Below are 448,332 nucleotides of genomic sequence, written 5' to 3' on the forward strand. Positions count from 1 at the left end.
CGTTCTCAACCAGCGCGGGCTGCGCGCGCGAAAGGGCGCGCCGGATACGTTCGACTTCGGCGGCTTCGAGACGCTTCTGAAGCGCATCCGGGCGGGAGAGCCCGACATCGCCATCCCGGTGTTCGACCGCGGCATGGAACTGTCGCGCGCCGCGGCGGCGATCATCGGCGCGGAGACCAAATTCATCCTGGTCGAGGGCAATTACCTGCTGCTCGACGAGGAGCCGTGGTCGCGGCTGGCGCCGCTGTTCGATTTCTCGATCTTCGTCGAGGTGCCGCGCAACGAGCTCGAGCGCCGGCTGATGGAGCGCTGGCACGAACATGGCCGCTCCGAGGAGGATGCGCGCGCCTGGATCGCCTCCAACGACATGCCCAACATCGAACGCGTGCTGGCGCGGCGCCGGGCGGCCGACCTGGTGATTGGTTAACCTGCTTAATTGTCGGTATTTTTCGACGGGAACCTTAAGGGGTTTCGCACCGTTATGGCGGGGAACCGATTGTCCTGCGTAAGGGGATTTTGCAATGGCAACCAAGGCAAGAAAACCCGCGACCGCCAAGACCAGGACGACGAAGACGACGCAGGCGAAAGCCGGCGCTGGTCCGGCGATCGCCGAACGTTCGAAGGACGCCAAGCCCAGCTTCGGTAAGGCCGCGCCTCGGAAGGTCGCGGCCGCGACCGCAAAGCCGGCCAGCGCGCGCAAGCCGGCGCCAGAGAAATCCGGCGCCGTCCGCACCGTGGCAAGCGTCGCGGCCGGTGCGGTGGTGGCGACGGCACGCGGCGCCGCTTCGCTGGCGGCTTCCGTGATGGGCAAGGGCGGCCCGAAAGCCAAGGCGAAATAGCCCAGCCGAGTCGGCCAAGGCTACGGTATCCCGCCAGGGCGGCGGGCCGCTTCAGCCCTTTGCCGGGATTGTCAGGCCCTTCTGCACCGCCGGCCGAGCCAGGCCGCGCTCCAGCCATGCCGCCACATGCGCGAAATCATCGAAGCCGACGAGGTCGCGCGCTTCATAGAAGCCGATCAGATTGCGCACCCAGCCGATGAGCGAGATGTCGGCGATGGTGTAGTCATTGTCCATGATCCATCGGCGGCCCTTCAGCCTGCCGTCGAGAACGCCGAGCAGGCGGCGCGATTCATCGCGGTAGCGCTCCAGCGGCCGCTTGTCGGCAATCTCACGGCCGGCGAATTTGTGGAAAAAGCCGACCTGGCCGAAGATCGGGCCGACGGCCGCCATCTGGAAGAACACCCACTGGATCGTCTCGTAGCGCCGCGCCGCGTCCGCCGGGACGAGCAGGCCGGTCTTGTCGGCGAGGTAGAGCAGGATGGCGCCGGACTCGAACAGGCCGATCGGCTTGCCGTCGGGACCGTTCGGATCGATGATCGCCGGTATCTTGCCGTTGGGATTGAGCGACAGGAATTCCGGCGTCCAGCTTTCGTTTTTGCCGATGTCCACATAATGCGGCTCGTAGGCCAGGCCGATCTCTTCCAGGGCGATCGATATCTTCACCCCGTTCGGGGTCGTCGCCGAATAGAGCTGGATCCGGTCCGGATGCCTGGCCGGCCAGCGGGCGGTGATTGGAAAGGCGGACAGGTCGGCCATCGAGAACTCCTGGGCGGGGATTTCGCACCGAGCGGCGCGGTCTGGGTGGGGTCGGCAAAGAATTAGGCGCACGCCCCGGCACGATCAATGCGGCGTCAGGCGTTTGGCCGTGCACGCACAGTCAACAAATCGAATGATGCCGGCATCGGGAGCCGGCAGATTGACCTGCCGGGCAGAACATGATCGCCCGGGATCAGATCGCCTTGAAGGCCAGCACCGCATTGGTGCCGCCAAAGGCGAAGCCGTTGCTGATGGCGGCGCGCACCTTGCGCTCGCGCGCGACGTTCGGCGTCACGTCGAGATCGCAATCGGGGTCGGCCTCGCGGAAATTCGCCGTGGGCGGCACCACGCCCTCTCGGATCGCCATCACGCAGGCGATCATCTCCAGCCCGCCCGAGGCGCCAAGGCAATGGGCATGCATCGACTTGGTCGAGGAGACGGAAAGCGAGCGCGCGTGCTCGCCGAAGACGCGCTTGATCGCGGCGGTCTCGATCTGGTCATTGGCCTTGGTGCCGGTGCCGTGCGCATTGAGGTAATCGATGTCCTCGGGATTCAGCCCGGCGTCCGCCAGGCAGAAACGCATCGCCGCTTCCGGCCCTTCTATGGTCGGCGCAACGATGTCGGAGGCATCGGCCGAGAGGCCGGCGCCGACGATTTCGGCGAGGATGTTTGCGCCGCGCGCCACCGCATGGTCGTAGCTTTCCAGAACCGCCATGCCGGCGCCTTCGCCGAGCACCAGGCCCTGACGGTCGGCCGAAAATGGCCGGCAGGTATCGGGCGACAGCACGCGCAGCGCCTCCCACCCCTTCAGCACGCCCCAGACCAGCGGTGCCTCGGTGCCGCCGGCGACCATGACGTCGGCGCGGCCGAGCCTGATCTGGTCGACCGCCGATGCGATGGCGTGGTTGGCCGACGAGCAGGCCGAAGTGACGCCGAACACCGGTCCGCGCAGGCCGAGATGCATGCTGACCTGGCCGGCGGCGGCGCCCGGCATGACCTTCGGCACCGTGAAGATGCCGGCGCGATTCTTGCCTTCGATCAGGATGGCGCGGTAGTTCTCCTCAACCGTCTCGAAGCCGCAGACGCCGATGCCGATAACGGCGCCCATGCGGTAGGTATTGTCCGCATGGGCGGCCAAGCCGGACTGCTGTAAGGCTTCGCGGGCGGCAATCACCGCCAACAGGCTGAAACGGTCCATCGACACCAGCTGCTTGCGCTCGATGCCATGGTCGGGCAGCGCCTTGATCTCGCAGCCGATCTTGACCTTCAAATCGTGCAGGAACGGGTTATCGATGGGGCCGATCGCCGAGCGGCCGGCGCGCATCTCGGTCCAGATCGCCGGCACGTCGGTGCCAAGCCCGCACAAACCGCCGATGCCGGTAATGACGACGCGCTTGTGCATCCGGTCAGGCTTTTTTCGCGATCAGCGCGCGAACGGCCTCGACCATGTCGCCAACATTCTTCAGGTTGCTCCAGGCATCGACCGTGTTCATCTCGATCTCGATGCCATACTGCTCCTCGAGATCGAAGATGATCTCGGTCAGTTCCAGCGAATGGATGCCGAGCGCCGTCAATTCGGTGCTGGTGGTGATCTCCTCGCCGCCCGGCTCGGCATGAGCCTTGATCTTTTCGATGATTTCGGTCGCCAGTTGGTCAGCCATTCGGTTTCTTCCCCACTTTGTCGTTTCCCGACGCCAACTGAACAGCGCCTTTTTGTCCTCGATATCAGGCCGCGACCGTCGCCTTGGACCCCCGCCAGGCGTCGCATGAGCGTACCAAGGTGGCTCCCTCTATAGAAACGGAAACGCCATCAAGCAACAAGCTATATATCGACAAAACCGCCGCGGTGCTTAACCTGGACGGCGTGGATACGATCGAACATACCGGATTTTCGGCTCCGCCGGCGCAGCGGGCGGCCGGACTGGCGCAGCTCGTCTGCGCCAGTCAAGACGGCCGCACACGGCTGCGCCGCCTCTATCAGGACGGTTCCGCCAAGATAAGGATGCCGGCCGTTTCCGGCGGCCCGCTGGAAGCCGTGCTGATCAACACCGCGGGCGGGCTGACCGGAGGCGACCGCCTCGGCTGGGAGATCGACGTCGGCGCGCATGCCAGCGCCACGATAACGACGCAGGCCTGCGAGAAAATCTATCGCGCCGCTTCCGACCGGGCCGAAGTCAGCGTCCGGCTAACGGTCGGCGAAAACGGCCGCGTCGCCTGGCTGCCGCAGGAGACCATCGTTTTCGACCGATCGGCCTTTGCCCGCACGCTCGACCTTGATCTTGCCGCCGGCGCCGAGGCGCTGGTGCTGGAAGCCACCGTCTTCGGCCGGACGGCGATGGGCGAACGCGCGGTCCAGGGCGGCTTTCACGACCGCTGGCGCGTCCGCCGGGGCGGGGCTCTCATCCATGCCGAGGATTTCCGCATCGGGCCCGACATCGCCGCGACCCTGGCGCGCCCACCGATTGCCGGCGGCGCCGTCGCCATGGCGACGGTGCTATTGATCTCGCCGCGGGCGGAAGCGCTTCTCGATCCGGTTCGGGAGATCATCGGCGGCCAGGGCGGCGCCAGCACCTGGAGCGTGCAGGAATCTGGCAAGCTTCTTGCGAGGCTGTATGCCGGCGACGGCTACCGGCTGCGCCAGCATCTGGTTCCGCTCGTCGGCTTGCTCAACGGAAAGGCGGGGCTGCCCAAAATATGGTCACTGTGATCGTGTCCGCATCATTTCAGGGAAACGCATGAACCTGACGCCGAGGGAAAAGGACAAGCTGCTGATAGCCATGGCGGCGGTCGTGGCGCGCAAGCGTCTGGAGCGCGGCGTCAGGCTCAATCATCCGGAGGCAATCGCGCTGATCACCGACTTCGTCGTCGAAGGCGCCCGCGACGGCCGTCCCGTCGCCGAGCTGATGGAAGCCGGCGCCCACGTCGTCAGCCGCGCGCAGGTGATGGAAGGCATCGCCGAGATGATCCATGACGTGCAGGTGGAGGCGACATTCCCCGACGGCACCAAGCTGGTGACCGTGCATGAGCCGATACGGTGAGGAGACAGATATGCTTGAGCTGCGCCCGAACTGCGAATGCTGCGACAAGGACCTGCCGCCGGAGGCGACGGATGCGTTGATCTGCACCTTCGAATGCACCTTCTGCGCCGATTGCGTCGAAGACGTGCTCGGCGGCGTCTGCCCCAATTGCGGCGGCAATTTTTCGGCACGGCCGATCCGTCCGGCGGCAATGCTGAAGAAATATCCCGCTTCGACCACGCGCATCCTCAAGGCTGAGGGTTGTGGCCCGCGCGAGGCCGCGTGAACGCCAGACGACCCTGATAGGCCAGACGATCCTGATAGGAAAGACGCACCGATGATCTCAGCACAGATGAAACGCACAGCCCTCTCGGCGATTCTGCTCATGGCAGCCGCCATGCCCGCTTATGCCCATGTCGGGGCCGGCACGACCTCCTCCTTCGCGGCCGGCTTCATGCATCCGCTCTCCGGCCTCGACCACATGACGGTGATGGTCGCGGTCGGCCTGTGGGCGGCACAGAAAGGCGGCGAGGCTGTGTGGGCATGGCCGGCCGCGTTCGTCGGCGTCATGCTGGCCGGCGGTGCGCTCGGCATGCTGCATGTGCCGCTGCCGTTCGTCGAGCCGGGCATATTGGCGTCGGTGGTGGCGCTCGGATTGTTCGTGGCGCTGGCCGTCGATCTTCCTGTCACGGCCGGCGTCGCCATCATCGGCGCGTTCGCGCTGTTTCATGGTCACGCCCATGGCACCGAAGTACCGGAAAATGCCGCAGGGCTTGAATATATGGCCGGCTTTGCCGTCGCCACGGCGCTGCTGCACGCCGCCGGCATCGCCGCCGGGCTTGGCCTCGGCAGGCGGTTTCGCGTGCTCATGCGGGCCGCTGGTGCCGCCTGCACGGCGATCGGGCTCGGCCTCGTCCTCGGCGCCGTGTGACGAACGATGATCCCGGGTGAAATCATTCCCGCCGACGGCGACATCGACCTGAACAAAGGCCTGCCGACGGTTACGCTCAAAGTGGCCAACAGCGGCGACCGGCCAATCCAGGTCGGCAGCCACTATCATTTCTTCGAGACCAATGAGGGCTTGAAATTCGACCGCGAACAGGCGCGCGGCATGCGCCTCGACATCGCCGCCGGCACCGCCATGCGCTTCGAGCCCGGACAGGAGCGCGACGTTACGCTGGTGCCGCTGGGCGGCAAGCGCGAGGTCTATGGCTTTCAGCAGAAGGTGATGGGCAGGCTGTGAGGCCGAGGGCGTCTCATGCGCGGCGTGCAAAGAGGGCAAAGGGCTTTCGGGCCAGCACGAAAGCGAGTTGTGCCCTCGGCTCAATCGGACGGCTTGGCCGCCGCATAGATGACGATCTTTCCGGGGTCGTCGAATTCCACGGCGAGAACGTCCTGCGCAAGCACGCGTCGCGAGTCGATGGCGTTGAACAGCAGCGCGTTGGCCTCGATCTCCTTGCGCAGCTCCGCAATGTCGTCCTGATGCTGCTTGACCTTGGTTTCGATCGCCGGCGGCGGACCGCCTTCGGTGCGCGCGGCATCGGTCAGGAACACGATATCGACCTTGTCGAGCTTGGATGTCTTGCGCACCGTGCCGATGTTTTCACGCGTCCGATCAATCGCCCTGGCAACTTTGCCGGCTTCGGCATCGCTCCTGGTTTCTTCCTGCTTGACGTCCGAGCCGATGATCCGGTTGACGGTCTCAGGGCTTTCGAGCCCTTGTGCGTGAAGGGAGGCTCCGGGGCTGCCCACCGCCAGGAATGCCATGGAGGCGAAGGCATAGAGCCGTCTCTTGCCGGGATTGATCGCCATCGCTCGCTCCTGGACGGGTTCATTTCGCGGCGCCGTTCAGCGCCGATGAAACGAAACGGCTCCTGCCCGGCCAAGGTTCCCTTCCAGATAGCGCGGGCGGACCGGACGACGGCCCGCCGCGCAGGCGCGCCGTCAGCTCGCCTTCTTGGTGATCAGGGTCAGGGCGCCGTTGGGCTCCATGCTGGCCGCGACCACCTGCGCCGAGGTCATTCCCTTGGCCTCGAGGGCGGATTTGACCTTAGGCGTGGCATCGATCGAGCTGCGCAGCTTCTGCAGGCCGGCATCGCCGCGCTGGGCGATCACCTGGTTGACCTGCGTCTGGGTGTCCTTCGGCAGTTCGGTGATGTCGACGATGTTGACGCTCTGGATCGTCGGCGCGGCCTGCTGCCCGCCGGGGGCGGGCGCGGCCGGCGCTGCTGGAGCGGGCTGCTGCTGGGCAATGGCGGCACCCGCCAGCATCAGGGTGGCGGCAGCGGCGAGAACTATCGTTTTGCGCATGGATTTTCCTTCCATCGATTTGGCAAACGGTCGTTTTGGGGTGACCCTCCAACCTCAACCGCCAAATGGGATCAGAAGGTGTCGACCAGCGGGTCATTGCGTGACCATTGGATGGCAGCAATGTGCAGCCCGGTTTCACCAGCACCGCAATTCGGGAGCAATCACTGATGGCCAGAATAACCCGCGCCGCCTATGCGCAGATGTACGGCCCGACGGTCGGCGACAGGGTGCGGCTTGCCGATACCGAACTCTTCGTCGAGGTCGAGAGGGATTTCACCATTCATGGCGAGGAGGTGAAATTCGGCGGCGGCAAGGTCATCCGCGACGGCATGGGCCAGAGCCAGGTTTCCCGCGCTGAAGGAGCGGTCGACACCGTCATTACCAATGCGCTGGTGATCGACGCCAGCGCCGGCATCTTCAAGGCCGATATCGGCCTCAGGGACGGCCGCATCGCGGCAATCGGTAAGGCCGGCAACCCGGACACGCAGGATGGCGTCACCATCATCATCGGCCCCGGCACCGAGATCATCGCCGGCGAAGGCAAGATCCTTACCGCGGGCGGCTTCGACGCGCATATCCATTTCATCTGCCCGCAGCAGATCGAGGAAGCGCTGATGTCGGGCATCACCACGATGCTGGGCGGCGGCACCGGCCCGGCGCACGGCACGCTCGCCACCACCTGCACGCCCGGGCCATGGCACATGGCGCGCATGATCCAGTCCTTCGACGCCTTCCCGATGAATATCGGCCTGTCGGGCAAGGGCAACGCTTCCCTGCCCGCGGCGCTCGAGGAGATGGTGCTGGGCGGCGCCTGCTCGCTGAAGCTGCACGAGGACTGGGGCACGACGCCGGCCGCGATCGACTGCTGCCTGTCGGTGGCCGACGACCATGACGTGCAGGTGATGATCCACACCGACACGCTCAACGAGAGCGGCTTCGTCGAGAACACGGTGGCGGCGATCAAGGGCCGCACCATCCATGCCTTCCACACCGAAGGCGCGGGCGGCGGGCATGCGCCCGACATCATCAAGGTCTGCGGCCTGCCCAACGTCATCCCGTCCTCGACCAACCCGACGCGGCCCTACACGGTCAACACGCTGGCCGAGCATCTCGACATGCTGATGGTCTGCCACCATCTGTCGCCGTCGATTCCGGAAGACATTGCCTTCGCCGAAAGCCGCATCCGCAAGGAGACCATCGCGGCGGAGGACATTCTGCACGACATCGGTGCCTTCTCGATCATCTCCTCGGATTCACAAGCGATGGGCCGCGTCGGCGAAGTGGTGATCCGGACCTGGCAGACCGCCGACAAGATGAAGCGCCAGCGCGGTTCGCTGCCGCAGGAGACCGGCAACAACGACAATTTCCGCGTCCGCCGCTATATCGCGAAATACACGATCAACCCTGCCATCGCGCATGGATTGTCCAGGGACATCGGCTCGGTCGCTGTCGGCAAACGCGCCGACCTGGTGCTGTGGAACCCGGCCTTCTTCGGCGTCAAGCCTGATATGGTACTGATCGGCGGCATGATCGCGGCGGCGCCGATGGGCGACCCCAACGCCTCGATCCCGACGCCGCAGCCGATGCACTATCGGCCGATGTTCGGCGCCTATGGCAAGGCGCGCACCAACTCGTCGGTAACCTTCGTCTCGAAGGCGGCACTGGAGTCCGGTCTGCACGGCCGGCTCGGTGTCGACAAGCAGTTCGCCGCGGTCGAAAACACGCGTGGCGGCATCGGCAAGCACTCCATGGTGCTCAACGACGCCACGCCGCATATCGAAGTCGATCCCGAGACTTACGAGGTTCGTGCCGACGGCGAACTCTTGACCTGCGAACCAGCGACGGTGCTGCCGATGGCCCAGCGATATTTTCTGTTTTGATAAGATCGCCGCGAGCCATTGCCCTCGTTAAATGCGGCGGTGAGTGGGTTGTGCCGACTGCCCGAATGGGCCCACTCGTTCTCCGCGGACTTGGAAATTGTGCACTTTGGGAGCAATATCTCCTCAATGAACAAGATATTTCGCAAACAGCAATTGACGCCCTACGAGGCCGACTATGCTCAGTGGTGCGCCGAGCAGGGCGCGTTGCTGCGCGAAGGTCGTCTTTCCGACCTCGATCGTGAGAATGTTGCCGAGGAGATCGAGAGCTTGGGGCGGAGCGACAAAAGGGAAATTGCGAGCAGACTTGGCACTTTGGTCCTTCACTTGCTGAAATGGGAGTTTCAGTCTGAGCAGCGCAAAACGGGCTGGTTGCTGACAATTCGGGAGCAACGGCTTCGGATTGAGGGCCTGCTTGATGAAAGTCCGAGCCTCAAAAAATATCCTGCGCAGGTGCTCGATCGAGAGTTCAAGATAGCAAGATTAAAGGCATTGGACGAAACAGGCCTGAGAGATCGGGATTTCCCTGTCCATTGCCCCTATGGGATCAAGGAAATCTTGGACGATGATTATTTCCCAGGATCACCGTGGTCTTCAGACAACCTTATGCGCGAATAGACTGATAGTGGTGTGTTGACGGACGTTCCATCACCTGGCGAGCATTCGGCATGGCCACCGAAATAGCTTCGCCCCACGACATCTTCCCGCATATCCGCATCGTCATGGGCATGGTGATCGGGCTCGGCGTCGCGCGCCTGTTGTCGGGGGTGGCGCGCATCGTCCAGCATCCCGGCCAGTACCGGCTCTATACGGTGCATCTGGCCTGGGTCGCTTCGGTGCTGTTGATGCTGGTGCATTTCTGGTGGTGGGAGTTCGGCCTCTACGCCATCGAAACATGGACCTTCGGCAAGTACCTGTTCATCATCTTCTACGCCATCACCCTGTTCCTGCTCTGCGCGCTGCTGTTTCCGGATTCGATGCTCGACTACACCAGCTATGAGGATTTCTTCTATTCGCGCCGCGCCTGGTTCTTCGGCCTGCTGGCCGCGACCTACGTGCTCGACGTGATCGACACGCTGCTGAAGGGGCCGGAGCATTTCGCCCGCTTCGGCAACGAATATCTGTTCCGCACGCCGGTCTTCGTCGCGCTGTGCATCGCCGCGATCCTGGTGCGCGACCGCCGCTTTCACATCGCCTTCGTCGCCGCGGCGCTGATCTATCAGATATCGTTCATCCTGCGGCTGTTCGACACGATCGTATGACGGCCGCGGATGCTCTAGGCTGACCGGGAAAGGCAGGGTTCAACCATGTACAAGGCCGTCGGATCGCGTGGATCCCGGGTCAGCCGTGTTCTGTGGATGCTCGAAGAACTCGGGCAGGCCTATGAATTCGTCGAAATTCCCCTGCGCTCGCCCGAAGCCTATGCGCTCAACCCCTCGGGCAAGGTGCCGATCCTGATCGACGGCGAGCTGACGCTGACGGATTCGGCGGCGATCTGCGTCTATCTCGCCGATAAGCACGCGGACAAGGGCATGGGCGCCAGTCCCGGTCTCGCAGGCCGCGCCGAAATGGATTCCTGGATGCATTTTGCCCAGAGCGAGTTCGAGGCGCCGCTGTGGAACAAATTGCGCCACCGCTTCCTGCTGCCCAGGGAAGTCCGGGTCGACGTCGGCCCCGCGGCCGCTTACGATTTCGCCTCCGAGGTCAAGGCGCTGGAGCGCCGGCTTGGCGACAAGCCTTTCGCGCTCGGCGACCGGTTCTCGGCTGTCGACGTGCTGCTCGGCGACATGGGCGGCTGGGCGCGCGCCGGCCGGTTCCCGGTCGAATCCGACCGCGTCAACGCCTATTTCGACCGCGTGCTTTCACGCCCTGCCAGTGCCCGGGCGCAAGCCAATGGCGGAGCCATGAAATGAAGCTCAACCTCAACACCGACTTCACGAAGTTCCCGCGCGCCATCTCGGTGCTGACCTCCGGCAATGCCGGCACCACGGCGCCATCCGGCCGCGCGGTTCTTGCCCATGACGAGCGGCATCTGCGCCGCCGGGCGATCGAATTGTCCGACGGCAGCAAGGTGCTGGTCGACCTGCCGGAGCCCGTCGCGCTCAACGACGGCGACCGGCTGGTGCTGGAAGACGGCCGCCACGTCGAGATCATCGCGGCGCCGGAGGAGGTCTATGATATCCGCGCCCGCGACGCCGTGCATCTGGCGGAACTGGCCTGGCATATCGGCAACCGCCATCTCGCGGCGGCGATAGAGGCGGAGCGCATCCTCATCCTGCGCGATCATGTCATCAAGGCGATGCTGGAGGGGCTCGGGGCCACGGTGCGCGAGGTCTCCGAGCCGTTCAAACCGGTGCGCGGCGCCTATTCCGGCGGCCATGACCACGGCCATGCGCACGCCCACAGCCACGCCGAAGCGCATTCGCACAGCCATTCGCATTCGCACGACCATCACGATCATCACGATGATCATCATGATCACCATGACTGACCAGCCATCCGGGGTCGCCCTGCTGCGATTGATGGCGTGGCTGTCGCCGGTCTTTCCGGTCGGCGGCTTTTCCTACAGCCATGGCCTCGAGCGCGCCGCGCATGATGGGCTGGTGACCGATGCGGCGGGCCTCGCCGCTTGGCTTGAAACGCTGGTCGAGATGGGCTCCGCCTGGAACGATGCCGTGCTGTTCGCGGAGAGCTGGCGCAACGCCCGCGACGGCGGCGATCCGGCCGAAGTCGCCACACTGGCGGAGGCGTTGGCCGGGTCGCGTGAGCGCCATGCCGAGACCATGCTGCAAGGTGCGGCTTTCCTCAAAGCGGCCGCCGCCTGGCCCACTCCCGTGCTGGAGCGCTTGCCCGCCGATTGTGCGTACTGCGTCGCCGTCGGCGCTGTTGCCGGCGGCAATGGTATCGCGCTTCAGGACGCGCTGTCCGCCTTCCTGCAGGCCTTCTTCTCCAACCTCGTCCAGGCCGCGATCCGGCTGGGCGTCATCGGACAAAGCGGCGCGACCAGTTTGCTCGCCGGCTTCGAGCCGCTGGCCCTTGCGACCGCCGCCCGCGCATCCCGCTCGACATTGGATGATCTCGGCGGTTGCGCCTTTGTCTCTGATATCGTGGCGATGCAGCACGAAACCCAGTATTCGCGATTGTTCCGCTCATGATCGTCCTTGCCTTCGTCCTCTCATTCGTCCTGCTGGTAATCACCGCGTTGCACGTTTATTGGGGCATTGGCGGGATATGGCCGGGCAAGGATGCGGCGTCCTGCGCGCATGCGGTCGTCGGCTTTCGCGGCGTCGACGAGATGCCGGCGCCGTTCGCCTGCTTTGCCGTCGCCGCCTGCCTGGCGCTGGCAACGCTCTGGCCGATGGCTCTGGAGGGTGTGTTTGCCTCGCCCTTTCCTGGGCAAGGCCTCGCCGCCACCGCGCTGCTGATCGGGCTGGTGTTTCTCGGACGCGGCATTGCCGGCTTCACGCCCCGGTGGCGCCGGCTGGCACCGGAACAGCCTTTCGCGCGGCTCGATAGGAGCCTTTATTCGCCGCTGTGCCTGCTGATCGGGCTCGGCTTCGCAGTTCTCGCCATCACGGAGTTCCCGACATGACGCAGCCCAACGGTCCTCTTCGCATCGGCATTGGCGGCCCCGTCGGTTCGGGCAAGACGACGCTCACCGAGAAACTGTGCAAGGCGCTGCGTGAGGAATTCTCCATCGCCGTCGTCACCAACGACATCTACACAAGGGAAGACGCCATGATGCTGGCGCGGCTGCAGGCGCTGCCGGAAGAGCGCATCGTCGGCGTCGAGACCGGCGGCTGCCCGCACACCGCCATCCGCGAGGACGCCTCGATCAATCTGCAGGCGATCGCGGAGCTCAACCGCAAATTCCCCGATCTCGACATCATCTTCATCGAATCCGGCGGCGACAACCTTGCCGCCACCTTCTCGCCGGATCTCGCCGATCTCACGCTCTATGTCATCTCCGTCTGCCAGGGCGAGGAGATCCCGCGGAAAGGCGGTCCGGCGATCACCCGTTCCGATTTCCTGATCATCAACAAGAGCGACCTGGCGCCCTATGTGAACGTCAATCTCGACGTGATGGAGAGCGACGCCACCCGCATGCGCGGCAAGCGGCCGTTCGGCTTCACCGACCTGTCGCGCGGCAAGGGGTTGCGGGAGGTGATCGATTTCATCGTCGAGCATGGCGGCTTGAGGCTCGGGACCGCCGCAAGCACGGCGGCGTGAGCCGGCTGCACCAACCGAAACCGGTTGCGGGCACAAGCAGGGCACGGCATTGTTCCTAAAACCCGGAGGATTTTTCGATGAGCATCGCCCGCCTGCAAAAGGAACCGCTGACCAACCTGCCCTTCTACGAGGAGCGCGTCGATCTTGCCTGCGCCTTCCGCTGGACGGCGCGGCTCAACATGCACGAGGCGGTGGCCAACCATTTCTCGCTGGCGGTCAACGAGGACGGCACAAAATTCCTGATGAACCCCAATCAGGTGCACTTCTCGCGTATCAAGGCGAGCGACCTTTTGATGATCGACGCCAACGATCCCGAGACGCTGTCCGGCCCGAATGCGCCCGACCCGACGGCGTGGGGCCTGCACGGCGCCATCCACCGCAACGTCCGTCATGCGCGCTGCGTCATGCATGTGCATTCCATCCACGCCACCGTGCTGGCCTCGCTCGCCGATTCGAGGCTGCCGCCGATCGACCAGAATTCGGCGATGTTCTTCAACCGCCATGTGGTCGACGCCCATTATGGCGGTCTGGCCTTCGAGGAAGAGGGCGAGCGCTGCTCGCAGCTCCTGACCGACCCCAAGGTCAAGGTAATGGTGATGGGCAATCACGGCGTGCTGGTCATCGGCGACACGGTGGCCGACGCCTTCAATCGCATGTTCTATTTCGAACGCGCCGCCGAGACCTACATCAAGGCGCTGTGGACCGGGCGGCCGCTGCGCACGCTTTCCGACGCCATCGCCGAGAAGGCGGCACGCGAAATGGACGACTATCCCGGCCAGGCCGAGCGGCATCTCAGCGAACTGAAGGCGATCCTCGACGAGCAGGAGCCGGTCTATCGGAACTGAGGTTTAAAGCCCCAGTTCAGCCCGCAATTCCTCGGCGCTGTTGATGACCACCGCACCGGGCGGGCCGTCCATCGGTTTTTCCGGCCAGAAGATCGTCTTCATGCCTGCCGCCAGCCCCGCCATGGCGCCCGGCCAGCTGTCGTCGACCGCCACCGCGTTCGCGGGATCGACATCGGCCAGATAGGCGGCGCGCAGGAACGGCTCGGCTTGCGGCTTGCCTTCGCGCACGTCGTTGCGGCTGATGGTCTTCATGCCTGGATAGATCAGGCCGACCATGTGCAGATTGGCGTCGACGATCATGCGGTCGGAATTCGAGACCACGGCCTGCTGCACGCCAAGTGCGCGCAATTCGTTGAAGATCTCGATCGCACCGGGGCGCGGCTTCAATGTCGTGACAAGCGGCAGATAATGCTCGTATTTATGGACGATCCACTCGTCGAAGGGCAGATCCAGGCCGAACTCGTCGCGCATCATCAGGTAGACCGGCCAGGCAGCGACCCCGAGAACGCGCTCATGCAGGTCGGGCGGAGGCTGAAGGCCGACATTGCGCATCGCCGCCACCAGGGCTGCTTCGTGCAGCGGTTCGCTGTCGACCAGCGTGCCGTCCATGTCCCAGAAAACCGCTTTCGGTGTCATGCAACGCTCCTTTTGGCGTTCCCTTAAAGGGTTTACCCCGCGAGATAAACCATCCGGACGGCAGAACGTGCCACCTGTCGGAACGGAAATCCTCCTTTTGCCTGCCGTGGAATCCCCAGGCCGACGATGATCCGGCCGATCCCACGCCCGCATGCGCAAGCAATTGCCCTGGCGATTTGACAATTGCGCAGCGCGCGGTTCCCTGCGAAAGTAGGCGCGACCGGTTCCATGACCGGCGGTTTCGGGAGGCAGGACGTGAACAACCGGCAGGAGGGGGGCAGCAACAGGTTGGACGATGCCGCGCGCGCGGGCTGGCTTTATTACGTCGCCGGCAACACGCAGGACCAGATCGCCGCCACGCTCGGCATCTCGCGGCAGACTGCACAGCGGCTGGTGTCGCTGGCAGTGTCGGAAGGCCTGATCAAGGTGCGCGTCGACCATCCGATCGCCAACTGCCTCGACCTCGCCGCCCGCCTGAAGTCGCGCTTCGCGCTCGACCTGGTCGAGGTGGTGCCGAGCGACCCGACCTCGTCGTCGACGACGATCGGTATCGCCGAGGCGGCGGCAGCGGAAATCGAGAGGCGGCTGAGATCGCCGGCGCCGATCGTGCTGGCGATCGGCACCGGCCGTACGCTGAAGGCGGCGATCGAGCAACTGCCGCCGATGGAGTGCCCGCAGCACAAGGTGGTGTCCCTGACCGGCAATATCTCGCCGGACGGTTCGGCCGCTTTCTACAACGTCATCTTCACCATGGCCGACAGGGTCAAGGCGCGGTCGTTCCCGATGCCGTTGCCGGTCATCGCCTCCTCGCCGCAGGAGCGCGAGATGCTGCTCAGCCAGCCGATGATCCAGCCGACGCTGGCGCTGGCCGCGGAGGCCGACGTCACCTTCGTCGGCATCGGCGACCTCGGCCCGAAGGCGCCGCTCTATGAGGACGGCTTCATCTCCGACGCCGAGCTGAAGGCGCTACAGAAGGCCGGCGGCGTCGCCGAAATTGTCGGCTGGGTGTTCGATCGCGACGGCCGCATGATCGAGGGCATCACCAACGACCGGGTGTCGTCGGCGGCCCTGCCGTCACGCGAGAAGTCGCTGGTCATCGCGCTCGCCATGGGTGAACGCAAGCTGCCGGGCATCCTGGCGGCCGTGAACCGCCGGCTGGTCAACGGCCTCATCACCGACGAACGAACCGCCGCCGCCCTGCTGGCGAGCGGGTGAGCCAAAAGCCTCGAGGCAACATCGATTTGCGATAAAATCCGGGCCTGCTATCCATGCCGTCCGAAAGGATCGTTGCCGTCGAGGAAGCCAAGGTCCCGCTGCAGGTGCGGCGACAGGTCCCTGATGTCGAGATGCGCCTTTTTCCTGGTCGCGAACCAGCCGAATCCGTCCGCAAGCCATGAAATCCAGCGATGATCCGGAGCGGGAGTGCATTTTTGCTGCGCCATGGTCATGATCGTCAACCTTCGCTATCTTCAACCCGAGTGACGGGCTGAGGATGAATGTCGGTCTTGCCGGCCGCCTTTGCCAATCGAACGTCGATAAGGACCCATAAGGAGGCTTTATGCCGGATCTCGGCTCGCGACAGGTTGCGCAGCTTCCGCCGCTGCAGGCGATCCGGGTGTTCGAAGCGGTGGCGCGGCATCTGTCCTTCACCAAAGCGGCCGAGGAACTGGCGATGACGCAGGCAGCGGTCAGCTATCAGATCAAAGTGCTGGAGGAGCGGGTCGGCGCGCCGCTTTTCCTGCGCCGGCCGCGGCAGATCGAACTCACCGAAGCCGGACAGCGCCTGGCGCCGGCGGTCAGCGAAGCCTTCGCCTTACTCGGGCAGGCCTATGCGGCGGCCCGCGGCGGGGCGGACGGTCTGCTGTGCGTCACCACGGTGCTGACCTTTGCCTCCAACTGGCTGGCGCATCATCTGGGTTCGTTCCAGATCGCGCATCCCGCCCTTGCCGTGCGGCTCGACACATCCAGCCGCCTGACCGATTTCGCCCGCGAGGATGTCGACCTTGCCATCCGCTCGGGCGGCGGCAAATGGCCGGGACTGGAGGCCTACAAGCTGCTCGACGCCGATTTCACGCCGATGCTCAGCCCCAAGCTCGCCGCGAGCATCGGCGGCGTCAAGGAACCGGCCGATCTGCTCAAGCTGCCGATCCTTGATCCCGGCGACATCTGGTGGACGCAATGGTTCGAGGCCGCGGGAGTGCAAAGCCATGACCTTGCCAAGCGCCCCGGCAGCAGCATGGGCGCGCAGGCTTATGAGGCCAATGCGGCCATCGCAGGCCATGGCGTGGCGATCCTGACCAGGGCGCTGTTCAAGGCGGAACTCGCCGACGGCCGCCTGATCCAGCCCTTCGACCTGGTCGGCGACGACGGCCACGCCTACTGGCTGGTCTATCCGGAGGCGCGCCGCAACGTGCCGAAGATCCGCGCTTTCCGCGACTGGATCCTGGCCGAGATCGCCTGCTGACCGGCTAACTCCAGGATCAAAACCGCGCTCCATCCAGATCGCCGTTGTCGCCCGGTCCGCGCCTGCGGGACGGCCATTTGCAACGCGCCAGGTCGGCGCTCCTCCATCGAGTGTGCGCTGCACCATCGAATCTGGCTTGACATAATTCATTCTTAGTGAGTAATTGCTCACAGCCAAGGCAAATGCTCATCTTGGTCCATGGGAGGAATTTGATGAAACTTCGTACGCTCATCCTGGGCTTGTGCTCGGCCAGCGCGCTCGCGTTCGCGGCACATGCCGAATCCATCACCATCGCCACCGTCAACAATGGCGATATGGTCCGCATGCAGAAGCTGACCGACGACTTCACCAAGGCGAACCCCGACATCCAGCTCAACTGGGTGACGCTGGAAGAGAACGTGCTGCGCGAGCGCGTGACCACCGACATCGCCACCAAGGGCGGCCAGTATGACGTGATGACCATCGGCACCTACGAGGTCCCGATCTGGGCCAAGCAGAGCTGGCTGTTGCCGCTCGACAAGCTCGGCGACGACTACGACGCCAAGGACATCATCCCGGCGATCGCCGGCGGCCTCTCGGTCGACGGCAAGCTCTATGCCGCGCCCTTCTACGGCGAAAGCTCCTTCGTCATGTACCGCAAGGACCTGATGGAGAAGGCAGGGCTGAAGATGCCCGACGCGCCGACCTGGGACTTCATCAAGCAGGCCGCCGACAAGATGACCGACCGCGCCAATGGCGTGAACGGCGTTTGCCTGCGCGGCAAGGCCGGCTGGGGCGAGAACATGGCCTTCCTGACCGCCATGTCGAACTCCTTCGGCGCGCGCTGGTTCGACGAGAACTGGAAGCCGCAATTCGACCAGCCCGAATGGAAGAACACCTTGCAGTTCTATGTCGACCTGATGAAGGCCGACGGGCCGGAGGGCGCGTCTTCCAACGGCTTCAACGAGAATTTGGCGCTGTTCCAGCAGGGCAAGTGCGGCATGTGGATCGACGCCACCGTCGCCGCCTCCTTCGTCTCCGATCCCAAGGCCTCGCAGGTCGCCGACAAGGTCGGTTACGCATTGGCGCCTGACAATGGGCTCGGCAAGCGCGGCAACTGGCTGTGGGCGTGGTCGCTGGCCATTCCCGCCGGCACGCAGAAGGCCGATGCCGCCGAGAAGTTCGTGTCATGGGCAACCAGCAAGCACTATGCAGAACTGGTCGCCTCGAAGGAAGGCTGGGCCAACGTTCCGCCGGGAACGCGCTCCTCGCTCTATGCCAATCCAGAGTACCAGAAGGCGGCTCCGTTCGCCAAGATGACGCTGGACTCCATCAATGCCGCCGACCCGACGCATCCGACCGTCAAGCCGGTGCCCTATGTCGGCGTGCAGTTCGTCGCCATCCCCGAATTCCAGGGCCTCGGCACCACCGTCGGCCAGCTGTTCTCGGCAGCCCTTGCCGGCCAGTCGAGCGTCGACGACGCGCTGAAGCAGGCCCAGGACGCCGCAACCGCGGCGATGACCGAGGGCGGCTACATCCAGTAAGGCTCCTCCCGGTGCCTAAGGCCGGTCGCCGACCATGGCCGGCAACGGCCGCCCGAAACCCAGTTCGGGCGGCCACTTCCCGACAGCTCGAGAAAATTCCGTCCGATCCTTGAAGGGTGACCGTCATGGCTACTCAGCAGACCCGTTCGCTTGCCCGTTTCATGATGGCGCCATCCGTCGTCCTGCTGCTCGTCTGGATGGTCGTTCCGCTGGCGCTCACGCTCTGGTTCTCCTTCCAGCAGTACAATCCGCTCAATCCGATCCGCGACGGCTTCGTCGGCTTCTCCAATTACGCGTTGTTCTATTCCAACCCGGCCTTCCTGCAATCGATCCTGAACACGCTGCTGATCGTCGTCAGCGTGCTTGTGATCACCGTGGTCGGAGGCATCCTGCTGGCGCTTTTGATCGACCAGCCGATGTGGGGCCAGGGCATCGTGCGCATCCTCGTCATCTCGCCGTTCTTCGTCATGCCGCCGGTGGCGGCACTGGTCTGGAAGAACATGATCATGCATCCGCAATACGGCGTCTTCGCCGACATAGCGCGGTTCTTTGGCCTCCAGCCCATAGACTGGTTCGGACAATATCCGCTGACCGCCATCATCATCATCGTCGCCTGGCAGTGGCTGCCTTTCGCGACGCTCATTCTTTTGACTTCGCTTCAGTCGCTGGACGGCGAGCAGAAGGAAGCCGCCGAGATGGACGGCGCCGGCTTCATCAGCCGCTTCATCTACCTGACGCTGCCGCACATGTCGCGCGCGATCACCGTCGTCATCCTGATCCAGACGATCTTCCTGCTTTCGGTCTATGCCGAGATCCTCGTCACCACCAATGGCGGCCCGGGATACGCCTCCACCAACCTGCCCTTCCTGGTCTACCAGAAGGCGCTGCTCGAATTCAAAATCGGCCAGGCCTCCGCCGGCGGCATCATCGCGGTCATTCTCGCCAACATCGTCGCCTTCTTCGCCATGCGCGCCGTCGGCAAGAACCTGGACAGATAAGGGAGGAAAAGATGGCACGCGCAGTCACAACCCGGCACAAGACGATCGCGACGGCTGCCGCCTGGATCGTCGCCTTGCTGATCTTCTTCCCGATCCTCTACACGATCATCACCTCGTTCAAGTCGGAACAGGAGGCGATCCAGGGCTTCAACCTGATCCCGTCCGGGACCTTCGAGAGCTATTCCGAGGTCCAGGCGCAGAACGGCTATTTCAAGTTCTTCCTGAACTCGGTGCTGCTCTCGGTCGGCTCGACCATCCTGGCCCTGCTGGTCGCCATTCCGGCGGCCTGGTCGATGGCGTTCTCGCCGACCAAGCGGACCAAGGACATTTTGATGTGGATGCTATCCACCAAGATGATGCCGGCCGTGGCCGTGCTGTTTCCGATCTACCTGATCTTCCGCGACACCGGCCTGCTCGACAGCCGCATCGGCCTGATGGTGATGCTGATGCTGATCAACCTGCCGATCGTGGTGTGGATGCTCTACACCTATTTCCGAGAAATCCCCGGCGAGATCCTGGAAGCGGCGCGCATGGACGGCGCCTCGCTGTGGAACGAGATCATCTATGTGCTCACACCCATGGCGGTGCCGGGCATCGCCTCGACCATGCTGCTCAACATCATCCTGGCCTGGAACGAAGCGTTCTGGACGATCCGGCTGACCACGACGGAAGCAGCACCCTTGACCGCCTTCATCAGCTCCTTCTCCAGCCCGCAAGGCCTGTTCTGGGCGAAGCTCTCGGCCGCCTCGACGCTGGCGATCGCGCCGATCCTGATCATGGGCTGGTTCAGCCAGAAGCAACTGGTGCGCGGCCTGACCTTCGGTGCGGTGAAGTAGGGGCGCCGTGAAGTAGCAGCGTGCGCCAGGCGGCGGACGGAAATCCACCGGGAGGAAAGCATGGGAAATATCACGCTCAAGAACGTCTCGAAATCCTTCGGCTCGACTTCGATCATTCCTAACATCGATCTCGTCATCGAGGACGGCGAGTTCGTCGTCTTCGTCGGCCCGTCGGGCTGCGGCAAGTCCACGCTGCTGCGCCTGATCGCCGGCCTGGAGGACACCAGCGGCGGCACCATCAACATTGACGGCCGCGACGTCACCGGCGAGGCGCCGGCCAAGCGCAAGCTTGCCATGGTGTTCCAGTCCTATGCGCTTTACCCGCACATGACGGTGGCCAAGAACATCGCCTTTCCGCTGAAGATGGCGGGCGAGAACCAGGCGACCATTGACAGGAAGGTGAAGGACGCCGCGCGCGTGCTCAACCTCACCAACTATCTGGAGCGCCGCCCCGGCCAGCTTTCCGGCGGCCAGCGCCAGCGCGTCGCCATCGGCCGCGCCATCGTGCGCCAGCCTTCGGCCTTCCTGTTCGATGAACCCTTGTCCAACCTCGACGCGGCACTCCGCGGCACGATGCGGCTGGAGATCAGCGAACTGCACCACCAGCTCAAGACGACGATGATCTACGTCACCCACGACCAGGTCGAGGCGATGACCATGGCCGACAAGATCGTCGTGCTGAATGCCGGAAATGTCGAGCAGGTCGGCTCGCCGATGGAGCTCTACAAGACGCCGAAAAACCTGTTCGTCGCCGGCTTCATCGGCTCGCCGAAAATGAATCTGATCGAAGGCGCCCCAGCGGCGAAGTACGGCTCCAAGACCATCGGCATCCGGCCCGAGCACATGGCGATCTCGACCACGGCGGGCGATTGGAAGGCAACAGTCGGCGTCGCCGAACACCTGGGATCCGACACCTTCCTGCATGTCCAGGCCGACGGTGTCGGCCCGCTGACGGTGCGCGCCGACGGCGAACTCAGCGTCCACCATGGCGACAGCATTTATCTCACGCCCGACAAGGCCAAGCTGCATCGCTTCGGCCCCGACGGCAAGGCGTTGGCGGCATGAGGCTGAAAGGCAAATCGGCGCTGATCACCGGGTCGGCGCGCGGCATCGGCAAGGCCTTCGCCGAAGCCTATGTCGGCGAAGGCGCCACCGTTGCCATAGCCGACATCAACCTCGAGGCGGCGCAAAAGACGGCCGCCGAGATCGGCGGCAAGGCCTATGCGGTGAAGCTCGACGTCACGGACCAGGCCTCCATCGATGCCGCGGTGCAGGCGGTGGAAACCAGGACCGGCGGCCTGGACATACTGATCAACAACGCCGCTTTGTTCGACCTGGCTCCGATCGTCGACATCACCAAAGCGAGCTACGACAAACTGTTTTCCGTCAACGTCGCAGGCACGCTGTTCATGCTGCAGGCGGCCGCCCGCTCGATGATCACGCGGGGAAAGGGCGGCAGGATCATCAACATGGCGAGCCAGGCCGGGCGGCGCGGCGAAGCGCTGGTCGCGGTCTACTGCGCCAGCAAGGCGGCGGTCATTTCACTGACCCAGTCGGCCGGGCTCGACCTGATCAAGCACGGCATCAACGTCAACGGCATCGCGCCTGGCGTCGTCGACAGCGACATGTGGGACCAGGTCGACGCGCTGTTCGCCAAATACGAAAACCGGCCCAAGGGCGAAAAGAAAAGACTGGTCGGCGAAGGCGTGCCTTACGGCCGCATGGGCAGACCGGAGGACCTCGCCGGCATGGCCGTGTTCCTGGCCAGCGACGAAGCCGAATACATCGTCGCCCAGACCTACAATGTCGATGGCGGCCAGTGGATGAGTTGAGGCGGGGGCGGCCTCTTCTCCCCGTGCCTCCGCGGGGAGAAGAGGCCAACATCAAGATGGCGGCCGCATCGCCTCGGAAGGCATGTGCCGCTCCCTACTCTCTCCCGGTGAAGGGGGACAAGGGTAACGAAGGCCGCAACCCGGCCAAAGGGTAAACAGATGACCGTGAAACTCTCTTCCGCCAATCTCGCCAACCTGCCCGCCAGGGTCGCAGGTCCGAAATACGACCGCGCAGCGCTGAAGGCCGGCATCGTGCATTTCGGCGTCGGCAATTTCCACCGCTCGCACCAGGCCGTCTATCTCGACGACCTGTTCAACCATGGCATCGGCCATGACTGGGCGCTGGTTGGCGCCGGCGTGTTCGAGGGCGAGAAGACCGGCCGCGGCAAACTGGAAGAGCAGGACTGGCTGACGACGGTGGTCGAGCAGGATGAGGGGCATATGAGCGCCCGCGTCACCGGCGCCATGATCGACTTCCTGACGCCCGGCGATGCCGCCGCCATCATCGAACGGCTGGCCGATCCGGCGATCAAGATCGTGTCGCTGACCATCACCGAAGGCGGCTATTTCATCGATCCTGCCTCCGGCGTGTTCAACCCGACGCATCCCGATATCGTCGCGGATGCGCAGCCGGACGCGACGCCGAAGACCGTGTTCGGCATCATCCTCGCCGGCCTGGTGCGGCGGCGCGGCGATGGCATCGCACCGTTCACGGTGATGTCCTGCGACAACATTCCCCACAACGGCCATGTGACGTCGGATGGCGTCATCGGGTTGGCCCGCCTGATCGACGAGGATCTGGCGGCCTGGGTCGGCGGCAATGTCGCTTTCCCGAACGCGATGGTCGACCGCATCACGCCGGCTACGTCGGACCGCGAACGCGCGATCCTGGCCAAGGATTTCGGCGTCGAGGACAATTGGCCTGTCTTTTGCGAACCCTTCCGGCAATGGGTGCTGGAAGACCATTTCACCGACGGCCGGCCGCCGCTTGAAAAGGTCGGCGTGCAGTTCGTCAAAGACGTCGCGCCCTACGAGCTTATGAAGATCCGCATCCTCAATGGCGGCCATGCCACCATCGCCTATCCGGCCGGGCTGATGGACATCCATTTCGTGCATGAGGCGATGCAGGAGCCGCTGGTGCGCGGCTTTCTCGACAAGCTCGAGCATGACGAAATCATTCCGACCGTACCGCCGGTGCCGGACACGGTCCTGGAGGATTATTACCAGCTCATCGAAAGGCGCTTTTCCAACCCCAAGATCGGCGACACGGTGCGCCGGCTTTGTCTCGACGGGTCCAATCGCCAGCCGAAATTCATCATCCCGACCATCGCCGACCGCCTGAAGGCGGGAAAGAGCGTCGCCGGCCTGGCACTGGAATCGGCGCTGTGGTGCCGCTACTGCTTCGGCACGACGGACAGCGGCGCGGTCATCGAGCCCAACGATCCGAACTGGGACCGCTTGCAGGCGACGGCAAAGGCGGCAAAGGACGCGCCCGCCGCCTGGCTTGCGATGGAAGACATCTATGGCGATGTCGGGCGCGCCACCGCGTTCGTCGAGGCTTTCGCGCATGCATTGAACCTGCTGTGGACGGATGGCACGCGCGCCACGCTGACGCGCTACCTCGCCGGCAAGCTCTGAAACGGGACCATGGCGCCGGAACTGGTCATTTTCGACTGCGACGGCGTGCTGGTGGACAGCGAGGCGCTGTCGGTCTCGGCGCTGCTCGGCATGATTGCGCTTGCCGGCGGCAGCATTGGCGAAGACACGGCCTACGAGCATTTCCTCGGCAAGAGCATGAAGAGCGTGCGCGAGATCCTCGCCCGCGACTTCGGCCTTCCCATCACCGATCAGCACCTGACCACGATGCGCGTCGAATTGATGCGCAAATTTCGCGAGGAGCTGAAGCCGATCGCCGGCGTCAAGGAAGTGCTGCCGAGGCTAGGCTTGCCGTTTTGCGTCGCCTCGTCCGGCACGCTCGACCGCATCCGCTACGCGCTCGACGTCACCGGCCTGCTCGGATTGATGGAGCCGCATCTGTTCAGTGCCGGCATGGTGGCCAGGGGCAAGCCGGCGCCCGACCTGTTCCTTCATGCCGCCGCCTCGATGCGGGCGCATCCGCGCAAATGCCTTGTCATCGAGGACAGCCCCGCCGGCGTCGCGGCGGCGCGGGCGGCTGATATGCGCGTGTTCGCCTTCACCGGCGGCGCGCATGCCGGCAACCCTGCCCTGAAAGCGCGGCTTGCGTCGAGTGAGCCGGACTTTATATTCGCTGACATGCTGCAATTGCCCGATCTGATTGCAGGCCTGGGAGCGAGAGACAGAGCATCTTGACGAAACAGTTCGTTTGCGCGGTCGATGTCGGCACCGGGAGCGCCCGCGCGGGCATTCTCGACACCAGTGGCACCTTGCTCGGCCGCGCCGAGCACCCGATCGCCATGCACCAGCCGAAAGCCGATCACGCCGAGCATGATTCGCGCGATATCTGGTCAGCCGTGTGCGCCGCGGTGCGTGCGGCCCGCGAAAAATCCGGTGTTGCCGCCGAGGACATTGCCGGCATTTCCTTCGATGCCACCTGCTCGCTGGTCGTGCGCGACAGGCAAGGCGGCCAGCTCAGCGTTTCGGTGACCGGAGAGGAGCGCTGGGACACCATCGTCTGGCTCGATCACCGCGCCATCGCCGAGGCCGACGAATGCACGGCGAGCGGCCACGAGGTGCTCGACTATATCGGCGGCGTGATGTCGCCGGAAATGGCGACGCCGAAGCTGATGTGGCTGAAGCGAAACCTGCCGAAGACCTGGAATGAAGCCGGCTATCTATTCGACCTCACCGACTTCCTGACCTGGCAGGCGACGGGGTCGCTGGCCCGCTCGCAGTGCACGCTGACCGCCAAATGGACCTATCTGGCGCACCGGGAACCCGCATGGCAGCGCGATTTCTTCGAACTCGTCGGCCTCGGCGACCTCTTCGAGCACGGCAATCTGCCCGAAAGGGCCAGTCCGGTCGGCGCCTACATCGGCTCTTTGAGCGCGCAAGCAGCGGCGGAGCTCGGCCTGACGGAGACATGCCGGGTCGGCGCCGGGGTGATCGATGCCTATGCCGGTGCGCTTGGCGTGCTCGGCGGGTTTGCCGGCGACGAGCGGAATATCGGCCGTCATTTGGCGCTGATCGCCGGCACATCCTCCTGCGTCATGGCGATGTCACCCGATCCGCAGCCCTTCGCCGGGGTCTGGGGGCCATACTACGGCGCCGCGCTGCCGAAGCTGTGGCTGTCGGAGGGCGGCCAGTCGGCCACCGGCGCCCTGCTCGACCACATCATCCGCTGGCACGGCGCGGGCGGCGAGCCGAACGCGGCCATGCATGCGAGGATTGCAAGCCGCGTCGCCGAGCTGCGCACGGCGGAGGGCGATGCACTTGCCGGCCGGCTGCATGTGCTGCCCGACTTTCACGGCAACCGCTCGCCGCTCGCCGATCCACATGCGGTCGGCGTGGTCAGCGGCCTTACGCTGGATTCCTCCTTCGACAGCCTGTGCCGGCTTTACTGGCGCACCGCCGTCGGCATCGCGCTCGGCGTGCGCCATGTGCTGGAAGCGCTGAACGAGAATGGCTATCTGATCGACACGCTGCATGTCACCGGCGGCCACACCAAAAACCCGCTCTTGATGGAACTCTATGCCGACGCCACCGGCTGCACGGTGGTCGAGCCGCTGGCGGACGAAGCGGTGTTGCTTGGCACCGGCATGGTGGCGGCGACGGCCGCCGGGCTTTTCCCCGACCTCAACGCGGCCTGTCTGGCCATGCAGCAGGGCGGCAGGACGCGCGCCGCCAACCCGGCCGCCGGCGCCCGCTTCGATCGCGACTACCGGATTTTCCTGGAGATGCACCGGCAACGCCAGGCGCTCGACGCGATCCAGTAGAACGCGCCTTACCGTGTCAACAAGGATAGGCCGGACTTGGCATCGAACAGGTGCATATCCGATTCGTCAAACGTATAGCGGACATCGCTGCGGATAGTTGGGCAGACGCGGCTGGGAACGAGTGCGCTGATCTCCTTGCCGCCAAGAGCGAATGTCACCAGTGCATCGTTGCCATGAAACTCGATGAGATCGGCCGTTCCCGCCAGGAAATTTCCGGCGCTGCCGGGGGTCGCGGGCTTGAGATCCGGAGGCCTGATGCCAAGCACCGCCTGCTCGCCATGTTGTAGCTTGAAGCGCGAGCCGTCGAGGGTGAAGACAGTTCCGCCATTGGTCAGCGTCCAGCCATTTTCTTTCCGGGCCACTGTCACATCGATGAAATTCATGTTCGGCGTGCCGATGAAGCCGGCAACGAACAGATTGCCCGGCCGCTCGTAGATTTCCGCCGGCGAGCCGACCTGCTCGATGACGCCGTCCTTGAGCAGCACGATGCGGTCGGCGAGCGTCATCGCTTCGAGCTGGTCATGGGTGACATAGACGGTGGTGGTCTTCAGCGACTGGTGCAGCCGCGCGATCTCGACGCGCATGTGGTTGCGCAGCTTGGCGTCGAGATTGGACAGCGGCTCGTCGAACAGGAAGACTTTCGGCGTCTTGATCATGGCGCGCGCGATCGCCACGCGCTGCTGCTGGCCGCCGGAAAGCTCGGCCGGCTTGCGGCCGAGATAGGGTTCCAGCCCGAGCGTCCTTGACACCGCTTCGACCCGCTTCTGGATCTCGGCCGCCGGCACTTTCTGGCGCCGCAGCCCGAAGGCGATGTTGTCGAAGATCGTCATGTGGGGGTAGAGTGCGTAGTTCTGGAACACCATGGCGATGCCGCGGTCGCCCGGATCGAGATCGTTGACCACCTTGCCGCCGATCGAGACCTCGCCGCCGCTGATGTCCTCCAGCCCCGCCAACATGCGCAGCAAGGTCGACTTGCCACAGCCGGACGGGCCAAGGAACACGACGAACTCGTGCTCCTCGATCGAGAGATTGAGGTCGCGGATGACCGTCGTGGTGCCATAGGCCTTGTCGACATGAGAACAGGTGATCGCGGACATGGTCAGCCCTTTTCGCCGCTGAGCAGGATCTGCAGCTTGACGTCCTGCGGGTGCGCTGCCGCCGCCCGCTCGAAAGCCTCGATGCTGTCGGAGAAATCATAGGTGCCAGTGATCAGCGGCTTGAGATCGACCTTGCCGGAGGCGATGAGCTGCAAAGCGCGGTCGAAAATGTTGGCATAGCGGAACACGGTTTCGATGCGCACTTCCTTCGATATGGCCGCCGGCACGTTGAGCGCCACAGGCTCCACCGGCAGCCCGACGAGCACCACCGCGCCGCCAGGGCGCACAACGTCGAACAGATTGGCGAACGCCTTGGGGCTGCCGCTGGCCTCGAAGACGATGTCCGCGCCCCAATTGTCGGTCGCCTCCGCCACCGCCTCGGCCAATGACTGCTCGCCGATGTTGACCGGAACGACGCCGGGATAGCGCCCGCCAATTTCGAGCTTGGGCGCGGAGAAGTCGGAAATCAGCACTTTCGAGCAACCACCGGCCAGGGCGGCCAGCGCTATCATGATGCCGATCGGGCCACAGCCGGCGACAGCCGCCACGTCACCCGGAACGATGCGCGCGCGCGCCGCCGCCTGCATGCCGATGGCGAAAGGTTCGACCATCGCGCCTTCGGCGAAGGAGACGTTGTCGGGCAGCCTGTAGGTGAACGCCGCCGGATGCACGGCTTGCGGCGCCAGAATGCCGTGCACCGGCGGCGTCGCCCAGAAGGTGACGTCCGGGTCGACATTGTAGATGCCGAGTTTTGTCGCCCGCGACGACAGGTTCGGTACGCCCGGTTCCATGCAGACGCGATCGCCGACCTTCAGCGTCCGGACATTGGCGCCGATCTCGACGATCGTTCCGGACGCTTCGTGGCCGAGCACCATCGGCGCGCGCACGACATAGCTGCCGATGGCGCCATGGGTGTAGTAGTGCACGTCGCTGCCGCAGACGCCGACCGTATGGATGGCGATCCTGACGTCGTCCGGGCCTACGTCGAGCGGCAACGCGATCTCGCGCAGGGCCAGCTCGCCCTTTTTCTCAAGCACCAGTGCCCGCATCGTGTCGTCCTCGCTTCAAGTCTTTTTTTGCCGGAAAACGGAATTCAGGAATCCGCTGAGCACGCCGAGAAACAAAAGCGGCGGCAGCGACAGAAGCACGACCGAGGCGTTCAGGATTCCCCATGGCACGTTCATGCCTTGCTGGGAGAGTTCCGAGGCGACGATCGGCAAGGTCTTGGCGTTGGAGCTCGACAGCATCAGCGCGATCAGGAACTCGTTCCAGACCAGCACGAAACTGAAAGCCACCGCACCGATCAGCGAACGCGCCGCGACCGGCAGCGCAATCCTCCAGAACACCGAATAGGCGCCGTAGCCATCGACGAAGGCCGCTTCCTCGACCTCCTTCGGCACGGCCTGGAAGGCGGGAATGGCGAGCCACATGATCACCGAGATGGTGAGCAGGCAATAGGTGACGATCAGCGCGGCGAGCGTGTCGTAAAGCCCGAGCTGCAGCCAGATCACCATCAGCGGAATGGCGACCGCCACCGGCGGTAGGAAGCGAAGCGACAAAACGAAGAACTGGATGTCGCCGGCCCAGCGGTTCGGGTAGCGCGCCACCGCGTAAGCCGCCGGTAGGCCGAGCACCACGCCGATCAGCACCGCGCAACCGCAGGCGACGACCGAATTGTAGAGGCCGGTCATGACGCTGTCGCGGCCGACGATATAGCTGATGTTGGCCAGCGTCGGCGTGAACACCAGGCGCGGGACGCGGGTGATGATGTCGACATTGTTCTTCAGCGAATTGAGCGCCGTCCACAGCAGCGGAAACACGGCCATGAAGCCGGCAAACGCCAGCACGGTCTTGCCGATCAGGCGGCCGGGTCTCATGCGATATGGTCTCATGCCTGCACCCGCTTCCACAGCATGGTGAAGGTGATGACCGTGGCGATCATCATCAGCACAGCCATCGCCGAGGCGTAGGAGACCTTGCCGGACTCGATGAAGCCTTGCGAGAAGGCGTACATGTCGAGCGTTTCGGTCGCCACGCCCGGGCCGCCGCGGGTCATCACATAGATCAGATCGAAGGAGCGCAGCGATTCGATCATCTTGACGAACGTCAGGCTGACCAGCGGCGCCTTCAGCATCGGCAAGGTCACATAGGCGTGGATCTGCCAGCGTTTGGCATGGTCGAGCCGGGCCGCCTCGATCGGCTGCGGCGGCAGCGTTTCCAGGAGCTTCAGCACGATGACGGCGAAGAACAGGCCCCATTGCCAGACGTCGACCGAAGCGACGGCGAACAGCGCCGTCGACGGCTTGGACAGCGGATCGAAGATCAGCCCACCGGTCAGCAGCCGGTAGGGGTAAGTGGCGATGCCGTAGAGCGGATGGTAGGCGAACTTCCAGACGAAGGCCGCCGAGACGCGCGGCAGCAGGACCGGGATGATGAACAGCAGGCAATAGACGTTGCGCAGGCGCGGCGAGGCGACCTCGAACATCAGGACGCCCAGTCCGATGGCGACCGTCATCGTCGCGATAACCGTGACGAATTCCCATTTCACCGACACCCAGACGGCGTTGAGAAAGCGGCGGTCGGCGAACAGGTCGGCGAAGTTCGAGAACCAGACATAGGAATAGGCTGTCGAGCTGAGTTCACGGTTCTGCAGGGCGATGACGACCGCGTAGAGCGTCGGCACCATCGACAGCACCAGAAGGATGGCGAGTGTCGGCACGACGAAGGTGACCGGCAGGGATGAGCGTCGCGGCATCTGTCTAACCTCTGCTGCGTCTCGAATGATTGAGCATGACTGACCTTTCGCGCGAAGGCTGGCTCAAACCGCAATGATGAAACCAGGACCTGCGGCGCACAGGTTCCGGCGCTCCACCGAATGCCGTGGACCGCGCGCCGCAGGGGGAGGATGGCTTATTTCTTCACCAGCTCGTTGGCATAGGCCTCGAGTTCGTTGAGGCCGCCCTTGATGTCGGTGCGGGTACCGGTGACCAATTCCTCGAGGATGATACCCCAGCGGTCGCCGAGATCGGGCCAACGCGGATCCTGCCAGAAATTGACCGCCGTGACCTTGCCGGTTTCGGCCAGTGCCTGGCCGAGATCGGCGCCGTAAATATCGGCGAATTCCTTGCTGGCCAGGATGCTGGTGCGGTTCAGCTCGCCGAACTGGTGGGCGTCGAGCCGGCGCTTCTCGTTTTCCTTCGATGTTGCCCAGGCGATGAACAGGCCGGCGCATTTCTTCGACGCGTCGTCGGCATTGGCCTTCGTCGCGATGGCGAGGCCATGGCCGTAACCGCCGCCCGGCAGTGGCGACGGCGGCGGCATGAAGCCGATGTTGCCGACGACCTGCGAGGTCTTCGGATCGACCGCCATGCCCGACAGCGGCGTCGATTCGACCAGGATCGCGACCTGGCCCGACAGGAAGGCGCCGGTCGATTCATCCCAGCTGCCGGTCTGCGTGCCGGGCGCCGAATCCTTGAACAGTTTCAGGTAGGTCTCGGTCGCCTTGACCGCGGCATCCGAATTGAAGGCCGGCTTGTCACCGTCGAACCACTGGCCGCCATAGGCCTTGAAGAAGGGCATCCAGCGCCAGACATTGGCGCCCGAACCGCGCGCGCCGCGCAGCGCGATGCCATACATGCCCTTGTCCGGATTGGTCAGCTTCGGCACGTCCGCGATCAGCTCGTCCAGCGTCTTCGGCGGCTGGATGCCGGCGGCCTCCAGCACGTCCTTGCGATAGACCATCAGGTCGCCGCCGCCGGTCAGCGGCGCGAACCAGACCTTGCCGTCATAGGTGGCGACCTTCTGGCGGCCGGGGTCGAAGTCGGCATAGTCGTAGTCGGCCGGATAGTAGTCGGCCAGCGGCACGATCCATTTCGAGGAAGCGAACAGCGCGACATTGGCTTCGTCGACATAGTAGACGTTGTAGTTGCCGACCGTGGACGCGTCGGCGCGCGATTTTGCCCGGCGGTCGTTCTCGTTGAGGTAATCGATCTGGAAGCCGGCGCCGGCAAGCTTCTCGAACTCGGCCTTGGAGTCCTCCAGAAGCGTCAGGCCGTCACGTGGCTGCGCCAGCACCTTGACCGGCGCCGAGCAGACCGGCGCCTGCGCCAAAGCGATGGTTGAAACGGTAGCGGAAAGCATGAAAGCTGCACCAAGGCTGGCAGCGAGCCGAATTGGTTTCATTATTTTCTCCTCCAGGAACACGTCGCAGGAAGCGGACGTCCTCGGGTTGCGCGATCCTCACCATCGCCCGAGCGACTTGCCACCCATCGCCAAAATGCGGAGTTGCAGCGGCTCGCGCTAGAAGCCCCGTTGCAGAAGACCTGTACTTTTATGCATTGTGCGGCGCAAAAACCGGCATCCGGTTGCGGCCAATCTCACATGAGTATCGATCGGACTCGGGGGCGGTGGTTTTTAGGGCGTGCTTACGCGCGCATCGCCAGCCGCTGCCGCGACAGCTTGCGATAGGATGACGGCGTCATCTTGTGCTTGCGCATGAAGGCGCGGTTGAAATTGGAGATGTTCATGTAGCCGACCTGGAAACAGATGTCGGTGATCGGAACATCGGTATCGGCCAGCAGCTTGCAGGCCTGCCAGAGCCTCAGCTTGGCAAGGTGGTCACTGAAGGAATTGCCGGTGTTCTTCTGGAAGAAGCGCGAGAATGTGCTCTCGGTCATTCCCGCGAGCGCCGCCACATCAGGCAGCTTCAGATCCTCGGCGAAATGCTGGAACAGATAGGTCAGCGTGCGCTGGATGATGTCGAGCGAGGCGGCATCCAGAACCGGGGAGAAATCCGGCGAGGACAACAGCTCGTATTCGTCGGTCCTGGCGAGGAGATCGACGAGATTCAGGAACAGGCAGAACCTGGTTAGCCCGCTGGCCTCCCCCATCCGTTCCATCAGCTCGGCGCCTTCCAATGCCGTGCGGCCATGAAAAACCATACCGCGCAGCGACCGCTCCAGGAACGGCTCCAGTTCGCGCAGTTCGGGCAACAGGCCAGCCGAGCCGCGCAGCCTCTCGGCATCGAACTGGAGGACGATGTCGCGGCCTTCGATCAGCTCGCCCGGCTGCACCGCCGTCACCCAATCATGCGGCAGCCCGCCGCCGACGATGGTCAGATAACCCGGCCCGAACTCGCCGATGTGGTCGCCGACCAGCACCACACCGGAGGATTTTCGCAAGAGGTGGATTTCGTACTCCGGATGGAAATTCCAGACATTGCGCTCCCAGGGATAGTCGTCCAGCCGCCACAGGAAACTGTCGCTCGCCTCGGTGACGATATGTTCGAAGGCCGGCGCCGTGCGAAGCGTCGCAACCGGATTCCTTCTGCGCCTGAACTGCATCCTGCCTCCTGCAAATTTGGGTTCCGTGGCACCTCGCTCGTCCTTGCAATGCGTAGCAGCCTTGGGGCCATGTGTGAAATGGGCCGTCGGAGAGCGTCGGTCACGAGGCTTCAGCGTCATCGGCGATCCGACTGGATCAATCCGTTCCCGCCCCTCCTCCCTTGCCTTCATGTCGCGTTTCGTACAAAAGCTGACGTAAACGCCGCGAAACCGAAGGTCTCGCCGTTTGCAATGCGGCTTCCGGCTTTTTTGCCGATGCGCCGCAACCTTGAAAGAGCGGAACAATGTCTGCGATCGAAGCCGGCGCTCGCGCGCCGGAAAATCTTTGGCGTCAGGAAATCAGGGCGACTTTGGCGCTCGCCTGGCCCATGGTGCTGACCAATCTCGGCCAGACCGCCATGACGGCCACCGACGTCATGATGATGGGCAGGCTGGGTGCGGACACGCTGGCCAGCGGCGCGCTTGGCGCCAATCTCTATTTCATGCCGCTGATCTTCGGCCTCGGCCTGATGCTGGCGACCTCGCCGATGATGGCGACCGAGCTCGGCCGCCGCCGTCATTCGGTGCGCGACCTGCGCCGCACCGTGCGCCAGGGCCTGTGGCTGGCGATCCTCATCTGCATCCCGATCTGGATCTTCCTCTGGCACGGCGAGAACGTGCTGCTCGCCATGGGCCAGGAGCCCGCTCTGGCGCATAGCGCCGGCATCTACCTGCGCTGGCTGGAATGGGCGGTGCTGCCCTTCTACGGCTATATTGTGCTGCGTTCCTTCATCTCGGCGCTGGAGCGGCCGGGCTGGGCATTGATAATCGTCTTTGTCGCCGTCGCCTGCAACGCGCTCTTCAACTGGGTGTTCATGTTCGGCAATCTCGGTGTTCCGGCCATGGGCATATCAGGCTCGGGCCTTGCCACCTCGCTGTCCTCAACGCTGATGTTCGTCGGCATGGCCGCCGTGGTGATGTGGGAGAAGAAATTCAGGCGCTATCATCTGTTCGGCCGCTTCTGGCGGTCCGACTGGCCGCGCTTCAAGGGCCTGCTGCGGCTCGGCCTGCCGATCGCGGGCATCCTCGCTTTCGAGGTGACGATCTTCAACGCCGCGGCGCTGCTGATGGGCCTGATCGACGCGGATTCGCTTGCCGCGCACGCCATCGCCATCCAGATCGCCTCGATCTCCTTCATGGTGCCGCTCGGTCTCAACCAGGCGGTGACGGTGCGCGTCGGGCTTGCGCATGGCGCCGGCAATCCGGAAGGCGTCTCGCGCGCCGGCTGGACCGCCTTCGTCATCGGCGTCTCGTTCATGGCCCTGATGGGCCTGGTAATGATCCTGTGGCCGCATCTCCTGATCAGCGCCTTCATCGATCTGACCAATCCGGCCAATGCCAGGGTGATCACGCTTGCCGTATCGTTCCTGGTCTTCGCGGCCCTGTTCCAGGTCTTCGACGGCGCGCAAGCGGTTGCCGCCGGCATGCTGCGCGGCCTGCACGACACCAAGGTGCCGATGATCTATGCCGCCATCGGCTACTGGGGCGTCGGCCTGCCGCTGGGCGTGCTGCTCGCCTTCCCGTTCGGCTTCCATGGCGTCGGCATCTGGATCGGGCTGTCCAGCGGACTGGCGGTGGTGGCGGCGCTGCTTCTGGCGCGCTGGCTACGGCGGGATCGCCTCGCGCCGCCGCTGGTGTTCGAACACTGATGCAGAGGGCCGCCGGGTTGTCCGGTGGCCTTTCCGTCATTGTCGGCGTCAGCTGTTTTTGAGCGCCGGGCTGAACACCATCAGGCTCAGTATTTCGAACAGCACCTGGGCGCCGGCATGCGCGGTGTTGGTGGTCGCATCATATTGCGGCGCCACCTCGACCACGTCGCCGCCGACGATGTTGAGGCCTTTGAGGCCACGCAGCAGTTCGAGCACTTCCCGAGTCGTCAGGCCGCCGACTTCCGGCGTGCCGGTGCCCGGCGCGAAGGCCGGATCGACGCTGTCGATGTCGAAGGAGACATAGGTCGGTCCGTCGCCGACTATTCTGCGCGCCTTCTCGATGATGGCGGGGATACCGAGGCCGGTCACCTCCTCGGCATGGATCACGGTCATGCCGGATTCGTAGGTGAACTCCCACAGATATTCGGCCGAGCCACGGATGCCGATCTGGATGGTGCGCGTCGGGTCGAGCACGCCATCGAGCACCGCGTTGCGGAACGGGCCGCCATGGTGGAACTTGGTCATGTCGAACAAGCCGCTTGTATCGCAATGGGCGTCGATGTGGATGAGGCCGACCGGGGCCTTCTTGCCGACGGCCTTCAGGATCGGATGGCTGATCGAATGGTCGCCGCCGACCGACAATGGAATGACGCCGGCATCGACGATTTGGTTGGTGCGGCGCTCGATGTCCTCATGGCAGGTCTCGAGTCGGTAGCGGCTCTGGAACGGCACGTCGCCGATGTCGGCGACCCTGAGCTCATGCGTGGGAGCGCATTCCAGCACGTGATTGTAGGGGCCGATGCGCTCGATGGCGCGCAGCGCCCGCGGCCCGAAGCGGGAGCCCGGCCGGTTGGTGACGCCGAGATCCATCGGCACGCCTGTTATCGCCACCTGCAAATCGCCGAAATCCGGGTTGTCGGCCGATATTTCGCGATAGGGCGCGGCGAGGAAGGTGGGGATACCGGAATAGGGCGCCAGCCGCGTGCCCGACTTGGAGAATATCTTGTCGGCGACCTTGCGGAACTTCGGGTCGAACATCTCGCCGCCATGGCTCTCGCCATATTTGCGGCGCAACGCGTCGAGCTTGCCGCTGTCATAACCCATGTCGGTTTTCTCCTGTCTGTCTCTCCGGAGTGTCCGGTAGCGCTTTGGAAAAATCAATTGCGTTCGGACGGGTTGGCTGCCGCAGGTCTTTCTTTTTGTCGGGCCAGCCTGAAACCGGGCAGCGCTTTTGCCAATTCGATGCTATGAGGCCTGTCGCGATCATGGGCGGCAGGCAGCGAAGGCGGTAACGAGACATGGCCAGGACCGATATTGCGCGGCGCGTCTACAACCATACCTGGAAGCTCGACCCGATCGTGCGCAGCCTGCTGGACACGGATTTCTACAAGCTTCTGATGCTGCAGATGATCTGGGGCATGTACCCCAAGGTCGACGCCACCTTTTCGCTGATCAACCGCACCACTTCGGTGCGGCTGGCCGAGGAGATCGACGAGGGCGAGTTGCGCGAACAGCTTGACCACGCCCGCACCTTGCGCTTCTCCAAGAAGGAGATGATCTGGCTGGGGGGCAACAATTTCTATGGCCGCAAGCAGATCTTCGAGCCGGAATTCCTGGCCTGGCTGGAAAATTTCCGGTTGCCCGAGTACGAGCTTTCCAGGCGCGGCGGGCAGTATGAGCTCTCCTTCAGCGGCCCGTGGATGTACACCACGCTGTGGGAGATTCCCGCGCTCGCCATCATCAACGAATTGCGCTCGCGCGCCGCCTTGCGGTCGTTCGGGCCTTTCACGCTCGACGTGCTCTACGCCCGCGCAAAAGCCAAGATGTGGGCCAAGACCGAACGACTGAAGGCGCTGCCCGGCATCCGTATTTCCGACTTCGGCACGCGCCGGCGCCATTCCTTCCTGTGGCAGCGCTGGTGCGTGGAAGCGCTGAAGGAAGGCATCGGCGAGGCTTTCACCGGCACCTCCAACGTGCTTCTGGCCATGGACAACGACCTCGAGGCGCTGGGCACCAACGCGCATGAACTGCCGATGGTGTTCGGAGCGCTGGCCAATTCGGAAAGGGAATTGAAACAGGCGCCCTACAAGGTGCTGCAGGATTGGCAGCGCTACTATGGCGGCAATTTGCTGATCGTGCTGCCCGACGCCTTCGGCACGGCTTCCTTCCTGCGCGACGCGCCGGACTGGGTGGCCGACTGGACCGGCTTCCGCCCCGACAGCGCGCCACCGATCGAGGGCGGCGAGAAGATCCTGTCCTGGTGGCGCGAGAAGGGCAAGGACCCCAGGCAGAAGCTGCTGATCTTCTCCGACGGGCTCGAGGTCGAGACCATCGAGGAGACCTACCGCCACTTCAAGGGCAAGGTGCGCATGTCCTTCGGCTGGGGCACGAACCTGACCAATGATTTCGAGGGCTGCGCGCCTACGGCAACCGACAGCCTCGACGCCATATCGCTGGTCTGCAAGGTCACCGAGGCCAACGGCCGGCCGGCCGTGAAGCTCTCGGATAATCCAGCCAAGGCGACGGGTGACCTCAAGGAGATCGAGCGGTATCTGCGCATCTTCGGTGAAAAGGACCGGGTGGAGCAGTTGATCAAGGTGTGAGGGCACGACCGGTGCTTCCGGCATCGCCATACGAGACGGCAAAGTCGGATAGGCTGAGTTCCTTGGCGCCCTCCTCTGTCCTGCCGGACATCTCCCCCTCAAGGGGGGAGATCATGCTGTCATCTTCGTCTTCGCGAACCTCCGGCGTTGCAAGGGAAGCGCCGACAGAGAAACCGCCAATCTCCCCCCTTGAGGGGGAGATGTCCGGCAGGACAGAGGGGGGCGCCGTAGAGTGCCGTCGTCGGTCATTAGCATCTTTGCCTATCGCTCTATTGCTCCTCTCACCCACCCCAGCCTTCGCCCACGCCTCGGACCGCGGCCACGTCCTGCTTCTCCCGACCGGCTATTACCTTGTCGGCGGCGCTTTCGCCGTGGCCGCCAGCTTCCTCGTGCTGGCGCTGCTGCCGGCGCATCGGCTCGATCGTTTCTGGCGGCGGCGCCTGCCACTGTTCACACTGGGTGATGATGCCCGCACCGCTGCCAGCCTGATATCCTTTGCCGGCTTTGCATGTCTCATTGCCGCGGGTTTTCTCGGCAGCCGCGATCCGCTCTCCAACCCGCTGCCTCTGGTGATCTGGACACTGCTGTGGGCCGGCTTCACGCTCCTGCAAGGTTTCCTCGGCGACCTCTGGTCCTGGCTCAATCCCTGGTACGGGCCGGTGCGTCTCCTGTCGCGCCTGGCCGGCAGGGGCGGTGAAGCGGCCAGGCGCCTTCCATCATGGCTCGGATACTGGCCGGCTGTCCTCCTGTTCTTCGCTTTTGCCTGGTTCGAGCTCATCGATCCGGCGCCCGACGATCCGACACGGCTGGCCCGGGCCGCCGGCCTCTACTGGTTGTTCACCTTGCTGGCGATGCTGTCGTTCGGTTATGGGGCGTGGGCCCGCAGCGGCGAGTTCCTTACCGTCTTCTTCTCAATGGTGGCACGCTTCGCGCCGCTCGTGCGCGACGAGCGCGGCCGGCTTGCGCTATGCTGGCCGGGCGCCAAGCTGCTGACCGCCGCGCCTTTGCCGGCAAGCGGCGTGGCCTTCCTGCTGCTCGCCCTGTCCTCGGTTTCCTATGACGGCCTGTCGAAGACCTTCTTCTGGCTGGGCCTGTTCGGCATCAATCCGCTTGAATTCCCCGGCCGCACGGCGGTGATCGGCAGCGGCAGTTTTGGCCTCGTCCTGACATTCATGCTGCTTGCGGCGGTCTTCCTGCTTGCCGTGGTCGTCGGCCAGAAGCTCGCCGGCGACGGCCACAGGCTTGGCGAGGCGACGGGGCTGCTGGTCTGGTCGATCGTGCCGATCGCGCTCGCCTACCACATCGCGCATTACCTGACGGCGCTGCTGGTCGACGGCCAGTATGCGCTTGCGGCACTGTCCGATCCGTTTGCGCTCGGCTGGAACCTTTTAGGCACCGCCGACATGCAGATCGAAGCCGGCATCGTCGCCGGCGCGGGCTCGGCATGGTGGCTGTGGAACATCCAGGCCGGTGCCATCATTCTCGGTCATCTGCTTGCCGTGCTCGTCGCCCACGGCTTCGCCGCACGCCTGCATCCGGTTCCCGCTCGCGCCGCGCTCAGCCAGTTTCCGCTCACCTTGCTGATGATCGCCTACACCGTCTTCGGCCTCTGGCTGCTCGCCACGCCGACCGTTGGCTAGACGCGGTGGAAATAAACCGGGATCCCCCTGGGGAAACGGCATTGCCGTGTCCGGACTTTGGTGATTTAGTTTGTACACATGCAATTTCGGCCGTCCGCAGGAAGCGGTCTGCTACGTTCCAGCCATTGGTCAAAACTCAAAAACAGGGGAACTGCCGTGACTGACAAGAATGGGTTTTTCGATCTCTCCAAGGCCGGTCTCACCCGCCGCACCGCGCTGAAGGGTCTGGCCGCCGGCGCCGGCCTGGCGGTCGCGCCCGGTTTCGTCCGCTACTCCCAGGCGCAAAGCTCCGCCCCGATCAAGATTGGCTTCCAGTCGCACCGAACCGGCATCGGCGCCGCCTATGGCCGCTGGTACGAGAAGACCACGGCCGCGGCGGTCAAGGCGATCAACGCGGCCGGCGGCATCAATGGCCGGCCGGTCGAGGTCATCATCGAGGATGACGGCACCGATCCCGGCCGCGGTGCCGAGGTGGTCGGCAAGTTCGCCACCCAGCACAAGACCGACATCGTCTTCGGCACCTTGTTCTCGCACGTCGTCATCGGCTCGGCACCCGCCGCCGGCGAAGCCAAGATGCCCTATTTCGTCGTCAGCGAAGGCCACCATGTCGCCTCGACCAAGCTCAACCGCTATGTCTTCCAGCCCGGCATCACGGACGTAAAGAGCCAGATCCAGTCGATGGCGCCGTGGATCGCGGCCAATGCCGGCAAGAAGGTGACGCAGATCTTCCCCGATTTCGCTTTCGGCTACGACCACCGCGACTACCTCCCGCCGGCGCTGAAGGCGCAGGGCGCAGAGGTCATCGCGCAAATCGCCATTCCGCCGACGGAGAGCTCCTTCACCAAATACTTCCCGCAGATTCCGGCCGAGACCGAGGTGATCTACCACGTCATGGTCGGCCCGGCGGTGCTCACCTTCGTCAAGGAGCTTGGCGAGTTCTACGGCTCCAACCGGCCGCAGCTGTTCGGCTTCATCGATTCGCTCGAAGCCGTCGACATCAACAGCCCCGGGCTCGAATTCCTGGACGGCAGCCATTTCTGGGAAGGCTCGCCACGTTATGCCCAGACGGACGATTCCGAGGCGCAGAAGGCCTATCGCGCCGCCGTCGGCATCGATGACAATGGCGCGGCCGTCGGCGACCCCAAGGATGTCTCCACCGCCGCGCATATGTTCGGCTGCTGGGAGACGCTCTACGTCGTCAAGAAGGCGATGGAAGACGCCGGCTACAAGGGCCCGGAAGACCGCGCCAAGCTGGTCGAGGCGACCGAGGCGCTGACCGAATTCGCCGAAGGCCCGGAGCATCCGCAAGGGCCAAAGACCTTCAACGGCAAGATCCACCAGTGCTTCGGCATCCAGAACATCTCCAAGGTCGAAGGCGGCAAGCTCAAGGTGGTGCACAAGACCAAGATCGAGGACGGGCTTTACGAGGCCGAGGGGGATTATACGACGCAGGCGTTGTAGGCCGGCTCAACAGCAAGCGTGAGCGCCAAGCCACCCCCCTCTGTCCTGCCGGACCCGGCCCTTCGCTGTCGCTCCGGGCGTTCGTCGTTCGGAAAGCCAAGCAATTGGCTTTCCGTCCGCTGCGCGGACCACTTCTCACCCCCCTCAAGGGGCGCGATTGCGCTATCGGTGAGTGCCTAACCCATGCATTTCGGACCCCACCTCCTCCTTGCCGCCCTCGAAGGGCTCGTCACATCCGCCGTGCTGGCGCTGACCGCGCTCGGCCTGTCGCTGGTGTTCGGCGTGATGCGCGTGGTCAACGTCGCGCATGGCGAGTTCTTCATGCTGGGCGCCGTGCTCGCCTGGGCGATCACGACTGCGATCGGAGGCCATCCGGCGCTCGGGTTCCTGGCGGCACTTATCATCGCACCGCTGGTCGTCGGCGCCCTTGCACTGGTGGCCGAGCGGCTGGTGCTGCGCCGGCTGAACTACAATCCGGAAGCCACCATCGTCGCCACCATCGGCATGCTCTACATTATCCAGCAGCTGGCGCTGACCTTCTATGGTCCGGAAGCGCGCCCGGTAGAGCCGCCCTTCAGCTATCGCATCCTTCTGCCGTGGTTCGGCTATTCGGGCTACAAGCTGTCGATCATCGCGGCATCCGTCCTTCTGCTCGTCGTGACATGGCTGGTGCTGACGCGCACCAGGGTCGGCCTCGTCATGCGTGCCACGCAGTATGACAGCGAGACGGCACAGGCCTTCGGCATCCCTGTCGATCGAGTCTATGGCGGCGTCTTCGCGCTCGGCGCCATGCTGGCGGCCATAGCGGCGGTGCTGATCGTGCCGATCAGCCAGGCGCATTACCTGATGGGGCAGGACCCGCTGCTGCTTTCCTTCATCGTCGTCATCATCGGCGGCCTCGGTTCGCTGCGCGGAACCGTCATCGCCGCCGTGCTGATCGGCCTGTCCGACGGCATCATCTCGATGTTCTTCTCGCCGACGCTGGCCAAGATCATCGCCACGCTGCTGGTCGCCATGGTGCTGGTGTTCCGGCCGCAGGGCCTGTTCGGGACGGCGACGCGATGAGCGAGACCTCGCCGGCAAAAGCCTATGGCTTGCATCTCGGCGTCATCGCGCTGCTTTTTGTCCTGAGCTTCGTGCTGCCGGATTATCATCACGGCCTCGTCGCCCGCATCATGGTGCTGGCGGTCTTCGCCATGGGCTACAACATGCTGTTCGGCTATGTCGGCCTGCTCAGTCTCGGTCATGCCATGTTCTTTGGCGCCGGCCTCTACGGCGCCGGCCTTGCCGTCATCCAGCTTGGCTGGAGCGTGCCGGCGGCTTTGTTGAGCGGTATCGCCTGCGGCGCGGTGCTGGCACTGGTGATCGGGCTGCTGGCGCTGCGCACCACGGGTGTCGCCTTCATGATCGTCACCATGATGTTCGCGCAGGTCTTTTACCTCCTCATCCTCTATTTTGCCGCGTGGACCGGCGGCGACCAGGGCATGGTGGTGCCGCAGCCGGCACGCGTCCTGAATTTCGGCGCGACGTCGCTCGATCTCACCAATCCGACGGTGCGCTACATGAGCGCGCTGGCTCTGTTCTCGCTCGTGCTTCTGGTCACGCTGGCCGTCGTCCGCTCCCGATACGGCCGCGTGCTGGTCGCCATCCGCGAGAACGAGGAACGGACCAAAATGCTGGGGTACGACACCTTCTCCAACAAGCTCGCCGCCGTGGTCGTCTCCGGCGCCATCTGCGCGGCGTCGGGCGCTGCCTATGCGCTGCTGTTCGGCTATGTCGGCTCGAGCTTCGCCTCGGTACAGTACTCGATCCTGCCGCTGCTGTGGGTGCTGCTCGGCGGCGCCGCCACCACGCTCGGACCGCTGATCGGCACGCTGTTCATGTACTATGTCATCGACGTCACCAGCGGCTTCACCTCCGCCTACCTGTTGATCGTCGGCGTCGCGTTGATCCTGCTGGTGCTGTTCTTCCCGAAAGGCATTCTGGGCAGCATCCGGCAGCGCTGGCTCGGATGGCTGCCATGACGCCGCTTCTGACCACCAAAGGCCTGTCGCGCAATTTCGGCGGCCTGCGCGCCGTCGACAGCGTCGATTTCACCTTGGTGCCGGGCGAAATCCGCGCCGTCATCGGCCCCAACGGTGCCGGGAAGACCACTTTCGTCAGCCTGATCAGCGGCCGAATCCCGCCCTCGTCCGGATCGATCGTTTTCGACGGCTCCGACATCACCGGCCTGCCGGCCTATGTCAGGGTCCGCCAAGGCATTGCCTACACGTTCCAGATCACCAGCATCTATGCCAACCTGTCCGTTTACGCCAACGTCGCGCTGCCCGTGCAACTGACGCTACGGCATGGCCATTCCAAGAGCGCGATACAGGCCGCTGTCATGTCGGCGCTCGCACGCACCGGGCTGGCCGACCGCGCCCATATGCCGGCCGGTCAATTGTCCTATGGCCACCAGCGCCTGCTGGAGGTGGCGATGGGCCTGGCGCTGAAGCCGCGCCTGCTGATCCTCGACGAGCCGACGCAGGGGCTCGCCGACAGCGAGATCGACAATTTCATCGGCCTGGTGCGCGAGATCGCCAGGAACGCCACCGTGCTCCTCATCGAGCACAACATGCCTGTCGTCATGCAGCTTGCCGACCGCATCACCGTTTTCAACGCCGGCAAGATCCTGGCAGAGGGCACGCCGGAGGCGATCCGCGAAAATGCGGCGGTGCAGGAAGCCTATCTGGGGACCGCCCCATGACCGAGACGAGCAAGACGCAAGCGTTGCGAATCGCGGGACTGGACTGCTTCTACGGCGAGGTTCAGGTGCTCTATGGGCTCGACCTGGCGCTGAACAAGGGCGAGGTGCTGTGCCTGTTCGGCCGCAACGGCGCCGGCAAGACGACGACGCTGAAAGCCATCATGGGGCTGGTCCGGGCGAGTGCCGGTTCGATCAGCCTCGCAGGCCAGGAATTGACCGGTCTGGCCGCCCACGAGGTGCCTAAAGCCGGCATTGCCTATGTGCCGCAAGGCAGGCGGCTGTTCGCCGAAATGACGGTGGCGGAGAACATCGAGATCGGGCTGATGGCGCGCGGCAAGGGGAAGGCCGTGCGCGAAAACGTGCTCAACCTGTTCCCGCTGCTGCGCCAGCGGCTCAGGCAGCGCTCGGGCACCTTGTCGGGCGGCGAGCAGCAGATGCTGGCCATGGCACGCGCGCTCTGCCTGGAACCGCAGGTGCTACTGCTCGACGAGCCGACCGAAGGGCTGATGCCGTCGATGATCGCAAAAATCCGCGAGACGGTGGCCAAGCTGCGCGAACGGGGCGTTTCCACCATCCTGGTGGAGCAGCGGGTCGATGCCGTGCTGTCGGTCGCCGACCGCGTCGCCTTCATCGAGAATGGCCGCAACCGCGAGACGGTCGACGTAGAGGCGTTGCGCGCCGACCCGTCGGCGGTCAGGCGCTATGTCGGCGTAGGCTGAGGATTTGCCCTCCCCTGTGGAAGGTAAGGGCCTGGCGTCCTCGCCGGCTCACCCGAAGAACAGGAAGCCCGCCATCAAGAACGTGGGGATCAGCACCGCGCCCGACCACGCCATGTAGCCGAAAAAACCCGGCATGTTCACGCCGCGGTGCCGGGCAATGGCGTAGACCATGAAGTTCGGCGCGTTGCCGATATAGGTGTTGGCGCCCATGAACACCGCACCCGCCGAGATCGCCGCCAAGGTCGAAGCGAGCTCCGTCATCAGATGCCGGGGAGCGCCGCCGGCCAGCTCGAAGAACACCAGGTAGGTCGGAGCGTTATCCAGGAAGGACGACAGCGCTCCGGTCAGCCAGAAATAGGCGAGATCGTTGGGCATGCCCTGCGCTGACGTGACGAGCGCGACCAGCGGCGCCAGCGCGCCTTCGTGGCCGGCCCTCAGGATGGCGACGACGGGCACGATGCAGACGAAGATGCCGGCGAACAGTTTCGCCACTTCCGCGATCGGCCCCCAGTTGAAACCGTTCGCCTGCCGATACTCCTTGCGCGAGACGGCCAGCGAAACGAAGGCAAGCGCCAGGATGACGACATCGCGCACAAGGTTCTGCAACTCGAGGTCCACCCCCTGAATGGAAAGACTGATGCCGGGCTTCCATGTGGCCGAAAGCAGGATCGCACCGATCACGCCGGCCAGCAGCGGCAGGTTGGGCAGGCCGCGGATGCGCACTTTCGTGTCCGGCGTCGGGTCCTTGATCTTTGGCGCGCCCATTTCGCGGCGATGCAGCGTGGTGTCGATCGCCAGGAAGACGGCGAGCACGACGACGCTGACGAACAGGGTCTCGCGCCAGAGGTTGGCGGTGGTCCAGAAGAAATCGACGCCGCGCAGGAAGCCGACGAACAGCGGCGGGTCGCCGAGCGGCGTCAGCGAACCGCCGATGTTGGACACCAGGAAGATGAAGAAGATGATGACATGGGCGTTGAACGGCCGGTTGTCATTGGCGCGGATGAGCGGCCGGATAAGGATCATCGAGGCGCCGGTAGTGCCGATGACGGAAGCGAGCAGGGCGCCGATGAGCAGCAGCCCGGCATTGACCAATGGCGTGCCGTGGATGTTGCCGGCCACGAGAATGCCGCCCGAAATGGTGAACAGCGCGAACAGGAGAATGATGAACGACATGTATTCGGTGAGCAGCGCATGCAGCACCGCTTCCGTTGCCACCGTCGTGCCGAAGGCCGATGCGAGTGGCACCACCACGAGAGCCGCCCAAAATGCAGCAATCTTGCCGTAATGATGCTCCCAGACATGGTTGAAAAGCAGCGGTCCCGTGGCGATCGAAAGCAACAGCCCGGCAAAGGGCAGCGCCCACCACAGCGACATCGTCCGGCCTGGCAGGCCGTGCTCTTCCGCGGCGAAGGCCGTTCCCGGTAACAGCATCGCGACAGCCACCACGGCACTTGCCGTCAAAGCCGTCGCCCCTATCGACCCCTTCTCTTCTCCCACGATGAGGTCAGTCCGCCGCGTGGTCTTCGAGCGTCACGCCTGCTTGGCGCATCCTTGCCAACATCGTCTCGACCGAACCGTTGAGGTCGATCCCGCGGCAGGCATCGAGCCTGACAGTGGTCCTGAACCCCTGCTTGACCGCGTCGAGCGCCGAGAAGGCGACGCAGAAATCGGTCGCCAGGCCGACCAGGGTCAGACTGTCGATGCCGCGCTCCCTGAGATAGCCGGCAAGGCCGGTCGGCGTCGTGTGGTCGTTCTCGAAGAAGGCCGAATAGCTGTCGATATCAGGCCGAAATCCCTTGCGGATGACGAGCTCGGCCTTGGTCCAGGCAAGACCCGAGTGAAAATCCGAGCCGAGGCTGCCCTGGATACAATGGTCAGGCCACAATGTCTGCTGGCCGTAGGGCATCTCGATGGTTTCAAAAGGCTGGGCGCCTGGATGGCTTGAGGCAAAGCTCGAATGGCCGGCTGGATGCCAGTCCTGCGTCAGCACGACATGATCGGTTCGCCGGATCAGGTCGTTGACCAGCGGCACGATCTCGTCGCCGCCGGTCACAGCCAACGCGCCGCCAGGGCAAAAGTCGTTCTGCAGGTCGATGACGACAAGCGCTTCTTCGGCCATGGGGTTCCTTCCTGTCGGTATCGGGCGCGGGCTCCCAAGGGGATCCCGGCGAAAGAAAGCCGCTGGCGCGACCGGAGGGAGAAACTTGACCAGATGGCGGGCCGCGTCAACCATTAGAGCGCCGGGCGCAACCCCGAACGCGCAAAGGGCGCCCCAGCACCTAGATTTTGCGGAGAACAAATGCGTGGCGGCGGCAGCCGTGCGGGTGCTGCGCAAACTCCGGCTTTGACAATTTCCGCCGACTTGATATCATTTGCATACGAATGAATTTAAGCCGGGCCCGGACGCCGGCAAGTTCCCTCGGAAAGGCCCTTTTTCTGGGAAGGCAAAGCGTGATCCGTTACGCGAAACCCACCACGGTCGACGAGGCGCTCGCCCTGCTTGGCGAAGCTTCGTGGCGCATCCTTGCCGGCGGCACCGACTTCTACCCGGCGCAAGGCAACAAGCCTTTCCGCGACAATGTGCTCGACGTCAACGGGCTGGCCGCGCTGCGCGGCATTGCGGAAACGGAAACGCACTGGCAGATCGGGGCGCGCACCAGCTGGACCGATATCGTTCGCCATCCCTTGCCGCCGGCCTTCGATGCGCTGAAAGCGGCCGCGCGGGAGGTCGGGTCCGTTCAGATCCAGAATGTCGCCTCGATCGCCGGCAATCTCTGCAACGCTTCGCCGGCCGCGGATGGCGTGCCGGCGCTGCTGGTGCTCGACGCCGAGATAGAACTGCGCTCGGCGCAAGCGGTGCGCCACCTGCCGCTCCGGGAATTCATCCTCGGCAATCGCCGCACGGACCTGCGGCCCGGCGAGATGGTAACCGCCATCCGCGTGCCGAAAGCGGCCGGCGCGGGTATGTCGGCTTTCGTCAAGCTCGGCGCGCGGCGCTATCTCGTCATCTCGATCGCCATGGTGGGGGCACGCCTAGTCGTGCAGGACGGCATCGTCGAGCAAGCGGCGGTCGCCGTCGGTTCCTGCTCGGCTGTTGCAAAGCGGCTCGGCGGGGTCGAGGCGGCCCTGCGCGGACTGGCGGCGGATCATGGGCTGGCTACAGCGGTCCTCGCCGCGCCGATGGAAGAGCTGTCGCCGATCGGCGACGTGCGCGGCAGCGCCGAATACCGGCAGGACGCGGCGCGCGAAATCGTTGTCCGCGCCGTGCTTGCGGCGGCGGGGCCGATGAGCGGTGACAGGGTGGCGGCATGAACAAAGCTCAGCCTCACATCAGCCAGGCTCGACCCGGCGGGGCCCTATCCGGCAGTGATGCAGTTGGCTTGGCACGCGCGGAGATCACCTTCGCGGTCAACGGCGCCGCCGTCTCGGTCAACGTGCCGCCGCTGCGCCGGCTGTCTGCGGTGCTGCGCGATGAATTGCTGCTGACCGGGACCAAGGTCGGCTGCGACGCCGGCGACTGCGGCGCCTGCACGGTGCTGGTCGATGGCGATCCGGTCTGCGCCTGCCTGATGCCTGCGGCGTCGGCCGCCGGAGCGTCGGTAACGACGGTCGAAGGGCTCGCCAATGGCCGGCTGTCGGCACTACAGGCCTCCTTCCTGGCGCATGGTGCGGCGCAGTGCGGCATCTGCACGCCGGGCCTGCTGGTGGCGGCGACGGCCCTGCTGGAGAAGAAAGCCAGGCCGAGCGAGATCGAAGTGCAGGACGCGCTTGGTGGTGTCCTCTGCCGTTGCACCGGGTACCGGAAGATCGTCGCTGCTGTGATGGATGCGTCCGCCCAGGCTGCAAGCCTGGATTTCCGTCTGCCTCGGTCCGGTCACGCCATTGGTTCCTCCCCGATCCGGCTCGATGGCGTGCCGAAGGTGACCGGCGGTGAGAAATTCGGCGGCGATTCGTTCCCGGCCGATGCGCTGGCGGTGCTGGTAATCCGCTCGCCGCACTACCATGCCAGCTTCGCCTTCGGCGACCTCGATGGCTGGGCAAAAGCTCGTCCCGGCATCGCCGGTATCTTCACGGCGGCCGATATCCCGGGAAAGAACTGTTTCGGCGTCATCGGTCCGTTCGCCGACCAGCCGGCTCTCGCCGAAGGCTTGGCGCGGTTTCGCGGCGAGGCGGTGGCGCTTGTTGCCGGCGAGCGCGAGGCGATGCTCGATCTCGACCTGTCGGATTTCCCGATCCGCTGGACCGAATTGCCACATCTGTTGCAGCCTTGCGAGGCACAGGCCGAAGGAGCGGCGCTGATCCATGTGAACCGCCCGGCCAACCTTCTGACCAAGGGCTTCGTCGAACGCGGCGATCCCGAGACGGCGCTTGCCGATGCCGCTGTCACCGTGACCGGTGCGATCGAGACGGCCTATGTCGAGCATGCCTATATCGAGCCGGAAGCCGGCCATGCCTATATGGATGGCGACATGCTGGTCGTCGTCGCCTGCACGCAGGCGCCCTATATGGACCGCGACGACACGGCGAAGGTGCTGGGCCTGCCCGTCGACAAGGTGCGCATCGTGCCGACCGCGACCGGCGGCGGTTTTGGTTCCAAACTCGACGTGTCCCTGCAACCGCTGATCGGCCTGGTGGCGATGAGGACCGGGCGGCCGGCGGCGCTTGCCTACACGCGCAATGAATCGATGATGTCGACCACCAAGCGCCACCCGGCGCAGATGCAAGCGACCATTGGCGCCGACGCCGAGGGCCATGTCACCGGCATGATTTTCTCAGGCGATTTCAACACCGGGGCGTACGCGAGCTGGGGACCGACCGTCGCCAACCGTGTGCCGGTGCATGCCTCGGGTCCCTATGCGACCCCGAACTACCGCGCCGAAGGCCGCGCCGTCCATACGCATGGGCCGATTTCCGGCGCTTTCCGGGGCTTCGGCGTGCCGCAGGCGACGATCATGCAGGAGACCTTGTACGACGAGCTGGCCGGCAAGCTCGGCATCGACCGGCTCGACTTCCGCTTGAGAAACTGCCTTCGTAACGGATCCGAAACAGTCACCGGACAGAGACTGGAATCGGGCGTCGGCATTGCCGAATGCCTCGATGCCCTGCGGCCGCATTGGGCGCGTGCAGTGGCTGACGCGGATGCCTTCAACAGTGCCAACGTGGATAAAAAGCGCGGTGTCGGCATCGCCTCCTGCTGGTATGGCTGCGGCAACACCTCGCTGCCCAATCCATCGACCATCCGGGTCGGCATCGCGGCTTCAGGCGAGATCATCCTGCACCAGGGCGCGGTCGACATCGGCCAGGGCTCCAACACCGTCATCACGCAAATCTGCGCCGACGCGCTCGGCCTGCCCCTGGAAAGGTTCCGGCTGAAAAACGCCGACACCGCGATCACTCCCGATGCCGGCAAGACCTCGGCCTCGCGCCAGACCTTCGTCACCGGCAAGGCGGCCGAGAAGGCCGGCCGCGCCTTGCGCGAAAAAATCCTGCGCTTTGCCAATGTCTCGGAAAAAGCGTCGCTTCAGCTCGAAGGTCCGGCGATCGTCATCCGTGAGGGCGAGGCGGTCCGCCGTGTCGATCTTGGCACACTCGAAGCGGATATCTACGGCTTCGTCTTCCGCGCCGAGGAGACCTACGACCCGCCGACGCTGCCGCTCGACGCCAAGGGCCAGGGCAAGCCCTATGCGGTCTATGGTTACGGCGCGCAGATCGCCGAGCTCGAGGTCGACCTCAAGCTCGGCACGGTCAAGCTGGTCAAGATCACAGCCGCGCACGATGTCGGCAAGGCGATCAACCCTCTGCTGGCCGAGGGCCAGATCGAGGGCGGCATCGCGCAAGGCATCGGCATGGCGCTGATGGAAGAGTATATTCCCGGCCGCACCGAGAATTTGCACGATTATCTCATTCCGACCATCGGCGACGTGCCGCCGATCGAGACGATATTGATCGAGGTGCCAGACCCGGAAGGGCCATTCGGCGCCAAGGGCCTGGGCGAACATGTGCTGATCCCGACGGCGCCGGCGATCCTCAACGCCATCCGCCATGCCACTGGTGTGCTGGTCACCAGAGTTCCGGCGACGCCGGCCCGGATCCGCGCCGCCATCCGCGAGAAGGAGGCATGCCGATGAGCGAGCTTGCCGAACGCTTCGAAACCCATGATCCCGGCGAGAAGCTGGTGGCGGAGAAGATCCGCTGCGATGCCTGCCCTGTGATGTGCTACATATCAGATGGCCGCACCGGCGCTTGCGACCGCTACGGCAATGCCGGCGGCCGGATCGTGCGCATGGACCCGCTGACCATTCTCGATCATACCGCCGAGATCGGCGGCGCTGTCGTGCCCTTCGTCGCCGAGGGCGAGGCCTGGGACGGCGAACTGGTCAACACCGGCCGCCGCTTCGTCACGGCGATCGGGGCAGGAACCACCTATCCCGACTACAAGCCGGCGCCCTTCATCGTCAGCCAGCAGGTCGAGGGCGTCGATCTCGTCACCGTCGTCACGGAGGGCATCTTCTCCTATTGCGGCGTCAAGGTGAAGATCGACACCGACCGTCATATCGGACCCGAAACGGCTGTCGTGCGGTCGCAAGGCGAGGCGATCGGTCATGTCACGACAGGCGAATATGGCTCGCAGATGCTGTCGCTGGGCGGCGTGCATCATCTGACCGGCGGCTCCAAGGCCGAAGGCCGCGCCACCTGCGATGCGCTGCTCGATCTGTGCAACCGCAAGCCAGTAGAACTGACCATCGACGGCGGAGCCACGATAACAGTCGAAGCCGGCAAACCGCCTGTCATCGACGGCAAGCAGGAGCACCGCATGCGGGTCGGCTGCGGGTCGGCGACCATCGGCATGTTCGCCACCCAATGGCGCGGGCTGGTCGACGAGGTGGTGGTGGTCGACGACCACATAACCGGCGTCGTCTCGGAGCATCAGGCCGGCAAGGTGCTGGGCTGGCAGGACACGGGGATAAAGATCATCGGCCGCCGCTCGACGCCTGGGCGCTATTTCAAGGTCTCCGAGCCCGGCCTCGGCTGGGGCGGCACCAGCATATCCGACCCGCTGTCGATCCTGGGCGAATGGAACGCCAAGAAGGGCGCGCGGCCCGGCCTGTCGCTGCTGATGGTATCGACCACCGGCGAGCAGTTCGCCTATTACGAACTCGACGACCAGTTGAAGCCAGTCGAAAAGCCATTCCCCGAACGATTGCAGAAATCCGTGGGGCTGATCGAGGACAATTGCGAACCGGCGCTGTGCACCGTGCTGTTCATCGGCGGCGCCGGCGGTTCGCTGCGCGCCGGCGTCACCGAAAACCCCGTCAACCTGACGCGTTCCGTGCAGGGCCTGACCACTTATGTGACGGTCGGCGGCGCGCCGGTCTATGTCTGGCCGGGCGGCGGCATCACGCTGATGGTGGATGTGACGCGCGTGCCGGAAGGCGCCTTCGGCTATGTGCCTACGCCGGCGCTGGTGGCGCCCATCGAATTCACGCTGCGCCGCGACGACTATGTCAGGCTCGGCGGCTACGACGCCGAGATCCGCAGCGTCGAGGATGTCGTTGCCAAGGGTGGCGAGTACCTGAACGCGCGTCGGGGCGACGGTGCGCCGGCCGGCAACCCATGGCCGCCGCTGGCGCAATTGCGGCGCACGCCCGCGAACGGGGCCGCGTGACGATGAACGGCCCGCAAGCGCATTGGCTCGGGGATGGCAAGCGGCTGCACCTCAATCACGGGCCGATCGACCTGATCGTCGAGGCCTTTGGGACGCCAGGCGAATGCCGGCGAGCTTATGAGCAGGCCGTGGCGCGATTCCAGACCATCCTGCCGGAACTGGTGGAGGAATTGCCCGAGTTGCGCCGGCCGGCCACGTTGCGCCCCCGCGCCTTCGCCGGCTCGACGGCGCGGCGCATGGAAGCGGCAGTTACCCCATTGGCGGACGACTTCATCACGCCGATGGCAGCCGTCGCCGGTTCGGTAGCCGACGAAATACTTGCCGCACTGATTGCCGGGCGAAAACTCGATCGCGCCTATGTCAACAACGGTGGCGACAGCGCGCTTCATCTCGGTGCCGGCCAATCGATCACTCTTGCCATTGCCGGCACCGGCCATGGCCTTGCCGACCGCATCGTCATCAGCGCCGAGGACGGCGTGCAAGGCATTGCCACCAGTGGCTGGCGCGGGCGCTCGTTTTCGCTCGGCATCGCCGACGCCGTCACCGTGCTGGCGAGGACCGGCGCAGAGGCCGATGCCGCGGCGACGCTGATCGCCAATGCCGTCGACTTGGCCCACCATCCCGCTATTCGGCGTGTGCCCGCGCATGATCTGGTGCCGGATAACGACCTTGGCGACAGGCTGGTGACGCAAGAAGTCGGGCCGCTTTCTGCCGAAGAGATTGCCACGGCGCTGGACAGCGGACTTGCCGTCGCCGAAGATTTCCGCCGCAGGGGACTGATCGCCGCATCGGCGCTGTTCCTCGCCGGCCAGACTCGCATCGAGGGCTCCATGGCGCTTGCCGCGCCCGACAAAAGTCCAGGGAAGGAAGTTGCCCATGCCTGAGTTTCCGCTCCGCAAGATCGTGGTGCTGACCGAAGAGATTTTTCATGAGGGCGGGCCGGCGACCAAGGTGCCGCGCCGCCGTGCCGCCGCCATGGCACTGGTGAAGAACCCGTTCGCCGGGCGCTATGTCGAGGAGTTGCAGAGCGCCATGGACGATCTGAAGCCGCTTGGCCTGCTGCTCGCCGACCGGCTGATAGCGGCATTGGGTGGCGACGTGAAGCAGATCGACGGCTATGGCAAAGGCGCCATCGTCGGCATATCGGGCGAACTCGAGCATGGCGCGCTTTGGCATGTGCCGGGCGGCTACGCCATGCGCGAGCGGCTCGGCGACGCCAAGGCGATCGTGCCGTCGGCCAAGAAGGTCGGCGCCTTCGGCTCGCGGCTGGATGTGCCTCTCGGCCACATCAACGCCGCCTATGTGCGCAGCCATTTCGATGCGATGGAAGTCGGCGTCAGCGACGGACCGCGTCCCGACGAGATCCTGTTCTGCCTCGCCATGACCTGCGGTCCGCGCGTGCACAATCGCATGGGCGGCCTGGCCGCCGACGACATCAAGGCATGGGACGGGCTGCGGTGAGCGGCGAGGACAATCTGCTGAAGCTGGTCGAGGTCGAGGAGGCGGACGATCAGGACTACCACCTGCAGGAGCAGGTCGGCTTCATCCTGCGCAAGGCGCATCAGCGCCACGTCTCGATCTTCGCTGCCCATATCGGCGACCTGACGCCACCGCAATTCGCGGCATTGGCCAAGCTGCGCGATGTCGGCGAGACTTCGCAGAACCAGCTCGGCACGCTGATCGCCATGGATGCGGCGACGGTGAAGGGCGTGATCGACAGGCTGAAGGCGCGCGGCCTTGTCGAGCTCTCCAAGCACGAGGGCGACAAGCGGCGGCTGCTGGTCAATTTGACCGCCGAAGGGCGCGAGGCGATCGAACGCCTGATCCCGCTGGCGCGCGAGATTACCGAGGAAACCTTGGCACCGCTCACGGCCAGGGAGATCGCCACCTTCATGAAGCTGCTGGCGAAATTGGCGTAGGCCGGCGACGAGGTCCTTTCCTCTCCCTCCGGACGGGAACCACCTGGCCACCGCCGCCGACGGATATTGAAAGGGGACTAGGGCGCAAGAACCTTCCTGCACCGCGCCAAGGGTCGACTCCCACTCCGTCGAGCTTCGCTCGACACCTCTCCCCCGATCGACGGGGGAGAGGTGGGCGCCAAGCTGTCCTGGGACGAAGAACCTGGACCTTGGGCCGGCGCTTATCTCCGGCGAAATCTCAGAGGCCGTTGTCCTTCAGCACCTGGGCGGCGTTTTCCTTGGTGATCTTCTGCGTCGGCAAGGTGATGGTCTTTTCGACCTTCTCGCCATTGAGGAACTTGATCGCCTGCCGAAGGCCCTCGGCGCCCGGGGTGACATAGGTGAAGGTCGCCGTCAGCTCGCCCTTGTTCACCATCTGCACGCCTTCGTTGGGCAGGCCGTCGATGCCGATGAACTTGATGTCCTTCTCGCGGCCGACATCCTTGGCGGCAAGATAGGCGCCATAGGCCATCGGGTCGTTGTGGCCGTAGACGAGATCGATCTTCTCGTTGCTCTTCAGCGCGTTGGCCATCAGATTATAGGCCTGGTCCTGCTTCCAGTCGCCCGACTGCTGGTCGAGCAGGTACTTGATGCCCGGCTCCTTGTCGGTGAACTCATGGAAGCCGTCATGGCGGTCATGCGCCGGCTGGGTGCCCATGCCGCCCCAGATCTCGACGACATTGCCCGATGCCTTGCCCTTGCCGCCGAGCAGCTCGACGGCATATTCGCCGGCCGCGCGGCCGATCAGCTTGTTGTCGCCGCCGACGAACTGGGTGTAGTCCTTGGTGTCGACATTGCGGTCGAGCACGAAGACCGGGATCTTGGCGTCGATCGCCTGCTGCACGACGCCGGTCAGGCCGGCCGATTCCTTCGGCGACACCAAGAGCGCATCGACCTCCTGGCGGATCAGGTTCTCGACATCGGCAACCTGCTTCTCGGTCTTATCCTCGCCGTCGGTGATGATCAGCTCGACCTCGGGGTGCTTGGCGGCCTCAGCCAGTATGTCCTTGTTGAACTGCGCGCGCCAAGGCTCGATGGTCGTCACCTGCGAGAAGCCGATCTTCCACTTCTTGTCCTGGGCCATGGCGTGGCCGGTGGAGAGCAGCGCGGTGGTGGTCAGCAATGCCGCGCCAAGGGCGGCAAGCTTCAGCGTGTCACGTCGTTTCATTTCTTGTTTCCTCCGAGATTGAGAGACCGGGTCTCTTGCGACGGCCGTTTTGCCGCGGCCGTTTCCTTGTGCGCCGCTCCGGGCAGGCGCAGATAGGCTAGGAGATCACCGGCATTGCGCTCCTGCACGAGCACTGTGCCGATGATGATCATCCCCTTCAGCACCAGCTGAAGGTTCGAATTGATGTTGTGGAGCTGCAATATGTTGGACAGCAGCCCGAAGATCAGCACGCCGCAGAATGTCCCCGTGAGGCTGCCGCGCCCACCCATCAGGCTGGTGCCGCCGATGACCACGGCGGCGATGGCGTCGAGCTCCAGGCCGGCGCCGGCATCGGGCTTGCCTTGCCGGTACTGCGCGACATAGAGCACCGCGGCAATGCCGGCGAGCAGGCCCGAAACGGCGTAGGTGACGATCTTGACCCGGCCGGCGGCGATGCCGGAAAGCCTGGCCGCCTCCTCATTGCCGCCGATGGCGTAGACATAGCGGCCGAACGGCGTGAAGCGCAGCACCGCGCCATAGATCAGGATGGCGCCGAGGAAGAACAGGCCTGGCATCGGAATGACGCCGAACACCATCGAGCGCAGCAGCTCGAAATCCTCGGTGGCGTTCGAGCCGGTATAGACCGGCAGCACAGCATTGTTCTGGCCGGCGGTCAGCCGGGCGATGCCCAACGCCGTCACCATCATCGCCAGGGTGACGATGAAGGGCTGCAGCCGCCCGGCAACGATGATGAAGCCGTTGAGCGCACCGAACAGCAGGCCCACGCATGGCGCGACCAGCAGCACGCCGAGGACGCCGAATTTGGGCTCGACCTGCGGCAGCAGGTACCACAGGGAAAGACAGCACAGGACCACGCCGACGATTGCCGGCGTGACCAGGCCGCGGGCGCGGTCCAGCCTTGCGTCGCGCGAGGCATCGGCGCCGGCGCGCGACTTTTCGAGATTGAGGAAGATGAAGCGGGTGACGATAAAGCCGAGACAGAGCGCCACCACGGCGACGGTGGGCACGCCAAGCACCACTCCCGGCGTCACGCCCGGAACCGTCAGCAGCATGGCGCAGACCACCGAACAGATGGCCATCAGCGAACCGACGGAAAGATCGATGCCGCCGGTGATGATCACCGCCGTCATGCCGGTGGCGATCAGGCCGGTGGTCGACACCTGGCGCAGCACGTCGAGCAGATTGCCGTAGGACAGGAAGATGTTGTTGCCCTTGGAGCTGACCGGCGAGCCCAGCACGCCGATCAGGAAGATGGCGATGAGGCCCCAATAGAGCTTGGTGCGGGACAGGAGTTTCAAGGCGGTCATGCGGCAGGTCTCGAAATCGTGCGGCGCGGCGCGGCGAGACGCATGATGGCCTCCTCGCTCGCCGCATCGCGGGAAAGGATGCCGGTCTGGCGGCCATCGGCCATCACCAGAATGCGGTCGGAGAGGTGCAGCAGTTCCGGCAATTCGGAGCTGATGACGGCAATGGCCAGCCCGTCGCGCGCAAGCTTGAAGATGAGATCGTAGATCTCGCGCTTGGCGCCGACGTCGATGCCGCGCGTCGGCTCGTCGAGAAGAAGCACGCGCGGCCGTGTCGCCAGCCATTTGCCGATGACGACCTTCTGCTGGTTGCCGCCCGACAGCGTGCCGGCTGGCTGGTCGATGTCCTCGCAGCGTATGCCGAGCGCCCGGACCGCGTGGCGCGCCAGCTCCTGTTCGCCGGCCAGCGAACGGATGCCGAAACGCGCCAGCGATCCGACCAGCGGCAATGCGACGTTGTCTGTAATGGAAGCCTGGAGATGCAGGCCTTGGGTCTTGCGGTCCTCGGTCACCAGCGCAATGCCGAGGCGCCTGGCATCGCGCGGCGAGCGGATCTCGACCGGCGCGCCGTCGAGCCGGATCTCGCCGCCGGTGCGGCCATCGCTCGAGCCGAAGATCGCCTCCAGGATTTCGGTGCGCCCTGAACCCAGCAGCCCGCCAATGCCAAGGATCTCGCCTTCGGCGAGTTCGAAGCTGACTCCGTCGATCACGGTGCGCCAGCCATGGGCGTCGGGTTTCGTCAGCGACAGGTTCTCGACGGAAAGCACGATTTCGCCGCCGGAACGGCGCTCCTCTTCCGAGGAGGCCAGCAGGTCTCGCCCGACCATTGCCGAAATGATGGCGTTCTCGTCGAGCTCGCCCATCGGCCGCGTCAGCACGTGGCGTCCGTCGCGAAACACCGTGACCCTGCCCGCCAGGTGCATGACCTCGTCGATGCGGTGCGAGATGTAGACGATGGCGACGCCGCTGTCGGCAAGCTGGCGGATGATGCGGAACAGCCTCTGGCATTCGGCTGGAGAGAGCGCCGAAGTAGGCTCGTCCATGATCAGGATGCGCGCCGACATCGACAGCGCCTTGGCGATCTCGACCAGTTGCTGTTCGCCGACGCGCAAGGTGCCGACACGGGCTTCCGGGTCGAGCTCGATGCCCAGCCGCTGCAGAAGGGCGCTGGCGGCGCGGCTGCTCGCCTTGCGGTCGACGATCAGCCCGGCGATCAGCTTCTCGCGTCCGAGAAAGATGTTGTCGGCGACGCTGAGTTCGGGAACCAGATTGAGCTCCTGGTGGATGATGGCAATGCCGGCGGCCTCGGCGTCGCGCACGCCGGCAAAATTCGCGGCTACGCCGTCGACGCGAACCGTGCCGTCGTAGCCGGTGTAGACACCGGAAAGGATTTTCATCAGCGTCGACTTGCCGGCGCCGTTCTCGCCCATCAAGGCGTGGACTTCGCCGCGCCGCAACTCGAAACCGACGTCGACCAAGGCGGCAATGCCGCCGAAGCTCTTGGATACGTGCTCGGCGCTCAGGACGACATCCGAACGATCCGCCGCAACATCCCGACGCGCGATGGAATTTCCGTGCTCCATGACAAAGGCGGCCTCCCTTCCGTCGTCGTCTGACCCTCATGAACGCTATTCTAAACGTTTCGATCCTGTCAAGCTTCTATCTGGTGACGTGAGATTACCTCATTTCAATTCTTGCGAAAAACCGCGATATTCCGTAGGTATGATGCATAGAGAGGCGGCGAAACGTTTCGAAAATGGCAGGGCCAAGCAAGACAAGGCAGCGAAAATCGACGGCGCCGACCATGCTTCACGTGGCCGAAGCGGCGCGCGTGTCGGTCGCCACGGTTTCGGCGCTGATCAACGGCACGGCGACCGTCAGTCCGGAGCTCAGCCAGCGCATCGAGCAGGCGATCCGCGATATCGGCTACAAGCGCAATGCGATCGCCCGCAGCCTGAAAATGGGCACAACGCGCACCATTGGATTGACTGTCCCGCACATCACCAATCCGTTCTTCACCGATGTCGTGTCAGTCATCCAGCAGGCCTTCGACCGCGCCGGCTATGCGGTCATGCTGTGCTGCACGGACGAGGACCTCAACACCCAGGACGACCAGATCAGGCTGCTGCTCGACCGTATGGTCGACGGGCTGATCGTGGCGCGCGTCGGCGATGGGACGATCCTCAAGCGCATCGTCGACGACGCCAACGTGCCGGTCGTCCTGCTTGACCGCATCTGCGACGGTGTCGACACGGATGCCGTGGTGCTCGACAACCAGCGCGCCGTGTTCGACGCCATCACCTACCTGATACATCTCGGGCACCGGCGCATCGGCTACATCACCGGAACGTCGGATATCTCACCGATGCATGATCGCATGGCCGGATATCGCGAAGCGCTTCAGGCAGCCGGCCTGCCGGTCGCCGAGGAGCTGGTACGTTCCGGCAATTTTCACGAGATCGACGGCTATAACGCGGCCATGCAGCTGTTGTCGCTGCACGACAGGCCGAGCGCGATCTTCTCCGCCAACAATCCGATGGTGATCGGCACCATGAAGGCGATCCGCGATATCGGCCTGTCCTGCCCGGAAGATGTTTCGATCGCCTGTTTCGACGATTTTCCGTGGTCGGACGTGTTTGTCCCGCAACTGACCACGGTGGCACAGCCGGTGCAGGCGATCGGCGAACAGGCGGCCAATTTGCTGCTCGACCGCCTTGCCGGAAATCGCGACGCGCCGCCGCGCAAGCTGGTGCTCAAGGGCCGGCTGATGATCCGCAATTCATGCCGACCGCTGGGAGCGGTTGCGCAGAGCGTGAGCGCGTAGAGCGGTTCAGTGGTTGAATCGCTATCGGCAAGCGCCGAGCTGGAAATCTCACGCCGCTTGCGACAGCGATTTGTGGGCGTCGGCCAAGATTTCGAAGGACCTCACCCGAGCCGCGTGATCGAATATCTGCGCGGTGACCATCAATTCGTCGGCGCCGGTGCGGCGAACGAAGGCGTCGATGCCTTGCCGCACCGTTTCCGGCGAGCCGACGACGGCGCAGGACAGCGCCTGGCCGAGCATGGACTTGGCCATCGGATCGAGATCGCGGTCATAATTCTCGACCGGTGGTGGCAATTTTCCGGGGCGGCCGGTGCGCAGATTGACGAAAGCCTGCTGCAGCGAGGTGAACAGCAGTCGTGCCTCAGTGTCGGTGGGCGCCGCAAAGACGTTGAGGCCGAGCATGACATAGGGCTTGTCGAGCTGTTCCGACGGCTGGAAGCGGGAGCGGTAGATGTCCAGCGCATGGTCTAGCTCGGCCGGTGCGAAATGCGAAGCGAAGGCGTAGGGCAGGCCGAGCATGGCGGCAAGCTGGGCGCCATACAGGCTGGAGCCGAGGATCCAGACCGGCACGGTCTGGCCTTCACCCGGCACGGCGCGCAGCCGCTGGCCCTCTTCCGCCGGCAGGAAATAGCCCATCAGCTCGACGACGTCCTGCGGAAAATTGTCGGCACCGGCCTCGAGATTGCGGCGCAACGCGCGCGCCGTGTTCATGTCCGTGCCGGGCGCCCTGCCGAGGCCGAGATCGATGCGGCCGGGGAACAAGGCGGCCAGCGTGCCGAACTGCTCGGCGATGACCAGCGGCGAGTGATTGGGCAACATGATGCCGCCGGCGCCGACGCGAATGGTCTTGGTGCCGCCCGCGACATGGGCAATGACGACCGAGGTGGCGGCACTTGCGATGCCCGGCATGCTATGATGCTCGGCCAGCCAATAGCGCTTGTAGCCCAGCCGCTCGGCATGGCGGGCAAGATCGAGCGAATTGGCCAGCGACTGCGAGGCATCGCTGCCTTCGACGATCGGCGACAGGTCGAGGACGGAAAGGGCTGCCATGTCAGGTCTCCACGAGGTTTATCTCAAGCACCCTGCCTCGAAGGCCGTGCGGTCGGGAATGAGGATGCCAAGCCGCCCCCGAGCGCATCGGCAAATCCGCTGGCCGCGGCCATGCGTTTCTGCTCGGCGGGGCTGCGGCGATGATGGACAGGAAATGCAAGCCCGGATCTGTCGACGCCAAATGTTGGCGACGCGCCCAGCCGCGCATCGCGCAAGCCGGCATGGCCGATGCGAGCGAAACAGTCGTCGAGGTCGAAGGAAGCATCGCTCATGGGAAGGGCACCGGCCATTGGACCGGCCGGATATAGGCATTCGAGCCAGGCGCCGCAAACCAGACGCGCGGCTTTATGCCGGAGCCTTACCTTCCTCGGTGGCCTCATCTTCCACCGCCGAGAGATGTTGTGCCGCCAGGAAGTTGCCGACATGGCTCAGACCATCGAAGTGATCGCAGAACACCTTGATGAGGACCAGCAGCGGCACCGCCATCAGCGCGCCGACAAAGCCCCATAGCCATGACCAGAAGGCAATGGCGATGAAGATCGCCACGGCGTTGATCTCGAGCCGCCGGCCGACAACCATCGGCGTTACGAATTGGCCTTCGACGATGTCGCACAAAAGCAGGAAGGCAGGCGCCAACAACGCATAGGAGATCGTGTCGAAGCTGATCAGCGCGATGATCGTGACCACGATGAGCGTGATCATGGCGCCGACATAGGGCAGGAAATTAAGCAGAGCGGCCGTGGCGCCCCAGACGAGCGGGTTGGGCATACCGAGTGCCCACAGACCAAGGCCAATGATCGTGCCGAGGCCGATATTGATGATGGTGACGGTGAGCAGATAGTGCGAGATTTCCCGTTCCACGTCGTAAACGACCCGCAGCGCCCGCTTCTTCTCGGTGAGGCTGGCGAAGGACTGGATGATCTTTTCATAGAACATCGTGCCTGAAGCAAGCAGGAACAGCGACAGCACGAAGATGATGGTCAGGCTTGTTCCCGCCGAAAGAATGTTCGAGGCCGCCGACGACAGGAAGCCAGACTGGGCTACCGCGACTTTCTGTATGCCCGGCTCCTGCGACGTCTCGGTGAGGCCTTCGATCTGATGTGTAACCTCCATCATCCTCTCGAGCGGAGGTCGCAAATGCGCCAGCCGCTCGGTCAGCCGCTGGCCGATCGACGAAGTGTTGTTGATGAGATCGATCACCGGGCCGCTCAGCAGGTAGCCGGCGCTGGCGAAGAGGCAGAGGGACAGAAGCACCAGAAGCGTCGCCGAAATCACCTCGGGTATGCCGCGCTTGCGCAGAAGCCTGACGATCGGCGTCAACGTCAATGCCAGCAGAAAGGCCAGTATGACCGGCATGAAGAAGGCACGGGCGAAATAGAGCGCGTAGATGGCCATGAAGATGAAGATGCCGACGAGCAGCGAGCGTATCAGATGCGTGTCGGCGCGGGCGGCGATGCGCGCCTCTTCTGCTTCGGAAACGCCCGCGACCGAAGCGGTGGGGTCAGCTTTCATCACGGTCCCTCGGCGGCGCACCGCAATTGGCGCAACCGCTGAGAAAACGCCCCTGCCGGTCCAAGGTTCCGTGAGCCGGCGTTGACGGCGAGCCCACGAGGCCCGCCGTCGCGGTTATTGTTCCCGCGCAATTTTTCGCGGAAGTGCAACACTACGCGGCAGGCGCCGGGGCCGGGACGGCGTCAGCCGTTTCCTTGCGCACGATCGGCGCCACCCTGGTGCCGTAGAGTTCAATCGCCTTCATGACCTTGGCATGCGGCATGATGCCGATCGCCATCTGCAGCAAAAAGCGGTCATTGCCGAAGATCTTGTGCTGGGCGACGATCTTCTCGGCCACCTGCTCGGGATTGCCGACGAACAAGGCGCCGCCCGGGCCGCGTGACTGGTCGAAATGCGCCCGCGAGGTCGGACCCCAGCCGCGCTCGCGGCCGATGCGGTTCATCACCTCGGCCTGTGGGCCATAGAAATCGTCGGCCGCCTTCTCGGTCGTGTCGGCGATGAAGCCGTGGACGTTGATGCTGGTGGCAAGACCCTTCGGATCGGCGCCCGCGCGCCTGGCGGCCTCGCGATAGAGGTCAAACAGCGGCGCGAACCGCGCCGGCTCGCCGCCGATGATGGCGAGCGCCAGCGGCAGGCCGAGCGCGCCCGCGCGGGCGGCGGACTGCGGCGTGCCGCCGATGGCGATCCAGATCGGCAGTTTTTCCTGCAAGGGGCGTGGGTAGACGCCGCGATCGTTGATCGGCGCGCGCAGATTGCCGGACCAGGTGATCTTCACCTGATCGCGGATGGCGAGCAGCAGGTCGAGCTTTTCGGCGAACAGCTCGTCATAATCCTCAAGATTGTAGCCGAACAGCGGAAAGGATTCGATGAACGAGCCGCGCCCGGCCATGATCTCGGCCCGGCCGCCGGAAAGAAGGTCGAGCGTGGCGAATTGCTGGAAGACGCGGACCGGATCGTCCGAAGACAGGACAGTGACGGCGCTGGTCAGTTTTATGCGTTTGGTTTGCTCGGCCGCCGCGGCCAGAGCCACGACAGGCGCGGACGCGGCATAGTCCGGCCGGTGATGCTCGCCAAGGCCGAAAACGTCAAGGCCGACCTGATCGGCCAGTTCGATCTCCTCGATCAGGTTGCGCAGCCGCTCGTGCGGGCCGATTGCGCCGGGGCCCGGCTGCGGGCTGACGTCGGCGAAAGTGTAGAGACCGAGTTCCATCTGGTGTCATCCTGGCGTTTGATTTTCGCGCTAGAGGTAGCGATCAGCCCGTATCACCACCAGAGGGTCTGACTGCGAACAGTGCGTGTCCGTTTCGGCCGCGAAGGCGTCTCCCGGCTGCAACAGCACGGAATTTCATGGCTGGCATACCGTTTTGGCGCTTGAACTCCCGGTTTTCGCGCGTATGTAAGCGTCGCGAATTGACTTCAGGGAAGTGGACTTGGCTATCTACAGGGAAAAAGACATTTTCGAGCGGCGCAACGCCGCGAACGAGGCAAAGAAGGCGCTTCTGGAGCGCTTCAAGTCGAAGCCGGCGGCGGACGATCCCGCGGTGCTGGCGCGACAGGCCGAACGCAAGGCTATCCTTGCGGCGCGTGAGATACGCGAGGCCGAGAAGGCGAGGCTGAAGCAGGAAAGGCTGGCACGCGAGGCAATCGAGAAGGCCGAGCGCGAGGCCGCAGCCGAAGCCGCACGGGTCGCGGCCGAAGAGGCGGCGCAGGCGGAAGCCAGGATTCGGGAAGCCGAAGAGGCCGAGCGCATCGCGCGTCTGCTGGCCGACGAGGCCGAGCGCAAGGCGAAGCGCGACGCGCGCTATGCGGCGCGCAAGGCGCGCACCGGCAGGACACCGCCAGGCTTTACCGGCCGCTAGCCTCAGACCGCCGGAGCAAGCTGCTTCGAGGATCAGGGTCGCTGCGAAGCGGCCCTGCATGCGTTTGTCCGCGCGCCAATTCATGCGATTGCCGACGCCGTTCGTGATGCGACTTTCGCAAAATTGCTCTGTTTGCTTCGACGCAATTCCGGATGGAAAACCGCTTCGCTTCCTGGATTGCTTTACGCCGCGAATTTCAGCCCCATAATGCCGCAGACGATGAGCGCGATGCAGGCGAGCCTGATGACGGTCGCCGGCTCGCCGAGCAGCCAGATACCGAGCAGCGCCGTGCCGACCGTGCCGATGCCGGTCCACACCGCATAGGCGGTGCCGACGGGCAGCGCTTTCAGCGCCAGTCCAAGCAGCGTGAGGCTGACGATCATCGAGGCGACCGTGAGCACGGTCGGGACGAGGCGGGTGAATCCGTCGGTATATTTGAGGCCGATTGCCCAGCCGATCTCGAACAGGCCGGCGAAAAACAGAAAAATCCATGACATGGGGAACGCTCCATCCAAGCATCGCACCGACGTCCGTTCAGGACGATGCAATGCGCGATCGACCGAGCACCGCGGCAGCCGATGCCCTATCAGACAGTGGGCGGGTCGTCCCGACCGGATTTCAGGAGATGTGGGGTCGTCCCCGCACCAGATATAGGGTGTCTTAACGCCCGATCAACAAACTGCCGGCGGTGTTCCGAACGCCGCCGGCGAACTCCATCCGAGGCACGCGACTATTTTTCCTTGAGCCTCGTTGCCTTGACCGGCGGCGCCTTGAGCGTGGGAGCAGCGGCCGGCTTCTTGGCGTCCTTCTTTGGCTTGCGGGCCTCCTTGCCTGCCTTCATCGCACCTTTTGCCATGATTCGTTCCTCCAGTTGCGGGAAGTGAAGTGAAACAAGAGAAATGCCTGTAGGCAAGGGCCGTTCGCGGTGACGGCCGCGAAAACCGGCAACCTGTTTCGGCGGCCTTATGAATCCGAACCGGCGCGCAGCGACTTGAACGGACGGGGTGTTGGTGCGTCGCGATGGCCGCGGAATTTCGGCGGGCCCGCAGCATGATCTCAAGGAAATCGGCTCCCACTTTTCCTGCAATTACTCTAGACTTCGCGTGTCGGACAGGACGACAGGGAAGCAATGGCGGGGCATGGCGGCTCTCGAACGGTCATCTACGCGGCGCTCGCCGGCAATCTCGCGATCGCGCTGACCAAATTCGTCGCAGCCTTCTTCACCGGCAGTTCGGCGATGTTTTCGGAAGGCGTGCATTCGCTGGTCGATACCGGCAATGGTAGCCTGCTGCTTTATGGCATGCATCGCGCCGCACGCCCGGCCACCCGCGCGCATCCGCTCGGCCATGGCCGCGAGCTCTACTTCTGGAGCTTCATCGTGGCGCTTCTCGTCTTCGCGCTCGGCGCCGGCGTATCGTTCTACGAAGGCGTGACGCACATCATTGCGCCCGAACCGGCCGCCAATGTCAGGGTCAACTACATCGTGCTCGGCCTGTCGTTTCTGTTCGAGGGCAGCTCATGGCTGGTGGCGCTGAGGGAATTCCGCCGGCAGAAGGGCCAGCAGGGCTGGCTGCAGGCCGTGCAATCGAGCAAGGATCCAAGCGTCTACACAGTGCTGTTCGAGGACAGTGCCGCGCTTCTCGGCCTGATCGTCGCCTTTGCCGGCATATTGGCGGCGGAGATTTTCGAGAGGCCGGAACTGGACGGCGCCGCCTCGATCGGCATTGCGCTGATCCTGGGTGCGACCGCGGCCTTCCTGGCGCGCGAGAGCAAGGGGCTGCTCATCGGCGAGCCTGCTTCGCCCGCGGTGCAGAAAGAAGTGCTGGCGATCGCGCAGCAGGATCCGGCGGTGCAGCGGGCGAACGGCGTCCTGACGGTCCACCTGGGGCCGGAAGAAATCGTTGCCGGCCTGAGCATCGAATTCGAGGACCATCTGTCGGCGCCGGAAATCGAAGCCTGCGTCGAGCGCCTCGAAGCGCGGCTAAGGAAGGAAATGCCCGAGATCACCCGGCTGTTCGTCAAGCCGCAGACGACAGGCACCTGGGAACAGCGGCGCAAGCTGATCGAATCGGCATCCGAGTAGAGTTTTGAGCAGGTCTCGAAAGCACATTTCACTCCTCGGGATTATGTCTTGGACCAGCGTCGCGTCGTTGCCTTGCGACGCTGCGCCGCTAAAATCAGCCGATCGAGTTTTGGAGGACTGATTATGAAGATCGACGGCGGCTGTCATTGTGGTGCCATCACCTATGAGGCGGAGGTCGAACCGGAAAAGACCTCGATCTGCCATTGTACCGATTGCCAACAGTTGACCGGTACGGCCTTTCGCGTCACCGTTCCGGCGCCTGAAGATCACTACCGGATCACAAAGGGTACACCGAAGGTCTACATCAAGACCGTGGCAAGCGGCGCCAAGCGCGTCCAGGCCTTTTGCGCCGACTGCGGTTCGCACCTTTACGCCACGTCGGTCGGAGATGGCCCAAAGGTCTACGGCATTCGAGTGGGAACCGCGCGGCAACGCCAGGATTTGATTCCGACACTGCAAAAATGGCACCGCTCGGCGCTTCACTGGCTACCTGAATTTCACGGCATGACCACAGTGGAGGAGCAGTAGCGCCGTCCGGTGCGGCGCCTCATTCGTCGCCTTCGACGACCCTCAGCCTGAGCTGGCCGGTCTTTGAATCGGCAACGCGTGGGGAATCGACAACGCGCGGGCCGGGTTCCGGCTTCGCAGGGGCTGGTGACGCCATGTCAGGGTCGGCATCGCCTCCGGGCTGCGCCCCAAACTCCAGAGCTTCGATCTTCTGGCCGCGTTTGGTCACCTTCGACGTCGAGACGAGGATGTCGTCTATATCCTTGGCCGACTGGGCAAAATGGCCCTGCAATTTGCGCACCCGCTCGTCGACGCGCGAAACATCCTCCATCAGCCGGATCACCTCGCCCTGGATCAGGTGTGCCTGCTCGCGCATACGGGCATCCTTCAGGATCGCCTGGATGACCTGGATCGACAGCATCAGGAGCGACGGCGAGACGATGACGACGCGGGCGCGGTGCGCCTTCTGCACCACCGCCTCGAAATTTTCGTGGATCTCGGCAAACACCGATTCCGACGGCACGAACATGAAGGCGGTATCCTGCGTCTCGCCCTGGATCAGATATTTATCCGCGATATCGCGGACATGCACCTCGATGTCGCGGCGGAAGGCCTGCGACGCGACCTTCTGCTGTTCGGCGCCTTCGGCGGCGCGGATGGCGTTCCAGGCTTCCAGCGGAAACTTGGCGTCGACGGCAAGCGCCGGCGCGCCGTTGGGCATCTTCACCAGGCAATCGGGACGGCTGCCGTTGGACAAGGTCGCCTGGAACTCGTAGGCGCCGTGCGGCAGACCGTCGGCGACGATCGCTTCCATGCGCGACTGGCCGAAGGCGCCGCGCGTCTGCTTGTTGGAGAGGATCGCCTGCAATTGCACGACCTGGCCGGCGAGCGACTGGATGTTGCCTTGCGCGGTGTCGATGACGGCCAGCCGCTCCTGCAATTTGGCCAGGCTCTCATGAGTGGATTTGGTTTGCTCGGTCATGGTCTGGCCGAGGCGGCCGGTCATGGCATCGAGGCGCTGGCCGATCGATTGCGTCAGTTCCGCCTGCCGCGCGCCGAAGACTTCCGCGATGGCGCCCATGCGGCCCTGCATCTCGGCTTGGCTTTGCAATATGCCGGCCATCCGCGCCTCGGCGTCGCGGGCATGGTCGGCGGCTTCGGCAGCGGCCACGGCGCGCGCCTTGGCCGAGCGCCACAGCGCGACGACAAGCGCCACGAACAGGCCAAGAAACACAAAGGCCCCGAACGCCAGCGCATGGCCGAGCGTGATCGTGGTCGCGCCAAGCCGGGCGACAGGTTCCGAAAGGATGGATGTCAGGTCGTTCATGCACACAGCATAGACGATTCGGCCGGCCAGCACAGATCAAAACGTGAACGATCCCCCGGCGTACCGGTTGACGCCCTTTATTCAAGGTCTTAGGTGAGACGCCATGCCGATCAAGCCGCTCATCATTCTTCCCGACCCCATCCTGCGCCAGGTTTCCAAGCCGGTGGAGCGCGTCGACGCGCCCTTGCGCAAACTGGCCGACGACATGCTGGCGACCATGTATGACGCGCCCGGCATCGGGCTGGCCGCGATCCAGATCGGCGAGCCGCTGCGCATGCTGGTGATCGACCTCGCCAAGGAGGACGAGACGCCGGCGCCGCATGTCTTCATCAATCCCGAAATCCTGGAAAGCGCCGACCAGCGCTCCGTCTACGAGGAAGGCTGCCTGTCGATTCCCGACTATTATGCCGAGGTCGAACGCCCGGCTTCCGTGCGGGTCAAGTATCTCGACCGCGACGGCAAGCTGCAGGAGATGGAGGCCGAGGGGCTGATGGCAACCTGCCTGCAGCATGAGATCGACCATCTCAACGGCGTGCTGTTCATCGACCACATTTCGAAGCTGAAGCGCGACATGGTGGTGAAGAAGTTCAAGAAGCTGGCCAAGGACAAGGCTCCGGGCAAGCTGGTGGGATAGGGGACAATGCCCCTTCGCGTCATTTTCATGGGGACGCCGGAGTTTTCGGTGCCGACATTGCGCGCGATTGCCGATGCCGGACATGAGGTCGCGGCCGTCTACACCCAGCCGCCGCGAGCCGCCGGCCGGCGCGGCCTTGAGCTGACACTGTCGCCGGTACAGCGCGAGGCGGAACGGCTGGGCATCGAGACGCGCACGCCGACGTCGCTCAAGGGCGAGGCCGAACAGGCAGCTTTTCGCGCGCTGCAAGCCGATATCGGCGTGGTCGTGGCTTATGGCCTGCTGCTGCCCAGGGCGGTTCTTGAGGCGCCGCAACTGGGCTGCATCAACGGCCATGCCTCGCTGTTGCCGCGGTGGCGCGGTGCGGCGCCCATCCAGCGGGCGATCATGGCGGGAGACAGCGAAACCGGCATGATGGTCATGCGCATGGAAGAAGGCCTCGACACCGGCCCGGTGGGGCTGGTTGAAAAATGCGTCATCGAACCCGATATGACCGCCGGCGATCTGCATGATCGATTGATGAGCGTCAGCGCCGCACTGATCGTAGAAGCGCTGGCGCGGCTGGAAAGGAATGGCCTGGCCTTCACCGCCCAAGCGGTTGAGGGGGTGACCTATGCCAAAAAGATCGGTAAATCCGAGACGCACGTGGATTGGACGCGACCCGCGGCCGAAGTCCACAATAACATTCGCGGCCTGTCGCCCTTCCCCGGCGCCTGGTGCGAGGTTGAAATTGGTGGCCGGGTGGAACGGCTGAAACTGCTTCGCTCGACGCTTGCGCAAGGTGTGGGCGAACCGGGAGGAATTCTCGACGACCGCCTGACGATCGCCTGCGGAGCGGGCGCGATCCGGCTGGTCGAAGTTCAACGGGCGGGCGGAAGGCCCGCCGCCGCGCAAGAATTCCTGCGCGGGACCAAGATCGAAAAAGGAATGAAACTGTCATGAGCATGATGTCGATACGCGCGGCGACGCCGCGGGATCGCGAGGCCATCCGCCTCGTCGAGGAACACGCTTTCGGCCAGCAGGCGGAAGCCGGGCTGGTTGACGCGCTGGTTTCCGGCGGCGACGCCGTTGTCGAACTGGTGGCGGAAGAAGACGGGCAGGTGGTTGGCCACATCCTGTTTTCGCGTCTTTTCGTCCGCACCGGCGGCAAGGATTGCCCGGCGGTGGCACTGGCGCCGCTGGCGGTGGAGCCGTCCTTTCACGGCACCGGCATTGGCGGCGCGCTGATCCGCGAGGCTCACATCCGCCTGCGCGACGCCGGCGAGATGCTGGCCGTGGTGCTGGGCGATCCCACCTACTACAGCCGTTTCGGCTACAGCCACGCGCGCGCCGAAGGATTCGAGAGCGAATACCAGGGCGAGGCGCTGCAGGCGCTGGCCTGGGGCGACGCTCCCGGAACCGGCCGGCTGGTCTACGCCTCGGCCTTCACCGCACTCGCCGCCTAGGCGAGTGCGTATAGCCGCCCGGCATGCCGCGTTTTCGCCTCGACATCGAATATGACGGCAGCCTGTTTGCCGGCTGGCAGCACCAGGCGGACCAGCCTTCGGTGCAGCAGGCGATCGAGCAGGCGATCGAAAAATTCTGCGGCCAACAGGTCCGCTTGCGCGCTGCCGGCCGTACCGATGCGGGCGTGCATGCGACGGCCCAGGTGGCGCATGTCGACCTGGCCAAGGCCTGGCCGGACGACAAGGTGCGCGATGCCGTCAACGCGCATCTGCAGGGCGCGGGCAATCGCATCGCGATCTTGAAAGCCACGACCGTCGTCGACGGCTTCGATGCCCGCTTCTCGGCTATCGGCCGTCACTACCTCTACCGCATCCTCAACCGGCGCGCGCCCTCGGCGCTGGAAAAGGGCAAGGTATGGTGGGTGCCGAAGCAGCTCGACGCCACTGCCATGCACGAAGCCGCCAAAGTGCTGCTTGGACGGCACGATTTCACCACCTTCCGTTCCACGCAATGCCAGGCCGAGAGCCCGGTGCGCACGCTCGACCGTCTTGACGTCAGCCGTTCGGGCGACATGATCGAAGTCAGAGCCTCGGCGCGTTCCTTCCTGCACAACCAGGTGCGCTCGATGGTCGGCTCGCTCAAGCGCGTCGGCGAAGGCGCATGGACGGCGGGCGATCTCAAGGCGGCGCTCGAGGCGCACAACCGCGCCGCCTGCGGCCAGGTGGCGCCGCCCGACGGGCTTTTTCTGATCGGCGTCGATTATCCCGGATAGAGTCCCGAAAGGCTCTGAGCTCCGGTGTCCGGACCCGTGATGCCAAGCAGCGCCTGCAGCCCGAACAGCACGATCAGCGAAGCGATGAACATGCCAACGAAGACAGCGGTCCCGATTGCGGCCCCCCTGCCGATGGTCGCGTTGGTCATGCGCCAGGTCAGCACCATCGACAGCGCGAACAACAGCAGCGACACAAGGCTGGAGATCTGGCTCGCCGACGTCAGGAAAAGCCTGATCAGCGCGGACGGCAGCATCAGCCAGGCGGTGATGGCCGAAGCCCAGTTCGAGGCCACCACATAGTGCACGAAGCGGCCGCCGATGCCGGCGCGCGGCGCGACCAGAGCCAGTGCGACCAGAGGCAGCACCCAGGAACCGATATCGACTGTCGCCAGCCGCAACAGCATGCTGAAGCGGCCCGCGAAGGCATCGGGATCGCCGATCTCGTTGGCGATGCCGACCCAGCCGACGATCAATGCCGGCGCCGCGACGACGATGGCGAAAAAGGAATTCCAGAAACCATCGGCAGACAGGTCGAGCAGACGCAGGCCATCGGCCCTGCCGAGCATCAGTCGCCAGGCGCCGGTCAGCGAAACTTGGGTCTCGTCCGCCGAAAGCATGCTGCTCAGTCCTGTCCGAACCAGTCTTCGATGAAGCGCTGATAGATTTGCGTCAGCGTCTCGAGATCGGCAAGGGCTACGCGCTCGTCGACCATGTGCATGGTCTTGCCGACCAGGCCGAATTCGACCACCGGGCAATAGTCCTTGATGAAGCGGGCATCCGACGTGCCGCCGGAGGTGGACAACGCCGGCGCTCTGCCGACCACCGTCTTGACCGAGCCGCTCAACGTCTCGATCAGCCTGTCGTCGCGGGTCAGGAAGACATGGCTCGGCCGGTCGCGCCAGACGAGTTCGTAGTCGACCGGCATCTCCTTGCCGGGCCGGTATTTCTTGCGGCCCGCCGCCTGGTCGAGACGGTTGTGGATTTCGGCCTGTATGGTCTCGGCGGTCCAGCTGTCATTGAAGCGGATGTTGAAGGTGGCGGTTGCCTTTGCTGGAATGACGTTGGTGGCCGGGTTGCCTACGTCGATGGATGTCACCTCCAGATTGGTCGGCTGGAAATCCTTCGTGCCCTCATCGAAGACGGGATGCAGCAAAGCATCGATCAGGCTCATCAGCCCGCGTACCGGATTGTCGGCAAGCAAGGGGTAAGCGACATGGCCCTGGCGGCCATTGACGATGACGTCGCCCGACAGCGAGCCGCGCCGGCCGATTTTTATCATGTCGCCGAGCGCAGCCGGGTTGGTCGGCTCGCCGACGATCGATGCATCCCATTTCTCGCCCCTGGAAGCCGCCCATTCGAGCAGCTTCGTGGTACCGTTGATGGCCGGGCCTTCCTCGTCGCCGGTGATCAGCAGCGAGACCGAGCCCTTCGGGCCGCCATTCGCCTCGATATGGCGCGCTACCGCGGCGATGAAACAGGCGATGCCGCCCTTCATGTCGACCGCACCCCGGCCATACATCTCGCCATTGGCGATCTCGGCGCCGAAGGGCGGATGCGTCCAGGCGGCTTCGTCGCCGACCGGCACCACGTCGGTGTGTCCGGCGAACATCAGATGAGGGCCATTGCCGGAGCGCCTGGCATAAAGGTTCTCGATATCGGGCGTGCCGTCTTCCGAAAACACCGGGCGATCGACGAGGAAGCCGAGCGGTTCCAGCATCGTCTGCAACGCGGTCAGCGCACCGCCTTCGGCCGGCGTCACGGAGGCGCAACGGATGAGGGCGGCGAGGTTTGCGGCGGGATCGGTCGGCAGCGTCATGGCAAAAGCGATAGTCGAAAGCTGAAGGCCTGTCACGGCCAGACGTAGGGGCCAGTCCTATGACCGGCGATACCGCCGACATTATGGTTTTCATGTCGTATAGTCGTGGGCCCGGTGCGGAGCGACAGGATGGCAAACGGGGGCAAGAGAATCGTCATTGCCGGCGCCGGCGGCATCGGCTGCTATGCCGGCGGCTGTCTGGCGCTCGCCGGGCGCAAGGTCATCCTGCTGGCCCGGCCGCGCGTCGAGGCGGCTCTGCGGCAAGGCGGATTGCGGATCAGCGACCTTGAGGGCCGCGATCGAGGCCTCGAGCCGCAAGCGCTTGCCGTCACCACCGAACCAGCCGCTGCCTTGCCGCAGGCGGACGTGATCCTGGTCACCGTCAAGAGCGGCGCGACGCGGGAGATGGCTGCGCTCATCGCCGCCCACGCCCCGCCGGACGCCGTGGTGGTGAGCCTGCAGAACGGCATCGACAATGCCGACAGGCTGCGCGCCGGTGTCGGCGGGCGACCAGTGCTGGCCGGCATGGTGCCGTTCAATGTCGTGCAATCGGCCGACGGCGAATTACCGCTGCGTGTCCACCGCGCCAGCGACGGCAAGGTCATGATCGAGGACAGCGATGCCGGTCTGATCAGCCTTATCGGCGTCGAAGGGTTCCGGGTTGAAGTCCATGCCGACATGAAAGCCGTGCTGTGGGGCAAGCTTTTGATGAATTTGAACAATGCGCTGGTGGCGCTTTCGGGCCTGCCGCTGGCGAGCGAGCTTGCCGACCGGCGCTGGCGGCTGATCCTGGCAAGACAGATCGACGAGGCGCTCCAGGCCATGAAGGCGTCGGGCATCGAGCCGGCGCGGATCGCCGGCTTGCGGCCGGCGCTGTTGCCGATAGTGCTCCGCCTCTCCGATTGGCTATTCAGGCTGCTGGCGCGGCGGATGCTGGCCATCGACCCGGAGGCGCGTTCCTCCATGTGGGACGATCTGCAGCGCGGCCGGCCGACGGAGATCGGCGATTTGCAAGGCGCCGTTCTTCGCCTGGCGCAAGAAGCGGGCACGCCGGCGCCGACGGTCCGACGAATCATCGCCCTGGTGCGTGAAGCGGAAGCGGCCGGCCGCGGATCGTCCGGTTTCGGCGCGGATCAGGTCGCCGCGCCTGAAGCGCGTCGCGTCTGAATGAATTCAGGCGACGCGGATCAGGCCTTCATTTTCATGCATACCGTCAGTAGCGCATCGCGATGATGGGCGCTCAGGGTTCGGCCGGTGCATTGGTGCGCTTGCCATAGCGGTTGGGTCCGGGCTTGCCCGGAAACAGGCAAAGCACGACGAAGGCGACGATCGAGACGACCGGCACGAACAGGATCAACGCCGCGATGCCGGGCTTGTCGAGGTCGTGCAGCCGCTTCACCGCCAGTGCGATGTTCGACCACAGCGAGGCGATGAAGGCGATGAAGAAGACGAACGACCACATGTTGCTCTCGGGCGAGCCTTCCGGCACCAGCGTGAAACGATAGAGCGGGAAGGCCTGGATGATGGCCACGAGCAGCCCACCAAGAAAATAGGCCGCGCGGCTGACGCGGCCCGATGTCTTGAAGAAAAGCCAAGTAAGGTTGGATCTGTCAGGCAAGCGGGTCCCGTCCATATTGATTGACACCCTGGGCGCCTTCGAGAACGCCGAGACCGATCAGCGTCCACCAGCCCGACTTGTCGCGGTCGTGCCAGCGTTTTCCATAGAGAGCAATCGCGAAATAGATCGACGCCAGCGCGACGAGCATGCCGATGATGCCGATCCTGCCGCCGCCTGCGGTCGTGAAGCGCGTGCCGAGAATCGCATCGAGAATGAAGGCAACAATACCGATGACGATGAATATATCGATGCCGGCCCAGAACTTGGCGTGATCGATGCGGCCGTCGAAGCTCGTCAGCAGACATCTCCAGTCCATGCCACCCTCCATGTTGAACCGGCGCGACCGATCGTCGCGCCGGCGGAAGGTGCGCCCGCTTTCCAAAAAGATCAATCGCGCAGCAATTCGTTGATCGACGTTTTGGACCGGGTCCTGGCATCGACCCGCTTGACGATGACCGCGCAATAGAGGCTTGGACCCGGCTCATTGTTCGGAAACGGCTTGCCCGGCAGCGAACCGGCTACGACGACGGAATTCGGCGGCACTTCGCCGTAGAAAATCTCGCCGGTGGCGCGGTCGACGATCTTGGTCGATTGGCCAATGAAGACGCCCATGCCGAGCACAGAGCCCTCGCGCACGATGCAGCCTTCGACCACTTCCGAGCGCGCGCCGATGAAGCAATTGTCCTCGATGATGGTGGGACCGGCCTGCATCGGCTCCAGCACGCCGCCGATGCCGACGCCGCCCGACAGGTGCACATTCTTGCCGATCTGGGCGCAGGAGCCCACCGAAGCCCAGGTATCGACCATGGTGCCCGAATCGACATAGGCGCCGACATTGACGAAGGACGGCATCAGCACGGCGCCCGGCGCGACATAGGCCGAGCGGCGCACGATCGACGACGGCACGGCGCGGAAACCGGCCTTCTCGAAATCGACGGCGCTCCAGCCGTCGAACTTCGACGGCACCTTGTCCCACCACACGGCCTGGCCGGGACCGCCCTTGATGATCTCCATCGGGTTCAGCCGGAAGGACAAAAGGACGGCTTTCTTCAGCCATTGGTTGACATGCCACTGGCCATCGGCCTGGCGCTCGGCAACGCGGGCGGTGCCGCGGTCGAGCAGATCGAGCGCCGACTGGATGGCGTCGCGTGTCTCGCCTCTGGTCGCCGTCGAAATCGCGTCACGTTCCTCGAAGGCCTTGTCGATGGTCTTTTCGAGGCTCGCCAGATCCGGCTTCGACATGAATTCGCTCCATTACCAGGCTGTTAAGGGGCTGAGCCTTAACCTGTTTTGAAAATCGCGCGGACCCTATGTGAAGGCAGAGTAGGGGTCAATCGCGACTGCGCCATGGGACGGCGCAAGTGAATGAAATGGACGGACCTGACATGACACCCATGGAAAAGGCGGGCTGGACGCCGCTGCCGCATTCGGACGAGGATCTGGAGCGGGCCAGGAGCGTGCCGGACACGCCGCAGACGCGCGCCGAGACCTACCGCCTGGCGTGGAACGATCCCGACTTCATGACGCGGCGCGAACTGCGCGCGGTCAGGCTGCAGCTCGAACTCCTGAAGCCGGAGATGATCCTGGCCGAGCGCGGTATCCGCTCGACCGTGGTCCTGTTCGGGGGCGCGCGGCTGCCTGAACCCGGCGGCGAGGCCTGGGCGGCCAAAAACGAGACGCAGAAGAAAAACCTCGAGGAAAACAGCAAATATTACGAGGAAGCGCGCAAATTCGCCCGCCTGTGCTCGCAGCAATCGGCCAGTTCATACTACCGCGAATATGTCGTGGTGACCGGCGGCGGGCCCGGCGTGATGGAAGCGGGCAATCGCGGCGCCGACGATGTCGGCGCGCCCTCTATCGGCCTTAACATCGTTCTGCCGCACGAGCAGGCGCCCAATGCCTATGTGACGCCGGAACTCTGTTTCAACTTCCACTATTTCGCCATCCGCAAGATGCATTTCGTCATGCGCGCGAAGGCCGTCGCGGTGTTTCCCGGCGGCTTCGGCACGATGGACGAATTCTTCGAGACGCTGACGCTGATCCAGACCGGGCGCATGGAGCGCGTACCGGTGATCCTGTTCGGCAAATCCTTCTGGAAACGGGCGATCGATCTCGACTTCCTCGCCGAGCAAGGCACGATCAGTCCCGGCGACCAGGACATCATCGATTTCGTCGACACCGCCGACGAGGCCTGGGGCATCGTCAGCCGGTTCTATAAGTTAGGGGAGTAAGGGAGTAGGGCAGTAAGGCAGTATATCTAGAATCAAGGGCTGAGAGCGCCCCTCATCTTCCTACTGCCCTACTGCCCTACTGCCCTACTGCCCTACTGCCCTACTGCCCTACTGCCCTACTGCCTTATCCCCACGACTATCTCCGTCAGAAACCCGGCCAAATCGTCGGTGACGAAGTCGACATCATCTTCCTGCGCCGGATCGCGCTCCCAGATTTCGGAGAATGTCGGCTCGAAATTGCGCGGCACCACCAGGACCGTCGTCATGCCCAGTGACTTCGGCACGGACAGGTTGCGCGCGAGATCCTCGAACATCACCGCATTGTGGCCGGTGACGGCGTGAAGTTCGGCGAATTTCTCGTAGGTCTGGCGCGCCGGCTTGGGGTTGAGCCCGGCGGCGACGATATCGAAGATGTCGTCGAAATGATCAAGGATGCCAAGCTGGCGCGCAGTGCGCTCGGCATGCCTGCGGTCGCCGTTGGTGAAGATGAACTTGCGGCCGGGAAGCTGGCGAATGGCGGTGCCGAGGACGGGATCCGGCACCAGCCAGGAATAGTCGATGTCGTGGACCTTCTCGAGGAAATCGTCGGGGTCTATGCCATGGCGCGTCATCAGCCCGTTCAGTGTCGTGCCATATTCCCGATAAAGTTCCTTTTGCAGCTTGCGCGCGTCCTCGCGCGGCAGCGACAGCAGTTCCCCGACATAGGCGGTCATCTTGACGTCGATCTGCGAGAACAGATTCGAATGATGCGGATAGAGCGTGTTGTCCAGGTCGAACACCCAGTCGGTGACATGGGCGAAGCGAGCGGGGTCGGGGTGTGTAGCCATGCGCCCCTTATGGCACGAAACGGACGATCTTGAAGGGGCTTTATCCACAACTTCTACGCGCCGAAAGTGGCAGAACAGTCTCACCGTTCAAATTTTAGGCATCCTGGAAAGGTGGCCTTCAGGGCTTGCTGGCACAGAGGCGGTCCAGTGGGAGCCAGCGATGAGCAGTATAATTCTGAAGTCCGCCACCATTGCTTTCGTCTCCGTCGCGGTTTCGCTCCTTCTGACCCTGATCATCGTCCCCGCCATGGGATTCCCGGTCAACCGCATGATCTGGCTGACCTCGACATTGTGTCCGCTGGTTCTTGCATGGGCGGCCTGCGCAAGCACGTTCTGGCACAGCGACAGGCTGAAGTCGGCGCATCGCGACCTTGCCCGCACGCACGCCCAGCTTGCCGCAGCGCATCGCCGGCTGGCGGAAAAGGCCAGCCGCGACGACATGACGGGCATGCTCAACCGGGAAAGCTTCTTTGCCGTGCTCAACGGCTCCCGGCACAAGCCCGATCGCGGCGCCTTGCTGATCATCGATGCCGACCATTTCAAGATGATCAATGACAGCTTCGGCCATCTGACCGGCGACGACGCGCTGCTCCTGATCGCCAGCGCCATCAAGCGCGGGGTGCGCGACGGCGACGTCCTCGGCCGCATCGGCGGCGAGGAGTTCGGCGCATTGCTGGTCGGAGCCACGGAACGGGAAGCCAAGCGCGTCGCCGAGCACATCCGCCGCGAGGTCGAGCTGATCCGCTTCCGGCCCGTGGACGAGCGGACCATTCCGCTGACCGTCAGCATCGGCGGAACCCTCTGCGACGAAAGCGCCAGCGTGTCGGAGCTGATGCGGGCCGCCGACCGGCGCCTCTACCAGGCCAAACATCGGGGACGCAACCTGGTGATCCTCGACACCGACATCTCCGAGGCGGCCTGAACGGGCTGATCCAGCATATCGGCTTGTTAAGGAGTCTCTAACCCTGTTTGCACTCGGCTGCGCATTGTTCCGGCTTGCAACCAGTTTTGGCACGCTTCTGGCTTCGATGATGAAGCATGTGCCGTTCAGGGAACATGCCTGGATGTTCAGGGAACATGCCTGGATAGAGACCCCGTCGAGAGACCTGTCATGAGTTTCCTTATCAAGAAGATATCGCGCCGAATGATCATGCAGACGCTGATCGCGGTGCCTGCCCTGTCGCTGTTCCGCAAATTGCCCGATGCGGGTTCTTCCGAAGCCGCCCCCGATGAGATCGTCGAGGTCAATGGCTGGATCCTGAAGCGGAGCGACCTGGCATGATCTTCGACAGTTATGAGGCGTTTCGCGCCGCGAATTTCACGCCCAGGGTCTGCGTTCTCGGCTCCGGCCCGGCCGGCACCACGATCGCCAGAAAGCTCGGCGCCGCCGGCATACCGGTCGTGGTGCTGGAGGCCGGCGGCAGGGAGTTCAGCGACACCTCGCAGGATTTCTACCGCGGCACCACGGTCGGCGATTTCTATTTCGATCTCGATATCACCCGGCTGCGGTTCATGGGCGGCAGCTCGAACCACTGGGCCGGCTGGTGCCGCGTGCTCGACAAACAGGATTTCGAGCCGAAGGCGTGGGTGCCGGACACGGGCTGGCCGATCCGGCGCAGTGACATCGAACCCTATCTGCGCGAAGTGCGCGAAATCCTGGAACTGCCGGATTTCCGGCCGGACGCGCCGATCTCGGACGACATCCGCTGGGTGCAGCTGATCAAGAGCGGTGCGGTGCGCTTCGCTGAAAAATACGCCGACGAGCTCGACAAGAGCAGGAACATCGCTGTCGTGCTCAACACCTGTGCCACCGAGCTTGCCGGCGACGGCAGACGCGTGACCGGCGCCAGGCTGCGGTCGCAGGGGCAGGATGCCGGCTTCTTCAGCGCCGACTACTTCATCGTCTGTACCGGCGGGCTGGAGAATTCGCGGCTGCTTTTGTGGTCGAACCAGCGCTCCAATGGCGGCGTCGTGCCGAACGCGACGGCACTTGGCCGCTACTGGATGGAACACCCGACCTTCCAGGGCGGCAACGCCATCCTGGCCGACTATGGCGCATTCGAGGTCGATGCGGTGAACGAGGCCTTCTTCTCGCCGATGCCGGCCGCGATGGAGCGGCTGCGGATCATGAATTTCGGCATCAGGCTGATCGAGACGCCTTATCCCGGCGTCAAGGACCTGATCGCGGATCTCGCCTGTACGGCGCCCAACATGGCGGAGTGGCTATCGGGCAGGCTCAACCAGAACCTGCGCTGCGCGGCCCAGCTCTATGTCGCCTGGGAGCAGGCGCCGCTGGCCTCGAACCGGGTCGAGCTGTCGAAGACCGTGGTCGACCACGCCGGCGTGCCGCGCATCGAGCTGCACTGGAAGAAATCGGACCTGGAACGCCGCACGCTGCTCGAAGGGCTGAGGCTTTTCGGGACGACGCTAGCCCAGAAGAATCTGGGCCGGGTGCGTATAGCCGACTGGATTTCGAATGGCGGCGACTACCCGACGGACGAAGAGACGGCCGGCCACCACCACATGGGAGGCACGCGCATGGGCACCGATGTCGCCACGAGCGTCGTGGATGCCAATTGCAAGGTGCACGGCATGGACAATCTATATGTCGGCGGCTCCTCGGTGTTCTGTACCTCGGGCCAATGCAACCCGACGACGACGATCACGGCGTTGGCCTGCCGGCTCGGCGAGCATCTCGGCAAGGTGGTCGCCGCCTGAGGGTTCCGCAGTCCCCACTAAATCATCTCATCCCGGCAAAGCCGCGTCACATGATGGCGCCGGAGCGGCTTAAAAGCCGTTTATGGCGATGCGCACCAGCACCACGGCGGCAGCCAGCGAGCGCTTCAGCGCTTGAGGGATCGCCGAACTCCCAACTCTTTGTCTCACGCTATTCTGGACGGAAAACCGTGAGCAGTTTTCCTGGTATTGCTCCTACGCCCGCCGCTCCGACCGGCCGAAACGCCGTTCGAGATAGGCCTGGCCGAACTCCAGCGTGATCGACAGGATCCAGTAGATCATCGAGGCGGTGATCAGCATCTCGATATGGCGGAACTCCGTCTGGCCCATGGTGCGGGCGAGATACATGATCTCCCAGACGCCGACGACCGACACGAGGGACGAGTCCTTCAGCATGGCGATGAACTGGTTGCCGGTCGGCGGGATGATGACGCGCATGGCCTGCGGCAGGATAACCAGCGCCATGGTCTGGCCGGGGCTCAGTCCAAGCGCAGTGGCGCCCTCGCTCTGCCCGCGCGGAATGCTTTCGATGCCGGCGCGGAAGATCTCGGTCATGTAGGCGCCATAACACAGCGACAACGCCAGAATGCCGGCCGGCACCGCGCCGATCACGTAACCGACCTGCGGCAGGCCGAGATAGATGATGTAGACCTGCATCAGCAAAGGAAGGCCGCGGAACAACGAGGTGTAGAAAGTGGCCAGCCCGTACACAATGCCGTTTCCGGTCAGTTTGGCGATCGCGCCGACAAGTGCGATGGCTGTCGCGATCAGGATCGAGATCGCCGAAATGTAGAGCGTGGTGGTGACGCCCTGGGTGATCAGGAAGCCGATCTTCCTGGCGATGAAGGCAAGCGACAGGTCGAAGGAATAGAAGAACAGCATCAGGAGTACGAACAGTTCGATCCAGACGCCGACGATCTGCTGCCGTCGGGGCAAAAGCAGCAGCAGCTTGCAATTCACCAGCACAATGAGCGCGATCAGCACTGCGGAAAGCGCGCGCGACAGGGCAGGGTTGGCCTGCAGCCAGCCGGATGCAACTGGAATCACCGAGCCGATCCAGCTTGACTTGATGCCCATCGCGTAAAGGCCGGCGGCCAACAGCGCCAGCACGAGCGCCGCCGCTGCGCGGCGGGTGATCCCCGGATAGAAGAGCATCAGCCTGCCGATCATGCCGTCACCTTGTCTTTCGTGGCGGCATGACGTTCTCGCCACCAGTCCTGCGCCTGCAATTTCCAGTAGGTGAGCTGCGCGGCCGCCAGGCCGGCGGCGCCGCCGGCCCAGTTCAATCCGAATGGCGCGAACTGCCGGTACCGGTCCGAAACGCCCAGAATGCCTTCCGCAACGATTTTTCCGGCGATGGCCGTGGTGTTGAGACCATGGCCGCCGAAAGCCGTGCAATACCAGACGCCCGGCTGCAATTCACCGATCTGGGGCATCAGGTGACGGGCATAGGACATCAATCCGGACCAGGCCAGTTCGGTCTTGAGGTCCGCAAGCTGCGGATAGGTACCGACCATCTCGCGGCGCAATTCGCGCGCCAGCGCGTAGGCAGAAGCGGCGCGCGTGGTGATGCGCCCGCCCCACAAAAGGCGATTGCCGCCATCGACCAGCCGATAGTAGTCGCCGGCCCGCCGGTTGTCGCCGACCGCGTCCGTGGTCGCAACGGCTTGCGCGATCAGGCGCGGCGCCGGCTCGGAAACCATCACATAGGTCGCGATGGGCAGAAAGGCGCGGTGGAGCTGGGTGAATACCGGGCCGGTGTAGCCGCCGGTAGCCAGCACGACGCGAGTTGCCCGAAGCGTGCCCTCTCGCGTGCGCAGCATCTTTTGCGGCCCCGACAGATCACATTGCACGACTTCGGAGCTCTCATGGATGCTGCCGCCAAGCCGCTCGATCTCATCGGCCACGGAACGCAGATAATTAAGCGGATGGATGTGAAAGGCTTTCGGGTCGCGCAGGCCCTGATAGTAGCGAGCCGATTTAAGCACCGAACGGACGTCTTCTCTGCGCAGATATTGAAGCTTGTATCCGTGGTCGCGCGCCGTCTGGTCGGCATAGGCCTTGAGCGCGTCGCCATCGTCGTAGCGCAGGACGCTGACCAGCCCGTCGCGCGGCGTGGCGGCCGATATGTCGAGCGCCTCGATGGTGTGACGCACGAATTCGACGCCCTCGATCGACAGCCGGTGCAGTTGCCGCGCGGCCTCCTTGCCGACGCGCGCGGCAATGGTGTCGCCGCCGGTGGCGAAGCCAGGCGTGACGAAGCCGCCATTGCGGCCGGAGGCGCCGAAACCGACGACCTGGGCCTCCAGCACAGCGACGCGCAGCCCGGAACGCGACAGCTGCAACGCCGTGGTCAGGCCGGCCAGTCCTCCGCCGACGACGGCCACGTCACAGTGCGCCTCGCCGCGGAGCGGGGGCCTGATCTTCCGGTCGATCATGGTGCGGGCGTAGTAGGTGTCCGGATAGGCCATCGGCGACTTTCAACTGCATCCCGCTCGTCAGGAAAAGCGCGTAGCGCTTTTCCCTGGGGAATTGCGCAAGAACAAAGGTTTAGAGAGGGGTGGCGATTGTTTCAAACGCTGCACCGCTCCGGCATCTGACACGTGATGCCCGCCGGTCGCCGAGCGGCGGCCGGCGGGCAATCCAACGTCATTTGGCGCTGTAGTCCTTGCCGTACCATTTCGTGGTCAGCGCGGCGAGCGTGCCGTCCTTCTTCAGCTCGGCGATGATGCCCGAAACCTTTGCGGTCCACTCGGGATCGTTCTTCTCGGCGATGACCACGAGCGGTTCCCGGAAGGCATATTCCCCTTCGAGGATCTTCACGGGATAGCCGTTCTTGATGGCGTTCTGCGCCGTCTGCTCCGGCGCGATCACGGCATTCAGGCGAACGCCGTCGCCAAGCCGCAGGTCATCGAAGGGAAGCATGGAATCGGCGAAGGTGCGGATCTCGCCGGGCTCCAGCTTGTATTCGACGGGAGGCAGGCCGGGCGCGTCGATCTCAAGCTTGCGGCGGATGAAATCCTCCGAGGTGGTGGCCGTCTCGACGCCGATCACCTTGCCGTTGAGATCGGCGACCGACTTCGCGGTGCTGTCCTTGTGCACGACGTAGACATAGGGGCTGTAGTAATAGATGCCGACAAAATCGATCACCTTGGAACGGGCCTTGGTCGGCGTGACCGAGCCGACGCCGAGGTCGTAGCGCCCTTGCCAGCGGCCGCCGGTCAGGGTCGCCCAGTCGGGCGTCTCGAACGAGACCTCGACCCCCAGCCGTTTGCCGATCTCGCGCGAGACATCGATGTCGAAGCCGGCGAGCTCGTTGCTGTCATTGAGAAAGCTTTGCGGCGGCCAGGCGGCGTTGGTGGCGACGACCATCGCCTTCTTCGACGTGACGCGATCCAAAGTTTCTCCGGCCATGGCCGCCGTCGTGATCGCGAATGTCGCGACGGCAAGAATGGCGAAATCGAGCAGTTTCTTCAAAGTTATCCTCCCTTATGGATGCAGCTGAAATGACGGTACCTGCGTCGGGCACCAGTGGTTGTTTCGATCGGCCTCGTCCGCGACGTCTCCGCGGCGTACCGTGGCGTTCGGCTTGCGGATGCAAGTCCAACGCGGCTCGGTGTCGATTTGCGTCCATCGCAGCCGAAGCTGTTCCCCCTCATGGACTGGCGTTTGTGACAGTTGACACTCAGGTCGCGAAAAGCAGGGTTCCACCCGGCGAAATGCCGGATAATGGCAGCCATGCAGTCATTACGTGCCGTGAGGCGGCAAAATGCCGGATATTTGCGCCTTGCGCAGCCTGCACCGGCGGTTCCTGAGGATTGTCGCAGCGGTGGTTCAGCCGATAGGATCGCGCCGAGCGATTGGACGGGTTCCAGGGCGGATCGAAGGAGAGGATTGATTGTGGAATTGACCGAAAAAGATCGCCAGTTGCTCGCGCTGATGCAGAAGAACGCGCGTGAGCCGGTCGCATCACTGGCGCGTCAGCTCGGCGTATCCCGGACTGCCTTGCAGGAGCGCATACAAAAGCTCGAGGCGGGCGGGGTCATCGAAGGCTACGCGGTGCGGCTGACCAAGGAGGCGGCTCAGAATTCCGTCCACTGTTTCACCTTCGCCGCCCTGAACAACAAGAGCTACCCAGACGTATCCAGAAAGATCAAGGCTATGCCTTCGATCCAGGCGGTCTACGCCATAACCGGCGAGTGGGACCTGATCATCCATGTCGCGGCCGAGACGCTCGAGAAGCTGAACCGGGAAGTGAATGCGCTGAATGAAATCAGCGGCATCGTCAAAACGGCATCGCATGTGGTGATGGAGACGAAGTTCAACCGCAACATCTATGCCGCACTATAGGAAGGGCGAGGTTTCGCTCGCCCCTGCCCATCCAAATCCGGCTACACAGTCGCCGGGTCGAGTGCGGGCTCGCCCATGCGGCGAGCGACGATCGCCCCGAAATCGGCGGTCTGGAATGTGTCGCGCAGCGCGTCGAAGGACGGCAGCACGAAATAGACGCGCTGGAACTTGTCGATTTCGTAGCCCGTGCGCATCACCGTTTCCAGGTCGAAAGACGCATGGTGCGCATCCTTGCTTTCGACCGCGAACTGCAACTCCGTGAAGGATGACATCAGACCGGCGCCGAAGGCCTTCAGCGGCTGACCACTTTCCTGCATGAGGCCGTATTCGGCCGTGTACCAGTAGAGCCGGCTGATCATTTCGTCGCCGCCGAGCGCGATGATGTCGCCGGCCTTCTGGCCATACATCTGCATGAAGTCGGCGAAGACCGGCTGCGACAGCACCGGCACATGGCCGAAGAAATCATGGAACATGTCGGGTTCGACGATGTAGTCGAGCTCCTGCTGCGTCCGCAGCCAGTTGGTGACGGGGAAACGGCGGCTGGCGAGATGGTCGAAGAAGGGCCCGGCCGGGATGAGCCCTGGCACGGCGACGATCTCCCAGCCAGTCAGCTTGCGCAACTTGGCACTGACTTCGTCGAAGTCCGGGATGCGGTCGAGCAGGCCGAGCTTGTCGACGCCGTCGAGATAGGAATGGTGGGCGAGCTTGCGTGTCAGTTTCGTCTGGCGGTCGCACAGCGTGCGCCACACCGCCTGTTCCTCGGCGCTGTAGTCATAGCCTTGCGCCACGGTGAAATCGGCACGGCAGACCGAGTAGTCGCCGCGCAACCCTTGAGCCGCGCAGTCCCGGGCATATTCGGCAACGCTCATTGTCGTCATGGTTTTCTCCTCGCCAATCTTGAATTCCGGATGCGCCCGAAGTTAACCGGACTTGCGGAGGCAAATCGGTTTTGGTGATGGCCGGAATGAGGATTTTTGGATAACATCCACTCGGAATATGCCATAGCGGAGTGAAAATGCCTCAATTCGACGATTTCGAGATCAAGATGCTCGATATCCTCCAGCGCGACGGACGCAAGCCGGTCTCCGAACTGGCGCAGGAGATCGGCCTGTCGACGACACCTTGCGCGCGGCGCTTCGAGGCGCTGCAGGAGGCCGGCATCATCAAGGGCTTTGCCGCCGTGCTCAGCCGCCGTGCCGTCGGCCTGACGGTCGAGGTGTTCATCCAGGTGCGGCTGGTCAGCCACAGCGACGGTTCGCCCGAGAGTTTCATCGCCGCGGTCCAGCGCATGGACGAGGTATCATCCTGCTGGACGATGACCGGCGACCACGACTTCCTGCTGCATGTCATGGTGCCGTCGGTCGACGAACTCAACGCCTTCGTCATGCACCGGCTGATGCGGCTTGACGGTGTGCGCGACGTCCACACGCAGCTCGTGCTGCAGAACATCAAGGGACCCGGCCACGTGCCGCTCGGACATCTGCGGCGGTGATGGCGCCGGCCCATGAAGAGGTCCCGCCATGAAGCTCGTTCTCCATGCGCTGGTATACGCAGATGGACGGCGACTCTGGTCCGCGAGTCTGGGGATTTCTGACGCGCGATGGCCGGATGAAAGATGGCCGATTTCCGGAGCGCGCCACAGACGCGGAAGAGCAATCGATGGTGTTCGAACGGACGGCATGGAAACCTGCCGTGCTCGCGGCCATGCATTCGCACCGCGCCTGACTTTTTCACGCTGGCCGTTACCAGGCTGCGCGCTACTTCCTGGAAGCGGAGGTGTCCGGCAGGAGGAAGCGATGCAGCTTGTCACGCATAAAAAGATGAAAGAGGGCCGGCTGATGCCTTGGGGAAAAGGCACCGTCGTCAGCGGCGCCAGGGGCTATGTCTTTCTCGCCGGCAATACGGGCACGGCCGAAAATTACGACCCGTCGACGGGCAAAGGTGGCGCCGTCGGGGACGCGGCGACGCAATGGCGCTCCATTTTGACGACCATCAAATCGGACCTGGAGGAGCTTGGCAGCTCGCTCGAGCATCTCGTCAAGATCACCCAATATGTCAAAGGACCATTTCCGGACGGCGGCGTTCTGAGTTCCCCCAATTTCCGGCTGGACGTCATGGACGAATTCTTCGCCGCGCACTGCCCAAAGCACTGCAGCTACAACAATCCGCCGCCATCGGAGGTAATCGGGGTTGCCGCACTTGCGCATCCCGATCTCGTCATCGAGATCGTGGCGGTCGCCGCTCTGCCGGATTAGCGCCGGGCGCGACAGCCCACAAATATCAGGGCACGATCAGCGTGCCGGCGCCGTGCTCGGTGAACAGTTCAAGCAGCACCGAATGCGGCGTCTTGCCGTTGAGGATGACGACGCCTTCGACGCCGCGCTCGATCGCCTCGATGCAGGTCTCGACCTTCGGGATCATGCCGCCCGACACCGTGCCGTCCTTGATCAGCGCCTTGGCCTCGGCGACCGTCAGCTCGTCGATCAGCTTCTTGTCCTTGTCGAGCACGCCCGGCACATCGGTGAGGAACAGAAGACGCGAGGCCTTGCAGGCGCCGGCGATGGCGCCGGCAAAGGTATCGGCATTGATGTTGTAGGTGTGTCCGTCGCGGCCGGGCGCCACCGGCGCCAGCACCGGGATCATTTCGGAGCGCGCCAAAAGGTCGAGCAGCGTGCGATCGACCTCGACCGGCTCGCCGACGAAGCCGAGATCGAGCACGCGCTCGATGTTGGAGTCCGGGTCGATCATGGTCTTGCGCGCCTTTTCGGCGAACACCATGTTGCCGTCCTTGCCGCACAGGCCGATCGCCCATTCGCCCTCGGCGTTGATGAGTGCGACGATCTCCTTGTTGATAGAGCCCGCCAGCACCATCTCGACGATCTCGACCGTCTTCTGGTCGGTGACGCGCAGGCCGCCCTCGAATTTGGATTCAATGCCCATCTTGTTGAGCATGGCGCCGATCTGCGGCCCGCCGCCATGGACGACGATCGGGTTGACGCCGGACTGTTTCAACAGCGCGATGTCGCGCGCGAAGGCTTTGCCGAGTTCGCTGTCGCCCATGGCGTGGCCGCCATATTTCACCACCACCGTCTTGTTCTCGTAGCGCTGCATGTAGGGCAGCGCCCGCGACAGCAGGGCGGCCTGCATTTCGGCGGTGGCGGCGATGTCCGTCATCGGCGTGGTTCCCTGGCTTTTGATTTCATGCCTGTCGTTGCCCCAAAACCGCTGCGCATTTTTGGCGACATGCATCAGGTAAAGACGGCGGCGTCTTAGCGGGAATTGACGCGGGCCGCAAACGGCTTTGCTGTCATATTCGGGCGGCTCACGACCTCGTCATCACTTAAGGCACCATAAGCGGCGCCCTGCGGCCAAGCCAACCGGAGATCTTCTCCATCTGCGCGGCCAGGGACAAAAGCGTCTCCTCGTCACCGGGGCGGCCCGCGGCCTGGACGCCGAGCGGCAGGCCGGCTTCGGTGACGTAAACAGGGAGCGCGATGGATGGCTGGCCGCTGACATTCTGGATCGCCGGCCAGTGGGTGAACCACAGGCTCTTGTCCATCAGCTGGCCGAACAGCGGTTCGATCCTGAGCAGCGCCGTGAGGCGAAGCTTGTCGAGCATATTCTCGATGAGCTCGTCGGCGCCCTTCGGGTCCATCGCGCCGCAAGCGAGCGGCGGGTGGGCGATAACAGGCATCAGCACGGCGTCGTAACGCGCCGTCTCCGCAATCAGTTGCCGCGAGGCGGCATGCAGCCGCTGCAAGCCGGCATAGGTCTCGCCGGCCGAGACCATTTCGCCCAATCGGCCGAGCACCCGCGTCGCGCGCTCGATGTCGCCGGTGACGGTGCGGCCGACGCGCACCGCCTCGGCCCGCAACATGCCTGCGACAGCCGAGGCAACCGTTCTGCAGAAATCGGCGAAGAAGTCGCGACCGATGGAGGGCAAATCGATTTCCTCGACGCTGTGGCCGCCCTCGCGGGCGAGCGCCACCGCGGTATCGAGCGCTTTCAGCGTCTCGGCCGAAATCGGCAGGCCGAGCGGAGAGTTCCGGTACATTGCGAGCTTGAGCTTGCCGGGATCGCGGGCGGCAGCCGCGGCGAACGCACCCTTTGGCGGCGGCGCGACATAGGGTGCGAGCGGGTCGGGGCCATGGGTGAGGTCAAGCAGCAGGGCGCAATCGCGCACCGAGCGGGTGACGGCATGGTCGACCACCATGCCGTACCAGCTTTCGCTCACCAATGGCGACAGCGGGACGCGGCCGCGCGAGGTCTTGAGACCGACCAGCCCGGTGCAGGCAGAAGGCACGCGGATCGAGCCGCCGCCATCTGAGGCATGCGCCACCGGCACGACGCCGGTGGCGACCAGTGCCGCAGCGCCGCCGGACGAGCCGCCGCTGGTGTGGCCGGTGTTCCAGGGATTGCGGGTGATGCCGAAGGCTTTTGATTCGGTCATCAGCCGCAGCCCGTGTTCGGGCGATGTCGAGGTGACGATGGGTATCAGTCCGGCGTCGAGATAGCGTTCGGTCAGCACCGAACTGACCTCGGGCACCCAGGCGGGGATGCGGCTGCCGCCATGTGACGGCACGCCCTTGATGGCGATGCCGAGATCCTTGATGGCGAAGGGCACGCCGGCCAGCGGCAGGGAACGATCGATGCCCTTCGCCCGGTTGCGCGCCGCATCGTAGAATGTCTCGGCCGTGGCATTAATTTCAGGCCGGCTGGCCTCGGCGCGCGCGATCGCCGCGTCGACCAGTTCGACCGGCGAAACCTCGCCCTTGCGCACCAACGTGGCAAGGCCGGTGGCGTCTTCTTCCCACAGCACTCGTTCGACCGACATGCGCGCTCCCCCGATCCAGGCAAGGTAACCAGCGGCCAATCCGTTGGCAATCGAGCGATGAACGAGTGCGGCGCGGTGCGGAAAGCTTTGGGTGCACGGAAATTTGCGCCGTTGCAAATACATCGCAATCCCCTAATTTGCCGACATGACGCCACAGGAGATCAGCAATCTGATTGTCCGGACTTCGATGAAGGACCGGGCTTCGTTCGATCTGCTGTACCGGCAGACCAGCGCGAAACTTTTCGGTGTCTGCCTTCGTGTATTGAAGGACCGGGGAGATGCCGAAGAGGCGCTTCAGGAGGTCTTCGTCAAGATATGGACGAAGGCGGACCGTTTCGCCGTCTCGGATCTAAGCCCGATTTCCTGGCTGGTGGCCATCGCGCGCAACCATGCGATCGATCGTATCAGGGCGCGGCGGGAACCTGCCGCCTATATCGATGCCGCGCTCGATGTGGCCGATCCGGCGCCGGGACCGGAGGCCATGACCGTGGCAGGTGGCGAGTCCGAGCGCATCTACCATTGTCTCGAGGAATTGGAGAAGGGCCGGGCAGCGGCTGTCCGGGGCGCCTATCTGAACGGCGAGAGCTATGCCGAACTGGCGGAGCGCCATGGCGTGCCGCTGAACACGATGCGAACCTGGCTGCGGCGCAGCCTGCTGAAGCTCAGAGAGTGTCTGGAAAGATGACGCTGGTAGACGACGACGGACCGGAACGTGGAGGCGACGACCTGTTCGCCGCCGAATACGTTCTTGGCGTCCTTACAGCGGAAGAACGCCAGATTGCGTCCCGCCGCATCGATGGCGACGCCGCATTCGCTCGGCTTGTCAATGCCTGGGAGGCCCATTTTTCGCCCTTGGCCGTCGCCTATTCCGGGACAGAACCTCCGATCAGGGTCAAGGAGGCGATCGATCGCCGGCTGTTCGCCTCGCAGCCTCGCGCCGGCCTATGGTCGAGCCTTGCCTTCTGGCGCGGCCTTGCCGCCGCCGCGATCGCGGCGCTGGCGATCTACATCGCCTTGCCTTTCATCAACCCACCGCTCCAACAACCACAGCTTGTCGCCTCGCTGGCCGCCGAAGGCAGCGACGTCAGATACCTCGTCGTCTATGACGCGGCGCATCATGAAGTCGGCCTGTCGCACGTTTCCGGTGAGCGGGCCTCCGGCAAGGACTTCGAACTGTGGGTGATCGTGGGCAAGAACGCGCCGGTTTCGATGGGCGTCATCCCGGCCGGGAAGGCTGCGCATGTGACGGTTTCGCCGGCCGTGCAGCAGAAACTTGCGCAGGGCGCCGTGCTGGCGGTCAGCCTCGAGCCTTCAGGCGGTTCGCCGACCGGCCAGCCGACGGGACCGGTGGTCGCGGCAGGCGACCTGAAGGGCATCTGATGGCTCCCCGCCCGGACCGTCGCCTTTCAAAATAGTGAAGTCTATTTTTGCATGGATAACCGCGGACCAAATTCCCGCGGTTGGATCAGCCTATCCACCGAAATCACTGGACCTCATTCGGAAGAAAAGAATTCTTTCATAGAAAGCGAAACTAAGTTTTTCATGGCCCGTATCTCCTCGCGTTCCCAATGATGGGGAAAACAACCCGAGGAGACTTACATCATGCGTAAATTCGCCACCCTTTTGCTCGCCGGTACGATCGGCCTCTCAGCGCTCGGCACCATCGCCTATGCCGCCAATCCGATGGTCGGGGGCGCACCCATGTACGCCAAGAAGAACATCATCGAGAACGCCGTCAATTCGAAGGACCACACGACGCTGGTCGCTGCCGTCAAGGCAGCGGGCCTGGTCGACACGCTGCAGGGCGCCGGGCCCTTCACCGTCTTCGCTCCCACCAACGAGGCCTTTGCAGCACTTCCGGCCGGCACGGTCGAAACGCTGCTCAAGCCCGAGAACAAGGACAAGCTGACCAAGGTCCTGACCTGCCATGTGATCGCGGCGAAAGCGATGGCCGCCGACGTCGCCAAGATGGCCAAGGCCGATGGCGGCGCGCATGTAGTCAAGACCGCCGGCGGCTGCGAGCTGACGCTCAAGGCCGATAAGGGCAAGGTCACCGTCACGGACGAGAACGGCAATGTCGCCCATGTGACGATTGCCGACGTCAGGCAGTCCAATGGCGTCATCCACGTCATCGACAAGGTTCTTTTGCCGAAGATGTAACATACGGCTCGCTGCCGGCGAACAGGCAGCAAGGCTCTCCTGCCGGTGCGCGACTTCGTACACGCGTTGCGCCGGCAGGCGTCCGCTCCGCACTGTGGCTCCATCCAGGAGGCTGGTGCGGGTAACGTTCGGCCCTCAACGGCTTTTGATTTTCAGCCGAGCGTTGAATGTGGCAAACAGATAGCAGGAGGATTGGCCATGAACCGTCGCGACTTTCTCTTGAGCGGCGCCGCCGCCATCGGCGTGGTCGCCGGCACGGCATCTCTGCTGCGCATGGGCGGATCGCAGGATGCACGTGCGGCGGAGACCTTCGAAGTCACCAAGACCGATGCCGAATGGCGCGCGATCCTGTCTCCCGCGGCCTTCGACGTGCTGCGCAAGGAAGGCACCGAATATCCCGGCACCAGCCCATTGCTCAACGAGCACCGCAAGGGCGTCTTCGCCTGCGCCGGCTGCGACCTGCCGGTTTACTCCTCCGAGACGAAGTTCGATTCCGGCACCGGCTGGCCGAGTTTCTGGCAGGAGATCGCCAACGCCGTCGGCAAGACGCAGGACCGGTCGCTCGGCATGACTCGCACCGAAGTCCACTGCCGCCGCTGCGGCGGCCATCTGGGCCATGTCTTCGACGACGGCCCGCCGCCGACCGGGCTGCGTCACTGCATCAACGGCGTGGCGCTGAGCTTCAAGCCCGCCACAGCCTGAGACCATGCGGCCGCGATATGAAAAAACTCCGGGTTTGCGACCCGGAGTTTTTTAGCGGTCAGTCATTTCGGGCGTGGACTGGAGGAGCTTCCCGAAACGGCTGCCCGTGTTTCCTTGCTTTCAGCGCATTACCGAACGCAAACCGTTTCTCCCGGTGTCAGTGCCCGCCGCCGCCACCGCCGGCGGCCGCCGGTTTGCGGATCATCATGGTGAACAGGCCAAGCGTCGCGAACAGCACCGTCAGCATGTAGAACACGTCCATGAAGGACAGCAGCGCCGCCTGCTGCTGGACCATGCCCGACAATTTCGAGATCGCCGCGCTGGCCGCGTCCAGGCCGGCGGTCTGCTCGAAATTGAGCGTCATGTTCTGCAGCTTCTGCTGCGCGGCCGCACTTCCCCACTGCACGTGCTCGGAGAGCCTTGCATAGTGGAAGGCGTTGCGGTCGATCAGCACCGTGTTGATCAGAGCGAGGCCGACGGCACCGCCGAGATTGCGGGTCAGGTTGAACAGGCCCGACGCATTCTTCAGCCGCTCGGGCGGCAGCGTGCCGAGCGCGATGTTGTTGATCGGCACCATGCACAGCATCATCGAACAGCCGCGCAGGATCTGCGGGATGAGCAGCTCGTAAAAATCCCAGTCGGCGGTCAGATGCGTCATCCACCAGGTTCCGGTGGCGAAGCCGAAGAAGCCGATCATCATCATCAGGCGCGGGTCCATCTTGTTCGACAGGATGCCCGAGACCGGCGCGGTGAAGAACATCGCCAGGCCGCTGACGAACAGTGCCTCGCCGATCATCATGGAATCGTAGCCGCGGATGCGTCCGAGGAACACGGGGTAGAGATAGGTGAGACCGTAGAGGCCGATTCCGATGACGAAGGAGAACAGCGAGCCGAAGGCGAAGTTGATATTGCTGAACGCCTTGAGATCGACGATCGGCTCCTCGGCGGTGAACACCCGCCAGAAGAACAGCACCGCGCCGAAGGTCATGACGACGGCGCAGATGAACACCGCCTGATCTTGCAGCCAATCATTGTTCGGGCCTTCCTCGAGCACATATTCCATGCAGCCGAGGAACGCCGCCATGCCGGCAAGGCCCCACCAGTCGAACTTCGAGAACAGCTTCAGGTTGGGCTTGTCGAAGTCGATCAGCGACCAGGCCGCCGTCGTCACCAGAATGCCGGGCACGACATTGACGAGGAACAGCCAGTGCCAGGACATTGCGTGGCTGATATAGCCGCCGACGGTCGGACCGATGGTGGGCGCCAGGGTGGCCACCAGGCCGATCATCGGCGACACGACGGCACGGCGCGACGGCGGGAAGATGGTGAAGGCGGCCGCAAAGACGCTGGGGATCATGCCGCCGCCGATAAAACCCTGGATGGCGCGGTAAACGATCATCTGGTCGATGTTGGTGGCGGTCGCGGCGAGCGCGCTTGCAGCGGTAAAACCCGCCGCCGAAATTGTGAACAGAACACGCGTCGACAGCATCCGGCTGAGAAAGCCGGACAGGGGGATCATGACCACCTCGGCGATCAGATAGGCCGTCTGCACCCAAGGGATCTCGTCGGAACTGGCGCTCAGGCCAGCCTGGATCTCGGCCAGCGAGGCCGAGACGATCTGGATGTCCAGGATGGCCATGAACATGCCGAACACCATCGCCAGGAAGGCTATGACGCGCCGCGTCGAGATGGTGTCAGGCACAGCCGGCCTCGCCGGCGGCGCTCCTGCGGTCAGGGTTGCGGTGGCCATGGCGTTGCTCCCCGGAGCGCGCTCAGTTGATCGCGGCCGGCGCGGTGCGGCTGTCGACGGCGACAACGACGCTTAAGCCGGCGCGCAGTCTGCCGCTCTTCAGCGCATCGGCCGGCACGTCGATGCGGACCGGGACGCGCTGCACCACTTTGGTGAAATTGCCGGTGGCATTTTCCGGCGGCAGCAGCGAGAACACGGCACCCGAGGCCGGCGCCAGCGAGGAAACAGTGCCCTCGATGGGCTCGCCGTCGATGGCATCGACCGAAATCCTGACCTTTTCGCCGGGCACCAGCCGGGCAAGCTGGGTCTCCTTGAAGTTGGCGACGATGTAGAGCTTGTTCATCGGAACGATGACGGCGAGCTTCTGGCCGGGGCTCACGAGGTCGCCCTGCTCGACGGAACGGTTGCCGACGACGCCGTCATAGGGCGCCTTGAGCACCGTGAAGGAAAGGTCGCGCGCGGCCTTGTCGCGGCTGAGCTGCAAGGATGCCAGCGTGCTTGCCGATTCAGCACGCTGCGCCTCCAGCACGCCGATATTGGCCTGTGCTGCGGCGATCTGTGCGTCGGCGCCGACGAGAGCGGCGTTGGCCTGGTCGAGCGCCGTCTGGGCGTCGTCGAGTTGCGCCTGCGTACCGACATGGGTCTTGAGCAGTTGCGCGGCGCGCTGCTGGGCGCGCGCGGCATTGGCCGCCGCGGCCTGGTCGGCGGTCTTGGCGGCCTGCGCCTGCTGCAAGGAGGCCTGCGCCGCCTTGGTCTGCGCATCGATGCGATCGAGCGTCCTGGCCAGCGTGGCGATCTGCGCCTCGGCCTGGGCGACCGCTATTTTGTAATCACCGTCATCGACCGTCAGCAGGGGATCGCCGGCCTTGACCTGCTGGTTCTCGCTGACCTTGACCTGATCGACATAGCCGGAGATCTTGGGCGAAATGAAAGCCATGTCGGCCTGGACATAGGCGTCGTCGGTCGAAATCATGAAACGGCCGGTGGTCCAGTAATCGTAGCCGTACCAGGCGCCGGCGCCGAGCAGGGCGACGCCGATGATCGGCAGCAGGAAAGAGCGCACGGAACGCTTCTTCTTCGCCGGAGTTTCCGCCAGAGGCGGCGCGGCGACTGGGTGGACGGGAACTTCCGGTGCTTCCGTCGCCGGGGCGACCTTGGCGTTGGGGAAGGGACGGACTTCGGCGGTGGACGGCGCGTTCGAGGACATGACATCTCTCTAAGTTATAATACTGAACCGTTCGGTTCGATCCGGCCGTTGACATAGCGCCTAAAGAGGACCATATCAAGAGGCAATCGAACCGCTTGGTTCGAATTATTTTTGAGGTGCGACTTTAATGGCCGACACAACGCCCGACGTCGAAAACGACAATTGCGGCGACCTGCTGGACGGCTTGCGCCGCGGCCGCCCGGCAGCCGGACAGGATCCGGTCAAGCGCAGCCAGATCATCGATGGCGCCCGCCGGGTCTTTATCGACAAGGGCTTTGAGGCGGCCTCGATGAACGACATCACGCGGGAAGCCGGCGTTTCGAAAGGCACCATCTATGTCTACTTCGCCAACAAGGAAGAGCTCTTCGAGGCGCTGATCGAGGAAGAGCGCGGCACGATCTTCAAGAACATGTATGACGTGCTCGACCGTGCCGACGACCTGCGCGAGACGCTGGTGAAATTCGGCAAGGTCCTGTCCATGAAGATCACCTCGGCCAAGGTCATCCAGGCCCAGCGCACGGTGATCGGCGCCTCCGACAGGATACCCGACATGGGCGCGCGGTTTTACGAACGCGGCCCCAAACGCGGCCACGACAAGGTCGTGACCTTCCTCAAGGCCGCCATCGACCGTGGCCTGCTCAAGATCGACGATGTCGACCTTGCCGCCTATCAGTTCACAGAACTCTGCCTGGCCGGTCTTTTCCGGCAGTGCATCTTCGCCTATCGCGCCAAGGCTCCGAACCAGGACGAAATCGACCATATCGTCAGGTCGGGCGTCGACATGTTCCTGAAGGCCTATGGCACCGAAATGCTTGCCGCGGAGGAAAGCCACAAGATGATCGCCCTGGAGGCGAAGGCTTAACCCGGCTTTTTGTGCCGCTAGCCGCCATTGGCCGCGAGCACGATCGCGGCGCGCAGCTCCTCCAGGCCCTCGGCCTTTTCCGATGACGTCGCCAGCACGAAAGGAAACGCCGCCGGTCGCTTCTTGATCTTGGCAAGCGTCTCCTCAATCAGCCGCGGCACGCCGGCGGCCTTGATCTTGTCGGTCTTGGTCAGCACGACCTGGTACGAAACCGCCGCCTTGTCGAGCAGCGACAGCACCTCGTCGTCCTTGGCCTTGATGCCGTGGCGGGCGTCGATCAGCACATAAACCCGCTTCAGCGTGACACGGCCCTTGAGATAGTCGAAGACCAGCTTCGTCCAATCGTCGACCTTTTCCTTGGGCGCGGTGGCATAGCCGTAGCCCGGCATGTCGACCAATGCCATTGGCGGCAGGTCGGCGCCCTCCCCCGAAAATCCGTCCGGCACGAAATAATTGAGTTCCTGCGTGCGCCCTGGCGTGTTGGAGGTGCGCGCCAGGCCCTTCTGGTTGACCAGAGCGTTGATCAGCGACGACTTGCCGACGTTGGAGCGGCCGGCAAAGGCGATTTCCGGCGGCCCTTCCGGCGGCAGGAACTTCATGGCGGGCACACCGCGGATGAAGATCCACCCGCGGGTAAACAGGTCCGTGCCGATCGTGGTGCTGTATTGAGCGTTCAAGCTGCTGTCTCCAGAAGAGAAATATCGGCGCCCCTGATGGCATCGAGGTTGCGGCTGATCTTGTCCACCGGCCAATCCCACCAAGCCACCGCCAGCAGCCGCCGGATCGTCCTGTCGTCGAAACGCATCTTGACGACCTTGGCCGCGTTGCCGGCGACGATGGCATAGGGCCGCACGTCGTGCGTGACCACGGACTTCGCCGCAACGATGGCGCCATGTCCGATTTGCACCCCCGGCAGGATCACTGCCTCCATGCCGATCCAGACATCGTTGCCGACCACCGTGTCGCCGCGCACCTCCTTCGACCATGTGACGGGGTCGAAACCCTTTTCCCAGCCATGGCCGAGAATGTTGAACGGATAGGTCGAAAAACCGGACATGGCGTGGTTGGCGCCGTTCATGATGAAGCGGGCACCTTCGGCGATGGCGCAGAACTTACCGATGATCAGCCTGTCGCCGATGAAGGAATAGTGGTGCAGCACGCATTTCTCGGCGAATTTATCCGGCCCTTCCGGATCGTCATAATAGGTGAAGTCGCCGATCTCGATGTTGGGCGCGCTCACCAGCGCCTTGAGGAAGCCGACGCGCGTGTGCATCGGGATCGGGTGCTTGATGTCGGGATTGGGTCCGGTCATGGCGGTTCGTCCGGGAATTGGCTGGCGGACGCGTCCCGCGTCGGCGCACACCTCGTCAAAGTAGCGTAATCCGCCGTATAGCACCAATCGCCCCGGGAGCGAGTCTTCGATGGTGGACAAGCGCATTTGCCGGATCGGACGGTGCCGCGCGTTTGCAGTTTCGCCCATCGCGGGCGGACGTGGACCGATGCCGGCGCACAAGAAAAAACCCGGACGAGCCGGGGTTTTTTGAAATCGTGAGCCGGCGCCTCTATTCCGCTGGCGACGGTTTCTTGCGGAACAGCGCTAGCAGATTGTCCCACAGTTCGATCTTGGCGCCCTGGCGCTTCATGATCACGCCTTGCTGGAGGATCGACAGCGTGTTGTTCCAGGCCCAGTAGATGACCAGGCCTGCTGGAAAACCAGCCATCATGAAGGTGAAGATGACGGGCATCCAGGTGAAGATGGCGGCCTGCGTCGGATCCGGCGGCGTCGGGTTCATGCGCATCTGCAGGAACATGGTGACGCCCATGATCAGCGGCCAGACGCCGATCATCAGCATGTGCGGAAGCGTGATCGGAACAAGGCCGAACAGGTTGAAGATCGAGGTCGGATCGGGCGCGGCCAGATCCTGGATCCAGCCGAAGAACGGCGCATGGCGCATCTCGATGGTGATGTAGAGCACCTTGTAGAGCGAGAAGAAGACCGGGATCTGCAATGCCACCGGCCAGCAGCCGGCGAGCGGATTGATCTTCTCGGTCTTGTACAGCTCCATCATCGCCTGCTGCTGCTTCATCTTGTCGTCCGCGTATTTCTCGCGGATCTCGAGCATCTTGGGCTGCACCTTCTTCATGTTCGCCATCGACGCGTAGGACTTATTGGCGAGCGGGAAGAAGATGGCCTTGACGATGACGGTGGTGGCGAGGATCGCCAGGCCGAAATTGCCGAGGAATTTGTAGAGCGTGTCGATCAGCCAGAACATCGGCTTGGTGATGAAGTGGAACCAACCCCAGTCGATCAGCAGGTCGAACCGCTTGATGTGGCGGTCTTCGGCATAGGCATTGATCTTGGCGACTTCCTTGGCGCCGGCGAAGACCTCGGTCTCGACGGTTGCCGACTGGCCGGCCTCGACATTGATCGGGTCGGTGAGGAAGTCGGACTGGTAGCGGTGGCGGCCGTCCACGAAATAGCCGAAGCGCGGCTGGAACGGCTGCTTCTCGCTCGGGACCACCGTCACCGCCCAGTATTTGTCGGTAATGCCAAGCCAGCCGTCCGTCGACTTGCCCGGCTTGACTTCCTTGTCCTTCTCGATGGACGCGTATTTGTGTTCCTGCAGGCCTTCCGCACCGGTGAAGCCGATCAGGCCTTCATGCAGCACGTAGGTGCTGGCGACCGCCGGCTTGTCGTAGCGCGTTACGCGGCCGTAATTCGATAGCGTAACCGGGGCCGAACCCGAGTTGCGCACCTCGTCGGAAACGGTGAACATGTAGTCGCTGTCCACAGAGAAGGTGCGCTTGAAGGTCAGCCCCTTGTCACTGGTGTAAGTCAGCGTCACCGGCGTCGACGGGGTCAGCGTCGGATTGCCTTCGACGTTCCACACCGTATCCGCGCCCGGTACCGTGCCCGTCTTGTCGTTGCCGACGAAGCCGATCTCGGCGAAGTAGCCGCTGGGCAACTCCGAAGGGTTGAGCAGTTCGATCTTGGGCGAATCCTTGTCGACGGTTTCGGTGTAGTGCTTGAGCTTGAGGTCGTCGAGACGGGCGCCGGTCAGGTTGATCGAGCCTTCGAGGCTCGGCGTGTCGATCTTGACGCGCTTCGAAGCCGCCAGCGCCTGGTCGCGGCTGGCCGCGGTAACGGTGTCTCCGCCGGGCGCGTTGGGGATGGCACCGGGAGCGGTGCCGGCCGGTGCCGGCGTTGCCGCGCCCGGATTGGCTGTCTCCGCCGCCTTCTTCTGCTCTTCCACGCGCTGCTGCTCGACGCGCGCCGCCTCGCGCTGCTGTTCGACGCGCGGGTTCATGTAGAAGACCTGCCACAGGGTCAGGATCAGCACCGACAGCGCGATGGTGATGAAGAAGTTTCGGTTGTTTTCCATCGAGAGCCCTTGGCCTATCGTGTTCCGCGAAGTCGGCGGGAGAGTTCGACCTTCAACTGGCCGAACGGGGCGCGGAGCGCATCATCGCGCCCGACGATGACATAATCATTGCCGGGCATCATGTCATCGGCCGCATGGGTGCGCACGGCCTCTTTCAGCCGCCGCCTGACGCGGTTGCGCACGACCGCGTTGCCGACCTTCTTGGTGACGGTGTAGCCGACGCGCGGCGCGCCGCCGTCGCCGCGGTCGAGGACCTCGACGAGGAAAAACCGCCCGCGACGTTTTTCACCACGGCGGACGGCCAGGAATTCCGCGCGTTTCAGAAGCCGCTTGGGATTTTGTCCCACTGGCTTGCCGGTTGCGGGCAACGATCTTGTCTCGCTCAGGCGCTGAGCCGCTTGCGGCCGCGGTTGCGGCGAGCTGCGACGACGCCGCGACCACCCTTGGTGGCCATGCGGGCACGGAAACCGTGCCGGCGTTTGCGGACGAGTTTGGACGGTTGGTAGGTACGCTTCATTTGTTTTAATACCGCGGGGTGCGGCCCTTCTTGATTCTGTCACTCTGTAACAGGAGCTTTGCCGGGCCGGCTTTGGCGCGATCGAAACCGCGCCGGGACGAATGGCCCAAGCGTGAGCGGGCTTATAGAAAGAAGGGTTTTGGAAGTCAATCCGGTGCCGGGCCGGTGCCGGGCCGGTGTCGCCGGGCCCGGGATGCGCACTTTCGGCGGCAATTATATCTCTCCGACCAAGGGGGAAATTGGCAAAAAAGCCGCAATCGCCTAATCTGGGCTGATCAAGCGATTGTGAAGACAGGACCGCATGAGCGAAACCACGCACGCCGAGGAAGGGACAGGACCAGCGCCAGCCGCCGTCCGCAGCGTACCCTTGTCGCGCGGCCTGTCGACAAAACTGCTGCTGTTGACCATCGTTTTCGTGCTTTTGGCCGAGGTGCTCATCTTCCTGCCCTGGATCGCCAGCTACCGGCTGGCCTGGCTCAAGGAGCGGCTGAGTACCGCCGCTGCCGTATCGATCGTGCTGGTGCAGGGCGAACCGACCTCGCTGTCGCGCACGGCGCAGAACGACGTGCTTATGGCGATCGGCGCCAAGGCGATCGCGGTGCGCGACGGCGGCGTGTCGCGGCTGCTTGTGGTGGCCGATATGCCGCCGCAGGTCGACGAGCACATCGACCTCGCCAGCGTCGGCATGGTCAAGGGCATGACCGGCGCGCTCGACACGCTGTTTTTCGGCGGCGACCGGATGCTGCGCGTCTTCGGGCCGGTCGGCGACAGCGACAAGGAGTTCGAGCTGATCATGCCGGACTACAGCCTGCGCAAGGCGATGCTTATCTATTCGCGCAACGTCGCCTTCGTCTCGCTGCTGATCTCGCTGTTCACGGCCATGCTGGTCTATGCCGCGATCGACCTGATCATGATCGGACCGATCCGCAACATGACGCGCTCCATGCTGTCCTTCTCGCAGGCCCCCGACGACCCCAGCCGGATCATTCATCCCGCCGCTCGCGCCGATGAGATCGGGGTGGCCGAGCGCGAGCTGTCGCAGATGCAGGAGCGGCTGCAGAAGATGCTGACCGAGCAGAAGCACCTGGCCGACCTCGGCCTCGCCGTGTCGAAGATCAACCACGACATGCGCAACATCCTGGCCTCGGCGCAGCTCATTTCGGACCGCCTGCGCCAGGTCAAGGATCCGACCGTGCAGGCCTTCGCGCCGAAGCTCCTGCGTGCGCTCGACCGTGCGGTCTCCTACTCGGAAGGCGTGCTTCATTACGGCCGTACGCAGGAGCCGCCGCCTTCGCGCCGGCGCGTGCGGCTGCGCCAGCTGGTCGAGGACGTGCACGGCCTGCTCGACATCGAGGAAGGCATCGAGTTCATCAACGCGGTCGAAAAGGCGTTCGAGGTGGACGCCGATTCCGACCAGTTGTTCCGCGTGCTCACCAATCTGTGCCGCAACGCCGTGCAGGCGATGGCGGCGGACACGGAGAGCGCCGTGGTGCGCCGGCTGGCGGTTTCGGCCGAGCGCATGGGCAGCGTCAGCCGCATCGTCGTGACCGACACCGGTCCCGGCCTGCCGCCGAAGGCGCGCGAGAACCTGTTCGCGGCGTTCCGCGGCTCTGCGCGCAGCGGCGGCACCGGGCTTGGCCTGGCGATCGCGCATGAACTGATCCGCGCGCATGGCGGCACGGTGGAGCTGGTCGAATCGATCGGCGGGCGCACCACCTTCGCCGTCACCATTCCCGACCAGCCGGTGCGGCTCGACCAGGCCCGCAACGGGCTGCGCCGCCCGGCCTGACAGGCTTGGGCGCTGTTTCGCCCGCAAACCGGTCCGGCCCCCCTTCGCCCTGAATGCCGCTTCGAACAACCCGATTTCCGGCCGGATCCAGCGGATGACGCATCGACGACAAAACTTTTGCCGGATCGGCTTGCTTTTCGCGAATTCAGTCGCTAGGGAACTGCACACATTCGCGGCCGGTCCTCAAGGATCGGATCGCGGGGTCATGGAAAGCATGACCTGATGCGCGCCCGTAGCTCAGCTGGATAGAGCACCAGACTACGAATCTGGGGGTCAGGAGTTCGAATCTCTTCGGGCGCGCCATTTTATCCTATTGAAATCAATAGACTTCCAGGCGTTTCGAGCGCGACGCCACTGGCTCGATTTTCGGAATTCAGCCGGTTTTGGCAAGACGGCGGCAGCCGGTGCCAAAATCGCACTATGGGCTAAAGTGCCCTACTTGGAACGGCACAGTCTCTGCCAAGCATTCGAATTTGCTGAGTCTCCTGGCGGTGCACCGTGACAGACTCACATTCCGGGGCCGCGCAGGCGTACTCGGGATTTGAAATCATTGTAATTCTTCTTTCCGATCTTTCAGTGCGCGCCACCCGCCTCGACATGGCCCGGGTTGCGCAACAGCAGCGTGGCGAAGAACGCGACGACAAGGGCTGCTCCGAGCAGATAGAACGCGTCGCTGAAAGCCATGATGAAAGCCTGCTTGCGCACCATCTGTCCGATGGCGATGACGGCCTTGTGCATCGCGGCTGCGCGATCGCCGGCGCCATGCGCCAGGAAGTACCGGGTCAGATGCTCGATGCGCGCGCGAGTGCTCTCTTCGAACAGCGACACCGACCGCACCAGCACGTTGGAGTGGAACTGCTCGCGCTTGGTCAGAAAAGTCTGCAGCATGGCGATGCCGACGGCGCCGCCGAGATTGCGGATCATGTTGAACAGTGCGGAGGCGGAGCCGGCGTTCTCCTGCTCGATGCCGGCCGTAGCGACCGCAGCCAGGGGTACCATGACCAGGGCCTGACCGACGGCACGGACGACATTCGGCCAAAAGAACTGCTCCGACGCGTAGGTCGCCGTCATTTCGATGTTCATGAAATTGCTCGCCGCGAACAGCGCAAAGCCGAAGGCGACGATAATGCGCATGTCGAAACGCTTCATCAACTGCGGCACCAGCGGGATCAGCACCAGTTGCGGCAGGCCTGTCCAGGCCAGCACCATGCCGATCTGCTGGGCGTTGTAGCCCTGGATGCGCGCGAGATAGACGGGCAGGATGAACACCGCCCCGTAGAGCGCAATTCCGAGCAGGAAGCTGGCCAGGATGGAGAAACCGAAATTCCAGCGGGCGAACAGTCTGAGGTTAAGCAAGGGCCTTTCGCTTCTCAACTCGATCCACAGGAAAAGCGAGAGGCTGACGAGGGCGATCAAGGACAGCCGCACGATGAACGGCGAGCCGAACCAATCGTCCTTGTTGCCCTCCTCGAGCACGGTCTGCAAGGTGCCGAGCCCGATCGCCATGGTGATGATCCCGGCCCAGTCGCCCTGGCGCAGCAGCGAAAGCTGCATCGGCGCCCTTTCGAGGGACATCCACAGCATGCCGACCATCAGCGCGCCGGGGACCAAGTTGACATAGAAGATGAACTGCCAGCCCCAGTTCTCGGTGAGATAGCCACCGATTGTCGGTCCGATGGCCGGTGCGAAGGTCGCCGACAGCGCGAACAGGGCGAATCCGATCGGCTGCTTCGCCTTGGGCAGGAGGGTTATGGTGATGGTGAAGGCGACCGGGATCAGCACGCCGCCGCAAAAGCCCTGCAAAGCACGCAGAACAATCATCTGCTGAAGGTTTTGCGCGAAGGCGCAGGCAACCGAGAAGGCGAGAAACAGGATTGCATTGGCCAGAAGATAAAGGCGGATGGAAAAGACCCGCGACAGCCAGCCGGTGAGAGGAATGACGACGATCTCGGCCACCAGGTAGGCGGTCGATATCCAGCCGCCGTCATCGATGCCGGCGCCGATGGCGCCCTGAATGTCGGCGAGGGATGCGTTGACGATCTGGATGTTGAGGACCGCCATGAAGGCGCCGAGCGTCGAGCCAATGACGGCGATCCAGGTCTTGAGCGAGGCGGAAGAGGCATCGGTGGGCGCCAAGCTCGATGCTTTGGCTGCCGCCGGCGCAGGCGTGGGGTTGGTGGTGAAGATCGCGGGCACGGCTGAATTCCTTGTTTGACGAAGCGCGCGTGAGACACTGGCGTGGCGGCCACCATGCGAGGTCCCGGAGAACCTCGCGCAGCCGCTACGAGTTACCAGCCGGCGATGATCCGGCGGCCGCTGTCCGGTTCACCCCGTTCGGCCAGGATGGTTGCCTTCGTGTCGATCGTCGGTTCCGCCGACATGCCGGCGCGCAGCTTGCCGGCGAGCCTGCCGTCGTTGATCGCGATCTTCACCGGGATGCGCTGCACGATCTTGGTGAAATTGCCGGTGGCGTTATCCGGGGGCAGCAGCGCGAACTCGAGACCGCTGGCCGGCGACACACTGTCGACGCGGCCCTTGAGTGCCACGCCGGGAAAGCCGTCGACGGCGATCTCGACCGGCTGTCCGCTCTGCACATGAGTGAGCTGTGTTTCCTTGAAATTGGCCACGACATAGACCGCATTCAGCGGCACCACCGCCATGAGCAGCGTGCCGGCCTGCACATACTGGCCGACGCGAAGCGAACGGGCCCCGACGGTGCCGTCGACGGGCGCTGTGATCGTGGTGTAGGAGAGATTGAGTTTCGCCTGACGCAGGGCGGCCTGGCTGCTGTCGCGCTCGGCCTCCGCCTTGCCGCGCTCAGTCGTGAGCACGTCGATCGCTTTGCGGGCAGCAACCAGTGCGGCGCGATCCCGCCGCAGTTGGGCTTCGTTTTCGCCAAGGGAGGCCGCGGCTTGCTGGGCGCGTTGGCTGGTGCCGTAGCCGCTTTTCAGCAGGGTTTTATAGCGGTCACCCTCCTGCTGCGCGAATTTGAGCTTCGCCTCGGTTGCGGCGACGTTGGCCTTTTGCTGTTCGACCACCGAATGCTGCAGGCCGATCTGGGCGTCGAGGTTATGCAGCGTCGCTTCGGCTGCTTCGACATTGGCTTGCGCTTGGTCGAGCGCGGTCCTGAAGTCGCGGTCGTCGATGCGGGCCAGAACCTGGCCCGCCTTGACGGGAGTGTTGTCATCGACCAGCACCTCGGCGATGTGGCCCGAGATCTTCGGCGCGACAGTCGTATAGTCGGCCTTGACATAGGCATCGTCGGTCGATTGCAGATACTGCCCGACCGTCCAATAGTCATAGCCGTAGAGCGCAGCCGCGGTCAGGCCGACCACCAGACCCAACCCGACAACGGTGCGCTTGATCATCGTCTTGCGGGCCCGCAGCGCGGGCTTCACCTCAACCGGGTATTCCAAGGTGGCGGGTTTGACGCTTACGGTCATCGTAATCTCCTCTCACGGTCGGGCCGAGTGGCCGATTGGTGCAAGGACGATGCAACGGCAATCTTGATGTGATAATCGAGGAAAGAACAGAAGGATCATCCATTAAGAGCGGATAATCGAAATGGACAGGCTCACGAGCTTGACGGTGTTTGGCCGCGTTGTGGAATGCGGCGGCTTTTCCGCGGCAGCCCGACGCCTCAACATGTCGACGACCATGGTCAGCAACCACGTCCAGGCGCTGGAGGACAGGCTCGGCGTCCGGCTTCTCAACCGCACCACCCGCAAGGTGAGCCTGACCGAGATCGGCCAGGCTTACTATCAGCGTTCCTCGCAGATCCTCGCCGATCTGGAGGAGGCGGACCGCGTCGCGGGAGCACTTCAGGCGACGCCGCAAGGCACGCTTCGCCTTCATTCCAGCATGAGCGTCATCCGTTTTCTGGCGCCGATCGTTTCCGAATTCGTCAACCTTTATCCGGCTGTTTCGGTCGATCTCACCGTCGGCGAAAGAATGGTCGACATGGTGGAGGAGGGCTTCGACCTTGACGTGCGTTCGCTGCCGCTTCCCGATTCAAGCCTGATCGTCCGGCGGCTGACCTCATGGCGCAACATCGTCTGCGGTTCGCCCGGCTATTTCGAACGCCATGGAACACCGCGTCGGCCCGATGACCTCGCACGCCACAATTGCATGCGCCATGCGTCATATCCTTTCGGTAACGAGTGGCGTTTCGAGGACCCCGACGGCGGGCCCGTTTCCGTCCGCGTCGATGGCAACTTATTGACCAACAGCCAGGAGACGCTCAGACGCCTTGCTCTCGACGGCCGCGGTCTGTTCATACCGCCGCCCTTTCTCGTGGCCGACGACCTGAGCGCGGGGCGCCTTGTCCGGGTGCTGGAGGAATATTCAGGAGTCGAGTTCGCGATCAACGCGTTCTATCCGCATCGTCACCATGTCTCGGCCAAGGTCAGGACTTTCATCGATCTGTTGGCCGAGCGCTTTGCCGAACACCGCAGGTGGATGGAATTGAAGTACTGAACAGCAGTCACGGCGTCCGCCGCCGGAAAGTCGGGCTGATACGCCGTCTATGGCCGGCCCACATGCCGGCAAGGGCCGCAACGATTGCCAGCGCCGACATGGCAAAATCCTCGATCCGGACGGGTCAGCGCTGAGGCAGCACGCCCGCTCATGATCCTATTATCCGCTCTTGGCGGATGATCCTTCCCAATCTCCGATGATTATCATGAGCGGGCCCAAGATGCATCTTCTTGGCGAACAGGCAAGGACCTGTTCTTGAACCAAGTCCGGAACTCAACCTTAGGAGACTTCCATGAAAAAGATCGCTCTTGCCGCCGCCGCGCTCCTGGCCATCACTGGCGCCGCACTCGCCGAGAACCCGAAGGTCGGCGGTTCCGACATCAGCGCGATTGCCCGGGAACAGCTCGACAGCACCCACACGTCCTCGATCGCGCATAGTGCAGCCTACGAACTGCTCAATGCGGGCTCCAATGCGGCCATCGCGCAGGATCAGGCGGTCGAGCATCGCCGGGACCTTTTCGGCAACCGTTAGACACCGGCTCCGGCCGCCGAACCCCAAAGCAGCGAGCTCATTCGCCGCCTTCCCCTCGGGGTTCGACCGGTCGCGAAAAAAAGGAGAAATGCGATGGACGCAGTCGTCAACGGCGCCGCCTTGGAGCGGGCCGAAACAAGGAGTGCACCGCAGCGGCGTGGAGTCGAGGCTCTACAGATTCTGATGGCGCGCGTCGCGGCGATCTTGGTCTGGGTCGAAGCCGGTATGGAAAGGCGCCAGAGCCGCCGCATGCTGATGGAACTCACGGACTCGCAATTGCAAGACATCGGTCTTTCTCGCGCCGACGTTGCCGGCCGAGACTGGAAAAACGATCCTTTCCGCCCTGTTCCAGCCGATGGCCGCTAAATAACCATGACAGGTATCAAGCACCCAGCGGGAGCCTTACCTTCATCAACAGGAGAAAGAACATGCAGTTCATGGTCTTGACACGTCGGCGGACGGAAAGCTTCAACGACGCGGACTACACGCCCGAGAGACTGGAAGCCGAAGCCGAAGGCGTTCGCCGACTCTTCATGGCGAGCACCGTGCGACAAATCTGGAATCGCGGCGACATGGGCGGCGCCTGTCTTCTCATGGAGGCGGAAGCGGAGGAAGAGGTTCGCTCGGTGCTGGATGCCCTTCCGCTGTTCAAAAGCGGCATGCAGGAAACGGTTTCCATTGTTCCGTTACGGCCATATAGAGGCTTTGGGCCGCGGCAATAGAAGATGTCACAAGGCATGCATGGCATATGGGACCTCGGCCAAGCGATCCCTGGCTCCGCAGAGCTTCATTCCCCGCGCGTGCCTGGGAAAAGAACCGTCAGTCTTTGCTCGGCCGCCGCCCAAGCCCGCAGGTGGTAGCTGCGCAGCACGAACACGCTTGCAGCGAAGGCGAGCATCCCGGCTGCCACACCGAGAGCCATTCCGGCGCCGGCTGCCGCTGTGGCGGCTATGCCCGTAAAGACACCTGCGATGGCGCTGCTGATCACGCTCACCATTCCGGCCGTGGTCATGAAATACTGCAACGGCGATGGGCTGAGCCCCTTGTCCACGAGCACCGCCGAGCGATCGTCATGCGTGGAATGAACGAGGTAGCTTTGCATGGCGGGCGCGACTTCGACGTAGTAGTGCCGGATCCGCGCCATTCCACGGGCGTGCACCATGTCCTCGATGGCGACCTGCACGGCGCGGACGAAGGTGACCAGGCCGATGAAGAAAACGCAGGGCAGCAAGATCAGGCTGAACAGCACGAACGGCGTGCCCATTTTCGTGACCTGCGCCACGAATGACAGAGCGATCGCCGCGCTTGAGACCGATGTGAGGAACAGATTGGCGCGCTGATTCGCCTCCTGAATGGTGGCCGCGCGGGCGGTCTGCAGCACGAAGTGCTCGGTTGTCATGCACTGCAGGACTACCTGCGCGTCGTTGCCTTCTTCGGCCATCCCATCGTCCTCCGGTCGGCTCGACCACAACGCCGCCGAAATCGCTCAGGATCGGCAAGCCACTTTCAGTCGCGCATATCCCATGCGGGCCCGGCGGCCTTCCGTAGCCGCCCATGGGATCACGCCGGCCCGAGGGGTTGGTCATTCCACGCGCTCGAACACATCCAGGCTGGTCCCGAAGGCGCGCCATGCCCCAACTCTGACTATCCTGGCAGGCGCCCCTTCCGCCGATGCGGTAAGGGTCTGCCCTGCAACGGTATGCCAAAGCATCTCGAGCTTACTTTCCCTCAGAATACCGGTGTAGCTCACGGCCGCAGGCCCGGCCTTGCCCTGTCCCGCAGCCGTGAAGCCGATTACGTCGCCGCAAGCAGCGCCATGGATCGAAAGTTCCTGACCAAAGAAACTGCTGTCTTCCAACGCCGTCCTGAACATGCCGCGGATGACGCCTTCCGCATCGTCCTCGATGATGACGGTCGAGCCGTATTGGTTTCGCCAAGTCCCGATCCAATCTGGCATGGTGCACTCCACGAGCGGTTCGGGATCAACGTGCAGGGCCCGCCCGTGTTCCGAGGCTGCCTGCGTCGCTGGGCGTCGAGGCCAACTCTCGGCAACGGTCACCGGGCCATGTGCGGCTCTGATGCCGCAACAGCGCCAATTCCGGCTCCCGCGTCAGCTGACGTCGATGACGACCATCAGCCCGCCGCCGCCCTTTTGCTCAACATTGTTGTTCGTCGTGTGGTGCGGAATGTGGCAGTGGATGAGCCATTTGCCGGGTCGCCGCGCCGTCCAGACGACATCATAGCGCTGGCCCGGACCGACATTGATGGTGTCGGCGAGGAAGCGGGCCGAAGGGGGAATGGTCTCGCCGTCGCGCGCGACGACCTCGAATGGTCCGCCATGAATGTGCATCGGATGGATGAAGCCGTTGTTGGTGCCGATGAAGCGAACCTTCAGGGTCTCGCCGACCTTCATGCGGATCGTCTCGGTGGAGGGATAGGCCTTGCCGTTGATGGTGAAGAAGTTCGGCATGCCGCCGTCCATCGGCATCGAGGGATAGGTCAGCCCCTCTCGCACCAGCCATTCCTGCAACTCGATGACGTAGTCATGGTCGGCGGCGACCTCATCGGCGGGGTTGGCGGGATCGATGATCAGGGCGCCATAGAGGCCGAGTGCCTGGGTGCGGTCGGGCTTGGCGTGCGGATGGTAGAAATAGGTGCCGTGCTGGGTGGCCGTGAATTCGTAAGAATAGGTCTGCCCCGGCTCGATCGGGGCCTGCGTGATCTCGGCCGGCCCGTCCATCTGGTTGGGCAGGATCAGGCCATGCCAGTGCACGGTCGTTTCCTCAGGCAGATCGTTTGTCACGTTGACCCTGATGCGGTCACCCTGCCGGATGTGGATGCGCGGGCCGGGAATCTGGCCGTTATAGGCATAGGCATCGACCGCGACGTCCGGCAGGATCTGCCAGCGGATCACCGAGGGCTTCAGCTCGAACACCTTCACGCCGTTCTCCATTCGGAACGGCAGATCCTGGTCGCCCTTGGTGGCGAGGTCGTATGAAGCGGTGACGAGGCGCGGATCGGCCGCCGCCATGTCGCGCATGGCGTCGGCCGGGGTGTCGCGGTCCATGATCATGCCCTGCGGCATGATCACCCCGCCGACGTCGCGGGCCGAAAGCCTGAGGTTCAGCCAGTTCGCCGGAGCGGCCATGCCAACACCAAGCACAATCAGCGACACCACGCCGAGCGCGGCGATCTGCGGCGTGGTCGCGTCCGACCGCGTCTGATGGCCGCCCTTGCTTTTGTGGGAACCCGTGTCGTGGCCATGCTCGCGATGACCATGGCCACCGGCCTGCCGCATTTGCGTCTGCGCATGCTGCCTCCTGGCAGCGGGCTCCTGGTTGTCTTTCCCGGCCTCCGGCGGGCGCTCGGTCATCAGGCCGTGCTTCAACTCGCGCGCAACCAGCCAGACATTGGCGGGGTAGGCAAGCGCGAAACCGGCGATGACGCCGAGCGACATCACGCCCCAGAACAGCAGCTCGGTCGGCTCCATGGCGCGCATGTCGCGGCCCATCATCAGGAAGCTCATGACCGGCGCCATGCCGGCCATCATGAAGTTCATCGAAATGAACTCGGGCAGGAAGCTCTTGCGCACGTTTTCCCAATAGCTGCCGCCCATCATCGATTTCATGAACAGCGACTGGAAGATGAAAAGGCCGAACGCGAAGCCGGCGAGATATTCGACGATGAGATCGAGCCACATCGGCAGGCCGAGCGTGGCGGTGACGACCGCGGCAAGGATGATGCCCGTCGCATCGCCGGCGACACAGTGGATGGTCGAGCCGACGCCCTGCTTCCAGAGCGGACTGGTGAAGGCTTCATGCTCGCCCGGGCGCGGCTCCTTGTCGGCGAGCACGTAAAGCAGCAGCCCGAGCGGGCCCATATAGAGCGTCACCAGGATGAAGCCCCATTTCATCACCACCGGCTCAGGATTGTTGCGGTACTGGTCAACGCCGACATAGAGCGTCGAGGCCAGGGCGAGCACGAACCAGGCGACCAGAAAATAGTCGATCGGTTGGATAAGCATGGATTCGGCCTCTTTGCGTCGTCAGATAAAACGGCAGGTTGTGCCCTCCTGCGGATGAACGCGGTCGTGGCGGATACGATCCCGTCTGTTCCTCTCATACGCCGACGGCTCGATCCCGCTTGACCTTCCAGCTACTGGAACCTCTAGGGTCGGAGCGAGGTCTTCCGGCGAGGCCTTTCCATCGGGCGCAAGGAGCAAAAAATGCATCGACGCGGTTTTCTGGCGGCAGGCCTGGCGACGGTTCTGGCGAGCCCGCGCGCACTGGCGCAGACGAAGATGGACGACATGTCGATGCCCGGCATGGATATGGGCGGCCATGCCGGCCACGACATGGCCGCGATGAGGCAAGACGCTGTTACCCTGCCCGACGGCCAGGCGTTGCGCGACCTGCCGCTGCTTGCCAACGAAACTGATCGGCCAGGCCTGTCCAAGGCGAGGCTGGCGGCGGAGCCGGCCGTCGCGAGGTTCGCCGAGAGGCTCGACACGCCGATCCTCGCCTATAACTGTGTGAGCCCGGGCCCGCTGATCGAAGCCTTCGAGGGCGACCGCGTGGAGATCACCTTCGCCAACCGCTGCCATTCCAGGTTCCGGCAAAGGGTGAAATGAGAATGGCTGCGACCGCGCCGGCGCGCCCTTTTTTGCAAGACAATCAACCAGCAGGCCGCCAATTGACGAACAGTGTCGCACCGTTGTCTGTTAGCAGGCGACGCCTCCTGGCGCTCACGGGGGAACCTTTCCCGCGCGTGGGGGTTTGGCCGGACGACGCCCGCTGACGGACAAGGTCACGCCGGAGATTCAGGATCATTTCATCCAGCGAAAGAGCCGGATCAGGAAAGCTGTTCGACGGGCGCACGCATCGGATCGCTTCGGCGCTGGAGCAGCTTGGGATCGACTCGAAGCTGAACGAGACAGACGGCGCCGCCGTCGTTCATGAACTGCCGGTCGAGTTCATGGCCAACGTGGCTGGACTGCGTGCAAACGTTAAAGGGACCTACTCGAATGCGGTGCCTCGTCACAGCTATGGCGCTGACCTTTGCCGCGCTCTGCGCCCCCGCACCCGCGCAAGAACAGCAGCACGCAACCTCTGTTGAAACGCAGCAAACCGGCCTGCCACCCGGCTTTGAGGCGCAATTCCAGCACCGCTATATCGACGCGAACGGTACCCGGCTCCACTATGTCATCGGCGGCGGCGCCACCGGCCCGCTCGTGGTACTGCTGCACGGTTGGCCGCAGACCTGGTATACATGGCGGAATGTGATGCCGTCGCTGGCGAAGGCCGGCTACCGCGTCGTCGCCGTCGACTATCGCGGTGCGGGAGAATCCGACAAGCCACTCGCCGGGTATGACAAAGCGACTATGGCCGCCGATATTCGCGCCCTTGTCCACGGGCTCGGCGCGACCAAGGTCGATCTGGTCGGGCGCGACATCGGCGTGATGGTCGCCTATGCCTACGCCGCGCAGTGGCCGGACGAGGTCGCGAGTTTGGTGATGCTCGACGTGCCGATTCCGGCCACCGCCGCATGGAACGAGGCGAAGCACAAGCCCGATCCGGAGCTTTGGCATTTCGGGCTGTTCCAGCAGCGCGACATCGCCGAAATGTTGGTCGCGGGCCACGAATACCCGTTCATCCGGGATTTCTATCTGAAGCGCGCCTACAGGCACGTCGCCGACGAGGACATAGCGGTCTATGCCAGGGCCTACGCCGCTCCAGGAGGGCTTCGTGCCGGCTTCGAGCTCTATCGCGCCTTTCCCGAAGACGAGCGCCGTTTCGCCGAATTTGAGAAACGCAGACTGCCGATGCCTATCCTGGCGCTTGCCGGCGACAAGAGCAACGGCATGACGGAACTCGCCATGGCGAAGGACCTCGGCATCAACGTGCGCGGCGGTGTCGCACCGGACACCGGGCACTGGCTGCCCGACGAAAACCCGGAGTTCCTCACCAAGGAGCTGGTCGCCTTCTTCAGTCAAATCTATCGCGGAGCGAAATAGTGCGGTGATCATCCGCTTTGGACATTCATCGCCCTGATCGTTCCTGAGACAGTCACTCGTTGCGGCCTCCGCCGCCAGCCATTAATAAACTGAGGCTGACACACGAGCACGAGAAGCAGCCGTGAGCGAACCGACACAGCGAATGGTCGAGACCAACGGCATCCGCCTCAACGTCGCGGAGCAGGGCGATGGCCCTTTGGTGCTCTTGTGCCACGGCTTTCCCGAATCCTGGTATTCGTGGCGCCATCAATTGAGTGCGCTCGCGGCGGCGGGCTTTCACGCCGTCGCCCCCGACATGCGGGGCTATGGCAGGAGCGATCGGCCGGAGGCGGTCGAACAGTATACGCTCTTCCATCTGGTCGGCGACATGGTGGGCCTTCTCGACGCCCTCGAAGCGCCGACCGCCATCATCGCCGGCCACGACTGGGGCGCCGTCGTCGCCTGGCACGCGGCGCTGATGCGCCCGGACCGATTCCAAGCCGTCATCGGCCTCAGCGTGCCGTTCCGGCCGCGGGCCAAGGTGCGCCCAACCAGCGTGATGCCCCGAACGACGGACTCGCAATTCTACCAGCTCTATTTCCAGCAACCCGGCATTGCAGAAGCCGAGCTGGAGCGGGACCCCCGGACCACGGTGCGGGCCATGCTTTACGCCGCATCGGGGGATGCCTCGGGCACGAGCGCGGGTGGAATCGGCATGGTTCCACATGATGGAGGTTTCCTGCAAGCCGTCGAGGCACCGCCGGGCCTACCGCCCTGGCTCAGCCAAGGCGACCTCGATTTCTACGCCGGCGAGTTCCAGCGCACCGGTTTTGCCGGAGGTCTCAACTGGTACCGCAACATCGACCGGAACTGGGAGCTGATGGCGCCCTTTGCGGGCGCGCGGATCAAGGTCCCCGCCCTCTATATAGCAGGCGACCGCGATCTGGTTGTCGCCTTCCCCGGAATGGATCAGCTGCTGGCCAATCTCGGAAATTTCGTCCCGCAACTCCGCGACAAGTTGATGCTGCCCGGCTGCGGGCACTGGACCCAGCAGGAACGCCCGGACGAGGTCAACGCCGCGATGATCCATTTCCTCCGGAGCGTGCGGGAACAGCGCTGATCCGAGGACACGACCGGAGCGGAAATCATGGAGATGAGCGTAAAGAGATTTTTTGAACGCTATCAGCGGTTTTTCAAGGAGTCGCTTGGCGGCGGCATGGATATGGATGAGGCCGCGTCGCTCTACACGTCGGAGTTCATAGCCGCCTCGCCTGCCGGCGTCGTGACCGGAAAGAACGACGATCAACTCAAGCAAGTCATGGCTCAGGGCTATGCCCACTACCGGGCAATCGGAACGAAAGAGATGCGGATACGCGACATCGGCATCTCGCCGATCGACGAGCATCATTGCGTTGCCCATGTTGCGTGGACCGCGACCTATGCCCGCAAGGGTCAAGCGGACGTCGAGATAGATTTCGACGTTCACTACCTTGTCCGGAAACTCGACGGCGAGCCGAAGATATTCGGATGGGTGTCGGGCGATGAGCAGGCGCTGCTGAAGAAGCACGGCATCATCTGAGGTCCGCCGCTCCCATTCCCGGTTGTGCTCAGCCCCGTCCTCGGCTTCTGTGTGGTGGCCATCATTGGCTGTGTTTTCGAAGCGCGTCGACAATGACCTTGAAGGCCGGCGAGTTCTGGCGACTGCTTGGATAGTATAGGTAATAGCCGGCGAATTTCGGCGACCAATCGTCGAGCACGAGTTGCAGCCGTCCGGCGGCAACATGCGCCGTGACCAGATCCTCGGGCACATAGGCAAGCCCGTAGCCGGCAATGGCGGCGTCGACCATCGGCAGGGTCGAGTTGAACACGAGCTGGCCATCGACGCGGACGCGCAGAGCCTGGCCGGCCTTCTGGAATTCCCAGGCATAGAGGCCACCGGCGCTGGTCATGCGCAGGTTGATGCAATTGTGGCCGATCAGGTCCTGCGGCGCCTTCGGCACACCACGTCCGGCGATGTAGGCCGGCGACCCCACGGCAACAAGCCGCCAGTCCGGCCCGATGCGCACGGCGATCATATCCTTCTCCACGCTTTCGCCAAGCCGCACGCCAGCATCGAAACCATCCTCGACAATGTTGCGCAATCCGTTGTCCCGGCTGAATTCGAGCTTGATGTCAGGATAGTCGGCAAGGACGGGCCGCAGTTTCGGCCAGACCAGCTGCTCGAGGGCGTGATCGGAGACGGTGATGCGCACGGTCCCCGAGGGTTTGTCGCGATAGGCCGTCAGCGCCGCGATGTCGGTTTCGATATCGACGATGCGCGGCGCAAGGGATTGACGCAACCGCTCCCCCGCCTCGGTCGTCGAGACACTGCGCGTCGTTCGCGCCAGCAGCCGCAGGCCCATGCGGGTTTCGAGCCGCTTGATGGTGTGGCTAAGGGTCGATTGGGTAATACCGATCTTGGCGGCGGCCTTGGTGAAACTGCGCTCCTCGGCCACCATAAGAAACCACAGAAGATCGTTGAAGTTTTCGCGCATGGCCTTCTGCCCCGCTGAATACGGCCCGGCGTTATTTATGGCCTACATCGATAAGTTCAAGCGAATTTCAGCGCCTAATCATTCCAATAGTCCAGCGCTATCTCCTGTCGCGAACACGCCGCCGATGCGTTTTCCGGCGGCCGGCTTTTTGTGCGTGGTGACGGCTGATGGAAACGACTTACGACGACAGGCTGGTGAAGCCTCGGGCAGCATGGGGTGCGGTGTTCTCGATGACGCTTTGCGTCGCCGTCCTCATCGCTTCCGAGTTCATGCCGGTCAGCTTGCTGACGCCGATCGCCGACGGGCTCGGCATCACCGAAGGCCGGGCGGGACAGGCGATCTCGGTCTCCGGCATCTTCGCGGTCGTCACCAGCCTTTTCATCACCGGCCTGACGCGGCATATCGACCGCAAGCTGGTGCTGACGTCGTTCTCGCTGCTGCTCGCCGTGTCCGGCCTGGTGGTGACCTTTGCGCCCAACTATGCCGTGCTGATGATCGGCCGCGCCTTGCTCGGCATTGCCATCGGCGGTTTCTGGTCGATGTCCACCGCGATCGTGATGCGCCTCGTGCCGGAGGACTCCGTGCCCGAGGGCCTGGCGATGATCAACGCCGGCAACGCCGTCGCGGCAACCATATCGGCGCCGCTCGGAAGCCTGCTCGGCGATTATGTCGGCTGGCGCGGCGCGTTCTTCCTCGTGGTGCCGCTGGCCCTCTTTGCCCTTGTCTGGCAAAGCCTCAGCCTGCCTGCGCTGCCGCCACGCGGCCGCAAGGCGTCGGGCAATGTCCTCCGGCTACTGCTGCGCCGTCAGGTCGCGCTCGGCATGGCCTCGATCCTGTTGCTCTTCATGGGCCAGTTCGCGCTCTTCACCTATCTCAGGCCTTTCCTGGAAACCGTGACCGGTGTCGGCGTTTCGGCGCTCTCGGCGATCCTGCTCGTGATGGGACTTGCAGGCGTCGCCGGCACCTGGACCATAGGCCGGCTGCTCAAGACGCGGCTCTACAGCATCGTCATCATCATTCCGCTGGCCATGGCGCTGTTGGCGGTCGCATTGATCATGCTTGGATCGATGCCGGTAGCCGTCACCGCGCTGCTCGTCGGCTGGGGCTTTTTCGGAACTGCGGCGCCGGTCGGCTGGGGCACCTGGCTGAGCCGCGCGCTGCGCGACGATGCCGAAGCCGGCGGCGGCTTGCAGGTCGCCGTCATCCAGTTCGCCATCACGCTCGGCGCGGCGGGCGGCGGCCTGCTGCTGGACACGCTCGGCTGGCGAAGCCCCTTCGCACTCGGTGCGGTGCTGCTTGTGGGATCCGCGCTGGCCGCGGCGGCAGCCGCACATGATCATGGCAAGGGCGCGCCATGACACGCAGCCACATGACGCGCCGCACCGCGGTTGCCGCCGCACTGACAGCCGCGTTCGCGCCCTCCGCCGCGCCAGGCCAAGCCGGCGGAACGGACGGACAGGAGAGACCGTTGATGAGGATTGCTATTGAAGTGGACGCAATGCGCCTGACGGCCTCCCTGTTCGACAATCTGAGCGCGCAGGATTTCGCCGCGATGCTGCCGCTCGACCTGACACTGGAAGACTACGCATCCGTCGAGAAGATCGGCTACCTGCCGCGCAAATTGCGGATCGAGGGCAGCGGCCCGTTCGACAACGAGGCCATCGGCGACATCGCCTACTACGCGCCCTGGGGCAATCTCATCTTCTTTTATGGCCCCTACCGGTATTCGCGCGGCCTGATCCGGCTCGGCCGCGTCGACAGCGGTATCGCGCCGCTGCTGCGCGGCGGACGCTTCAACATACGCATAGAACGCCTGACATAGGCTCAAGGAGAAAACCATGCTCGGAACAGTTCTTTACGGTGCCGGCGACATCCGCTGCGAGGAAGTGGCGGAGCCCGAAATCCTTCATCCCACCGACGCCATCCTCAAGCTCTCGGCCACCTGCATCTGCGGCTCCGACCTGTGGCCCTATCGCGGGCTCCAGCCGCTGAACGAACCGATGCATATGGGCCACGAATATTGCGGCGTGGTGGTGGAAGTGGGCAGCGCGGTGAGAACGGTGAAGCCCGGCCAGTTCGTCGTCGGCTCGTTCTGCACCTCCGACAACACCTGCCCGCATTGCCGCTTCGGCTTCCCCTCGTCCTGCGAGCAGCGCGAGTTCATGAGCCGGGCGCAGGCGCCGATGCTGCGCGTGCCGCTTGCCGACGGCACGCTGGTCGCCACCCCCGGCATGCCCGAGGACGATCTGATCCCGAGCCTGCTGGCGGCATCGGATGTGCTTGGCACCGGCTGGTATGCCGCCGACGCCGCGCACGTCGAGCCCGGCGCGACCGCGGTCGTCGTGGGTGACGGCGCGGTCGGGCTGATGGGCGTGCTTGCGGCCAAGCAGATGGGCGCTGAGCGCATCATCGCCATGAGCCGCCACAAGACGCGCCAGGATCTCGCGCTCGAATTCGGCGCCACCGATATCATTTCGGAGCGCGGCGATGACGGCGTGGCGCGGATCAAGGAGCTGACCCACGGCGTCGGCGCGGAATCCGTGCTGGAATGCGTCGGCACGCAGGAATCCATGATGCAGGCGATCAACTGCGCCCGCCCCGGCGGCTCGATCGGCTTCGTCGGCGTGCCGCATGGCGTCCAGCTCGACGGCCAGGGCCTCTTCTTCGCCCAGAAGAGCCTGCTCGGCGGCCCCGCGCCCGTGCGCCGTTTTCTTCCGCATCTGATGGATCTGGTGCTGGAGCGCAAGGTCAATCCCGGCAAGGTCTTCGACCTGACCCTGCCGCTGGCCGATGTCGCCGAGGGCTATCGCGCCATGGATGAGAGGCGGGCGATCAAGACGCTGCTTCGTCTGTAAGCGCCGCACTGCGTTCAGCCCACAAATGCAGGGGAGCAAACCTCAAGGAGACCAAAATGAAGAAAATCCTGGCAGCAACGGCCGCGAGTGTGGCGGGAGGCATGCCCGTGCAAGCGCAGGGCATCGAAATCCGGACAAACGGCAGCACGCCGGCGATGATCGGAGCGGCAGAAAACTTTATCGGGCAAGCGGTCATCACTGCGCTGTTTCCCGCCACCGAGATAACGCGCGCAAGCACAGGGCTGGTGAACTTTGCTCCCGGAGCGCGCACCGTCTGGCACACCCATCCTGCCGGTCAATTGCTGATCGTCACATCAGGCCAAGGCTGGATTCGCGAAGACGGCAAGGAGGCCCTCGTCATCAATCCAGGCGACGTCGTCTGGATTCCCGCCGGGGTGAAGCACTGGCATGGCGCGACCGCCACCAGCCCGATGGCCCATATCGCGTTGAGCTACATGCATGACGGCAAGAATGTCGACTGGCTGGAGCCTGTCTCCGACGAGCAATACCGCTGACCGTACGCAGGAACGAAAGGCATCATCATGAAACCTTCAACCATTCTCGCACTCGCTTTGTCGATGGGGGCTGCCGACGCTGCGGCGCAGACGGGATCGCAGACCGGCAGCCTGCCTCCAGAGGATGTGCAGGCCGTCTCGCCCGCCCTTGCGCGCTATGCGACGGACAAGCTTGCCAATGACGTTTGGAAGCGCCCCGGCCTGTCGCGGCGCGATCGCAGCATCGTCACCATCGCGGCGGTGGTCACCCGCAACCAGGGCATACTCCTGCCGGAGCAGTTGAGCCTCGCCCTCGACAGTGGCGTGAAGCCGGCCGAGATCTCGGAGATGATCACGCATCTTGCCTTCTATGCCGGGTGGGGCAACGCGATGGCAGCCACGGCGATCGCCAAAGCGGTGTTCGAGGCACGCGGCATCGGGTCGGACCAGCTCCCCAAGGCTGTCGTCGATTTGCTGCCGCTCGACGAAAAGGCGGAGGCCGATCGTGCCGCACGGGTCGAGCAAGGCACGGGACCGGCGTCGCCGGGCCTGGTGCGCGACACGACGGAAGTGCTGTTTCGCGACCTGTGGCTGCGTCCCGATCTCGCGCCGCGCGACCGCAGCCTGGTGACGGTCAGCGCGCTGGTCGCCGCCGGTCAGGTGGAGCAGATTCCCTATCATCTCAACAGGGCCATGGATAATGGACTGACGCGCGCCGAGGCCTCGGAGGTGATCAGTCATCTCGCCTATTACGCGGGATGGCCAAACGCTTTCTCGGCAGCCCCGGTCGCACGCTCCGTATTCGAGAAGCGCTCCGCCGACTGATCATTTTCGACCGTAACGACCCTGCCGTTCGAGCCGCGCGGCCTGACGCGGCCAAGTGGCGATGCGGCGAGCATCTGGAGACTGCCCAGCGCAAATTCAGGGCGGTCTGGCGGATCGAGGCCGAAAGCCGACGCGGGCGGCATGACCTGACATTGCGCTCAGCCGGCGCGCGATCCCGGCGCTTCCGGCCGGAGATAGACCGTCAGGCAGCAGCAACAGATCGCCAGTCCGGCGATCGGGTATTTCAGGGCGACGACCGCCGCCAAGCCGAAAAGGCACAGCGTCACCATCGAGCGGATGCGCATGACCTTGCGCACCTTGAGCGGAACGGTGTCGGCCGGCATCGGGTCGATGAGTTCCCGGATCAGGAGAATGTAGGTCAGGTTCACCAGGAAGAAGACGACCGCGTAGAACGCCACCGGCTGCGGGGCCAGCTCGCTGACCGCCATCCACGCGGTTGCCAGCGGCAGCAGCGACACCGAGAACAGGTGCGCGAAATTGTACCACATCAGGCTGGTCGTCGCCGCCGTGGCATGGCGCAGGAGATGATGGTGGTTCGCCCAGACGATGGCGATGAAGAGATAGCTCACGCCGTAGCTCAGCCATGTCGGCCACAAGGCCAGCAACGCAGTGAAGGTCGGCACCTCCGGTGGGCGCAGGTCAAGCACGAGCACGGTGATAAGGACGGCGAACACGCCATCCGAAAATGCGCTCAATCGCTCAAGCCCTGTCGAGGGAAGCACCTGGAGTGTCCTTGTCGAGGTTCGTCCGGCCTATGGTAGCATCGCCACCCGCAATATCCATGGCTGCCCAGTTGAGATCGCTAACGCGTTGCTTCGCGCCAAGTCCAACCCCGCTCACGACGCCTTGGCCAGAAAGCTCTGGTAATCCGATTTGGCCTGCAGCAGGCGCAGCACGTTCTCGCGCGAGCCGCGCACATGGGCGCGCGCCAGGGCGCCGGCGCGCTTGGCGTCGCCGGCGCAGATCGCCTCGACAATCTCGGCATGCTCGTCGCGGGCGATCTTCCATTCGTCGAGCCACAGCAGTTCCGTCCAGACATAGTGCTGGCACTTGTCGAGGATGCCGCACAGCATGCCGTGCAGCATGGCATTGCCGCTGATTTCGGCGATGACGCGGTGCAGGTCGATGCCGACTTCAAGCTCCTGGAATTTTTCCCTTGTGGTTCGATCCGCAATGGCGGCCAGCCTCTCGCATTCGGCCAGCATGACGCGCAGCCGCGCCTTGTCTTTCTCGGTGGCCGCAGCCGCCGCCAGTTCGGTGGCGTGGCCGTCGAGCAGTTCGCGGATGTCGAAGGCCTCGCGGAACATGTTTATGTCGAACTCGGTGACGGCGTAGCCCTGCCGCGGCCGGCCGGTGACCAACCCGTCGCGCTCGAGGCGGTTGAAGGCCTCGCGCACGGGCGTGCGGCTGACATTCAGCTTTGCCGCAATGTCGCTCTCGGTGACGCGTGCGCCGGGCGGGATCTGGCCGGTCACGATCATTGCCTTGAGCGCGGAATAGACCGAGTCGCGCAGCGTGTTTTTTGTTTCCTTGGCCAAGTTCCGTATCCAGTCTCCGGTCCGTGCCGGAAATCGATGTGTTTCGCGCGTAGCTGTATTCAAAATCGGCGCGTTTTGCCATTCCCCGGCCCCGGGTCGGTGGCCCCAAGGCTCCGCCGAGCGGTGTTGACTTCGCTGATCCCCGAGCTACACTCAAAATTGTATACAAAATCGCATGCGAAATCAAAAACAATGGGAACACCGGTTGGAGAACCGAAATGAACAGCACCAAAGGCATTAGCGTCGTTGCCATAGCGGGCCTCATGGCAGCGGTCACGGCGCCCGCCGCGGCAGGCGACACCATTACCGTCGCCTCATGGGGCGGCACCTATCAGGAGGCGCAGGCCAAGGCCTTCTTCAAGCCGGCCGCCGATGCGCTCGGCATCACCATCAAGGAAGACACCACCAACGGCCTCGATGACGTGCGCCTGCAGGTGACAGGCAACGCGGTGAAGTGGGACATCACCGAGCTCGGCGCCGACGAATGCGCGCGCGGCTCGAAGGAAGGGCTTTTCGAAAAGCTCGACTACAACCTCATCGACAAGAGCGGCATCAATCCCAAGCTCGTGCATGACGACTGGGTCGGCATCTCCTACACCTCCGTGGTGCTCGTCTACCGGACCGACGTGTTCGGTGACAAAGGCCCCAACACCTGGGCCGATTTCTGGAATGTGGAGAAGTTTCCCGGACGGCGCGCGCTGAGCAGCAGCCAGGCGACGGAGACGCTGAGCGTTGCAGCCCTCGCCGAAGGCATTCCGATGGACAAGGTCTATCCTGTCGACATCGACGGCGCGCTGAAATCGGTCGACAAGATTCGTGACCATGTCGATGCCTGGTGGACTTCCGGCGCGCAGGCCATGCAGCTGGTGAAGGACGGCGAGGTCGACATGGCAAGCATCTGGAACGGCCGCGCCGGCACCTTGAAAAAGGAAGGCGCGCCGGTCAGCTTCTCCTTCGACCAGGGCGTGCTCACCGCCGACTGCATGGTCATTCCCAAGGGCGCAAAGAACAAGGAGGCCGCGATGAAGGCGCTGGCGATGTTCGTCAGTCCGCAATTGCAGGCCAATCTGCCCCTTTATGTCGACAACGGACCGGTCAACGAGAAGGCGTTCGAGACCGGGAAGATCCCGCCGGAGCGGATCAAGGACATCAACTCGTCGCCTGAGAACGTCAAGAAGCAGGTGCTGCAGGACGCCGAGTTCTGGCGCGACAACCTCGTCAAGGCGACGGAGAAGTTCAACAATCTGATCCAGCAATAGACCGGAAACCCTGACATTGCGGGGCCGCCTGGCCCTGCTTCTTGGAGTCCTGCCCAGGAGAAAACAATCTTGTCCATTGCGCCATCCGCGCTGCCGATCGGCATGCGCGCGATAGAGAAACGTTTTGGCTCCGTATCGGTGCTGCGCGACCTCAATCTCGACGTCGCGGCCGGCGAATTCCTGACGTTGCTCGGTCCTTCCGGCTCCGGAAAGACGACGCTGCTGATGATCCTGGCGGGATTCGTCAGGGCCAATGCCGGCTCAATCAAGGTCGGCGACGAGGAGATCATCACCACGCCGCCGCACAGGCGCAATATCGGCATGGTGTTCCAGAACTATGCCCTGTTCCCGCATATGAACGTCTTCCACAACATCGCCTTTCCGCTGAAGCAGCGCCGCGTTCCGGCCGCCGAGACGGTGGAACGCGTCGAGAAAGCGCTGGAGCTGGTGAAGTTGCAGGGCCTCGGCGAACGGCGCGTCGACCAGCTCTCCGGTGGCCAGCGCCAGCGCGTGGCGCTGGCGCGCGCCATCGTGTTCGAGCCGCGCATCGTGCTGATGGACGAGCCGCTGTCGGCGTTGGACAAGGGCCTGCGCGAGCACATGCAGATCGAACTGCGCGCCCTGCATCGGCGGCTTGGCATGACGACTGTCTATGTCACGCACGACCAGCGCGAGGCGATCACCATGTCGGATCGTATCGCCGTCATGAATGCCGGGCGCATCGAGCAGCTCGACAAGCCCGAAATTCTCTACGCCGCGCCGCGCACCCGGTTCGTCGCCGGCTTCATCGGGGAATCGAATTTCATTCCCGTCGAATGCCGCAGCGGTTCGGTCTGGTACGAGGACAGGCAAATCCACACCGCGGCGCCGGCGCCGGCATCGGGCCAGCAGCTGATGGTGGTGCGGCCGGAAAAGCTGCGGCTACTGGCAAATGCAGAGCCGGCCAAGGGCGTCAACGTGCTCAGCGCGACGCTCAGCGACGTGATTTATCAGGGCGACAGCTTCGTCTGCTACGCCGTGCTGCGCGACGGCAGGCAGCTGACATTGCGCGACTATTGCCGCAGCGACGTGCTGGCCAGGTTGCCGGCCTCCGGGCAGCCGATCGCGCTTGGCCTCGATGCGCAGGATACGATCCTGGTGGCGGCGGACTGATGAGCGTGCAAACCGCCACGATGGACGAGGCAATTGGCGCCATGACCCAGGACCTGAACGCGCATGCGTTGCGCGCCGATGCGCGGCGCGAGCAGTTTCGGCTGCTGGCGCTGCTGTCGCCAAGCCTGTTCTTCGTCTTTGCCATCATCATCGTGCCGATCGGCTGGCTGTTCTGGCTGTCGCTGTTCGACGAGGTCGGCGTCTTGAGCGCCGCCAACTATGCGCGCTTCTTCGAGCAGGCCTCCTATATCAAGACCTTCCTCACCACCTTCAAGGTCGCCTTCATCGTCACCGCCGCCTGCGTGCTGCTGGGCTATCCCTTGGCCTATATGCTGTCGCAACTGCCGCGCCGGGCGGCGTCGATCTGCCTGATCTTCGTCATCCTGCCGTTCTGGACATCGGTGCTGGTGCGCACCTATGCCTGGCTGGTGATCCTGCAGCGCAAGGGGCTGATCAACAGCTGGCTGATCGACCTCGGCGTCATCAGCCAGCCGCTGCCGCTGGCCAACAATTTTTCCGGCGTCGTCATCGGCATGACGCATATATTGCTGCCGTTCCTGGTGCTGCCGCTCTACGCCTCGATGAAGACCATCGACACCGACTGCCTGCGCGCCGGGATGAACCTGGGCGCCGGCCCGGTCGCCACCTTCCGCCAGATCTTCTTTCCGCTGTCGCTGCCTGGCCTCGCCTCCGGCGTGGTCATCGTTTTCGTGCTGTGTCTCGGCTTTTTCGTCACCCCGGCGCTGATGGGCGGCGGCAAGGTCGTCATGTGGGCGATGCGCATGGAACAGACCACCAGCCTCTATTCCAACTGGGGCGCCGGCGCGGCGCTCGGCGTCGTGCTGCTCGTGGTCACGCTGGCGCTGCTCGGCCTGTTCCAGTGGCTGCTCGGCGCGCGCGCCACAGGTGTGTGGAGTTCGCGATGAGTGGAGATGTCGGCCTGCCGATCTCGCACCGGCAACGTCTGTGGCTCTATGCGCTGGGCGGCCTCGTGCTGCTGTTCCTGATCGCGCCGTCGGTCATCATCGTCATCATGTCGTTTTCGGATTCGACGCTGCTGCAGTTTCCGCCGCAGCAATGGTCGCTGCGTTGGTACCAGACCTACTTCCAGTCGCTGGAGTGGCGCGACGCGACGGTGGTCTCGGTCAAGGTGGCCGTTATGACCGCGCTGGTGGCGACGCCGCTCGGCACGGCCGCCGCCTATGCCATCAACCGGGGCACCCTGCGCTTCAACGGCACCATCAACGCGCTGATGACCGCGTCGCTGATCGTGCCGGTGATCTTGATCGGCATCGGCACCTTCTTCCTCTATGCGCGCATCGGGCTCAACAACACGCTGACCGGCCTGGTCATCGCGCATACGGTGCAGGCGCTGCCGCTGGTGGTGCTGACGGTGCTGTCCGGCTTGCGCTCCTATGACATGAACCAGGAGCGCGTGGCGCGCAGCCTCGGCGCCGGACGCGTCGCCGCCTTCTGGCAGGTGACCATGCCGCAGATCCGCTTCTCGATCGTTTCGGGCGCGCTGTTTGCCTTCATCACCTCCTTCGACGAAGTGGTGGTTTCGCTGTTCATATCGGGCGGCGAGACGACGACCTTGACGCGCCGCATGTTCAACGCCCTGCGCGACCAGATCGACCCGACGATCGCTGCCATCTCGACCTGCCTGATCGTGCTGTCGGTCGTGCTCTTGTCGGTGGCGCAGATCTTCGGCAGGCGGCATTGATTTCACCGGACCAATTGGCTTCAAGTGACCAGGAGATATTCGGACAGAATGCGTGATTTCCAGTTTCCCGGCCGCTCGCCGGTCCGCGCCACCGAAGCGATCGCCGCGACCTCGCATCCGCTTTCGACGCTTGCAGCCATCGACATGCTGCGCGCCGGCGGCAATGCCATGGACGCCGCTGTCTGCGCCGCCGCCGTGCAGGGCGTGGTCGAGCCGCAATCGACCGGTATAGGCGGCGACTGCTTTGTCCTCTATTGCCCCGCGGGGCAGGGAAACGTGCTGGCCTTCAATGGCTCCGGCCGGGCGCCCGCCAAGGCGACCGTGGACTGGTATCGCGACAAAGGCTTCAGCGAACTTCCCAAACAGGGACCGCATGCCGTGACCGTGCCCGGCGCGATCGACGCCTGGTGCAGGCTGCTGGAAGACCATGGCAGCAAGGACCTTGCAGAGGTGTTGGCGCCGGCGATCAACTATGCCGAGAACGGCTATGTCGTGCATGACCGCGTCGCCTTCGACTGGGCCGAACCGGAGACCGACCTGTCGGCCGACGAGCACGCCGCGCGCATTTTCCTGCCGGGCGGCGAGGCGCCCAGGGCCGGCGACGTGCACCGGCAGCCGGAGCTTGCCGCCACCTTACGCATCATTGCCAGGCATGGCCGCGCCGGGTTCTATGAAGGCACCGTGGCCGACGACATTGTGAGCCGGCTCAGGGCGTTGGGCGGACTGCATTCGCTTGAGGATTTCGCTTCGACCAAGGGCGATTATGTAGCGCCGGTCAGCGTCTCCTATGGCGGCCACGAGATCCACCAGATGCCGCCGAACAATCAGGGGCTGACGGCGCTCGTGATGCTGAATGTGCTGTCGGGGCTCAGGCTCGGCGAGCTCGACCCCGGCGGCGCCGAGCGCCTGCACTTGGAGATCGAAGCGGGGCGGTTGGCCTACCGCGACCGCGACCGTTTCCTCGGCGACCAGGACCATGTGCCGGTGCCGGTAAAAGAGCTTCTGTCGGCCGCCTATGCCGAGCGGCTGCGCGCCGAGATCGACCGCCAGCGTGCCATGACGCACCTGCCGGATGTGCAGCTGCCCGGCAGCGACACGGTCTACATCTCCATCGTCGACCGCGACCGCAACGCGGTCTCCTTCATCAACTCGACCTATTATTCCTTCGGCAGCGGCGTCGTCGGCCCGAAGACCGGCGTGGTGCTGCAGAACCGCGGCTCGAGCTTCCGCCTCGACCCGGCGCATCCGAACGCCATCGCGCCCGGCAAGCGGCCGATGCACACGATCATGCCCGGCATGGCGACGCGAAACGGCCGCGTGGTGATGCCGTTCGGCGTCATGGGCGGCGGCTACCAGCCGTTCGGCCACGTCCATCTTTTGACCAACATGCTCGACTTCGGCATGGATCCGCAGCAGGCGCTCGATGCGCCGCGAGTGTTCTACAATGACGGCATGGTGGAGGCCGAGCGCGGTGTTCCCGCTGATGCGATCGAAGGCCTGCGCCGCCGCGGCCATGCCATCACCCAGCCGCACCACCCGCTCGGCGGCGGCCAGGCGGTGCTGATCGACTGGGAAAAGGGAACGCTGACCGGGGCGTCGGACCCACGCAAGGACGGAATGGCGCTTGGGTATTGATGGGATCGGGACAGCCGTCGCGGCCCGGATATGGCTGCAGTTGCCACAGGAAGCGTCGGCGCCGCCCCACATGAGCAGCATACCCTCACCCCGCCACCAGGTGACCGCCTCCGACATCGCTCAGCGCCAGCCTCTGCGGGCTCTCGCCCAGCCTCCGCGTCGCACTCGGAATCTCCTGGTCCAGCCTTGCGAACCGGCTCCTGCGCTTCGCCGGATCGGGCACCGGCACAGCTTCGATCAGCCGCCTGGTGTAAGGGTGGCGCGGGTTGGAGAAAACCTGGTCGCGCGTGCCCATCTCGACGATCTGGCCGAGATACATGACGGCGACGCGGTCGGAGATGTTTTCGACTACGGCCATATCATGGGAGATGAAGAGGTAGGCGACGCCGAATTCGCGCTGCAATTCCTTCAACAGGTCGAGCACGCGCGCCTGCACGGAAACGTCGAGGGCCGAAACGCTTTCGTCGGCGATGATCAGCTTCGGCCTGAGCGCCAGGGCACGGGCGATGCAGACGCGCTGGCGCTGGCCGCCGGAGAATTCGTGGGGATAGAGCTCCATCTGGCCGGCCGACAGGCCGACACGCTCGAATAATGCCGCCACCCGCTCCCTGCGCTCCTCCTTCGAAGCGACGCCATGGATGACCAGCGGCTCGGCGACGAGATCGCCGACGCGCATGCGCGGGTCGAGCGAAGCGTAGGGGTCCTGGAAGATCATCTGCACGTCGCGGCGCACCGCCTTGCGCTCGTCGCGGCCGAGGCCCGACAGGTTGCGTCCGCCGATGACGATGTCGCCGGTATAAGGCACCAGTCCGGCCAGCGCCTTGGCGGTGGTCGACTTGCCGCAGCCGGATTCGCCCACCAGCGCCAGCGTTTCGTTGGGCGCGATCGAAAAGCTGACGCCTTCGACGGCATGGACGCGCCGGTTGACCCGGCCGAAGAAGCCGCCACGCAGGTCGAACCGGACATGCAGATCGGTGACATCGGCGACGTTCGCCGGCGCAACCGGCTCGGCAATCTCTTTCGATTTCTGGCGGCCGGCGCCAGTGCCGATGCGCGGCACGGCGGCGAGCAGCTCGCGTGTGTACTCGGCTTGCGGCCTGGCGAAAATGTCCGATGTCTTGCCTTCCTCGACCATGCGGCCATGCCGCATGATGATGACGCGGTCGGCCATTTCGGCGACCACGCCCATGTCGTGGGTGATGAGGATGACGCTGGTGCCGTGCTGGCGCTGCAGGTCGCGCAGCAGTTCCAGAACCTCGCCCTGCACGGTGACGTCGAGCGCAGTCGTCGGCTCGTCGGCGATCAGCACGTCGGGTTCCAGCGCCAGCGCCATGGCGATCATCACCCGCTGGCGCATACCGCCGGACAGCTCATGCGGAAACTGTTTCAGCCGGCTTTCGGCTTCCGAAATGCGCACTGCCTTCAACGCCTCGCTGGCGCGGCTTCGGGCCTCGGCGGGCGAGAGGCTGGTATGCGCCTCGATGGATTCGGTGAGCTGGCGGCCGATCGACAGCACCGGGTTCAGCGAGGTCATCGGCTCCTGGAAGATCATGGCGATGCGGTCGCCGCGGATGCGGCGCATCCGGCGCTCGTCGAGCGCTGTGAGATCGGTGTCGCCCGCATCCCCGCCAAGAAGGCGGATCGTGCCCGAAGATATGCGCGCGGCGGGCCGCGGCAGTAGTTGCATGATCGCCAGCGCGGTCATCGATTTGCCGGAGCCGGATTCGCCGGCGATGCAGAGCGTCTCGCCGCGTGAAAGCGTCAGAGAGAGGTTGGAGACGACGTCGCGCTCGCCGTCCTCGCCACGCACGGAGACGGAGAGATTGGCGATGTCGAGAATGGTTTCGGTGGCTGATGTCATTTCAGACGCAAACCTGCAAGGGATTTATTCTGTGGCGCCCCCCACCCGGACCTTCGGTCCGACCTCCCCACAAGGGGGAGGTAGGGCGCCGGTTTTTTACCCTCCTCCTTGTGGGAAGGGTCGCTGCGAAGCAGCGGGGTGGGGGTGCAGCGCCGACCGAACATCATTCGAACACGCAGCGCGGGAAGTAGAACGACACCACCCAGTTCGGCATGTCGACGATCTCGCTGATCCTGAGATCGCCACAGACCGAGGCCAGCATATAGGCCTCGACCGGATCGATCTGGTAACGGCCGGCGAGCAGGTCGATCATCTGGGCGACCGCCTCTTTCGCGCCGGTCATCAGGTCCGGGCCGATGCCGGTGGTCACCTCGTAGCCCTTGGTGTCGAGATGACGCGTCACCGGGCCCGGCGTGGTGAAGCGCGGCATCTTCAGCCTGGCGTCCTTGACCAGGTCGAGCTTGAGCACGACGTCCATCGGGCTTTCGATCGCCGTGCCGCAGACCTCGCCGTCGCCCTGCGCGGCATGCGTGTCGCCGACCGAAAACAGCGCGCCGGCCACCTCCACCGGCAGATAGAGCGTTGTGCCGGCGGCGAGGTCGCGAATGTCCAGATTGCCGCCGACGCGGCGGGGCGGCACCACCGAGTGATGGCCCATCTCGCCCGGCGCGTTGCCGATGGTGCCGGCGAAGGGTTTCAGCGGCACGCGGCCGTTCTTGCCGAACAAGGCCGGCTCCAGCGAGGCGGCATCGTATTTCCAGATGTTGAGCGCCGGCTGCTTGAAGTCGTCGGCGAGCAGGCCGAAACCTGGAATGTTCGCCGTCCAGCCGAAGCCGGACGGTTTGAACATCTCGATCGTCACCTTCAGCGCGTCGCCCGGCTCGGCGCCCTCGACGAAAATCGGCCCGGTGACAGGGTTGATCCCGGCGAAGTCGAGCTTGGCGATGTCGGCGACGGTGCTGTCGGGCTTGAGCTGGCCACCGGAGGAATCGAGGCACTGAAACTCGATGGTCGAGCCGGGCGCCACGCGCTGCGCCGGGGCAAAGGAATTGTCCCAGCCGAAATGGTGATGGCGTCCGTGGATGGTGTAGTCGCAGTTATTGCACATCTTTTACGTACACATTGTCGTAGTTGATCGGGATATGGACCGGGTCGACATAGAGGTTGTCGGCGCCGCCCATGCGCGCGGACTTCATGGTGAAGCGCTGCTCGTTGAAGACCGGCGCCCAGGGCGCGTCCTCCATCACCTTGTCGTAGATGGCGCTCCACATCTTGTCGCGCTCGCCTGATTTGGCTGGGTCGACCACCGAGTCGGCCTCGGCCGCCTTGGCGTCGAGGTCCTTGTTGCAATACCACGACCAGTTCCAGCCGCCAGGCACCGCGCCGGCGCAGCCGAGGATCGGACCGTAGAAGTTCGATGGGTCCGGGAAGTCGGCGATCCAGGCCATGCCGCCGGACCAGATCATCGGCGCGCCGGCCTTGTCGCCGCCGGCGGCGATGACGTTTGCCTGGGCGAGCGACTGGATGCTGGCCTTGATGCCGATCGCCGCCAAATCCTGCTGGATCGCCTGCGCGATGCGCGGATTGGGATCGGTGTTCATGGCGAAAAGCTGCGTCTCGAAGCCGTCGGGATGGCCGGCTTCGGCCAGCAGCGCCTTGGCCTTGGCGACGTCATAGGGATAGCCCTTGTACGCCTTGTCGTAGCCCGGCATCGACGGCGGCAGCGGCTGGTTGGCCGGCACGGCGCGGTTGTTGATGATCTGCACGACGCGCGCCTTGTTGATCGCCATGTTGACCGCCTGGCGCACCTTCACATTGTCGAACGGCGCCATGGTGGTGTTCATGGTGACGTAGCCGGTGTGCAGTTGCCCGCCCTCCACGACGCGCGCCTTCTGCTCGGGATCGGCCATCACCTCCTGGAACTTGGCCGGCGGAATGCCGTCGCCGGGCACGTCGATCTCGCCCTTCTGAAGGCGCAGCAGCGCCACGATCGGCTCCTGGCCGATTTCGAAGGTGATCTTGTCCAGATGCGGCAGTCCCTTATGCCAGTAGTCCGCGTTGCGCTCGAAGACGATGCGCTGGCCGAGCGTCCACTCCGCGAGCTTGAAGGCGCCGGTGCCGACCGGATGCTTGCCGAAATCGGCGCCATATTTCTCGACCTCTTCCTTCGGCACGACATGCGAGAAGTTGATGGCCATGACATGCAGGAAGGTGGCGTCGGGCCGGGTCAGCTCGAACTTGACGGTATAGGGGTCGACCACGGTGACACCCGATAGTGTCTCCGCCTTGCCGGCGGCGACATCGTCATAGCCCTTGATCGAGCCGAAGAAGCCGGCGCCGGGGCTCTGCGTCTTCGGGTTGGTGACGCGGTCGAGCGAGTATTTCACGTCCTCGGCGGTCATTTCGCGGCCATTGTGGAATTTCACACCATGGCGCAGCTTGAAGGTGAAGGTCTTGCCGTCGGGCGAGATCTCGTAGCTTTCGGCGAGGTCGGGCTTGAGATTGGTGGTGCCCGGCTCGTAGTCCATCAGCCCGTCGAACAGGCTCTTGATCATCGACCAGTTCTGCCAGTCATAGCCGATCGCCGGATCGAGGGTCGCGACATCGTCCTTGTAGGTGATGGTGATGGCGCCGCCCTGCTTGGCGTTGGGGTCGACGGCGTCCTCGGCGCGGACGCTCGTCATGCCGAGCATCAGCGCCAGCGCCGATGCGGCCACGGTTGATGCGAGAAGCTTTTTCATTGTTATGTTCCCTTTCTCTGTTGGTTTTCTGGTTTCATCTGAGCTTGATGCGGGGATCGATGAACGGGGCGATGATGTCGGCCAAGAGATTGCCGAGCACGATGGCGAAGGCCGACACCAGCGTGACGCCCATGATGATCGGAATGTCGACGCGCTGGATCGCCTGCCAGGCGAGCTGGCCGATGCCTGGCCAGCCGAACACGCTTTCGACCACCACGATGCCGCCCATGAAGATGCCGATGTCGATGCCGATCATGGCGATGACCGGCAGGATGGCGTTGGGGAGCGCATGGCGGAACAGGATGGCGCGGCGCGCAAGGCCCTTGGCGCGCGCGGTGCGCACATAATCCTGGCGCAGCACGTCGATCATCGAGGAGCGCATCATGCGCGCGTACCATCCGGCGCCGAGTATGCCCATGGTGAGCGAAGGCAGCACCAGATGGCGCCAGGTGCCGTAGCCGCCGATCGGGAACCAGCCCAGCCGCACGGCGAACACGTAAAGCAAAAGCAGGCCGACGACGAATTGCGGCGCCGAGACGCCGACGAAGGAGGCGACCATCAGCGTCTGGTCGGTGGCGGTGCCGCGCTTGACGGCGGCGATCAGGCCCATGCTGAGCCCGATCAGCAATTCGCACAGGATGGCGCCGACCATCAGGAGCAGGCTCGCCGGCAGCCGCGAGACGATAAGCTCGGTGACCTCGGAGCGCTGGATGTAGGAGCGGCCGAGATCGCCGCTGGCGAGCTTCGTGAGATAGTGCCAGTACTGGACCACGAAGGGCTGGTCGAGGCCGAGCTGCTGGCGGATGTTCTCGACCGTCTGCGGCGTGGCGCTGCGGCCGGCGATCTGGCGCACCGGGTCGGCAGGCAGCAAATAAAGCAGCGCGAAGGTGATCAGCGAGACGCCGAGCAGGATGAGCAGCGACTGGATCAGGCGGCGGCCGAGATAGGCGATCATGCCCGGCCCCTTTGCGTCGGATCGAGGATGTCGCGCAGCGCGTCGCCGATCAGGTTGAAGGCCAGCGCCAGCGCCAGGATCGCCGCACCCGGGAAGAACACCAGCCAGGGTGCCGCCTGGAAGTAGGTCTGGTTCTCGAAGATGATGTTGCCCCAGGAGGCCGTCGGCGGCTGCACGCCGATGCCGAGGAAGGAGAGCGTCGCTTCCAGCAGCACCGTGGTGGAGATGCCGAGCGTGCCCCAGACGATGATGGTGGGCAGAAGATGCGGCAGGACGTGGCGAAACAGGATGCGCGGCGCGCTCGCCCCGATGGTGCGTTCGGCATCGATGAACTCGCGTTCGGCGAGCGAAGAGGTTTCGGTGTAGATGACGCGCGCGGTCTGCACCCAGTTGACCAGCGCGATGACCAGAGCGACGATCCAGAGACTTGGCTCGAACACTGCCGCCAGGCAAATGGCGAGCAGCAGCGCCGGAAACGCCATCATCAGATCGGTGAAGCGCATGAGAGCGCTGCCGATCCAGCCGCGGAAATAACCCGCCGTGACGCCGACTAGCGTGCCGATCAACAGCGCCACGCCATTGGCGGCGATGCCGATGATCAGCGAGGTGCGGGCGCCGTAGAGAATGCGGGTCAACAGGTCGCGGCCGAGCAGATCGGTGCCCAGCCAGAATTTTGCGTCAGGCGGCAAGGGCGAGCCTTCCAACGTCAGCCCGTCGAACATCTGCTCATTCGGGTCATAGCCGGTCAGCCATGGCGCGAGGATCGCGCCGGCAAGGACGATGGCGACGATGAACAGACCGAGCAGCGCCAGGCGGCGTTTGACCAGCCGGCGCCAGACGCCGGCGCGCGACTTGACCGGCATGCGTGCGGCCGCCGGGAGGTCAGGCGCGATAGGAGTGGTCATCGCCGCCTTCCTCACCCGTTACTTCCTCATTGGTCATTGCCACGATGCGGCGCGCCGCATCCTCGACACTGATCTGCCAGCTCATCGCCAGCGAGCGCAGCTGCGCGTAGGCGCGATCGTCGTCGGCGCCTTTCGACAGTGCCGCGACGGCGCGCACGATGGTCTGGCGCTCGGCGACACGCTGACGCAGCGAGGCGATCTCGCCGGCCAAATGTTTTCGCGCCTCGAAACTCTGCCTTGCGATCAGCAGCGCGCTGTAGACGCCGGCAGTGCCGACCGGCTTCAGGAGCTGCGCATCGGCCTTGTGCGAGAGAGCCCATTCGATGCGGCCGGGCGCCTCCGAACCGATCAGCGCCACCAGCGGCATCGGCGCCTCGCCGGCCTTCCACGGGAATTGCTCGTCGAAACCGAGATCGGCGTCGAAGAACACGAAATCGGCGGCCAGCGCTTCAGGCGGCAGTTCGGGCCAGCAGTCGACGGTGACCAGGCCGATGGCGGACAACTGCCTGGTGATGGCCTGCACGGTCGGGTGCGGGCGATGCAGGATGAATGCCCTGGCGCCGCCGAGATTCGGGATGCGCGATGGCCTGGTCACGACACCACCCTCAGGCGCGGCCGGCCGAATGTCGTGGCGGGGTCGTAGCGTGACAGGTACGGATCGGGCGCGACCTCGTGCTGCCGGCTGACGACCTCGAAGAAGCCGTCGGCGATCCGGCCGATGATTACCGGCAGCGTTGCGTGCTGGGAATGAGCGTCGATAGCAATCGGGCCGAGCCGGGTGGAGAAGCGCCGTTCGGCGAAGGCCTTGGAAAATTCCGCCGGACCGGCGTCGGGATCACGCGAGAGCACGTCGGCCATCACTTGCACGGAGGCATAGGCGGAGGCCTCGAAAGACGAGGCGAAGGCCGCCGGGCGAGGCGCGAAATACGGCCCGACCGACAAATGCCCCTTGCCGGTTTCGCCGATCGCCGGCAGCTCACCCTCGGTGAGGTTGCAGGAGATGATCGGGCACACCTCGGGGCTGAAGGCCGGGTCCTCAACGCCCAGGTCGCGGTAGGCCGCCAGGAAGGCGTAGGAGGAGGTGCCGATCAGGTTGTTGAGGACGAAGTTCGGCCGCGTCGCCCGGATCTCGGCGATCAGCCGCGACACGTCGGTCTCGCCTATGCGCAGATAGCGCTCGCCCAGAACCTTGCCGCCGGCATCCGCGATCAGGTCGCGCGCCACGCGGTTCATCTCCCAGCCCCAGATGTAGTTCGAGCCGAGCAGGAAGCCGTTGGCGCCGAAGCGGGGCACGACATGGGCCATCAGCGGCACCAGATGCTGGTTTGGGCAAGCGTGCATGTAGACGACGTGCTCGTTGGCCTCGAAGCCTTCATAGGGGCAGGCGTACCAGAGCATGCCGCCGGCTTTTTCCAGCACCGGAATGGTCTCCTTGCGACTCCAGGAAGTGACGCAGCCGACGACATGGCGGGCGCTGCTGGTCTTGAAGATGTCCTCGCAGAGCGTCGCATAGCGATCGGCATTGCTTTGCGGGTCACGCTCGACGGGCATCAGTTCGATACCCGAGCCGCGGTCGGCATTGGTGTCGGCGATGGCGCGCATGGCGCCCATCCGGCACGCATCGGAGACGAGCTGGTAGCTTCCCGAGCGGGAATAGAGGATGCCGATCTCGATACGCCGTTTCAAACAGATCCCCAAAATAACAATGCCCCGCAGCCACCGCCGGAGGGCGAGGCATACGAGGCATTCTTGCCGCCCGGCGATCAGGGCCGGTATTTTCAGCCTAAACTATTCCGTGCCACCACGCAGTCAAGCGGGAAAGTGGGTAGTGTCTCAGTTTGAAATTAGACGCCGCGCTTGTCGCGATCCTAGCCAAACTCCTATGGAAAAGCGGCGCGATTGAAAAGAACATGTGACCTTTTGGACCGGTCGGAATCAGGCCGCCTTGCGCCGTATGAGAGATGCTAGGACGGTACGCATTCCTGAGTATGCCGGGCCGCCGATTGTCACTTCCCAGTCAGTGCCGCGTTTACGGGGAAACTTAGCACTGCGTAGCGCTTCACGGAATGCTGTCGGCTCAACGCCTACGGTTTGAGCCATTTCTTCAGCGGTTGTGTATTTGGCTATCATGAAATCTCCTGTGCTTTCCTCTAGGCATATAGGGATTCAGAGCGGAATGCGCCAGCAGACCGGCCAGATCGCAACCGGGACACTACGGGAAAGTGCGTTCGTCAGCTCAACCGCGGCGCTGCGGCCCGTTTGGCGCGGCGGCTAGGCTACCGTGCTCGCCGTTCAGAAAATTTTGAGAGAATATTCCGGGCTTCCGGGCGAACCGGGAACGCGGTTCTTTGATAATATCCCTAGAGTTTCTGATGATCTGGACAAGGCTTGGCGTTCCGCCCGGCTTGTGACTTCGCAACCGCAGAGATCCATCATGTCCGATTTCAGGAACACCTTGTCGTCTTCCCTCTCGTCATATTTCAACCGCCGCGCGGGTCTTGGCTTGCTTTTCGCTTCGGCGGTCGCGGTCGCCGGGCTGATTGCGCCCAGCGCTTCGTTCGCCGAGGACAAGAAGGCGATCAAGGTCGGCATCATCAGCGGCGAGGACGAGGATGTCTGGCGCGTCGTCGTCGCCCAGGCGGCGCAAAAGGGCCTCAGCATCGAAACCGTGGTCTTCAACGATTACACCCAGCCCAATGAGGCGCTGGAACGCGGCGAGATCGACGCCAATGCCTTCCAGCACCAGCCCTATCTCGACAACCAGATCAAGACACAGGGCTACCACATCGTGCGCGTCGGCTATACCGGCGTCTGGCCGATCGGCCTCTACTCCAAGAAATATACGAAGATCGCCGACCTGCCCGAGGGCGCGGTGATCGGCGTGCCGAACGATCCCTCCAATGAAGGCCGGGCGCTGCGCGTGCTGCAGAACGAGGGCGTGATTAAACTGAAGGACGGCACCGGCATTCTCGCCACCACCGCCGACATCGCGGAAAACCCGAAGAAGGTCGAGATCAAGGAGCTTGACGCCGGCATTGTCGGCCGCTCCGTCGAGGATCTCGATGCCGCCGTGGTCAACACCGACTGGGCGCTGAAGAGCGGCCTGACACCGGAAAACCGTATCGCGCAGGAGCCTATCGCCGACAACCCCTACCGCAACTTCATCGCGGTCAAGGTTGGCAATGAGAACGAGCCCTGGGTGAAGACGCTGGTCGCCTCCTACCAGAACGAGGCGGTGAAAGCCGAGTTCGACAAGGTCTACAAGGGCACCGGCCTCAGCGCCTATTGAGGCTGTTAGTGCATTTGACATGAAGGCGGTCCGCGCGGTGCGCGGGCCGCGATCGTATTCGGGATCCGCGCATGAACCAGCATTTCTCAGCAACCGCAGAAGCCATGGAGGGCACAGGCCCACCGCCGCAAGACGTGGTGCGGCTCGTCGACCTGAAGCGCCGCTTCGGCGCGACGGCGGCACTCGACGGCATTTCGCTGACGGCGCGCAAGGGGGAGATCCTCGGCATCATCGGACGCAGCGGCGCCGGCAAATCGACGCTGATCCGCTGCCTGAACGGACTGGAGCGGCCGGATTCCGGCGAGGTTTTCATCGAAGGCCGCGAGATCAGCCGGCTCGGCGAGCGCGACCTGCAGCCGCTGCGGCGGCGCATCGGCATGATCTTCCAGCATTTCAACCTTTTGTCGGCCAAGACCGTCGAGGACAATGTGGCGCTGCCGCTCAAGATCGAGGGCCGCCCGAAGGCGGAGCGGCTGCGCCGCGCCGCCGAACTGCTTGAACTGGTCGGCCTGTCGGAGAAGGCAAAGGCGTATCCGGCATCGCTGTCGGGTGGGCAGAAGCAGCGCGTCGGCATCGCCAGGGCGCTGGCCGCGCGGCCGGCGCTGCTGTTGTCGGATGAAGCCACCTCCGCGCTTGACCCGGAGACGACGCGGTCCATCCTCGCCTTGCTGAGGGACATCAACCGGCAGCTTGGCCTGACCATCCTTTTGATCACCCATGAGATGGAGGTGATCCGCTCGATCGGCGACCGCGTGGCGGTGATCGACGCCGGGCGCTTCGTCGAGCAAGGCCCGGTCTGGTCGGTGTTTGCCGAGCCGCGGTCGCCGATCACGAAAAGCCTGCTTGGCGCCATCCGGCCGCAACTGCCGGCCGAGCTCTTGGCCCGGCTGCTGCCCGCGACCGGCGCGGAGACGATCCTGCGCGTGGATGTGGCCGGGGAGGCCGCGCAAAGCCCGCTCTTGTCCGATCTCGCGACGCTCGTGCCTGGCACGTTCCGCCTCGTCCATGGCGGCATCGACCATATCCAGCAGCAGCCGGTGGGCACACTGTTCCTGTCTGTCCCCGGCAGCGATGCAAGCCATCTCGCGCGAGTGATCGCATTCCTGAAATCGCGCCAGGCGCGGGTGGAGGTGCTTGGCCATGTCGCCGATCCTGTTTGAGCTTCTGCTGCGGTCGATCTGGGAGACGGTGCTGATGACGGCCGCTTCCGGCCTCATCTCGCTGGTTTTCGGCCTGCCGCTTGGTCTCGCCTTGATCGCCACCGAACGCGGCGGCATCGCCGAAAGCCTGTGGGTCAACCGCGTGCTCGGCGCAGTCATCAACGGCTTCCGGTCGGTGCCGTTCATCATCCTTTTGGTGGCGCTGATCCCGGTGACGCGGCTGATCGTCGGTACCTCGATCGGCACCTGGGCGGCGATCGTGCCGCTGTCGATCGCCGCCACGCCCTACTACGCGCGCATCGCCGAAGTGTCGCTGCGCGAGGTGGACCATGGCCTGATCGAGGCGGCGCGCGCCATGGGCGGCAATCGCTGGACGATCATCCGCGAGGTGCTGGTGCCGGAAGCGCTGCCAGGCATCGTCGCGGGCTTCACCGTGACGCTGGTGACGCTGGTCGGCGCCTCCGCCATGGCCGGCGCGATCGGCGCCGGCGGCCTCGGAGACCTCGCCATCCGCTACGGCTACCAGCGGTTCGAGACGTCAGTGATGATCGCCGTGGTGATCGTGCTGATCATCCTGGTCTGCGGCATCCAGTGGGTGGGCGACCGGCTGGTGGCGAAGCTGGACCGGAGGGGGTGAGCGGCTGAGCTACGCGATGATGTCTTCGATAAGCGTTTGAAGCGGCGCCTCGGAACCACCGAAGCTGTCAATCATCGCCTGAATAACGCGATCTCGCTCCAGGATATCGGCGTTGAATGTGAAGCCCGCATGTTCAGCAAGCATCGCAAGGAAGGTGAGTTGGGTACGGCCGTTGCCTTCGCGAAAAGGATGAACGGCATTGACCTCCGCAACGATGTGGGCCACGTGCCTCGCAAAACCGAGGCTGTCTAGGTCTGCCAAGGAGTCGGGGTCGCCAAGTTCACGGAACACCCGAACCATCTCGCTGGCGATGTGCTCGGGATAGCAAAACCAGCTGCCACCCTTGCCGATCCGGATGGTGCGCGGCTGACCGGCCCAAGCATACACGTCTTGGAACAGGTGCCGATGCAGGTGGAGATAGTGACGGTAGTCGAGTTCGCCTGCCGGAAGGGGCTCGTCCGCGCGAGTCAGGAACAAGGCGAGCTCGACCTCATCGAGCTCTGCCTGCTCGCGGATATCAAGCAGATTCATAAGCACGGTCGTGCCGGGGTAGCAGAGTGGATCGAACTCGGCAGCGTAGACCAACGGCCTATTTCTTTTTGCGGATTTCTTCTTTGATCAGCGAGCGCCGCTCGTCACCGGACAACCCTTGCCGCACACTATGGTTGAGTATTTTCGCCATGCGGGACGACAACTTCATACCTTCGACAGCGCTGATTTTCTCGCCATGCGCTCTCGTCAGCACGAAATGACCCGTCTTGGCTGAGCGGCCGGTTCTTGAATTAAGATACTTCATTCGCAAATCATATCATGGACCCGCAGGAGAGGCCAAAACGATTTCCGAGCAAGCCGGACCAGGCCGCGGCCTTACTCCTCCGGGTCGAACAAGGCGCCAGCGAGTTCATGCGGCGCCGAACAAATCCCTGGCCTGTTCAGCCGTATAATAACCAAGCCTGACGTCCTGAGCCACCAGTTCCGGATCGCGCTCACGCGGATCGCCGTAGCCGCCACCACCCGGCGTACCGACGCGGACGCGGTCACCGGCCTTGAGCGCGATGTCCTGCTCCTTGGAGAGGTGCGGCGGCACATGTTCCTTCCCGTCGCGGATGACGGCCACCGTGTTGGGCTCGCCATCCCGGCCGCCGAGCGCGCCTTGCGGGCCGAAGCGGCCATGGTCCATGACAAAGGAGGCGCGGGCTTCTCCACGCAGGATCTCGACCTCGTAGGCAAGGCCAAAGCCGCCGCGATGTTTGCCGGCGCCGCCCGAGCCCTCGCGCAACGCATAGTGACGGTAAAGCACCGGAAAGGCCTGCTCCATGATCTCGACCGGCGGCGACTTGGAGATGCCGATGGTCGAGCAGCCATTGGTCAGCCCGTCATGGCCGGCATTGCCGCCATAGCCGCCACCAGAGATCTGGTACATGACATAGTCGCGGCCGCGCGCCGGATCGTTGCCGCCGAGCGCGAAATTGCCGCTGGAGCCGGCGGGCGCCGCCGTTACCTTGTCGGGCAGCGCCTGCACCATGGCCGCGAACACCGCCTCGGCGATGCGCTGCGACACTTCCGCGGCGCAGCCCGAGACCGGGCGGGGATATCTGGCATCCAGGAAGGTACCCTCCGGCCGCTTGACCTCGAGCGGCTCGAAGGCGCCGGCGCTGATCGGCACATCGGGGAAGATATGGCGCATGGCGAGATAAACCGAGGACAAGGTGGTCGCCAGCACGCTGTTCATCGGCCCCGCGCAGGGCTTTGACGAGCCGGCGAAATCGAAAGTCAGGGTGTCGTCCTTCTTCTCGACGGTGAGCGCGATGGTCAGCGGCTCGTTGACCACGCCGTCGGAATCGACGAAGGCCTTCGAGCGGTACGTCCCGTCGGGAATGGCCGCTATGTTGGCGCGCATCTGCTCGGCGGCGCGGCGGCGCAGTTCTGCGATCGCCTCGACAACAGTTTCGTCTCCGTAACGATCCAGAATTCCATTGAGCCGATCCTGGCCGATCAGCAGTGCGGCAGCCTGCGCCCTGATGTCGCCGATGCGCTGGTCGGCGACGCGGATGTTCGAACAGATGATGGCGTAGATCTCCGGGTCGAGTACGCCTTTCTTGAACAGTTTGACCGGCGGCAGCCGCAAGCCTTCCTGCTCGACCGCCGTCGCCGAAGCCGAGAAGCCGCCGGGCACCGAACCGCCAATGTCGGGCCAATGACCGGTGTTGGACAGCCAACAGAAAATCTTGCCGTCCCGGTAGACCGGCATGACGAAGCGCACGTCCATCAGATGCGTGCCGCCGAGATACGGGTCGTTGACGATGTAGATATCGCCCGGCTCCGGGGCCAGGCAGCGGCCGTCGGCGATCATCTCGATCACCGTCCTGGTCGAATATTGCATGACGCCGACGAATACCGGCAGGCCCTGGCTGCCTTGCGCGATCAGCGAGCCGTCGACGGCCGAATAGATGCCGTCGGAGCGGTCATTGGCCTCGGCGATGACAGGTGAGAAGGCGGCGCGGGAAAAGGTCAGGTCCATCTCATCGCAGACCTGCTGCAGGGCTGCCTGGAGAACCGAGAGCGTGATGGCGTCGAGCTTTTGCATCTCAGGCCTCGCCAATGTCGATGATGATGTTGCCGTCGGCGTCCGAGCGGGCACGGTCGCCGGGTTCGAGCACCGTGGTAGCGTCCATCTGTTCGAGGATCGCCGGCCCTTCGATGACCGCATCGAGCGGCATTTCTTCGCGTGCGTATACGGGCGTGTCATGCCAACGCCCGCTGTACCAGACCGGCCGGATCTCGCGCCGGGCCTCGTCGAGCGTCTTTGCCCGCCCGGCGGGGTCGATCAGCCGCGACAGATCGATCGCCGGCCTGACACCCGTCACCGAGGTGTTCAAGTTGACCAGATTGGCGCGGATTTCCGGCAGCTCGACCTTGAAGCGGGCGAAATAGGCCTTTTCGAACAGCGCCTGCAGCTCCTGCCGGGTCACCGACGAGGACGGCAGCGGCACGTTGATGATGTGGGTCTGGCCGACGAACTGCATGTCGGCGGAATGGGTGACGCGGATGGTCTGCGGTTTCACCGCCTCCTTGGCGATCAGCTCCTCGCCTTCGTTTCGATGCCGTTCCAAAACCCGATGGAGCTGGCTTTCATCAAGAACGCCTACCGGCCGGTTGATGGTGTTGACGAAATCGTGGCGCAGATCGGCGACGACGCAGCCCAGCGCGTTGGTGATGCCGGGCCGAGCCGGCACCAGCACCCGGGGCAGTCCGAGTTCGCGCGCCAGGGCGGTGGCGTGCAGCGGGCCGGCGCCGCCGAAGGCGAACAGCGCGAAATCGCGCGGATCGTGACCGCGCGACACCGACACCATGCGGATGGCGCCGGCCATCTTCATATTGCCGAGCCTGAGCACCGCGCCGGCTGCTTCGACGCCGGACAAGCCCGTCGCCTTGCCGATCCTGTCGGCGAAAATGCCGGTGACACGCTCTGATGTGACCGGATTGTCAACGGCAAGCAGCTTCTTCGACGCCAGCCGGCCGAGCACCAGATTGGCGTCGGTGATGGTCGGCTCCAGGCCGCCGCGGCCGTAGCAGATCGGGCCTGGATTGGCGCCGGCACTTTCCGGGCCGATCTGGATCAGGCCTGCCGCGTCGACGCGCGCGATCGAGCCGCCGCCGGCCCCGACCGTGTGCACCGCCACCATCGGCACATGGATGGGCATAGCGTATTCGATCTCGATCTCGTTCGAAACCGCCGGTTCGGCGTTGCGGATCAGCGCCACGTCGGTCGAGGTGCCGCCCATGTCGTAGGTGACGAGATTTTCGAAGCCGGCGCGCTTGCCCGTGTAGGCGGCGGCGATGACGCCCGAGGCCGGGCCGGACATCACGGTCTTGGCCGATTCACGTGTGACGAAGCGGGCCGAGATCATACCGCCATTGCCGTTCATGATCAGGAAGTCGCGGGCGTAGCCTTTGTCGGCGAGTTCCTTGCGCAGCCGCTCGACATAGCGCTCGAGGATCGGCTGCACCGAAGCGTTGACCGAGGCGGTGACGCCGCGCTCGAATTCGCGCGCTTCCGACAGCAGCGCATGACCCGCGGTGATGTAGTCGTTCGGCCAGAGTTCGGCGGCGATCTCGGCGGCGCGCCGCTCGTGCGAAGGGTTAGCGTAGGAATGCAGGAAGTGGATGACCAGGGATTCGCAGCCGGCATCGATCAGCGCCTTCACCGCCTCGCGCATTTCGGCTTCGTCGAGTGGCATGCGTACCGCTCCCGACGCCTCGACGCGCTCGGACACTTCGAGCCGCAGGTTGCGCGGGATGACCGGAACAAAGGTGCCGGTCATGCCATAGGGCTGCGGCCGCGTGCGCCGGCCGAGCTCGATCACGTCGCGAAAGCCGCGCGTGGTGATCATGCCGGTCTTCGCCAGCCGGCGTTCGAGCACCGCGTTGGTGGTTGTCGTCGTGCCATGCACGATAAGATCGATGCCGTCGATCGGAAAGCCGGTGGTATCGAGCGCCGAAACGACGCCGAAGGCCTGGTTGTCGACGGTCGTGGGCGTCTTGGCGATATGTACCCGCCCGCCATCCTTGCCATCAATCAGAAGCAGATCGGTGAAGGTTCCGCCGACGTCGATGCCGGCGACGACACTGCCCAGGGAATCCGGCGGCTGCACCGAAAAATTCTCTTTCATTGTCGAAACCCGAAATGCTGGGACTACGGATATGTCACAGTTTGGAAAGGTGTTTTACGGCGGCATCTTGACGCAAATATCGTTTGTATACTAATAAATTCCGGACACAAGAGCTTACCGCTTTGGAGTGTGCGAGCAGCACGCCGGAACCTGAACGGTCCGGGCGCGCAGGAATAAGGTTTGGCGCCCGCGTTCGTGAGTTGGGCCAGAAGGTTGGATTTGATGAACACCACATCCGCGTTCAACACCGCCGGCGCCCGCCCGCTGCAATTTCCGATTCCAGCCAATGTCTATGCCGAAACCGTGGTCTCGGTGAAGCACTACACCGACCGGCTGTTCTCGTTCCGCATCACCCGTCCGCAGTCGCTGCGCTTCCGTTCCGGCGAATTCGTCATGATCGGCCTGCCCAATGCCGAGAAGCCGGTGTTCCGCGCCTATTCGGTGGCCAGCCCGGCCTGGGACGAAGAGCTGGAATTCTTTTCCATCAAGGTACCGGACGGCCCCCTGACCTCGGAGTTGCAGAAGATCCAGGTCGGCGACACCGTCATCATGCGCCAGAAGTCGACCGGCACGCTGGTGGTCGACGCGCTGACGCCGGCCAAGCGGCTGTTCATGATCTCCACCGGCACCGGCATCGCGCCCTTCGCCAGCCTGCTGCGTGACCCTGACACTTATGAAAAATTCGAGCAGCTGGTCCTGACCCACACCTGCCGTGACAATGCCGAGCTGACCTATGGCCAGGAACTGGTGGCGGCGCTCGAAAGCGACCCGCTGATCGGCGAACTGACCGGCGGCCGTGTCACGCTCTACAACTCCACGACCCGCGAGGAGTCGGCGCGCATGGGCCGTATCACCGCGCTCATCGGCTCCGGCAAATTCTACGCCGACCTCGGCATAGAGAAGCTCAATCCCGAGACCGACCGCATCATGATCTGCGGCTCGATGCATATGCTCAAGGACGTCAAGGAGATGGCCGAGAGCCTCGGTTTCCAGGAAGGCTCGCTCAGCCATCCCTCGACTTTTGTCGTCGAGCGCGCCTTCGTCGGCTGAGGCCTGCTCTTCTCCGGCGATCGAGCTTTTGACCTTCTGGTCAAAAATTAGCTGCTTTCGCGGCCTTTTTCAGCTATCCTCGCTTGAGGACTCGTGAAGCGCGGCTTCGCGGGCTATCTTCGTGCGTGTCGCCCAAAAGTGCCGAGCGGTTTGGGAAGACGATACACACCTAGACATAAGCGCAGTCGCTGAGTGAAAGGGCAGGAGATGAGCAGCACAATCCGCGAGGCCGAGGCCAAGGTGATGCCGCTGCCGGCGCGCGCCGCCGCCAACACCGCCCTCCCGCTGGATCATCGCATCGCGCGCAATCCCGGCATGAAGCTCGACCTCGGCTTTCTGGAGTCGGTGCGCAGCGTCAACCGCTCGGCGCTGGAACGGCGCGTCGCCAGCCTGACCAAGCGGCGCTCGATCAAGGCCGACAACCAGGCGGCCTGGCTGCTGCGGGCGATAGCCTGCATGGACCTGACGACGCTCAACTCGAACGACACGGAAGAGCGCGTGCGCCGGCTTTGCGCCAAAGCGATCAATCCGCTGCGCCGCGACATCGCCGAGGGCTTGGGCATTGCGGGCGAACCCATCCGCCCGGCCGCCGTCTGCGTCTACCATCCGTTCGTCGCCACCGCGGTCGACGCCGTGCGCGGCACCGGCATCCATGTCGCCGCCGTCTCCACCGCCTTCCCGCATGGTCTTGCGCCACTGTCGACCCGCCTCCAGGAGATCGAGGCCTCGGTGCGCGACGGCGCCGACGAGATCGACGTCGTCATCCCGCGCGGCCTGGTGTTCGGGGCCAAATGGCGCGAGCTCTACAACGAGATCGTCTCGATGCGCGCTGCCTGCGGCGATGCGCATCTGAAGGTCATTCTCGGCACCGGCGACCTCGCCACGCTGCGCAATGTGATGCTGGCCTCTATGGTGGCAATGATGGCGGGCGCCGATTTCATCAAGACCTCGACCGGCAAGGAAAGCGTCAACGCCACGCTGCCCGTCGGCCTTGCCATGGTGCGCGCCATCAGGGCCTATTTCGAGGAAACCGGCTATCTCATCGGCTTCAAGCCGGCCGGCGGCATTTCTACCGCCAAGGTGTCGCTCGACTGGCTGGTGCTGATGAAGGAAGAACTCGGCCGGCCGTGGCTGGAACCGGATCTGTTCCGCTTCGGCGCCTCGAGCCTGCTGACAGACATCGAGCGGCAACTCGAACATCACCTGACCGGGCACTATTCGGCCAATCACCGCCACGCGATGGCTTGAGTCAGGGCTCGAACGTGGAGCCCTACGGCGCCCCCCTCTGTCCTACCGGACATCTCCCCCACACGGGGGGAGATGTCCGGTAGGACAGAGGGGGGCGCGACAGAGCGCTTGCCGAGGCAATTATCTGGAGGGCCCCATGAACATTCTCGAACGCTATCACGCCATGGAATACGGTCCGGCGCCGGAAGCCCGCAACGAGGCCGACGCCTGGCTTGCCGCGCGCGATTTTTCCAAGGCATTGTTCATCGACGGCACCTGGAAGGCGGCTGGCGGCGGCAAGACCTTCGAGACCAGCGAGCCTTCTTCCGGCAAGCTGCTGGCCAAGGTCTCGGATGCCGGAGCCGCCGACATCGACGCCGCGGTCGCGGCGGCCACCAAGGCGCTGCCGAAATGGTCGGCCTCCTCGGGCTATACCAGGGCAAAAGTGCTCTATGCCATCGGCCGCGCCATGCAGCGCCACCAGCGCCTGCTCGCGGTGCTTGAGACAATCGACAATGGCAAGCCGATCCGCGAGAGCCGCGACATCGACGTGCCGCTGGCGATCCGCCACTTCATCCATCATGCCGGCTGGGCGCAGGCGCTGGACAGGGATTTCCCCGGCCACAAGGGCGTCGGCGTCGTCGGCCAGATCATCCCGTGGAACTTTCCGCTCTTGATGCTGGCCTGGAAGATCGCGCCGGCGCTGGCCGCCGGCTGCACGGTGGTGCTGAAGCCGGCCGAGTTCACGCCGCTGACCGCCATCCTGTTCGCCGAAATCTGCGAACGCGCCGGCGTGCCGAAAGGCGTCGTCAACATCGTGCAGGGCGGCCCGGAAGCGGGTGCGGCCATCGTCAACCACCCCGGCATCCAGAAGATCGCCTTCACCGGGTCTTCCGAAGTCGGCAAGATCATCCGCAAGGCTACCGCCGGCTCGGGCAAGAAGCTGTCGCTGGAGCTTGGCGGCAAGTCGGCCTTCATCGTGTTCGAGGACGCTGATCTCGACAGCGCCGTCGAAGGCTTGGTCGACGGCATCTGGTTCAACCAGGGACAGGTCTGCTGCGCCGGTTCGCGGCTGCTGGTGCAGGAAGGCATCGCCGACGCCTTCATCGCCAAGGTCAAGGTCAGGATGAGCCGGCTGCGCGTCGGCAGCCCACTGGACAAGAACACCGATATCGGCCCGCTGGTCGATCTGACGCAGCTCGATCGCGTCAAGGGCCTGGTCGCCGAGGGCGCAAAACAGGGGGCGGTCTGCTGGCAGCCGGATGCGGCGCTGCCCTCATCCGGCTATTACCATCTGCCGACCCTCGCTACCGGCGTTTCGCCGGCTAATATTCTCGCCCAGGAAGAAGTGTTCGGCCCCGTTCTGGCGACCATGACGTTCCGCAACACCGAGGAAGCGATCGAGCTCGCCAACAACACCCGCTATGGCCTTGCCGCTTCGGTGTGGAGCGAAAACGTCAATCTTGCCTTGCACGTCGCGCCGCAATTGAAAGCGGGTGTCGTCTGGGTCAACGGCACCAATATGTTCGACGCCGCCTGCGGCTTCGGCGGCTACCGCGAGAGCGGTTTCGGCCGCGAGGGCGGGCGCGAAGGCATGTTCGAATATCTCACGGCAAAGCTGCCGCTTGGCCCGGTCATCAAGCCGGCGGCAGCCTCGACACAACCGGTCGAGCAGGCCGATGGCACAGCAATCGACCGGACGGCAAAGCTGTTCATCGGCGGCAAACAGGTCCGGCCGGACGGCAACTACTCGCTGGCGGTTGTCACCGCCAAGGGCAAGCTTGCCGGCGAAGTCGGCTTGGGCAACCGCAAGGATATACGCGATGCCGTCTCCGCGGCGCGGGCCTGCAAGAGCTGGCCGGAGGCGACCGCCTACAACCGCTCACAGGTGCTCTACTATCTGGCGGAAAACCTCTCCGGCCGGGCGGAGGAATTCGCTTCACGCCTCGTCCAGCTCACGGGCGCGACCGCCAAGGCGGCACGCGAGGAGGTCGACCAGTCGATCGAGCGGTTGTTCCTCTATGCCGGACTTGCCGACAAGTTTGAGGGGCGCGTGCACCAGCCGCCGGCACGGGCGGTGACGCTGGCATTGCATGAGCCGGTTGGCGTCGTCGGCATCGTCGCGCCCGACAATCAGCCGCTGCTCGGGTTCATCTCGCTGGTCGCGCCGGCGCTGGCAATGGGCAACACGGTGGTCGCGGTGCCTTCGGAGCGCCATCCGCTGCTCGCCACCGACTTGTATCAGGTCATCGAATATTCCGACGTGCCTGCCGGCGCCATCAACATCGTCACCGGCCGCACGGCCGAACTTGCCGGCGTGCTGGCCAAGCATGACGATGTCGATGGGCTCTGGCTGTTCGCCGATGCCGACACCTGCGCCAAGGCGGAGGTCGAGTCCGTCGGCAACCTCAAACGTATCTGGAGCGGCAATGGCCGTAGCCTCGACTGGGCCTCGGAAGAAGCCGCTGGCGATACCTTGCTGCGCCGCGCCGTCGAGATGAAGAACGTCTGGGTGCCCTACGGCGACTGACGTTCCATGCTGTCACAATGGAGATCGGGTTCGGGCTTGACGCTCGGGCTTATGTTCTTTAACGAGAAAAAACATCTTTATCTGTGAACTGACAGAGCAGGCCACATCATGGCCTGTGACTGGCACATGACGCCTTCGCAGGCCGCCGATAAAGGCAGTTAACCCAGGAGGAGAACAGCATGGCGGATCTGGCAGGCAAGGTCGTCGTCATCACGGCAGCGGCGCAAGGCATCGGCAAGGCAAGCGCGCTCGCCTTCGCCAAGGCAGGAGCTACCGTCCATGCCACCGACATCAACGAAACGCTGCTGGCGGAACTCGCCAAGACTGCCGGGATCAAGACACGCAAGGTCGACGTGCTCAATGACGAGGCGGTCAACACCGCCTTCGCCGGGATCGGCCGCGTCGACGTGCTGTTCAACTGCGCCGGTTTCGTCCACTCCGGCTCGATCCTGGAGATGAAGGACAGCGATCTCGATTTCGCTCTCAACCTCAACGTCCGCGCCATGATCCGCACCATCCGCGCCGTGCTGCCCGGCATGCTGGAGCGCGGCGACGGGTCGATCATCAACATGGCCTCGCTGGCGAGCTCGCAGAAGGGCGTGCCGAACCGTTTCGCCTATGGCGTCACCAAGGCTGCGGTGATCGGCCTGACCAAGGCAGTCGCGGCCGACTATGTCGGCAAGGGCATACGCTGCAACGCCATCTGCCCCGGTACGGTCGAGAGCCCGTCGCTGCAGGATCGCATGCACGCGCAGGGCGATTATGAAGCCGCGCGCGCCGCCTTCATCGCGCGCCAGCCGATGGGCCGGCTCGGCACGCCGGAGGAAATCGCCGATCTGGCCGTCTATCTGGCCGGCGCCACCTACACATCCGGGCAGGCCTACAATATCGATGGTGGCTGGTCGATCTGACCGGATCGAGGAGTCTGAAAATCCCGCTCACCGGCGATCACTATATGGTGTCCGCGCTTGCCCTGGATCAGGCCGGTGGTACGGTCCGCCGGCTTCCCAAACGGGAGCCATTCGTTTCGGTGAAGAGTTTGCAAAAGGCCGCGAGGCCGCAACAGGAGAAGGGTTTAAATGAAACTGCTGCGCTATGGCGAGGTGGGGAGCGAACGTCCCGGCCTGCTCGATGCGGATGGGACGATCCGCGACCTCTCCGCCCATGTCGCCGACATTGCCGGCACCACGCTTCAGCCGGCCTCACTGGAGATGCTGTCCAAGCTCGACGCAAAGTCGCTGCCGGCGGTTTCCGGCAAGCCGCGGCTCGGCGCCTGCGTTGCCGGCACCGGCAAGTTCATCTGCATCGGCCTCAACTATTCCGACCACGCTGCCGAGACCGGCGCCACCGTGCCGCCGGAGCCGATCATCTTCATGAAGGCCAGCTCGGCCATCGTCGGACCGGACGATGACGTGCTGATCCCGCGCGGCTCGGAAAAGACCGACTGGGAGGTCGAGCTCGGCGTGGTCATCGGCAAAACGGCAAAATATGTCAGCCAGGCCGATGCGCTCGATTACGTCGCCGGCTACTGCGTCGCGCACGATGTCTCCGAGCGCGCTTTCCAGGCCGAGCGCCAGGGCCAATGGACCAAGGGCAAGAGCTGCGACACGTTCGGCCCGACCGGCCCATGGCTGGTGACCAAGGACGAGGTCTCGGATCCGCAGAACCTGAAGATGTGGCTGACCGTCAACGGCAAGACCATGCAGAACGGCTCGACGAAGACCATGGTCTACGGCGTCGCCTATCTTGTGTCCTATCTCAGCCAGTTCATGTCGCTGCATCCTGGCGACATCATTTCGACAGGCACGCCGCCCGGCGTTGGATTGGGCATGAAGCCGCCGGTGTTCTTGAAGGCCGGCGACGTGGTGGAGCTGGGCATCGAAGGGTTGGGCCAGCAGAAGCAGACGTTCAGGGCTGACGCATAACTTTCACGAGTCGCGCCGCCCCTCATCTGGCTGCCGCCATCTTCTCCCCGTAAAACGGGGAGAAGGACGCTGTCGTTGCTGCTTTCGCCAATCGCCGGCGCTGGAGCTATCTTCCTTCTGCCCGTCACTATACGGGGAGAAGGTGCCGGCAGGCGGATGAGGGGCAGCGCCAACCTATGTTGCGATACTACTTCAGCACCTTCCCATCCGCGCCAAACCGATAGGTCTTCGCCGGATCCGGCGTTGCATAAAGTGTCGCCCCCGGCTCGGCGTCATAAACACCGAAAATGCGCACGGTGATCAGCCCGGCCTTCTCGCAGTCGAGATAGAGATTGGTGTCGGCGCCGAGGTGCTCGGCATGCACTACCGTGCCTTTCCAGGCGCCGGATTTCGGGTCGACAGTCAGATGCTCCGGCCGCACGCCGATGCTCTTGGCGGTTTCCCCAAGCCTGGCGCCGTCGATGAAGTTCATCTTCGGCGAGCCGATGAAACCGGCGACGAATTCGTTCGCCGGCGAATTGTAGAGTTCCATCGGTCCGCCGATCTGCTCGATTTTCCCGGCATTGAGCACCACGATCTTGTCTGCCAGCGTCATCGCCTCGACCTGGTCGTGGGTGACGTAGATCATCGTCGCCTTGAGGCGGCGATGCAGCTGCGCGATTTCCAACCGCGTATTGACGCGCAGTGCCGCGTCGAGATTGGACAAAGGCTCGTCGAACAGGAACAGCTTTGGCTCGCGCACCACGGCGCGGCCGATGGCGACGCGCTGACGCTGGCCGCCGGAGAGTTCGGCAGGACGCCTTTCCAGATAAGGCTCAAGCGACAGCATGGACGAGGCGATGCCGATGCGGCGGTCGATCTCGGCCGCCGGCGTGCCGGCCTGCTTGAGGCCAAGACCCATATTGTTCTTGACCGTCAGATGCGGATAGAGCGCATAGGTCTGGAACACCATGGCGATGCCGCGCTTGGCCGGCGGCGTGGCCGAGACATCCGCGCCATCGATGACCACCCGGCCCGAGGTCGAATCCTCCAGCCCGGCGATCACCCTCAGCAAAGTCGACTTGCCGCAGCCCGAGGGGCCGACGAAGACGACGAATTCGCCATCCGTCACCTCGAGGTCGATGCCCTTCAGCACCTCGACCGGGCCGAAAGCCTTCTTCACGTTTTCGATCTTCAGCGAGCCCACGGCAGTCCTCCAAATTGATAAGTGGGCGCCAGGGCACCCCCCTCTGTCCTGCCGGACATCTCCCCCTCAAGGGGGGAGATTGGCAGCTTTGACGCTGAAACACTCTTGTTGACGTTTGTGATTGGCGAAGGCCATGCCGACAGCTGATCTCCCTCCTTGAGGGGGAGATGGCCGGCAGGCCAGAGGGGGGCGCCGTAGGCCGCAACCCCTGCCGATAGCTCCCTTTTCACAATCGCACCGCCTTCCCGCTGCGCACGCTCTCATCGGCGGCAAGGCAGACGGCGAGCGATTTCACGGCGTCGTCCATATGGCGGGTGAGATCGATATCCTCGCGGATCGCCTTGAGGACAAAAGCCTGTTCGAGATCGCAGAGATCCTGGTGGCCGGGTTCACCCTCCATCGACAGCATCTCGTCCGGCTTGGTGAACGTGCCGTCCGCGCCGGTTTTCGCACTGTGCAGGCGGATGGTCGACGTCTTGGTGTGGGTGTCGATGTCGTCGGACTTAACGCCTTCCTTCATGACAATCGACACGCAGCCCGTCGGCGAGATGACATCTTTGACAAAGAACGCGGTCTCCGAAATCATCGGTCCCCAGCCGGCCTCGTACCAGCCGACCGAGCCGTCATCGAACAGCACCTGGAGGTGGCCGTAGTTGTACATCGTGGGCGCCACCTCCTCGGTCAGCCGCACGCCCATGCCGCGCACCTCGACCGGCCTGGCGTCGGTGATCTGCAGCATGACGTCGAGATAATGCACGCCGCAGTCGACGATCGGCGAGGTCGTGCGCATCAATTGCTTGTGCGTCTCCCAGGTATGGCCAGAGGACTGCTGGTTGAGGTTCATGCGGAAGACATAAGGGCCGCCGAGCTTGCGCGCCTCGGCGATCAGCCTGATCCAGGACGGGTGGTGGCGCAGTATGTAGCCGATCACCAGTTTCCTGCCATTGGCCTTGGCGGCCGCGACGACGCGCCTGGCGTCGGCCACCGTCGTCGCCAGGGGCTTTTCGACGAAGACATGGCAGCCGGCCTCGAACGCCCTCACCGCATAGTCGGCGTGGCTGTCGGAATAAGTGGCTATGCAGGCGACATCGGGCTTTTCGTCGCGCAGCGCATCGTCGAAGGAGCGCCTGATGCCGTAGCCCGACAGCCCATTCGGCAGCGGCACGTCGGAGCGGTTGATCAACGCGGCGATCTCGAAGCCCGGATTGGTGTGATAGGCGAGCGCATGGCTGCGGCCCATATTGCCGAGGCCGGCGACGACGACGCGAAGGGGCGTTTCAGAGTTCACCGAGCTGCTCCAGATATCCTGATTTCTCTTGAGAGGGTGTCACCCCACCCGGCGCTACGCGCCGACCTCCCCATCGAGGGGAGGTAGGACGTCGGCGTGACCCCCGCCACGCTCAAAGAGGCTTCTCCGAAACGTGTCCCTTGGCCGTCGTGAATGAAGCCGTGACCTTCGACCTCCCCATGATGGGGAGGTCGGCGCGAAGCGCCGGGTGGGGTGAAGGCTCCAACAGAGATTTGTCCGCTCACTTGACGGCTCCTGACGTAATGCCGCGGATCAGCTGCCGCGAGAAGATGACGTAGAGGATCAGCACCGGCATGATCGCCAGCGAGAGCGCGGCCAGGATGGCGTTCCAGTTGGTGACGAACTGGCCGAGGAAGAGCTGCGCGCCGAGGGTCACAGTCTTGGTCTCTTCCGACGGCGCCAGGATCAGCGGGAACCACAGATCGTTCCAGATCGGGATCATGGTGAAGACGGCGACTGTCGCCATCGATGGCCGCACCAGCGGCAGCACCAGCCGGAAGAAGATGGTGTATTCCGACAGGCCGTCGATGCGGCCGGCGTTCTTCAGATCGTCCGACACCTGCTTCATGAATTCCGACAGAATGAAGACGGCCAGCGGCAGGCCTTGCGCGGTGTAGACCAGGATCAGCGCCGTCAGCGTGTTGACCAGCCCGCTCGCCACCATCAATTGCAGGATGGCGACGGTGGCCAGCCGGATCGGGATCATGATGCCCAGCGCTAGATAGAGGCCCATCAGCGTATTGCCGCGAAAACGGTATTCCGACAGGGCGAATGCCGCCATGGCGCCGAACAGCAGCACGAAGAACAGCGAGGCGACGGTGACGACGAGGCTGTTCTGGAAATAGTGGATGAAATCGCCCTGGCCGATCACCGTGGTATAGCCGATCAGGTCGAAGGTCTTTGGCGTCGGCGGTGTCAGCGGCGCGCCGAATATGCCGGCGCGGGATTTGAACGAATTCATGATGACCAGGATCACCGGGAACAGCGCGATCGCCGTGTAGGTCAGCAGGATCGCATGGGCGCCGATCGTGCGGGGCAGCGAACGGGTGGCGGTGCTCATTGGATGGTCTCCTGAGGAGCTACTTTGCCGAGGAGCAGCACCCAGCCACCCCCCTCTGTCCTGCCGGCCATCTCCCCCGCAAGGGGGGAGATTGGCAGCTTTGGCGCCGACACATCTCCTGCATCGCTGGTGGCTGGCGAAGGCCGTGACAACAGCTGATCTCCCCCCTTGCGGGGGAGATGTCCGGCAGGACAGAGGGGGGTGCTCAAGCTCGACATATCGCCCCCTAAAACTGATACCGACGCAGGCGCGTCTGGATGAGGAAGAGGTAGACGCAGACACCGCCGAGGATGATCAGGAACATGATCGTGGCGATGGTCGCGCCCATGTTGGGGTCGCCGACCTGCAGCTGGAAGCCGAAGAAGGCGCGGTAGAGGAAGGTGCCGAGAATGTCGGTCGAATAATTCGGCCCGGCGAGCGCGCCCTGCGCGGTGTAGATCAGGTCGAAGGCGTTGAAATTGCCGACGAAGGTGAGGATCGAGATGATACCGATCGAGGGCAGGATCAGCGGCAGCTTGATCTTCCAGAACTGCGACAGGCCGGTGATGCCATCGCATTCGGCCGCCTCGATCACCTCGTCGGGGATCGACAGCAGCGCGGCGTAGATCAGCATCATCGGGATGCCGACGAACTGCCACACCGAGACCAGGCTAAGCGCGGTCAGCGCATACTGCTCCTTGCCTAGCCACGGCGTGAACAGGCTTCTGAGGCCGACCAGATCCATCATATGCGGCGCCACGCCCCATAGCGGCGACAGGATCAGCTTCCAGGCGAAGCCGACGATGACGAAGGACAGGATGGTCGGCACGAAGATCGCCGTGCGGTAGAAAGCCGAAAAGCGCAGCCTGGGGCTGGACAGAAGTGCGGCCAGCAGTACGCCGATCGGGTTCTGCACCAGCATGTGGATGATGAAGAACCAGACATTGTTGCGCAGCGCATTCCAGAAATTCACCGACCAGTTGGGATCGCCGAACAGGGTGCGGAAGTTTGCCAGCCCGACGAAGACCTGGGATTGCTCGATGTTGCGGAACAGCGACAGCTGCAAAGTGCCGGCGAGCGGCAGGATCATGATCGCCGTATAGACGAGCACCGCCGGCGCCAGGAAGACGGCGATATGCCAGCGGATCGGTCTTTTCGGTCGTGCTTGTGCGGCCATGAGTTCGGTCCCCACCGATCAGGTCTGGGAAAATGCTTTCGACAACAGCGGTGCCCCTCATCCTTACCCTCTCCCGGTGAAGAACGGAGAGAGGAGGTCGCCAGCGTTGCGGCAACTCCCTTTCTCACCGTCACTGTACGGGGAGAAGGTGCCGGCAGGCGGATAAGGGGCGGCGCCGTCCTTCGCAGTCGATGCTATCGAAAAACGCTGGGCCGTCCACTTGGAACGGCCCAGCTCATTGCCCGAGCCTTACTTGGCGGGCTTGTACCAACTGTCGAGGCCGTCCTGCAGCTTCTTGGCAGCGGCTTCCGGCGTATCGGTGCCGTTGATGACATTGGCCGATTCGACCCAGGTCTCGTTCTCGAGGTTCGGCGTGCCGCGCGACAGGATCTGGTAGGTCGAGCGAATCGTCGACTTGCACTTGCCGCGCCAGGAGACGAATTCCTGGGCCAGCGGGTCCTCCATCTTCACCGGCGAGGAGTTCAGGCTGAAGAAGCCCGGCAGCGCGTTGGCGTAGATGGTGGCGAAATCCGGCGAGGCGACCCAGGACAGGAAGGTCTTGGCCGCATCCGCATGCTTGGAGCCCGCATTCAGACCCATGCCGATGTCGGTATGGTCGGAGATGTAGCAGGTGTCGCCGGCCTTCTCGACCGGCGGCGGGAAGGCGCCCATCTTGAACTGGGCCTGGGTGTTGAACAGGCCGATTTCCCACGAGCCGGCCGGGTAGATGGCGGCGCGGCCGAGCGTGAACAGGTTCTGGCTGTCCGGATAGGTCTGAGCCTCGAAACCGTCACCGAGATAGGGCTTCCACTTGGCCAGTTCCTCATAGGGCGCCACCCAGTCCTTGTCGGTCAGCTTCTGCTCGCCCTTGATGAGGGCCGCACGGCCTTCCTCGCCCTTCCAGTAGTTGGGGCCGATGTTCTGGTAGCCCATGGTCGCGGCTTCCCAGAGATCCTTGGTGCCCATCGCCATCGGGATGTAAGTGCCGTCGGCCTTGATCTTGTCGAGCGCGGCGAAGAACTCGTCACGGGTCTCCGGCACCTTGATGCCGAGCTTGTCGAAGGCGTCCTTGTTGTAGATGAAGCCATGGATGACCGACGCCATCGGCACGCAGAAGGTCGCCTTGCCGTCGTCGGTCTGCCAGGCGGACTTGGCCACCGGCGAGAAGTTGTCCATGCCCGGCAGCGAGGAGAGGTCCGCGAGATTGCCCTTCTTGAACAGCTCGAGCGACTTGTCGAACGGGCGGCAGGTGATCAGGTCGCCCGCCGAACCGGCGGCGAGCTTGGCGCCGAGAGCCGCGTCATATTCGGTCGGCGCCGAGGGCGCGAACACCACCTTGATGCCGGGGTTCTTGGCTTCGAAAGCCGGGATCAGCTTGTCCTTCCAGATGGCAAGGTCGTCGCCGCGCCAGCTTTCGATGTTGAGCGTTACGTCCTCGGCGTAAGCCACCCCGGCGGAGCCGAGAATGCTGGTGCCCAGAAGCAGTGCCGTCAGTAGTTTCGTTGTCATGCTCAGTCTCCCTGTTGACCTTTTTCAGGTTCGGTTTTGATGAGAACAGAGGCGTTGCGCCCCTTGCTCCCCTCGCAAGCCTGCTTCACCTCGATGGACACCGGGATGAAACAGGCTCTATTTCTTTGTTCGAGCATGATCTTTTCCGAGAAGCGGTCTCCACTTTTCGGGATCATGCCCCAGCGCGGAAAGGGCCGGCCGCAGCTTCTGGCCGGCCTCTTCCAGTATCTTCTGCGCCGTGTCGGCGCTGTCGGCGCCGGCGGCAAGCAGAATGGCGGTCTTGACCGCACCGCCGCTCTTTTCGAGCAGGCGGGCCGCGTCGTCGCGGCTGCCGCCGCTGATGGCCGCGACGATCCGCGCCGCGCGGTCGCGCAGCTTGCTGTTGTCGGCCATGAGATTGACCATGTAGCCGTCATGGACATGGCCGAGATGGATGGCGGCGAGCGTCGACAGCATATTGAGGGCGATCTTCTGGGCCGTGCCGGCGCCCATGCGCGTCGAGCCGGCGATCACTTCCGGCGGCGTTTCGAGCAGGATGGCGGTTCCAGACAGACGCAGCAGAGCCGAGTCCCGGTTGTTGGCGATGCCGATGGTGGCCGCACCGCGACGGGCGGCTTCCTCGATCGCCCGCAGTGCATAGGGCGTCGTACCACTGGCCGAGATTGCGATCAGGCAGTCGCCCTTGCCAATGCCGGCGTTGGCGACCGCTGTCGCGGCCTCCTCTTTATCGTCTTCGGGGCCGCCGGCCAGCGTTCTGAAGGCCTCATCGCCGCCGGCGATCAGGATGGCGATGCGGTCGCGACGGATGCCGAAGGTGCCAGGCAGTTCCAGCGCATCGGCAAGCGCCATCAGGCCGGAGCTGCCGGCCGCGGCATAGGCGAGCTTGCCGCCGCCCTTCAGGCTACCGGTGATGATCTCGGCCGCTTCGGCGATGGAGGGAATGGCGTTGCGCACAATCTTCGCCGCCTCGACCTGCGCATCGGCCAGCGAAGCAAGGATCGCTTCGGGAGCCTGGATATCCAGCCCCTCAGCATTCCTGTGCAGCGCTTCGGTGCGCGTTTCGGCCATCCCAATTCCTCCAATTCGGAAAACAATACCAAAAAAATACCACTTGTCCACACGCATTAACGAATTCGCCGCACCGAAATCGCTGGCGCAGGTAAATGGCCAAGTTTTTCAGTGAAATACGCTCTAATCTTTTTGCAGCGGAAATTAACCCTTGGCTATTGGTATTTTATTGGTATTATCGGCCTGGAGGAGAAATCACGTGAAATTCGTGCTTGGCATCGATGGCGGCGGCACCAGCTGCAGGGCGGCCTTGGCAATGGCGGACGGCACGGTGCTCGGCCGCGCCAAAAGCGGCGCCGCCAACATCCGCACCGACCTGACCGGCGCCCGGTCGAACATCGTCGAGGCGGCGCGGCAAGCCTTTGTCGCGGCTGGCCAGGATCCGGACCTGATCCCGCAAACACCGGCCATTCTCGGCCTCGCCGGCGCCAATGTCGGCACCTACCGGCAGCAGCTCGAGGCGATCCTGCCGTTCAGCACCAGCCGCGTCGAAACCGATGCCGAAATCGCGCTGGAAGGCGCAGTCGGTTCCGGCGACGGCGCCATGGCGATCCTCGGCACCGGCACCGCCTACATGGCGCGCAAGAACGGCAAGTCGCGTGCCATCGGCGGCTGGGGCTTCCAGGTCGGCGACCAGGGCAGCGGCGCCCGCATCGGCCGCGACCTGCTCGAACAGACCCTGCTTGCCCATGATGGCGTGCGAGCGCGCACGCCGCTGACCGATAGCATGATGGCCGTGTTCCGCGACAATCCGGAGGATGTGGTCGAGTTCACCACCAATGCCAAGCCCGGCGATTTCGGCGGCTTCGCCCCCAAAGTGTTCGAACATGCCGAAAAAGGCGACGCGGTCGCCAACTGGATCCTCGACAAGGCGGTCGCCGATGTCGAGGCCTCGCTTGGCGCGCTGGAGTTGGCGGCAGACGCGCCGCTCTGCCTGCTCGGCGGGCTGGCGCCGCTCTACGCGCCGCGCTTGTCTGCACGCTATCGGGCGCTGCTTCGGGAGCCGCTCGACGATGCGCTCGGCGGCGCCGTGCAGATGGCGGTCCGCCTGTTCGCGCCGAGGGGAGCGGCTCGATGAGCGACGCCGCCGACCAGATCTTCGCCGCGCTGAAACAGTCCTCGCAAAGCGGTGCGCCGCTCTACCTGCAACTGCGCAAAAGCATTGAGGATGCCGTCAACCGCGGCCTGATCGGGCCCGGCGACGCGCTGCCTTCCGAGCGCGACATCGCCATCAAGGCCGATATTTCGCGCGTCACCGTGCGTAAGGCGGTGCAGGACCTCGTCAAGGGCGGCATCCTGGTCCAGCGCCACGGCTCCGGCACCTTCGTGGCGCCGCGCATGGAGCGGGTCGAGCAGTCGCTGTCGCGGCTGACCTCCTTCACCGAGGACATGGCGCGGCGTGGCATGGTTGTGCGCTCGGCCTGGCTCGACCGCGGCCTTTACGCGCCCTCGCCCGACGAGATGATGGTGCTCGGCCTTTCGTCGAACGAACTGGTGGCGCGCGTGGCGCGCCTGCGCATCGCCAACGACACGCCGCTGGCGATCGAGCGCGCCTCGCTGTCGGCCAGCGTGCTGCCGGACCCCGCTGGAATTGGCTCCTCGCTCTACGCAGCCCTGGAATTGACCGGCAACAGGCCGGTGCGCGCGGTGCAGCGCATCTCGGCCGCCAATCTCGGCGACGGCGACGCGCGCCTGCTCGAAGTGCCGCCGGGCATTGCCGGCCTGCACATCGAGCGTATTTCCTATCTGGCGAGCGGCAAGGTGATCGAGTTCACCCGCTCCATCTACAGGGGCGACGCTTATGATTTCGTCGCCGAACTGCGGCTGACAGGGCCGAGCGAAGAGGGCCGACCATGACGACCGAGCCGAACAAATCGACGGAGCCGACCCATATGCGGCGCGAGATCGAGGAGATCCCGCAAGCCGTCGCCCGCCTGCTCGACGGTTCCGGTGCCGTACTTTCCGAAGCCGGCCGCGGCATTCGCGAGCGCGACCCGCATTTCGTCGTCACTGTGGCGCGCGGCTCGTCCGACCATGCCGCTACTTTCATGAAATACGCGGTCGAACTCACCGCCGGTCTTGCGGTGGCTTCGGTCGGCCCTTCCATCGCTTCGATCTATGGCCGCAAGCTCAGGCTCGGCGGCTCCGCGTGCCTGGCCATCTCGCAGTCGGGCAAGAGCCCCGACATCGTCGCCATGGCCGAAACCGCACGGGCAGGTGGCGCGCTGACCATCGCCGTCACCAACACCGCCGATTCACCGCTGGCGCGCGCCTCGGACCATGCGATCGACATCCTGGCCGGGCCCGAGCGCAGCGTCGCGGCGACCAAGACCTTCGTCAATTCCGCTGTCGCCGGCCTTGCTCTGATGGCGCATTCCACCGGCGACGAAGCGCTTCTCAAGGCGCTTGCCCGCTTGCCCGAGCATTTCGGCAAGGCGATCGCCTGTGACTGGATGAGCGTGCTCGTCGAAACGATCGAAAAGCAGAAGTCGCTGTTCATCCTCGGCCGCGGCCCATCCGCGGCGATGGCTAACGAAGCGGCGCTGAAATTCAAGGAAACCTGCGGCATGCATGCCGAGGCCTACAGTGCTGCCGAAGTCATGCATGGCCCGCTGGCGCTGATCGGCCCCGATTTTCCGGTGCTGGCCCTGGCCGCGCGCGACGCATCCGAACCGTCCGTGGCCGAAGCCGCCGACAGCCTGGCGGCCAAGGGGGCGCCGGTCTTCGTCACCTCGATGCTGGCGAACAAGGCCACACGCCTGCCGCATGTCGCCACCGGCCATCCACTGACCGATCCGCTGACGCTGATCGTGTCCTTCTACGTGTTCGTCGAGGCCCTTGCGCGCCACCGCGGCCTCGACCCGGATACGCCGCGCAACCTTCGCAAGGTGACGGAGACCGTATGAGCGACCGTTTCGCCCTGACTGGCGCCCGTATCTTCGACGGCGACGACTGGCATGACGGTCATGCCCTCGTCGTGCGCGACAGCCTGGTCGAGGCCATCCTGCCCACCGGCGCGCTTGCCGCGGATATGCGCCGCGTCGACACCGGCGGCGGCATGCTGACGCCGGGCTTCGTCGACATCCAGGTCAATGGCGGCGGCGGCGTCATGCTCAACGATCACCCCGATGTCGCCTCGATCGAGACCATCTGCCGGGCGCATGCGCCGTTCGGCACCACGGCGCTGCTGCCGACGCTGATCACCGATACGGCTGATATCACCGCCGCGGCGATTGCCGCCGGCGAGGCGTCGGCACTGCGGAAAGTGCCGGGGTTCCTCGGACTGCATCTGGAAGGTCCGCATCTGTCGATCGCCCGCAAGGGCGCGCATGACCCGGCGCTGATCCGGCCGATGACGGACAAGGACGAGGCGATGCTGATCGCGGCGCGAGGCAAGCTCCCGGTGCTGCTCACCACGATCGCACCCGAATCCGTCGAGGCGGCCCGCGTGACGGCCTTGGCCAAGGCCGGCATCATCGTCAGCCTCGGCCATTCCGACACCGGCTACGCCACGGCCAAAGCCTTCGCCGAGGCCGGCGCCAGCGTGGTCACGCATCTGTTCAATGCCATGAGCCAGATCGGCAACCGGGAGCCGGGACTGGCGGGCGCCGCCATCGACATCGGCGGCCTGTCCGCGGGACTGATCGCCGACGGCATCCATGTCGATCCCGCCACCATCGCAATAGCGCTGCGGGCCAAAGAGGGGCCGGGCAGGATCGTGCTGGTCACCGACGCCATGGCGACGATCGGCACCGACATGACCTCCTTCACGCTCAACGGCCGCACCATCTACCGCAAGGACGGCAGCCTGCGGCTTGCCGATGGAACGCTGGCCGGCGCGGATCTCGACATGATCTCGGCTGTGCGCTTCACCCATCGCAGCGTGGGCGTGGAGCTTTCCGAGGCCTTGCGCATGGCCTCTCTTTATCCGGCGCAGGCGATCGGCCAATCGCACCGGCTCGGCCGCTTCGCCAAGGGCACCGCCGCCGACATCGTTTCGCTTTCGAACGATCTCGACATCAAAACCGTCTGGATCGGCGGCGACAGGGTTTTTTCGACCAGCGCCGGCGGGCAACGGTGAAAGCCGGCCATGGCTGACGTCGATTGCGTCGTCGCCGGAGCCGGCGTCGTCGGGCTCGCCATTGCCAGGGCGCTCGCCTTGTCGGGCCGCGAAGTGCTGGTTATCGAAAAGGCCGCCTCGATCGGCACCGTCACCAGCTCGCGCAATTCGGAAGTCGTTCATGCCGGGCTCTATTACGCGCCCGGAAGCCTGAAGACGCGTTTCTGCGTCGAAGGACGCGAACGGCTCTATGCGTATTGCCGCGAGCGTGGCATCGGCCATCGACGCACCGGCAAGCTGATCGTCGCCGTCGGACCGGGCCAGCTGCCTCGGCTCAATGCAATCCGGGCCAATGCGGAACAATGCGGCGTCGACGACCTCGACTTGCTGACCGCCGCGCAAGCAGAAAGCCTCGAACCGGCGCTGAGCTGCGCCGGGGCGCTGCTGTCGCCGTCGACGGGCATCGTCGACAGCCAGGGGCTGATGCTGTCGCTGCGCGGCGACGCGGAGGCGGCCGGTGCGTCGTTCGCCTTCCTGACCGCCGTCGCAGCGGCGACGGTCGAGGCCGACGGGATTCGTATCACCACGCGCGATGGCGACGGCGAGACGTTCGCGTTGAAAGCCGGCGCTTTCGTAAATGCCGCAGGGCTCGACGCGCAGGCGCTGGCCGGTAGCATCGAAGGGTTCCCGCCAGAGCTCGTGCCGCCGCTCTGGCTGGCGCGCGGCAACTACTTTTCGCTTTCGGACCGCTCGCCATTCTCGCGGCTGATCTATCCAGTGCCGGTCAATGGCGGCCTGGGCGTGCACCTGACCCTCGACCTCGGCGGCAGCGCGCGCTTCGGCCCCGACGTCGAATGGATCGGCCAGACGGACTATACGGTCGATCCCGGCCGCAGCACGGTCTTCTATGACGAGATCCGGCGCTATTGGCCGGATCTGAGGGACGGCGCCCTGCTGCCGGCCTATGCCGGGATCAGGCCGAAACTGTCGGGCCCGAACCAGCCGGCGGCCGACTTCATGGTGCAGGGGCCGGCCGACCACGGCGCGGGCCGGATCGTCAACCTGTTCGGCATAGAGAGCCCGGGCCTGACGGCAAGCCTGGCGCTGGCCGAGCATGTCGTCGGTCTCTTGTTCCCCCGATAGTGCCCAGGCGACCGCACGAAACTGTCGCGATGCCTCCCGTCCAAACAAGCGGGATGAGGTATCCTTGCCTGGATCGACTTAGCTGGCGGGACTGCTTATGGAAAAAAGGTCCTTGTAGGTATCGCGCAGCAGATTCTTCTGCACCTTGCCCATGGTGTTGCGCGGCAATTCGTCGACGAAGACCACGCGCTTGGGATGCTTGTATTTCGCTACGCGCGCGGCAATGGCATTGAGTATCTCAGCAGCGGTGACGGTCGAAGCCGGCAAGCGAACCACGACGGCCGTTACGCCTTCGCCGAAATCGGGATGGGCAACGCCGATGACGGCACTTTCCAGGACGCCGTCAAGCGCGTCGATCTCGCTCTCGAGCTCCTTGGGATAGATGTTGTAGCCGCCCGAGATGATCAGGTCCTTGCCGCGGCCGACGATGTGGACATAACCGTCGGGGTCGATCATGCCGAGATCGCCCGTGATGAAGAAGCCGTCGGCGCGGAATTCCGCTTTGGTCTTTTCCGGCATGCGCCAGTAGCCGGAGAAGACATTCGGCCCCTTGACCTCGATCATGCCGACCTCGCTTTGGGCAAGCGGCCTGCCAGTGTCGGGGTCGGCGATGCGCAACGACACGCCGGGCAAGGGAAAGCCGACGGTGCCGGCGCGGCGCTCGCCATCATAGGGGTTCGAGGTGTTCATGTTGGTCTCGGTCATGCCGTAGCGCTCGAGAATGGCGTGGCCTGTGCGCTCGCGCCAGGCCCTGTGCGTCTCGGCCAGCAGCGGCGCCGAGCCGGAAACGAACAGGCGGATGTTTCTTGCCGCCTCGCGGGTCAGCCCGTCCTGCTGCAAGAGCCGGACATAGAAGGTCGGCACGCCCATCAGCGCCGTGGCGTCCGGCAAGAGCGCGACGACGCGCCCTGCGTCGAATTTCTGCTCGAACAGCATCGAGGCGCCGGCCATCAGGATGACGTTGGTGGCGACGAACAGCCCATGGGTGTGGAAGATGGGCAGTGCGTGGATCAGCACATCGTCCGATGTGAAGCGCCAATAGTCGACCAGCACGCGCGCATTCGAGGCGAGGTTCTCGTGGCTGAGCATGGCCCCTTTCGAGCGGCCGGTCGTTCCCGACGTGTAGAGGATCGCCGCAAGATCGTCGGGACCGCGCGCGACGTCGTGGAAGTCGGGCGATTGCCGCGACGCCTGGTCCGCCAGCGATCCTTCGCCCTTGCCGTCGAGGGTGACGGCAAGAGCTCCGCATTTTTGCGCCAGGGCGTCGATGTCGGCTACCCGTGCCGGATCGCAGACGACCAGCCGGGGCTCGGCGTCGCCGAAGAAATAGGCGAGTTCGGCCAGCGTATAGGCGGTGTTGAGCGGCAGGAAGACGGCGCCGGCGCGCAGGCAGGCGAGGTACAACAGCATGGCTTCCGGGCTCTTCTCGACCTGCACCGCGACCCGGTCGCCGGGCTCTACGCCGAGTTGCAAAAGCGCGTGCGCCAGTTGCGCCGAGCGCGCCAGCATGTCGCCATAGGTCAGCACGCGGCCGTCATCCGTCCGCATCAACAGGCGTCCGGGCTTCGGCATCCGGGACCGGAAAATGTCGAACAGATGATTGCTCATGAGGTCTTCCTGCGTCTGGCGGAGAAAGGCATGCATCGGACGGAGCCGGGCCTGTCTTCCGGGTCGGCCGCTTTGCGCGGCGCCAGACTGTTGGCGGTTCTTGCCGACCCGTCAAGCCCGCAAGGGCGGCTCCACGCGGCCGCCATGACCATGCCGCCGGGCGAAAGCGGAAGGCTTTGGCGGTAAAAGGCTGGGGCGCGATGCGGCGCTACCGTGGCGTGCGCTCGGCCCTGGCGCTGGCCGGCTCTGATGCTTCGACCTGCTTGAAGCGCTCCATGCACATCGCTGCCGTCAGGCGATAGTGATTGAGCAGGGCTTCGACCGCGGCGTCGGCATTACCGTCCAGCGCATTTTCCGCGATCAGGCGGTGCTCCGCAAAATCGTCGCGCTGGACGCCTTCGCCGTTACTGGCCATTCGCCGGTAGCGGTAGGCGTGATCGGAAAGCTGGTCGCAAAACCCCACCAGCCATCGCGACCGGCAGGCCGAGATCAGCGCACGGTGGAAAGTGCGGTGCAGTCTCTCCCAGTCCGGATTGAGCGACGACAGATCCGTTGGCATGAGACGTGAGGTGCGCCCCAACCGATGCAACGCCAGAACCAGCTGTTCTTCCCATTCGGCGGTGCGGTGGGCGATGGATTCGCGAAGCGCCCGTTCCTCGAGCCAGCAACGGGTACGTGTCAATTCCTCGAGCTCTGCCGCGCTGACCGGCATGATGAAGAAGCCTCGCTGGTCATGCCGACCGAGAAGCCCTTCCGAAGCCAGGCGATTGAGAGCCTCACGAACCGGGGAAGCGCCGGCGCCATATTTGGAAACAACCCACTCAACCCGCAGCTTGCTCTCGGTTTCAAAGGCGCCCCGCAGAAGATCGGCACGGAGTTGATGATAGACAGTGCTGGCGAGCGTACTCTTCGAGCCTGTGCCGTCGTCATTCAGATTGGCAGCTGCGTATGTCAAAATCGGCTCCTTGTCCCCAAATCTGGTCCTGGGCAATTCGAGTCCGAGAAACAGTTCCCTTTCCGTACACGTACCCTACCGCGCGCGCCTCGACGCGCTCAAGCGGGAGATCGCGTCATTGTACTTTAGAACAAAGAAATATGCACGATCCTATATCTGGTCGAACGAAATCGTGTTCGGCTACAACCGGCGGAAATTTAACGTGTTTATATGCAGGATCACTGTTCTTCCGTGCCTCCGCGCGAACCTCTTTTCCGTCGCGCGCAAAAGACACCGAACAGTGGGACCGAATCAGGCCTTTTATCCTGCCCATGGCTTTTGTCGCGGGGCCAGCCGCAGCGAAGCGCGCAGTGCAGGCCCCCGGGGTTGACCACGTGGGGAGATCCTGGCCTCCATCGGTTCTTGTGCGGTGCTTTTAGCCGGCTGCCTTGTCGGCCGCCGTCCTGATCGCCTCTATATTTGCCCGGTACGCTTCCACGCTGCCGCCCTTGAAGATGGCGGCGCCGGCCACCAGCACATCGGCGCCGGCGGCGGTCACCAGCGGCGCGGTTTCGGGCGACACGCCGCCGTCGATCTCGATGCGGATCGGCCGGCCGCCGATCAGCGCCTTGACCCGCCTCACCTTGTCGACGATTGCCGGAATGAAGGCCTGGCCCCCGAAACCCGGGTTGACGGTCATGATCAGGATCAGGTCGAGCCTGTCGAGCACGTATTCGATCGCACTTTCCGGCGTTGCCGGATTGAGCGAAACGCCGGCCTTCTTGCCGAGATTCCTGATCGTCTGCAACGAGCGGTCGAGATGCGGCCCGGCCTCGGCATGCACCGTCATGCCGTCGCAACCGGCCTCGGCGAAGGCGGCCAGATAGGGATCGGCCGGCGCAATCATCAGGTGGCAGTCGAAGAAAGCCTTGGTGCGATCGCGGATCGCCTTGATCACCGGCGGGCCGAAGGTGATGTTGGGGACGAAATGGCCGTCCATCACATCGAGATGGATCCAGTCGGCGCCGGCTGCCGTGACGGCTTCGACCTCGTCGCCCAGCTTCGAAAAGTCCGAAGCCAGCACCGAAGGTGCGATTAAGGTTTTTTTCGTCATGATGACGGGGCCTTTCCGAGCGCCTTTTTCATCTGATCACTGCCTAAAGCGCAGCCGCTGACTTGTCGAGGGTGCGAGCTTGGCGGTTCCACAGCTGGGGTAGTGCGGCGTCCTCTTCGTGTTGCAGCTTCAGCCTGCCCGGCCACGAAGAACCCCGCCGGATTGCTCCGGCGGGGTTTCCGATGTGCCTTCAGGCGATGGTTACTGCTGCTGGAGATTCAGGATTCTGTTTGGAGCCGTATCCTGCTGCTGTTCGGACTGCGGCCTGCGCCGTGGCAGAACCTGCTGCAGCAGCAGTCCCGGGTTGAGTTCCAGCGAGGGCTGCCCGCGCACCGGCCTGCAGTTTGGATAACGGCCGATCATGCCTTCCGGGCAACGCCGCCTGAAGATCGGCTGGCACTGGCCGTTGACCATTTGCGAGCCCGGCGCGCATTCGCTCTCTTGCCTGGACCGGCGGCATGCGCCGTCGATCACCTGGGTTCCACGCGGACAGACACACTCGCCGCGCTTGTTGTGGATCTGGCCGCGAATGTCGCACTGCTCCACATCGGGCTGCTTGCGCCGGCACACTCCATTGCGCAGCTCGGTCCCCCTCGGGCAGACGCAGTCGCCATTGGCGTCGTGGACCTGGCCGCGGATGGTGCATTGCTCAGGCTCCGGCTGGAGAGCCCGGCAGGCTCCCTTGCGCAGTTCCGTCCCTCGTGGGCAGACGCAGTCGCCGTCCGCGCCGTGGACCTGACCACGGATGGTGCATTGCTCGGGCTTCGGCCTGTCGCGTACGCAGGCGTTGGCATCCCGATCGAGATGCGTGCCCTTGGGGCAGGTGCAGCCATCGTCGTCCGATGTCGGCACCGATCCCGGTATCGCGCAGCCCGGCCTGGATATCGTGACGCAGGCGCCATTCTCCAGCTCGGTCCCGCGCGGACAGACGCAGCGTCCATCCTCTGTGCGGACCTGGCCCTCGAGCAGCACGCAACGCTTTGGCTCCTTCGGCGGGATGATGACGCCGCCGGACGAGCACTGGCCGTTGCGATAGGTGGTGCCTTGCGGGCAGACGCACCGGCCGGCGTCGTTCATGACGAAGCCTGCCGAGCATTCCTTCTTCGTCTCATGCCTGATGGCGAAGGGATGGCAGGCATAGGCCTTGTCGCGATTGCCCTGGGTATTGGCCTGGTCGCGGGAAAGCACATCTCCGCCGCCCTGCACCCGCGTGTCGGGAGAGAGCACGCCGACGCAGTTCTGGCCGTTGACGCTGCCTTGCAGATTGGCCAGGCGGCCGTCGTCGGGGATGACCACGGTGACGTGGTGGACGCGGCTTTCGCCAGCGCCAAGCGTCAGGTCTGCGATGCAGGACGCAGGCAAGGCCGCCGGTTCCGGCGAGCAGCCGAAGGCCGGCTCGATCGAGGTGATCGCGACGCCTTCCAGCCGGCCGAGGCCTTCGACGCCGATCGCATCGCCGATGCGGACAGGGCCGGAAAATTCCGCCGGGCCGTCGTTGGTGATGGTGATCTCGAACGAGCAGGGTTCTCCGGGCCGGCACTCGCGGTCGCCGGTCTTCTCGACGCGGATGGACGAGACCCCGCCGCCCTTGGCGCAGGCCCGGCCGACCGGATGGACGACGTCCTCGCCCTGCGCCGGGCCGTAGGAGCCCCGCGCGCAATTCTCGAACTCGCCGTTGGCCGAAACCGTCACGTCGAAGTGCCTGCTGGTTCCGGGTGTCATGACGGCGCCTGGAATCTGGCACGCCAGCGTGTCGGCCGGAACCGGCCCGCATGCCCATTCCGCGCCGTCTGATGTGACGGTCTGGATCTGGACGGGCGCGCCGCCCGACACCAAAGTGGCGGCATCGTTGACCCGCACCGGACCGGTGGGGGCAGCCGTGCCGGCATTGCTGACGGTGATGCGGCAGGAGACGAAAGCGGCACCCGCCAGCGAACCGCCGCATGTCTTGGTGATACGCAGGACAGGCTGGCCGCCATTGGGACGAGGGATGCGTTGCTTGGCGCAGGCCCGGTTATTGGTGAGGTCGGTTTCGCCGGGGATCGGTTTCACCTCGGCGCAATTCTCGACCGTGTCCGACCGGTAGCCGGCCGGCACCACCGCCTTGACGACGATCGCCGTCAAAGCGCCCGGCGGCAGCGAGATGCCGGCATTGTCGCAACGGAACTGGCCGGGGCCGTTCGGACCGCATGTCCAGGGTGGGCTCGGGCCAAAGGTCGAGGAGGCCGGCGCGCCCCCGGGATAGGTGTCGACCACGGTCAGCGGCCCGTTATAGGTCGAGGTGCCGTTGTTGATGATGTCGATGACGAAGCTGCACACGCCATCGGCGGTGCAGGCTTCCGCGCGGGCACGCTTTTTCAGGATCAGGTCGGCCTTCTTCTCGACCGGCGGCCGGCAGTCGCGATCGCGATCGCCACGCCGGCAGATCGGGATCGAGGCGCAGCCACGGTCGTTGGCCTGGCTGCCGAACAGCGGCTTGCCGCTGGCGGCATAGTTATAGGTGGCACAGTTGCGCAAGCTGCTGCCTTGCCAGCCGCCAGCCGGCTTGAAGCCGAACTCCAGGTCGATGAAAGCCCCCGGATTGAGCGTGGTCACCGGATGGGTGCACATCATCGGGGTGGCGCCGGGCACACAGGTCCAGGGCGGATTGGGTCCCGAATCGAGCGTCGAGCCCGCCGGCAGCGTCACCTCGTCGAGCACGATCTTGCCGTTGTAGGGCGCGTCGCCGACATTGGTGACCCGGATGCTGAAGTCGCAGCCGCCGCCCATCGTGCAGCGCGTGACATCGGCGCGTTTCTCGACCTTCAGGTCCGGTTCCCTGTCCTTGGGCGGACATCTCTGGTCGCGCGGGATGACGATGTCGATGGTCTGCGTGCAGCAGAGCCCCCAACCCTCTTTCGGCCCGGCATAGGTCTCGATGCCGGTGACGACGAGGTGGATGACGTCGCCGGGCGAGGCGCCGACGATCTTCCAGTTCAGCACACCGCCGCCGGCCGGCACCTTCTGTGTGTCGGGGACGATCGTGATGCCTGGCGTGGCGGTCGAAAGCTGCACCCACCTGCCGCCCATCTCGGGACCGACAGGCATATGGTAGATGAACGCGCCGCCGCCGGGCACGCAGTCGACCGTGCCGCGCTCCACCTTGAAGCATTCCTTGCCGGGATGTGGCGGTGGCGGATTGCACTTGGTCAGGTCGACCCGGATCGAGGTTTTTTCGCCGGTGAGAAAATTGCCGTCGTCCGGCTTGCCCGGATCCTGTGAGGGAATAATGGTTCCCGTGCCGGTGCCGACGGTGACTTTGATCAGGCCCTGATTGTCGACCGTCGCCGGCGCGGGGAACGCCGCGTGGTCGATCCTGGCGGTGATGCGGAACGTGATGACGCGTTCGTCCGGTGCGCCCGAGCCGTCGAGGTCGGAAGCGGAAATCCGGAAATCCGAAACCGTTGCCATGTCGTTGGGGCCGGCCGAATTGCTGATGACGGCGCCAGGCAGAGGTCCGCCCGACGCATCGGTGCCGTCACCGGAGACCTGCATGTTGACGATCTGCAAGCCATGCCGGAGCTGGTCCTTGAAGTCGAGCCGGACCGTCTGCAGCGAAGCCGCAAACCCCGGGCTGGCGAAGCCTTGCGGTGCGCCGCGCAGGCCGAAGCTCAAAGTGTAGAAGACATAGTCGCAGCTTCGCTGGCCGCCGGTCTTGGTGAAGAACGGCACGGCCCGTCCGGGCTCCGGATTGATGATGTGCGGATTGTCCAGCTTGAATTCCATATTCGGGCTGGCGGCCTGGACGGTCCTGGCCGGAGCCGTGTCTTCGGCAAGTGCCGGCAGCGCAGGCAGCATGGCGACCGCGATACCGGCGGCCACCAGCCAGCGCGCGCCGCGCCTGGCATATGACAGGCGCCTCGTGTTCATGACGGTTGATTTGTCGGCGACGCCCAGCGGGGAGAGTGCGAGATTGTTCATCGTCCCCTCCTCAGCGTTCGCAGCTGACGGCTGGCGTTCTGAGCGGCAAGGTCATCTTGCAGCAAGGGTAGTAGCCGCCCTTGTCCTTGTCGGACTTCCTGTAGAAGCAGAGCCCGACATCGACCGTGTCGCCCGGATCGTGGCCGGTGATGCCGATCGTGTAGGGCTTGCCCGGCGCATGTGACATGGGCGAGGTCACCCCGACGCCTGGCGTCCTGGATTGGGCTTTGATCGAATCGCCGCCGAAGCCAGCATGGTCATGAAGGTAGAGGTCCGCCTCGAGCCCGCGCGGTGTGCAGAAATACCTGACATCGTCGACATCGAGACAGGAGGGCAGGTTGCCGGGCGGCGGGAAGTCCGGCGGATAGAAGGGTGGCAGATAGCCGCCCGGGATTTCCTCATAATAGCCGGCGCGGCCCTCGCAGGGATGCCAGACGGCGACGTCGCCGACATGGCCTTCCACTTCCGGGTCCTCGAAATAGCCGTCGAAGTCGACGAACCAGGAGCCGAAAGGCGGCACATTGGCCGGCTTGACCAGTTCCCTGGGCGTGATCTGCACTCCGTGCACGGCGAGCGGCCCGCCAGCGGCGAGCCGCTCGGCAAGGGCCGGATTGTCGCGCAATTTGTCGCCGGTGTTGACCAGCGTCTGGGCACAGGCCGACGTGTCGAGATCGCCTTCGGCGTCATAGCCATATTGCAGGTCCAGCCCGCCGGCCGACTGCCTGAAGCCTTGCGGGAAGCCGACGGCATATTCCTGCGGCGCTTTCACCCAGACCGATTCCGTTGCCGGATCGTTCGGGTTTTCTCTGAAGTAGCGGATGACCTCGCCCCTGCCGGAATCGGCGAACTGGCTGTAGTCGTAGCGGTTCTCGACCGGGCCGCGCTGGGCCAGGTACATGAAGCCGCTATCGTCGAAGGCGATGTCGGTGACGGCATAGTTCTTGTCGGCCTTGACCGTCAGCTCCCAACGGGGATCGCCGGCGAAGCGGCCGTCGCGGGCAATGCCCACGGACCAGATCTCGGCCTTCTCGCCGACGGAATAATAGAGCCGGCCGCCATGATAGGCGACTGCCCAGACACGGCGCTCGTCCTGGGTGTAGCCCCAGGTCTCGGGGTCTTCCGTGTCGAAGGCCGCTCCCTGTATGTCCATGATGGCGCCATCGTCGGCGACCGGAGCCAGGCCATGCGCCGGGCGCCCGGCGACGCCATGGTCGAACGTGTCGACCAGCGCGCCATTGGCGTCGATGCGATGGATCAGACCGGTATCGAGGTCGGAGGCGAAGACCTGGTGGTGGATGGGGTCGAAGGTGAGATTTCCGATGCCGGGCCCGCTGTTGGTGTCGATGTCGGCGAATTTGGCGACCTGGCCGGTGATGCCGTCGACCTTCCAGATGGTGCCCGGCCCGCCGCCGTTCTCGGTGCCGAACTGGCCCTCCATGAAGGCAGCGCCTGCCATGCCGCGGCGCTGCCGCTCCGGACGGCCGTCATCGTCGGCGTCAGGCGTGACGATGCGAATGCCGTGCAGCGAGGTGGCGCCGGCATAGAGATTGGGAATGCCTGACGGGACGCCATCACGCATGCCGTCATCATAAGTGAGACCGAACACCTGGCCGATCTGGCCTGATGTCACCTCGAAAGGCGGTGGCGTGTAGACGAGCTGGCCGGAGGCCGGCCTGCCCAGCCTTGAAACGTCGAAAACGCGCAAGGCGGCGCGCGCCGTGTCGATGAAGGTTTCGTCGACCGGATCGACGCCGGGCGGCAGGCCCCCCTTTTCGGAATCTGAAGAGTCGAAATCGGGAATGACCGTGCCCGAAAATCCGGTCACCGCCATCGAGCCGGGATAGATGATCCGGGTTTCCTGCGCCCGCGCGGGGCCGCCAAGCCATGGGTCGGCGGTCAGCGCCAGGACAAGAAATGCGGTGGCGGCCTTCGCCACGCGGCCCAAACGGCAGGCACGAGAGGGCGCGAACCGGCGGTGATCGCGAGACATGGAACTCCCCCCGAAGTCTAAGGGAGAACCAACCGATCCTGCCGCGCAAACCAGCGCAAGGCGCGGCGTTCCAGCACGTTCGTCCCCGATCGAATTGTCTGCTTTCCTCATAATTACGATACGCCTGCTCCTGTGCAGGGTCAACGGAACCAGCGGAAAGCCAAGCGCATCGACCCTGTCGCGAAGACGATGGTCGCGCCGAGCTCCTGTTGGTCGGGGAGGCCATGGCGTCCCTGGGGTGCTGGTCATGGTGGCTCCCTTTCCCGTGGCCGCATCATGCGGCGCCTGAGCGTCAGTCGCACGCGGAGGCGGAAAGGTTCACTGTGGGGCCCGGCTATTCTTCAGACGCCGCGAAGCGGGCGGACGCGATGCCGCGGGCGCAGGCGTGATCGGGCCGTTTCGCCATCCGCTGGCGAGGATGGTGGAAGCCTTGCGCAGAATGCTTGCGCCCGATGCTGCCTGTTCTTATATACGCGCCAAGCCGTCCAGCGCCGCAACAGCGGTTGCCGAACGGGATTTCTTGTGAACAGGGGCTTTCGTCGGAACGCCTTACGGGTCCTGAGAGCCTGCTTAGCGGAGAGACTAGAAAAATGGCAAAAGTAATCGGTATCGATCTCGGCACCACCAACTCCTGCATCGCCATCATGGACGGCAAGGAGCCGAAGGTGATCGAGAATGCGGAAGGCGCGCGCACGACGCCTTCCATCGTCGCCATCTCGGGCGACGGCGAACGTCTCGTCGGCCAGCCGGCCAAGCGCCAGGCGGTCACCAACCCTGAAAACACCATCTTCGCGGTCAAGCGCCTGATCGGCCGCCGCTATGACGATCCGGTGACGGAAAAGGACAAGAAGCTTGTCCCCTACATGATCGTCAAGGGCGACAATGGCGATGCCTGGGTCGAGGCCGGCGGCAAGAAGCAGTCGCCCAGCCAGATCTCGGCCATGATCCTGCAGAAGATGAAGGAAACGGCGGAAGCCTATCTCGGCGAGAAGGTCGAGAAGGCGGTCATCACCGTTCCGGCCTATTTCAACGACGCCCAGCGCCAGGCGACCAAGGATGCTGGCAAGATCGCCGGCCTCGAAGTGCTGCGCATCATCAACGAGCCGACCGCGGCTGCCCTCGCCTACGGCCTCGACAAGAAGGACGGCAAGACCATCGCCGTCTATGACCTTGGCGGCGGCACGTTCGACATTTCGGTGCTCGAGATCGGTGACGGCGTGTTCGAGGTGAAGTCGACCAATGGCGACACCTTCCTCGGCGGCGAGGATTTCGACATGCGCCTCGTCGAGTATCTGGCGGCCGAGTTCAAGAAGGAACAGGGCATCGACCTGAAGAACGACAAGCTTGCCTTGCAGCGCCTCAAGGAGGCTGCCGAGAAGGCCAAGATCGAGCTGTCGTCGACGACGCAGACCGAGATCAACCTGCCGTTCATCACCGCCGACGCCACCGGGCCCAAGCACCTGACGCTGAAGCTGACGCGCGCCAAGTTCGAAAGCCTGGTCGAAGACCTCGTCCAGCGCACCATCGATCCGTGCAAGGCGGCGCTCAAGGATGCCGGCCTGAAGGCGGGCGAGATCGACGAAGTGGTGCTGGTCGGCGGCATGACCCGCATGCCCAAGATCCAGGAAATCGTGAAGCAGTTCTTCGGCAAGGAGCCGCACAAGGGCGTCAACCCCGATGAGGTCGTCGCACTCGGCGCCGCCATCCAGGCCGGCGTGCTGCAGGGCGATGTCAAGGACGTGCTGCTGCTCGACGTGACCCCGCTGTCGCTCGGCATCGAGACGCTGGGTGGCGTGTTCACCCGGCTGATCGAGCGCAACACGACGATCCCGACGAAGAAGAGCCAAGTGTTCTCGACGGCTGAGGATTCGCAGTCGGCCGTGACCATCCGGGTCTTCCAGGGCGAGCGCGAAATGGCCGCCGACAACAAGGCGCTCGGCCAGTTCGACCTGGTCGGCATTCCGCCGGCCCCGCGCGGCGTGCCGCAGATCGAGGTCACCTTCGACATCGACGCCAACGGCATCGTCAACGTTTCGGCCAAGGACAAGGGCACCGGCAAGGAGCACCAAATCCGCATCCAGGCCTCGGGTGGCCTTTCGGACGCCGACATCGAGAAGATGGTGAAGGATGCCGAAGCCAATGCCGACGCCGACAAGAAGCGGCGCGCGCTGGTCGAGGCCCGCAACCAGGCCGAGGCGCTGGTGCATTCCTCGGAGAAGTCGCTGAAGGAATATGGCGACAAGGTCTCGGAAGCCGACCGCACGGCGATATCGGACGCGATCGCGGCGCTGAAGACCGCCACCGAGGGTGACGACGCAGCGGAAATCGAAGCCAAGAGCCAAGCGCTCGCGGAGGCTTCGATGAAGCTCGGCCAGGCCATGTACGAGGCCTCGCAGAAGGAAGCGGCGGAAGCCGATGCCAAGGCGGACGCCGCCAAGGACTCGGATGTGGTCGATGCCGATTTCGAGGAAATCGACGAGGACGACGACAAGAAGAAGTCGGCCTGAACCGGCTGACGGCAAGATAAAGCGGAAAGCCCGGCGCAAAGCCGGGCTTTTTTGCAACCCTGGCAGAAAAAGTGCGGAAAAAATCGTCGAAAAACACGAACAGCTCCGCACCGGCCCTAGCATCCGGGCTGCGCCGATCCTAAATCGTGGCAACGTGCCGGCAAACGACGCAACACTGCATGAAGACGTTGAGCATCCGGACAGCGGGAAAAAATGAAAGCTGATTTCTACGAAACGCTGGGCGTGCACAAGGGTGCCGACGACAAGGAACTGAAGAGCGCTTTCCGCAAGCTCGCCATGCAGTTCCACCCCGACCGCAATCCGGGCGACCATGCCTGCGAGCACAAGTTCAAGGAAATCAACGAAGCCTACGAGACGCTGAAGGATCCGCAGAAGCGCGCGGCCTATGACCGTTTCGGTCACGCGGCCTTCGAGCAGGGCGGCATGAACGGCGGCGCACACGGCTTCGGCGCCGGCGGCTTCGCCGACATTTTCGAGGACATTTTCGGCGACATGATGGGTGGCCGCCAGCGCCGCTCTTCCGGCGGCCGCGAGCGCGGCGCCGACCTGCGCTACAACATGGAAATCTCACTGGAAGAGGCCTTTGCCGGCAAGACCGCGCAGATCCGCGTGCCGGCCTCGATCTCCTGTTCGGAATGTTCGGGAACCGGCGCCAAGCCCGGAACCCAGCCGGTCACGTGCTCGATGTGCAACGGCCACGGCAAGGTGCGCGCCACGCAAGGCTTCTTCTCCATCGAGCGCACCTGCCCGCAATGCCAGGGCCGCGGCCAGACGATCAAGGATCCGTGCCCGAAATGCGCCGGCCAGGGCCGCGTCACCGAGGAGCGGTCGCTGTCGGTCAACATCCCAGCCGGCATCGAGGACGGCACCCGCATCCGGCTTGCCAATGAGGGCGAAGCCGGCTTGCGCGGCGGACCGTCGGGCGACCTCTACATTTTCCTGGCGGTCAAGCCGCACGAATTCTTCCAGCGCGACGGCGCCGACCTCTACTGCAAGGTGCCGATCTCGATGACGACGGCCGCCCTTGGCGGCTCGTTCGAGGTGACGACGCTGGACGGAACGCAGACCAAGGTGAAGGTGCCGGAGGGCACCCAGAACGGCCGCCAGTTCCGCCTCAAGGGCAAGGGCATGCCGGTGCTGCGCCAGCCCAATGTCGGCGACCTCTACATCCAGACGGCGGTCGAGACGCCGCAGAACCTGTCGCGCCGCCAACGCGAGTTGCTGGAGGAGTTCGAACAGCTCTCCTCACAGGACAATTCCCCCCAATCGAGCGGCTTTTTCGCCCGCATGAAGGACTTTTTCGAGTCGTTCGGCGAGCGTTGATCGACGGCCTGTGCGCATATGGCTTGCCTTGCCGATGTCGGCGCTGCCCCTCACCTGCCGGGCGGCCAACACGCGCCGTGAAAACCGCAGTAGGCGCGCATTTTTAGACGCGACGAAAACTATCTTATCCACGACATTGGCATAACCCTGCCTTGCCTTGGGCGGCTTAAGTGTTAAGTAGCTCTCAGGGGAGCGCTGAGGAGAGCTTGCATGACACGTGGTCCGGGACTGCGGAGGGCGCTTGCCGAAAAGTTCGATGACGAGCTGAAGTTCTTCAAGGGCTGGATCGACAAGCCGAAGACGGTCGGCTCGATCGTGCCGACCAGCTCCATCACCGCCCGCAAAATGGCCTCGATCGTCGACCCGAAGTCCGGCCTGCCGGTGCTCGAGGTCGGGCCCGGCACCGGCGTCATCACCCGCGCCATCCTGGCCCAGGGCGTGAAGCCTGAAAACCTCTACGCGGTCGAATATTCCACCGATTTCGTGCGCCATCTGCGCCGGCTCTACCCCGGCGTCAACGTCATTGAGGGCGACGCCTTCAATCTCAACGCCACGCTTGGCGCTAAGAGCGGGATGATGTTCGATTCGGTGGTCTCGGGCGTGCCGCTGCTCAACTTCCCGGTCGCCCAGCGCATCGCCTATATCGAAAGCCTGCTTGACCGCATTCCGGCCGGCCGGCCGATCGTGCAGCTGACCTACGGCCCGATGTCGCCGATCCCGCCCGGCCGCGGCGACTATACGGTCAAGCATTTCGACTTCATCATTCGCAACATCCCGCCGACGCAGCTGTGGATCTACCGGCGCGAGGCGCATTAGGGATTGCGAAGCCGGCCGCGAATGTCTTCGAAAGTCGTCATCCTGCGGCTTGTCCCGAGGATCTGCCGCATAGCGGTATCAGATGCGGTGGGCATTGGGACGAAAATGTCTGACTTGGATGCGTTGGCAGATTCTCGGGGCAAGCCCGCGGATGACGCTTTGCCTGATCTGCATTGATTTGAGCGGGCTCTGGCTGTACCTGTCCGGGAACAAGGTTGGCCAATGGCAGTGATCCCAAAAATCCTCGTCTTTGCCGGCTCGGTCCGGGCCGGGGCCTTCAGTGGCAGGACCGCCGACGTGGCGCAGAAGGAACTTGCGGTGCAAGGCGCCGAGGTCACTCGCATCTCGCTTGGCGACTATCCCTTGCCGATCATGGATGAGGATCTGGAGAAGGAAAAAGGCGTCCCCGAAAACGCCCTGAAACTTGCCCGGATGATCATTGCCCATGACGGGCTGCTGATCGCCACGCCCGAATATAACGGCTCCATTCCGCCGCTGCTCAAGAACACGATCGACTGGGTGAGCCGGGTGCGCAAGGATGGCGGCCGTGCGGTGAGGCCGTTTGCCGGCAAGGTCGCCGGCCTCAGTTCGTCTTCCAGCGGACACTTCGCCGGGATACGCTGCATCAACCATCTGCGCGCCGTGCTGGTGCGTTGCCAGATGGAGGTGGTGACGCCGGAATGCTCGGTGCCGGAAGGCGGCAACGCCTTCGACGAGGACGGGCGTTTCAAGGACGAACGACTGCACCGAACCATGGAGCACCTATGCCGCACGCTGATCGAAACCTCGCGCATGCTGTCGACCCGGGTCGAGCCGTGATCGCCAACGCCATGCAGACCGACACAATGCGCGAAAGGCTGATCGTCGGCCTCGACGTGCCGAGCTTGAAAGAGGCCGAGAAGGCGGTACGCGAACTCGATGGCGTCGTCTCCTTCTACAAGATCGGCTATCAGCTCGCCTTCGCCGGCGGGCTCGATTTCGCCAGGGAGCTCGCCAGCGCGGGCAAGAAGATCTTTCTCGACATGAAGCTGCTCGACATCGACAACACTGTGGCCAAGGGGGTCGAGAACATCGTCAAGATGGGCATGACCATGCTGACGCTGCATGCCTACCCGAAGACCATGCGGGCGGCGGTCGAGGCGGCGAGAGGCAGCGAGCTTTGCCTGCTTGCCGTCACCGTGCTGACCTCGATGGACGAACAGGACGTGATCGACGCGGGCTACGAATACGACCCGCACACGCTGGTGCTGCGGCGCGCGGAACAGGCGCTGCATGCCGGCATGGGCGGCATCGTCTGCTCGGCCGCGGAAACAGAGGCGGTGCGCCGCATCGTCGGGCCCGACATGGCGGTGGTAACGCCAGGCATACGCCCCGCCGGCAGCGACCATGGCGACCAGAAGCGCGTGATGACGCCGGCGGATGCCATCCGCAGCGGCTCCAGCCATCTGGTCGTCGGGCGCCCGATCGTCGCCGCGGCGGACAGACGCGCGGCGGCTGAAGCCATCCTCGACGAAATGCGCTCGGCATAATTTCCAACGAACGGCTTCGGAGAAGAAGGATGCCCAAGGGATACTGGATCGCCCGCGTCGATGTGCGCGACGCGGAAGGCTACAAGGATTATGTCGCCGCCGCCAAGCCGGCCTTCGAGCGCTTCGGCGCGAAATTCCTGGCGCGCGGCGGCGAGCATGAGAAGGCAGAAGGGGCCGGCCGCGCGCGCAACGTCGTCATCGAGTTCGAGACGCTTGCCGCCGCGCATGACTGCTACCATTCACCTGAATACCAGCGCGCCGCCGCCATTCGCCAGAAGGTCGCCGACGGCGAGATCGTGCTGGTCGAGGGCGTCTGAGGCTATCCCGGCCGGCATCAGTGCCGGCCGCGGCCTTTGCACGAGTCCTGAGGTTCACATCCCGCAGCCTGGCCCAGCAGGCGGCGCCCCGACCGGTTGTCTTTGAGCGACAACCGGCACAGTCGTTCGACAACGGCCACGACATGGCTGACGCATAATCCCTTTAGCAATCGCGTCCGAACAGCCCTTACACGGGGGTAATTTTGATGCCGGCCGATCGCGGGTTGACATGCAGGTATTTACCTGCATATTATGGCTTCACATCAGAGTGAACCCGATGGACGCGGACAAGGTTTTCAAGGCGCTGGGCGACCCGACACGCAGAAGGCTGCTTGATCTTCTGTGCGAGAAGAACGGGCAGACGCTGGGCCAGCTTTGCGAACATCTCGATATGGCCAGGCAATCCGCCACCCAACACATCGACCTGCTGGAGGCGGCCAATCTGGTGAGCACGGTCAAACGCGGCCGCGAGAAGCTGCATTTCATCAATCCCGTGCCGCTGCACGAGGTCTACGAGCGCTGGGTGCGCAAATTCGAACGCCAGCGGCTCAGCCTGCTGCATGACCTGAAACAGGAACTCGAAGGAGAAGACAAATGACCGCAGAGACGACCAGCTTTGTCTACGTGACCTACATCCGCTCGACGCCGCAAAAAGTGTTCGAGGCCATAACCAGGCCCGACATCGCACGGCGTTACTGGGGCCATGAGAACGTCTCGGACTGGAAGGCGGGATCGAAATGGGAACATATCCGCGCCAATGACGAGCGCACCGTCGAACTGGTCGGCAAGGTCGTCGAGATCTCGCCGCCGACCCGTCTCGTGATGACCTGGGCAAACGCTTCGCAGGCCGACGATCCGTCGAAACACAGCCGGGTGACGTTCGCCATCGAGGAATACGACACGATGGTGCGGCTGACCGTCAGCCATGACGAACTCGAAGCCGGCAGCGGCATGGCGAAGGGCGTCAGCCAGGGATGGCCGGCGGTGCTGTCCAGCATGAAATCCTTCCTGGAGACCGGCAGCGGCATCGATATTTTCGCCAAGCCGAAATCGGCCTGACCAGCAAATCCGACTGCGGGAAAACGACAATGACCAAACACTATAGCGGCGGATGCGCATGCGGTGCGATCCGCTATGAAACGAGCAGCGAGCCCATGTTCGAAAACCACTGCCAATGCCACGAATGCCAGAAGCGAAGCGGCACGGGCCACAGCTCCTACCTGACTTTCCCCCGGCGAGCCGATGTGATCATCACGGGCGAAGCGAGCACCTGGCGGGTGGCGGGCGACAGCGGCAACGAGAAGATCCATGCCTTCTGCCCGACCTGTGGAACACCGGTCTACCTGACGCAGGTCGCAATGCCGGAATTAATAGCGGTCCACGCGACCAGCCTTGACGATCCCGGCCAGTTCAATCCGCAGGTGGTCACATATGCCATCCGCGGCCGTGCCTGGGACAGGATAGATCTTTTTTTGCAGACATTCGAGCGAATGCCTTTGGGATAGCGTACGGCAGGCAATCTTGCCGCGCTTTAACGGGTCATCCGGTTCGCGGCGGTTTCGGCCATGGCGTCGGCAAGCCCCAAGCCCCATTGAGACCGGCAATAGGCGCGGAAATCGAAGCAAGGCAGGCCGGGGCAGACCTCGAATTCTATGAGGTGAACGGTATCGTCGGGCTCGATCCGGAGATCGATGGAAAACACGTCGCTCAGGCCGAGCCCGCTCATCAGCCGCTCGGCGATGGCGCGGACTTTTGCATCGGCGACCGGCTGGCTTTCGGCGACCGGAAGCAGCAGCGGCTCGGCGTATTTGCCCGCCGCCTTCGCCGCCTCGCCGGTCTCGCCGTAAAGCGCCAGGCTGTCTTCCATGGTCTGGAAATCGGCGCCGGACTCGACGAAGGCGACGCCGAGCGCTTCGACGCCGGTGTCCGGCCTCAGGCCCAGGAAACTGGCGCGCGCATTGCGGCCGCCGACATAGGGCTGGACGACGGCGTCGTCGCGATAGGCGGCGAAAACACGCCGGCTAAGCTCCAGTGCGTGGCCGAGATCGCCGCAGCGCGAATCCGGCCATATGCCGATCTTGGCGCCGAGCCGGTTCGGCTTGACGAACCAGCCGGCGGCGGAAACCGGCGGCTCGACCAGCCATTGTCCGTTGCGCGCCAGGCCGGCCCGCGGCACAGGCAGGGCGAGCGCGTCGAGCACGGCGCCGGAGCGAAACTTGTCCTGGCAGAGCGCGAACAGCGAATCCTCGGCGCCGATCGTCCTCAGGCCGTTCAACCTGGCAAGCGCGGGCGCCGTGCCGCCCCGGAAATAGGCGATGCCGTCGGTCAGCGTCCAGACCAGCGTGGCCGCCGGATCGGCCTTGGCGAGCATATCGGCGGCATCGTCCAGCTCCACCGCTGCGAAGCCGAGATCGCGCCGTTTGAAGGCAGAAGCGAGCGCGTCGAACTCATACGCGAGATCGGTCGATTGCGCCAGGTAAGAAGCGATTTCGGCGGCACGCTCCGGCGCGTGGCCTTCGGCGAGGAGCCGCTCGAGGCAGGCCTTTTCCGGCTCATGGACGAGGATCAGCCTGGGGCTGGACATGACATGATTCCCAATGGTGCAATTCCACACCATCGCATGGCGAAGACGCCAGGCTTTCGCGAAACCGACGCGGGCCGGACGCCTGCGTGACAGCCGGCCGAATGATCCCGTCAGACGCGGTGCATCGGGGTACCGAGACTCGCGTCAGGCCGAGCCGAAAAGGCCGGCATCACCTGAGGTGCCCTAGGCGATCAGCACGCGGGGCTCGAACCGGCCATTGACCTCGATGTCGAGGAGGAAGGTCATGCCGGCCTGAGGGTCGAGCTGACGCTGCTTGTCGTCCTTGCCGTGCCAGGCCGATGTAACCGCCAGCCGGCTGGCGTTCTTGCCGACAAAGGCCGGGCAGGAAGGCTGCGTCACCGGCATGGCGATCGTGCGCACCAGCTTGCCGTCCGGGGCGTAGCCCTTAACCACCTTGCCGCCCCAGACGGCATTCCACAGGATGCCGTCGCGGTCGAGCACGGAGCCGTCGACGAAGCCCTTGGCCGACCGGTGATCAACGAACACTTTCGGCTCGCCCGCCGGCAGGCCGGTCGCCGGATCGCAAGCGACGCGCATCAACAGGCCGGTCGAGGTGTCGGTGTAATAAGCGAGCGCGCCGTCCGCGGAAAAACAGATCGAGTTCGACACGGTGATGTCGGAGAACAGCTTGCGCAATTCGCCCTTGAAGAACCAGTAGATCGCGCCGGCGCCCTTCTCCTCGCCCTTGCCCATCGTGCCGGTCCAAAGGGCGCCGCAGGGATGGACGCGGGAATCGTTGGAACGGGTGACCGGATTGTCGGCCTCGACAGGTGTGTGCAGCGTCATCCTGCCGGTGGCGACGTCGCGGACAAAAAGCCCGGTTTCGGTGGCGATCAGCTGGCGCTTGTCGTCGATGATGGCGATAGCGCTGGCCATCCGGCCAAGCTCGTGCACCTGGGCCGCGCCGCCGGACAGGCGCTTTTCCAGGAGATGGCCCTTGACTATGTCGAACCAGTAGAGCGTGTCTGTGGCGGGGTCGTAGCTCGGCCCCTCGCCGAGCTGGCAGACATGGTCGGAAAAAACCGAAACGATCGCTTCGCTCATCCTGCGTCTCCGCCGAACACCGCGTCCCAGGCCGTCACCGCCGCCTGGGCCCGCGCGGCCACGTCTTCGACGCTCATGCCCGGCTTGAACAGGCTGGAACCAAGCCCGAAAACCGTGACGCCGGCCGCCTTGTAGCCGGCAAAGTCCTTCTCTGAGACGCCGCCGACCGCGCCGACCAATGTCGAAGCCGGCAGCACCGCGCGGATGGCGGAAATACCGGATGCGCCGAGCACGCTTGCCGGGAAGAATTTCAGCGCCGAGGCGCCGAGCCGGATCGCCAGGAAGGCCTCCGTGGGCGTGAACACGCCGGGCATGGTGACCATGCCGTATTGCATGGCGCGTTCCATCACCTCGGCATCGATATTGGGACTGACCAGCAGCCGGCCGCCGGCTTCGTGCAAGCCATCGACATCGGCCGGCGTCAGCACCGTGCCGGCGCCGACCAGCGCGGCCGGCGGCAGCGCCTTGAGGATGGCGGCGATGGACGCGAACGGATCGGGTGAATTGAGCGGCACCTCGATCGCCTCGATGCCGGCATCGAAGACCGCCTGGCCGATCGCCACCGCCTCGGCAGGCTTGAGGCCGCGCAGGATGGCGACCAGCCCGCGCTTGAGCTTCGGGAACGCAGCGGTCTGGTTCATCAGGCAACTCCGGTTCTGGCGATCATGCCGTTTTCGCGCGCCGCCTCGACCAGGCCGGCACGCACCGCCTCATCCGCGTCGACGGTCCGCACGCCAAGCCCGGCAAGGCCGAGCGCCTGCCGATAAAGCGCCGCAAGCGCGCCGGAGGCAATCAGCACCACCGATGTGGCGCCCGCGGCCTGGCGGCGCCTCGCCGAGGCGATCTCGCCGCCGATCAGCAGGCCCGACAGGCAGGCCGCGGCATCGTCGGCCTTCATGTCCTGGAGCAGACCGGCGGCGCGGATCGAGAACAGTTTTGCGGTGACGTCGCCACCTTCGGTCAACGCCGCACCACACCAGCGGCGGAAGAAAGGGTTCTGCGGGTCGACCGGCTTGGGATGCTCGCCGAGCGAATGGCGCAGGATCGAATGCGCGGCCAGCACCGAGAACAGCTCGCCGGTCGGCCATGTGCCGAAGCCGGCAACGGCGCCGTCCTCAACCAGAACCCATTTCGAATGGGTGCCCGGCATGCAGACGATTTCACGCCCCTTTGCCGGCAAACCGGCGCCGGCAAGCTGTGTCTCCTCGCCGCGCATGACGTCTGGCGCATCGGCCAGCCGTTGGGCAAGGCCGGGCACGATACGAATGTCGCGGCTCTCCCCCGGGATGCGGGCCGCGCCGGCCAGGATGGCGCCGATCGGCGCCGGCACGGTGACATAGGGCGCTTCGAGCCAGCCCTGGCGCGAGCCTGCCATGCCGCAGATGATGACGGGCAGCGTTTCCGGCGCGCCCATGGCGGCGAGATGACCCTCGAGAACCCGGGAAAAGCCCTTCTCGCGCGCGGTGATCAGTCCGTCGTCGCCGCGACGCTCGGCAAGCACCTTGCCGCCGCCGTCGATCAGCCAGGCACGAAGCCGGGTCGTGCCCCAATCGAGCGCCGCGACCGCCGGCACATTGCCGACAAATCGGGGGCCGGCAAACCCGGGGCTCACAGGAAACCTCCGTCGACGATCAGCATTTGCGCGGTCAGCATGCGCGAGGCGTCCGAGGCCAGGAACAGCACGGTGCCGACCAAATCGTCCGGCCGCATGACGTCCTTGATGCACTGCTTGGCGACATGAGAGGCAAGCGCCTGCTCCGTCACCCAGCGTTCCTGCTGCCGTTCCGTGATGACCCAGCCGGGCGCGACGGCGTTGACGCGGATACGGTCGGGCCCGAGCTTGCCGGCCAAACCCTTGGTGAGGCCGAGTATGCCCGCCTTGGCGGCGGTGTAGGCCGGCATGTCGGGGTGGTTGATCAGGTAGGAGGTCGAGGTGAAATTGATGATCGAGCCGCCGCCGGCTCGCTTCATGCCCGGCGCCACCGCCTGCGCGGTGAAGAAATGCGGTCTGAGGTTGATCGCCTGGTTGTTGTCCCAAAACTCCACCGTCACGTCTTCGACGGCGTGGCGTTCGTCCCAGGCGGCATTGTTGACCAGCACGGTGACGTCGCCATGCGCTTCGGCCGCCTTCGCGGCAGACGCCCGGAGCGCTTCGATGTCGCGCAGATCGGACTTGAGGTAGAGCGGCCGGCGGCCGAGCTCTTTCTCGATGCGGTCGGCAAGCGCGGTGCTGGGCTTGTCGGCGATGTCGATGAAGGCGACCTTGGCGCCCTGGCGCATGAAACCCTCGGTCAATGCCGCGCCAATGCCGGAGCCGCCGCCGGTGATCAGCACCGAAGCGCCTTCGAGGTCGGCAAAACGTGCCGATGGCATCATGGTTTTCGTCTCCCGGGTTGACCGGCGCGCATCCTAGCCAGACCGATCCGGCGGGCAAGGGCGAAAAGACGGATTTTGAGGCTTATGTCTGACAAAAAGCCTGGAGACCACGCACAGGCACGGCCGGTCCTCGATCGAGGACCGGTCAATCGCCCGGTCAGATTGCCTTGGCGCGCAAGGCGCCGCGGAAGGAATCGCGGAGATAGCCGAGCGTGGCGTCGGCATCGGCCGGCTTGCCGAACAGATAGCCCTGCCCACCGGCGCAGCCGAACTGGACGAGGCGGTCGGCCTGCGCCTCTTCCTCGATGCCTTCGGCGACGACATCCATGCCGAGCCCTTCGCACATTGCGAGAATGGCGCGGATGATGTGCTCCGACGGGCGGTCATCGAGAATGGAGGAGACGAAGGCGCGGTCGATCTTCAACTTGTCGAAATGGAATTCGCGCAGCCGCCCGAGCGAGGACTGGCCGGTGCCGAAATCGTCGAGCGAGACGCGGATGCCGACGCGGCGCAGGTCCTCGACGATCTGCGCGGCCGAGGCCGGATCGTTCATCAGGCCGGTCTCGGTAATCTCGATCTCCAGCCGGCGCGGATCGAAGCCCGTACGGTCGAGGATCGCCAATATGTGCAGGCCGGTGTTCTGGTCGACGAGCTGCGAGGGCGACAGGTTGAAGGACAGGAACAGGTCCTTCGGCCAACTCCTCGCCGCCTCGGTCGCCTTGCGCAGCACTAGCTGCGACAGCGGGCCGATGATGCCGCGCTCCTCGGCGATCGGAATGAAGACGGTCGGCGGCACCGAGCCGAGATCGCGGTCGGTCCAGCGCGCCAGCGTCTCGAAGCCGATGGTGCGGCGCGTGGTGAGGTCGACGATCGGCTGGAAATGCGGCTCCACCTCGCCGGCCGAGACGGCGCGGCGCAGCGCCTGCTCGATGCGGGTGACGCGCTTGGCCGCCTCTTCCATTTCGCGGGTATAGACGACGACCCGGCCGCGGCCGGATCGCTTGGCATGGTAAAGCGCCGTTTCGGCCTTGTTGATGAGGATCTCGGTGGTCTCGTCGCCGGAATAGAACAGCGAACAGCCGACGGAGGCCGACAGCCTCGCCGTGCGTTCGCCGACATCATACGGGGCCGACAGGATTTCGATCAGCATGCGCGACTTTTCGGCGGCCGCCTCCTCGCTGAACACCAGCGGATAGAGGAAGGCGAATTCGTCGGCGCCGATGCGGCAGACGGTGGAATGGCCGTCCATCGAGGCGCGCAGGCGCATCGCCACCTGGATCAGGATGTCGTCGCCGGCCTTGTGGCCGAACAGATCGTTGATCGGCTTGAATCCATCAAGGTCGAGAATGCCGACGGTGAAGGGCGCGGGATCGTCGGCACGGTCGCTGATCAGGCGATCGACCTTGTCGAAGAAGCGGCGATGGTTGCCAAGCCCGGTCAACGGATCGGTGAATGCCAGATCCGTGCTCTCCCTGTTTGCCTGACCGGTGCCAAACGAAGTTTGCATCGGTGTCCCTGTTTCTCGAAGTCGGAATTTATTTCCGAGACTGGCAGCAAACCCTTTAGGAAACGTATCGGGAAAATCGATTTTTCGCCGCTAGAGCGCGTTGCCCTCCGCAAAGCCGCCCGGGCTCAAGGGCGTCGTCGCTCAACCGGCGGGGCGAACGCGATAGAGCTCCAGCGGCGTGCCCTGGGTCTCCGCCACCGGTTCCAGCCAATCCGGCACGCTGCCATGCATCAGCCCGGCCAGAAAGCCGTCAGGCGCCTTGGTTGCGAGAAGCCTGGTTTCGGGATTGCCGCGGCAGAGCGCGACAATCCCGACGCGATGGTTTGCCACGACGGCTTTCGCGTCAGTGGCCGAGCCCAGCAAGGCATCGAATACGAGCAGGTTTCCGGCGACGTTGCGGTGGTAGGGCCCAGCGAGCGCGCGATGACCGGTAAAGGCCAGGATCGGCGAGCCGAGATTGGAGATGGCCAGCACCGTGGTGTCAGGCATGCGGGCGAGCGCGGCGAACGAGGCCTTGCTGTTGCAAGGTGCATCGATGCCGGCATTGGTGACGGCCGCACCGGTCTGGAAGGCGCTCGATGCCGCCTCGGCAGCGCTGGACCAAACCGCATTGACCGAGATCAGCCAGGCCGCGGCCATACGGAGCACGGAGCCGCCGGACGGGCTGTTTTCGGCGCGCTGCCGCCATTCGGCGATCCAGGCGCAAAGCGGGATCACCGCGAAGGCGATGGAGAAGGTCGAGCCGCGGACCTCCCAGGCACTGACCAGGAAAGCCATCACCAGCAGCGCGCCGACGAGACTGTCCTGCCGCCGCCAGCCGCCCTTGCCGAGGCGCAGCGCCATCAGGACGATCGCCACCAGCGGCGTCGCGAAGCGCGCCACCGCTCTGGCCGGATCGGCCGCGACGAGCTGGAATATCGACTGCGCTTCGTCGATATGACCGAGCCACATCTGCTGGAGGCGCGGGTCGAGGCCGGCATAGGGGGCAGCCAGGCATTGCGGGAACAGAAACATCACGACAAGGATAAGCACGAACGCCAGCAGGCCGAGCGAGACCAGGCGACGGCCGTACGTCGCATTGGCGGCGCCCCATGAGGCGATGACCGCAAGGCCGGCGCCGGCAAGCGCGGCAACCACGAACTGCACGGTCGAGAAGGTGTCGCACTGGGTCTGTCCCCATGCCGACGCCGGTATGGTGGTGATGTAAACAAGGGCCGAGACGGCGGTGACGCCCAAGCCAAAATCCCTGGCGATCAGCCTTTCGCCGCCACCGCTGACGAGGAACAGCAGGGCGACGATGGCGCCCAGGGTTCCAGCATAGGGGGCGCTTTCCATGCCGATCGCCAATGCCAGCGTGGCGCACGCGCCGGCAAACAGGGCGGCGGGCCGGTGGCGAGGTGCTTCGAGCAGCAAAGCCAGGCCGGCCAAGGTCAGCATCAGCTGGACATTGTGGTGATCGAGTGCGCCGGGCGAGAAGATTCCGAGATAATACAAAGCCGCTCCGCCGACCACCGCAGCGGGCAGGACCGCGTGCTCGCCGGCGAAAGCGCGCGCGGCGCGCATGATGGAGAACAGCGCGAGCCAGAATTGCAGGAGAGGCCAAAGCACCTGCACGACCTGCTCGCCCAAAGCGGCACTGCCCGTCAGGGCCGACAGGGCGAGCATGCCAAGCGCCAGCGGGGCGTCGAGCAGCCGCGACCAGTGCATGACGAAGCCACCCTCCAGCCCCATCCTGTACTGGTGCAGGTCGAACCAGCTCTGGCCGGCCAGGAGGTCGCGAACCTCCACCAGTTGCAGCAGGCTGTCATTGTCGCCGGCCGGGTTGGCCAGTTGCGGGAATCCGGCATGGAGATCGAGCGCCAGCAGCAGCAAGGCGGCAAGCAACGCAAACGCGATGTCGGACTTCCAGGTGGAAGCGCCGTTGCTGGCTGTGCTCATCCCCATCGCCCCTGGCAGGAATGCCGGGCCTTTCCGGCCAATCGACACTCGTACGGTCCGGCCTTAAACCTAGCCTTAACGGCTTCAATAAATAGTAAAACCGCCTGAACGCGCCTGACTTTCGGCGCGAACCGCGTGTGGCGGCGAGGCACCCGGAGAGGAAAATGCCGCAAGAGCTTCGCTACGAACCCACCATTGCCGTGCTCCTGCCTTGCTACAATGAGGAATTGACGATCGCCGAGGTGGTGCGGCGCTTCCGCGAGACGCTGCCTTTGGCAACGGTCTATGTTTACGACAACAATTCGCGCGACCTGACCGCGCTCAGGGCCCGTGCCGCCGGCGCCATCGTGGTGCGCGAACCGCGCCAGGGCAAGGGCAATGTGGTGCGGCGCATGTTCGCCGACATCGACGCCGACATTTACCTGATGGCCGACGGCGACGGCACCTATGCGCCGGAAGACGCGCCACAATTGATCAACACGCTTCTGACCGAGCGCTCCGACATGGTGGTGGGCACCCGCCGCGGCGTCACCAACGATGCCGGCAGGACCGGCCATGCCTTCGGCAACCGCGTCTTCAACAGCCTCTATAAAGGGCTGTTCGGCAGCGATTTCACCGACATCTTCTCGGGCTACCGGGTCTTCACCCGGCGCTTCGTCAAAAGCTTCCCGGCCGTCTCCGGCGGCTTCGAGATCGAGACCGAAATGTCGGTTCATGCTTCGCAGCTCAAATTGCCCGTCAGCGAGATCGCGCTCGATTACGGCAAGCGGCCGGACGGCTCGTCGTCGAAGCTTTCGACCTTTCGCGACGGCGCCAGGATCCTGTGGATGTTCGCCATGCTGATGAAGGAAACGCAACCGCTGCGTTTCTTCGGCGCCTTCGCCCTGGTCTTCCTGGTGTCGAGCCTGTTCCTGATGGCGCCTGTGCTGGTCGAATTCGCCGAGACCGGGCTGGTGCCGCGCATGCCGACATGGGTGCTGTCGGTCGGCCTGCTCTTGCTCTCGATGCTGGCTGGTGTGACTGGGGTGATCCTCGACTCGGTGTCGCGCGGCCGCGCCGAACAGAAGCGCATCTTCTACCTGTCGATGCCTTCGGGCCGCATAGAGCGGCGCGAGCGCGCCAGCGAGCCGACTGCCGCGAAGGCCGGCCCAGGCAAGACGCCTCGCGCCGCATGAAGCGGTGAGCCGTCTCGTCCGCTTCGTCTTTGCCGGCGGCATCGGCTTCGTCGCCGACGCGGCCGCCCTCTGGTTGCTGCTTGCGGTCACGCCGCTCGGCCCTTTCAGCGCCCGCATGCTGTCCATCGGCTTTGCACTCTGTGTCACCTGGCAGACAAACCGGCATCTGACCTTCTCGCCGTCGAGCCGCGGCTTGGTGCGGGAAGGCGTGCGCTATGGCAGCGTCGGCATCGCCACCAGCATCGCCAACTATCTGGTCTACTGCGCCATCCTTGTCGTCCTGCCGACAACCCCGCCATTGGCCGCCCTTGCTTTCGCTTCGCTGGCCGCCATGGGGCTGTCCTTTCTCGGCTATTCCAGGCTGGTCTTCGACCGCTAGCGGCGTGGCCCGATTGGCAGAAGGCGCCGGGACCCCTATATCGCTCTCTCATCGACCGTGCTGGGGACCTGCCATGAAGCTGAAAATCGCCGTCCAGATGGACCACATCTCCACCGTGTCGATCGCCGGAGACACTTCGTTCGCGCTGTCGCTGGAGGCGCAGCGGCGCGGCCATCAGCTCTACCACTACACGCCCGACCGGCTGTCGCTGCGCGACGGCAAGGTGTTCGCCCGCATCGAGGAGATGCAGGTACGCGACGAGAAGGGCAGCCACTATTCGCTGGGGGAGAAGGTGCGCACCGACCTGTCGGAGATGGACGTGATCCTGCTGAGACAGGATCCGCCCTTCGACATGAACTACATCACCACCACGCACATACTGGAGCGCATCCACCCCAGGACGCTGGTGGTCAACGACCCGGCCTGGGTGCGCAACAGCCCGGAAAAGATCTTCGTCACCGAGTTTCCCGACCTGATGCCGGAAACGCTGATCACCAAGGATCCCCAGGAGGTCGCCGCCTTCCGCAAGGAATTCGGCGACATCATCGTCAAGCCGCTCTACGGCAATGGCGGAGCGGGCATCTTCCACCTGCTGGAGGCCGACCGCAACCTCGCCTCGCTGCTCGAAATGTTCGGCCAGTTGTTCCGTGAGCCCTACATCGTGCAGCGCTACCTCAAGGACGTGCGCAAGGGCGACAAGCGCATCATCCTGATTGACGGCGAGCCGGTCGGGGCCATCAACCGGGTGCCGGCCGAGCACGATTCCCGCTCCAACATGCATGTCGGCGGCCGCGCCGAGAAGACCGAGCTGACCGAGCGCGAACGCGAGATCTGCGCCCGCATCGGGCCGGCACTGAGGGAACGTGGCTTCATCCTCGTCGGCATCGACGTGATCGGCGACTACATGACCGAGATCAACGTGACCTCGCCGACCGGCGTACGCGAAGTCAAGCGCTTCGGCGGCGCCGACATCGCCAGCCTGTTCTGGGACGCGGTGGAGGCCAAGCGGAAGTAGCCGTTTTCACTTTGTATTAACCATGTTCCGTTTTTGCAACCGGAGACAATCGAGCCGCAACTTAGGCGATTGCGCGTTCCTGTAATGTTCTTGATTTAACCGAGGAATTGTGATTGTGTCCGGCCCAGGCCCTTCGCGGCCTGATTGTAGAAGGCTTGGGGCAAACCCAGATCCGGGGACAAGACATGGTGGCGCGGGTTCGCACGGTTGCTTTCCAGGGCATCGAGGCCGTGCCGGTCGACGTGCAGGTGATGATCGCGCCCGGCAAGGTCAACATGCACATCGTCGGCCTGGCCGACAAGGCGGTTGCCGAAAGCCGCGAACGGGTGCAGGCGGCGCTGCACGCGTCGGGCCTGTCGATGCCGTCCAAGAAAGTCACGGTCAATCTGGCGCCCGCCGACCTGCCCAAGGAGGGCAGCCACTACGATTTGCCGATCGCGCTCGGCCTGATGGCGGCGCTTGGCGCCATTCCGGGCGACATGCTGGCCGGTTATGTCGTGCTTGGCGAACTCTCGCTCGACGGCACCATTGCCGCGGTCGCCGGCGCCTTGCCGGCCGCGATCGGCGCGAATTCCGAAGGCAAGGGCCTGATCTGCCCCTTCGCCTGCGGCCCCGAAGCCGCCTGGGCCGGCAAGGACTTCGACATACTCGCGCCGCGCAGCCTGATCGCCATCGCCAATCATTTTCGCGGCACGCAGGTGCTGTCGCGGCCTGAAGCCGGCATCCATGCCGCGGCGCGCGACCTGCCCGATCTTGCCGACATCAAGGGCCAGGAAACCGCCAAGCGGGCACTGGAGGTGGCGGCGGCCGGCGGGCACAACCTGCTCATGGTCGGCCCGCCCGGATCGGGAAAGTCGATGCTGGCGCAGCGGCTGCCGTCGATCCTGCCGCCGCTGGCGCCGAAGGAATTGCTCGAAGTATCGATGATCGCCTCCGTCGCCGGCGAGCTCGGCGAGGGCAAGCTGACCGACCGGCGGCCGTTCCGCGCGCCGCACCATTCGGCCTCGATGGCGGCGATGGTCGGCGGCGGCATCCGGGCGCGGCCGGGCGAAGTGTCGCTTGCGCACCACGGCGTGCTGTTCCTCGACGAATTTCCCGAATTCACGCCGCAGACGCTCGACGCGTTGCGCCAGCCGCTCGAGACCGGCGACTGCATGATCGCGCGCGCCAACCACCGCGTCACCTATCCGGCGCGCATCCAGCTTGTGGCGGCGATGAACCCGTGCCGCTGCGGCATGGCCGGCGAGCCCGGCTATCGCTGCCTGCGCGGCGAACGCTGCCGCACCGATTACCAGGCGCGCATCTCGGGACCGCTGCTCGACCGCATCGATCTCAGGATCGAGGTGCCGGCGGTCTCGGCCAGCGACCTGATCCGGCCCGACCGGGCGGAGAAGAGCGCCGACGTGGCGCTGCGCGTGGCGCGTGCCCGCACCCTCCAGCGCGAGCGTTTCGAACGGCTCGGCGTCACCAGCGCCACCACAAACGCGCATTGCGCGCCGGCGGTCATCGAGGAGATCGCCATGCCCGACGCATCGGGCCTGTCGCTGCTCAAGGACGCCAGCGAAAAGCTCGCCTTCTCGGCGCGGGCCTATCACCGCGTGCTGAAGGTGGCGAGAACACTGGCCGATCTCGACGCCAGCGAGACCGTCGGCCGCATTCACTTGGCCGAAGCGATCTCCTACCGGATGAGTTCGGAGCGAGTGGCGCAGGCGGCGTAGTTCGCGCTGCTTCGAGAGGAGGGAAGCGGAACGCCTGCCGGCTTCAACTCTCCGGTTCAGGCCGCTCCCTTCGCCTTCAGTTCCAGCCTCCGCGCGTGCAGCACCGGTTCGGTGTAGCCGTTGGGCTGGATGCGGCCTTTGAAGACGAGGTCGCAGGCGGCCTGGAAGGCGACGGAGCCGTCGAAATCGGCGGCCATCGGCCGGTAGAGCGGGTCGCCTTGGTTCTGCTGGTCGACGATATCAGCCATGCGCCTCATCGTTTCCATCACCTGGTCGGCCGTGCAGACGCCATGGTGCAGCCAGTTGGCGATGTGCTGCGAGGAGATGCGCAGCGTGGCGCGGTCCTCCATCAGGCCGACATCGTTGATATCGGGCACTTTCGAGCAGCCGACGCCCTGGTCGATCCAGCGCACGACATAGCCCAGAATGCCTTGCGCATTGTTGTCGAGTTCCGCCTGGATGTCGGCCGGAGACCAGTTGGGCCGCACCGCGACCGGCGCCGACAGGATGTCGTCGAGCTTGGCCTTCGGCCGGCTCTTCAGCGCCGCCTGGACGGCGTGGACATCGACCTTGTGATAGTGGGTGGCGTGCAGCGTCGCCGCGGTCGGCGAAGGCACCCAGGCGGTGTTGGCGCCGGCCCTGGGGTGGGCGATCTTCTCGGTGAGCATCGCCGCCATCAAATCCGGCATCGCCCACATGCCCTTGCCGATCTGGGCATGGCCGGCAAGCCCGCATTCCAGCCCGGTGTCGACATTCCAGGCCTCGTAGGCGGAAATCCAGGCGGCCTGCTTCATGTCGCCCTTGCGGATCATCGGGCCGGCTTCCATCGAGGTGTGGATCTCGTCGCCGGTGCGGTCGAGGAAGCCTGTGTTGATGAACACGACGCGCTCCCTGGCGGCGCGGATCGCCTCCTTGAGGTTGACGGTGGTGCGCCGCTCCTCGTCCATGATGCCCATCTTGACGGTATTCTGGTCCATGCCGAGCAGGGCCTCGACGCGATCGAATATCTCGACGGCGAAGGCGACTTCCTCGGGTCCATGCATCTTGGGCTTCACGACATACATCGAGCCCGCGCGGGAATTGGCGCGGCGGCCGTTCGGCCCGATATCGTGCAGCGCGATCAGCGCGGTCAGCGCGGTGTCCATGATGCCTTCCGGCACCTCGTTGCCGTCTCGGTCCGTTATCGCCGGATTGGTCATGAGGTGGCCGACATTCCTGACCAGCATCAGCGAGCGGCCGGGCAGCGTCACCGTGCCACCATTGGGCGAGGTATAGGACCGATCGGGGTTGAGCTTGCGGACAAAGGTCCGGCCGCCCTTGGTGATCTCTTCGGCCAGGTCGCCTTTCATCAGGCCGAGCCAGTTGCGGTAGACGACGACCTTGTCCTGCGCATCCACCGCCGCGACCGAATCCTCGCAGTCCTGGATGGTGGTCAGCGCCGATTCCAGGATGATGTCGGCGATGCCGGCCGGATCGGTGCGGCCGATCTGGTTGTCGCGGTCGATCAATATCTCGATATGCAGGCCGTTGCTGACCAGCAGCACGGCTTGCGGGTTGGCGGCATCGCCGCGATAGGCGACGAACTGCCTGACATCGGCAAGGGTGGTCGAGCCGGCGCCGGCGCTGAGCCGCAGCGCGCCATTGGCCAGCGAAAGGCCGTTGACGCCGGCCCATTTGCCCGATGTGAGCGGCACCGACTGGTCGAGAAAGTCCTTGGCCCAGGCGACGACTTTCGCACCGCGCGCGGGGTTGAAGCCCTTGCCCTTCCCGGCGCCGTCCGTCTCGGGAATCGCGTCGGTGCCGTAAAGCGCATCATAGAGCGAGCCCCAGCGGGCATTGGCGGCGTTGAGCGCATAGCGCGCATTCATCACCGGCACCACAAGCTGCGGCCCGGCGACGACGGCGATCTCGGGATCGACCTTTTCGGTCGTCACCGAGAAGGACGGGCCTTCGGGGACGAGATAGCCGATCTCCTTCAGGAAGGTTTTGTAGGCTTCCATGTCGACCGGCGCGCCATTGGCGCGATACCAGTCATCGAGCTTTTCCTGGATAGCGTCGCGCTTTGCCAGCAGTGCCCGGTTCTTCGGCGCGAGGTCGTGGACGATGGCCGAAAAGCCGTTCCAGAATTTGTCCGGATCGATGCCGGTGCCCGGAGCGGCCTCGTTGACAACGAAGTCATGAAGTTCGCGGGCGATCCGCAATCCGGCGATTTCGACGCGATCGGTCATCAGGCTGCTCCAGATGAAAGGCTTTCGCGGGCCTTTGGCATGTTGGGAGTGCAGGGTCAATTCAGCTTAGGGTGAAGGCAAGGCAGGTAGGCGCGGTTTTTAGGCTTGGTGCCGGCGGCGACGCTGCCAATCTCCCCCCAAGTGGGGGAGATTACACCCTCCATCACACCGCGATCCGTGGCCTGCCCGAAGCCACCGCCACCACATGCGCCTCGATGAACATACGCTGGGCTTCGACGGTGGAGACGCGGAATTCGGTCGCGACATCGATCTCGGCGCTGTCAGTGCCGGCATCCCTGGCGCGCTGCGCAGCGATGCTGCGCACATCGGCCTCGGCGGCCGCGATCGCCGCCGCCTCGTCGAGGAAATCGCGCACGGTTTCGCCCGAGGCAAGACGGAACAGACCTTCCTTGGGCTGGCTGACGCGCGCCTCCGCCGATACCCGGACCTGGCCGACAACGGCGCCGAGCGCGTTGGCGACGTCGGTGTCATCAGGCACCACGCAGTCATTGCCGACCAATGGCGGGAGTCCGGCATAGTGCAGCGGCGCGGAGGCACCGAGGCCGATCACCGGCCGGTCGAGCGCGACGCTCAGGCGCGCAATGCCGGGATGCGCGTCGACGGCGCGCTGCACCAGCGCATGCGCCACGGTGGACGCACCGTCGAGCCCGTCCTCGGCGAAGGCGGTTTGAAGGATATATTCGGCCGACCAGCGCGTCAGCGCGGCCAGCACGCGCTCCGAAATCGCCTCGGGAGAGGCCGCGATCGCCTGGCCGCGGCCGTCGCGCTTGCGGGCAAACAGCTCTGCGCCGAGGCGGGCGGCCGCGGCATCCCAGTTCGCCTGCTTGCCAAGCACATGCGCCGCATCCGACGGGGTGAAACCTGAAATGTGCACCAGCCCGCGCGACACCAGGCGGTTCAGGGTAGCGTTCTGGGCATTCGAGGTCAAAAGCCTGTCGAGGGGCAAGGGCATTGCGCCGATCGCTTCATAGAGCCTTGCTTCCGGAGCCGTCAGCCCGGCGGCAAGACGGTCGGGCACGCCGGTGCGCACCGCGAAACGGCCGTCCATGCGGCCGGTGTTCGGCGCGCGCAGCTGGCGCTCGAGTTCCGCCAGAACCGCCTCGCGATGCACCATGCCGGCCAGCGCCAGCGGCACCAGCCGGCGCGGTCCAAGCAGGAGCCTGGGGTTGAGAGCGCCGTCTTCCAACGCCACTTCGGAATCGCCGCCGAGGCCGAAGGTGCGCATGGCGACGGCCTCGACCATGGTGCGAAAGCCGCCGACGGTGGCGCCTTCCGGATCGAGCCGCGGCCGTCCCTTGTCGAGCACCGCAACGTCGGTGGTGGTGCCGCCGATGTCGGAAACCACCGCGTTTTCCAATCCGGTCATGTGGTGCGCGCCGACCAGGCTGGCGGCCGGGCCGGAGAGAATGGTCTCGATCGGCCGCTGGCGGGCGAACGCCGCCGACACCAGCGCACCGTCGCCGCGCACCACCATCAGGGGCGCGGCGATGCCGCGCGCCTCGAGAAAGCCTTCGGTCGCCGCCACCAGCCGGTCGATCATCGAGATCAGCCGGGCGTTGAGCAGCGTCGTCAGCGCCCGGCGCGGGCCGCCGAGCTTGGCCGACAATTCATGGCTCGCGGTGACCGGCAGGCCGGTTTTCTCCCGGATCAGCTCGCGGGCGGCGATCTCGTGCGCCGGGTTGCGGGTGGCGAAATAGGCGCAGACGGCAAAGCCCGAGACCGAGCCGCCGAGTCCGGGCAGCGCCGCCTCGAGCCCGGACAGGTCGAGCTTGGCGGTATTGCCGTGCACATCATGACCGCCAGGGCAGAACACGACCGGATCGGTGCCCAATGCCGCCTTCAGCCCATCGCGGGCAAGGTCCGCCTCGGAAAAGCCGATCATCACCAGCGCGACGCGGCCGCCCTGGCCCTCGACCAGCGCGTTGGTGGCAAGCGTCGTCGACATGGAGACAAGCTTGATGGCGGCCGGATCGGTGACCGCTTTTTCCAGAACCGCGTCGACGGCGCCGGAAATGCCGACGGCGAGATCGTGCCTGGTGGTCAGAGCCTTGGCCTTGGCCAGCACCTTTCCCTTGTTCGGCCCGCTCTGCGGGCCTTCGGTTTCGGACCACAGCACGGCATCGGTATAGGTGCCGCCGGTGTCGATGCCGAGGAAAAGAGGTTTTGGCTTGGTCTTGGTGGTCATTTTTTAGCAGGTCCGGACGAGCAGATTTCTCTGACCCAGCCCTTAGCCGATACGGACGGGCTGATAAAGCAGCGAGCGCTGGGCCACGGGAAGAGTTCGATCTCCCCCCTCGTGGGGGAGATGGCCGGCAGGCCAGAGGGGGGCGCTGTCCCGCCTACCTTCTGCGGTTACGGCCCCTCCAGCGGATTGGTCGACGACGCATCTGCAAGCCCGACCGTATTCACAATGCGCTGGCAGACGTTGTCGATGTTGCGGACGACATCGTCATTCCAGAAGCGCAGGACGTTTGCGCGATACGTTGGAGACAATAGGGTATGAGGCATTGTGATGCTCGGTGCCCGGTGGCTATTGCGGTTCGCGCTCTACGGCGCCCCCCTCTGTCCTGCCGGACATCTCCCCCACGAGGGGGGAGATTGGCAGCTTCAATGGCAGGGTCAACCTACCCCACGAACCCAACCTTTTTATGCGACCCATCGCAATACGGCTTGTTCGCCGAATGGCCGCAGCGGCATAGGAAGGCGCGTTGCGTGCGGTCGACCGTGTGGCCGGTGCCGGTGACGATTTCGACATTGCCTTCGAGCTTGAGCGGCCCGTCTTTCGTCGGCGTCACCTTGAGTGGCCCGTCGCGCGCGTCCAGCGCCGGCGTGTCCTTCAGCGCCGGCTCGCCGGTGGCGGCAAACCCTGATTTGTTGTGGCTGCCGTCGCAGAACGGCTTGTTCTGCGACGCGCCGCAGCGGCAGAGCGTGGCGCGGTGTAACGTCTCGCCGTCGAGCATAATCTCGGCGTGGACGGCCAGCGGGCCGTTTTCCCTGATGCGCACGGTGTTGACCACCGGCGGCCTTTCCTGCGGCCCGCCATCCTTCCTGACATAGGTAATGGCGCCTGACGGGCAGCTTTCGGCAATGGCGACGATCTTCTCGACGCTGGCCGCGTCGGGATGGATCCACTCTCCCGGCGCGTTCGGCACGAAGACATGCGGATCGCCCAGCACGCAATTGCGCGAATGGATGCAGCGCCGGCCGGCAAAGCCGACGTCTATCTTCTCGCCCTCGACCGGACCTGCCATCGCCTTGCTCCTGTTGCCTGACGCACGCCGCCTGGATGCGGCGTGCTTTGGGTGCTGTTCTTGCAGGCTATGCCCCAGGCAGGAAAAGCGTCAAGCTGGCAAGCCGGTCAGGGAACCAGTTCGATCTCCTCGGTCTCGCCGCCGCTGCAGGTATAGCAGCAATCGTCGCATTTTTCCTTGTCGCCGGGGCCGACGCCCCAATAGGTGCCTTCGTCGCCGTCGACCCAGGCGCCGTAGCAGATCGATTCGCCCTCGTCGCAGGAGACCGGCAATTGCCTGGTCTCGCCGTCATCGAGGTAGAAATCCTTGCCGTTGCCCGGCCACACATAGTCGCGGTCCTGGCTGTAGAGCTCGAGGCGCATGGCATTGGGATGGCTGTTCTTGATGGCGAAGGTGACGTCGCCGGCATGGGCCGATGGCACCAGCAGCATGGCAAGAGACAGCGCGGCCAGCGAGCGGCGCGCATAGGCGTAGAACATGATATCCCCCAAAAATAAACGGCCCACCCGGCCGCCTTGCGGGCATTGCACGGGGCGAGCGATCGCTAAAGGGGGCGACCGCGACAATCCCGGACTAATTTTGGGGAGATTGGCGCTACTCCACCAGGTCGACGGTCTCGGTCGAATGGTGCACGCAGATGAAACAGCAATCGTCGCAGGGCCGGTCGTTGTCCGGGCCGACGCCGGCCGAGATGGCGTCATTGCCGTTGACCCACGCGCCGTAGCAGATGCGTTCGCCCTCATTGCACGAAATCGGCACCGATTTGCGTGAGCCGGGATCGATCAGGAACACCTTGTCGTCGCCCGGCCAGACCGTTTCGCGGTCGCGACTGAACAGTTCGACCGCAACGGCCTGCCCGCGCTGGTTCTTGACGAAGAAAGCCATGTCGGCCGCCCCGGCCGAGGTGGCGAAGACCAATGCCGCGAGTGTGGCCGCGCGAAAGAGCGTCACGATTGGACCTTTCGAATCATGCCGGCAGACTCGCATGGCCGCCGCGAACTAGGAAGCCGCCTCCGCCGCGATCTGGCGTCCCAGCCGCAGCGTTTCCCGCACCAGCAGGTGAAGATCGTCGCGCCGGGTCCGGTGGTTGGTGATCGCCACGCGCAGGCAATGCTGGCCTTGCACCGTCGTGTCCGACAGTGCCGCAATGCCTTGTTCCTGCAAACGCAGCATGATCTCCGTGTTGAACCGCTTAAGCTCCTCGCCGGACGCCCCGGCAAGCCGATGCCGGAAGCAGACGATGTTGATCGTGGTCGGCGCCATCAGCACCAGCGACGGCTCGTCCTCGATCAGTCCGGCGAGATAGGCCGCTTGCGCGATGTTCTGGTCGATCAGGCGGCCGAATTTGTCGATGCCATGCTCCTTCAGCGCCATCCATACTTTGAGCGCGCGAAAGCCGCGCGACGTCTGCAAACCATAGTCGTGCAGCCATTCGCCGGAGGCGAGACCACGCGGCGTCGATTCCAGATATTCGGGCGTCACGGCGAAGGTACGGCGATGCGCGAGGGCGTCCCTGACCAGGGCGCAGCCGGCCTCGAACGGCGCGTGCAGCCATTTGTGCGGATCGAGCGCGATCGAATCGGCCCATTCGATGCCGGCGACGCGATGGGCGTTCTGCGGAGCGATGGCGACCAGGGCGCCGATGCAGCCATCGACATGGAACCAGAGCTCTTCCTCATGCGCCAGCTTGGCAAGCGCCCGCAGATCGTCGATCGCTCCGGTGTTGACGGTGCCGGCATTGCCGATGACGCAGGCCGGTTTGAAGCCCGCCTGGCGGTCCTCGGCAATTGCCGCCCGCAAGGCGGCGATGTCGATGCGCAGCCCGGAATCGGTCGGTATTCGCCGCAAGGCCCGGTTGCCGAGGCCGAGCGCCTCCATGGCCTTGCGGTGACAGGAATGGAGCTGGTCCGAGCCATAATAGCGCAGGGGCTTCTCGATGGCGGCAACGCCGTGCTCGCGCACGTCGATGCCGGCCTTGACGTTACGCGCCACCGTCAGCCCGATCATGTTGGCCATCGAACCGCCGCTGACCAGCGTGCCGCTGGCCGAGACGGGAAACCCCAGCATTTGCTTGCACCAGTTGACGACCTGGCAGTCCATCAGCCCGGCGGCATGGTTGCCGCCGCCGAGGTTGGAACCCTGGATCGCCGCCAGGAAATCGCCGAGCGCGCCGGTGAAGTTGCTCGAGCCCATGTACCAGGCCCAGAAGCGAGGATGGATGTTGCCCATCGGGTATGACATCACGGTGCGGGAGACCTCGCCATAGACGGCGGCTAGCCGCGCCGGCGTTCGCGGCAGGGGTGCGGCGAAGACCTCCCTCACGTCAGCCGGCACCTCCCGCCAGACCGGACGGTCGCGCACGTCGCGCAGATAGTCGACGGCATCGTCGATGACCCGGTGCGACAGGGCCTGCACATCGGCCCAGTCCAGGGGGTCAAGCGTCTCCTCGGCCACAGTGCCAGGGGTTTCCCGCGCGACGTCCATGACAGCCTCCCGTCAAGTCGCCGGGAACTGGCAGCCGGGCGTCGAGCGCGACAGCGCCGTCTCGTCGGCGTCCATCTCGGCATCGATGCCGTCGAACAGCGGCGTCGTCATGTAGCGTTCGCCGGTGTCGGGCAGCATGCACAGGATCACCGATCCGGCCGGCGCCTCCTCGGCGACCTGCCGCGCCACGGCGAAGGTGGCGCCGCCGGAAATGCCGGTGAAGATGCCTTCCTTCCGCGCCAGCGCCTTGGCCCATTTGATGCCCTCGGGCCCGGCAATCGGCATCACCTCGTCATAGAGGCCGGCATCGACCGCTTCCTGCAGCACGTTGGGGATGAAATCAGGCGTCCAGCCCTGGATCGGATGCGGCTCGAAGGCCGGATGGCTGGCGGCGGGCGCCCCGTCGGCGCCGCGCTGCTGCGCCTTGCCGCTGCCGATGAGCTGGGCGTTGGCCGGCTCGGACAGGATGATACGGACATCCGGCCGCTCACGGCGCAGCACGCGCGCCACGCCGACCACGGTGCCGCCAGTGCCGTAGCCGGTGACGAAGCAATCGAGCCGCGAGCCGGCGAAATCATTGATGATCTCGCGCGCCGTCGTCGCCTCGTGGATGGCGGCGTTGGCCCTGGTTTCGAACTGTCGCGCCAGGAACCAGCCATTGGCCTCGGCCAGCTCCACGGCCTTCTTGTACATGCCGAACCCCTTTTCGGCGCGCGGCGTCAGCACCACCTTGGCACCCAGCATGCGCATCAGCTTGCGGCGCTCGACGGAAAAACTGTCGGCCATGGTGACGACCAGCGGATAGGCTTTCTGCGCGCAGACCATGGCGAGCCCGATGCCGGTGTTGCCGCTGGTGGCCTCGACGATGGTCTGGCCCGGCTTCAACGCGCCGCTGCGCTCGCCCTCCTCGATGATGTTGAGCGCCAGCCGGTCCTTCACCGAGGCAGCCGGGTTGAAGAACTCGGCCTTGACGTAGATCGTCGCGTGGGCCGGGCCAAGATTGTTGATGCGGATGACCGGCGTGTCGCCGACCGTGTCCAAAATGCTGTCGAACAGGCGGCCGCGGCCGGCCGTGGTTCTGATTCTTGCTTGCTGCAACATGTCTGGTCTCCTCGTCTGTGTTGGTACCTTGCGGTCACGGGCCGGTTACAAACCGGCGGCTTGGGCGGCGAGGTTTCGAGACCTTGCCGCGCTAGGGTCGCTCGACGTGCCGGCAATGCGGCTGCCCGCATCCCGGCGCGCAACTCGCAACCGGGTGCGTTCAGGCCGTGTTCGGTGATAAACGAGGGCCGACCGGCCAACGTGGGAGGAAGCGTGGGAGCAAGCGTGGAAATGCACGTGGAATCCGCTCGACCGAGCCTGGATCGCGGTAAGCCCGCTCTTGCCGTGCGCCTGCTCGGGCCGTTTGCGGTCGTGCGCGATGGCGTGCGGGCCGAATTGCCGGCATCGCGCAAGCTGCGCGCGCTGCTTGCCTATCTGGCGCTGGCGCCGCATCCGGTCGGACGCGCTCGGCTGTGCGAGCTCTTGTGGGATGTTCCGAACGACCCCAGGGGCGAGTTGCGTTGGTGCCTCAGCAAGCTTCGCGCCGTCCTCGACGAGCCGGGGCACCGTCGGGTCGAGACACAGGACGACACGGTCGCATTGCGCCTCGACGGCTGTTTCGTCGACGCGCTGGAGGTTAGCGCCGCCGCCGCGCAAGGGATCGCCTCCCTCGACGCGGAGCGCCTGCGATCGCTGTCGGAGCTGTTCGCCGGCGACTTTCTCGACGGTCTGGAGCTCGACCGCAGTCCGTTTTTCGAGAGTTGGCTGATCGCGCAGCGCCGCCGCTTCCAGTCGTCTCACGCCGCCGTGCTGGAGCACCTTGTCGCGGCGGTTCCGCCCGGTTCGGAGGCGGCAGCAGCCGGTCTTGACCGATGGGTGGAGCTGGCGCCGTTCGACGGCCGCGCGCATCTGGCGCTGCTCACGCATCTGGCCGGGCGCGGCGCCATCGGCGCGGCCGAGCAGCACCTGACGGCGACGGCGCAATTGTTCCAATCGGAAGGGTTGGACTTCGGACCGGTGCGCGCGGCCTGGCAGGCGCTGCGCGACAAGCCAGCGGAAGATCGGCCAGCGGAAGATCGGCCGGCGATAGATCGGCCGGCTGTAGATCGGCTTTCGGCACAGCCCGCCGGCATCGCGGCATCGCCGCCGTCGCCCGCCCCAGTGGGCGTGGAGCCCAGCCACGCCTCGCTGGCGGTGATGCCGTTCGTCGAGACTGCCGGCCCTTGCGGCACGCGCGGCGGGATCGCCGACGGGCTGACCCATGACATCATCACGCGTCTGGCCAAGCTCAGGGATTTCTTCGTCATCGCGCGCGGCTCGGTCTTCGCGCTCGCCGAGAAAAACATCGCGCCGCAGGAAGCGGGGCGGCAGCTGAATGTGGACTATGTCGCCACCGGCACGGTGGGCACCGTGGCCGGCCGCGTCATCATCGCCGTCGAGCTCATCGAGGTTCGCACGGCCAGGATCGTCTGGGCCGAGAGCTTCGAGCGCCGGGCCGACGACCTCTTCGGCGTGCTCGACGATATCGGCAACGCGATCGTCTCGTCTATCTCGGCCGAGATCGAGACGGTCGAGCGCAACCGCGCCATGCTGAAGGCGCCCAACTCGCTCAACGCCTGGGAGGCCTATCACCGCGGCCTCTGGCACATGTACCGCTTCACCCAGCCGGAAAACGAGTTGGCGCAGCATTTCTTCAGCGTGGCGACGGCGCTCGACCCGACCTTCGCCCGCGCCCATGCCGGCCTGTCCTTCACCCATTGGCAAAGCGCTTTTCAGCGCTGGGGCGACCGCGACCACGAAAGCGCGCTAGCCTACGAGACAGCGGGGCACAGCCTCCTGGTCGACGAACAGAACCCTGCCGCGCACTGGGCGATGGGCCGGGCGCTGTGGCTGCGCGGCGAACAGGACGGATCGCTCTTCGAATTGGAACGGGCAGTGGAGCTCAGCCCCAATTTCGCGCTCGGCCACTATGCGCTGTCCTTCGTCCACTCGCAGTCAGGCGATCCGGAGGCGGCGATCGGCTCTTCCGACCATTCGCGCCATCTCAGCCCTTTCGACCCGCTGCTGTTCGGCATGCTGGGCGCGCGCGCCATGTCGCATGTGCGGCTCGGCCAGTTCGAGGAAGCGGCAGAATGGGCGCTGAAGGCGGCGGCGCGGCCCAATGCCCATGCCATCATCCTGGCGATCGCAGCACACTGCCTGGCGCTGGCCCGGCGGCTCGACGAGGCACGCAATTTCGCCGCCGCCCTTCGCAAGGCGCTGCCGGACTACCGCGCCGACGATTTCATCGGCACGTTCCGTTTCGAGGCGGACGCGGAGGCATTGTTCCGGCAAGGCGCAAAGCGGATCGGATTGAACTGAACCAGCGCAATTCCCGCCGGTTAACGATTTCGGAAGGGGTTGTTTAACCGTTCGTCGCTATGTCAGCGCCCGGGAGGGGCATGACAGAGAGTGTATGATGAGCGACAGCCCTGACAAGCGCAATGAATGGCGCGCCATTCTTTACGTGCAAGCCCGCGTGGCGGTCCTGTTCGTCCCGGTCGTCGCCAGCCTGCTGATCATCGCCGCACTTGCCGGCAACGACCGCAAATCCGTTCCCGCCATCGACCGGACGGTGACAGGCTCCGTGCGATAAGGGCACGGTCATCGACAGCGCACGTTTCCCGGCGGGCGTGCGCATGATGTCGGGCAAATCCCTGCGGCTTTCTGTTGGCAGGAATGACGATGCGATCGGTCGCACAGGCAACAAAAAAGCCCGGACGAGCCGGGCTTTTTTGTTGGGTCTCTGAATCGTCGAACGGTGCGAAACGGGAATTTGGTGCCCAGCTGGGCTGAGCGGCGCGACGACGACATGGAAGCGGCAGCGAGCACCGCCTCTTGCCGCTTTGCGGCAGAAACTCCGTAAGGCAAGCCGTCTTCCCGAATGAACCTGATCGAAGGGTCCTCGGCCATCTTAGGGCTAATGCGGAGCTATGCGCAGAGCGAGAGCAGCTATCAACATATTATCTGACATCCGACATCGCGGAGACCGGCAACAGGACAGCGGGGCTGTCCTGTTGGCCTCTTCGCCCGTACGGCCTCGCGTCGGCGACGGTCGGATCCGGGTCCGACTACATGCTGCCCGACCTCGCCTATTTCAGCACCGCCCAATCCACCAATCCGTGCTCTTTGACCACCTCGATCTGGTCGGGCACTGTGTGCTGACAAAATATGACAAGGTTACCGCAAGCGTAGCGGGCATTTGGGACAAGAATGCCGGACGGATCATTCGCCTCCATTGACCCCAGGAAGTGAGCGGCCTCACCGACCTGCTGACAAGTTGGATATTCAGCTTTCCGGTAAAGGTAGTCTAAGCGTCCAAAGTTTGCGATATCGACACCAAGACGTGCCAACAAGTGACGATCAGAGAGGTCGTAAATTCCGTTGAGAGAGACCTCAATTTCATAGAGAGTGTAACGTAGCTTGGAGGGGAAAACTGGTTGCCCTGCTTTGAGGTGAAAGTACATCTCAGCAATCGCACCCCTGCGCTCCAGCGATGTGTAGAGTACTTCGAATTGTCCGGTATCCCAGCGATTTCCTGCGGAGGAACCCTCGCAGGGATCACGTCCCTCGCGAACGACGCGCCAAACGCGCCCCTGATACGATGTAACAGGTAATTCTTCCATCGAGTCGATTAGTCGACTGTCTCGCGGAGGGAACCGGTTCAAGGTTAGAGATACCCATTAGAATCGAGTCGGTTCAATACATTTAACACATCAATGGTACGACCACTATGGATGAGATCAACCGCACGTTCATCCCCCAACTGAGGGTGTCGTGAATACAGCCAAGTACGGATTTCTTCCTCGGTATAGTAATCTTGCAACCGTCGCACGACGTAAACAAGGTCAGAGAGCACCATCTCATTACGCGGCTGAGGTCTGGCTAGGCCCGTACGCCAACGAGACACGGTCGCCTTCGATACTTGCGTCAAGTTAGCAATGTCCGTTCCTCGCAAGCCTCCAGCCTGCTCGATTTCCTCCAAGCTGCGTGCGATAGAATTGGCAGTTGAGTTGCTCATGGCCTCTGCCCACGTTTTTCATGTTCTTCAAGGCGCGATAGCCGCTGTACAGGGCGCGCTACGGGACCGAGATCAACCAGACGCTCAGACAACTCTGTCAGAGAATTCGATTGACGACTCAATTGCTTGTGATGATCTCCCATCCGTTTCATCAGTTTGTCGACATCCACATCTTTGGCTTTCGCAATCTCCGGATTGGGTATTAAGTTCTTGATTTGTTGCATACGTTCAACGGCCGGCTCGACTCGTCGTTCAACGAAATCCTTTGGCCTGTGCAAATTCGGCACGTTTGCCAAAGCTTCGAAATTGGTTACAGCCTCTTTGGAGGCGAGTATCTTAGGATCATTGGTGACATCGCTTGGCGTTCGAACGCCCGGCAAGGCAACACTTGGAGACAAGAGACGCTTTGCGCTCTTAGCCGACAGCAATGTTTCATACTCGTTCAGCGTCAGAGATTTATTGATCAACGAGAGATTTATTCTCGCCGCCCGCCCGCCCGGTTTATCCGGGTCGCGCTTCTTGGCAGGCTTGTCCCACGGGCGAGCATCAAAACGCTCGCATTCCGCGATACCATGAGCGAAGCCGGACGATGCGCCGAGTGCCATCACCGCCTCGCCAACGAGACCACCGAGGTAGTCGTTAATGATGGGCTTTCCAAGGTTATGAAATTGCACAAGTGAAGAAATGAACGCCACTAGAGGCTGCGCGGCGGAATCATTGCCAAAGCCAGAGGCACGAATCCACAGATTATCGAAAGGCAAATCAGACAGAGCGTGCATGATCTTCAGCCGCATCTCGGGATCGTTCAGCATGAGATGTGGTAGGATCAATAAGTAATCTATCGCGATATTTTTACCACCCTCATGGTCAAGCGCCCTGCGCAACTCAGAACAAGAGCCACGATCAATGTCCAGCCAATTGAGCCCATTTTCCGGGTGAAGGAAGTGGCCGGGGGACAGTACAGCATCGACATCATACTCAACTGCACACCGAGCAATCTGGCCAAAGATGTCGCCGGGATGGCCACGCAGAAAGCAAGGCGCAGTCACCAGTTGACCCCCGGCCACTTGCGACCATGGTGCATCTTTTGCGCTCCCGCCAAACTTGCTCAGCGCTGCCAATTCGGCAGCTTTGGTGTCGAGCACGATCTCTCTGCCGGCTTCTTTGAACTGTTTAATCTCACTCTTCAAATATCGTAGGCGGGATGCGTCAATTACAACCCGTTTTGCGGCAAGGTGCCCTTCCGCGAAAAGGCTTGCCGTTCGCTTGTGCGACACCTCCCCAAGCCTAACGAACTGCGCGAGCGGCTCCACCGGCGGTGACTTCTGCGGAAACTGAACGATGTCGGCGCTCATGGTCGCTTGTTCCGTATTGGTTTCAGAACTTGAATATATGAAACCGGTACGGAACAGTCAAGAGAGATTCCCGTCCCGAACTATCGTGCTTGCGCCGCGCAGCGTGATCGAGAGCGAATTACGCAGCGCTGTTCTGAAGCTCCTACCAATCGTGTTATGCCATCGTCAGAATGAGCGGAACCGATTGGAAGGAAAGTTGGGAGTGGTAAAGTTCATGGAAGTGGCTTCGACGCCCGATGTATTGATGGGCGTAAAAGCCGTGTGGGGTCGCTCGAGCGAGCCGGTTATGTGCTTTGGGTCCCATGGCAACGCAGCACTTAAAGACAGGGCTCATTTCTCCCTCGCCCGAACTACAGCGGAACGGTCGATTGATCAGCCGTATTTCCTTACAATTGGAGGGGGCGATCAAGTCCCTGACGACCTGCGTGGCCGCGTATTGGAACTTGTCAGATCAACTGGGGTCTACGGCGAGACCACCGCATTTGTGCGCGATGACGAGTTGAAGGCCCGTCTTGCCCAATGGCCGGTGGCGGTTATCATCTCCGAAGTATACTCTGTTGTCGGCGAGCCTCGTCTTGTCCAAGATCTTGGCCAGCCAGATCATCGTGTTCTTACCAACGCCTTCGACCGCGTTAAGCAAGATGACGCCCAGATCCGTCTGCTATGGGAGGCCCTAAAGGACCGGGAGATTGAGAGGCGATGGGAGATAGCGCTTCCATCTGGTTTTCGAGATCCGGGTCGCGTACAGATGTTTGGCTCGATGTATCCGCGCTTGGACAGCACCTCCAGTGAAGGCAAGAGAGTGTGGAAACTTCAGAGGGGCATGGAACGTGACGCCGCCCTAGCTCGAGCGACCAAGGCAGCGAACCGCGCGAGAAATGGTGGCGTTATCATCTGCGAGGCTTGCGGTTACTCAGATTCGCTTAGCACGATGTTTGATGCTCATCATCGTAGCCCCCTCTCAATCGGTCCACGAGAGACCCGATTGGGCGATCTGGCCGTGCTGTGCCCAACGTGTCATCGATGGTCTCACGCTAAGGCGGAGGACAAGTTGTCACCTATCCCTGTGCATGAAATTGCTGAGGCTATGAGGCTGGCAAGTGTCAACCTGATGGTTGCTGACGACTGAAGTTGATCCGCCAACGACACCTGCATCCCTGCGGTCGCGCGGCAGGCGATGTCTAACTCGGGCCGTGCATGTGAGAGTGCATGTAGCGGGGGAGGTCTTACAGTCACTAAGGCGCAATTCTGCGCCTTAGTGACTGTAATTTGGTGCCCAGAAGAGGACTCGAACCTCCACTCCTTGCGGAACACGGACCTGAACCGTGCGCGTCTACCAATTCCGCCATCTGGGCTGGTGCGGGCTCAATAAGCGGGCAAGCGGTGCGTGTCAACGCGGTTTTTTTCGAGGGCTGCCGCGCGCCGGCTCAGTTTCGGGCGTTGGCGCCGCCCCTCACCTGCCTGCCGGCATCCTCTCCCCGTATAGTGACGGGGAGAGGGGCGCTTTCATCAACGGTTTCGCCAATCACCAGCGTTGCGGCCAGCCCTTTCTCCCCGTCACTATACGGGGGAGAAATGTCCGGCAGGACAATGAGGGGCGGCGCCGACTTTGACAATTTGGTGACCGGGACGCTTGCCGGTCAGCCCTCCAGCACTTCCTTCGACGCCACGGTGGAATCGGCGTTGAGCGTGTAGATGACCGGCACGCCGGTGCCGAGCTCCAGCTTGACGATCTCCTCGCCCGACTTGCCGTCCAGCGCCATGATCAGCGCGCGCAGCGAATTTCCGTGGGCGGCGACCAGGACCGTGCCGCCGCGCAGCACATGCGGCTGGAGGTCGTGCAGGTAATAAGGCCAGACGCGGGCGCCGGTGTCCTTCAGGCTTTCGCCACCGGGGGGCGGCACGTCGTAGGAGCGGCGCCAGACATGCACCTGCTCCTCGCCCCATTTCTTGCGCGCGTCGTCCTTGTTGAGGCCGGAGAGGTCGCCATAGTCGCGCTCGTTCAGCGCCTGGTCGCGGACGGTTTCCAGGTCGCTTTGGCCGACGGCGTCGAGAATGTGCTGGCAGGTTTTTTGCGCCCGGACCAGCGCCGAGGTGAAGGCGATGTCGAACTTCAGGCCGCGTGCCTTGAGCTTCTGCCCGGCTGCCTTGGCCTCGGCGTGGCCCTGTTCGGTCAGGTCGACGTCACGCCAGCCGGTGAACAGGTTCTTCAAATTCCATTCGCTCTGGCCATGGCGCACGAGCACGAGGGTTCTCGACATTTTTGCTCCTCTGGGATCTGAGCAATTCCAGCAGAAGTGGGAAGCGGTTTTCTGTCCGGAATTGCATGGGGATGAAGATGGTCCGGGGTCGTTTCAGGCAAGCCCGAGCACGTCCCGCATCGAGTAAAGGCCGGGCTTCCTGCCATGCGCCCACAGGGCTGCCTTGACGGCGCCGCGGGCGAAGATGGTGCGGTCCTCGGCATGATGGGCGAGCGTGATGCGTTCGCCGGTGCCGGCCAGGATGACGCTGTGGTCGCCGACCACCGAGCCGCCGCGCAGGGTTGCGAAGCCGATCGAGCCCGGCTTGCGCACGCCGGTGTGGCCGTCGCGGACGCGCACATCGTTGCCGGCAAGCGCAATACCGCGCCCCGCGGCGGCGGCTTCGCCCAGCAGCAGAGCGGTGCCGGACGGCGCGTCGACCTTGTGCCTGTGATGCATTTCGAGGACCTCGATGTCGAAATCCCCGGCGTCGAGGGCGCGCGCGGCCTGTTCGACCAGCACCGCCAGGAGATTGACGCCGAGGCTCATATTGCCCGACTTGACGATCGTCGCATGGCGCGCCGCGGCGGCGATCCTGGCATCGTCGTCGGCCGAGCAGCCGGTCGTGCCGATGACATGGACGATGCGCGCCTGCGCGGCATAGCCGGCGAATTCGACGGTCGCAGCCGGGGCGGTGAAATCGAGCACGCCGTCCGCCCCGGCAAAGGCCGGCAGCGGATCGTCCGATATCGGCACATTGATGATGCCGATGCCGGCAAGCTCGCCTGCATCCTTGCCGAGATAGGGCGATCCCTGCCGCTCGATCGCGCCGGCGACGCGTGCGCCCGGCATTGTGTGGATGGCGCGGATCAGCGTCTGGCCCATGCGGCCGGCGGCGCCCACCACCACCAGGCCCATATCGCCCGCGGGTCTGTCGGCTGTCGGCGTTTCACTCATCTCGCGCTCCCGGCGATGCCCTGCGTCTCGATAGGTTGCGTCGGCCCTGGCGCCGGAGTTTGGATCGGCGCGCCGTCATCGACAAGCCCCAGGCCCTTCCTGCCCTGCACCCGGTGGAAGCGGGAATAGACGCTGTGCGGGTCGGCCATCAGCGAGGCATGGGTGCCCTGTTCGACCAGATGGCCCTGTTCCAGCACGATGATGTGGTCGGCATTGACCACCGTCGACAGCCGGTGGGCGATGACGATGGTGGTGCGCCCCTCCATGACGTGGGTCAGCGCTTCCTGGACCTTGGCTTCCGCCTCATTGTCAAGCGCCGAGGTCGCCTCGTCGAGCAGCAGGATCGGCGCCTGGCGGACGATGGCGCGGGCGATCGACACACGCTGGCGCTGGCCGCCCGACAGCGACGCGCCGTTTTCGCCGACGGGCGTGTCGTAGCCCAGCGGCTGCTGGCGGATGAAGCCGTCGGCCTGGGCCAGCCGCGCGGCCTGCTCGATCTCGGCGTCGGTGGCGGAGAGCCGGCCATAGCGGATGTTGTCGCGTATGGTGCCTTCGAACAGATAGGGCTGCTGCGAAACATAGGCGATGGAGCTGCGCAGCGACTGCTTGGTGATCTTCGAAATGTCCTGGCCGTCGATCTCGATCGTACCCGACCCGACGTCGTAGAAGCGCTGCAGCAGCGCCACCAGCGTCGTCTTGCCGGCGCCGGAGGCGCCGACGATGGCGGTCATCTTGCCGGCGGCGGCGACGAAGCTGAGGTCCTGCAGGACCGGTGCCTCCTCGACATAGCGGAAGCTCACATTGTTGAACCGCACTTCGCCCGTGGTGAAATTGGCCTCGGCGGCTCCCGGCGCATCGCCCTGCTGCGGCTCGAGATCGAGGATTTCGTAGATCATGCGCGCATTGACCAACGCGCGCTCCATGCCGACCTGCATGCGCGCCAGCCGCCTTGCCGGGTCGTAGGCCAGCATCAGCGCGGTGATGAAGGAGAAGACGGCGCCCGGCGGCTGCCCGAGGACGAGCGCACGATAGCCGGAATAGGCGATGACGCCGGTGACGGCGAGACCGGCCAGCATGTCGGAAATCGGCGACAGCCGTTCCGAAACCCGGGCGATCTTGTTGCCGCGGTGCTCGGCGCTGTTGGCGAGCTGGCTGATGCGTCGCGACAGCTCGTCCTCCATGGTGAAGGCCTTGACGATGGCGATGCCTTGCGTGGCTTCCTGCATGGCGCCGATCAGCCGGGAGTTGATCTGCACCGATTCGCGGGTGATGCGGCGCACCCGGCGCATCAGGTAGACAACGGTGTAGATGAGCGGCGGCCCGATCACCAGCGAGCTGAGCGACAGGACCGGATCCTGGTAGATCATGACGCCGAGCAGCCCGAACAGCGTCACCCCGTCGCGCGCGATCGACGTCAGCGTCATCGACAGCAGGTCGCGAATGCCGTTGACGTTCTCGTTGACCTGCGCCGCCAGCCGGCCCGATCTCGTGTCGTTGAAGAAACCGACGCCGAGCTTCATCAGGTGATCGAAGATGCGGCGCTGGTAGCGCGCAACCAGATTGTTGCCGACGGTCGCCAGCGTCACCGCCTGGCCGTAGCCGGCGAAACCGCGCACGAGAAAGGCGCCCATGACGCCGGCGCAAATCCACACGATCAGATCGCCGCGCCGCTCGTAGAAGATCTGGTTGACGACAGGGCTCATGATCCAGGCGGTGAAAGCGGTCGTGGCGGATACCGCCAGCAGGCAGGCGCCGGCAAAGATGTAGGACCAAAGGTAGTCGCGGCCGTTCTCGGCGATGATACGGCGCAGCACCGCCCAGACCTCGCCGGGAGTGGCTTTCTGCTTATGTGGAGCCTGGAGTGTCAAATCGGGAGCGCTTCGTGGTTTCCGCTTGGCAAGACCGGGCTGCACACAGCATCCCTTCTGGCGCCCCTCTTAGCGCCAAGCGGCCGGCTTGCCTATGCCCGCGGCTGATTAACTTCGTCGCGGGGACCGGACGGACGCCTGGTCCGTCATGCGCCCCCCCCCCAAAGCCTGCCAGCGGCGGCCCGCGGTCTGCACGCCGAACAGCGAAGGGTTCCTGGCATAGGCGGCGAGGCCCAGAAGGGCCGCCAGCGGATGGGTGATGACATAGACGGGCATGGTGCGCATCAGTTCGCTGTGCGGGGCCTTGTCCTCGAAGGCGGCGCGGAAATTGCCCTGTTTCAGCGCCGGCACGATCTTCTGCGCGATGCCGCCGGTGAGAAAGACGCCGCCGCGGCTCATGAACACCAAGGCGAGATCGCCGGCGGTGCGCCCAAGGCAGGTGACGAATATCTCCAGCGCTTCCTGCGCAACCGGATCGGTCCTGGCAAGTGCCGCTGCGGTGATCTCGGCCGGCGTGGTGAAGGGCGACGGCTTGCCGTCCGCCTTGGCCACCGCCCGGTAGACGTTGACCAGACCGCGTCCGCACAGGATCTGCTCGCCCGAAATGCGGCCCTCGATCTTCTCGATATGCGGGAAAACCTCGAAATCCCTGCTAGAACGCGGGCCGATGTCCATATGGCCGCCCTCGCCGGGCACCGGGATCCAGTGGCGCAGCGCGTGCACCAGCCCGGCGACGCCGAGCCCGGTTCCGGGACCGAGCACCACGCGGCCGGCATTGGGCTCCGGCGCGCCGCCGCCGATCTTTTCCATGTGCTCTTCGCCGAGCGCCACGACGGCCAGCGCCTGCGCCTCGAAATCGTTGAGCACGACGATGTCGCTGAGGCCGAGGCTGGCGAACATCTGCCGGGGCTTGACGATCCACGGGCAATTGGTGAGCTCGATCTCGTCGCCGTCGACCGGGCCGGCCACCGCCAGCACCGCCGAATTGGGGCGGACCGAGGAGCGGTCGAGCACCGCCGCTTGGATCGCCTCGTCGATTGTGTTGTAGCTGGCGGTCTGGACGATCGCCGGCTCGCCGGCTTCCGAATTGGCGTCGAGCACGACCGAGAAGCGCGCATTGGTGCCGCCGATGTCGCCGATCAGGATCGGGAACCGCAGCGCCGTGTCGTCGTCGCCTGTGTTTGGCATGCTTTCTCGTCCGTCCCCGGCGCCCGACGGCTCATTGCCGTTCTCCCGTTGACTAGCGCATGAGTTTGAAAAGGGAAACGGTTTTCGAAACCGATGGTGCGCACGACCGATTTATGAAGTCGAACGGCCGCGACTAGGCTGCCGCCTTGTGCTCCTCGCGGGCAGCGGACCAGACCTCGCGGGCCGCATCGGCGTTCATGGCGGCAATTCCCAGGCCGACAATCAGGTCGGGCCACGCAGAATGCCAGATCACCGCGGTGAGAAGGCCCGCGGCGATTATGGCGACGTTGGCAAAGGCGTCGTTCCGCGCGGAGAGGAACGCGGCCTTTGTCAGGCTGCCGCCGTGATGGCGGAAGCGCGCCAGCATGAACGCGCAAGACAGATTCACGGCCAAAGCCCCGGCGCCCGCAAGCGACAGCGGCAGCGGCGACGGCGCGACCGGCAGGTTGAACTTGGCCCAAGCCGTCCAGAGCGTTGCCAACGCGGGCACCAGAAGAATCGCCGCCAGAGCCATGCCGACCCTTGCGCGACTGCGGGCGCCCCAGCCCAGGGCAACGAGAATAAGCAAATTGAGCGAGGCATCTTCCAGGAAATCGACGCTGTCCGCGAACAGCGACACGGAGCCGATCGCAGATGCCACGGCGAACTCGACGATGAAGTAGCCCAGGTTCAGAAGGGCCACCCACCGGACGACGCGGCGAAGGCCTATATCCTGCGTTTGCAATGCCGGCCCTCCTGCTCGCGGGGAACGAATGAACGGCGGCGAAGCGCCGGGGCGTCAACTGACGCGGTCAGTTTCCCGGCCGTGGCCGCGGCACCGGCACGCCGATCTCGGGCGTCGCGGTGAAGGCGTTCACCATGCCCGGCAGGCCGGCCGTGCCGCTGGCCGCGGTGGCGGGCAGCGACGGCGCCTCGGGTTCGGGCGCGGCGACCGCGACCGGTACGGCGCCGCCGTGATAGGTGGCGGCCTCGACCGAAGCCGGCCCGGGCGCGTCGAGCACGGCGCGGCATTCTCTCGGCAGGTTCGCCATGGTCATCAGGTCGCGCGCCTTGGGCGCATCCGGGTTCTTGTTGGGCCGCCACGGTTCCTGCGTGAACCACCAGGCCAGCGGCTTGCCGCAGCCGTCGTCGGCCGGGGTCGCTTCCTGCGCCTTGCAGTTGGGCGAGCCCGGCTGGCAGCCGATGCGCATGTGGAAATGATAGTCGTGGCCCCAGAACGGCCTGATCTTGCGCAGCCAGGAGCGGTCGCCCCTGACGGTGTCGCAGAGCTTCTTCTTGATGCCGGGATTGACCAGGATGCGCTCGACCTCGGGATAGCTCGCCGCGCGCTTCAAAAGCCGCGTATGCGCCGACGTCCACAGCGCGTCCTTCACCAGATGCGTCTTTTCGTCGACTATCAAGGTCGCGCTCATCGTCTCGCGCCGCGCCATCGACAACGGCCGGCTGGGCATCGGCGTCAGCCAGATGTCGGCATCGAGCCCGATCTGGTGCGAGGCATGGCCGGTCAGCATCGGGCCGCCGCGCGGCTGCGCGATGTCGCCGATCAAAAGGCCCGGCCAGCCGTCGGCGACGGCATCGCGCGACAGTTTCTCGACCAGCGCGATCATCGCCGGATGGCCCCAGCGGCGATTGCGCGACGGCCGCATCACCTGCCAGGTCGGGCCGTCCATGGGGATGGCGACGCCGCCGGCAAAGCAGCCCTTGGAGTAGAAGCCGAAGGATTGCGGGGCGGTCGCCGCCGGCAGTTTCTCGGCGCCGAAGAGGTCCCTGGCGCGTTCCTCGGCCATTGCCGGCGGCGCGGCGAGACTTGTGAGGGCGAGCAGGCCAAAAGCCGCCAGCTGTGAACGCTTGCCGAGCCGCATCGCTGTCTCCATGAACCCCCGCCGCAAACCCAAGCCCGAATCATAGCACGCAATGGACGTTGCTTCGATCGCCGGAGCGGTTCCGTTTCTCACAAACCGGTCAACCGCCCTGTTTTCTTTTCCGACGCATTCCGGCCCGAAACCGTGTCACGGAATGCGTCAGCGTTTCATCGGGCTGCGCGGCGCGCCGTCGCGCCAGTCGCCGCTTGCCCACATATGGTCGAAGGCGGCGCGGTAGCCCGGGAAGCGGAACCGGTAGCCCGCCGCCTTGAGCGCCGCGTTGGCGACGCGCTTGTTCTCGCCATAGAAGGACCGCGCCATGGGCGAAAGTTGGGCGGCCTCGAAGGGAATTTCGGGCGGCGGTGTGATGCCCATCAGGGCGGCGGCGTAGCCCACGACGTCCTGCGGCGGCGCGGGCTCATCGTCGGTGACGTTGAAGATGCCGCCTGTATTATCCCCGATGAGATGCCACAGCGCGCCGGCTATGTCGTCGCAATGGATGCGGTTGAACACCTGGCCGGGCTTGACCAGCCGCCGCGCGGTGCCGTTTTCCAGGTTGACCAGGGCGTTGCGGCCGGGGCCGTAGATGCCGGAGAGCCGCAGCACCGCCACCGGCCGGCCGATCTCGCGGCCAAGCCGCAGCCAGTCCTGCTCGGCCGCCAACCGCATCGCCGAGCGTTTCGACACCGGCCGGCATTGCGCCGTCTCGTCGACCCAGGCGCCGCCATGGTCGCCATAGACACCGACGGTGGAGAGATAGCCGATCCATTCGAGCGCGGGCATCCGCACGATCGCCTCGCGGGCGGCATTCAGCACGGGATCGCCGGCCTCCTCGGGCGCGATCGAGATCACCAGATGGGTTGTTGTCGCCAGCGCATCGCCGATTTCGCCGGTCAGCGCGCCATCGAACAGCAGCGGCGCGATGCCGGCCTGGCGGAGCGCCTCGAATTTCTCCGCGGAGCGCGTCGTGCCGCGGACCGTCGTGGCGGAATCACGGTTGGCGCGCGCAAAAGCCTGACCCGAATAGCCGGCGCCGAAGATGAATATCCGCTTTTCACTCATGCAGGCGCCCTGGCTGGAATCGGCCGCGCCCATTCCTCGCGCACGGCCGCGTCGCTCTCGGTTTCCAGGCCGGTCGCGGCGCGTTCGGCATATTCGGCCTCGGGCACCAGCCGCGCCAGCGCCCATATTGCCGCGCCCCGCACCAGCGGCGAGGCGTCGGCTAGCAAGGCGCGCACGGCGCCGGCAAGCGCGGCATCGCGGGAATTGCCGGCGGCGATCAGCACGTTGCGGACAAAGCGGTCGCGGCCGATGCGCTTGATCGGCGAACCGGAAAAGAACGCGCGAAAGGCCGCGTCGTCCAGCCGCAGAAGATCGGCCAGCGCCGGCTCGCGTAGGTCCTCGCGCGCGGCGAGCTTGGCCTCGGACGCCACCTTGGCGAACTTGTTCCATGGGCAGGCGGCGAGACAGTCGTCGCAGCCATAGATGCGGTTGCCGATCGCCTCGCGGAATTCATGCGGGATCGGCTCCTTGTTCTCGATGGTGAGATAGGAGATGCAGCGCCGCGCATCGAGCCGGTAGGGCGCCGGGAAGGCATGGGTCGGGCAGGCGTCTAGGCAGGCGCGGCAGGAGCCGCAATGGTCCTCCTCCGGCATGTCGGGAACCAGTTCGGCCGTTGTGAAAATCGTGCCGAGGAACAGCCAGGACCCGTGCTGCCGGCTGACCAGGTTGGTGTGCTTGCCTTGCCAGCCGAGCCCGGCGGCCTCGGCCAGCGGCTTTTCCATGACGGGGGCCGTATCGACGAAGACTTTGACGTCACCTCCCGCCCGCGCGACGATCTTGCCGGCGATTTCCTTCAGCCGGCCCTTCATCACGTCGTGATAGTCGCGGTTTTGCGCGTAGACCGAGATCGCGCCCCGGTCGCGCCTGGCCAACAGGTCACGCGGATCGTGGTCCGGCCCGTAATTCATCGCCAGCACGACGATCGAACGCACCTGCGGCCACAGGCTTGACGGCTCGCTGCGGCGTTGCAGCGTCTCGGCGATCCAGCCCATGGAGCCGTGGAACCCGTCCGCGACGAAGGCGGCGAGCCGGGCCGGCGCCAGCGGGATCGCATCGGGGGTGGTGACGGCGACCGCCTCGAAACCGGCGCGCCGCGCCTGCGCGTCGATCAGCGCGCGCAGTTTTGCGGCGTCAGAAGTCGAGGTCCGCATAATGCGACACCGGCGACAGGCCGCGCACCCGGTCGGTCAACAGCGGCCGGAACGAAGGCCGCGACTTGACCCGCGTGTACCATTCGCGCGCGGCAGTGTGCTCGCGCCAGTCGATCTCGCCGAGATAGTCGAGTACCGAAAGGGTGGCGGCGGCGGCGAGATCGGCATAGGTGACCCTCGAGCCGGCCAGCCAGTGGCGGGTGCCGGCCAGCCAGTTGGTGTATTTCATGTGCTGGCGGATGTTGGCCCGCGCCGCGCGGATGGCGGCCGAATCGGGCGAGCCGCCGCCGGCGGTTTCCGGCATGACCGGCTTCAGCACGCGCTCGCGCACCAGATGCCGGGTGACTTCGCTCTCGGCCTTGTGGAGATACCAGTCGGTCAGCCGGCGGATCTCGGCGCGCTGCATCGGGTCCTCGGCGAACAGGCGCTTGTCGCGCTTCAGGACGCCGCGCGTCTCGTCGAGATATTCCGAGATGACCGTGGCGCCGACGATCGGCACATCGCCCTCGGCCAAAAGGATCGGCAGCGTGCCGGCCGGGTTCAGCGCCAAGAACTCCTTGCGCCGCGTCCACGGCTTCTCCTCGATCAGCGCCAGCTCCTCGCCATACTCGCCGAAAGCGAGGCGCACGAACCGGCAGGAGGCGAACATGGGATGATGGAAAAGCGTCAGCATGGTTCCGCGATGATAAAGCGCACTGGTGGTTTGGATTTGAAGTTCCTGTCCCCTCAACGGCATCCGCGTTCAGGAACTTCAAATTCAAACCACACCAGAACTTGAAGTTGGCAGTGTGGCTCAGAATCCGGAATTCGCGCATCGCGCTCCTCCCGGGTGTGGCGAATTCCGGATTGCCACACTGGCGAATCGCCGGGCGCACCGGTAAGTCTTGGCCGCCCGGTAAGCGGGCCGTCAGGGTGTTGCGACCTATAGGGGGAGTTCGGCGCCATGACAAGCAAGCCCTGTCAGCCCATCCAGCGAATGCCGAGGTAGCCAATGGAAAGCCAGACAATCGTCGAAGCCCTGCTGCTCGGTCTGCTGGAGGGATTGACCGAGTTCATTCCGGTGTCCTCGACCGGGCATATCCTGCTCGCCGGCCACTTTCTCGGCTTCCACTCGACGGGCAAGGCCTTCGAGATCCTGATCCAGCTCGGCGCCATCCTGGCCATTCTGAGCGTCTATTTCCGGCGCTTGTGGCAGATGCTGCTCGACCTGCCGCATGACCGGCTGACGCGGCATTTCGTCATCGGCATCCTCATCGCCTTCCTGCCGGCGGCCGTCATCGGAGCGCTGGCGCATGATTTCATCAAGACCATCCTGTTCGAATCGCCGCGGCTGATCTGCATCATGCTGATCATCGGCGGCGTGGTGCTGCTCGCCGTCGACCGCATGAAGCTCAAGCCTATGTACCGCGACGTCGAACGCTTCCCGACGCGGCTTTACCTGCAGATCGGGCTGTTCCAGTGCCTGTCGCTGATCCCCGGCACCTCACGCTCGGGATCGACCATCGTCGGCGCGCTGCTGCTTGGCGTCGACAAGCGGGCGGCGGCGGAATTTTCCTTCTTCCTCGCCATCCCCACCATGGTCGGCGCCTTCGCCTTCGACCTGTTCAAGAACCGCAACGTGCTGACGTCGGCCGACCTGCCGATCATCGCCGTCGGCTTCGTCGCCGCCTTCGTCACCGCGCTGCTCGTGGTGCGCCTGCTGCTCGATTACGTCTCGCGCAAGGGCTATGCGCTGTTCGGCTGGTGGCGGCTGGTGGTCGGCATCGTCGGGCTGGCCGCGCTGATGATCTGGGGGTGACCTCGTCATCCACGGGCGAAGCAAGGAGCGCAGCGACGCCGCGCAGGCCCGTGGATAACGAAGGTGAAGGCCTTCGCGCGCCCCCTTCATGCGAACCTCCTGCGGAGCAGCGCACAAGTCCTGCGGATTCCAGAACACTCCGCTGCGTAAGCTCGCCCTATCATCCCTCAGGCAATGGCGTCCGGCGAGCCGCATCCGCCCCCGCGCACGCGGTCGGCCGGGCGCCCAACAAGAGGGAACGACGATGAAATTCATGCTGACCGACAGGAAACTGCACCCGAAAGCCAAACCCGTCGCCGAGGATTTCAGGAGCGGCGCCATCAACCGGCGCGAATATCTGGCGCTGATGGCCGGGCTCGGCGTCAGCGCCGCCGGCGCTTTTGCCCTGGGCGGGCTGGCGCCCACGCCCGCCCGCGCGGCGGAGCCCAAGAAGGGCGGCGTGCTGCGCGTCGCCATGAACGTCAAGGGTTTCAAGGACCCGCGCACCTTCGACGGCGTTGAAATGTCCAATGTCGCGCGCCATTGCAACGAATACCTCGTGCGCTGGAACACCGACTTCTCGTTCGAGCCCTGGCTGCTCGAAAAATGGGAGATGAGCGACGACGCCAAGACGCTCACGCTGCATGTGCGCAAGGGCATCACCTGGTCGAACGGCGACGCCTTCAACGCCGACGATGTCGTCCACAACCTCACCCGCTGGTGCGAGGCCGGCGTTGCCGGCAATTCGGTCGCCGCGCGCATGGGCGCGCTGGTCAATGCCGACACCAAGAAGGTGGTCGATGGCGGCATCGAGAAGGTCGACGACTACACGATCAAGCTGAACCTGCCCAAGCCCGACATTTCGCTGATCGCCGGCATGGCCGATTATCCCGCGCTGATCATGCACCGCTCTTATGAGGGCGATGGCGACCCACTGAAGGCACTTTCGATCACCACCGGCCCTTGCGAGCTGGTGAAGTGGGATGCCGAGACGGGAGCGGAGGTGAAGCGCAAGGACAAGCCCTGGTGGAAGGGCGAATTCTGGCTCGACGGCATCCAGTGGATCGACTACGGCTCCGACCCCAACGCCATGCTGTCGGCGTTCGAATCCGGCGAGATCGACACCGACCACGAGACCGCCTCCGATGCCGTCTCGCAGACCGAGCAGATGGGCCTGAAGAATTCCGAGATCGCCACCGGCTCCACCATCGTCGCCCGCTTCAATGTCGCCAACGCGCCCTATGACGACGTCAAGGTGCGCCGCGCGGCCCAGCTCGCTGTCGACAATTCGGCCGTGCTGGCGCTCGGCCTCGGCGGCCGCGGCAAGCCCGCCGACAACCACCATGTCGGCCCCATGCACCCCGAATATGCCGATATCGGCCCGGCCAAGCGCGACGTCGAGGCGGCCAAGAAGCTGCTGGCCGAATCCGGCAAGGCGGATCACGAATACGACCTCATCTCGGTCGATGTCGAATGGCAAAAGAGCACCGGCGACGCGATATCGGCGCAGATGCGCGAGGCCGGCCTCAAGATCAAGCGCACCGTGCTGCCCGCCGCCACCTTCTGGAACGACTGGAGCAAATATCCCTTCTCCTGCACCGAATGGCTCGGCCGCCCGCTCGGCGTCCAGGTGCTGGCGCTGGCCTATAAATCGGGCGCCGCCTGGAACGAAAGCGCCTACGCCAACAAGGAGTTCGACGAACTGCTCGACAAGGCGCTCGCCACCCCCGACGCCGCCCAGCGCAAGGAGATCATGGCCGGCATCGAGAAGAATTTGCGCGATTCCGGCATCATCATCCAACCCTACTGGCGCTCGGTCTACCGGACGTATCGCAAGGGCGTCGAAGGCTGCGAGCAGCACCAGGCGCTGGAGCAGCACTTTGAGAAGGTTTGGATTGAGGGGTGAGAGGCGGTCCGCGTCAGCGGACGAAAAGCCAATTGCTTGGCTTTTCGAGCCTCGAACGCCCTGAGCCTGCGAAGGGCTGGGGACGCCGACGCTGGTCTTCCCTTCTCCCCTTGTGGGAGAAGGTGGCCTCGCGAAGCGAGGTCGGATGAGGGGTGCTCCAGCTTGGCGCCACGTCAACAGCGAACCGAACCAGAAAATCCCAACGCCTCACTCCGCTGGAACACCCCTCAACCGTCTCGGCGCTGCGCGCCGATCCACCTTCTCCCACAAGGGGAGAAGGCAAGCTGGCCGCAACGCCGGCTTTATCCCTGCAACGCCGGCGATTGGCGAAAGCGGCGAAGACAGCATCCTTCGCCCCGTTTACGGGGAGAAGATGGCGGCAGCCAGATGAGGGGCGGCGCTGACGCCTGAGATTGAAGCGCGCCGGAAGGGCGGTGAGCCGCATCCAGAGCGCGAAAATGTTCGGCGCGCTGAGCGGGGTCTCGCCGGTGCGGAAGCCTGGGCTACGCAGTCATTGCCCAGCCGTTGATACTTTATCGTTGGCAGCGCGGTCTCCACACCAGTGACAGCCAGCACGCCGGTCATAGCGGCGCCAAGCGCGGGATCACCTGGAGGTGCTGCTAAAGGTGCTATTGCGTGTGAATCGGAACGCGAGGGTTTTGGGAAGTCGGTGTTACTGAGGATCTCCGCATCGGCATTTGGAATTGTTAAGCGTTCGCGGAGTAACTGACTCGACAATGCAAGGACGTTGGATCAGGATAATAATCCCAATATATACTTTGCGCACTCGCCAACGTAGCGGGTTTGGGCGCGATTCTCTCATCGCAGTATAAGGATTCCAGCCAATGGCAGGCAAGCGCCTAAACTTGGATGCGCTGATTAAGCGCGAGAACGCCGATACTGTCACCCATGGACCTGGAACCATCGGTCAAGGAGGGATTCCGGTTTCGGAGCTTGCGCAAGGGCGGCTGCATTTCAGTTTGCTTCGTAAGCCTGACTTCCAGCGAGTGACAAATGACTGGGATATCGACAACGTCGTTACTCTAATCACAAGCTTTCGTGACGGTAGCCTCATCCCCGCGCTGATTCTGTGGAAATCTGAAGCGGGGTATACTTTTGTCGTCGATGGAGCCCACCGCCTCAGTGCATTGATCGCATGGGTGAATGACGACTATGGAGCCGGACCGATTTCCAACAAATTCTTCGACGGCCGCATCCCACGTCAACAACTAGAATACCACCGGGAATGCCGCAAATTGGTGGCGAATGTCGGCACATATGCGGACCTCAGCAAAGCGCTCTCGGACGAGAATCCATCTCCGGAACGCATTCGCTGGGCGTCGAATATTGGCCAACCGCTGTACGCACAATGGGTTGTCGGGGACGCGGAAATCGCCGAAAAATCCTTTCTAGCAATCAATCAGAGAGGTATTCAAATTAGCGACACTGAGAAATATATGATTATCGCGCGAAAGAAGCCGAATGTTCAGGCAGCGAGGGCGTTAATCCGCGCAGCAACGGGCCACGAGTATGTTTCAGACTTCGATCTCTCAACCAAGCAGGCAATCTCAAAGGTTGCATCCAACACCTATGGAATAATGTTCGAACCTGAGAGCGCGGAGCTAGGGCAGTCGATCGAAATGCCGGTGGCTGGTAAGCCTTATACCGCCGAAGCACTCCGCATAACGCTGGAACTGATAAATTTCACAAACGACGTTGGTGCACTCAGAGCCCAAGAAGAGTTGCCGGACGATAAGGACGGGAGCCAGACCGTCCGGTTCCTCGAGAGAGCCTATGGCGTTGTCAAGTATGTAGCTGGTAGCGGTAGCGCTAGCCTGGGGCTTCACCCGTCAGTCTATTTTTGGGGTGCGGCAGGCAAGCATCACCCATCGGCGTTTTTGGCCGTGGTCAGTTTCATCCAGTATCTCAACTTAAACAAACGGCTTATGGAATTTTGTCAGCACCGAGCTATGTTTGAGGGATTTCTGGTCAGAAATCACTCGATCATCAAACATATTCTTGGCAAATTTGGCGGATGGACCAAGAGCGTCCCGACCGTACTGGCGATGTATAAGATAATTCTCGATGAGCTTCATGCGGGGAAGGATTTCGATCAAATCCGATCTGGAATAATAGCAGACCATAGATTTAGCGGTTTGGCCGAATTCATTGAGTTAGAGGGCGCGCCCAACAAGAAGTTCACGCGGGAGACCAGCCAGACGGTTCGCCGTCGCGAAATGCTTAAGACTACGTTGCGCTGTGCGATCTGTAGCGCTCGATTGCCGACCACGGCATTCAGCGACGACCACAAGAGACGAGTACAAGACGGCGGCCGGGGAAATGACGAAAACCTGCAGCTAACGCACCCCTACTGCAATCATGGCTTTAAGGAATATCTCGTCTCTGCAGGGCTGCCGTTTCCCGCCCGTCCATCTTTTTTAGCCGAAGCCGCCTAGCAGGCTGTTTCACAAAAGGAGCGAACTCGCTCTGAACAACCGTTCTAGCTTTTAGGCGTTGGTTTCGGACGATATTTGCCCTCAGGCGCGACAGGGGTGCCTGCCTTGCACCAGTCCTATCTCAATCCCCCATCTTCAGCGCCTGGATAAACGCCTCCTGAGGGATATCCACCTTGCCGAACTGGCGCATCCGCTTCTTGCCCTCTTTCTGCTTGTCCAAGAGCTTGCGCTTGCGGCTCACGTCGCCGCCGTAGCACTTCGCGGTGACGTCCTTGCGCAGCGCCGAGATGGTTTCGCGGGCGATGACCTTGCCGCCGATCGCGGCCTGGATCGGGATCTTGAACAGATGGTGCGGGATCAGCTCCTTCAGCTTCTCGCACATCTGGCGGCCGCGCTTTTCCGCAGCGGTGCGGTGCACCAGCATGGAGAGCGCGTCGACCGGCTCCTCATTGACCAGGATCGACATCTTCACCAGATCGCCCTCGCGATAGTCGGTGAGGTGATAGTCGAACGAGGCGTAGCCCTTGGAAATCGATTTCAGCCGGTCGTAGAAATCGAAGACGACTTCGTTGAGCGGCAGGTCGTAGGTCAGCATGGCGCGCTTGCCGACATAGGAGAGGTCGGCCTGGATGCCGCGCCGGTCCTGGCAGAGTTTCAATATGCCGCCGAGATAGTCGTCGGGGGTCAGGATGGTGGCGCGGATCCACGGCTCCTCGATGGCCGAGATCTTCACCACGTCGGGCATGTCGGCCGGGTTGTGCAGTTCCTTGACCGAGCCGTCATTGAGGAGCAGCCGGTAGACGACCGATGGCGCGGTGGCGATCAGGTCGAGGTTGAACTCGCGCTCCAGCCGCTCCTGGATGATTTCCAGATGCAGCAAGCCAAGGAAGCCGCAGCGATAGCCGAAGCCGAGCGCGGCACTGGTTTCCATTTCATAGGAGAAGGAGGCGTCGTTGAGACGCAATTTGCCGACGGCGGCGCGCAGGTCCTCGAAATCGGCGGCGTCGACCGGGAACAGGCCGCAGAACACCACCGGCTGCGCCGGCTTGAAGCCGGGCAGTGCGTGCGCGGTCTGGCGTTTGTCCTCGGTGATGGTGTCGCCGACGCGGGTGTCGGCCACTTCCTTGATCGAGCCGGTGAAGAAACCGAACTCGCCGGGGCCGAGCTCGTCGACATTGATGCGGGCGGGCGTGAACACGCCGGTGCGCTCGACCAGGTATTTGGCGCCGGTGCCCATCATGCGGATGGTCTGGCCTTTTTTCAGCACGCCGTCGATGACGCGCACCAGCACGATGACGCCTAGATAGGCGTCGTACCAGCTGTCGACCAGCATCGCCTTCAAGGGGGCGCTCGCGTCGCCTTCGCGCGGCGGCGGCAATTGGTGGACGATGGCCTCCAGCACATCGGGAATGCCAAGGCCGGTCTTGGCCGAGATCAGCACGGCGTTGGAAGCGTCGATGCCGATCACCTCCTCGACCTGCTCGCGGATGCGCTCGGGCTCGGCGGCCGGCAGGTCGACCTTGTTCAGCACCACGACGATCTCGTGGTTGTTGTCGATGGCCTGGTAGACATTGGCGAGCGTCTGCGCCTCGACGCCCTGAGAGGCGTCGACCACCAGCAGCGAGCCCTCGCAGGCGGCGAGCGAGCGCGACACTTCATAGGCGAAGTCGACATGGCCGGGCGTGTCGATGAGGTTGAGGATATAGTCCTCGCCATTGTTGGCACGGTATTTCAGCCGCACGGTCTGCGCCTTGATGGTGATGCCGCGCTCGCGCTCGATGTCCATCGAGTCCAGCACCTGCTCCTTCATGTCGCGCAGCTCCAGGCCGCCGGTCAGCTGGATCAGGCGGTCGGCAAGGGTGGATTTGCCATGGTCGATATGGGCGACGATGGAGAAATTCCTGATGTGGTCGAGGGGCGTGCTCATGCCGCGCGCTTTAGCAGGGGCGGCTTGCTGCGGCAAGGCTTGCGGCGCAAGGCGCCTCCCGGTCATCACAAAGCGGTGAGCCGCGCAGAAAAGCCCGAAACAGCGGGCGGGCGCGGCCGGATGCTTAAACTTTGAACGATCCTCTTAGACCCCGGTTTGCCGGCGCATGTTAGTTCCCCCACAGGTAAACCGTTTTTGGGGTAAGGAAATGCCGGGGCTTGCAGGAAGGTTCGCCCGTTCGCGCGGCGGCTCGATGATGCCGCTGTTCTTCATCAGCCTGGTGCCGCTGGTCACCGTCGTCGGCTTCTCGGTTGATTATACGTCGGCGGTCCAGACCCGGTCCAACATGCAGCAGGCGCTCGACGCGGCGACGCTGGCCATAACCACGCTGCCGAAGACGACGGCGCTGGCGGCCCGCCAGCAGATGCTCCGGGACATCTTCGCGGCCAATGGCGGGCAAGGCACCGCCACGCTGGTGAGCTTCACCATCGCGGCCAACGGCACCGCCACGGCGCAGGCCTCGGCGAGCTTCGCCATGCCGACCGACTTCATGCAGATCGCCAGGATCAACACCGTGCCGGTCGGCGTCACCTCGGCGGTCAACAAGGCGGCGGCCCTGGTGCAGACCACCTTCAAGATCGAGAAGGCGTCGGGCTGGTGGGACAAGACGATGTATCTCTACGGCACGCAATTTGGCTCGACCACGAAGCAGAAGCTGATGCAGATCAGCTATGTCTACAACAAGGGCGGCGATCCCAAGGGCTATGGCACCACCACCGTCTCAACCGTCAGCGGCACCACGCTTACCCAGGTGCAGCAGCAGGTGTGCAACACGACGACGGTCGCCAATTTCAACAATACGCCCTCTGGCGCCATCACCAGCACCGACGGCAACGGCGTCATGCGGCAGACCGTCTGCACCACCACGCCGGCCAACAGCACCGGCGCGGTCATCGACGTCAGCCAGATGGACCAGCTCTATCTCGAGATGGACGTGCCTTCCGCCGCGACGGCCAAACCGGCCCAGCCCACCACGCTCAGGTCGAACGACCCGAACACCTCGAACCGGCTCTATATCGGCACCAGCCCGACCGACATGCCCGAAATCGCCACGGGCCAGACCGTCGATATCTTCACCGCCGTGCCGTGCGGCCACACAGGCTACCAGGCCTGGGAAGACGGCGGCTCCGCCGTGCCGGCGCCTGTCGTCAACGCCGACTTCTTCTACACCGTGATGGGCAAATGCGACTTCAACCAGCGCCCCTCGCAAACGGTGCTGACGCAGTGACACTGCGGCTTCTTCCTTCTCCCCTTGTGGGAGAAGGTGGCCTCGCGAAGCGAGGTCGGATGAGGGGTGTTCCAGGCAACGCCAACGCCTCACTCCGCTGGAACAGCCCTTTTGCGTCTCGGCCTCGTCCCGTCCGCCGGGGCTATAGACGGATCGCAGCGTTCGACTAGTCTGGCGCCATGCCGCATCAACCCGTCACCCCCGCCAAGCGCAACTTTGCTCGCTCACTCCGCCGTGACATGACGGAGGCGGAAGACAGGCTTTGGCAGGAACTGCGAGACCGCAGGCTGGACCGGATCAAATTCAGGCGCCAGGTTCCTTTCGGAAAATACATTGCCGATTTCGTTTGCCTCGAAGCCGGGCTGATTATCGAGATCGACGGCAGCCAACACGCGGACTCGGATGCTGACCGGATCCGCAAGGCCGAGCTGGAGGCGAGGGGTTTTCGCGTTCTGCGCTTCTGGAACGACGATGTCCTGAAAGAGATGAATGCCGTTTGCGACACGATCATCGCCTATGTGCGGGACAGAAGTCTGCAGCCCTGGAGATAGTGGCGCCGTCTTCCCTTCTCCCCTTGTGGGGTCCGAAGGACGGGGCGGGACGCGTGGCTCGCCCCCGGGCGGTGGCCTCGCGAAGCGAGGTCGGATGAGGGGTGTTCCAGGAAACGCCAACGTCTCACTCCGCTGGAACACCCCTCAACCGTCTCGGCGCTGCGCGCCGATCCACCTTCTCCCACAGGGGGAGAAGGAAGAACCCGCGCTGGCGCTCAATCACAAACCGGTGAGCGCTGTAACGAAGCGATAATTGGCGGCGAAGTGGGGATATGAGCGGCGCATCGCGGCGCCGTCGCCCACGGAGCAATCCATGTCGCAAGCCAAACGTAGCAGGTTCCTCGCAGTGTCCAGCCTGGGCGCGCTTGCGCTCGCGGCGTCGGTCGGTGCGGCCGCGGCGCAGCCGCTTACCGTTGTCGAGCTGTTCACCAGCCAGGGCTGCTCGTCCTGCCCGCCGGCCAATGCCAATCTGATCAAGGTCAAGGACCAGCCTGGCGTGCTGGCGCTGTCCTTCAACGTCACCTACTGGGACTATCTCGGCTGGAAGGACATTTTCGGCCGGCAGGAGTTCACGCAGCGCCAGGTGAGCTACGAGCCGCCGCTCGGCCGTGACGGGCCGTTCACGCCGCAGGTGGTGGTCAACGGCCATGCCGACGCGGTCGGCGCCGCGCCCGGCGAGATCGAGCGGCTGATTGCGGCGAGCGGCCGCATCAAGGGACCGTCGCTGTCGGTCGATGGCGGCAAGGCCAGCATCGGCGCGGGGAGCGTGCCGGGCGGCAAGGCCGACATCTGGCTGGTGCGCTATGCCAGGGGCGTCGTCGAGGTGCCCGTGGCGCGCGGCGAGAACACCGGCCGCACCTTGCCGCACGGCAATGTCGTGCATGCGCTGAAAAAGCTCGGCAGCTGGACCGGCGAAGCCATGACGCTCGACGTGCCGGCGGCCGCCGATGGCCTCAGCACCGCGGTTCTGGTGCAGTCGCCCGGCGGCGGGCCGATCCTGGCCGCGGCCGCCGACTAGCTTAGCTCCGGGAACTTCCCGTTTGCGGGGAGAGACCATCAGAAATTGCGCAGCGCCGCGCCTGCGGCGCCGCAACAGCCGGCCGCCGCGTGGGCGCGCCACCCAACCAAGGAGACCATCATGACCGTTCTTTCCCGCCTGACGTTGCCGGCGCTTGCGCTCGCTTTGTGCTCGACGGCATTGCTGGCCGGCGGCATCGCCCGTGCCGACGAGGCCACCAACGCCATGAAACCCGCCGCCGACGCGATGAAACCGGCAACCGATGCGATGAAGCCGGCCGACCCGATGGCCACCAATGCCATGAAGCCGGCAGCCGATGCGATGAAACCGGCGGACGCCATGAAGCCGGCGACTGGCGCGATGAAGCCGGCGACGGATGCGATGAAGCCTGCCAACTAGGTCAAGCCGCGGCGGAGAGTTACGCACCCGCTGGGGCCGCACGAGAATGTGAGCCTCCGCCGCAACTCGCGCATCGCGCCGGCTCCGCTAATTCAATAGACTGGACCCTATGCAAGCCATGAGGAGTGCAACCATGACCGACATCAAGAACCGTTCGAGCGGCTTCGTCCGCGGCGCGCTCGCAGCTTTCGCGCTCGCCGTCGCGGGCGCCGCCTTCTGGCTCACCCCAGCGGTTTCGGCGGAGGATGCCGTGGTGATCCCGCCGCCGGCGCTGGATGAAAAGGCAGCGGGCGGCAGCGAGACGGCAGTCTTCGCCGGCGGCTGCTTCTGGGGCGTGCAGGGCGTGTTCCAGCACGTCAAGGGCGTCACCAAGGCGGTCTCGGGCTATACCGGCGGCGCCAAGGACGACGCCGTCTACGAGACCGTGGGCACCGGCCGCACCGGCCATGCCGAATCCGTCGAGATCACCTACGATCCCTCCAAAGTCACCTATGGCCAGCTGCTGCAGGTGTATTTCTCGGTCGCCCACAATCCGACCCAGCTCAACTACCAGGGTCCGGACCAGGGCACGCAGTACCGCTCGACTATCTTTGCGGAGAACGAGGCGCAGAAGAAGATCGCGCAGAGCTACATCGCCCAGCTCGACCAGGCCAAGCTGTTTTCCAAGCCCATCGTCACCACGATCGAAACCGGCAAGACCTTCTACCCGGCCGAGGAGTACCACCAGGATTTCCTGACGCTCAACCCGACCTATCCCTACATCGTCTACAACGACCTGCCAAAGGTGGCGAATTTGAAGACGCTGTTCCCGAAGCTTTACAGCGACAAGCCGGTGCTGGTGCTGTCGGCCAGCAATTGAGGTTCAGAAGCGGAGGCGCTGGCGGGAAGCGCCTCCTGCTGCCCTGCCGGCCAGAGGGGGGCGCGAGGGATCGCGGCCTCTCCTGCGAAGAAGGCTACACCCTCTTCCGCCACGGCAGGCTCCAGCGCGCCTTCTCCAGCGAGGCCTTGGTTTCGACCGTGGCCGGGGCGGACTGGGCTTCTCGGTATTGCACCGAGCCCCGCGGCGGATAGGGCAGGCTGTCGTTGAGCTCCAGCCTGTCGAGCTGGCTGAAATCGGGGAAAGGCAGTTTTTCCTCCTCGCGCCAGGCGCTGACCCGCTTTTCCGCGGCGATGCGCTTTTCCTGGTCGAGCGGCAGGTCGGCGGCGCTGTATTCCAGCTGCGCCGGGAAGGCGAACTGGGCGCCGGCCTCGTCCATCACCGCGATCATCGACAGCAATATGTCCTCGCGGATGGCGAGAAACTCCGAGCCATCCGCGGTCGTGATGTAGGTGAAGACCTCGATGTCGAGTGAATAGGGGCCGAAGCCGACGAAGCGCACGCGGCACGGGTCGTCGATGACGCGCGGATGAGCGATCAGGAGCTTGCGCAGCGCCGCCAGCGTGTAGCGCAGCTGGTCGGGCGTCGTCTCGTAGCGCAATTGCAGCGTGGTGGCGAAGCGGGTGCGGTCGCGATGGGCGTAGTTCTCGATCTGCATGCCGGCGAAGTCGGAATTGGGCACCGAGATCACCGTGCGGTCGACCGAGCGGATGCGGGTCGAGCGCATGCCGATATGCTCGATGGTGCCGGACTGGTTGCCGAACTTGCAGAAGTCACCGACGCTGACCGGCCGGTCGGCATAGAGCGTCAGGCCGGAAAGAAAATTCTGCAGCGTTGGCTGCGCCGCCAGCGCCACCGCCAGGCCGCCAATGCCGAGGCCGGCCAGCACGCCCTGATAGGGGATCGCCAGCACCTCGGCCAGGAGCAGGAAGGCGACCACCAGGGCGGCGATGCGCGCCACGCCGGTCAGCAGCGAGATCAGCGTCTCGTGGTAGCCGGGCACGTTGAAGGTGGCGCGGTAGCGCTCGGCGATCTTGCCGATCAGGTGCCAGACGACGGGAACCGCGCCGATCAGGATCAGGCTCCAGGCCGCCGCCTTGGCGGATGCCGCGATCACCTGCGGCAAGCCGAGCGGCCGCAGCGCAAACAGCAGGAACAGGCCGAGGAAGATCGAGCGCACCGCCCATTCGACGACGCGGAAGAAGCCGGCCCGCCCGGAACTCCTGCCGCGGCCGGCGAAGAACACGATCACCGCGTTGGCAAGGAAGCCGAAGGCGATGCCGGCAAGCCCGGCAAGCCCCAGCCATTGCCAGCGTTCGATCGGCCCGGCGCGGGTCAAAAGGGCAGGGCTGATCTCACGGGCAAGGCCCCTGGTGGCGAAGAAGGGATCGTTGCTGGCGAAGGCGGTGAATTCCGGCGCCACCGGCGCATCCTCGATATCGGCATAGAGCGTGCGGATGTTGGCCAGCGTTTCCGGCGTGAATTTCCACAGCTTGCCGCCTTTCTCCGTCCCCACCGGAGCGACGACGATGTTGCCGGCCGGATGCTCGAAATACACATAGGGCGTGTTGCTTTGGGGATCGTCGGGAATTTCCTGCCAGTAGACGTAGCCGATGCGGTCGATGACTTTCTTGAGATAGCTCTCGAGCAGAACCGCCTCGTCGGACCGCACCGCCGGATTGTAACCGCGCATGTCGAGCGCCGTTTGCGTCGAACCGCCATTCTGGTCAGCGATGCCGCCGAGCAGCATCTTGAACGTGTCGCGCGGCGAGGCGAGCTTGGCCGGATCGTCGACCATGTCGGGGGCTTCGCCACGCGCCGCCTGGAACTCGGCGAGCTTGGCCTGCAGCACGGCGAGCTGCGGCCCGACGATGAACCATTCGCCGGCCTTGCGGCGGAAGGTGACGTCGAAGAAAACCTTGCTGCCATATTGCTGCAGCCTGGCTGTCACCTCGTCGCCGGGGATCGCATCATGCGGCAGGTTCCACAGGCGCAAGGTGGCGTTGTCGATCACCGAAAACAGGAGCTTGGTGTAATCGGGCATGTTGAGGCCGCCGCGATCGGCCTCCGTGACGTCGACGAGGCCGGCCGCCAGCGCTGCAAGGCCCATGCCGCCGCCGGTGGCGCGCGGCACATTGTCGGCGCCGCTCTCGTTCATGGTCTGCAGGAATGAGCGCATCGTCGTCATCGGGCTGGTCTGGTCGACCTTGAGGGTCTCGGCGGCGTCGACGCGCACGCCCGTCCACCATTCGGCGGTGGCGGATTCGAAACGGCCCATGAAGCTGGCGCCGTCCGGCGCCATGACGAAGCTGAACTCGCCCTGGCGACTGCCCTCGAACCAGCGGCCGAACAGCTTTTCGCCTTCGGTCTTGGCTTCGATGCGGCCGCCATACAGGGGATAGACGCCCTTCACCTCGGCGCCGTCCTGCTCGAAGGTGATCTGGGCGCCGCCGCCGCGCCATTTGGTGTCCCAGACACCGGCCCAGTTGGCCGTCTGCTGGGCATGAGCGGGCTGAATGACAGGCAGCAGGCCGGCCAGCACGAGCGCGGCGATCAGCGTGACCAGGCGGATCAGGACCAGAGCAACCCCAGGAAAGCGGCGTAGCGATTTTCTTGGGAAAGATGCGTCGCGCTGCCGCGCCTGCGGATCGTGTTCTATCGAGGCAACCGGGACACCGCGCATTGCATTGCCCTTCTTCTCGGACCGCTGCCATCAGGCCGCAGCATGTCGCGGAAGGTTATTCCGCGTGAAGATGAATATTGTCTTTCCGGCAGGCGACAAGCGGCAGGCGGAGGCGATGATTTCGCGCCGTCGCCTGGCCCTTCAATCGTAGGTCAGGTCCGTCGCCTTGCCGCCGAACACGCGGTAGGCATAGAAGGAATAGAAGATGATGATCGGCAGCACGACCACGGTGCCGGCCAGGATGATGGCCAGGCTTTCGGGTGCGGAAGCCGCCTGCCAGATGGTCAGCCTGTCGGGCACCACGAACGGATAGAACGACCAGGCGAGCCCGGCAAAGCCCAGCGCGAAGATGGCGGCCAGGGTCAGGAACGGCGTCAGCGAATGGCGGTCGTCGGGCCTGGGCAGATGAGAGGTCTGCCGCCACAGCCCCAGGAACAGCAGCGCCGACACGATCGGCAGCGGCGACAGATAGAGCATTTCGGGCAGGACGAACCATTTGGCGAAGATGCGCGGGCTGGCGAAGGGCGTGGCCAGCGACACGGCAGCCATGCCGAGCGCGGTCAGCACCAATGTGGTGCGCAGCCAGCGCACCGCCTTCTTCTGCAAGTCGCCTTCGGCCTTGTAGATGACCCAGGCCGCCCCCATCGCGGCGTAGGCCGCCGCCAGGCAGAACGCCACCAGCACGCCGAACGCCATGCCCCCCAGGCCGAAGTCGAGGCCAAGCACATAGACGCCCAGCATATAGCCTTGCGCCAGTGAGGCGATGAGCGAGCCGAGAAAGAAGATGCGGTTCCAGCGATGCTTGCGCTCCGTCGCCACCTTGGCGCGGAAGTCGAAGGCCACGCCGCGCAGGATGAGGCCGACCAGAAGCACGAACACCGGGATATAGAGCGCGCTGAGGATGACGCCATGCGCCATCGGAAAGGCGACCAGCAGAAGGCCGACGGCCAGCACCAGCCAGGTCTCGTTGGCATCCCAGAACGGGCCGATGGCGGCGATCATGGTGTCCTGCTCGGCGTCCTCGGCCGCCGCGAACAGGATGCCGATGCCGAGATCGAAGCCGTCGAGAATGACGTAGATCAGGATGGCGAGGCCCATCAGGCCGGCGAAGATGAGGGGGAGCAGGGTCGGCCAGTCATAGGTCATTTCTCTCTCTCTCTCCTACTCGCCAGCCGCGGGCTGCGACATCGGCTTGTTGAGCACGCCCGGCAGCGGCGAGGTGTCGCCGTCCTTGGCCGCCTTCAGCGCCAGGTGGACCAGAACGCCGAGATAGGCGATCAGCAACAGCACGTAGAGAGCGAGATAGACGGCCAGCGTCAGCGCCACATGGCTGCCGGCCACCGGGCCGACGGCGTCGGCGGTCCTCAGCACGCCCGTCACCAGCCAGGGCTGGCGGCCGATCTCCGTCGTATACCAGCCGGCGAGCGTCGCCACCCAACCGGAGATGGTCATCGGCACCATGAGCAGCGCCAGCGGCCTCGGCAAGCCATGACGGCGCTTGAGGAAGAAGGCGGCCGACCAGGAGACGGCGAGCATCAACAGGCCGGTGCCGACCATGACGCGAAAACCCCAGAACACCGGGAAGACGGGCGGATGGTTGCCGGGATAGTCGTTGAGTCCCGGTACCACGCCCCTGGCACTGTGCCGCAGGATCCAGCTCGCCCCGTTGGGAATGGTCACCTCGAACCTGTTTTCCCTGGCCGCTTCATCCGGAATGGCAAACAGCACCAGCGGCACGTTGGGGCCGGTGTTCCAGTTGGCTTCCATGGCGGCGATCTTCTGCGGCTGGTGCTCGAGCGTGTTCAGGCCGTGCTGGTCGCCGGCAAGGATCTGGATGGGAATGAGGATGGCGGCGGTGAAGACGCCGGTGCGCAGCGCCTTCCACATCGATTCCGAGCGGTCGCCCTTGAGGTAGCGCAGCGCCGACAGGCCGGCGATGAGGAACGATACCGTAAGCCCGGAGGCGAGCAGCATATGGACGAGACGGTAGGGCATGGAGGGGTTGAAGAGGATCGCCCACCAGTCGACGGCGTGGGCGACGCCGTCGCGCATCTCGAAGCCGACCGGCGTCTGCATCCACGAGTTCAGCGCGATGATCCAGAAGGCAGACACCGTGGTGCCGCCGGCCACCAGCACGGTCGCCAGCGTGTGGATGCGGTTGGAAACGCGGCGGAAGCCAAACAGCATGATGCCGAGGAAGGCTGCCTCGAGGAAAAAGGCGGTGAGGATTTCGTAGGCCAGCAGCGGCCCGGCGATGTTGCCGACCGTTTCCATGTAGCCCGGCCAGTTGGTGCCGAACTGAAAGCTCATGGTGACGCCGGAAACCACGCCCATGGCGAAGGACAATGCGAACACCTTCACCCAGGTGAAATAGGCGCGCATCCAGGCCGAATCATTGGTCGCGTTGTAGCGGAGCTTGAAGAAAAGCAGCACCCAGCCGAGTGCGATGGTGATGGCTGGAAACAGAATATGAAACGAAATATTCGCACCGAACTGAATGCGCGAAAGGATGAGCGGGTCCATGGCGGGCTCCGGCTGCTTCTAATAAGCGGAGAATAGGCTTGTAGGGCCGGCCGGTCAAAGCGGCGTCCCGCCGCGAGGCGGAACGCCGCAGCGCCATGCGGCGGCAATGTCGAGAACTGTCAGCAACGGCATTGACTTGCGGTTGCATGCGGCGACATTCGTCCTATATCTGGGGTCCTCTTTCAAGCAGCCGTTTTCAGCCATGCAGCCTGTCATCTCCATTTCCGGGGTCACCAAGACCTACGCCACCGGCTTCAAGGCGCTGAAGGAAATCAATCTCGACATCGAGCGCGGCGAGATTTTCGCGCTGCTTGGCCCCAACGGCGCCGGCAAGACGACGCTGATCTCCATCGTCTGCGGCATCGTCAACCGTTCGTCTGGCAGCGTCACGGTGGATGGCCACGACATCACCAGAGACTATCGCGCCGCGCGCGGCCTGATCGGGCTGGTGCCGCAGGAGCTGACCATCGACGCCTTCGAGAGCGTCTGGGCGACGGTCAACTACAGCCGCGGCCTGTTCGGCAAGCCGGCGAACCATGCCTTTGTCGAGAAGGTGCTGCGCGACCTGTCGCTGTGGGACAAGAAGGACGCCAAGGCGATCACGCTTTCGGGCGGCATGAAGCGGCGGCTGATGATCGCCAAGGCGCTGTCGCACGAACCGCGCGTGCTGTTCCTCGACGAGCCGACGGCCGGCGTCGACGTCGAACTGCGCCAGGACATGTGGGCGATGGTGCGGCGGCTGCGCGAGGACGGGGTCACCATCATCCTCACCACCCACTATATCGAGGAGGCCGAGGCGATGGCCGACCGCGTCGGCGTCATCAACCGAGGCGAGATCATCCTGGTCGAGGGCAAGGCCGAACTGATGCGCAAGCTCGGCCGCAAGCGCCTGGTGATGGAACTGCGCAGCCCGCTCGGCGCCATTCCGGACGCCTTCTCGCACTACGCCCTGGAATTGTCGCCGGATGGCGGGCAGATCACCTACACCTATGACAACCAGAGCGCCCGGCCGGGCGTGGCGTCGCTAATCCGCGATCTCGAGGCCGCCGGCATCCAGTTCCGCGACCTGGACACGCAGAACAGTTCGCTGGAGGAGATCTTCGTCAATCTTCTGAGGCAAGAGCCATGAACCTGCGCGCGGTATGGGCGATCTACCGGGTGGAGATGGCGCGCGCGCTGCGCACCGTTTTGCAGAGCATCGTCTCACCCGTGCTGTCGACGTCGCTGTATTTCGTCGTCTTCGGCTCGGCCATCGGTTCGCGCATCACCGAGATCGACGGCATCAGCTACGGCGCCTTCATCGTGCCCGGGCTGATCATGCTGTCGCTTTTGACGCAGTCGATCTCCAACGCCTCCTTCGCCATCTACTTCCCGAAATTCGTCGGCTCAATCTACGAGCTGTTGTCGGCTCCGGTCTCCTATCTCGAGATCGTCCTCGCCTATGTCGGGGGCGCCGCCACAAAGTCGATCATCCTCGGCCTGATCATTCTGGCGACGGCCTCGCTGTTCGTGCCGCTCTCCATCCAGCATCCGTTCTGGATGCTGGCCTTCCTGGTGCTGACGGCGGTGACCTTCAGCCTGTTCGGCTTCATCATCGGAATCTGGGCCAGGAGCTTCGAGCAGTTGCAACTGGTGCCGCTGCTGATCATCACGCCGCTGACCTTCCTGGGTGGCAGCTTCTATTCCATCAACATGCTGCCGGGCGCCTGGCGCACGGTGACGCTGTTCAATCCGGTCGTCTATCTGATCAGCGGCTTCCGCTGGAGCTTTTTCGGAAAATCGGACGTTTCGGTCGGCATCAGCCTCGGCATGACCGTGGTTTTTCTGCTGATCTGCGTGGCGACCGTCGCCTGGATATTCAGGACCGGCTACCGGCTGAGGAATTGAGGGGCGAAGCCACGCTGAGCCGCGGTCAGAGCTAGATCGCCTTCACCAGCCGCAGCAGGCCCAGCATCTCGACATAGGTTCCCTTACGGAAGGCGACGTAGACCGGCTCCTCGATGCCGTGGAAACGACGCTTGAACGCCGCCTGCCCCTGCAGGTTGAAGCGGCGGCGGTTGACCCAGGGCGAATCATAGGCGCGCTGGAAGGCGTTGCGCCAGAAATCGCTTTCGGCGAATCCGCTGGGGCCGACGTCGACCAGCGGCGACAGCCCGAGCGTGACGACCGAAATGCCTTCCTCGCGAAAGCGGTCGACGGCGAATTTGGTCAGGCCGACCTCCGCATGCGGCGAGGCGTCGATGTGCTTGCGCTTGAAGGCTGTGGTGTAGCCGATGACCTTGCCGCCGCGAAACAGCGGATCGAAGTCGAGCAGGGCGACCAGTTCGCCATCGGGGCCGTGCAGCACGAAGCGGCGCATGTCGACGCCCACATGATCGGCGAAGTGCCGGTTGAGGAAGCCCATTTCCCAACGCTTGACGATGCGGTCGCCGCGCCAGTTCGCCGAAAGCCGGGAGATCTCGTCGAGAAAGATCGTCCGCTTGTCCTCGGCGAACGAAAAGCCCTTCTTCAACAGCCAGCGCTCGGAGTAGCGCACGGTTTCGTTGCGCTTGCCGGAAAAATCGTGTTCGGGCAGCGGCAGACGGGTGTCGATGCCCAGCCGGTTGACCTTGTAGCCGAGCCCGGCCAGCACCCGCGCCGACTGTTCGCCGATCTGCACGAACCAGGGGCTGCCGGCGGTCTCGACGAAGCGCCTGATGTAGTCGGCCCGATGGGCCGGATCGGCGACCGGGTCGCCGAGCGCGAAATGATGCTTCATCTTGGTGCCGAAAGCGATGTAGCCGTCGGCATCGCCGAAATAGGAGAGCCTGCCTTGCACGGCGGAGGAGTAGGCGAGTGAGAAGTCGCCGTGGCGGCGCACCAGCGCCAGCCGTTCGGCATGGGTGAACGCCTGGCGCTCGACCTTTGGCGAGGCACGCTCGAGGATTTTGTCGAGATAGATCCGCAAGGAGGGCATGGGTCGAGATTCCGCGTGCATCTGCGGCGCGCACCCGGGTACGCTATACGCCGTGGCGCCTTGATTTTGCACAGGAAGCCGAAAAAAGCGTTTCGAGGACTTCGGATTCCTGTACCGGTAACAGAGATCCGCCAGCCCCCGGATCTCGAATCAATCACATTGCCGCGACCTGATTATCGCCGATCTCGCGTATATGCCATATAGGACGCAACCGCGGTGCGGCGCATGGCCTCGAAATCCGGGGCCGATCTGCTGTATGGATCATGCGCGGGAGGGCGTTCTGCCGGTGTCGGCGGAAGCGCCACAAGGGTGGAATGGGGTTCGTGAGCGAATGGCAGATACGACAATCAGACCGGCAGCGCACCAGACGGTAACCATCGAACCGGCGATCGTCATCGGCGCCGGCGCCGCCGGTCTCGCGGCAGCGCAGGCCTTGGTAAAGGCCGGCGTGGCGACGGCGATCCTGGAAAAGGAGAGCCGGCTGGCGGAGCCATGGCATCGGCGTCACCAGCAGCTGCGCCTCAATACTCACCGCGACCTTTCGGCACTTCCCGGCCTTGCCTATCCGAAGGGCACGCTCGCCTTCCCCCACAGAACCGCCGTCATCCGCTATCTGAACGATTTCAGCGAGGCGAACCGGCTGCCGGTGGAGCTCGGCGTCGCCGTCGAGGCGGTCCTGTTCAGGGGCGACCACTGGGCGATAGAGACCAGCGCCGGGATGCGCCTAGCGCGCCACGTCGTGATCGCCACCGGCCGCGACAGACAGCCGTTCATCCCCGACTGGAAAGGAATGCGGGATTTCGCCGGCCGCATCATCCATTCGGCGGATTTCGGCGACGCGAAGGACTATGCCGGCAAGAAGGTGCTGGTCGTCGGCGCCGGCAACTCGGGTATAGACGCGCTCAACCACCTGGCGCAGGCAGGCACCGCCTCGCTGTGGCTGTCGGCCCGCAACGGTCCGTCGGTCCTGCCCAAGCGCATCGGCAAGATTGCCGTGCACCGGCTGTCGCCGCTGATGGCGCGGTTGCCTTTGCGGGTCGCCGATGCGGTGATCGCCTTGACGCAGCGGCTGGTTTTCGGCGACCTGACGAAATTCGGCGTGCCGCCGGCACCGGTGGGCGGCGCCAGCCGCCTGACCACCGACTACACAGCGATCGCCGCCGACGAGGGCGCGATCGACGCCATCCGCTCGGGCAGGATCACCGTCGTGCCGGGGGTGCGGGAATTCACCCGCGACGGCGTCATCCTGGCCAATGGCAGCCTGATCGATCCCGACATCGTCATTGCCGCGACGGGCTACCGCACCGGGCTTGAGCAGATGGTCGGCGATCTCGGCGTGCTCGACGGCAAGGGCGTTCCGCTGTTCAATGGCGGGGATGCCGATCCGAAACTGCCTGGCCTCTGGTTCACCGGCATGCGGCCGAGCATCCGCGGCTGCTTCGCCAACGCCGCCATTCAGGCCAAGGCGATCGCCGAGCGGATTGCCCGGCGGATCGCCAATTCCGGCCCCTGAACCGGGCTGGAGGTTCGTTTTACGCGTCGGACGGAACCCCACTTTCCTGGAATTGCCCTCTAAATCGCGATCTTGCCGCCGCCTTGCCTGGTAATGGCGACAACCGCCGGCCGCACCGGCATGTCCGGCTTGAAATCGGGCCAGCGCGTCGACGGATCCTCATAATAGGACGGGCGGCCGAACGCCTCCCAGTCCTCGCCGCCGTCGCCCGGATGCTGGACGGCGACGAAGGCGGTCTGATCGTCGGGCGCAAACAGCGGCCCGCACATTTCAGCGCCGATCGGCACGCGGAAGAACAGTTTTGACGTCGCGCGCGCCGGCCCTTCGGTGTCGACCGCCCACAGGCCGTCGGTGCGGCCGGTGGCCTTCGGGCCCTGGCCGTCGGTGGCGACCCACAGGCGCCCGGCTGAATCGACCGCGCAATTGTCGGGCATGCCGAACCAGCCATTGGCCGTGGTGGCGGTGGAGAAGGTGGCGCCGACATCGGCAACCGCCGGATCGCCGCATTTCAGGAGCACTTCCCATTTGCCCCTGGTGCCGGCGAAATCGCCGCCATCTTCCGATATCTCGATGATGTGGCCGAAGGCGTTGTCGGCGCGCGGGTTGGCGGCGTCGACCTGGTCGGCCTTGCGCTTGGAATTGTTGGTCAGCATGACATAGACCTTGCCGTTGACACGATTGGGCTGGATGTCCTCGGGGCGGTCCATCTTGGTGGCGCCGAGCAGGTCGGCGGCACGCCGCGTCTCGATCAACACGTCGGCCTGGCCGGCAAAGCCGTTCTCGGCCGTCAGCGGGCCCTGGCCGAAGACGATCGGCAGCCATTCCACCGTACCGTCCGCGGCGAATTTGGCGACATGCAGCGTGCCGTCATCGAGCAGGTTCATGTTGGCGGCGCGGTCGTCCGGATCGAAACGGCCCGCGGTGACGAATTTGTAGACGTACTCGAAGCGCTCGTCGTCGCCGAGATAGAAGACGACGCGGCCATCCTTGGCGACGATCGATTCGGCGCCTTCATGCTTGAAGCGGCCCATTGCGGTGCGCTTCCTGGGCGTGGATGTCGGATCGTTGACGTCGACCTCGACGATCCAGCCGAAACGGTTGGGCTCGTTCGGCTCCTTGGCGAGGTCGAAACGATCGTAATGCGCGCCCCATTCATAGGCGCCTTCCGGAATGCCGAGGCGCTTGTAGTTGGCGGCTTCCTTATGGCCTTCCGGCAGTTCACCGGAGAAATAGCCGTGGATGTTCTCCTCGGCCATGACATAGGTGCCCCAAGGCGTGACGCCGCCGGCGCAGTTGTTGAATGTGCCGATGACCTTGGTGCCGGATGGGTCGGCATTGGTCTTGACGCGGTCATGACCGGCGACCGGGCCCGACAGCGCCATTTCGGTGTTGGAGGTGATGCGGCGGTTCAACTTGCCGTCGCGCACCACCTGCCACTTGCCGCCTTCCTTGCGGATCTCGACGATGGTGCCGCCATGTGCCGCCATCTCGACATCGACCTGCTCCTTCGAGAGCGGCGCGAGTTCGGCCGCCTTCTTGCCGTCCTTCTCGACGATCTTGACGATGCCCGGGAACATCAGATGCGGATTGGTGTATTCGTGGTTGACGACCAGCAGGCCATGCTCGGCGGAGCCACCGATCCCGATATAGCCGACATAGTCATTGTTGTAGCCGAATTGTCTTGCCTGGGCCTCAGCCGACTGCCTGGCCGGGTCGAACTCCGGCGAATCGGCAAACAGCGGATCGCCCCAGCGCAACAGCACGTCGGCATCGTAGCCCGGCGCGACATGGTGCTTGTCGTCGATACCGGCTTCGAGTTCCTCGAACGAGAAGGCGGAGCCCTCGGCGGCACGCGCATCGTCGGCGGCCACGAGCGCCAGCGGGCTGACGGTGGCGGCAATGGCCGAGACGGCCAGCGAGCCCTTGAGGAAGGCGCGGCGGGAGAACCGCTCGGCAATGATTTCGCCCATGGTGCGGTTTTCGGTGGGGTTGGTCGCCGGACCGTCGTTTTCCTCAAGCAGGCTGGTGCGGAATCGGGCGTCGGGCGAGCGATGGTCGGTCATGGTCTGCCTCTGGCTGGATGGCTGGAGCGTGTCACGCGTTTCGACCCCTTATAGACGATCGGTCACACTTTCGTGACATTCGTGCACCCGCCAGCTTGACCGCGAACCTCGCGCCACATCCGGTTTAAAACTCGGACCAAGGTCCTAAACCGATCGGGGCGAAGGTCCGGATTGCCGCGGCATCGGTCGTGGGCCACTTACACGAACACGCCATGTCGCCGATGGTCGCGTACCTGCACGAGATGGCCTCTGAATTTTGCCGGTCCGATCAAGTGAGGGACTGATGCGCAGCTCGATCATGGCTCATTGTTGCTGGCTGGCCCTGAGAGCAGTGCCGGCACTGGCGCTGACCATAGCCCCCTATCACCTCGATTTTCACGGTTCCGCCGCAGGCATTGTCGCGTCCAGCGCCCAAGCCAAGCCTGGCGGGAACAGCGGCAATGGCGGTGGTAGCGGTAACGGCAATGGCGGCAATGGAAATAACGGCGGCGGCAACAATGGCAACGCCGGAGGCAACAATGGCAACGCCGGAGGCAACAATGGCAACGCTGGCGGCAACGGGAACAATGGCGCCGGCAACAACGGCAAGGGGAAGGGTGCCAACAGCTCCGGCAAGCATGTGAACGCAACAACCGGCGATCGTGTCGAAATAGACGACAACAAGATCGTGGTGCAGCACCCTAACGGCTTCGGGGAAGAGATCGAGAAGGGTCGCTTCAAAATGACCGACGCTCTGGGCCGCACGATCGTCGAGCGCCCTGCGACGGCGGCGGATATAAGCCGCCTCAAGGGGTTGTAGAGCGGGCAATAGGCATCGCCCGCTTTACGTGTCACCTCCGCCGCCCCCCGGCGGAGGTGACCTTGTCACTCCGGCCCCGTATAGGGGCCGTCTTTTTTGCCCTGGAGCGTTCCGCTGCTGCACCGCGCTTCAGGTTTTCATTTATGCGTGTCGTTATCCCAAACCGGGGATCCCTTGCGGCCGACCAGGATTAGCTGCCGGCCCGATCCCGCGCTTCGCGCATCAGCAGCGCCGCCTCGGTGCGATTGCGGACGTTGAGCTTGGACAGCACACCGGTCATGTGATGCTTGACCGTTTTTTCCTGCAGTGCCAGCCGCAGCGCCACTTCCTTGTTGCTCAGCCCTTCCGCCACCAGCTGCAGGATCTCGGCCTCGCGTCCGGTGAGCTGACGCAGGCGATCCGTCCTGCCGTTGGCCGGCTGCAGCGATTGCAGGTCCGAAAGCAGGCGAGCCGACAGGGTCGGCGACACATAGGTCTCGCCGGCCGCGACACCATGGAGGATTTCGGCCAGCATGCGCGAGCCGACCCCCTTCAGCACATAGCCGCGCACACCGGCATTCAGCGCCCGCGCCACGTCGGCATTGGCCTCCGAGACCGTCAGCATGACGATCTTCTGTCCGGGATTGGCACCCAGTATGCCGGCCACCGACGCAAGGCCGTCACCCGGCATGCTGATGTCGAGCAGCAGTATGTCGGGCTGCAAAGTCGAGGCGATGCGTTCGGCATCCTGCGCCGTGGCGCCCTGGGCCACCATTTCGAAGCCGCCGATCTCCGACAGGCTGCGGGTAACGCCTTCGCGAAACAGAGGGTGGTCGTCGACAATGGCGACACGGATGGTACCGATCATGGTTGATCCTCGACGGCTAGCGTAATCATCAATCGTGTTCCCTGCGGCCCGGTCGTGGTCTCGAACTGGCCACCAATGCTTTCGATACGCTCCCTGATGCCGGCGAGCCCCAGGCCTTCGGCCCGCCTCGGGTCGAATCCGGGCCCGCCATCCGACACTTCAACGAAGAACTTGCCGCCTGTCATCCCGGCCTTCACCTCCTGATCCTTGCCCTGCCCATGACGGTAGGCGTTGTTCAGCCCCTCCTGGACGAAGCGATAGATGCTGATCTTCTCCGAAGCGCCCAGTTCGGGCAACTGCCTGGATAGGGTCAGCGCCACGGAACTGCGGGTCCTGCGTTGATGCTCGTCGACGGCAAGACGCAGAATGTCGCCGGTCGCGGCCGTTTCTATCTGCGGCAGGACAAGGCCGTTGCAGATGCCGCGGATTTCACGCATCGCGTCGTCCAGCGCCATGCGGATCATGGCGATCTCGGCGTTGCGGCTGTCGCTGGAGGCACCCTCGCCGGAAATGGCGGGGCTATCCACACGCAGCGCCGCCAGCGCGACGAGCTGGGCCGGCCCGTCATGAAGGTCGGCACCGATGCGACGCAGGTATCGTTCATTGAGCGCCGTGGCACGGCGCGACGCCTGCTGGACGCGCAGGCGCAGCGCCCGGTTTTGCGAAACCAGCGCCTGCAGCTCGGAGACCTGACCCTGCAGAACGCCGCGCTGCTTGTCGATGGTGCGGCTGCCACGTATGACGATCCCCGACAACAGCAGCAGCGCCGTCAGCGTGGCGCCGGCCACGATCAGCCAGCTCGACAGCAAGGCGGAAGCCAGAGCCGCCTGGAAATCGTCGGCGATCTCGTAGAATTCGGTGACGGCGACCACCTCGCCCGACCAGGGTTCGCGGACTGGATTGTAGATTTCCAGCAGCGGCACGCCCGCGGCCCTCTCCTCCTTGTCGTCCTCGTCGCCTAGCTCGTTGAACTCGGCGACGACATTCCCGGCGAAGGCGGCACGCAGGTTGGCGCTCGGGCCGAACTGCCGGCCGATCAAGGCCGTGTCCTTCGAATACAGCACCGTGCCGTCCCGACGCCACAACTTGAAGGAAAACAGCCGTTTGCCGAGCGCGCCTTGGCCGAGGGTCTCGTCAAGCGCCCGTTTGACGGCGTCATCGAGCTGATGGTTCGTGCGCAGATCGGGGAGCAGCGGAGCGATCACACTGTCGACATAAAGGGCAGTCGTGGCCGCCGAATTGTGGAGCACGCTTTCGCGGATTTGCGCGGTGACCCAGAAGCCGACCACCAGCATCACCGCAAGCAGCCCGAAGCCGCCGGCAATGATGAACTGCAGCGCCAGCGTAAGCCCGTTCCAGCGCCGCGACAAGGTTTCGAGAAATCGCACGCCACGCTCCTCGCCCCCACCCGCAGGGGCAGGGTAGTGGCCGCGACTTTGGCGCTTCGGTCCTGCCGACACAAGAGCCTGGTCCCACGGCAGCTGCTTGACGTCCCGACGCGCTTGCGAAACAAGGCACGGACGACCGGCATCAATATCGAGGGCAGGGTGAGTTTTTCGGGGTTACTTCAGCTCGGTCTTTCGACCGTGATCTTTCTGCTGGCGGCGGCGGCCGCCAAGCAATGGGGGATGGCGCCCAGCCTGGGCAAGATCGTGCTGACGCTTGCGCTCTATTCGCTGGGCAACCTGATCATGCTGCGGCTGATTCGCGAGTTCGGCATGTCGGTGTCGTTCAGCCTGTCGGCCGTCATCCAGCTGGTATCGGTCAATCTGGTGGCCCTGATATTCTTCGGCGAGCGCATCAATACGCTGCAAGCGGCCGGCATCGTGCTGGCGATTGCCGCCGTGGCGCTGATCACGCTCGGGCCCTATGTGCAAGGGCGATGACCGGCAAACCATGGTTGCGAAACGAGGTCCGATGAGAACTGCGGCAAAGGCTCTGCTGAGCCGGGTCGAATTCCCGGTGCTGCTGGCCGGCCTTGTCGTCGCCGCCGGCCTGTGGGGCTTCGTGGAGTTGATGGAGGCGGCACGGGCCACCACGCCGCACGCCTTCGACGCTGAAATCATGCTTGCCTTCCGCCAGGCCGGCCAACCCGGTATCCCGATCGGCCCGCCATGGATGGAAGGGGCGATGCGCGACATCACCAGCCTCGGCAGCACCAGCGTGCTGGTGCTGATCACGGCGGCGACGATCATCTATCTGCTGTTGATCCGCAGGCCCGGGACCGCGCTTCTCATCTTCGTCGCCGTGGCGGGCGGCCAGATGCTGTCGAGCCTGCTGAAGCTCGGCGTCGACCGGCCGCGGCCCGAGCTCGTCTCGCATCTGGTCAACGAGACCTCGCTTTCCTTCCCGAGCGGCCACGCGATGCTTTCGGCGGTGACCTATCTCACATTGGGCTCGCTTGCGGCGCGCTTCCTGCAGGGCCGGACGACGAAGATCTATGTTCTGGCGCTCGCCGTGCTGACGACGGTGCTGGTCGGCATCAGCCGCATCTATCTCGGCGTCCACTGGCCGTCGGACGTGCTGGCCGGCTGGTGCGCGGGCTTTGCCTGGGCCATGCTGTGCTGGTTGGCGGCAAGGGTCCTGCAACGGCGCAGGGTGGTGCGTGACGACGTCTGACGACGCTCGACCGGGAAGCGGTCAGATCAGCCGGTTGATCAAGTGTCCGCAGCCCGTTAGCAGAAGGACCACCGATACCAGGCATGCCGATGTCGTCAATGTCTTGAAAATGGTCAACCACGTTATCCCCTGCCCCAGATGGAACACCATAGCTCTCAATGCTCGGGAAGTATCCGAAAAATGCTCGATAGCGATGATGATCAAGGCTCAAGCGTGCATGCTGATGCTTGAAACATCATAATGATCGTATTATACATCATATCCGCAGACTCAGACGGGGATCCCGGCCGATGATCACTGCCGCGCAGATGCGCGCCGCGAGGGCGCTGGCCGGCATCGATCAGAAGACGCTCGCCGAGCGCGCCGGCGTTTCGCTTCCCACCATCCAGCGCATGGAAGCGAGCGACGGCGTGGTCAGGGGTGTGGTCGATACGCTGATGAAGGTCATCCAGGCCCTCGACGAGGCCGGGGTGGAGCTGATCGGCGAGAATCAACCCAGTGAGCGCGGCGGCCGGGGCGTGCGCCTCAAGCCTGCCGTGCCGCCCAATCCGAAAGCTGAGCCGGCATAAGTCGCGACGGCGACCGCCGACAGTCCTGCCGACGATCCCGCCGCCTTTCAGGTGCGGAAGCAGTCCATGGACGAGATCGGGCAGACACTCAACGAAACCGCGCGCAAACCGACCCATGGGCCGGCAAAGCCGACTTTTTCCGAACTGTTCACACCGAAACTGGTGACGGTCTGGCGCGAAGGCTACAGGCTCGAACATCTCAGGGCCGATGCCATTGCCGGGCTGACCGTCGCCATCGTCGCCTTGCCGCTGTCGATGGCAATCGCCATCGCATCAGGGGTGACGCCGGAGCGCGGGCTCTACACATCGATCATCGGCGGCTTCATCATCTCGGCGTTCGGCGGCAGCCGTTTCCAGATCGGCGGCCCCGCGGGCGCCTTCATCGTGCTGGTGGCGGCGACGGTCGCGCGGGTCGGCGTGGACGGGCTGTTGCTGGCGACGATGATGGCCGGCATCTTCCTCATCGCCATCGGCTATCTGCGGCTCGGCACCTACATAAAGTTCATTCCCTATCCGGTGACGGTCGGCTTTACCGCCGGTATCGCCGTCATCATCTTCTCGGGCCAGATCGTCGAACTGTTCGGGCTGAAGCTCGCCGGCAAGGAGCCAGGCCCGCTGGTGCCGAAGCTGACCGCGATCGGCGAGGCGGCCGGCACGATCAATCTCGCGGCGACCTTCGTGGCGGTGCTGACAATCGCAACCATCGCTTTCCTGAAGCGCTGGCGGCCGAAATGGCCGGCGATGTTGATCGCCATCGGTCTGGCGTCGCTCGCGGTGGCGCTGTTTGCGCTGCCGGCCGAGACGATCGGCACGCGCTTTGGCGGGATCCCGCGCAGCCTGCAATGGCCGGCGCTTCCCCCCGTCAGCCTCGACAGGATGATCGACGTGCTGCCGGACGCCATCGCCTTCGCGTTGCTAGGCGCCATCGAATCCTTGCTGTCGGCCGTCGTCGCCGACGGCATGACCGGCCGCCGGCACCGTTCCAACTGCGAACTGGTGGCGCAAGGCTTCGCCAACATCGCCTCGGCCCTGTTCGGCGGCATCTGCACCACCGGCACCATTGCCCGTACCGCCACCAATGTGCGGGCCGGCGCGCACGGGCCGGTTTCGGGCATGATCCACTCCATGATCCTGCTCGTCCTGATGCTGGCGGCAGCGCCGCTCGCCAGCTACATCCCGCTCTCCGCCCTCGCCGGCGTGCTGGCGGTGGTGTGCTGGAACATGTTCGAGAAGCAGGCTTTCGCCACGCTGCTGCGCGCCTCGCGCGGCGATGCGCTGGTGCTGATGGCCACCTTCCTGATCGTGGTCTTCCGCGACTTGACCGAAGGCATCGTTGTCGGATTCGCGCTGGGCTCGATCCTGTTCATCGACCGCATGGCGAAATCCATCGCCGTCGAGGCCGACCAGACGCTGGTGCCTGAGGACGTCGCCGACCGCGAGAGCGTCTATGATTCCAGGGACGCGACCGACGCCGACACCGTCGTCTACCGCATCTCCGGCGCATTCTTCTTCGGCGCCGCTTCGACCGTCGGCGCGGTGCTCGACCGCATCGCCGACCAGCGCAAGAACTTCATCCTCGACTGCTCGGCGGTGCCGTTCTTCGACTCGACCGCGGCCAATGTCATCGAGGGTGCGGCGCACAAGGCCAGGCGCGCCGGCGTGCGCTTTGTCATATCTGGCGCTTCGCCGCAGACAAGACGCACGCTGATCAACCACGGCCTCAAGCGCCCGCTGGTGACCTACGCCGCCTCGATCCGGGCAGCGCAGGCGCAGTTGGAGGGAAAAAGGGCAGCGCAGTAGCTTGCATTCTTCTTCCTTTCAACGCGCCGGGAAGCACCTCTCATGGGTTGAGCGATCGTGAACCGCTGACAAACGGACTTCCCCGGACGTAAAATCGCAGCAGGCGGTCGGCATCCTTCGAAATGCCGATCCGAACGCTCTGCCCGATTTCGCCGGGGTCGCGGCCATCGCTTGCAAGCCATAGAGGGCCTTCCCGGCAAAGATCGAGCCCGTCGAGCGAACGGTCGATCCGCAACGCCATGGCGAGCCTTCCCGGTCCTCGCGCCAGGTCACGCAGGCGCTCGATGCCGCGATTGAGCTGCATGATCGGAATGCCGTCGAGCGGCTCCAATGCCCTGATCAGGACGCCGGTTCCGATGCCGGGCATCTCGCTCGAGACATTCAGCATGTATGAGATGCCGTAGGCGAGATAGACATAGGCATGCCCGCGCTCGAGGAACAGCGAGCGATTGCGCGGGGTCATTCCCCTGAAGCCGTGCCCGGCAGCATCGCCGGCGACATACGCCTCGGTCTCGACGATGCGGCCGCTGGCAATGCCTTCGGGCAATTCCCGGACCACGATCTTGCCGATGAGATAGCGCGCGAGAGCGGCCGTATCGTGCGGCAGTTCCGAACGAGCGAGCGGGCGGCGGACGACCATCCTCATGGCGGCTGGTTTTAGATCCGCCCGGCCCATGTGGCAAAGGCTCTCGTGCGGCCGGCTCCGAAAATCTTCTCAATCCAGCTTCAGCGCCGCGACTTCGCCCTCGTTCATCAGCGGGATATAGAGGATCGACTTGCCGTCGGTACCGATGCCGGTGCGCGAATGAAGGGCCAGCCCCTCCCGGCGAGCCATACACGGCCAATGCCGGCATGACCGGCGATGAATGCCGTTGCGTCACCTCGCCGCCAATTCCTCCGCGGGCGGAGCGCCGGCAAGATCGTCGCGCGCCTTGCGGGCCAGCTTCTTCGTCGAGCGCCTGGGACTGTCGCCGAACAGTTCGGCCGCCTCGGCAAGGCAGGACTTCCTCAGGCTCTTTTCGGAATGCTTCAGGAGTTTGCGAAGGAGTTTCGTATCCCCGGGCGGCCCAAGCGGCTCGCCGCCGGCCTCCAGCATCGCGCGCATGACGAAGACGTCGTGCAGTTCGCCGAGTTGCTCTGCGAGCTTGTCGACCGCCTTGCGACGAGCCTTGATTGGCGTCGGCCACAGGCGGCCGAGCAGCGACAGATGCATGCTGTGGGTCTTGGCCGCCTTGCGCAGGTCGTGGAAATCCTCGGCCCCGCCGCTCGAGGCCGCCTTGTCCAGTGCTTTGCGCGCGCGCCGCAATGTGGCGCGGGCGCCCTCCGCCAGAATGTCGGCGGCCTGCTCCGGCTGGTCCGGCAAGGACAGCCTGTCGACGCGTTCGAGGCCCTCCTGGCAGGCGGCGATGGCAGCTTTTATGGCCGCATCGAGACCGGCGCCGGCATGAAGCGCGTGCTGGCGCATCACCAGGCGATCGCGGGCGGGGCCAAGGCCGTCACCGGCGCTTTGCCCCGGAAAGGCGCCGGCCAGGCGGTCGATCGTCTCGATCAAGGCGGTCGCCTCGCGCGGTCCGGCGAGCAATGCCGAGACCTGCCTGTAGCACTCGTTCTCCGTGCGGCAGAATGTTTCGTTTCCGGAACGAACGAGGTGTAACAAGGCGCGTACGCTCTTCAGTCGTTTGCGGGATTTGTGCAGTCCCTGTTCCGGCCTGTCATGCGCCGTGTCGAGATGAGCAAGCGCCTTGCCGATTTCCTCGGCCAGGATACGCCTGACCTCGCCGGTCAGCGGCAGGCGCGGATCGATGCGAAAGCTCATGCGGCGATCTCCGGAATCCCCCCGAGGGCGAGCGACGCGTTGTAGAATTTCTGTTCGCCAGTCACTTCGCGGCCGAGCCAGTCTGGCAGCATTTCATCCGGAACATCGTCCGGCGTTTCGAGTTCGGCCATCACAAGCCCCGCCAGCGCGCCGCCGAAGACATCGACTTCGTAGAGATAGCCGCCATGCCTAACATGATGACGTGTCTTCTCGATGACACGCCCGATGGCGAAGCCGAGCATCTCCACGGCGTCGGCCAGCGGAATGGGATATTCGAATTCGTCGCGCTCGCGCGCCGTGCTGCCGAATTTGAGCGTCAACCTGGCCGAGGCGCCGTTGCTGATGCGCACGCGCACCGTGCGTCCTGGCGCGGCGGCGAGATAGAACTGGAGGATGCGGATGTCCGCCTCGACCAGATCCCGCCATGCCGTGCCGGAGACCAGGAACTTGCGCTCGACTTCCTTGCCCATGGCCGCGCACTAAAGCCCGCGCGGGCCGGCATGGCAAGCCATGTCCGAACTCGGATTTGACTTTAATCAATCGATTGATTAAAGTATGCCACATGATCAAGCCGCCCGAAGCCCGAACTCCTCGCCGTGAGCCGCCCGCTGCGGAGATGACGCGTGAAGCGCTGGTCCGCGCGGCGCTCAAGCTGTTCGGACGACAAGGCTTCGACGGCACCTCCACGCGCGAGATCGCGGCGGAGGCCAAGGCCAATATCGGTTCCATCGCCTATCACTTCGGCAGCAAGGAGGGGCTGCGCCTCGCCGCCGCCGACCATATCGTGGACACCATACAATCGGTCGCCGGCCAGGCACTCGGCGAGACGCGGGCGCCGGCAATCGCGAACCCCGAGACGGCGCGGGCACAGCTGTTCGCGGCGCTGGAGCGGATGGTGGCATTCGTCGTGGCCCAGCCGCAAGCCGGTGAGATCGTGCAGTTCGTGCTGCGCGAGCTCTCGCATCCGACCGCGGCGCTCGACCGCATCTATGACGGCGTGTTCGAGCCGACGCATCGGCGCCTGTGCCTGCTCTGGGAACAGGCGACCGGCGAGGCGGCCGAGAGCGAGGCGACCCGGCTCACCGTGTTCACGCTGATCGGACAGGTCATCTATTTCCGCATCGGCCGCGAGGCGGTCATGCGCCGCATGGGCTGGCGCGAGATCGGCGCCGCCGAGGCCGCCAAGGTGGCGGCCGTCACATCGGACAACCTCAGCGCCATACTGGCCGCCCGGAAGGGATCGAGACGATGAGCTTTCTTTGTTCGCTGCCGCTTGCCGCTCAACTCTTCGGCGCCTGCGCACCGGCTTCTCCGCTGGCCGTCGGCTATGTCGAAGGCGACTATGTGCTGCTGGCGCCGATCGAGGTGGCGCAGGTCGAGACCGTCGCGGTCAAGCGCGGCGATCGCGTCACATCGGGCACCACGATCGTGACGCTGGAAAACGCCGACGCGAAAATCGCGGTCGCACAGGCCACGGCAAGTCTCGCCCAGGCGCAGGCGCAGCTTGCCGATCTGCAGGTAGGCAAGCGGCCGGAAGAAATCGCCGCCCTCAAGGCCCAGGTCGACATGGCCAAGGCGCAGGCTGACGATGCCAGACGCAAATACGACCGCGCTGCCGACCTCTTCAAGCGCGGCACCGGCACGCAGGCCGACTACGACACCGCCTCGGCCACGCTGGAGACGGCCAACGCGCAGGTCGGACAGGCGCAGGCCAATCTCGCCGCCGGCGGCCTGCCGGCGCGTCCCGAGACGATCAAGGCCGCCGAAAGTCAGGTCAAGCAGGCACAGGCCGCGCTCGACCAAGCGGCGTGGCGGCTATCCAAGCGCACCCTGGCGGCCCCTTCTCCGGGCCGCGTCAGCGACGTCATTCGCAATCCGGGCGACACGGCAGGGCCGACCGCGCCCGTCATCTCCGTGCTGCCCGACGGCGCGGTGAAGCTCAGCGTCTATATACCCGAAGCCGCCTTCTCCTCGGTCAAGGTCGGCACTTTGCTCCGCGTCCATTGCGACGGTTGCGGCCCGGATGTGAAGGCGCGCGTCAGCTATGTCTCGCCCGATCCGGAATTCACTCCGCCGGTGATCTATTCGCTGGAGAACCGGCAGAAGCTGGTCTACCTCGTCGAGGCGCGGCCGGAGGGCGGCGCCGGCGCCTTGCAGCCGGGCCAGATCGTCGACGTCGAGCTGGCGGTTTCAGGAAAATGAACGTCATCGACGTGCACGGCCTGGTCAAGCGCTTCGGCGACAAAACCGTCGTCGACCATGTCACGATGACGGTGGCGGAAGGCGAGATCGTCGGCTTCCTCGGCCCCAACGGCTCGGGCAAGACCACCACCATCCGCATCATGTGCGGCCTGCTGACCCCGGACGAGGGCGAAGGCACGGTGCTGGGTTTCGACATCCTCACCGACAGCCTGCGCATCAAGCGCGAGGTCGGCTACATGACGCAGAAATTCTCGTTCTACGAGGATCTGACGATCGGCGAGAACCTCGAATTCGTGGCGCGGCTCTACCGGCTGAAGCCGGTCGAGGAGCATGTCGCCAGGACCCTGGAGGAGCTCGGCCTGACGACACGCCGCAACCAGCTCGCCGGTACGCTATCGGGCGGCTGGAAGCAGCGGCTGGCGCTGGCCGCCTGCATCATGCACAAGCCCAAGCTGCTTCTGCTCGACGAGCCGACGGCCGGCGTCGACCCCAAGGCGCGGCGCGAGTTCTGGGACGAGATCCACCGGCTGGCGAGCGGCGGGCTGACCGTGCTGGTCTCCACCCACTACATGGACGAGGCCGAGCGCTGCCATCGCATCAGCTATATCTCCTACGGCAAGATGCTGGCGACGGGCACCGTCGCCGAGGTGGTCAGGAATGCCGGCCTGACCACTTTCGTCCTGCAGGGCCCGCGCCTCGACCAGGTGGCGCAAGCGCTCGAAGGCCGGCCGGGCGTCGACCAGGTGGCGCCGTTCGGCGCGACGCTGCATGTCGTGGGAGCCGACAGGAAGAAGCTGGAGACGGCGCTGGCCGATGTCGAGAAGGAACACAAGGGCGTGACGGTTGCGCCGGGCGAAACCAGCCTTGAGGACGTCTTCATCCAGTTCATGTCCGGCTCGAAGGACAACATGGCATGAACGCGGTCTTCTCCTTAGCCCGGCTCGGCGCGCTGCTGATCAAGGAGTTCATCCAGATGCGCCGCGACCGCATCACCTTCGCCATGATGCTGGGCGTGCCGCTGATCCAGCTGGTGCTGTTCGGCTACGCCATCAACAACGACCCGAAGAGCCTGCCGGCGGCACTCGTGGCGACGAGCAGCGATCCCTATACGCGCGCCATGGTCTCGGCGCTGCAGACCACCGGCTACTACCGTTTCGACCATGTGGCGCAAAGTGCCGAGGAGGCCGAATTCCTGATGGCGCGCGGCGACGTCGCCTTCGTCGTCACCATTCCGGCCGATTTCGCGCGGCGGGTGGAGCGCGGCGACAATCCGCAGATCCTGATCGAGGCCGACGCCACCGACCCGGCGGTTGCCAGCGGCGCCATCTCGACGCTCAGCACCGTCGCCGGCCAGGCGCTGCTCAGAGCGCAAGGCATGCAGGAGGCCGCCGCCGAGGCCGCCCGGGGCCAGCTCGATGTGGTCGTGCACCGGCGCTACAATCCGGAGGGCATCTCGCAATACAACATCGTCCCCGGCCTGCTCGGCGTCATCCTGCAGATGACGATGGTGATGATGACCTCGATCGCGCTGACGCGCGAGACAGAGCGCGGCACGATGGAGAACCTGCTCGCCATGCCGTCCAGCCCGCTCGAGATCATGCTGGGCAAGGTGCTGCCCTATCTGGCGGTCGGCGCGGTTCAGGTCGTGGTGGTGCTGGCGGCGTCGAAGCTTCTGTTCGCCATCCCCTTCACGGGGTCGATGACGCTGCTCTTGTCGGCGGTGCTGGTGTTCGTGCTGTCCCTGGTGCTGCTCGGCTACACGATCTCGACCGTCGCGCGCACGCAGATGCAGGCCTTGCAGCTCACCTTCTTCTTCTTCCTGCCGTCGATCATGCTTTCGGGTTTCATGTTTCCCTATCGCGGCATGCCGGGCTGGGCGCAGATCTTTGGCGAGATCTTTCCCCTGACGCATTTCCTGCGCATTACCCGTGCCGTCATGCTGAAGGGCGCGCAGCTGCCGGCGGTGGCCGTGGAGATCGGCTGGCTGATGGTGTTCGTGGCGCTGTTTGCCGGCGTCGCCCTGGTCCGCTTCCGCCGCACGCTGGACTGAAAACAGCCGCTGGGGCGGTCCAGGGTTCCATCGAGCCCTGGACCCTCCCGTTGGAACCATGCTTCTGCCCCGGCGTTGTCGATCAGCCTCGCCGCTGCCACTTGCGGGCCAAGACGGCCCCCTCAGTGCAAGCGAAGCCTTTGGCATCTCGAGTCCGGCCGCATCATCTGGCGGGGTGCGGAATGCCACCAAAACAACGAGATAGAGCCGAGACTTGCAACTGTATTGCGCTCTATCGACCAGCAATGGAGGCAATGATGAGACTGTATCTTTCCGCCACCGCGGCCGGGCTTCTGCTAGCCGCCGGCATCGGTGCCGCCGCTGCTCAGGACGTGATCATCGAGCCGCAGCAGGAGACCGTTATCCGCGAATATGTGCACAAGAAGCCGATCGCCTCGGTCGACCTGCTGGGCGTCCAGCTGGCCATCGGCTCGACCTTGCCGGACACTGTTGAGCTGCATGCGATCGATGTTCCTGATGTGCAGTACCGCTATGTCGTCGTCAACGGTCAGACCGTCCTCGTCGATCCCGGAACCCGTCGCATCGTGAAAGTCATCGACTGACGTCACCGTCATCAGCTGACGGGCACTGGGCAATTCCAGGAAAAGTGCGCAGCGGTTTCCATCCGGAATTGCGAAACAAGGCTGCCCGCCCTGCCATGCAGGGCGGGCGTCAAGCGGCAGCAGCCATGATCTTGGCATAGGCGTCGAAATCGACATTGCCGCCAGACAGCACCACGGCCACGCATTTGCCGGCCAAGTCGATCCTGCCCGACGAGAGCGCGGCGAGCCCGACGCAGCCGCCGGGCTCCACGACGAGCTTGAGATGGGCCATGGCGTCGCGCATGGCCTGCTTCGTCGCCTCCTCCGAGACGGCAATCCCGCCGGCCAGCGTTCTGCGATTGATCTCGAAAGTGAGCGCGCCCGGCTCGGCGACGAGAAGTGAATCGCAGATCGAGGTGTGGCCGGGCTCATTCGCTACCCTGGTGCCCTTGGCCAGCGACCGGCTGGTGTCGTCGAAAAATTCCGGCTCTGCCGCCCAGACGGCGGTGGCGGGCGAACCGTCCTTGACCGCGATCGAAATCCCGCTGCTCAGCCCGCCGCCGCCACAGGGAACGATGACGGCGTCGAGGCTCACGCCAAGCGCCTTGGCCTGACGCAGCAGTTCGAGGCCGATCGTGCCCTGGCCGGCGATGATGGCGGGATCGTCATAGGGCGGCACCAGGACCATGCCCTTCTCCACGTAAGGCCGCACCACGGCCACGCGGTCTTCGCGGACGCGATCGAAGGCGACCACTTCGGCGCCCATCTTGCGGACATTGCCGATCTTCATGGCCGGTGCGTCCGACGGCATGGCGATGACCGCCCTGACGCCGAACATGGCGGCGGAAGCGGCAACGCCTTGCGCATGATTGCCCGAGGAAAAGGCGACCACGCCGCGGCCACGCTCCTCGGCCGATAGCGAGGACAGCTTGTTGTAGGCGCCGCGGAACTTGAACGAGCCGGTACGCTGCAGCGTTTCCGGCTTGAACAGGATGCGGCCGCCGAAGCGGCTGTTGAGCTCGGGCGATTCGATCAGCGGCGTCTCGACGATAAGGCCGGAGAGCCGGGCGGCGGCGGCGTGGATATCGGCGATGCCGGGAGGCGTGGTCATGGCGGGTCCTGTAAGATGTGGTCCGGCCATGGTGCACGCAAAGGGCCGCGCGAGGCCAACAAAAAAATGTAACCGTCACAAGGTTTGGGATCACGACGGCCGGCAGTGCTGGCAGTCACCTGCCTGCCGGTCCGTCCAGTTCAACCCTCACCCCAACAACGTCCGCTGCCGCTTGTTGCCGCCGGCCTTGCGCCAGGCGTTGAAGCGATGGGTGGCGGCGGCAAAGGAAATCTTCATCTGCTGGGAGACCGAATAGCGCGACTTGCCTTCGTCGAACATGCGGTAGCAGCACTCGACGCCTTCCTCGGTCAGCTTGCCGTCGAGGGTCTTGTTGTGCGGGTTGGCGGGATCGAACTTCTCGATCTGCTGCTCGACCAGACCTTTCAGGCGCTGCAGATCGGCCTCGATGCTGGCTATGAGGTCGAGGACGGGTTTCGGGTCGAAGTGATGGGCGTGCGGCTTTGCAGTCATCGGCGGCTTCCTCGGTTGTTGGCTTGAGTTCCGTCATATAAGTGAACATTTGCCGATAATGAAGAGCCGGCGCCGAATGGCGGCTTCAACAAATCTTGACCACTGCCCAGGCGCACGATTGACCGATGCGGCAGCAAACTTTAGTTTAGAACAATTCTAAACTAGGGTGATTTCCTCATGCTTTCCCGTGTTTTCGGCTTCGGCCGCCGCTCCTTCGATTCGCTCTCCGAACAGGAGATCCTGGCGCTTGCCATCTCGTCGGAAGAAGACGACGGTCGCATCTATCGCGCCTATGCGGATGGGCTGGCGGAGGATTTTCCGCAATCGGCCAAAATGTTCGAGGACATGGCCGAGGAGGAGGACGGTCATCGCGACGCGCTGATCGAGCTTTTCCGCAGGCGTTTCGGGGAGCGCATTCCGCTGATCCGGCGCGAGCATGTGAAGGGCTATTACGAGCGCAAGCCCGACTGGCTGGTCAAGCCGCTCGGCATCGAGCAGGTACGCCGCCAGGCCGAGGCGATGGAGCGGCAGGCCTATCTGTTCTATGTCGAGGCGGCCAGGCGCACCACCGATGCCTCAACCAGAAAGCTGCTCGACGAACTGGCGGCGGCGGAACAGAGCCATGAGAGCATGGCGCAGCGGCTGGAGCAGCAGCACGTGCCGGGCACCGTGAAGGTCGAGGAGGCGACGGCCGAGCAGCGCCAGTTCATCCTCACCTATGTGCAGCCGGGACTGGCCGGACTGATGGACGGCTCGGTATCGACGCTGGCGCCGATCTTCGCCGCCGCCTTTGCCACGCATGACACGTGGCAGACGCTTCTCGTCGGTCTCGCCGCCTCGATCGGCGCCGGCATCTCGATGGGCTTCACCGAGGTCGCCTCCGACGACGGCAAGCTGTCGGGTCGGGGTTCGCCGGTCAAGCGCGGCCTGACCGTGGGCATCATGACGACGCTCGGCGGCCTCGGCCATGCGCTGCCCTACCTAATCCCGCATTTCTGGACGGCGACCGCGGTTGCCGCCGTGGTGGTGTTCTTCGAACTCTGGGCGATCGCCTTCGTCCAGAACCGCTACATGCAGACACCCTTCCTGCGCGCCGCCTTCCAGGTGGTGCTCGGCGGCGCGCTGGTGTTCGCGGCGGGCGTGCTGATCGGGAACGCATAGGGTTCTTCCTTCTCCCCCTTTTGGGAGAAGGAAGGACCTGCCGATTACCCGTTCACCGCCCGGCTATCCACCGGCGCCTGTTGCCTTTCACTCAAGCCATAATCGCGCACGACGTGCGCGATGCGCAGGCGGTAGCCGGCAAAGATGCCGCCGCGCCCGGCCTGCTGGGCCTGCCGGTGTTCTTGCGTGTTGCGCCAGGCCTTCACCGCTTCCTCGTCGCGCCAGAACGATAGTGACAGGATGCGGTCCGGATTGGCGAGGCTCTGGAAGCGCTCGACCGAGATGAAGCCATCGATGCCTTCAAGCAGCGGCCGCAACTGCGCGGCGATGTCCAGATAGGCATCGCGCCTGCCCGCGGCCGGCTCGACCTCGAAGATGACGGCGATCACGGCAGCACCAGCTTCGCGTGCGGGCCGGACGCCAGTTTCAGGAACATGCGGTCCTCCTTGAGGATGAATTTTTCACGGCGGGCGAATTCGTAGTTTGCCTTGCCGGCCGGGTCGGCGGCAAGCCGGGCCCTATAGGCTTCATAGGCAGCCAGGCTTTCTATGTTGTAGGCCGCATAGGCGGTCGTGGCCGAGCCTTCATGCGGCGCGTAGTAGCCGATCAGGTCGGCGCCGCAGCGCGGAATGGCCTGGCCCCAGTTGCGGGCATATTCCTCGAACGCGGCCTTGCCGAACGGATCGATCTCGTAGCGGATGAAGCAGGTGATGGTCATTTCGGTCTCCCTGAGTTGACGCACAGATAATTCGATCTCTGTCGAAACGTCGCCCACGCCGGTGTGCTAAGCAGTTTCCTGTCAGGAGCATCGTCAGCGCTCCTTGAGCTGAACGAAGGATAGTGATTACCTGGCGAGAATGCTTCGATAGGGATGAAACTATGCGTGAAGGACCCGACATTGCCCGCATCGCCAGCCTGATCGGCGACCCGGCCCGCGCCAACATGCTCAACGCATTGATGGGCGGCACGGCGCTGACGGCAAGCGAACTGGCGCTCGAGGCCGGCGTATCGATGCCGACCGCCTCCTCGCATCTGTCGAAACTGATGGAAGGCGGGCTGCTGACCGTGGCAAGCCAGGGCCGGCATCGCTATTACGGGCTCGCCGGGCCGCAGGTGGCTGAAATGATCGAAGCCATCGCCGGCGTCGCCGAAACCATCGGCCCCAAGCGCGTGCGGCCGGGCCCGCGCGACGGAGCGATGCGCGTGGCGCGCGTCTGCTACGATCATCTCGCCGGCGAACAGGCGGTGGCGATGCTCGACCGTCTCATCGACCGGAGGCTGCTGCTGCGAGACCGCGGCGAAATCCGGTTGGCGCCTTCGGCCGCCTCGCATTTCGCGGCGCTAGGGATCGATGTGGAGGCGAAGGCCCGGCGGCCGGTGTGCCGCGCCTGCCTCGACTGGAGCGTACGGCGCTCGCATCTCGCCGGCACGCTGGGCGCCGCCATCCTCGACAAGATCCTCACCGAGAAATGGGCGCGCCGGGAGAAGGACAGCCGCGCCGTGATTTTTTCGCCGCCCGGCAAACAGGCGTTCGAGAAGGTGTTTTTGGCTTGAGCTATCGGCGCTGTTGCCAGCATCGATTCGCCGGCGGGACAGGCGCGAAGGATCGCCGCGCTGCAAATGCGGGCAGGATTACCCCCGCTTCAACACCTTCCCCTTCTTGAAGAAATCCTTCCACGGATCGGCTTCCGCGAGTTGCTTCAGCGTCGTCTTGTCGCCGATGGGGAATGCGTTCGGCGGCAGGCCGGCTTCGATCTCGGCCCAGGTCACCGGCATCGACACCGTGGCACCCTTCTTGGCCCGCGACGAGTAGGGCGCCACCGTGGTCGCGCCGCTGCCATTGCGCAGATAGTCGACGAATATCTTGCCGGTGCGCGCCTTCTTGGACAGCGTCGCGGTGTAGCGGTCGGGCGCGCCCTGTTCCAGCGCGCGCGCGAAATCATGGGCGAAGCCTTTCACCTCCTCCCAGTTGGCCGACGGCTTCAGCGGCACGACGACATGAAAGCCCTTGCCACCCGACGTCTTGACGAAATTGGGCAGCGACAGCTCGTCAAGCTTGCCTCTTATGTCGAGTGCCGCCGCCCGCACCGCCTTCACGTCGACGCCTTCATCGGGGTCGAGATCGAAGACGATCTGGTCGGGACGTTCGAGCTCGTCGATGGTGCAACCCCAGATGTGGATCTCGACCACGCCGAGCTGGACAAGTGCCGCGACGCCATCGAAGTCACGGATAAACAGGATTTCCTCGCCATCCGTGGGATCCCTCGTTTTCTCGATCTTGTCATGCATGCCTGGCGAGGCATGCTTCTGGAAGAAGCGCTGGCTGCCGACACCGTCGGGGGCCCTGACCAGGCTGAGCGGGCGGTTGACCACGAATTGTTTCATGCGCGGCCACACCAGCGCGTAATGATCGAGCAGCCCCTGCTTGGATATTTTTTCGTCGGGCCACAGCAGCTTTTCCGGGTGGGACAGCTTCACCGCGGTGGTTGCCGCCCTTGCCGGCGTTGCGCCGCTTGACGCCGGCTTGGCCCGGGCCGTGCTCTTGCCTGTCGGTGCCTTCGGCTTTTCCTGCACGACTTCCTCCGCCGGCTTGTCTTCGCGCAGCCCCTGGAACGAGGCGTGGCGTACTATACGGTCGGAGGTCCAACTGCGGAACTCCACTTCGCCGACAAGCTCGGGCTTAACCCAGACCAGGCCCTTGCCTCTCGGCACGGCCTTGTCGAAGGGCGACGACTTCGTTTGCAGCGCATCGAGCTTCTTCTTCAGGGCATTGGCGCCGCCGGTCGAGAAGCCGGTGCCGACGCGGCCGGCATAGTGCAGCTTGCCGGCCTCGAAATAGCCAAGCAGCAGCGAACGCAGCCCGCGCCCGGTCTTGTCGGACGGTAGGTAGCCGGCGATGACGAACTCCTGTCGCAGCGTGCATTTCGACTTCACCCAGGACGGCCCGCGCCCGCTGCGGTAGACCGCGTCGGCGCGCTTGGAGACGACGCCTTCCAGTCCCATGCGGCAGGCATGCTCAAGCATCACCTTGCCGGGCTCGGCGAAATGGTCGCTGAAGCGGACCGTCGAATCCTCCGGCTGGCTGGCCAGCAATTCCTGCAAGGCCTGCTTGCGCTCGACCAGCGGCTCGCGGCGCAGGTCCCGCCCATTCAGCCGCATCAGGTCGAAGACGTAGTAGATGAAGCGATCCGTGCGCTTCGCCGACAGGTCGGCCTGCAAAAGCGCGAAGGAAGAGACGCCGCTGTCGGCCAGCACGACGATCTCGCCGTCGATGATGGCGTCGCTGCATTTCAATCCGGCGAGCTCGGCGACGATCGCGTCGCCGAATTTCTTCGTCCAGTCGAGGCCGGTGCGGGTGAGCAGCCGCACGTCCGTGCCGGCGATCTGCGTCTGCATGCGATAGCCGTCGAACTTCACCTCATGCAGCCAGTCCTCGCCCGGCGGCGCTTCCCGCTCGAGCGTGGCCAGTTGCGGCTCGATGAAGTCGAGGCGCTTTGCGTGTCCGGCCTTGGCTTGGGCGGCGGCCGGTTTGTTGGAGTGCCAGACCTTCGCCTTCTCCCCTTTCGCGGCCTTGCCCGCCCCGACCTCCTCGATCGTCAGGTCCGACTTCACCGATTTCGGCGCTTCCTCCAGAATATCCTCGCCCGGGCGCGCCGCGCCATCGTCCGACTTGATCAGCAGCCAGTTGTCGCGCTTGTCGCCGGGGCGCGGTCTCAGCCGCACCAGGTGCCAGCGGCCGTGCAGCTTGTGGCCGTTGAGCTCGAAGTTGATATGGCCCTTCTTCATCGCCTTGGCCGGATCGCCCTCGGGCACCCATGTGCCCTCGTCCCAGACGATGACCGAGCCGGCGCCATATTCGCCCTTGGGAATGGTGCCCTCGAACGGCGCATAGTCGATCGGATGGTCCTCGACATGCACGGCGAGCCGTTTCTCGTGCGGATCGAGGCTGGGCCCGCGCGTCACCGCCCAGCTCCACAGCACACCGGCATGTTCGAGGCGCAGGTCGTAATGCAGCCTGGTCGCGGCGTGCTTGTGGATGACGAAGATGCCGCCTGCCTCGCTCTTCTTGCCGCGGGCGACCTTGCCGGGGGGTTCGGCGGTTTTCCTGAAATCGCGCTTGGCGTGATATTGTTCGAGGCTAGCCATCCCTTGATGTCCTCACGCCGATTTGCGCTTGGGCGCGGCTTCTTTCGGCTTGCCGCGTTTGACCGCCGGTTTGGCTTTCGCGGAGGCCTTGCCGCGGCGTTCGCCCGATCCGCCGTCCGACGAAAGGCTCTTCTTCAGAGCGTCGAAAAGATTGACGACGTTGGACGGCTTGGGCGCCGCTTTGGCCTTCGGCGCCTTGCGGCCCGCCTTCTTGGCGCGGATCAGTTCGAGCAGCGCATCCTCGTACTTGTCCTCGAATTTCGAGGGATCGAACTTCGCCTTCTTCTTGTCGATGATGAGCTCGGCCAGATCGGTCATCTCCTGATCCGTCTTCACCGATTCGATGTCGCCGAAGACGGTGTCCGGCTGGCGCACCGTGTTGTCGTAGCGCAACGTCGTCAGCACCATGCCCTTGCCGAGCGGTTCGATGACCACGGGACGTTCGCGCCGATAGAGCACGATGCGCGCCAGGCCCGCCATCTTCTTGCCGGCCATCGCGTCGCGGATGACGGCGAAAGCGTCCTGCGAGACCTTGTCGGCCGGCGCGACGTAATAGGGCGTATCGAGATAGATCTGCTCGATGGAGGATTTGTCGACGAAGCCGTCGAGGCTCATCGTGTGCGAGGACTCGATCTGGATGGCCTCGATCTCGTCCTCTTCGATGTGGATGAACTTGCCATCGTCGTCCTCGTAGCCCTTTATCTCGTCGCCATCCTCAAGCGGCTTGCCGGTTTCGGCGTCGACATAGACCCGCTTCACCGTGTTGCCGGTCTCGCGGTTGAGGATGCGAAAAGAGACCTTCTCGGCATGAGTGACGACATTGGTCAGTTCGATGGCGCAGGTGACCAGCGAAAGCTTCAGATAGCCTCTCCAGGCGGGACGCGGCGCCATGATGATTTCCTGTAGAGAAAGACCTGGCTGGAACGGACGACGACCCCAACGGTTCCAATCCGGTCGAGCCAAGGCCGGCGCGATTGCCACCGGCCCCGGCTCTTTCAGCCCCTATTCGGCGGCCTGCAGGTTGATCTTGCTTTCCGCTATTTCGGTCAGCTTGCGATCCGTCGCCTGCTCTTCCTTGAGGTTCTTGGCCAGAACGTTGGCGCAGTCGCTGCGGCCAAGCTGCTTGGCCCAGGCGATCAAGGTGCCATAGCGGGTCATCTCATAGTGCTCGACCGCTTGCGCCGAGGCGATCAGCGCCGCGTCCAGCACCTCCTTGTCGTCGACGTCGCCGCTGACGTCGTCGGCTTCCTCGAGGATGCCGTCTATGGCCGGGCAGTTGACCTCCTTGGCCTTGACGCCGTGCAGTTCGAACACCTGCTCGACGCGCTCGACATGGCCCCTGGTCTGCTCGAGATGTTTCTCGAAGCCGGCCTTCAGCTGAGGATCCGTCGCCTTGTCGATCATCTTCGGCAATGCCTTCTCGATCTGCTTTTCGGCATAATAGATGTCGCGCAGCGTGTGCACGAAGAGGTCGTCCAGGGTTTTGATGTCCTTCGAAAAGAAGCCCATGATTGCGGCCCTTCCTTTGCTCTTGCGGTTGCGGGTTAGCGTGGGGCCGCAGGTCGGCGGCCCCATGGGCCGGCCATGCCGGCTCTAGGAATCAACGTCTCGTCCCGGGCCGGGTTCCGGACTTGCGGCGGCGAGCAAGGAAATTCTCCCGCCAGGGCGAAAGCTGAAACGCAACCGCACCCAGGCGACATTCAAACGAAACATATGTGATGCAAAAGTCACACACGCCGAAATGGCGACAAAAGGCGTGGAAAGACCCCGAATCAGCCGCATTCCGGCCATGAAGCGACGGGTTTTCGACCAGAAATTAACATCGCGTTCACCGACTATTCACGCCTCGACGCTATGATTTCCGCAATTCGGAAGGGACACCCGAAAGTCGGGACAGGGACAGGTAAAATGAACTTCCTTACGCACCTCATCGGCTATGCCGCAGCCATCCGCGAATTCGTCGCGCCGACCTATCGGCCCGAGCGCTATTACATGCGCGGACCAGGCCCGGCCTGCGCTCGTCGCGGCACCTCGCTGGGCGCGCACTGACCATGACTTTCGAGAGCCGACACAACAGCCGCATCTGCAGGCCTGACGCCGAGTCGCGCGCCACCACCTATCGCGCCGAGCGCCCGGCTTTCGCCGATCGGCGGCGTGCGACATCGCCGCGGCTTTGAGACCGCCTTCGCCGGCTTAATGTCTCAGGACACGAGCCGCCGAGGCCCGCGTAAGCGACCTTCTCCAGTCCAGTCGGCCCCAGTCCAGTCGGCCCCAGTCCAGTCGGGTCCAGTCCAAGCCGTCCTTCTGAATACCCTTCGATGCAACCCAGCCGCTGACCGTCTTCGACGGCGTCGGCTCCAGCCGGGATGATCGTGCGCTACCGGGGCCGGCTCGTGCCGTCCGGAGCACACGGCTCCAGCACAATCGTGCCGCCGGCCACCTTGCCGAGTTCTCGGCAACCCTGATCTGTGCACAGTGTCCAACCATCACCGGTCGCGCCGGAGGCGGCGAGCATAAGGCTTCGCTGCGGCCCGGCCTTCGGCGCATAGGCCCACCAGCCGTCTCGCAGCACCGCGCCCTCGGGTGGTTCCATGCCGGCGCCCGAGCCCTTTATGCGCGCCTCGGTGACTTGCAGGCCGGAAGGCATCACCTTCCAGTGTTCCTCCCAGCGCGTGCGCTCCACCGAGTGCGTCCAGGACAGGGTGAAGGCGGCGGCCGCGAGCGTCACCGTCTTGCCGGCGGCAAGGATACACAGGCTCATGCTTTGGCCGTCGCCCGCCGCGCGCGCCAGAAATGCCAGCCGATCCAGGCGAAAGACAGTGCCCAGCCCGTCTCGTCGGTGAGCGGGATCGCCGCGACCAGCAGCACGCCGGCACAGAAGGCGACGAGCCGTTCCCACCACGCCATGCGCCTGGCAAGGAAGCCGACGGCGGCGGCACCCCACAGCACGATGCCCATGCACGCCTTGACGACGATGTAGGCGACCTCGACGGGGTAGCCGAACTGGGCGGCGATCGGGCCTGGATCCTGCAGCATGAGCGCCGGCGTGTAGACCGCCATGAACGGCACGACGAAACCGGCAATGGCAAGCTTGGTCGCCTGGATGCCGATCTTGAGGCCGCTTTCCCTGGCCATCGGGGCGGCCGCGAAGGCGGCCAGCGCCACCGGTGGCGTAAGATCGGCCATGATGCCGAAGTAGAAGACGAACATATGGCTGACCACCAGCGGCACGCCGAGCGACAGCAGCGCCGGGCCGGCCAGCGAGGAGGTGATGATGTAGTTGGGAATGGTCGGGATGCCCATGCCAAGCACCAGGCAGGTGAGCATGGTCAGCACCAGGGACAGGAACAGATTGTCCTGGCCGATGGAGATGATCCAGCCGATGAAGGTCGAGGCGATGCCGGTGAGCGTCAGCGTGCCGATGACGATGCCGACGATGGCGCAGGCGATGCCGACCGGCAGCGCGTTCTTGGCCCCTTCGGCGAGTGAATCCACGCAGATCCGCAGCGTTTCGCGCCCGCCCTTGAAGGCGAAGCAGGCGACGACGAGCGCGGCGATGACGAGGCCGAGTATGTTGACGCCGAAGCGCATGAACGAGGCGGCGGCGAGCCCGAGCGCCAGCCAGAAGACGACGCGGAAGGCGAGCGGTCCGATCAGGGCCGCCAGCGGCGTGCCGAGGATGAGCACGATGGTCAGCGCCAGGCCCATCGTGCCGGCGAAGATCGGTGTGTAGCCGGCAAACAGAAGGTAGATGAGGGCCGCCAGCGGCAGCACCAGCGGCCAGTGCTGGCGCACGGCATCCCAGGGATTGGGCAGTTCGGCCTTGGCCATGCCGTGCAGGCCGGCCTTGCCGGCTTCCAGATGCACCTGCCAGAAACAGGCGCCGAAATAGAGCAGCGCCGGGATGATCGCCGCCTTGACCACTTCGGCATAGGGGATGTTCAGCGTCTCGGCCATGATGAAGGCGACCGCGCCCATCACCGGCGGCATGATCTGGCCGCCCATCGAGGAGGTCGCCTCGACGGCACCGGCGAAAGCCGAGCGGAAGCCGAAGCGCTTCATCAACGGGATGGTGAACTGGCCGCTGGCCACGACATTGGCAACGCCGGAGCCGGAGATGGTGCCCATCAGCGCCGAGGACAAAACGCAGACCTGCGCCGGGCCGCCGCGCCACGAGCCGACCAGGCCGAGCGCGAAATCGTTGAACAGCGCGATCATGCCGGCGCGTTCGAGGAAGGCGGCGAAGACCACGAAGATGAAAATATAGGCGGCCGAGACATAGACCGGCGTGCCGTATATGCCTTCGGTGCCATAGGCGAAAGTGTCGACGAGCTGGGCGAAATCGTAGCCGCGATGGATGAAGGGCGGCGGCAGATGGTTGCCGACGAAACAATAGGCGAGAAAGATGAAAGCGATGATCGCCAGCGGCAGTCCCATCAGCCGCCGGGCCGCCTCGAAGACCAGCACCACCAGCACCGCGCCGACGACAAGATCCGGCGTGGTGAGGAAACCGGAGCGGCGGATGAGGTCGGTGTAGAACACCCAATTGTAGAGACCGGTGCCGAAGCCGAGCACGCCGAACGCCCAGAACACGGCCTTGGCCGGCAGGCTTCGGGCGCGCAGGTTGGCGATCAGGCCAAAGCCGAGCAGCAGCAGGAAACCGACATGCATGGCCCGCACCACCTGGCTCGGGATGCTGCCATAGGCGGCGACGTAGATCTGGAACACGGAAAAGGCGACGGCGATGAGGAAGGCAGCCTTGCCGGCGATGCCGTCGCCAAAGCCCGGCGGCAAGCCTTCGACCTGCTCTTCGGCGACGGGGAGATGGAAGGTGGAGGATTTGCCGTCGGCTGTCGTTCCATGCGTTGTTTCGCTCATCCGATGCACTCCAAAATGAGCGAATGACAGTGCGAAGACATCTCAGAAAGTCCTCGCCCTATTTCAACAACCCCTTCTCCTTGTAGTACCGCTCAGCGCCCGGATGCAGCGGCACCGGCATGCCGTCGAGCGCCTTGGCAGGATCGATCGACTTGGCGGCGGCGTGGGCGGCGGCTAGCTGGTCGAGATGCTCGAACATCAGCTTGGTCATCTGGTAGGCCGTCTCGTCGGAAACGTCGGCGCGGGTGATGAGGAAATTGCCGACGGCCGCGGTCGCGACGTCCTCGGCCTGGCCCTCATAGGTGCCCTTGGGGATAACCACCGACAGATAGGGGGCGCCGATCTTGGCGACATCCTCGGCCGGCACGGCGACGACGTTGATCGGCACCGAGGTGGCGAGATCGCGGATCGAGGCGACCCCGAGGCCGGCCGACTGCAGCGTGGCATCGAGCTGGCGGTTCTTGATCAGCTCGACCGATTCGGCGAAGGGCAGGTATTCGACCCGGCCGAGATCCTCGTATTTCAGCCCGGCGGCGGCAAAGATGGCACGCGCATTGAGCTCGGTACCGGAGGCCGGCGCGCCGACCGACAGGCTCTTGCCCTTGAGGTCGGCCAGCGTCTTGATGCCGGATTCCTGGCTGGCGACGATCTGGATGTAGTTGGGATAGATGGCGGCGATGCCGCGCAATTTGTCGAGCTTGCCGGGGAAGCCGGCCTCGGCATTGCCTTCGGCGGCCATCTTGACGGAATCGCCGAGCGCGAAGGCGATCTCGCCCTTGCCCTGCTGCAGCAGATTGAGGTTCTCGACCGAAGCCTTGGTGGCCTGCACCTGGGTGCGGGCGCCTGCGATGCCCTTGCTGTAGATTTCCGACAGCGCCACGCCGAGCGGGTAGTAGACGCCCGACGTGCCGCCGGTCAGCACGTTGATGAATTCCTGTGCCCTGGCCGAGGCAATGCCAAGCCCAAGCGATAGCGCCATTGCGCCGGCTGCAACGAACTTCGTTCTGAAATGGAACATCCGGTTTCCTCCCTGAAATATTGGCTGCCGCACCACCTCCTCGATGCGAACCGGCCGAGTTTAGACGGCGGGCCGCAAATGCCAACCCGCAATTGCATTCATTAGACGAACGGTTGAATGGATGCGGAAACAGCTCCCGGCTTGCGCGGGACGCGACCGTGGCCGAAAGATTTTTTCCGGCACCTGTCGAAATCGGCCCTTGTCGCGCGACATATGTCCGGCTCGCAAGGACGCGGCCTATGAAACCACGGGAGAAGACCCATGCGATACATGCTTTTGATCAACAACGACGAAGCCGCACTGGCGAACACGCCGATCGAGAAGGCCCAACAGATGAGCGCGGCCTATGGCGCCTATACCGAAGCGTTGAAGAAATCCGGCGCGTGGCTGGCCGGAGAAAGGCTGCGCCCGACTCAGGCAACCACCTCGGTGCGGATCACCGACGGCAAGACCAACGTGATCGACGGCCCCTATGCAGACACCAAGGAGCAGCTTGCCGGCTTCTACATGATCGAAGCGGCCGACATCGATACCGCCATCGAATGGGCGGCGCGCTGCCCGGCGGCCAGCACAGGCACGGTCGAGTTGCGGCCGATTTGGGAAATGGCCGAATACATGCCCAAGAAATGACGATGTGATGGACAGCAGCTCGCAGATTGCCCGGGCAGCCGCCGAGGCCGCCGCCCGGCAAAGCTACGGCAAGCTGGTCGCCTGGCTCGCGGCGCCCACGCGCGACGTGGCCGCCGCCGAGGACGCGCTGGCCGACGCCTTTGCCGCGGCGCTCGAACGCTGGCCACGAACCGGCGTGCCCGAAAAGCCGGAGGCCTGGCTGCTTGCCGTGGCAAGGCGGCGGCGTGTCGACGCGGTGCGGCGGCGGCTCACCAGCGAAGCCGGCCGCGACCATCTCAAGCTGATTGCCGAGGAGGCGGAGGCGTGCATGACCGACCAGGACCTGCCCGACGAGCGGCTGCGGCTGATGTTCGCCTGCGCGCATCCGGCGATCGAACCTGGCGTGCGCGCGCCATTGATCCTGCAGGCCGTGCTTGGCTTCGACGCCGCGACGATCGCCTCCGCCTTCCTGGTCCCGCCGGCGACAATGGGCCAGCGCCTGGTGCGGGCCAAGGCCCGCATCCGTGAAGCCGGCATTCCGTTCCGCGTACCGGAGCGAGCCGAACTCGGCGAGCGCCTGGATACCGTGCTGGAGGCCATATACGCGACCTTCGCCGAGGGCTGGTCCGACCCGGCGGGCAGCGAGACGCGGCGCCGGAACCTGGCCACCGAAGGGATCTGGCTCGGCAGGCTGGTGGCCTCGCTGCTGCCGGACGAACCGGAGGCGCTGGGCCTGCTTGCGCTGATGCTGTTCGCCGAAGCGCGCCGCACCGCGCGCCGCAATGGGTCCGGAGATTATGTGCCGCTCGCCGAGCAGGATCATGCGCTTTGGGATCATGCCCTGATCGACGAGGCGGAAACCCTGCTCGGCCGCGCCGCCTCCATGGGCGCCATCGGCCGCTACCAGCTCGAAGCGGCCGTGCAGTCCGTTCACGCGGCGCGGCGGCTGAGCGGCGAGACCGACTGGGTGGCGATCCGCGAATTCTACGACGCGTTGCTTTCGATCGCACGATCGCCCGTGGTGGCGATCAACCGCGCGGTGGCGATCGCCGAAGCCGAGGGCGCCGTGGCGGGGCTGGCGGCGCTGTACGTGCTTGGCGACGACAAGCGGCTCAATGATTACCAGCCCTATTGGGCCGCCCGCGCCGGCCTTCTGGCCAGGTTCGGCCAGGTGCCGCAGGCGGTCGAGGCCTATGACCGCGCGATCGGCCTCGAAAGCGATCCGGCGGTACGCCGCTTCCTGCAGGTAAAACGCGCGACGCTCAGGCATTGAAATGCCCGACGGCGGTGCTTTGCCGGCGACCCGTTCAGCCCGGCCACATTTCGTGCGAGGCGTTGAGCGTCTTCATCAGCGGGTGCTCGCGAAGCCTGGCCCACAGGCGTTCGATGTCGGGCCAGGCGGTGCGTGCCTTGCCGCTGTCGGGATGCCAGGCCACCAGCATGGCCAGATAGATATCGGCCACCGACATCGCCTCGCCTGCCAGCCAGTCGCGGCCGCGCAAGGCGGCGTCGATGACGGCAAAGCCGCGGTCCATCTCGGCCACGGCCGCCTGCTTGACGGCCTTGGCGCCGTCGGCGTCGGCCGTGTAGCGCGGCGCGTAGTAGAAACGCAGCACCGCCGGATAGAGGGCGGACGACATGAACGCCATCCAGCGCAGGAAGTCGGCGCGGGCCGGTTCATCGGCCGCCGGCGCCAGTCCGGCCCGCGGATGGCGTTCGGCGAGCAGGATGCAGATGGCCGCCGATTCGGTCAGCGAGCGGCCGTCCGGCAAGGTCAGCACCGGCACCTGGTTCAGCGGGCTAATGTGGAGGAAAGCGGGATCGGGCCGGTCGGATTTCGGTACGTCGATCTGCTCGAACGGCGCCTTGGCCAGCGCCAGGGCCGCCTCGACAACGAAGCCGCCGCTGCCGGGACGGGTGTAGAGCTTGTACATGAGGTCCTCCGCCGGCCCTGCGGGGGCCGGGGGCGATATGAACCGGAAGCAGGGCGCTGCTCAAGCCCGTGGCAGCCGCCACCGCGGGTTTTTTCAGCGGGCCAGGCTAAGCGCCTTTTGTGTTAAGCGCCCGGCAGGGCAGAAGAGAGCGTGTCGAACTCGACAGGCGACGCGCCGTATCGCTTCGCCCAACGAAGACCCTACGCCCCCAAGCCCTCGAACAGGATGGTCGACAAGTAGCGTTCGGCGAAGGACGGGATGATCACCACCAGGTTCTTGCCCTTGTTCTCCGGCCGCGAGCCGACGACGATCGCCGCCTGCAAAGCGGCGCCCGAGGAGATGCCGACCGGCACGCCTTCCAGCCGGGCGACGAGGCGGGCATTGGCGACCGAATCCTCGTTCGAGACCGTGACGATTTCGTCATAGATGGTGGTGTCGAGGATTTTTGGCGCGAAGCCGGCGCCGATGCCCTGGATCTTGTGCGGACCGGGCTGGCCGCCCGACAGCACCGGCGAGGTTTCCGGTTCGACCGCGACGACATGCAGCGAAGGCTTGCGCTTCTTCAGCACCTGGCCGACGCCGGTGATGGTGCCGCCGGTGCCGATGCCGGAGACGATGATGTCGACCTCGCCATGGGTGTCGTTCCAGATCTCCTCGGCAGTCGTCGTGCGATGGATCTCGGGATTGGCCGGGTTCTCGAACTGCTGCGGGATGATGGCGTTGGGGATGGTGGCCGCCAGTTCGTCGGCCTTGGCGATGGCGCCCTTCATGCCTTTCGGCCCTTCGGTCAGCACCAGTTCGGCGCCGAGCAGCGCCAGCATCTTGCGGCGCTCGACCGACATGGTTTCGGGCATGGTGAGGATCAGCTTGTAGCCCTTGGCGGCGGCGGCGAAGGCAAGCGCGATGCCGGTATTGCCCGAAGTCGGCTCGATCAGCGTCGTCTTGCCGGGAGCGATCTTGCCCGATGCCTCGAGCGCCTCGATCATCGCCACGCCAATACGGTCCTTGACCGAGGCGATCGGGTTGAAGAATTCGAGCTTGGCAAGGAGATGGGCAACGATGCCCTTCTCCTTGGCGAATTTGTCGAGCCGCACCAGTGGCGTGTCGCCGATCGTATCGGTGATGGAATTGTAGATGCGGCCACGGCCGGGAACACGAGCGGAGGCGGCGGACTTGTTCATTGGTTTGGCTCCCAGAATGTCAGGCGGATGAACTGATCTCAGACGGATGGCCGCCAAGATAGGCCTTCCACGGACGCAAGATAGACCGTCGCCCGAAAATATCCGAGTGGGGCCCGTGTCTAAAACGCCTCGGCCTCGGAAAAGCGTTCCCGCAAAAGCCGGCCCGGCGGAATGCCTTGGCAAAAATGGCCCTATTGGCGGGCGGCGATCGCCGCCGCCGCGCCGACCATGAAACCGGCCGCGGTGCGGTTCAGCGCCTTCAGGGCGCGCGGCGAGCGCAGGAACCAGCGCGCCTTGGCCGCCAGCGCCAGATAAGGCACCAGCACCACGAACAGGACGAGGACGGTGAGTGCGGCGAGGACGCCGTAATCGGCCAGCGTGATGGTCTTGAGGTCGACGATGGTCGGCGTGATGGCGAGATAGAAGATCATCGTCTTCGGATTGCCGAGCGTCACCGTCAGGCCGGCGAGGAAGCTCGACGCCAGCCCGCCCTTGCCTTTCCTGGCCTCGACCGTCTCGGGCGTGATGCCGGCGGTCCAGAAGCGCCAGCCGAGGAAGGCGAGATAGGCGACGCCGGCCCATTTGACGGCGAGGAACACCAGGCCGAAGGTCTGCGCGACAAAGGCAAGCCCAAGCACCACGGCGGTGAGATAAAGAAGGTCGCCGAGCATCAGGCCGAAGGACATGGCCAGCGACGAGCGGAAGCCGGAGCCGAGCGCGCGCGCCACAAGCGCGGTGACGCCGGGGCCGGGAATGGCCGCGGCCAAGCCGAGGGCGGCGCTGTAGGCGAGGAAGCCGGTGAGGGTCATGGATTGAGCCTTGCGTCCGCGAAACTGCTGGGACGGCGCCTTGTCGCACAGAGTTTCGCGGGCGGGAATTGCCTGGAGCCGGATTTGGTTGCACCAGGCATGCCCCGTGCTCGAGGCCTCCCAGCGGATCAGGACCGGCCGTCGCCGTAGGTCACGCGCCAGATGGTGCCGTTGCCGTCCTCGGTGACGATCAGCGCGCCGTCGCTCGCCACCGCCACGCCGACCGGCCGGCCCCAGACCTCGCCGCCGGAGGTGACGAAGCCGGTCATGAAATCCTCATATTCGCCGGTCGGCTTGCCGTCCTTGAACTTGAGCCGCACCACCTTGTAGCCAGTCCTGTTGCCGCGATTCCACGAACCGTGCAGGGCGACGAAGGCGTCGCCCCTGTATTCGGCCGGAAAACCGGATCCTGCGCGGACATTCCTGCCGTCGTAGAAGGCGATGTTGAGCGGCGCCGAATGCGCCTGCATCAGAATGTCGGGGACGGTGACCTTGCCGGCAAGGTCGGGACGCGCGCCCTTGTGGCGCGGATCCTCATTGTCGCCGATATAGTACCAGGGCCAGCCGTAGAAGGCGCCTTCCTTCACTTCGGTCGCATATTCGAACGGCACGTTGTCGCCGAGCGCGTCGCGCTCGTTGACCACGCACCACAGCGCGCCCGCCGCCGGCTGGATGGCCATGCCCGAACAGTTGCGCAGGCCGGTGGCGACGATGCGCCCATTCCTACCGTCCGGGTCGAAAGCCCTGACGTCGGCGCGGCCTTCCTCCGCGCCCCAGGTGGCGCCGAGCGGCTTCGACCTGGCCCAGGCGTCGAGCCCGCCCCGCGGTTTCCTTGCCATGTCCTGGGCGGCGTTCGAGCCGGAGCCGACCGAGAGATACAGCGTCTTGCCGTCCGGCGAGAAGGCGATGTCGCGGGTCCAGTGATGAGTGGCCGGAATATCGCGGACGATGGTTTCCGGCTCGCCGGAGGCCTCCAGGTCGCCATCGCGGTAGGGAAAGCGCACGATGCTGTCGCTGTTGGCGACATAGACCCATTGCGGGTTGTCCCCTGGCGGGTAGAAGGCGATGCCGTAGGGCTGGTTGAGATTGCGGGCGAAGATGCCGTCCCTGACAGGTTTCGCGCTGCCCTCGCCGAGACGGTAGACGCGGATCTGGTTGGCCTCGCTGTCGGCGACGAACAGGTCGCCATTGGGCGCGACGCGCACGACGCGCGGATTGTCGATGCCCGAAGCGATCAGTTCCGCCGAAAAGCCCGCCGGCAGCCGCGGCTCGGCGCCTTGCGGCCTTTGCACCGGACCGGCGCCGTTCGAGGCGGATCTGGTGACATAGGGCCTGGGCTGGTCTTGCGGGCTGATCAACCGGCGCACGCCCGGCGCATCGGCCCGCCAGTCACCGAATGCGGCCGCGCCCTTCAGCACCGGCTCTTCCTGCTGGGCCAATGCCGTCGCGGCGAAGAGCAAGGCAGCAGCGATTACCACGGCGCCGGCAAGTCGGATCATCCCAGTCTCCAGCTTCTCGCTTCTTCATGCATGTCGTTGTCCCAAGACCGAAGTCACATGCATCAAGGGAACGGGCGGGCTCGGCAGTCGTTCCGGACGACACGGGGAGTTGAAGGAATTCGGGTCAGCTATCCGCGTCGAGATCGAGATCGGCGTCGAGGTTCTTTTCCAGTTCGACGAGATCGGCCGGCAGCGGCATGCCCATGGCGCGGATTTCGCGCAGCTTCTCGCGCAATTGCTCCTGCACTTCGCGCACATCCTCAGGCTGGTTGACCATCTCCTCCAGCAGCAGGCTGATCTGGGCCTTGAACGATTCCAGCGCCATCTTTTCTCTCCTCGGCCGTCTGGATCGATCCCAGCTCTCAGCGCAGCATGCGCGATATCAGCTGCGCCGTATAGTCGACCATCGGGACAATGCGGGCATAGTTGAGCCGGGTCGGGCCGATGACGCCGAGCGCGCCGACGACGCGGGCGTCCTTGTCGCGGTAGGGTGCCACGACCAGCGACGAGCCGGAGAGCGAGAAAAGCTTATTTTCCGAGCCGATGAAGATGCGCACGCCCGGTCCCGCCTCGGCGAGGTCGAGCAGCTGGATCAGCCCGTCCTGCGTCTCCATGTCCTCGAACAGGTGGCGCAGGAGTTCGATGTCGGCCTGGGCGGTGACGTTTTCGAGCAGATTGGCGCGGCCGCGCACGATCAGGCGCGCCGGCAGGCCGCTTTCCGCGCCGGCCCACACCGCCAGCCCTTTCTCCACCAGGTCCTGCGACAGCGTGTCGAGCGCTGCCCTTGTCTCTTCCTTGATACGCTCGACCTCCGCCCGCGCCTCGGCCAGCGTACGGCCGCGAATATGGGCGTTGAGAAAATTCGAGGCCTCGTGCAATTGCGAGACGGTGATGCCGGCCGGCAGATCGATGACCCGGTTCTCGACGTCGCCGTTCTGCGACACCATCACGGTCAGCGCCTTGGTGGGCTCGAGCTGGATGAACTCGATGTGCTTGAGCGCCACCTCGTTCTTGGCGGCCAGCACCAGGCCGGCGCCGCGCGACATGCCCGACAGCATCTGGCTGGCCTCGGTCAGCATGTGTTCCAGCGTGGCGCCCGAGCCGGAGGCGCGCACCTGCGCCTCGATGCTGCGCCGCTCCTCGTCGGAGAGGTCGCCCAATTCCATGAAGGCGTCGACGAAGAAGCGCAGGCCGGCCTGCGTCGGCAGGCGACCGGCCGAGATGTGCGGCGCGTAGATCAGGCCGAGATGTTCGAGATCGCTCATCACGTTGCGGATGGTGGCGGGCGACAGCGAGGACGGCAGGATGCGCGACAGGCTGCGCGATCCCACGGGCTCGCCGTCCCTCAGATAGGAATCGACGATACGCCGGAAGATGTCGCGCGAACGCATGTCGAGCGCCTGAAGTGCGGGCGCCTGAAGTGCCGGCGCGTGAAGAGCGAGCGACTGCGAAGCGGGATCGACTGCCTTGGTCATTGCGGCCATAACCTCCGGTTCAAGGATATAGACTTCGCGGCGCTGCGCGCAACCCGGTGTCGCGTTGCGCGATCAGCCGGTGTCGCACTTGCGATCACCCCGGTGTCGTGTTGCGCGATCGCCCCGGTGTCGCCGCGTTTGCGGCCGCCGGTCCATTTTCCTTTACGCCGTGCCCCGCATGCGTCTAAAAGCCGGCCAAGATTCAAAAAAGCTGACAAGAAAGCAGGCCGAATGCGCCCCTCCAAACGCCAGTTCGACGAAATGCGCGCCATCTCCTTCGAGCGCGGCGTCTCCAAACATGCCGAAGGCTCGTGCCTGGTGAAGTTCGGCGACACGCATGTCTTGTGCACGGCAAGCCTGGAGGAAAAAGTGCCGGGCTGGATGCGCAATTCCGGGAAAGGCTGGGTGACGGCCGAATACGGCATGCTGCCGCGCTCGACAGGCGAGCGCATGCGCCGCGAGGCCTCCGCCGGCAAGCAGGGCGGGCGCACGCTGGAGATCCAGCGGCTGATCGGCCGCTCGCTGCGCGCCGTGGTCGACCTGCAGGCGCTGGGCGAGCAGCAGATCACCGTCGACTGCGACGTCATCCAGGCCGATGGCGGCACCCGCACCGCCTCCATCACCGGCGGCTGGGTGGCGCTCTACGATTGCCTGCGCTGGATGGAAGCGCGGCAGATGGTGAGCGTCGCCAAGGTGCTGAAGGACCATGTCGCGGCGATTTCCTGCGGCATCCATGACGGCCAGCCGGTCATCGACCTCGACTATCTCGAGGATTCCTCCGCCGGCACCGACGCCAATTTCGTCATGACCGGCAAGGGCGGCATCGTCGAGATCCAGGGCACGGCCGAGGGCGAGCCCTTTTCGGAAGGGCAGTTCGCCGAGCTGATGGGCCTGGCCAAGAAAGGCATCCAGAGGCTGGTGAGTTTGCAGCAGATGGCGGTGGCGTAGTTTATTCATGCGGAGCCTGGGCACCCCCCTCTGCCCTGCCGGGCATCTCCCCCGCAAGGGGGGAGATCGGCTGTTGTCTAGAGCTTCGCCAATAATCAGAATAGAATACCATGAGCCGGCGCTCACGCTGCCAATCTCCCCCCTTGCGGGGGAGATGGCCGGCAGGCCAGAGGGGGGTGCCTCGTGATCCCCTCTGCCATTCTTGAATCCGCTCTTTACGTCACCGACCTCGCCGCTGCCGAAGCCTTCTACACCGACATCCTCGGCCTCACTCCTCTCGGCAAGGTCGAGGGCCGCCATCTCTTCTTCCGTTGCGGAGCCGGCGTGCTGCTGATCTTCAACGCGGAGGCGACCAAGGTCCCGCCCGCGCCCGACGCGAGGCTGAAAGTGCCGCCACACGGCACATCGGGCGAAGGCCATCTCTGCTTTGCGGCGACCGCCGATGAAATCAGCCGCTGGAAATCCCATCTGAAGGCGAAGAACATCGCTGTCGAAAGCGAATTCGAATGGCCGCAAGGCGGCCGCTCGCTTTATATCCGCGATCCCTCCGGCAATTCGATCGAATTCGCCGAGCCGAGAATCTGGGGACTTTGATGCATTCTCTCGACGGAAAAAAGATCGTCGTCGCCAGCCACAATGAAGGCAAGCTGCGCGAATTCGCCGATCTGATGGCGCCATTCGGATTCGAGGCGAAATCGGCGAAGGACTATGGCTTGCCCGAACCCGAGGAGACCGGCACAACCTTCGAGGAGAACGCCTATATCAAGGCCTTCGCCGCAGCCAAGGCGACGGGCCTGCCGGCGCTGTCGGACGATTCGGGCCTGTGCGTTGACGCGCTCGACGGCGCGCCCGGCGTCTACACCGCCAACTGGGCCGAAACGCCTGATGGCAGCAGGGATTTCGGCATCGCCATGCAGCGCACCGAAGTGGCGCTGCAGGAAGTCGGCGCCGCCACGCCCGCGCAGCGCACGGGACGCTTCGTCGCCGTCATCTGCCTCGCCTTTCCCGATGGCGAGGCAGAATATTACCGCGGCGAGGCCGAAGGTACGTTGGTCTGGCCGCCGCGCGGCGAGCTCGGATTCGGCTACGACCCGGTGTTCCTGCCCGACGGCTTCGAAAAGACCTTCGGCGAGATGAGTGCCGAGGAAAAACACGGCTGGAAACCCGGCCAGGCTACGGCGCTGTCGCACCGCGCCCGCGCCTTCCAGAAATTCGCCCAAGCCCGATTGGGTCTGGCCCGGTTAGGCTCGGCATGATCAGGCCCGGCGCCACCATGCCGCTCGACCGCAGCCCCGGTTTCGGCGTCTATGTGCATTGGCCGTTCTGCGCGGCCAAATGCCCCTATTGCGACTTCAACAGCCATGTCCGCCACCAGCCGGTCGACCAGGAGCGCTTTGCCGCCGCCTTCGAGGCGGAACTGGCGACGATGCGCCAGCGCACCGGCCCACGCGAGGTGACCAGCATCTTTCTCGGCGGCGGCACGCCGTCGTTGATGAAGCCGGAAACGGTGGCCAGGGTCCTGGACGCCGTGGCGAAGAACTGGACGGTGCCCGACGGCATCGAGGTGACGCTGGAGGCCAATCCCTCCTCGGTCGAAGCCGAACGCTTTCGCGGCTATCGCGCTGCGGGCGTCAACCGGGTCTCGCTCGGCGTGCAGGCGCTGAACGACAAGGATTTGCGCTTCCTTGGCCGGCTGCACAATGTGGACGAGGCGCTGCACGCGATCGGGCTCGCGCGGGAGATATTCCCAAGGCTCTCCTTCGACCTGATCTACGCACGGCCAGGCCAGACGCCGGAGGCCTGGGCATCGGAGCTCGAACAGGCGATCGGCCACGCCGCCGACCATCTGTCGCTCTATCAGCTGACCATCGAGGAAGGCACGCCGTTCCACGCGCTGCACGCGGCGAAGAAATTCATCATCCCCGACAACGACCACGCCGCCGACCTTTATGCGCTGACGCAAGAGGTGACATCAGCCCATGGTTTGCCGGCATATGAGATCTCAAACCACGCCCGGCCGGGTGCCGAAAGCCGGCACAATCTGACCTACTGGCGCTATGGCGAATATGTCGGCGTCGGCCCTGGCGCGCATGGCCGCTTCGTCGAGAACGGCCACCGCGTCGTGACCATCGCGGAGAGGATGCCGGAAACCTGGGCCAATCTGGTCGAGGCCAAGGGCCATGGCGTCACCGGCGGCGAGACCCTGACGCGCTCCGAAGAGGCTGACGAGTTCCTGCTGATGGGACTGAGGCTGGCGGAAGGCATCGACCTGTCGCGTTACGAAGCGTTTTCCGGGCGCGGCCTGTCGAGCGCGCGGCTGTCGGTGCTGCAAGGCGAAGGGCTGGTGGCGCCGATCGGCAACGCCCGCCTGCGCGCCACGCCCGCCGGCATGATCGTGCTCGACGCCGTGGTGGCCGATCTGGCACGGTAGGCTGGGATGCTGCTCCCAATCTCGAAGCCAAGATTACGCTTCTGGAGGCGGCTGTTTCGCGGTATCTGAGTTGAGACCCGACCGGTGAGGCTATCCGAATGAACCTGCCGCTCTCCTGGCAATTCTGGGCGCTGTTGTCGGCGACTTTCGCGGCGCTGACGGCGATCTTCGCCAAGGTCGGCATCGAGACCATCAATTCCGATTTCGCCACCCTCATCCGGACAGCCATCATCCTGGTCGTGCTTGCGGCGATCCTCGCCGCCAGCGGCCAATTCCAATCGTGGGCCTCGATCTCCGGGAAGACCTGGCTTTTCCTTAGCCTGTCGGGACTGGCGACCGGAGCCTCGTGGCTCTGCTATTTCCGCGCGCTGAAAATCGGCAATGCGGCGCAGGTGGCGCCCATCGACAAGCTAAGCGTCGTGCTTGTGGCGGTGTTTGGCGCGGTCTTTCTCGGCGAGCGGCTCACCGGTGCGAACTGGCTTGGCGTCGCCCTTATCGCGGCGGGCGCGGTGCTGGTCGCTTATCGAGGGTAGTGCTGCGCCGTGGCGGGCGTTCTTGGTTTCGAGACGGGTGATGAAAATATCGAAGCGATTGGGCATCGTCCGGTCAGTGCTCCGTCGTGCTGTCGGGTTCGTTATCGGGTAGCTTGATCTCTGGTGGCGGGCGGCGCGCGGGCCCCTGCTTGCCGTCCGTGGTGGCGGGCGGCTTCCCGTCTCCTTGCGCGGCAAAGCGCTTGCGGCCTGCATAGTAAGGCTCGAAAGCGTCCTGTATGGTCAGTCTGTCCATCCTGTCCTCCCGGGGGAATCAGGGGCTAAATCTGCGAAAGACGGTTTCGTTCCCTACTGTGGCGAAGGAATGGCGCTCGCCTTGCATTACAGCGGCTTTTGCAACCCGGCGCGGGCCGTGCCAAACAGGGCGGATAATTTCGGAACGTCCTTCGCGGCTCCATCTGGACGCGGGCGCGCCGCTGACGGAGAAGGCACCGGTGACTGGCGAGACGGGAAAGCGCAGCTATGTGATCGGGCAGACCGAGATCGCGGCCCGGCCGCTCGAACCGGCGCTCTATCTCGTGGCGACGCCGATCGGCAATCTCGCCGACATCACGTTGCGCGCGCTTGAGACGCTGGCCGCCGCCGACATGGTCGCCTGCGAGGACACGCGCGTGTCGCGCGTGCTGCTCGACCGCTACGGCATCCGCCGCCGCACCACGGCCTATCACGAGCACAATGCCGGCAAGGCCGGGCCAAAATTGATAGCGGCGCTCCAGTCGGGGCAGAGCGTGGCGCTGATCTCGGATGCCGGCACGCCGCTGGTTTCCGATCCCGGCTACCGGCTGGTCGGCGAGGCGCTCGACCAGGGCATTCGCGTCGTGCCCATCCCCGGTCCGTCCGCGCCGCTTGCCGCGCTCACCGCATCCGGCTTGCCTTCGGATGCCTTCCTGTTCTCCGGCTTCCTGCCGGTCAAGGCGGGGCAGCGGCTGGCGCGGCTGGACGCGCTTAAAGCGGTGCCGGCGACGCTGATCTTCTTCGAATCGCCGCGCCGGCTGGCCGAGTCTCTCGGCGCGATGGCCGAAGCGCTTGGCGGCGAGCGCAAGGCAGCGATCGGCAGGGAATTGACCAAGACCTTCGAGGAGATGCGCACCGGCACGCTGCGAGCGCTGGCCGACCACTATGCGGCGGCCGACACGCCGAAGGGCGAGATCGTGGTGTGCGTCGGCCCGGCCGAAGCCAGAGCGGACGAGCCGGCCGATATCGACCGGATGCTGTTGTCGCTCGCCGCCGAAATGCCGGCTTCGAAGGCGGCGGCGGAAGCGGCGAAGATGACCGGGGGCCAGAAGCAGGCGCTTTACCGACGGCTGCTGGAACTCAGGGATGCCTCTGGAGAGGACCGTGGCTAGGCTCCCGAGCGCCAGCCGTCAAAAGGCCTACCGGCGCGGCCATCGCGGCGAATGGCTGGCAGCGGCGGCGCTGGTGCTGAAGGGCTACCGGATCCTGGCGCGCCGCCATCGCACCCGTTTCGGCGAGATCGACCTGATCGCGCGGCGCGGCGACCTGGTGCTGTTCGTCGAGGTCAAGGCGCGCCGCACGCTGATGGAAGCGATGGAGGCGATCGCCCATGAATCGGAGCGCCGCATCGAAGGCGCCGCCGACATCTGGCTGTCGCGCCAGCCGGATTACGGCAGGCTGTCGATGCGGTTCGACATGATCGCCGTGCTGCCATGGCGCTGGCCGGTGCATGTCCCGAACGCGTTTTACGGGCGCAATTGAGGGCTGCGTCGCTCGGGTTCAGTGTTCGACGGGCCATTCGCCCGCGCCAAGTGCCGCGATCGCCGCGATTATGCGCCGGAACGCCTCGGCGGCAGCCGGCACGGTGGTGCGGGCGCGCAGGAAACTGTGCACGAGGCGCTTCTCCTCGTGCCAGCTCGCTTTGCCGCCGGCGGCCAGGATGCGGTCGCGATAGGCCTCGCCGTCCGACGACAGCGGGTCGCATTCGGCGGTAACGACAATGGTGGGCGGCAGGCCGGAGAAGTCGGCGGCGCGCAGCGGCGAGAAGGTCGGATCGTCCGGCGCCTGTCTCTTGGCCGAGCGGACGTGGCGGTAGAAAGCGACGTCGCCGGTCGACAGAAGCGGCGCCTCGGCATGCTCGATGTAGGAGCGGGCAGTCTCGTCGCCGCCGAGGCCGGGATAGATCAGCACCTGGCCGGTCGGCCTCTTCGCGCGAGCGCGCGTCGCGTGACTGACCGCCGCCGCCAGATTGCCGCCGGCGCTCTCGCCGGACAGCAGCAGTGGCCCGTTCGCTCTAGCCGCCGCCCATTCGAAGGCGGCCAGAGCGTCGTCGAAGGCGGCGGGGTGGAGATGTTCGGGCGCCAGCCGATAGTCGACCGAGAGCACGGCAAAGCCGGTGCCGGCGCAGATCTCGGCGCAGATGTCGTCATGGCTGTCGAGCCCGCCCAGGATGAAGCCGCCGCCATGGTAATAAAGCACCGTGGCCCGCGCGGCCGTGCCTGCCATCCCATAGTGCCGCACCGCGATGTTCCGGCCGGGGGCGGCGATGAGGTCGTCGCTCGCCGTCACCCCCGGCGGATAGGGCTGGCGAAGCGCCCGGCACATCCTGTCATAGATCGCACGCTGCTTGGCGATCGGCAGGTCGATCGTCTCGGGCGGATACCAGGCGTTGATGCCGTCTATATAGGCCCACAGCGCAGGGTCGAGCCGCGTCGCGTATTTGCTGCGACCGGTCATTTCAGTGCTGCCCACGGTTTCGGAAGGCATTGCCTCAAAGCTCGCTGTAAAGCCTGGCCGCGTTTTCAAAGCTGAAGCGCAGCGGCACCGAGCCCTCGACCTGCCAGACGGCGACGCTCTCGCCAGCCAGCAGCAGGCAGGCGCCGTCGGTGTCGGTGACGGCGCCGCCATAGAGCCGGTTGGCGAGGTTGAGGATTGCGGTCTGGTGCATGGCGGCACTGCCGCTGCCGCAGGCGTCCTTGACCAGCAGCACGCGAAAGCCGCGCGCCACGGCGTCCTTCACGGTGGCATCGATGCAGGCCTCGGTCCACACGCCAGATATGACCAGCCATTCGACGCCGGAAGCCTTGAGCCGATCGGCGGCCGGTCCCGCGCGGAAGGCGCTGGCCTCGGCCTTGATCAGCAGCGCCTCGCCATCAGCAGGCGCCACCTCACGGCAGATCTCGGTCAGCGGATCGCTCTTGTCGGAGAAGGCCGACTTGCCGTCGGTTCCAACAGGGTGAAAGGGCCGCTCCTGCTTGTCGAGATCGACAATGTAGGCCCAGTGATAGAGCGGCACATTGTTCTGCCGCGCCGCCGCCTGCAGCCGCTGGACGTTGGCGAGAATCTTGTCAAAACCCTCGACCAGGTAGCGCGGGTCCTGCCGGTGCTCTTCCTGCAGGTCGATGAAGACAGCGGCCACGGTGCCGCGCTTGACGGAGATAGGGCTTTTCATGCGGATGCGCCTAGCCCCCAAGATACTTCCAAACGCTGGAGGGACAGAGGGGGGCGCCAAGGAATGAGGCGCTCGTTCTGCAGCTGCGATGCGTCGCCGAGGCGGGCAGTGGATGTCAAACCTGCTTCTCCAGAAACTCATCCTCATAGGGGAAGCGCGACAGGAGCTCGGTGCCGGTCTCGGTGATCAGGATTTCATCCTCCAGCTTGACGCCCTCGCGGCCGCCCTTCTCGCCAATATAGCTTTCCACGCTCACCACCATGCCTGGCACGATATGGCCGTCGCGACCATAGGTTTCGTAGTCCATGGCGTGCGCGATGAAGGGCGTCTCGCCATGCATGCCGACGCCGTGCATGACCGAGGTGTAGCGCTGGTCGACGAAGCGGTCGGGGATCTTCCACGCCTTTTCGGCGATCTCGCGGAAAGCCATGCCCGGCTTCACGATCGAGATATTGTGCTGAACCTGGTCGTGCGCCATGCGGTAGAGCGATTTCTGATAGGGGGTCGGCTTGCCGGGCCCGCAGCGGAAGGTGCGCGAGAAATCCGAATAATAGCCATAGCAGCCGATCGTGTCGGTATCGAGCGCCAACAATTCGCCCGGCCGGATTTTTCGCCCGCTCGCCTCGTTGAACCAGGGATTGGTGCGCTGGCCCGACGTCAAGAGCCGCGTCTCGATGAACTCGCCGCCCTGGCGGATGACCTCGCCATACATGATGGCGAACAGCTCGTTCTCGGAAACGCCGGGCTTGATCGCCTCGCGCACCGCATAGACGGCGGCTTCCGCGCCGGCCATCGACACCTGCAGGCATTTCACTTCCTCCGGCGTCTTGACCGCGCGCACCGCCAGGATCTCGCCCTGGCAATCCCGGACCTCGCAGCCGCGCTTCTCCAGCGCCAGCGCCTGCAAGTGGCTGCAGCGGTCGAGCCCGAGCTTCATCGAGCCGCTGCCATGCTGCTTCAGGAGGTCGGTGATCTCGTCGGCGAAGGGACCGGCGGTCTCGTCGTCGCGGCCCGAGACCGACGACCAGACGAGCTTGGAAGGACGCGCCTCGTCGATCGTGTCGAGCACTATCGAGACATGGTAGCTCTGCGGATATTCGAACAGCACGATCGGCCCTTCGGTCGGAATGAAGAAATAACGGGTCGAGTTGCGCAGAAAATAGCCGAACATGTTGCGCGAGCCGGTGGCGTAGCGCTGGTTGTACGGGTCGAACAGCACCACGCCGCCATAGCCGGCCTCGCGCATCCAGCCGCGCAGCTTGGCCAGCCGGCCTTTTCGAAGGGCGTCGGCATCGATGAAGGACGGCTCGGTGTCGGACAGCCACATGCCGCCCGCCGAATCGGCCGCCGCGGGGTGGCGCATGCGGTCCTTGAAGTCGACGTCTTCAGTGCTGTCGGGGTCGAATACGACGATGCTCATGGGGGCTGACCTTGGGTGGTTTGCAAGATCAGACCATGGCGCAGGAGGGGCAGGGGAATTGTGCGGAAAACCGCGTGGGTTGTGCGGGATGCCGCTGGGGTAATGAGAGATGCAGGTGCCAGTCGCCCCCCGCTGTCCCGCCAACGTCTCTCAGTGCCAGCAGGACCTCTAATGCCGTCGCGCCAGCTTCGGCGGATGGCCGTGCTCCTCGCGAAAGGCACGCGCGAAGCTAGACATCGAGGCAAAGCCGCAGGCGAGCGCCACGTCGCGCACGGCGAGCGTCGAGTGCGCCAGGAGATCGGCGGCGCGTTTCAGCCTGAGCCGCCGATAGTAGCCATTGGGCGAGATGGCGAGTTCGGAGCGGAAGGAGCGTTCGAGCTTATCGGAGGAGACGCCGAGCCTGGCCGTCAGCTCCGCCATGCCGAGCCGCTCCTCCACAGCGTCCTCCATGATGGCGATGGCCGACAGCACCAGCTCGTTCCGCACGCCGGTACGGAGGCGCAGCGGCATCAGCTTGCGGTCGACGCTGGAGCGCAGCTGGCTGTGCACGAACCATTCGGCGACGCCGGCCGCAAGCTCGGCGCCGTAGTCGCGGGTGATGATCTCCAGCATCATGTCGAGGCTGCCGACGCCGCCCGCCGAGGTGAAACGCTTGCGGTCGATGACATAGAGGTCGCGCCTCAGCTCGACATTGGGAAAGGCCTCGGTGAAGGCCGCCTGGCTGGTCCAGTGCAAGGTGCAGGCATGGCCGTCGAGCAGGCCGGCGCGGGCGAGGAAGAAGGCGGCGTCCGCCACCGCGCCGATATGGGCGCCATTGCGCAAGCTGCGGCGGATCCAGCTTGCCGCGTCCTCGGCGACGAGATGATCGGCATCGCCGCCCGAGCAGACGACGATGCGGTCGACCTTCGGCGCATCCTCGGCGTAGAAGCGCGGCTGGATGACGACGCCGTTCGAGGCCTCGACCACGCCCTGGGTAGCGCCGACGATGATCCAGCGATAGCATTCCCGCTTCGCCAGCACATTGGTCGCGCGCAGCGGCTCGATGACCGAGCTGAACGCCATCATCGGAAAGCCGGGGAAGACCAGCACCGCGAAAGTGAGGGGAGCGTCTGGAGATGTGTCGCGCGTGGCCATAGGCGCTACATCTCGGGCAGATGGGATTTGGGGTCAACGGGGTTGTGGCTGGCTTTTCTGCGAAGTTGGCGCTGGCTTGGAGACTGGCTCGTCTCAGCGGGAGCGCCGCCGCTCAGCCCCCCAGCGCCTGCTCCAGGTCCGCGATCAGATCGTCGCCATCCTCGATGCCCGCCGACAGCCGCACCAGCGAATCCGATATGCCGATCTCTTCGCGCTTCTCCGCCGGGATCGATCCATGCGTCATCAGCGCCGGATGCTCGATCAGGCTCTCCACGCCACCGAGGCTTTCGGCCAGCGTGAACAATTGCGTGCGTTCGAGGAAGCGTTTCGTGCCGGCGAGGTCGCGGTCGAGCACGGCTGATATCATGCCGCCGAACGCATGCATCTGCTGGACGGCGACGGCATGCTGCGGATGGCTGGCCAGACCGGGATAGATGACCCGGCGCACATCCTTGCGGGCTTCCAGCCACTGCGCGATCTTGAGGCCGTTCGACGAGTGCCGCTCCATCCTCAGCGCCAATGTCTTGAGGCCGCGCAGGGCGAGAAAACTGTCGAACGGGCCCGAAATGGCGCCGATGGCGTTCTGCAGGAATTTCAGGCGATCGGCCAGATCCTTGTTGTCGCCGACAACAGCCACGCCGCCGACCATGTCGGAATGGCCGTTGAGGTACTTCGTCGTCGAATGCACCACGACGTCGATGCCGAGCTCCAGCGGCCGCTGCAAATAGGGGCTGGAGAATGTGTTGTCGGCGACCGAGAGGATGCCCTTGCGCCTTGCAAGGGCTGCGACGCCTTCGAGATCGACGATGCGCAGCAGCGGGTTGGTCGGCGTCTCGACCCAGAGCATTTTCGTCTCCGGGCGGATTGCCGCCTCTATAACCGCAAGGTCGGTGCAGTCGACGAAGCTCACCTTGAGATCGGCGGAGCGCTTGCGCACACGCTCCATCAGACGGAAGGAGCCGCCATAGATGTCGTCGGTGGCGACGATGTGGGCGCCGGAATCGAGCAGTTCCAGCACGGTGGCGATCGCCGCCAGCCCGGAGGCGAAGGCGAAGGCAGCCGAGCCGCTTTCGAGATCGGCCACCGCGCGCTCGAAGGCAAAGCGCGTCGGATTCTGGCTCCGGGCATATTCAAAGCCCTTGTGCACGCCGGGCGACTGCTGGCCATAGGTCGAGGTGGCGTAAATCGGCACCATCACCGCTCCGGTCAGGGGATCGTGGCTCTGGCCGCCATGGATGGTGCGGGTGGAGAAGGCCAGGCGGTTCTTTCCGGATGCGGTCATCGTGCACGGCGCCTCAAATGGTTGATCAGGTCGATGCGGGTTATCAGGCCGACGAACTCGTCGCCGTCGAAGATGATGGCGACCTCGTTGCGGTCGAATACCGGCAGCAGCGCGTCCAGCGTCTGGCTGGCCTGCAAAGTATGCAGATTGGAGGTCATCGCCGTGCGTACCGGCGCGTTGAAGCGCTCCCAGCGGCCCTCATAGGGACCGTCGACCTTGGCCAGAATGTCGCTTTCGTCGACGATGCCGACCAGCTTGCCGTCGTCGAGCACCGGCAGCTGCGAGACATCGGAGCGGCGCATGCGGCCATAGGCGTTGAGCAGGCTTTCGTCCGGACCGACATAGACGGTGTCGCCGGTGCGGTGGGTGCGCATCACCAGGTCGCGCAGGTCGCCATGCTGCTCGTGCTCGGCCAGCCCCTGCTCGGCGAGCCAGAAATCGTCGAAGACTTTCGACAGATATTTGTTGCCGCTGTCGCAGACGAAGGTGACGACGCGCTTCGGCGACGTCTGTTCGCGGCAATAGCGCAAGGCGGCCGACAGCAGCGTGCCCGAAGACGAGCCGGCCAGGATGCCTTCCCGGGACAGGAGATCGCGCACCGCCAGCATGCTCTGCTTGTCCGATATGGAATAGGCCTTCTTGACCAGCGACAGCTCGGCATTGGGCGGCACGAAGTCCTCGCCGATGCCTTCCACAGTCCAGCTGCCAGCCTCCACCATCTTGCCGGTCTTGATCAGCGGCGCCAGCACCGAGCCGACCGGATCGGCCAGCACCATTTCCGTCTTCGGCGATGCCTTGGCGAAGAACCGGCCAAGGCCGGTCAGCGTGCCGCCTGAGCCGACGCCGACCACCACCGCGTCGACATCGCCGTCGAGCTGCGAAAAGATTTCCGGACCGGTGGTGGTTTCGTGCGCCTCAGGGTTGGCCGGATTGGCGAACTGGTTGGCGTAGAAGGCGCCGGGCAGCTCGGCCGCGATCTTTTCGGCCATGTCCTGGTAATATTCGGGGTGGCCCTTGCCGACGTCGGAGCGCGTCATGCGCACTTCCGCGCCGAGCGCGCGCAGGTGCTGGATCTTCTCGCGCGACATCTTGTCGGGCACGACCAGGATGATGCGGTAGCCCTTGGGGATGCCGACCTGGGCCAGGCCCAGGCCGGTATTGCCGGCCGTCGCCTCGACGATCGTGCCGCCTGGCTTCAGCCTGCCCTCCTTCTCGGCCGCCGCGATCATCGACAGTGCGATACGGTCCTTGATCGAGCCGCCAGGATTCTGGCTTTCGAGCTTGATGAACAGCCGGCACTTGCCGATGTCGAATTGGGTCAACTCGACCACAGGGGTCTGGCCGATCAGGTCGAGCACCGATCCGTAAGGCGGCCGCAGGCGCGACATTGCGTTTCTCGAAGCGTCGCTTTCCAAAGGGGCGCTATCCGAGGGCGCGATCTTGTGCCTGCTCATATCGATGCTCCATGATCAAGCGGCCGCCTCGTGCGGGCGGCAGCGTATCCTCTTTTCCAGCCCTTTGCAGTGGGAAAGAAGATAGATCGTGCCAATCGACCGGCCAGATGGAGAATGAAATTCCGGGGCGGGCTCCGTCGTGCAAATCGCCCGCAGGCTTGTGGGGCAACCCCCCTCTGGCCTGCCGTAGAACGCCGACGCCAAACACCCTACCCCAGCAGCTGCTTGCTCAGCCTCGCACACTGGACGCGAATATCCGGGATGGCGTCGATCTCGAAGAAGGTGCCTCTGGTCAGCGGGCCGACGGCGAGGATTTTCCTGGACACCGTGCCGTCGCCGGCGATGATCTCGCAATTGGCCGTCACGTCGAGGCCGATGCGCAGCGGATCCGGCCGCGCCAGCCCGCGGTCGACCAGCGAGCGCACCACGCTGTTCGACGAGGCCGAGATGTCCCTGACGATGCCGGAGCAATCATAGATGCGGGCGACCTCGAATCTCTCCAGCCGCTTGGTGTGGCGCGACTGGACCTGGACCGTGAACTCGCCGCCCGCCGCGATGTCGACGACACGGCCGGCGACGAGGCGGATGCGACCGGACTGCACCGCTTGCGTGACGCGGGCATGGACCTCGGGCGCCATGCGGTGGCGGTGGATGTCCCACCACGCCTTGGTGTGCTCGACGAAACGGCGCTTGGCGGAGGCCGGCCAGTTCTGCCAGATCTTCTGGTTGAACGGGCGAAGGCCGTCGACGACGTCGCGCCAGTCGATGCCGGCCTTCTGGTTTTCCCGGATCAGATCGCGGAACCAGCCGACGAAATAGGAAAGCTGGGTGCCGAGCGGGATATCGGCGACGTCGAGCTTGATCGGATTGCCCTTGCGGTGCGGCGAGGGCAGCAGGCCGCGCCGCGACACCGCGACGATCTCCGCGCGGTGGCCGCGCTGTTCGAGCGCCAGGAATGCGTCGACCATGCTGAGGCCCGTTCCCAGCACCATGACGCTCCGGTCGGGATCGAGCGCGGTGTCGGCCTCCGATCCCATGCGGACCGCATGGCCTTGCCCCATGGCCGGCACCTCGTCATGGCCGGTGGCGAGCACCGCCAGATGGGCGACGACGCTGGTGCCGTTGGCGAGCGCCACTTCCACCCCCGAGGCCGTGGGCGAGATCGACAGGCTTTCCTCATGGATCAGCCGGAGGCGTCCGGTCTCCCTCTCGCGCGCCTCGAGATCGTCCAGCAATTCGCCGAGATAGCGGGCATAGATGCTGCGCGGCGCGTAGACCGGCGCCTGCTCGGGCGTTGCCAGGTCGCGTTCCAGCAGCCAGCGCCAGAAATTGCCGGGATCGTCGGCATAGGCGCTCATACCGGCGGCGCTGACGTTCAGCACATGCGCGGAGAGCAATGTGGAATAGGCGATGCCCTGGCCGAAATGCGGGCGCTTCTCGACCAGCGTGACGCGAAGGTCGGGATTGGGCTGTCTCAGCAGATGCGCGGCGAGCACGACCCCGCTGGCGCCGCCGCCGACGATGATGATCGAGTTGCCGCGGCCGCTCATGCCAGCCCCGTGCGACGCGCCGGCGTCAGGCCTTCACCGCAACCGGCAGATCGTCGCTCGCGACCGAGAGGTCGTCGAGGCCCCTTGCGACCCCAAGGTCGTCGAGGCCGATGTCGCGCATCTCGGCGAGGCTGCGCTGGTCGAGCACCTCGGCGATCGCTTGCCGGACTTCCAGCATCAGATGTCGAACCTGGCATGTCGCCTCGTTACAGTCTTCGCAGCGCTGGTATTGGGTACGGCTGGCGCAAGGGATCGGCGCCAGCGGGCCGTCGAGCACACGCACGACATGGCCGACCCTGATTTCCTCCGGTGGCCGCGCCAGGCGATAGCCGCCATCCTTGCCTTTGCGGCTCTGCACGAAACCGGCATTGCGCAGTTCGCCCAGGATGGCGTCGAGAAACTTCTTCGGGATGTTGTTGCCGGTCGCGATGTCGTTGACGAAGGCAAGCTGCCCGGCCGGCATCCGCGCCAGATGGACGAGCGCCTTGAGGCCGTACTTGCCTTTCTTGGTGAGCATGATCCGAACGTTTCTCTGTCATGCGATGGCTCGAGGCCATCCGTTGCGAAACGCCTGGCGTGCCTCCCGCCGCGCTCAAGCATCCATGACATAAATTCTACCGACATGATATACAAGCCAATCGCGATTGATCTTGCTTGATTTTCAAGCCATTGCGGCGATTTTGGACCTGACTTGTGATGCCGGGGACACAAACCGTGGCGCGACGGCCCGAGACCGGTGCCACCGGCGATCGCCGCGATACGGATGGGTATGACCTCTCATCGTCGCCTCCAAGTCTCTATGTCGATGTGTTTACTATACTTAAACGCGAACAGGCGGAACACGTTTTTAAATTCCAATCCATCTGAAGCATGGATTTGCCTTTCAAGCGGCTGTAACGTGAATTCTCGTTCGCGATCGGAGGCCGTAGCGGTGGCTGGAGCTTCCCGAACGTGATGATCTCGCCACTCTTGAAGCGCCATAGCCGCCAAATCCGCCTGGGGACCTCGGCACCGGCAGCTTTTTCCAACAAATCCAGCCCCGCTAGAAGAATTTAACTCTACAAGAACCATAGAATTAGCGGACTATCATGAAGCAATCCGGTTTTCCCCTGTTTCATGGAGCCCTTGATGTCCACCACCATTTCGCGACGCATCCTTCTCCTGTCTACGGCCGCACTTGCCGGCGCCGCCTTACTCGGCCCGGCTTTTGCCGACGACCTCAAGATCACCATCGGCTACCAGACGGTGGTCGAACCCTCCAAGGTGCCGCAGGCCGATGGTGCCTATGAAAAGGCTACCAAGGCCGCCATCGACTGGCGCAAATTCGATTCCGGCGCCGATGTCATCGCCGCGGTCGCATCCGGCTCGGTCGACATCGGCTATGTCGGTTCGAGCCCGCTGGCGGCGGCGGCGAGCCGCGAGTTGCCGGTCCAGACCATCTTCGTCGTCGGCCTGATCGGGCCATCCGAGGCCCTGGTCGCACGCAACGGCGCCGGCATAGAGAAGGTCGCCGACCTCGCCGGCAAGAAGGTCGCCGTGCCCTTCGTCTCGACGACGCATTACAGCCTGCTTGCCGCGCTGAAACATGAGAATGTCGACCCGAAATCGGTCGAGATCCTCAATCTCAGGCCGCCGGAAATCGCCGCTGCCTTTTCGCGCGGCGATATCGATGCGGCCTATGTCTGGGATCCGGCGCTCGGCCAGGTCAAGACATCAGGCAAGGTGGTGCTGGATTCCTCCCAGGTCGCCGCCTGGGGCGCGCCGACCTTCGACGCCTGGATCGTGCGCACCGACTTTGCCGAAAGAACCCGGAAGCGGTGCGCGACTTCGTCAAGGTGACGGGTGCGGCCTATGCCGAGTACCTGGTCAAGCCCGATGCCTGGTCGGCAGCGTCGCCGCAGGCGGCCGAGATCGCCAAGCTGACCGGCGCCAAGGTCGAGGAAGTGCCTGAACTGCTCAAGGGCTATGTCTTCCCGACACTCGAAGAACAAGCCTCCGACAAGTTCCTCGGCGGCGGCACGGTCAAGGCGATCGCGGCCGCGTCCGCCTTCCTCAAGGAGCAGGGCAAGGTAGACGCCGTGCTGCCGGACTATTCGAAATATGTGACATCGAAATACGTCACCGAGGCGCTGGCCTCGAACTGACCCGAGCGTTGGAGCGCCCCATGCCACGACGGGCAGGTGGCGCCCCGATGAGACGCGCGCGGCTTTCCTGACGCCGCGTGTCGTCTGTCCCGGAGCCGCTGACGAGGCGCGGCTTCGGGCAGGCGGACTTCAACGAACTCCCTGCGAGGGCTCATGTCGCATCTCGTGCTCGACAGAATCTCGATCCACTATGACGGCCAGCCCGCACCCGCCGTCGAGCGGGTATCGATCGACGTCGCCAGCGATGACTTCGTCGTCCTTGTCGGCCGTTCCGGCTGCGGCAAGACCTCGCTGCTCAATGTCGCCGCCGGCTTTGTCGCGTCGGCACGCGGCACGGCCACGATCGACGGCCGGCCGATCGCAGCACCCGGTTCGGACCGTGCGGTGGTGTTCCAGAACGACGCGCTGTTTCCTTGGCTGACGGCGCGCGAGAACGTCGCCTTCGCGCTCAGGCTGCGCGGTGTCGGGCCATCCGAGCGGGCGCGCCGCGCCGACGAATTGCTCGGCCTGGTCAAGCTCACCGATGCCGGCGACAAGCGCATCTGGGAGCTGTCCGGCGGCATGCGCCAGCGCGTCGGCCTTGCCCGGGCGCTGGCTGCCGAGCCACAATTCCTGCTGCTCGACGAGCCGCTCGGCGCGCTCGATGCGCTGACGCGCGAGCGTATGCAGGCGACGCTGCTCGACCTGTGGACGGCAAGCAAGGTCGGCGTGCTTATGGTCACGCACGGCATCGACGAGGCGCTGGTGCTCGCCACCCGCATCGTGGTGCTGGCGCCCGGGCCGGGCCGGGTGGTGCGGACCTTGGAGCCGGGCTTCTCCAGGCGCTACGCAGCGGGCGAGGCCATCCGCGCCATCAAGGCCGATACTGGCTTCGCCGCGGCGCGCGGCGAACTGACCGACGCCATCTTCGAGGGAGAGGCGGCATGACCATTTCCTCCTACACCGAACGCTCCGGCTCCAGGACCGAAGAGGCCGACGGCCTGCCGGTGCCATGGTCGCGCCCGGTCCCGAAGCGCAAGGGCGTTTCGGCGCGCATGGTCAGCGCGGCCACCATTCTTCTGGTGCTGGCGCTGTGGACGCTGTCGGCCCGCCTGCAACTGGTGTCGCCGGTATTCCTGCCCTCGCCTGTCGCGGTGTGGAACAAATTCATCATCGTCGCCCGCGATGGCTTTGTCGACGCAACGCTCGTCCAGCATATCGCCGCCAGCCTGGGGCGGGTGTTCGCCGCGCTCATCGCGGCGCTCCTCGTCGGCGTGCCGGTTGGCCTCGCCATCGGCATCAGCACCGTCGGCCGCGGCATTTTCGATCCGCTGCTGGAATTCCTGCGGCCGATCCCGCCGCTCGCCTATCTGCCGCTGGTCATCATCTGGTTCGGCATCGGCGAGCCGTCCAAGGTCCTGGTGATAGCCATCGCCATGCTGGCGCCGGTGGCCTTGTCGACCGCGTCCGGCGTCCGCGGCGTCTCGCAGGAGCGCATCAACGCCGCGCGTTCGCTTGGCGCGACGAGGCGCCAGGTGGTCCGCCACGTGATCCTGCCCAGCGCGCTGCCGTCGATCCTGACCGGACTGCGCATCGCGCTCGGCGCCGGGTGGTCCACGCTGGTCGCCGCCGAACTGGTGGCGGCGACGCGCGGGCTTGGCTTCATGATCCAGTCGGCGGCGCAGTTCCTGGTCACCGACGTGGTGGTCATGGGCATTTTGGTGATCGCGGCCATCGCCTTCGTGCTCGAATTCGCCATCCGCAGGATCGAGCGCGCGCTCGTGCCGTGGGCGGGACGCGAATGATCGGGAAACGGAGATGACGATGACCCATTCCACCGCCATGCTGTTCGCCCATTTCGGCACCTGGCTGCTGGGCCTGACATCCGATGGCAAGGCGATAGAGGAGGACAAGGCGACAAGGGAGGACGGTCCGCGCTCGCCGGCGCCCGTCCGACTCCCGGCCGGGCGTGACCGCCTGCCGCCGCGAGACGAAAGCTTCTACTGGGCCTGGCAGTACTGGTCGCAGTGAGAGCGGCTCAACCGCGCGAACGGTTCGCCCACACGAGCCCGGCGAGACCGACCAGCATGACGATGATGCCGATGGTGAGCCATTGCGACTGGCCGGTCATGAAGCTGCCGCCGATCGCGCCGATGCCTTGCAGCGACCACAGCGCGCCGACGGCCAGCACAATCAACGCCAGCAGATTTTTGATCAGTCTCATTGCCGGATTCTCCCTTCCGAAGTTGATCGGTCGCGTCGTCGCCGTCGCGATGAAAGAGGCAAAGGAATCGGTTCGGCAGCAGCATCTTCTACTTGGATGTTGCCGCTCGATCTTGTCAAACAAGACATGGATATCCGCTGGAACATCATCGTGAGTTGATCGCTGACCGTCGGGAAATCACTGACAGACTGTTACCGGGCGACTCCAAACGTGTGCCGGCGCCATGGAACCGCCAGATGATTGCCGCATTTCGTGCCTTATTGTCTCCGTAACGGCTGGGGCCTGTCAAAAACGGAGCCTTCCCCCAAATATGAATAACAACAACCGGACCGCGCTTGCCGCGGTGACGATCGCTGCTGGCCTGATGGTCGGCGCCTCCGCCACTCCAGCCGCCTCCGCCGCCGGTCAATGCGGCCGCGCTTCCTGGTACGCCCTGCACTCCAGGACCGCGTCGGGCGAACGGATGAACCCTTCGGCCTTGACCGCCGCACACCGCACGCTGCCTTTCGGCACCAAGCTGCGGGTCACCAACCAGAACAATGGCCGCAGCGTCGTGGTGCGCATCAACGATCGCGGACCGTTCATCCGGGGACGCGTGCTCGACCTGTCGAAGGGTGCCGCCGGCCAGCTCGGCTTCATCGGTTCGGGCCACACCGCGGTCTGCATGGCGCGCGTCTGACCACCACTGCCCGGCCCGAGGGCCGGGCCACCTGGCCTTCGCACCTGCACAATGAGCCGGCTTGTACCGTCCAAGGCTGATTTCCAACGCTTTGGACCAAGAATGCGTATAGATCACGCCACGTGACGTATTGCATCGCAGCAATTAGTTGTTAACTTCCCCGCGAGACAGTTAGGGCCAGGCACTGCTCGCCGCCCCTTCGGTCGCAGGCCGCAGCGGGGTAAACGGATGTTCTACCAGCTCTATGAAATGAACCACGCCGCCCTGCAGCCGGCCCGTCTCTATGCCGATGCGGTGCGGCTGTTCTATTCCAACCCGCTCAATCCGTTCTCGCACACGTCCTGGGGCCGCTCGATCGCGGCGGGCGCCGAGTTGTTCGAGCGCACCACGCGCCGCTACGGCAAGCCGCAATTCGGCCTCGACAAGACGGTGGTCGACTGGAAGAGCGTGGCAGTGACCGAGAAGGTCGTCTGGTCACGACCGTTCTGCAACCTGGTGCGTTTCGAGCGCGCCGTGCCCGCCGGGCGGCGGCGCGATCCGAAGCTTCTGATCGTGGCGCCGATGTCGGGCCACTATGCGACGCTGCTGCGCGGCACGGTCGAAGCCATGCTGCCCCATGCCGACGTGCACATCACCGACTGGATCGACGCCCGCATGGTGCCGACGGCCGACGGCCAATTCGATCTCGACGACTATATCGACTATGTCGTCGACATGCTGCATGTGCTGGGCCCCGACACGCATGTGATGGCTGTTTGCCAGCCTTCCGTGCCGGTGCTGGCGGCCGTGGCGCTGATGGAAACGCGCGGCGACCCCTTCGTTCCTGCGACGATGACCCTGATGGGCGGGCCGATCGACACGCGCCGCAACCCGACCGCGGTCAACCTTCTGGCCGAGGAGAAGGGCATAGACTGGTTCCGCGACAATGTCGTGATGCGCGCGCCCTGGCCGGTGCCGGGCTTCGGCCGCGAGGTCTATCCAGGCTTCCTGCAGCTTTCGGGCTTCATGAGCATGAACCTCGACCGCCACATCATCGCCCACAAGGACTTCTTCATGCACCTTGTGAAGCATGACGGCGACAGCGCCGAGAAGCACCGCGACTTCTACGACGAATATCTGGCGGTGATGGACCTGACGGCTGAGTTCTACCTGCAGACGGTCGACACGGTGTTTGTCCGGCATGCCTTGCCCAAGGGCGAGATGACGCATCGCGGCACGCCCATCGATCCCTCGGCCATCCGCAATGTCGCGCTGTTCACGGTGGAGGGCGAGAACGACGACATTTCCGGCCTTGGCCAGACGCGGGCGGCGCACGATCTGTGCGTCAACATTCCCGCCGACAGGAAGGCGCATTACATGCAGCCCGCGGTCGGGCACTACGGCGTCTTCAACGGGTCGCGCTTCCGCGCCGAGATCGTGCCGCGCATCGTCGACTTCATCACCAGCTATGGCCGCCAGAACCGGGTCGCCGTGAAACCGAAGCTGGTCCGCACCGCCAAAAGATAGGCAGCCTGCATTGCCGGCCCGATAGCGCCGGACAGGCCGGGCAGGCCTGTCGCACGGGTGCCGCTGCCATGCGTCTCGCGGGTAACCATGTCGCAAATCACCCAATCGTGGTAATTGACACGGACTGTAGATCGCCCTTAACCTTTCATTAATAACAAGGGCGAGCGGGGACAATGAATTCCTCACCAATGGCGCGAGCGCTTCGTGCGTGCGCAGTAGCCGGACTGGCGACAATGATGGGAGGCTGGGTGGCACCGGCCCTGGCGGCCGGAGCGATGACGACCGGCGGCGTCGCGTCGCAACCGATCGGCCATTATGATTTCTGCAGGCTCAATGCCCGCGAATGCGCGATCCGTCCCGGCAATCTGGCGCCGGCCGCGATGACGGACAGGTTGTGGCGCAAGCTGGCCAAGGTCACCGCCAGGGTGAATGCCGCCGTCAAGCCGATGAGCGACATGGACATCTATGGCAAGGACGAGGTCTGGGCCTATCCCGCCAAGGGCGTCGGCGACTGCGAGGACTATGTGCTGGAAAAGCGGCGCCTGCTGTCCCGGATGGGCATATCGCTTGCCGATCTTCTCATCACCGTGGTGCGCAAACCCGACGGCGAAGGGCACTCGGTGCTGACGGTGCGCACCGACAGGGGCGACTATGTGCTCGACAATCTGACCGACAAGGTCAAGGCCTGGGACGACACCGGCTACCATTTCCTCAAGCGCCAGGCGATCGACAACACCGGCCGCTGGGTCTCGATCCGTGGCGGCCAGCAGGTGCTGGTCGGGTCCGTGGAGTAGGGACTGCGGCGGGCGGCGCGCCCAACCGCCGGATGTCGGCCCCGCCCCTCATTGCCCTGCCGGGCATTTCTCCCCGTATAGTGACGGGGAGAAAGACGCTGTCATCGACGATTTCCCCAATTGCCGACGTCGCAAGAAATACGCCAAGGGCGCGGCTGTCTCCCTTCTCCCCGTCCTATACGGGGAGAAGGTGCCGGCAGGCGGATGAGGGGCGGCGCCGACGTTGCAGTCACGCGCCTCGCGCACTCCCCAAAAAAATTCCCACACCCTCCATGAACCATTTCGGCCCGGCCGGCGACACACAGCCGTGAACCGAAACCAACCATGGAGACTTCAAATGACTGCTTTCCTGCGTAACACCCTTCTCGCCGCCGTCGCGGTGTCGGGCATGGCCGGATCCGCTCTGGCCGATCAGACCATTCGAAGCTGCGCCAACACCAATCTCAACGACCTGTGGAGCGGCCGCTGTTGCGGCGCCGCCGGCGCATCGGACTGCCTTGGCGGCGGCAATGGTGGCCGCGGCCATGGTGATCACGGCCGCGGTGGCAATGGCGGCAGCACGGCCGGCAAGAACTGATCTCATCACGGCGGCCCGCCGGCTGCTGCTGGCGGGCCGCCGTTTCGCGATCGGGAGCTCAGCCGCCGCGAGAGCCGGGCAAACCCGGCCTACCGCCGTCGCCCCAGCGCCGCTCGGATAGAGAAGGTTATGCCGCGCAGTTCCTCCTCGTCGAGCTTTTCGATGTTCTCGGCCAGGAGGTTGGCAAGCTCGGTCGCGGCCGGGCTCAGGCCCGACGTGTCGAGCCTGACGCGCGGATGCGAGCCTTCGGCCAGTCGCGCCAGTTCCTCCGCGTCGTCCCAGATGATGTTGAAATAGCCGATGATCTTCTGGATCAGCGTCCAGGTCGGCGCGCCGCGCCTTCCATGCTCGAGCGCCGACAGATAGGCGGCGCTGACGCCGATGGCGGCGGCCATGTCCTTCTGGGTGACGCCGCGCTCGGCCCTCAGCGCCCGCAGCCTCTCGCCGAACGGGGTCACGACCCCATCCTCACGACCGGACCCGCCGCAGCCTGACGTAGAGCGCGCCCGAGCCGCCATGATTGCGCGCGGCGTGGTCGTGACTGGAGACCAGCGGCCGGAACGCGGGCGTCGACAGCCAAGCCGGCACCGCGCGGCGCAGCACGCCGTCGCCGCCCGACGACGAGCCCTTGCCGGTGATGACCAGGACGTAACGAATGCCGCCGGCATGGGCGCGGTGCAGGAAGGAGAACAGCAGCGAATAGGCTTCGTCCTGCGTCATGCCGTGCAGGTCGACCCGGCCTTCGATGGGCAGCCGGCCTTTCGACAATTTGTCCAGCGTCGGCTCGTCGAGTGCATGGGAGACATGCTGGGCCTTCGGCTTAGGCGCGCCGGCCGGACCGGCAACGGGCCGGGCTTGTTGCGTCGGCGCCGGCTTCGCCTCGATGCCGAAATCCGGGACAGGCACGGCGGCCTTGCCCTTCAGCGGCTTGGCCGTGCGCGCCACCAGGTTCCACAGCACCCGGTCGTCCTCGCTCAACCTGTCGCTGCGGCGGGTCATGGCTTCGACCCCGAGACGAGCGGGCGCGGCACCAGTGCGTAGAAATCGGCCGGATTGCGCACCACGCCGGCGATCTCGCCGGCGGCGTCGCCCGAGCCGGCGAAGAGATCTCCGCGCGCCGGCCCGGTGATGGCGGAGCCGGTGTCCTGCGCGATCATCAGGCGCCGGAACGGTTTTGCCTCGAAGGCCGTCAGCGATGGCGCGTCGATGTAGAAGGGCGTGCCGAATGTGTGCAGCAGCCGGTCGACGGCGATCGAGCGGCCCGGCGTCAACGGCACCTTGGCGGCGGCGATCGGCCCGAGCGTTGCGTCCTCGACCGCGGCCTCGCGGAAGAAGATATAGGAACGGTTCTGCCACAGGATCTCGTCGACGCGGCCGGGATGCGCCCTGAACCAGGCGCGGATCGACTGCATCGTCACGTTTTCCAGCGGGATCTCGCCGAGCTCGCTCAACACCTTGCCGGGCCCGGTGAAGCGCTGGCCGGACTTGGCCGCATAGGTGACGCGGCACAGCCGGCCGTCGGTCATGAGAAGCCGCGCCGCGCCCTGCACATGGATGAAGAATGCATCGACCCTGTCGGCCAGCCAGGCGATCTCCAGTCCCTTGCCGGCGAGCGCGCCGCGCTCGATCGCGCCGCGGTCGAAATATTCGGCCGGCCCGTCCGGCGTCCGGCGCGCGAAAGCGAGATAGGGGTCCATTCCGTCGGGCCGGTTGGCGTCGTCGACATCGACGAGATCGGCGGGACGCGACAGAAGCGGCACGGCAAAACGCTCCGTGCGCACCGGCGAGGCCTCGACCTCCGGTTCGTAGAAGCCGGTGACGAGGCCGGCGCCGGTCTCTGGACGCACCTGCATGGGGACGAAATGACGCTCGAAGAAGGCGCGGGCCTCCGACCGGCTGGCAGGAGGGGCCGCGCGCGCCTCGGCATAGGCACCGGCAAAGGCGTCAAAGTCGGCGCCGAGCGCGCCGCTGCGATAGGGCTTGGCCAGGACATGGAAGGCGGAGCGGCGAAAGGCCTCGAAGGCCGCCAGATGGTCGTCGTCATCCCAGCCGGGCAGAGCGCCGAAGGATCTTTCGCTGAATGCCTGATGGAAGGACACGACAGGCCCGCCGCGGTCAGGGATTCAATCTTCTTCTTCGGTGGCGACGAGCTTCCAGTTCGGGTCGCGCGAGCGCGTGTCGCGGGCGAAGGTCCAGACGTCCTTGACCTCGGCGACGGTTTCGGGGTCGCCGTCGATGACCGCACCGGCCTTGTCGCGCGTAGCCGAAATCAGCTCGCTGATGATGCGCAGCGTGACATGCGCCTCGCCGCCCTTCATCTCGGCCGAGACGATGTCGGCCTTGTCGATGCCGACGAAGGAAGACTGGATCTTTTCCGACCGCGCCTCGCGCTCGCCGATCGCGGCGACGAAACCGTCATAGACATCGCGCGACAGAAGGTTCTTCAGCGTTTTGCGATCGCCGTCGGCATAGGCCATGACGATCATCTCGTAAGCCATCTTGGCGCCGTCGATGAAACCCTTCGGGTCGAAGGACGGATCGTTGTCCTTGATGGTGCGCAGGCCCTTGTTGAGGTCGGTTCCGGGCTTGGCAAAGGCGTCGATGGCCGCATAGACCTCGCCGGCCGGCTCGCCGGGCTGGCGCTTGCGCGGCAGCGACACGACATTCTCGGATTTCTGCGCATCCTTGTCGCCGGTGCGGGCGGCGGTATAGGGATCGAAAGGCGGCCGTTCGCTGCCGGTACGACGGCCCAGCACATTGCGCAGCTGGAAAAAGATCACAACTGCCGCAATCAGAAAGAAAATCGTGCCGAAGTCGAAGAAACCCATATCTTCCGCCAATCAATCCTGCCCTCGGCCGGACCGCCCGGCCAACAGGGCAGCGGTCGCATAGCGTTCAACATGCAAACCATATAGAACGCAAGGCGCAATCATTCAAATCAAAGGCAGCCATACCTATCTAACAGCCTCGGCGCCAGCGGCCGGTGGCCGCTGGCAGGCAAAACAGACCAACGCCAGAACGATCGGAAGGATCGGCAAGACTTGCGCATTTCGTTATTTCCCGTTTTTCTTCTGGCGCTTCCGCTGCTGGAGATCGCCGGCTTCGTCATAGTCGGGCGCCAGATCGGCGCGCTGGCGACGGTCGGCCTGGTGCTCGCCTCGAGCATCGCCGGGGCGCTGCTGCTCAGGCATCAGGGTTTTGGCGTCATGAGCCGCATCAGCACCGAGATGGGCGCCGGCCGCGATCCGAGCCGCCAGCTCGCGCACGGCGCCATGATCGTGCTCGCCGCGATCCTGCTGATCATCCCGGGCTTCATATCGGACATTTTCGGCATTCTCCTGTTCCTGCCGCCGGTGCGCGATCTTGCCTGGCGCAGGCTCAAGGGCCGCATCGTGGTGGCGACGAATTTCTCGGCCGGCGGCTTCCGCGGCCGGCCGCGCGACAGGGTCATCGACCTCGACGACGGCGATTATTCGCGCGAAGACGATTTCAAGCGCGGGCCGGACCACAATTCGCCATGGCGCCGCCTGAAGGACGACTGAGGCTATATTGATGTTCAGGTGATGCCGGCCTGACCTGAATCTCGACGCAGTCTGGATCCCCTCCGGTCGCAAGGCGGCAAACCTTGTCTTGTCATGCCGGCCATGGTAGCGAACGCCCGATTTCAATTCGGTCAGCAATGCTGCCCAGGCAAAAGGACACAAGGCTCATGGCCAGCAAAGATGACGCGCCGGTCGGCGCCAACGGAAACGGCAACACGGCGCAGCCCTCGCTCAACGTCCTTGCCCAGTATGTGAAGGACCTTTCCTTCGAGAGCCCCGGCGCGCCGAACTCGCTGCGCGGCCGCGACAAGGCGCCCGGCATCGCCATCAACGTCAACGTCAACGCCAATCCGCTCTCCGACAAGCAGTTCGACGTCAACCTGACGCTGAACGCCAAGGCGTCCTTCGACCAGGAAGTGCTGTTCAATGTCGAGCTGGTCTATGGCGGCGTTTTCGCCATCAGCGGCTTCCCGCAGGAACACATGCTGCCGATCCTGTTCATCGAATGCCCGCGGCTGCTGTTCCCGTTCGCCCGGCAGATCATCGCCGAGGCGACGCGCAATGGCGGCTTCCCGCCGCTGATGCTCGACCCGATCGATTTCGCGCAGATGTTCCAGCAGAAGCTGGCGGAGGACCAGGCAGCGTCGAAGGTCCAGGTGAGCTGATTCCGGCTCGTACGAATATTGCAGAAAGACCCGGCCTCGCGCCGGGTTTTTCGTTTTAGAGGCTGGTGTGGCCGGTTTGGCCGCAGAGCCCCCGACCTCGTCATCCTAGGGTCTCCGCGACGTCGCTTCGCTCCTGCTCCGCCGTAGGATGACGAAGGCGAGGAGAACGGCGCGCTTAGGCGCCCACCACCTTCAGCCACAGCGCCTTCTCACCCAGCGTGGCGACCATGCCGGCATGCGCCGCGCGCTCGGCTTCGCTCAGGCGCGGGGGGAGGGCGATCGGCCGCGCACCGACCGAGATGTCGATGTCTGCCACTTCGCCCGCGCCGTTCATCTGCACTGAAACGGTGTCCAGGATCAGAGCCGTCTGTTTGCCGCCGATCAGCTCGATATAGACTTCGGCCAGCAGCTCCGAATCCAGCAAGGCGCCGTGCTTGGTGCGCCGCGCATTGTCGATGCCATAGCGCCGGCAGAGCGCATCGAGCGAATTGGGACCCATCGGATGCCTGCGCCGCGCCAGCGCCAGCGTGTCGACGACGCGCCCGATGTCGACGGCCGGATGGCCGAGCCGGCCGAACTCGACATTGAGGAATCCGATGTCGAAGGTGGCGTTGTGGGCGACCAGCTTGGCGCCGTCGGTGAAGGCGATCCACTCCTCGACGATCTCGGCGAAGGACGGCTTGCCCTGCAGGTCCGCCATGCTGATGCCGTGCACGGCCTGCGCCTCGGCGTGGATCGAGCGGCCCTGCGGGTTGATGTAGTGGTGGAAAGTCTTGCCGGTCGGAAAGCGGTTGACCAGCTCGACGCCGCCAAGCTCGATGATGCGGTCGTCGCGCATGTCGAGGCCGGTGGTTTCCGTATCGAAAATGATCTCACGCATCGAATCAGTCGCTCCTGGCAAGCAGAATCGTGAGAGCGGAACAAAATGGCAATGGGCAATGACTTTTTTCCTTCTCCCCCTGTGGGAGAAGGAGAAGAGGCGCCGATCTAACCTCTCAAATCCGCGATGATAGCTTTGACCTCAGCCCGCGCGGCATCCAGGCCCCGGCTGGTGTCGATGACGAAGTCGGCCTGGCGGCGCTTTTGCGCATCCGGCACCTGGCTGGCGAGGATGGAGGCGAGTTTCTCTTCGCTCATGCCGGGCCGCGCCAGCACGCGCTGGCGCTGGACTTCGGCCGGCGCGGTGACGACGACGACCTTGTCGACGCGGTCGCGGCCGCCGGTCTCGAACAGGAGCGGAATGTCGAGAACGGCAAGCGGCTCGCCGGCGGCGCGGTTGCGCGCCAGGAACGCGTCGGCGTCGGCGCGCACCAGCGGATGGATGATCGCTTCCAGCCTTTTCAGCGCGGCCGCATCGCCAAGCACCCGAGCGCCGAGCTTTGCCCGGTCGACGCCTCCTGCGCCGGTGGTTCCTGGAAACGCGGCCTCGACCAGGGGGGCTGCCTTGCCGGCATAGAGGCGATGCACCGTCTCGTCGGAATCGTGGACCGGGATGCCGGCCTCGGCAAACATTTTCGCGGTGGTCGACTTGCCCATGCCGATCGAACCGGTGAGGCCGAGCACGATCATGGTTTTGGCGCCAGATCGGCTTCGACGAGCGCGCGCAATTCGGGTGTGACCTGGGGCCGCACGCCGAACCAGCGCTCGAAACCCGGCACCGCCTGGTTGAGCAGCATGCCGAGGCCGTCCACCGTCTTCAGCTTGCGCGCGCTTGCCGCCGCAAGCAGCGGCGTCTCGAGCGGCACATAGACAATATCGGTGACGATCGCGTGGTCCGGCAAAAGGGCCGGGTCGGCGGCCAGACCCTCATTGCCTTGCATCCCAAGCGCCGTGGTGTTGATGAGCAGGCCGGCATCGGCAAGCAGTTCACCGGTCGCCGCCACGCCATGCGCGGAGACACCGGCGCCGAACCGGTCGCGCAATTCCACCGCCCGGGCAAGCGTGCGGTTGACGATGCGGATATCGCGGATGCCGCGTTGCTTCAGCGCGTGAATGACGGCGCGCGAGGCCCCGCCGGCGCCGAGCACCACCGCCGGGCCATTGATTGCCCAACCCGGCGCATGATCGTCGAGATTGGCGGCGAAGCCATGGCTGTCGGTGTTGCCGCCCCACAATTGGCCGCCCTCCAGCCACAGCGTGTTGACGGCGCCGATCTGCTGGGCTGCCTCATCACGGCGCTCGATCAGGGCGAACGCCGCCTCCTTGTGCGGGATGGTGACGTTGCCGCCGAGATAGCCGTTCGCTTGCAATGTGCTCAGGAATTCGGCGAAATCCTGCGGCGCGACATCGATCGCCTGGTAGCTGCCGTCGATGCCGTATCTGGCCAGCCAGTGGCCGTGGATCTTCGGCGAGCGCGAATGCTTGATCGGGTGACCGGTGACGAAGGCCTTTTTGGTCGCCTCAGCCATCGATCGCTCCCAGCGTGCGCAGTTCGGCCAGCAGCGGCAGCAGCGGCAGGCCGACAATGGTGAAGTGGTCGCCCTCGATCTTCTCGAAGAGCTGGATGCCTTCGCCTTCGACCTGGTAGGCGCCGACGCTCGACAGCGCCCTTGAGCCGACGCGCGCCAGGTGGCGGCCGATGAAGGCCGGATCGAGCTTGCGCATGGTGAGGCTGGCGATGCCGACATGGCGCCACAGCACCTCGCCGTCGCGGACCAGGACCGCGGCGCTGTTGAGCTGATGGGTCCTTCCCGACAGCGCCAGCAGATGGCGGCGCGCCCCTTCCATGTCGGCCGGCTTGTGGAACACCTCGTCGCCGAGCGACAGCGTCTGGTCGCAGCCGAGCACCAACGCGCCGGGCCTGCGCTCGCTTACTTCGGTGGCCTTGGCTTCGGCCAGCACCAGCGCGACATCCTCGGGCGAGGCGCCGCTGCCTTGCAGGGGCGCCTCGAGCGCGCGCTCGTCGACATCAGGCGCAACCGCCTCGACGTCGATGCCGGCACCGAGGAGCATCGTCTTGCGGAACGGACTGCCGGAGGCGAGGATGATTTTTTCGGTCATGCTGGTTCACCCAGGGTTGGCGTTCCATCGCGCACCCCTCACTTCTCTCATCTGCACCTACCGCGTCTTCCCCCGCAGGGCAACGATTGCCGCCGCCGTCTCCTCGATCGAGCGGCGGCTGACGTCGATCATCGGCCAGCCATGGCGGGTACAGATCTGGCGGGCATAGGCGAGCTCCTCATTGATGGCGGCGCGGTCGACATAGTCGCCTGGCACATAGGCGCTGCTGTTGCCGAGGATGCGGTTCTGGCGGACATGCGAGATGCGTTCGGCGGTGGCGACAAGGCCGACGATCAGCGGCGTCCTGGCGTTGACCAGGCTTTCGGGCACCGGCACGCCGAGCACGATCGGAATGTTGGCGGTCTTGATGCCCCTGTTGGCGAGATAGATGCTGGTCGGCGTCTTGGACGTGCGCGAAATGCCGACCAGCACGATGTCGGCATCGTCCATATTGGCCGGCAACTGGCCGTCATCATGTTCCATGGTGAAGTTGAGTGCGTCGATGCGGCGGAAATATTCGGCATCGAGGACGTGCTGGGCGCCGACGCGGCGGCCGGCCGGCGTGCCCAGATAGGACTGGAAGACGGTGAGCACCGGCTCCAGCACGGAGACGCAGGGCAGGCCCATGGCGGCGCAGCGCTCGTCGATGCCGCGCGCCAGCTTCTGGTCGACGACGGTGTAGAGAATGATGCCCGGCTCCTCCTCGATGTCCTCGAACACTTTGGCCACCTGTTTTTCGGTTCGGATGAGCGGGTAGATGTGCTCGATGGCGCGCGCATCCTTGTATTGCGCCGAAGCCGCGCGGCCGGCCGCGAGCAGCGTTTCGCCGGTGGCGTCGGAGATCAGGTGCAGGTGGAAGAAGCTCTGGGGTTTGTTCACAGGGTTTACCTAGGGCTGTGGGCGGATGTGGATAAAGCAGGGTTCGGAAAACCCGCCGGCCGGAGCGACTGTATCAGATGCCGGTTTGTCCACAATTCGATGCGCTGTAGGCTTCGTCGGGCGGCTGGGGACAAGTCCGTGGACGGAGATTTCTGCCTTTTGTCTGTCCACAGGACGTACCTGCAGGATCGCTGCTCTAGCGTGTTGAGTCCAATGGAAGATTCCGGCTCGTCCCCAGAACCCTGCAAGGGGCGATTGGAAATGCGCGACAATATGCTTGCTGGTGTTTTGACGGCCAAAGCGGGACAGGTGACAACCACCACAACCAACAGACTCTTAGAATCAGAAGATTCTTTAAAATAAGATATTTGATTAAAGGGAAGCCGGGAGAGGCGAGCGCTCTATGCCTGCAAGACGGATCATGCTGGACGTGCTGAAGGGTGGGACAGTGTTTCCGCCGCCGCTCTGGATGATGCGCCAGGCCGGGCGCTATCTGCCGGAATACCGCGAGACGCGCCGACGCGCAGGTTCATTCCTCGACCTCTGCTATGATCCCGACCTTGCCTTCGAGGTGACCATGCAGCCGATCGAGCGCTTCGGCTTCGACGCTTCGATCCTGTTCTCCGACATCCTTGTCGTTCCGCATGCGCTTGGCCGCGACGTACGCTTCGAAGAGGGGCGAGGGCCGCTGCTGACGCCGATCACGGCGGCTGAAATCGCGGCCCTGGACAGCACGGTGTTTCACGTGAATCTCGAACCGGTCTACGAGACGGTTCGCCGGTTGCGGGCGAAACTGCCCGATGAAACCGCCCTGATCGGCTTCTGCGGCGCGCCGTGGACGGTGGCGACCTACATGATCGCCGGGCACGGCACGCCGGACCAGGCGCCGGGGCGGCTGTTCGCCTATCGGGAGCCGGCGGCGTTTCGTCGGCTGCTCAAGGTGCTGACCGATCATTCGGCCGCCTATCTCATCAGGCAGATCGAGGCCGGCGCCGATGTGGTGCAGATATTCGATTCCTGGTCCGGCGTGCTCGACGATGCTTGTTTCGAGCTGTTCTGCGTCGAGCCGGTGGCCGAGATCGTGAGGCAGGTTCGAGCGGTCCATCCCGATGTGCCGATCATCGGTTTTCCCAAGGGCGCCGGCGCGCGCTACCGGAGCTATCGCGAGAAGACCGGCGTCACGGGGCTGGGGATCGACTGGACGGTGCCGCTGGAGACAGCGAAGGCGTTGCAGCGGGAAGGGGCCGTCCAGGGCAATCTCGATCCGCTGCGGCTGGTCGCCGGCGGCAAGGCGCTGGCCGACGGCGTCAGCGCGATCCTGGAGAGCCTGGGAAGCGGACCGTTGATCTTCAATCTTGGCCACGGCATTACCCCGGAAACGCCGATTGCGCATGTCGAGGCGATGGTGAAACTGGTGAGGAGCGCGACACGCTGATGGCCGGGATGAGCAACACCAACAGCACGGGCCAGGCGATGATGCGGATGGTGATCGGCATCGCGGCCCTGGTCGTGCTCACCGCGCTGCTGTTTCTGGCGGCCCCAGACGGCTTCTATCTCTGGGCCAAGGCGATCCACGTTCTTGCCGTCATTTCGTGGATGGCGGGCATGCTCTATCTGCCGCGGCTGCTGGTCTATCACGCCGACGCCGAGAAGGGTTCGGTGCAGTCGGAGACTTTCAAGGTGATGGAGCGCCGGCTGCTGCGCGGCATCATCAACCCGGCGATGATCGTCACCTGGGTGTTCGGCCTATGGCTGGCCTGGAAAGGTTTCGGTTTCCAGGGCGGCTGGCTGCACGGCAAGATCGCGCTGGTGCTGGTTCTGTCGGGCATCCACGGCTATCTGGCCGGCGCTGTGCGAAAATTCGCTGAGGATCGTAACGAAAAACCCGCGAGGCACTGGCGGATCGTCAACGAGATCCCCACATTGCTGATGATCGCTATCGTGATCCTGGTCGTCGTTAAGCCGTTCTGAACCTTCAGACCTCTCTCACGACCTGCTAAAAGGCGGCTTGCTCTTTCAGCCGGCCGACGATAAAAGACGGGTCTTCCTTCCCGTCATGCGCCGCCCTTCATTGCTTTTGGCCGCGCCCGGCATTTATCGCATCCCGCCGATTTCCTCCCAAAAGCCTACCCAGAGTCTATCCTAATGCAAGAAATGAAACTCACCGAGTTCAAGAACAAGAAACCGCCAGAGCTGATCGCCTATGCCGAATCGCTCGAGGTGGAGAACGCCAGCGTCATGCGCAAGCAGGAGCTGATGTTCGCAATCCTCAAGAAGCTGGCCGCCCAGGACATCGAGATCATCGGCGACGGCGTGGTCGAAGTCTTGCAGGACGGTTTCGGTTTTCTGCGCTCGGCCAACGCCAATTATCTGCCGGGCCCCGACGACATCTATATTTCGCCCTCGCAGATCCGGCGCTTTTCGCTCAAGACCGGCGATACGGTCGAGGGGCCGATCCGCAGTCCGAAAGAGGGCGAGCGCTATTTCGCGCTGCTCAAGGTCAACACGATCAATTTCGACGATCCCGAAAAGATCCGCCACAAGATCCACTTCGACAATCTGACGCCGCTTTATCCGACCAAGCGGCTGAAGATGGAGATCGACAACCCGACCTCCAAGGATATCTCGCCGCGCGTGATCGACCTGGTGGCGCCGATCGGCAAGGGCCAACGCGCGTTGATCAACGCGCAGCCGCGTACCGGCAAGACGGTTCTCATGCAGAACATCGCCCACTCGATCACCGCCAACCATCCGGAATGCTACCTGATCGTGCTTCTGATCGACGAGCGGCCGGAGGAAGTGACAGACATGCAGCGCTCGGTGAAGGGCGAGGTGATCTCCTCGACCTTCGACGAGCCGGCGGTGCGCCACGTGCAGGTCGCCGAGATGGTCATCGAGAAAGCCAAGCGGCTGGTCGAGCATGGCCGCGACGTCGTCATCCTGCTCGATTCGATCACCCGCCTCGGCCGCGCCTACAACACCGTGGTGCCGTCCTCGGGCAAGGTGCTGACCGGCGGCGTCGATGCCAATGCGCTGCAGCGCCCGAAGCGCTTCTTCGGCGCAGCCCGCAACATCGAGGAAGGCGGTTCGCTGACCATCATCGCCACCGCGCTGATCGATACCGGCAGCCGCATGGACGAAGTCATCTTCGAAGAGTTCAAGGGCACCGGCAACTGCGAAATCCAGCTCGACCGCAAGGTCGCCGACAAGCGCATCTACCCGGCCATGGACATTCTGAAGTCGGGTACCCGCAAGGAAGACCTGCTGGTGCCGCGCGCTGACCTGCAGAAGATCTTCGTGCTGCGCCGCATCCTGGCGCCGATGGGAACCACCGACGCGATCGAGTTCCTCATCGACAAGCTGAAGCAGACCAAGACCAACGCGGACTTCTTCGATTCAATGAATACGTAGTTCGCAGAGCGAGCTCCACTTCTTGGTGATCCTCGGGCTTGACCCGAGGATCCATGCCATGGCCTCTCCCAAAGAGCGCGGCGGATTGGATCTTCCACCTGTTGCAGCGCTCGAAAGTCACGGCATGGATCCTAGGGTCTCCGCGACGGAGCTTCGCCCTAGGATGACGAACTCTGTGGTCTTCGTCGCAATAGCCCTTCCAATTCATCCGGATCGCTCACCGCCGGCAAACACACCTGCCCCGTGCACAGCCACGCGCCCCGCCTGTCGGCGGGAGGCAGGATCCCGCCCGGCAACAGCGTTCGATTCGCCTGTGTACCGATCGCCACCACAATATCCACCCGACGCGGATCGGGATTGCGATTCGCTACCGGAACGAGCGTCGGATTCGCCAGATCGTCCACAAGCACCAGCTTTAGCGGCTCTATGGCGAGCGCCGAGGCGTTGACGATGCCGGCCTGTCCATAGGCTTGGTGCGCCGCGCGGCCGGCGGCATGTTCGGCGACTTTCGTCGCTTTCTCCTGCAGGTCGAGATCGCCGGTCAGCGCGGCGAGCCGGACCAGCGCCTCGATGACCTGGCCGGTGGCCGACGCAATAGCCTCGTCGACATCGCCCCTGATGCGGATCGGCACGTCGGTGCTATCGGATGCCGTGAGATAATAGCCGGTGCCGTCGGCATCGGCGTGCCAGCGGTCGAGCTGCTCGACGAATTGCCGGGCCCGATCGGCGTAGCTCCAATCGCCGGTGGCTTCGAACAGGGCGATCGCCGCATTGGTCATCGACGCATAGTCGCTCGACAGGGCCGGGAACAGTTTCTTGGCGCCGAGCATGGAATGCGGCAGCCGTCCGCCCTCGGCGGAAGAGGCGATCTGGTCGAATGCGGTCTTGGCCGCGTCGATCCAGTCTTGCCGCGCCAGCGACCGGCCGGCCTCGGCAAGTGCTGCGATCATCTGGCCGTTCCAGTCGGCGAGGACCTTGCCGTCGCGGCCTGGCCTGACGCGCCGTTCACGGACTGCCAGCAGCCTTGCCTTGAGAGCGGCCAGAAGCGGCTGCTCGGCAATGCCTTGCCCCTGCTGGGCCTGCGTCTGGTGGACAACGGGCTTGCCTTCCCAACCGGGTGGGCTGGAGAGCATGAAGTTGTTGAAAAACAACGGTGAATCGTCGCCGAGCGCGGTCTCGATCTCTTCCCGGCTCCAGGTGTAGAAAAGGCCCTCCTCGCCCTCGCTGTCGGCATCGAGACTGGCGGCGAAGGCGCCGCCATCGAGGCGCATCTCGCGCAGCAGCCAGCCGATGGTCTCCTCGATTCGGACCCGGAACAAACACTTCCCGCTCGCGGCATGGGCCCAGTTGCAAAAACGGATGAGCTGCGCGTTGTCGTAGAGCATCTTTTCGAAATGCGGCACCAGCCATTGCGCGTCCGTGGAATAGCGGCTGAGACCGCCGCCGACGTGATCGTAGATGCCGCCGGCCAGCATCCGTTCGAGGCTCAGGAGGACATCGTCGCGGTGACCGGCATTGCCGTCGCGCAGCCACGACAGCCACAGTGTCTGCATGAATGGCGCATTGGGGAATTTCGGCGCGCCGCGCAGGCCGCCGAGATCCTTGTCGATCATGCCGTCTATGCCTCTGGCGAGCGCGGCAAGCGTGTCGCGGTCGAGCGCGGTGCGGGCATGCGCGCCGGCGAGCCGGGTTTCGACATGCGAAGTCAGCCCGTCGGCGCTCTGGTTCAGGCTTGCTCTTTTCTCGCGCCAGGCCTTGTCGATCGCCTCCATGACCTGGATGAAGCCCGGGCGGCCATAGCGCGGCTCGCGCGGGAAATAGGTGCCGCCCCAGAAAGGCTTGCCGTCCGAGGTCAGGAACATGGTGAGCGGCCAGCCGCCCTGCTCGCCCATCGAGGACAGCGCCGCCATGTAGATCTGGTCGATGTCGGGACGCTCCTCGCGGTCGACCTTGATATTGACGAACAGACGGTTCATGACGGCGGCGACGTCGTCATTCTCGAAGCTTTCATGGGCCATGACGTGGCACCAGTGGCAGGCGGCATAGCCGATCGACAGCAGGATCGGCCGATCCAGCGCCCTCGCCTCGTCAAGCGACGCCGGCGACCAGGCCCGCCAATGCACCGGATTGCCGCTGTGCTGCTGCAAATAGGGGCTGGCTTCGTCGGCAAGCAGATTTTGCGCAGGCAGTGTCACGATGAGCGGTCCGGCGAAACAGGGGTTGGATAGTGAAGCTAGGGCGGTCCAACAAGGCGGGCAAATGATTTCGGCCGACACCATCGTCGCGCTTTCCAGCGGCCGCCTGCCCGCCGGCGTCGCCGTCATCCGCATTTCGGGGCCAAAGACTCGATTCGTTGTCGAAACGATCGCCGGCGGTATGGTTAAGGGCCGCGTGGCCAGCCTGCGCAAGCTGCGGGCGCCCGATGGCGGCGTGCTCGACAGTGGCCTGGTGATCTTTTTCCCCGGCCCCGGCAGCTTCACCGGCGAGGACGTGGCGGAATTCCAGGTGCATGGCGGCCGCGCCGTGGTGGCGAGGCTGTTGGAGACGATCGCCGGTTTCGAAGGCGTCAGGCACGCCGAAGCGGGCGAGTTCACGCGCCGGGCCTTCCTCAATGGCAAGGTCGATTTGGTAAGGACGGAAGCGCTGGCCGATCTGGTCAACGCCGAGACCGAGGGGCAGCGGCGCTTCGCGGTGCAGAATGCCGAGGGCGCGCAGGCCGAGCTTTATCTGAGCTGGCGGCGGCGGCTGATCCATGCGCGCGCCATGATCGAGGCCGAGATCGACTTTGCCGACGAAGACGACATTCCCGGTTCCGTTTCGGATACGGTCTGGTCTGATGTTTCGGCGATGATCGGGGAGATCGAGCGCCACATTGCCGGGTTTCGTGCCGGCGAAATCATCCGCGACGGGTTCGAGGTTGTTATCCTCGGCGCCCCGAATGCCGGCAAGTCGAGCCTGTTCAACGCCTTGGCGCGGCGCGATGCAGCTATTGTAACGGATGAGCCAGGCACGACGCGGGACCTGCTCGAGATCGTGCTTGACCTCGAAGGCCTGCGGGTCAGGCTGACCGACACCGCAGGCCTGCGCGACGCCGCCGGCAAGGTGGAAGCGATCGGCATCCAGAAGGCGCGAGCCAAGGCGCATGGCGCCGACCTCTTGCTCATCCTCGAGGATATGGCCGACCCGCATCCCGTTGCTCTTCAACGCGAGGGGATCGCGACCTTGCGCGTGGGCACCAAGCTCGATTTGGTGCAGGAAAGAGCCCCCGCCGGGCTTACAGGCGGTTATGATCGCGTCATTTCGACCAAGAACGGGACGGGCGTGACGGAACTGCTGGCCGAAATCGCCAGGCTCGCGGCCGCGCAGGTTGGCGAAGCGGGCGACATCCTGCCCTCACGGCTTCGCCACGTTGAATTGCTAGGCGAAGCCAACCGCTTCCTGCTGCGCGCGGCCGAGAGCCCGGACGCCGGGCAGGAACTGCGCGCCGAGGATCTGCGGCTGGCCGCCGACCGGCTCGGCCGGATCGTCGGCGCGGTCGATGTCGAGGACATGCTGGATGTGATTTTCTCGCAGTTCTGCATCGGGAAATGATTCACGTGGAACATTGTCGGGGCGCCGACGCCGTCGAGCCTCCCTTCTCCCCGTCACTCTACGGGGAGAAGGTGCCGGCAGGCGGATGAGGGGCAGCGCTGACCTTGGCCTTATCATGAAGCGCCCGGCCGATGACTCACGTGAAACAGAGGGGCTCTCCAACCCGACGTTGTTTCACGTGAAACGGCTGCGCCGGGGTCAATCGCCAGCGTCGGCGCTACCCCGCACTTGCCTGCCGGCATTCTCTTATCCGGCATTCTCTTATAAAGACGGGGAGAGGGCGCTGTTATTTCCGGTTTCGGCAATTATCAGCTTTGTAAATGAAGGTGCCGGCTTTGCGGTCAGCGCTGTCTCCCTGTGCCAGGGAGGAGTGCCGACACGGCGCCGGGGGGCGGCGCCGGCGGTCGATACACGTGACTCACGTGAAACACTACAATGAGGCTCGCCGTCCTGTTTCACGTGAAACTCCCGCGAAGTTTCTTGACACCGTCCCGCTGCGGGGACATCTCTCCACCAAACTTCGGATCCAGGACGTTTGAAATGACCGATCACTATGATGTGGTTGTGGTGGGTGGCGGCCATGCGGGCAGCGAGGCGGCCAGCGCGGCTGCGCGTGCGGGCGCCAGGACAGCGCTGGTGACGCTGCGTTTCGACACGATCGGCGTGATGTCCTGCAATCCGGCCATTGGCGGGCTCGGCAAGGGCCATCTGGTGCGCGAGATCGATGCCATGGACGGGCTGATGGGCCGGGTGGCGGACGCGGCCGGCATCCAGTTTCGCCTGCTCAACCGGCGCAAGGGGCCGGCCGTGCGCGGCCCGCGCACCCAGGCCGACCGGAAACTTTACCGGCTCGCCATGCAGGAAGCGATCCGGCAGCAGAACGGTCTCGATGTGATCGAGGGCGAGGTGCTCGACTTCGACATCGACGATTCGGGATGCCTGCGCGCCGTTCTCCTGGCCGATGGCCGGCGCCTTGCCAGCGGCGCGGTGGTCCTGACCACCGGAACCTTCCTACGCGGGCTGATCCATATCGGCGAGAAGAAGATTGTCGCCGGCCGCATGAATGAACAAGCGAGCCTAGGGCTGTCGGCGACGATGAGCCGCGCAGGCTTCAAGCTCGGCCGGCTGAAGACCGGCACGCCGCCGCGCCTCGACGGGCGCACCATTGACTGGGCGTCGTTGGAGAGCCAGGCGGCGGATGACGAACCGGTGCCGTTCTCGCTGCTGACCGACCGCATCGAGACGCCGCAGATCGAATGCGGCATCACGCGCACGACCGCGGCCACGCATGAACTGATCCGCGCCAATCTCGGGCGCTCGGCCATGTATTCGGGCTCGATCGAAGGCGTCGGGCCGCGCTACTGTCCGTCGATCGAAGACAAGATCGTCAAGTTCGGCGACCGCGAAGGCCACCAGATTTTTCTAGAGCCGGAAGGCCTGGACGACGACACGGTCTATCCCAACGGCATCTCGACCTCGCTGCCGGAGGAGGTTCAGCTCGAAATCTTGAAGACCATCCCGGGGCTGGACCGAGCGGTGATGCTGCAGCCCGGTTATGCCATCGAATACGACCATGTCGACCCGCGCGAGCTTCATCCGACCTTGGAGACGAAGCGCGTCGGGGGCCTGTTTCTAGCCGGGCAGATCAACGGCACGACCGGCTATGAGGAGGCCGCCGCGCAAGGTCTGCTGGCGGGCCTCAATGCCGCAAGGCGGGCGTCGGGCAGCGAGCAGGTCGTGCTCAGCCGCACCGAAGCCTATATCGGCGTCATGGTCGACGATCTGACCAGCCGCGGCATCAGCGAGCCTTACCGCATGTTCACCTCGCGCGCCGAATTCCGGCTTTCGCTGCGCGCCGACAATGCCGACGAGCGGCTAACGCCGCTGGCTGCAAGGCTGGGTATAGCGTCAGCCCGGCGGATGCAGCGGTTCGGCGAGGTGGAGCAGCGCCTCGCCGAAGCGCGCCGGCTGGCGCTCGGCGTAAAGCTGACACCCAACGAGGCGGCGCGCCACGGGCTGGAGGTCAATCGCGACGGCGTGCGCAGATCCGCCTATGAACTGCTCGCCTATCCCGGCGTCGACGTGGCTTGGGCGGCCCGAATCGATAGGAATTTCGGGACGATCGACGCCAGGACGGCGGAGCGCCTCGAAACGGAAGCGAAATATTCGGTTTATCTCGATCGCCAGAAGAGCGACGTCGCCCAAATCCGGCACGAGGAAAGCCGGCTCATCCCCGAGTCGCTCGACTTCGCCGAGGTGCCGGGACTATCGAACGAGCTGAAGCAGAAGATGCATGCGCGGCGACCGCGTTCGGTTGCCGACGCGCAGCGCATGGAAGGCATGACGCCGGCGGCGCTGGCCATCATCGTCGCTCATATCAGGCATTCCGAGAGCGCGCAAAGGGACGTCGCGTGAGCGCTGCCTCCTGGGAGAGGCTGCGCAACGCCGCCGGTCCGGTTTCACGTGAAACATTCGATCGCCTCGTGGTGTTCGAAGGGATGTTCCAGAAATGGAACCGCAGCATCAATCTCGTCGCGCAGTCGACGGCCGGCGATGTCTGGCAACGCCACATACTGGACAGCGCGCAGCTCTGGCGAATCGAGGACAAAGCGCGGCGATGGGTCGATATCGGCTCGGGCGGCGGATTTCCGGGACTGGTCCTGGCGTTCCTGCTTGCCGAGCGTGACGGCGCCAGCATCGACCTGGTCGAAAGCAATCGCAAGAAAGCGGGATTCCTGCAAGCCGTCGTCGGCCAGTTCGGCCTGCCGGCGCGTGTCGTGGCGCGCCGCATCGATGACAGCCATGCGCTTGTCGCGGCACCGGAAATCGTCACGGCGCGGGCGCTGGCGCCGCTTTCGACCTTGCTTGAGCTGGCGGGACCGTGGCTGACATCAGGCGCGCGTGGGCTGTTCCACAAAGGCCGGGATTACCGCGCCGAAGTGCAAGAAAGCGTTAACCGCTGGAGCTTCGATCTGGTAGAACATCCAAGCATGACCGACCCTGGCGGCGTCATCCTTGAACTGTCCAATGTGCGACCTGTCTGAACAAAGACCTGTCCGAATCCGTGTTGGCGACCCAAAATGAATTCCTGGCATAGACCCATGATGAAGAACGGCCCTCGAATCATCACCGTAGCCAACCAGAAGGGCGGTGTCGGCAAGACCACCACTGCCATCAACCTGGCCACCGCGCTGGCGGCGATCGGCGAGAAGGTGCTGATCGTCGACCTCGATCCGCAAGGCAATGCCAGTACCGGCCTCGGCATCGACCGCAAGGACCGCACGGTGTCGTCCTATGACGTGCTGACCGGCGAGCTGGAGCTGGAGGAGGCGGCGATCCCGACGGCGGTGCCCGGCCTGTCGATCGTGCCGTCGACCCTCGATTTGCTCGGCATCGAGATGGAGATCGCCTCGGCGCCGGACCGGGTGCTGCGGCTGCGCAACGCCCTGCGCGCCGCATCGGCGCGTTCGGCCGGGTTTGGCTATGTGCTGATCGACTGTCCGCCGTCGCTCAATCTCTTGACCTTGAATTCGATGGCGGCGGCCGATTCCGTTCTGGTGCCGCTGCAATGCGAGTTCTTCGCGCTGGAAGGTCTCAGCCAGCTGCTCGAAACCGTCGAGCAGGTGCGCCGCTCGATCAACCCGGATCTCACCATCCAGGGCATCGTGCTGACCATGTATGACGGCCGCAACAACCTCGCCAACCAGGTGGTGCAGGACGTGCGCGAGCATATGGGCGACAAGGTCTACGAGACCATCATCCCGCGCAATGTGCGGGTCTCTGAAGCGCCGTCCTACGGCAAACCGGCGATCCTCTACGACCTCAAATGCTCCGGCAGCCAGGCTTATCTGCAGCTTGCGTCGGAAGTGATCCGCCGCGAGCGTAAATTGCGCGCCGCTTAACAAGCGGCCGCGCATGGAGCAAAAGCCGATTCGATACCGAAACAATCTGGAACCGAAATGAGCGAAGACCTTTCGAGAAAGAGACTGGGCCGCGGGCTGGCAGCGCTGATCGGCGAGATCGACCGTCCGAGCGCGCCGGAGAAGCCTGGGATGAGTGCCGACGGCAAGGTGCCGATCGAGTTCCTGACGCCCAATCCGAAAAACCCGCGCCGGCATTTCGGCGATGCCGAGCTGACCGACCTGGCGCAATCGATCCGCGAGCATGGGGTGGTGCAGCCGGTGGTGGCGCGGCCTTCGCCGTCGCAGGCCGGGCGCTACGAGATCATCGCCGGCGAGCGGCGCTGGCGTGCCGCGCAACGCGCCGGATTGACCGAGATCCCGGTCATCGTGCGCGAGGTCAACGACCGCACGGCGCTGGAACTAGCAATCATCGAGAACGTCCAGCGCGCCGATCTCAACCCGGTCGAGGAAGCGCTCGGCTATCAGCAGCTCATCGACGATCACGGCTACACCCAGGCCGATCTCGGCCAGGTCATCGGCAAAAGCCGCAGCCATGTCGCCAACACGCTGCGGCTGCTGAAGCTGCCCGACGTGATCCGCGACATGCTGGTCGACGGGGCGTTGTCGGCGGGCCATGCCCGCACGCTGGTGACGGCGGAGGACCCGGCGGGGCTTGCCAAGCGCATCGTCGAGGAAGGGCTCTCGGTGCGCCAGGCCGAAGCGCTGGCGCAGATGCCGGCCGGTCCAACCCCGGCGAAGCCGAAGCAGGCGAAAAGCGCGCCGGAAAAAGACGCCGACACGCTGGCGCTGGAAAAGCTGATGACCGGCACGCTCGGCATGATCGTGACCATCGACCACACGAACAAAGGCGGCGAGATTCGCGTGGCGTACCGGACGCTGGAGCAGCTTGACGAGCTGTGTCGGAGATTGAAACAAGAGCGGTAGTTAGCCGGCGAACTTCAACAAAGCGGAAGCTACAACGCAGGGACGAGGGCTGGCTGTCCGCCAGCCCTTTCGTTTGAAGCGCTGGCGATTGGCGAAAAAGCAGCGCCATCGGCATCCGTCGCCAGCCGCGCTCGCGGCTTGACAGTGCCCGGCAACGGCGTAACCTCTATTAGACAAGGCTTAAATTAATTGCCCTAGCGTGCCGGTCAGTCGCGGCGAGGGCTATCTGCCATTCCTGCAACAGGCGTGAAATGGCACCGCCTCGCCAAAGCAATATGCCGACGCGCGCCTGACGCAAATGGGAGGTGCAAATGGCAGTCCGTTGGCAATTGTCCGGAAGTTACTTCGAAAACTGTAGCTGCGATGTCGTGTGTCCTTGCCTGCTGTCTACCAACGCGCAGCTGACATCAAGGCCGACGAAAGGCTTTTGCGACGTCGGTCTGGTCTTTCATATCGATACGGGCAGTTACGGCGACGTTCGGTTGGATGGGCTCAGCGTCGCCATGGTTGCCCACACGCCGGGTCCGATGGCAGACGGCAACTGGACGGCCGCCGCCTATATCGACGAACGGGCCGATGACAGGCAGACAGAGGCGCTAGGCGCCATCTTCACTGGCGTCGCGGGCGGCCCCATGGCGGTGCTGGCACCCTTGATCGGCACGAATCTCGGCGCCAAGAAGGTGCCGATAAGCTACCGGATAGACGGCAAGAAGCGGTCGGCGGAGATTGCCGGCGTCATGCGAATGGCGGTCGAGCCGCTGCCGACGATGCGCGAGGACGGGCAGATGTGGGCGGCCACTGGCCATCCCGTCAATCCCGACTGGCTCGCCTTGGCGATGGGGGCGGAAGGCAGTACATTCAGCGACCATGGCATGAGCTGGGACAATTCCCGCCGGAACGGACATTACGCCCCGATCAACTGGTCCGGCCAGCAGTAGCCGTTGGCCGCAGAGTACGGGACGTACTTCGTCCATGGTGCAGACGTTGCAGCGATACATCATTCTCGCGCTGCTGATCGCTATCGCGGCGGCGGCATGGACCTTGCTCATCCGGCAGCAGACGGGCATGGACGCGGACATGCGCATGGAAATGTACTCGCTCACCATGGGCATGAAGGCGCCGCTGTTTCTTGCCGTCTGGATGATCATGATGATTGCCATGATGTTTCCGACGGCCGCCCCCATGATCCTGACATTTCACCGGGTCCAGGCCGGCAAACGGGGCCGGGGCGAGACCTTTGTTTCGAGCTGGGTGTTCGTGGCCGGGTACATGCTGGTCTGGGGCGTGATGGGCGTTATCGCCTTTGCCGGCGCGGCGGGTGCGGAGGTGCTCGCCGGGCATGTGGGATTGTCCACGGCGACGGCCGCGCGTGTCGGCGGCGCGCTGCTGATGCTTGGGGGCGCCTATCAACTTTCCCCACTGAAGGATCTGTGTCTGGCCAAATGCCGCACGCCGATCGGCTTCATCCTGACCTCATGGCGCGATGGTTACTGGGGCGCGGTTCGCATGGGTCTGGAGCATGGACTTTTCTGCCTGGGCTGCTGCTGGCTTCTGTTTCTCGCCCTCTTTCCTCTCGGGATCATGAACGTTGCCGCAATGGCCGTGGTCACCTTGCTGATATTCGCGGAAAAGACCCTGCCGTCTGGAAATGGGATCGCGAAGCTGTCGGGCATCGCTCTGCTGCTCTATGGCGCGGCGGTGCTGGTCTTTCCACAGGCGCTGCCGACCTTTGAGCCGGTAGGCGCCATGACAATGAATTGACCAACGGAGGCAGCGCCCGGCGCCAAAGGGCCTAACGCTGCGCCAATCTCGCGCTCTCCACCGCGATCCCGAGCAGCGCCTGCCTTGCCAGCGCCACCGACAGGTCCGGCCTTCGCCGCGTCTGCAGCACGGCGGTCTGCAGCCGGGTCAGCGCGCGGCCGAGCGCCTCGACGCTCCAGCGTTCCAGCGCCTTCTCCACCAGCTTGCGGCGCGAGAAGAAAACCGGCGGGCGCGCCGCCGCCACCACCGACACGGCATTGCGGCCGCCGGCCTCCATCTGGCCGCGCATGGACTGCATCGCCTGAAACTGCCGCATCGCCGAGGACAGCACCAGGAAGGGTTGGCCGCCTGCCTGGCAATGGCGGGTGAAGGCGGTGTCGAACTCGCCGACCTTGCCTTCGAGAAGCGCGTCGACGGCATCGTCGAAGGACGCGCCGGAAACGTCGCCGGACATCGCCCTGACGTCGTCGAGGCCGATTTCCTTCTGGCCATGGACATAAAGCAGCAGCTTGTCGATCTCGCCGCGCGAGGCCAGCCGGTCGCCGCCGAGATTGCGGCGCAGCGCCTGTCTTGCCTCAAGCGTCATCGTCGCGCCGGTCTTGCGCAGCTCGTCGTCGATCACGGCATCGATGTCCCTGGCCTCGTCGGCATAGCAGGGCAGCGCCATGGCGTTGTCGGCCGCCTCGACGACGGCGCGCAGCCCGACGCCCTTCTTGAGATCGCCGGCCTCGATGAGGATGATCGCGTCCCGCACGGGCTCCGCCGTCAGCGCCTTGACGTCGTCGGCCAGCGCCTTCTGGCCGCCGGCATTGCGCACCCACAGCAGGCGGCGGTCGGAAAACATCGGCACGGTGCGCGCCTCGTCGAGCAGCCGGCCCTCGTCGCGCTCGACTTCGGAGCCGTCGAGCCTGACCACCGAGAAGGGGTCGTCGAGCGGCAGGCCGGTCGCGGCGGCAAAAGCCTTGGCGCGCTCCGAGACGAGGCCGCGATCGGGGCCATAAAGCAGGACGATCGCCATGCGCGGGTCCGGCTTCGCGAGCCAGGAATCCACTTCGTATGCTTTCTTCTGTGCCATCGAGGGTGGTTAGCATGATGTTGGGGCGGAGTGAACGTTTTCCAGTTCACCTCGGAAGAACTGCTTCGAGGGAAGATCGACCCCCACCCCGTCGAGCTTCGCTCGACACCTCTCCCCCGATCGACGGGGGAGAGGAAGGGTGCGAGCTCGCCAAGTTTGACGCCTTTCCTCTCCCTCCGGAGGGGGAGAGGTGGCCCGGCGCAGCCGGGACAGAGTGGGGGGAAGCCGTTTGCCAAACGCGCCGCCGCTCCAAGACACGCGCAATGACCGGCGAGGAAGAAAACCGGGTAATCAAGCGGAAGCAATGCTTCGAGGGAAGGTCGACCCCCACTCCGTCGAGCTGCGCTCGACATCTCCCCCGATCGACGGGGGAGAGGAAGGGCGCCACGTTTGGCGGACCCGCGATTCTCCTCTCCTTCCGCAGGCGTGAAGTGGGCGCGGCAGCCAAGCTTGCCAAACAATCACCTTATCTGGCGACAAATCTCACGCGACCTTGCGCCTAATTGCGCGGCGCCGCCCAACATCGACAAGAAATTTCGCCGACATATCTTCATCTTGGTGCGCGGCAGGCTGTATCGGCCGGCTTGGCCGGCCCGATGCCCGGAGGCTTGCCCGGTGAATTCGCACTGGCGGCGCGGATGTGCAAATATCGGCGCCAGGCGACATGGAGGACGAAGCTCATGGCCGATGCTGGGATGTCGCGCTTCCATGTTCCGGAGCCCGAGGTGCGGCCGGGCGGCACGCCTGATTTCTCCAACGTGACCATCGCCGCCGCCGGCTCGGTGCCGCGCCCCGAAATCGACGTCGATCCACGCGCCATCCGCGACATGGCATTCTCGATCATCCGGGTGCTGAACCGCGCGGGCGAGGCGGTGGGGCCGTGGGCGGGGCTGCTCTCCGACGAGGAACTGCTCGAAGGCCTGCGCCACATGATGACGCTGAGGACCTTCGATGCGCGCATGCAGATGGCGCAGCGGCAGGGCAAGACCTCCTTCTACATGCAGCATCTGGGCGAAGAGGCGGTGAGCTGCGCCTTCCGCAAGGCGCTCGCCCCCGGCGACATGAATTTCCCGACCTATCGGCAGGCCGGGCTGCTCATCGCCGACGGCTACCCGATGGTCACGATGATGAACCAGATCTATTCCAACGAGGCCGACCCGCTGAAGGGCCGGCAATTGCCGATCATGTATTCGTCCAAGGAGCACGGCTTCTTCTCGATCTCGGGCAATCTGGCGACGCAGTATATCCAGGCGGTCGGCTGGGCGATGGCCTCGGCGATCTCGAACGACTCAAGGATCGCCGCGGCCTGGATCGGCGACGGCTCGACGGCGGAATCCGACTTCCATTCGGCGCTGGTGTTCGCCTCGACCTACAAGGCGCCCGTGGTGCTCAATGTCGTCAACAACCAGTGGGCAATCTCGACGTTTCAAGGCATAGCGCGCGGCGGCGCGGGCACTTTCGCCGCGCGCGGGCTGGGTTTCGGCATCCCGGCGCTGCGCGTCGACGGCAACGACTATCTCGCCGTCCACGCCGTGGCGAAATGGGCGGCCGAGCGCGCGCGCAGCAACCTGGGGCCGACGCTGGTCGAATATGTCACCTACCGCGCCGGCGCGCATTCGAGCTCGGACGATCCCTCGGCCTACCGGCCGAAGACCGAATCCGATGCCTGGCCGCTCGGCGACCCGGTGGTTCGGCTGAAGAACCATCTCATCCGGCTCGGCGTCTGGTCGGAGGAGCGGCACAAGCAGGCTGAAGCGGAAATCCTCGACACGGTGATCGCGGCGCAGAAGGAAGCCGAAAGCCACGGCACGCTGCACGCCGGCGGCAAGCCGTCGACGCGCGACATGTTCGAGGGCCTCTATGCCGAGATGCCGCCGCATCTGCGGCGCCAGCGCCAGCAGGCGGGGGTCTGAGCCATGCCGAGGCAGACCATGATCGAGGCCATTCGCGACGCGATGGACGTGTCGATGGGGCGCGACGAGAAAGTGGTGGTGTTCGGCGAGGATGTCGGCTTTTTCGGCGGCGTGTTCCGCTGCACGCAAGGCCTGCAGGCGAAATACGGCAAGAGCCGCTGCTTCGACGCACCGATCAATGAATCCGGCATTGTCGGCTCGGCCATCGGCATGGCCGCCTATGGTCTGAAGCCGTGCGTGGAGATCCAGTTTGCCGACTACATGTACCCGGCCTACGACCAGCTGACCCAGGAAGCCGCGAGGCTGCGCTACCGCTCGAACGGCGACTTCACCTGCCCGATCGTGGTGCGCATGCCGACCGGCGGCGGCATATTCGGCGGCCAGACGCACAGCCAAAGCCCGGAAGCGTTGTTCACCCATGTGTCGGGGCTGAAGACCGTCGTGCCCTCGAACCCGCATGACGCCAAGGGGTTGCTGATCGCGGCGATCGAGGATCCCGACCCGGTCATCTTCCTCGAGCCGAAGCGGCTCTACAACGGCCCCTTCGACGGCCATCACGACCGGCCGGTGACGCCGTGGTCGAAGCACGAGCTGGGCGAGGTCGCCGACGGCCACTACACCGTGCCGCTCGGCAAGGCCGCGATCCGCCGGGCCGGCTCCGCCGTCACGGTGTTGGCGTACGGCACAATGGTCTATGTCGCGCAGGCGGCGGCCGAGGAGACCGGCATCGATGCCGAGATCGTCGATCTCAGGACGCTGTTGCCGCTCGACCTCGACACCATCGTGGCGTCGGTGAAGAAGACCGGACGCTGCGTCGTGGTGCACGAGGCGACGCTGACCTCCGGCTTCGGAGCGGAGCTGGTCGCGCTTGTGCAGGAAAACTGCTTCTACCATCTGGAGGCACCGGTGGCCCGCGTCGCCGGCTGGGACACGCCCTATCCGCATGCGCAGGAATGGGACTATTTCCCCGGTCCGGCCCGCGTCGGCCGGGCGCTTACGGAAACATTGGAAGCCTAGAACGGGGAGGCCCGACATGGGCGAACACATCATCAAGCTGCCCGATGTCGGCGAGGGCGTCGCCGAGGCGGAACTCGTCGAATGGCATGTCAAGGTCGGCGACATCGTGCGCGAGGACATGATGCTTGCCGCCGTGATGACCGACAAGGCCACGGTCGAGATCCCTTCCCCCGTCGACGGCGAGATCCTGTGGCTGGGCGCCGATATCGGCGACACGGTGGCGATCGGCTCGCCCATCGTGCGGCTGAAGGTGGCCGGCGAGGGCAATGTCGTTGGCGGTGCGATGCCGGCGGAAGTGACGGCTGAAAGTATCTCCGATGATACGGGGGCTCGCCCGGTCTCGGACCTGGAGCCGTCATCGCCCAATCTGTCGCCGTCATCCTCGGGCTTGTCCCGAGGATCCGCCGTCCCACAGGGATATGACGCGACCAGTTCCGGAAGGTCGGTAGATCCTCGGGACAAGCCCGAGGATGACGGCGCCAGGTCCAAGGTCAACAGCGCGCCGCGTGCGCAAGGTGAAAGGCCGCTGGCCTCGCCGGCCGTGCGGCTGCGTGCGAAGGAAGCGGGCATTGACCTCAGGCAGGTCCAGGGAAGCGGCCCGGCCGGTCGCATCGGCCATGAGGACATCGAGGCGTTCCTGGCGCGCGGGCCGCACATGGCCAAGGCATCCGGCCTCGCCCGCAACGATGCCGTCGAGGACATCAAGGTGGTGGGCCTGCGGCGCAAGATCGCCGAGAAGATGACGCTGGCGGCGTCGCGCATCCCGCACATCACCTATGTCGAGGAGGTCGACGTTACCGCGCTCGAGGATCTGCGCGCCGCGCTCAACAAGGAGAAGCGGGCGGCCAAGGGGGTAGAAAGGCCAAAGCTGACGCTGCTGCCGTTCCTGATGCGCGCGATGGTCAGGGCGATCGCGGACCAGCCCAACCTCAATGCGCTGTTCGACGACGAGGCCGGCATCATCCACCAGCATGGCGGCATTCATATCGGCATCGCCGCGCAGACGCCGTCGGGACTGGTGGTGCCCGTCGTCAAGCACGCCGAGGCGCTGGACATCTGGGAATGCGGCGCGGAGGTCGCCAGGTTGGCCGAGGCGGCCAAGTCGGGAACCGCGACGCGCGACGAGCTCTCCGGTTCGACCATAACCATCACCTCGCTCGGCGCCATGGGCGGCGTGGCGACGACGCCGGTCATCAACCACCCGGAAGTGGCGATCCTCGGCGTCAACAAGATGATGGTGCGGCCGGTATGGGACGGCACCCAGTTCATCCCGCGCAAGATGATGAACCTGTCGTCGAGCTTCGACCATCGCGTCATCGACGGCTGGGACGCGGCGGTGTTCATCCAGCGCATCAAGACGCTCCTGGAAACGCCGGCGCTGATTTTCGTGGATTGAGGGTGGATCATTCGAGATGATGACGGGAGAGCGCCCCCCTCTGCCTTGCCAGGCATCTCCCGCACAAGGGGGGAGATCAGATGTCACGCCGGCTTTCGCCAATCACCAGCGCTGCGGGATTGAGCGAGGCGCCGAAGCCTCCAATCTCCCCCCTCGTGGGGGAGATGTCCGGCAGGACAGAGGGGGGCGCGAAGAATCTCGACGGAGCGTTTCCTCGGATCGAAGGGTCACGTCATGAAAGAAATCTCCTGCAAGCTGCTGGTCATCGGCGCCGGGCCGGGCGGCTATGTCTGCGCTATTCGTGCCGGGCAGCTCGGCGTCGATACCGTCATCGTCGAGGCCGGCAAGCCGGGCGGCACCTGTCTCAATGTCGGCTGCATTCCCTCCAAGGCGCTGATCCATGCAGCGGAGGAGTTCGAGAAGGTCGCGCAGATGGCGGGCGGCAACAGCCCGCTCGGCATTTCGTTGGCCGCTCCGGCGCTGGATCTGGGCAAGACGGTCGCCTGGAAGGACGGCATCGTTAGTCGGCTTAACAGCGGCGTCGCCGGCCTGCTCAAGAAGGCCGGGGTGAAGACCGTGCAGGGCTGGGCGACGTTTCGAGACGGCAAGACCGTCGCGGTCGAGACCGAGACGGGAAGCCAGGTGATCCGCGCCGAAGCGGTGGTGATCGCCACCGGCTCGGCGCCGGTCGAATTGCCGTTCCTGCCGTTCGGCGGGCCGGTGATCTCGTCGACGGAAGCGCTGGCGCTGAAGGAGGTGCCGCAGCGGCTGGCGGTGGTCGGCGGCGGCTATATCGGCCTGGAGCTCGGCACGGCCTTCGCCAAGATGGGCGCGGCGGTGACCGTGGTCGAGGCCTTGCCGCGCGTGCTGGCGCAGTATGACGCCGAACTGACGCGGCCCGTGGTCAAGCGGCTGGCGGCACTCGGCGTCGAGGTTATCACGGGGGCCAAGGCCAAGGGCCTGTCGACGAAGGGCGACGCGCTGCTGGTCGAGACCCCGGACGGCAAGGATGCGAGGATCGCCGCCGACAAGATCCTGGTCACGGTCGGCCGCAAGCCGGTGACGGAAGGGTGGGGGCTCGACCAGATCGACCTCGACATGGCGGGGCGATTCATCCGCATCGACGAGCAGTGCCGCACCTCCATGCGCGGCATCTTCGCCATTGGCGACGTCACCGGCGAGCCGATGCTAGCGCACCGGGCGATGGCGCAAGGCGAGATGGTCGCCGAAATCGTCGCCGGCCATAAGCGGAGCTGGGACAAGCGGGCTATCCCCGCCGTCTGCTTCACCGATCCGGAGCTGGTCACCGTCGGCCTGTCGCCCGAAGAGGCCAAGGCGCTCGGTGGGGAAATCAAGGTCGGGATGTTTCCCTTCGCCGCCAATGGCCGCGCGATGACCAGGATTGGCGAGGACGGCTTTGTCCGCGTCGTCGCCCGCGCGGACAATCATCTGGTGCTGGGCATCCAGGCGGTCGGCCAAAGCGTGTCGGAACTGTCGACGGCCTTCGGCCTGGCGCTCGAAATGGGCGCGCGGCTGGAGGACATCGCCGGCACCATCCACGCCCACCCGACGCAGGGCGAAGGCTTCCAGGAAGCGGCCCTGAAGGCGCTGGGACACGCGCTGCATATCTAATTCGGGACGGCGGAAAGCACCCCCCTCTGTCCTGCCGGACATCTCCCGCTCAAGGGGGGAGATGGCAGCTTAGGCGCCCCGCACATCCCGCCTACGATGCGCAATTCGGAGTTAATTCGGCGCGCTCATCGCCTTGTCGAGCGCTGCCTTCACGTCGGCCGGCCAGGTCTTCACCGGGGGCTTGGCGTCCGGCTGGCCGTTGTCGCCGCGGCGGGCGAAATAGAGCTTGTGCTGGCCCGGGTCGACCGCCATGAAGCCGTCATTGCCGCCGCAATCATGCGGCACGCAGCCGCTGGCGTAGAAGGCGCCGGACGCGGTCTTCTCGGTGCCGCCGCCGACCAGCAGGCTGGTCGCCATGTCGGGCATGTCCTTGCCGAGCAGCGCCTCGGCCGCCTTGTAGACGGCCTCATTGTGGAAGGCGTCGATGATGTTGTCGTATTTCGACGGATCGATGTCCTTCCAGTCGGTGCCGGGTTCGGGCATGTAGGTCAGATTGCCCGCGATCGTCAGCCCCGATGTCGGCGACCATTGCAATGCCGGCTTCGAATCGCCGGGCAGGAGATAAGGCACGAAATAGATGGCGCTGTCGGAGACGGCCGTGGGCGGGGCGCCGCACTCGTCCTGCTCGACGGTGGTGCTCTGGATCTCCGCGCCTTCCGGTTTCCAGACGATCACCGTCGCCGGCCCGCACTGATTGCCTCCGTCGCCGACGTCGAACAGCGCCACCTTGACGCCGCCGACCTCGACGATCTTGTCGAAGAAGACGTCGTAATTGCTGGCCAGATGCTTGCCGTCATAGGCAAGCACCTTCTCGCCATACTGTTCCTGCTGGGTGATGGTGAACTGGCCGCCCTCGAACGGCACCGGCGCCTGTTTGTCGTCGTCGGAAACGTCGGCGGCTCCCTGATCCGTGGCCGGCGTCTCGCTTGCTGCCGGTGGCTGCTGCCCCGTCTCGGCCTGCGCATGCGCGCCGGCCAGCGTCGCCACGGTCATGGCCAGGGCGCAGGCGCTGGCAAGAAGCGGGCGTATCATGACAGTTCCTCCTTCAGCCGCCGCAAGCCCGGCCAGCGACGGCCGGGCCGATATCGTCAGCCGCGCCGTTCAGGCCCAGGGGCGCAGCTCGGCGTTCTTCTTCTCGAACGAAGCGATGGCGCCGGCCTTCTCCATCGTCAGGCCGATATCGTCGAGGCCGTTCAGCAGGCAATGACGCTTGAAGTCATCGAGGTCGAACTTGACCACGCCGCCGTCGGGCCCGCGGATCTCCTTGGCCTCGAGGTCGATCGACAAAGTGGCGTTGGAGCCGCGCGAAGCGTCGTCCATCAGCTTGTCGAGATCCTCGGGGCTGACGGTGATGGGCAGCACGCCGTTCTTGAAGCAGTTGTTATAGAAGATGTCGGCGAAGGAGGTCGAGATGACGCAGCGTATGCCGAAATCGAGCAGCGCCCACGGCGCGTGCTCGCGCGAGGAGCCGCAGCCGAAATTGTCGCCGGCGACGAGGATCTGCGCCTTGCGGTAGGCCGGCTTGTTGAGCACGAAATCCGGATTCTCCGAACCGTCGTCCTTGTAGCGCATCTCAGCGAACAGGCCGCTGCCGAGCCCGGTGCGCTTGATCGTCTTGAGATAGTCCTTGGGGATGATCATGTCGGTGTCGACGTTGACGATCGGCATGGGCGCGGCGACGCCGGTGAGCTTGGTGAATTTTTCCATGGTCTTTGCCCGTCTTCCTGGCATTGCGGGGGATTGCTGGCGCCCGGTTTACACAAAGCCGGCGACAAATAAAAGGCAGGTGTTCGCGCGCGTCGGCACGGGGTGCCGCACAAACGGCTTCGAATTCGCGGCCCGATGGTGCAGTCTGGCTGTGATGGCTGAAAAAATTCTCTATGCACGCGAACCCGCGCTCGACGTCGCCGAATTCCGCCGCGTGCTGGTGGACTCCGGCCTTGGCGAGATCCGTCCCGTCGATGATGCCGACAGGCTGCGGGCGATGCTGTCGGGCGCCAATCTGGTGCTGACCGCGCGGCTGGATACCGAAGGCAAGCCGCTGGTCGGCGTCATCAGGGCCGTGACGGACTTCTCCTGGGTCTGCTACATCTCCGATCTCGCCGTTTCCGGATCGGCGCAGGGGCTCGGCATCGGCAAGGGACTGATGGACGAGGCGCGGCGGCAGCTCGGCCCGTCCGTCGCCATCAGCCTGGTTTCCGTGCCCGACGCCGCCGGCTTCTACGAACGCATCGGCATGATGCGCATGGCCGACGCCTTCTGGTTCTCCCGCACGCGCTGACATTTTTCTCCTGTGGCCGGATCCAGCAGCCGTTGGCATGACATGTCGCCTTGACATGCAACCAAATGGTTGCATATTAGAGCCATGAGCATGGACGCCGTCTTTCGCGCTTTGGCCGACCCGACCCGCCGGCAATTGCTGGACAGCCTTCATGACAGGAACGGGCAGACGCTGAACGGGCTGTGCGCTGAGATGGATATGACCCGCCAGGCGGTGACCAAGCACCTGGCGATCCTCGAGGAGGCGAACCTTGTCACCACAATCCGCAAGGGGCGCGAGAAGGAGCACTATCTCAATCCGGTTCCGATCAACGAGATCGCCGAGCGCTGGATCGGCAAATTCGAGCGGGGGCGGCTCTCCGCCCTCGGCGATCTGAAGAGACGCCTCGAAAGGGAAGATCGATGAGCAACGCCTTCGTTTATGTGACCTACATCCGAACCACGCCCGACAAGCTTTGGCAGGCGCTGACCGAACCGGAATTCCACCAGCAATATTTTCTCGGCGCCCGCATGCAGAGCGACTGGAGAAAGGGCTCCGCGTGGAAGATGGTCTATGCCGACGGCCGGGTGACCGACAGCGGCGAGATCCTCGAGATCGATCCGCCAAGGCGCCTGGTGATCAAATGGCGCAATGAGTTCATGCCGGACGTCAAGGCCGACGGCTACACCACCTGCACCTTCGTCATCGAGCAGGAGGGCGACATGATGAAGCTTGCCGTCACCCATGCGGCCGACGGCCCGCACAAGCTGCTGGAGCATGTCGGCAAGGGCTGGCCGCTCGTCCTGTCGAGCCTGAAAAGCCTGCTCGAAACCGGGCAGGGCCTGTCTCGGCCGGCGTCAAAAGGCTGAAAATCATTGCTTCTCAGCCGAAACAATCATTCGGAGGCATCGATGTTGCATATGCCAGTGCCAACTTCAGCCGTGCAGAGCATGACCAATGGCGAGACCGTTATGGCCCAGGCCGAAATCGGCGCGCCGGCCGAGCGCGTCTTCCGCGCGCTGATCACGGACGAGGTCGAACAATGGTGGGGGTCCGCCGACACCTACCGGATGGTGAAATGGTCGGCAGACCCTCGCGCCGGCGGCCGATGGGCCGTCACGGTCCGTGGAGCCGACGGCAGGGACCTACCGGCCAACGGGGAATTCCTCGATATCGAGGTGCCGCGCCGGATCGTGCAGACAAGGGCCTATGCCTGGGACCATCCGACGCTTGGCCGCCGGCAAACGACGGTCGCCTGGCTGCTGGAACCAACCGCTGCGGGCACGCGCCTCGCCATTTGCCATGGCGGCTTTGCCGGGCTGGCCGAAGCGGCGGCCGAACATGCCGAGGGCTGGGGACGCGTGCTGGGCTGGCTACAGGCGTATTTGGGTGCGGGAAGCCGAGTGGCGGCTTAGCCGACTGGTGGCGGTGCAGACCCTTTTGATGTCAGCGTCAAAGAGGGACCTTGACTCGGCTCAAATCACATTCAACTCGCGGAACGCCCGCCCTTCGGCAACGCGTTCGTAGCCAAAGGGGGAGCAATCGATCGTGCGGTAGCCACCATGGACGATCAACTCGGCCAGCGCCTTGCCCACGGCGGGCGCCTGCTGCAGGCCGTGGCCGGAAAAGCCGTTGGCGAAGAGGAAATTGCCGACTTCGGGATGCGGGCCGATCACCGCGTTCTGGTCGAGCGTGTTGTAGTCGTAATGGCCGGCCCAGGCGCGCGTCGGCTTGATTGCCTCGAAGGCCGGGATGCGGGTCGCCAGCACCGGCCAGATCACCTCTTCGAACAGCGGCCAGTCGACGTCGAAGTCGGCGGGATCGGCCGGACCGTCGCCGTCTTCCGGCTCGGCGCCGCCGGTGAGATAGACCGAGCCTTCCGGCCTGACATAGATGCCGGACGGGTCGACCAGCAGCGGCATGTCGGCATATTTCTCGCGCGCCTCGAAGACGAAGACGTTGCGCTTGCGCGGCTCGACCGGCAGCGCCAGCCCGGCGAGTGCGGAGACCTTGCCCGCATTCGGCCCTGCGGCATTGACGAGGATGCCGGTCTCGAGCCGTTCGCCATTGTCGAGGCTGACGCCGGTAACGCGGTCACCCTGCCGCTCGATGCCGGTGACCGAAGCATTGATGAAGTCGATCTTCTTCTCACGCAACGCCTTGCGGAACAGCATCAGCATCGCATGCGCGTCGAACCAGCCCTCGCCGCTGCGGCCATAGGCGCCGGCGGTGATGCCCTCGGCCGACAGCCAAGGGAAACGGCGCACGAGTTGTTCGGCGTCCTCCAGCAAAATGTCGGCGCCTTCGGCAAGCTGTGCCTCGTGGTTGGCCCTGAGGATCGGCAGCCCGGCCTCGCCGGCGAGAATGAGATAGCCGCCCTCGCGAAAACCGATGTCGGCGTCGGCGCCGAATTCTTCCTTCAGCCGGCGGAACAGTTTCAGCGTGAATTGCGACAGGCGGATATTTTCCGGAATGGAGAATTGCTGACGGATCGAGGCCATGGATAGCGTTGTCGCCGCGTGGGAAAATTGCGGGTCGCGCTCGACCAGCGCGATCCTGCCGGAAAAGCCCTCCTCGCGCAGATAATAGGCAATCGAGGAGCCGACGATGGCTCCGCCGATGATGACGATGTCGTAGCGCACTTTTTTCTCCGATCCGCTGCCGGCGTCCTTACGCGACCGGCAAAACAATCTCGAAGCGCGTGCCGCGCTCGGAGTCAACCAGCCTGATCGTGCCATCCTGCGCTTTCAGGAGGGCCAGCACGATGCCGAGCCCCATGCCGGTGCCCCCGGTAGAGCACCGCGCGAGGCCGCCTGCTCCCTTGCCTCAACCCGCGGCAGGCGGCATAGATTTGGCATGACGACCGATCCCTACCGCCCGCGCCGCTCGGTGCTCTATGTCCCGGCCTCGAACGACAAGGCGCTGGCCAAGATGGCGCAGCTTGCCTGCGACACCGTCATCATCGATCTGGAGGATGCCGTCGCCCCGGCCGACAAGGCCGCGGCGCGCGAAAGGCTGGCCGGCATCTTCAGCAATCGTCCTGATACCAACCATAGTGGCCGGCGCTGCGAGATGGTGGTGCGCATCAATGCGCTCTCGAGCGAATGGGGCGGCGCCGACCTGCTGGCGGCGGCCAAGGCGGAGCCGGACGGCATCCTGCTGGCCAAGGTCGACACGCCCCGCGACGTGCTCGAGGCGGGTGACGTGCTCGACGACAATTCCGCCCCCGACAGCGTGAAACTATGGGCGATGATCGAAACGCCGAAGGCCGTGCTCAATGTCGGCGCCATCGCCGAACTTGGCCGCGATCCTGCCTCGCGGCTTGATTGTTTCGTTGCCGGAACGAATGACCTGATCAAGGACACCGGCATTATGGCGACGTCGGACCGGCGTTATCTCCTGCCGTGGCTGATGCAGATGGTGCTGGCGGCGCGTGCCGGCGACCTCGATATCGTCGACGGCGTCTTCAACGATTTTCGCGCGCTCGATGCTTTCAGCCGCGAATGCACGGAAGCGGCCGCCATGGGCTTCGACGGCAAGACGCTCATCCATCCCGCCCAGATCGAGGCGGCGAACCGTGCCTTTGCGCCATCGGCGGAGGCGGTGGCCAAGGCCCGCGCGGTGAAGCAGGCCTTTGCGCTTCCGGAAAATGCCGGCAAGAACGTGATTGCGCTGGAGGGAAGGATGGTCGAACGGCTGCACCTTGCGCAGGCCGAAAAACTGCTGGCGAAGGCGGCGGCCGTCGGCGCATGATGTGCCGTGTTGGATTGCCGATCGCGGGCGATGGACTGACGACAGGAATTGAATGATGAAACTCTACCGCTTTCTCACCGCTCCGGACGACGCCAGCTTCTGTCACAAGGTGACGGCGGCGCTGAACAAGGGCTGGCACCTGTTCGGCTCCCCCACCTACGCCTACGACAAGAAGACCAAGACCATGCGCTGCGGCCAGGCCGTGGTGAAGGATGTCGAGGGCCAGGAATACGGGCCGGACACCAAGCTCAGCGACTGGTAGCCCCTCGCATCCACAGCCACGCCGCCAGCCAGGCGATCGATGCCGCAAGCATCGCCAAGCCCAGGTCAAGAGCCAGCTCCGGAACGAACGCACGAAGCGCGATCGGCACCGCGCCAATGAGATAAAGAGCGAGAGGAATGCGCGGCACGCCTCTTGCAACGGCGAGAGAGATTACAAACGCGAGCGTTCCAACCAGAAAAAGAACCGAACTGGCGACCAGAGCCAGACCGAGCGGTCCGGCTCGCAGCTCGACGATGGTTGTGAGCGGAAGCTTCGAAAATACCAGATTGATCACTGCTTCCACGCCTACCAAACTTGCCAACGCAACGAAGTTGATGACAAACGCGATAGTGCCGAACAGCCCCGCGCGCCGGCCAAACGCAAGAAACAGGCCCACGACGAGGCCAAGTGCCAATATCTCGGCGACTGGTGCGAGAAGTTGCGTCAGATCGGTGGTCGCGATGAGCGAGCTGCGTTTAGCCGCGTTGACCAGAAGAATAAGCGCGCTTCCCATCCCGGCGACGGCGGCAAGCCGATAAAGCGTGAGGCTGGGCACGGTCGCGCTCGACCGAACAATCGCGAAATTCTCCTGCTGAAGTTCTTCGGCTGGACTCTGATGCGAAATGACCGATTGCGGGCGGGGTGGGGCTGTTCTGGCGAGCATGTTCGTCTCCTCAGTTGGGAATTCGGGAGCCGCGAAGACCGCAGGCCTGTTCCGATCCCATCTGTAATCACTGCTTACATCCTCTGGCCGGAATTGTAAACGGCGATTACATAAATCGCGGAATCATGCTACAGAGGCGGGGAGCTGCTCCACGGAACGAAGGGAAAGAGATGGCAAAAGCCAAGGCGTCTCATCGCACTGGTTACCACCATGGCAATTTGCGGGAGGTCCTGATCGATGCCGCGGTTCAACTGGTCGAGGAAGGCGGCCCCGACAATGTGAGCGTGCGCGAAGCCGCAAAACGTGCCGGGGTTTCCCCCGGCGCGCCATTCCGTCACTTCAGCAACAAGACCGCGTTGATGACGGCTGTCGCGGAGCAGGCAATGAGCCGATTCCGCTCGGAGATCACGAATGCGGTCGAGAAGGTTGCGACGGACGATCCGATCGAACGCTTTGCCGCTGTTGGAATCGCCTATTTGCGCTGGGCAATTCGAAACCCCACCCACTTCCAGATCATCTCGACACGCAATCTTATTGATTGGGATGCTTCGGAGTCGCTGCGTCACGATAATGAAGCGGTGCGTTCGCTGATGGAAGCGTCAATGGCAGAAGCACAGCGGCGAAACATGCTCCGGTCGGACGACATGGCAGAGACCCAGATAGCCGCGAGGGCGCTCGTCTACGGGCTCGCACGCATGTACATTGATGGACATTTTGCGCAATGGGCAGTGGCAGGACATACCGGGGAGCAGACTGTGCAGAACGTATTAAAACATTTCGTCACACTCATTGTGAAATGACGGCCTGACGTAGAACCGGTCACTCGGCTGCCTCTTCGATCTTCTCCATATCGTCGTCCGAGAGGCCGAAATGGTGGCCGATCTCGTGGATCAGCACATGGGTGACGATGTCGCCCAAAGTCTCCTCGTTCTCGGCCCAGTAGTCGAGGATGGCGCGGCGATAGAGCGTGATGCGGTTCGGGCCTTCGCCGGTCTGCGGGTTCCAGCGCTCGGCAATGCCGCGTCCCTCGAATAGGCCGAGCAGGTCGAAGGGCGTTTCCAGCGACAGGTCGTCCATGATCTCGTCGGTCGGGAATTCGGCGATCTGGATGACGATCTCGCCGGTCAGCTTGCGAAAATCCTCGGGTAGATGGGCGTAGGCCTCCAGCGCCAGGAACTCGATCTCGTCCATCGACGGCGAAAGCTGGTCGTGCCAAATGCGGGTCTTGTAGATGCGGGCCATGCTTTGTCCTTTGATCCCGGCATATAGGCTTTTGGGCCACAATCGGCAAATGACGCGGCGGCCAACCCCAGGATTGCTTACGGCACCGGGAGCCGTTTCGCATGACTTGAGGGGCGGTCGGCTGTCCGACCCATGTTGGCCCTCTTATCGGAGAGGAATAAATTCCCCCATGAGTCTGCTTGACTCTTCGGGTCGCCTCTGGAATCTATAAGAACATAACAGGAACAATTGTGAGTGGACACTGACCGTCATGGCGATGAGCGCCGTGGCGCGGGAGACTGTTTTTGCCCTGCGCCGCCAGATCGCGAAGATCGAGGGAACGCTGCCCGAGCGCCTGCAGGCGCCGGCCGGCGCGGTTTCCGACGCCGGCATGGCCGCCGCGGACCGCACCGTGGTCCGGCGCGGCATCGCCGTAGCCAGGCCGGATGCTTTCCTGCGCACCGGCATCGGCCGGCTCGATGCCGCCCTCGGTGGCGATTGGGGCGGCGATTTGGGCGGCGGCCTGCCGAAAGCGGCCTTGAGCGAAATCCATGGCGTCGAGACCCGCGATGCCGGAGCGGTCGCCGGCTTCGCCCTGTCGCTCGCCAGCCTGATCCTCAAGCCCAGCCTGATCCTCAAGCAAGGGCCGCGATTGCCGGTGCTGTGGATCGGCACCCAGGAGGTTTTTCGCGAGGCGGGCTTTCCCTATGCCCGGGGCCTTCACGCCGCCTTCGGCATCGAGCCGGAGCAATTGCTGTTTTCCGAGGCGCCAAGGCTCGCCGATGCGCTGTGGGTCGCCGAGGAGGCGGCCCGCATGACGGCGCTCGCCGCCGTCATCCTTGAAGTCCGCGGCAATCCGCAGCGGCTGGACCTGACCGCGACGCGCCGGCTGCACGCCCGCGCGCAGAGCGCCGGCCGGCCGGTCTTCCTGCTGCGGCAGGCGGCCGAACCCGAACCGACGGCGGCGCCCGTCCGCCTCATCGTCTCGCCGGCGCCGGCAGGGCCGCGCGACACGGTCGCCGGGCCGCTTGCCGGCTCGATCGGCCGCCCCGCCTTCACCATCAGCATCGGCAAGAGCCGCACGGCCCTGCCAGGACAATTCATATTGGAGTGGAACCCCGATGAACGCATATTCGATGAAAGACGGATTGGGGAAGAACGAGCAAAGAATCCTGTCCCTGTGGTTTCCCTATCTCGCGGCCGAACGGATCCTGCGGCAGCGCCTGGGGCGGTCCTGGCGTTCCCGGCCATCGGATCACCGGCCGCTGGTGATCAGCCATCGCGACAGCAACGCGCAACGCATCTTAGCCCTCGACGAGCGGGCTGAGGCGCTGCATCTGAAGCCCGGCATGGGCATCGCCGATGCGCGCGCCATGCATCCGTCGATCGACATAATGGAGGCCGATGCCGAAGCCGACCGGCGCCTGCTCGAAGGCCTTGCGGACTGGTGCGACCGCTATACCCCGCTGGTGGCGCTCGACGGGACCGACGGCCTGTTCCTCGACGTCACCGGCTGCACCCATCTTTTCGGCGGCGAACGCGCCATGCTGGACGAGATCCTGTCGCGCTTCTTCCATCAGGGCTTCGACGTCCGTGCCGGCCTTGCCGCGACACCCGGCGCCGCCTGGGCGGCGGCGCGGTTCTGCGGCGACCGCATCGTTGCCGGCGGCGAGGAGGAAGCGCTCCTGGCGCCCTTGCCGCTGGCGGCGCTACGCATCGCGCCGGAAACCCGCGCCAGCCTGGAAAGTGTTGGCCTGCGCACGGCGGGCGCGGTGATGGCCGCGCCGCGCGCGCCGCTCGCCCGCCGCTTCGGTGCCTCCCTGCTCTTGCGCCTCGACCAGGCGCTCGGCCGTCTCGACGAGGCGGTGTCGCCGCGCCTGCCCGTCGCGCCGCTTTCGGTCGAACGCCATTTGGCCGAGCCCGTCACGCTGACAGAGGACATAGAACGGCTGGTGGGCATGCTGGCGACGACCCTGAAGATCGACCTCGAGCGGCGCGGCGAAGGCGCGAGAAGCCTGGCGCTGCTCTTGTTCCGCGTCGACGGCGCCGTCAGCCGCATCGCGCTCGGCACGTCGCGACCGATGCGCGAACCCCGGCTGATCCAGAAATTGTTCCATGAGCGGCTGGCCGCCCTCGAGCAGCATATCGATGCCGGCTATGGCTTCGACCTGGTGCGGCTTTCGGTGCTGGCGGCGGCGGCCTTCGACATGCCGCAGGCCGACCTGACAGGCAAAACGACCGACGACGGCGCCGATATCGCGCTGTTCGCCGACCGCATCCGCGCCCGGCTCGGCGAGGGCGCGGTTCTCAAGCCGGTCGTCGTGGAAAGCCATCTGCCCGAGCGTGCCGTCGCCACCATCCCCTTCACGGAAACCCCGCGCCGCATCACGCCGCCGAAGAAACCGGACAGGATGCAGGCGCCGATGACCATCTTCCCGCCGGAGCGGCCGATCCGGCTTTTCCGCTCGCCCGAGCCGATTGAGGTGCCGGCCACCGAAATGCCCGAGGGACCGCCGCTGAATTTCCGCTGGCGGCGTGCGCTCTACAGGGTCGCCCGCGCCGAAGGCCCTGAACGCATCGCGCCGGAATGGTGGCGTGAATTTTCGAGCGACGAAGCGGCGTCGACACGCGACTATTTCCGCATCGAGGATGCCGACGGCCGCCGCTACTGGCTCTACCGGCAAGGTCTCTATGGCGGCTCTGAAATCCCGCCGCGCTGGTTCCTGCACGGGGTCTTCGCATGAACGCGCTGACCGCCATTCCCTATGCGGAATTCGGCATCCAGTCGAATTTCTCGTTCCTGCGCGGCGCCTCCAAGCCGGAGGAGCTGGTGGTCGCGGCCAAGCTCATGGGGTTCTCCGCGATCGGGCTCGCCGACCGCAACACGGTGGCGGGCGTGGTGCGCGCCTGGCAGCAGGCCAAGGTCGAGACGCTTGCCTACCACCCCGGCAGCCGGCTGGTTTTTTGCGACGGCACGCCTGATATTCTCGCCTATCCGCGGAACCGCAAGGGCTGGGGACATCTGTGCCGCATGCTCACGCAAGCCAATCTGCGCGAGGAGAACGAAAAGGGCGCGACCCTTCTGCGGCGCGACGACCTTCTCGAATGGGGCGAACTGATGTCGCTGGCGGTCCTGCCCGCTCTGGCGACAGGCGCGCAAGACAGCCTTGCCCTGCTTCGCCAGCTCAAGGACCGTTTCGGCGGGGCCCTGCGGCTCGGTGTCTCGCCCGACTACGCGGGAAACGACCGCTTCAGGATCGAGCAGGCGGCGGCGATGGCGGAGCTGGCCGGCCTGCCCTTGATGGCGACCAACGACGTCCTCTACCACACGGCCGAACGCCGCCCGCTGCAGGACGTGCTGACCGCGATCCGTCTCAACATTCCCGTTTCGGAGGTCGGGCTGGAACTCACGGCGAATGCCGAGCGCCATCTGAAACCGCCGCTGGAGATGGCGCGCCTGTTCCGCAGGCACCCGGAGGCACTGGCCGAAACGCTGCGCTTCGCGCAGGAGCTGACCTTCTCGCTCAGCGACCTTCAGTACAATTACCCCGACGAGCCGACGCAATCAGGGCTCGGCCCGCAGGCGGAGCTGGAAAGGTTGGCGCGGGAGGGGGCGGCCAGGCGCTATCCCTCGGGCGTGCCGCAATCGGTGACGAGGCGCATCGAGGAAGAGCTCGCCCTTATTGAGCGCCTGAACTATGCCCGTTATTTCCTGACCGTCCACGACATCGTCAAATTCGCCCGCAGCCAGGATATTCTCTGCCAGGGGCGCGGTTCGGCCGCCAATTCGGTCGTCTGCTTCTGCCTCGGCATCACCGAGGTCGGGCCGGAGCGAATCGACACGCTGTTCGAACGCTTCATTTCCGAGGAGAGGAACGAACCGCCCGACATCGACGTCGATTTCGAGCATGAAAAGCGCGAGACGGTCATCCAATATATCTACGAGAAATACAGCTCCAAGCGCACCGCGCTGGCCGCCGCCGTCATCAGCTATCGCGGCCGCTCGGCGCTGCGCGAAGTGTCGAAGGCGATGGGCCTGTCCGAGGATGTCAGGGCATCGCTCTCCGGCTCGATCTGGGGCTGGTCGACCTCGGAGCTCGGCGAGAAGGAAGCCCGGGCCGGCGGCCTCGATCGCGCCGACCCCATATCGCGGCACGTGATGGAGCGTGCCAACGAGATCATGGGCTTTCCCCGTCACCTCTCCCAGCATGTCGGCGGCTTCGTCATCACCAGGGACCGGCTCGACGAGATCGTGCCCATCGTCAAGACGGCGATGGAGGAACGCAAGATGGTCGAATGGGACAAGGACGATCTCGACGCGGTCAAGATCCTCAAGGTCGACGTGCTGGCGCTCGGCATGCTGACTTGTCTCAAACGCGCCTTCACTCTGCTGACGGACCATTATCCGCAGGCGCGAGACCCTTACGGGCAGCCCTATGTCCTTGCCACCCTGCCGGAAGAGGCGAAGCCGGTCTATAAGATGATCGGTCGCGCCGACACGATCGGCGTCTTCCAGATCGAATCGCGCGCGCAGATGTCGATGCTGCCGCGTCTCAAGCCAAAAGAATTCTATGACCTTGTCATCGAGGTGGCGATCGTGCGGCCCGGCCCGATCCAGGGCGACATGGTCCACCCCTATCTGCGCCGCCGGCAAGGCAAGGAGCAGCCCGAGTATCAGAAACCGGAGCTGGAGGCGATCCTCCACAAGACGCTGGGCGTTCCTCTGTTCCAGGAACAGGCGATGAACATCGCCATCGTGGCCGGTGGCTTCAAGCCTGGCGAGGCCGACGAGTTGCGCCGCGCCATGGCCACCTTCAAGCGCACCGGCACGATCGGCAATTACCGCCGGCGCATGATCGACGGCATGGTCGGCAAGGGCTACACCCGGGATTTCGCCGAACGCTGTTTCAAGCAGATCGAGGGTTTTGGCGAATACGGCTTTCCCGAAAGCCATGCCGCCTCCTTCGCGCTGCTGGTCTATGCCTCCTGCTGGTTCAAGACCTTCTATCCCGACGTGTTCTGCGCCGCGATCCTGAATTCACAGCCCATGGGGTTTTACCAGCCGGCCCAGCTTGTTCGTGATGCACACGATCATGGCGTCGACATCCGCGAGGTCGACGTCAATTTCTCCGTCTGGGACTGCACGCTGGAACAGGCGACTTTCGACCCGGCCCACATCCTGCCGCGCCATGCCGACATGCGCGGCGTCATCGCGACGCAGCACGCAGTGCGGCTCGGCTTCAGGCAGATCAAGGGACTTTCCAAGGAGCGCATGGACGCCTTCGTCGAGCGGCGCGGTTCAGGCTACGCATCCGTGCGGGATGTCTGGCTGCGCTCCGGCCTCGATGTCGCCGAGATCGAAAGACTGGCGCAGGCCGATGCCTTCCGCTCGCTCGGCCTCGACCGCCGCGCCGCACTTTGGGCGGTGCGCGCCCTCGACGGCAAGAGTGCCGCCGAAAAGCTGCCGCTTTTCGATCAGCCGGCGCTGCGGCTACGCGAGCTGGAGCCGGAGACGAAGCTGCCGAAAATGCCGCTCGGCGAGCATGTCATCCACGATTACCGCTCGCTCGGCCTGTCCTTGAAGGCGCACCCGGTCGCCTTCCTGCGCGAGCGGCTCGACCGGGCCGGCGTCACGCCCAATGCCAGGCTGTGCTCGGTGCGGGACGGACGGCGCGTCTCGGTCGCCGGGCTCGTTCTGGTGCGGCAGCGCCCCGGCAAGGGCAATGCGGTCTTCCTGACGCTGGAGGATGACGAAGCCGTCGCCAACGTCATTTTCTGGCAGCGGACCTTCGACCGCTTCCGTCCCATCGTCATGGGCGCGCGCTTCGTCAAGGTCACCGGCAAATTGCAGTCGGAATCGGATGTCGTCCACATCGTCGCCGAGAAGATCGAGGATCTGACGCCCTGGCTCACGGTGTTGCTGGAGAAGGTCGACCAGGCCAGTTTGCCGGGCGCCGGTTCTCAGGGGCATGCCTCGAGGGAGGATCCGGATCGTCCCGGCCGGCCCGCGATGCGGAACCCACCGGCCGGGCAGGATTTGGCAACACTGTCGGAAGAAGCGGAAAGCGTCATGCCCAGGGGCCGCAATTTTCAGTAGACACATCAATGCCTTCGTCATCCACCGGCGGAGCAAGGAGCGAAGCGACGCGGCGCGAGGATTCATGCCGCGACGTCTCCGCACCGCAGCGGTGCGAAACTTGACGCTGGCGGGCGAGCCCCCCTCTCGCCTGCCGGACCCGGCCCTTCGCTGTCGCTTCGGGCGCTCTTCGTTCGCAAAGCCAAGCAATTGGCTTTGCGTCCACTTCATGGACCACTCCTCGCCCCCTCAAGGGGGAGATTGGCAGTTTCAACGCTCCGCCAATTCCTGCAACAATGGAGATTGGCGAAGGCGGAGGTGACATTCGATCTCCCCCCTTGAGGGGGAGATGCCCGGCAGGGCAGAGGGGGGCGCCGTAGAATGCCGACCGATAATTTTCACGTCGAGCCGGCCGGCCCGCCCAGCCGCGGCGGCAGCACGTCTTCCGCCGAGATGCTCCGTGCCTCCGAAGGCAGCATGATCGGGATGCCGTCGCGCACGGGATAGGCGAGCTTGGCGGCCCGCGAGATCAGTTCGCCGCGCTCGGGATCCCAGGCCAGCGGCCCCTTGGTCAGCGGGCAAGCCAGCAGCTCCAGCATCCTGGGGTCGACATTCGCTCTCTTTCCGTCACGCCCATCCGCCGCCATCGTGCCCTCTCTCAACATCCTACTGCAGGCTCGAGCCAAAATCCTCGTTCTCGCGCGCCAGCGCAATTTCGGTGATGGCGATCAGCGTTTCGGCGCGGGTCTTGAGATCGGCCGCTTCGAGCAGCGCCTGCTTCTCGGCCGGTCCATAGGGCGCCATCATCGACAGCGCGTTGACCAGCATGGCGTTTTCGGCCCGGCTGACGCTTTCCCAGTCGGCCTCCAGGTCGTTGGCCTGCAGATAGGAGCGGAACGCCCGCAGCAGCGCCGGCCGGTCGACCTCGGCGGCCGCCTGGTCGTCGTCGAGATCGGCGAGAAAGGGGGCGATCTTGCCCTGGCGGAACGGCGTCTTGACCGTCAGTTCATGGGTGACACGGAACCGGCACACGCCCTGCAGCGAAATCAGGTAGCGGCCGTCGCCGGTCTCGGAAAGCGCTATGATGCGGCCGGCGCAGCCGACATTGCAGAGTTCCGGCTCGCCATCGTCGCGCAAGGCGCCGTCGAGGCTGGGCTGGATGACGCCGATCAGCCGGGAGCCGGCGATCGCCTCGTCGACCATCTGCAGGTAGCGCGGCTCGAAGATGTTGAGCGGCATGCGGCCGCCTGGCAGCAGAAGCGCGCCCTCGAGCGGAAAGACCGGGATGGTCGACGGCAGATCCCTGGCGAGCCGGTAGTGAGCGTTTCCCGCTTGCACCTCGTTCCTCCGATCGCTTCGCCTGGGAAGCGCCTCCATGCCGCGATCCGCCTGTCGCTGCCCGGGGTTGTTGGCTTCCCGAGGGAAAGGCGGGCCGGATTCGTCCTATCTGGCGCGGCCGGCGCCGGGTGCAAGCCCCGCGCGACCATTCGGCCGCGCCGGCTCAGGAAAACAGCAGCGACGACAATTTGCGCCGCGCGGCAAGCGTCGCCTCGTCCGTCATGCCCCAGGCCTCGAAGAAGCGCAGCAATTGCGCCTTGGCGCCGTCCTCGTTCCAGCCGCGGTCAGCCTTGATGATGGCCAGGAGATTGTCGGCGGCCGCATCGCGCTCGCCCCTGGCGTTCTGGACCATGGCCAGATCGAAGCGGGCCTGGTGGTCGCCGGGATTCTCAGCCAGCCGGCGCTCGAACTCCGCTGGGTTGCCGAGCTCGGACGCTTGCGCGGCCAAGGCCATCCTGGCGCGCAGCGCGGCCAGCGGCGGCGCATCGGCCTTGGCCTGCGGCGCCCGCGCCAGCATCGCCTCGGCGCCTTCGGTATCACCAGCCTCGAACAGCAATTCGCCCAACCCGGCTATCGCCTCGATCGTCTCCGGCGCCTGCTCGAGCACGGCGTCATAGATGTCGGCCGCCGTCTGCACGTCGCCGGCCGCGCGCGCCTCGGCCGCCGCCGCCAGCGCCTCGGTTACATCAGCCGCACCATTGCCCTTGCCGCCGACCTTGTCGATGAACTGGGCGATCTGGCTCTCGGGGATGGCGCCCATGAAGCCATCGACCGGCTGGCCGTCCTTGAAGGCGATGACCGCGGGAATGGACTGGATGCCGAGCTGGCCGGCGATCGAGGGATGGTCGTCGATGTTCATCTTGACCAGCTTGACCTTGCCGCCGGCGGCGCGGACCGCCTTTTCCAGTTGCGGCGTCAGCTGCTTGCACGGCCCGCACCACGGCGCCCAGAAATCCACCAGCACCGGCTGGCGGCGCGATTCCTGGATGACGTCGGCGGCAAAGGCCGCGGTGGTCGTATCCTTGATGACGTCGCCGGCGGGGGCGGCGCCGGCCGCAGGTTTCTGCGGTTCCGCGCCGCCGCCATACTGCACCGTCGTGGCATACTGGCCGCCGCTGTTGCCAAAGGAGCCGCCAAACGGATTGTTGTCACTCATGTCGTCGCCCTTTCGGTGGCGCCAGCGGATCGGCGCACTGTCCTTGGTTGGAAACCGGTTTCGCCATCCATGTGGCGATCATGCCGAGACTTTCAAGATAGCAGCATCGTGCCCGGTTGCCTCGACGAATCTGACGAGGTCGCCCGATGCGATCGACGTCGTCGCCTCATTGGTCAGCGGATGCGCGTTGATCACCGCATGCCGCATCAGCGCCTCGTCGAGCACGACCTTGACCCTGTGCTGCGTGTCGTTGATCAGGCCAAACACCGTGACTGCGCCCGGGGCGACGCCGAGAAGCTCCTTCAGCATCTCCGGCTTGCCGAAGGAAACGCGGCCGGCGGCGCCGATCACATGATGGATCTGCTTCAGGTCGACGACAGCGTCCTCGCCGACCGTGACCAGGAAGAAGGCGTCCTTCTTGTCCTTCAGGAACAGGTTCTTGGTGTGGCCGCCGGCGATTTCGCCGCGCAGCGCCTGCGAATCGGCGACCGTATAGAGCGGCGGATGGCGTTTCGTCGAAACGGCGATGCCGAGTTCGGCAAGAAAGGCAAAGAGCTCGGCTTCGGTCCTGGGCATGGGGTTCTCGTCTTCGGCTGGTTTCCAGCCATGCCGTTTACGGCCAATGACATGGTCGAGACAAGACCACCGCGCGACGCGGCGCTGAATCCTTCCGGCTGCCGCCGGCGGCCTTGCCGGCCTCGTCCGGCGCATTGAAAAAAGCCTGCGATTTCCCTGTTGCAATCGCCGCGCTCTTCAGCCATATAGGCCCGGCTTGCGGCCCAAAGCCGCGCGAGCGGGTGTAGCTCAGGGGTAGAGCACAACCTTGCCAAGGTTGGGGTCGAGCGTTCGAATCGCTTCACCCGCTCCAAGTTTCCCTCCAGGGGAATCAAGCAATTAAGAGAAAAGCGCCGCCTAGTGCGGCGCTTCTTTTTTGCCCGTAGGTCATTGATATCTCCCACGACTTGGCGAGCCAGAGCACGATCTTTGTCGGCTCGCCACAGCGCTGGTCTGTTAGCGAATCGACAAGCTGACGAACGTCAACCGATCCATACCCGTGGCTGCTTCGCTGCGGATCGATGCAATCCGCCTGACTCGGACCGTCGCATCATCTCCGCTACGCACTGGCCAGAGCGATCGCGATACCCTGTCCGACACCGATGCACATCGTGGCCAGGGCCAGTCGTGCTTTTCGGGACCGCAACTCGAGCGCGGCAGTGCCGGTGATGCGAATGCCCGACATCCCAAGCGGGTGCCCGAGCGCGATCGCTCCGCCGTTCGGGTTCACATGCTCCGCGTCCTCGGGGATCCCGAGTTCGCGGAGCACGGCGATGCTTTGGGAGGCAAATGCTTCATTCAGCTCGATGATATCGAAGTCCGAAGGCGCGATGCCGAGGCGCGCGCAAAGCTTGCGTGTCGCCGGAGCCGGGCCGATCCCCATGATCCGTGGGGCAACCCCGGCCGTCGCGACGCCCAGAATCCGGGCGATCGGTGTGAGCCCGAATGCCTTGACGGAGGCTTCGGACGCGATGATCAGCGCTGCCGCTCCGTCGTTCACGCCAGAAGCGTTGCCCGCTGTGACGGTGCCACCTTCCTTTTTGAACGGCGCTGCAAGCTTGGCGAGCGACTCGGTTGTCGTTCCGGTGCGTGGATGTTCGTCGCGATCGACCACGATAGCATCGCCTTTGCGCTGGGGTACGGTCACCGGAGTGATCTCCAGCGCCAGCCGGCCATTTTCCTGAGCGGCGGCGGTCCTGGCCTGGCTGCGTGCGGCGAAGCCATCCTGATCGGCGCGGCTGACCTTGAAGGCTTCCGCAACGTTTTCACCCGTCTCCGGCATCGAATCGACGCCGTACTGCTTCTTCATCAATGGATTGACGAAGCGCCAACCGATCGTGGTGTCGTAAATCTCGGCGTTGCGCGAGAACGCCTCGCCCGCCTTCGGAAGCACGAACGGCGCGCGGCTCATGGATTCGACGCCACCGGCGATGATCAGGTCGGCTTCGCCGGCCTTGATGGCCCGTGCAGCGATGCCCACGGCGTCCATTCCAGAACCGCACAGGCGGTTGACGGTGCTGCCGGGGACTTCGATCGGCAGTCCAGCCAACAGCGATGACATGCGCGCGACATTGCGGTTGTCCTCGCCTGCCTGGTTGGCGCAGCCAAAGATGATCTCATCCACCGCGGACCAGTCCAGGCCTGGATTGCGGTGCCGCAGCGCTCGCAGCGGCACCGCGCCGAGATCGTCGGCCCGGACCGAGGACAGCGAACCGCCAAACCTGCCGATCGGGGTGCGGATGTAGTCGCAGATGAAGGCCTCGGTCATTCAGAGCTCCGGTGCCGCCAAGGATTTGATTTCGCCATCGACCTTAAGCTCTGCGCCGGTCAGCGCCTGCAATTCATCGAAGCTCATCGCAAGCAGCTTCTCGCGCAGCACGAAACGACAATCGATGATGTCTATGACCGCAAGGCTCGTGTAGACCCTCGTCACGCAGCGCACGCCGGTCAGGGCAAGGCTGCAGGCTTTCACCAGTTTCGGACGACCGTCCTTGGTGACGTGATCGGTGATGACGGCCACGCGTTTTGCTCCGTGCACCAGATCCATGGCACCACCGACCGCTGGTATGCCCTTGGGTCCTGTGCTCCAGTTCGCAAGGTCACCGGTCTCGGCCACCTCGTAGGCGCCGAGAATGGCAACGTCGAGATGTTCGCCACGCACCATCGCGAAGCTGTCGGCATGGTGGAAGAACGAAGCGCCCGGATTGAGCGTGACCGCCTTCTTGCCCGCATTGATCAGATCCCAGTCCTCGTCGCCTGCCGCCGGGGCTTCGCCAAAATTGAGGATGCCGTTTTCGGTGTGGAAGATCGCCCGGCGCCCATGCGGCTGAAAGCTCGCCACCATCTCGGGAAAGCCTATGCCGAGGTTCACATAAGCGCCGTCCTCAATGTCCTGCGCGGCGCGCCATGCAATCTGCGCGTTGGTCAGCTTGACTGTCATGCGTATGCGACCCCTTGGCGGATAAGCGCCTCTTCCTGCATCGGGTTCGAGACCTCGATCACCTGGTCCACGAAGATCCCGGGCGTCACGACCAGCTCGGGATCAATCGCACCCGGCTGGACGATCCGGCGCGCCTGAACGACGGTCGTGCGTGCGGCCATCGCCATCAGCGGCGAGAAGTTGCGTGCCGCCTTCCTGTAGGTGAGGTTACCATGAGGGTCGGCAAGTTCCGCCTTGATGAGGGCCACATCCGCCTTCAGCCAACGTTCCTGCACATAGTGGCGCCCCTCGAACTCGGCCACAGGCTTGCCGGCCGCGAGGTCGGTCCCGTAGCTCGTCGGCGTGTAGAAAGCCGGGATGCCCGCGCCACCGGCGCGGATTCGTTCGGCCAGGGTCCCCTGTGGAACCAGTTCGAGCGCGATTTTCCCGGCGAGGTACCGCTCGGTGAATGCCCGCGGATCGGACGAGCGCGGGAACGAGCAGATCATCTTGGCGACCATGCCATTGTCGATCATGGCGGCGATGCCGATCCGTCCGTTCCCTGCATTGTTGTTGACGATCGTAAGGTTTTTCGGGGCGCCGGTAGCGCGAAAATGGTCAATCAGGGCGTGGATCAGCTCTATCGGAGCACCTGCGCCGCCGAAGCCGCCGATCATGACGGTCATGCCGTCTTGGACGACTGCCACTGCTTCCGCGAGGCTCGCGATTGTCTTGTCCACGTAACCTGCCTTTCCCGGCACCAAGATGGATTTCGCCGCCACACGTATCGGCAGACGAGATCTTTCGGCAAGCCGGCTTGTGCGATATCATTCGTTTGTTGACATATCGCACAAGGTGAATGGATGCCCATTTCCGAACGAGACACGATGGGTGGCTTGGCCAAGGGGTTGTCCGTCATAGAGACGTTCACGGTGGAACGGCCACGGCAGTCGATCACGGACGTCGCGAATGCGTCCGGTCTCGACAGGGCGACAGCCAGACGCTGTCTCCTTACGCTTTCCCATCTCGGCTACGCCGACTACGACGGAAAGTTCTTCACGCTCACTCCGCGCGTGTTGAGGCTCGGGACAGCCTGTCTGGCAACCATGCCGCTGCCGCATCTGGTGCAGCCTTTGCTGGATGACCTTTCGGAGCGGCTCGGCGAAAGCTCGTCCGTCTCGATTCTGGACGGCACCGACGTCGTTTACGTCGCGCGCGCGGCGCAGCGAAAGGTGATGTCGATCGCGCTGATGCCCGGCTCGCGGCTTCCGGCATACTGCACTTCCATGGGGCGCGTGCTCCTGGCAGCCATGCCTCCGGAACGCGCTGCACATCTTCTATCTTCCCATGCCCTGCCGGCGCGGACTGCTCACACCTTGACTGACCCCGACACCATCCTTGCGGAGTTGGGGCGGGTGCGGACGCAAGGGTTCGCGTTGATCGATCAGGAGGTCGAGCTCGGATTGCGCTCGATCGCCGTGCCGTTGATGACCGTGCGCGGGACGGTGATCGCAGCCGTGAACGTTGGCGTTGCGGCGACACAAGTGGGTGTCGGCAATCTCGTTGCGCTCTACCTGGAGCCGTTGCGTGCACTCCAAGCTGAACTGCGGGCAGTGCTGCGTTAGGGCGCTGCCATGGAGGGAATTAGCGTCCAAGTCGCTCGAGATAGGAGAGCATGTTCCCACCCATGATCTTGTCGATGGAAGATCAAGGTCGCGGATCGGAGGGTGGGAGCCGGACATTCGCCGCCGTCGAGACGGAGATCGCGAAACTACATTCTCGGTTCAAAGCGCGACGTGTCTTTCGCGCAAGTGACCGGCCTCTCACGCACCGCCCTGTCGCTGATCCGCGGCGGCATTCTTTGCGGCCATAGCCGATCCGTTGTAGGCCTGCATCTGCGCCAGCTTCGCCATGCGCTGGGCGGCCTCCGCGAGCGCTGCGCAATGCTGCTTGAAGTTTTGCTCTATGATCTGACCGTAGGGTCCCGTAAGTCCCACCGCGTATATCACCTCACCGCTCGTCGGCCTTATCGGAAATGCTATCGAGCCCAGGCCCGGAACATGCTCGGCCAGGTCCATGGCGTAACCCTGCTCCCGAACGTCGGCCAATTCCCTGGTCAACTCCGCGATCTTCGTTTTCGTCCGATCGGTGTAGCTGCGCAGCTCCGTCGCCAGGATCCTCTTCACGGTCTCCTGCGGATGAAACGCAAGGATCGCCTTGGCCGAAGCGGTCGCATTTACAGGCATGGCCATGCCCGGCATGACATAGGTCCGGACCGGAGTGTCGGGCGCGACGCAGGTGACCGAGCGCACTTCGGTACCGTCGAACTTCGACAGGAACGCCGACTGGCCGGTGCGGTCGGCCAAATCCTGAAGCGGTCGCTGCGCGAGCGTCGTCAGCCAGCCGCTATCCGGAGACATCTGTAGCAGCTGCAACAGGCGATCGCCGAGACGGTATGTCCGATTGCGAACGCTCTCGGCGGTGATCATCCCGCTTTCGATCAAGGCATGCAGCAGCCTGTTGATCGTGGTTTTGGGCAATCCAAGCGTCGTTTCGAGTTCGATCGCCGTCAGGCCATGCTCGAACGGCGCGACCGTCTCCATGATCGAGATGTAGCGCTCGAGGGGGCTGTCCTTGGCGCTCGGCTTCTTCGACTTCGTATTCAAGGGCACCTACGCCGATCTGACAATTGCAACTGCAAGAAGGTTATCGTTCAAAACAGACATGAGGGGCAAGGTCGGTCCCTTGTTATTCCGCCGCGCCTTGAGCCCGGGGTCTCCGTAGAATAGCCGAACGGCCGCACGCCCTCGATCAATCGGGCTCCGTTAGTACCCGAATCCGGAAATGTCCTCGCAAATTCCGAAATTCGGTATTATCCCCATTTTATGGTCCCCTCGATTGACTCGCAAGCCAAATCCTGATTATCGGACTAAATACCGATTTTCGGAGGAACTTGAAATGGCTGAACTCCCGCGTGTGACCTACTCGAACATCGGAGTGGATTTTTCCCCGGTTCACGCTCACCTCGACGCAATGATCCCGGATTTCGAGAAGAACACACTGGGTCGCGAGTGGTCGACGCCGTTTGCGACTGGCGCTCGGAAAGAGATCCTGAGCCCGATCGACAAGAAGATCTCTCTCGGCAAGTTCCCGGCTTCAACCCCGTCAGACGTCAAGTCGGCGATCCAGGCTGCCCGAGCCGGCGCGAAGGCCTGGAACCGTTCGACGCTGGACGATCGCCTTGCATTCGGCGCCCGCTGGCGAGAGGCGCTGGCGGAGCGGAAGTATGACCTTGGTTTGGCGGCGCTATACGAGATCGGAAAGTCCCGCCTCGAGGCAGTCGGCGAAGCCGAGGAATGCCTCGACATGGTCGAGTACTACGCATCGGAGATGAAGGCGAACAACGGGTTCGTCCGGCCGATGAACATGTTGGTCGAAAACGAGACCGCTACCAGCGTCATGAAGCCCTATGGCGTCTTCGCGGTCATCGCTCCTTTCAACTTTCCGCTCGCCTTGTCGATCGGCATGGTCTCGGGTGCGCTGTTGACAGGCAATGCGGTGGTCTACAAGCCGTCGCCGGGTTGCGCGCTGACCGGACTGCTGATTGCCGAAACGCTTCGCAAGGCGGGATTGCCCGAAGGTGTTTTCAACATCGTGCTTGGCGATGGAGAGGTGGGGCGCCTTCTTGCCACCGACAACGGCATCGACGGCGTTGCATTCACGGGCTCCCATAAGACCGGCATGAGCATCTTCCGTCACATGGCAACGCTGCCCCACATGAAGCCCGTCATCGCCGAAATGGGTGGCAAGAACCCTGCCTACGTGACCAGCAAGGCCGATCTCGACCGTGCGGCGCAGGGAGTGGCGCGCTCCGCTTTCGGCCTGCAAGGCCAGAAGTGCTCCGCATGCTCGGTCGTGTATGTCGACGAGAAGGTCAAGGCGGAATTCATCGAGAAGCTGGTAGCATTCGCCGCAAAGCTGGTGGTCGGAGATCCTCGCAAGGCCGAGACCTTTATGGGCCCTGTCTATGGCGACGCCACAGTCGCCCTTTTCCAGGCCGCACTATCGGAAGTCGAGGGCAAAGGCAAGGTGCATTTTGGGGGCGCCGCCCTGGGCCAGGGCTTTGCGGACAACTACGTCCTGCCGACGGTCGTCGAACTTGATGGTCCGGGCCGGCTGACCCGCGACGAACTCTTCATGCCTTTCGTGGTCGTCCGCGGTTTCGATAGTCTCGATGCCGCGATCGAAGAGGGCAACGACATCGCCTACGGACTATCCGCCGGCATCTTTACCAACGACCAGGAAGAGTTGCGTCACTTCCTCGACACCGCCGAAGCAGGGGTTCTCTACGCCAACCGTGCGAGCGGCGCGACGACGGGTGCATGGCCAGGCGCGCAGCCATTCTGCGGCTGGAAGGGCACCGGGGTCAGCGGCAAGGGCGGTCTCGGCTCGTGGTTCCTGCCACAGTACCTGCGCGAGCAGAGCCACACGATCATGACCAGGTGATCGAAAGAGGTCGCGCTCTTCGCCGCGGCCATCCAAGGCTGTCTCCTTCATCGGTTTACAAGATTATGCGCCACTATCCAGATTCAATGTCGAAATCCCGCGAGATGTTCGAACGGGCCCGCAAGGTCATGCCGGGAGGGAACACCCGGACAACGGTCTTCATCGACCCGTTTCCGATCTATGCCCAGCGCGGCGAGGGCTGCCGCGTCTGGGACGTCGATGGAAACGTCTACTACGACTGCATCAACAATTTCACGGCCATGATCCATGGCTACGGCCATCCCGCCGTCACGGCGGCGGTGGTGGACCAGATGCCCCGGGGATCGGCTTTCGGAGCGCCCACCGAGAGCGAACTTGATCTTGCTGAACTGTTGGTGGAGCGCCTCCCGTCGGTCGAGCAGGTTCGCTTCGCCAACTCCGGCACGGAAGGCGTCATGATGGCGATCAAGGCGGCTCGGGCGTTCACCGAACGGCCGAAGATCGTCAAGATCGAAGGTGCCTACCATGGCTCCTACGACTTCGCGGAAGTCAGCCTGGACAGCTCGCCCGCCAACTGGGGCGACATGCCTGCCTCGACGGCATACGCGAAAGGCACGCCGAAGGGAGTTCTCGACGACGTCATCGCGGTGCCGTTCAACGATACGGAGGCGCTGCGTGCCGTCTTCGACGCGCATGGAGACTCGATAGCGGGTGTTCTGATCGACCCGATGCCGAACCGCGCCGGACTTATTCCCGCGCGGAAGGATTATCTCGACGCGATGGTCGAGATCGCTCATGCCGCCGGCTCGCTGGTGATCTTCGACGAGGTGATCTCGCTCCGCCTTGGCTATTCGGGGGCGCAGGGCCTGTGGAGCATCACGCCCGATCTGACGGCTCTCGGCAAGATCATCGGCGGAGGGTTCCCGGTCGGCGCCGTCGGCGGCCGCGCCGACGTGATGGCGGTGTTCGATCCAACGCGAGGCAAGCCTGCATTGCCGCATGGCGGCACCTTCACCGCGAACCCGGTGACGATGCGAGCCGGTCTGGCGGCGATGCGCGCGTTGACCCCGGCCAGCTTCGCGCATCTGGACGCTATCGGCAGCCTGCTTCGCGACGGCATCACGGCCTCGCTTGCCCGCCATGGCCTCAACGGGCAGTGCGTCGGTCTCGGCTCGCTCTTCAAAGTCCATTTCACGGCGTTGCCGATCACGGACTATCGGTCGGTCTATCCGGGTGCGTCCGAACGCACGAAGCTCGACCTGTTCCACAAGGGTCTGCTCGACCGCGGCGTGCTTTCGGCGAGTTACGGACTCTTCGCGCTTTCCACCTCGATGACCGAGGAAGACGCACGCGAAATCCTTTCCGCAATCGACGGCGCCCTCGCAGCAATCGCGGCGAAGCAATGACGTAGCGCGTCCGGCGCCGGATCCATCCGGCACGGGACGACGCAGCAACAGATGGAAGTCACATGACAGCTTCTCCTCACGTCGTCGTCATCGGTGCAGGCACCCTCGGCATGTGCTCTGCGCACGCGCTCGCGGAACAGGGCGCTCGCGTCACCGTCATCGACGCACAATCCATTGCGTCAGGATCCAGCGGCCGCTCGGTCGGCGTCGTTGGCACACAGCTGACGGATTCGTTCGATATCCAGCTCCGCATGCAATCCGTGCAGCGCATCCGTCGATGGCAGGAGCGCCTCGGTCTCGGCTTCAACCCTATCGGCTATCTGCGTCTGGCGCGCACCTCCGAGCAGATGGAACTGTTCGCCCGCTCGGTGGAGATCCAGCGCGATGCCGGCTTCAGGTCCAGGGTCTACCAGGCGAGCGAGCTCCAGCAGCTCGTGCCGCACTTGAGTTCAGATGGGCTCGAAGGCGGCATCTTCGGGCCGGACGACGGCTTCCTCGATCCCCACGAAATGTGCACGTTGCTGGCGCAAGAGGTGAAGAAGCTCGGCTCCGAGGTTTTCCAGTTCCGCAAGCTGCTTGGTGTCGCGCGGACATCCGGTGGCTATCGGTTGGACACCAGCAAGGGTCCGATCGGCTGCGACTTCGTCGTGAACGCGGCAGGCGCCTGGGCGCCACGCGTTGCCGAGATGCTTGGACAGACGCTTCACATCCACCCCGAGCGCCACGAGGCGCTGACAATCCACCTGGACGCGCCGCTCCCCTACACAATGCCGATGGTCATGGATCTGGTGAACGGGCAGGGCACCGGACTCAACTTTCGGCACGAGAAAGCGAGCGAGCTCATCGCCGAGATACACAAGGTAAGTTCGCCCTCGCCCGAGGATCCGGACAATTACAACGAGCAGTGCGAGGAAGGGTCCAAGGTCATGCTGGCCGAGATGCTGATCGAGCGCGTGCCTGATCTGCCGGGCGCCCGGCTCGGCCGGGGCTGGGCAGGCCTCTACCCTGTCACCGCCGACCACCGTCCCCATGTCGGACCAGTCGATCAGTCCGAGCCCGGTCTGATCACCGCGGCCGGTGCGGGCGGCTACGGGATCCAGCTCGCGCCGGTGATAGGCCTGATCGTCGCGGACTGGGTGCTCAAGGGCTCTCCCGCATCGATCCCAGGCACCGAGAGTCTCGCTCCAACTCCGGAAAGAAACGTCCCCGCCGTACATACTGCGGCGGCTTGACCAGTAGGACACCGGCGTTAGCGCAAGGACAAAGAAGCCATGCCCGAGGCAGAAAACATCGTCCGCATCAAGAACATCAACGTGATCTATGGCGGCCATCACGCCGTGAAAAACGTCTCGCTCGACATTACGCGCGGCGAGGTCGTGGCGATCGTCGGACCCAGCGGCGCGGGGAAGAGCACGCTGCTGCGTGCGATCAACATGCTCGAACAGCCGTCATCCGGTACCCTCGAAGTGGGCGCCATCCGGTTTTCGGTCGACCGCAATCTGTCCGCCGGAGAGCTGTTGAGGCTCCGACGTTCCACCGGGATGGTTTTCCAGTCCTTCAACCTGTTTCCGCACATGACCGTGCAGCGCAACATTTCGCTGCCGCAGATGCGGGTTCTGGGGCGCACCAGGGAGCAGGCGGACGCGCGCACCGCCCAATTGCTCGAACGCGTACACCTTACGGACAAGGCGCACTCCTACCCGGCGCGCCTGTCGGGTGGCCAGCAGCAGCGTATCGCGATCGCACGCGCCCTGGCTCTTGACCCCAAGGTGATGCTCTTCGACGAACCCACGAGCGCCCTGGATCCCGAACTCGGGCTTGAGGTGTTGGCCGTGATGCGCGAGCTCGCCCAGGAAGGCATGACAATGATCATCGTCACGCACGAGATCGCCTTTGCCGCAGACGTCGCCGACCGCGTGATCGTCATGGCCAATGGAGAGATCATCGAGCAGGGTCCGCCTGATGCCGTGATCCGCAACCCGTCGTCGCCGCGCACGCGGCAGTTCTTCCGTGCCGTGGTCGATCGCAGATGATCGACCTGCTGGTTTCACTGCTCAGAGGCGTTCCGGCCACGCTGCTGGTGACCTTCGGCGCTTTCGCAGTCGGGGCCATCGCAGCCGTGCCGCTGGTGCTGATGCGACGTTCCCGGTGGCTCCTTCTAAGCATGCCGGCGCGCATATACATCGACGTTGTCCGGGGAATCCCGCCGATCGTCTGGCTGTTCATTATCTTCTTCGGATTGGGCAGCGGAGTGATCGTTCTCAGTTCCTATCAGGCTGCCATCCTGGGTATGGGGCTGGTATCAACGGCCTATCTCGCTGAAATCTACAGGGGTGGCTTCCTGGCCCTCTCGAAGGGCCAGCGGGAGGCGTCCACGGCGCTCGGTATGACGCGCCTGGATACGCTGCGCTACATCCTGGCGCCGCAGGTCCTGCGCGTCTCGGTTCCGCCCATGGCGACCTTTCTTGTCAGCCTGCTCAAAGACACGACCGTGGCCTCCACGATCGGTGTCCGCGACGTGATGATGTACGCATCGCAGCAGGCCCAAGGCGGAGGCGGCAGCTTCATGCCGTTCATTTTCGCTGCGCTTCTCTACATCGCGCTGTCGATACCCGTTGTCGTGTTGGCACGCGCCGTGGACGAGCGGCTGCGCTCAAGAGGGCAAGCGAAATGAGCGAGATGCTGGCCAACTGGCTGGACTGGTCCCCCCAGCTTTTCCAAGGAGTTCTTGTCAGTCTCCAGTTGGCGGGCCTGGCGCTGCTGTTCGGATTGCCTATCGGTCTCGTTCTTGCGCTTGCCTCCTCCTCTGGAAACAGGCTCGTCCGCTATTTCGCGGTGGTACTGGTCGAGATCGGGCGCGGCGCGCCTGCACTCGTCGTCCTGCAGATGGTCTACTATGGATTGCCTGCTTCGGGGATGACCGTAAGTGCCTTCACCTCTGGCGTGATTGCGTTGGCGCTAACGACAGGCGCCTACACCAGCGAGATCCTTCGGGCCGGTCTGAACGCGGTTCCGCATTGTGAGATCGAGGCGGGCTTGGCGCTCGGCATGACCCGCCGGGACATCCTGCGCTTCGTGGTGGTCCCCCAGGGAATCCTGTTCGCAATACCCGCGCTGATGGGCTTTGCCATTCTCATCTTCCAGGCGACGGCCCTTACATACACGATCGCCATCCCCGAACTTCTGGCGCGCGCCTATCGCGTGGGTGCGGCCACCTACCTCTACCTCGATGTCCTGATCCTGGCGGGCCTGTTCTACCTCGCCATCACCGTCCCGTTCGGGTGGCTGGTCTCGTACACCGAACGTAGGCTGGGCAGCCATCTCGGCTGACCTGCAATCAAAAACCATCAATGTCAGAGGAGAGCAAAGTGAAAAATTGGAGTAAGATCATCTCGGCCGCAGCCATTGCCACGGCCATGGGTGCCAGCGTCGCGTCCGCACAGGATTGCAAGCCGGAGCATGCTTTCGAAACCGTGTCGGCGGGCAAACTCACCGTCGCGCTCACCAACACCGCTCCGTATTCGCTCGAAAAAGACGGCGGCATCGCGGGTATCGACGGCGATCTCGTGAAGCGTTTTGCCAAGGAGAATTGCCTCGAGATCACGTATGAGATCTTCACATATCCAGGCGCGGTTTCCGCAGTTCAGTCGCGGCGCGCGGACATTGCGCTTGGCGGCTTCTATCGTACCGCCGCCCGCGCGAAGGTCGTCGCTCTGTCCACGCCGGTCTATCTCGACCAACTGTCCGTCACCTCGACCGACGGCATTGATACCGTCGACGGTCTGCTGGGCAAGAAGGTCGGCACCGTGGAAGGATATCTGTGGGTCCAGGACATGGAGAAGCTCTACGAAGGCTCCAAGACCTATCCATCGTCGCTGAACCTCGCCCAGGATCTTCATGCCGGTCGTATTGAGGCGGCGCTCGACGGCTTCGGCTCCGCTGTCATTCAGAACGAAGGGCAGAACTACGAGGTGCATGTCCTGAAGCCGGATCCGCGCATCGATGCGACCATGAACCCGTCGCAGACCGCCTTCCTGCTGGACAAGAGCAATGAGGGCTTCGTTAAGGCGGTCGACGCTTCGCTCGATGTCTACCGCAAGAACGGCGCTATCGCCGAAGCGCTCAAGGCTTACGGGCTGGATCCGTCAGCCGCAGATGTCGGTGAAGCCCGCGTCATCGAGTAAGCCGCTGGTATGAAGGGCCGCCCTGCCTGCCCCCGCTTCTAGGAAGAAAACCAGATGCGGCGGGCGGCCTGTACGTTTGCCGCGCGGCTGCAATTCGCGAGCAGAATTTCGTAGTGCACCCCGAGTCTGAGACGCGAAAGGGGTAACAGTTCTTCACTAAGGAGAGCTGATGAGGAAAGAAGACCTGGGGTGCATTACAGCGCACCACAGATCCCTCCGGTCACATAAGGTTACAGCGAGGAACGGTACCGGTTCAGGCTCGTTAGCCCTGCATCCAATCCATCATGGAGAAAAACGATGCAGGATATTTCCGGCAAGCGCGTCGCCATCCTTGCGACGAATGGTTTTGAACAGTCCGAGCTTGAGGTGCCGCTGAACAAGCTGCGCCAGGCCGGCGCCGAGGTCGAAATCGTGTCGCTCGAAAGCGGCAAGATCAAGGGCTGGGACCACAGGGATTGGGGCCGCGAAGTTCCGGTCGACAAGACCTTGGACGAGGCCCGTGCCGATGCCTACGATGCGATCGTTCTGCCCGGCGGCGTCATCAATCCCGACCTCTTGCGGGTCGAGCGCAAGGCGCTGGATTTCATCAGTTCGTTCTGGTCGGCCAACAAGGTCGTCGGCGCGATCTGCCATGCGCCCTGGCTTCTGGTCGAGACCGGGATCATCAAAGCCCGCCGCGTCACATCCTACAAGTCGATCAAGACCGACGTGATCAATGCCGGCGGCCTGTGGCAAGACAGCGAGGTCGTCACCGACCAGGGGCTGGTCACCAGTCGCAATCCCGGCGATCTCGACGCCTTCTGCGACAAGCTCACGGAAGAGATCAGGGAAGGGCGGCACGACAGGCGGGCCGCGGCTTAGCGCCGAACCTTGTTCACCAGCCGCGCCGCGAAGGATCTCGGCATGGGTTGTTCAGGCGCTCTTCGCCCCCTCCGCCTTGCGCAGCGACGCCTGATGCACCAGCGACGTCCAGCTGTTGGTCGAGGCAAGGTGGCAGTAGAGCAGGCTGAGCGCGCCTGACTTTCTCAGGTCGAGGAAGGCCTCGTCGCTCAATCTGTTGAAGGCGGCCTCGTCTATCACCTGGAAATCGGTGAGGTTCAGCACCTCGCCTCCTTCCAGCGTCACCTTGCTCTGGCGCGGCGCGAACAGGGCATGCGCGTCGATCTTGTCGACCATCTCGCGGGTCGCCCTGAAGTCGATCTGGAACTGGTTGCAGAAGGCGAGCGCCTGCTTCGTCGCCTCGGTCGCCTCGTTACCGCTGAAGAACGGCAGCACCTTGTCGTCGCGGAACGGCGCCAGCAGCTGGTCGATGACGCGCTCGCTCGCCCGGTCGACGCACAGCGTCAGCCGGCCGGGCTGCTTGGGATCGTCGGCGAGAATGAAGGGATAGCGGCGGACATAGGCGGGGATGTAGTGCGGCCCGGCCCAGTTGCCGTCGGCGTCGACGAACAGGTTCTCGTCCTGGCGCAGGCCGGTGATGATGACGGGCGCCTTGGCGGTGCCGATGAAAACGATCGGGTAGGAGCGCATCGCCGCCGGCATTTCCGAGGCCACCACCGGGATAGCATGCGCCGAGCGGGCGAAGGAGAAATCGCTGCGCGCCGTCAGGCCGAGTGAACCGTGCCGCGCCGGATTGAGCGCCTCGGGCCTGGAATAGAACAGCGGCAAGGCCTCGCCCGCCGTTTCCGTCTTCGCACCGGTGTCAGCCATGTGTCCGTTTTCCTCCTCGCGCCGGCCAACCAGGCCGGCCCGTCCAGCATTGAATTCCCAAAGCGGGGTCTGTTCTTGTCGCGCCGGCCTTGCTTCGAAGCAATCCTGCGCAGGGACAAAGTACTACAGCGTCGCCGGCGCGCATAAAAGGACACGCGCTGCTGTATTTCGGCGTTTGCGCCCTAATCGCCTTGCGGGACGCCCCGCAACCATGCCGGCCCTGGAGCGGTTCACCGTTTCGCGGAAACGGCGAGCCGCGCTATCTCTTTGTTTTTGCGCAATTCCCCAGGGAAAGCGCTGCGCGCTTTTCCCGGGAAGACCGTACACACTTTTCCTGGAATGGCTCTATGGACAGCTTGCCGCGAAGCGGCGACAGTGGCCTCGCATGGCAAAATCCGGGAGCCGTAGCGGTCTTGCGTCCGGAAATTGCGAGGATATGAGGAACCGGAGCGGGTCTGCCCTTGGCCGCCCGCTCAGCAAGCGCTTTGAGGCGGGGTGGCATGGCGTCGGCATCGGATTTCGAACAGGCGGTCGGACAGGCATTCACCGTCGAGGCCGGCGGCAGGCAGATCGCGCTCGAATTGAGCGCGGTCAACCGCATCGCCTCCAGCCCGCGCCCGGGCGGCGGTTTCTCGCTGCTGTTCAAGGGTCCGCGCGAAACCGCGCTGCCGCAGGCGACTTACCGCTTCGCCGGCAGTGGCGCGACCCACGATATCTTCATCGTGCCCGTGGCCGCCGACGCTACGGGGCGGCTGTATGAGGCGGTGTTCAATTAGAGTTTGGAAGCAGGCGTGAGCGCAGCAGCGGTGCGATTTGTGAGACGCTGGCGCGAAGGATCGATACCGAACAAGCACCGCCGAATTGTGCGACGACCGGAACAGGATTCTCGGCCCGGGAATGACGAAGCGGATGGCGTCCCCGTTCACCCACTGTCTGCGCCACCCCGCTGTGGCGCGCACGCCATCAGATCATAGACGCCCTTGTCCTCGATCACCGCGAAGCCGAGCTCGAGATAGAGCCGCCTGGCCGGATTGTTCTTCTCGACATGGATCGATGCCGATTTGCCCGATGACCATGCCTCGTCGATGAGGTCGCGCAGCAGTGCGGCGCCGTGGCCCTTGCGGCGATGGGCCGGCAGCAAGGCGATGTCGATGATGCGGTGCTGACTCGGCCAGCGCTCGATGTAGAGGCGGCCCATGGGCTGTCCGGCCCGCTCCACCACCAGCCAGTCGGCCTCGGGATAATGCTTGCGGTAATGCGCGTGCTGCGCCTGGAATTGCATGTCGAGGAAGGCGGCTTTCTGCGCCTCGTTCCAGTCCGTCACGGCGAGCTCTTCCATGCGCGTCGAGGCGTAGAGCCGCGCCAGGAACGGCATGTCGGCCTCCGCGGCGGGGCGGAAAGCGAGGCCGGCCTGCCGCGACCGCGGCCAGGCCGGGAGCCGCTGCGCCTGTTTCGCTTCTGTCACGCTGCCTGACGTCACACCGGCGGCGTCAGGTCGCGCACCACGGTAATCTGCTTGAGGTTGCTGGTGGCCAGCGCCGTCCAGGTCCACTCCCATTCCGAACTGTCCATGGCCATCTGATTGATGGTCCACAGACCATTCGTGCCGTCGTTCTGGATCATCATCGAGAACAAGGCAAGACGGCCATCGGCATTGTAGTCGAGCGACAGGCGGGTGTTGGCGCCGGAGGCGTTGAAATCGCGCCATCCCGACCAGTTCTGGGTGGCGGCGTCGTATTGGGCGTTGAAGGAGTGAACATGCTGCTGGTCGGAGGCGACCAGCATGATGTCGCCGTCGCCCTGGATGCCGGCGCAGAGCGTATATTTGGGAACCCTGCTGTAGCCGGGCGTCGCCCAGGCCGTCCAGGTGTCGGAGCCTGCCGGCAATTGCTTGGTGTGCAGGACCTGGCCCTGCTGCGTCATGGCAAACAGATTGGTGCCGCCCAGCGGACCGATGATAGGCGCCATTTCCGTGAAGGGGTAGCCGGCGTCGATCTGCACCCATGGCGTCCAGTCGGCGACCGTCAGCGCCTGGGCCTTGGCCTGCTGGCAACGGTAGAGGTTGAGCCCGGAATTGATGCCGAACAGGGTGATGCGGCCGTCAGCCTGGCGCAATGCGGTGATCGCCACAAGCTGGCCTGTGAGCTGAATCCAGGCGCTCCACGGCTGGGCAGGCGGCCTGAGCTCGTCGACGGTGACGACGATCGGTGTCGTCGTGCCGGGCGGCGTGATGGTCTTCTGCACCTGCACGATCACATCCGGGTTCTGGTAGATCCACCAGACGCGGCCCAGATTGTCGGTGAGGAAGATCTCGATGCGGCCATCGGCATCGCGCGCCATGGAAAGCTTCTGGTAGCTGAAGGCGCCGGGCGGCGCGCCGATGCCGACAGGCGCGGTCCATTTGTCGATCGGGCCGATCTGGTTGGCATCCTCGGTGATGAAGGACAGGCTGGTGGTGCCCGAAGGCTGCGCGACCACGGCGACGCGACCATCCTTGGTGAGACCCGCGGTCATGATCACCCAGGCGCCGGGCGCGATGACAGACCAGGCCGACGGCCATGGTCCGTTCGGCGATGTCTGTGCCTTCTGGATCAATTGTCCCTTGGCCGAATCGATGCCGACGACCATCAGCCGCGACAATTCGAAAAACGTCGCGCCGGCCGGCATGTGCTGGTAGGCCGGCGCAGTACCGGGTCGCCGCGAGCGAGCGCCCTCGCGGGCCTTGGAGGCGGTCCTTGGCACTGCTGCCGGCGTCTTGGCCGTGGGGGCCTTCGATTTTGGTTCTGCTGTCTTGGCCATGATATTGGTCCTGCCCTGTTGGCGGGGAATTTAGCCTCTCGGCGGGAAGACGCCTTGCAGCGCGATGCAGAAGTAGCAGGTGAGATAAGGCATCAAATTGTTGTGCGGCTGGTCACCGCCGGCGGGGGCGAGTGCCTGATCCGCCATCTGCGCGTTGGGCGTACTCGAGATATAGGCAAAGCCCCCTTGCGAGCGGGCGAGGGAGCGCGCCGGCGTTGGCGCCTTCAAGTCTGCGTCGTCTGATGCCGCACGGGAAAAGTGAGAGTGACTTGGAATTTCCGATTCCAAGAGGCTTACCGTCTCTGATCCGCCCGTTTCCCCAAGATCGTGAAGCGAAAGGCCGGGTCCCTGTCCGGGGTGCATCGGTGCACTGCCTTGCAAGTCAGGTAGTGCGAAGTTGCTTTTGCCGTCGCCGCCATAGACGGTGCCAAGCAACGAAAACAGCGCCGTGTTTTGTGATAACGGCAGCAATTGTCCATCGCACCACGCCCAGCCCGTAGGCGCGAAATTGAACGGAAAGATACGAATTTCAGCGACGAACGGATCGGACATGACGGTCCCTTTTCAAGTCTGCGACGGAAAAACGCCGAACAGCGAGATGATAAAATTGACACAGAGATAGGGTTGGAAATTTTCGTGCGGTTGGTTGCCGCCGATCGGCGAAATAGCGGTGGCGCTGAGGTTTATTCCCGCAACGTCTTCTATATAGATCGAAATGTTGGGCGACTCCGCAATCGCGTTGCCTTGCGCGTTGACCGAACTGCCCGGGCTGCTCGACGCCATGAATTGATGGCTATGGACAGGCAGTTGCTGCGCCGTCAGTGTGACCGCCTCAACACCTCCGATTTCGGCGAGAATGAACCCGCTGCCTTGATGTAGGGGTACGCGCCCGCGCAGGTCGGGCAGTGCGAATGTGCTTTGGCCGTCGCCGCCATAGGTAGTGCCGATCAGCTGGAACAAAGTCTCGTTTTCAGAGATCGGCAGCAATTGTCCTTCGCAGAACATCCAGCCGGCTGGCGCGAAATTGCCGGCAAATATGCGGACCTCACCAACAAAGGGCTGTGGCATGGTATCTCCGTCAGGGGTGGGAGGGGAAGATGCCTTGCAGCGCGATGCAGAAATTGAGCGTCAGGAATGGCTGCATGTTTGTATGCGGTTGACTGCCGCCGATGTCGCCGACCGATGAAGGCGTGAGAGGCACCAAATTGGTCGGCGCGGCATAGAGATTATTGGTCGCCGCGAGCAGGTTGCCAGTCGCTATAGGCGTGCCGGCATTGGTCGAAGACGCCATGTATTGATGGGTATGAGTAGGCATCTCCACTATCGAGAGCGTATGGCCTTGCTCACCCCCGCGCTCGCCAAGCGAATGGCCCGATCCAGCATGAATGGGAATGCGCCCGCGATAGTCGGGAAGTGCAAAGTTAACACGCCCATCGCCACCAAAGGTGGTGCCAAGCAATGCAAACAGCGGCTGGTTCTGGTTGATCGGCATAAGCTGCCCATTGCACAAGGCCCAGCCCTTGGGAGCGAAGCCAAATGACATGATCCGAATTTCAGACAGAAACGGTTCGGCCATAAGCACTTCCCCCTTGGCGCGCAGTTTTCTAAGAATTTACGAAAATCCGTAAGGAAAATCGCTGCGCAGATTTCGTTCAATGTGCTCCAGAACTACATCGCGACGACCCAAGTTCATACGAAATCTTTGTTTGTGCACGTCACGAACAGAGCTCGGTTTTGAGCGATAAGCATTAGAACGGATTTGGCAACGGCACTGTCCCGCTGAAGAAGCCATCGGTCGTCACCGACGGTGAATCGTTGACCGTGGCACTTCCGCCGCCACTGCCGATATTGCGTCCCTGAATATAACTGACGACCCCAGCCGGGTCGAACGGCGCACCGGCGTAACCCGGCATCTCGACCCGGGTGTCGAACCGTTGCCGTATGCGGAAATCGTCGACACTGCCGACGCCGTGGGCGAAGGTATTCTGCAAAGCGCCGGCGCCGCCGAGATTGAGGCGCACCGTATGGCTGTCGGTGACGCCAAAGACGTTCGCCGATGTTGACCCCGCGTTGAGGAAGAAAGCTTCTCGCGAGCCAGCCGGATCGGTTCCGACGGAGAATTGGTTGCTCTGCACAGTTAGATTGAGCACGCCATTGCCGTCGTTTGCCAACACATTCATCGCGCGGTCGAATGCTTCCACCACGACGTTTCCGGCTACAGATGCGGTATGGGTTCCGTTGCCATGAGCTTCGAGGTCGATGCCGAAGCCTTGCGCCGACCCGGAATTGGCAACGCCAACCGTGCCGATATCGTTGTTGCGGATGAAGCCGTTGAACAGTGCGGCGGAACCCGACGTGCCCAAGTTGACGGTGATTGCGCTCGAGATCGCGCCGCTGATCGTGTTGTTGTCAATGTCGTAGTTGACCGTGCCGGTATAGCCGCCGAACGCCAGGCCCGTTGCGGCGTTGATTGTGATGCCTTGGCCAAGAGCTGTCGAATGACCGCCTGTGAGCGTGTTACCGGAGAACACGATATTGAGGTTGCCAGAGTTTGCCGCAGCCGCCTGGAAATGATCCCCGCGATTGGCCGTGAATGTACTGCTGGTGACTGTGGCCGAAATTGTCGCGGTACCGTCGGCCTCAACGAACAGGCCGTCATCGCTCTGCGTCTTGGACGAATTGTTGCTGAACTTGCTGTTGTTGACCGTCAGCGACAAGGTCCCGTTCGAATTGCGGATCGAGACGTTCTTTGCGAATGAGGTGGTGACAGTCGAATTGGTGATGCTTGCTGTGCCGAACAGACCGCTGGGCGTTACAGTGCTGACACCGCCGAAATCGATACCCGCATCCTCAACCGCGGTGCCATTGTTGGACAGCGTCGACCGGTTGAGCGAGAAATTGGTCACCGATGTGCCACCGATACCGTCATTGGTGCTGTTGATGATATTCATGTAGCTGAGGTTGACCGAACTGGTCGAATTCAGCAGGACACCGGTACCCGTCGAATTCTGGATGGTGCCGCCCGAGCCATTGTTCGCACCGCCGCCGTCGCCCGTCACCGTCAACCCGCCGCTGGCACCGGTGTTGTTGAGCACGATGCCGTTGGCGGCGCCGTTAGCCGAAATGCTCCGGAATGTGAGACCGCTCGCGCCGATCGTCGTGTTGGCGACGTTGAGCGCGGTGCCGGTACCGGATGTGATCGTGTTCGGATTGGCGCCGGTTGTCACCGTCACCGTGCCGCCGCCCGTGGCGCCGAAGCCGGTGCCGCTGGTGGTGTTGATGACCAGCCCGCCATTGGTGAAGTTGATCGTCGCGCCGGTGTTGTCGGTCAGGTTGACACCGGCCGAACTGCCCGACGTGATCGACTTGGAGGCACCGGAGAAAGTGATGGTACCGGCGGCGTTGTCGTCGAGGAGGACGCCGGTCTGGCCGGCCACATTGTGGCTGATGTTGCCCGACAGCGTGATGTTGCCGGCGCCGGCGGCGCGATCCTGGATATTGACCGCCTGGCCGGTTCCGCTGGTGATGGTGCCTGCATAGGTGAAAGCCGCCGTGCCGCCGGTGTTGGCGCTGCCGGCGCCGTCGCCGATGCGAATCGTGGCGCTGCCGCCGCCGACCAGCGCGCCACCGCCGAGGTTGACCGGTCCGCCGGTAACAGCGTCGAGGATCACGGCGCTGCCGCCGCCGGCGCTCGTGTTCGTGGAAGCGAAGGTCATGCCGCCGGCGCCGATAGCGACGGCGTCCATGTCGACCGCAGCGCCGCTGCCGGTCGAAATCGTGTTGCCGGAGCCGGTGACGCTCACCGTGCCGCCGCCCGAGGCGCCGATGCCGATGCCGCTCGTGGTGGTGATCGCCAGGCCGCCATTGGTGAAGTTGATGGTCGCGCCGGCGTTGCTGGTCAGGAGCACGGCGGCGTTGGTGCCGGTCGAGAGCGTTTTCGACGCGCCGCCGAAATTGATCGTGCCGCCGGAATTGCTGAGCGCGACGATGCCCAGTCCGCCATCGTTTCGGGTGACGGAGCTGGCGTTGTCGAAATTGACCGAGCCACCAGCCATGCCGCGAATGTTGGCGACGTTGCCGCCAGGGTTGGTGATGTCGACATTGTTGAGATTGATCGTGGCGCTCACGTCGTCGTTGGTAAACGTACCCTGATCGCCGTCGACGGCGAACGCATGGTTCGTCAGCGCGCCGGCAACCGTGTCGATAGCGACGTTGTTGAACGTATAGGTACCGGTCGCGTTGTTCGCCACATCGCCAAGGATGGTGATGCCGGTCGTCCCGGTCAGGCTGGCGTTGTTCACGGTGACGTTGCCGGCGACGCCGTCGATCACGATGCCGGTGCCGCTGGTGTCGTTGAGCCCATTCGCCAGGGCGGTGGTGAAGTTCACCGCGCCGCCGGTGGTGTCGGCGACGACGATCAGGCGCTGGCCGCCGGTACCTTGTGTGATCGTGCCGGCATAGGTAACGGTCGCGTTACCGCCATCGACGCTGAACGCGGTTCCGTTCGGGCTGGTGATCGAGGTGCCGACGCCGAAGCCGAACGTGCCGTCGGAATCGTTGAGGATGTCGACGCTGGCATTGCCGCCATTCAGTGTCGTCGTGCCGTTGAAATTGTAGATGCCGTCGGCATTGTCGAATTGCAGGCCGGTGCCGTTGGTTGCCGACAGCGTGCCCGTCTGGAAGGTGATCGTTCCCGCGGTGTGGCCGGCGATGCCGACCAGCGCGGCATTGCCGGCCTGGGTGATGTTGCCGCTATAGGTGATGTTCGCCGCGCTTGCGTCGACGTTGAAGGCCGTGCTGTTCGGGTTGGTGATCGAGGTGCCGGCGCCGAAGTTGAACGTGCCGCCCGAATTGTTGACGATATCGATGCCGGCGTCGCCGCCATTCAACGTCGTCGTGCCGTTGAAATTGTAGGTGCCGTCGGCATTGTCGAACTGCAGGCCGGTGCCGTTGTTCGCCGACAGCGTGCCCGAGAAGGTCAGCGTGCCCGTATGGCCTGCTGAAACCGACACCAGGGCGGCGTTGCCCGCCTGGGTGATGTTGCCGCCATAGGTGGTGGTTACGGTGCCGCCGCCGACGCTGAATGCCGTGCCACCGCCGCCGCTCAGCGTGCCGGTGCCGAGGCCGGCGGTGCCGGTGACATTGGTCAGGACGACACCGCCGCCGCCGGACGACGTCGAGTCGAGCGCGATGTCGAGGGCGGCATTGGTGAGATCGATCGCCTTGTAGCTGGTGGAATTCACCGTTTCGCTGCCGGCGGTGGCGATGATGTTGATCGTCCCGCCGGGGCCGGTAATGCCGGCGCCGGTGGTGGTGTCGATTGTCAGCCCGCCGTTGAAGCTGGTCGTGCCGCCGCCCTGGAACAGGCCGGCCCCGCTGGTCGTATCGATGTCGGCGAGCCCGCCGACGTTGAGCGTGCCGCTCTCCCAGCCGATCCCGCCGCCCGTCGAAGCCGTGTTGTTCACCGTCACCGTGTTGAAATTGAAGGTGCCGGTGGGATTGCTGGCGTTCGAACTGATGCCGGCACCCGTCGTGCCGGTGACGGTGGTCGCGCCCGTGACCGTGAACGTGCCGGCGACGCCGTCGAAGATGAAGCCGCTGGCGCCGCCGCTGGCGTTGACGCTGTTTACGATCATGCTGACGGTCAGCGGATCGAGATTGAACGCCACGCCGTTGATGGTGTCGACGGTGCCGCCGCTGCTGTTCAGCGCAAAGGTTGTGGCCGGGGGGCCCTTGGTGTCGACGAGGACGCCAGTGCCGCCATCATTGAACGTGGTGAACGTGCCGAGATCGAGCGTGCCGCTGGTGCTGGTGAAGGCAAGGCCGTTGCCCTGGACGCGCGCGCCTGATGTGCCGACGTCGAGCGTGCCGGCGCTGACCGTGCCGCCGGCGCCAGTGGAGTCGAACGTGACATTGTCGAAGGCAATGCCGCCGCCGGTGCCGCCGAGCACCGTGTTGCCGGCGAAGGAGCGGATGGCGATCGAATTGTCCGTCGCGCTGATGTTCTGGCCGGCGAAGGACGCGGCCAGCGCAGATCCCGTCGATCGCAGCGTATTGCCGTCGATCGAAAGCAGCAGCGTGTTGGCCGCCGCACCGGTCGTGGAGAAGTCGAGCGCCCTGCCGCCGGCTGATATGTCATTGTTGCGGAGGAAGAAACTCGACGCGGTCGACGCATCGACGGCAACACCGGCACCGGTGCCGGTGTTGCGGATGATGAGATTCTCGATGCCGCCGGTGATCGGGCTGGGACCACTGGTCGCCAGGGTGATCACCGACCCGGCAGTGTTGCTCTGCAGGATCGGCCGCAGCGTGTCGATGCCGGCCGGTGCGGCGATGATCGGCGAATTCTGCACCGTGGTGAAGTGGAATGCCGCCGACGCGCCGCTGCTGGTGTCGACACCGAGCTGCGAGACATCGATGGCCGTATCGTTTTGCCCGAAGGCGAGCAACACCTGCCCGTCATCGAGCTGGAACGACGTGCCGCTCAGGTCGATCGTTTCCTGGCTACCGGTGCCGTTCTTGTCGATCAGCACGATGACATTGGCCGTGGACGCCTGGGCGTTGGCATAGGTGCCTGGATTGACGAAGCTGCCGTCGCCGCCGCCGGTGGCGTCGGTGGTGACGTAGTAGACCTTGTAAGCGGACAGATTCGACGTGTCGCCGGTGAAGGTGACGTCGTTGAAATTGTAGTCGCCATTGGTCGGCAGGGTGTCGATGGCATGGATGGCCTGGCCGCCGGTGGTCGCGATCGTCGATTCGGCCAGGCCAGCGCCGTCGCCGAACACCAGCCTGGCGTTGGTGGCGCTGGAGAACTGGACGCCATAGCCGACATTTTCGATTTTCGAGGTCTGGCCCGCCGGATTGTTGTTGGCAGTGTCGCCGAGCTGGATCGTGCCGGTGCCGGTCGTGCCGGCCATGTCGATGCCGATAGTGCCGGCGAAGCTGCCGCCGTCGACGTCGAAATCGCCGGCCTTGATGTTGCTCGTGCCGAGCGCAGCGCCGTTGAGGTCGAAGCCGACCGCATTGGCTGCATTGAGCCCGATGTTCAGGCTGTCGAAGCCCAAGGTCGAGCCGAGCGTGCCGGATATGTCGACACCGCGCGAGGTGATGTTCTGCAGGTCGACCGCGCCGAGATCGATGGCGCCGCCGACTATATTGTTGAGCGAAACGCCGGTCGCCGCGCCATTGACCGAAACGGAATCGAAAATAACGCCGCCCGCGCCGACCGTTGCGCCGTCGAGATCGAGCGCGGTTCCAGTCGTTGTCGTGATGGTGTTGCCGGTGCCGGAGATGCTGATCGTGCCGCCGGAGCCCGCGCCAAAACCCGCTCCTGCCGTCGTCGTTATGTCAAGGCCGCCATTGCCGAAGCCGATCGTGGCGTTCGGGTTGCCGATCAGGCTGACGCCGTCCGTCGCGCCCGAGCTGATCTGCTTGGTCGCGCCCGAGAAGGTCACGGTCGCCGCCGTGCCGTTGTCGATGCCGGCAACGACGATATTGCCGCCGGCGCCCGCAAGGCCATCGGTCAGGTTGCCCGACAGCGTCACAGAACCGCCGGTCAGTTCCTGGATCGAGACCGCCGCGCCGGTGCCGTTGCTGACGATGGCGCCCGCGTAGGATATGTTCGCGTTGCCGCCGCTCGCATTGGTGCCCGAGCCGACATTGAAGGCCGTGCCCGAACCGGTGTTGGTCAGCGTGCCGGTGCCGAAATTGAACGTGCCGCTGAGGTTCTGCAGGTCGATGCCGCTGCCGGAACCGAACGACGCGCTGGTCGAGGCGAAATCGATATTGCCGGCGATGCCGTCGAGGGCCACCGCCTGCGCGTTGGTGGCATTGACCGTACCCGTCAGGACATTGACCGTGCCGACGCCGCTGGCGCTGAACGCCGTCGCGCCGTTCGTGGAAATGTCCACATCCGTGAAGTTGACGGTGCCGGCGTTGTTGGTGAGCGAGACGCCGTTGCCGCCAACAGTCACCTTGTCGGTGAAATTGATCAGACCGCCGCCGTGATTGGCGATCGAGATGCCGCCGCCGGTCAGCGTGCCGGCCGGCCCGCTGTTGGGCAAGATGCCGCGCGTCACGGTGATGTTGCCGGCGCCGCCGTCGACGTCGAGCAGCGTGCCGGCGACGTTGACGTTGTTGTTGGTGATCGACAAATTGCTGTCGAGGCCGGCGACCTTGAACGCCGTCTGGCCGGCGCCGACATTGCCGACCGTGACGCCTTCGATGACGATGCCGCCGGCATTATTGAAGCTGCTTGCGCTCTGGTCGATGGTGAAGACCGAGCCGCTGCCGCCTGTGAAGTCGAAGGCGGTGTTGCGCACTTGGTTGCTGCCGAGCAGATGCAGGGTATCGCTGCCCGTGCTCTTGACTACGCCCTCGTCGCCGGTGACGTCGCCGCCGGTGGCGCCGAGATTGCCCTGCACGTTCACCGGCTGGATGGTGCCGGTCGTGGTGATGGCGTTGCCGTTGCCGAAGCCGGTGATCGACTGGCCGGAATCGAGCGTGAACGGCGTGCCGCTGAGGTCGACCGTGCCGACGAAGGCGAAGGTCTGGGTGCCGGTCTTCAGATCGGCATCGGCAACCGAGATGGTATTGACTGACGTACTGAGCCCAAATGAGCCGGCGGCGATGACGCCGCCATTTTGCGACACCATGAACACCCCGCCGACGGCGCTGGCCAGATTCGCGCTGCCGGTGAAGAGCACGTCATCGAAATCATAATTGGCGAGCGCGGCGAGACCGACGGTGTTGACGGTGAAATTGCCCGCCGCCGCGGTGATCGTCGAATTGCGGCCGTTGGCGTCGGCGAATTCGCCGTCGCCGAAGGTGAAGCTGGCGTTGGCGCTGGTCGCCGCCGTCTGGCCGGACGACAGATCGACGCCGATGCCGGCGCCTGAGATCGACGATCCGGTCAGGAAGGTGATGGTGCGGTTGCCCGTGGTCGAGGACAGGTCGATGCCGCGCGAGCTCGCGGCGTCGTTTCCGGTGATCGTCGTCAGCCCGAAATCGGCGGTCGTGGCCGAGCCGGAGAAGTCGATGGCGGTCTGGCTGGCGCCCGCGCCGAGGCCGCTGACGGTGGTCGTGCCGAAGCTGACGTCGTTGTTGGTGCCGGAGAAATCGATGCCGGTAGTGCTGGTCGCGCCCAGCGTCACATTGGTCGTGCCGAAGGTGGCGCTGCCGGCCGCATTCGAGATGGACAGCGCGGCGCCGGTCGTGCCGGTGATCGACAGCGTGCCGCTGACCTCGAATGTCGAGTCGGCGCCAAGGCTGGTGATCGACGCGCCGCCGCCGCCGGTCGCCGTGAGCGGACCCGTGAAGCGGATCGCGGTGTCGGTGGGAGCGGTTATCTCCCCGATATCGAAGAGGCCGCCGGTGCCGGTCGAAGTGATGGCGCCGCCGAATGTGATCAGGCCGCCGGTGGTGCCGTCGATCCTGACGGCTTTTGCCGCGCTACTCTGGCTAATCGTGCCGTCATAGGTGACGTCGGCCGACGAACTGCCGATAACGATCGCGCTGGCGCCGGTATTGGCGATGGAGCTGGCCGCCCCGAAGGTCAGGCTTCCGCTCGAGCCGTTGAGGATCACGATGCCGAGGCCGCTGCCGCCTGATATGTCGAGATCGGCGAAATTGGCGGTGCCGCCGAAATTATTGACCAGCAGCGCGATATTGCTGCCTCCGGCGATCGTCGTGGTGCCGGTGAAGTCGACCGTCGCGGATGTGTTGGCCAGCACGACGCCGGTCGGCACCGACCCCTGGATGGTCAGATCGTTGACAGTGATCGCGCCCGACGCGCTGCCGAGGTAAAGCCCGATGGTCCCGCCCACGATCGTCACGCCAGTGCTGGTGAGGCCGTTGATCGACGCCGTGCCGTCGATCGCCAGGAACGAGCTGTTGACGCTGAGGTTGGAGACGGTGTTGCCGCTGGCGAGGTCGATGGTGTTGCCGCCGCCGTTGTTCAGCGTCGCGCCACCGAAGCCGAACGGATCGGCCTGTGTCGCGCCGGTGACGACCGCCGTGCCGGTGACATTGGCCGGCGGGCCGCCCAGGCTGATGGTGGCGCCGTTGGCGAAGGAGACCAGCGACTGGCCGCTGGCCAGCGTGAAGCCGTTGGCATCGGTGTCGGTGGTCTGCACGGCCGCGGTCTTGACCAGCACGAAGGTCGTGTTGGCATTGGTGGTCAGATCGTCGGCCGCGGCGGCATCGATCAGGTTGGCGACGCTTGAGCCGTCGCCCGTTCCGGTGCTGCTCGAACCGACGAAGACGACGTTGGCTGCATCGAACAGCTGCGATCCAACCAGATGCGTGCCGTTGAAGGCATAGGTGCCGCTGCCGGGCAGCAGGCCGCGCATGTCGAGCGAGGCGATGACGCCGGTGATCGATGCGCCGCCGGCCGCACCGAACGAGAACGCCGTGCTGGCGGTGGTTCCGGCCAGGCCGTTGGTGCCCATCTGGACGCCGGTGTCGACACCGGTGATGACGCCGCTGCCGATGGTCACCGAGCCGCCATTGGTGCCGGACAGGTCGACGCCGATCGAGGAGCCGCCGGAACTGCCGCTGATGTCGAGCGTGGCGGCGGTGAAGGTCGACGTGCTGCCCGAGAGGTCGAGCGCGGTGGAGCAATTGCACAGGCCGGTGATGTCGATGTCGTCGAAGCTGATGACGCCGTTGCTGCCGACGACGTCGATGCCGCTTCCGAGCGGCTGGTCGATGGTGACGGCGCCGCCGAACGAAACGGCGCCGGTGTTGTTTTCCAGCCAGACGCCCTCGCCGGGGCCGGTCATGCTCACCGGGCCACTGAAGGTGAGCGTGCCGGTGTTGTCGGTGGCGAGGATGCCCTCGCTGCCGATATGGGTCAGAATGACCGGCCCGCCGAAGGTGACCGCGCCGCCGGAATTCTGGACGTCGATGCCGATGCCGCCGGGGGCGGTGATGTCCGAAATATCGACGGCTCCGAACATGAAATCGGCGGTGCTGTCGAAGATCCCGAGGCCGCCGACGAAGGTGTTGCTGATCGTCGTTGCGCCGGAAACGGCGAAATTTCCCGATACGCCTGCCAACGTCGCGCCGAACAGGCCACCGTCCTGCGTCAGGCTGGCCAGCTTGACGTCGAGATTAGCGCCAAGCAAGGCGACGCCGGCCGCGCCATTGCCGGAGATCGTGCCGTCGGTGGTGCTGAACGTGCCGGTGGTGGAGAGGACGTTGACGCCGAAGCCGGAATTGTCGGAGGCGTTCAGCGTCTGGAATGCATATGTTCCGTCGCCGCCGACGAACAGGCCATTGCCGGCATTGTTCGACAGTGTCGTCGTGCCGGTGAAGGCATAACTGCCGTCGCCGTCGATATGCAGGCCCTCGCTGGCGTTGCTCGTCGAGGTCACATTGTTGGCCGCGACATTGCTGGCGCCTTCGAACAGCAGCCCGTCCAGGCCGGCGCCGCTGACATTCATGCCGCTTATCGTCACGCCGGTGACATTGTTGCCGTGGATGCCGTTGCCGCCGCCCGGATTGGCGTTCGAGACGTTGAAGTCGAGCAGCGCGCTGTTGTTGGCCAGCGTGACAGTGTCCGCGCCGGCCGAACTGGTGAGCGTCGCCGCGCCCGCGCCGTCCGAGATGGCGCTGGTGTGCGCGATGTTGTCGCCCGTTACGTTAACCGGGATGCCGCCGAGCGAGAATGTGCGGCCGTTGCCGAAGGAAGCCAGCGTCTGTCCGGCGCTCAGCGAGAACCCGTCGGTGTCGTCGATGGCGCCGCGGTTGACCAGCACGAAGATCGCGGTGCCGTCGATGTTGGCATCGGCGGTGGCAATCGAGGCAAGGTCGAGCAGCGAGGATCCGGTGCCCGAGCCGGTCGCCGCCGCGCCGACGAAGATGACATTCTGCTGGTCGAACAGTTGCGGGCCGCTGAAGGTGGTCGAACCGAAGGCGTAGTGGCCGAGCGTCTGGTTAAGGCCGCGCGCGTCGAGCGAGGCGGTGCTGCCGGCAATGGAACCGCCGCCGAAGGAGAATTCGGCATTGGCCGAGTTCAGCAGCGAGCCGGAAATGCCGAAGCGCATTCCGGTGTCGGCGCCTGCTATCGCACCGCCATCGGTGATGACGATCGTTGCCCCGCCCGAGGTCGGCGAGGTGAGGTCGATGCCGATCGAGCCGGCCGCACCCGTGCCGGCGATGTTGAGCGACTGTGCGGTGAAGTTCGTATGGCTGCCGGAGAAGTCGAGGCCGGTGCCGACGCCGAGGCCCGAGATGACGATGTCGCCGGCCACCACCGCCGCGTTGACGCCGGTAAACGAGATGCCGTCGCCGGCGGGAGCGCTGATGTCGATATCGCCGAAGCGGATCGCCGCCGGTGAGTTGGAAATGGCGATCGCCGGTCCGGTGGTGTCCGAAATGGTCGTGGCGCCGGTGACGGCGAAGCTGCCCGCCACGTGATCGAGCACGACGCCCGACGGACCGCCGGTCTGGTCGATCGAATCCAGCACCACATGCGCCGTGATCGGATCGATGAAGACGCCGACGCCGCCATTGCCCGACAAGGTGCCGCCGGTGGTGGCGAAGCTGCCTGATGTCGAGGTGCCCTGAACGGTTATGCCGCGGTCGGCATTGTCCTTCGCGCTAAGCGTCGCGAATGTATAGGTGCCATGGCCGGTGGCATCCAGCCCGTCGTCGCTATTGCCCTGGAGCAGCATCGTGCCGGCGAAATTGTAGGTGCCGTCGCCTTCGATGTGCAGGCCGTCAAGGCCGTTGCCGGTCGAGGTGAAATTGGAACCGGTGATGCCGGTCGAGGTGCCGGTGAAGGCGGCGCCGTTGCCGCCGGCGCCTGTCACCGTGACATTGGTCAGCGTGGCGCCGGTGATGTTGTTGGCGAAGATGCCGTCGGCGCCGCCGGTGATGGTGATGCCGTTCAGCGTGTCGCCATTGCCGAGCGCGATCACGTTGCTAGCGACGTTGGTGCCCTGGATGGTGCCGTCGCTGCCGCCCAGATTGAAGGTGCCGGTGCCGCCGCCGAACAGCTTCGCGGTGACGCTTTGGCCGCCGCCGATGACGGTCTGGCCGTCTGCGAGCGTCGTGCCAGTGGTGGTGATGTTGCCGTTGCCGCCCAGCGCCACCACGAAACCGCCGGCGCCTGCCTTGGCCACAGCGTCGTCCAGCGTCGTCGGATCGGCCAGCGTGCCGACGCCGGCCAGGCCGCCATCGGCGTAGTAGAACTTTCCGAAGGCGGCATTGGTGGCGGCGTTGATGGCGACGCGCGTCGTCGAGCCGCCGGGCAGCTCCTGGCTCTGGATCCTGACGCCGATGTCGCCGCGCACCCGCTCGTTGACGCGCTTGCGCAAGCCTTCGCTGACCGGATAGACCGGCTCCGGTCCGCTGTCCGCGCCGCCTTGGCCTGGATTGAACGGGATGCTCAGCCGTACGCTGCCGGCGAACTGGGTGTCGTCGCGATTGTCGTTGCGCACTTCGCCGGTGAAGGTCAGCGCCGTTCCGGTGCCGAAGATATCGCCGATCTCATATTCGATGCCGGCCTTGACCCCGGTTACGCCGCTGTCGTCGCCATGCGGATCCTCGAAGTGGTAACCGCCTATGTCGAGCCGCAGCGAATGCTTGTCGGGAAGGTTGAGCGGCACCCGCGCGCCGATCTCGCCCTCGATGCCCCAGGCCGCGTAGTCGCGATGGTCGAGCACCGAAATCTGCTCGATCAACTGGTTCGAGACCATCGACAGGGTCGAGGAGACCGAATGGTCCGTCGTGTCGCCCTTGATCGGCACGAAGACGTTCACATGCGCGTCGAAATGCGGGGTGATGGCCTCGGCGCCGAGCGTGGCTGACGTGAACTGGTTGGAGTTGTAGTTCTCGACGTTGAGATAGGCGTAGCCGCCGAGCATCAGGTCGGGATTGACGATGCGGCGAATGCCCAGGCCGACATCCTGGCCGAACGCGTCCTTGAAATCGTGCTTAGCCCTGACATCCAGGAACAGCACCGATTCGGCGGTCTGCTTGATCGGGATGAAGCCTTCGAGCGCGGCGTTGCCGCCATTGTTGTCGGCGCCAATGATGGCGCGTATCTGCGGCTGCCAGAGGGCGTCGTCGCCATAGGCGGCCACGCCTGACAGCGCCAGCGCCAGCGTCGAAAGCGCCGTCGTCTTCCAGAGATGCCTTGCAAAACGCGAGCGACCATAGGCCACGCGCACGCGGAAATCCTCCCCGCGCGCCGCCATCTCCCCAACCTGCCGAGACGTCTCGGTAGTTCCCATCCCTGGCCGCCCTTTGGGGACTGCTCGCCCCCGCACCAATCCTTGCGCGAATTCCATTGTATAGCGAGTCCCCAACGTCGCGACTGCTGTTGTTGCGCCGTAAAGTTCTGACTTGTTGCAATACCGCAACAGTAATTTTGCCAGCTCTCCTCGCCTGTGCGCGGCTTCCGGAACAGTCAGGAGTATTGTATCAAGCCCGCCGGTGGGAAAATACCTGCCGTTTCGAGAAAAATGCGGGGCATGAAGAACATGGCAGCCATTTTAGCGCGTGCTAATCTGTTAAATCTGGCCGCAGCACTGGGCGCCCTGGGGCTGATCGCATCGGTCACCGGGCCGGCGCTTGCCGAGGACGCCAAGCCGGCGCAGCCCCCGGCCGCTCAATCCAAGCCGGCCGACGCCAATCCATGGGCGGTGAACTGTTCAAGCGGCGCGGCCAACAGCGAGCTTCAATGCCAGGTGTCGCAGAACCTGACCGAAGCCAAGACCGGGCAGCGCGTGCTGACTGTGACCGTGCGCCGCGACAATGGCAACGGCTCTCTCGCCATGCTGCTTGCCCTGCCGCACGGGCTGTTCCTGCCCTCCGGCGCCAGCTACCAGATCGATCAGGGCCAGAAGACGACGATCGCCATCCAGACCAGCGACCAGAACGGCGCCTATGCCGCCACGCCGCTGCCGCCGGAGCTGATCAAGGCGATGAAATCGGGAACCAATCTCAACATCGGCATGGAATCGGTGACCCGCAAGCCGGTCACCATCCCGGTCTCGCTGGCGGGCTTCACCGCCGCCCTCGCCAAGCTGGAATCGATCAAGTAGCGGGCTCGGCGCGCTTCCCCGCCGCCGTCGCCGGGCAATGCTCCAGGCCACGACAGGTTCCATCTTGTGGCGGAGACTACCGGCATCGTGCCGCTTGATTGTCCGCTTCCGCAATGCTCCGATGTCGCTTCAGCCATCCGGAGAGAACCATGACCGGCTTTGTCGACCGCCAGCGCGCGATGCAACTGATGCAACGCGCCGGCCTGCAGGCGCTGGTGCTCTCAGCGCCCGAGGCCTTCCACTATGCGACCGGTGTGTCGATCGGACCGGCGGGGCTGTTCCGGCGTGCCGGCGCCGGCTTCGTTGTCATCCCGGCCCGGCAGGACCTGCCGATCGGCGTCGTCGTCGCGGATTTCAGTGCGGGACAGTTGCGGATCGCCGCGCCCGAAGCAGTTGTGCGTTCGCACCCGATCTGGATCGAATTCGCGCCGGTCGAGACGGGAACCCGCGGCCCGTTGGCGGAGCGTATCGAGGCTGGCCTTGTCTCGCTTGGCCGCGCGCCGGATTTCGCGCGCCCCGCCACCTTCGATCTCGCCGGCTCGGTGCGCCAGCTGCAAGCCTTGCTTGCGGAATTCGGACTGGAGCGCGCAACGCTGGGCATCGATCTCGGCTTTGTTCCAGCCGCCGATTTTTCCGCCATGCAGGCGCTGCTGCCGCAGTGCCGGATGATCGACGGCTCGCCGGTGCTGGATCGGCTGCGGGCGATCAAGTCGCAACGCGAGATCGAGCTCCTGCGGCAAGGCATTATCCTGTCTGAAGCAGGGCTGGAGCGGCTGCAGGTCGATGCGATGGCCGGCATGCGCCAGGCCGATCTCATCGCGCTTTACCGGCAAGGCGTGGCCGCGGCGGCGGTGGGCCTCTCCCATCCGGTCGCGACGGCGGAATATGTGACGCTCGGCGCCGGGCCAAGGGTGCCGATGCCAAGGCAATGCCCGGCGATCCGCTGAAATGCGACATGGTCTGCACGGTCGGCGGGTATGCGTCCGACATGTCGCGCAACTTCACTTTCGGTCCCGCTTCCGCCGACCAGGTCGAACTGCACGCGATCGCCGAGCGCGCTTTCCAGGACGGGCTGGCGGCACTCGTGCCGGGAAATTCGCTCGGCCATGTGCACCGCGCCGCCACCGACAGCCTGACGCGGCAAGGCCTGCGCTCCTACCGCCGTGGGCATTTCGGCCACGGTGTCGGGCAGTCTGTGTTCTCGGAGCAATGGCCGTTCATTGCGGCCGAGAGCGATGTCGTGGTCGAAGCCGGCATGGTGCTGGCCTTCGAGATCCCGCTCTACATCGACGGCCTCGCCAGCTTCAACCTGGAGGACCAGTTCCTGATCACGCCGGACGGGCCCGTCGCCATGAACCGGCTGCCGAGGCGGTTGGAGAGGATAGGATAGCGAGGGCGGGATCGTGACGGTGTCACTGTCAGCGCCCTACGGCGCCCCCTCTGCCCTGCCGGGCATCTCCCCCTCAAGGGGGGAGATCGATTATCGCTCCCGCTTTCGCCAATTTTCAACGTTGCAAGAACAAGATGAGCCGGCGCCGAAACTTCCAATCTCCCCCCTTGAGGGGGAGATGTCCGGCAGGACAGAGGGGGGCGCCACAGAACTCGGCGATGGGTGCCCTGCCGCGAGCGATTAACCGCTCACCGGCGGCCGCCTGTCCCTCCACGGCATTTCCCGCTCGAGCTGCGCCGACGCGGCCAGCACCGTCGCCTCGTCGCCGTAGCGGCCGACAAGCTGCACCCCGATCGGTACGCCGTCTTTCGACCAGCCGAGCGGCAGCGAGATGGCCGGCTGGCCTGAGATGTTGAAGGGGAAGGCGAACGCCGCATCCGTCCATTTGGCGTTGTAGCGGTCGATGTCGGTCTCCGACATATCGTAATAGCCGAACGGACGCGGCAGTTGCGTCAGCGTCGGGGTGATGAAGAGATCGTAGGGCGAAAGGTCGCCGACGATGTCGCGGCCGACCTGCCTGAGCTGCTCGACATCGGAAATGTGCCTGGTGCCGCTGGTCGCACGGCCGCGTTCGATGATCGCCCAGGTCACCGGTTCGACATCATCAGGCGTCACCGGCCGGCCGATCACCGTTTCATGATAGTCGAAGGTCGCCGCCGTCTGTACGCAGGTCATGTTGGTATAGGTGGCCCACATGGCATCGGCATCGAGCGGCATGTCGTGTTCCTCGACGTCATGTCCCAGCCGCTCCAGCGCCGCCACGGTGGCCAGCACGGCCGCCTTCACTTCCGCATCGATGGCCGTGCCGTTGGGCGGGGTGACGGTGAAGCCGATGCGCAGCTTCTTCGGCGCCAGTGACGACAGGCTGAGCCAGGAGGCGTCGGGGATCGGCGGCGTATAGGGGTCGCCCGGCAAGGCGCCGGCCACCGCGTCGAGATAGGCCGCCGTGTCGCGCACGCTGCGCGAGCAGCACAGGAAGTAGGCGCCGCCATACCAATAGTCGCCGAACGGTGCCAGGCTGACGCGGCCGCGCGACGGCTTCAGCCCGACGATGCCGCAGCAGGAGGCCGGAATGCGGATCGAGCCGGCGCCGTCGCTGGCCTCGGCGATCGGCACCATGCGCGAAGCGACGGCCGCCGCCGCGCCGCCGCTCGAGCCACCTGGCGTGATGCCTTCCTTCCACGGGTTCTTCGTCGTGCCGTAGAGCTTCGGTTCCGTCGTGATCGACCAGCCGTTTTCGGGCGCGTTCGACTTGCCGACCAGCACCAGCCCGGCCGCCTTCATGCGGCGCACGACTTCGGTGTCGAAATCGGCGACGACATCTTTCAGGTAGAGGCAAGAGTTGGTGTTCGGCGCGCCGGTCCAGGACGAGGCCAGTTCCTTGAGCAGGAATGGCACGCCGGCGAAAGGTGCTGATCTGTCGACCGTCTGCGCCTGGGCACGCGCCATGTCGTAGAGGCGATGGATGACCGCGTTCAGCGCCGGGTTGAGCTGCTCGACCAGCGTGATCGCCGCCTCGACCATTTCCGCAGGTGAAATCTCGCCCCGATGCACCAAGTCAGCAAGATCCAGCGCATCGGAGTTCGCATAGGTTTTCAGCAGGCTGTCGGTGACCATGTCTCTCCTCCCAGTCTTTGCCTCGCGCCGCGCCCGAGCTATCGCTTCGGGCCGACGTTGGCGCCGCCCCTCATCCGCCTGCCGGCACCTTCTCCCCGTCATGACGGGGAGAAGGAAAGCGCTCTGATGCTGGCGACCGCCTCCCGTTCTTCTCGGGAGAGGGCTGAGTGAGGGGCGGCACCGACCTGAAACTGCTGCCCCCAGCAGCGCGCTTGTCTCACGCCAGCTCGACGGTGCGCCCCAATTCGATGCTCTGTTCCGCGGCGAGCACGATGCGCAGGCTGTTGACGGCGGCGTCCATCTGCTCGGTCAAATCGAGATCCTCGCGGATGGCGCGCAGGAAGAAGGCCTGCTCGCGGTCGCAGAGCTCCTGGTGGCCGGGCTCGTCTTCCATGCTGACGATCTCGTCGGGTTTCGCAAAGTTCTTGTCGGCGTCTACCGCCGCATAATGGATCTTCAGCGCGTCGGTCTTGGTGTGGCGGTCGATGTCGGCCGAGTTCGACACCTCCGCCGCTTCCGCTGCGCTGCTCGCCTGCTGGCCGGCGACGATCGACACCGCGCCCTTCGGCCCCACCACGTCCTTCACGAAATAGGCCGTCTCGCTCATCATCGGGCCCCAGCCTGCCTCGTACCAGCCGACCGAACCGTCATCGAAGGTGACGTGGAGATGGCCGTAATTCTGCTTGTCGGCTTCCGCCCAGAGCTTCGCGCCGATGCCGTGCACGCGCACCGGCCTGGCGCCCGTGAGCTGGCACATGACGTCGACATAGTGCACGCCGCAATCAACGATCGGGATCAGCGAATCGATCAGGTTCTTGTGCCAGTGCCAGGCGCTGCCGCTGCTCTGCTGGTTGAGGTTGAGGCGCATCACCAGCGGCTTGCCCAGCGTCTTGCCGACCTCGATGAATTTTATCCAGGACGGGTGGACGCGCAGGATGTAGCCAAGCACCAGCTTGCGGTTCTTCGCCCGCGCTGCCGCGACGACCTTTTCGGCATCCTCGATGTTGGTGGCGAGCGGCTTTTCCATGAACACGTGGCAGTTGGCCGCTATCGCCTTCAGCGCGTATTCGGCATGGGTGTTGGGCCAGCTGTTGATCGACACGGCGTCCGGCCTGGTCACCGCGAGCGCCTGATCGAAATCCTCGTAAAGCGGATAGCCGGACAATTCGGCTGGAATCTTCTTGTTGCTCTTGATCGAGCGGCTCATGATGCCGACGATCTCGAAGCCGTCCGAGCGGTGATAGGCGCTGGCATGCGAGGCGCCCATATTGCCGAGACCCACAACCAGCACTTTTATTTTGTCGGCCAATTCAGCCTCCCAATTTTTGATAGGACCTGGCGAGCTGCTGCCGCGCCTGGGCATCCAGAACAATCACTTCAGGTTGGCGCCGCCCCTCATCCGCCTGCCCTTTCCTCTCCCCTGTCCGGAGGGAGAGGAAAGGAGCCAAGACAGGGCAATGAACGACCTCTTTTTGCAGCTCTTACTTCACCGCCGAATCGAACAGATGCGCCTTGATCTTCTCGACATCGAGCGCGGCAAAGCCCTCCGTCAGCTTGACGCTGTCGGCATCGGCCTTGACCTTGGCCTTGTCGAAGTCGTTGGCGGCCGGAATCAGCTCGTTGGTGCAGACATCCTCGGCCTTCACCGGATTGGTGATCTGGCCGATCTTGTGGATCTCGTCGAAGAAGCCTTGCCAGCTCGCCATGTCGTGCGAGCCCCAGCCGCCGCGCTTGTCCATGTCGCCGCGGAAGACGTTGATCTGCTGCAGGATCGAGGTGGTGCCGAGCTCGGGGCCGAGGTTCTTGGCCAATGTCGGGAACTGCTCGAACACCGCTTCGACCGCCGCGCGTGGGTTCTGGTAGCCGAACTCCAGCCCCATCGCCCAGCCGCGCAGATATTTTTCCAGGAACGCCTTCTTGTCGGGATCTTCGAGATCGGCGGCGCGCACGACGAAGGTGTTGGCCGGCAGCTTGGAATTCTTCACGCCGAGCCAGTATTCGAAGTCGAGGCCCTTGGCGATCCATTCGGCGCGCAGCCCCTCCCACGACAAGGCAGCGTCGCCCTGGCCGCCGGCGAGCGCGGTGCCCCAGGTCGGCCAGCCGGCCTCGACATACTTGACCTTCTTGATGTCGACGCCTTGCGCGGCGAGCAGCGGATCGGTGATCGACTGCCAGGCGGCGGAGCCGAGCAGGATGGTCTTGCCTTCGAGCTTCTTCAGGTCGTTCGTACCCTCGCGCTTGCGGAAGGCGATGGAGAACGTGTCGCGCGCGCCCATGTGGAACACCGACTTCAGCTTCATGCCGTTCTGGATGGCGAAGGAGAACACGCCGGGCGAGGGAAAGCCCATATCGGCCTGGCCGACATCGACGAACTTCACCGTCGCTGTGCCGTCCGACGGGCCTGGCTGCATGTCGGTGCTGAGCCCGTCGAAATAGCCCGCCTTCTTGGCTGCCCAATAAGGATAGTCGTCGAGCACTTCGAGCGTGCCGCGCGGCGAGATCCAGGTGAATTTTTCATAGGCCGCCGCCCTGGCCTTCAAGCCCGATGCACCGAGCGCGGTGGCGGTCACGACGCCGGCTGCCGTCACCTGCAGGAAGGTGCGGCGGCTGATGCCCGTTCTTGTCGCCGTCTGGAATGAGTTCTGGTCGGTCATGGCATTCCCCTTTTGTTGATTGACCTTCTTGTTGATCGATGGCCTTTCGCCCGCTCCTCGCCCGCTCCGGGGCGTTCATGATCTCGTGCTCAAGCCTCCCAGCTCGCCCATTTCTTGCCGATCAGGAAGAACAGCACGTAGATCAGGATGCCGAGCGTCGACAGGATCAGCACCACGGCGAAGAATTGCGGCATCTGGATCATCGACGAATAGGTGGTGAGCCGGTTGCCGAGGCCGAAGCCGCCGCCGACCATCTCCGCGCCGACGGCGGTCAGCAGGCCGAAGATGGCGCCGATCATCAGCCCGACCAGGATCATCGGCAGCGCCATCGGCGCGCGGATCTTCCAGAATATCTGCAAGGTGCTGGCGCCATAGGAGCGCGCCAGCGCGATCTTGGCGCTGTCGACGCGGCGAAAGCCGGTGGCCGCGTTTATCATCACCATCGGCCCGGCGGCGAGCGCCACCGCGATGATGCGCGGCGTGTAGCCGAAACCGAAGCGAAGGATCAAAAGCGGCACCAGCGCCAGCATCGGCGTGGTGACGAGAAGCAGGATGTAGGGCGCGACGATCTTTTCGGCGAAGGGGAACTGGGTGATGACGGCGGCCAGCACCAGGCCGACGACGGCGCCGATGGCGAAGCCGGAAACCAGCTCGACCAGCGTATAGCCGAGATGCGGCGCAATCAGCGGGAACTCGTCGAACAGCGCGTAGGCGATCGAGCTTGGCGGCGGCATGATGTAGAGCGGCACATGGAACAGGCGCAGCGCCAGTTCGATGCCGCCGATTATGATTACGGCGACAGCTATGATCGCCGCCACCTCCTTGCCCGACTTGATGCCGGGGCCGCTGGCGAAGGCCGAGAGATTGGTCAGGCTGACGTCCTGCCCATCGCCGGACTTGGCACCCGATTTGGATTTGGAGAATTCCGGGATGGCGTCGCTCACGGCCTGATCCTCACGATCTCGGCGCTGGCGCGTTCCTGTTCCGGTGCCTTGGGCCTGGCGCGCTCGCCGACGATGTCCATCTTGATCCGGTTGGTGAGGTCGAAAACCTCTTTCGTCGCCATGATCTCCAGCGAGCGCGGTCGCGCGAACGGCACGCGATACTCCCTGGCGACGCGGCCGGGCCGCGCGCTCAGCACCACCACGCGGTCGGAGAGAAAGATTGCTTCCTCAATGCTGTGGGTGATGAAGACGATGGTGGTCTTGGTGTCGAGCCAGATCTCCTCGACGAGACGGTTCATCTCCTCGCGGGTAAAACTGTCGAGCGCGCCGAACGGCTCGTCCATCAAAAGCACGGAGGGTTTTGGCGCCAGCGCCCGCACGATCGCGGCGCGCTGCTGCATGCCGCCCGAAAGCTCGCGCGGGAACTTGCCGCCGAAACCGTCGAGCCCGACGCGGTGGAGCAGATGCGCGATCCATGCGCGGTCTGGTTTCTCGCCCTTGATCTCGAAGGGAAAGCGGATGTTGGCATCGAGATTGCGCCAAGGCAGCAGGTTCGCTTCCTGGAACACGATGCCGATGTCGGGATGCGGCCCGGTGATCTTGACGCCGTCGAGCCGGATCTCGCCGCCGGTCAGGCTGTGCAAGCCCGACATCGACCACAAAAGCGTGGTCTTGCCGCAGCCGGACGGGCCGACGATCGAAACGATTTCATTGGCGTGGATGTCGAGGCTGCAGCGGTCCAGCGCCAGGAGGTCGCCGGATGCGGTGTGATAGATCTTGGTCGCTGCCTGCACACCAAGCTTCGGCGCTGTTGTTTCGCCCGCGTTCATCCGCCCCTCGGAGAGTGCGTCCAATCGACTGCCAAAGTCAGTGTGTAACTATCCTACTTTGGTGTCAAGCGAAGAGCGCGATCGTTCCGTCGTTGAGAGCCGCCTATTCCCCTATATGTCTGCTTTCATTGTCTTTTCTTTATCTTGAAATGCGTGTTGCTTTCCTACATACTCGGGAAAAGTGGCACAACAAGGCGGCGTTGCAGATGGGCAAAGCCGGGTGGCATGCCGCAACGGCACGCAGCAGTTGCAGCGGGGCCGTGCACATGGAACGACAGCGTGCAAGCATGGTAAGAGGTCGACAAGGGACCAGGGAAGGCCACTTCATGACCGAAGCTGACAGCCGGGAAAACCTGATGACGGATGGCGAGGCGGACGGGGGTGAGCCTGTGCGGCGCATTCCCGACATCATCTCGCTGGTCAAGGATACCTATGCCGAGCTGCGTCCGGCCGAGCGCCGCGTCGCCGATGTCGTGCTCGACGACGTCAAATACGCGGTCGATGCCTCCAACGCCGCCCTTGCCCAGCGTGCCGGCGTCAGCGAACCGACGGTGACCCGCTTCTGCCGCGCCATCGGCTGCGAGGGCGTGCGTGATTTCAAGCTGAAGCTGGCGCAGAGCCTCGTCGTCGGCGCGCTCTATCTGGACACTTCGCCAGCCAGGGAGAACGACACCGGCATGCCGTTCTGGAACGCGGTGTTCGGCGAAGCGCGGCGGGCGCTGCAGGAGGCCGAGCGGCAGCTCGATCCGGTCCAGCTGCAGAAGGCCGCCGAGCTGATCGCCAAGGCGCGCCAGGTTACGGTGTTCGGACTGGGCGGCAGTTCCTCGGCGCTGGCGCAGGAAACGCAGTACCGGCTGTTTCGCTACGGCATATCGATCAGCGCGCAATGCGACCCTTATCTCATGCGCATGACCGCCTCGACCTTGAAGCCCGGCGACCTGGTGATCGCCATTTCGGCGACGGGGCGCACGCGCGAGGTGATCGAGGCGGTCGAACTCGCCAAGCACTACCGCGCCAATGCCATCTGCGTGACGGCGCCCGACACCGAGCTCGCGCGCGTCGGCGACGTCAGGCTGACCGTAGCGGTGCCGGAATATCCCGATACGCTGAAGCCGACGGCATCGCGCTTCGCCTTTTTGGCCATGATCGACCTCATGGCGGTGGCTGCCGCCTACAAGCTCGACGGCTCGGCCCGCGAGACGGTCCGCCGCATCAAATACAATGCCCAGATCCACCGCACCGGCAAGGAGATGGAGCCGCTCGGGGATTAGGAGGCTTTTCCCTTCTCCCCTTGTGGGAGAAGGTGGATCGGCGCGCAGCGCCGAGACGGTTGAGGGGTGGGTGACGGAGTGCCGGCCGTCCCGAGCTGGAGCACCCCTCATCCGACCTCGCTCCGCGAGGCCACCTTCTCCCACAAGGGGAGAAGGGAACACCGGACAGCGCCAACGCGAAAAAGAGGGAAACAAATGCTCGAAATAGCACCATCGCAACAGGCAGCCGCATGGCTCGGCGCTTTCGATAAGGCGCTCGAAGCCGGTGACATAGCGGCCGCGGCCAACCTGTTCGTCGACGATTGCTACTGGCGTGACCTCCTGACCTTCACCTGGAACGTCACCACGATGGAAGGGCGCGAGGCGATCGCCGACATGCTGAAGGCGACGCTGGCAGCGACGCGGCCGGCAAGATGGCAGCTCACCGGCGAAGCCACCTCGGACGAGGGGATAATCGAGGCCTGGTTCACCTTCGAGACCGCCGTGGCCTCGGGCCAGGGCATCATGCGCCTGCGCGACGGCCGCTGCCGGACATTGTTCACGGCAATGACCGACCTGAAAGGATTCGAGGAGCGCAAGGGCGCGACGCGGCCGCTGGGCGTGCGCCACAAGGCCGACCCGGAGCGCGAGACCTGGTCGGAGGCGCGCGCGCGCGAGACCCGCGAGCTTGGCGCTTCGGAGCAGCCCTATTGCCTGGTCATCGGCGGCGGCCAGGGCGGCATCATGCTGGGCGCGCGGCTCAGGCAGCTCGGCGTGCCCTCGATCGTCATCGAGAAGAATGCCCGGCCGGGCGATTCCTGGCGCAAGCGCTACCGCACCCTCGTGCTGCACGATCCGGTCTGGTACGACCATCTGCCTTACATTCCGTTTCCCGACAATTGGCCGGTCTTCACGCCCAAGGACAAGATGGGCGACTGGCTGGAAATGTACACGCGCGTCATGGAGCTCAACTACTGGGTGGCCACCAGATGCGTCAGCGCCAACTATGACGAGGCCGAGAAGGTCTGGACCGTGGTCGTGGACCGCGTCGGCCAGCACATCACGCTGAAGCCCAAGCACATCGTCTTCGCCACCGGCGCCTACGGTCCGGCGCGGCCGATCGACCTGCCGGGCGCCGGTGACTTTAAGGGCGAGCTGCTGCATTCCAGCCAGTATTCCAGCGGCGAGAAGTTCCGCGGCAAAAAGACTGCGGTCATCGGCGCGGCGAGCTCCGGGCACGATGTCTGCGTCGATCTCTGGGAAAGCGGCGCCGAGGTCACCATGATCCAGCGTTCGCCGACGACCGTGGTCAAGTCGGACACGCTGATGGAAGTCGGTTTCGAGATCTTTTCGGAGAACGCGCTGGCGCGCGGCATCACCACCGAAAAGGCCGACATGATCGTCGCTTCGACGCCCTTTGCGCTGGTGCCCAAGGGCCAGCGGGCGCTCTATGACGTCATCCGCACGCGCGACGCGGCTTTTTACGAACGCCTCGCCGCCGCCGGCTTCGCCCTCGACTTCGGTGACGACGAGACCGGCCTGCTGATGAAGGCCTACCGCACCGGCTCCGGCTACTACATCGATGTCGGCGCTTCGGACCTGATCATCGACGGCAAGATCGGCATCCGCAGCGGCGTGGCGATCAAGTCGCTGACCGCGAAAGGCATTCTCTTCGAGGACGGCAGCGAGCTTGAAGCCGACGCCATCATCGCCTGCACCGGCTATCAGTCGATGAACGAAACCGTGGCGCAAATCGTCTCGCGCGAGGTCGCCGACAGGGTCGGCCCGTGCTGGGGCCTCGGCTCCGGCGTCAAGGGCGACCCCGGGCCATGGCAGGGCGAACTGCGCAACATGTGGAAACCGACGGCACAGGAAGCGCTGTGGTTCCACGGCGGCAATCTGGCGCTCTCGCGCTTCTATTCGAAATATGTGGCGCTGCAGATCAAGGCGCGGATGGAGGGGATTGATACGCCGGTTTATGGGGCGGTCAGCAACGCGCGACGGTGAAGCGGAAGCGTTGCTTCAAGGGAAGGTCGACCCCCACTCCGTCGAGCTTCGCTCGACACCTCTCCCCCGATCGACGGGGGAGAGGAAGGGCGCGAGCTTATGCCAGGAGGCTCCCTTCCTCTCCCTCCGGAGGGGGGAGAGGTGGCGCTGCGGAGCAGCGACGGAGTGGGGGAAGGCATTCGCCAAACGCGCAGCCGCGGCAAGACAGGCGGCGCAGTGCTACCGAGATCAATCAATCATGCCGGTGCCCAAAATGCCTGGCCGCGACCTCGACATGCGTATGCCCCACATGCGCCTCGAAACGCTCGGTGTCGCCGGCATCGTTCATCGTCTCGTTCGGCCACCAGGCGCCGCCGATGGCGATGCCTTCGCAGACCAGCCGCTGGTCGGCGACCAGCGAGGCGCCGACCGCGTCGATGAAGGTGAAGCGGCCGGAATGCTGCCGCAGCAGCGCGACGTCGCCGGCGGTTCCGACCTTGAGCGTGCCCAGATCAGGCCGCGCGATCGCCTGCGCCGGCGCTTGGGTGGCGGCGCGCAACACCTCGACCAGCGGCATGCCGAGCGCCAGCAGCTTCGACATGCACACCAGTATGTCGAAGGCCGGACCGTCAACGCAGTAGAGATGCACGTCGCTCGAGATGACGTCGGGCGCCAGCCCTTCGGCCAGCATGGCGCGAGCGACCTCGAAGTCGAACGAGCCCATGCCGTGGCCGAGATCGAAGATGACGCCGCGCTCGCGCGCCAGCCGCATGTCGGGCCGCACGGCGCCGGAGGCGAAGACCGGCGCGTTGGGAAACGGCCGGAAGCAATGGGTGAGAATGTCGCCCCTGCGCAGGCGCGGCAGCACTTCCGAGCGCCCGGGCGGGGGCTCGTCTATGTGCGCCATCAGCGGCAGACCGGATTTGTCGGCCGCCTCCAGCGCCAGATCGACCGGCGCGATGCCGCTGGTGCCGCCGGCATGCTTGCCGGAGCGGACCTTGACGCCGACGACGACGTCCGCGTGCTCGCGCACCGCCGCCACCACTTCGCGCGGTTCGCAGAGCCTGAGATCGCTGCACTCGCCGACCGACACCGTCTGCGAGAAGCCGAAAATGCCGGCGAAGGAGATATTGACATAGGCCAGGATGCGCACCTTCGAGCGCTCCATGACATGACGGCGAAAGCCGAGGAAATTGCCGGCGCCGGCACTGCCGGCATCAATGAAGGTGGTGGTGCCGCTCTTAGCCGCCAGCCGGTCGGCATCGACGCCGAGCGAGGTGCCGCCCCAATAGACGTGGCTGTGCAGGTCGACGAGGCCGGGCGCCACGATGCAGCCCTTGGCATCGATGACGCTGGCCGCGCGGTCGGCGGGAATGTCGGCGTCGATGGCGGCGACGCGGCCATTGGCGATGGCAAGATCGCGCGGCGCGTCGAGCCCGGCCGCCGGATCGATCAGCCGCCCGCCCTTGAACAGAAGATCAAATTGCATCGGGCGCGCCTCCGCTTCGTCCCATCCTCGCCGACGGCCGTCAGAGCGGCCGGTAAGCGACGGCTTCCACTTCGATCTTGATGTCGATCATCAGCCGCGATTCGACCGTGGTGCGGGCCGGCGGGTTCTTCGGGAAATGCCTGGCATAGACGGTGTTGAAGGCGCCGAAGTCGCGCGCGTCCTCCAGCCAGACGGTGGTCTTGACCACATCGTCCATGGTGCAGCCGGCCTGCGCCAGCGCCGCCTTGACGTTGGAAAGCACCTGCTCCGTCTGTTCGGATATGCCGCCCCTGACCACGATGCCGTCGCCGCCGACCGGCACCTGGCCCGAGATATAGACGAAGTCGCCGGCCCGCACCGCGGGTGACAGCGGGACATGCGACGTTCCAAAACATTGCTTGGGCAAGAGCGGACCTCCTCTGATGCTATGACGGGACACGATGGGAGCGCCCGCTTCGGCCGAGATTTACCCCGATCGAGGCGATCCCGATAGAGGTCTTGTTGGAAAGCAACATTCCTGGAAATCCATGTTGCTTTATTACAGAAGCGCTTGCATCGTGCGCGCTCGCCGGCCGGGCTTGAAACGGACGGGCGCATTTCCAGAGCGGAGAACCGAGAATGACCTTCGACAAGAACCCGTTTCCATCAGGTGATGCCGACCGCCACGCCCTCTGGGAGATGCTGGTGCGGCGCGACATCGATGCCTTCATTGGTCAGGACTGGTCCATGGTCGAGGACGATTTTGTCGCCGAAAGCTTCTTCGGCATGCACGCGCATTTTCTTGCCAACGCCGACGCCTGGCGGCTGCAGTTCCCGCGGCTGGAGATCTATCGCGACGAGTGGCTGCGCCAGGCCAAGGAAACGGCGGCGACCAAATTCGCCGAGCCGCTGCGCGAGGCGCTGTTCCGCGTCACCAACCTGCGCGACATCGATGTCGACGGCGACCGCGCCGTGCTGCACAAGAAATTCGACGGCACCGTCGCCAAGGCGGATGGCGGCGTCGATCGGCTGAAATGGCAGACGCTGTATTTCTGCAGGAAGGTCGGCGGCAGCTGGAAGATCGCGGGCTTCGTCGGCTACATGCCCTATCCGCTGGGAGGCTGATAGCGCCTGTTGTCGAGGGCGGTCGGTTTTTGCAACCGATCCGACGATCAGTAGAGCGTCACGAAGGCCGGGAACAGCAGCCCGCTCTCCCGGAGATATTCGATCAGCTCGATGGCCGGGAAAATGGCCAGGAAATAGAGCCCGTCATAGAAGGTGCGCTTCAGCGCGCGCGTCGAGAATTGCAACTCGTCATTGTCGCGGTAGAGCAGCGGGTTCGGCCAGAAGCGCGGCGTGGCCTTGGTGTAGGCGAGATAGGCCGGGCCGAATTTGCCCAGGAGGTATTCGGCTTCCTTGCGCGCCGTGACGCGGAAGATGAGGAAGCTGGCAGCACCCAGCGCCACGGCCGCCAGAACCGAGCCGTAGAGCAGTCCGATACCGACAGCGCCCACCGTCGAGAAGAAATAGAGCGGGTTCTGACTTATCGAGAACGGTCCGATCGAGACCAGTTCCTCGTTTTTCTTGCCGCCGACATAGAGGATGCTCCAGAGCCGGCCGGCGACGCAGGCGAGCACCAGACAGAAGCCGAGGAATTCGAGCGTCTCGTGGCCTTGCGAGCCCTCGTTGAGCCCAGGCTTGGTGAGGAACAGAAGCAGGACCGCGAACACCGCCGCCACTCGCACGAAAATCAGCCGTTTGCGCTGGACGAAGGCCTCTGAGACCGGCTTGAGGGAAGCGTAGGTCATTCGTGTTTTCCTGGGGCGCTGGCGAGGCCCGCGTGCACTCGGGCACGCCATTGATGGCGGATACAAGGCAATCGCTTTCTATCAAAGCAGCGCACGACGTTCGTAAAGCCTTTTTGCGCCAACCAGGTCCAACCTTACGAATTTGTATGCCGGCGGACAGGCTGGAGTGAAGTCGCTTCCATATCATTGCGATGCCGGTCCGCCATGGGCCGACATCAACTATGGCCGCCGGACCACCGGCATCGGACAGGGACTGGTTTCATGAGAAGATTTGCACTTGCCATTGCGGTGGGCAGCCTCGCTGTCTCGGCTTCGATCTCGCCCGTTTTCGCCGCCACCGCACCTTGCGAGGACACACTGAAGGCTCTTCGCGCGGCGGAGGCTACGGTTAAGCTCGGCGCCTCCGACAAGGCGAAGGTCTCGGAACTGGAGACCCAGGGCATCGAACGCTGCAATGCCGACGATGATAAGCGCGCCGACGACTTCTTCGCCCAGGCCATGAAGGTCATAGGCAAGTAAGTCCGCGAATCACAAACCGCAGGACATCCGCCATGCTCACTTCCAACGCGCAAAAGCCCGCCGGATCGACCCACAACAGGGTCCCGGACGTCACCGCCGATTTCTGGCTGATCAAGCTGATGGCGGTGACCATGGGCGAGACGGCGGCTGACTATCTCGCCGTCAACCTTGGCCTTGGGCTGACCGCCACGTCGTTGATCATGACCGGCGTCCTAGTCGTTGCCCTTGCCCTCCAGTTCGCCCAGAAACGCTACGTGCCCTGGGCTTACTGGCTGGCGGTGGTGCTGATCAGCGTCGTCGGCACGCTGATATCAGACAATCTGGTCGACAATTTCGGCGTGCGTCTCGAAACGACCACGATCGCCTTCACCGTCATGCTCGCCGCCACATTCGCTGTTTGGTATGCAAGCGAGCGGACGCTGTCGATCCACACCATCTTCACCACCCGGCGCGAGATCTTCTACTGGCTGGCGATCCTGTTCACCTTCTCGCTCGGCACCGCCGCCGGCGATCTCGTCGCCGAGAGCTTCGACATGGGCTACCTGACGACCGGCCTGCTGTTCGGCGGCGTAATCGCGGTCATCGCGGGTGCCTATTACCTGCTTCATCTGGACGGCATTCTCGCCTTCTGGCTCGCCTATATCCTGACGCGGCCACTTGGCGCCTCCTTCGGCGATCTGCTGTCGCAGCCAGTCGAATATGGCGGCCTCGGTTTCGGCACCACCTTCACCAGCCTGATCTTCCTCGGCTGCATCATTGCCCTGGTTCTCTACATGACGCTGAAGAAGACCGCAGACGATGCCGACGAGATCTTGCTGGAATCGGACTGACGCCGGACAAGCGCAGCCGAGCTTACCGGCCACGTGCCATCCTAGGAACGGACCCACGCCGGTGCTAGCCTGTTCCCAACATCGGCAATCAACCGGAACAGCGATGCGACTTCTTCTTGTCGAGGATGACCACAGGACGGCTGACTACATCGTCAGGGGCCTGACCGAGGCCGGCCATGTCTGCGACCTATTGCGCAACGGGCACGACGCGCTCTTCGCCGCGACCAGCGGCGGCTATGACGTGATCGTGGCCGACCGGATGATCCCAGGCCTCGACGGCCTGTCGATGGTTAAGGCGGTCCGTGCGGCGGGCGTGCGCACGCCGGCGATCTTTCTCACGTCCGTCGGCGGCATCGACGACCGTGTCGAGGGCCTCGAGGCTGGCGGCGACGACTATCTGGTCAAGCCTTTCGCCTTTTCCGAATTGCTTGCCCGCATCAATGCGCTCGGCCGCAGGCCGGCCGCACTGGAGCAGAAGACCGTTCTGCGGGTAGCCGACCTCGAAATGGACCTGATCATGCGCCGCGTTGCCAGGCAGGGCCAGCCGATCGACCTGCAACCGCGTGAGTTCAGCCTGTTGGAAGTGCTGATGCGCGGCGAGGGCCGGGTGATCACCCGCACCATGCTCCTGGAGCGCGTCTGGGATTTCCATTTCGATCCCAGGACCAGCGTCGTCGAGACCCATATCAGCCGCTTGCGGGCCAAGATCGACAGGCCTTTCGAAACCCAGCTCATCCATACGGTCCGCAATACCGGCTACAGCCTGCACGCACCGCTTTCACCATGACCGCAACATGGTCCCGGCTGCCGCGCAGCACGCCGTTCCGGCTCGCCTTGACGTTCGCCTTCCTGTTCATGCTGGCTTTCGTGCTGTCCGGCGCCATCGTCTACCGGATGATGAGCGCCGATCTTGCGGGACGGCTCGACGAAACCATCAGGGAAACCTACTCGGTCGTCGCCGCAACGTATACCGAGAGCGACCTCGAGGACCTGATCGCCACGGTCGAGAGTCATTCGCAGCTCAGCTCCAAGAAGGAACAGCTCTTTTCGCTGACCGACGCGGCCGGCAACCGTCTGGCCGGCAACTTCACCGCGGCTGGAGTTCCCGACGGGTTCTCGATGCTCGACGCAAAAATGCCCGGTGTGCCGGCCGGTGCCCAATACCGTGCCTATTCCGGCTCGATTGGCGGCAACAATCTGACGATCGCCTTCAGCCTGTCCGAGACGGAGGAACTGGAAACTATCATACTGATGAGCTTCGGCTGGGCGACGCTGATCATCGCCGGGCTGGCGGTGGCCGGCGGCGCCTTGCTCGCCTCGCGCGTTCAGCGCCGGCTCGACGGCATTGCCGCCACTATGGTGGATGTCTCGCATGGCCGGCTGGATACCCGCATTCCACTGACCGGCAATGGCGACGACATCGACGTCGTGTCCAATCAGGTCAATGCGGCTCTTGATCGTCTGTCGGCGCTGGTCGAAGGCATGAAGCAGGTCAGCGCCGACATTGCGCACGATCTGAAGACGCCGCTCAATCGGCTGCAGATGATTCTGGAGGGCGCGGCCGACAAGGCGGCGCAGGATCAGGATGTCTCCGGCGACCTGGCCGACGCGCGCGCGGAGGGTCACCAGATCAACGAGACCTTTGACGCGCTGCTTAGAATTGCACAGATCGAGGCTGGCGCGCGCAAGGCGCGCTTTACCGATGTCGATCTCGGCGAGATTCTGCAAACCATCGCCGAGATCTACACCGAGGTGGCAGAGGACGACTGCAAGTCGCTGTCGTCGCAGCGGCTGGACGGGACGACGGACCGGATCCATGGCGATCGCGAGCTGCTGATGCAGATGTTCGCCAACCTGGTCGAGAATGCGCTGCGCCATTGCCCGCCCGGCACCGCGATCAAATTGTCGGCCGAACGCCGGGACGAGCATATCCTGGCCAGAGTCGCCGACAACGGTCCTGGCATCCCGGCGTACGAGCGTGAAAAAGTGTTCCAGCGGCTCTACCGGCTGGACCACAGCCGCTCGACGCCAGGCAGCGGCCTCGGCCTCAGCCTCGTTAGGGCCATCGCCGACCTGCACGGCGCATCGATCACGCTTGAGGACTGCCGGCCGGGTCTCGCCGTGATGGTGAGTTTCCCGCTGGCGTCGGGTTAGCCGGCGATAGACCTGGATCCTCTGTCCGTCATCCCGGTCTTACGGATCCGTAAGGCGCCGGCCAGCTGCCCGACAACTCGCCTCGCTAGGATCGACCGATCTTCTCTCGATCCGGGGGAAGCGGGGCGGCAACTGTAATCGTTCCGACCCCTCGATGCCGAACCACTTCGGCACCACAACAAGCGTTAGGAGAAAAGACCATGAGGAAATTCGTCATCGCCGCCGCGACAGTGCTGGCGGCCGCATCCTCGACGGCAGCCCTTGCAAGGACGGTTACCAGCACCATCGTCAATGTCGATGCAAAGGGCGACGCCATCACGCTGGCCGACGGCAAGACGCTGAACCTGCCGGAGGGCATAGAGGTCGAGACGCTGAAGCCCGGCAAGAAGGTGATCGTCACCTATTCGACGAAATCCGGCAAATCGCTGGTCTCGAACATCCAGCCTGCCAAGTAAAGGCGGCACGACCGGGCCGCCTGCGGCCCGGTTTTTCACCGGTGATCACCGATCGATCCGCGTCGACAGGATGATCGACGACGATGTCCGTTCGACGCCTTCGAGGGCGCCGATCTGGTCGAGCAGCGTGTCCAGGTCCTTGATCGACGGCGCGTCGGCGATGACGATCATGTCGAAATTGCCGCTCACCGAATGCAGCGTCCTGACCGGCGCCAGGGCGCGCAGGCTGCGCACCACCTTGTCGGCGAGCTTGGGCGTCACGGTGAGCAGCACATGCGCCCGCACCAGTCCCTGTTCATAATCGGGCGCAAGCTTGACGCCGTAGCCGGCGATGATGCCGCGCTGCTCCAGCCGTTCGATGCGGCTCTGCACCGTGGTGCGCGACACGCCGAGCCGGCGCGCCAGAGCGGCGGTCGAGGCGCGGGCGTTCTCGCGCAACAGGGCAAGCAGGGCCTGGTCGGCATCACTGAGCATTTCAACGAACCTAGTCGGCATATCGACAAAAAGGGTACTTCATTTCGTACAATTCCACGCTTCCTTTCGTCCGGCAAGCCGCGATTGTAGCGGGACAAATCAACTGTCGGGCGAGGGAACCGGGTCATGAAGAAAATTGTTGTCGTTGGCGCCGGCAAGATCGGCTCGACCATTGCCGAGATGCTGTTTTCAACCGGGGACTATCACGTCACTCTCGTTGACCGCTCGGCCGCGCAGCTTGCCGCGGCCGAATTGCCTGACGGGGTCGAGACGCTGGAACTCGACATCGCGGCCGCGGGCACGCTGGAAGCTGCGCTCGCCGGAAAATTCGCGGTGCTCAGCGCCGCTCCCTTCCATCTGACCACGCGCATCGCCGAAGCCGCCGCAAGCGCCGACGTGCATTATCTCGACCTCACCGAGGACGTCGTCTCGACCCGGCGCGTGAAGGAACTGGCGCGTTCGGCCAACAGCGCCTTCATTCCGCAATGCGGGCTGGCGCCGGGCTTCATCTCGATCGTCGCCAACGACCTCGCCAGCCGTTTCGATACGCTGGAGAGCGTGCGCATGCGGGTCGGCGCGCTGCCGCAATATCCTTCGAACGCGCTGAAGTACAATCTGACCTGGAGCACCGACGGCGTCATCAACGAATATTGCGAGCCCTGCGAGGCGATCGTCGAGGGCGAGCTGGTCGAGGTGCCGCCGCTGGAGGAGCGTGAGGAATTCTCGCTCGACGGGGTGACCTACGAGGCCTTCAACACCTCCGGCGGGCTCGGCACGCTGGCCGAGACGCTGAAGGGCAAGGTGCGCACGCTCAACTATCGCACCATCCGCTATCCCGGCCACGCCGCCATCATGAAGGCGCTGCTCAACGACCTCGGCCTGCGCCACCGCCGCGAGGTGCTGAAGGATATTTTCGAAAGCGCACTGCCAGCGACGCTGCAGGACGTGGTCATCGTCTTCGTCACCGTCTCGGGGCGCAAGAACGGCCGCCTGCTGCAGGAGACCTACGCCAACAAGATCTATTCGAAGCGGGTCGGCCAGACGGTGCGCAGCGCCATCCAGATCACCACGGCATCCGGAATCTGCGCCGTGCTCGACATGCTGGCCGACGGTACCTTGCCGGCGACCGGCTTCGTCAAGCAGGAGGACATCGCGCTCGACGCCTTCCTCGCCAACCGCTTCGGCCGGGCCTACGCCCAGCACGAGATGGTCAGCCGGCTGGCGAGCTGAGGCCCAGCGGACGATCAAGGTCATCGGGACAACGGCCAGCTCCGTCTGGCCTATGGCCGCGCGAGGCTTTTGCCCGCAAAGTGGTTGCCAACACCCCTTTGCGAGGATGCCATGCGAAAGCTGATCTCCACCGGTTCGCCCTTCGAGAAGACCGCCGGCTATTCGCGCGCCGTGGTGCAGGGCGACTGGTGTTTCGTGTCCGGAACGACCGGCTATGACTATGCCTCGATGACGATGCCGGAAACGGTCGAGGCGCAGACGCGCAACTGCCTGGCAACCATCGCCAGTGCCTTGCTGGACGGCGGCTTCGGCATGGAGGATGTGGTGCGCGCGCATTACTACATAACCGACCGGGCCTTCGTCGACGTGGTGTTCCCCATTCTCGGCGAAGCGTTCGGCGAGATCAGGCCGGCGGCAACGATGATCGTGTGCCAGCTCAACAGGCCGGAGATGAAGATCGAAATCGAGGTGACGGCGCTTCGGCGCACAGACTGAGGAGGCCAATGTCATGGCAGTGCGGCGTATCGTAGCCAATATCGAAACAAAGGATGCGGCATCGGCGAGGCGCTTCTACCATGACGTGCTCGGCCTCGATATGCTCATGGATCAAGGCTGGATCGTCACCTACGGGTCCGAGGAAAGGATGCAGGTACAGGTCAGCTTCATGGCGCAAGGCGGGTCGGGCACGCCGGTGCCGGACCTGTCGATCGAGGTCGACGACGTTGATGCCGCACTCGACGCCATGAAGGCAGCCGGCTTCGCCATCGAATACGGACCGGCCGACGAGCCCTGGGGCGTGCGGCGCTTCTATGTGCGCGATCCTTTCGGTCGGCTGGTCAACATTCTCTCGCATCGGTGAATATCTGCAAAGCGCCGAGGCGACTGCAGACCTGGACATGTTGGCGGACAGCGCCCCCCTCTGGCCTGCCGGCCATCTCCCCCTCAAAGGGGGAGATTACGCACTTAGCCGCCTTCGGCAATTGTTCCTCCTTGCGTCGCAACCGCTTGGCGGTTAGCAAGGCCGCGGTCGCACAGCGCCGCGCGCCTCATTGGCGCGCGAAGGATGCTGTGCAAAATCGAAACGCATTCTTTCTGGGACGGCTCTCCATGGCTTCGAAACATCTCTTCCTGCTTCCCGGCGACGGCATCGGCCCCGAGGCCATGGCCGAGGTCAAGAAGCTGATAGCGGCCATGAACGAGAAGCTCGGCAGCGGCTTCGCCACCGACGAGGGGCTGGTCGGCGGCTGCGCCTACGATGCACATGGTGCCGCGATTTCCGATGCCGACATGGAAAAGGCTGTTGCCGCCGACGCCGTGCTGTTCGGCGCCGTCGGCGGGCCGAAATGGGATGCCGTGCCTTACGAGGTTCGCCCCGAGGCCGGCCTGCTGCGCCTGCGCAAGGACATGGAGCTGTTTGCCAATCTCAGGCCCGCGATCTGCTATCCGGCGCTGGCGGCGTCCTCCTCGCTGAAGCAAGAGGTGGTCGAAGGCCTCGACATATTGATCGTGCGCGAACTGACCGGCGGCGTCTATTTCGGCGAGCCCAAGCAGATCATCGATCTCGGCAACGGCCAGAAGCGCGGCATCGACACCCAGGTCTACGACACGTTCGAGATCGAGCGCATTTCGGGCGTCGCCTTCGAATTGGCGCGCACGCGCAAGAACCATGTCACCTCGATGGAAAAGCGCAACGTCATGAAGTCCGGCGTGTTGTGGAACGAGGTCGTCACCCAGACCCACAAGGCCCGATATTCCGACGTCAAGCTCGACCACATGCTGGCCGATGCCGGCGGCATGCAACTGGTGCGCTGGCCCAAGCAGTTCGACGTCATCGTCACCGATAACCTGTTCGGCGACATGCTGTCAGATATCGCCGCCATGCTAACCGGCTCGATCGGCATGCTGCCTTCCGCCTCGCTCGGCGCGCCTGATGCCAAGACCAAGAAGCGCAAGGCGCTTTACGAGCCGGTGCACGGTTCGGCGCCCGATATCGCCGGCAAGGGCATCGCCAACCCGATCGCCATGATCGCTTCCTTCGCCATGTGCCTGCGCTATTCCTTCGCCATGGTCGATGAAGCCGACAAGCTCGAAGCGGCAATCGCCGCCGTGCTCGACGACGGGCTGCGCACCAAGGACATCCTCTCGGCTGGCATGACCGAGGTCGGCACCGTCGAGATGGGCGACGCGATCATCGCCAAGTTCCTGGGCTGACCCCCATGACGGTCGACGTCCGCTGGGCGACGGCCGGCGACGCGACGGCGCTCGCCACGATGCTGTGCGACATGGCGGTGCATTACCGGCAGCCGCCGCTCGACCACGAGCGCGCCTTGTCGGCGGCACGCAAATGGCTGGGCGAGGAAAGCCCGGCCTATCCGCATTTCGCGCTGGCTTTCGTCGGGGCCGAGATCAGCGGCCTGGCATCTGTGGCGATCGCGCATCCCGGCATCGACCTCGAGCGGCTATTGTTCCTCAAGGATCTGTTCGTGCGCGACAAGGCTCGCAACGCCGGCGTCGGCCGGGCGCTGGTCGGCTTTCTCGCCGACCATTGCCGGCGCCACGGCATCGGCCGCATCGACCTGACCACCGAGGACTGGAACGAAGGCGCGCTGCGCTTCTACGACCGGCTTGGCGCCGAACGCCACGGCCAGAAGATCTTTCTCAGGCTTTCGGGCGAGGCGCTGGGGGCGGTCAGACCCTGACGCCCGCCGGCACCGGTCCCCAAGGATTTTCGCCCAGCTGAGGCGGCATAAGCCCGAAGACTAGCACGGCGATGCCGCCAATGAGCGGGATGAAGCAAAGCAGGGCAAACCAGCCGCTCAGGCCGGCGTCATGCGCACGCCGTACGAGGAGCGCAATGCAAGGCAGGATCAATCCCGAAAAGAACACCAGTAGGGGTATGAACCCTATGAACCCCATCGGCGTCCTGTCCGCGTTGGTTTCGAAGCCGTTGATCGCCAGTTCAACAAGTATCCCGAAGCCGAAAAGCGCGAGCACCCCGAGGGTGTAGAATAGCCAGAAGGCCCAGAATTCCTTGCGGCGGGAACGTCCGGTGAAATTGCCATAATCCGCGATCACCGCGCGCCAGAAATAAGCCCACAGCCCCGTGGAGTAGGCGGGCCGGCTTCGGGCAGAACGGCTGGTCTGCCGTGGCTGACCGGTGGTTGACGACGATGCGGCCGAGGCCGTGGCGACAATGTTGTGCGCCGTGCCGTCGCCCGGCTGGAACTCGACAAGGGTACCCCTGCCGAGGGGCAGTTCCAGGCTGAAATCGATACGGGAAAAGATGTAGCGTTTGCCGTCGGTTCCGTTGATGTAGCCGTAGTCCTGGCCTTCGTCATAGTGGAACACCGTCCCGCGCATGCTCTGCCCCATTTCACATTGCGTCGCGAGACGCTACTTAAAGTTGCATGTAATTGCAATACGCACGCAAGACTACGTTCTGGCGCCCGCCGGCACCGGTCCCCACTGGTTCTCCCGGGCCTGGGTCGGGATGAGCGCGAAGACCAGGATGATCAGGCTGCCGATGGTGGGGATCAGGATCACCAGGAAAAGCCAGCCGGTCAGGCCGATATCGTGCAGACGACGCACGGTCATGCCGAGGCCAGGCAGAAAGGTCGCAAGTAGGAAAAGGCCGAACAGGCCAATCGTTACCGCCGGCATTTCAGCGTCGTCGAGATTGCCCATCGCGGCATCGGCGAAAATGCCGATGCCGGTCACTGCCAGCAGCGCGACGAACCAGAACAGGCAATAGGCCCAGTATTCCTTGCGGCGGGCGCGGCCGGTGAAGTTGAAATAATTCTCGGTGATGCCGCGCCAGAAATAACCCCACAGGCCGGGCTCGGCCGGCCCGGTGCTGGCGGCGCGGCCAAAATGCCGCGGCTGTGCGATTTGAGCAGCGGAAGAGACGGACGCACCGGTTCGCGCATGGGCGCCGGCGGCCACGCCGGTTGGAGGCGCGGATTGGGCGCCGGCCGGGAAGATGTCGCGCGCCTGGCCGCCGCCGGGCTGGAATTCAACGGCCGTGCCTCGGGCAATTGCGATTTCGCGGCGCAGATCCTCACGCGCGAAAGTATAGCGCTCACCATCCGCCCCGGTGATGAAGCCGAAGCCCTGGGTCTCGTCATAGTGAAGAACTTCGCCGCGCATGCCCCGATCCCCCGAACGCCCGACCAGACTGTTCAAAGTTCCGGCGGATCGCAAGGGGCAGCATGAAAATGCGACGGCTGGCGCGGCAGCCATCGTGACGGCATGGCAGGGAGATCTCAGCTCGGCCGCTTCTTCGCCTTCTTGGGTTTCGGCGGTCCGGCGTTGTCGAATTTCGGCTTGCCCGGCTTTTTCGCCCAGGGCTTCGCGTCAGATGCGGCGGGGCGCTGGTCGCCAGCCGGCGCGCGCTTCTCGAATTTGCGCTTCGGCGCGTTCGGGTCGAACGGCGCCTTGCCGCGATGCGGTTTCTTGTCCGGACCTGGCGGCTGGTAGCCGGCGCGCGACAGGTCCGGCATGCCGTCCAGCCGTTTCACCACGATGTTACCCTGCAATTTGCGGTCGGGACCAACGGCGGCGAAGAAACGGTCGGCCCAGTCGGCGGCGATCTGCACGAAGGTCTCTTCCGGCTGCATCTTGATGGCGCCGATCTCGCGCTTGGTGATGCTGCCGGTGCGGCACAGCATCGGAATCAGCCAGCGTGGCTCGGCATTCTGCCGGCGCCCGACCGACAGCGAAAACCAGACGCTGGCGCCGAAATCGTCGCGGCGGCTGGGCGCCTCGTCGCGGCGCGCGAAGTTTTCGCCCGCCGGTCTTTCACGCGACGGCGTGAACGGCGCGACGTCCATCAGATCCTCTGGCGCCGAGCGGCTCGAGCGGCACAGCCGCACGAAGGCGGCCGTCACCTGCTCGGCGCCGTGCTTGGCGAGAAGCGCGTCGATGAAGCCGCGTTCGTCGTCCTTCACCGGTTCATCGAAGGTGGGATCGGCAAGGATGCGCTCGTCATCGCGGCGGATCACGTCGTCGGCGGATGGCGGACTTGCCCATGTCGCGGTCAGCTTTGCGCTCGCCAGCAGGCGTTCGGTTCGCCTGCGGGCGCTGTTGGGCACGATCAGCGCGCTGACGCCCTTGCGACCCGCGCGTCCGGTGCGGCCGCTTCGGTGCAGCAGCGTTTCCGGGTTGGTCGGCAGGTCGGCATGGATGACCAGCTCCAGATTGGGCAGGTCGATGCCGCGCGCCGCGACGTCGGTGGCGATGCAGACCTTGGCGCGGCCATCGCGCATCGCCTGCAGCGCGTGGCTGCGTTCGTTCTGGCTGAGCTCGCCCGAGAGCGCGACGACTGAAAAATTGCGGTTGTTGAAGCGTGCGGTGAGATGGTTGACGGCGGCACGGGTGTTGCAGAACACCAGCGCGTTTTTCGCTTCGTAGAAACGCAGCACATTGATGATGGCGTTCTCGCGATCGGCCTGGGCGACGCTGAGCGCCCGGTATTCGATGTCGAGATGCTGCTTCTCCTCGCCGGCGGCCGAGATGCGCACGGCGTCACGTTGATAGCCCTGGGCGAGGGTTGCGATGGAGCGCGGCACGGTGGCCGAAAACATCAGCGTGCGGCGCTCGGCGGGGGCGGCGTCGAGGATGAATTCCAGGTCCTCGCGAAAACCGAGATCGAGCATCTCGTCGGCTTCGTCCAGCACCACCGCCTTCAGCGCCGACATGTCGAGCGAGTTTCGCGTGATGTGGTCGCGCAGCCGCCCGGGCGTGCCGACGACGATATGGGCGCCGCGTTCCAGCGCGCGCCGTTCGGTACGCATGTCCATGCCGCCGACGCAGGAGGCGACCGTGGCGCCGGTCAGCTCGTAGAGCCATTCCAGTTCGCGCGTCACCTGCAGCGCCAGCTCGCGCGTCGGCGCCACCGCCAGCGCCAGCGGGGCCGCGGCATGGGCAAAGCGGTCGGCGCCGCCCAGGAGCGTCGGCGCCATGGCAAGGCCGAAGGCCACCGTCTTGCCGGAGCCGGTCTGCGCCGACACCAGCGCGTCGGCCTGGCCAAGTTCCAGGACCGCCTTCTGCACCGGCGTCAGCTCGGCATAGCCGCGTTTTTCCAGCGCCTTTGCCAGCGCAGGAACAAGTGCTTCGAAGTTGGACATCTCACTCTTTCGGAATTCAGGGCTTGCGCTCATCATGGAGCACATACAGGGCTGGCGCAGCGCCAGCCAGACGATCTCGCCCGTTCGTACTTGCTGGCGCCGCTCTTGTACAGGGCAGGCGGCCCCGCCTTCCCTTCTCCCGCAAGGAGGGAAGGAAGAAACACCACTGATTGACTCCTGCCGCAAACCGCGTAAAAGCCCGCTTCGAACGGGATCGTTTTTTGATGCGCGGCCTTTTGATGGCTCTTCTTGCATTCGATGCCCCCAGCCGCAATGAGCATCATTGCGCCGGGCGTTTCGGCGCGTCCTCCCGTTCCAGCAAAGTAACGGCCAAAACCACCACCAAAACGGTGTGATTCCCTTGGCCTGACCACCCTCTCCCGGGTTCGGCCCGGGGGACGGAACCCGCACCTGGCCGGCGGGTTTTCTCCAACAACCAAGCGGAGAGGGATAGGAGATCTTTATGAGTTTCAAGGTTGCGGTAGTTGGCGCCACGGGCAATGTGGGCCGCGAAATGCTCAACATACTGGAAGAGCGCGGTTTTCCGGTCAGCGAAGTGGTGGCGCTTGCCTCGCGCCGCAGCCAGGGCACGGAAGTGTCGTTCGGCGACCGCACGCTGAAGGTCCGCGCACTCGACACCTACGACTTTTCCGACACCGACATCTGCATCATGTCGGCCGGCGGCAATGTCTCGAAGGAATGGTCACCCAAGATCGGCAAGCAGGGCTGCGTCGTCATCGACAATTCCTCGGCCTTCCGCTACGACGCCGACGTGCCGCTGATCGTCCCGGAAGTGAACCCGGATGCGATCTCGCTGTTCACCCGCAAGAACATCATCGCCAACCCGAACTGCTCGACGGCGCAGCTCGTCGTGGCGCTGAAGCCGCTGCATGACGCGGCCACCATCAAGCGCATCGTCGTGGCCACCTACCAGTCGGTGTCGGGCGCCGGCAAGGAAGGCATGGACGAGCTGTTCACGCAGACCCGCGCCGTGTTCGTCGCCGACCAGGTCGACGTCAAGAAGTTCACCAAGCGCATCGCCTTCAACGTGATCCCCCATATCGACGTTTTCCTCGATGACGGCTTCACCAAGGAAGAGTGGAAGATGGTCGCCGAGACCAAGAAGATGCTCGATCCCAAGATCAAGCTGACGGCGACCTGCGTGCGCGTGCCGGTGTTCATCGGCCATTCGGAAGCGGTCAACATCGAGTTCGAGAACCCGATCACCGCCGACGAGGCGCGCGACATCCTGCGCGAGGCGCCGGGCTGCCAGGTCTTGGACAAGCGCGAGGACGGCGGCTACATCACGCCGCTGGAATCGGCCGGCGAGGACGCCACCTTCATCTCGCGCATCCGCGAGGATTCGACCATCGACAACGGCCTGTCGATGTGGATCGTTTCCGACAATCTGCGCAAGGGCGCCGCCCTCAACGCAGTGCAGATCGCCGAACTGCTGGTCGAGCGCGGCCTGATCCAGCCGAAGAAGAAGGCAGCCTGACGGCTGTTTGGCTTTCGCTCGCGGGCCGCACCGCCGCTGCCGCGGCTGGCCCTCCGCGAGGGCGCCGGACGACCGGCGGCCCGCAGTCGCGGGCTCGGCCTTCGGCCGTTAGCTCACCTTCCCCCCGTCCTTATATGGGGAGAAGGTGCCGGCAGGCGGATGAGGGGGGCGCCGGCCTATGTCCGATTTTCCGCCGCCAGTTCCCGCAGCAACCTCATCGCTTCCTCGGCCCGGTCGACCGGCACGAACAGATGGTCATGATAGAAGGCGGAGACGGGATTGACGCCCATGCCGGCGGCGGCGAGGCGTGCGGTGATGGCGGCGAGGAAGCCGACGGCTTCCAGCGACGAATGGATGTTCAGCGTTATCATGCGGCAGCGGAAAACGGCTTCCAGTCCGGCTGCCTGCGCCTCGTCTTCGATCAGAATCAATGTCGTGCCTTCGCGTTCGCGAAACAGCATGACCGCTTCGAGTCCTTCCGGAACCGATACACCCGCCGGCAGCGTGGCGAAGACATGGATGCCGGCAATCAATTGCGGCGTCATCGACGCCAGCAATGTCTTCAGATCTGTCTCTCCGGCCATATTGCCTGCTCTTGGTCTGAGGGGCCACGCCCGCCGGCTCTTCATATACGCGACCGAAGCGCGCCGATAGCCACGCCGGCGCGCTGCACGGACAACCCGGCGAGAGAACTGCGCTGCGGCGTGAGAACATCAACGATTTCAAATGCTTGCCGGAGATCGGCATGGCCTTGGCAGGCGCGGCGAAGCACCGGCCTTTAATGTCTAGGGATCAAATCGGCCGCCTGGGAGTTAGGAACATGGCGGCGAGGACGGCGATCCCCGTGAGAGAGGAACGACAATGAAGAAAATCATGACCATTCTGGTGCTGACGGCAGCGCTTGGCGCCTGTTCGCAGACGGAAAAAGGCGCGGCCGTCGGCGGCCTGGGCGGAGCAGCGGTCGGCGCGGCGGTGGCGGGCGATCCCGTCCAGGGCGCCGTGGTCGGCGGCGCGGTCGGTGCCGTGGCCGGCGCGCTGATCGGGCGGGCCAGCGAACCGGGCCGCTGCCGTTATCGCGACAGCCGCGGCCATGTCTATGTCGATCGTTGCCCGAGCGGCTATTGAGCGGCAGCATCCGCACAATGAATTCGAAATAGAAAACGGCGGGCTAAGGGCCCGCCGTTTCGAAAAAGACGATCGGTGATCGATTACTCGGCCGTGGCGGGCTCCGCCTCGGCCGGCGCGGCCGCAGCCGCCGCGACGGCGGCAGCGGCGTCGTCCTGCGCCTTCTTCAGAAGCGCGGCGCGCTCCTGTGCCTTCTTGCCGGGCTCGGCCTTTTTCGGATTGGAACGGGCGTCGCGCTTGGCGAGGCCGGCCTCATCGAGGAAGCGCAGCACGCGGTCGGTCGGCTGGGCGCCGTGCGACAGCCAGTGCTTGACGCGCTCGGCGTCAACCTTGACGCGCTCGCCGTCCTTCGGCAGCAGCGGGTTCCACGAGCCGAGCGACTCGATGAAACGGCCGTCGCGCGGCGAGCGCGCGTCGGCGACGACGACGTGGTAGTAGGGACGCTTCTTCGAGCCCGCGCGGGCCAGTCTGATCTTCAGTGCCATTTCTTATCTCCTAAAAGCTCTGATTTCGTTGGTAGGGTTGCGGCTAAATCTTTGTCTTCAGCCGGTTTTCGTCACGCCGTTGGCAGCGGCGATCTGTTCGTGGTGGCGGATCACTTCGCGGACGACGAAGTTGAGGAATTTCTCCGCGAAATCCGGGTCGAGATGCGCATCGTCCGCGAGCTGGCGAAGACGGGCGATCTGCTGCTGCTCGCGCGCCGGATCGGCCGGCGGCAAGCCATGCTCGGCCTTGAGCAGGCCGACCGCCTTGGTGCAGCGGAAGCGCTCGGCCAGCATGTGGATGAGGGCGGCATCGATGTTGTCGATCGAAGCACGGTAGCCGGCCAGGATGGTGCGGGCGTCCGCCATGTCCTTTTCCTCGTTCATCGCGTCCTCACTTCTTCTTGCCGAGGCCAGGCAGGCCACCGCCGCCGAGACCGGGAAGCCCGGGAAGCTTCATGCCGCCGGGCAAGCCGGGCAGGCCACCGCCGCCGGGAAGGCCGCTGGGCAGGCCCTTCATGCCGGCGGCCTGCGCCTGCTTCTGCAAGGCTTCGAGCTGCTTGGGATCCATCTTGGAGAGGTCAGGCATGCCGCCCATGCCACCGGGCATCATGCCGCCGAGGCCCATCTTGGAGGCGAGCCCGCCCATCATGCCGCGCATCAGGCCGCCGCCTTTGCCCTTGCCGCCCATCGCCTTCATCATGTCGGCCATGCCGCGATGCATCTTCAAGAGCTTGTTGATCTCGGCCGCGTCGGTGCCGGAGCCGGCGGCGATGCGCTTCTTGCGCGAGTGCTTGAGAATGTCGGGGTTGGCGCGCTCGGCCTTGGTCATCGAGGAGATGATGGCGAGTTGGCGGCCGAACATCTTGTCGTCGAGACCGGCGGCGGCCATCTGGTCCTTCATCTTGCCCATGCCGGGCATCATGCCCATGATGCCGCCCATGCCGCCCATTTTCGACATCTGCTGAAGCTGCTGGGCGAGATCGTTCAGGTCGAACTTGCCCGACTGCATCTTTTTGGCCATCGCCGCCGCCTGCTCGGCATCGATGTTCTCGGCGGCTTTTTCGACAAGCGAAACGATGTCGCCCATGCCGAGAATGCGGTCGGCGATGCGCTTGGGATGAAATTCCTCCAGCCCGTCCATCTTCTCGCCGGTGCCGATCAGCTTGATCGGCTTGCCGGTGACGGCGCGCATCGAGAGCGCGGCGCCGCCACGGCCGTCGCCGTCCATGCGGGTCAGTACCAGCCCGGTGATGCCGACGCGCTCGTCGAAGCTCTTGGCGAGGTTGACGGCGTCCTGGCCGGTCAAGGAGTCGGCGACCAGCAGGATCTCGTGCGGGCCCGACACCTTCTTGATGTCGGCCATCTCGACCATCAGCGGCTCGTCGATATGGGTGCGGCCGGCAGTGTCGAGGATGACCACGTCGTGACCGCCGAGCCTGGCCGCTTGCACGGCGCGTTTGGCGATATCGACCGGGTTCTGGCCGGCCACGACAGGCAGCGTCGCCACCTTGACCTGCTCGCCGAGCTGGCGCAACTGCTCCTGCGCGGCGGGGCGCCGCGTGTCGAGCGAGGCCATCAGGACCTTCTTGTTCTGACGCTCGGTGAGCCGCTTGGCGATCTTGGCCGAGGTCGTCGTCTTGCCGGAACCCTGCAGGCCGACCATCATGACGACGACGGGCGCCGGTGCGTTGAGGTCGACGGCGACGCCTTCGGCGCCGAGCATGTCGACCAGCTCGTCATGCACGATCTTGACTACCATCTGGCCGGGCTTGATCGACTTCAGCACCGCCGCGCCGACCGCCTTCTCGCGCACCTTGTCGGTGAAGGAGCGCACCACTTCCAGCGCCACGTCGGCCTCGAGCAGCGCACGGCGCACCTCGCGGAGTGCCGCCGAGACATCCGCCTCCGACAGCGCGCCGCGGCCTGTCAGGCCGTTCAGGATGGAGCCAAGGCGCTCCTGAAGTGATTCAAACATTCTGTTTCCTTTTCCCTGGCAACCGGATGGTGCCCGAGAGGTAATGCGTTCGCGCCAAGTGTCCAAGTCTCGTGGCAAGCAAAAGCCAAAACCAAAAAGCACCCGGGGGCGCACAGCGCTGCCGGGTGTTGGCCTCCAGGATCTGTTTACAGCACTTGGCCTCAAAGAGGCTTCGGCGTCCTGGTCGGCTTGCTCGGAGGGATACTCGTCGCGGAATTCGGGGCTGTAGACAGGAAAACGGCCGCGGAGTCAAGACAAGGACCGTTCCGCCGGTCTCCCTGCGCAGCAATCAAGTCGCCTTCGTTGCGTCTGCAGGTTCGGCCGAGACGCTCAGCGGCGAGCGCGGATGCAAAAGCAGCAGTATCGTCAGCAGGCTGCAGGCGATGCCGATCGTGGCGATGAGGACCGCATCCGACGTCGCCCAGCCCGGCCCTTCGAGTGGTCTGGCGGTAAACAGGGCGAAGGAATTGTAGCTCTCCTGATGCGAGATCAGCAGGAAGCCGGTCAGATTGTTGCCGAGATGGGCGCCAAGGGCCGCGCCGAGGTTGCCGGTGGCATAGACGACAAGCGTCAGAAGCAGTGCAAAAGCGGCGATCGAGACCAGCACGCAGGCATTGATGGCGGCCGAGGCGCTCGCGCTCCAGTGCAGTGAGGTGAACAGCAGGCCCGGCAGCAGTGCCCAGACGAACGGGCTCCTGAACCGGTAGGCAAGACCGCGCAGCAGGTAGCCTCGGAACAGTACCTCTTCCGATGATGTCTGCAGAAAAGTGAGCGCGAGGATCGGGATCAGGAACAGCAGCCAGGACGACAGGGCGATCGAGCCGCGCGCGATCTCGGGCTGCATCAGGTAGAGCAGGACCTCGGACACGAGCGAAGTGACCAACACCGCGACCAGTCCCTTGACGAAACCCGAGCGCGAAATGCGACGGCTGTTGCCGAGGAGCGCCGACAGCTTCTCGCCATGCACCCAGCGCATGGCGATCCACAAGCCGATCCAGATGCCGGCGAAAGACGCGAGCGCGGTGAGAATGCCGATTGGCGACGCAAGGAAACCCTGCATGCCGCCGGCGGGCGCAGCCGCGCCTTGCGCTGTCCGCCAGGCGAAAAAGGCATAGGTGCCGCCCAGCAGCACGACCGCCGTCGACGCGGCCCAGAACAGGACGACGATCCCGGTCCCGAGAAGCAGGCGCGGCAGGGTCGTCTTTTCGTTGGCTGTGTTTCGATAGTGCTCGAAGACGGAAGGGTCCGATATCACGCTCTCTCGCAAGCTGGTGCTTCGCGTCGCATGATCTATGGGATCGGGCGGTTCTGCGCAATCATTCCTGTTGGGTACGCCCCGCCAGCCTTCGGCGCATTTGCGCCGCCCTCGCCTGCCTGCCGGCAGGCGAAAGGCATGCTCCGATGATTACCCCCGTGTCCTATCCGCCTCAACGCACCACATACACGATGCGCCGCGTCTGCGGGTCGATCAGCGCCGGCTGGCCGTTCACATAGACGTAGCGGTAATCGTAATCGGGGATCTCGCGCAGTTCGACACTCTCGGGCAATACGGCCCCGGTGACCACCTCGCCCTCAAGATAGACAGGGTCGACGCGATGCGTGTCGACATAGGTCCTGACTTCGGCGGGAGGCTGCGGGATGGCGTCCTCGACCGGCTCGCCGGCGATGATCGAGCCGGTGTAATCGGTGGAATAGCCCTCGGGCGGCGACACGACGGCGACGCTGGAGCCGAGCGGACGTCGCGTCAACACGACCCGGTTGCCGCCGAAATCAGCCGTCACATAGTCCGAATAGACCCAGCCCTGGCCACCGGCTTCGGCGATGGTGCACCATTTGCTGTTTTCGATGCAGCCATTGAGCGTCGCCGACTGGCCGGCGGCGAGCACGCCGATGACAGGATATTGCGGGCCCGGGCCAGCGCGGACGTTGAGATCGGTGATCGCGGAGACGGGGGTGTCGGCCATGGCGGCGCCCGAGAAGAGCGCGAGCATTCCGGCGACCGCGGGAAACAATACGGATTTCATGGTTTCTCTCCGTTTCATGGTCCCTCGGCAGCGAAAACGGGAGAGCGGCGCATGCGTTCCAGCTAAAATGTTGAAGCCAACTCACGATTTGTTCCCGTTTCTTGCGGCAGGCCGGTCAGAAGGTCGTGAACGAAGGCCAGTTTGCGCGCCGCGACATCCGAGATGACGAAGGGGTAGAGGTCGGGCAGACCCATGCAGCGATTGATGGAATTGGAGGCTTCCGACAGCACCAGCCAGCGCGACAGGATCTTTTCGAACGGTTCGGGAGCGGGTGTCGGTTCGGACGGCGCTGGTTGCAGCATGCCCCCGGTGTCGCCCTGGGGCAATTCGTTGGCTTCCACCGTCTCCAGCCGGCCGAGCGGGAAGTTCAGCGCATGGACCATTTCCAGCGTGTCGGTGATATGCAGGTGGTGGGCCCAGCTTTCGGCCCAATCCTCCCAGGGATGGGAGGTTGCATAGGGCGAGATGTGGCGTTGCTGCCAGTCGGGTGGGGCACCATTGGCATAGTGGTTCTTCAATGCCTGCTCGTAGCCGGTGCGCTCGTCGCCGAACAGCGCGCGGAAGGCGTCAAGCCTTTGCGGATCGTCGCGGATCAGCCGGTCCCAGTAGTAGTGGCCGAGCTCGTGGCGGAAATGGCCGAGCAAGGTGCGATAGTTCTCGCCCATCTCAACGCGCCGCCTTTCGCGCTCGGCGGAGTCGGCTTCGGCGACGTTGAGGGTGATCAGGCCATTGTCGTGGCCGGTCAGGATGCGCTCGCCGCCCGGGCCGCCGCCGATCGGATCGGCAAGAAAGTCGAAGGCAAGGCCGGCCTCGTCGGCGGGGTTCCGCTTGGGCGTCACCGGCAGTCCGAAAGCCAGCAGCGAATAGACCGCGCGCTTCTTCGCCGCCTCGACGCGTATCCAGCGGCGGCGGTTGCCGTCGACGGAGAGGTCCGGGATCAGCTGGTTGAGCGCGCAGGCGCGGCAGAAGGGCTGTCCCGGCTCGGCCATCCAGTTGCAGGCGCATTCGTCGGCGTTGGCGCATGGGGAGCCGCCGTCGGCACCGGACAGGGCAAAGCAGGCGCGCTGCGGATCATAGAGCACGGCACTGGAGCAGTTCAGGCACCGGGCGTTCTCGAAATAGAGACGATGGCCGCAATGAGGACAGTCGAAGAGTTTCATCTCGGTCTCGGACCAGGGAACAGGGGAAGGCGCGTCGTGCAAAACGCCGGCCGACAGACGTCGTTCCCGACTGTGACGTCATTGAGCAACATGGCGCAAGGATCGTCAGGCCATGGGTGGTTCTTGCCACAATATTTGCTTGATCGTAGGCAAATTCCCTTCCATTGGCCAGCTTGCGCGCGCGACAGTGACAAGTGCGCGTTTCACTGGCAAATTCCGGCCGGGACGTGATTCAGGCAACCAGGAGAGAACAACATGGCATTTCTTGCCAAAGGTAAGATGTTTGCAGCGGCCACTGTGGTGGCGATGCTTGCGCTGGCGACGGGCGCACAGGCGGCGGCCAGCTGTGGCAAGACCGGAGCCGGCTTCGATGCCTGGAAGCAGGACTTCGCAGCGGAGGCCAGGGCGGAGGGCGTGGGTTCGAGAGGACTGGCCGCCCTGGCCGGCGCGACCTACGCGACCAGGACCATTTCCGCGGACCGCGCCATCCACAAGGCTTTCAGCGGCTCGGTGGAAGCCTTCATGAAGCGCCGCGGCGGGGCGGCGATCATTTCCAGGGGCCGGGCGCTGAAGAAATCGAATGCGGCGCTGTTCGACAAGATCGAAAGGACCTACGGCGTCTCGCCGGGCGTGCTGCTTGCCATCTGGGGCATGGAGACGGGCTTCGGCGCCTCTATGGGCAACCAGAACACGGTGTCCGCCATTTTGACGCTTGCCTATGACTGCCGCCGTCCGGACTATTTTCAGCCGCATGCCATTGCGGCCCTGAAGCTGGTCGATCGCGGAACGTTGACCGCCTCGTCGGTCGGGGCCATGCATGGCGAGATCGGCCATACGCAGTTCCTGCCCGGAAATGTCCTGAAATATGGAGTGGGCAGCGGAAACCTGCGCGACAAGAGCACCGCGCTGGCTTCCACGGCCAACTTCCTCAAGGCGCATGGCTGGCAGGCCGGCGCGAGCGCTCAGGCGAATATGGGTGCAATTGCCGGCTGGAACTCGGCGAGTGTCTATCAACAGGCCATCGCCCGTATCGCCACCGCAATCGATGGCGAGTAATCGTTAGGGCAGTTCACCGTTTCACGGAGACGGCGAACCGCTCTATGTCTTTGTTTTTTGCGCGATTCCCAAGGGAAAGCGCTACGCGCTTTTCCCGGGAAAACCGTACACACTTTTCCTGGAATTGCTTTTCAGCAGAAAGCCCGGCCGCGTTGCCGGGTTTCCTGTTCGCTGACCGGTAGAGCGGTCAGTCCCGGCGGTTGCGCGCCGCCAAGGTCCGCAGCCTCAGCGCATTGAGGCGGATGAAGCCGGCGGCGTCCTTCTGGTCGTAGGCGCCGCGGTCGTCCTCGAAGGTCACCAGCGCGTCGGAATAGAGCGTCTTCTTCGACTTGCGGCCGGTAACGATGACATTGCCCTTGTAGAGCTTCAGACGCACCGTACCTTCGACATCCTCCTGGCTCTTGTCGATCATCGTCTGCAGCATCAGCCGCTCGGGCGCGAACCAGAAGCCGTTGTAGATGAGTTCGGCGTAGCGCGGCATGAACTCGTCCTTGAGGTGGGCAGCTCCCCTGTCGAGCGTGATCGATTCGATGGCTCGGTGGGCAGCGATAAGGATGGTGCCGCCGGGGGTCTCGTAGACGCCGCGCGACTTCATGCCGACGAAGCGGTTCTCGACGAGGTCGAGCCGGCCGATGCCGTTGTCGCGGCCGAGATCGTTGAGGGCGGCGAGCATGGTTGCCGGCGACAGCTTCTTGCCGTCGAGCGCGACCGGATCGCCCTTCAGGAACTCGATCTCGATCTCGGTGACCTTGTCCGGCGCGTCCATGGGCGAGACGGTGCGCTGATGGACGAATTCCGGCGGCTCGCTCCACGGGTCCTCAAGCACCTTGCCCTCGGAAGAGGAATGCAGGAGATTGGCGTCGACCGAGAACGGCGCGTCACCCTTCTTGTCCTTCGGCACCGGAATCTGGTGCTGCTCGGCGAAGTTGATGAGGTCGGTGCGCGACTTGAACGACCAGTCGCGCCAGGGCGCGATGACCTTGATATCGGGATTGAGCGCATAGGCCGAAAGCTCGAAGCGCACCTGGTCATTGCCCTTGCCGGTGGCGCCGTGGGCGATCGCGTCGGCGCCGGTCTCCTTTGCGATCTCGACGAGGTGTTTCGAGATCAGCGGCCGGGCGATCGAGGTGCCGAGCAGATAGGTGCCTTCGTAGACGGCGTTGGCGCGGAACATCGGGAAGACGAAGTCGGCAACGAATTCCTCGCGCACGTCGACGATGCGGATGTCCTTGATGCCCATCATCTCGGCCTTGCGGCGCGCCGGCTCCAATTCGCCGCCCTGGCCGAGGTCGGCGGTGAAGGTGACGACCTCGGCGCCGAGCTCGGTCTGCAGCCATTTCAGGATGATTGATGTGTCGAGGCCGCCGGAATAGGCGAGCACGACTTTCTTGACGTCTTTTGTTTTCGACATTTGCTGTTTCCGCGACAAGAGTTCTCGGCCGGCGAGGTATCACGCCGTTTCCGGTCACCGCAAGGGATGAACGGGGCAAGGCGCGGAGAAACAGGCATACGGGACAGCTGGATCATCCTTTCCGTCGCACAGCCGCTGGCAACGGCAGGCCCCGTTCATTATAGCTGCGTATCGAAAGTCAACGGGCCTACCATGTCCTTCATTCCCGACACCGCAACGCTGATCCAGTTCGCCATCGCCACGGTCATCCTGGCGATCACGCCGGGGCCGGACATGACGCTGTTCGTCTCGCGCACGCTGAGCCAGGGCCGCGCCGCAGGCTTCGCCTCGATGGCGGGGGCGCTGTGCGGCACGCTGATCCACACCACGCTGGTGGTGGTCGGCGTCTCGGCGCTGATCGTCGCCTCGCCGATGGCCTTCTTCGTGCTGAAGATCTTCGGCGCCGGCTATCTCGTCTTCCTGGCCTGGCAGGCGATCACCAAGGGTTCGGCCTTCTCGCCGGAGAAGAAGACGGGCCCGCAAATCTCGCTGTTCCGGAGCTGGATGGTGGGGCTGGGCGTCAACCTGCTCAACCCGAAGATCATCCTGTTCTTCATGACCTTCCTGCCGCAATTCGTCTCGGCGCATGATCCGCACGCGCCGGGAAAGCTGTTCTTCCTCGGCGCCATGTTCGTCGTGCTGTCGACCCCGGTGACGACACCGATGGTGCTAGCGGCGGAGAAATTCTCGGCGGCGATGAAGGCCAGCCCGCGCGTGACGCGGGTGGTCGACTATCTCTTCGCCGGCGTGTTTTCCGCGTTCGCGCTCAAAATCCTGACTGCCCAGGCGAAGTAGGATTTTGCTGTTCGCTGCTGATCTCTTCCGAACCGGAGGTCGGCAAAGCTCCCTGCTTACGCGGGCGCTCGGTTCGAGGTCAGGGTTCGGCTTTCCACCAGCTTCCGGCCCAGCGCCCGGCGCTGAGCCAATAGAAGATGCCCCCGACCATGCCGCCGCCGATGACGGCGGCCATGGCGCGCGGCTCGGTGACGGCGAATGGCGTATCGCCCATCTGGTCGGCGAAGCCGAGGAAGACGGCGGCGACGATCGCACCGGCCAGCGCATAGAACAGCCAATCGCGCCGGCCGAGAATCTCGGCGATCAGAATCACGAGGGCCGCCGGCATGAAGGCGAAATAGGCGGCAAACAGCGCGACGAAGGGGATCGAGAAATAGAGCGAGGCGGTCGCCGCCGGCTCCGCATGCGCCGGCGTGTAGCCGAGGGAGGCCAGGAACAGGACATTGAGGAACGCGCTGGCCGCCAGCGCGGCGACGGCATAGCCGAACAGGATGACGGCAAGGCGCACGATATAGGCGACGAGACGGGTCATTGCTGATCCCGGCGTAAGGGATGGCCGGACTTGCGCCCGGCCAGAAACCAGTAGACCGAACCGGCGGCAATGCCGGCGGTGGCCAGGAACCCGAGAAAGCCCGGGTTGAAAACAAACCCTCCGGCCGAGCCCGGGACAAGAACCCCGAATGCGATGGACGTGATCGCGCCCGTGGCCGCGAAGTAGAACCACCCCCGAAGCGACAAGCGTTCGGCCATGAAGATCGCGGGGCCGACGATCAACAGCGCGCAGACCGCCACTGTCACTACCGCGAGCGGGAAGGAAACCAGCCAGTCGAACGCGAAAACGATGGACCAGTTGCCATATTCGAGCCCTTCCAGAAGAGCGATCAGCAGCACAGGCACGAGGATCGAGGTCAGCACGGCGGCGATATAGCCGACTGCTATGGTGACGAAGCGCTTGAGCCCGGCGACGAGACGCCTCACGCCTCGCCGTGCCCCGCGATCATCATGGCTTCCAGCGCCAGCCGGTCGACTTTGCGCATGCGCTCCGATTCCGACTTGAGCTGGCCGCAGGCGGCAAGGATATCGCGGCCGCGCGGCGTGCGGATCGGCGACGCATAGCCGGCGTTATTTATGTAGTCGGCGAATTTCTCGATCGTCTCCCAGTCCGAGCACTGGTAGTTGGTGCCGGGCCAGGGGTTGAACGGGATCAGGTTGATCTTGGCCGGAATGCCCCTGAGCAGCTTGACCAGCGCCTTGGCATCGTCGAGGGAATCGTTGACGTCCTTCAGCATCACATATTCGAAGGTGATGCGCCTGGCGTTCGACAGGCCGGGATAGGCGCGGCAGGCGGCGATCAGCTCCTTGAGCGGATATTTCTTGTTGATCGGCACCAGAAGGTCGCGCAGATCGTCATTGGTGGCGTGCAGCGAGATGGCGAGCATGACGCCGATCTCCTCGCCGGTGCGGAAAATCTCCGGCACCACGCCTGAGGTCGACAGGGTAATGCGGCGCTTCGACAGCGAAAGGCCGTCGCCGTCGGAAGCAATCAGCAGCGCCTTCTTGACCGCCTCGAAATTGTAGAGCGGCTCGCCCATACCCATCATGACGATGTTGGACACTTTGCGGCCCTCGGCCGGCACGATGGCGCCGTCGGGCGTGTCGCGGTCGGGGAAATCGCCGAGCCGGTCGCGCGCGGTGAGCAACTGGGCGAGGATTTCCTCGGCAGTCAGGTTGCGCACCAGCTTCTGCGTGCCCGTGTGGCAGAAGGAGCAGGTCAGCGTGCAGCCGACCTGCGAGGAGATGCAGAGCGTGCCGCGGCCTTCCTCGGGGATGTAGACGGTCTCGATCTCGACCGGGCGGCCGGCGCCGCGCGGCGGGAAGCGGAACAGCCATTTGCGCGTGCCGTCGGCGGAGACCTGCTCCTCGACGATCTCGGGCCGCGCCACGGTGAAATGCTTGTCGAGTTCGGCGCGAAGATCCTTGGAGATGTTGAACATGCCGGCGAAATCGGAGACGCCGCGCACATACATCCAGTGCCAGAGCTGCTGTGCACGCATTTTTGCCTGGCGCTCCGGCACGATGCCGGACGCGACGAGCGCCTCGCCCAGTTCGGCGCGCGTCAGGCCGATCAGCGACGGCTTTTCCGGCTGTATCGCGCGGGCGCGCAACGCGTCGCGGGCGCCTTCGGCGGTGAGGTCGAATGAAAGGGTCATGGTTGCACTGATATAAGCGGTTTGCTGCCGATTTCATCCATCGGCCGGATATGAAGCGCGGCCCATAGCACAGCTTGGCGGCGGAGTCATGCGATGGCGAGGCGATCCGTGTGCCGACCGATTGACAGATGCGCCGGCCGGTCAGACCTGCGGTCCGTGCTTTTCGCCCGAAAACGGATCACTTGATCGTGTTGAAGTAACGGTTCTCACCGCGTGTTCGAACCCTGAATGGGGCAACCATGCCCTGACAAATGGGAGTACGCACGATGAACTCTATCAAGCTCGCCGTCATTGCCGGCTTCGTCGGCCTTTCAGCCTCGCAGGCATTTGCCGAAGACGCGATGGGCACAATGACCATGATGAAGGCAGGGCAAGTCACGGCAATCATGCCGGACGGGCATATGGGCACCATGACGCCGGACGCGAAAATGAGTGCCGAGATGATGAAGATGGCAAAGCCGATCAAGCACTGCATGATGATGATGACCGACGCCAAGGGCAAAGCCTTCATGATCGACACGTCGACCAAGAAGGCTCAGGCGGAATGCGAAAAAATGGCCATGTGAGGCCTGCCGTCGATCGATATTCCCGCCGGCTCGAAGGTCGGCGGGAGCCCATCCGAGCCTTGTTCCCGCAGACCACTCAGCACACGCAGGTCGAGATATCCACCTGTCGGTGTTGAGGGTGTCTCATGATCAATGCGGAGACGACGATCATTGCGCCGAACCGGCATAACTCATGGTTCCTTGTTCATGGTGCCAAACCGCAGCCATGGACTTTTGCTCCACGTCCGTCTTCCATTTCACGTTTGATGCGAACGCTTGATCGAGGCCATGCCTGTGTTAGGGCTGGGGCTCCGTCGAGAGGACACACATGAACGGTACAGTGCGAAAATACCCCTTGCTGCGGCGTTCGCGCGCGATGTGGGGCTCTCGCCGGGTGTGGCAGCCGCGGCTGGTGTTCTGGGCCGGCGCGATCTGCATCGGCGTGATCAGCGTGCTGTTCGCGGTGCTCGCCGACAAGGCGCAGGCGCTGTTCCATGCCATGACCGGCGATGACGGCGGCTGGCGTTTCTATCTGCCGCTGGCGATCACGCCGCTCGGCTTCGTGCTGTGTGCCTGGCTGGCGCAAGCCTTCTTCCCGGGCTCGCAAGGCAGCGGCATTCCGCAGGCGATCGCGGCGCGGCATCTGCGCGACGACGACGACCGTGGCCACATCCTGTCGCTGAAGCTGGTCGCGGGCAAGATCGCGCTCACCCTGGTCGGCCTGTTCTGCGGCGCTTCGATCGGCCGTGAGGGACCGACCGTGCAGGTCGGCGCGTCGTTGATGCTGCAGGCGGCACGCTGGGGCGGCATGGCGCAGGCGCGCGGCCTGATCCTGGCCGGCTCGGCCGCCGGCATCGCGGCCGCCTTCAACACGCCGCTGGCCGGCATCGTCTTCGCCATCGAGGAAATGGGCCGCACCTACGAAGCGCGGACCAACGGGCTGGTGCTGACGGCGGTGATCCTGGCCGGCATCGCCTCGCTCGGCCTGCTTGGCAACTACACCTATTTCGGTGTCTCGAAGGAGACGATCTCGTTTGCCGCCGAGTGGCCGCTTGTGATTGCCTGCGGCGTCATCGGCGGCGGCCTCGGCGCGCTGTTCTCGCTCCTGGCGCTGAAGGCGACGCGCCGGATCCGGCGCTGGAACACGGGGCAGCCCTTGCGGCGCGTCCTGCTGGTCGCCGCCATCTGTGGGCTCGGCGTCGCGGCGATCGGCATCGCCTCGGGCGGCCTGACCTTCGGCACCGGCTACGCGCAGGCGCGCGGCGCCGTTGAAGGCACGCCGCTGCCCTGGTTCTTCTTCGCCGAGAAGTTCCTTGCCGGGCTGCTGTCGATGGTCTCGGGCATTCCGGGCGGCATCTTTGCGCCTTCGCTTTCGGTCGGCGCCGGCATCGGCAGCTCGCTCGGCCTCGTCTTCGGCGCCAGCACGGGTGCGGCCGCGTTGCTCGGCATGGCCGGTTATTTCGCCGGCGTCGTGCAGGCGCCGATGACGGCCTTCGTCATCATCCTGGAGATGACCGGCAATCACGACAATGTCATCGCGCTGATGCTGGCCTCGATGCTGGGCTACGGCACGGCGCGCATGATCTCGCGCGAGCCGCTCTATCATGCGCTGTCGCGCGTCTTCATCGCGGAAGCGATCCGCCGGCGCAGGGCGGAGGCGGCGCCGGAACCAGGTCCGGCGTGAAAAACAAAGGCCGGACCCAGCGGTCCGGCCTCTCTGTTCAAAGCGAAATTTCGACTATTTGCAGTTGGCGATCGACGACAGCGCCGCCGAGATGCCTTTCAGCGAGAAGACGTAGGAGGTGGTGTTGCCGCGGCCGGACTTGGCCTGCACCTTCATGTCGGTGCCGGATTTCATGGCGGCGATCAGCACCGGCTCCTCGGCGGCGTTCTCGACCCAGGCCGACTTGCCGCGCGTGAACATCGAAAACGTCTTCTTGTCGATTGTGACGGTGGCCTTGGAGTTTTCCTGGAAAGTGTAGCCGGCGATGAATTGCGGCTCGTAGGATACCTGCTGGCCGGGCCGCTGGCTGACGAAGAAGAACATGTCGCCATGGTCGAGCGTCGGCGGCTGCTTGTCGGTCGGCACGGTGAGGACATAGCAGACCTTGCCGCCCGATGCCTGGTAGCTGTAGGTGCCCCAGGCATTGTGCTGGCCGATCTTGGTCGCCTGCTGCGCCATCGCCGGCGCTGCGAAGGCCACCAGGACCAGGCTCGAAACTGTAGCAATCAATCCGCGCATCGTTTTTCCCGTATTCCAAATGGTGCGGAGGCGGGCCGCGTGGCGTCCTGCCGTCGCTTCATTTTGATTTAATCTGGGTTACCAAACGGTGAATTACCTCTGAGAAAAGGACGCTCACCCCAGGAAACCGCCGCCGTCTTCGCGCCGCCGCCTTTCAAGCGGCTGGCGCGATGTCCCTTCGGCGACTTGGAGGGCATGAAAGCGGCAAGAGTTTGACTTTTCCACAAGCCCCCTGAACGCTGGTGTCCAGCGCGCGCGAAGGCCGGTTCCAGGGCTCAGCCCTTGTCCGATATGGCGTCCTTGGCGGCCTGCCGGTGCGCCGGCGTGATATGGGCGCTGACGGCGGTGATCGCGGCGGTGAGCACGGCGATATCGTCGGTGAAGCCGAGGCCGAGGATGAAGTCGGGGACCATATCCACCGGCAGGACGAAATAACCGAGTGCCGCCACCAGGATGCCTTTTGCGCGCAGCGGCGTGTTCTTGTCCATGGCGCAGTAATAGGCCGCGACGACATCTTCCATGAACGGGATCTGCCGCGCGGCCTTCTTGGCCGTGCGCCAGAATTTCTCGCGCACCTCGCCCTCACCGCCCAGCCTGTCGCCAAAGCCGAAGAAATCAAAACCGGATTTTTGCGCCATCAATTTCTCCTTGCGGGCTCATGCGCTTGCCTGCGCATGGCCGCGGGGCAAAATGTGGTGAAACCCGACGCTTGCTGCAAGAGCTTGGGAGATCGCTGGCCTGAAAATCGGATCAATCTTTACCGTGCTGTCCTGCGGATCAGGTGATGTCGGCCTAGCGGACACTCCACTGGCAGTCGTCCTCCCTTGGAGTTCGGCGGCAAACGCACCTCCCGTCGTCATTCTAGGGCGAAGCAAGGAGCGAAGCGACACGGCGCAGACCTTAGAATCCATGCCGCGACTCAAGAGCGACGCAGCGGTGCTGAATTCTGCTCGACTGCACCCCTTGGTCAACGTCGCGGCATGGATCCTCGGGTCTGCGCGTCCGCTTCGCTCCCGCTCCGCCCGTGGCTGACGAAGCCGGGGTTGCCGCACCTATGAATTACCCTAGCCAACAAAGCGGTCCATTTTCTTCGCCAACTCGATGTCAAGCGCCGTGACTCCGCCGGCATCGTGCGTGTTCAGCGTCACGTCGACGGTTTTGTAGACATTCGACCAGTCGGGATGATGGTCCATCTTCTTGGCCGCAAGCGCGACGCGGGTCATGAAGGCGAAGGCTTCGGAGAAATTCCTGAAGGTGAACGTCCGTTTGATGGAAGCGCCATCCGCAGCCAGCGACCAGCCTTCGAGGTCTGTCAGCGCCGCGACGATGGCTTCCTTGCCAAGTTTCTCTCTCGTCATGTCCGGTTCCTGTGCTATTTCGAAGATGACTTTCACCATAGCGCCGGATCGATGAGCACGAAGCCCATAAAATCCATTCTGTTCGTCTGCCTGGGCAACATCTGCCGCTCGCCGCTGGCGGAAGGCGTGCTTCGTTCCGTGCTGACGGAACGTGGACTGGGCCGGGACATAGTGCTCGATTCGGCCGCAACCAGCGACTGGGAGGCGGGCTCCGCCCCTGATCGGCGTTCGATCGCCATCGCGTCGCGCCACGGCATCGACATATCGGAACTGCGGGCACGCAAGATCGCGCCCGAGGATTTCTCGCGTTTCGACCTGATCTTCGGCATGGACAGGTCGAACGTCGCCGACCTGAAGACGCTGGCGCCCGCCGGCGTGCGCGACCGCATCCACCTGTTCCTGGAATTTGCGCAGGGAAAGGCGCGCGACGTGCCGGATCCCTATCACGACGGCGAGGAAGCCTTCGCCGAGGTCTACCGCATGATCCGCGAAGCGTCGGAGGCGCTGGCGACGCGGCTTGCCGCGCGCGTATCGGCGCCCGACAGCGGCCAGGCTTCCTCGACGATGTAGGGGCCGCCGCCGACCGAATCGCGCGACGACATCAAGACGAACCGGCTGATGCGGAACGGCAATGTCGAAAAATTGCCGCGCGCCGAAAGATATTGGGCGACGTCCAGCGGGCTCGAATTGCGCAGGCGGGCCAGTGTGACATGCGGCATGAACTTGCGCGGATCGGCCGGAATGCCGAGCCGCTGGCAGATGCGCTCGATTTCAGCCTGAAGCGCCGAGAGATCCGGCGAGGCAGAGACCCCGGCCCATACGGCATGCGGTTTCTTCTGGCCGAAAGCGCCGACGCCCGACAGCGTCAGCGGGAAGGAGGGGCGGTGGACGCGGTCGAGCGCGTTGGCGATCTCGTCGGCGACATGGCCTTCGACATCGCCGACGAAGCGCAGCGTCAGATGATAGTTCTCGACGTCGATCCAGCGGGCCCCGGGCAGGCCGCCCCTGAGCAGGGACAGCGAAAGGGCGGCGTCACGCGGAATTTCGAGGGCGGTGAAAAGACGCGGCATGAAGAGCCTCCCTTCCTCGAATCGAACTGTGCCCCCAGCGAATCATCGATAATCAAACGGGGCAAGAGGTTTGTTGGTCACAGGTCTCGTCAAAAAGATTTCCCCAACGGAAAGGGCCTATCCCGTCTCACGATCCTCCCGGCACCGCCGCGATGGCCTTCTCGACCGCAGGCAGGATGCGCTCGACCATCTGGGCGACCCCCTTGGCGTTCGGATGCAAGCCATCCTCAAGCTGCAGGGCGGACCGGCCGGCTACGCCGTCGAGAAAGAACGGGTACAAGGTAACGCCGTATTTTGCGGCCAGTTCCGGAAAGATGGCGTCGAAGGCGTTCTGATAATCGGCGCCGAGATTGGGCGCTGCGCGCATGCCGGCCAGCAGAACGGCGATCTTGCGCTGTTTCAGCTTGGCCAGCATCGTATCCAGGTTCTTGCGGGTGATGTCGGGGGAAACGCCGCGCAGCATGTCGTTGGCGCCGAGTTCGAGGATGACAAGCTGTGTGTCGTCCGGCACCGACCAGTCGAGCCGCGCCAGCCCGCCGCTGGAGGTGTCGCCGGAAACGCCGGCATTGGCGACGGTCACATCCCTGCCCCTGGCGCGCAGCGCCGCCTGCAGCCTGTCGGTAAAACCTTCGTCGGGTCCGAGGCCGAAGCCGGCCATCAGGCTGTCGCCGAAACCGACGATCTTGAAAGGCTCGGCGCGTGCCGACGAAATGGCGCCGCAAATGGCGAGGAAAACGATCAGGCCTGCGGCAATTCTGCGTTGGAAAGACATGCGGCAGGTCCCATATGACAGAGAATTCTTCCGGCGACGGCCCGGCAGGCGAAGCCCTCATCTCCATATAGGACGCTTTCATTTTGACAGAAGCCGTCATCGAGCTGAAAGACGTATCGCTGACATTGGGCGAAGGCGCCTCGTCCGTCCATGTGCTGAAGGGCGTCAGCCTCGATGTGGCGCGCGGCGAGGCGACCGGCATCGTCGGGCCGTCGGGGTCGGGCAAGTCGACGCTGCTCATGGTTCTCGCCGGTCTGGAAAGGGTCGATTCGGGCACGGTACGAATCGCCGGCGAGCTGCTCAACGGCAAGAGCGAGGATCAGATCGCATCGTTTCGGGGGCGAAACATCGGCATCGTGTTCCAGTCCTTCCATCTCATCCCCAATATGACGGCGCTCGAAAATGTCGCCGTGCCGCTGGAGCTGGCCGGCCATGCCGATCCGTTCTCGGTGGCGGAACGCGAGCTGGCGGCCGTCGGTCTGAGTGACCGCGTCACGCACTATCCTGGGGAACTTTCGGGCGGCGAGCAGCAGCGCGTGGCGATCGCCCGGGCGCTGGCGCCGTCGCCGCGCATCCTCATCGCCGACGAGCCGACCGGCAATCTCGACCAGGCAACCGGCAAGCAGGTCGCCGACCTTTTGTTCGCCAAGGCGGCCGAGCGCGGCATGACGCTGGTGCTGGTCACGCATGATCAGGCGCTCGCGGCGCGCTGTTCGCGCCAGGTCTCCATGCGCTCCGGCAGGATCGAGGCACCGGCGCCGACCAAGGCCATCGCCTGATGTCACCGGCGCGGACGTTGAAGCTCGCCGTCCGCTTCTCCTTGCGCGAGATGCGCGGCGGCCTGTCCGGTTTTCTGATCTTTCTTGCCTGCATCGCGCTCGGCGTCGCGGCGATCGGCGGCGTGAATTCCGTGGCCCGCTCGATCAGTGGCGGCGTCGCCAACCAGGGCCAGACGCTGCTTGGCGGCGATCTGCGCTTCCAGCTTAACCAGCGCGACGCAAGCGAAGCCGAACGCGGCTTCCTCGATGGGCTGGGCACGGTGTCGAGAACCGCCAGCATGCGTTCGATGGCGCGGCTTGCCGACGGCTCCGATCAGGCGCTGGTCGAGGCCAAGGCCGTCGACGAGGCCTATCCGCTTTACGGTGCGCTGGAAACCGAGCCGGCGCTGACGAAGCAGGAACTGTTTGGCGAACAGTTCGGTGTTTTCGGCGCGGCCGCGCCCGACCTGCTGTTCGAGCGGCTGCATGTGAAGCTCGGCGATCGGCTGAAGCTCGGAACCGCCACCTTCGAACTGCGCGCCAGGCTGGTCACCGAGCCCGATGCCGTGTCCGAAGGTTTCGGTTTCGCGCCGCGCCTGATGATCTCGACCGAGGGCCTGGTCGCGACAGGGCTGGTTCAGCCGGGCAGCCTCGTCGAGAATTCCTACAAGATCCGGCTGGCCGCCGACGCCGACGAGGCGCGGCTCAAGGCCATCCAGGACAAGGCTGCCAAGGATTTCCCGGAGTCCGGCTGGTCGATCCGCACGCGCAGCAATGCGGCCCCGGCGCTCTCTTCCAACATCGAACGCTTTTCGCAATTCCTGACCCTGGTCGGGCTGACGGCGCTGGTGGTAGGCGGCGTCGGCGTCGCCAACGCGGTGCGCGCCTATCTCGACGGCAAGCGCGGCGTCATCGCCACCTTCAAGAGCCTGGGCGCATCGGGCGGCTTCGTCTTTGCCGTTTACCTCGTGCAGATCCTGATGATCGCGGCCCTCGGCATCGCCGCAGGTCTGGTGCTCGGCGCACTGATGCCCTTTGCCGCGAGCGCCGCGCTTCAGTCGGTCGTTCCGGTGCCGGCGCAAGGCGGCTTTTATCCCGGCGCTCTCGGCATGGCAGCGCTGTTCGGGCTGCTGGTGACGCTGGCCTTCGCGCTGCTGCCACTCGGTCGCGCCCGCGATGTGCCGGCGACCGCGCTGTTCCGCGAGATGGGACTGGAGGGCCGCGGTTTTCCACGCCCTGTCTATGTCGTTTCGGCGCTCGGCATCGCAGTGCTTCTTGCAGCGCTCGCCATCCTGTTTTCGGGCGACCAGCGCATCGCTTCGATTTTCGTCGGAGCCACCATCTTCGCCTTTCTGGTGCTGCGTCTGGTCGGCGCGCTGGTGCAATGGGCGGCAAGGAAGAGTCCGCGCGTGCGCTTCGTGGCGCTCAGGCTCGCCGTCGGCAACATCCATCGGCCGGGCGCGCTGACGCCGTCGGTGGTGCTGTCGCTGGGGCTTGGGCTGACGCTGCTGGTGACGCTGGCGCTGATCGACGGCAATCTGCGGCGGCAGATCTCCGGCAGCCTGCCGGAGCGGGCGCCGAACTTCTTCTTCGTCGATATCCAGAGCAGCGATGTCGACGGCTTCTCCAGTCTGATCAGCAAGGAGGCCCCGCAGGGGACGCTTGCCAAGGTGCCAATGCTGCGCGGCCGGGTGATGGCGCTGAACGGCGTTGCCGTCGACAAGGTCAAGGTACCGGCGGAGGGCGCTTGGGTGCTGCGCGGCGATCGCGGCCTGACCTATGAGGCCAAGCAGCCGGACAACGCGACGCTGACCGAGGGCAGCTGGTGGCCGGCCGATTATACCGGCGAGCCGCTCGTCTCGTTTTCCGACAAGGAAGGCAAGGAAATCGGGCTGAAGCTCGGCGATACCGTCACCGTCAACGTGCTCGGCCGCAATGTCACGGCCAGGATCGCCAATTTCCGCCAGGTCGAATGGGAGACGATGGGCATCAACTTCGTCATGGTGTTCTCGCCCAACACATTTGCCGGCGCGCCGCATGGCTGGGTGGCGACGCTGACCGAAAAGAGCGCCACCGCGGCTGATGACGCCCGCATCCTCAATGCCGTCACCCGCGCCTTCCCGGCAGTCACTACGGTCCGCGTCAAGGACGCGCTCGACATCGTCAACCGTCTGGTCGGACAGCTCGGCGCGGCGATCAGGGCGGCGGCCGGCGTGGCACTGATCGCGTCGGTGCTTGTGCTGGCCGGCGCGCTCGCCGCCGGCAACCGGGCGCGCATCCATGACGCGGTGGTGCTGAAGACGCTCGGTGCGACGCGGCTGACGCTGATATCGGCCTTCTCGCTCGAATACATGCTGATCGGCCTCGCCACGGCGGTCTTCGCGCTCGCCGCCGGCAGTGCCGCCGCATGGTTCGTCGTCGCCCGCATCATGACATTGCCGTCGCATTTCATGCCGGAAGTGGCGGTGGCGACCATTCTCTTTGCGCTGGTCATCACCGTCGGCATCGGTCTCGCCGGCACCTGGCGGGTGCTCGGCCACAAGGCAGCGCCCGTGCTGCGAAACCTCTGAGTCCGCATCGGTTCCACCCCGCCGACGGCCGGCATTTGGTTAAATCGACGTAATGTTTCGCGGCCAAAGGGCTGGAAAACCGCGCCATGCGTGCCTCACGAAGCATTACACCCGGTTACGGTCTTGTTCTTGACGCGAATAACCATCATATTTCGCCGCAGGCATGCTGGAGTCCCGCCAGCGGCGCCTGGGTCCGGGTGGACCCGACACCGGACGGGGCAGAAGCAATAGAGGACCACAATGGCTGAACCCATTCGCAACTATCAGACGCGCGCCGTGCCCGGCGCCGCCGTCGACATCGATCAGGGCCTGCGCGCCTATATGATCAAGGTCTACAATTTGATGGGGCTTGGTCTCCTCATCACTGGTCTTGCCGCCGTCGGCACGATCATGCTGGCCACAACCACCGATCCGGCCTCGGCTGTCGCGACGCTGCCGAGCGGCGAGATGCTGACCTCGTTCGGCTACGCGATCTTCGGCTCGCCGCTGCGCTGGCTGGTGATGCTGGCCCCGCTGGCCGCCGTTCTGTTCCTGTCGTTCCGCGTCCAGTCGATGAGCGTGTCGGCGGCGCAGACGACGTTCTGGGTCTATGCGGGCCTGGTCGGCCTGTCGCTGTCGTCGATCTTCCTGGTCTACACCACCGCCAGCATCTCGCAGACCTTCTTCGCCACCGCCGCGGCCTTCGGCGCGCTGTCGCTGTTCGGTTACACGACCAAGCGCGACCTGACGGCGATGGGCTCGTTCCTGATCATGGGCGTGTTCGGCATCATCATCGCGATGGTGATCAACATCTTCCTGCAGTCGTCGGCGCTGTCCTTCGCCGTCTCGGCGATCGGCGTGCTGGTCTTCGCCGGCCTCACCGCCTACGACACGCAGAAGATCAAGGAGATGTATTTCGAGGGCGACGCCTCCGACGTCGCTGGCCGCAAGGCCATCATGGGCGCGCTGACGCTCTATCTCGACTTCATCAACCTGTTCATGTTCCTGCTCCAGTTCATGGGCGACCGCCGCTAAGGGCTGGTCCGCGTCATGGTCTGACTGGACCATCGGGTTTGGAAGGGGCGGCCCAACGGCCGCCCTTTTCCTTTGCGCCGACCTTTGCTGTTATTGCAGGCAGACAAGAGGCCTGCATAAAGAATGAGCACTATCGTTATACGGGCCGCACGCGCGGCCGACCTCGACACCATTACGCAAATCTATGCCGACGCTGTGACCCGCGGCACGGCGAGCTACGAGCTGGAGCCGCCAGGTCGCGCCGAAATGGGCACGCGATTCGACACGCTCCAGGCCGGCGGCTTCCCTTACCTTGTGGCGGAAAAGGATGGCGCCGTGCTCGGCTATGCCTATGCCGGTCCCTTCCGGCCGCGCCCGGCCTATCGCTTTGTCGTCGAGGACTCCGTCTATGTCGCGCCTGATGCCAAGGGCCAGGGTGTCGGCCTCAAACTGATGCAAAGCCTGATCGCGGCCGCCGAGGCTGCGGGCTTTCGCCAGATCGTCGCGGTGATCGGCGATGGCCATCCCGACAGCGCTTCCGTCAAGCTGCACGAAAAGCTCGGCTTTCGTCATTCCGGCCGCCTCGAAGGCTCCGGCTACAAGCACGGCCGCTGGCTGGACACGGTGTTCATGCAACTGGCGCTGAACGGCGGGGCATCCGCCCCGCCAGATCCGGAATCATTGCCGGAACGGAAATTCCACCAAGAAAAACAAGGGCTTAGATGAGCGCCAAGGCTGAGGTCAACCGAGCAATTGCGCCGCGGTTCAGGCCTCGACCAGCTTCAGCTTGCTGTCGAAGACGCCGAGCACGCGGCCAAGCTCCTGCCCGCGCTTGAGGATACGGCCGCCCGCGGCGATGACGGCGAAGGCGCCTTGCTTGCGTGCCAGCTTCGGGTCCTTGACGATTTGGAACAGCGGCACCTCGCTGGCCCGGCGGAACACCGAAAACACGGCCCTGTCGGTGAGATGATCGATAGCGTAGTCGCGCCATTCATTGGCGGCGACCATGCGCCCGTAGAGTTTCAGGATCTGGTCCAGTTCGCGCCGCTCGAAGCGCACCGGCTGGTCGAGGCGCGCGCCGCGTGCCTCGTGGAGCGGGATCAGTATCGCGGATGCGTCGCCATCCTCCGTCCCGCCGCCGTGATCGGTCATGCCTCGATCCTTCAAAAATGAATCTTTGCCAACCAAAGTTGGCGCTTTCGCTATCGAATTGCAAGTGCCGGCGAAGCGGTGCGGACCCGCGCCATTTCCGTCGCGTCCAGTCACGTTTGCAAACGACATGTTGGAATTGGTGATGCTCCGCCACATTCTGGCCATTTTTTATCCGCGCTCATGCCCCAATGTCCGACGAATTTACCGGCGTTGCCTGAGACGGTTCGGTCCGGCACCGGCTCGTAAACCCCAAGCCCCCCGCCCACGGGTCTGCGTCGGATCGAACCAACCTCGGTTTTTCCTCGGAAAGACCGGGTGCGACGATCCCAAAACCTAAATGACCGACGTCAGAAGCAAGCTGACGTCGGTTTTTTCATGCCTGGATCGCCGCTAAGGTGGATTTCCCGCCATATGGACGGTTTCAGCCCGATCCGGTGCGACCGGCAGGATCGATGCGGCCGAAGTCTTGGCATGCCGTCCGCGCTTGCCAACGCCATCGCCACTTAATAAGGTGTTAAGTGAAACGGGAGCGGCAATGCCACGCGTATCGGACTCCACGGCGAAAGAGGTGAATGGCACGGTCGCGGCCACCCCTGAGGCCGGCGGCGTCGGTCCCCGCATCAAGGCGCTGCGCATGGCAAGGCGCGTCTCGCTGCGCCGGTTGGCCGATATGACCGGCACGACGGCGAGCTTCATCAGCCAGCTCGAGCGCAATCTGTGCGGCGCCAACACAGGCACGCTGCTCAGGATCGCCGCCGCTCTCGATCTCGGCATCAACGACCTGTTCGAGGGCAGCAGCCGTCCGTTGCACAAGGTGCTGAGGCGCGAGGAACGGCCTGTCGTTCCCGTCGGCGTGCGAGGCCGCAAGATGCTTTTGTCGCGGCGGCCGATCCATCAGTTCGAGGTTTATGCGGGGCATTTCGAGGTCGGCGGCTCGACCGGCGACGACGCCTATGTGCATGGCGGCGAGCATGAGATGTTCATGGTGCTCAAGGGAACCGTCGAACTGACGCTTGCCGACGAGCGCCATCTGATGCGCGAAGGCGACAGCGTCGAATATGCGACTTCGGTGCCGCACCGCACGGTCAATGTCGGCGACACACCGGCGGAGGTGCTCTGGATCATCGCGCCGCCGACCGCCGGCGCGCTGGAACTCGATCAGTACAGGCCCGGAAACCGCTCGCATCCGGGTGAATGAGAACAAATGCGAGCTCTGGAATGGGAGAGTTGAACATGAGAGTGAAATTTGCACATGCGGCGTGCCTGGGCGTGCTTCTGGCGGCGACGGCCGCGCTCGCGCAATCGAAGCCGGTTGCCGGAGAGGTGGCCGAAGGCTCGCTGAAGGGCAAGACCCTGACTTTCGTGTCCTATGGCGGCATCTACCAGGACGGCCAGGCGGCAGCGCTCAAGGAGTTCGTGGACAAGTCGGGCGTCAAGCTGCTCAATGACGGCCCGACCGAGATCGCCAAGCTGCAGGCGCAGGTCGAGTCCGGCAATGTGACATGGGACGTTGTCGATACCGACGATCTGCCGCCTTATGTCTATTGCGGCAAACTGTTCCAGAAGCTGGACTTCACCAAACTCGACGTCTCGAAAATTCCCGAGGGCCAGGTCGGCGAGTGCTCGGTGCCGGCGATGAACTACGGCGTCGTGCTGATGTACAACACCGAAAAGTACAAGGACAATCCGCCCAAGAGCTGGGCCGACTTCTTCGACACGCAGAAATTCCCCGGCGTGCGCGGAATCGACGGCTCCGGCAGCCCGACCGGTGGCTTGCTGGAACAGGCGTTCAAGGTTGCCGGCGGGGACCCCAAGGCGATGACGGTGGCCGATATCGACAAGGCCATCGATGTGGTTCGCAAGCTCGGCCCCGATACCATCTTCTGGAAGACGGGTGCAGAATCGCAGCAACTCGCCGAATCCGGCGAGGCCGACATGCTGATGATGTGGACAGGCCGCGCCATGACCGCGGTCAAGAACGGCGCCAAATACGCACCGGCCTGGCAGGACTGGCTGGTGGTGATGGATCAGATGACGATCCCTGTCGGCGCCAAGGACACGGAGGCATCCTACGCGCTGCTCAACGCCTATCTCGGCAAGCACGCGCAGGAGGTGTTGACGGAGCAAACGTCTTACACGCCGATCAACAGTGAAGCGCAGCCCAAGGTCGACGCTTCCGTCTCCGCTTTCCTGACCAACACGCCCGAACGCCAGAAGCAGGGTTATAAGCAGAACTTCAAGTTCTGGGTCCCGAATTTCGCGGTCGCGCAGGAGAAGTGGTCCGCGCTGATGTCCGGCAACTGACCGGCTGAGGGAGACCAAAAGCCGTGAGCGCGTCCCAGCCAACCATTCCGGCCGCCGAAAGGCGCCGGGCATGGCGGCCGTTCGCGCTCGCGCTGCCGGCGCTGGTCCTGCTCTTCGGGGTGATTGGCTATCCGCTGCTCACCATCGTCGTGCGCAGCCTGTCGGAGCCGCAGTGGGGCCTGCAGAACTATATCTGGTTCTTCGGCGCGCCCATCAACCTGGCCGTGCTCCAGCGCACCTTCCTCATTTCAGCATGGGTCACGCTGGTCTGCGTGGTTTGCGCCTACCCCTATGCCTATCTGATGACCGCGGTCCGACCACGCGTGCGCTTGGTGCTGCTGCTCTGTGTGCTGATCCCGTTTTGGGTGAGCGGCGTGGTACGCACTTTGTCCTGGGTGATACTGCTGCAGGATTCGGGGGTCATCAACTCGATCCTGCGGGCGCTCGGGTTCGGTGGCATCAGGCTGATCCGCACCCAGACGGGCGTGGTCATCGGCATGGCGCAGGTGCTTTTGCCTTTCATGATCCTGCCGCTCTATTCGGTCATGAAAGGCATCGATCTCAGGCTGATGCAAGCCGCGCGGAGCCTCGGGGCGAGACCCTCGCGCGCGTTCCTCACGGTGTATCTGCCGCTGTCTCTGCCTGGCGTCTATGCCGGCGCGATCATCGTCTTCATCCTGGCGCTCGGCTTCTACATCACGCCGGCCCTGCTCGGCGGACCGCGCTCGACGATGCTGTCCACGCTGGTTCAGACACAGGTGCTCAGCCTCCTGCAATGGGGTAGGGGCGGCGCCATGGGCGTGGTGCTGCTGGTCACGACCTTCGTGCTGCTGGCGCTTGCCGCGCCCGTGATGCGGTCCAGCCATCGGCAAGCGGGGCGGCCCTGATGGAGATGAAGCCGCTCACCCGCGTCATGCTGGGCCTTGTCTGCCTGCTGGTAGCCATATGGCTGGTGGCACCGACGCTTGTCGTGGTGCCGATGTCATTCAACGAGAACAAATCGCTGGCATTTCCACCCCAGGGCTTCTCCTGGCAATGGTACGAAAATTTTGTCACCAATCCGGATTGGTCGACCAGCTTCCTCAACTCACTGAAGGTCGCATCGATCGTTGCGGTTCTGGCAACGGTGCTCGGCACCCTTGCCGCCTTCGGCCTCGACCGCATGCAGGCGCGGCCGGCAAACCTCCTGCGCATGCTGATGCTGACGCCGATGGTGGTGCCGGGCGTGGTCCTGGCCATCGGCATCTACGCCGTCTATCTCGACACGCGGCTTGTCGGCACACTGCTCGGCTTCGTTCTGGCCCACACCATCCTTGCGCTGCCTTTCGTGTTGATCGCCGTTTCGGCCAATCTCGAAGTGTTCGACAAGCGGCTGGAGACAGCCGCGGCGAGCCTGGGCGCAGGTTCGCTCACCACGTTCCGCACGGTGACGCTGCCGCTGATTGCCCCCGGGGTACTGTCAGGCCTGCTGTTCGCCTTCGCCACCTCCTTCGACGAGATCGTCGTGTCGCTGTTCATCACCAATCCCTATCTCAAGACGTTGCCGGTGCAGATCTTCGCTTCCATCACGCGCGACGCCGACCCGACGGTCGCGGCCGTCGGCACGATCCTCTTATGCGCAACGACACTGCTGATCGGCGGCGGCATGCTGCTTCTTGGCCGTGAGCGGAAGGGAGGCTTATGAATCAGAAAGCGGAAAATCGCGGTGCGGCGATCGACCTGGAGTCGGTAAGCAAGGCCTATGGTTCCTTCAAGGCGCTCGACGGCGTGTCGCTGCGAATCGAGCCGGGTGAATTCATGACGCTGTTGGGCCCGAGCGGCTCAGGCAAGACGACGACGCTGAACGTGATCGCCGGCTTTACCGACCTGACCAGCGGCAAGCTGCTGGTCGGGGAAAAGAGCGTGGTCGGCGTGCCGGCGCACAAGCGCAACATCGGCGTGGTCTTCCAGCATTATGCACTGTTCCCGCACATGACGGTCGGCCGCAATGTCGCCTATCCGCTGAAGCTGCGCGGCGTCACCGGGGCAGAACGCGAACGCCGCGTCCGCCACGCGCTCGACATGGTCAAGATGGCCGATTTCGGCCATCGCTTTCCAAGCGAGCTTTCGGGCGGCCAGCAGCAGCGCGTGGCGCTGGCCCGCGCCATCGTCTTCGATCCGCCGCTGCTGCTGATGGATGAGCCGCTCGGCGCGCTGGACAAGAAACTGCGCGAATGGCTGCAGCTCGAGATCAAGCGCATCCACCGCGAACTCGGCACCACCTTCGTCTATGTGACGCACGACCAGGAGGAGGCGCTGGTGCTCTCCGACCGCATCGCCGTGTTCAACCGCGGCGGTATCGAGCAGATCGGCACCGGCCGCGAACTCTACGACGAGCCGGCGACGCTTTTCGTCGGCAAGTTCATTGGCGATTCCACCGTGCTGCGCGGCCCCGCCGCCACTTCCGGCAAGGAGACGGCGATCGAGATATCAGGCCAGAGAGTGGCGACCGCCAAGCGTCTCGCCAATGGCGGCAAGCCGGTGATGCTGCTGCGTCCCGAAAAGCTGGCGCTTGCTCGTCGCGGCGGCGGCGGGGATGGCCGCAACCGGCTCGCCGGGCGTATCGGCGAGGCCATCTATCTCGGCTCCGGCTCCAAATACGAGGTGGAGCTCGCCGACGGCTCGAAAGCCATCGTGCGCTCGACGCTCGAGGCGGACACTTTTGCCATTGGAGACGAGGTCGACGTGCTCTTCGCCGGCGGCGACGTGAAGCTGCTCGCCGATGACGACAAGGCCGACCTGACGCTTACCTGAAACAGAGCGGCCTCGCCTTTCCATGGAAAACGACGAGGCCGCCTCCTCTCTTGGTTTTTAACGCAGTTCCGGACGGGAAACCGCTCCACACTTTCCTGGAATCGCACGGAGAACGGATCACAAGATGCAAGCCCAGCGCAATGGCGACGTGTCGTTCTGGTATGCCGACATAGGTGGCCCGCCGGCCAGCCGCCCACCCTTGCCCGGCGACATCGAGGCCGATGTCTGCATCGTCGGCGCCGGCTATACCGGACTGTGGACGGCCTACTATCTGAAGAAGGCGGAGCCCGCGCTGCGCATCGCCATCGTCGAAAAGGAGTTCGCCGGCTTCGGTGCCTCGGGCCGCAATGGCGGATGGCTGTCCGGCGGCTTCAGCTGGTCGCGCGAGAAATATGCAAAAACCTCCTCGCGCGGGGCGGTGATCGACATGCAGCGCGCCATGTCCGGCACGGTCGACGAGGTGATCGCGATTGCCGCTGCCGAAGGGATCGACGCCGATATCCGCCGCGTCGACAACATCACCGTCGCCACAAACGCCGCGCAGCTTGAGCGCGCCAAAGCCGAGTACGAAGAGGCCCGGCACTGGGAAATGCCGCCCGAGCGGCTGGCCTTCCTCGGTGCGCAGGAAGCGCGCGAGCGCATCGCCATCGACAATGTATTGGGCGCCTTCGTCGTGCGCGACGTCGCGCGCGTGCAGCCGGCCAAGCTGGTGCAGGGTCTGGCGGCGGCGGTCGCGCGGCTCGGCGTCGCCATCTACGAACAGACGCAGGTGCTGGCGCTCGAGAAGGGCAAGGTCACCACCGACCGCGGCGTCGTGCGCGCCGAAAAGATCGTGCGCGCCACCGAGGGCTTCACCGCCGGCATTGCCGGCTACGAGCGTCTCTGGCTGCCGCTGAACAGCGCCATCGTGGTGACCGAGAAGCTGCCGCAGAAGCTCTGGGACGAAATCGGCTGGAGCGGCTACGAGGTGCTGGGCGATGCCGCGCATACCTACTGCTATGCGCAGCGCACGCGGGAAGGCCGGATCGCCATGGGCGGCCGGGGCGTGCCCTACCGCTTCGGATCGCGCACCGACAGGCGCGGCAAGACACAACAGGCGACCATCGACCAGCTGCACGAGATCCTGACCAGGCTGCTGCCGCAGACCAAAGGCGTGCGGCTCGACCATGCCTGGTGCGGCACGCTCGGCGTGCCGCGCGACTGGTGCACGACGTGCGGCTTCGATCGCGAAAGCGGCATCGGCTGGGCCGGCGGCTATGTCGGGCTCGGCGTTTCCAGTTCGAACCTGTCCGGCCGCACCTTGCGCGACCTGGTGCTCGGACACGACACGGAGCTGACCCGGTTGCCTTGGGTCAACCGCACGGTGAAGAAATGGGAGCCGGAGCCGCTGCGCTGGCTCGGCGTCCACGCCATGTACCAGCTCTACCGCATCGCCGACCGGCGGGAGGCAAATGGCCTGGGGCGGACGTCGCGCCTCGCCGCTTTCGCTGATCGCCTGACCGGCCATTGAGGCAGGTCACTCAAACGCGATTCCGTTTGGTCGACAGGCATGAATGGAGACCGACAGCGCGTCGCATCATTTCCGTTTTCGGCGGCGCGCTTCAGAGCCTTCGATCGAACGGCGCATCGGAACCGGGGCGGTGAATGAAGGCGGCGCCCAGGATGGGCCCTGGCAGGCCGTCCTTGCCGACGGACTGCAAAAGCACGGCGCAGCCGCCCTTCTTGGAAATCTCACTCATCGGCAATTCGTAGCGCTGCGCCTTGCCGTGCCAGATGCCCGCTGTCTGGATGCCGGTCACCGCGTTCCAATAGGTCATCTTGCGGCCCGTGTTCTCGCCCTGGCCGATCGTGACCGTCTGCGGCGGCTCGAAATAGACGATGACGACATGGGCATCGCTGGGACCGGTCCCGCCATCGCCGGTATCGATCATGACGCGGTCGCTGGTCCGGCTGACCTTGATGGCGACCCGCATGTCTTCGCCGATCCTTGCCATGCGGGCGAGTTGGCCATCGACCTCGCCGCGATTGGCGCCGTTGACATGGACCCGGCCGTTGATGACCGCCTGCGGCGTATAGACTGAGCGGTTGCCGAAGGCCCGCATATACTCATATTGCCGCTCGGTGTTTTCCTTGCTGCTCAGCGTGTCCCGCCAGCCGAGATAATCCCAGTAGCCGACGTGATAGGAGAGCGCGACAAGATCCTGCCTGGCGGCAAGTTCGGAGAAGAAGGCGTCGGCAGGCGGGCAGGAACTGCAGCCTTGGCTGGTGAACAGCTCGACCACGCCCACGGGCCTGTCGCCCTGGGGCTTGTCGGCCGGGAGCCCGCCGGACTCGCCGGCGTGCCCGGCACCGGCAAACGCCGAGAAGGCCAGCGCGAACGCTGCCAGCCACAATGATCTACGCGAGGCCATGACCATTCCAATTCCCGCCGGTGATGCCGGCTTTGTTTTGATTGGCTGAAATATGTGGCAGAACCGGAAGTCAACGGGAAGTCACGTTGCGGTGAAATTTTGCCATTGCAAGCCTGGGTAGGGCGGCAATAGGAGAAGCCCACTGCATTTCAACCGGCGGTTCGATTCGGGGGCGGGATCATCATCATGTGGCAAAGTTTCCTGGCTCCAGTCGATCTCTATTGCGAGCGAACCGGTCCTGAACTTTGGGCCGAGCCGGTGAATGCTTTGACCAACCTGGCTTTCATTGCCGCGGGACTATGGGGCGTCCGCGAAGTGCGGCGATGCAGGACCGGCATTTTCGCCGAGGTCCTGGCCTGGTGGGTGGTGGCGATCGGCGTCGGCTCGACGATCTTTCACATCTTCGCCACCAAGGGAACGGTCTGGGCCGACGTGGTGCCGATCGCCGGCTTCACGCTGGCCTACACGCTGTTCAACCTGCGCCGCTTCCTGCGCCTGGAATGGGGCAAGGCGATCGCGATCTTCGTCGTTTTCTATGCCGTTGTCGGAGCGATAACTCTGGCCGTGCCGGATTGGCTGCGCCAGGCGTCGAACGGCACCACAGGCTACCTGCCGCCGTTCCTGGCGCTCGCCTTCTTCGGTGTCTGGGTGACGGCCAGCGGCAATCGCGCCGGCTGGTATAATCTGGCCGGATCGGCGATCTTCGTGCTGTCGGTCATCTGCCGCATGATCGATCCGCTGGTCTGCACCAGCTTCCCGCTCGGCACGCACTTCCTCTGGCACCTGCTCAACGGGCTGATGCTGGCTGTGCTGCTGGCCGCCGCGGCGCGCTACGGCGCGCCACAGCGAGGCAGTAGTAGGCAGTAGGTCCTATTTCCTACTGCCTAAGCCCTACTCCCTTGCCGCTACGCGGCAAGATCGCGCAACACGTACTGCAAAATGCCGCCGTTCTTGAAGTAGTCGAGTTCGTCAAGCGTATCGATGCGGCAAATGATCGGCACCTTCTTCACCGTGCCGTCGCCATAGGTGATCCTGGCTTCCATCTTCTGGCGCGGCTTGAGGGCGTCCAGGCCGTCGATCTCGACCAACTCATCCCCTTTCAGGTTGAGCGAAGCCCATGAGGTGCCTTCCTCGAAGACGAAGGGGATGACGCCCATGCCGACCAGATTGGAGCGGTGGATGCGCTCGAAGGACTGGGCGATGACCGCGCGGACACCAAGGAGATTCGTTCCCTTGGCCGCCCAGTCGCGCGACGAGCCGTTGCCGTATTCGACGCCGGCGAAGATGACCAGCGGCACGCCTTCCTTCTTGTATTGCATCGCCGCGTCGTAGATCGATTCCTCTTCCTTCGACGGGTAATGGATGGTGTAGCCGCCTTCCCTGCCATTCTCGCCCAGCATGTGGTTGCGGATGCGGATGTTGGCGAAGGTGCCGCGCATCATCACCTCATGGTTGCCGCGGCGCGTGCCGTACTGGTTGAAGTCGGCAACGCCGACGCCATGCTCGGTGAGGTATTTGCCGGCCGGCGAGGTGGCCTTGATCGAGCCCGCTGGCGAAATGTGGTCGGTGGTGATCTTGTCGCCGAACAAGCCCAGCACGCGGGCGCCCTTGATGTCGCCGATCTTGCCGAAGCCCGTGGTCATGCCGGCGAAATAGGGCGGGTTCTGCACATAGGTGGAATTGTCGTCCCAGGCATAGGTCTGGCCTTCCGGCGCCTTGACGTTCTGCCAGTTCTCATCGCCCTTGAAGACGTCGGCATATTTGCGGGCGAACAGCTCGCGCGTCACGTTCTTCTCGATGAACTCCTGGATCTCCGCCGAGCTCGGCCATATATCCTTGAGGTAGACCGGCTTGCCGTTCCTGTCCTCGCCGAGCGGCTCGGTGGTCAGGTCCTTCGTCACCGTGCCGGCCAGCGCGTGCGCCACGACCAGCGGCGGCGAGGCGAGATAGTTGGCCTGCACGTCGGGCGAGACACGGCCCTCGAAGTTGCGGTTGCCGGAAAGCACCGCGGCGGCAATCAGACCCTTATCGTTGACGGTCTTGGAGATCGGCGCCGGCAGCGGGCCGGAATTGCCGATGCAGGTGGTGCAGCCGAAGCCGACCAGGTTGAAGCCGATCTGGTCGAGCTCCTTCTGCAGGCCGGATTTCTCGAGATATTCGGCGACCACCTGGCTGCCCGGCGCCAGCGAGGTCTTCACCCAGGGCTTCTGCTTGAGGCCGAGGCGATTGGCGTTGCGGGCGAGCAGGCCGGCGCCGATCAGCACGCTCGGGTTCGAGGTGTTGGTGCAGGAGGTGATGGCGGCGATGACGACGTCGCCATGGCCGAGATCATGGCCGGTGCCTTCGACGGCGTAGCGCTTCGAGATTTCAGCCGCCTTCTTGTATTCGGTGTCCATAGCCTTGACGAAGCCGGCCGGGATGCCTTCCAGCGCGACGCGGCCCTCTGGGCGCTTCGGGCCGGCCATCGACGGCACGACGTCGCCGAGGTCGAGCTCCAGCAAGTCGGTGAAGACCGGGTCGGCGGAGCCTGCGTCACGCCACATGCCTTGCGCCTTGGAGTAGGCTTCGACCAGCGCGATGCGGCTTTCCTCGCGGCCCGACATTGTGAGGTAGCGGATGGTCTCGCTATCGACCGGGAAGAAGCCGCAGGTGGCGCCATATTCAGGCGCCATATTGCCGATGGTGGCGCGGTCGGCCAGCGTCATATTGGAGAGACCGGGGCCGAAGAATTCGACGAACTTGCCGACGACGCCCTTCTTGCGCAGCATCTGGGTGACGGTGAGCACGAGGTCGGTGGCGGTGACGCCCTCCTTCAGCTTGCCGGTGAGGCGGAAGCCGATGACCTCGGGCAAAAGCATGGAGACGGGCTGGCCGAGCATCGCCGCCTCGGCTTCGATGCCGCCGACGCCCCAGCCGAGCACGCCGAGGCCGTTGATCATGGTGGTGTGCGAATCGGTGCCGACGCAGGTGTCGGGATAAGCGGTCGTTTCGCCGTCCTCGGTGTTGGTCCACACCACCTGGCCGAGATATTCGAGGTTGACCTGATGGCAGATGCCGGTACCGGGTGGCACGACGCGGAAATTGCGGAACGCCTGCTGGCCCCATTTCAGGAACTTGTAGCGTTCCTCGTTGCGCTCATATTCGAGCTCGACATTGCGCGCGAAGGCCATCGGCGAGCCGAACTCGTCGACAATGACGGAATGGTCGATGACGAGGTCGACCGGCACCAGCGGGTTGATCTTTTGCGGGTCGCCGCCGAGCGAGGCCATGGCGTCGCGCATCGCCGCCAGGTCGACCACCGCCGGAACGCCGGTGAAATCCTGCATCAGGACACGGGCAGGGCGATAGGCAATCTCGACGCCGGCCGTCCCCTTGTCGGTCAGCCAGCCGGCGACGGCCTTGATCGAGTCCTTGGTGACGGAGCGGCCGTCCTCGTTGCGCAGAAGGTTCTCCAGCAGAACCTTCATCGAATAAGGCAATTGGGCGATGCCGGTGAGGCCGTTCTTCTCGGCCTCGACGAGGTCGAAATAGGTATATTCGGCGTCGCCCGCTTTCAGCGTGCGGCGGCAATTGAAACTGTCGAGGGATTTTGACACGTGCGATCCGTCCTTGTCTGTTCAGCCTGAAAGGGAACGGACGCCGATGGCATGCAATCACGCGCAAAGGTGCGGGTACGGCCATTTCCGCTGTCCGCTCCCAAGCAACCCGAGCCGTTCAAGGCGGCGCGTGCGCTGGTTCGGCGCTAGTTCTGTTCCCGCGCCGACCGCTGGCACGGATGCACCGCATATAGAGAATTTTCTGGAATAGTTCTAGACAGTTAAAAAGCAAATTTGTGCGATGCGGCAGGGGCCGAGGCGGATTGTTTCAGGGCGGGCGAGGGATGCGGCTTATCGCCGAAAATCTGGGCGGCGAACGCGGCGGCGAGACGGTGTTTTCGGGCATTGGCTTTGACCTCGATCAAGGCCAGGCGCTTGTCGTCACCGGGCCGAACGGATCAGGCAAATCGACCTTGCTCAGGATCGTCGCCGGACTGCTGCCGAAGGCTGAAGGCAATTTGCTGATCGAGGGCGGCGGCGATGAATTTCCGTCGATCGCTTCGGCCTGCCACTATCTCGGCCATCAGAACGCAATGAAAACGGCGCTCAGCGTGACGGAAAACCTGCGCTTCTGGCGCGACTTCAACGGCGGTGGATCCGTCGGCGTCGAGGAGGCGCTGGAGACGGTCGGACTGGGCGGCATCGGCCATCTGCCGTTCGGCTATCTCTCGACCGGGCAAAGACGACGCGCGGGGATCGCGAAACTGCTGGTCAGCCAACGGCCGATCTGGCTGCTCGACGAGCCGACGGCGGGTCTGGACAAGGATTCGGAGGCGCGATTCGCGGGATTGATGAGGGGGCATTGTGCGGATGGTGGGATTGTCGTCGCGGCAACGCATCTGCCGCTCGGGATCGAGGGAGCGCAGACGTTGAGGATGGGGCAGGCCTTTTGATGACGGCACTCTACGGCGCCCCCCTCTGTCCTGCCGGACATCTCCCCCTCGAGGGGGGAGATTGGCAGCTTCGGCGCCTCGCCCGCTTTCCAACGTTGAAAATCGGCGAAGGCCGGGGTGACATCCGATCTCCCCGCTTGCGGAGGAGGTGTCCGGCAGGACAGAGGGGGGCGCTCAAGCGCGAGTATCTCATATCATGCTAGCCCTCCTCCTCCGCGATATCCGCCTTTCGATTCGGGCCGGCGGCGGGGCGCTGACGGGCGTGATCTTCTTCCTCGCCGTGATCGCCACCATTCCCTTCGGCGTCGGGCCGGACCTGAGACTGCTAGCCCGCATCGGCCCGGCGATCCTGTGGATCGGAGCACTGCTCTCTTGCTTGCTCGGCCTCGACCGGTTGTTCCAGGCCGACCGCGAGGACGGCTCGCTCGATCTCCTGGTGCTTGGCAACGACCGCCACATGCTGGCGCTGACGGTGCTCACCAAATGCCTGGCCCATTGGGCGGGCAGCGTGCTGCCGCTGGTGGTCGCCGCGCCCCTGCTCGGCCTGTTCATGAACATGGAGCCGGTCGCCATCGGCGCCACGGCGCTTACGCTGCTGGTCGGCACGCCGGCGATCACCTTCATCGGCGCCGTCGGCGCGGCGGTGGCGGTGGCGCTGCCGCGCGGCGGGCTCCTGATCTCGGTGCTGGTGCTGCCGCTGACCATCCCGGTGCTGATCTTCGGGGTTTCGGCGAGTTACGGCGCGACGGCCAATCCCGATCCGTTCCTGCAACCTTTCCTCATTCTTGCCGCGCTGACGTTGTTTCTTGCCGTGCTCGGACCGCTGGCGGCGGCGCTGGCGCTGCGCCATGGCACGGATTGAGGCGGCCATGACCGGCAAGGGCTGCGGCGCGGCGGCCAATTGCGCGGTCACCGGCGCGGGGCTAAGGGAAGGCATGATCGAGCACGGCGGAAGGATCGAATTGGCGGGCGGCATGCCGACGAGGCAGCCGGCATGAGCCCGCATGCGCTCTACGTCACCGCCGCCTATGCCGTCACGGCGATTGCGCTGGCCGGGCTGATCGGCTGGATCCTGCTCGATCAACGGGCCCGCAAGCGCGAACTGGCCGAACTCGAGGCGGCGGGCGTGCGCCGACGCTCCGACAAGGGCGGGGAGCGCGTGTCATGAGCACGGATATGCCAACGCCGGCGCCGGCCCGGCGCCGCCTGTTCGTGCTGTTGCCGCTGCTGGTCTTCCTCGGGCTGGCGGGGCTGTTCCTGGCGCAGCTCCTGTCGGGGCGCGACACTTCGGAGGTGCCGTCGGCGCTGATCGGCCTGCCGGCGCCGCCGACCAACCTGCCCCCGCTGGACGGCACGAACCTGCCGGGACTCGATTCGAAATCGTTTGCCGGCAAGGTGACGCTGGTCAACGTCTTCGCCTCATGGTGCGCGCCTTGCCGCGAAGAGCACCCGGTGCTTTTGGGGCTGGCGCAGGACAGGCGCTTCACCATGGCGGCGCTGAACTACAAGGACCGGCCGGAAAACGCCCGCCGATTCCTCGGCGATCTCGGCAATCCGTTCCAGGCGATCGGCGTCGACGAGGCCGGCCGCACGGCGATCGACTGGGGCGTCTATGGCGTGCCGGAAACCTTCGTCATCGGCAAGGACGGCAAAATAGCCTACAAGCATGTCGGCCCGCTGACGGCCGAGACGGCTCGGACGCTGCTGTTGCCGCAGATCGAGAAGGCGCTGGCCGCGCCGAACTGAGGCGACTGGCCGGCCTACTTGCTTGCCTTGGCCCGCTCGATCGCGTCGACGATCATCTTCTTGGCGTATTTGGAATCGTGCCAGCCCTCGATCTTGACCCATTTGCCGGGTTCGAGATCCTTGTAGTGCTCGAAGAAGTGCTGCACCTGATCGCGGGTGATCTCGGGCAGCTGCGTGTATTCGGTGACGTTCTCGTAACGCAACGTCAGCTTCGGCGACGGCACGGCGATGACCTTCTCGTCCTGGCCGGCATTGTCTTCCATGATCAGCACGCCGATCGGCCGCACATTGATGACGCAGCCGGGCACCAGCGCGCGCGTGTTGCAGACCAGCACGTCGATCGGATCGCCGTCGCCAGACAGCGTGTGCGGAACGAAGCCGTAATTGCCGGGATAGCGCATCGAGGTGTGCAGGAAACGGTCGACGAACAGCGTGCCGGCCTCCTTGTCCATCTCGTATTTGATCGGCTCGCCGCCGATCGGCACCTCGATGATGACGTTGACGTCCTCGGGCGGATTCTTTCCGGTGGCGATGGCTTCAATACGCATGACTTATCCCTCTCTCGATTGGCAGACCGATAGCGGGCGGCGCAAAATGGTGCAATGCGGCGAATGGTGCTCAAGAACGCCCAGCAAGACGCAATGGCATTCAATGCGGTCAATCATTAGCAGAAGATGTTTCAGTGTCGTGATTGCGTAGGTTGCGCTTCGCGCCGCTTACGCGATCGTTCCTCGCCGGTCATTCCCAGACGAAAGCAACCTTCTTCAGCGCCTTCTGCTCGAATATCTCGACGCCTTCGGCGATATCGCGGCCGCCGGCGCCGGAATAGAAGGCGAGCGCGTTCTGATTGTCTTCCAGCGCCCACACCACCGTGCCCTTCAATCCGTGGTCGGCAAGCCGCGCCCGTGCCGCCTTGAAAAGCCGGCTGCCGAGCCCGATGCCCTGATATTCCGGCCGCAGGTACAATTCATAGATCTCGCCCTGCTGCTTGAGTTCGCGGGCCCGGTTCTTGCCGATCGTGGCGTAGCCGGCAACCGTGCCGCCGATCTCGATCACCAGGACGGTAGCGGCGCGGCGGATGGCATTGGCCCACCAGTCGGCGCCGCGACGGTTGATCATCGATGTCAGGGTGCGGTGCGGGATGATGCCGCTATAGGCGCCGCGCCAAGCCTGCAAATGCACGTCGGCGATCGCCGCGGCGTCGCGCGATTCGGCTTTGCGGATATCGATGCTCAGCGTATTCATGATTTGTTAACCATAAACCCGCATCGCTCGAATGCAAGAGTCCGGGCAGTCCGGAGGATGCTTTCTCACAGGCCGTCATCGCCTGCGCGATGCGCGTTCGAGGCTGTCGGTGGAGCTCAAATCTCGACCAGATGATCGTCGAGTTCGTTGGTGTCGCCCGACGTCACCGGGAAGTGCTCGGCGAGCACCGCTCCAACCGATTGGATCGCCTTGACGAAGCCGTCGGCAAGCCGGTCGTCGCCGGCATGTGCGGTAAGCTCGCGCACCACATCGTCCCAGACATGCTGGCCGACCTTGGCGTCGATGCCTGAATCGGCGACCACCTCGGCGTAGCGCTCGGTGACCGACACGAACACCAGCGCTCCGGTACGCGCGGTGGTGCGGTGGACGTTGCGGGCCAGGAACTGCTTCAGTGCGTTGTCATGCGCGGTCTGATAGCGCAGCCGTCTCGGCACCATATGGATGCGCAGCCCCGGAAAGGCCCATAACAGCAAAAGAAAGCAGGCCAGCGCCAGAAGCTGGGCAATGACGAAGTGCGGCAGACGGATGGTTAGCCACCAGGCCTCGAGCCCATAGGCGACGGCGAGGCTGACCAGCAGCGTGGCGAGAGCCGCCACGAAGGCAGCCGGAAAGAAGTAGTTGCCGCTGGCATGCGCCACCACGCAGTAGATTTCGCCGTCGGTCCTTGATTCGGCGGCGCGGATCGCCCCGGCGATGCGCTCATGGTCCTGCGGGCTGATCGGTCGTATCGCCATGATCCCTCTCACCAGCTTCCCGAAGAGCCGCCGCCGCCGGAAGAGCCCCCACCGCCGGAGAAACCACCGCCGCTACCGCCCGAGGACCAGCCGCCGCCGCCCGACCAGCCGCCGCCACCTGACGACCAGCCGCCACCTGACGACCAGCCGCCACCCGACGATCGCCGGCTCGGCTCGAACGTCATGCCGAGCCAGCGGTAACGGCCGGGACCGATCTTCTGGCCGAAGATCGGCGGCAACACCGAGGCCGCTATGCTGCCGAAGAAGATGAGCGCCCAGATGCCGATGAAGATGGCGAAGAACAAATCGTCGGAATTGAACGGCGCCTGCTGGTTGCGCTTGCCGCGTGCTTCCAGCTCCTCGGGATTGCCGTTGAGCACCATGATCATGTCGTCGACGGCCTTGGTGATGCCGCCGGAGAAATCGCCGGCACGGAAGGCCGGCACCATGTCGTTTTCGATGATCAGCTTGGTGTGCAGGTCGGTCAGCGTGCCTTCCAGCCCGTAGCCGACCTCGATGCGCATCTTGCGGTCGTTCGGCGCGACCAGAAGCAGCACGCCGTTGTTCTCCTTCGCCTGGCCGAGTTTCCAGAACCGGTACAGCCGGTTGGCATAGGGCTCGATCTCCTCGCCGCCGAGACTGGGAATGGTGGCGACGACGATCTGATCGGAGCCCTTCGTCTCGAAATCGGCAAGCTTCTGCGTCAGTGCCGCCCTGGTCGCCGCATCGATGATGCCTGCATTGTCGACGACACGGCCGGTCAGCGCCGGGAGCTCGGCGGCGAGGGCCGCAAATGGCACCACGAGAACGAGGAGCAGGACAGCGACGCGATACATGGCGCGTCGTCCCTCATTGGCGAGCAGGATCACCACGTCGGAATCCGGCAATCATCCGCCCTGTTTCGTGCCGAAATCGACCTTCGGCGTCTGCAATTTGTCCTCCTCGACCGTGAAATTGGCGAAGGGCTCGTTGCCGCGGAACCAGAACGTCGCCCACAGCACCGAGGGGAAGGTCCGCAGCGTCAGATTGTAGTCCCTGACCGCCTGGATGTAGTCACGCCGCGCCACCGCGATGCGGTTCTCGGTACCTTCGAGCTGCGCCTGCAGCGCCAGGAAGTTCTGGTTGGCCTTCAGGTCCGGGTATGCCTCCGACACAGCAAGCAGCCGCGACAGCGCGCTGGTCAGCCCTGCCTGGGCATCCTGGAACCTCTTGAGGGCTTCGGGATCCTTCAACGTTTCTGGCGTTACCGTGACCTGCGTCGCCTTGGCGCGCGCCTCGACCACCGCGTCAAGCGTGTCCTTTTCGTGCGAGGCGTAGCCCTTGACCGTCTCGACCAGGTTGGGGATGAGGTCGGCGCGGCGTTGATACTGGTTCAGCACCTCACTCCACGCCGCCTTGGCGTTCTCCTCCGCCGTCGGGATGGTGTTGTAGCCGCAGCCGGCAAGCAGCGGCAGCATGACGGTCATCACCAGCAAGGCGGGCAGCGTGCGGAATGTCGGGAAAGCAAGGCGCTGGGCAAACATGATCGGTCCCCTCGGTAGAAGTTGCATGCGAAGCATTACCACAATCGGCGCGCAAGAAAACGACCTCGGCGCAGACGGTTACCGATGGGGTTACGGTCGGTCGCAAGGCGCTGTAATTGACGGAGCGAACGCGGTAAGGTCGCCACGAAACAGGACAGCATCATGGTGCAGCGCCAGGACAGCGACACCGAATCGCGCCGCATCCTCGAGCGCGTCGCGCGCGAAACCGATCCGGCCGCCACTTCGCTCGCGGCGCGGACCGCGAAGGCCGTTCGCGACCACGTCGCGGCGGCCGATGCCGACCGCGCGGATCCGATCGAAGTCTGGGGCACGCGCATTGGCCGGATAATTGGGCTGCTGCTGGCGCTGGGCCTGATGGTCTGGCTCGTGCTTTTCCTCACCCGGGGCAGTTAGGATTCCAATGAGCACCGAGCAAGCCGACGCGCCGCGCGCGGTCATCGTCATTTCCAGCCATGTCGCACGCGGCTCGGTCGGCAATCGCGCCGCCGTCTTTGCGCTGGAATCGCTGGGTTTCCCGGTATGGGCGGTGCCGACAATCATCCTGCCCTGGCATCCCGGCCATGGGCGCGCGACCCGCATCGTGCCGCCGCTCGATCAGTTCAAGGCATTGATGGCCGATCTGGAGCGCGCGCCGTGGCTGGGCGAGGTCGGGGCGGTGCTGTCGGGCTATCTCGGCGAGGCCGGCCAGGCCGAAGCCGTCGCCTCGCTGGTCGCCGCGGTCAAGGCGAGGACGCCCGACGCCGTCTATATCTGCGATCCGGTAATGGGCGATTCGGGCGGGCTCTATGTGCCGGAGCCGACGGCGATCGCCATGCGCGACCGGCTGATGCCGATCGCCGACATTGCTACCCCTAACCGCTATGAGCTGGAATGGATGGCCGGCGTGCCGTTGCCCGACCTGAAGTCGGTGATGGCCGCGGCGCTCCATGCGGGGCCTTCAACCATGCTGGTCACCTCGGCGCCGTCGATGATTTCAGGCGGCACCGGGAATCTTCTGCTCGACGGCAGCCAGGCGCTGCTCGCCGAGCACCGCGTCATCGACAAGCCGCCGAACGGTTTGGGCGACCTGACAGCGGCGGTCTACCTGGCGCGCATCCTCTCCGGCCAGCCGGCGATCAAGGCGCTGCAATCGACGACGGCGGCGGTCTACGAGATCCTGGCGCGCACGGCCAAACGCGGCGGCGACGAATTGCAGCTCGAAACCGATGCGCAGAGCCTGTCGCACCCGATGGCGATGGTGCAGCTTCGCCGTCTCAGGCATCCGGGGCGGGACCGCCGCGCGTGACATCGGCCGAAGTCGTTGTTGCCGGCGTCGACGGCTGCAAGGCCGGCTGGATCGTCGTTCGACGTGCACCCGGCTCATTGCCCTCCGTCGAAATTTTCGCCAGCTTCGCCATGCTGCTCGCTGCGGTTCCCGACGACGCGATCGTCGCCGTCGACATGCCGATCGGCCTGCCTGAATTTTCGAGCAAGGGCGGGCGCGGACCGGAGGCGCAGGTCAGGTCGCTGCTCGGGCCACGCCAATCCAGCGTCTTCTCGATCCCCTCTCGTGCGGCACTCTACGCCGATACCGCCGAGTTCACTTCGATCGAATCCTGGTACGCCGCGCACCGCCGGGCGAGCGACGTGGCCAGGACGACATCCGATCCGCCGCGCGGCGTTTCGATCCAGGCATTCGGCATCTTTGGCAAAATACGCGAGATCGATACGTTGCTGATCTCGCGGCCCGAACTGCGTGACCGCGTCTTCGAATCGCATCCGGAAGTGGCTTTCTGTCGGCTCAACGGCGGGCAGGCCATGCTGCTGCCGAAGAAGGTCAAGGGCAGCATCAATCCGGCCGGCATGGCGGAACGCAAGGCGCTGCTTAGCCGGCACGGCTATGCCATAGACTTCCTCGATCAGGCGCCGCCGCGCGGTGCGGCCGCTGACGATTTCCTCGATGCGGCGGCGATGATGCTGATCGCCGGCCGCATCGCCGCCTGCACGGCACGGCCGTTTCCCGACCCGCCACTTACCGACGGCTTTGGCATACCGGTCGCCATCTGGGCGTGACAACATTGCCCAGCTTTGCGCCTGACGCAGGGCATTTCTCACCAACCCCACAATTCTGCATTGCTCGCGACGGGCTTTTACCGCTAGAGCGTTTTCTCGACCGCAACGAGCTGCCGCCTCCAACCCGGAAAGCCGCCCATGCCTCACCTTCCCGACCACCTTCTTGCCGGCTACCGCAATTTCATGAACGGTCGCTATCTCACCGAGAGCGGCCGCTATCGCGAGCTCGCCCGGGAGGGGCAAGCGCCGGAAACCATGATCGTCGCGTGCTGCGATTCCCGCTCGGCTCCCGAGGCGATCTTCGACGCAGGGCCCGGCGAACTCTTCGTGCTGCGCAATGTCGGCAATCTGGTGCCGCCTTACGAGCCGGACGGCGAGTTCCACTCGACCTCGGCCGCGCTCGAATTCGCGGTGCAGAGCCTCAAGGTCAAGAACATCGTTGTCATGGGCCATGGCCGCTGCGGCGGTATCCGTGCCGCGCTCGACGCCAATTCCGCGCCACTGTCGCCGGGCGATTTCATCGGCAAATGGATGAGCCTGATCGCGCCGGCCGCCGAGACCGTGTCGGCCAGCACCTTCATGACTGCGACGGAGCGCCAGACGGCGCTGGAGCGCATCTCGATCCGCTATTCCCTCGCCAATCTCAGGACCTTTCCCTGCGTCTCGATCCTTGAGGGCAAGGGGCGGCTGTCGCTGCACGGTGCCTGGTTCGACATTTCGACCGGCGAGCTCTGGGTGATGAACAAGGAAACCGGCGATTTCGAGCGCCCGGTGCTGGAGTGACCGAAACGGCACGCCAGGCAATGAACATCCGGCCGGTCATGTTCACCGCCGCCGCACTGCTGATGGCGATCATGGCCGCCCGTGCCGATGACGGCGCCATCATCAGCCGCTGGTATTCGGCCCTGCTGGTCGCCGACCGCACCGAACTTTCCGACCTGCTCGCCGACAATGTGCGCATCGAACTCGACGACCTCGGCATCGTGCAGGGAAAGCAGGAGTTCATCGCCTCGCTCGACGAATGGAAAGGTGCGGTTGCTGGTGCCGCGATCCGACACCGGATCGAGAAGAACGAAGGCGGCGTCACCACGGTGATCGCCTGCTACGACTTCCCCGACAACGACATGCTGATGCATGAGACCTTCGCCATAGCGGGCGACCGCATCACGGCCAGCACGCAGAAAGCGCTTGCGGAAAGCTGCGAAGCCTACTGACCGGCAGCGCTGTTGCGCGCGCCGGACGAGCGCCCTACATCGGTGATTTCAGCCCCTCCCGACCTGCCAGCCCGAAAGACAATCCATGCCCGCCACGAAAGCCGTCGACCTCGCCGCCCATCCGCTGACCACGTGGCAAGGGCCACTCGGCCTGCCCGATTTCGCCCGATTTGGCGACGACGAGTTCGCACCCGTCTTCGACGCGGCGCTGAAGGCGCATGAGGCCGAGATCGAGGCCATCGCCGCGAACGAGGACAGGCCGACCATCGAGAACACGCTTCAAGCCCTGGAGCTCGCCGGCGAAGCGCTCGACCATGTCTCGTCGATCTTCTGGTGCCGCGCCGGGGCCCACACCAACGAGGATATCCAGACGCTGGAGCGCGACATCTCGCCAAGGATGTCGAGGCATTTCTCGGCGATCTCGATGAATGAAAGGCTCTTTGCCCGCATCGACGACCTTTACCGGCGGCGCGAGACGCTCAAGCTCGATGCCGAGACGCTGCGGGTGCTGGAAAAGACCTGGAAGGGTTTTGTCCGCTCGGGCGCGAAACTCGATGCGGATGGCAAGAAGCGGCTGGCAGGTATCAACGAGGAGCTGTCGTCGCTCGGCACCAGCTTCGGCCAGAACGTGCTTGCCGACGAACGCGACTGGGCGCTGTTCCTCGACGAGGCCGACCTGGCCGGCCTGCCGGATTTCGTGAAGAGCTCGATGGCCGAAGCCGCCGAGATGCGCGGCCAGAAAGGCCGCTACGCCGTCACCTTGTCGCGCTCGATCTACGAGCCGTTCTCGACCTTCTCGGAGCGCCGCGACTTGCGAGAGATCGCCTTCCGCGCCTTCACCATGCGCGGCCAGAATGGCGGCGCGACCGACAATACGGCCGTGGTGCGCGACATGCTGAAGCTGCGCGCCGAGAAGGCGAAGCTGCTCGGCTACGGCTCCTTCGCGGCGCTGAAGCTCGACGACACCATGGCCAAGACGCCCAAGGCGGTGCACGACCTGCTCGATCCGGTCTGGGAAAAGGCGTTGGAAAAGGCCGCCGCCGACCAGAAGGAGCTGGAACGGCTGGCGGCGGAAGCCGGCAGCAACGAAAAATTCGCAGCCTGGGACTGGCGGTTCTACCAAGAGAAGCTGCGCGCGGAGAAATTCGCCTTCGACGAGGCGGAATTGAAGCCCTATCTCCAGCTCGACCGGATCATCGACGCCTGCTTCGACGTCGCGACAAGACTGTTCGGCACCACCTTCGAAGAGAAGAGGGGCATTGCCGCCTGGCACCCGGACGCACGCGTGTTCGTGGTGAAGAATGCCGATGGCAGCGAGCGCGGCCTGTTCCTGGCCGACTATTTCGCGCGGCCGTCGAAACGCTCCGGGGCCTGGATGAGCGCACTGAAATCAGGCTACCGCCTGGGCCCCGGCGCGAGCCCGATCATCTACAACATCATGAATTTCGCCAAGCCGCCCGTGGGCGAGCCGGCGCTGCTGTCGGTGGACGAGGCGAAGACCTTGTTCCATGAATTCGGCCATGCCCTGCACGGCATGCTGACCGACGTCACCTGGCCTTCGGTGTCGGGCACTTCCGTCAGCCGCGATTTCGTCGAACTGCCCTCGCAGCTCTACGAACACTGGCTGACCGTGCCGGCGGTGCTGGAAAAGCACGCTTTGCATGTCAAGACCGGCAAGCCGATGCCGAAGGCTCTGCTCGACAAGATGCTGGCGGCACGCACTTTCGGGGCTGGCTTTGCCACGGTGGAATTCACCGCCTCGGCGCTGATCGACATGGCCTTCCATGCAAGGCCCGACGCGCCTGAGGAGCCACTTCGTTTCGAGGCCGAAACGCTCGAAAAACTCGACATGCCCGACACCATCGCGATGCGCCACCGCATGCCGCATTTCGGCCATGTCTTTGCCGGCGAGGGCTATTCGGCCGGCTACTATTCCTACATGTGGTCGGAAGTACTCGACGCCGACGCCTTCGCCGCTTTCGAGGAGACGGGCGACCCCTTCAATCCCGCGCTGGCCGAGCGGCTGAGAAAGAACATCTATGCCGCCGGCGGCTCGAAGGATCCGGAAGAACTCTACACCGCGTTTCGCGGCAAGATGCCGTCGCCGGAAGCCATGATGGTGAAGCGGGGGCTGGTGTAGGGCGAGCCTTCCCTTCTCCCCTTGTTGTGGGAGAAGGTGGATCGGCGCGCAGCGCCGAGACGGTTGAGGGGTGTTCCAGCGGAGTGAGGCGTGGGTGTTCCCTGGAACGCCCCTCATCCGTCGCCTTCGGCGACACCTTCTCCCACAAGGGAAGAAGGGGGAGCCTTGTCCTTCCACGGATCCGCCACCCTTGGCCAGATCGCCCGCTTCAGTTTCCTGTAATCCGTCACCGCCGGATTGCTGGGATACGCGCTCGGCGCCGAGAGATAGATGATCTCGGCGGCGATCGGTTCGAAGCCGGCGTAGAAATGGTTGGTCGATTTGATCAGCAGCATGTCCTTGGCCAGCGGATCGACGCCGATGTTGGAAAAAATGTCCGGCTCGAAGGTCTGCGTGCGGTTGGTGTTGAGGATGATGTCGACCTCGGTGCCCTCGATGCGGATCAACGCGGCGGGCCCGAGCGTCACCCGGCTCGGCCCGAAGCTCTGCCAACCTTCGGCGAGAACTTTCAGCACCATGACGCGGGCGTCGATCGGCTCGCCGGCCTGGGGACCGGCCTTGCCGCCGAAACGCAGGTCGATGACGGCGCCCTCGCCCGCGGCCCGGCAGAAGGTCACGGCGACCGGATCCCAGATCGTCGCCACGCCGACATTGTCGATGCCGCGGGCCAAAAGCTCCCGCAGCACGATGGTGCCGTCACCCGGCACGCCGCCGCCCGGATTGTCCCAGATGTCGGCGATGACCACCGGCCTGCCGCGCTTTTCAGCGTGCACCGCCAGCGCCCGATCGATGCCATCGCCGGCGCTCAGCATCGTCATCGCCGTCTTTTGGCGCATCGCGTAGAGCTCGCGTCCCAGCGTTTCGGCCAGCGCGTCGCCCTTGGCCTTGTCATTGTCGGTGACGACGAGGATACGCGTGCCCATTTCGGGCACATCCGCCGCCATGAAGCCATGGATGACCGAAACCGACAGCACGCCGTCCCTGCCGTGCAGCGCCTTGATACGGTCGACGAAGGAGCGCATCGGTTCGCGGCTGGTCGGCAGCACCTGGATCATGCGGCAGTCGAAGGTCGAGATGACGGGCTTGATCTCGCCACGCGCCGCGGCGAGGCCAAGCTCGACGACATGTTCGCCGCGTTCGTAGAAATCGGTGTGCGGGAATTCTAGGAAATAAGCCATGACGTCGCACGCTGCCACGCGCTTCGGCGTCAGGTGGCTGTGCGGGTCGAACTCGCAGGCGATCACCACCTTCGGGCCGACGATCCCGCGCACGCGTTCGAGAAGGTCGCCTTCGCAATCGTCATAGCCCTGCGCCACCATTGCGCCGTGCAGTCCGAGGATAACCGCTTCGACCGGCAGTGCCGCCGTGAGCTGGGCGAGGATCTCGTCGCGCAGCTCCTCGTATGTCTGCCGCTGCACCAGGCCGCCGGGTTCGGCCCAGGTGGCGGTGCCCTCGATGACGTCGAGCCCCTCGCCGGCCGCGCGCCGGCGCAGGGCGACGATCGGCGAGGAGCACAGCGTCGGCGTCTCCGGATGCTTGCCCGGCCCGGCATAGAAGGCCATCTCGAACGATGCCCTGTCGGTCGGCACCGGCGAA

At 64.5% G+C, this 448,332-nt stretch carries 438 protein-coding genes, 3 tRNA genes and 2 pseudogenes (2 of these 443 cut by a window edge); 235 read left to right on the forward strand and 208 right to left on the reverse strand.

Translation table 11 applies throughout. From position 1 onward, the window contains the following. Nucleotides 1-427, forward strand: partial view of a nucleoside triphosphate hydrolase gene (locus FJ949_RS00575; RefSeq protein ID WP_140491298.1) — the 3' portion only. Its footprint begins 185 nt before the window's first position; 427 of the gene's 612 nt are visible here — the last part of the coding sequence; the start codon falls outside the window, past its left edge; its stop codon occupies nt 425-427. 94 nt (nt 428-521) lie between these two features. Next, nucleotides 522-839: a hypothetical protein gene (locus FJ949_RS00580; RefSeq protein WP_140491300.1), complete on the forward strand. Its 318-nt coding sequence runs from the start codon at nt 522-524 to the stop codon at nt 837-839. A 51-nt stretch (nt 840-890) separates the two neighbouring features. On the opposite strand, the gene FJ949_RS00585 is transcribed toward FJ949_RS00580, so the two are convergent. The 3 genes from FJ949_RS00585 to FJ949_RS00595 form a co-directional block, all read right to left on the reverse strand. After that, nucleotides 891-1,595, reverse strand: coding sequence for a glutathione binding-like protein (locus tag FJ949_RS00585; protein WP_140491302.1), 705 nt, complete (start codon nt 1,593-1,595; stop codon nt 891-893). A 193-nt stretch (nt 1,596-1,788) separates the two neighbouring features. Further along, nucleotides 1,789-2,997 (reverse strand): beta-ketoacyl-[acyl-carrier-protein] synthase family protein, encoded by a 1,209-nt coding sequence (locus FJ949_RS00590; RefSeq protein WP_140491304.1) that lies wholly within the window; start codon nt 2,995-2,997, stop codon nt 1,789-1,791. Between the two features lie 4 nt (nt 2,998-3,001). After that, on the reverse strand, nt 3,002-3,256 hold the full coding sequence (locus tag FJ949_RS00595) for an acyl carrier protein (protein ID WP_140491308.1): 255 nt from the start codon (nt 3,254-3,256) through the stop codon (nt 3,002-3,004). A 203-nt stretch (nt 3,257-3,459) separates the two neighbouring features. Between FJ949_RS00595 and FJ949_RS00600 the strand changes: the two genes are divergently transcribed. Genes FJ949_RS00600 through FJ949_RS00620 form a run of 5 tightly spaced genes read left to right on the forward strand, consistent with a single transcriptional unit; the run spans nt 3,460 to nt 5,855 of the window. Continuing rightward, nucleotides 3,460-4,302 carry an urease accessory protein UreD gene (locus tag FJ949_RS00600; RefSeq protein ID WP_140493415.1) on the forward strand — a complete coding sequence of 281 codons (843 nt, stop codon included), beginning with the start codon at nt 3,460-3,462 and terminating at the stop codon, nt 4,300-4,302. A 28-nt stretch (nt 4,303-4,330) separates the two neighbouring features. Continuing rightward, nucleotides 4,331-4,633 carry an urease subunit gamma gene (locus FJ949_RS00605; protein ID WP_140491311.1) on the forward strand — a complete coding sequence of 101 codons (303 nt, stop codon included), beginning with the start codon at nt 4,331-4,333 and terminating at the stop codon, nt 4,631-4,633. A 10-nt stretch (nt 4,634-4,643) separates the two neighbouring features. Continuing rightward, the gene (locus FJ949_RS00610) at nt 4,644-4,898 is read left to right on the forward strand and encodes a DUF1272 domain-containing protein (protein WP_140491313.1); all 255 of its coding nucleotides are present in this window, start codon (nt 4,644-4,646) and stop codon (nt 4,896-4,898) included. A 51-nt stretch (nt 4,899-4,949) separates the two neighbouring features. Then, nucleotides 4,950-5,543, forward strand: a complete 594-nt coding sequence (locus FJ949_RS00615) for a HupE/UreJ family protein (RefSeq protein WP_140491315.1) — start codon at nt 4,950-4,952, stop codon at nt 5,541-5,543. A 6-nt stretch (nt 5,544-5,549) separates the two neighbouring features. Further along, nucleotides 5,550-5,855, forward strand: a complete 306-nt coding sequence (locus tag FJ949_RS00620; RefSeq protein ID WP_140491317.1) for an urease subunit beta — start codon at nt 5,550-5,552, stop codon at nt 5,853-5,855. An 80-nt stretch (nt 5,856-5,935) separates the two neighbouring features. Here FJ949_RS00620 and FJ949_RS00625 read toward each other — a convergent pair whose 3' ends face one another. Both FJ949_RS00625 and FJ949_RS00630 read right to left on the reverse strand, forming a co-directional pair. Next, nucleotides 5,936-6,424 carry a hypothetical protein gene (locus tag FJ949_RS00625; RefSeq protein ID WP_140491319.1) on the reverse strand — a complete coding sequence of 163 codons (489 nt, stop codon included), beginning with the start codon at nt 6,422-6,424 and terminating at the stop codon, nt 5,936-5,938. A gap of 132 nt (nt 6,425-6,556) precedes the next feature. Next, nucleotides 6,557-6,922 (reverse strand): hypothetical protein, encoded by a 366-nt coding sequence (locus tag FJ949_RS00630; protein ID WP_140491321.1) that lies wholly within the window; start codon nt 6,920-6,922, stop codon nt 6,557-6,559. A gap of 164 nt (nt 6,923-7,086) precedes the next feature. Here FJ949_RS00630 and ureC point away from each other — a divergent pair, with 164 nt between their 5' ends. The 9 genes from ureC to FJ949_RS00675 all read left to right on the forward strand — a co-directional run bounded on the left by ureC (nt 7,087) and on the right by FJ949_RS00675 (nt 13,874). Then, nucleotides 7,087-8,802 (forward strand): urease subunit alpha, encoded by a 1,716-nt coding sequence (gene ureC / locus FJ949_RS00635; protein ID WP_140493418.1) that lies wholly within the window; start codon nt 7,087-7,089, stop codon nt 8,800-8,802. A gap of 126 nt (nt 8,803-8,928) precedes the next feature. After that, nucleotides 8,929-9,417 (forward strand): DUF29 domain-containing protein, encoded by a 489-nt coding sequence (locus FJ949_RS00640; RefSeq protein WP_140491324.1) that lies wholly within the window; start codon nt 8,929-8,931, stop codon nt 9,415-9,417. Nucleotides 9,418-9,467: 50 nt separating this feature from the next. Next, nucleotides 9,468-10,061, forward strand: a complete 594-nt coding sequence (locus tag FJ949_RS00645; protein WP_140491326.1) for a hypothetical protein — start codon at nt 9,468-9,470, stop codon at nt 10,059-10,061. 45 nt (nt 10,062-10,106) lie between these two features. After that, nucleotides 10,107-10,712 (forward strand): glutathione S-transferase family protein, encoded by a 606-nt coding sequence (locus tag FJ949_RS00650; RefSeq protein WP_140491328.1) that lies wholly within the window; start codon nt 10,107-10,109, stop codon nt 10,710-10,712. Beyond that, a complete protein-coding gene (ureE, locus tag FJ949_RS00655; RefSeq protein ID WP_140491330.1) occupies nt 10,709-11,290 on the forward strand; it encodes an urease accessory protein UreE in 582 nt (193 codons plus the stop codon). Before FJ949_RS00650 ends, ureE begins: the two co-directional genes overlap by 4 nt. Next, nucleotides 11,283-11,954, forward strand: coding sequence for an urease accessory protein UreF (locus tag FJ949_RS00660; RefSeq protein WP_140493421.1), 672 nt, complete (start codon nt 11,283-11,285; stop codon nt 11,952-11,954). The genes ureE and FJ949_RS00660 overlap by 8 nt, the downstream gene beginning before the upstream one ends. Next, nucleotides 11,951-12,391 carry a DUF3995 domain-containing protein gene (locus FJ949_RS00665; protein WP_140491332.1) on the forward strand — a complete coding sequence of 147 codons (441 nt, stop codon included), beginning with the start codon at nt 11,951-11,953 and terminating at the stop codon, nt 12,389-12,391. The genes FJ949_RS00660 and FJ949_RS00665 overlap by 4 nt, the downstream gene beginning before the upstream one ends. Continuing rightward, nucleotides 12,388-13,029, forward strand: coding sequence for an urease accessory protein UreG (gene ureG, locus FJ949_RS00670; protein WP_140491334.1), 642 nt, complete (start codon nt 12,388-12,390; stop codon nt 13,027-13,029). The genes FJ949_RS00665 and ureG overlap by 4 nt, the downstream gene beginning before the upstream one ends. Before the next feature lie 77 nt (nt 13,030-13,106). Next, nucleotides 13,107-13,874: a class II aldolase and adducin N-terminal domain-containing protein gene (locus FJ949_RS00675; protein WP_140491336.1), complete on the forward strand. Its 768-nt coding sequence runs from the start codon at nt 13,107-13,109 to the stop codon at nt 13,872-13,874. Nucleotides 13,875-13,877: 3 nt separating this feature from the next. Here the strand turns inward: FJ949_RS00675 and FJ949_RS00680 are convergent, their stop codons facing one another. After that, nucleotides 13,878-14,510 (reverse strand): HAD family phosphatase, encoded by a 633-nt coding sequence (locus FJ949_RS00680; protein ID WP_140491338.1) that lies wholly within the window; start codon nt 14,508-14,510, stop codon nt 13,878-13,880. A gap of 255 nt (nt 14,511-14,765) precedes the next feature. Between FJ949_RS00680 and FJ949_RS00685 the strand changes: the two genes are divergently transcribed. Further along, entirely contained in the window at nt 14,766-15,725 is a 960-nt protein-coding gene (locus tag FJ949_RS00685) for a sugar-binding transcriptional regulator (protein WP_140491340.1), read from the forward strand. Nucleotides 15,726-15,772: 47 nt separating this feature from the next. Here the strand turns inward: FJ949_RS00685 and FJ949_RS00690 are convergent, their stop codons facing one another. Then, on the reverse strand, nt 15,773-15,958 hold the full coding sequence (locus FJ949_RS00690; protein ID WP_140493424.1) for a hypothetical protein: 186 nt from the start codon (nt 15,956-15,958) through the stop codon (nt 15,773-15,775). A gap of 110 nt (nt 15,959-16,068) precedes the next feature. Here FJ949_RS00690 and gcvA point away from each other — a divergent pair, with 110 nt between their 5' ends. The 9 genes from gcvA (at nt 16,069) to FJ949_RS00735 (ending at nt 26,077) form a co-directional block, all read left to right on the forward strand. Further along, nucleotides 16,069-16,974 carry a transcriptional regulator GcvA gene (gene gcvA / locus FJ949_RS00695; RefSeq protein ID WP_140491342.1) on the forward strand — a complete coding sequence of 302 codons (906 nt, stop codon included), beginning with the start codon at nt 16,069-16,071 and terminating at the stop codon, nt 16,972-16,974. Between the two features lie 212 nt (nt 16,975-17,186). Next, entirely contained in the window at nt 17,187-18,497 is a 1,311-nt protein-coding gene (locus FJ949_RS00700) for a sugar ABC transporter substrate-binding protein (protein WP_140491344.1), read from the forward strand. Nucleotides 18,498-18,622: 125 nt separating this feature from the next. Further along, on the forward strand, nt 18,623-19,495 hold the full coding sequence (locus FJ949_RS00705; protein ID WP_140491346.1) for a sugar ABC transporter permease: 873 nt from the start codon (nt 18,623-18,625) through the stop codon (nt 19,493-19,495). Nucleotides 19,496-19,506: 11 nt separating this feature from the next. After that, nucleotides 19,507-20,331, forward strand: a complete 825-nt coding sequence (locus FJ949_RS00710) for a carbohydrate ABC transporter permease (protein ID WP_140491348.1) — start codon at nt 19,507-19,509, stop codon at nt 20,329-20,331. Between the two features lie 60 nt (nt 20,332-20,391). Then, the gene (locus tag FJ949_RS00715) at nt 20,392-21,396 is read left to right on the forward strand and encodes an ABC transporter ATP-binding protein (protein WP_140491350.1); all 1,005 of its coding nucleotides are present in this window, start codon (nt 20,392-20,394) and stop codon (nt 21,394-21,396) included. Then, nucleotides 21,393-22,163 (forward strand): L-iditol 2-dehydrogenase, encoded by a 771-nt coding sequence (locus FJ949_RS00720; RefSeq protein ID WP_140491352.1) that lies wholly within the window; start codon nt 21,393-21,395, stop codon nt 22,161-22,163. Before FJ949_RS00715 ends, FJ949_RS00720 begins: the two co-directional genes overlap by 4 nt. 159 nt (nt 22,164-22,322) lie before the next feature. Beyond that, nucleotides 22,323-23,801, forward strand: coding sequence for a mannitol dehydrogenase family protein (locus FJ949_RS00725; RefSeq protein WP_140491354.1), 1,479 nt, complete (start codon nt 22,323-22,325; stop codon nt 23,799-23,801). Nucleotides 23,802-23,810: 9 nt separating this feature from the next. Then, the gene (locus FJ949_RS00730) at nt 23,811-24,494 is read left to right on the forward strand and encodes an HAD family hydrolase (RefSeq protein ID WP_140491356.1); all 684 of its coding nucleotides are present in this window, start codon (nt 23,811-23,813) and stop codon (nt 24,492-24,494) included. After that, entirely contained in the window at nt 24,491-26,077 is a 1,587-nt protein-coding gene (locus FJ949_RS00735) for an FGGY-family carbohydrate kinase (RefSeq protein WP_140491358.1), read from the forward strand. Before FJ949_RS00730 ends, FJ949_RS00735 begins: the two co-directional genes overlap by 4 nt. Before the next feature lie 8 nt (nt 26,078-26,085). Here the strand turns inward: FJ949_RS00735 and ugpC are convergent, their stop codons facing one another. The 6 genes from ugpC to FJ949_RS00765 form a co-directional block, all read right to left on the reverse strand. Beyond that, nucleotides 26,086-27,174: a sn-glycerol-3-phosphate ABC transporter ATP-binding protein UgpC gene (gene ugpC / locus FJ949_RS00740; RefSeq protein WP_140491360.1), complete on the reverse strand. Its 1,089-nt coding sequence runs from the start codon at nt 27,172-27,174 to the stop codon at nt 26,086-26,088. A gap of 2 nt (nt 27,175-27,176) precedes the next feature. Beyond that, nucleotides 27,177-28,223 (reverse strand): NAD(P)-dependent alcohol dehydrogenase, encoded by a 1,047-nt coding sequence (locus FJ949_RS00745; RefSeq protein WP_140491362.1) that lies wholly within the window; start codon nt 28,221-28,223, stop codon nt 27,177-27,179. A gap of 15 nt (nt 28,224-28,238) precedes the next feature. Next, complete coding sequence (locus FJ949_RS00750; RefSeq protein WP_140491365.1) at nt 28,239-29,051, reverse strand: carbohydrate ABC transporter permease; 813 nt, start codon at nt 29,049-29,051, stop codon at nt 28,239-28,241. An 11-nt stretch (nt 29,052-29,062) separates the two neighbouring features. Then, on the reverse strand, nt 29,063-29,929 hold the full coding sequence (locus FJ949_RS00755) for a sugar ABC transporter permease (protein WP_140491367.1): 867 nt from the start codon (nt 29,927-29,929) through the stop codon (nt 29,063-29,065). A 155-nt stretch (nt 29,930-30,084) separates the two neighbouring features. Further along, complete coding sequence (locus tag FJ949_RS00760) at nt 30,085-31,356, reverse strand: extracellular solute-binding protein (RefSeq protein WP_140491369.1); 1,272 nt, start codon at nt 31,354-31,356, stop codon at nt 30,085-30,087. Nucleotides 31,357-31,598: 242 nt separating this feature from the next. Further along, complete coding sequence (locus tag FJ949_RS00765; protein WP_140491371.1) at nt 31,599-32,516, reverse strand: AraC family transcriptional regulator; 918 nt, start codon at nt 32,514-32,516, stop codon at nt 31,599-31,601. A gap of 284 nt (nt 32,517-32,800) precedes the next feature. Between FJ949_RS00765 and FJ949_RS00770 the strand changes: the two genes are divergently transcribed. After that, nucleotides 32,801-34,204 carry an MATE family efflux transporter gene (locus tag FJ949_RS00770; protein WP_140491373.1) on the forward strand — a complete coding sequence of 468 codons (1,404 nt, stop codon included), beginning with the start codon at nt 32,801-32,803 and terminating at the stop codon, nt 34,202-34,204. Nucleotides 34,205-34,252: 48 nt separating this feature from the next. Here FJ949_RS00770 and speB read toward each other — a convergent pair whose 3' ends face one another. Then, entirely contained in the window at nt 34,253-35,308 is a 1,056-nt protein-coding gene (gene speB / locus FJ949_RS00775) for an agmatinase (RefSeq protein ID WP_140491375.1), read from the reverse strand. Nucleotides 35,309-35,502: 194 nt separating this feature from the next. Between speB and pncB the strand changes: the two genes are divergently transcribed. From pncB to FJ949_RS00815, 7 genes are all read left to right on the forward strand, one after another. Beyond that, nucleotides 35,503-36,807 carry a nicotinate phosphoribosyltransferase gene (gene pncB / locus FJ949_RS00780; RefSeq protein WP_140491377.1) on the forward strand — a complete coding sequence of 435 codons (1,305 nt, stop codon included), beginning with the start codon at nt 35,503-35,505 and terminating at the stop codon, nt 36,805-36,807. Nucleotides 36,808-37,007: 200 nt separating this feature from the next. Then, a complete protein-coding gene (locus FJ949_RS00790; protein WP_140491380.1) occupies nt 37,008-38,447 on the forward strand; it encodes a hypothetical protein in 1,440 nt (479 codons plus the stop codon). A 156-nt stretch (nt 38,448-38,603) separates the two neighbouring features. Further along, the gene (locus FJ949_RS00795; RefSeq protein WP_140491382.1) at nt 38,604-39,908 is read left to right on the forward strand and encodes an ABC transporter substrate-binding protein; all 1,305 of its coding nucleotides are present in this window, start codon (nt 38,604-38,606) and stop codon (nt 39,906-39,908) included. Nucleotides 39,909-40,091: 183 nt separating this feature from the next. Beyond that, a complete protein-coding gene (locus tag FJ949_RS00800) occupies nt 40,092-40,973 on the forward strand; it encodes a branched-chain amino acid ABC transporter permease (protein WP_140491384.1) in 882 nt (293 codons plus the stop codon). Continuing rightward, on the forward strand, nt 40,970-41,932 hold the full coding sequence (locus FJ949_RS00805; protein WP_140491386.1) for a branched-chain amino acid ABC transporter permease: 963 nt from the start codon (nt 40,970-40,972) through the stop codon (nt 41,930-41,932). Before FJ949_RS00800 ends, FJ949_RS00805 begins: the two co-directional genes overlap by 4 nt. Beyond that, on the forward strand, nt 41,929-42,654 hold the full coding sequence (locus FJ949_RS00810) for an ABC transporter ATP-binding protein (RefSeq protein WP_140491388.1): 726 nt from the start codon (nt 41,929-41,931) through the stop codon (nt 42,652-42,654). The genes FJ949_RS00805 and FJ949_RS00810 overlap by 4 nt, the downstream gene beginning before the upstream one ends. Further along, nucleotides 42,651-43,373, forward strand: a complete 723-nt coding sequence (locus FJ949_RS00815; protein ID WP_140491390.1) for an ABC transporter ATP-binding protein — start codon at nt 42,651-42,653, stop codon at nt 43,371-43,373. The genes FJ949_RS00810 and FJ949_RS00815 overlap by 4 nt, the downstream gene beginning before the upstream one ends. Before the next feature lie 48 nt (nt 43,374-43,421). Here the strand turns inward: FJ949_RS00815 and FJ949_RS00820 are convergent, their stop codons facing one another. After that, entirely contained in the window at nt 43,422-44,804 is a 1,383-nt protein-coding gene (locus FJ949_RS00820; protein ID WP_140493430.1) for a sodium:proton antiporter, read from the reverse strand. 73 nt (nt 44,805-44,877) lie between these two features. Further along, nucleotides 44,878-45,492, reverse strand: coding sequence for a bifunctional nicotinamidase/pyrazinamidase (gene pncA / locus FJ949_RS00825; protein ID WP_140491392.1), 615 nt, complete (start codon nt 45,490-45,492; stop codon nt 44,878-44,880). 332 nt (nt 45,493-45,824) lie between these two features. Here pncA and FJ949_RS00830 point away from each other — a divergent pair, with 332 nt between their 5' ends. From FJ949_RS00830 to FJ949_RS00855, 6 genes are read left to right on the forward strand one after another with little or no spacing between them, the layout of a single operon-like run. Then, a complete protein-coding gene (locus FJ949_RS00830) occupies nt 45,825-46,685 on the forward strand; it encodes a xanthine dehydrogenase family protein subunit M (RefSeq protein WP_140491394.1) in 861 nt (286 codons plus the stop codon). Next, the gene (locus tag FJ949_RS00835; RefSeq protein ID WP_140491396.1) at nt 46,682-49,501 is read left to right on the forward strand and encodes a molybdopterin-dependent oxidoreductase; all 2,820 of its coding nucleotides are present in this window, start codon (nt 46,682-46,684) and stop codon (nt 49,499-49,501) included. Before FJ949_RS00830 ends, FJ949_RS00835 begins: the two co-directional genes overlap by 4 nt. Continuing rightward, a complete protein-coding gene (locus tag FJ949_RS00840) occupies nt 49,498-51,039 on the forward strand; it encodes a 6-hydroxynicotinate reductase (protein WP_140491398.1) in 1,542 nt (513 codons plus the stop codon). The genes FJ949_RS00835 and FJ949_RS00840 overlap by 4 nt, the downstream gene beginning before the upstream one ends. Before the next feature lie 2 nt (nt 51,040-51,041). Beyond that, nucleotides 51,042-51,923, forward strand: coding sequence for a UPF0280 family protein (locus FJ949_RS00845; RefSeq protein WP_140491400.1), 882 nt, complete (start codon nt 51,042-51,044; stop codon nt 51,921-51,923). Further along, nucleotides 51,916-52,500: an amino acid synthesis family protein gene (locus FJ949_RS00850; RefSeq protein WP_140491402.1), complete on the forward strand. Its 585-nt coding sequence runs from the start codon at nt 51,916-51,918 to the stop codon at nt 52,498-52,500. Before FJ949_RS00845 ends, FJ949_RS00850 begins: the two co-directional genes overlap by 8 nt. Next, nucleotides 52,497-52,958, forward strand: coding sequence for a MarR family transcriptional regulator (locus FJ949_RS00855; protein WP_140493433.1), 462 nt, complete (start codon nt 52,497-52,499; stop codon nt 52,956-52,958). Before FJ949_RS00850 ends, FJ949_RS00855 begins: the two co-directional genes overlap by 4 nt. A gap of 238 nt (nt 52,959-53,196) precedes the next feature. Here FJ949_RS00855 and FJ949_RS00860 read toward each other — a convergent pair whose 3' ends face one another. Genes FJ949_RS00860 through FJ949_RS00870 form a run of 3 tightly spaced genes read right to left on the reverse strand, consistent with a single transcriptional unit; the run spans nt 53,197 to nt 57,052 of the window. Beyond that, nucleotides 53,197-54,165: a substrate-binding domain-containing protein gene (locus FJ949_RS00860; protein WP_140491405.1), complete on the reverse strand. Its 969-nt coding sequence runs from the start codon at nt 54,163-54,165 to the stop codon at nt 53,197-53,199. After that, on the reverse strand, nt 54,162-55,472 hold the full coding sequence (locus FJ949_RS00865; protein WP_140491407.1) for an ABC transporter permease: 1,311 nt from the start codon (nt 55,470-55,472) through the stop codon (nt 54,162-54,164). The genes FJ949_RS00860 and FJ949_RS00865 overlap by 4 nt, the downstream gene beginning before the upstream one ends. Further along, entirely contained in the window at nt 55,469-57,052 is a 1,584-nt protein-coding gene (locus tag FJ949_RS00870) for a sugar ABC transporter ATP-binding protein (protein WP_140491409.1), read from the reverse strand. Before FJ949_RS00870 ends, FJ949_RS00865 begins: the two co-directional genes overlap by 4 nt. Before the next feature lie 221 nt (nt 57,053-57,273). Here FJ949_RS00870 and FJ949_RS00875 point away from each other — a divergent pair, with 221 nt between their 5' ends. Beyond that, nucleotides 57,274-58,293 carry a LacI family DNA-binding transcriptional regulator gene (locus FJ949_RS00875; protein ID WP_140491411.1) on the forward strand — a complete coding sequence of 340 codons (1,020 nt, stop codon included), beginning with the start codon at nt 57,274-57,276 and terminating at the stop codon, nt 58,291-58,293. Between the two features lie 48 nt (nt 58,294-58,341). Here FJ949_RS00875 and FJ949_RS00880 read toward each other — a convergent pair whose 3' ends face one another. The 4 genes from FJ949_RS00880 to FJ949_RS00895 all read right to left on the reverse strand — a co-directional run bounded on the left by FJ949_RS00880 (nt 58,342) and on the right by FJ949_RS00895 (nt 62,065). Further along, the gene (locus FJ949_RS00880) at nt 58,342-59,343 is read right to left on the reverse strand and encodes an LLM class flavin-dependent oxidoreductase (RefSeq protein ID WP_140491413.1); all 1,002 of its coding nucleotides are present in this window, start codon (nt 59,341-59,343) and stop codon (nt 58,342-58,344) included. A gap of 23 nt (nt 59,344-59,366) precedes the next feature. Next, nucleotides 59,367-59,615 carry a hypothetical protein gene (locus FJ949_RS00885; RefSeq protein ID WP_140491415.1) on the reverse strand — a complete coding sequence of 83 codons (249 nt, stop codon included), beginning with the start codon at nt 59,613-59,615 and terminating at the stop codon, nt 59,367-59,369. Nucleotides 59,616-59,688: 73 nt separating this feature from the next. Continuing rightward, nucleotides 59,689-60,855: an AI-2E family transporter gene (locus tag FJ949_RS00890; RefSeq protein ID WP_140491417.1), complete on the reverse strand. Its 1,167-nt coding sequence runs from the start codon at nt 60,853-60,855 to the stop codon at nt 59,689-59,691. 151 nt (nt 60,856-61,006) lie between these two features. Next, complete coding sequence (locus FJ949_RS00895) at nt 61,007-62,065, reverse strand: LLM class flavin-dependent oxidoreductase (protein WP_140491419.1); 1,059 nt, start codon at nt 62,063-62,065, stop codon at nt 61,007-61,009. Nucleotides 62,066-62,285: 220 nt separating this feature from the next. On the opposite strand from FJ949_RS00895, the gene FJ949_RS00900 reads away from it, so the two are divergent. Then, nucleotides 62,286-62,714 (forward strand): DUF6481 family protein, encoded by a 429-nt coding sequence (locus FJ949_RS00900; RefSeq protein WP_140491421.1) that lies wholly within the window; start codon nt 62,286-62,288, stop codon nt 62,712-62,714. 182 nt (nt 62,715-62,896) lie between these two features. On the opposite strand, the gene sugE is transcribed toward FJ949_RS00900, so the two are convergent. Both sugE and FJ949_RS30970 read right to left on the reverse strand, forming a co-directional pair. Then, nucleotides 62,897-63,211 (reverse strand): quaternary ammonium compound efflux SMR transporter SugE, encoded by a 315-nt coding sequence (gene sugE / locus FJ949_RS00905; protein ID WP_140491423.1) that lies wholly within the window; start codon nt 63,209-63,211, stop codon nt 62,897-62,899. Between the two features lie 233 nt (nt 63,212-63,444). Next, entirely contained in the window at nt 63,445-63,570 is a 126-nt protein-coding gene (locus FJ949_RS30970; RefSeq protein WP_140491427.1) for a hypothetical protein, read from the reverse strand. A gap of 273 nt (nt 63,571-63,843) precedes the next feature. On the opposite strand from FJ949_RS30970, the gene FJ949_RS00915 reads away from it, so the two are divergent. After that, nucleotides 63,844-64,797 carry a cation diffusion facilitator family transporter gene (locus FJ949_RS00915; RefSeq protein ID WP_140491429.1) on the forward strand — a complete coding sequence of 318 codons (954 nt, stop codon included), beginning with the start codon at nt 63,844-63,846 and terminating at the stop codon, nt 64,795-64,797. A gap of 123 nt (nt 64,798-64,920) precedes the next feature. Beyond that, on the forward strand, nt 64,921-65,325 hold the full coding sequence (locus tag FJ949_RS00920) for a GFA family protein (RefSeq protein ID WP_140491431.1): 405 nt from the start codon (nt 64,921-64,923) through the stop codon (nt 65,323-65,325). Between the two features lie 19 nt (nt 65,326-65,344). Here FJ949_RS00920 and FJ949_RS00925 read toward each other — a convergent pair whose 3' ends face one another. Beyond that, complete coding sequence (locus FJ949_RS00925) at nt 65,345-66,631, reverse strand: DNA recombination protein RmuC (RefSeq protein ID WP_140491433.1); 1,287 nt, start codon at nt 66,629-66,631, stop codon at nt 65,345-65,347. A 103-nt stretch (nt 66,632-66,734) separates the two neighbouring features. Here FJ949_RS00925 and def point away from each other — a divergent pair, with 103 nt between their 5' ends. Genes def through truA form a run of 4 tightly spaced genes read left to right on the forward strand, consistent with a single transcriptional unit; the run spans nt 66,735 to nt 69,483 of the window. Further along, complete coding sequence (gene def, locus FJ949_RS00930; protein ID WP_056573548.1) at nt 66,735-67,265, forward strand: peptide deformylase; 531 nt, start codon at nt 66,735-66,737, stop codon at nt 67,263-67,265. A 6-nt stretch (nt 67,266-67,271) separates the two neighbouring features. Further along, nucleotides 67,272-68,207 (forward strand): methionyl-tRNA formyltransferase, encoded by a 936-nt coding sequence (gene fmt / locus FJ949_RS00935; RefSeq protein ID WP_140491435.1) that lies wholly within the window; start codon nt 67,272-67,274, stop codon nt 68,205-68,207. After that, a complete protein-coding gene (locus FJ949_RS00940) occupies nt 68,204-68,710 on the forward strand; it encodes an N-acetyltransferase (protein ID WP_140491437.1) in 507 nt (168 codons plus the stop codon). Before fmt ends, FJ949_RS00940 begins: the two co-directional genes overlap by 4 nt. Nucleotides 68,711-68,733: 23 nt before the next feature. Further along, nucleotides 68,734-69,483 (forward strand): tRNA pseudouridine(38-40) synthase TruA, encoded by a 750-nt coding sequence (gene truA, locus FJ949_RS00945; RefSeq protein ID WP_140491438.1) that lies wholly within the window; start codon nt 68,734-68,736, stop codon nt 69,481-69,483. Here the strand turns inward: truA and FJ949_RS00950 are convergent. Continuing rightward, nucleotides 69,471-70,100 carry a transporter gene (locus FJ949_RS00950; protein ID WP_140491440.1) on the reverse strand — a complete coding sequence of 210 codons (630 nt, stop codon included), beginning with the start codon at nt 70,098-70,100 and terminating at the stop codon, nt 69,471-69,473. The two genes, truA and FJ949_RS00950, sit on opposite strands and share 13 nt — an antisense overlap. Nucleotides 70,101-70,105: 5 nt before the next feature. Next, the gene (gene dapE / locus FJ949_RS00955; RefSeq protein WP_140491442.1) at nt 70,106-71,299 is read right to left on the reverse strand and encodes a succinyl-diaminopimelate desuccinylase; all 1,194 of its coding nucleotides are present in this window, start codon (nt 71,297-71,299) and stop codon (nt 70,106-70,108) included. Between the two features lie 129 nt (nt 71,300-71,428). On the opposite strand from dapE, the gene FJ949_RS00960 reads away from it, so the two are divergent. After that, nucleotides 71,429-72,466 carry a 2-dehydropantoate 2-reductase gene (locus FJ949_RS00960; RefSeq protein WP_140491444.1) on the forward strand — a complete coding sequence of 346 codons (1,038 nt, stop codon included), beginning with the start codon at nt 71,429-71,431 and terminating at the stop codon, nt 72,464-72,466. A gap of 73 nt (nt 72,467-72,539) precedes the next feature. Here FJ949_RS00960 and FJ949_RS00965 read toward each other — a convergent pair whose 3' ends face one another. From FJ949_RS00965 to dapD, 3 genes are all read right to left on the reverse strand, one after another. Further along, complete coding sequence (locus FJ949_RS00965; RefSeq protein ID WP_224646216.1) at nt 72,540-72,917, reverse strand: DUF805 domain-containing protein; 378 nt, start codon at nt 72,915-72,917, stop codon at nt 72,540-72,542. After that, entirely contained in the window at nt 72,910-73,233 is a 324-nt protein-coding gene (locus tag FJ949_RS00970) for a DUF805 domain-containing protein (RefSeq protein ID WP_140491449.1), read from the reverse strand. The genes FJ949_RS00965 and FJ949_RS00970 overlap by 8 nt, the downstream gene beginning before the upstream one ends. A gap of 71 nt (nt 73,234-73,304) precedes the next feature. Continuing rightward, a complete protein-coding gene (gene dapD / locus FJ949_RS00975) occupies nt 73,305-74,159 on the reverse strand; it encodes a 2,3,4,5-tetrahydropyridine-2,6-dicarboxylate N-succinyltransferase (RefSeq protein ID WP_140491451.1) in 855 nt (284 codons plus the stop codon). Between the two features lie 143 nt (nt 74,160-74,302). On the opposite strand from dapD, the gene FJ949_RS00980 reads away from it, so the two are divergent. Further along, entirely contained in the window at nt 74,303-75,148 is an 846-nt protein-coding gene (locus FJ949_RS00980; protein ID WP_140491453.1) for an LOG family protein, read from the forward strand. A gap of 116 nt (nt 75,149-75,264) precedes the next feature. On the opposite strand, the gene FJ949_RS00985 is transcribed toward FJ949_RS00980, so the two are convergent. After that, the gene (locus FJ949_RS00985) at nt 75,265-75,975 is read right to left on the reverse strand and encodes a pyrimidine 5'-nucleotidase (protein ID WP_140491455.1); all 711 of its coding nucleotides are present in this window, start codon (nt 75,973-75,975) and stop codon (nt 75,265-75,267) included. A gap of 160 nt (nt 75,976-76,135) precedes the next feature. Here FJ949_RS00985 and FJ949_RS00990 point away from each other — a divergent pair, with 160 nt between their 5' ends. From FJ949_RS00990 to FJ949_RS00995, 3 genes are all read left to right on the forward strand, one after another. Further along, nucleotides 76,136-76,897: a GGDEF domain-containing protein gene (locus FJ949_RS00990; RefSeq protein WP_140491457.1), complete on the forward strand. Its 762-nt coding sequence runs from the start codon at nt 76,136-76,138 to the stop codon at nt 76,895-76,897. A gap of 189 nt (nt 76,898-77,086) precedes the next feature. Continuing rightward, nucleotides 77,087-77,257 (forward strand): hypothetical protein, encoded by a 171-nt coding sequence (locus FJ949_RS30180; RefSeq protein ID WP_181165184.1) that lies wholly within the window; start codon nt 77,087-77,089, stop codon nt 77,255-77,257. Beyond that, nucleotides 77,254-78,693 carry a GMC family oxidoreductase gene (locus tag FJ949_RS00995; RefSeq protein WP_140491459.1) on the forward strand — a complete coding sequence of 480 codons (1,440 nt, stop codon included), beginning with the start codon at nt 77,254-77,256 and terminating at the stop codon, nt 78,691-78,693. The genes FJ949_RS30180 and FJ949_RS00995 overlap by 4 nt, the downstream gene beginning before the upstream one ends. 213 nt (nt 78,694-78,906) lie before the next feature. On the opposite strand, the gene FJ949_RS01000 is transcribed toward FJ949_RS00995, so the two are convergent. From FJ949_RS01000 to FJ949_RS01010, 3 genes are all read right to left on the reverse strand, one after another. Further along, the gene (locus FJ949_RS01000; protein ID WP_140491461.1) at nt 78,907-79,881 is read right to left on the reverse strand and encodes an amino acid ABC transporter permease; all 975 of its coding nucleotides are present in this window, start codon (nt 79,879-79,881) and stop codon (nt 78,907-78,909) included. Further along, entirely contained in the window at nt 79,878-81,182 is a 1,305-nt protein-coding gene (locus FJ949_RS01005; RefSeq protein ID WP_140491463.1) for an FAD-binding oxidoreductase, read from the reverse strand. Before FJ949_RS01005 ends, FJ949_RS01000 begins: the two co-directional genes overlap by 4 nt. Before the next feature lie 178 nt (nt 81,183-81,360). Then, nucleotides 81,361-82,125, reverse strand: coding sequence for a transporter substrate-binding domain-containing protein (locus FJ949_RS01010; protein ID WP_224519058.1), 765 nt, complete (start codon nt 82,123-82,125; stop codon nt 81,361-81,363). Between the two features lie 315 nt (nt 82,126-82,440). Here FJ949_RS01010 and FJ949_RS01015 point away from each other — a divergent pair, with 315 nt between their 5' ends. After that, on the forward strand, nt 82,441-83,061 hold the full coding sequence (locus tag FJ949_RS01015) for an Lrp/AsnC family transcriptional regulator (RefSeq protein WP_224646214.1): 621 nt from the start codon (nt 82,441-82,443) through the stop codon (nt 83,059-83,061). Nucleotides 83,062-83,102: 41 nt separating this feature from the next. Here FJ949_RS01015 and phhA read toward each other — a convergent pair whose 3' ends face one another. Continuing rightward, entirely contained in the window at nt 83,103-83,939 is an 837-nt protein-coding gene (gene phhA, locus FJ949_RS01020) for a phenylalanine 4-monooxygenase (RefSeq protein ID WP_140491468.1), read from the reverse strand. 137 nt (nt 83,940-84,076) lie between these two features. On the opposite strand from phhA, the gene FJ949_RS01025 reads away from it, so the two are divergent. The 3 genes from FJ949_RS01025 (at nt 84,077) to FJ949_RS01035 (ending at nt 85,316) form a co-directional block, all read left to right on the forward strand. Beyond that, the gene (locus FJ949_RS01025; protein WP_140491470.1) at nt 84,077-84,553 is read left to right on the forward strand and encodes an Lrp/AsnC family transcriptional regulator; all 477 of its coding nucleotides are present in this window, start codon (nt 84,077-84,079) and stop codon (nt 84,551-84,553) included. A gap of 44 nt (nt 84,554-84,597) precedes the next feature. After that, on the forward strand, nt 84,598-84,786 hold the full coding sequence (locus FJ949_RS01030) for a hypothetical protein (RefSeq protein ID WP_140491472.1): 189 nt from the start codon (nt 84,598-84,600) through the stop codon (nt 84,784-84,786). A gap of 71 nt (nt 84,787-84,857) precedes the next feature. Then, nucleotides 84,858-85,316 (forward strand): RidA family protein, encoded by a 459-nt coding sequence (locus FJ949_RS01035; protein ID WP_140491473.1) that lies wholly within the window; start codon nt 84,858-84,860, stop codon nt 85,314-85,316. 25 nt (nt 85,317-85,341) lie between these two features. On the opposite strand, the gene argB is transcribed toward FJ949_RS01035, so the two are convergent. Continuing rightward, nucleotides 85,342-86,235, reverse strand: coding sequence for an acetylglutamate kinase (gene argB, locus FJ949_RS01040; protein ID WP_140491474.1), 894 nt, complete (start codon nt 86,233-86,235; stop codon nt 85,342-85,344). Between the two features lie 166 nt (nt 86,236-86,401). Next, nucleotides 86,402-87,895 carry an amidase gene (locus FJ949_RS01045; protein ID WP_140491476.1) on the reverse strand — a complete coding sequence of 498 codons (1,494 nt, stop codon included), beginning with the start codon at nt 87,893-87,895 and terminating at the stop codon, nt 86,402-86,404. A 145-nt stretch (nt 87,896-88,040) separates the two neighbouring features. On the opposite strand from FJ949_RS01045, the gene FJ949_RS01050 reads away from it, so the two are divergent. The 4 genes from FJ949_RS01050 to msrB all read left to right on the forward strand — a co-directional run bounded on the left by FJ949_RS01050 (nt 88,041) and on the right by msrB (nt 90,757). Then, complete coding sequence (locus FJ949_RS01050; RefSeq protein ID WP_140491478.1) at nt 88,041-88,580, forward strand: sigma-70 family RNA polymerase sigma factor; 540 nt, start codon at nt 88,041-88,043, stop codon at nt 88,578-88,580. Continuing rightward, on the forward strand, nt 88,577-89,275 hold the full coding sequence (locus FJ949_RS01055; protein WP_140491480.1) for an anti-sigma factor: 699 nt from the start codon (nt 88,577-88,579) through the stop codon (nt 89,273-89,275). Before FJ949_RS01050 ends, FJ949_RS01055 begins: the two co-directional genes overlap by 4 nt. 222 nt (nt 89,276-89,497) lie before the next feature. Next, entirely contained in the window at nt 89,498-90,055 is a 558-nt protein-coding gene (locus tag FJ949_RS01060) for a fasciclin domain-containing protein (RefSeq protein ID WP_140491483.1), read from the forward strand. Nucleotides 90,056-90,253: 198 nt separating this feature from the next. After that, entirely contained in the window at nt 90,254-90,757 is a 504-nt protein-coding gene (gene msrB / locus FJ949_RS01065) for a peptide-methionine (R)-S-oxide reductase MsrB (protein ID WP_140491485.1), read from the forward strand. A gap of 157 nt (nt 90,758-90,914) precedes the next feature. On the opposite strand, the gene FJ949_RS01070 is transcribed toward msrB, so the two are convergent. Together FJ949_RS01070 and FJ949_RS01075 are read right to left on the reverse strand one after the other, a co-directional pair. After that, nucleotides 90,915-92,507, reverse strand: coding sequence for a DHA2 family efflux MFS transporter permease subunit (locus tag FJ949_RS01070; protein WP_140491487.1), 1,593 nt, complete (start codon nt 92,505-92,507; stop codon nt 90,915-90,917). 22 nt (nt 92,508-92,529) lie between these two features. Continuing rightward, nucleotides 92,530-93,714 (reverse strand): HlyD family secretion protein, encoded by a 1,185-nt coding sequence (locus FJ949_RS01075; RefSeq protein ID WP_140491489.1) that lies wholly within the window; start codon nt 93,712-93,714, stop codon nt 92,530-92,532. Between the two features lie 127 nt (nt 93,715-93,841). Here FJ949_RS01075 and FJ949_RS01080 point away from each other — a divergent pair, with 127 nt between their 5' ends. Then, the gene (locus tag FJ949_RS01080; protein ID WP_140491491.1) at nt 93,842-94,576 is read left to right on the forward strand and encodes a TetR/AcrR family transcriptional regulator; all 735 of its coding nucleotides are present in this window, start codon (nt 93,842-93,844) and stop codon (nt 94,574-94,576) included. A gap of 17 nt (nt 94,577-94,593) precedes the next feature. On the opposite strand, the gene yihA is transcribed toward FJ949_RS01080, so the two are convergent. The 5 genes from yihA to rpmH all read right to left on the reverse strand — a co-directional run bounded on the left by yihA (nt 94,594) and on the right by rpmH (nt 98,476). Beyond that, nucleotides 94,594-95,253 (reverse strand): ribosome biogenesis GTP-binding protein YihA/YsxC, encoded by a 660-nt coding sequence (gene yihA, locus FJ949_RS01085; protein ID WP_140491494.1) that lies wholly within the window; start codon nt 95,251-95,253, stop codon nt 94,594-94,596. Next, a complete protein-coding gene (locus FJ949_RS01090) occupies nt 95,250-95,888 on the reverse strand; it encodes a CatB-related O-acetyltransferase (protein ID WP_140491496.1) in 639 nt (212 codons plus the stop codon). Before FJ949_RS01090 ends, yihA begins: the two co-directional genes overlap by 4 nt. Nucleotides 95,889-96,138: 250 nt before the next feature. Then, a complete protein-coding gene (gene yidC, locus FJ949_RS01095) occupies nt 96,139-97,959 on the reverse strand; it encodes a membrane protein insertase YidC (RefSeq protein WP_140491498.1) in 1,821 nt (606 codons plus the stop codon). 14 nt (nt 97,960-97,973) lie between these two features. Beyond that, the gene (gene rnpA / locus FJ949_RS01100) at nt 97,974-98,327 is read right to left on the reverse strand and encodes a ribonuclease P protein component (protein WP_140491500.1); all 354 of its coding nucleotides are present in this window, start codon (nt 98,325-98,327) and stop codon (nt 97,974-97,976) included. Nucleotides 98,328-98,341: 14 nt separating this feature from the next. Then, nucleotides 98,342-98,476: a 50S ribosomal protein L34 gene (rpmH, locus tag FJ949_RS01105; RefSeq protein ID WP_008833937.1), complete on the reverse strand. Its 135-nt coding sequence runs from the start codon at nt 98,474-98,476 to the stop codon at nt 98,342-98,344. 301 nt (nt 98,477-98,777) lie between these two features. Here rpmH and FJ949_RS01115 point away from each other — a divergent pair, with 301 nt between their 5' ends. Both FJ949_RS01115 and FJ949_RS01120 read left to right on the forward strand, forming a co-directional pair. After that, on the forward strand, nt 98,778-100,265 hold the full coding sequence (locus tag FJ949_RS01115; RefSeq protein WP_140491502.1) for a HAMP domain-containing sensor histidine kinase: 1,488 nt from the start codon (nt 98,778-98,780) through the stop codon (nt 100,263-100,265). 226 nt (nt 100,266-100,491) lie between these two features. Beyond that, nucleotides 100,492-100,568, forward strand: a tRNA-Arg gene (locus tag FJ949_RS01120). 270 nt (nt 100,569-100,838) lie between these two features. On the opposite strand, the gene FJ949_RS01125 is transcribed toward FJ949_RS01120, so the two are convergent. Both FJ949_RS01125 and FJ949_RS01130 read right to left on the reverse strand, forming a co-directional pair. Then, nucleotides 100,839-102,461, reverse strand: a complete 1,623-nt coding sequence (locus FJ949_RS01125) for an MDR family MFS transporter (protein WP_140491504.1) — start codon at nt 102,459-102,461, stop codon at nt 100,839-100,841. 92 nt (nt 102,462-102,553) lie between these two features. Next, entirely contained in the window at nt 102,554-103,708 is a 1,155-nt protein-coding gene (locus FJ949_RS01130; protein ID WP_140491506.1) for an HlyD family secretion protein, read from the reverse strand. A 121-nt stretch (nt 103,709-103,829) separates the two neighbouring features. Here FJ949_RS01130 and FJ949_RS01135 point away from each other — a divergent pair, with 121 nt between their 5' ends. The 4 genes from FJ949_RS01135 to FJ949_RS01155 all read left to right on the forward strand — a co-directional run bounded on the left by FJ949_RS01135 (nt 103,830) and on the right by FJ949_RS01155 (nt 105,995). Further along, entirely contained in the window at nt 103,830-104,741 is a 912-nt protein-coding gene (locus FJ949_RS01135) for a LysR family transcriptional regulator (protein WP_140491508.1), read from the forward strand. Between the two features lie 292 nt (nt 104,742-105,033). Continuing rightward, a complete protein-coding gene (locus FJ949_RS01145; RefSeq protein ID WP_140491510.1) occupies nt 105,034-105,273 on the forward strand; it encodes a hypothetical protein in 240 nt (79 codons plus the stop codon). 93 nt (nt 105,274-105,366) lie between these two features. Continuing rightward, complete coding sequence (locus FJ949_RS01150) at nt 105,367-105,639, forward strand: DUF1127 domain-containing protein (protein WP_224646212.1); 273 nt, start codon at nt 105,367-105,369, stop codon at nt 105,637-105,639. Between the two features lie 62 nt (nt 105,640-105,701). Continuing rightward, nucleotides 105,702-105,995, forward strand: a complete 294-nt coding sequence (locus FJ949_RS01155; RefSeq protein ID WP_140491512.1) for a muconolactone Delta-isomerase family protein — start codon at nt 105,702-105,704, stop codon at nt 105,993-105,995. Nucleotides 105,996-106,060: 65 nt separating this feature from the next. On the opposite strand, the gene FJ949_RS01160 is transcribed toward FJ949_RS01155, so the two are convergent. The 3 genes from FJ949_RS01160 to FJ949_RS01170 all read right to left on the reverse strand — a co-directional run bounded on the left by FJ949_RS01160 (nt 106,061) and on the right by FJ949_RS01170 (nt 109,297). Continuing rightward, nucleotides 106,061-106,714: a hypothetical protein gene (locus FJ949_RS01160; protein WP_140491514.1), complete on the reverse strand. Its 654-nt coding sequence runs from the start codon at nt 106,712-106,714 to the stop codon at nt 106,061-106,063. 141 nt (nt 106,715-106,855) lie between these two features. After that, nucleotides 106,856-107,230: an avidin/streptavidin family protein gene (locus FJ949_RS01165; RefSeq protein ID WP_140491516.1), complete on the reverse strand. Its 375-nt coding sequence runs from the start codon at nt 107,228-107,230 to the stop codon at nt 106,856-106,858. A gap of 153 nt (nt 107,231-107,383) precedes the next feature. Further along, on the reverse strand, nt 107,384-109,297 hold the full coding sequence (locus tag FJ949_RS01170) for a DUF4396 domain-containing protein (protein ID WP_140491518.1): 1,914 nt from the start codon (nt 109,295-109,297) through the stop codon (nt 107,384-107,386). Nucleotides 109,298-109,498: 201 nt separating this feature from the next. Between FJ949_RS01170 and FJ949_RS01175 the strand changes: the two genes are divergently transcribed. From FJ949_RS01175 to FJ949_RS01190, 4 genes are all read left to right on the forward strand, one after another. Then, nucleotides 109,499-109,903, forward strand: coding sequence for a hypothetical protein (locus FJ949_RS01175; protein WP_224646210.1), 405 nt, complete (start codon nt 109,499-109,501; stop codon nt 109,901-109,903). Between the two features lie 393 nt (nt 109,904-110,296). Then, nucleotides 110,297-111,286 (forward strand): alpha/beta hydrolase, encoded by a 990-nt coding sequence (locus FJ949_RS01180; protein WP_210239740.1) that lies wholly within the window; start codon nt 110,297-110,299, stop codon nt 111,284-111,286. Nucleotides 111,287-111,428: 142 nt separating this feature from the next. After that, the gene (locus tag FJ949_RS01185) at nt 111,429-112,385 is read left to right on the forward strand and encodes an alpha/beta hydrolase (RefSeq protein ID WP_263496401.1); all 957 of its coding nucleotides are present in this window, start codon (nt 111,429-111,431) and stop codon (nt 112,383-112,385) included. 27 nt (nt 112,386-112,412) lie between these two features. After that, nucleotides 112,413-112,844, forward strand: coding sequence for a nuclear transport factor 2 family protein (locus FJ949_RS01190; RefSeq protein WP_140491522.1), 432 nt, complete (start codon nt 112,413-112,415; stop codon nt 112,842-112,844). Nucleotides 112,845-112,905: 61 nt separating this feature from the next. Here the strand turns inward: FJ949_RS01190 and FJ949_RS01195 are convergent, their stop codons facing one another. Then, nucleotides 112,906-113,799 (reverse strand): LysR family transcriptional regulator, encoded by an 894-nt coding sequence (locus FJ949_RS01195; protein ID WP_140491524.1) that lies wholly within the window; start codon nt 113,797-113,799, stop codon nt 112,906-112,908. Between the two features lie 167 nt (nt 113,800-113,966). Between FJ949_RS01195 and FJ949_RS01200 the strand changes: the two genes are divergently transcribed. The 5 genes from FJ949_RS01200 (at nt 113,967) to FJ949_RS01220 (ending at nt 117,973) form a co-directional block, all read left to right on the forward strand. Next, nucleotides 113,967-115,157 carry an MFS transporter gene (locus tag FJ949_RS01200; protein WP_140491526.1) on the forward strand — a complete coding sequence of 397 codons (1,191 nt, stop codon included), beginning with the start codon at nt 113,967-113,969 and terminating at the stop codon, nt 115,155-115,157. A gap of 113 nt (nt 115,158-115,270) precedes the next feature. Then, the gene (locus FJ949_RS01205; protein WP_224646208.1) at nt 115,271-115,621 is read left to right on the forward strand and encodes a cyclophilin-like fold protein; all 351 of its coding nucleotides are present in this window, start codon (nt 115,271-115,273) and stop codon (nt 115,619-115,621) included. 16 nt (nt 115,622-115,637) lie between these two features. Further along, nucleotides 115,638-116,654, forward strand: a complete 1,017-nt coding sequence (locus FJ949_RS01210) for a zinc-dependent alcohol dehydrogenase family protein (RefSeq protein ID WP_140491530.1) — start codon at nt 115,638-115,640, stop codon at nt 116,652-116,654. A 56-nt stretch (nt 116,655-116,710) separates the two neighbouring features. Next, nucleotides 116,711-117,169, forward strand: coding sequence for a cupin domain-containing protein (locus tag FJ949_RS01215; RefSeq protein ID WP_140491532.1), 459 nt, complete (start codon nt 116,711-116,713; stop codon nt 117,167-117,169). Nucleotides 117,170-117,232: 63 nt separating this feature from the next. Beyond that, on the forward strand, nt 117,233-117,973 hold the full coding sequence (locus tag FJ949_RS01220) for a carboxymuconolactone decarboxylase family protein (RefSeq protein ID WP_348640072.1): 741 nt from the start codon (nt 117,233-117,235) through the stop codon (nt 117,971-117,973). Nucleotides 117,974-118,131: 158 nt separating this feature from the next. Here the strand turns inward: FJ949_RS01220 and FJ949_RS01225 are convergent, their stop codons facing one another. Then, nucleotides 118,132-118,689, reverse strand: a complete 558-nt coding sequence (locus tag FJ949_RS01225; protein ID WP_246670963.1) for a TMEM175 family protein — start codon at nt 118,687-118,689, stop codon at nt 118,132-118,134. 141 nt (nt 118,690-118,830) lie between these two features. Beyond that, the gene (locus tag FJ949_RS01230) at nt 118,831-119,532 is read right to left on the reverse strand and encodes a GntR family transcriptional regulator (protein WP_181168535.1); all 702 of its coding nucleotides are present in this window, start codon (nt 119,530-119,532) and stop codon (nt 118,831-118,833) included. A 218-nt stretch (nt 119,533-119,750) separates the two neighbouring features. Here FJ949_RS01230 and FJ949_RS01235 point away from each other — a divergent pair, with 218 nt between their 5' ends. From FJ949_RS01235 to ggt, 5 genes are all read left to right on the forward strand, one after another. Beyond that, the gene (locus FJ949_RS01235; RefSeq protein WP_140491541.1) at nt 119,751-120,791 is read left to right on the forward strand and encodes an ABC transporter substrate-binding protein; all 1,041 of its coding nucleotides are present in this window, start codon (nt 119,751-119,753) and stop codon (nt 120,789-120,791) included. Between the two features lie 69 nt (nt 120,792-120,860). Next, a complete protein-coding gene (locus FJ949_RS01240) occupies nt 120,861-121,943 on the forward strand; it encodes an ABC transporter ATP-binding protein (protein WP_140491543.1) in 1,083 nt (360 codons plus the stop codon). Next, nucleotides 121,943-122,869, forward strand: coding sequence for an ABC transporter permease (locus FJ949_RS01245; RefSeq protein WP_140491545.1), 927 nt, complete (start codon nt 121,943-121,945; stop codon nt 122,867-122,869). Before FJ949_RS01240 ends, FJ949_RS01245 begins: the two co-directional genes overlap by 1 nt. Further along, nucleotides 122,866-123,666, forward strand: coding sequence for an ABC transporter permease (locus FJ949_RS01250; RefSeq protein ID WP_140491547.1), 801 nt, complete (start codon nt 122,866-122,868; stop codon nt 123,664-123,666). Before FJ949_RS01245 ends, FJ949_RS01250 begins: the two co-directional genes overlap by 4 nt. A gap of 48 nt (nt 123,667-123,714) precedes the next feature. Beyond that, the gene (ggt, locus tag FJ949_RS01255; RefSeq protein WP_140491549.1) at nt 123,715-125,301 is read left to right on the forward strand and encodes a gamma-glutamyltransferase; all 1,587 of its coding nucleotides are present in this window, start codon (nt 123,715-123,717) and stop codon (nt 125,299-125,301) included. Nucleotides 125,302-125,386: 85 nt separating this feature from the next. Here ggt and FJ949_RS01260 read toward each other — a convergent pair whose 3' ends face one another. The 7 genes from FJ949_RS01260 to FJ949_RS01290 form a co-directional block, all read right to left on the reverse strand. Next, nucleotides 125,387-127,162 (reverse strand): ABC transporter ATP-binding protein, encoded by a 1,776-nt coding sequence (locus FJ949_RS01260; RefSeq protein WP_140491551.1) that lies wholly within the window; start codon nt 127,160-127,162, stop codon nt 125,387-125,389. A gap of 163 nt (nt 127,163-127,325) precedes the next feature. After that, nucleotides 127,326-128,270 carry an acetamidase/formamidase family protein gene (locus FJ949_RS01265; RefSeq protein ID WP_140491553.1) on the reverse strand — a complete coding sequence of 315 codons (945 nt, stop codon included), beginning with the start codon at nt 128,268-128,270 and terminating at the stop codon, nt 127,326-127,328. Beyond that, entirely contained in the window at nt 128,260-129,903 is a 1,644-nt protein-coding gene (locus tag FJ949_RS01270) for an ABC transporter substrate-binding protein (protein ID WP_140491555.1), read from the reverse strand. The genes FJ949_RS01265 and FJ949_RS01270 overlap by 11 nt, the downstream gene beginning before the upstream one ends. Nucleotides 129,904-129,937: 34 nt before the next feature. Continuing rightward, on the reverse strand, nt 129,938-130,858 hold the full coding sequence (locus tag FJ949_RS01275; RefSeq protein WP_140491557.1) for an ABC transporter permease: 921 nt from the start codon (nt 130,856-130,858) through the stop codon (nt 129,938-129,940). Next, nucleotides 130,855-131,721 carry an ABC transporter permease gene (locus FJ949_RS01280; RefSeq protein ID WP_210240533.1) on the reverse strand — a complete coding sequence of 289 codons (867 nt, stop codon included), beginning with the start codon at nt 131,719-131,721 and terminating at the stop codon, nt 130,855-130,857. Before FJ949_RS01280 ends, FJ949_RS01275 begins: the two co-directional genes overlap by 4 nt. A gap of 19 nt (nt 131,722-131,740) precedes the next feature. Beyond that, nucleotides 131,741-132,358: an ANTAR domain-containing protein gene (locus FJ949_RS01285; RefSeq protein ID WP_140491561.1), complete on the reverse strand. Its 618-nt coding sequence runs from the start codon at nt 132,356-132,358 to the stop codon at nt 131,741-131,743. After that, nucleotides 132,355-133,449 (reverse strand): transporter substrate-binding protein, encoded by a 1,095-nt coding sequence (locus FJ949_RS01290; RefSeq protein ID WP_140491563.1) that lies wholly within the window; start codon nt 133,447-133,449, stop codon nt 132,355-132,357. The genes FJ949_RS01285 and FJ949_RS01290 overlap by 4 nt, the downstream gene beginning before the upstream one ends. Nucleotides 133,450-134,197: 748 nt before the next feature. Here FJ949_RS01290 and FJ949_RS01295 point away from each other — a divergent pair. The 3 genes from FJ949_RS01295 to FJ949_RS01305 all read left to right on the forward strand — a co-directional run bounded on the left by FJ949_RS01295 (nt 134,198) and on the right by FJ949_RS01305 (nt 136,849). Further along, nucleotides 134,198-135,052: a MetQ/NlpA family lipoprotein gene (locus FJ949_RS01295; RefSeq protein WP_140491565.1), complete on the forward strand. Its 855-nt coding sequence runs from the start codon at nt 134,198-134,200 to the stop codon at nt 135,050-135,052. Nucleotides 135,053-135,123: 71 nt separating this feature from the next. After that, nucleotides 135,124-136,212: a methionine ABC transporter ATP-binding protein gene (locus FJ949_RS01300; RefSeq protein ID WP_140491567.1), complete on the forward strand. Its 1,089-nt coding sequence runs from the start codon at nt 135,124-135,126 to the stop codon at nt 136,210-136,212. After that, the gene (locus FJ949_RS01305) at nt 136,193-136,849 is read left to right on the forward strand and encodes a methionine ABC transporter permease (protein ID WP_140491569.1); all 657 of its coding nucleotides are present in this window, start codon (nt 136,193-136,195) and stop codon (nt 136,847-136,849) included. The genes FJ949_RS01300 and FJ949_RS01305 overlap by 20 nt, the downstream gene beginning before the upstream one ends. Before the next feature lie 9 nt (nt 136,850-136,858). Here FJ949_RS01305 and FJ949_RS01310 read toward each other — a convergent pair whose 3' ends face one another. The 4 genes from FJ949_RS01310 to FJ949_RS01325 all read right to left on the reverse strand — a co-directional run bounded on the left by FJ949_RS01310 (nt 136,859) and on the right by FJ949_RS01325 (nt 141,522). After that, nucleotides 136,859-137,434, reverse strand: coding sequence for a Fic family protein (locus tag FJ949_RS01310; RefSeq protein ID WP_224618431.1), 576 nt, complete (start codon nt 137,432-137,434; stop codon nt 136,859-136,861). Between the two features lie 4 nt (nt 137,435-137,438). Beyond that, a complete protein-coding gene (locus tag FJ949_RS01315) occupies nt 137,439-137,645 on the reverse strand; it encodes a hypothetical protein (RefSeq protein ID WP_140491571.1) in 207 nt (68 codons plus the stop codon). Nucleotides 137,646-137,750: 105 nt separating this feature from the next. Further along, nucleotides 137,751-139,436: a hydantoinase B/oxoprolinase family protein gene (locus FJ949_RS01320; RefSeq protein WP_140491573.1), complete on the reverse strand. Its 1,686-nt coding sequence runs from the start codon at nt 139,434-139,436 to the stop codon at nt 137,751-137,753. A gap of 1 nt (nt 139,437) precedes the next feature. Further along, nucleotides 139,438-141,522 (reverse strand): hydantoinase/oxoprolinase family protein, encoded by a 2,085-nt coding sequence (locus FJ949_RS01325; protein ID WP_140491575.1) that lies wholly within the window; start codon nt 141,520-141,522, stop codon nt 139,438-139,440. Nucleotides 141,523-141,744: 222 nt separating this feature from the next. Between FJ949_RS01325 and FJ949_RS01330 the strand changes: the two genes are divergently transcribed. The 5 genes from FJ949_RS01330 to FJ949_RS01355 all read left to right on the forward strand — a co-directional run bounded on the left by FJ949_RS01330 (nt 141,745) and on the right by FJ949_RS01355 (nt 148,254). After that, the gene (locus FJ949_RS01330) at nt 141,745-142,572 is read left to right on the forward strand and encodes a ferredoxin--NADP reductase (RefSeq protein WP_140491577.1); all 828 of its coding nucleotides are present in this window, start codon (nt 141,745-141,747) and stop codon (nt 142,570-142,572) included. A gap of 207 nt (nt 142,573-142,779) precedes the next feature. Next, nucleotides 142,780-143,820, forward strand: coding sequence for a deoxyribose-phosphate aldolase (gene deoC, locus FJ949_RS01335; RefSeq protein ID WP_140491579.1), 1,041 nt, complete (start codon nt 142,780-142,782; stop codon nt 143,818-143,820). 136 nt (nt 143,821-143,956) lie between these two features. Beyond that, nucleotides 143,957-146,329: an aldehyde dehydrogenase family protein gene (locus FJ949_RS01345; RefSeq protein WP_140491584.1), complete on the forward strand. Its 2,373-nt coding sequence runs from the start codon at nt 143,957-143,959 to the stop codon at nt 146,327-146,329. Between the two features lie 179 nt (nt 146,330-146,508). Then, nucleotides 146,509-147,240, forward strand: coding sequence for an SDR family oxidoreductase (locus FJ949_RS01350; protein WP_140491586.1), 732 nt, complete (start codon nt 146,509-146,511; stop codon nt 147,238-147,240). A gap of 168 nt (nt 147,241-147,408) precedes the next feature. Beyond that, nucleotides 147,409-148,254: a fumarylacetoacetate hydrolase family protein gene (locus FJ949_RS01355; protein ID WP_140491589.1), complete on the forward strand. Its 846-nt coding sequence runs from the start codon at nt 147,409-147,411 to the stop codon at nt 148,252-148,254. A 187-nt stretch (nt 148,255-148,441) separates the two neighbouring features. On the opposite strand, the gene FJ949_RS01360 is transcribed toward FJ949_RS01355, so the two are convergent. The 6 genes from FJ949_RS01360 to FJ949_RS01395 all read right to left on the reverse strand — a co-directional run bounded on the left by FJ949_RS01360 (nt 148,442) and on the right by FJ949_RS01395 (nt 155,542). Beyond that, a complete protein-coding gene (locus tag FJ949_RS01360) occupies nt 148,442-149,440 on the reverse strand; it encodes an ABC transporter ATP-binding protein (protein ID WP_140491591.1) in 999 nt (332 codons plus the stop codon). Nucleotides 149,441-149,666: 226 nt separating this feature from the next. After that, complete coding sequence (locus FJ949_RS01370; RefSeq protein ID WP_140491595.1) at nt 149,667-150,728, reverse strand: Gfo/Idh/MocA family oxidoreductase; 1,062 nt, start codon at nt 150,726-150,728, stop codon at nt 149,667-149,669. A gap of 241 nt (nt 150,729-150,969) precedes the next feature. After that, entirely contained in the window at nt 150,970-151,809 is an 840-nt protein-coding gene (locus FJ949_RS01375; RefSeq protein WP_140491597.1) for a carbohydrate ABC transporter permease, read from the reverse strand. A 226-nt stretch (nt 151,810-152,035) separates the two neighbouring features. Beyond that, nucleotides 152,036-152,965 carry a sugar ABC transporter permease gene (locus tag FJ949_RS01385; protein ID WP_140491601.1) on the reverse strand — a complete coding sequence of 310 codons (930 nt, stop codon included), beginning with the start codon at nt 152,963-152,965 and terminating at the stop codon, nt 152,036-152,038. Nucleotides 152,966-153,214: 249 nt separating this feature from the next. Then, on the reverse strand, nt 153,215-154,474 hold the full coding sequence (locus FJ949_RS01390) for an ABC transporter substrate-binding protein (protein WP_140491603.1): 1,260 nt from the start codon (nt 154,472-154,474) through the stop codon (nt 153,215-153,217). A gap of 117 nt (nt 154,475-154,591) precedes the next feature. Then, nucleotides 154,592-155,542: an N-acetylmuramic acid 6-phosphate etherase gene (locus tag FJ949_RS01395; RefSeq protein WP_140491605.1), complete on the reverse strand. Its 951-nt coding sequence runs from the start codon at nt 155,540-155,542 to the stop codon at nt 154,592-154,594. Nucleotides 155,543-155,741: 199 nt separating this feature from the next. On the opposite strand from FJ949_RS01395, the gene FJ949_RS01400 reads away from it, so the two are divergent. Genes FJ949_RS01400 through FJ949_RS01420 form a run of 5 tightly spaced genes read left to right on the forward strand, consistent with a single transcriptional unit; the run spans nt 155,742 to nt 160,745 of the window. After that, nucleotides 155,742-156,620 (forward strand): N-acetylglucosamine kinase, encoded by an 879-nt coding sequence (locus FJ949_RS01400; RefSeq protein WP_140491607.1) that lies wholly within the window; start codon nt 155,742-155,744, stop codon nt 156,618-156,620. Further along, the gene (locus FJ949_RS01405; protein ID WP_140491609.1) at nt 156,617-157,399 is read left to right on the forward strand and encodes a GntR family transcriptional regulator; all 783 of its coding nucleotides are present in this window, start codon (nt 156,617-156,619) and stop codon (nt 157,397-157,399) included. Before FJ949_RS01400 ends, FJ949_RS01405 begins: the two co-directional genes overlap by 4 nt. Continuing rightward, the gene (locus tag FJ949_RS01410; protein ID WP_140491611.1) at nt 157,396-158,448 is read left to right on the forward strand and encodes an SIS domain-containing protein; all 1,053 of its coding nucleotides are present in this window, start codon (nt 157,396-157,398) and stop codon (nt 158,446-158,448) included. The genes FJ949_RS01405 and FJ949_RS01410 overlap by 4 nt, the downstream gene beginning before the upstream one ends. Next, entirely contained in the window at nt 158,445-159,623 is a 1,179-nt protein-coding gene (gene nagA / locus FJ949_RS01415) for an N-acetylglucosamine-6-phosphate deacetylase (RefSeq protein ID WP_140491613.1), read from the forward strand. The genes FJ949_RS01410 and nagA overlap by 4 nt, the downstream gene beginning before the upstream one ends. A 9-nt stretch (nt 159,624-159,632) precedes the next feature. After that, nucleotides 159,633-160,745 (forward strand): NAD(P)/FAD-dependent oxidoreductase, encoded by a 1,113-nt coding sequence (locus tag FJ949_RS01420; protein WP_140491615.1) that lies wholly within the window; start codon nt 159,633-159,635, stop codon nt 160,743-160,745. A gap of 78 nt (nt 160,746-160,823) precedes the next feature. Here FJ949_RS01420 and FJ949_RS01425 read toward each other — a convergent pair whose 3' ends face one another. The 5 genes from FJ949_RS01425 to FJ949_RS01445 form a co-directional block, all read right to left on the reverse strand. After that, the gene (locus tag FJ949_RS01425) at nt 160,824-162,353 is read right to left on the reverse strand and encodes a malonyl-CoA synthase (protein ID WP_140491617.1); all 1,530 of its coding nucleotides are present in this window, start codon (nt 162,351-162,353) and stop codon (nt 160,824-160,826) included. Between the two features lie 208 nt (nt 162,354-162,561). Continuing rightward, nucleotides 162,562-163,308 carry a GntR family transcriptional regulator gene (locus FJ949_RS01430; RefSeq protein ID WP_140493447.1) on the reverse strand — a complete coding sequence of 249 codons (747 nt, stop codon included), beginning with the start codon at nt 163,306-163,308 and terminating at the stop codon, nt 162,562-162,564. 415 nt (nt 163,309-163,723) lie between these two features. Beyond that, a complete protein-coding gene (rpe, locus tag FJ949_RS01435; RefSeq protein WP_140491619.1) occupies nt 163,724-164,401 on the reverse strand; it encodes a ribulose-phosphate 3-epimerase in 678 nt (225 codons plus the stop codon). A gap of 201 nt (nt 164,402-164,602) precedes the next feature. Continuing rightward, complete coding sequence (locus FJ949_RS01440; protein WP_140491621.1) at nt 164,603-168,361, reverse strand: hypothetical protein; 3,759 nt, start codon at nt 168,359-168,361, stop codon at nt 164,603-164,605. A 10-nt stretch (nt 168,362-168,371) separates the two neighbouring features. Continuing rightward, nucleotides 168,372-170,600, reverse strand: coding sequence for a hypothetical protein (locus FJ949_RS01445; protein ID WP_140491623.1), 2,229 nt, complete (start codon nt 170,598-170,600; stop codon nt 168,372-168,374). Between the two features lie 341 nt (nt 170,601-170,941). Here FJ949_RS01445 and dnaK point away from each other — a divergent pair, with 341 nt between their 5' ends. The 9 genes from dnaK (at nt 170,942) to FJ949_RS01490 (ending at nt 178,369) form a co-directional block, all read left to right on the forward strand. Beyond that, nucleotides 170,942-172,858 carry a molecular chaperone DnaK gene (gene dnaK / locus FJ949_RS01450; RefSeq protein WP_140491625.1) on the forward strand — a complete coding sequence of 639 codons (1,917 nt, stop codon included), beginning with the start codon at nt 170,942-170,944 and terminating at the stop codon, nt 172,856-172,858. Between the two features lie 213 nt (nt 172,859-173,071). Then, complete coding sequence (dnaJ, locus tag FJ949_RS01455; RefSeq protein WP_140491627.1) at nt 173,072-174,202, forward strand: molecular chaperone DnaJ; 1,131 nt, start codon at nt 173,072-173,074, stop codon at nt 174,200-174,202. Nucleotides 174,203-174,412: 210 nt separating this feature from the next. After that, nucleotides 174,413-175,018, forward strand: a complete 606-nt coding sequence (pmtA, locus tag FJ949_RS01460) for a phospholipid N-methyltransferase PmtA (protein ID WP_140491629.1) — start codon at nt 174,413-174,415, stop codon at nt 175,016-175,018. 222 nt (nt 175,019-175,240) lie between these two features. Next, nucleotides 175,241-175,837, forward strand: a complete 597-nt coding sequence (locus tag FJ949_RS01465; protein WP_140491631.1) for an NADPH-dependent FMN reductase — start codon at nt 175,241-175,243, stop codon at nt 175,835-175,837. Next, complete coding sequence (pyrF, locus tag FJ949_RS01470) at nt 175,834-176,547, forward strand: orotidine-5'-phosphate decarboxylase (protein ID WP_181165186.1); 714 nt, start codon at nt 175,834-175,836, stop codon at nt 176,545-176,547. Before FJ949_RS01465 ends, pyrF begins: the two co-directional genes overlap by 4 nt. A 29-nt stretch (nt 176,548-176,576) precedes the next feature. Continuing rightward, a complete protein-coding gene (locus FJ949_RS01475; RefSeq protein WP_140491638.1) occupies nt 176,577-176,864 on the forward strand; it encodes a DUF1330 domain-containing protein in 288 nt (95 codons plus the stop codon). 277 nt (nt 176,865-177,141) lie between these two features. Beyond that, a complete protein-coding gene (locus FJ949_RS01480) occupies nt 177,142-177,462 on the forward strand; it encodes a helix-turn-helix domain-containing protein (RefSeq protein WP_140491640.1) in 321 nt (106 codons plus the stop codon). Then, a complete protein-coding gene (locus FJ949_RS01485; RefSeq protein ID WP_140491642.1) occupies nt 177,459-177,923 on the forward strand; it encodes an SRPBCC family protein in 465 nt (154 codons plus the stop codon). Before FJ949_RS01480 ends, FJ949_RS01485 begins: the two co-directional genes overlap by 4 nt. A 29-nt stretch (nt 177,924-177,952) precedes the next feature. Continuing rightward, nucleotides 177,953-178,369: a GFA family protein gene (locus FJ949_RS01490; RefSeq protein WP_140491644.1), complete on the forward strand. Its 417-nt coding sequence runs from the start codon at nt 177,953-177,955 to the stop codon at nt 178,367-178,369. Nucleotides 178,370-178,395: 26 nt separating this feature from the next. Here the strand turns inward: FJ949_RS01490 and FJ949_RS01495 are convergent, their stop codons facing one another. From FJ949_RS01495 to FJ949_RS01525, 7 genes are all read right to left on the reverse strand, one after another. Then, the gene (locus FJ949_RS01495) at nt 178,396-179,448 is read right to left on the reverse strand and encodes a D-alanine:D-lactate ligase-like protein (RefSeq protein ID WP_140491646.1); all 1,053 of its coding nucleotides are present in this window, start codon (nt 179,446-179,448) and stop codon (nt 178,396-178,398) included. A gap of 183 nt (nt 179,449-179,631) precedes the next feature. Beyond that, a complete protein-coding gene (locus FJ949_RS01500) occupies nt 179,632-180,513 on the reverse strand; it encodes an SMP-30/gluconolactonase/LRE family protein (protein WP_140491648.1) in 882 nt (293 codons plus the stop codon). Continuing rightward, nucleotides 180,510-181,154: a 2-dehydro-3-deoxy-6-phosphogalactonate aldolase gene (locus FJ949_RS01505; RefSeq protein WP_140491649.1), complete on the reverse strand. Its 645-nt coding sequence runs from the start codon at nt 181,152-181,154 to the stop codon at nt 180,510-180,512. The genes FJ949_RS01500 and FJ949_RS01505 overlap by 4 nt, the downstream gene beginning before the upstream one ends. Further along, nucleotides 181,154-182,125 carry a 2-dehydro-3-deoxygalactonokinase gene (locus tag FJ949_RS01510; protein ID WP_140491651.1) on the reverse strand — a complete coding sequence of 324 codons (972 nt, stop codon included), beginning with the start codon at nt 182,123-182,125 and terminating at the stop codon, nt 181,154-181,156. Before FJ949_RS01510 ends, FJ949_RS01505 begins: the two co-directional genes overlap by 1 nt. After that, the gene (locus FJ949_RS01515; RefSeq protein ID WP_140491653.1) at nt 182,122-182,889 is read right to left on the reverse strand and encodes an SDR family oxidoreductase; all 768 of its coding nucleotides are present in this window, start codon (nt 182,887-182,889) and stop codon (nt 182,122-182,124) included. Before FJ949_RS01515 ends, FJ949_RS01510 begins: the two co-directional genes overlap by 4 nt. Nucleotides 182,890-183,046: 157 nt before the next feature. Then, nucleotides 183,047-184,396, reverse strand: coding sequence for an EAL domain-containing protein (locus FJ949_RS01520; protein ID WP_140491655.1), 1,350 nt, complete (start codon nt 184,394-184,396; stop codon nt 183,047-183,049). Between the two features lie 141 nt (nt 184,397-184,537). Further along, a complete protein-coding gene (locus FJ949_RS01525) occupies nt 184,538-186,334 on the reverse strand; it encodes a GtrA family protein (protein WP_140491657.1) in 1,797 nt (598 codons plus the stop codon). Between the two features lie 164 nt (nt 186,335-186,498). Between FJ949_RS01525 and FJ949_RS01530 the strand changes: the two genes are divergently transcribed. The 4 genes from FJ949_RS01530 (at nt 186,499) to FJ949_RS01545 (ending at nt 190,621) form a co-directional block, all read left to right on the forward strand. Beyond that, nucleotides 186,499-187,509, forward strand: a complete 1,011-nt coding sequence (locus tag FJ949_RS01530) for a glycosyltransferase (RefSeq protein ID WP_140491659.1) — start codon at nt 186,499-186,501, stop codon at nt 187,507-187,509. Nucleotides 187,510-187,513: 4 nt separating this feature from the next. Then, nucleotides 187,514-187,888, forward strand: coding sequence for a GtrA family protein (locus tag FJ949_RS01535; RefSeq protein ID WP_140491661.1), 375 nt, complete (start codon nt 187,514-187,516; stop codon nt 187,886-187,888). Between the two features lie 73 nt (nt 187,889-187,961). Then, the gene (gshB, locus tag FJ949_RS01540) at nt 187,962-188,903 is read left to right on the forward strand and encodes a glutathione synthase (protein WP_140491663.1); all 942 of its coding nucleotides are present in this window, start codon (nt 187,962-187,964) and stop codon (nt 188,901-188,903) included. Nucleotides 188,904-189,088: 185 nt separating this feature from the next. After that, a complete protein-coding gene (locus FJ949_RS01545) occupies nt 189,089-190,621 on the forward strand; it encodes a YifB family Mg chelatase-like AAA ATPase (protein ID WP_140491665.1) in 1,533 nt (510 codons plus the stop codon). 56 nt (nt 190,622-190,677) lie between these two features. On the opposite strand, the gene FJ949_RS01550 is transcribed toward FJ949_RS01545, so the two are convergent. From FJ949_RS01550 to FJ949_RS01585, 8 genes are all read right to left on the reverse strand, one after another. Continuing rightward, complete coding sequence (locus FJ949_RS01550) at nt 190,678-192,849, reverse strand: malate synthase G (protein ID WP_140491667.1); 2,172 nt, start codon at nt 192,847-192,849, stop codon at nt 190,678-190,680. A gap of 163 nt (nt 192,850-193,012) precedes the next feature. Further along, entirely contained in the window at nt 193,013-195,055 is a 2,043-nt protein-coding gene (locus FJ949_RS01555; RefSeq protein WP_140491669.1) for a hydantoinase/oxoprolinase family protein, read from the reverse strand. 167 nt (nt 195,056-195,222) lie between these two features. Continuing rightward, the gene (locus FJ949_RS01560) at nt 195,223-195,378 is read right to left on the reverse strand and encodes a DUF559 domain-containing protein (RefSeq protein ID WP_140491671.1); all 156 of its coding nucleotides are present in this window, start codon (nt 195,376-195,378) and stop codon (nt 195,223-195,225) included. A 116-nt stretch (nt 195,379-195,494) separates the two neighbouring features. After that, nucleotides 195,495-196,121 (reverse strand): CDGSH iron-sulfur domain-containing protein, encoded by a 627-nt coding sequence (locus tag FJ949_RS01565; protein ID WP_140491673.1) that lies wholly within the window; start codon nt 196,119-196,121, stop codon nt 195,495-195,497. A 107-nt stretch (nt 196,122-196,228) separates the two neighbouring features. Then, entirely contained in the window at nt 196,229-196,600 is a 372-nt protein-coding gene (locus tag FJ949_RS01570; RefSeq protein ID WP_140491675.1) for a hypothetical protein, read from the reverse strand. Between the two features lie 115 nt (nt 196,601-196,715). Beyond that, nucleotides 196,716-197,072 carry a hypothetical protein gene (locus FJ949_RS01575; RefSeq protein WP_140491677.1) on the reverse strand — a complete coding sequence of 119 codons (357 nt, stop codon included), beginning with the start codon at nt 197,070-197,072 and terminating at the stop codon, nt 196,716-196,718. 48 nt (nt 197,073-197,120) lie between these two features. Further along, on the reverse strand, nt 197,121-198,605 hold the full coding sequence (locus tag FJ949_RS01580) for an aspartate aminotransferase family protein (RefSeq protein ID WP_140491679.1): 1,485 nt from the start codon (nt 198,603-198,605) through the stop codon (nt 197,121-197,123). A 12-nt stretch (nt 198,606-198,617) separates the two neighbouring features. Beyond that, nucleotides 198,618-199,706, reverse strand: coding sequence for a pyridoxal-phosphate dependent enzyme (locus FJ949_RS01585; protein ID WP_140491681.1), 1,089 nt, complete (start codon nt 199,704-199,706; stop codon nt 198,618-198,620). 231 nt (nt 199,707-199,937) lie between these two features. Here FJ949_RS01585 and FJ949_RS01590 point away from each other — a divergent pair, with 231 nt between their 5' ends. Then, entirely contained in the window at nt 199,938-202,007 is a 2,070-nt protein-coding gene (locus tag FJ949_RS01590; protein WP_140491683.1) for a transcriptional regulator, read from the forward strand. 97 nt (nt 202,008-202,104) lie between these two features. Further along, nucleotides 202,105-202,281, forward strand: coding sequence for a hypothetical protein (locus tag FJ949_RS01595; RefSeq protein ID WP_181167591.1), 177 nt, complete (start codon nt 202,105-202,107; stop codon nt 202,279-202,281). Nucleotides 202,282-202,777: 496 nt separating this feature from the next. On the opposite strand, the gene FJ949_RS01600 is transcribed toward FJ949_RS01595, so the two are convergent. Together FJ949_RS01600 and FJ949_RS01610 are read right to left on the reverse strand one after the other, a co-directional pair. After that, entirely contained in the window at nt 202,778-203,311 is a 534-nt protein-coding gene (locus FJ949_RS01600) for an RES family NAD+ phosphorylase (protein ID WP_140491687.1), read from the reverse strand. A gap of 391 nt (nt 203,312-203,702) precedes the next feature. Beyond that, nucleotides 203,703-205,061 (reverse strand): hypothetical protein, encoded by a 1,359-nt coding sequence (locus FJ949_RS01610; protein ID WP_140491691.1) that lies wholly within the window; start codon nt 205,059-205,061, stop codon nt 203,703-203,705. Here FJ949_RS01610 and FJ949_RS01615 point away from each other — a divergent pair. Beyond that, entirely contained in the window at nt 205,048-206,190 is a 1,143-nt protein-coding gene (locus FJ949_RS01615) for an HNH endonuclease (RefSeq protein ID WP_140491693.1), read from the forward strand. The genes FJ949_RS01610 and FJ949_RS01615 overlap by 14 nt on opposite strands. Before the next feature lie 141 nt (nt 206,191-206,331). On the opposite strand, the gene FJ949_RS01620 is transcribed toward FJ949_RS01615, so the two are convergent. From FJ949_RS01620 to FJ949_RS01670, 10 genes are all read right to left on the reverse strand, one after another. Beyond that, nucleotides 206,332-206,416: transfer RNA gene (locus FJ949_RS01620), tRNA-Leu, on the reverse strand. A gap of 285 nt (nt 206,417-206,701) precedes the next feature. Beyond that, entirely contained in the window at nt 206,702-207,322 is a 621-nt protein-coding gene (locus tag FJ949_RS01630) for a 2,3-bisphosphoglycerate-dependent phosphoglycerate mutase (protein WP_140491695.1), read from the reverse strand. A 93-nt stretch (nt 207,323-207,415) separates the two neighbouring features. After that, nucleotides 207,416-208,258 (reverse strand): 4-hydroxy-tetrahydrodipicolinate reductase, encoded by an 843-nt coding sequence (gene dapB / locus FJ949_RS01635; protein ID WP_140491697.1) that lies wholly within the window; start codon nt 208,256-208,258, stop codon nt 207,416-207,418. After that, nucleotides 208,255-210,126 carry an ABC transporter ATP-binding protein gene (locus tag FJ949_RS01640; protein ID WP_140491699.1) on the reverse strand — a complete coding sequence of 624 codons (1,872 nt, stop codon included), beginning with the start codon at nt 210,124-210,126 and terminating at the stop codon, nt 208,255-208,257. The genes dapB and FJ949_RS01640 overlap by 4 nt, the downstream gene beginning before the upstream one ends. A gap of 108 nt (nt 210,127-210,234) precedes the next feature. Next, entirely contained in the window at nt 210,235-211,314 is a 1,080-nt protein-coding gene (locus FJ949_RS01645; RefSeq protein WP_140491701.1) for a glucokinase, read from the reverse strand. 133 nt (nt 211,315-211,447) lie between these two features. Continuing rightward, nucleotides 211,448-212,038 carry a cation transporter gene (locus FJ949_RS01650; RefSeq protein WP_140491703.1) on the reverse strand — a complete coding sequence of 197 codons (591 nt, stop codon included), beginning with the start codon at nt 212,036-212,038 and terminating at the stop codon, nt 211,448-211,450. A 67-nt stretch (nt 212,039-212,105) separates the two neighbouring features. Next, complete coding sequence (mepA, locus tag FJ949_RS01655) at nt 212,106-213,188, reverse strand: penicillin-insensitive murein endopeptidase (RefSeq protein ID WP_140491705.1); 1,083 nt, start codon at nt 213,186-213,188, stop codon at nt 212,106-212,108. 147 nt (nt 213,189-213,335) lie between these two features. Further along, a complete protein-coding gene (locus FJ949_RS01660; protein ID WP_140491707.1) occupies nt 213,336-214,238 on the reverse strand; it encodes an SDR family oxidoreductase in 903 nt (300 codons plus the stop codon). Continuing rightward, nucleotides 214,235-215,389, reverse strand: a complete 1,155-nt coding sequence (queG, locus tag FJ949_RS01665; RefSeq protein WP_140491709.1) for a tRNA epoxyqueuosine(34) reductase QueG — start codon at nt 215,387-215,389, stop codon at nt 214,235-214,237. Before queG ends, FJ949_RS01660 begins: the two co-directional genes overlap by 4 nt. Then, the gene (locus tag FJ949_RS01670; RefSeq protein ID WP_140491712.1) at nt 215,370-216,062 is read right to left on the reverse strand and encodes a glutathione S-transferase family protein; all 693 of its coding nucleotides are present in this window, start codon (nt 216,060-216,062) and stop codon (nt 215,370-215,372) included. The genes queG and FJ949_RS01670 overlap by 20 nt, the downstream gene beginning before the upstream one ends. Before the next feature lie 318 nt (nt 216,063-216,380). Between FJ949_RS01670 and FJ949_RS01675 the strand changes: the two genes are divergently transcribed. The 3 genes from FJ949_RS01675 to FJ949_RS01690 all read left to right on the forward strand — a co-directional run bounded on the left by FJ949_RS01675 (nt 216,381) and on the right by FJ949_RS01690 (nt 221,528). After that, nucleotides 216,381-217,187, forward strand: coding sequence for an undecaprenyl-diphosphate phosphatase (locus FJ949_RS01675; RefSeq protein WP_140491714.1), 807 nt, complete (start codon nt 216,381-216,383; stop codon nt 217,185-217,187). 244 nt (nt 217,188-217,431) lie between these two features. Continuing rightward, a complete protein-coding gene (locus tag FJ949_RS01680) occupies nt 217,432-219,072 on the forward strand; it encodes an ABC transporter substrate-binding protein (protein ID WP_140491716.1) in 1,641 nt (546 codons plus the stop codon). A gap of 845 nt (nt 219,073-219,917) precedes the next feature. Beyond that, on the forward strand, nt 219,918-221,528 hold the full coding sequence (locus FJ949_RS01690) for a DUF262 domain-containing protein (protein ID WP_140491720.1): 1,611 nt from the start codon (nt 219,918-219,920) through the stop codon (nt 221,526-221,528). A 121-nt stretch (nt 221,529-221,649) separates the two neighbouring features. On the opposite strand, the gene lepA is transcribed toward FJ949_RS01690, so the two are convergent. After that, nucleotides 221,650-223,455: a translation elongation factor 4 gene (gene lepA / locus FJ949_RS01695; protein ID WP_140491722.1), complete on the reverse strand. Its 1,806-nt coding sequence runs from the start codon at nt 223,453-223,455 to the stop codon at nt 221,650-221,652. Nucleotides 223,456-223,663: 208 nt separating this feature from the next. On the opposite strand from lepA, the gene FJ949_RS01700 reads away from it, so the two are divergent. From FJ949_RS01700 to msrA, 5 genes are all read left to right on the forward strand, one after another. Continuing rightward, nucleotides 223,664-224,743 (forward strand): TadE/TadG family type IV pilus assembly protein, encoded by a 1,080-nt coding sequence (locus tag FJ949_RS01700; RefSeq protein WP_140491724.1) that lies wholly within the window; start codon nt 223,664-223,666, stop codon nt 224,741-224,743. A gap of 179 nt (nt 224,744-224,922) precedes the next feature. Then, the gene (locus tag FJ949_RS01705) at nt 224,923-225,294 is read left to right on the forward strand and encodes an endonuclease domain-containing protein (RefSeq protein WP_140491726.1); all 372 of its coding nucleotides are present in this window, start codon (nt 224,923-224,925) and stop codon (nt 225,292-225,294) included. Between the two features lie 313 nt (nt 225,295-225,607). Continuing rightward, entirely contained in the window at nt 225,608-226,312 is a 705-nt protein-coding gene (locus FJ949_RS01710) for a DUF1223 domain-containing protein (RefSeq protein WP_140491728.1), read from the forward strand. Between the two features lie 120 nt (nt 226,313-226,432). Then, entirely contained in the window at nt 226,433-226,711 is a 279-nt protein-coding gene (locus tag FJ949_RS01715) for a hypothetical protein (protein ID WP_140491730.1), read from the forward strand. Between the two features lie 133 nt (nt 226,712-226,844). Next, nucleotides 226,845-227,570, forward strand: coding sequence for a peptide-methionine (S)-S-oxide reductase MsrA (gene msrA, locus FJ949_RS01720; protein ID WP_140491732.1), 726 nt, complete (start codon nt 226,845-226,847; stop codon nt 227,568-227,570). Nucleotides 227,571-227,664: 94 nt separating this feature from the next. On the opposite strand, the gene FJ949_RS01725 is transcribed toward msrA, so the two are convergent. The 3 genes from FJ949_RS01725 to FJ949_RS01735 all read right to left on the reverse strand — a co-directional run bounded on the left by FJ949_RS01725 (nt 227,665) and on the right by FJ949_RS01735 (nt 232,794). Next, the gene (locus FJ949_RS01725) at nt 227,665-230,271 is read right to left on the reverse strand and encodes a mechanosensitive ion channel family protein (RefSeq protein ID WP_140491734.1); all 2,607 of its coding nucleotides are present in this window, start codon (nt 230,269-230,271) and stop codon (nt 227,665-227,667) included. Between the two features lie 141 nt (nt 230,272-230,412). Beyond that, the gene (locus FJ949_RS01730) at nt 230,413-231,417 is read right to left on the reverse strand and encodes a cytochrome d ubiquinol oxidase subunit II (protein WP_140491735.1); all 1,005 of its coding nucleotides are present in this window, start codon (nt 231,415-231,417) and stop codon (nt 230,413-230,415) included. A gap of 15 nt (nt 231,418-231,432) precedes the next feature. Then, nucleotides 231,433-232,794, reverse strand: coding sequence for a cytochrome ubiquinol oxidase subunit I (locus FJ949_RS01735; RefSeq protein ID WP_140491737.1), 1,362 nt, complete (start codon nt 232,792-232,794; stop codon nt 231,433-231,435). A 202-nt stretch (nt 232,795-232,996) separates the two neighbouring features. On the opposite strand from FJ949_RS01735, the gene FJ949_RS01740 reads away from it, so the two are divergent. Together FJ949_RS01740 and FJ949_RS01745 are read left to right on the forward strand one after the other, a co-directional pair. Then, nucleotides 232,997-233,923 (forward strand): ABC transporter ATP-binding protein, encoded by a 927-nt coding sequence (locus FJ949_RS01740; protein WP_140491739.1) that lies wholly within the window; start codon nt 232,997-232,999, stop codon nt 233,921-233,923. Further along, nucleotides 233,920-234,681 carry an ABC transporter permease gene (locus FJ949_RS01745; protein WP_140491741.1) on the forward strand — a complete coding sequence of 254 codons (762 nt, stop codon included), beginning with the start codon at nt 233,920-233,922 and terminating at the stop codon, nt 234,679-234,681. Before FJ949_RS01740 ends, FJ949_RS01745 begins: the two co-directional genes overlap by 4 nt. A 31-nt stretch (nt 234,682-234,712) precedes the next feature. Here FJ949_RS01745 and FJ949_RS01750 read toward each other — a convergent pair whose 3' ends face one another. Then, nucleotides 234,713-235,750 carry a phosphatidylglycerol lysyltransferase domain-containing protein gene (locus FJ949_RS01750; protein ID WP_140491743.1) on the reverse strand — a complete coding sequence of 346 codons (1,038 nt, stop codon included), beginning with the start codon at nt 235,748-235,750 and terminating at the stop codon, nt 234,713-234,715. A gap of 331 nt (nt 235,751-236,081) precedes the next feature. Here FJ949_RS01750 and FJ949_RS01755 point away from each other — a divergent pair, with 331 nt between their 5' ends. Next, nucleotides 236,082-237,263, forward strand: a complete 1,182-nt coding sequence (locus FJ949_RS01755; protein WP_140491745.1) for an NAD(P)/FAD-dependent oxidoreductase — start codon at nt 236,082-236,084, stop codon at nt 237,261-237,263. Between the two features lie 59 nt (nt 237,264-237,322). On the opposite strand, the gene FJ949_RS01760 is transcribed toward FJ949_RS01755, so the two are convergent. Next, a complete protein-coding gene (locus FJ949_RS01760; protein WP_140491747.1) occupies nt 237,323-239,326 on the reverse strand; it encodes a PhoX family phosphatase in 2,004 nt (667 codons plus the stop codon). Nucleotides 239,327-239,609: 283 nt separating this feature from the next. On the opposite strand from FJ949_RS01760, the gene FJ949_RS01765 reads away from it, so the two are divergent. Then, on the forward strand, nt 239,610-240,125 hold the full coding sequence (locus FJ949_RS01765; protein WP_140491749.1) for a hypothetical protein: 516 nt from the start codon (nt 239,610-239,612) through the stop codon (nt 240,123-240,125). A gap of 190 nt (nt 240,126-240,315) precedes the next feature. On the opposite strand, the gene FJ949_RS01770 is transcribed toward FJ949_RS01765, so the two are convergent. Then, nucleotides 240,316-240,972, reverse strand: a complete 657-nt coding sequence (locus FJ949_RS01770) for a response regulator transcription factor (protein ID WP_140491751.1) — start codon at nt 240,970-240,972, stop codon at nt 240,316-240,318. Next, on the reverse strand, nt 240,969-242,360 hold the full coding sequence (locus tag FJ949_RS01775; RefSeq protein WP_140491753.1) for a sensor histidine kinase: 1,392 nt from the start codon (nt 242,358-242,360) through the stop codon (nt 240,969-240,971). Before FJ949_RS01775 ends, FJ949_RS01770 begins: the two co-directional genes overlap by 4 nt. A gap of 159 nt (nt 242,361-242,519) precedes the next feature. On the opposite strand from FJ949_RS01775, the gene FJ949_RS01780 reads away from it, so the two are divergent. The 4 genes from FJ949_RS01780 to FJ949_RS01795 all read left to right on the forward strand — a co-directional run bounded on the left by FJ949_RS01780 (nt 242,520) and on the right by FJ949_RS01795 (nt 245,960). Further along, the gene (locus tag FJ949_RS01780; RefSeq protein WP_140493450.1) at nt 242,520-242,858 is read left to right on the forward strand and encodes a hypothetical protein; all 339 of its coding nucleotides are present in this window, start codon (nt 242,520-242,522) and stop codon (nt 242,856-242,858) included. Nucleotides 242,859-242,889: 31 nt separating this feature from the next. After that, nucleotides 242,890-243,591, forward strand: a complete 702-nt coding sequence (locus tag FJ949_RS01785) for a phosphatase PAP2 family protein (protein WP_140491755.1) — start codon at nt 242,890-242,892, stop codon at nt 243,589-243,591. A 290-nt stretch (nt 243,592-243,881) separates the two neighbouring features. Next, a complete protein-coding gene (locus FJ949_RS01790; RefSeq protein ID WP_140491757.1) occupies nt 243,882-244,160 on the forward strand; it encodes a helix-turn-helix transcriptional regulator in 279 nt (92 codons plus the stop codon). A gap of 66 nt (nt 244,161-244,226) precedes the next feature. Beyond that, nucleotides 244,227-245,960 (forward strand): SulP family inorganic anion transporter, encoded by a 1,734-nt coding sequence (locus FJ949_RS01795; RefSeq protein WP_140491759.1) that lies wholly within the window; start codon nt 244,227-244,229, stop codon nt 245,958-245,960. Nucleotides 245,961-246,000: 40 nt separating this feature from the next. Here FJ949_RS01795 and FJ949_RS01800 read toward each other — a convergent pair whose 3' ends face one another. From FJ949_RS01800 to FJ949_RS01810, 3 genes are all read right to left on the reverse strand, one after another. Continuing rightward, nucleotides 246,001-246,600, reverse strand: a complete 600-nt coding sequence (locus FJ949_RS01800; RefSeq protein ID WP_140493453.1) for a DNA-3-methyladenine glycosylase — start codon at nt 246,598-246,600, stop codon at nt 246,001-246,003. Nucleotides 246,601-246,837: 237 nt separating this feature from the next. Further along, nucleotides 246,838-247,776 carry a CHAD domain-containing protein gene (locus FJ949_RS01805; RefSeq protein ID WP_140491761.1) on the reverse strand — a complete coding sequence of 313 codons (939 nt, stop codon included), beginning with the start codon at nt 247,774-247,776 and terminating at the stop codon, nt 246,838-246,840. Beyond that, nucleotides 247,773-248,246, reverse strand: coding sequence for a CYTH domain-containing protein (locus FJ949_RS01810; RefSeq protein ID WP_140491763.1), 474 nt, complete (start codon nt 248,244-248,246; stop codon nt 247,773-247,775). The genes FJ949_RS01805 and FJ949_RS01810 overlap by 4 nt, the downstream gene beginning before the upstream one ends. Nucleotides 248,247-248,338: 92 nt before the next feature. Here FJ949_RS01810 and FJ949_RS01815 point away from each other — a divergent pair, with 92 nt between their 5' ends. The 5 genes from FJ949_RS01815 to FJ949_RS01835 all read left to right on the forward strand — a co-directional run bounded on the left by FJ949_RS01815 (nt 248,339) and on the right by FJ949_RS01835 (nt 252,591). Continuing rightward, on the forward strand, nt 248,339-249,028 hold the full coding sequence (locus FJ949_RS01815) for a CerR family C-terminal domain-containing protein (RefSeq protein WP_140491765.1): 690 nt from the start codon (nt 248,339-248,341) through the stop codon (nt 249,026-249,028). Beyond that, entirely contained in the window at nt 249,025-249,978 is a 954-nt protein-coding gene (locus tag FJ949_RS01820; protein WP_140491767.1) for an HlyD family efflux transporter periplasmic adaptor subunit, read from the forward strand. Before FJ949_RS01815 ends, FJ949_RS01820 begins: the two co-directional genes overlap by 4 nt. Beyond that, complete coding sequence (locus tag FJ949_RS01825) at nt 249,975-250,895, forward strand: ABC transporter ATP-binding protein (RefSeq protein WP_140491769.1); 921 nt, start codon at nt 249,975-249,977, stop codon at nt 250,893-250,895. Before FJ949_RS01820 ends, FJ949_RS01825 begins: the two co-directional genes overlap by 4 nt. Beyond that, nucleotides 250,892-252,028: an ABC transporter permease gene (locus FJ949_RS01830; RefSeq protein WP_140491771.1), complete on the forward strand. Its 1,137-nt coding sequence runs from the start codon at nt 250,892-250,894 to the stop codon at nt 252,026-252,028. The genes FJ949_RS01825 and FJ949_RS01830 overlap by 4 nt, the downstream gene beginning before the upstream one ends. A 257-nt stretch (nt 252,029-252,285) precedes the next feature. Continuing rightward, nucleotides 252,286-252,591, forward strand: a complete 306-nt coding sequence (locus FJ949_RS01835; protein ID WP_140491773.1) for a DUF1236 domain-containing protein — start codon at nt 252,286-252,288, stop codon at nt 252,589-252,591. 109 nt (nt 252,592-252,700) lie between these two features. Here FJ949_RS01835 and FJ949_RS01840 read toward each other — a convergent pair whose 3' ends face one another. Both FJ949_RS01840 and FJ949_RS01845 read right to left on the reverse strand, forming a co-directional pair. After that, nucleotides 252,701-253,681, reverse strand: coding sequence for a threonine/serine dehydratase (locus tag FJ949_RS01840; RefSeq protein WP_140491775.1), 981 nt, complete (start codon nt 253,679-253,681; stop codon nt 252,701-252,703). 147 nt (nt 253,682-253,828) lie between these two features. After that, complete coding sequence (locus FJ949_RS01845) at nt 253,829-254,152, reverse strand: hypothetical protein (protein ID WP_140491777.1); 324 nt, start codon at nt 254,150-254,152, stop codon at nt 253,829-253,831. Nucleotides 254,153-254,329: 177 nt separating this feature from the next. Here FJ949_RS01845 and mbfA point away from each other — a divergent pair, with 177 nt between their 5' ends. Beyond that, nucleotides 254,330-255,313, forward strand: coding sequence for an iron exporter MbfA (mbfA, locus tag FJ949_RS01850; RefSeq protein ID WP_140491779.1), 984 nt, complete (start codon nt 254,330-254,332; stop codon nt 255,311-255,313). A 44-nt stretch (nt 255,314-255,357) separates the two neighbouring features. Here mbfA and FJ949_RS01855 read toward each other — a convergent pair whose 3' ends face one another. Continuing rightward, entirely contained in the window at nt 255,358-255,702 is a 345-nt protein-coding gene (locus tag FJ949_RS01855; RefSeq protein WP_140491780.1) for an antibiotic biosynthesis monooxygenase, read from the reverse strand. Then, entirely contained in the window at nt 255,699-256,031 is a 333-nt protein-coding gene (locus FJ949_RS01860) for an NIPSNAP family protein (RefSeq protein WP_140491782.1), read from the reverse strand. Before FJ949_RS01860 ends, FJ949_RS01855 begins: the two co-directional genes overlap by 4 nt. 161 nt (nt 256,032-256,192) lie before the next feature. On the opposite strand from FJ949_RS01860, the gene FJ949_RS01865 reads away from it, so the two are divergent. Continuing rightward, nucleotides 256,193-256,867 (forward strand): winged helix-turn-helix domain-containing protein, encoded by a 675-nt coding sequence (locus FJ949_RS01865; RefSeq protein ID WP_140491784.1) that lies wholly within the window; start codon nt 256,193-256,195, stop codon nt 256,865-256,867. Nucleotides 256,868-256,945: 78 nt separating this feature from the next. On the opposite strand, the gene ligD is transcribed toward FJ949_RS01865, so the two are convergent. The 3 genes from ligD to FJ949_RS01880 all read right to left on the reverse strand — a co-directional run bounded on the left by ligD (nt 256,946) and on the right by FJ949_RS01880 (nt 260,968). Continuing rightward, nucleotides 256,946-259,459 carry a DNA ligase D gene (gene ligD / locus FJ949_RS01870; protein WP_140491786.1) on the reverse strand — a complete coding sequence of 838 codons (2,514 nt, stop codon included), beginning with the start codon at nt 259,457-259,459 and terminating at the stop codon, nt 256,946-256,948. A gap of 12 nt (nt 259,460-259,471) precedes the next feature. Continuing rightward, complete coding sequence (locus FJ949_RS01875; protein WP_140491788.1) at nt 259,472-260,350, reverse strand: Ku protein; 879 nt, start codon at nt 260,348-260,350, stop codon at nt 259,472-259,474. Nucleotides 260,351-260,461: 111 nt separating this feature from the next. Continuing rightward, the gene (locus FJ949_RS01880; protein ID WP_140491790.1) at nt 260,462-260,968 is read right to left on the reverse strand and encodes a ferritin-like domain-containing protein; all 507 of its coding nucleotides are present in this window, start codon (nt 260,966-260,968) and stop codon (nt 260,462-260,464) included. A gap of 399 nt (nt 260,969-261,367) precedes the next feature. Between FJ949_RS01880 and FJ949_RS01885 the strand changes: the two genes are divergently transcribed. Next, a complete protein-coding gene (locus FJ949_RS01885; RefSeq protein WP_013892047.1) occupies nt 261,368-261,508 on the forward strand; it encodes a hypothetical protein in 141 nt (46 codons plus the stop codon). Between the two features lie 328 nt (nt 261,509-261,836). Here FJ949_RS01885 and FJ949_RS01890 read toward each other — a convergent pair whose 3' ends face one another. Genes FJ949_RS01890 through FJ949_RS01900 form a run of 3 tightly spaced genes read right to left on the reverse strand, consistent with a single transcriptional unit; the run spans nt 261,837 to nt 265,355 of the window. Further along, nucleotides 261,837-262,220: a DUF1850 domain-containing protein gene (locus tag FJ949_RS01890; RefSeq protein WP_140491792.1), complete on the reverse strand. Its 384-nt coding sequence runs from the start codon at nt 262,218-262,220 to the stop codon at nt 261,837-261,839. After that, complete coding sequence (locus FJ949_RS01895; RefSeq protein ID WP_140491794.1) at nt 262,217-264,337, reverse strand: TRAP transporter permease; 2,121 nt, start codon at nt 264,335-264,337, stop codon at nt 262,217-262,219. The genes FJ949_RS01890 and FJ949_RS01895 overlap by 4 nt, the downstream gene beginning before the upstream one ends. Before the next feature lie 58 nt (nt 264,338-264,395). Beyond that, complete coding sequence (locus FJ949_RS01900; protein WP_140491796.1) at nt 264,396-265,355, reverse strand: TAXI family TRAP transporter solute-binding subunit; 960 nt, start codon at nt 265,353-265,355, stop codon at nt 264,396-264,398. 261 nt (nt 265,356-265,616) lie between these two features. Between FJ949_RS01900 and FJ949_RS01905 the strand changes: the two genes are divergently transcribed. Next, nucleotides 265,617-265,985: a YciI family protein gene (locus tag FJ949_RS01905; protein ID WP_140491798.1), complete on the forward strand. Its 369-nt coding sequence runs from the start codon at nt 265,617-265,619 to the stop codon at nt 265,983-265,985. A 7-nt stretch (nt 265,986-265,992) separates the two neighbouring features. Next, entirely contained in the window at nt 265,993-267,237 is a 1,245-nt protein-coding gene (locus FJ949_RS01910) for an RNA polymerase sigma factor (protein ID WP_140491800.1), read from the forward strand. Between the two features lie 34 nt (nt 267,238-267,271). On the opposite strand, the gene FJ949_RS01915 is transcribed toward FJ949_RS01910, so the two are convergent. The 6 genes from FJ949_RS01915 to hrcA all read right to left on the reverse strand — a co-directional run bounded on the left by FJ949_RS01915 (nt 267,272) and on the right by hrcA (nt 272,862). Further along, entirely contained in the window at nt 267,272-267,898 is a 627-nt protein-coding gene (locus FJ949_RS01915) for a glutathione S-transferase family protein (protein WP_140491802.1), read from the reverse strand. 200 nt (nt 267,899-268,098) lie between these two features. Then, nucleotides 268,099-269,079 carry a cysteine synthase A gene (cysK, locus tag FJ949_RS01920; RefSeq protein WP_140491804.1) on the reverse strand — a complete coding sequence of 327 codons (981 nt, stop codon included), beginning with the start codon at nt 269,077-269,079 and terminating at the stop codon, nt 268,099-268,101. 191 nt (nt 269,080-269,270) lie between these two features. Beyond that, nucleotides 269,271-269,888 carry a LysE family translocator gene (locus FJ949_RS01925; protein ID WP_140491806.1) on the reverse strand — a complete coding sequence of 206 codons (618 nt, stop codon included), beginning with the start codon at nt 269,886-269,888 and terminating at the stop codon, nt 269,271-269,273. A 128-nt stretch (nt 269,889-270,016) separates the two neighbouring features. Beyond that, the gene (locus FJ949_RS01930; protein WP_140491808.1) at nt 270,017-271,387 is read right to left on the reverse strand and encodes a sorbosone dehydrogenase family protein; all 1,371 of its coding nucleotides are present in this window, start codon (nt 271,385-271,387) and stop codon (nt 270,017-270,019) included. A 124-nt stretch (nt 271,388-271,511) separates the two neighbouring features. Next, nucleotides 271,512-271,712: a hypothetical protein gene (locus tag FJ949_RS01935; protein ID WP_140491810.1), complete on the reverse strand. Its 201-nt coding sequence runs from the start codon at nt 271,710-271,712 to the stop codon at nt 271,512-271,514. Nucleotides 271,713-271,749: 37 nt separating this feature from the next. Beyond that, on the reverse strand, nt 271,750-272,862 hold the full coding sequence (gene hrcA, locus FJ949_RS01940) for a heat-inducible transcriptional repressor HrcA (RefSeq protein ID WP_140491812.1): 1,113 nt from the start codon (nt 272,860-272,862) through the stop codon (nt 271,750-271,752). Between the two features lie 231 nt (nt 272,863-273,093). On the opposite strand from hrcA, the gene rph reads away from it, so the two are divergent. The 5 genes from rph (at nt 273,094) to FJ949_RS01970 (ending at nt 276,774) form a co-directional block, all read left to right on the forward strand. After that, a complete protein-coding gene (rph, locus tag FJ949_RS01945; protein WP_140491814.1) occupies nt 273,094-273,810 on the forward strand; it encodes a ribonuclease PH in 717 nt (238 codons plus the stop codon). Between the two features lie 183 nt (nt 273,811-273,993). After that, complete coding sequence (locus tag FJ949_RS01955; protein ID WP_140491818.1) at nt 273,994-274,404, forward strand: VOC family protein; 411 nt, start codon at nt 273,994-273,996, stop codon at nt 274,402-274,404. Further along, nucleotides 274,404-275,066, forward strand: a complete 663-nt coding sequence (gene rdgB, locus FJ949_RS01960) for an RdgB/HAM1 family non-canonical purine NTP pyrophosphatase (RefSeq protein ID WP_140491821.1) — start codon at nt 274,404-274,406, stop codon at nt 275,064-275,066. Before FJ949_RS01955 ends, rdgB begins: the two co-directional genes overlap by 1 nt. Next, entirely contained in the window at nt 275,063-276,241 is a 1,179-nt protein-coding gene (hemW, locus tag FJ949_RS01965) for a radical SAM family heme chaperone HemW (RefSeq protein ID WP_140491825.1), read from the forward strand. The genes rdgB and hemW overlap by 4 nt, the downstream gene beginning before the upstream one ends. A gap of 98 nt (nt 276,242-276,339) precedes the next feature. Continuing rightward, nucleotides 276,340-276,774, forward strand: a complete 435-nt coding sequence (locus tag FJ949_RS01970; protein WP_140491827.1) for an EamA family transporter — start codon at nt 276,340-276,342, stop codon at nt 276,772-276,774. Nucleotides 276,775-276,847: 73 nt separating this feature from the next. Here FJ949_RS01970 and FJ949_RS01975 read toward each other — a convergent pair whose 3' ends face one another. Beyond that, the gene (locus FJ949_RS01975; RefSeq protein WP_140491829.1) at nt 276,848-277,027 is read right to left on the reverse strand and encodes a hypothetical protein; all 180 of its coding nucleotides are present in this window, start codon (nt 277,025-277,027) and stop codon (nt 276,848-276,850) included. A 199-nt stretch (nt 277,028-277,226) separates the two neighbouring features. Here FJ949_RS01975 and rsmI point away from each other — a divergent pair, with 199 nt between their 5' ends. Together rsmI and FJ949_RS01985 are read left to right on the forward strand one after the other, a co-directional pair. Beyond that, nucleotides 277,227-278,138 (forward strand): 16S rRNA (cytidine(1402)-2'-O)-methyltransferase, encoded by a 912-nt coding sequence (rsmI, locus tag FJ949_RS01980; protein WP_181172080.1) that lies wholly within the window; start codon nt 277,227-277,229, stop codon nt 278,136-278,138. Beyond that, a complete protein-coding gene (locus FJ949_RS01985) occupies nt 278,131-278,508 on the forward strand; it encodes a YraN family protein (RefSeq protein WP_181168306.1) in 378 nt (125 codons plus the stop codon). Before rsmI ends, FJ949_RS01985 begins: the two co-directional genes overlap by 8 nt. An 18-nt stretch (nt 278,509-278,526) precedes the next feature. On the opposite strand, the gene FJ949_RS01990 is transcribed toward FJ949_RS01985, so the two are convergent. The 8 genes from FJ949_RS01990 to FJ949_RS02025 form a co-directional block, all read right to left on the reverse strand. After that, the gene (locus tag FJ949_RS01990) at nt 278,527-279,483 is read right to left on the reverse strand and encodes an alpha/beta hydrolase (RefSeq protein WP_140491833.1); all 957 of its coding nucleotides are present in this window, start codon (nt 279,481-279,483) and stop codon (nt 278,527-278,529) included. Nucleotides 279,484-279,517: 34 nt separating this feature from the next. Next, nucleotides 279,518-280,198: an isochorismatase family protein gene (locus tag FJ949_RS01995; protein WP_140491835.1), complete on the reverse strand. Its 681-nt coding sequence runs from the start codon at nt 280,196-280,198 to the stop codon at nt 279,518-279,520. Nucleotides 280,199-280,313: 115 nt separating this feature from the next. Further along, a complete protein-coding gene (locus FJ949_RS02000) occupies nt 280,314-281,618 on the reverse strand; it encodes a Xaa-Pro peptidase family protein (RefSeq protein ID WP_140491837.1) in 1,305 nt (434 codons plus the stop codon). 168 nt (nt 281,619-281,786) lie between these two features. Then, nucleotides 281,787-282,752, reverse strand: a complete 966-nt coding sequence (locus FJ949_RS02005; RefSeq protein WP_140491839.1) for a GlxA family transcriptional regulator — start codon at nt 282,750-282,752, stop codon at nt 281,787-281,789. A 112-nt stretch (nt 282,753-282,864) separates the two neighbouring features. Next, nucleotides 282,865-284,034 (reverse strand): PLP-dependent aspartate aminotransferase family protein, encoded by a 1,170-nt coding sequence (locus tag FJ949_RS02010; protein WP_140491841.1) that lies wholly within the window; start codon nt 284,032-284,034, stop codon nt 282,865-282,867. Next, nucleotides 284,031-285,488: a pyridoxal-phosphate dependent enzyme gene (locus FJ949_RS02015; protein WP_140491843.1), complete on the reverse strand. Its 1,458-nt coding sequence runs from the start codon at nt 285,486-285,488 to the stop codon at nt 284,031-284,033. Before FJ949_RS02015 ends, FJ949_RS02010 begins: the two co-directional genes overlap by 4 nt. Nucleotides 285,489-285,697: 209 nt before the next feature. Continuing rightward, nucleotides 285,698-287,038 (reverse strand): FAD/NAD(P)-binding protein, encoded by a 1,341-nt coding sequence (locus FJ949_RS02020; protein ID WP_140491845.1) that lies wholly within the window; start codon nt 287,036-287,038, stop codon nt 285,698-285,700. A 25-nt stretch (nt 287,039-287,063) separates the two neighbouring features. Further along, nucleotides 287,064-287,555, reverse strand: coding sequence for an Rrf2 family transcriptional regulator (locus FJ949_RS02025; RefSeq protein WP_140491847.1), 492 nt, complete (start codon nt 287,553-287,555; stop codon nt 287,064-287,066). Nucleotides 287,556-288,166: 611 nt separating this feature from the next. Here FJ949_RS02025 and tauA point away from each other — a divergent pair. The 4 genes and pseudogenes from tauA to FJ949_RS02045 all read left to right on the forward strand — a co-directional run bounded on the left by tauA (nt 288,167) and on the right by FJ949_RS02045 (nt 291,192). Continuing rightward, a pseudogene (gene tauA / locus FJ949_RS02030) lies at nt 288,167-289,182 on the forward strand (taurine ABC transporter substrate-binding protein). Between the two features lie 153 nt (nt 289,183-289,335). Further along, nucleotides 289,336-290,109 carry a taurine ABC transporter ATP-binding protein gene (locus tag FJ949_RS02035; protein WP_140491849.1) on the forward strand — a complete coding sequence of 258 codons (774 nt, stop codon included), beginning with the start codon at nt 289,336-289,338 and terminating at the stop codon, nt 290,107-290,109. Further along, on the forward strand, nt 290,106-290,966 hold the full coding sequence (locus FJ949_RS02040; protein ID WP_140491851.1) for an ABC transporter permease subunit: 861 nt from the start codon (nt 290,106-290,108) through the stop codon (nt 290,964-290,966). Before FJ949_RS02035 ends, FJ949_RS02040 begins: the two co-directional genes overlap by 4 nt. 19 nt (nt 290,967-290,985) lie before the next feature. Continuing rightward, the gene (locus tag FJ949_RS02045) at nt 290,986-291,192 is read left to right on the forward strand and encodes a hypothetical protein (RefSeq protein ID WP_140491853.1); all 207 of its coding nucleotides are present in this window, start codon (nt 290,986-290,988) and stop codon (nt 291,190-291,192) included. A gap of 7 nt (nt 291,193-291,199) precedes the next feature. On the opposite strand, the gene FJ949_RS30570 is transcribed toward FJ949_RS02045, so the two are convergent. Then, a complete protein-coding gene (locus tag FJ949_RS30570) occupies nt 291,200-291,508 on the reverse strand; it encodes a hypothetical protein (RefSeq protein ID WP_246679993.1) in 309 nt (102 codons plus the stop codon). A gap of 187 nt (nt 291,509-291,695) precedes the next feature. On the opposite strand from FJ949_RS30570, the gene FJ949_RS02055 reads away from it, so the two are divergent. The 4 genes from FJ949_RS02055 to FJ949_RS02075 all read left to right on the forward strand — a co-directional run bounded on the left by FJ949_RS02055 (nt 291,696) and on the right by FJ949_RS02075 (nt 294,941). Continuing rightward, nucleotides 291,696-292,064 (forward strand): septal ring lytic transglycosylase RlpA family protein, encoded by a 369-nt coding sequence (locus FJ949_RS02055; RefSeq protein WP_140491856.1) that lies wholly within the window; start codon nt 291,696-291,698, stop codon nt 292,062-292,064. Between the two features lie 228 nt (nt 292,065-292,292). Then, a complete protein-coding gene (locus FJ949_RS02060; protein WP_140491858.1) occupies nt 292,293-293,570 on the forward strand; it encodes a polyhydroxyalkanoate depolymerase in 1,278 nt (425 codons plus the stop codon). Nucleotides 293,571-293,743: 173 nt separating this feature from the next. Continuing rightward, complete coding sequence (locus tag FJ949_RS02065; protein ID WP_140491861.1) at nt 293,744-294,364, forward strand: transglutaminase-like cysteine peptidase; 621 nt, start codon at nt 293,744-293,746, stop codon at nt 294,362-294,364. A gap of 337 nt (nt 294,365-294,701) precedes the next feature. Continuing rightward, the gene (locus tag FJ949_RS02075; protein ID WP_140491863.1) at nt 294,702-294,941 is read left to right on the forward strand and encodes a hypothetical protein; all 240 of its coding nucleotides are present in this window, start codon (nt 294,702-294,704) and stop codon (nt 294,939-294,941) included. Between the two features lie 89 nt (nt 294,942-295,030). On the opposite strand, the gene FJ949_RS02080 is transcribed toward FJ949_RS02075, so the two are convergent. From FJ949_RS02080 to FJ949_RS02095, 4 genes are read right to left on the reverse strand one after another with little or no spacing between them, the layout of a single operon-like run. Continuing rightward, nucleotides 295,031-295,399, reverse strand: coding sequence for a helix-turn-helix transcriptional regulator (locus tag FJ949_RS02080; protein WP_140491865.1), 369 nt, complete (start codon nt 295,397-295,399; stop codon nt 295,031-295,033). A gap of 10 nt (nt 295,400-295,409) precedes the next feature. After that, nucleotides 295,410-295,940 carry a Smr/MutS family protein gene (locus FJ949_RS02085; protein ID WP_140491867.1) on the reverse strand — a complete coding sequence of 177 codons (531 nt, stop codon included), beginning with the start codon at nt 295,938-295,940 and terminating at the stop codon, nt 295,410-295,412. Further along, complete coding sequence (locus tag FJ949_RS02090; RefSeq protein WP_140491869.1) at nt 295,937-297,040, reverse strand: murein transglycosylase A; 1,104 nt, start codon at nt 297,038-297,040, stop codon at nt 295,937-295,939. The genes FJ949_RS02085 and FJ949_RS02090 overlap by 4 nt, the downstream gene beginning before the upstream one ends. Nucleotides 297,041-297,064: 24 nt before the next feature. Next, nucleotides 297,065-297,769 carry a Tim44/TimA family putative adaptor protein gene (locus FJ949_RS02095; protein ID WP_140491871.1) on the reverse strand — a complete coding sequence of 235 codons (705 nt, stop codon included), beginning with the start codon at nt 297,767-297,769 and terminating at the stop codon, nt 297,065-297,067. 213 nt (nt 297,770-297,982) lie between these two features. On the opposite strand from FJ949_RS02095, the gene FJ949_RS02100 reads away from it, so the two are divergent. Together FJ949_RS02100 and secB are read left to right on the forward strand one after the other, a co-directional pair. Beyond that, nucleotides 297,983-298,483 carry an FxsA family protein gene (locus FJ949_RS02100; protein ID WP_140491873.1) on the forward strand — a complete coding sequence of 167 codons (501 nt, stop codon included), beginning with the start codon at nt 297,983-297,985 and terminating at the stop codon, nt 298,481-298,483. A 167-nt stretch (nt 298,484-298,650) separates the two neighbouring features. Next, complete coding sequence (gene secB, locus FJ949_RS02105) at nt 298,651-299,148, forward strand: protein-export chaperone SecB (RefSeq protein ID WP_140491875.1); 498 nt, start codon at nt 298,651-298,653, stop codon at nt 299,146-299,148. Nucleotides 299,149-299,323: 175 nt separating this feature from the next. Here the strand turns inward: secB and dnaQ are convergent, their stop codons facing one another. The 5 genes from dnaQ to FJ949_RS02130 all read right to left on the reverse strand — a co-directional run bounded on the left by dnaQ (nt 299,324) and on the right by FJ949_RS02130 (nt 303,027). Beyond that, nucleotides 299,324-300,028, reverse strand: a complete 705-nt coding sequence (gene dnaQ / locus FJ949_RS02110) for a DNA polymerase III subunit epsilon (protein WP_140491892.1) — start codon at nt 300,026-300,028, stop codon at nt 299,324-299,326. 107 nt (nt 300,029-300,135) lie between these two features. Further along, the gene (coaE, locus tag FJ949_RS02115; protein WP_140491895.1) at nt 300,136-300,717 is read right to left on the reverse strand and encodes a dephospho-CoA kinase; all 582 of its coding nucleotides are present in this window, start codon (nt 300,715-300,717) and stop codon (nt 300,136-300,138) included. Then, on the reverse strand, nt 300,714-301,556 hold the full coding sequence (locus FJ949_RS02120; protein WP_140491897.1) for a shikimate dehydrogenase: 843 nt from the start codon (nt 301,554-301,556) through the stop codon (nt 300,714-300,716). Before FJ949_RS02120 ends, coaE begins: the two co-directional genes overlap by 4 nt. Then, nucleotides 301,549-302,148 (reverse strand): Maf-like protein, encoded by a 600-nt coding sequence (locus tag FJ949_RS02125; RefSeq protein WP_140491900.1) that lies wholly within the window; start codon nt 302,146-302,148, stop codon nt 301,549-301,551. Before FJ949_RS02125 ends, FJ949_RS02120 begins: the two co-directional genes overlap by 8 nt. A gap of 57 nt (nt 302,149-302,205) precedes the next feature. Then, a complete protein-coding gene (locus tag FJ949_RS02130; RefSeq protein ID WP_140491905.1) occupies nt 302,206-303,027 on the reverse strand; it encodes a pyruvate, water dikinase regulatory protein in 822 nt (273 codons plus the stop codon). A gap of 403 nt (nt 303,028-303,430) precedes the next feature. On the opposite strand from FJ949_RS02130, the gene hemE reads away from it, so the two are divergent. From hemE to rho, 3 genes are all read left to right on the forward strand, one after another. Then, entirely contained in the window at nt 303,431-304,462 is a 1,032-nt protein-coding gene (gene hemE / locus FJ949_RS02135; RefSeq protein ID WP_140491908.1) for a uroporphyrinogen decarboxylase, read from the forward strand. Further along, nucleotides 304,462-304,998 carry a protoporphyrinogen oxidase HemJ gene (gene hemJ / locus FJ949_RS02140; protein WP_140491911.1) on the forward strand — a complete coding sequence of 179 codons (537 nt, stop codon included), beginning with the start codon at nt 304,462-304,464 and terminating at the stop codon, nt 304,996-304,998. The genes hemE and hemJ overlap by 1 nt, the downstream gene beginning before the upstream one ends. Nucleotides 304,999-305,172: 174 nt before the next feature. Continuing rightward, nucleotides 305,173-306,438 (forward strand): transcription termination factor Rho, encoded by a 1,266-nt coding sequence (gene rho / locus FJ949_RS02145; protein ID WP_140491913.1) that lies wholly within the window; start codon nt 305,173-305,175, stop codon nt 306,436-306,438. A 158-nt stretch (nt 306,439-306,596) separates the two neighbouring features. Here rho and FJ949_RS02150 read toward each other — a convergent pair whose 3' ends face one another. Then, nucleotides 306,597-308,633 carry a thioredoxin domain-containing protein gene (locus FJ949_RS02150; RefSeq protein WP_140491916.1) on the reverse strand — a complete coding sequence of 679 codons (2,037 nt, stop codon included), beginning with the start codon at nt 308,631-308,633 and terminating at the stop codon, nt 306,597-306,599. 64 nt (nt 308,634-308,697) lie between these two features. On the opposite strand from FJ949_RS02150, the gene mnmE reads away from it, so the two are divergent. The 7 genes from mnmE (at nt 308,698) to FJ949_RS02185 (ending at nt 316,637) form a co-directional block, all read left to right on the forward strand. Then, nucleotides 308,698-310,029 carry a tRNA uridine-5-carboxymethylaminomethyl(34) synthesis GTPase MnmE gene (gene mnmE, locus FJ949_RS02155; protein WP_140491919.1) on the forward strand — a complete coding sequence of 444 codons (1,332 nt, stop codon included), beginning with the start codon at nt 308,698-308,700 and terminating at the stop codon, nt 310,027-310,029. A 540-nt stretch (nt 310,030-310,569) separates the two neighbouring features. Further along, nucleotides 310,570-312,444, forward strand: coding sequence for a tRNA uridine-5-carboxymethylaminomethyl(34) synthesis enzyme MnmG (gene mnmG / locus FJ949_RS02160; protein ID WP_140491922.1), 1,875 nt, complete (start codon nt 310,570-310,572; stop codon nt 312,442-312,444). Further along, nucleotides 312,441-313,073, forward strand: a complete 633-nt coding sequence (rsmG, locus tag FJ949_RS02165) for a 16S rRNA (guanine(527)-N(7))-methyltransferase RsmG (protein ID WP_140491925.1) — start codon at nt 312,441-312,443, stop codon at nt 313,071-313,073. Before mnmG ends, rsmG begins: the two co-directional genes overlap by 4 nt. 57 nt (nt 313,074-313,130) lie before the next feature. Further along, nucleotides 313,131-313,931, forward strand: coding sequence for a ParA family protein (locus tag FJ949_RS02170; RefSeq protein ID WP_140491929.1), 801 nt, complete (start codon nt 313,131-313,133; stop codon nt 313,929-313,931). A 57-nt stretch (nt 313,932-313,988) separates the two neighbouring features. After that, nucleotides 313,989-314,876: a ParB/RepB/Spo0J family partition protein gene (locus FJ949_RS02175; RefSeq protein ID WP_140491933.1), complete on the forward strand. Its 888-nt coding sequence runs from the start codon at nt 313,989-313,991 to the stop codon at nt 314,874-314,876. A 311-nt stretch (nt 314,877-315,187) separates the two neighbouring features. Beyond that, nucleotides 315,188-315,814: a DUF1326 domain-containing protein gene (locus FJ949_RS02180; protein ID WP_140491936.1), complete on the forward strand. Its 627-nt coding sequence runs from the start codon at nt 315,188-315,190 to the stop codon at nt 315,812-315,814. 34 nt (nt 315,815-315,848) lie between these two features. Then, nucleotides 315,849-316,637: a DUF2182 domain-containing protein gene (locus FJ949_RS02185; RefSeq protein WP_140491939.1), complete on the forward strand. Its 789-nt coding sequence runs from the start codon at nt 315,849-315,851 to the stop codon at nt 316,635-316,637. Nucleotides 316,638-316,668: 31 nt separating this feature from the next. Here FJ949_RS02185 and holA read toward each other — a convergent pair whose 3' ends face one another. Then, entirely contained in the window at nt 316,669-317,712 is a 1,044-nt protein-coding gene (holA, locus tag FJ949_RS02190) for a DNA polymerase III subunit delta (RefSeq protein WP_140491942.1), read from the reverse strand. A gap of 680 nt (nt 317,713-318,392) precedes the next feature. Between holA and FJ949_RS02195 the strand changes: the two genes are divergently transcribed. The 4 genes from FJ949_RS02195 to lpdA all read left to right on the forward strand — a co-directional run bounded on the left by FJ949_RS02195 (nt 318,393) and on the right by lpdA (nt 323,670). Further along, on the forward strand, nt 318,393-319,625 hold the full coding sequence (locus tag FJ949_RS02195; protein ID WP_140491945.1) for a thiamine pyrophosphate-dependent enzyme: 1,233 nt from the start codon (nt 318,393-318,395) through the stop codon (nt 319,623-319,625). Between the two features lie 3 nt (nt 319,626-319,628). Then, complete coding sequence (locus tag FJ949_RS02200; RefSeq protein ID WP_140491948.1) at nt 319,629-320,642, forward strand: alpha-ketoacid dehydrogenase subunit beta; 1,014 nt, start codon at nt 319,629-319,631, stop codon at nt 320,640-320,642. Nucleotides 320,643-320,658: 16 nt separating this feature from the next. Then, nucleotides 320,659-322,038, forward strand: a complete 1,380-nt coding sequence (locus FJ949_RS02205; RefSeq protein ID WP_140491951.1) for a dihydrolipoamide acetyltransferase family protein — start codon at nt 320,659-320,661, stop codon at nt 322,036-322,038. A 234-nt stretch (nt 322,039-322,272) separates the two neighbouring features. Next, complete coding sequence (lpdA, locus tag FJ949_RS02215) at nt 322,273-323,670, forward strand: dihydrolipoyl dehydrogenase (protein WP_140491954.1); 1,398 nt, start codon at nt 322,273-322,275, stop codon at nt 323,668-323,670. 111 nt (nt 323,671-323,781) lie between these two features. Here the strand turns inward: lpdA and FJ949_RS02220 are convergent, their stop codons facing one another. Both FJ949_RS02220 and leuD read right to left on the reverse strand, forming a co-directional pair. After that, the gene (locus tag FJ949_RS02220; protein WP_140491956.1) at nt 323,782-324,702 is read right to left on the reverse strand and encodes a hypothetical protein; all 921 of its coding nucleotides are present in this window, start codon (nt 324,700-324,702) and stop codon (nt 323,782-323,784) included. Between the two features lie 69 nt (nt 324,703-324,771). After that, nucleotides 324,772-325,377 (reverse strand): 3-isopropylmalate dehydratase small subunit, encoded by a 606-nt coding sequence (leuD, locus tag FJ949_RS02225; protein WP_140491959.1) that lies wholly within the window; start codon nt 325,375-325,377, stop codon nt 324,772-324,774. Between the two features lie 154 nt (nt 325,378-325,531). Here leuD and FJ949_RS02230 point away from each other — a divergent pair, with 154 nt between their 5' ends. The 4 genes from FJ949_RS02230 (at nt 325,532) to FJ949_RS02245 (ending at nt 327,345) form a co-directional block, all read left to right on the forward strand. Continuing rightward, nucleotides 325,532-325,951 carry a GNAT family N-acetyltransferase gene (locus FJ949_RS02230; protein WP_140491962.1) on the forward strand — a complete coding sequence of 140 codons (420 nt, stop codon included), beginning with the start codon at nt 325,532-325,534 and terminating at the stop codon, nt 325,949-325,951. Nucleotides 325,952-326,041: 90 nt separating this feature from the next. Beyond that, entirely contained in the window at nt 326,042-326,356 is a 315-nt protein-coding gene (locus FJ949_RS02235; protein ID WP_140493461.1) for a metalloregulator ArsR/SmtB family transcription factor, read from the forward strand. After that, on the forward strand, nt 326,353-326,799 hold the full coding sequence (locus tag FJ949_RS02240) for an SRPBCC family protein (protein WP_140491965.1): 447 nt from the start codon (nt 326,353-326,355) through the stop codon (nt 326,797-326,799). The genes FJ949_RS02235 and FJ949_RS02240 overlap by 4 nt, the downstream gene beginning before the upstream one ends. Before the next feature lie 42 nt (nt 326,800-326,841). Further along, a complete protein-coding gene (locus FJ949_RS02245; protein ID WP_140491968.1) occupies nt 326,842-327,345 on the forward strand; it encodes an SRPBCC domain-containing protein in 504 nt (167 codons plus the stop codon). A gap of 60 nt (nt 327,346-327,405) precedes the next feature. On the opposite strand, the gene FJ949_RS02250 is transcribed toward FJ949_RS02245, so the two are convergent. Together FJ949_RS02250 and FJ949_RS02255 are read right to left on the reverse strand one after the other, a co-directional pair. After that, on the reverse strand, nt 327,406-328,572 hold the full coding sequence (locus tag FJ949_RS02250; protein ID WP_140491971.1) for an FAD-binding oxidoreductase: 1,167 nt from the start codon (nt 328,570-328,572) through the stop codon (nt 327,406-327,408). A gap of 28 nt (nt 328,573-328,600) precedes the next feature. Continuing rightward, nucleotides 328,601-328,723, reverse strand: a pseudogene (locus FJ949_RS02255) (ATP-binding protein); the annotation flags it as partial. Nucleotides 328,724-328,786: 63 nt separating this feature from the next. On the opposite strand from FJ949_RS02255, the gene FJ949_RS02260 reads away from it, so the two are divergent. Together FJ949_RS02260 and FJ949_RS02265 are read left to right on the forward strand one after the other, a co-directional pair. After that, nucleotides 328,787-329,683: a CoA ester lyase gene (locus FJ949_RS02260; protein WP_140491974.1), complete on the forward strand. Its 897-nt coding sequence runs from the start codon at nt 328,787-328,789 to the stop codon at nt 329,681-329,683. 55 nt (nt 329,684-329,738) lie between these two features. Next, nucleotides 329,739-329,945 (forward strand): DUF1737 domain-containing protein, encoded by a 207-nt coding sequence (locus FJ949_RS02265; RefSeq protein ID WP_140493464.1) that lies wholly within the window; start codon nt 329,739-329,741, stop codon nt 329,943-329,945. Here FJ949_RS02265 and FJ949_RS02270 read toward each other — a convergent pair. Then, on the reverse strand, nt 329,932-330,609 hold the full coding sequence (locus FJ949_RS02270) for a hypothetical protein (protein ID WP_210239739.1): 678 nt from the start codon (nt 330,607-330,609) through the stop codon (nt 329,932-329,934). The genes FJ949_RS02265 and FJ949_RS02270 overlap by 14 nt on opposite strands. Nucleotides 330,610-330,779: 170 nt before the next feature. Here FJ949_RS02270 and FJ949_RS02275 point away from each other — a divergent pair, with 170 nt between their 5' ends. Further along, a complete protein-coding gene (locus FJ949_RS02275; protein WP_140491977.1) occupies nt 330,780-331,409 on the forward strand; it encodes a TetR/AcrR family transcriptional regulator in 630 nt (209 codons plus the stop codon). Nucleotides 331,410-331,428: 19 nt separating this feature from the next. On the opposite strand, the gene FJ949_RS02280 is transcribed toward FJ949_RS02275, so the two are convergent. After that, nucleotides 331,429-331,851: a metallopeptidase family protein gene (locus tag FJ949_RS02280; protein ID WP_140491980.1), complete on the reverse strand. Its 423-nt coding sequence runs from the start codon at nt 331,849-331,851 to the stop codon at nt 331,429-331,431. A 250-nt stretch (nt 331,852-332,101) separates the two neighbouring features. On the opposite strand from FJ949_RS02280, the gene FJ949_RS30575 reads away from it, so the two are divergent. Genes FJ949_RS30575 through FJ949_RS02295 form a run of 3 tightly spaced genes read left to right on the forward strand, consistent with a single transcriptional unit; the run spans nt 332,102 to nt 337,927 of the window. After that, on the forward strand, nt 332,102-333,157 hold the full coding sequence (locus FJ949_RS30575; protein WP_140491982.1) for a hypothetical protein: 1,056 nt from the start codon (nt 332,102-332,104) through the stop codon (nt 333,155-333,157). Next, a complete protein-coding gene (locus tag FJ949_RS02290; RefSeq protein WP_140491985.1) occupies nt 333,099-334,574 on the forward strand; it encodes a DUF6504 family protein in 1,476 nt (491 codons plus the stop codon). The genes FJ949_RS30575 and FJ949_RS02290 overlap by 59 nt, the downstream gene beginning before the upstream one ends. After that, a complete protein-coding gene (locus FJ949_RS02295) occupies nt 334,571-337,927 on the forward strand; it encodes an error-prone DNA polymerase (RefSeq protein WP_140491987.1) in 3,357 nt (1,118 codons plus the stop codon). Before FJ949_RS02290 ends, FJ949_RS02295 begins: the two co-directional genes overlap by 4 nt. A gap of 377 nt (nt 337,928-338,304) precedes the next feature. On the opposite strand, the gene FJ949_RS02305 is transcribed toward FJ949_RS02295, so the two are convergent. The 4 genes from FJ949_RS02305 to FJ949_RS02320 all read right to left on the reverse strand — a co-directional run bounded on the left by FJ949_RS02305 (nt 338,305) and on the right by FJ949_RS02320 (nt 340,976). Further along, the gene (locus FJ949_RS02305) at nt 338,305-338,553 is read right to left on the reverse strand and encodes a Trm112 family protein (RefSeq protein WP_140491990.1); all 249 of its coding nucleotides are present in this window, start codon (nt 338,551-338,553) and stop codon (nt 338,305-338,307) included. Between the two features lie 19 nt (nt 338,554-338,572). Further along, complete coding sequence (locus tag FJ949_RS02310; RefSeq protein WP_140491993.1) at nt 338,573-339,244, reverse strand: LON peptidase substrate-binding domain-containing protein; 672 nt, start codon at nt 339,242-339,244, stop codon at nt 338,573-338,575. Between the two features lie 163 nt (nt 339,245-339,407). Next, nucleotides 339,408-340,400, reverse strand: coding sequence for a thioredoxin (gene trxA / locus FJ949_RS02315; protein WP_140491997.1), 993 nt, complete (start codon nt 340,398-340,400; stop codon nt 339,408-339,410). A 78-nt stretch (nt 340,401-340,478) separates the two neighbouring features. Next, a complete protein-coding gene (locus FJ949_RS02320; RefSeq protein ID WP_140492000.1) occupies nt 340,479-340,976 on the reverse strand; it encodes a prolyl-tRNA synthetase associated domain-containing protein in 498 nt (165 codons plus the stop codon). Between the two features lie 217 nt (nt 340,977-341,193). Here FJ949_RS02320 and FJ949_RS02325 point away from each other — a divergent pair. Continuing rightward, nucleotides 341,194-341,268 (forward strand) — tRNA-Gly (locus tag FJ949_RS02325). Between the two features lie 246 nt (nt 341,269-341,514). Here FJ949_RS02325 and pcaF read toward each other — a convergent pair. From pcaF to FJ949_RS02340, 3 genes are read right to left on the reverse strand one after another with little or no spacing between them, the layout of a single operon-like run. Beyond that, the gene (pcaF, locus tag FJ949_RS02330) at nt 341,515-342,723 is read right to left on the reverse strand and encodes a 3-oxoadipyl-CoA thiolase (RefSeq protein ID WP_140492003.1); all 1,209 of its coding nucleotides are present in this window, start codon (nt 342,721-342,723) and stop codon (nt 341,515-341,517) included. Continuing rightward, on the reverse strand, nt 342,724-343,395 hold the full coding sequence (locus FJ949_RS02335; RefSeq protein WP_140492006.1) for a 3-oxoacid CoA-transferase subunit B: 672 nt from the start codon (nt 343,393-343,395) through the stop codon (nt 342,724-342,726). Beyond that, complete coding sequence (locus FJ949_RS02340) at nt 343,392-344,114, reverse strand: 3-oxoacid CoA-transferase subunit A (RefSeq protein WP_140492009.1); 723 nt, start codon at nt 344,112-344,114, stop codon at nt 343,392-343,394. The genes FJ949_RS02335 and FJ949_RS02340 overlap by 4 nt, the downstream gene beginning before the upstream one ends. 123 nt (nt 344,115-344,237) lie before the next feature. Here FJ949_RS02340 and FJ949_RS02345 point away from each other — a divergent pair, with 123 nt between their 5' ends. Continuing rightward, entirely contained in the window at nt 344,238-344,999 is a 762-nt protein-coding gene (locus tag FJ949_RS02345; RefSeq protein WP_140492012.1) for an IclR family transcriptional regulator C-terminal domain-containing protein, read from the forward strand. 198 nt (nt 345,000-345,197) lie between these two features. Here FJ949_RS02345 and FJ949_RS02350 read toward each other — a convergent pair whose 3' ends face one another. Then, nucleotides 345,198-346,040 carry an IclR family transcriptional regulator gene (locus tag FJ949_RS02350; protein WP_140492015.1) on the reverse strand — a complete coding sequence of 281 codons (843 nt, stop codon included), beginning with the start codon at nt 346,038-346,040 and terminating at the stop codon, nt 345,198-345,200. 292 nt (nt 346,041-346,332) lie between these two features. On the opposite strand from FJ949_RS02350, the gene FJ949_RS02355 reads away from it, so the two are divergent. The 8 genes from FJ949_RS02355 to FJ949_RS02390 all read left to right on the forward strand — a co-directional run bounded on the left by FJ949_RS02355 (nt 346,333) and on the right by FJ949_RS02390 (nt 354,310). Beyond that, a complete protein-coding gene (locus tag FJ949_RS02355) occupies nt 346,333-347,880 on the forward strand; it encodes an aldehyde dehydrogenase family protein (protein ID WP_140492020.1) in 1,548 nt (515 codons plus the stop codon). Between the two features lie 86 nt (nt 347,881-347,966). Next, the gene (locus tag FJ949_RS02360; protein ID WP_224618152.1) at nt 347,967-349,265 is read left to right on the forward strand and encodes an aspartate aminotransferase family protein; all 1,299 of its coding nucleotides are present in this window, start codon (nt 347,967-347,969) and stop codon (nt 349,263-349,265) included. A 62-nt stretch (nt 349,266-349,327) separates the two neighbouring features. Then, on the forward strand, nt 349,328-350,497 hold the full coding sequence (locus FJ949_RS02365; protein ID WP_140492026.1) for an FAD-binding oxidoreductase: 1,170 nt from the start codon (nt 349,328-349,330) through the stop codon (nt 350,495-350,497). Between the two features lie 39 nt (nt 350,498-350,536). Further along, nucleotides 350,537-351,298 (forward strand): amino acid ABC transporter ATP-binding protein, encoded by a 762-nt coding sequence (locus FJ949_RS02370; RefSeq protein WP_263483292.1) that lies wholly within the window; start codon nt 350,537-350,539, stop codon nt 351,296-351,298. Beyond that, the gene (locus FJ949_RS02375) at nt 351,295-351,939 is read left to right on the forward strand and encodes an amino acid ABC transporter permease (protein ID WP_140492029.1); all 645 of its coding nucleotides are present in this window, start codon (nt 351,295-351,297) and stop codon (nt 351,937-351,939) included. The genes FJ949_RS02370 and FJ949_RS02375 overlap by 4 nt, the downstream gene beginning before the upstream one ends. Next, on the forward strand, nt 351,936-352,595 hold the full coding sequence (locus tag FJ949_RS02380) for an amino acid ABC transporter permease (protein ID WP_140492032.1): 660 nt from the start codon (nt 351,936-351,938) through the stop codon (nt 352,593-352,595). Before FJ949_RS02375 ends, FJ949_RS02380 begins: the two co-directional genes overlap by 4 nt. Nucleotides 352,596-352,633: 38 nt before the next feature. Next, the gene (locus FJ949_RS02385) at nt 352,634-353,449 is read left to right on the forward strand and encodes a transporter substrate-binding domain-containing protein (protein WP_181170855.1); all 816 of its coding nucleotides are present in this window, start codon (nt 352,634-352,636) and stop codon (nt 353,447-353,449) included. 297 nt (nt 353,450-353,746) lie between these two features. Further along, nucleotides 353,747-354,310, forward strand: a complete 564-nt coding sequence (locus FJ949_RS02390; protein WP_140492038.1) for a type 1 glutamine amidotransferase domain-containing protein — start codon at nt 353,747-353,749, stop codon at nt 354,308-354,310. 51 nt (nt 354,311-354,361) lie between these two features. Here FJ949_RS02390 and FJ949_RS02395 read toward each other — a convergent pair whose 3' ends face one another. After that, on the reverse strand, nt 354,362-355,159 hold the full coding sequence (locus FJ949_RS02395) for a SapC family protein (RefSeq protein ID WP_140492041.1): 798 nt from the start codon (nt 355,157-355,159) through the stop codon (nt 354,362-354,364). A 500-nt stretch (nt 355,160-355,659) separates the two neighbouring features. Between FJ949_RS02395 and FJ949_RS02400 the strand changes: the two genes are divergently transcribed. After that, a complete protein-coding gene (locus FJ949_RS02400; RefSeq protein ID WP_140492044.1) occupies nt 355,660-355,935 on the forward strand; it encodes a hypothetical protein in 276 nt (91 codons plus the stop codon). Nucleotides 355,936-356,081: 146 nt separating this feature from the next. On the opposite strand, the gene FJ949_RS02405 is transcribed toward FJ949_RS02400, so the two are convergent. The 6 genes from FJ949_RS02405 to FJ949_RS02430 all read right to left on the reverse strand — a co-directional run bounded on the left by FJ949_RS02405 (nt 356,082) and on the right by FJ949_RS02430 (nt 372,162). After that, nucleotides 356,082-356,624, reverse strand: a complete 543-nt coding sequence (locus FJ949_RS02405; protein ID WP_246679994.1) for a GNAT family N-acetyltransferase — start codon at nt 356,622-356,624, stop codon at nt 356,082-356,084. Nucleotides 356,625-356,635: 11 nt separating this feature from the next. Continuing rightward, the gene (locus tag FJ949_RS02410) at nt 356,636-357,958 is read right to left on the reverse strand and encodes a hypothetical protein (RefSeq protein ID WP_140492050.1); all 1,323 of its coding nucleotides are present in this window, start codon (nt 357,956-357,958) and stop codon (nt 356,636-356,638) included. A 30-nt stretch (nt 357,959-357,988) separates the two neighbouring features. Continuing rightward, nucleotides 357,989-358,510, reverse strand: coding sequence for a tail fiber protein (locus FJ949_RS02415; protein WP_140492052.1), 522 nt, complete (start codon nt 358,508-358,510; stop codon nt 357,989-357,991). Between the two features lie 12 nt (nt 358,511-358,522). Then, nucleotides 358,523-359,026, reverse strand: coding sequence for a tail fiber protein (locus tag FJ949_RS02420; RefSeq protein ID WP_140492055.1), 504 nt, complete (start codon nt 359,024-359,026; stop codon nt 358,523-358,525). A 10-nt stretch (nt 359,027-359,036) separates the two neighbouring features. Next, nucleotides 359,037-359,534, reverse strand: coding sequence for a tail fiber protein (locus FJ949_RS02425; RefSeq protein ID WP_140492058.1), 498 nt, complete (start codon nt 359,532-359,534; stop codon nt 359,037-359,039). A gap of 172 nt (nt 359,535-359,706) precedes the next feature. After that, entirely contained in the window at nt 359,707-372,162 is a 12,456-nt protein-coding gene (locus tag FJ949_RS02430) for a hypothetical protein (protein WP_140492061.1), read from the reverse strand. Between the two features lie 276 nt (nt 372,163-372,438). On the opposite strand from FJ949_RS02430, the gene FJ949_RS02435 reads away from it, so the two are divergent. From FJ949_RS02435 to FJ949_RS30585, 3 genes are all read left to right on the forward strand, one after another. Further along, the gene (locus FJ949_RS02435; protein ID WP_224646169.1) at nt 372,439-373,011 is read left to right on the forward strand and encodes an invasion associated locus B family protein; all 573 of its coding nucleotides are present in this window, start codon (nt 372,439-372,441) and stop codon (nt 373,009-373,011) included. 149 nt (nt 373,012-373,160) lie between these two features. Further along, nucleotides 373,161-373,958: an aminopeptidase P family N-terminal domain-containing protein gene (locus tag FJ949_RS30580; RefSeq protein ID WP_246679995.1), complete on the forward strand. Its 798-nt coding sequence runs from the start codon at nt 373,161-373,163 to the stop codon at nt 373,956-373,958. Next, entirely contained in the window at nt 373,940-374,401 is a 462-nt protein-coding gene (locus FJ949_RS30585) for a M24 family metallopeptidase (RefSeq protein WP_246679996.1), read from the forward strand. The genes FJ949_RS30580 and FJ949_RS30585 overlap by 19 nt, the downstream gene beginning before the upstream one ends. A 240-nt stretch (nt 374,402-374,641) precedes the next feature. On the opposite strand, the gene FJ949_RS02450 is transcribed toward FJ949_RS30585, so the two are convergent. From FJ949_RS02450 to FJ949_RS02470, 5 genes are all read right to left on the reverse strand, one after another. After that, nucleotides 374,642-376,078, reverse strand: a complete 1,437-nt coding sequence (locus FJ949_RS02450; RefSeq protein ID WP_140492066.1) for an amidase — start codon at nt 376,076-376,078, stop codon at nt 374,642-374,644. Nucleotides 376,079-376,295: 217 nt separating this feature from the next. Next, on the reverse strand, nt 376,296-377,387 hold the full coding sequence (locus tag FJ949_RS02455; RefSeq protein WP_140492069.1) for a Gfo/Idh/MocA family oxidoreductase: 1,092 nt from the start codon (nt 377,385-377,387) through the stop codon (nt 376,296-376,298). Nucleotides 377,388-377,559: 172 nt separating this feature from the next. Beyond that, a complete protein-coding gene (locus FJ949_RS02460; protein ID WP_140492072.1) occupies nt 377,560-378,732 on the reverse strand; it encodes an ABC transporter substrate-binding protein in 1,173 nt (390 codons plus the stop codon). An 89-nt stretch (nt 378,733-378,821) separates the two neighbouring features. Beyond that, nucleotides 378,822-379,676: an ABC transporter permease gene (locus FJ949_RS02465; protein ID WP_140492076.1), complete on the reverse strand. Its 855-nt coding sequence runs from the start codon at nt 379,674-379,676 to the stop codon at nt 378,822-378,824. Beyond that, on the reverse strand, nt 379,673-380,506 hold the full coding sequence (locus tag FJ949_RS02470; RefSeq protein ID WP_140492079.1) for an ABC transporter ATP-binding protein: 834 nt from the start codon (nt 380,504-380,506) through the stop codon (nt 379,673-379,675). The genes FJ949_RS02465 and FJ949_RS02470 overlap by 4 nt, the downstream gene beginning before the upstream one ends. A gap of 326 nt (nt 380,507-380,832) precedes the next feature. Between FJ949_RS02470 and FJ949_RS02475 the strand changes: the two genes are divergently transcribed. Then, entirely contained in the window at nt 380,833-381,777 is a 945-nt protein-coding gene (locus FJ949_RS02475; protein ID WP_140492084.1) for a MurR/RpiR family transcriptional regulator, read from the forward strand. A gap of 195 nt (nt 381,778-381,972) precedes the next feature. Further along, nucleotides 381,973-383,763, forward strand: a complete 1,791-nt coding sequence (locus FJ949_RS02480) for an NAD(P)/FAD-dependent oxidoreductase (RefSeq protein ID WP_140492087.1) — start codon at nt 381,973-381,975, stop codon at nt 383,761-383,763. A gap of 232 nt (nt 383,764-383,995) precedes the next feature. Here the strand turns inward: FJ949_RS02480 and FJ949_RS02490 are convergent, their stop codons facing one another. Both FJ949_RS02490 and FJ949_RS02495 read right to left on the reverse strand, forming a co-directional pair. Beyond that, the gene (locus tag FJ949_RS02490; protein ID WP_140492090.1) at nt 383,996-385,231 is read right to left on the reverse strand and encodes an amidohydrolase/deacetylase family metallohydrolase; all 1,236 of its coding nucleotides are present in this window, start codon (nt 385,229-385,231) and stop codon (nt 383,996-383,998) included. Between the two features lie 40 nt (nt 385,232-385,271). Continuing rightward, on the reverse strand, nt 385,272-385,637 hold the full coding sequence (locus tag FJ949_RS02495; protein ID WP_140492093.1) for a RidA family protein: 366 nt from the start codon (nt 385,635-385,637) through the stop codon (nt 385,272-385,274). A gap of 212 nt (nt 385,638-385,849) precedes the next feature. Here FJ949_RS02495 and FJ949_RS02500 point away from each other — a divergent pair, with 212 nt between their 5' ends. Next, nucleotides 385,850-386,335, forward strand: coding sequence for a hypothetical protein (locus tag FJ949_RS02500; RefSeq protein ID WP_140492097.1), 486 nt, complete (start codon nt 385,850-385,852; stop codon nt 386,333-386,335). Between the two features lie 47 nt (nt 386,336-386,382). Here the strand turns inward: FJ949_RS02500 and FJ949_RS02505 are convergent, their stop codons facing one another. Continuing rightward, nucleotides 386,383-387,018, reverse strand: a complete 636-nt coding sequence (locus FJ949_RS02505; protein WP_140492100.1) for an isoprenylcysteine carboxylmethyltransferase family protein — start codon at nt 387,016-387,018, stop codon at nt 386,383-386,385. A 261-nt stretch (nt 387,019-387,279) separates the two neighbouring features. Here FJ949_RS02505 and FJ949_RS02510 point away from each other — a divergent pair, with 261 nt between their 5' ends. From FJ949_RS02510 to FJ949_RS02530, 5 genes are all read left to right on the forward strand, one after another. Then, entirely contained in the window at nt 387,280-387,537 is a 258-nt protein-coding gene (locus FJ949_RS02510) for a hypothetical protein (protein WP_140492103.1), read from the forward strand. 32 nt (nt 387,538-387,569) lie between these two features. Next, a complete protein-coding gene (locus FJ949_RS02515; RefSeq protein WP_140492106.1) occupies nt 387,570-388,367 on the forward strand; it encodes a hypothetical protein in 798 nt (265 codons plus the stop codon). A 103-nt stretch (nt 388,368-388,470) separates the two neighbouring features. Next, the gene (locus tag FJ949_RS02520) at nt 388,471-389,154 is read left to right on the forward strand and encodes a winged helix-turn-helix domain-containing protein (protein WP_140492109.1); all 684 of its coding nucleotides are present in this window, start codon (nt 388,471-388,473) and stop codon (nt 389,152-389,154) included. Continuing rightward, nucleotides 389,151-390,521: a HAMP domain-containing sensor histidine kinase gene (locus FJ949_RS02525; RefSeq protein ID WP_140492112.1), complete on the forward strand. Its 1,371-nt coding sequence runs from the start codon at nt 389,151-389,153 to the stop codon at nt 390,519-390,521. Before FJ949_RS02520 ends, FJ949_RS02525 begins: the two co-directional genes overlap by 4 nt. Before the next feature lie 200 nt (nt 390,522-390,721). Further along, entirely contained in the window at nt 390,722-390,976 is a 255-nt protein-coding gene (locus FJ949_RS02530) for a DUF1344 domain-containing protein (protein ID WP_140492115.1), read from the forward strand. Between the two features lie 45 nt (nt 390,977-391,021). Here FJ949_RS02530 and FJ949_RS02535 read toward each other — a convergent pair whose 3' ends face one another. After that, nucleotides 391,022-391,450, reverse strand: a complete 429-nt coding sequence (locus FJ949_RS02535) for an Lrp/AsnC family transcriptional regulator (protein WP_140492118.1) — start codon at nt 391,448-391,450, stop codon at nt 391,022-391,024. Nucleotides 391,451-391,576: 126 nt separating this feature from the next. On the opposite strand from FJ949_RS02535, the gene FJ949_RS02540 reads away from it, so the two are divergent. The 5 genes from FJ949_RS02540 (at nt 391,577) to FJ949_RS02560 (ending at nt 395,379) form a co-directional block, all read left to right on the forward strand. After that, nucleotides 391,577-392,680, forward strand: a complete 1,104-nt coding sequence (locus FJ949_RS02540; protein WP_140492121.1) for a saccharopine dehydrogenase family protein — start codon at nt 391,577-391,579, stop codon at nt 392,678-392,680. A gap of 111 nt (nt 392,681-392,791) precedes the next feature. After that, nucleotides 392,792-393,175 carry a RidA family protein gene (locus tag FJ949_RS02545; protein ID WP_140492124.1) on the forward strand — a complete coding sequence of 128 codons (384 nt, stop codon included), beginning with the start codon at nt 392,792-392,794 and terminating at the stop codon, nt 393,173-393,175. Nucleotides 393,176-393,188: 13 nt separating this feature from the next. Beyond that, a complete protein-coding gene (locus tag FJ949_RS02550) occupies nt 393,189-393,539 on the forward strand; it encodes a VOC family protein (protein ID WP_140492127.1) in 351 nt (116 codons plus the stop codon). 248 nt (nt 393,540-393,787) lie between these two features. Beyond that, nucleotides 393,788-394,891 carry a 3-isopropylmalate dehydrogenase gene (leuB, locus tag FJ949_RS02555; protein ID WP_140492129.1) on the forward strand — a complete coding sequence of 368 codons (1,104 nt, stop codon included), beginning with the start codon at nt 393,788-393,790 and terminating at the stop codon, nt 394,889-394,891. Between the two features lie 5 nt (nt 394,892-394,896). Next, on the forward strand, nt 394,897-395,379 hold the full coding sequence (locus FJ949_RS02560) for a GNAT family N-acetyltransferase (protein WP_140492132.1): 483 nt from the start codon (nt 394,897-394,899) through the stop codon (nt 395,377-395,379). On the opposite strand, the gene FJ949_RS02565 is transcribed toward FJ949_RS02560, so the two are convergent. The 3 genes from FJ949_RS02565 to FJ949_RS02575 all read right to left on the reverse strand — a co-directional run bounded on the left by FJ949_RS02565 (nt 395,369) and on the right by FJ949_RS02575 (nt 398,805). After that, nucleotides 395,369-396,040 (reverse strand): DUF805 domain-containing protein, encoded by a 672-nt coding sequence (locus FJ949_RS02565; protein WP_140492135.1) that lies wholly within the window; start codon nt 396,038-396,040, stop codon nt 395,369-395,371. The genes FJ949_RS02560 and FJ949_RS02565 overlap by 11 nt on opposite strands. Before the next feature lie 72 nt (nt 396,041-396,112). Then, nucleotides 396,113-396,826, reverse strand: a complete 714-nt coding sequence (locus FJ949_RS02570; protein WP_140492138.1) for a DUF805 domain-containing protein — start codon at nt 396,824-396,826, stop codon at nt 396,113-396,115. Between the two features lie 116 nt (nt 396,827-396,942). Further along, a complete protein-coding gene (locus FJ949_RS02575) occupies nt 396,943-398,805 on the reverse strand; it encodes a DEAD/DEAH box helicase (RefSeq protein ID WP_140492141.1) in 1,863 nt (620 codons plus the stop codon). Between the two features lie 170 nt (nt 398,806-398,975). On the opposite strand from FJ949_RS02575, the gene FJ949_RS02580 reads away from it, so the two are divergent. Both FJ949_RS02580 and FJ949_RS02585 read left to right on the forward strand, forming a co-directional pair. Further along, nucleotides 398,976-399,161 carry a hypothetical protein gene (locus tag FJ949_RS02580; protein ID WP_140492144.1) on the forward strand — a complete coding sequence of 62 codons (186 nt, stop codon included), beginning with the start codon at nt 398,976-398,978 and terminating at the stop codon, nt 399,159-399,161. A 107-nt stretch (nt 399,162-399,268) separates the two neighbouring features. Further along, complete coding sequence (locus FJ949_RS02585) at nt 399,269-400,303, forward strand: aspartate-semialdehyde dehydrogenase (RefSeq protein WP_140492147.1); 1,035 nt, start codon at nt 399,269-399,271, stop codon at nt 400,301-400,303. 176 nt (nt 400,304-400,479) lie between these two features. Here FJ949_RS02585 and FJ949_RS02590 read toward each other — a convergent pair whose 3' ends face one another. After that, on the reverse strand, nt 400,480-400,887 hold the full coding sequence (locus tag FJ949_RS02590) for an ACT domain-containing protein (RefSeq protein ID WP_140492150.1): 408 nt from the start codon (nt 400,885-400,887) through the stop codon (nt 400,480-400,482). A gap of 277 nt (nt 400,888-401,164) precedes the next feature. On the opposite strand from FJ949_RS02590, the gene FJ949_RS02595 reads away from it, so the two are divergent. Beyond that, complete coding sequence (locus FJ949_RS02595) at nt 401,165-401,428, forward strand: glycine zipper domain-containing protein (protein WP_140492153.1); 264 nt, start codon at nt 401,165-401,167, stop codon at nt 401,426-401,428. Between the two features lie 83 nt (nt 401,429-401,511). On the opposite strand, the gene rpsP is transcribed toward FJ949_RS02595, so the two are convergent. The 6 genes from rpsP to FJ949_RS02625 all read right to left on the reverse strand — a co-directional run bounded on the left by rpsP (nt 401,512) and on the right by FJ949_RS02625 (nt 407,072). Next, nucleotides 401,512-401,913, reverse strand: a complete 402-nt coding sequence (gene rpsP / locus FJ949_RS02600) for a 30S ribosomal protein S16 (protein ID WP_140492156.1) — start codon at nt 401,911-401,913, stop codon at nt 401,512-401,514. A 57-nt stretch (nt 401,914-401,970) separates the two neighbouring features. After that, nucleotides 401,971-402,297: a chorismate mutase gene (locus FJ949_RS02605; protein ID WP_140492160.1), complete on the reverse strand. Its 327-nt coding sequence runs from the start codon at nt 402,295-402,297 to the stop codon at nt 401,971-401,973. Between the two features lie 7 nt (nt 402,298-402,304). Further along, nucleotides 402,305-403,888 (reverse strand): signal recognition particle protein, encoded by a 1,584-nt coding sequence (gene ffh / locus FJ949_RS02610; protein WP_140492163.1) that lies wholly within the window; start codon nt 403,886-403,888, stop codon nt 402,305-402,307. Nucleotides 403,889-404,177: 289 nt separating this feature from the next. Further along, nucleotides 404,178-405,143 carry a type II CAAX endopeptidase family protein gene (locus tag FJ949_RS02615; protein WP_140492166.1) on the reverse strand — a complete coding sequence of 322 codons (966 nt, stop codon included), beginning with the start codon at nt 405,141-405,143 and terminating at the stop codon, nt 404,178-404,180. Nucleotides 405,144-405,315: 172 nt separating this feature from the next. Then, on the reverse strand, nt 405,316-405,912 hold the full coding sequence (locus FJ949_RS02620) for a DUF1236 domain-containing protein (protein ID WP_140492169.1): 597 nt from the start codon (nt 405,910-405,912) through the stop codon (nt 405,316-405,318). 62 nt (nt 405,913-405,974) lie between these two features. Next, the gene (locus FJ949_RS02625) at nt 405,975-407,072 is read right to left on the reverse strand and encodes a putative zinc-binding metallopeptidase (protein WP_140492172.1); all 1,098 of its coding nucleotides are present in this window, start codon (nt 407,070-407,072) and stop codon (nt 405,975-405,977) included. 255 nt (nt 407,073-407,327) lie between these two features. On the opposite strand from FJ949_RS02625, the gene FJ949_RS02630 reads away from it, so the two are divergent. Beyond that, entirely contained in the window at nt 407,328-408,128 is an 801-nt protein-coding gene (locus FJ949_RS02630) for a lytic transglycosylase domain-containing protein (RefSeq protein ID WP_140492175.1), read from the forward strand. Nucleotides 408,129-408,315: 187 nt separating this feature from the next. Here the strand turns inward: FJ949_RS02630 and FJ949_RS02635 are convergent, their stop codons facing one another. Then, complete coding sequence (locus FJ949_RS02635; protein ID WP_140492178.1) at nt 408,316-409,539, reverse strand: argininosuccinate synthase; 1,224 nt, start codon at nt 409,537-409,539, stop codon at nt 408,316-408,318. A 192-nt stretch (nt 409,540-409,731) separates the two neighbouring features. On the opposite strand from FJ949_RS02635, the gene FJ949_RS02640 reads away from it, so the two are divergent. After that, the gene (locus FJ949_RS02640; protein ID WP_140492181.1) at nt 409,732-410,373 is read left to right on the forward strand and encodes a LysE family translocator; all 642 of its coding nucleotides are present in this window, start codon (nt 409,732-409,734) and stop codon (nt 410,371-410,373) included. A gap of 79 nt (nt 410,374-410,452) precedes the next feature. Here FJ949_RS02640 and FJ949_RS02645 read toward each other — a convergent pair whose 3' ends face one another. From FJ949_RS02645 to rlmN, 3 genes are read right to left on the reverse strand one after another with little or no spacing between them, the layout of a single operon-like run. After that, nucleotides 410,453-410,905: a hypothetical protein gene (locus tag FJ949_RS02645; RefSeq protein ID WP_140492184.1), complete on the reverse strand. Its 453-nt coding sequence runs from the start codon at nt 410,903-410,905 to the stop codon at nt 410,453-410,455. Then, complete coding sequence (locus FJ949_RS02650) at nt 410,902-411,351, reverse strand: hypothetical protein (RefSeq protein ID WP_140492187.1); 450 nt, start codon at nt 411,349-411,351, stop codon at nt 410,902-410,904. The genes FJ949_RS02645 and FJ949_RS02650 overlap by 4 nt, the downstream gene beginning before the upstream one ends. Next, nucleotides 411,348-412,583, reverse strand: a complete 1,236-nt coding sequence (rlmN, locus tag FJ949_RS02655; RefSeq protein WP_140492190.1) for a 23S rRNA (adenine(2503)-C(2))-methyltransferase RlmN — start codon at nt 412,581-412,583, stop codon at nt 411,348-411,350. Before rlmN ends, FJ949_RS02650 begins: the two co-directional genes overlap by 4 nt. 266 nt (nt 412,584-412,849) lie before the next feature. Here rlmN and FJ949_RS02660 point away from each other — a divergent pair, with 266 nt between their 5' ends. Next, the gene (locus FJ949_RS02660) at nt 412,850-413,149 is read left to right on the forward strand and encodes a hypothetical protein (RefSeq protein ID WP_140492193.1); all 300 of its coding nucleotides are present in this window, start codon (nt 412,850-412,852) and stop codon (nt 413,147-413,149) included. Between the two features lie 307 nt (nt 413,150-413,456). Further along, the gene (locus FJ949_RS02665; RefSeq protein ID WP_140492196.1) at nt 413,457-414,812 is read left to right on the forward strand and encodes a chloride channel protein; all 1,356 of its coding nucleotides are present in this window, start codon (nt 413,457-413,459) and stop codon (nt 414,810-414,812) included. A 54-nt stretch (nt 414,813-414,866) separates the two neighbouring features. Here the strand turns inward: FJ949_RS02665 and FJ949_RS02670 are convergent, their stop codons facing one another. The 3 genes from FJ949_RS02670 to FJ949_RS02680 all read right to left on the reverse strand — a co-directional run bounded on the left by FJ949_RS02670 (nt 414,867) and on the right by FJ949_RS02680 (nt 416,728). Continuing rightward, nucleotides 414,867-415,370 carry an invasion associated locus B family protein gene (locus FJ949_RS02670; protein WP_140492199.1) on the reverse strand — a complete coding sequence of 168 codons (504 nt, stop codon included), beginning with the start codon at nt 415,368-415,370 and terminating at the stop codon, nt 414,867-414,869. A 275-nt stretch (nt 415,371-415,645) separates the two neighbouring features. After that, nucleotides 415,646-416,008: a YkvA family protein gene (locus tag FJ949_RS02675; protein ID WP_140492202.1), complete on the reverse strand. Its 363-nt coding sequence runs from the start codon at nt 416,006-416,008 to the stop codon at nt 415,646-415,648. Nucleotides 416,009-416,434: 426 nt separating this feature from the next. Continuing rightward, nucleotides 416,435-416,728, reverse strand: a complete 294-nt coding sequence (locus FJ949_RS02680) for a 4a-hydroxytetrahydrobiopterin dehydratase (RefSeq protein WP_140492205.1) — start codon at nt 416,726-416,728, stop codon at nt 416,435-416,437. Between the two features lie 51 nt (nt 416,729-416,779). Here FJ949_RS02680 and FJ949_RS02685 point away from each other — a divergent pair, with 51 nt between their 5' ends. Next, complete coding sequence (locus tag FJ949_RS02685; protein ID WP_140492208.1) at nt 416,780-417,298, forward strand: low molecular weight protein-tyrosine-phosphatase; 519 nt, start codon at nt 416,780-416,782, stop codon at nt 417,296-417,298. Here FJ949_RS02685 and thpR read toward each other — a convergent pair. Beyond that, nucleotides 417,202-417,798 (reverse strand): RNA 2',3'-cyclic phosphodiesterase, encoded by a 597-nt coding sequence (thpR, locus tag FJ949_RS02690; protein ID WP_140492210.1) that lies wholly within the window; start codon nt 417,796-417,798, stop codon nt 417,202-417,204. The genes FJ949_RS02685 and thpR overlap by 97 nt on opposite strands. A 127-nt stretch (nt 417,799-417,925) precedes the next feature. Then, a complete protein-coding gene (locus tag FJ949_RS02695) occupies nt 417,926-418,570 on the reverse strand; it encodes an arylesterase (RefSeq protein ID WP_140492213.1) in 645 nt (214 codons plus the stop codon). 83 nt (nt 418,571-418,653) lie between these two features. Between FJ949_RS02695 and FJ949_RS02700 the strand changes: the two genes are divergently transcribed. The 4 genes from FJ949_RS02700 to FJ949_RS02715 all read left to right on the forward strand — a co-directional run bounded on the left by FJ949_RS02700 (nt 418,654) and on the right by FJ949_RS02715 (nt 423,617). After that, complete coding sequence (locus FJ949_RS02700; protein WP_140492216.1) at nt 418,654-419,349, forward strand: ABC transporter ATP-binding protein; 696 nt, start codon at nt 418,654-418,656, stop codon at nt 419,347-419,349. Continuing rightward, the gene (locus tag FJ949_RS02705) at nt 419,349-421,898 is read left to right on the forward strand and encodes an ABC transporter permease (protein WP_140492219.1); all 2,550 of its coding nucleotides are present in this window, start codon (nt 419,349-419,351) and stop codon (nt 421,896-421,898) included. The genes FJ949_RS02700 and FJ949_RS02705 overlap by 1 nt, the downstream gene beginning before the upstream one ends. Nucleotides 421,899-422,138: 240 nt before the next feature. Further along, nucleotides 422,139-422,912 carry a Bax inhibitor-1/YccA family protein gene (locus tag FJ949_RS02710; RefSeq protein WP_140492223.1) on the forward strand — a complete coding sequence of 258 codons (774 nt, stop codon included), beginning with the start codon at nt 422,139-422,141 and terminating at the stop codon, nt 422,910-422,912. Between the two features lie 123 nt (nt 422,913-423,035). Next, nucleotides 423,036-423,617 (forward strand): GNAT family N-acetyltransferase, encoded by a 582-nt coding sequence (locus FJ949_RS02715; RefSeq protein ID WP_140492226.1) that lies wholly within the window; start codon nt 423,036-423,038, stop codon nt 423,615-423,617. 39 nt (nt 423,618-423,656) lie between these two features. On the opposite strand, the gene FJ949_RS02720 is transcribed toward FJ949_RS02715, so the two are convergent. Then, nucleotides 423,657-424,043: a DUF2794 domain-containing protein gene (locus FJ949_RS02720; protein ID WP_140492230.1), complete on the reverse strand. Its 387-nt coding sequence runs from the start codon at nt 424,041-424,043 to the stop codon at nt 423,657-423,659. A 535-nt stretch (nt 424,044-424,578) separates the two neighbouring features. Here FJ949_RS02720 and FJ949_RS02725 point away from each other — a divergent pair. From FJ949_RS02725 to FJ949_RS02750, 6 genes are all read left to right on the forward strand, one after another. Beyond that, the gene (locus tag FJ949_RS02725) at nt 424,579-425,241 is read left to right on the forward strand and encodes an XRE family transcriptional regulator (protein ID WP_140492232.1); all 663 of its coding nucleotides are present in this window, start codon (nt 424,579-424,581) and stop codon (nt 425,239-425,241) included. A gap of 35 nt (nt 425,242-425,276) precedes the next feature. After that, nucleotides 425,277-426,347 (forward strand): extracellular solute-binding protein, encoded by a 1,071-nt coding sequence (locus FJ949_RS02730; protein WP_181165196.1) that lies wholly within the window; start codon nt 425,277-425,279, stop codon nt 426,345-426,347. Nucleotides 426,348-426,370: 23 nt separating this feature from the next. Beyond that, nucleotides 426,371-427,234, forward strand: a complete 864-nt coding sequence (locus FJ949_RS02735; protein WP_140492238.1) for an ABC transporter permease — start codon at nt 426,371-426,373, stop codon at nt 427,232-427,234. Beyond that, nucleotides 427,234-428,031: an ABC transporter permease gene (locus tag FJ949_RS02740; protein ID WP_140492241.1), complete on the forward strand. Its 798-nt coding sequence runs from the start codon at nt 427,234-427,236 to the stop codon at nt 428,029-428,031. The genes FJ949_RS02735 and FJ949_RS02740 overlap by 1 nt, the downstream gene beginning before the upstream one ends. Next, nucleotides 428,028-429,140 (forward strand): ABC transporter ATP-binding protein, encoded by a 1,113-nt coding sequence (locus FJ949_RS02745; protein WP_140492243.1) that lies wholly within the window; start codon nt 428,028-428,030, stop codon nt 429,138-429,140. The genes FJ949_RS02740 and FJ949_RS02745 overlap by 4 nt, the downstream gene beginning before the upstream one ends. 124 nt (nt 429,141-429,264) lie before the next feature. Further along, nucleotides 429,265-430,650, forward strand: coding sequence for an FAD-binding oxidoreductase (locus FJ949_RS02750; protein WP_140492246.1), 1,386 nt, complete (start codon nt 429,265-429,267; stop codon nt 430,648-430,650). A 91-nt stretch (nt 430,651-430,741) separates the two neighbouring features. On the opposite strand, the gene FJ949_RS02755 is transcribed toward FJ949_RS02750, so the two are convergent. Continuing rightward, nucleotides 430,742-431,557, reverse strand: coding sequence for a thioredoxin family protein (locus tag FJ949_RS02755; protein ID WP_140492249.1), 816 nt, complete (start codon nt 431,555-431,557; stop codon nt 430,742-430,744). Nucleotides 431,558-431,737: 180 nt separating this feature from the next. On the opposite strand from FJ949_RS02755, the gene FJ949_RS02760 reads away from it, so the two are divergent. After that, entirely contained in the window at nt 431,738-432,418 is a 681-nt protein-coding gene (locus FJ949_RS02760; RefSeq protein ID WP_140492252.1) for a ceramidase domain-containing protein, read from the forward strand. A 38-nt stretch (nt 432,419-432,456) separates the two neighbouring features. On the opposite strand, the gene acnA is transcribed toward FJ949_RS02760, so the two are convergent. Continuing rightward, nucleotides 432,457-435,147, reverse strand: coding sequence for an aconitate hydratase AcnA (acnA, locus tag FJ949_RS02765; RefSeq protein WP_140492255.1), 2,691 nt, complete (start codon nt 435,145-435,147; stop codon nt 432,457-432,459). 284 nt (nt 435,148-435,431) lie between these two features. On the opposite strand from acnA, the gene ccmA reads away from it, so the two are divergent. The 5 genes from ccmA to FJ949_RS02785 all read left to right on the forward strand — a co-directional run bounded on the left by ccmA (nt 435,432) and on the right by FJ949_RS02785 (nt 437,786). Then, nucleotides 435,432-436,040 (forward strand): heme ABC exporter ATP-binding protein CcmA, encoded by a 609-nt coding sequence (gene ccmA, locus FJ949_RS02770; protein ID WP_140492258.1) that lies wholly within the window; start codon nt 435,432-435,434, stop codon nt 436,038-436,040. A 196-nt stretch (nt 436,041-436,236) separates the two neighbouring features. Beyond that, entirely contained in the window at nt 436,237-436,902 is a 666-nt protein-coding gene (gene ccmB, locus FJ949_RS02775) for a heme exporter protein CcmB (RefSeq protein WP_140492261.1), read from the forward strand. After that, entirely contained in the window at nt 436,889-437,038 is a 150-nt protein-coding gene (locus FJ949_RS30190; protein WP_181165197.1) for a hypothetical protein, read from the forward strand. The genes ccmB and FJ949_RS30190 overlap by 14 nt, the downstream gene beginning before the upstream one ends. Next, the gene (gene ccmD / locus FJ949_RS02780) at nt 437,035-437,208 is read left to right on the forward strand and encodes a heme exporter protein CcmD (RefSeq protein ID WP_140492264.1); all 174 of its coding nucleotides are present in this window, start codon (nt 437,035-437,037) and stop codon (nt 437,206-437,208) included. The genes FJ949_RS30190 and ccmD overlap by 4 nt, the downstream gene beginning before the upstream one ends. Then, complete coding sequence (locus tag FJ949_RS02785; protein ID WP_140492460.1) at nt 437,205-437,786, forward strand: DsbE family thiol:disulfide interchange protein; 582 nt, start codon at nt 437,205-437,207, stop codon at nt 437,784-437,786. The genes ccmD and FJ949_RS02785 overlap by 4 nt, the downstream gene beginning before the upstream one ends. Before the next feature lie 14 nt (nt 437,787-437,800). Here FJ949_RS02785 and ppa read toward each other — a convergent pair whose 3' ends face one another. From ppa to FJ949_RS02810, 5 genes are all read right to left on the reverse strand, one after another. After that, nucleotides 437,801-438,334, reverse strand: a complete 534-nt coding sequence (ppa, locus tag FJ949_RS02790; protein ID WP_140492463.1) for an inorganic diphosphatase — start codon at nt 438,332-438,334, stop codon at nt 437,801-437,803. 190 nt (nt 438,335-438,524) lie between these two features. Beyond that, nucleotides 438,525-439,031 (reverse strand): GNAT family N-acetyltransferase, encoded by a 507-nt coding sequence (locus FJ949_RS02795; protein ID WP_140492466.1) that lies wholly within the window; start codon nt 439,029-439,031, stop codon nt 438,525-438,527. A 116-nt stretch (nt 439,032-439,147) separates the two neighbouring features. Continuing rightward, nucleotides 439,148-439,786, reverse strand: a complete 639-nt coding sequence (locus tag FJ949_RS02800) for a TPM domain-containing protein (protein ID WP_140492470.1) — start codon at nt 439,784-439,786, stop codon at nt 439,148-439,150. An 8-nt stretch (nt 439,787-439,794) separates the two neighbouring features. Continuing rightward, nucleotides 439,795-440,622 carry a YgcG family protein gene (locus FJ949_RS02805; protein ID WP_140493476.1) on the reverse strand — a complete coding sequence of 276 codons (828 nt, stop codon included), beginning with the start codon at nt 440,620-440,622 and terminating at the stop codon, nt 439,795-439,797. Nucleotides 440,623-440,673: 51 nt separating this feature from the next. Beyond that, nucleotides 440,674-441,309, reverse strand: a complete 636-nt coding sequence (locus FJ949_RS02810) for a LemA family protein (RefSeq protein WP_140492473.1) — start codon at nt 441,307-441,309, stop codon at nt 440,674-440,676. A gap of 162 nt (nt 441,310-441,471) precedes the next feature. Between FJ949_RS02810 and FJ949_RS02815 the strand changes: the two genes are divergently transcribed. From FJ949_RS02815 to FJ949_RS02840, 6 genes are all read left to right on the forward strand, one after another. Beyond that, nucleotides 441,472-441,723 (forward strand): hypothetical protein, encoded by a 252-nt coding sequence (locus FJ949_RS02815; RefSeq protein WP_140492477.1) that lies wholly within the window; start codon nt 441,472-441,474, stop codon nt 441,721-441,723. A 7-nt stretch (nt 441,724-441,730) separates the two neighbouring features. After that, the gene (gene pdxY / locus FJ949_RS02820) at nt 441,731-442,615 is read left to right on the forward strand and encodes a pyridoxal kinase PdxY (RefSeq protein ID WP_140492480.1); all 885 of its coding nucleotides are present in this window, start codon (nt 441,731-441,733) and stop codon (nt 442,613-442,615) included. Further along, the gene (locus FJ949_RS02825; protein WP_140492482.1) at nt 442,612-443,382 is read left to right on the forward strand and encodes a DUF429 domain-containing protein; all 771 of its coding nucleotides are present in this window, start codon (nt 442,612-442,614) and stop codon (nt 443,380-443,382) included. Before pdxY ends, FJ949_RS02825 begins: the two co-directional genes overlap by 4 nt. 138 nt (nt 443,383-443,520) lie before the next feature. Next, on the forward strand, nt 443,521-444,165 hold the full coding sequence (locus FJ949_RS02830) for a carbonic anhydrase (protein WP_140492485.1): 645 nt from the start codon (nt 443,521-443,523) through the stop codon (nt 444,163-444,165). A 20-nt stretch (nt 444,166-444,185) separates the two neighbouring features. Then, entirely contained in the window at nt 444,186-444,596 is a 411-nt protein-coding gene (locus FJ949_RS02835) for a nuclear transport factor 2 family protein (RefSeq protein WP_181168552.1), read from the forward strand. A gap of 85 nt (nt 444,597-444,681) precedes the next feature. Further along, entirely contained in the window at nt 444,682-446,736 is a 2,055-nt protein-coding gene (locus FJ949_RS02840; RefSeq protein ID WP_140492491.1) for a M3 family metallopeptidase, read from the forward strand. A 113-nt stretch (nt 446,737-446,849) separates the two neighbouring features. Here the strand turns inward: FJ949_RS02840 and FJ949_RS02845 are convergent, their stop codons facing one another. After that, nucleotides 446,850-448,332, reverse strand: the 3' portion of a protein-coding gene (locus tag FJ949_RS02845) for a M81 family metallopeptidase (RefSeq protein ID WP_140492494.1). It continues 44 nt past the right edge of the window; only the last 1,483 of its 1,527 coding nucleotides appear in the window; the start codon falls outside the window, past its right edge; its stop codon occupies nt 446,850-446,852.

The organism is Mesorhizobium sp. B2-4-1 (assembly GCF_006442185.1).
In the GTDB taxonomy this organism is placed as follows: Bacteria; Pseudomonadota; Alphaproteobacteria; order Rhizobiales; family Rhizobiaceae; genus Mesorhizobium.

Excerpts from the sequence above, each read along its gene's own strand:
- FJ949_RS00580 (WP_140491300.1), top strand. The coding sequence starts at position 522 with ATGGCAACCAAGGCAAGAAAACCCGCGACCGCCAAGACCAGGACGACG.
- FJ949_RS00585 (WP_140491302.1), bottom strand. The coding sequence starts at position 1,595 with ATGGCCGACCTGTCCGCCTTTCCAATCACCGCCCGCTGGCCGGCCAGG.
- FJ949_RS00590 (WP_140491304.1), bottom strand. The coding sequence starts at position 2,997 with ATGCACAAGCGCGTCGTCATTACCGGCATCGGCGGTTTGTGCGGGCTT.
- FJ949_RS00595 (WP_140491308.1), bottom strand. The coding sequence starts at position 3,256 with ATGGCTGACCAACTGGCGACCGAAATCATCGAAAAGATCAAGGCTCAT.
- FJ949_RS00605 (WP_140491311.1), top strand. The coding sequence starts at position 4,331 with ATGAACCTGACGCCGAGGGAAAAGGACAAGCTGCTGATAGCCATGGCG.
- FJ949_RS00610 (WP_140491313.1), top strand. The coding sequence starts at position 4,644 with ATGCTTGAGCTGCGCCCGAACTGCGAATGCTGCGACAAGGACCTGCCG.
- FJ949_RS00615 (WP_140491315.1), top strand. The coding sequence starts at position 4,950 with ATGATCTCAGCACAGATGAAACGCACAGCCCTCTCGGCGATTCTGCTC.
- FJ949_RS00620 (WP_140491317.1), top strand. The coding sequence starts at position 5,550 with ATGATCCCGGGTGAAATCATTCCCGCCGACGGCGACATCGACCTGAAC.
- FJ949_RS00625 (WP_140491319.1), bottom strand. The coding sequence starts at position 6,424 with ATGGCGATCAATCCCGGCAAGAGACGGCTCTATGCCTTCGCCTCCATG.
- FJ949_RS00630 (WP_140491321.1), bottom strand. The coding sequence starts at position 6,922 with ATGCGCAAAACGATAGTTCTCGCCGCTGCCGCCACCCTGATGCTGGCG.
- FJ949_RS00640 (WP_140491324.1), top strand. The coding sequence starts at position 8,929 with ATGAACAAGATATTTCGCAAACAGCAATTGACGCCCTACGAGGCCGAC.
- FJ949_RS00645 (WP_140491326.1), top strand. The coding sequence starts at position 9,468 with ATGGCCACCGAAATAGCTTCGCCCCACGACATCTTCCCGCATATCCGC.
- FJ949_RS00650 (WP_140491328.1), top strand. The coding sequence starts at position 10,107 with ATGTACAAGGCCGTCGGATCGCGTGGATCCCGGGTCAGCCGTGTTCTG.
- ureE (WP_140491330.1), top strand. The coding sequence starts at position 10,709 with ATGAAGCTCAACCTCAACACCGACTTCACGAAGTTCCCGCGCGCCATC.
- FJ949_RS00660 (WP_140493421.1), top strand. The coding sequence starts at position 11,283 with ATGACTGACCAGCCATCCGGGGTCGCCCTGCTGCGATTGATGGCGTGG.
- FJ949_RS00665 (WP_140491332.1), top strand. The coding sequence starts at position 11,951 with ATGATCGTCCTTGCCTTCGTCCTCTCATTCGTCCTGCTGGTAATCACC.
- ureG (WP_140491334.1), top strand. The coding sequence starts at position 12,388 with ATGACGCAGCCCAACGGTCCTCTTCGCATCGGCATTGGCGGCCCCGTC.
- FJ949_RS00675 (WP_140491336.1), top strand. The coding sequence starts at position 13,107 with ATGAGCATCGCCCGCCTGCAAAAGGAACCGCTGACCAACCTGCCCTTC.
- FJ949_RS00680 (WP_140491338.1), bottom strand. The coding sequence starts at position 14,510 with ATGACACCGAAAGCGGTTTTCTGGGACATGGACGGCACGCTGGTCGAC.
- FJ949_RS00690 (WP_140493424.1), bottom strand. The coding sequence starts at position 15,958 with ATGACCATGGCGCAGCAAAAATGCACTCCCGCTCCGGATCATCGCTGG.
- gcvA (WP_140491342.1), top strand. The coding sequence starts at position 16,069 with ATGCCGGATCTCGGCTCGCGACAGGTTGCGCAGCTTCCGCCGCTGCAG.
- FJ949_RS00700 (WP_140491344.1), top strand. The coding sequence starts at position 17,187 with ATGAAACTTCGTACGCTCATCCTGGGCTTGTGCTCGGCCAGCGCGCTC.
- FJ949_RS00705 (WP_140491346.1), top strand. The coding sequence starts at position 18,623 with ATGGCTACTCAGCAGACCCGTTCGCTTGCCCGTTTCATGATGGCGCCA.
- FJ949_RS00710 (WP_140491348.1), top strand. The coding sequence starts at position 19,507 with ATGGCACGCGCAGTCACAACCCGGCACAAGACGATCGCGACGGCTGCC.
- FJ949_RS00715 (WP_140491350.1), top strand. The coding sequence starts at position 20,392 with ATGGGAAATATCACGCTCAAGAACGTCTCGAAATCCTTCGGCTCGACT.
- FJ949_RS00720 (WP_140491352.1), top strand. The coding sequence starts at position 21,393 with ATGAGGCTGAAAGGCAAATCGGCGCTGATCACCGGGTCGGCGCGCGGC.
- FJ949_RS00725 (WP_140491354.1), top strand. The coding sequence starts at position 22,323 with ATGACCGTGAAACTCTCTTCCGCCAATCTCGCCAACCTGCCCGCCAGG.
- FJ949_RS00730 (WP_140491356.1), top strand. The coding sequence starts at position 23,811 with ATGGCGCCGGAACTGGTCATTTTCGACTGCGACGGCGTGCTGGTGGAC.
- ugpC (WP_140491360.1), bottom strand. The coding sequence starts at position 27,174 with ATGTCCGCGATCACCTGTTCTCATGTCGACAAGGCCTATGGCACCACG.
- FJ949_RS00745 (WP_140491362.1), bottom strand. The coding sequence starts at position 28,223 with ATGCGGGCACTGGTGCTTGAGAAAAAGGGCGAGCTGGCCCTGCGCGAG.
- FJ949_RS00750 (WP_140491365.1), bottom strand. The coding sequence starts at position 29,051 with ATGAGACCCGGCCGCCTGATCGGCAAGACCGTGCTGGCGTTTGCCGGC.
- FJ949_RS00755 (WP_140491367.1), bottom strand. The coding sequence starts at position 29,929 with ATGCCGCGACGCTCATCCCTGCCGGTCACCTTCGTCGTGCCGACACTC.
- FJ949_RS00760 (WP_140491369.1), bottom strand. The coding sequence starts at position 31,356 with ATGAAACCAATTCGGCTCGCTGCCAGCCTTGGTGCAGCTTTCATGCTT.
- FJ949_RS00765 (WP_140491371.1), bottom strand. The coding sequence starts at position 32,516 with ATGCAGTTCAGGCGCAGAAGGAATCCGGTTGCGACGCTTCGCACGGCG.
- FJ949_RS00770 (WP_140491373.1), top strand. The coding sequence starts at position 32,801 with ATGTCTGCGATCGAAGCCGGCGCTCGCGCGCCGGAAAATCTTTGGCGT.
- speB (WP_140491375.1), bottom strand. The coding sequence starts at position 35,308 with ATGGGTTATGACAGCGGCAAGCTCGACGCGTTGCGCCGCAAATATGGC.
- pncB (WP_140491377.1), top strand. The coding sequence starts at position 35,503 with ATGGCCAGGACCGATATTGCGCGGCGCGTCTACAACCATACCTGGAAG.
- FJ949_RS00790 (WP_140491380.1), top strand. The coding sequence starts at position 37,008 with ATGTCCGGCAGGACAGAGGGGGGCGCCGTAGAGTGCCGTCGTCGGTCA.
- FJ949_RS00800 (WP_140491384.1), top strand. The coding sequence starts at position 40,092 with ATGCATTTCGGACCCCACCTCCTCCTTGCCGCCCTCGAAGGGCTCGTC.
- FJ949_RS00805 (WP_140491386.1), top strand. The coding sequence starts at position 40,970 with ATGAGCGAGACCTCGCCGGCAAAAGCCTATGGCTTGCATCTCGGCGTC.
- FJ949_RS00810 (WP_140491388.1), top strand. The coding sequence starts at position 41,929 with ATGACGCCGCTTCTGACCACCAAAGGCCTGTCGCGCAATTTCGGCGGC.
- FJ949_RS00815 (WP_140491390.1), top strand. The coding sequence starts at position 42,651 with ATGACCGAGACGAGCAAGACGCAAGCGTTGCGAATCGCGGGACTGGAC.
- FJ949_RS00820 (WP_140493430.1), bottom strand. The coding sequence starts at position 44,804 with ATGCTGTTACCGGGAACGGCCTTCGCCGCGGAAGAGCACGGCCTGCCA.
- pncA (WP_140491392.1), bottom strand. The coding sequence starts at position 45,492 with ATGGCCGAAGAAGCGCTTGTCGTCATCGACCTGCAGAACGACTTTTGC.
- FJ949_RS00835 (WP_140491396.1), top strand. The coding sequence starts at position 46,682 with ATGAACAAAGCTCAGCCTCACATCAGCCAGGCTCGACCCGGCGGGGCC.
- FJ949_RS00840 (WP_140491398.1), top strand. The coding sequence starts at position 49,498 with ATGAGCGAGCTTGCCGAACGCTTCGAAACCCATGATCCCGGCGAGAAG.
- FJ949_RS00845 (WP_140491400.1), top strand. The coding sequence starts at position 51,042 with ATGAACGGCCCGCAAGCGCATTGGCTCGGGGATGGCAAGCGGCTGCAC.
- FJ949_RS00850 (WP_140491402.1), top strand. The coding sequence starts at position 51,916 with ATGCCTGAGTTTCCGCTCCGCAAGATCGTGGTGCTGACCGAAGAGATT.
- FJ949_RS00860 (WP_140491405.1), bottom strand. The coding sequence starts at position 54,165 with ATGAAACGACGTGACACGCTGAAGCTTGCCGCCCTTGGCGCGGCATTG.
- FJ949_RS00865 (WP_140491407.1), bottom strand. The coding sequence starts at position 55,472 with ATGACCGCCTTGAAACTCCTGTCCCGCACCAAGCTCTATTGGGGCCTC.
- FJ949_RS00870 (WP_140491409.1), bottom strand. The coding sequence starts at position 57,052 with ATGGAGCACGGAAATTCCATCGCGCGTCGGGATGTTGCGGCGGATCGT.
- FJ949_RS00875 (WP_140491411.1), top strand. The coding sequence starts at position 57,274 with ATGCTTCACGTGGCCGAAGCGGCGCGCGTGTCGGTCGCCACGGTTTCG.
- FJ949_RS00880 (WP_140491413.1), bottom strand. The coding sequence starts at position 59,343 with ATGGCAGCCCTTTCCGTCCTCGACCTGTCGCCGATCGTCGAAGGCAGC.
- FJ949_RS00885 (WP_140491415.1), bottom strand. The coding sequence starts at position 59,615 with ATGAGCGATGCTTCCTTCGACCTCGACGACTGTTTCGCTCGCATCGGC.
- FJ949_RS00890 (WP_140491417.1), bottom strand. The coding sequence starts at position 60,855 with ATGAAAGCTGACCCCACCGCTTCGGTCGCGGGCGTTTCCGAAGCAGAA.
- FJ949_RS00895 (WP_140491419.1), bottom strand. The coding sequence starts at position 62,065 with ATGGAACTCGGTCTCTACACTTTCGCCGACGTCAGCCCGCAGCCGGGC.
- sugE (WP_140491423.1), bottom strand. The coding sequence starts at position 63,211 with ATGTCATGGATTTTTCTGTTTTTCGCCGGCCTGTTCGAGATCGGCTGG.
- FJ949_RS30970 (WP_140491427.1), bottom strand. The coding sequence starts at position 63,570 with ATGGCAAAAGGTGCGATGAAGGCAGGCAAGGAGGCCCGCAAGCCAAAG.
- FJ949_RS00915 (WP_140491429.1), top strand. The coding sequence starts at position 63,844 with ATGGCGGGGCATGGCGGCTCTCGAACGGTCATCTACGCGGCGCTCGCC.
- FJ949_RS00920 (WP_140491431.1), top strand. The coding sequence starts at position 64,921 with ATGAAGATCGACGGCGGCTGTCATTGTGGTGCCATCACCTATGAGGCG.
- FJ949_RS00925 (WP_140491433.1), bottom strand. The coding sequence starts at position 66,631 with ATGAACGACCTGACATCCATCCTTTCGGAACCTGTCGCCCGGCTTGGC.
- def (WP_056573548.1), top strand. The coding sequence starts at position 66,735 with ATGCCGATCAAGCCGCTCATCATTCTTCCCGACCCCATCCTGCGCCAG.
- fmt (WP_140491435.1), top strand. The coding sequence starts at position 67,272 with ATGCCCCTTCGCGTCATTTTCATGGGGACGCCGGAGTTTTCGGTGCCG.
- FJ949_RS00940 (WP_140491437.1), top strand. The coding sequence starts at position 68,204 with ATGAGCATGATGTCGATACGCGCGGCGACGCCGCGGGATCGCGAGGCC.
- truA (WP_140491438.1), top strand. The coding sequence starts at position 68,734 with ATGCCGCGTTTTCGCCTCGACATCGAATATGACGGCAGCCTGTTTGCC.
- FJ949_RS00950 (WP_140491440.1), bottom strand. The coding sequence starts at position 70,100 with ATGCTTTCGGCGGACGAGACCCAAGTTTCGCTGACCGGCGCCTGGCGA.
- dapE (WP_140491442.1), bottom strand. The coding sequence starts at position 71,299 with ATGACGCTGCCGACCGATCCCGCCGCAAACCTCGCCGCCCTCATCCGT.
- FJ949_RS00960 (WP_140491444.1), top strand. The coding sequence starts at position 71,429 with ATGGCAAACGGGGGCAAGAGAATCGTCATTGCCGGCGCCGGCGGCATC.
- FJ949_RS00970 (WP_140491449.1), bottom strand. The coding sequence starts at position 73,233 with ATGGACTGGAGATGTCTGCTGACGAGCTTCGACGGCCGCATCGATCAC.
- dapD (WP_140491451.1), bottom strand. The coding sequence starts at position 74,159 with ATGTCGAAGCCGGATCTGGCGAGCCTCGAAAAGACCATCGACAAGGCC.
- FJ949_RS00980 (WP_140491453.1), top strand. The coding sequence starts at position 74,303 with ATGACACCCATGGAAAAGGCGGGCTGGACGCCGCTGCCGCATTCGGAC.
- FJ949_RS00985 (WP_140491455.1), bottom strand. The coding sequence starts at position 75,975 with ATGGCTACACACCCCGACCCCGCTCGCTTCGCCCATGTCACCGACTGG.
- FJ949_RS00990 (WP_140491457.1), top strand. The coding sequence starts at position 76,136 with ATGAGCAGTATAATTCTGAAGTCCGCCACCATTGCTTTCGTCTCCGTC.
- FJ949_RS30180 (WP_181165184.1), top strand. The coding sequence starts at position 77,087 with ATGAGTTTCCTTATCAAGAAGATATCGCGCCGAATGATCATGCAGACG.
- FJ949_RS00995 (WP_140491459.1), top strand. The coding sequence starts at position 77,254 with ATGATCTTCGACAGTTATGAGGCGTTTCGCGCCGCGAATTTCACGCCC.
- FJ949_RS01000 (WP_140491461.1), bottom strand. The coding sequence starts at position 79,881 with ATGATCGGCAGGCTGATGCTCTTCTATCCGGGGATCACCCGCCGCGCA.
- FJ949_RS01005 (WP_140491463.1), bottom strand. The coding sequence starts at position 81,182 with ATGGCCTATCCGGACACCTACTACGCCCGCACCATGATCGACCGGAAG.
- FJ949_RS01010 (WP_224519058.1), bottom strand. The coding sequence starts at position 82,125 with ATGGCCGGAGAAACTTTGGATCGCGTCACGTCGAAGAAGGCGATGGTC.
- FJ949_RS01015 (WP_224646214.1), top strand. The coding sequence starts at position 82,441 with ATGGCAGCCATGCAGTCATTACGTGCCGTGAGGCGGCAAAATGCCGGA.
- phhA (WP_140491468.1), bottom strand. The coding sequence starts at position 83,939 with ATGACGACAATGAGCGTTGCCGAATATGCCCGGGACTGCGCGGCTCAA.
- FJ949_RS01025 (WP_140491470.1), top strand. The coding sequence starts at position 84,077 with ATGCCTCAATTCGACGATTTCGAGATCAAGATGCTCGATATCCTCCAG.
- FJ949_RS01030 (WP_140491472.1), top strand. The coding sequence starts at position 84,598 with ATGCGCTGGTATACGCAGATGGACGGCGACTCTGGTCCGCGAGTCTGG.
- FJ949_RS01035 (WP_140491473.1), top strand. The coding sequence starts at position 84,858 with ATGCAGCTTGTCACGCATAAAAAGATGAAAGAGGGCCGGCTGATGCCT.
- argB (WP_140491474.1), bottom strand. The coding sequence starts at position 86,235 with ATGACGGACATCGCCGCCACCGCCGAAATGCAGGCCGCCCTGCTGTCG.
- FJ949_RS01045 (WP_140491476.1), bottom strand. The coding sequence starts at position 87,895 with ATGTCGGTCGAACGAGTGCTGTGGGAAGAAGACGCCACCGGCCTTGCC.
- FJ949_RS01050 (WP_140491478.1), top strand. The coding sequence starts at position 88,041 with ATGACGCCACAGGAGATCAGCAATCTGATTGTCCGGACTTCGATGAAG.
- FJ949_RS01055 (WP_140491480.1), top strand. The coding sequence starts at position 88,577 with ATGACGCTGGTAGACGACGACGGACCGGAACGTGGAGGCGACGACCTG.
- FJ949_RS01060 (WP_140491483.1), top strand. The coding sequence starts at position 89,498 with ATGCGTAAATTCGCCACCCTTTTGCTCGCCGGTACGATCGGCCTCTCA.
- msrB (WP_140491485.1), top strand. The coding sequence starts at position 90,254 with ATGAACCGTCGCGACTTTCTCTTGAGCGGCGCCGCCGCCATCGGCGTG.
- FJ949_RS01070 (WP_140491487.1), bottom strand. The coding sequence starts at position 92,507 with ATGGCCACCGCAACCCTGACCGCAGGAGCGCCGCCGGCGAGGCCGGCT.
- FJ949_RS01075 (WP_140491489.1), bottom strand. The coding sequence starts at position 93,714 with ATGTCCTCGAACGCGCCGTCCACCGCCGAAGTCCGTCCCTTCCCCAAC.
- FJ949_RS01080 (WP_140491491.1), top strand. The coding sequence starts at position 93,842 with ATGGCCGACACAACGCCCGACGTCGAAAACGACAATTGCGGCGACCTG.
- FJ949_RS01090 (WP_140491496.1), bottom strand. The coding sequence starts at position 95,888 with ATGACCGGACCCAATCCCGACATCAAGCACCCGATCCCGATGCACACG.
- yidC (WP_140491498.1), bottom strand. The coding sequence starts at position 97,959 with ATGGAAAACAACCGAAACTTCTTCATCACCATCGCGCTGTCGGTGCTG.
- rpmH (WP_008833937.1), bottom strand. The coding sequence starts at position 98,476 with ATGAAGCGTACCTACCAACCGTCCAAACTCGTCCGCAAACGCCGGCAC.
- FJ949_RS01115 (WP_140491502.1), top strand. The coding sequence starts at position 98,778 with ATGAGCGAAACCACGCACGCCGAGGAAGGGACAGGACCAGCGCCAGCC.
- FJ949_RS01130 (WP_140491506.1), bottom strand. The coding sequence starts at position 103,708 with ATGACCGTAAGCGTCAAACCCGCCACCTTGGAATACCCGGTTGAGGTG.
- FJ949_RS01135 (WP_140491508.1), top strand. The coding sequence starts at position 103,830 with ATGGACAGGCTCACGAGCTTGACGGTGTTTGGCCGCGTTGTGGAATGC.
- FJ949_RS01145 (WP_140491510.1), top strand. The coding sequence starts at position 105,034 with ATGAAAAAGATCGCTCTTGCCGCCGCCGCGCTCCTGGCCATCACTGGC.
- FJ949_RS01150 (WP_224646212.1), top strand. The coding sequence starts at position 105,367 with ATGGACGCAGTCGTCAACGGCGCCGCCTTGGAGCGGGCCGAAACAAGG.
- FJ949_RS01155 (WP_140491512.1), top strand. The coding sequence starts at position 105,702 with ATGCAGTTCATGGTCTTGACACGTCGGCGGACGGAAAGCTTCAACGAC.
- FJ949_RS01160 (WP_140491514.1), bottom strand. The coding sequence starts at position 106,714 with ATGGCCGAAGAAGGCAACGACGCGCAGGTAGTCCTGCAGTGCATGACA.
- FJ949_RS01165 (WP_140491516.1), bottom strand. The coding sequence starts at position 107,230 with ATGCCAGATTGGATCGGGACTTGGCGAAACCAATACGGCTCGACCGTC.
- FJ949_RS01170 (WP_140491518.1), bottom strand. The coding sequence starts at position 109,297 with ATGCTTATCCAACCGATCGACTATTTTCTGGTCGCCTGGTTCGTGCTC.
- FJ949_RS01175 (WP_224646210.1), top strand. The coding sequence starts at position 109,499 with ATGCATCGACGCGGTTTTCTGGCGGCAGGCCTGGCGACGGTTCTGGCG.
- FJ949_RS01180 (WP_210239740.1), top strand. The coding sequence starts at position 110,297 with ATGCGGTGCCTCGTCACAGCTATGGCGCTGACCTTTGCCGCGCTCTGC.
- FJ949_RS01185 (WP_263496401.1), top strand. The coding sequence starts at position 111,429 with ATGGTCGAGACCAACGGCATCCGCCTCAACGTCGCGGAGCAGGGCGAT.
- FJ949_RS01190 (WP_140491522.1), top strand. The coding sequence starts at position 112,413 with ATGGAGATGAGCGTAAAGAGATTTTTTGAACGCTATCAGCGGTTTTTC.
- FJ949_RS01195 (WP_140491524.1), bottom strand. The coding sequence starts at position 113,799 with ATGCGCGAAAACTTCAACGATCTTCTGTGGTTTCTTATGGTGGCCGAG.
- FJ949_RS01200 (WP_140491526.1), top strand. The coding sequence starts at position 113,967 with ATGGAAACGACTTACGACGACAGGCTGGTGAAGCCTCGGGCAGCATGG.
- FJ949_RS01205 (WP_224646208.1), top strand. The coding sequence starts at position 115,271 with ATGAGGATTGCTATTGAAGTGGACGCAATGCGCCTGACGGCCTCCCTG.
- FJ949_RS01210 (WP_140491530.1), top strand. The coding sequence starts at position 115,638 with ATGCTCGGAACAGTTCTTTACGGTGCCGGCGACATCCGCTGCGAGGAA.
- FJ949_RS01215 (WP_140491532.1), top strand. The coding sequence starts at position 116,711 with ATGAAGAAAATCCTGGCAGCAACGGCCGCGAGTGTGGCGGGAGGCATG.
- FJ949_RS01220 (WP_348640072.1), top strand. The coding sequence starts at position 117,233 with ATGGGGGCTGCCGACGCTGCGGCGCAGACGGGATCGCAGACCGGCAGC.
- FJ949_RS01235 (WP_140491541.1), top strand. The coding sequence starts at position 119,751 with ATGAACAGCACCAAAGGCATTAGCGTCGTTGCCATAGCGGGCCTCATG.
- FJ949_RS01245 (WP_140491545.1), top strand. The coding sequence starts at position 121,943 with ATGAGCGTGCAAACCGCCACGATGGACGAGGCAATTGGCGCCATGACC.
- FJ949_RS01250 (WP_140491547.1), top strand. The coding sequence starts at position 122,866 with ATGAGTGGAGATGTCGGCCTGCCGATCTCGCACCGGCAACGTCTGTGG.
- ggt (WP_140491549.1), top strand. The coding sequence starts at position 123,715 with ATGCGTGATTTCCAGTTTCCCGGCCGCTCGCCGGTCCGCGCCACCGAA.
- FJ949_RS01260 (WP_140491551.1), bottom strand. The coding sequence starts at position 127,162 with ATGACATCAGCCACCGAAACCATTCTCGACATCGCCAATCTCTCCGTC.
- FJ949_RS01265 (WP_140491553.1), bottom strand. The coding sequence starts at position 128,270 with ATGTGCAATAACTGCGACTACACCATCCACGGACGCCATCACCATTTC.
- FJ949_RS01270 (WP_140491555.1), bottom strand. The coding sequence starts at position 129,903 with ATGAAAAAGCTTCTCGCATCAACCGTGGCCGCATCGGCGCTGGCGCTG.
- FJ949_RS01275 (WP_140491557.1), bottom strand. The coding sequence starts at position 130,858 with ATGATCGCCTATCTCGGCCGCCGCCTGATCCAGTCGCTGCTCATCCTG.
- FJ949_RS01280 (WP_210240533.1), bottom strand. The coding sequence starts at position 131,721 with ATGCCGGTCAAGTCGCGCGCCGGCGTCTGGCGCCGGCTGGTCAAACGC.
- FJ949_RS01295 (WP_140491565.1), top strand. The coding sequence starts at position 134,198 with ATGTCCGATTTCAGGAACACCTTGTCGTCTTCCCTCTCGTCATATTTC.
- FJ949_RS01300 (WP_140491567.1), top strand. The coding sequence starts at position 135,124 with ATGAACCAGCATTTCTCAGCAACCGCAGAAGCCATGGAGGGCACAGGC.
- FJ949_RS01305 (WP_140491569.1), top strand. The coding sequence starts at position 136,193 with ATGTCGCCGATCCTGTTTGAGCTTCTGCTGCGGTCGATCTGGGAGACG.
- FJ949_RS01315 (WP_140491571.1), bottom strand. The coding sequence starts at position 137,645 with ATGAAGTATCTTAATTCAAGAACCGGCCGCTCAGCCAAGACGGGTCAT.
- FJ949_RS01320 (WP_140491573.1), bottom strand. The coding sequence starts at position 139,436 with ATGCAAAAGCTCGACGCCATCACGCTCTCGGTTCTCCAGGCAGCCCTG.
- FJ949_RS01325 (WP_140491575.1), bottom strand. The coding sequence starts at position 141,522 with ATGAAAGAGAATTTTTCGGTGCAGCCGCCGGATTCCCTGGGCAGTGTC.
- FJ949_RS01330 (WP_140491577.1), top strand. The coding sequence starts at position 141,745 with ATGAACACCACATCCGCGTTCAACACCGCCGGCGCCCGCCCGCTGCAA.
- deoC (WP_140491579.1), top strand. The coding sequence starts at position 142,780 with ATGAGCAGCACAATCCGCGAGGCCGAGGCCAAGGTGATGCCGCTGCCG.
- FJ949_RS01345 (WP_140491584.1), top strand. The coding sequence starts at position 143,957 with ATGAACATTCTCGAACGCTATCACGCCATGGAATACGGTCCGGCGCCG.
- FJ949_RS01350 (WP_140491586.1), top strand. The coding sequence starts at position 146,509 with ATGGCGGATCTGGCAGGCAAGGTCGTCGTCATCACGGCAGCGGCGCAA.
- FJ949_RS01355 (WP_140491589.1), top strand. The coding sequence starts at position 147,409 with ATGAAACTGCTGCGCTATGGCGAGGTGGGGAGCGAACGTCCCGGCCTG.
- FJ949_RS01375 (WP_140491597.1), bottom strand. The coding sequence starts at position 151,809 with ATGAGCACCGCCACCCGTTCGCTGCCCCGCACGATCGGCGCCCATGCG.
- FJ949_RS01385 (WP_140491601.1), bottom strand. The coding sequence starts at position 152,965 with ATGGCCGCACAAGCACGACCGAAAAGACCGATCCGCTGGCATATCGCC.
- FJ949_RS01390 (WP_140491603.1), bottom strand. The coding sequence starts at position 154,474 with ATGACAACGAAACTACTGACGGCACTGCTTCTGGGCACCAGCATTCTC.
- FJ949_RS01395 (WP_140491605.1), bottom strand. The coding sequence starts at position 155,542 with ATGGCCGAAACGCGCACCGAAGCGCTGCACAGGAATGCTGAGGGGCTG.
- FJ949_RS01405 (WP_140491609.1), top strand. The coding sequence starts at position 156,617 with ATGAGCGACGCCGCCGACCAGATCTTCGCCGCGCTGAAACAGTCCTCG.
- FJ949_RS01410 (WP_140491611.1), top strand. The coding sequence starts at position 157,396 with ATGACGACCGAGCCGAACAAATCGACGGAGCCGACCCATATGCGGCGC.
- nagA (WP_140491613.1), top strand. The coding sequence starts at position 158,445 with ATGAGCGACCGTTTCGCCCTGACTGGCGCCCGTATCTTCGACGGCGAC.
- FJ949_RS01420 (WP_140491615.1), top strand. The coding sequence starts at position 159,633 with ATGGCTGACGTCGATTGCGTCGTCGCCGGAGCCGGCGTCGTCGGGCTC.
- FJ949_RS01425 (WP_140491617.1), bottom strand. The coding sequence starts at position 162,353 with ATGAGCAATCATCTGTTCGACATTTTCCGGTCCCGGATGCCGAAGCCC.
- rpe (WP_140491619.1), bottom strand. The coding sequence starts at position 164,401 with ATGACGAAAAAAACCTTAATCGCACCTTCGGTGCTGGCTTCGGACTTT.
- FJ949_RS01440 (WP_140491621.1), bottom strand. The coding sequence starts at position 168,361 with ATGAACAATCTCGCACTCTCCCCGCTGGGCGTCGCCGACAAATCAACC.
- FJ949_RS01445 (WP_140491623.1), bottom strand. The coding sequence starts at position 170,600 with ATGACCAGCACCCCAGGGACGCCATGGCCTCCCCGACCAACAGGAGCT.
- dnaK (WP_140491625.1), top strand. The coding sequence starts at position 170,942 with ATGGCAAAAGTAATCGGTATCGATCTCGGCACCACCAACTCCTGCATC.
- dnaJ (WP_140491627.1), top strand. The coding sequence starts at position 173,072 with ATGAAAGCTGATTTCTACGAAACGCTGGGCGTGCACAAGGGTGCCGAC.
- pmtA (WP_140491629.1), top strand. The coding sequence starts at position 174,413 with ATGACACGTGGTCCGGGACTGCGGAGGGCGCTTGCCGAAAAGTTCGAT.
- FJ949_RS01465 (WP_140491631.1), top strand. The coding sequence starts at position 175,241 with ATGGCAGTGATCCCAAAAATCCTCGTCTTTGCCGGCTCGGTCCGGGCC.
- FJ949_RS01475 (WP_140491638.1), top strand. The coding sequence starts at position 176,577 with ATGCCCAAGGGATACTGGATCGCCCGCGTCGATGTGCGCGACGCGGAA.
- FJ949_RS01480 (WP_140491640.1), top strand. The coding sequence starts at position 177,142 with ATGGACGCGGACAAGGTTTTCAAGGCGCTGGGCGACCCGACACGCAGA.
- FJ949_RS01485 (WP_140491642.1), top strand. The coding sequence starts at position 177,459 with ATGACCGCAGAGACGACCAGCTTTGTCTACGTGACCTACATCCGCTCG.
- FJ949_RS01490 (WP_140491644.1), top strand. The coding sequence starts at position 177,953 with ATGACCAAACACTATAGCGGCGGATGCGCATGCGGTGCGATCCGCTAT.
- FJ949_RS01495 (WP_140491646.1), bottom strand. The coding sequence starts at position 179,448 with ATGTCCAGCCCCAGGCTGATCCTCGTCCATGAGCCGGAAAAGGCCTGC.
- FJ949_RS01500 (WP_140491648.1), bottom strand. The coding sequence starts at position 180,513 with ATGAGCGAAGCGATCGTTTCGGTTTTTTCCGACCATGTCTGCCAGCTC.
- FJ949_RS01505 (WP_140491649.1), bottom strand. The coding sequence starts at position 181,154 with ATGAACCAGACCGCTGCGTTCCCGAAGCTCAAGCGCGGGCTGGTCGCC.
- FJ949_RS01515 (WP_140491653.1), bottom strand. The coding sequence starts at position 182,889 with ATGATGCCATCGGCACGTTTTGCCGACCTCGAAGGCGCTTCGGTGCTG.
- FJ949_RS01520 (WP_140491655.1), bottom strand. The coding sequence starts at position 184,396 with ATGCAAACTTCGTTTGGCACCGGTCAGGCAAACAGGGAGAGCACGGAT.
- FJ949_RS01525 (WP_140491657.1), bottom strand. The coding sequence starts at position 186,334 with ATGAGCACAGCCAGCAACGGCGCTTCCACCTGGAAGTCCGACATCGCG.
- FJ949_RS01530 (WP_140491659.1), top strand. The coding sequence starts at position 186,499 with ATGCCGCAAGAGCTTCGCTACGAACCCACCATTGCCGTGCTCCTGCCT.
- gshB (WP_140491663.1), top strand. The coding sequence starts at position 187,962 with ATGAAGCTGAAAATCGCCGTCCAGATGGACCACATCTCCACCGTGTCG.
- FJ949_RS01545 (WP_140491665.1), top strand. The coding sequence starts at position 189,089 with ATGGTGGCGCGGGTTCGCACGGTTGCTTTCCAGGGCATCGAGGCCGTG.
- FJ949_RS01550 (WP_140491667.1), bottom strand. The coding sequence starts at position 192,849 with ATGACCGATCGCGTCGAAATCGCCGGATTGCGGATCGCCCGCGAACTT.
- FJ949_RS01555 (WP_140491669.1), bottom strand. The coding sequence starts at position 195,055 with ATGACCACCAAGACCAAGCCAAAACCTCTTTTCCTCGGCATCGACACC.
- FJ949_RS01560 (WP_140491671.1), bottom strand. The coding sequence starts at position 195,378 with ATGCCTCATACCCTATTGTCTCCAACGTATCGCGCAAACGTCCTGCGC.
- FJ949_RS01565 (WP_140491673.1), bottom strand. The coding sequence starts at position 196,121 with ATGGCAGGTCCGGTCGAGGGCGAGAAGATAGACGTCGGCTTTGCCGGC.
- FJ949_RS01570 (WP_140491675.1), bottom strand. The coding sequence starts at position 196,600 with ATGTTCTACGCCTATGCGCGCCGCTCGCTGGCCGCGCTGTCTCTTGCC.
- FJ949_RS01580 (WP_140491679.1), bottom strand. The coding sequence starts at position 198,605 with ATGGACGTCGCGCGGGAAACCCCTGGCACTGTGGCCGAGGAGACGCTT.
- FJ949_RS01585 (WP_140491681.1), bottom strand. The coding sequence starts at position 199,706 with ATGTTGCAGCAAGCAAGAATCAGAACCACGGCCGGCCGCGGCCGCCTG.
- FJ949_RS01590 (WP_140491683.1), top strand. The coding sequence starts at position 199,938 with ATGCACGTGGAATCCGCTCGACCGAGCCTGGATCGCGGTAAGCCCGCT.
- FJ949_RS01595 (WP_181167591.1), top strand. The coding sequence starts at position 202,105 with ATGAGCGACAGCCCTGACAAGCGCAATGAATGGCGCGCCATTCTTTAC.
- FJ949_RS01600 (WP_140491687.1), bottom strand. The coding sequence starts at position 203,311 with ATGGAAGAATTACCTGTTACATCGTATCAGGGGCGCGTTTGGCGCGTC.
- FJ949_RS01615 (WP_140491693.1), top strand. The coding sequence starts at position 205,048 with ATGTCGGCGCTCATGGTCGCTTGTTCCGTATTGGTTTCAGAACTTGAA.
- FJ949_RS01610 (WP_140491691.1), bottom strand. The coding sequence starts at position 205,061 with ATGAGCGCCGACATCGTTCAGTTTCCGCAGAAGTCACCGCCGGTGGAG.
- FJ949_RS01630 (WP_140491695.1), bottom strand. The coding sequence starts at position 207,322 with ATGTCGAGAACCCTCGTGCTCGTGCGCCATGGCCAGAGCGAATGGAAT.
- dapB (WP_140491697.1), bottom strand. The coding sequence starts at position 208,258 with ATGAGTGAAACGCCGACAGCCGACAGACCCGCGGGCGATATGGGCCTG.
- FJ949_RS01645 (WP_140491701.1), bottom strand. The coding sequence starts at position 211,314 with ATGCCAAACACAGGCGACGACGACACGGCGCTGCGGTTCCCGATCCTG.
- mepA (WP_140491705.1), bottom strand. The coding sequence starts at position 213,188 with ATGGAGACAGCGATGCGGCTCGGCAAGCGTTCACAGCTGGCGGCTTTT.
- FJ949_RS01660 (WP_140491707.1), bottom strand. The coding sequence starts at position 214,238 with ATGAGTGAAAAGCGGATATTCATCTTCGGCGCCGGCTATTCGGGTCAG.
- queG (WP_140491709.1), bottom strand. The coding sequence starts at position 215,389 with ATGCGGACCTCGACTTCTGACGCCGCAAAACTGCGCGCGCTGATCGAC.
- FJ949_RS01670 (WP_140491712.1), bottom strand. The coding sequence starts at position 216,062 with ATGCTGACGCTTTTCCATCATCCCATGTTCGCCTCCTGCCGGTTCGTG.
- FJ949_RS01675 (WP_140491714.1), top strand. The coding sequence starts at position 216,381 with ATGGAAAGCCAGACAATCGTCGAAGCCCTGCTGCTCGGTCTGCTGGAG.
- FJ949_RS01680 (WP_140491716.1), top strand. The coding sequence starts at position 217,432 with ATGAAATTCATGCTGACCGACAGGAAACTGCACCCGAAAGCCAAACCC.
- FJ949_RS01690 (WP_140491720.1), top strand. The coding sequence starts at position 219,918 with ATGGCAGGCAAGCGCCTAAACTTGGATGCGCTGATTAAGCGCGAGAAC.
- lepA (WP_140491722.1), bottom strand. The coding sequence starts at position 223,455 with ATGAGCACGCCCCTCGACCACATCAGGAATTTCTCCATCGTCGCCCAT.
- FJ949_RS01700 (WP_140491724.1), top strand. The coding sequence starts at position 223,664 with ATGCCGGGGCTTGCAGGAAGGTTCGCCCGTTCGCGCGGCGGCTCGATG.
- FJ949_RS01705 (WP_140491726.1), top strand. The coding sequence starts at position 224,923 with ATGCCGCATCAACCCGTCACCCCCGCCAAGCGCAACTTTGCTCGCTCA.
- FJ949_RS01710 (WP_140491728.1), top strand. The coding sequence starts at position 225,608 with ATGTCGCAAGCCAAACGTAGCAGGTTCCTCGCAGTGTCCAGCCTGGGC.
- FJ949_RS01715 (WP_140491730.1), top strand. The coding sequence starts at position 226,433 with ATGACCGTTCTTTCCCGCCTGACGTTGCCGGCGCTTGCGCTCGCTTTG.
- msrA (WP_140491732.1), top strand. The coding sequence starts at position 226,845 with ATGACCGACATCAAGAACCGTTCGAGCGGCTTCGTCCGCGGCGCGCTC.
- FJ949_RS01725 (WP_140491734.1), bottom strand. The coding sequence starts at position 230,271 with ATGCGCGGTGTCCCGGTTGCCTCGATAGAACACGATCCGCAGGCGCGG.
- FJ949_RS01730 (WP_140491735.1), bottom strand. The coding sequence starts at position 231,417 with ATGACCTATGACTGGCCGACCCTGCTCCCCCTCATCTTCGCCGGCCTG.
- FJ949_RS01735 (WP_140491737.1), bottom strand. The coding sequence starts at position 232,794 with ATGGACCCGCTCATCCTTTCGCGCATTCAGTTCGGTGCGAATATTTCG.
- FJ949_RS01740 (WP_140491739.1), top strand. The coding sequence starts at position 232,997 with ATGCAGCCTGTCATCTCCATTTCCGGGGTCACCAAGACCTACGCCACC.
- FJ949_RS01745 (WP_140491741.1), top strand. The coding sequence starts at position 233,920 with ATGAACCTGCGCGCGGTATGGGCGATCTACCGGGTGGAGATGGCGCGC.
- FJ949_RS01750 (WP_140491743.1), bottom strand. The coding sequence starts at position 235,750 with ATGCCCTCCTTGCGGATCTATCTCGACAAAATCCTCGAGCGTGCCTCG.
- FJ949_RS01755 (WP_140491745.1), top strand. The coding sequence starts at position 236,082 with ATGGCAGATACGACAATCAGACCGGCAGCGCACCAGACGGTAACCATC.
- FJ949_RS01760 (WP_140491747.1), bottom strand. The coding sequence starts at position 239,326 with ATGACCGACCATCGCTCGCCCGACGCCCGATTCCGCACCAGCCTGCTT.
- FJ949_RS01765 (WP_140491749.1), top strand. The coding sequence starts at position 239,610 with ATGCGCAGCTCGATCATGGCTCATTGTTGCTGGCTGGCCCTGAGAGCA.
- FJ949_RS01770 (WP_140491751.1), bottom strand. The coding sequence starts at position 240,972 with ATGATCGGTACCATCCGTGTCGCCATTGTCGACGACCACCCTCTGTTT.
- FJ949_RS01785 (WP_140491755.1), top strand. The coding sequence starts at position 242,890 with ATGAGAACTGCGGCAAAGGCTCTGCTGAGCCGGGTCGAATTCCCGGTG.
- FJ949_RS01790 (WP_140491757.1), top strand. The coding sequence starts at position 243,882 with ATGATCACTGCCGCGCAGATGCGCGCCGCGAGGGCGCTGGCCGGCATC.
- FJ949_RS01795 (WP_140491759.1), top strand. The coding sequence starts at position 244,227 with ATGGACGAGATCGGGCAGACACTCAACGAAACCGCGCGCAAACCGACC.
- FJ949_RS01800 (WP_140493453.1), bottom strand. The coding sequence starts at position 246,600 with ATGGTCGTCCGCCGCCCGCTCGCTCGTTCGGAACTGCCGCACGATACG.
- FJ949_RS01805 (WP_140491761.1), bottom strand. The coding sequence starts at position 247,776 with ATGAGCTTTCGCATCGATCCGCGCCTGCCGCTGACCGGCGAGGTCAGG.
- FJ949_RS01810 (WP_140491763.1), bottom strand. The coding sequence starts at position 248,246 with ATGGGCAAGGAAGTCGAGCGCAAGTTCCTGGTCTCCGGCACGGCATGG.
- FJ949_RS01815 (WP_140491765.1), top strand. The coding sequence starts at position 248,339 with ATGATCAAGCCGCCCGAAGCCCGAACTCCTCGCCGTGAGCCGCCCGCT.
- FJ949_RS01820 (WP_140491767.1), top strand. The coding sequence starts at position 249,025 with ATGAGCTTTCTTTGTTCGCTGCCGCTTGCCGCTCAACTCTTCGGCGCC.
- FJ949_RS01825 (WP_140491769.1), top strand. The coding sequence starts at position 249,975 with ATGAACGTCATCGACGTGCACGGCCTGGTCAAGCGCTTCGGCGACAAA.
- FJ949_RS01830 (WP_140491771.1), top strand. The coding sequence starts at position 250,892 with ATGAACGCGGTCTTCTCCTTAGCCCGGCTCGGCGCGCTGCTGATCAAG.
- FJ949_RS01835 (WP_140491773.1), top strand. The coding sequence starts at position 252,286 with ATGAGACTGTATCTTTCCGCCACCGCGGCCGGGCTTCTGCTAGCCGCC.
- FJ949_RS01840 (WP_140491775.1), bottom strand. The coding sequence starts at position 253,681 with ATGACCACGCCTCCCGGCATCGCCGATATCCACGCCGCCGCCGCCCGG.
- FJ949_RS01845 (WP_140491777.1), bottom strand. The coding sequence starts at position 254,152 with ATGACTGCAAAGCCGCACGCCCATCACTTCGACCCGAAACCCGTCCTC.
- mbfA (WP_140491779.1), top strand. The coding sequence starts at position 254,330 with ATGCTTTCCCGTGTTTTCGGCTTCGGCCGCCGCTCCTTCGATTCGCTC.
- FJ949_RS01860 (WP_140491782.1), bottom strand. The coding sequence starts at position 256,031 with ATGACCATCACCTGCTTCATCCGCTACGAGATCGATCCGTTCGGCAAG.
- FJ949_RS01865 (WP_140491784.1), top strand. The coding sequence starts at position 256,193 with ATGCGTGAAGGACCCGACATTGCCCGCATCGCCAGCCTGATCGGCGAC.
- ligD (WP_140491786.1), bottom strand. The coding sequence starts at position 259,459 with ATGGCTAGCCTCGAACAATATCACGCCAAGCGCGATTTCAGGAAAACC.
- FJ949_RS01875 (WP_140491788.1), bottom strand. The coding sequence starts at position 260,350 with ATGGCGCCGCGTCCCGCCTGGAGAGGCTATCTGAAGCTTTCGCTGGTC.
- FJ949_RS01880 (WP_140491790.1), bottom strand. The coding sequence starts at position 260,968 with ATGGGCTTCTTTTCGAAGGACATCAAAACCCTGGACGACCTCTTCGTG.
- FJ949_RS01885 (WP_013892047.1), top strand. The coding sequence starts at position 261,368 with ATGAACTTCCTTACGCACCTCATCGGCTATGCCGCAGCCATCCGCGAA.
- FJ949_RS01890 (WP_140491792.1), bottom strand. The coding sequence starts at position 262,220 with ATGAGCCTGTGTATCCTTGCCGCCGGCAAGACGGTGACGCTCGCGGCC.
- FJ949_RS01895 (WP_140491794.1), bottom strand. The coding sequence starts at position 264,337 with ATGAGCGAAACAACGCATGGAACGACAGCCGACGGCAAATCCTCCACC.
- FJ949_RS01900 (WP_140491796.1), bottom strand. The coding sequence starts at position 265,355 with ATGTTCCATTTCAGAACGAAGTTCGTTGCAGCCGGCGCAATGGCGCTA.
- FJ949_RS01905 (WP_140491798.1), top strand. The coding sequence starts at position 265,617 with ATGCGATACATGCTTTTGATCAACAACGACGAAGCCGCACTGGCGAAC.
- FJ949_RS01910 (WP_140491800.1), top strand. The coding sequence starts at position 265,993 with ATGGACAGCAGCTCGCAGATTGCCCGGGCAGCCGCCGAGGCCGCCGCC.
- FJ949_RS01915 (WP_140491802.1), bottom strand. The coding sequence starts at position 267,898 with ATGTACAAGCTCTACACCCGTCCCGGCAGCGGCGGCTTCGTTGTCGAG.
- cysK (WP_140491804.1), bottom strand. The coding sequence starts at position 269,079 with ATGAACAAGTCCGCCGCCTCCGCTCGTGTTCCCGGCCGTGGCCGCATC.
- FJ949_RS01925 (WP_140491806.1), bottom strand. The coding sequence starts at position 269,888 with ATGACCCTCACCGGCTTCCTCGCCTACAGCGCCGCCCTCGGCTTGGCC.
- FJ949_RS01930 (WP_140491808.1), bottom strand. The coding sequence starts at position 271,387 with ATGATCCGACTTGCCGGCGCCGTGGTAATCGCTGCTGCCTTGCTCTTC.
- FJ949_RS01935 (WP_140491810.1), bottom strand. The coding sequence starts at position 271,712 with ATGGCGCTGGAATCGTTCAAGGCCCAGATCAGCCTGCTGCTGGAGGAG.
- hrcA (WP_140491812.1), bottom strand. The coding sequence starts at position 272,862 with ATGACCAAGGCAGTCGATCCCGCTTCGCAGTCGCTCGCTCTTCACGCG.
- rph (WP_140491814.1), top strand. The coding sequence starts at position 273,094 with ATGCGCCCCTCCAAACGCCAGTTCGACGAAATGCGCGCCATCTCCTTC.
- rdgB (WP_140491821.1), top strand. The coding sequence starts at position 274,404 with ATGCATTCTCTCGACGGAAAAAAGATCGTCGTCGCCAGCCACAATGAA.
- hemW (WP_140491825.1), top strand. The coding sequence starts at position 275,063 with ATGATCAGGCCCGGCGCCACCATGCCGCTCGACCGCAGCCCCGGTTTC.
- FJ949_RS01970 (WP_140491827.1), top strand. The coding sequence starts at position 276,340 with ATGAACCTGCCGCTCTCCTGGCAATTCTGGGCGCTGTTGTCGGCGACT.
- FJ949_RS01975 (WP_140491829.1), bottom strand. The coding sequence starts at position 277,027 with ATGGACAGACTGACCATACAGGACGCTTTCGAGCCTTACTATGCAGGC.
- FJ949_RS01990 (WP_140491833.1), bottom strand. The coding sequence starts at position 279,483 with ATGACCGGTCGCAGCAAATACGCGACGCGGCTCGACCCTGCGCTGTGG.
- FJ949_RS01995 (WP_140491835.1), bottom strand. The coding sequence starts at position 280,198 with ATGAAAAGCCCTATCTCCGTCAAGCGCGGCACCGTGGCCGCTGTCTTC.
- FJ949_RS02000 (WP_140491837.1), bottom strand. The coding sequence starts at position 281,618 with ATGAGCATCGTCGTATTCGACCCCGACAGCACTGAAGACGTCGACTTC.
- FJ949_RS02005 (WP_140491839.1), bottom strand. The coding sequence starts at position 282,752 with ATGGCCACGCGCGACACATCTCCAGACGCTCCCCTCACTTTCGCGGTG.
- FJ949_RS02010 (WP_140491841.1), bottom strand. The coding sequence starts at position 284,034 with ATGACCGCATCCGGAAAGAACCGCCTGGCCTTCTCCACCCGCACCATC.
- FJ949_RS02015 (WP_140491843.1), bottom strand. The coding sequence starts at position 285,488 with ATGAGCAGGCACAAGATCGCGCCCTCGGATAGCGCCCCTTTGGAAAGC.
- FJ949_RS02020 (WP_140491845.1), bottom strand. The coding sequence starts at position 287,038 with ATGAGCGGCCGCGGCAACTCGATCATCATCGTCGGCGGCGGCGCCAGC.
- FJ949_RS02025 (WP_140491847.1), bottom strand. The coding sequence starts at position 287,555 with ATGCTCACCAAGAAAGGCAAGTACGGCCTCAAGGCGCTCGTCCATCTG.
- FJ949_RS02035 (WP_140491849.1), top strand. The coding sequence starts at position 289,336 with ATGTCGCATCTCGTGCTCGACAGAATCTCGATCCACTATGACGGCCAG.
- FJ949_RS02040 (WP_140491851.1), top strand. The coding sequence starts at position 290,106 with ATGACCATTTCCTCCTACACCGAACGCTCCGGCTCCAGGACCGAAGAG.
- FJ949_RS02045 (WP_140491853.1), top strand. The coding sequence starts at position 290,986 with ATGACCCATTCCACCGCCATGCTGTTCGCCCATTTCGGCACCTGGCTG.
- FJ949_RS02055 (WP_140491856.1), top strand. The coding sequence starts at position 291,696 with ATGAATAACAACAACCGGACCGCGCTTGCCGCGGTGACGATCGCTGCT.
- FJ949_RS02060 (WP_140491858.1), top strand. The coding sequence starts at position 292,293 with ATGTTCTACCAGCTCTATGAAATGAACCACGCCGCCCTGCAGCCGGCC.
- FJ949_RS02065 (WP_140491861.1), top strand. The coding sequence starts at position 293,744 with ATGAATTCCTCACCAATGGCGCGAGCGCTTCGTGCGTGCGCAGTAGCC.
- FJ949_RS02075 (WP_140491863.1), top strand. The coding sequence starts at position 294,702 with ATGACTGCTTTCCTGCGTAACACCCTTCTCGCCGCCGTCGCGGTGTCG.
- FJ949_RS02085 (WP_140491867.1), bottom strand. The coding sequence starts at position 295,940 with ATGACCCGCCGCAGCGACAGGTTGAGCGAGGACGACCGGGTGCTGTGG.
- FJ949_RS02095 (WP_140491871.1), bottom strand. The coding sequence starts at position 297,769 with ATGGGTTTCTTCGACTTCGGCACGATTTTCTTTCTGATTGCGGCAGTT.
- secB (WP_140491875.1), top strand. The coding sequence starts at position 298,651 with ATGGCCAGCAAAGATGACGCGCCGGTCGGCGCCAACGGAAACGGCAAC.
- dnaQ (WP_140491892.1), bottom strand. The coding sequence starts at position 300,028 with ATGCGTGAGATCATTTTCGATACGGAAACCACCGGCCTCGACATGCGC.
- coaE (WP_140491895.1), bottom strand. The coding sequence starts at position 300,717 with ATGATCGTGCTCGGCCTCACCGGTTCGATCGGCATGGGCAAGTCGACC.
- FJ949_RS02120 (WP_140491897.1), bottom strand. The coding sequence starts at position 301,556 with ATGGCTGAGGCGACCAAAAAGGCCTTCGTCACCGGTCACCCGATCAAG.
- FJ949_RS02125 (WP_140491900.1), bottom strand. The coding sequence starts at position 302,148 with ATGACCGAAAAAATCATCCTCGCCTCCGGCAGTCCGTTCCGCAAGACG.
- hemE (WP_140491908.1), top strand. The coding sequence starts at position 303,431 with ATGCCTGCAAGACGGATCATGCTGGACGTGCTGAAGGGTGGGACAGTG.
- hemJ (WP_140491911.1), top strand. The coding sequence starts at position 304,462 with ATGGCCGGGATGAGCAACACCAACAGCACGGGCCAGGCGATGATGCGG.
- rho (WP_140491913.1), top strand. The coding sequence starts at position 305,173 with ATGCAAGAAATGAAACTCACCGAGTTCAAGAACAAGAAACCGCCAGAG.
- mnmE (WP_140491919.1), top strand. The coding sequence starts at position 308,698 with ATGATTTCGGCCGACACCATCGTCGCGCTTTCCAGCGGCCGCCTGCCC.
- mnmG (WP_140491922.1), top strand. The coding sequence starts at position 310,570 with ATGACCGATCACTATGATGTGGTTGTGGTGGGTGGCGGCCATGCGGGC.
- FJ949_RS02170 (WP_140491929.1), top strand. The coding sequence starts at position 313,131 with ATGATGAAGAACGGCCCTCGAATCATCACCGTAGCCAACCAGAAGGGC.
- FJ949_RS02175 (WP_140491933.1), top strand. The coding sequence starts at position 313,989 with ATGAGCGAAGACCTTTCGAGAAAGAGACTGGGCCGCGGGCTGGCAGCG.
- FJ949_RS02180 (WP_140491936.1), top strand. The coding sequence starts at position 315,188 with ATGGCAGTCCGTTGGCAATTGTCCGGAAGTTACTTCGAAAACTGTAGC.
- FJ949_RS02185 (WP_140491939.1), top strand. The coding sequence starts at position 315,849 with ATGGTGCAGACGTTGCAGCGATACATCATTCTCGCGCTGCTGATCGCT.
- holA (WP_140491942.1), bottom strand. The coding sequence starts at position 317,712 with ATGGCACAGAAGAAAGCATACGAAGTGGATTCCTGGCTCGCGAAGCCG.
- FJ949_RS02195 (WP_140491945.1), top strand. The coding sequence starts at position 318,393 with ATGGCCGATGCTGGGATGTCGCGCTTCCATGTTCCGGAGCCCGAGGTG.
- FJ949_RS02200 (WP_140491948.1), top strand. The coding sequence starts at position 319,629 with ATGCCGAGGCAGACCATGATCGAGGCCATTCGCGACGCGATGGACGTG.
- FJ949_RS02205 (WP_140491951.1), top strand. The coding sequence starts at position 320,659 with ATGGGCGAACACATCATCAAGCTGCCCGATGTCGGCGAGGGCGTCGCC.
- lpdA (WP_140491954.1), top strand. The coding sequence starts at position 322,273 with ATGAAAGAAATCTCCTGCAAGCTGCTGGTCATCGGCGCCGGGCCGGGC.
- FJ949_RS02220 (WP_140491956.1), bottom strand. The coding sequence starts at position 324,702 with ATGATACGCCCGCTTCTTGCCAGCGCCTGCGCCCTGGCCATGACCGTG.
- leuD (WP_140491959.1), bottom strand. The coding sequence starts at position 325,377 with ATGGAAAAATTCACCAAGCTCACCGGCGTCGCCGCGCCCATGCCGATC.
- FJ949_RS02230 (WP_140491962.1), top strand. The coding sequence starts at position 325,532 with ATGGCTGAAAAAATTCTCTATGCACGCGAACCCGCGCTCGACGTCGCC.
- FJ949_RS02235 (WP_140493461.1), top strand. The coding sequence starts at position 326,042 with ATGGACGCCGTCTTTCGCGCTTTGGCCGACCCGACCCGCCGGCAATTG.
- FJ949_RS02240 (WP_140491965.1), top strand. The coding sequence starts at position 326,353 with ATGAGCAACGCCTTCGTTTATGTGACCTACATCCGAACCACGCCCGAC.
- FJ949_RS02245 (WP_140491968.1), top strand. The coding sequence starts at position 326,842 with ATGTTGCATATGCCAGTGCCAACTTCAGCCGTGCAGAGCATGACCAAT.
- FJ949_RS02260 (WP_140491974.1), top strand. The coding sequence starts at position 328,787 with ATGACGACCGATCCCTACCGCCCGCGCCGCTCGGTGCTCTATGTCCCG.
- FJ949_RS02265 (WP_140493464.1), top strand. The coding sequence starts at position 329,739 with ATGAAACTCTACCGCTTTCTCACCGCTCCGGACGACGCCAGCTTCTGT.
- FJ949_RS02270 (WP_210239739.1), bottom strand. The coding sequence starts at position 330,609 with ATGCTCGCCAGAACAGCCCCACCCCGCCCGCAATCGGTCATTTCGCAT.
- FJ949_RS02275 (WP_140491977.1), top strand. The coding sequence starts at position 330,780 with ATGGCAAAAGCCAAGGCGTCTCATCGCACTGGTTACCACCATGGCAAT.
- FJ949_RS02280 (WP_140491980.1), bottom strand. The coding sequence starts at position 331,851 with ATGGCCCGCATCTACAAGACCCGCATTTGGCACGACCAGCTTTCGCCG.
- FJ949_RS30575 (WP_140491982.1), top strand. The coding sequence starts at position 332,102 with ATGGCGATGAGCGCCGTGGCGCGGGAGACTGTTTTTGCCCTGCGCCGC.
- FJ949_RS02295 (WP_140491987.1), top strand. The coding sequence starts at position 334,571 with ATGAACGCGCTGACCGCCATTCCCTATGCGGAATTCGGCATCCAGTCG.
- FJ949_RS02305 (WP_140491990.1), bottom strand. The coding sequence starts at position 338,553 with ATGGCGGCGGATGGGCGTGACGGAAAGAGAGCGAATGTCGACCCCAGG.
- trxA (WP_140491997.1), bottom strand. The coding sequence starts at position 340,400 with ATGAGTGACAACAATCCGTTTGGCGGCTCCTTTGGCAACAGCGGCGGC.
- FJ949_RS02320 (WP_140492000.1), bottom strand. The coding sequence starts at position 340,976 with ATGCCCAGGACCGAAGCCGAGCTCTTTGCCTTTCTTGCCGAACTCGGC.
- pcaF (WP_140492003.1), bottom strand. The coding sequence starts at position 342,723 with ATGACCGAGGCCTTCATCTGCGACTACATCCGCACCCCGATCGGCAGG.
- FJ949_RS02335 (WP_140492006.1), bottom strand. The coding sequence starts at position 343,395 with ATGACAGTCAAGCTGACCAACGCGCAGATTGCATGGCGCGCCGCGCAG.
- FJ949_RS02345 (WP_140492012.1), top strand. The coding sequence starts at position 344,238 with ATGCCCATTTCCGAACGAGACACGATGGGTGGCTTGGCCAAGGGGTTG.
- FJ949_RS02355 (WP_140492020.1), top strand. The coding sequence starts at position 346,333 with ATGGCTGAACTCCCGCGTGTGACCTACTCGAACATCGGAGTGGATTTT.
- FJ949_RS02360 (WP_224618152.1), top strand. The coding sequence starts at position 347,967 with ATGTCGAAATCCCGCGAGATGTTCGAACGGGCCCGCAAGGTCATGCCG.
- FJ949_RS02365 (WP_140492026.1), top strand. The coding sequence starts at position 349,328 with ATGACAGCTTCTCCTCACGTCGTCGTCATCGGTGCAGGCACCCTCGGC.
- FJ949_RS02370 (WP_263483292.1), top strand. The coding sequence starts at position 350,537 with ATGCCCGAGGCAGAAAACATCGTCCGCATCAAGAACATCAACGTGATC.
- FJ949_RS02375 (WP_140492029.1), top strand. The coding sequence starts at position 351,295 with ATGATCGACCTGCTGGTTTCACTGCTCAGAGGCGTTCCGGCCACGCTG.
- FJ949_RS02380 (WP_140492032.1), top strand. The coding sequence starts at position 351,936 with ATGAGCGAGATGCTGGCCAACTGGCTGGACTGGTCCCCCCAGCTTTTC.
- FJ949_RS02390 (WP_140492038.1), top strand. The coding sequence starts at position 353,747 with ATGCAGGATATTTCCGGCAAGCGCGTCGCCATCCTTGCGACGAATGGT.
- FJ949_RS02395 (WP_140492041.1), bottom strand. The coding sequence starts at position 355,159 with ATGGCTGACACCGGTGCGAAGACGGAAACGGCGGGCGAGGCCTTGCCG.
- FJ949_RS02400 (WP_140492044.1), top strand. The coding sequence starts at position 355,660 with ATGGCGTCGGCATCGGATTTCGAACAGGCGGTCGGACAGGCATTCACC.
- FJ949_RS02410 (WP_140492050.1), bottom strand. The coding sequence starts at position 357,958 with ATGGCCAAGACAGCAGAACCAAAATCGAAGGCCCCCACGGCCAAGACG.
- FJ949_RS02415 (WP_140492052.1), bottom strand. The coding sequence starts at position 358,510 with ATGTCCGATCCGTTCGTCGCTGAAATTCGTATCTTTCCGTTCAATTTC.
- FJ949_RS02420 (WP_140492055.1), bottom strand. The coding sequence starts at position 359,026 with ATGCCACAGCCCTTTGTTGGTGAGGTCCGCATATTTGCCGGCAATTTC.
- FJ949_RS02425 (WP_140492058.1), bottom strand. The coding sequence starts at position 359,534 with ATGGCCGAACCGTTTCTGTCTGAAATTCGGATCATGTCATTTGGCTTC.
- FJ949_RS02430 (WP_140492061.1), bottom strand. The coding sequence starts at position 372,162 with ATGGCGGCGCGCGGGGAGGATTTCCGCGTGCGCGTGGCCTATGGTCGC.
- FJ949_RS02435 (WP_224646169.1), top strand. The coding sequence starts at position 372,439 with ATGAAGAACATGGCAGCCATTTTAGCGCGTGCTAATCTGTTAAATCTG.
- FJ949_RS30580 (WP_246679995.1), top strand. The coding sequence starts at position 373,161 with ATGACCGGCTTTGTCGACCGCCAGCGCGCGATGCAACTGATGCAACGC.
- FJ949_RS30585 (WP_246679996.1), top strand. The coding sequence starts at position 373,940 with ATGCCCGGCGATCCGCTGAAATGCGACATGGTCTGCACGGTCGGCGGG.
- FJ949_RS02450 (WP_140492066.1), bottom strand. The coding sequence starts at position 376,078 with ATGGTCACCGACAGCCTGCTGAAAACCTATGCGAACTCCGATGCGCTG.
- FJ949_RS02460 (WP_140492072.1), bottom strand. The coding sequence starts at position 378,732 with ATGACCGACCAGAACTCATTCCAGACGGCGACAAGAACGGGCATCAGC.
- FJ949_RS02470 (WP_140492079.1), bottom strand. The coding sequence starts at position 380,506 with ATGAACGCGGGCGAAACAACAGCGCCGAAGCTTGGTGTGCAGGCAGCG.
- FJ949_RS02475 (WP_140492084.1), top strand. The coding sequence starts at position 380,833 with ATGACCGAAGCTGACAGCCGGGAAAACCTGATGACGGATGGCGAGGCG.
- FJ949_RS02480 (WP_140492087.1), top strand. The coding sequence starts at position 381,973 with ATGCTCGAAATAGCACCATCGCAACAGGCAGCCGCATGGCTCGGCGCT.
- FJ949_RS02490 (WP_140492090.1), bottom strand. The coding sequence starts at position 385,231 with ATGCAATTTGATCTTCTGTTCAAGGGCGGGCGGCTGATCGATCCGGCG.
- FJ949_RS02500 (WP_140492097.1), top strand. The coding sequence starts at position 385,850 with ATGACCTTCGACAAGAACCCGTTTCCATCAGGTGATGCCGACCGCCAC.
- FJ949_RS02505 (WP_140492100.1), bottom strand. The coding sequence starts at position 387,018 with ATGACCTACGCTTCCCTCAAGCCGGTCTCAGAGGCCTTCGTCCAGCGC.
- FJ949_RS02510 (WP_140492103.1), top strand. The coding sequence starts at position 387,280 with ATGAGAAGATTTGCACTTGCCATTGCGGTGGGCAGCCTCGCTGTCTCG.
- FJ949_RS02515 (WP_140492106.1), top strand. The coding sequence starts at position 387,570 with ATGCTCACTTCCAACGCGCAAAAGCCCGCCGGATCGACCCACAACAGG.
- FJ949_RS02520 (WP_140492109.1), top strand. The coding sequence starts at position 388,471 with ATGCGACTTCTTCTTGTCGAGGATGACCACAGGACGGCTGACTACATC.
- FJ949_RS02525 (WP_140492112.1), top strand. The coding sequence starts at position 389,151 with ATGACCGCAACATGGTCCCGGCTGCCGCGCAGCACGCCGTTCCGGCTC.
- FJ949_RS02530 (WP_140492115.1), top strand. The coding sequence starts at position 390,722 with ATGAGGAAATTCGTCATCGCCGCCGCGACAGTGCTGGCGGCCGCATCC.
- FJ949_RS02535 (WP_140492118.1), bottom strand. The coding sequence starts at position 391,450 with ATGCTCAGTGATGCCGACCAGGCCCTGCTTGCCCTGTTGCGCGAGAAC.
- FJ949_RS02540 (WP_140492121.1), top strand. The coding sequence starts at position 391,577 with ATGAAGAAAATTGTTGTCGTTGGCGCCGGCAAGATCGGCTCGACCATT.
- FJ949_RS02545 (WP_140492124.1), top strand. The coding sequence starts at position 392,792 with ATGCGAAAGCTGATCTCCACCGGTTCGCCCTTCGAGAAGACCGCCGGC.
- FJ949_RS02550 (WP_140492127.1), top strand. The coding sequence starts at position 393,189 with ATGGCAGTGCGGCGTATCGTAGCCAATATCGAAACAAAGGATGCGGCA.
- leuB (WP_140492129.1), top strand. The coding sequence starts at position 393,788 with ATGGCTTCGAAACATCTCTTCCTGCTTCCCGGCGACGGCATCGGCCCC.
- FJ949_RS02560 (WP_140492132.1), top strand. The coding sequence starts at position 394,897 with ATGACGGTCGACGTCCGCTGGGCGACGGCCGGCGACGCGACGGCGCTC.
- FJ949_RS02565 (WP_140492135.1), bottom strand. The coding sequence starts at position 396,040 with ATGCGCGGGACGGTGTTCCACTATGACGAAGGCCAGGACTACGGCTAC.
- FJ949_RS02570 (WP_140492138.1), bottom strand. The coding sequence starts at position 396,826 with ATGCGCGGCGAAGTTCTTCACTATGACGAGACCCAGGGCTTCGGCTTC.
- FJ949_RS02575 (WP_140492141.1), bottom strand. The coding sequence starts at position 398,805 with ATGTCCAACTTCGAAGCACTTGTTCCTGCGCTGGCAAAGGCGCTGGAA.
- FJ949_RS02585 (WP_140492147.1), top strand. The coding sequence starts at position 399,269 with ATGAGTTTCAAGGTTGCGGTAGTTGGCGCCACGGGCAATGTGGGCCGC.
- FJ949_RS02590 (WP_140492150.1), bottom strand. The coding sequence starts at position 400,887 with ATGGCCGGAGAGACAGATCTGAAGACATTGCTGGCGTCGATGACGCCG.
- FJ949_RS02595 (WP_140492153.1), top strand. The coding sequence starts at position 401,165 with ATGAAGAAAATCATGACCATTCTGGTGCTGACGGCAGCGCTTGGCGCC.
- rpsP (WP_140492156.1), bottom strand. The coding sequence starts at position 401,913 with ATGGCACTGAAGATCAGACTGGCCCGCGCGGGCTCGAAGAAGCGTCCC.
- FJ949_RS02605 (WP_140492160.1), bottom strand. The coding sequence starts at position 402,297 with ATGAACGAGGAAAAGGACATGGCGGACGCCCGCACCATCCTGGCCGGC.
- ffh (WP_140492163.1), bottom strand. The coding sequence starts at position 403,888 with ATGTTTGAATCACTTCAGGAGCGCCTTGGCTCCATCCTGAACGGCCTG.
- FJ949_RS02620 (WP_140492169.1), bottom strand. The coding sequence starts at position 405,912 with ATGAAATCCGTATTGTTTCCCGCGGTCGCCGGAATGCTCGCGCTCTTC.
- FJ949_RS02625 (WP_140492172.1), bottom strand. The coding sequence starts at position 407,072 with ATGAAACTCTTCGACTGTCCTCATTGCGGCCATCGTCTCTATTTCGAG.
- FJ949_RS02630 (WP_140492175.1), top strand. The coding sequence starts at position 407,328 with ATGGCATTTCTTGCCAAAGGTAAGATGTTTGCAGCGGCCACTGTGGTG.
- FJ949_RS02635 (WP_140492178.1), bottom strand. The coding sequence starts at position 409,539 with ATGTCGAAAACAAAAGACGTCAAGAAAGTCGTGCTCGCCTATTCCGGC.
- FJ949_RS02640 (WP_140492181.1), top strand. The coding sequence starts at position 409,732 with ATGTCCTTCATTCCCGACACCGCAACGCTGATCCAGTTCGCCATCGCC.
- FJ949_RS02645 (WP_140492184.1), bottom strand. The coding sequence starts at position 410,905 with ATGACCCGTCTCGTCGCCTATATCGTGCGCCTTGCCGTCATCCTGTTC.
- rlmN (WP_140492190.1), bottom strand. The coding sequence starts at position 412,583 with ATGACCCTTTCATTCGACCTCACCGCCGAAGGCGCCCGCGACGCGTTG.
- FJ949_RS02660 (WP_140492193.1), top strand. The coding sequence starts at position 412,850 with ATGAACTCTATCAAGCTCGCCGTCATTGCCGGCTTCGTCGGCCTTTCA.
- FJ949_RS02665 (WP_140492196.1), top strand. The coding sequence starts at position 413,457 with ATGAACGGTACAGTGCGAAAATACCCCTTGCTGCGGCGTTCGCGCGCG.
- FJ949_RS02670 (WP_140492199.1), bottom strand. The coding sequence starts at position 415,370 with ATGCGCGGATTGATTGCTACAGTTTCGAGCCTGGTCCTGGTGGCCTTC.
- FJ949_RS02675 (WP_140492202.1), bottom strand. The coding sequence starts at position 416,008 with ATGGCGCAAAAATCCGGTTTTGATTTCTTCGGCTTTGGCGACAGGCTG.
- FJ949_RS02680 (WP_140492205.1), bottom strand. The coding sequence starts at position 416,728 with ATGACGAGAGAGAAACTTGGCAAGGAAGCCATCGTCGCGGCGCTGACA.
- FJ949_RS02685 (WP_140492208.1), top strand. The coding sequence starts at position 416,780 with ATGAGCACGAAGCCCATAAAATCCATTCTGTTCGTCTGCCTGGGCAAC.
- thpR (WP_140492210.1), bottom strand. The coding sequence starts at position 417,798 with ATGCCGCGTCTTTTCACCGCCCTCGAAATTCCGCGTGACGCCGCCCTT.
- FJ949_RS02695 (WP_140492213.1), bottom strand. The coding sequence starts at position 418,570 with ATGTCTTTCCAACGCAGAATTGCCGCAGGCCTGATCGTTTTCCTCGCC.
- FJ949_RS02705 (WP_140492219.1), top strand. The coding sequence starts at position 419,349 with ATGTCACCGGCGCGGACGTTGAAGCTCGCCGTCCGCTTCTCCTTGCGC.
- FJ949_RS02710 (WP_140492223.1), top strand. The coding sequence starts at position 422,139 with ATGGCTGAACCCATTCGCAACTATCAGACGCGCGCCGTGCCCGGCGCC.
- FJ949_RS02715 (WP_140492226.1), top strand. The coding sequence starts at position 423,036 with ATGAGCACTATCGTTATACGGGCCGCACGCGCGGCCGACCTCGACACC.
- FJ949_RS02720 (WP_140492230.1), bottom strand. The coding sequence starts at position 424,043 with ATGACCGATCACGGCGGCGGGACGGAGGATGGCGACGCATCCGCGATA.
- FJ949_RS02725 (WP_140492232.1), top strand. The coding sequence starts at position 424,579 with ATGCCACGCGTATCGGACTCCACGGCGAAAGAGGTGAATGGCACGGTC.
- FJ949_RS02730 (WP_181165196.1), top strand. The coding sequence starts at position 425,277 with ATGAGAGTGAAATTTGCACATGCGGCGTGCCTGGGCGTGCTTCTGGCG.
- FJ949_RS02740 (WP_140492241.1), top strand. The coding sequence starts at position 427,234 with ATGGAGATGAAGCCGCTCACCCGCGTCATGCTGGGCCTTGTCTGCCTG.
- FJ949_RS02745 (WP_140492243.1), top strand. The coding sequence starts at position 428,028 with ATGAATCAGAAAGCGGAAAATCGCGGTGCGGCGATCGACCTGGAGTCG.
- FJ949_RS02750 (WP_140492246.1), top strand. The coding sequence starts at position 429,265 with ATGCAAGCCCAGCGCAATGGCGACGTGTCGTTCTGGTATGCCGACATA.
- FJ949_RS02755 (WP_140492249.1), bottom strand. The coding sequence starts at position 431,557 with ATGGTCATGGCCTCGCGTAGATCATTGTGGCTGGCAGCGTTCGCGCTG.
- FJ949_RS02760 (WP_140492252.1), top strand. The coding sequence starts at position 431,738 with ATGTGGCAAAGTTTCCTGGCTCCAGTCGATCTCTATTGCGAGCGAACC.
- ccmA (WP_140492258.1), top strand. The coding sequence starts at position 435,432 with ATGCGGCTTATCGCCGAAAATCTGGGCGGCGAACGCGGCGGCGAGACG.
- ccmB (WP_140492261.1), top strand. The coding sequence starts at position 436,237 with ATGCTAGCCCTCCTCCTCCGCGATATCCGCCTTTCGATTCGGGCCGGC.
- FJ949_RS30190 (WP_181165197.1), top strand. The coding sequence starts at position 436,889 with ATGGCACGGATTGAGGCGGCCATGACCGGCAAGGGCTGCGGCGCGGCG.
- ccmD (WP_140492264.1), top strand. The coding sequence starts at position 437,035 with ATGAGCCCGCATGCGCTCTACGTCACCGCCGCCTATGCCGTCACGGCG.
- FJ949_RS02785 (WP_140492460.1), top strand. The coding sequence starts at position 437,205 with ATGAGCACGGATATGCCAACGCCGGCGCCGGCCCGGCGCCGCCTGTTC.
- ppa (WP_140492463.1), bottom strand. The coding sequence starts at position 438,334 with ATGCGTATTGAAGCCATCGCCACCGGAAAGAATCCGCCCGAGGACGTC.
- FJ949_RS02795 (WP_140492466.1), bottom strand. The coding sequence starts at position 439,031 with ATGAATACGCTGAGCATCGATATCCGCAAAGCCGAATCGCGCGACGCC.
- FJ949_RS02800 (WP_140492470.1), bottom strand. The coding sequence starts at position 439,786 with ATGGCGATACGACCGATCAGCCCGCAGGACCATGAGCGCATCGCCGGG.
- FJ949_RS02805 (WP_140493476.1), bottom strand. The coding sequence starts at position 440,622 with ATGTATCGCGTCGCTGTCCTGCTCCTCGTTCTCGTGGTGCCATTTGCG.
- FJ949_RS02810 (WP_140492473.1), bottom strand. The coding sequence starts at position 441,309 with ATGTTTGCCCAGCGCCTTGCTTTCCCGACATTCCGCACGCTGCCCGCC.
- FJ949_RS02815 (WP_140492477.1), top strand. The coding sequence starts at position 441,472 with ATGGTGCAGCGCCAGGACAGCGACACCGAATCGCGCCGCATCCTCGAG.
- pdxY (WP_140492480.1), top strand. The coding sequence starts at position 441,731 with ATGAGCACCGAGCAAGCCGACGCGCCGCGCGCGGTCATCGTCATTTCC.
- FJ949_RS02830 (WP_140492485.1), top strand. The coding sequence starts at position 443,521 with ATGCCTCACCTTCCCGACCACCTTCTTGCCGGCTACCGCAATTTCATG.
- FJ949_RS02835 (WP_181168552.1), top strand. The coding sequence starts at position 444,186 with ATGAACATCCGGCCGGTCATGTTCACCGCCGCCGCACTGCTGATGGCG.
- FJ949_RS02840 (WP_140492491.1), top strand. The coding sequence starts at position 444,682 with ATGCCCGCCACGAAAGCCGTCGACCTCGCCGCCCATCCGCTGACCACG.